At 65.4% G+C, this 461,373-nt stretch carries 398 protein-coding genes, 7 tRNA genes, 6 rRNA genes, 6 pseudogenes and 4 riboswitches (2 of these 421 only partly in view); of the genes and pseudogenes, 184 read left to right on the top strand and 233 right to left on the bottom strand.

Features of this window, described 5'->3' with window-relative positions:
• The 11 genes from QI450_RS02905 to QI450_RS02855 all read right to left on the bottom strand — a co-directional run.
• Window positions 1-1,242: the 5' portion of a thymidine phosphorylase gene (locus QI450_RS02905; protein ID WP_226775062.1), read on the bottom strand. 63 nt of this gene lie to the left of the window's left edge; only the first 1,242 of its 1,305 coding nucleotides appear in the window; its start codon is at window positions 1,240-1,242; its stop codon lies beyond the left edge, outside the window.
• 11 nt (window positions 1,243-1,253) lie between these two features.
• Complete coding sequence (locus QI450_RS02900; RefSeq protein ID WP_226775051.1) at window positions 1,254-1,658, bottom strand: cytidine deaminase; 405 nt, start codon at window positions 1,656-1,658, stop codon at window positions 1,254-1,256.
• Window positions 1,659-1,660: 2 nt separating this feature from the next.
• Window positions 1,661-2,998 carry an ABC transporter permease gene (locus QI450_RS02895; RefSeq protein ID WP_226775052.1) on the bottom strand — a complete coding sequence of 446 codons (1,338 nt, stop codon included), beginning with the start codon at window positions 2,996-2,998 and terminating at the stop codon, window positions 1,661-1,663.
• Window positions 2,995-4,422 (bottom strand): ABC transporter permease, encoded by a 1,428-nt coding sequence (locus tag QI450_RS02890; RefSeq protein WP_226775053.1) that lies wholly within the window; start codon window positions 4,420-4,422, stop codon window positions 2,995-2,997. Before QI450_RS02890 ends, QI450_RS02895 begins: the two co-directional genes overlap by 4 nt.
• On the bottom strand, window positions 4,415-6,058 hold the full coding sequence (locus QI450_RS02885) for an ABC transporter ATP-binding protein (RefSeq protein WP_226775054.1): 1,644 nt from the start codon (window positions 6,056-6,058) through the stop codon (window positions 4,415-4,417). Before QI450_RS02885 ends, QI450_RS02890 begins: the two co-directional genes overlap by 8 nt.
• Window positions 6,059-6,224: 166 nt before the next feature.
• Window positions 6,225-7,334 carry a BMP family ABC transporter substrate-binding protein gene (locus tag QI450_RS02880; protein ID WP_226775055.1) on the bottom strand — a complete coding sequence of 370 codons (1,110 nt, stop codon included), beginning with the start codon at window positions 7,332-7,334 and terminating at the stop codon, window positions 6,225-6,227.
• 281 nt (window positions 7,335-7,615) lie between these two features.
• A complete protein-coding gene (locus QI450_RS02875) occupies window positions 7,616-8,647 on the bottom strand; it encodes an NADP-dependent oxidoreductase (RefSeq protein ID WP_226775056.1) in 1,032 nt (343 codons plus the stop codon).
• Window positions 8,644-9,075: an organic hydroperoxide resistance protein gene (locus tag QI450_RS02870; RefSeq protein WP_226775057.1), complete on the bottom strand. Its 432-nt coding sequence runs from the start codon at window positions 9,073-9,075 to the stop codon at window positions 8,644-8,646. The genes QI450_RS02875 and QI450_RS02870 overlap by 4 nt, the downstream gene beginning before the upstream one ends.
• A 46-nt stretch (window positions 9,076-9,121) precedes the next feature.
• Window positions 9,122-9,514: a MarR family transcriptional regulator gene (locus QI450_RS02865; protein ID WP_226775063.1), complete on the bottom strand. Its 393-nt coding sequence runs from the start codon at window positions 9,512-9,514 to the stop codon at window positions 9,122-9,124.
• Between the two features lie 262 nt (window positions 9,515-9,776).
• Complete coding sequence (locus QI450_RS02860) at window positions 9,777-10,976, bottom strand: amidohydrolase (RefSeq protein WP_226775058.1); 1,200 nt, start codon at window positions 10,974-10,976, stop codon at window positions 9,777-9,779.
• Window positions 10,977-11,041: 65 nt separating this feature from the next.
• Window positions 11,042-12,199, bottom strand: a complete 1,158-nt coding sequence (locus QI450_RS02855; RefSeq protein ID WP_226775059.1) for a sugar phosphate nucleotidyltransferase — start codon at window positions 12,197-12,199, stop codon at window positions 11,042-11,044.
• 326 nt (window positions 12,200-12,525) lie between these two features.
• On the opposite strand from QI450_RS02855, the gene sdhC reads away from it, so the two are divergent.
• The 5 genes from sdhC (at window position 12,526) to QI450_RS02830 (ending at window position 16,962) form a co-directional block, all read left to right on the top strand.
• Entirely contained in the window at window positions 12,526-12,906 is a 381-nt protein-coding gene (gene sdhC, locus QI450_RS02850; protein ID WP_226774028.1) for a succinate dehydrogenase, cytochrome b556 subunit, read from the top strand.
• Between the two features lie 2 nt (window positions 12,907-12,908).
• A complete protein-coding gene (locus tag QI450_RS02845; RefSeq protein ID WP_226774029.1) occupies window positions 12,909-13,391 on the top strand; it encodes a succinate dehydrogenase hydrophobic membrane anchor subunit in 483 nt (160 codons plus the stop codon).
• 126 nt (window positions 13,392-13,517) lie between these two features.
• Window positions 13,518-15,317 carry a succinate dehydrogenase flavoprotein subunit gene (gene sdhA, locus QI450_RS02840; protein WP_226774030.1) on the top strand — a complete coding sequence of 600 codons (1,800 nt, stop codon included), beginning with the start codon at window positions 13,518-13,520 and terminating at the stop codon, window positions 15,315-15,317.
• Window position 15,318: 1 nt separating this feature from the next.
• Window positions 15,319-16,101: a succinate dehydrogenase iron-sulfur subunit gene (locus QI450_RS02835; RefSeq protein ID WP_226774031.1), complete on the top strand. Its 783-nt coding sequence runs from the start codon at window positions 15,319-15,321 to the stop codon at window positions 16,099-16,101.
• Window positions 16,102-16,191: 90 nt separating this feature from the next.
• Window positions 16,192-16,962 carry an alpha/beta hydrolase gene (locus tag QI450_RS02830; protein ID WP_226774032.1) on the top strand — a complete coding sequence of 257 codons (771 nt, stop codon included), beginning with the start codon at window positions 16,192-16,194 and terminating at the stop codon, window positions 16,960-16,962.
• Here the strand turns inward: QI450_RS02830 and QI450_RS02825 are convergent.
• The 10 genes from QI450_RS02825 to glyA (QI450_RS02780) form a co-directional block, all read right to left on the bottom strand.
• Entirely contained in the window at window positions 16,919-18,082 is a 1,164-nt protein-coding gene (locus QI450_RS02825) for a YihY/virulence factor BrkB family protein (RefSeq protein WP_226774033.1), read from the bottom strand. The genes QI450_RS02830 and QI450_RS02825 overlap by 44 nt on opposite strands.
• A complete protein-coding gene (locus QI450_RS02820) occupies window positions 18,027-18,692 on the bottom strand; it encodes a 2'-5' RNA ligase family protein (RefSeq protein WP_226774034.1) in 666 nt (221 codons plus the stop codon). The genes QI450_RS02825 and QI450_RS02820 overlap by 56 nt, the downstream gene beginning before the upstream one ends.
• A 4-nt stretch (window positions 18,693-18,696) precedes the next feature.
• Window positions 18,697-19,800 carry a tryptophan--tRNA ligase gene (trpS, locus tag QI450_RS02815; RefSeq protein ID WP_226774035.1) on the bottom strand — a complete coding sequence of 368 codons (1,104 nt, stop codon included), beginning with the start codon at window positions 19,798-19,800 and terminating at the stop codon, window positions 18,697-18,699.
• A 16-nt stretch (window positions 19,801-19,816) separates the two neighbouring features.
• Window positions 19,817-20,650, bottom strand: a complete 834-nt coding sequence (locus QI450_RS02810) for an exodeoxyribonuclease III (protein WP_226774036.1) — start codon at window positions 20,648-20,650, stop codon at window positions 19,817-19,819.
• A gap of 10 nt (window positions 20,651-20,660) precedes the next feature.
• A complete protein-coding gene (locus QI450_RS02805; RefSeq protein ID WP_226774037.1) occupies window positions 20,661-21,224 on the bottom strand; it encodes a hypothetical protein in 564 nt (187 codons plus the stop codon).
• 65 nt (window positions 21,225-21,289) lie between these two features.
• Window positions 21,290-22,123, bottom strand: coding sequence for an ABC transporter permease (locus QI450_RS02800; RefSeq protein ID WP_226774038.1), 834 nt, complete (start codon window positions 22,121-22,123; stop codon window positions 21,290-21,292).
• Window positions 22,120-22,971 carry an ABC transporter permease gene (locus QI450_RS02795; RefSeq protein WP_226774039.1) on the bottom strand — a complete coding sequence of 284 codons (852 nt, stop codon included), beginning with the start codon at window positions 22,969-22,971 and terminating at the stop codon, window positions 22,120-22,122. Before QI450_RS02795 ends, QI450_RS02800 begins: the two co-directional genes overlap by 4 nt.
• Complete coding sequence (locus QI450_RS02790; protein WP_282468094.1) at window positions 22,964-23,971, bottom strand: ABC transporter ATP-binding protein; 1,008 nt, start codon at window positions 23,969-23,971, stop codon at window positions 22,964-22,966. The genes QI450_RS02795 and QI450_RS02790 overlap by 8 nt, the downstream gene beginning before the upstream one ends.
• Before the next feature lie 173 nt (window positions 23,972-24,144).
• Window positions 24,145-25,056 carry a bifunctional methylenetetrahydrofolate dehydrogenase/methenyltetrahydrofolate cyclohydrolase gene (locus QI450_RS02785; RefSeq protein ID WP_226774040.1) on the bottom strand — a complete coding sequence of 304 codons (912 nt, stop codon included), beginning with the start codon at window positions 25,054-25,056 and terminating at the stop codon, window positions 24,145-24,147.
• 3 nt (window positions 25,057-25,059) lie between these two features.
• The gene (gene glyA, locus QI450_RS02780; RefSeq protein ID WP_282359090.1) at window positions 25,060-26,358 is read right to left on the bottom strand and encodes a serine hydroxymethyltransferase; all 1,299 of its coding nucleotides are present in this window, start codon (window positions 26,356-26,358) and stop codon (window positions 25,060-25,062) included.
• A 320-nt stretch (window positions 26,359-26,678) separates the two neighbouring features.
• Between glyA (QI450_RS02780) and purU the strand changes: the two genes are divergently transcribed.
• The 3 genes from purU to QI450_RS02765 all read left to right on the top strand — a co-directional run bounded on the left by purU (window position 26,679) and on the right by QI450_RS02765 (window position 28,563).
• On the top strand, window positions 26,679-27,539 hold the full coding sequence (purU, locus tag QI450_RS02775) for a formyltetrahydrofolate deformylase (RefSeq protein ID WP_226774041.1): 861 nt from the start codon (window positions 26,679-26,681) through the stop codon (window positions 27,537-27,539).
• A 21-nt stretch (window positions 27,540-27,560) separates the two neighbouring features.
• Window positions 27,561-27,953 carry a class I SAM-dependent methyltransferase gene (locus QI450_RS02770; RefSeq protein WP_226774042.1) on the top strand — a complete coding sequence of 131 codons (393 nt, stop codon included), beginning with the start codon at window positions 27,561-27,563 and terminating at the stop codon, window positions 27,951-27,953.
• A gap of 91 nt (window positions 27,954-28,044) precedes the next feature.
• Window positions 28,045-28,563, top strand: a complete 519-nt coding sequence (locus QI450_RS02765; RefSeq protein WP_226774043.1) for a gamma carbonic anhydrase family protein — start codon at window positions 28,045-28,047, stop codon at window positions 28,561-28,563.
• A gap of 33 nt (window positions 28,564-28,596) precedes the next feature.
• Here the strand turns inward: QI450_RS02765 and QI450_RS02760 are convergent, their stop codons facing one another.
• Together QI450_RS02760 and QI450_RS02755 are read right to left on the bottom strand one after the other, a co-directional pair.
• Complete coding sequence (locus tag QI450_RS02760) at window positions 28,597-30,300, bottom strand: NAD(P)/FAD-dependent oxidoreductase (RefSeq protein WP_226774044.1); 1,704 nt, start codon at window positions 30,298-30,300, stop codon at window positions 28,597-28,599.
• Window positions 30,301-30,313: 13 nt separating this feature from the next.
• Window positions 30,314-31,837 carry an amino acid permease gene (locus QI450_RS02755; protein ID WP_226774045.1) on the bottom strand — a complete coding sequence of 508 codons (1,524 nt, stop codon included), beginning with the start codon at window positions 31,835-31,837 and terminating at the stop codon, window positions 30,314-30,316.
• Window positions 31,838-31,977: 140 nt separating this feature from the next.
• On the opposite strand from QI450_RS02755, the gene QI450_RS02750 reads away from it, so the two are divergent.
• Window positions 31,978-33,651 (top strand): PucR family transcriptional regulator, encoded by a 1,674-nt coding sequence (locus QI450_RS02750; RefSeq protein ID WP_226774046.1) that lies wholly within the window; start codon window positions 31,978-31,980, stop codon window positions 33,649-33,651.
• 13 nt (window positions 33,652-33,664) lie between these two features.
• Here QI450_RS02750 and QI450_RS02745 read toward each other — a convergent pair whose 3' ends face one another.
• Complete coding sequence (locus QI450_RS02745; RefSeq protein ID WP_226774047.1) at window positions 33,665-34,456, bottom strand: nitrilase-related carbon-nitrogen hydrolase; 792 nt, start codon at window positions 34,454-34,456, stop codon at window positions 33,665-33,667.
• 252 nt (window positions 34,457-34,708) lie between these two features.
• Here QI450_RS02745 and QI450_RS02740 point away from each other — a divergent pair, with 252 nt between their 5' ends.
• The 10 genes from QI450_RS02740 to QI450_RS02695 all read left to right on the top strand — a co-directional run bounded on the left by QI450_RS02740 (window position 34,709) and on the right by QI450_RS02695 (window position 47,072).
• Window positions 34,709-35,899, top strand: a complete 1,191-nt coding sequence (locus tag QI450_RS02740; protein WP_226774048.1) for an ROK family transcriptional regulator — start codon at window positions 34,709-34,711, stop codon at window positions 35,897-35,899.
• Window positions 35,900-36,030: 131 nt separating this feature from the next.
• Window positions 36,031-37,587: a multiple monosaccharide ABC transporter ATP-binding protein gene (mmsA, locus tag QI450_RS02735; RefSeq protein WP_226774049.1), complete on the top strand. Its 1,557-nt coding sequence runs from the start codon at window positions 36,031-36,033 to the stop codon at window positions 37,585-37,587.
• A gap of 45 nt (window positions 37,588-37,632) precedes the next feature.
• Entirely contained in the window at window positions 37,633-38,901 is a 1,269-nt protein-coding gene (mmsB, locus tag QI450_RS02730; protein ID WP_226774050.1) for a multiple monosaccharide ABC transporter permease, read from the top strand.
• Between the two features lie 62 nt (window positions 38,902-38,963).
• Window positions 38,964-40,064: a sugar-binding protein gene (locus QI450_RS02725; protein WP_226774051.1), complete on the top strand. Its 1,101-nt coding sequence runs from the start codon at window positions 38,964-38,966 to the stop codon at window positions 40,062-40,064.
• 196 nt (window positions 40,065-40,260) lie between these two features.
• Window positions 40,261-41,676, top strand: coding sequence for an FtsX-like permease family protein (locus QI450_RS02720; RefSeq protein WP_282468093.1), 1,416 nt, complete (start codon window positions 40,261-40,263; stop codon window positions 41,674-41,676).
• Window positions 41,677-41,678: 2 nt separating this feature from the next.
• Window positions 41,679-42,386, top strand: a complete 708-nt coding sequence (locus QI450_RS02715; protein WP_226774054.1) for an ABC transporter ATP-binding protein — start codon at window positions 41,679-41,681, stop codon at window positions 42,384-42,386.
• Between the two features lie 84 nt (window positions 42,387-42,470).
• The gene (locus QI450_RS02710; protein ID WP_226774055.1) at window positions 42,471-43,541 is read left to right on the top strand and encodes a Gfo/Idh/MocA family oxidoreductase; all 1,071 of its coding nucleotides are present in this window, start codon (window positions 42,471-42,473) and stop codon (window positions 43,539-43,541) included.
• Between the two features lie 116 nt (window positions 43,542-43,657).
• Window positions 43,658-44,806 carry a hypothetical protein gene (locus tag QI450_RS02705; RefSeq protein WP_282468092.1) on the top strand — a complete coding sequence of 383 codons (1,149 nt, stop codon included), beginning with the start codon at window positions 43,658-43,660 and terminating at the stop codon, window positions 44,804-44,806.
• Between the two features lie 440 nt (window positions 44,807-45,246).
• Complete coding sequence (locus tag QI450_RS02700; protein WP_226774831.1) at window positions 45,247-46,512, top strand: serine/threonine-protein kinase; 1,266 nt, start codon at window positions 45,247-45,249, stop codon at window positions 46,510-46,512.
• The gene (locus QI450_RS02695) at window positions 46,509-47,072 is read left to right on the top strand and encodes a mucin-associated surface protein (protein WP_226774830.1); all 564 of its coding nucleotides are present in this window, start codon (window positions 46,509-46,511) and stop codon (window positions 47,070-47,072) included. The genes QI450_RS02700 and QI450_RS02695 overlap by 4 nt, the downstream gene beginning before the upstream one ends.
• Before the next feature lie 153 nt (window positions 47,073-47,225).
• Here QI450_RS02695 and QI450_RS02690 read toward each other — a convergent pair whose 3' ends face one another.
• Window positions 47,226-49,445 carry an NADP-dependent isocitrate dehydrogenase gene (locus QI450_RS02690; RefSeq protein WP_226774829.1) on the bottom strand — a complete coding sequence of 740 codons (2,220 nt, stop codon included), beginning with the start codon at window positions 49,443-49,445 and terminating at the stop codon, window positions 47,226-47,228.
• Window positions 49,446-49,693: 248 nt separating this feature from the next.
• On the opposite strand from QI450_RS02690, the gene QI450_RS02685 reads away from it, so the two are divergent.
• Window positions 49,694-50,692, top strand: a complete 999-nt coding sequence (locus QI450_RS02685) for a hypothetical protein (protein ID WP_226774828.1) — start codon at window positions 49,694-49,696, stop codon at window positions 50,690-50,692.
• A 339-nt stretch (window positions 50,693-51,031) separates the two neighbouring features.
• Here the strand turns inward: QI450_RS02685 and purH are convergent, their stop codons facing one another.
• Window positions 51,032-52,717, bottom strand: coding sequence for a bifunctional phosphoribosylaminoimidazolecarboxamide formyltransferase/IMP cyclohydrolase (purH, locus tag QI450_RS02680; protein WP_226774827.1), 1,686 nt, complete (start codon window positions 52,715-52,717; stop codon window positions 51,032-51,034).
• Window positions 52,718-52,866: 149 nt separating this feature from the next.
• On the opposite strand from purH, the gene QI450_RS02675 reads away from it, so the two are divergent.
• Window positions 52,867-54,219, top strand: coding sequence for an MFS transporter (locus QI450_RS02675; RefSeq protein WP_226774826.1), 1,353 nt, complete (start codon window positions 52,867-52,869; stop codon window positions 54,217-54,219).
• A 105-nt stretch (window positions 54,220-54,324) separates the two neighbouring features.
• Here QI450_RS02675 and QI450_RS02670 read toward each other — a convergent pair whose 3' ends face one another.
• The gene (locus tag QI450_RS02670) at window positions 54,325-55,257 is read right to left on the bottom strand and encodes a hypothetical protein (protein ID WP_226775969.1); all 933 of its coding nucleotides are present in this window, start codon (window positions 55,255-55,257) and stop codon (window positions 54,325-54,327) included.
• Window positions 55,258-55,425: 168 nt separating this feature from the next.
• Window positions 55,426-55,998, bottom strand: a complete 573-nt coding sequence (gene purN, locus QI450_RS02665) for a phosphoribosylglycinamide formyltransferase (RefSeq protein ID WP_226776296.1) — start codon at window positions 55,996-55,998, stop codon at window positions 55,426-55,428.
• A 39-nt stretch (window positions 55,999-56,037) separates the two neighbouring features.
• Between purN and QI450_RS02660 the strand changes: the two genes are divergently transcribed.
• Window positions 56,038-56,466 (top strand): hypothetical protein, encoded by a 429-nt coding sequence (locus QI450_RS02660; RefSeq protein ID WP_226776297.1) that lies wholly within the window; start codon window positions 56,038-56,040, stop codon window positions 56,464-56,466.
• 13 nt (window positions 56,467-56,479) lie between these two features.
• On the opposite strand, the gene QI450_RS02655 is transcribed toward QI450_RS02660, so the two are convergent.
• A complete protein-coding gene (locus tag QI450_RS02655; RefSeq protein WP_226776298.1) occupies window positions 56,480-57,796 on the bottom strand; it encodes a DUF6350 family protein in 1,317 nt (438 codons plus the stop codon).
• Window positions 57,797-57,980: 184 nt separating this feature from the next.
• Here QI450_RS02655 and QI450_RS02650 point away from each other — a divergent pair, with 184 nt between their 5' ends.
• From QI450_RS02650 to QI450_RS02580, 15 genes are all read left to right on the top strand, one after another.
• Complete coding sequence (locus tag QI450_RS02650; protein ID WP_226776299.1) at window positions 57,981-58,448, top strand: DUF4383 domain-containing protein; 468 nt, start codon at window positions 57,981-57,983, stop codon at window positions 58,446-58,448.
• Window positions 58,449-58,724: 276 nt separating this feature from the next.
• Window positions 58,725-59,333, top strand: coding sequence for a cupin domain-containing protein (locus QI450_RS02645; protein ID WP_226776300.1), 609 nt, complete (start codon window positions 58,725-58,727; stop codon window positions 59,331-59,333).
• 176 nt (window positions 59,334-59,509) lie between these two features.
• Window positions 59,510-60,826, top strand: a complete 1,317-nt coding sequence (locus QI450_RS02640; protein WP_226776313.1) for an MFS transporter — start codon at window positions 59,510-59,512, stop codon at window positions 60,824-60,826.
• A 10-nt stretch (window positions 60,827-60,836) separates the two neighbouring features.
• The gene (locus QI450_RS02635; RefSeq protein ID WP_226776301.1) at window positions 60,837-62,210 is read left to right on the top strand and encodes an FAD-dependent oxidoreductase; all 1,374 of its coding nucleotides are present in this window, start codon (window positions 60,837-60,839) and stop codon (window positions 62,208-62,210) included.
• Window positions 62,207-63,457: a CoA transferase gene (locus tag QI450_RS02630; protein ID WP_226776302.1), complete on the top strand. Its 1,251-nt coding sequence runs from the start codon at window positions 62,207-62,209 to the stop codon at window positions 63,455-63,457. The genes QI450_RS02635 and QI450_RS02630 overlap by 4 nt, the downstream gene beginning before the upstream one ends.
• Complete coding sequence (locus QI450_RS02625) at window positions 63,454-64,269, top strand: enoyl-CoA hydratase-related protein (RefSeq protein ID WP_226776303.1); 816 nt, start codon at window positions 63,454-63,456, stop codon at window positions 64,267-64,269. The genes QI450_RS02630 and QI450_RS02625 overlap by 4 nt, the downstream gene beginning before the upstream one ends.
• Window positions 64,270-64,310: 41 nt before the next feature.
• A complete protein-coding gene (locus QI450_RS02620) occupies window positions 64,311-65,291 on the top strand; it encodes a dihydrodipicolinate synthase family protein (protein WP_226776304.1) in 981 nt (326 codons plus the stop codon).
• Window positions 65,291-66,079 carry an SDR family oxidoreductase gene (locus QI450_RS02615; RefSeq protein WP_226776305.1) on the top strand — a complete coding sequence of 263 codons (789 nt, stop codon included), beginning with the start codon at window positions 65,291-65,293 and terminating at the stop codon, window positions 66,077-66,079. The genes QI450_RS02620 and QI450_RS02615 overlap by 1 nt, the downstream gene beginning before the upstream one ends.
• A gap of 50 nt (window positions 66,080-66,129) precedes the next feature.
• Window positions 66,130-67,614 carry an aldehyde dehydrogenase family protein gene (locus QI450_RS02610; RefSeq protein WP_226776306.1) on the top strand — a complete coding sequence of 495 codons (1,485 nt, stop codon included), beginning with the start codon at window positions 66,130-66,132 and terminating at the stop codon, window positions 67,612-67,614.
• Between the two features lie 6 nt (window positions 67,615-67,620).
• A complete protein-coding gene (gene fdxA / locus QI450_RS02605; RefSeq protein ID WP_226776307.1) occupies window positions 67,621-67,941 on the top strand; it encodes a ferredoxin in 321 nt (106 codons plus the stop codon).
• A 157-nt stretch (window positions 67,942-68,098) separates the two neighbouring features.
• Complete coding sequence (locus QI450_RS02600; RefSeq protein ID WP_226776308.1) at window positions 68,099-69,058, top strand: HNH endonuclease; 960 nt, start codon at window positions 68,099-68,101, stop codon at window positions 69,056-69,058.
• Between the two features lie 275 nt (window positions 69,059-69,333).
• A complete protein-coding gene (locus QI450_RS02595; protein WP_226776309.1) occupies window positions 69,334-70,524 on the top strand; it encodes a glycosyltransferase family 1 protein in 1,191 nt (396 codons plus the stop codon).
• A gap of 199 nt (window positions 70,525-70,723) precedes the next feature.
• Window positions 70,724-72,865, top strand: a complete 2,142-nt coding sequence (locus QI450_RS02590) for an EAL domain-containing protein (RefSeq protein ID WP_226776314.1) — start codon at window positions 70,724-70,726, stop codon at window positions 72,863-72,865.
• 175 nt (window positions 72,866-73,040) lie between these two features.
• Window positions 73,041-75,155 carry an EAL domain-containing protein gene (locus tag QI450_RS02585; protein ID WP_226776310.1) on the top strand — a complete coding sequence of 705 codons (2,115 nt, stop codon included), beginning with the start codon at window positions 73,041-73,043 and terminating at the stop codon, window positions 75,153-75,155.
• 171 nt (window positions 75,156-75,326) lie between these two features.
• The gene (locus tag QI450_RS02580; RefSeq protein WP_226776311.1) at window positions 75,327-77,117 is read left to right on the top strand and encodes a bifunctional diguanylate cyclase/phosphodiesterase; all 1,791 of its coding nucleotides are present in this window, start codon (window positions 75,327-75,329) and stop codon (window positions 77,115-77,117) included.
• A 46-nt stretch (window positions 77,118-77,163) separates the two neighbouring features.
• Here the strand turns inward: QI450_RS02580 and QI450_RS02575 are convergent, their stop codons facing one another.
• The 5 genes from QI450_RS02575 to QI450_RS02555 all read right to left on the bottom strand — a co-directional run bounded on the left by QI450_RS02575 (window position 77,164) and on the right by QI450_RS02555 (window position 84,690).
• Window positions 77,164-78,009 carry an SDR family NAD(P)-dependent oxidoreductase gene (locus QI450_RS02575; RefSeq protein ID WP_226776312.1) on the bottom strand — a complete coding sequence of 282 codons (846 nt, stop codon included), beginning with the start codon at window positions 78,007-78,009 and terminating at the stop codon, window positions 77,164-77,166.
• A gap of 186 nt (window positions 78,010-78,195) precedes the next feature.
• Window positions 78,196-78,312, bottom strand: a 5S ribosomal RNA gene (gene rrf / locus QI450_RS02570).
• A 208-nt stretch (window positions 78,313-78,520) separates the two neighbouring features.
• A 23S ribosomal RNA gene (locus tag QI450_RS02565) occupies window positions 78,521-81,655 on the bottom strand.
• A 513-nt stretch (window positions 81,656-82,168) separates the two neighbouring features.
• A 16S ribosomal RNA gene (locus QI450_RS02560) occupies window positions 82,169-83,692 on the bottom strand.
• The 16S, 23S and 5S rRNA genes sit together here, the layout of an rRNA operon.
• A 575-nt stretch (window positions 83,693-84,267) precedes the next feature.
• On the bottom strand, window positions 84,268-84,690 hold the full coding sequence (locus tag QI450_RS02555) for a hypothetical protein (protein WP_282468091.1): 423 nt from the start codon (window positions 84,688-84,690) through the stop codon (window positions 84,268-84,270).
• 180 nt (window positions 84,691-84,870) lie between these two features.
• Here QI450_RS02555 and QI450_RS02550 point away from each other — a divergent pair, with 180 nt between their 5' ends.
• Window positions 84,871-85,764: a glucose 1-dehydrogenase gene (locus QI450_RS02550; RefSeq protein WP_226774990.1), complete on the top strand. Its 894-nt coding sequence runs from the start codon at window positions 84,871-84,873 to the stop codon at window positions 85,762-85,764.
• A 284-nt stretch (window positions 85,765-86,048) separates the two neighbouring features.
• Here the strand turns inward: QI450_RS02550 and QI450_RS02545 are convergent, their stop codons facing one another.
• Window positions 86,049-86,252 carry a cold-shock protein gene (locus QI450_RS02545; protein WP_024365339.1) on the bottom strand — a complete coding sequence of 68 codons (204 nt, stop codon included), beginning with the start codon at window positions 86,250-86,252 and terminating at the stop codon, window positions 86,049-86,051.
• Window positions 86,253-86,566: 314 nt separating this feature from the next.
• Between QI450_RS02545 and QI450_RS02540 the strand changes: the two genes are divergently transcribed.
• Together QI450_RS02540 and QI450_RS02535 are read left to right on the top strand one after the other, a co-directional pair.
• Complete coding sequence (locus tag QI450_RS02540) at window positions 86,567-86,932, top strand: TfoX/Sxy family protein (RefSeq protein WP_226774991.1); 366 nt, start codon at window positions 86,567-86,569, stop codon at window positions 86,930-86,932.
• A 50-nt stretch (window positions 86,933-86,982) separates the two neighbouring features.
• Window positions 86,983-88,248, top strand: coding sequence for an NAD(P)/FAD-dependent oxidoreductase (locus QI450_RS02535; protein ID WP_226775005.1), 1,266 nt, complete (start codon window positions 86,983-86,985; stop codon window positions 88,246-88,248).
• 74 nt (window positions 88,249-88,322) lie between these two features.
• Here QI450_RS02535 and QI450_RS02530 read toward each other — a convergent pair whose 3' ends face one another.
• Window positions 88,323-88,700, bottom strand: coding sequence for a VOC family protein (locus QI450_RS02530; protein ID WP_226774992.1), 378 nt, complete (start codon window positions 88,698-88,700; stop codon window positions 88,323-88,325).
• Between the two features lie 254 nt (window positions 88,701-88,954).
• Between QI450_RS02530 and QI450_RS02525 the strand changes: the two genes are divergently transcribed.
• The 3 genes from QI450_RS02525 to QI450_RS02515 all read left to right on the top strand — a co-directional run bounded on the left by QI450_RS02525 (window position 88,955) and on the right by QI450_RS02515 (window position 91,189).
• Entirely contained in the window at window positions 88,955-89,449 is a 495-nt protein-coding gene (locus tag QI450_RS02525) for a hypothetical protein (protein ID WP_226774993.1), read from the top strand.
• 133 nt (window positions 89,450-89,582) lie between these two features.
• Entirely contained in the window at window positions 89,583-90,221 is a 639-nt protein-coding gene (locus tag QI450_RS02520; protein ID WP_226774994.1) for a DUF305 domain-containing protein, read from the top strand.
• Between the two features lie 86 nt (window positions 90,222-90,307).
• Window positions 90,308-91,189, top strand: coding sequence for a F510_1955 family glycosylhydrolase (locus QI450_RS02515; protein WP_226774995.1), 882 nt, complete (start codon window positions 90,308-90,310; stop codon window positions 91,187-91,189).
• Between the two features lie 21 nt (window positions 91,190-91,210).
• Here the strand turns inward: QI450_RS02515 and QI450_RS02510 are convergent, their stop codons facing one another.
• Together QI450_RS02510 and QI450_RS02505 are read right to left on the bottom strand one after the other, a co-directional pair.
• Complete coding sequence (locus QI450_RS02510) at window positions 91,211-91,531, bottom strand: putative quinol monooxygenase (protein WP_226774996.1); 321 nt, start codon at window positions 91,529-91,531, stop codon at window positions 91,211-91,213.
• 132 nt (window positions 91,532-91,663) lie between these two features.
• Window positions 91,664-91,786, bottom strand: coding sequence for a hypothetical protein (locus QI450_RS02505; RefSeq protein ID WP_282468177.1), 123 nt, complete (start codon window positions 91,784-91,786; stop codon window positions 91,664-91,666).
• Here QI450_RS02505 and QI450_RS02500 point away from each other — a divergent pair.
• Window positions 91,730-92,115: pseudogene (locus QI450_RS02500) on the top strand (heterodisulfide reductase-related iron-sulfur binding cluster); the annotation flags it as partial. The gene QI450_RS02505 and the pseudogene QI450_RS02500 sit on opposite strands and share 57 nt — an antisense overlap.
• A gap of 261 nt (window positions 92,116-92,376) precedes the next feature.
• On the opposite strand, the gene QI450_RS02495 reads toward QI450_RS02500, so the two are convergent.
• Window positions 92,377-92,649: a hypothetical protein gene (locus QI450_RS02495; RefSeq protein ID WP_226774997.1), complete on the bottom strand. Its 273-nt coding sequence runs from the start codon at window positions 92,647-92,649 to the stop codon at window positions 92,377-92,379.
• A gap of 199 nt (window positions 92,650-92,848) precedes the next feature.
• A pseudogene (locus QI450_RS02490) lies at window positions 92,849-92,926 on the bottom strand (VOC family protein); the annotation flags it as partial.
• 181 nt (window positions 92,927-93,107) lie between these two features.
• Between QI450_RS02490 and QI450_RS02485 the strand changes: the two are divergent.
• The 4 genes from QI450_RS02485 to QI450_RS02470 all read left to right on the top strand — a co-directional run bounded on the left by QI450_RS02485 (window position 93,108) and on the right by QI450_RS02470 (window position 94,657).
• Window positions 93,108-93,530, top strand: coding sequence for an ASCH domain-containing protein (locus tag QI450_RS02485; protein ID WP_226774998.1), 423 nt, complete (start codon window positions 93,108-93,110; stop codon window positions 93,528-93,530).
• A gap of 41 nt (window positions 93,531-93,571) precedes the next feature.
• Entirely contained in the window at window positions 93,572-93,694 is a 123-nt protein-coding gene (locus tag QI450_RS02480) for a hypothetical protein (RefSeq protein WP_282468090.1), read from the top strand.
• Window positions 93,695-93,791: 97 nt separating this feature from the next.
• The gene (locus tag QI450_RS02475) at window positions 93,792-94,214 is read left to right on the top strand and encodes a helix-turn-helix transcriptional regulator (protein ID WP_226775000.1); all 423 of its coding nucleotides are present in this window, start codon (window positions 93,792-93,794) and stop codon (window positions 94,212-94,214) included.
• A 38-nt stretch (window positions 94,215-94,252) separates the two neighbouring features.
• Window positions 94,253-94,657, top strand: coding sequence for a VOC family protein (locus QI450_RS02470; RefSeq protein ID WP_226775001.1), 405 nt, complete (start codon window positions 94,253-94,255; stop codon window positions 94,655-94,657).
• A 7-nt stretch (window positions 94,658-94,664) separates the two neighbouring features.
• On the opposite strand, the gene QI450_RS02465 is transcribed toward QI450_RS02470, so the two are convergent.
• Both QI450_RS02465 and QI450_RS02460 read right to left on the bottom strand, forming a co-directional pair.
• Entirely contained in the window at window positions 94,665-95,873 is a 1,209-nt protein-coding gene (locus QI450_RS02465; protein WP_226775002.1) for an acyltransferase, read from the bottom strand.
• A 21-nt stretch (window positions 95,874-95,894) separates the two neighbouring features.
• Window positions 95,895-97,064, bottom strand: a complete 1,170-nt coding sequence (locus QI450_RS02460) for a DUF6226 family protein (protein ID WP_226775003.1) — start codon at window positions 97,062-97,064, stop codon at window positions 95,895-95,897.
• A gap of 172 nt (window positions 97,065-97,236) precedes the next feature.
• Here QI450_RS02460 and QI450_RS02455 point away from each other — a divergent pair, with 172 nt between their 5' ends.
• Complete coding sequence (locus QI450_RS02455) at window positions 97,237-98,817, top strand: alkaline phosphatase D family protein (RefSeq protein WP_226775004.1); 1,581 nt, start codon at window positions 97,237-97,239, stop codon at window positions 98,815-98,817.
• Between the two features lie 220 nt (window positions 98,818-99,037).
• Here QI450_RS02455 and QI450_RS02450 read toward each other — a convergent pair whose 3' ends face one another.
• Complete coding sequence (locus tag QI450_RS02450) at window positions 99,038-99,667, bottom strand: DUF6308 family protein (RefSeq protein WP_226774058.1); 630 nt, start codon at window positions 99,665-99,667, stop codon at window positions 99,038-99,040.
• Window positions 99,668-99,861: 194 nt separating this feature from the next.
• Here QI450_RS02450 and QI450_RS02445 point away from each other — a divergent pair, with 194 nt between their 5' ends.
• The 6 genes from QI450_RS02445 (at window position 99,862) to QI450_RS02420 (ending at window position 110,943) form a co-directional block, all read left to right on the top strand.
• Window positions 99,862-100,131, top strand: a complete 270-nt coding sequence (locus QI450_RS02445; RefSeq protein WP_226774059.1) for a DeoR family transcriptional regulator — start codon at window positions 99,862-99,864, stop codon at window positions 100,129-100,131.
• A 473-nt stretch (window positions 100,132-100,604) separates the two neighbouring features.
• The gene (locus QI450_RS02440; RefSeq protein WP_226774060.1) at window positions 100,605-102,611 is read left to right on the top strand and encodes a hypothetical protein; all 2,007 of its coding nucleotides are present in this window, start codon (window positions 100,605-100,607) and stop codon (window positions 102,609-102,611) included.
• Window positions 102,601-103,509 (top strand): hypothetical protein, encoded by a 909-nt coding sequence (locus QI450_RS02435; RefSeq protein ID WP_226774061.1) that lies wholly within the window; start codon window positions 102,601-102,603, stop codon window positions 103,507-103,509. Before QI450_RS02440 ends, QI450_RS02435 begins: the two co-directional genes overlap by 11 nt.
• A 57-nt stretch (window positions 103,510-103,566) precedes the next feature.
• Window positions 103,567-108,978, top strand: a complete 5,412-nt coding sequence (locus tag QI450_RS02430) for a DEAD/DEAH box helicase (protein WP_226774062.1) — start codon at window positions 103,567-103,569, stop codon at window positions 108,976-108,978.
• A 190-nt stretch (window positions 108,979-109,168) separates the two neighbouring features.
• Complete coding sequence (locus tag QI450_RS02425; protein ID WP_226774063.1) at window positions 109,169-110,101, top strand: NaeI family type II restriction endonuclease; 933 nt, start codon at window positions 109,169-109,171, stop codon at window positions 110,099-110,101.
• A complete protein-coding gene (locus QI450_RS02420; RefSeq protein WP_226774064.1) occupies window positions 110,098-110,943 on the top strand; it encodes an HNH endonuclease in 846 nt (281 codons plus the stop codon). Before QI450_RS02425 ends, QI450_RS02420 begins: the two co-directional genes overlap by 4 nt.
• Here QI450_RS02420 and QI450_RS02415 read toward each other — a convergent pair.
• The gene (locus QI450_RS02415) at window positions 110,936-111,943 is read right to left on the bottom strand and encodes a DNA cytosine methyltransferase (protein ID WP_226774065.1); all 1,008 of its coding nucleotides are present in this window, start codon (window positions 111,941-111,943) and stop codon (window positions 110,936-110,938) included. The two genes, QI450_RS02420 and QI450_RS02415, sit on opposite strands and share 8 nt — an antisense overlap.
• 585 nt (window positions 111,944-112,528) lie before the next feature.
• Here QI450_RS02415 and QI450_RS02410 point away from each other — a divergent pair.
• Both QI450_RS02410 and QI450_RS02405 read left to right on the top strand, forming a co-directional pair.
• Window positions 112,529-112,711 carry a hypothetical protein gene (locus QI450_RS02410; protein WP_226774066.1) on the top strand — a complete coding sequence of 61 codons (183 nt, stop codon included), beginning with the start codon at window positions 112,529-112,531 and terminating at the stop codon, window positions 112,709-112,711.
• A gap of 93 nt (window positions 112,712-112,804) precedes the next feature.
• Complete coding sequence (locus QI450_RS02405) at window positions 112,805-113,767, top strand: IS481 family transposase (RefSeq protein WP_226774067.1); 963 nt, start codon at window positions 112,805-112,807, stop codon at window positions 113,765-113,767.
• Window positions 113,768-113,867: 100 nt separating this feature from the next.
• On the opposite strand, the gene QI450_RS02400 is transcribed toward QI450_RS02405, so the two are convergent.
• Complete coding sequence (locus tag QI450_RS02400; protein ID WP_226774068.1) at window positions 113,868-114,716, bottom strand: DUF3883 domain-containing protein; 849 nt, start codon at window positions 114,714-114,716, stop codon at window positions 113,868-113,870.
• A 409-nt stretch (window positions 114,717-115,125) separates the two neighbouring features.
• Here QI450_RS02400 and QI450_RS02395 point away from each other — a divergent pair, with 409 nt between their 5' ends.
• From QI450_RS02395 to QI450_RS02375, 5 genes are all read left to right on the top strand, one after another.
• The gene (locus tag QI450_RS02395) at window positions 115,126-116,133 is read left to right on the top strand and encodes a substrate-binding domain-containing protein (protein ID WP_226774069.1); all 1,008 of its coding nucleotides are present in this window, start codon (window positions 115,126-115,128) and stop codon (window positions 116,131-116,133) included.
• Window positions 116,134-116,270: 137 nt separating this feature from the next.
• Window positions 116,271-117,590 (top strand): ABC transporter substrate-binding protein, encoded by a 1,320-nt coding sequence (locus tag QI450_RS02390; protein WP_226774070.1) that lies wholly within the window; start codon window positions 116,271-116,273, stop codon window positions 117,588-117,590.
• 89 nt (window positions 117,591-117,679) lie between these two features.
• Window positions 117,680-118,726, top strand: a complete 1,047-nt coding sequence (locus QI450_RS02385) for a sugar ABC transporter permease (RefSeq protein ID WP_226774071.1) — start codon at window positions 117,680-117,682, stop codon at window positions 118,724-118,726.
• Window positions 118,723-119,640, top strand: a complete 918-nt coding sequence (locus QI450_RS02380) for a carbohydrate ABC transporter permease (protein ID WP_226774072.1) — start codon at window positions 118,723-118,725, stop codon at window positions 119,638-119,640. The genes QI450_RS02385 and QI450_RS02380 overlap by 4 nt, the downstream gene beginning before the upstream one ends.
• Window positions 119,637-121,277: an alpha-amylase family glycosyl hydrolase gene (locus QI450_RS02375; RefSeq protein WP_282468089.1), complete on the top strand. Its 1,641-nt coding sequence runs from the start codon at window positions 119,637-119,639 to the stop codon at window positions 121,275-121,277. The genes QI450_RS02380 and QI450_RS02375 overlap by 4 nt, the downstream gene beginning before the upstream one ends.
• 189 nt (window positions 121,278-121,466) lie before the next feature.
• Here QI450_RS02375 and QI450_RS02370 read toward each other — a convergent pair whose 3' ends face one another.
• A complete protein-coding gene (locus QI450_RS02370) occupies window positions 121,467-125,552 on the bottom strand; it encodes a helix-turn-helix domain-containing protein (RefSeq protein WP_226774073.1) in 4,086 nt (1,361 codons plus the stop codon).
• A 183-nt stretch (window positions 125,553-125,735) separates the two neighbouring features.
• On the opposite strand from QI450_RS02370, the gene QI450_RS02365 reads away from it, so the two are divergent.
• The 5 genes from QI450_RS02365 (at window position 125,736) to QI450_RS02345 (ending at window position 129,482) form a co-directional block, all read left to right on the top strand.
• A complete protein-coding gene (locus QI450_RS02365) occupies window positions 125,736-126,077 on the top strand; it encodes a hypothetical protein (protein WP_282468088.1) in 342 nt (113 codons plus the stop codon).
• A 700-nt stretch (window positions 126,078-126,777) separates the two neighbouring features.
• Window positions 126,778-127,602, top strand: coding sequence for a hypothetical protein (locus QI450_RS02360; RefSeq protein ID WP_226774074.1), 825 nt, complete (start codon window positions 126,778-126,780; stop codon window positions 127,600-127,602).
• Window positions 127,599-128,210 carry a deoxynucleoside kinase gene (locus QI450_RS02355; protein WP_226774075.1) on the top strand — a complete coding sequence of 204 codons (612 nt, stop codon included), beginning with the start codon at window positions 127,599-127,601 and terminating at the stop codon, window positions 128,208-128,210. The genes QI450_RS02360 and QI450_RS02355 overlap by 4 nt, the downstream gene beginning before the upstream one ends.
• 427 nt (window positions 128,211-128,637) lie before the next feature.
• A complete protein-coding gene (locus QI450_RS02350) occupies window positions 128,638-129,237 on the top strand; it encodes a sigma-70 family RNA polymerase sigma factor (RefSeq protein WP_226774076.1) in 600 nt (199 codons plus the stop codon).
• On the top strand, window positions 129,234-129,482 hold the full coding sequence (locus tag QI450_RS02345) for a hypothetical protein (RefSeq protein ID WP_226774077.1): 249 nt from the start codon (window positions 129,234-129,236) through the stop codon (window positions 129,480-129,482). Before QI450_RS02350 ends, QI450_RS02345 begins: the two co-directional genes overlap by 4 nt.
• A 193-nt stretch (window positions 129,483-129,675) precedes the next feature.
• On the opposite strand, the gene QI450_RS02340 is transcribed toward QI450_RS02345, so the two are convergent.
• Together QI450_RS02340 and hisC are read right to left on the bottom strand one after the other, a co-directional pair.
• The gene (locus tag QI450_RS02340; RefSeq protein ID WP_226774078.1) at window positions 129,676-131,088 is read right to left on the bottom strand and encodes an amino acid permease; all 1,413 of its coding nucleotides are present in this window, start codon (window positions 131,086-131,088) and stop codon (window positions 129,676-129,678) included.
• A 52-nt stretch (window positions 131,089-131,140) separates the two neighbouring features.
• Window positions 131,141-132,238, bottom strand: coding sequence for a histidinol-phosphate transaminase (gene hisC, locus QI450_RS02335; protein WP_226774079.1), 1,098 nt, complete (start codon window positions 132,236-132,238; stop codon window positions 131,141-131,143).
• Between the two features lie 93 nt (window positions 132,239-132,331).
• Between hisC and QI450_RS02330 the strand changes: the two genes are divergently transcribed.
• From QI450_RS02330 to QI450_RS02315, 4 genes are all read left to right on the top strand, one after another.
• Window positions 132,332-132,835, top strand: a complete 504-nt coding sequence (locus QI450_RS02330) for an Lrp/AsnC family transcriptional regulator (RefSeq protein WP_226774080.1) — start codon at window positions 132,332-132,334, stop codon at window positions 132,833-132,835.
• A gap of 119 nt (window positions 132,836-132,954) precedes the next feature.
• On the top strand, window positions 132,955-134,628 hold the full coding sequence (locus QI450_RS02325) for a thiamine pyrophosphate-binding protein (RefSeq protein ID WP_226774081.1): 1,674 nt from the start codon (window positions 132,955-132,957) through the stop codon (window positions 134,626-134,628).
• Window positions 134,629-134,779: 151 nt separating this feature from the next.
• Window positions 134,780-135,004, top strand: coding sequence for a hypothetical protein (locus QI450_RS02320; RefSeq protein ID WP_226774082.1), 225 nt, complete (start codon window positions 134,780-134,782; stop codon window positions 135,002-135,004).
• 93 nt (window positions 135,005-135,097) lie between these two features.
• Window positions 135,098-136,261 (top strand): alpha-amylase family glycosyl hydrolase, encoded by a 1,164-nt coding sequence (locus QI450_RS02315; RefSeq protein ID WP_226774105.1) that lies wholly within the window; start codon window positions 135,098-135,100, stop codon window positions 136,259-136,261.
• A gap of 100 nt (window positions 136,262-136,361) precedes the next feature.
• Here QI450_RS02315 and QI450_RS02310 read toward each other — a convergent pair whose 3' ends face one another.
• Both QI450_RS02310 and QI450_RS02305 read right to left on the bottom strand, forming a co-directional pair.
• Window positions 136,362-137,654 (bottom strand): DUF2510 domain-containing protein, encoded by a 1,293-nt coding sequence (locus tag QI450_RS02310; protein ID WP_226774083.1) that lies wholly within the window; start codon window positions 137,652-137,654, stop codon window positions 136,362-136,364.
• On the bottom strand, window positions 137,654-139,357 hold the full coding sequence (locus QI450_RS02305; protein ID WP_226774084.1) for a DUF4041 domain-containing protein: 1,704 nt from the start codon (window positions 139,355-139,357) through the stop codon (window positions 137,654-137,656). The genes QI450_RS02310 and QI450_RS02305 overlap by 1 nt, the downstream gene beginning before the upstream one ends.
• A gap of 750 nt (window positions 139,358-140,107) precedes the next feature.
• On the opposite strand from QI450_RS02305, the gene QI450_RS02300 reads away from it, so the two are divergent.
• Complete coding sequence (locus tag QI450_RS02300) at window positions 140,108-140,989, top strand: potassium channel family protein (protein ID WP_226774085.1); 882 nt, start codon at window positions 140,108-140,110, stop codon at window positions 140,987-140,989.
• A gap of 210 nt (window positions 140,990-141,199) precedes the next feature.
• Here the strand turns inward: QI450_RS02300 and QI450_RS02295 are convergent, their stop codons facing one another.
• Window positions 141,200-141,580, bottom strand: coding sequence for a VOC family protein (locus QI450_RS02295; RefSeq protein ID WP_226774106.1), 381 nt, complete (start codon window positions 141,578-141,580; stop codon window positions 141,200-141,202).
• A gap of 441 nt (window positions 141,581-142,021) precedes the next feature.
• On the opposite strand from QI450_RS02295, the pseudogene QI450_RS18075 reads away from it, so the two are divergent.
• From QI450_RS18075 to QI450_RS02270, 5 genes and pseudogenes are all read left to right on the top strand, one after another.
• Window positions 142,022-142,426, top strand: a pseudogene (locus QI450_RS18075) (pentapeptide repeat-containing protein); the annotation flags it as partial.
• Between the two features lie 139 nt (window positions 142,427-142,565).
• Window positions 142,566-142,811, top strand: a complete 246-nt coding sequence (locus QI450_RS02285) for a DinB family protein (protein ID WP_348994525.1) — start codon at window positions 142,566-142,568, stop codon at window positions 142,809-142,811.
• Window positions 142,808-143,392 (top strand): histidine phosphatase family protein, encoded by a 585-nt coding sequence (locus QI450_RS02280; RefSeq protein WP_226774086.1) that lies wholly within the window; start codon window positions 142,808-142,810, stop codon window positions 143,390-143,392. Before QI450_RS02285 ends, QI450_RS02280 begins: the two co-directional genes overlap by 4 nt.
• 145 nt (window positions 143,393-143,537) lie before the next feature.
• Window positions 143,538-144,620, top strand: coding sequence for a glycerophosphodiester phosphodiesterase family protein (locus tag QI450_RS02275; protein ID WP_226774087.1), 1,083 nt, complete (start codon window positions 143,538-143,540; stop codon window positions 144,618-144,620).
• Window positions 144,621-144,796: 176 nt separating this feature from the next.
• On the top strand, window positions 144,797-145,993 hold the full coding sequence (locus tag QI450_RS02270) for a TerC family protein (RefSeq protein WP_226774088.1): 1,197 nt from the start codon (window positions 144,797-144,799) through the stop codon (window positions 145,991-145,993).
• A 34-nt stretch (window positions 145,994-146,027) separates the two neighbouring features.
• On the opposite strand, the gene QI450_RS02265 is transcribed toward QI450_RS02270, so the two are convergent.
• The 9 genes from QI450_RS02265 to QI450_RS02225 form a co-directional block, all read right to left on the bottom strand.
• On the bottom strand, window positions 146,028-147,011 hold the full coding sequence (locus QI450_RS02265; protein WP_226774089.1) for a sensor domain-containing diguanylate cyclase: 984 nt from the start codon (window positions 147,009-147,011) through the stop codon (window positions 146,028-146,030).
• Complete coding sequence (locus QI450_RS02260; RefSeq protein WP_226774090.1) at window positions 147,008-147,841, bottom strand: alpha/beta hydrolase; 834 nt, start codon at window positions 147,839-147,841, stop codon at window positions 147,008-147,010. Before QI450_RS02260 ends, QI450_RS02265 begins: the two co-directional genes overlap by 4 nt.
• Window positions 147,842-147,946: 105 nt before the next feature.
• Window positions 147,947-148,189, bottom strand: a complete 243-nt coding sequence (locus tag QI450_RS02255; protein ID WP_226774091.1) for a hypothetical protein — start codon at window positions 148,187-148,189, stop codon at window positions 147,947-147,949.
• Window positions 148,186-149,712, bottom strand: coding sequence for a glycosyltransferase family 2 protein (locus QI450_RS02250; RefSeq protein ID WP_226774092.1), 1,527 nt, complete (start codon window positions 149,710-149,712; stop codon window positions 148,186-148,188). The genes QI450_RS02255 and QI450_RS02250 overlap by 4 nt, the downstream gene beginning before the upstream one ends.
• 229 nt (window positions 149,713-149,941) lie before the next feature.
• Window positions 149,942-151,309, bottom strand: coding sequence for an MFS transporter (locus QI450_RS02245; RefSeq protein ID WP_226774093.1), 1,368 nt, complete (start codon window positions 151,307-151,309; stop codon window positions 149,942-149,944).
• 47 nt (window positions 151,310-151,356) lie between these two features.
• A complete protein-coding gene (locus QI450_RS02240; RefSeq protein ID WP_282360136.1) occupies window positions 151,357-152,124 on the bottom strand; it encodes an amino acid ABC transporter ATP-binding protein in 768 nt (255 codons plus the stop codon).
• A complete protein-coding gene (locus tag QI450_RS02235) occupies window positions 152,121-153,161 on the bottom strand; it encodes an amino acid ABC transporter permease (protein ID WP_226774094.1) in 1,041 nt (346 codons plus the stop codon). The genes QI450_RS02240 and QI450_RS02235 overlap by 4 nt, the downstream gene beginning before the upstream one ends.
• Before the next feature lie 6 nt (window positions 153,162-153,167).
• The gene (locus tag QI450_RS02230; protein ID WP_226774095.1) at window positions 153,168-154,070 is read right to left on the bottom strand and encodes an ABC transporter substrate-binding protein; all 903 of its coding nucleotides are present in this window, start codon (window positions 154,068-154,070) and stop codon (window positions 153,168-153,170) included.
• Between the two features lie 78 nt (window positions 154,071-154,148).
• A complete protein-coding gene (locus QI450_RS02225) occupies window positions 154,149-155,423 on the bottom strand; it encodes an alpha-hydroxy acid oxidase (protein ID WP_226774096.1) in 1,275 nt (424 codons plus the stop codon).
• A gap of 134 nt (window positions 155,424-155,557) precedes the next feature.
• Here QI450_RS02225 and QI450_RS02220 point away from each other — a divergent pair, with 134 nt between their 5' ends.
• On the top strand, window positions 155,558-157,189 hold the full coding sequence (locus QI450_RS02220) for a PucR family transcriptional regulator (RefSeq protein WP_226774097.1): 1,632 nt from the start codon (window positions 155,558-155,560) through the stop codon (window positions 157,187-157,189).
• A 21-nt stretch (window positions 157,190-157,210) separates the two neighbouring features.
• On the opposite strand, the gene QI450_RS02215 is transcribed toward QI450_RS02220, so the two are convergent.
• The gene (locus QI450_RS02215) at window positions 157,211-157,546 is read right to left on the bottom strand and encodes a cupin domain-containing protein (protein ID WP_226774098.1); all 336 of its coding nucleotides are present in this window, start codon (window positions 157,544-157,546) and stop codon (window positions 157,211-157,213) included.
• 90 nt (window positions 157,547-157,636) lie between these two features.
• Window positions 157,637-157,942 (bottom strand): acylphosphatase, encoded by a 306-nt coding sequence (locus QI450_RS02210; RefSeq protein WP_226774099.1) that lies wholly within the window; start codon window positions 157,940-157,942, stop codon window positions 157,637-157,639.
• Between the two features lie 227 nt (window positions 157,943-158,169).
• Between QI450_RS02210 and QI450_RS02205 the strand changes: the two genes are divergently transcribed.
• From QI450_RS02205 to QI450_RS02195, 3 genes are read left to right on the top strand one after another with little or no spacing between them, the layout of a single operon-like run.
• Window positions 158,170-158,433, top strand: coding sequence for a YegP family protein (locus QI450_RS02205; protein ID WP_226774100.1), 264 nt, complete (start codon window positions 158,170-158,172; stop codon window positions 158,431-158,433).
• Window positions 158,434-158,486: 53 nt separating this feature from the next.
• Complete coding sequence (locus tag QI450_RS02200; RefSeq protein WP_226774101.1) at window positions 158,487-159,443, top strand: ATP-binding cassette domain-containing protein; 957 nt, start codon at window positions 158,487-158,489, stop codon at window positions 159,441-159,443.
• Window positions 159,444-159,446: 3 nt separating this feature from the next.
• Window positions 159,447-160,706, top strand: a complete 1,260-nt coding sequence (locus QI450_RS02195) for an ABC transporter permease (protein ID WP_226774102.1) — start codon at window positions 159,447-159,449, stop codon at window positions 160,704-160,706.
• Window positions 160,707-160,728: 22 nt separating this feature from the next.
• Here QI450_RS02195 and QI450_RS02190 read toward each other — a convergent pair whose 3' ends face one another.
• Window positions 160,729-161,520 (bottom strand): hypothetical protein, encoded by a 792-nt coding sequence (locus QI450_RS02190; protein ID WP_226774103.1) that lies wholly within the window; start codon window positions 161,518-161,520, stop codon window positions 160,729-160,731.
• 164 nt (window positions 161,521-161,684) lie between these two features.
• On the opposite strand from QI450_RS02190, the gene QI450_RS02185 reads away from it, so the two are divergent.
• On the top strand, window positions 161,685-162,917 hold the full coding sequence (locus QI450_RS02185) for a mechanosensitive ion channel family protein (RefSeq protein WP_226774104.1): 1,233 nt from the start codon (window positions 161,685-161,687) through the stop codon (window positions 162,915-162,917).
• A 467-nt stretch (window positions 162,918-163,384) separates the two neighbouring features.
• On the opposite strand, the gene QI450_RS02180 is transcribed toward QI450_RS02185, so the two are convergent.
• Window positions 163,385-164,287, bottom strand: a complete 903-nt coding sequence (locus tag QI450_RS02180) for a glycosidase (RefSeq protein WP_282468086.1) — start codon at window positions 164,285-164,287, stop codon at window positions 163,385-163,387.
• Between the two features lie 222 nt (window positions 164,288-164,509).
• Entirely contained in the window at window positions 164,510-165,376 is an 867-nt protein-coding gene (locus QI450_RS02175; RefSeq protein ID WP_226776021.1) for a DUF1295 domain-containing protein, read from the bottom strand.
• Window positions 165,377-165,518: 142 nt separating this feature from the next.
• Between QI450_RS02175 and QI450_RS02170 the strand changes: the two genes are divergently transcribed.
• The 3 genes from QI450_RS02170 to QI450_RS02160 are packed head-to-tail and all read left to right on the top strand — an operon-like array spanning window position 165,519 to window position 168,276.
• A complete protein-coding gene (locus QI450_RS02170) occupies window positions 165,519-165,980 on the top strand; it encodes a MarR family transcriptional regulator (RefSeq protein WP_226776022.1) in 462 nt (153 codons plus the stop codon).
• Complete coding sequence (locus QI450_RS02165; protein WP_226776023.1) at window positions 165,977-167,845, top strand: AMP-dependent synthetase/ligase; 1,869 nt, start codon at window positions 165,977-165,979, stop codon at window positions 167,843-167,845. Before QI450_RS02170 ends, QI450_RS02165 begins: the two co-directional genes overlap by 4 nt.
• Complete coding sequence (locus tag QI450_RS02160) at window positions 167,842-168,276, top strand: DUF2177 family protein (RefSeq protein ID WP_226776024.1); 435 nt, start codon at window positions 167,842-167,844, stop codon at window positions 168,274-168,276. The genes QI450_RS02165 and QI450_RS02160 overlap by 4 nt, the downstream gene beginning before the upstream one ends.
• A gap of 95 nt (window positions 168,277-168,371) precedes the next feature.
• Here the strand turns inward: QI450_RS02160 and QI450_RS02155 are convergent, their stop codons facing one another.
• Window positions 168,372-169,463 (bottom strand): adenosine deaminase, encoded by a 1,092-nt coding sequence (locus QI450_RS02155; protein ID WP_226776025.1) that lies wholly within the window; start codon window positions 169,461-169,463, stop codon window positions 168,372-168,374.
• Window positions 169,464-169,553: 90 nt separating this feature from the next.
• Between QI450_RS02155 and uvrA the strand changes: the two genes are divergently transcribed.
• Both uvrA and QI450_RS02145 read left to right on the top strand, forming a co-directional pair.
• Window positions 169,554-172,073: an excinuclease ABC subunit UvrA gene (gene uvrA, locus QI450_RS02150; RefSeq protein WP_226776031.1), complete on the top strand. Its 2,520-nt coding sequence runs from the start codon at window positions 169,554-169,556 to the stop codon at window positions 172,071-172,073.
• Between the two features lie 41 nt (window positions 172,074-172,114).
• Entirely contained in the window at window positions 172,115-172,288 is a 174-nt protein-coding gene (locus tag QI450_RS02145; protein ID WP_226776026.1) for a LysM peptidoglycan-binding domain-containing protein, read from the top strand.
• On the opposite strand, the gene QI450_RS02140 is transcribed toward QI450_RS02145, so the two are convergent.
• Complete coding sequence (locus QI450_RS02140) at window positions 172,285-172,812, bottom strand: hypothetical protein (RefSeq protein WP_226776032.1); 528 nt, start codon at window positions 172,810-172,812, stop codon at window positions 172,285-172,287. The two genes, QI450_RS02145 and QI450_RS02140, sit on opposite strands and share 4 nt — an antisense overlap.
• A gap of 214 nt (window positions 172,813-173,026) precedes the next feature.
• On the opposite strand from QI450_RS02140, the gene QI450_RS02135 reads away from it, so the two are divergent.
• The 6 genes and pseudogenes from QI450_RS02135 (at window position 173,027) to QI450_RS02110 (ending at window position 179,369) form a co-directional block, all read left to right on the top strand.
• The gene (locus QI450_RS02135) at window positions 173,027-173,929 is read left to right on the top strand and encodes an MSMEG_6728 family protein (RefSeq protein WP_226776027.1); all 903 of its coding nucleotides are present in this window, start codon (window positions 173,027-173,029) and stop codon (window positions 173,927-173,929) included.
• A gap of 46 nt (window positions 173,930-173,975) precedes the next feature.
• Window positions 173,976-174,869 carry an SDR family oxidoreductase gene (locus tag QI450_RS02130; protein WP_226776028.1) on the top strand — a complete coding sequence of 298 codons (894 nt, stop codon included), beginning with the start codon at window positions 173,976-173,978 and terminating at the stop codon, window positions 174,867-174,869.
• Between the two features lie 54 nt (window positions 174,870-174,923).
• A pseudogene (locus QI450_RS02125) lies at window positions 174,924-175,280 on the top strand (DUF1622 domain-containing protein); the annotation flags it as partial.
• Between the two features lie 185 nt (window positions 175,281-175,465).
• A complete protein-coding gene (locus tag QI450_RS02120) occupies window positions 175,466-176,230 on the top strand; it encodes a DUF2071 domain-containing protein (protein WP_226776029.1) in 765 nt (254 codons plus the stop codon).
• A gap of 118 nt (window positions 176,231-176,348) precedes the next feature.
• On the top strand, window positions 176,349-178,169 hold the full coding sequence (locus QI450_RS02115; protein ID WP_282468085.1) for an HNH endonuclease signature motif containing protein: 1,821 nt from the start codon (window positions 176,349-176,351) through the stop codon (window positions 178,167-178,169).
• Window positions 178,170-178,187: 18 nt separating this feature from the next.
• Complete coding sequence (locus QI450_RS02110; RefSeq protein ID WP_226776452.1) at window positions 178,188-179,369, top strand: alpha/beta hydrolase; 1,182 nt, start codon at window positions 178,188-178,190, stop codon at window positions 179,367-179,369.
• 29 nt (window positions 179,370-179,398) lie between these two features.
• On the opposite strand, the gene QI450_RS02105 is transcribed toward QI450_RS02110, so the two are convergent.
• The 5 genes from QI450_RS02105 to QI450_RS02085 form a co-directional block, all read right to left on the bottom strand.
• Window positions 179,399-181,183 (bottom strand): gamma-glutamyltransferase, encoded by a 1,785-nt coding sequence (locus QI450_RS02105; protein WP_226776468.1) that lies wholly within the window; start codon window positions 181,181-181,183, stop codon window positions 179,399-179,401.
• A gap of 100 nt (window positions 181,184-181,283) precedes the next feature.
• Window positions 181,284-181,412 (bottom strand): hypothetical protein, encoded by a 129-nt coding sequence (locus QI450_RS02100; protein WP_256447069.1) that lies wholly within the window; start codon window positions 181,410-181,412, stop codon window positions 181,284-181,286.
• A gap of 1 nt (window position 181,413) precedes the next feature.
• Entirely contained in the window at window positions 181,414-182,808 is a 1,395-nt protein-coding gene (locus QI450_RS02095) for an OFA family MFS transporter (protein ID WP_226776467.1), read from the bottom strand.
• Window positions 182,809-182,966: 158 nt separating this feature from the next.
• A complete protein-coding gene (locus QI450_RS02090; RefSeq protein WP_226776451.1) occupies window positions 182,967-185,459 on the bottom strand; it encodes a Tex family protein in 2,493 nt (830 codons plus the stop codon).
• A gap of 14 nt (window positions 185,460-185,473) precedes the next feature.
• The gene (locus tag QI450_RS02085) at window positions 185,474-186,094 is read right to left on the bottom strand and encodes a heme-binding protein (RefSeq protein WP_226776450.1); all 621 of its coding nucleotides are present in this window, start codon (window positions 186,092-186,094) and stop codon (window positions 185,474-185,476) included.
• A 168-nt stretch (window positions 186,095-186,262) separates the two neighbouring features.
• Here QI450_RS02085 and QI450_RS02080 point away from each other — a divergent pair, with 168 nt between their 5' ends.
• Entirely contained in the window at window positions 186,263-189,883 is a 3,621-nt protein-coding gene (locus tag QI450_RS02080; protein WP_226776449.1) for a bifunctional RecB family nuclease/DEAD/DEAH box helicase, read from the top strand.
• A 5-nt stretch (window positions 189,884-189,888) separates the two neighbouring features.
• Here QI450_RS02080 and QI450_RS02075 read toward each other — a convergent pair whose 3' ends face one another.
• From QI450_RS02075 to QI450_RS02020, 12 genes are all read right to left on the bottom strand, one after another.
• The gene (locus QI450_RS02075) at window positions 189,889-190,683 is read right to left on the bottom strand and encodes a triose-phosphate isomerase family protein (RefSeq protein ID WP_226776448.1); all 795 of its coding nucleotides are present in this window, start codon (window positions 190,681-190,683) and stop codon (window positions 189,889-189,891) included.
• Window positions 190,684-190,722: 39 nt separating this feature from the next.
• Complete coding sequence (locus tag QI450_RS02070) at window positions 190,723-192,072, bottom strand: MFS transporter (protein WP_226776447.1); 1,350 nt, start codon at window positions 192,070-192,072, stop codon at window positions 190,723-190,725.
• A 66-nt stretch (window positions 192,073-192,138) separates the two neighbouring features.
• Window positions 192,139-192,264: a hypothetical protein gene (locus tag QI450_RS02065; RefSeq protein WP_256447068.1), complete on the bottom strand. Its 126-nt coding sequence runs from the start codon at window positions 192,262-192,264 to the stop codon at window positions 192,139-192,141.
• A 12-nt stretch (window positions 192,265-192,276) separates the two neighbouring features.
• Complete coding sequence (locus QI450_RS02060; protein ID WP_226776446.1) at window positions 192,277-193,044, bottom strand: SDR family oxidoreductase; 768 nt, start codon at window positions 193,042-193,044, stop codon at window positions 192,277-192,279.
• Between the two features lie 40 nt (window positions 193,045-193,084).
• The gene (locus tag QI450_RS02055) at window positions 193,085-194,095 is read right to left on the bottom strand and encodes a 3-hydroxyacyl-CoA dehydrogenase family protein (protein ID WP_226776445.1); all 1,011 of its coding nucleotides are present in this window, start codon (window positions 194,093-194,095) and stop codon (window positions 193,085-193,087) included.
• A gap of 2 nt (window positions 194,096-194,097) precedes the next feature.
• Window positions 194,098-194,580 (bottom strand): ribose-5-phosphate isomerase, encoded by a 483-nt coding sequence (locus tag QI450_RS02050; RefSeq protein WP_226776444.1) that lies wholly within the window; start codon window positions 194,578-194,580, stop codon window positions 194,098-194,100.
• Entirely contained in the window at window positions 194,577-196,364 is a 1,788-nt protein-coding gene (locus QI450_RS02045) for a dihydroxyacetone kinase family protein (RefSeq protein ID WP_226776443.1), read from the bottom strand. Before QI450_RS02045 ends, QI450_RS02050 begins: the two co-directional genes overlap by 4 nt.
• Before the next feature lie 84 nt (window positions 196,365-196,448).
• Entirely contained in the window at window positions 196,449-197,453 is a 1,005-nt protein-coding gene (locus QI450_RS02040; RefSeq protein WP_226776442.1) for a sugar phosphate isomerase/epimerase family protein, read from the bottom strand.
• Window positions 197,454-197,610: 157 nt separating this feature from the next.
• A complete protein-coding gene (locus QI450_RS02035; RefSeq protein ID WP_226776441.1) occupies window positions 197,611-198,321 on the bottom strand; it encodes a GntR family transcriptional regulator in 711 nt (236 codons plus the stop codon).
• A gap of 278 nt (window positions 198,322-198,599) precedes the next feature.
• Complete coding sequence (locus tag QI450_RS02030) at window positions 198,600-199,670, bottom strand: alkene reductase (protein ID WP_226776440.1); 1,071 nt, start codon at window positions 199,668-199,670, stop codon at window positions 198,600-198,602.
• 82 nt (window positions 199,671-199,752) lie between these two features.
• Window positions 199,753-200,808 (bottom strand): 2,3-butanediol dehydrogenase, encoded by a 1,056-nt coding sequence (locus QI450_RS02025; RefSeq protein WP_226776439.1) that lies wholly within the window; start codon window positions 200,806-200,808, stop codon window positions 199,753-199,755.
• A 134-nt stretch (window positions 200,809-200,942) separates the two neighbouring features.
• On the bottom strand, window positions 200,943-202,733 hold the full coding sequence (locus QI450_RS02020; RefSeq protein WP_226776438.1) for an NAD(P)/FAD-dependent oxidoreductase: 1,791 nt from the start codon (window positions 202,731-202,733) through the stop codon (window positions 200,943-200,945).
• A gap of 205 nt (window positions 202,734-202,938) precedes the next feature.
• Between QI450_RS02020 and QI450_RS02015 the strand changes: the two genes are divergently transcribed.
• Window positions 202,939-204,234: a GAF domain-containing protein gene (locus QI450_RS02015; RefSeq protein WP_226776437.1), complete on the top strand. Its 1,296-nt coding sequence runs from the start codon at window positions 202,939-202,941 to the stop codon at window positions 204,232-204,234.
• A 46-nt stretch (window positions 204,235-204,280) separates the two neighbouring features.
• On the opposite strand, the gene QI450_RS02010 is transcribed toward QI450_RS02015, so the two are convergent.
• Window positions 204,281-205,186 (bottom strand): hypothetical protein, encoded by a 906-nt coding sequence (locus QI450_RS02010; RefSeq protein ID WP_226776436.1) that lies wholly within the window; start codon window positions 205,184-205,186, stop codon window positions 204,281-204,283.
• Between the two features lie 41 nt (window positions 205,187-205,227).
• Window positions 205,228-205,872: a DUF6318 family protein gene (locus QI450_RS02005; protein WP_226776435.1), complete on the bottom strand. Its 645-nt coding sequence runs from the start codon at window positions 205,870-205,872 to the stop codon at window positions 205,228-205,230.
• 257 nt (window positions 205,873-206,129) lie between these two features.
• On the opposite strand from QI450_RS02005, the gene QI450_RS02000 reads away from it, so the two are divergent.
• The 3 genes from QI450_RS02000 to QI450_RS01990 all read left to right on the top strand — a co-directional run bounded on the left by QI450_RS02000 (window position 206,130) and on the right by QI450_RS01990 (window position 207,529).
• The gene (locus QI450_RS02000) at window positions 206,130-206,564 is read left to right on the top strand and encodes a pyridoxamine 5'-phosphate oxidase family protein (protein ID WP_226776434.1); all 435 of its coding nucleotides are present in this window, start codon (window positions 206,130-206,132) and stop codon (window positions 206,562-206,564) included.
• 40 nt (window positions 206,565-206,604) lie between these two features.
• Window positions 206,605-207,069 (top strand): very short patch repair endonuclease, encoded by a 465-nt coding sequence (locus QI450_RS01995; RefSeq protein WP_226776433.1) that lies wholly within the window; start codon window positions 206,605-206,607, stop codon window positions 207,067-207,069.
• Between the two features lie 166 nt (window positions 207,070-207,235).
• Window positions 207,236-207,529, top strand: a complete 294-nt coding sequence (locus tag QI450_RS01990) for a hypothetical protein (protein ID WP_226776432.1) — start codon at window positions 207,236-207,238, stop codon at window positions 207,527-207,529.
• An 11-nt stretch (window positions 207,530-207,540) separates the two neighbouring features.
• Here the strand turns inward: QI450_RS01990 and QI450_RS01985 are convergent, their stop codons facing one another.
• The 11 genes from QI450_RS01985 to QI450_RS01935 all read right to left on the bottom strand — a co-directional run bounded on the left by QI450_RS01985 (window position 207,541) and on the right by QI450_RS01935 (window position 222,427).
• Window positions 207,541-208,770: a restriction endonuclease gene (locus QI450_RS01985; RefSeq protein ID WP_282468159.1), complete on the bottom strand. Its 1,230-nt coding sequence runs from the start codon at window positions 208,768-208,770 to the stop codon at window positions 207,541-207,543.
• Between the two features lie 25 nt (window positions 208,771-208,795).
• Window positions 208,796-211,027, bottom strand: a complete 2,232-nt coding sequence (locus QI450_RS01980) for an AAA family ATPase (RefSeq protein WP_226776430.1) — start codon at window positions 211,025-211,027, stop codon at window positions 208,796-208,798.
• Between the two features lie 92 nt (window positions 211,028-211,119).
• Window positions 211,120-211,395 (bottom strand): hypothetical protein, encoded by a 276-nt coding sequence (locus QI450_RS01975; RefSeq protein ID WP_226776429.1) that lies wholly within the window; start codon window positions 211,393-211,395, stop codon window positions 211,120-211,122.
• 77 nt (window positions 211,396-211,472) lie between these two features.
• Complete coding sequence (locus QI450_RS01970; protein ID WP_226776428.1) at window positions 211,473-211,919, bottom strand: thioesterase family protein; 447 nt, start codon at window positions 211,917-211,919, stop codon at window positions 211,473-211,475.
• A gap of 50 nt (window positions 211,920-211,969) precedes the next feature.
• Window positions 211,970-214,024: an ABC transporter ATP-binding protein gene (locus QI450_RS01965; RefSeq protein WP_282468084.1), complete on the bottom strand. Its 2,055-nt coding sequence runs from the start codon at window positions 214,022-214,024 to the stop codon at window positions 211,970-211,972.
• Complete coding sequence (locus QI450_RS01960) at window positions 214,021-215,754, bottom strand: ABC transporter ATP-binding protein (RefSeq protein ID WP_226776427.1); 1,734 nt, start codon at window positions 215,752-215,754, stop codon at window positions 214,021-214,023. Before QI450_RS01960 ends, QI450_RS01965 begins: the two co-directional genes overlap by 4 nt.
• A 290-nt stretch (window positions 215,755-216,044) precedes the next feature.
• Window positions 216,045-218,126 carry an MFS transporter gene (locus QI450_RS01955; protein WP_226776426.1) on the bottom strand — a complete coding sequence of 694 codons (2,082 nt, stop codon included), beginning with the start codon at window positions 218,124-218,126 and terminating at the stop codon, window positions 216,045-216,047.
• Window positions 218,127-218,229: 103 nt separating this feature from the next.
• Window positions 218,230-218,715 carry a MarR family transcriptional regulator gene (locus QI450_RS01950; RefSeq protein WP_226776425.1) on the bottom strand — a complete coding sequence of 162 codons (486 nt, stop codon included), beginning with the start codon at window positions 218,713-218,715 and terminating at the stop codon, window positions 218,230-218,232.
• Between the two features lie 234 nt (window positions 218,716-218,949).
• Window positions 218,950-220,614: a thiamine pyrophosphate-binding protein gene (locus QI450_RS01945; RefSeq protein ID WP_282468083.1), complete on the bottom strand. Its 1,665-nt coding sequence runs from the start codon at window positions 220,612-220,614 to the stop codon at window positions 218,950-218,952.
• Entirely contained in the window at window positions 220,611-221,699 is a 1,089-nt protein-coding gene (gene speB / locus QI450_RS01940; RefSeq protein ID WP_226776423.1) for an agmatinase, read from the bottom strand. The genes QI450_RS01945 and speB overlap by 4 nt, the downstream gene beginning before the upstream one ends.
• Window positions 221,700-221,851: 152 nt before the next feature.
• Window positions 221,852-222,427 carry a cupin domain-containing protein gene (locus QI450_RS01935; protein WP_226776422.1) on the bottom strand — a complete coding sequence of 192 codons (576 nt, stop codon included), beginning with the start codon at window positions 222,425-222,427 and terminating at the stop codon, window positions 221,852-221,854.
• 314 nt (window positions 222,428-222,741) lie between these two features.
• Between QI450_RS01935 and QI450_RS01930 the strand changes: the two genes are divergently transcribed.
• Complete coding sequence (locus tag QI450_RS01930) at window positions 222,742-224,265, top strand: sodium:solute symporter (RefSeq protein WP_226776421.1); 1,524 nt, start codon at window positions 222,742-222,744, stop codon at window positions 224,263-224,265.
• Between the two features lie 82 nt (window positions 224,266-224,347).
• Here QI450_RS01930 and QI450_RS01925 read toward each other — a convergent pair whose 3' ends face one another.
• Entirely contained in the window at window positions 224,348-224,584 is a 237-nt protein-coding gene (locus QI450_RS01925) for a hypothetical protein (protein ID WP_226776420.1), read from the bottom strand.
• Window positions 224,585-224,889: 305 nt separating this feature from the next.
• Between QI450_RS01925 and QI450_RS01920 the strand changes: the two genes are divergently transcribed.
• Window positions 224,890-226,011: a VIT1/CCC1 transporter family protein gene (locus tag QI450_RS01920; protein ID WP_226776464.1), complete on the top strand. Its 1,122-nt coding sequence runs from the start codon at window positions 224,890-224,892 to the stop codon at window positions 226,009-226,011.
• Window positions 226,011-226,919, top strand: a complete 909-nt coding sequence (locus tag QI450_RS01915; protein ID WP_226776419.1) for a matrixin family metalloprotease — start codon at window positions 226,011-226,013, stop codon at window positions 226,917-226,919. The genes QI450_RS01920 and QI450_RS01915 overlap by 1 nt, the downstream gene beginning before the upstream one ends.
• A gap of 4 nt (window positions 226,920-226,923) precedes the next feature.
• Here the strand turns inward: QI450_RS01915 and QI450_RS01910 are convergent, their stop codons facing one another.
• From QI450_RS01910 to QI450_RS01885, 6 genes are all read right to left on the bottom strand, one after another.
• Window positions 226,924-228,057 carry a Rossmann fold nucleotide-binding protein gene (locus QI450_RS01910; RefSeq protein WP_226776418.1) on the bottom strand — a complete coding sequence of 378 codons (1,134 nt, stop codon included), beginning with the start codon at window positions 228,055-228,057 and terminating at the stop codon, window positions 226,924-226,926.
• A gap of 114 nt (window positions 228,058-228,171) precedes the next feature.
• Window positions 228,172-228,945 (bottom strand): SDR family NAD(P)-dependent oxidoreductase, encoded by a 774-nt coding sequence (locus QI450_RS01905; protein WP_226776417.1) that lies wholly within the window; start codon window positions 228,943-228,945, stop codon window positions 228,172-228,174.
• Window positions 228,946-228,971: 26 nt separating this feature from the next.
• Window positions 228,972-230,357: an MFS transporter gene (locus tag QI450_RS01900; RefSeq protein WP_226776463.1), complete on the bottom strand. Its 1,386-nt coding sequence runs from the start codon at window positions 230,355-230,357 to the stop codon at window positions 228,972-228,974.
• Window positions 230,358-230,548: 191 nt separating this feature from the next.
• Window positions 230,549-231,256 carry a FadR/GntR family transcriptional regulator gene (locus QI450_RS01895; RefSeq protein WP_282360097.1) on the bottom strand — a complete coding sequence of 236 codons (708 nt, stop codon included), beginning with the start codon at window positions 231,254-231,256 and terminating at the stop codon, window positions 230,549-230,551.
• A 118-nt stretch (window positions 231,257-231,374) separates the two neighbouring features.
• Window positions 231,375-231,860, bottom strand: coding sequence for a polyketide cyclase / dehydrase and lipid transport (locus tag QI450_RS01890; protein ID WP_226776415.1), 486 nt, complete (start codon window positions 231,858-231,860; stop codon window positions 231,375-231,377).
• A gap of 160 nt (window positions 231,861-232,020) precedes the next feature.
• Entirely contained in the window at window positions 232,021-233,259 is a 1,239-nt protein-coding gene (locus tag QI450_RS01885) for an MFS transporter (RefSeq protein ID WP_226776414.1), read from the bottom strand.
• 172 nt (window positions 233,260-233,431) lie between these two features.
• Here QI450_RS01885 and QI450_RS01880 point away from each other — a divergent pair, with 172 nt between their 5' ends.
• Entirely contained in the window at window positions 233,432-233,881 is a 450-nt protein-coding gene (locus QI450_RS01880) for a MarR family transcriptional regulator (protein ID WP_226776462.1), read from the top strand.
• A gap of 92 nt (window positions 233,882-233,973) precedes the next feature.
• On the opposite strand, the gene QI450_RS01875 is transcribed toward QI450_RS01880, so the two are convergent.
• On the bottom strand, window positions 233,974-235,368 hold the full coding sequence (locus QI450_RS01875) for a sugar porter family MFS transporter (protein WP_226776413.1): 1,395 nt from the start codon (window positions 235,366-235,368) through the stop codon (window positions 233,974-233,976).
• A 227-nt stretch (window positions 235,369-235,595) separates the two neighbouring features.
• Here QI450_RS01875 and QI450_RS01870 point away from each other — a divergent pair, with 227 nt between their 5' ends.
• Together QI450_RS01870 and QI450_RS01865 are read left to right on the top strand one after the other, a co-directional pair.
• On the top strand, window positions 235,596-235,937 hold the full coding sequence (locus QI450_RS01870) for a metalloregulator ArsR/SmtB family transcription factor (RefSeq protein ID WP_226776461.1): 342 nt from the start codon (window positions 235,596-235,598) through the stop codon (window positions 235,935-235,937).
• Window positions 235,934-236,416, top strand: coding sequence for an SRPBCC family protein (locus QI450_RS01865; RefSeq protein WP_226776412.1), 483 nt, complete (start codon window positions 235,934-235,936; stop codon window positions 236,414-236,416). The genes QI450_RS01870 and QI450_RS01865 overlap by 4 nt, the downstream gene beginning before the upstream one ends.
• Before the next feature lie 107 nt (window positions 236,417-236,523).
• On the opposite strand, the gene sucD is transcribed toward QI450_RS01865, so the two are convergent.
• The 5 genes from sucD to QI450_RS01840 all read right to left on the bottom strand — a co-directional run bounded on the left by sucD (window position 236,524) and on the right by QI450_RS01840 (window position 243,221).
• On the bottom strand, window positions 236,524-237,426 hold the full coding sequence (gene sucD, locus QI450_RS01860; protein ID WP_226776411.1) for a succinate--CoA ligase subunit alpha: 903 nt from the start codon (window positions 237,424-237,426) through the stop codon (window positions 236,524-236,526).
• Between the two features lie 12 nt (window positions 237,427-237,438).
• Window positions 237,439-238,608: an ADP-forming succinate--CoA ligase subunit beta gene (sucC, locus tag QI450_RS01855; RefSeq protein WP_226776410.1), complete on the bottom strand. Its 1,170-nt coding sequence runs from the start codon at window positions 238,606-238,608 to the stop codon at window positions 237,439-237,441.
• A 223-nt stretch (window positions 238,609-238,831) separates the two neighbouring features.
• On the bottom strand, window positions 238,832-239,539 hold the full coding sequence (locus QI450_RS01850; protein WP_226776409.1) for a hypothetical protein: 708 nt from the start codon (window positions 239,537-239,539) through the stop codon (window positions 238,832-238,834).
• Window positions 239,540-239,544: 5 nt separating this feature from the next.
• Window positions 239,545-242,073 carry a DNA helicase PcrA gene (gene pcrA / locus QI450_RS01845; protein ID WP_226776408.1) on the bottom strand — a complete coding sequence of 843 codons (2,529 nt, stop codon included), beginning with the start codon at window positions 242,071-242,073 and terminating at the stop codon, window positions 239,545-239,547.
• 290 nt (window positions 242,074-242,363) lie between these two features.
• On the bottom strand, window positions 242,364-243,221 hold the full coding sequence (locus QI450_RS01840; protein WP_226776407.1) for an inositol monophosphatase family protein: 858 nt from the start codon (window positions 243,219-243,221) through the stop codon (window positions 242,364-242,366).
• Window positions 243,222-243,336: 115 nt separating this feature from the next.
• Here QI450_RS01840 and QI450_RS01835 point away from each other — a divergent pair, with 115 nt between their 5' ends.
• Window positions 243,337-243,990: a hypothetical protein gene (locus QI450_RS01835; protein WP_226776406.1), complete on the top strand. Its 654-nt coding sequence runs from the start codon at window positions 243,337-243,339 to the stop codon at window positions 243,988-243,990.
• A gap of 188 nt (window positions 243,991-244,178) precedes the next feature.
• Here QI450_RS01835 and QI450_RS01830 read toward each other — a convergent pair whose 3' ends face one another.
• Window positions 244,179-245,201 carry a hypothetical protein gene (locus QI450_RS01830; RefSeq protein WP_226776405.1) on the bottom strand — a complete coding sequence of 341 codons (1,023 nt, stop codon included), beginning with the start codon at window positions 245,199-245,201 and terminating at the stop codon, window positions 244,179-244,181.
• A 209-nt stretch (window positions 245,202-245,410) separates the two neighbouring features.
• Here QI450_RS01830 and QI450_RS01825 point away from each other — a divergent pair, with 209 nt between their 5' ends.
• The gene (locus tag QI450_RS01825) at window positions 245,411-245,722 is read left to right on the top strand and encodes a hypothetical protein (RefSeq protein ID WP_226776404.1); all 312 of its coding nucleotides are present in this window, start codon (window positions 245,411-245,413) and stop codon (window positions 245,720-245,722) included.
• Window positions 245,723-245,823: 101 nt separating this feature from the next.
• Here the strand turns inward: QI450_RS01825 and QI450_RS01820 are convergent, their stop codons facing one another.
• Genes QI450_RS01820 through QI450_RS01810 form a run of 3 tightly spaced genes read right to left on the bottom strand, consistent with a single transcriptional unit; the run spans window position 245,824 to window position 250,128 of the window.
• Window positions 245,824-247,347 (bottom strand): EAL domain-containing protein, encoded by a 1,524-nt coding sequence (locus QI450_RS01820; RefSeq protein ID WP_226776403.1) that lies wholly within the window; start codon window positions 247,345-247,347, stop codon window positions 245,824-245,826.
• Window positions 247,337-247,786 (bottom strand): hypothetical protein, encoded by a 450-nt coding sequence (locus tag QI450_RS01815; RefSeq protein ID WP_226776402.1) that lies wholly within the window; start codon window positions 247,784-247,786, stop codon window positions 247,337-247,339. The genes QI450_RS01820 and QI450_RS01815 overlap by 11 nt, the downstream gene beginning before the upstream one ends.
• The gene (locus tag QI450_RS01810; RefSeq protein ID WP_226776401.1) at window positions 247,783-250,128 is read right to left on the bottom strand and encodes a glycosyltransferase family 2 protein; all 2,346 of its coding nucleotides are present in this window, start codon (window positions 250,126-250,128) and stop codon (window positions 247,783-247,785) included. Before QI450_RS01810 ends, QI450_RS01815 begins: the two co-directional genes overlap by 4 nt.
• A gap of 202 nt (window positions 250,129-250,330) precedes the next feature.
• Between QI450_RS01810 and QI450_RS01805 the strand changes: the two genes are divergently transcribed.
• A complete protein-coding gene (locus QI450_RS01805) occupies window positions 250,331-251,917 on the top strand; it encodes a carbohydrate-binding protein (protein WP_226776400.1) in 1,587 nt (528 codons plus the stop codon).
• Between the two features lie 156 nt (window positions 251,918-252,073).
• On the opposite strand, the gene QI450_RS01800 is transcribed toward QI450_RS01805, so the two are convergent.
• The gene (locus QI450_RS01800; protein ID WP_226776399.1) at window positions 252,074-252,847 is read right to left on the bottom strand and encodes a DUF998 domain-containing protein; all 774 of its coding nucleotides are present in this window, start codon (window positions 252,845-252,847) and stop codon (window positions 252,074-252,076) included.
• A gap of 85 nt (window positions 252,848-252,932) precedes the next feature.
• On the opposite strand from QI450_RS01800, the gene QI450_RS01795 reads away from it, so the two are divergent.
• The 3 genes from QI450_RS01795 to QI450_RS01785 all read left to right on the top strand — a co-directional run bounded on the left by QI450_RS01795 (window position 252,933) and on the right by QI450_RS01785 (window position 253,893).
• Window positions 252,933-253,005: transfer RNA gene (locus QI450_RS01795), tRNA-Arg, on the top strand.
• 1 nt (window position 253,006) lies between these two features.
• Complete coding sequence (locus QI450_RS01790) at window positions 253,007-253,489, top strand: DUF6314 family protein (protein WP_226776398.1); 483 nt, start codon at window positions 253,007-253,009, stop codon at window positions 253,487-253,489.
• A complete protein-coding gene (locus tag QI450_RS01785; RefSeq protein WP_226776397.1) occupies window positions 253,489-253,893 on the top strand; it encodes an NUDIX domain-containing protein in 405 nt (134 codons plus the stop codon). The genes QI450_RS01790 and QI450_RS01785 overlap by 1 nt, the downstream gene beginning before the upstream one ends.
• Here the strand turns inward: QI450_RS01785 and QI450_RS01780 are convergent.
• Window positions 253,890-255,803: an ABC transporter ATP-binding protein gene (locus tag QI450_RS01780; RefSeq protein WP_226776396.1), complete on the bottom strand. Its 1,914-nt coding sequence runs from the start codon at window positions 255,801-255,803 to the stop codon at window positions 253,890-253,892. The two genes, QI450_RS01785 and QI450_RS01780, sit on opposite strands and share 4 nt — an antisense overlap.
• Complete coding sequence (locus QI450_RS01775) at window positions 255,800-257,470, bottom strand: ABC-F family ATP-binding cassette domain-containing protein (RefSeq protein ID WP_226776395.1); 1,671 nt, start codon at window positions 257,468-257,470, stop codon at window positions 255,800-255,802. The genes QI450_RS01780 and QI450_RS01775 overlap by 4 nt, the downstream gene beginning before the upstream one ends.
• Window positions 257,471-257,712: 242 nt before the next feature.
• On the opposite strand from QI450_RS01775, the gene QI450_RS01770 reads away from it, so the two are divergent.
• On the top strand, window positions 257,713-258,459 hold the full coding sequence (locus QI450_RS01770) for a hypothetical protein (protein WP_226776394.1): 747 nt from the start codon (window positions 257,713-257,715) through the stop codon (window positions 258,457-258,459).
• Window positions 258,441-259,190 carry a hypothetical protein gene (locus tag QI450_RS01765; RefSeq protein WP_309485721.1) on the top strand — a complete coding sequence of 250 codons (750 nt, stop codon included), beginning with the start codon at window positions 258,441-258,443 and terminating at the stop codon, window positions 259,188-259,190. The genes QI450_RS01770 and QI450_RS01765 overlap by 19 nt, the downstream gene beginning before the upstream one ends.
• 343 nt (window positions 259,191-259,533) lie before the next feature.
• On the opposite strand, the gene QI450_RS01760 is transcribed toward QI450_RS01765, so the two are convergent.
• From QI450_RS01760 to QI450_RS01720, 9 genes are all read right to left on the bottom strand, one after another.
• Entirely contained in the window at window positions 259,534-262,557 is a 3,024-nt protein-coding gene (locus QI450_RS01760) for a glycoside hydrolase family 38 C-terminal domain-containing protein (RefSeq protein ID WP_226776393.1), read from the bottom strand.
• A gap of 103 nt (window positions 262,558-262,660) precedes the next feature.
• Window positions 262,661-263,551 (bottom strand): formate dehydrogenase accessory sulfurtransferase FdhD, encoded by an 891-nt coding sequence (gene fdhD / locus QI450_RS01755; protein WP_226776392.1) that lies wholly within the window; start codon window positions 263,549-263,551, stop codon window positions 262,661-262,663.
• A gap of 76 nt (window positions 263,552-263,627) precedes the next feature.
• Window positions 263,628-265,133: a molybdopterin-binding protein gene (locus QI450_RS01750; RefSeq protein WP_226776391.1), complete on the bottom strand. Its 1,506-nt coding sequence runs from the start codon at window positions 265,131-265,133 to the stop codon at window positions 263,628-263,630.
• On the bottom strand, window positions 265,130-265,417 hold the full coding sequence (locus QI450_RS01745; protein WP_226776390.1) for a DUF6457 domain-containing protein: 288 nt from the start codon (window positions 265,415-265,417) through the stop codon (window positions 265,130-265,132). The genes QI450_RS01750 and QI450_RS01745 overlap by 4 nt, the downstream gene beginning before the upstream one ends.
• A 21-nt stretch (window positions 265,418-265,438) precedes the next feature.
• Complete coding sequence (locus QI450_RS01740) at window positions 265,439-266,098, bottom strand: NTP transferase domain-containing protein (protein ID WP_226776389.1); 660 nt, start codon at window positions 266,096-266,098, stop codon at window positions 265,439-265,441.
• 71 nt (window positions 266,099-266,169) lie between these two features.
• On the bottom strand, window positions 266,170-266,670 hold the full coding sequence (locus QI450_RS01735) for an HNH endonuclease (protein ID WP_226776388.1): 501 nt from the start codon (window positions 266,668-266,670) through the stop codon (window positions 266,170-266,172).
• 220 nt (window positions 266,671-266,890) lie between these two features.
• Window positions 266,891-267,667, bottom strand: a complete 777-nt coding sequence (locus QI450_RS01730; RefSeq protein ID WP_226776387.1) for an NlpC/P60 family protein — start codon at window positions 267,665-267,667, stop codon at window positions 266,891-266,893.
• Between the two features lie 257 nt (window positions 267,668-267,924).
• Window positions 267,925-268,083: riboswitch (cyclic di-AMP (ydaO/yuaA leader) on the bottom strand.
• A 147-nt stretch (window positions 268,084-268,230) separates the two neighbouring features.
• Window positions 268,231-269,052: a M23 family metallopeptidase gene (locus tag QI450_RS01725; protein ID WP_226776386.1), complete on the bottom strand. Its 822-nt coding sequence runs from the start codon at window positions 269,050-269,052 to the stop codon at window positions 268,231-268,233.
• Between the two features lie 4 nt (window positions 269,053-269,056).
• Window positions 269,057-269,295: riboswitch (cyclic di-AMP (ydaO/yuaA leader) on the bottom strand.
• A gap of 114 nt (window positions 269,296-269,409) precedes the next feature.
• The gene (locus tag QI450_RS01720; protein ID WP_226776385.1) at window positions 269,410-270,108 is read right to left on the bottom strand and encodes a metal-dependent transcriptional regulator; all 699 of its coding nucleotides are present in this window, start codon (window positions 270,106-270,108) and stop codon (window positions 269,410-269,412) included.
• 265 nt (window positions 270,109-270,373) lie between these two features.
• Between QI450_RS01720 and serC the strand changes: the two genes are divergently transcribed.
• On the top strand, window positions 270,374-271,501 hold the full coding sequence (serC, locus tag QI450_RS01715) for a phosphoserine transaminase (protein ID WP_226776384.1): 1,128 nt from the start codon (window positions 270,374-270,376) through the stop codon (window positions 271,499-271,501).
• Between the two features lie 27 nt (window positions 271,502-271,528).
• On the opposite strand, the gene QI450_RS01710 is transcribed toward serC, so the two are convergent.
• From QI450_RS01710 to QI450_RS01700, 3 genes are read right to left on the bottom strand one after another with little or no spacing between them, the layout of a single operon-like run.
• The gene (locus QI450_RS01710; RefSeq protein WP_226776459.1) at window positions 271,529-272,878 is read right to left on the bottom strand and encodes an MFS transporter; all 1,350 of its coding nucleotides are present in this window, start codon (window positions 272,876-272,878) and stop codon (window positions 271,529-271,531) included.
• Between the two features lie 44 nt (window positions 272,879-272,922).
• Entirely contained in the window at window positions 272,923-273,537 is a 615-nt protein-coding gene (locus tag QI450_RS01705) for a DUF3027 domain-containing protein (RefSeq protein ID WP_226776383.1), read from the bottom strand.
• Between the two features lie 9 nt (window positions 273,538-273,546).
• Window positions 273,547-273,930, bottom strand: a complete 384-nt coding sequence (locus tag QI450_RS01700; RefSeq protein WP_024366560.1) for a cold shock domain-containing protein — start codon at window positions 273,928-273,930, stop codon at window positions 273,547-273,549.
• 178 nt (window positions 273,931-274,108) lie between these two features.
• Between QI450_RS01700 and QI450_RS01695 the strand changes: the two genes are divergently transcribed.
• Genes QI450_RS01695 through QI450_RS01685 form a run of 3 tightly spaced genes read left to right on the top strand, consistent with a single transcriptional unit; the run spans window position 274,109 to window position 278,500 of the window.
• Window positions 274,109-274,342 (top strand): hypothetical protein, encoded by a 234-nt coding sequence (locus QI450_RS01695; protein ID WP_226776382.1) that lies wholly within the window; start codon window positions 274,109-274,111, stop codon window positions 274,340-274,342.
• 10 nt (window positions 274,343-274,352) lie between these two features.
• Entirely contained in the window at window positions 274,353-276,848 is a 2,496-nt protein-coding gene (locus tag QI450_RS01690; protein WP_226776381.1) for a helicase-associated domain-containing protein, read from the top strand.
• Entirely contained in the window at window positions 276,845-278,500 is a 1,656-nt protein-coding gene (locus QI450_RS01685) for a DNA repair helicase XPB (protein ID WP_226776380.1), read from the top strand. Before QI450_RS01690 ends, QI450_RS01685 begins: the two co-directional genes overlap by 4 nt.
• A 35-nt stretch (window positions 278,501-278,535) precedes the next feature.
• Here QI450_RS01685 and QI450_RS01680 read toward each other — a convergent pair whose 3' ends face one another.
• Together QI450_RS01680 and QI450_RS01675 are read right to left on the bottom strand one after the other, a co-directional pair.
• Complete coding sequence (locus QI450_RS01680; RefSeq protein WP_226776379.1) at window positions 278,536-279,411, bottom strand: FHA domain-containing protein; 876 nt, start codon at window positions 279,409-279,411, stop codon at window positions 278,536-278,538.
• A gap of 2 nt (window positions 279,412-279,413) precedes the next feature.
• Complete coding sequence (locus QI450_RS01675; RefSeq protein ID WP_226776378.1) at window positions 279,414-279,674, bottom strand: hypothetical protein; 261 nt, start codon at window positions 279,672-279,674, stop codon at window positions 279,414-279,416.
• Window positions 279,675-279,887: 213 nt separating this feature from the next.
• Between QI450_RS01675 and QI450_RS01670 the strand changes: the two genes are divergently transcribed.
• The 3 genes from QI450_RS01670 to QI450_RS01660 all read left to right on the top strand — a co-directional run bounded on the left by QI450_RS01670 (window position 279,888) and on the right by QI450_RS01660 (window position 282,520).
• A complete protein-coding gene (locus tag QI450_RS01670; protein WP_226776377.1) occupies window positions 279,888-280,598 on the top strand; it encodes a response regulator transcription factor in 711 nt (236 codons plus the stop codon).
• Window positions 280,599-280,603: 5 nt separating this feature from the next.
• Window positions 280,604-282,109 (top strand): ATP-binding protein, encoded by a 1,506-nt coding sequence (locus tag QI450_RS01665; RefSeq protein WP_226776458.1) that lies wholly within the window; start codon window positions 280,604-280,606, stop codon window positions 282,107-282,109.
• Window positions 282,110-282,232: 123 nt separating this feature from the next.
• Entirely contained in the window at window positions 282,233-282,520 is a 288-nt protein-coding gene (locus QI450_RS01660) for a WXG100 family type VII secretion target (protein WP_226776376.1), read from the top strand.
• Between the two features lie 43 nt (window positions 282,521-282,563).
• Here QI450_RS01660 and QI450_RS01655 read toward each other — a convergent pair whose 3' ends face one another.
• The 6 genes from QI450_RS01655 to QI450_RS01630 all read right to left on the bottom strand — a co-directional run bounded on the left by QI450_RS01655 (window position 282,564) and on the right by QI450_RS01630 (window position 288,344).
• Window positions 282,564-283,529 carry a ribonuclease HI family protein gene (locus QI450_RS01655; RefSeq protein ID WP_226776375.1) on the bottom strand — a complete coding sequence of 322 codons (966 nt, stop codon included), beginning with the start codon at window positions 283,527-283,529 and terminating at the stop codon, window positions 282,564-282,566.
• Window positions 283,530-283,677: 148 nt separating this feature from the next.
• A complete protein-coding gene (groL, locus tag QI450_RS01650; protein WP_226776374.1) occupies window positions 283,678-285,315 on the bottom strand; it encodes a chaperonin GroEL in 1,638 nt (545 codons plus the stop codon).
• A gap of 317 nt (window positions 285,316-285,632) precedes the next feature.
• Window positions 285,633-286,895 (bottom strand): ABC transporter substrate-binding protein, encoded by a 1,263-nt coding sequence (locus QI450_RS01645; protein WP_226776457.1) that lies wholly within the window; start codon window positions 286,893-286,895, stop codon window positions 285,633-285,635.
• A gap of 92 nt (window positions 286,896-286,987) precedes the next feature.
• Entirely contained in the window at window positions 286,988-287,194 is a 207-nt protein-coding gene (locus tag QI450_RS01640; protein WP_226776373.1) for a cold-shock protein, read from the bottom strand.
• Between the two features lie 185 nt (window positions 287,195-287,379).
• A complete protein-coding gene (locus QI450_RS01635) occupies window positions 287,380-288,000 on the bottom strand; it encodes a LytR C-terminal domain-containing protein (protein ID WP_226776372.1) in 621 nt (206 codons plus the stop codon).
• 80 nt (window positions 288,001-288,080) lie between these two features.
• Window positions 288,081-288,344 carry a DUF3263 domain-containing protein gene (locus tag QI450_RS01630; RefSeq protein WP_226776456.1) on the bottom strand — a complete coding sequence of 88 codons (264 nt, stop codon included), beginning with the start codon at window positions 288,342-288,344 and terminating at the stop codon, window positions 288,081-288,083.
• Window positions 288,345-288,483: 139 nt separating this feature from the next.
• On the opposite strand from QI450_RS01630, the gene QI450_RS01625 reads away from it, so the two are divergent.
• Together QI450_RS01625 and QI450_RS01620 are read left to right on the top strand one after the other, a co-directional pair.
• Window positions 288,484-289,290 (top strand): uracil-DNA glycosylase, encoded by an 807-nt coding sequence (locus QI450_RS01625; RefSeq protein ID WP_226776371.1) that lies wholly within the window; start codon window positions 288,484-288,486, stop codon window positions 289,288-289,290.
• A 38-nt stretch (window positions 289,291-289,328) separates the two neighbouring features.
• The gene (locus QI450_RS01620) at window positions 289,329-290,168 is read left to right on the top strand and encodes a siderophore-interacting protein (protein WP_226776370.1); all 840 of its coding nucleotides are present in this window, start codon (window positions 289,329-289,331) and stop codon (window positions 290,166-290,168) included.
• A gap of 10 nt (window positions 290,169-290,178) precedes the next feature.
• Here QI450_RS01620 and QI450_RS01615 read toward each other — a convergent pair whose 3' ends face one another.
• Together QI450_RS01615 and QI450_RS01610 are read right to left on the bottom strand one after the other, a co-directional pair.
• Window positions 290,179-291,675 (bottom strand): threonine/serine exporter family protein, encoded by a 1,497-nt coding sequence (locus QI450_RS01615; protein ID WP_226776369.1) that lies wholly within the window; start codon window positions 291,673-291,675, stop codon window positions 290,179-290,181.
• A gap of 33 nt (window positions 291,676-291,708) precedes the next feature.
• Entirely contained in the window at window positions 291,709-292,782 is a 1,074-nt protein-coding gene (locus QI450_RS01610; protein WP_226776368.1) for a peptidoglycan bridge formation glycyltransferase FemA/FemB family protein, read from the bottom strand.
• Window positions 292,783-292,897: 115 nt separating this feature from the next.
• On the opposite strand from QI450_RS01610, the gene QI450_RS01605 reads away from it, so the two are divergent.
• Window positions 292,898-293,452, top strand: coding sequence for a TspO/MBR family protein (locus QI450_RS01605; RefSeq protein WP_226776367.1), 555 nt, complete (start codon window positions 292,898-292,900; stop codon window positions 293,450-293,452).
• Between the two features lies 1 nt (window position 293,453).
• Here the strand turns inward: QI450_RS01605 and QI450_RS01600 are convergent, their stop codons facing one another.
• The 6 genes from QI450_RS01600 to QI450_RS01575 form a co-directional block, all read right to left on the bottom strand.
• On the bottom strand, window positions 293,454-294,875 hold the full coding sequence (locus QI450_RS01600; protein ID WP_226776366.1) for an L-serine ammonia-lyase: 1,422 nt from the start codon (window positions 294,873-294,875) through the stop codon (window positions 293,454-293,456).
• Between the two features lie 201 nt (window positions 294,876-295,076).
• Window positions 295,077-296,384, bottom strand: a complete 1,308-nt coding sequence (glyA, locus tag QI450_RS01595; RefSeq protein WP_282468158.1) for a serine hydroxymethyltransferase — start codon at window positions 296,382-296,384, stop codon at window positions 295,077-295,079.
• 17 nt (window positions 296,385-296,401) lie between these two features.
• Entirely contained in the window at window positions 296,402-296,797 is a 396-nt protein-coding gene (gene gcvH, locus QI450_RS01590; RefSeq protein ID WP_226776365.1) for a glycine cleavage system protein GcvH, read from the bottom strand.
• Window positions 296,798-296,895: 98 nt separating this feature from the next.
• Complete coding sequence (gene gcvT, locus QI450_RS01585) at window positions 296,896-298,044, bottom strand: glycine cleavage system aminomethyltransferase GcvT (protein WP_226776364.1); 1,149 nt, start codon at window positions 298,042-298,044, stop codon at window positions 296,896-296,898.
• A 12-nt stretch (window positions 298,045-298,056) separates the two neighbouring features.
• Window positions 298,057-300,960: an aminomethyl-transferring glycine dehydrogenase gene (gene gcvP, locus QI450_RS01580; protein ID WP_226776363.1), complete on the bottom strand. Its 2,904-nt coding sequence runs from the start codon at window positions 300,958-300,960 to the stop codon at window positions 298,057-298,059.
• 169 nt (window positions 300,961-301,129) lie between these two features.
• Window positions 301,130-301,228, bottom strand: a riboswitch (glycine riboswitch).
• Window positions 301,229-301,397: 169 nt separating this feature from the next.
• Window positions 301,398-301,937 carry a TetR/AcrR family transcriptional regulator gene (locus QI450_RS01575; RefSeq protein WP_226776362.1) on the bottom strand — a complete coding sequence of 180 codons (540 nt, stop codon included), beginning with the start codon at window positions 301,935-301,937 and terminating at the stop codon, window positions 301,398-301,400.
• A gap of 81 nt (window positions 301,938-302,018) precedes the next feature.
• Between QI450_RS01575 and QI450_RS01570 the strand changes: the two genes are divergently transcribed.
• Window positions 302,019-303,620 carry an MFS transporter gene (locus QI450_RS01570; protein ID WP_226776361.1) on the top strand — a complete coding sequence of 534 codons (1,602 nt, stop codon included), beginning with the start codon at window positions 302,019-302,021 and terminating at the stop codon, window positions 303,618-303,620.
• Window positions 303,621-303,634: 14 nt separating this feature from the next.
• Here QI450_RS01570 and QI450_RS01565 read toward each other — a convergent pair whose 3' ends face one another.
• Together QI450_RS01565 and QI450_RS01560 are read right to left on the bottom strand one after the other, a co-directional pair.
• Window positions 303,635-304,114, bottom strand: coding sequence for a DNA starvation/stationary phase protection protein (locus QI450_RS01565; protein ID WP_226776360.1), 480 nt, complete (start codon window positions 304,112-304,114; stop codon window positions 303,635-303,637).
• 149 nt (window positions 304,115-304,263) lie between these two features.
• A complete protein-coding gene (locus QI450_RS01560; protein ID WP_226776359.1) occupies window positions 304,264-305,082 on the bottom strand; it encodes a sigma-70 family RNA polymerase sigma factor in 819 nt (272 codons plus the stop codon).
• A 225-nt stretch (window positions 305,083-305,307) separates the two neighbouring features.
• Here QI450_RS01560 and QI450_RS01555 point away from each other — a divergent pair, with 225 nt between their 5' ends.
• Window positions 305,308-305,829, top strand: coding sequence for a flagellar protein FlgN (locus QI450_RS01555; RefSeq protein ID WP_226776358.1), 522 nt, complete (start codon window positions 305,308-305,310; stop codon window positions 305,827-305,829).
• A gap of 27 nt (window positions 305,830-305,856) precedes the next feature.
• Here QI450_RS01555 and QI450_RS01550 read toward each other — a convergent pair whose 3' ends face one another.
• The 13 genes from QI450_RS01550 to QI450_RS01490 all read right to left on the bottom strand — a co-directional run bounded on the left by QI450_RS01550 (window position 305,857) and on the right by QI450_RS01490 (window position 316,643).
• On the bottom strand, window positions 305,857-306,117 hold the full coding sequence (locus tag QI450_RS01550) for a carbon storage regulator (RefSeq protein WP_226776357.1): 261 nt from the start codon (window positions 306,115-306,117) through the stop codon (window positions 305,857-305,859).
• Window positions 306,118-306,176: 59 nt separating this feature from the next.
• The gene (locus tag QI450_RS01545; RefSeq protein ID WP_282468082.1) at window positions 306,177-307,391 is read right to left on the bottom strand and encodes a hypothetical protein; all 1,215 of its coding nucleotides are present in this window, start codon (window positions 307,389-307,391) and stop codon (window positions 306,177-306,179) included.
• Entirely contained in the window at window positions 307,369-309,417 is a 2,049-nt protein-coding gene (locus tag QI450_RS01540) for a flagellar biosynthesis protein FlhA (RefSeq protein WP_226776354.1), read from the bottom strand. Before QI450_RS01540 ends, QI450_RS01545 begins: the two co-directional genes overlap by 23 nt.
• Before the next feature lie 61 nt (window positions 309,418-309,478).
• Window positions 309,479-310,561 carry an EscU/YscU/HrcU family type III secretion system export apparatus switch protein gene (locus tag QI450_RS01535; RefSeq protein WP_226776353.1) on the bottom strand — a complete coding sequence of 361 codons (1,083 nt, stop codon included), beginning with the start codon at window positions 310,559-310,561 and terminating at the stop codon, window positions 309,479-309,481.
• A complete protein-coding gene (locus QI450_RS01530) occupies window positions 310,561-311,319 on the bottom strand; it encodes a flagellar biosynthetic protein FliR (protein WP_226776352.1) in 759 nt (252 codons plus the stop codon). The genes QI450_RS01535 and QI450_RS01530 overlap by 1 nt, the downstream gene beginning before the upstream one ends.
• 1 nt (window position 311,320) lies before the next feature.
• Entirely contained in the window at window positions 311,321-311,596 is a 276-nt protein-coding gene (gene fliQ / locus QI450_RS01525; RefSeq protein WP_226776351.1) for a flagellar biosynthesis protein FliQ, read from the bottom strand.
• Window positions 311,593-312,441: a flagellar type III secretion system pore protein FliP gene (gene fliP / locus QI450_RS01520; protein WP_226776350.1), complete on the bottom strand. Its 849-nt coding sequence runs from the start codon at window positions 312,439-312,441 to the stop codon at window positions 311,593-311,595. The genes fliQ and fliP overlap by 4 nt, the downstream gene beginning before the upstream one ends.
• Window positions 312,438-312,992 carry a flagellar biosynthetic protein FliO gene (gene fliO / locus QI450_RS01515; protein WP_226776349.1) on the bottom strand — a complete coding sequence of 185 codons (555 nt, stop codon included), beginning with the start codon at window positions 312,990-312,992 and terminating at the stop codon, window positions 312,438-312,440. The genes fliP and fliO overlap by 4 nt, the downstream gene beginning before the upstream one ends.
• Window positions 312,993-313,718 (bottom strand): flagellar motor switch protein FliN, encoded by a 726-nt coding sequence (fliN, locus tag QI450_RS01510; protein WP_226776348.1) that lies wholly within the window; start codon window positions 313,716-313,718, stop codon window positions 312,993-312,995.
• Window positions 313,718-314,611 (bottom strand): flagellar motor switch protein FliM, encoded by an 894-nt coding sequence (locus QI450_RS01505; RefSeq protein ID WP_226776347.1) that lies wholly within the window; start codon window positions 314,609-314,611, stop codon window positions 313,718-313,720. The genes fliN and QI450_RS01505 overlap by 1 nt, the downstream gene beginning before the upstream one ends.
• A 47-nt stretch (window positions 314,612-314,658) precedes the next feature.
• Entirely contained in the window at window positions 314,659-315,534 is an 876-nt protein-coding gene (locus QI450_RS01500; RefSeq protein WP_226776346.1) for a flagellar motor protein MotB, read from the bottom strand.
• The gene (locus QI450_RS01495; RefSeq protein WP_226776345.1) at window positions 315,531-316,361 is read right to left on the bottom strand and encodes a MotA/TolQ/ExbB proton channel family protein; all 831 of its coding nucleotides are present in this window, start codon (window positions 316,359-316,361) and stop codon (window positions 315,531-315,533) included. The genes QI450_RS01500 and QI450_RS01495 overlap by 4 nt, the downstream gene beginning before the upstream one ends.
• Before the next feature lie 3 nt (window positions 316,362-316,364).
• Complete coding sequence (locus tag QI450_RS01490) at window positions 316,365-316,643, bottom strand: flagellar FlbD family protein (RefSeq protein ID WP_226776344.1); 279 nt, start codon at window positions 316,641-316,643, stop codon at window positions 316,365-316,367.
• A 209-nt stretch (window positions 316,644-316,852) separates the two neighbouring features.
• Between QI450_RS01490 and QI450_RS01485 the strand changes: the two genes are divergently transcribed.
• A complete protein-coding gene (locus tag QI450_RS01485) occupies window positions 316,853-318,286 on the top strand; it encodes a GGDEF domain-containing protein (RefSeq protein ID WP_282468081.1) in 1,434 nt (477 codons plus the stop codon).
• A 284-nt stretch (window positions 318,287-318,570) separates the two neighbouring features.
• On the opposite strand, the gene QI450_RS01480 is transcribed toward QI450_RS01485, so the two are convergent.
• The 16 genes from QI450_RS01480 to QI450_RS01405 all read right to left on the bottom strand — a co-directional run bounded on the left by QI450_RS01480 (window position 318,571) and on the right by QI450_RS01405 (window position 331,936).
• Entirely contained in the window at window positions 318,571-319,743 is a 1,173-nt protein-coding gene (locus QI450_RS01480) for a flagellar hook protein FlgE (RefSeq protein WP_226776342.1), read from the bottom strand.
• A 46-nt stretch (window positions 319,744-319,789) separates the two neighbouring features.
• Window positions 319,790-320,236: a flagellar hook capping FlgD N-terminal domain-containing protein gene (locus tag QI450_RS01475; RefSeq protein WP_226776341.1), complete on the bottom strand. Its 447-nt coding sequence runs from the start codon at window positions 320,234-320,236 to the stop codon at window positions 319,790-319,792.
• A gap of 18 nt (window positions 320,237-320,254) precedes the next feature.
• Window positions 320,255-321,727: a flagellar hook-length control protein FliK gene (locus QI450_RS01470; RefSeq protein ID WP_226776340.1), complete on the bottom strand. Its 1,473-nt coding sequence runs from the start codon at window positions 321,725-321,727 to the stop codon at window positions 320,255-320,257.
• Window positions 321,724-322,383, bottom strand: coding sequence for a C40 family peptidase (locus QI450_RS01465; RefSeq protein WP_226776339.1), 660 nt, complete (start codon window positions 322,381-322,383; stop codon window positions 321,724-321,726). The genes QI450_RS01470 and QI450_RS01465 overlap by 4 nt, the downstream gene beginning before the upstream one ends.
• Window positions 322,380-322,814: a flagellar FliJ family protein gene (locus tag QI450_RS01460; RefSeq protein ID WP_226776338.1), complete on the bottom strand. Its 435-nt coding sequence runs from the start codon at window positions 322,812-322,814 to the stop codon at window positions 322,380-322,382. The genes QI450_RS01465 and QI450_RS01460 overlap by 4 nt, the downstream gene beginning before the upstream one ends.
• Window positions 322,811-324,142, bottom strand: a complete 1,332-nt coding sequence (locus tag QI450_RS01455) for a FliI/YscN family ATPase (protein ID WP_226776337.1) — start codon at window positions 324,140-324,142, stop codon at window positions 322,811-322,813. Before QI450_RS01455 ends, QI450_RS01460 begins: the two co-directional genes overlap by 4 nt.
• Complete coding sequence (locus QI450_RS01450) at window positions 324,139-324,777, bottom strand: FliH/SctL family protein (protein ID WP_226776336.1); 639 nt, start codon at window positions 324,775-324,777, stop codon at window positions 324,139-324,141. The genes QI450_RS01455 and QI450_RS01450 overlap by 4 nt, the downstream gene beginning before the upstream one ends.
• Window positions 324,767-325,780 carry a flagellar motor switch protein FliG gene (fliG, locus tag QI450_RS01445; protein WP_226776335.1) on the bottom strand — a complete coding sequence of 338 codons (1,014 nt, stop codon included), beginning with the start codon at window positions 325,778-325,780 and terminating at the stop codon, window positions 324,767-324,769. The genes QI450_RS01450 and fliG overlap by 11 nt, the downstream gene beginning before the upstream one ends.
• Window positions 325,777-327,387, bottom strand: coding sequence for a flagellar basal-body MS-ring/collar protein FliF (gene fliF / locus QI450_RS01440; protein WP_282360660.1), 1,611 nt, complete (start codon window positions 327,385-327,387; stop codon window positions 325,777-325,779). The genes fliG and fliF overlap by 4 nt, the downstream gene beginning before the upstream one ends.
• Entirely contained in the window at window positions 327,387-327,692 is a 306-nt protein-coding gene (gene fliE, locus QI450_RS01435) for a flagellar hook-basal body complex protein FliE (protein WP_226776333.1), read from the bottom strand. Before fliE ends, fliF begins: the two co-directional genes overlap by 1 nt.
• Window positions 327,692-328,084, bottom strand: coding sequence for a flagellar basal body rod C-terminal domain-containing protein (locus QI450_RS01430; RefSeq protein ID WP_226776332.1), 393 nt, complete (start codon window positions 328,082-328,084; stop codon window positions 327,692-327,694). Before QI450_RS01430 ends, fliE begins: the two co-directional genes overlap by 1 nt.
• Window positions 328,084-328,425 (bottom strand): flagellar basal body protein, encoded by a 342-nt coding sequence (locus QI450_RS01425; RefSeq protein ID WP_226776331.1) that lies wholly within the window; start codon window positions 328,423-328,425, stop codon window positions 328,084-328,086. The genes QI450_RS01430 and QI450_RS01425 overlap by 1 nt, the downstream gene beginning before the upstream one ends.
• A gap of 186 nt (window positions 328,426-328,611) precedes the next feature.
• Window positions 328,612-329,013 carry a hypothetical protein gene (locus QI450_RS01420; protein ID WP_226776330.1) on the bottom strand — a complete coding sequence of 134 codons (402 nt, stop codon included), beginning with the start codon at window positions 329,011-329,013 and terminating at the stop codon, window positions 328,612-328,614.
• 10 nt (window positions 329,014-329,023) lie between these two features.
• Window positions 329,024-329,548 carry a flagellar export chaperone FliS gene (gene fliS / locus QI450_RS01415; RefSeq protein ID WP_309485718.1) on the bottom strand — a complete coding sequence of 175 codons (525 nt, stop codon included), beginning with the start codon at window positions 329,546-329,548 and terminating at the stop codon, window positions 329,024-329,026.
• Complete coding sequence (fliD, locus tag QI450_RS01410; RefSeq protein ID WP_282360659.1) at window positions 329,545-330,873, bottom strand: flagellar filament capping protein FliD; 1,329 nt, start codon at window positions 330,871-330,873, stop codon at window positions 329,545-329,547. The genes fliS and fliD overlap by 4 nt, the downstream gene beginning before the upstream one ends.
• Window positions 330,874-331,054: 181 nt before the next feature.
• Window positions 331,055-331,936, bottom strand: a complete 882-nt coding sequence (locus tag QI450_RS01405) for a flagellin (RefSeq protein ID WP_226776328.1) — start codon at window positions 331,934-331,936, stop codon at window positions 331,055-331,057.
• A gap of 231 nt (window positions 331,937-332,167) precedes the next feature.
• On the opposite strand from QI450_RS01405, the gene QI450_RS01400 reads away from it, so the two are divergent.
• From QI450_RS01400 to QI450_RS01385, 4 genes are read left to right on the top strand one after another with little or no spacing between them, the layout of a single operon-like run.
• The gene (locus QI450_RS01400) at window positions 332,168-332,698 is read left to right on the top strand and encodes a flagellar protein FlgN (protein ID WP_309485716.1); all 531 of its coding nucleotides are present in this window, start codon (window positions 332,168-332,170) and stop codon (window positions 332,696-332,698) included.
• 10 nt (window positions 332,699-332,708) lie between these two features.
• Window positions 332,709-334,118: a flagellar hook-associated protein FlgK gene (flgK, locus tag QI450_RS01395; RefSeq protein ID WP_226776327.1), complete on the top strand. Its 1,410-nt coding sequence runs from the start codon at window positions 332,709-332,711 to the stop codon at window positions 334,116-334,118.
• 4 nt (window positions 334,119-334,122) lie between these two features.
• Window positions 334,123-335,013, top strand: a complete 891-nt coding sequence (gene flgL / locus QI450_RS01390; RefSeq protein WP_226776326.1) for a flagellar hook-associated protein FlgL — start codon at window positions 334,123-334,125, stop codon at window positions 335,011-335,013.
• Window positions 335,010-335,402 (top strand): flagellar assembly protein FliW, encoded by a 393-nt coding sequence (locus tag QI450_RS01385; RefSeq protein WP_282468080.1) that lies wholly within the window; start codon window positions 335,010-335,012, stop codon window positions 335,400-335,402. Before flgL ends, QI450_RS01385 begins: the two co-directional genes overlap by 4 nt.
• Window positions 335,403-335,424: 22 nt before the next feature.
• Here QI450_RS01385 and QI450_RS01380 read toward each other — a convergent pair whose 3' ends face one another.
• The 5 genes from QI450_RS01380 to QI450_RS01360 form a co-directional block, all read right to left on the bottom strand.
• The gene (locus QI450_RS01380) at window positions 335,425-335,970 is read right to left on the bottom strand and encodes a hypothetical protein (protein WP_226776324.1); all 546 of its coding nucleotides are present in this window, start codon (window positions 335,968-335,970) and stop codon (window positions 335,425-335,427) included.
• Window positions 335,971-336,214: 244 nt separating this feature from the next.
• Window positions 336,215-336,517, bottom strand: a complete 303-nt coding sequence (locus QI450_RS01375; RefSeq protein ID WP_226776323.1) for a DUF4193 domain-containing protein — start codon at window positions 336,515-336,517, stop codon at window positions 336,215-336,217.
• Window positions 336,518-336,717: 200 nt separating this feature from the next.
• Window positions 336,718-337,206, bottom strand: coding sequence for a GyrI-like domain-containing protein (locus tag QI450_RS01370; RefSeq protein ID WP_226776322.1), 489 nt, complete (start codon window positions 337,204-337,206; stop codon window positions 336,718-336,720).
• Window positions 337,207-337,395: 189 nt separating this feature from the next.
• Window positions 337,396-337,469, bottom strand: a tRNA-Thr gene (locus QI450_RS01365).
• Window positions 337,470-337,623: 154 nt separating this feature from the next.
• The gene (locus tag QI450_RS01360; protein ID WP_226776321.1) at window positions 337,624-338,514 is read right to left on the bottom strand and encodes a DsbA family protein; all 891 of its coding nucleotides are present in this window, start codon (window positions 338,512-338,514) and stop codon (window positions 337,624-337,626) included.
• A gap of 274 nt (window positions 338,515-338,788) precedes the next feature.
• On the opposite strand from QI450_RS01360, the gene QI450_RS01355 reads away from it, so the two are divergent.
• From QI450_RS01355 to QI450_RS01340, 4 genes are all read left to right on the top strand, one after another.
• Window positions 338,789-340,198 carry a trehalose-6-phosphate synthase gene (locus QI450_RS01355; protein ID WP_226776453.1) on the top strand — a complete coding sequence of 470 codons (1,410 nt, stop codon included), beginning with the start codon at window positions 338,789-338,791 and terminating at the stop codon, window positions 340,196-340,198.
• Window positions 340,188-341,000: a trehalose-phosphatase gene (gene otsB, locus QI450_RS01350; protein ID WP_226776320.1), complete on the top strand. Its 813-nt coding sequence runs from the start codon at window positions 340,188-340,190 to the stop codon at window positions 340,998-341,000. Before QI450_RS01355 ends, otsB begins: the two co-directional genes overlap by 11 nt.
• A 257-nt stretch (window positions 341,001-341,257) precedes the next feature.
• A complete protein-coding gene (gene ugpC, locus QI450_RS01345) occupies window positions 341,258-342,340 on the top strand; it encodes a sn-glycerol-3-phosphate ABC transporter ATP-binding protein UgpC (protein ID WP_282468079.1) in 1,083 nt (360 codons plus the stop codon).
• Between the two features lie 239 nt (window positions 342,341-342,579).
• Window positions 342,580-343,995, top strand: coding sequence for a DUF4032 domain-containing protein (locus QI450_RS01340; RefSeq protein ID WP_226776318.1), 1,416 nt, complete (start codon window positions 342,580-342,582; stop codon window positions 343,993-343,995).
• A 107-nt stretch (window positions 343,996-344,102) separates the two neighbouring features.
• Here QI450_RS01340 and QI450_RS01335 read toward each other — a convergent pair whose 3' ends face one another.
• The gene (locus QI450_RS01335; RefSeq protein WP_226776317.1) at window positions 344,103-345,467 is read right to left on the bottom strand and encodes an FAD-linked oxidase C-terminal domain-containing protein; all 1,365 of its coding nucleotides are present in this window, start codon (window positions 345,465-345,467) and stop codon (window positions 344,103-344,105) included.
• A gap of 347 nt (window positions 345,468-345,814) precedes the next feature.
• Between QI450_RS01335 and QI450_RS01330 the strand changes: the two genes are divergently transcribed.
• Window positions 345,815-347,596, top strand: a complete 1,782-nt coding sequence (locus tag QI450_RS01330; RefSeq protein WP_226776316.1) for a glycoside hydrolase family 13 protein — start codon at window positions 345,815-345,817, stop codon at window positions 347,594-347,596.
• A 2-nt stretch (window positions 347,597-347,598) separates the two neighbouring features.
• Window positions 347,599-348,666 (top strand): LacI family DNA-binding transcriptional regulator, encoded by a 1,068-nt coding sequence (locus QI450_RS01325; RefSeq protein ID WP_282468078.1) that lies wholly within the window; start codon window positions 347,599-347,601, stop codon window positions 348,664-348,666.
• A gap of 82 nt (window positions 348,667-348,748) precedes the next feature.
• Here the strand turns inward: QI450_RS01325 and QI450_RS01320 are convergent, their stop codons facing one another.
• The 7 genes from QI450_RS01320 to QI450_RS01290 all read right to left on the bottom strand — a co-directional run bounded on the left by QI450_RS01320 (window position 348,749) and on the right by QI450_RS01290 (window position 362,940).
• Window positions 348,749-349,249: an SRPBCC domain-containing protein gene (locus tag QI450_RS01320; protein WP_226775902.1), complete on the bottom strand. Its 501-nt coding sequence runs from the start codon at window positions 349,247-349,249 to the stop codon at window positions 348,749-348,751.
• A gap of 142 nt (window positions 349,250-349,391) precedes the next feature.
• A 5S ribosomal RNA gene (rrf, locus tag QI450_RS01315) occupies window positions 349,392-349,508 on the bottom strand.
• A 208-nt stretch (window positions 349,509-349,716) separates the two neighbouring features.
• Window positions 349,717-352,851, bottom strand: a 23S ribosomal RNA gene (locus tag QI450_RS01310).
• A gap of 513 nt (window positions 352,852-353,364) precedes the next feature.
• Window positions 353,365-354,888 (bottom strand): 16S ribosomal RNA (locus QI450_RS01305).
• Between the two features lie 477 nt (window positions 354,889-355,365).
• The gene (locus tag QI450_RS01300; protein WP_226773759.1) at window positions 355,366-359,064 is read right to left on the bottom strand and encodes a 1,4-alpha-glucan branching enzyme; all 3,699 of its coding nucleotides are present in this window, start codon (window positions 359,062-359,064) and stop codon (window positions 355,366-355,368) included.
• A 1-nt stretch (window position 359,065) separates the two neighbouring features.
• A complete protein-coding gene (treS, locus tag QI450_RS01295) occupies window positions 359,066-360,862 on the bottom strand; it encodes a maltose alpha-D-glucosyltransferase (protein WP_226773758.1) in 1,797 nt (598 codons plus the stop codon).
• Window positions 360,859-362,940, bottom strand: a complete 2,082-nt coding sequence (locus QI450_RS01290; protein ID WP_282468077.1) for an alpha-1,4-glucan--maltose-1-phosphate maltosyltransferase — start codon at window positions 362,938-362,940, stop codon at window positions 360,859-360,861. The genes treS and QI450_RS01290 overlap by 4 nt, the downstream gene beginning before the upstream one ends.
• Window positions 362,941-363,083: 143 nt before the next feature.
• Here QI450_RS01290 and glgP point away from each other — a divergent pair, with 143 nt between their 5' ends.
• Complete coding sequence (gene glgP / locus QI450_RS01285) at window positions 363,084-365,702, top strand: alpha-glucan family phosphorylase (RefSeq protein ID WP_226773756.1); 2,619 nt, start codon at window positions 363,084-363,086, stop codon at window positions 365,700-365,702.
• A 46-nt stretch (window positions 365,703-365,748) separates the two neighbouring features.
• On the opposite strand, the gene QI450_RS01280 is transcribed toward glgP, so the two are convergent.
• Genes QI450_RS01280 through glgX form a run of 3 tightly spaced genes read right to left on the bottom strand, consistent with a single transcriptional unit; the run spans window position 365,749 to window position 368,758 of the window.
• Window positions 365,749-366,105 (bottom strand): barstar family protein, encoded by a 357-nt coding sequence (locus QI450_RS01280; RefSeq protein WP_226773755.1) that lies wholly within the window; start codon window positions 366,103-366,105, stop codon window positions 365,749-365,751.
• Window positions 366,106-366,111: 6 nt separating this feature from the next.
• On the bottom strand, window positions 366,112-366,609 hold the full coding sequence (locus tag QI450_RS01275) for a ribonuclease domain-containing protein (RefSeq protein ID WP_282468076.1): 498 nt from the start codon (window positions 366,607-366,609) through the stop codon (window positions 366,112-366,114).
• Window positions 366,610-366,643: 34 nt separating this feature from the next.
• Window positions 366,644-368,758, bottom strand: coding sequence for a glycogen debranching protein GlgX (gene glgX, locus QI450_RS01270; protein WP_226773753.1), 2,115 nt, complete (start codon window positions 368,756-368,758; stop codon window positions 366,644-366,646).
• 115 nt (window positions 368,759-368,873) lie between these two features.
• Between glgX and QI450_RS01265 the strand changes: the two genes are divergently transcribed.
• Window positions 368,874-369,677, top strand: coding sequence for a carbon-nitrogen hydrolase family protein (locus tag QI450_RS01265; protein ID WP_226773752.1), 804 nt, complete (start codon window positions 368,874-368,876; stop codon window positions 369,675-369,677).
• 295 nt (window positions 369,678-369,972) lie between these two features.
• On the opposite strand, the gene rlmB is transcribed toward QI450_RS01265, so the two are convergent.
• The 6 genes from rlmB to QI450_RS01235 form a co-directional block, all read right to left on the bottom strand.
• The gene (gene rlmB, locus QI450_RS01260; RefSeq protein WP_226773751.1) at window positions 369,973-370,959 is read right to left on the bottom strand and encodes a 23S rRNA (guanosine(2251)-2'-O)-methyltransferase RlmB; all 987 of its coding nucleotides are present in this window, start codon (window positions 370,957-370,959) and stop codon (window positions 369,973-369,975) included.
• Window positions 370,960-371,093: 134 nt separating this feature from the next.
• Window positions 371,094-372,548, bottom strand: a complete 1,455-nt coding sequence (cysS, locus tag QI450_RS01255) for a cysteine--tRNA ligase (protein WP_226773750.1) — start codon at window positions 372,546-372,548, stop codon at window positions 371,094-371,096.
• A 56-nt stretch (window positions 372,549-372,604) separates the two neighbouring features.
• The gene (locus tag QI450_RS01250; protein WP_226773749.1) at window positions 372,605-372,934 is read right to left on the bottom strand and encodes a hypothetical protein; all 330 of its coding nucleotides are present in this window, start codon (window positions 372,932-372,934) and stop codon (window positions 372,605-372,607) included.
• A gap of 42 nt (window positions 372,935-372,976) precedes the next feature.
• A complete protein-coding gene (ispF, locus tag QI450_RS01245) occupies window positions 372,977-373,513 on the bottom strand; it encodes a 2-C-methyl-D-erythritol 2,4-cyclodiphosphate synthase (protein WP_226773748.1) in 537 nt (178 codons plus the stop codon).
• A gap of 2 nt (window positions 373,514-373,515) precedes the next feature.
• Window positions 373,516-374,334: a 2-C-methyl-D-erythritol 4-phosphate cytidylyltransferase gene (gene ispD / locus QI450_RS01240; RefSeq protein WP_226773747.1), complete on the bottom strand. Its 819-nt coding sequence runs from the start codon at window positions 374,332-374,334 to the stop codon at window positions 373,516-373,518.
• A gap of 116 nt (window positions 374,335-374,450) precedes the next feature.
• Window positions 374,451-374,933 (bottom strand): CarD family transcriptional regulator, encoded by a 483-nt coding sequence (locus QI450_RS01235; RefSeq protein WP_024367191.1) that lies wholly within the window; start codon window positions 374,931-374,933, stop codon window positions 374,451-374,453.
• Between the two features lie 300 nt (window positions 374,934-375,233).
• Between QI450_RS01235 and QI450_RS01230 the strand changes: the two genes are divergently transcribed.
• Window positions 375,234-375,821 carry a hypothetical protein gene (locus tag QI450_RS01230; RefSeq protein WP_226773746.1) on the top strand — a complete coding sequence of 196 codons (588 nt, stop codon included), beginning with the start codon at window positions 375,234-375,236 and terminating at the stop codon, window positions 375,819-375,821.
• Between the two features lie 91 nt (window positions 375,822-375,912).
• Here QI450_RS01230 and QI450_RS01225 read toward each other — a convergent pair whose 3' ends face one another.
• Together QI450_RS01225 and QI450_RS01220 are read right to left on the bottom strand one after the other, a co-directional pair.
• A complete protein-coding gene (locus QI450_RS01225) occupies window positions 375,913-376,593 on the bottom strand; it encodes a response regulator transcription factor (protein ID WP_226773745.1) in 681 nt (226 codons plus the stop codon).
• Entirely contained in the window at window positions 376,590-377,846 is a 1,257-nt protein-coding gene (locus tag QI450_RS01220; RefSeq protein ID WP_226773762.1) for an ATP-binding protein, read from the bottom strand. Before QI450_RS01220 ends, QI450_RS01225 begins: the two co-directional genes overlap by 4 nt.
• Before the next feature lie 207 nt (window positions 377,847-378,053).
• On the opposite strand from QI450_RS01220, the gene phoU reads away from it, so the two are divergent.
• Window positions 378,054-378,716, top strand: coding sequence for a phosphate signaling complex protein PhoU (gene phoU, locus QI450_RS01215; RefSeq protein WP_226773744.1), 663 nt, complete (start codon window positions 378,054-378,056; stop codon window positions 378,714-378,716).
• Window positions 378,717-378,811: 95 nt separating this feature from the next.
• On the opposite strand, the gene QI450_RS01210 is transcribed toward phoU, so the two are convergent.
• Window positions 378,812-379,558, bottom strand: a complete 747-nt coding sequence (locus QI450_RS01210; protein ID WP_226773743.1) for a phosphoglyceromutase — start codon at window positions 379,556-379,558, stop codon at window positions 378,812-378,814.
• A gap of 148 nt (window positions 379,559-379,706) precedes the next feature.
• On the opposite strand from QI450_RS01210, the gene QI450_RS01205 reads away from it, so the two are divergent.
• Window positions 379,707-380,555, top strand: a complete 849-nt coding sequence (locus QI450_RS01205; RefSeq protein ID WP_226773742.1) for a class I SAM-dependent methyltransferase — start codon at window positions 379,707-379,709, stop codon at window positions 380,553-380,555.
• A 21-nt stretch (window positions 380,556-380,576) separates the two neighbouring features.
• On the opposite strand, the gene QI450_RS01200 is transcribed toward QI450_RS01205, so the two are convergent.
• Together QI450_RS01200 and QI450_RS01195 are read right to left on the bottom strand one after the other, a co-directional pair.
• Window positions 380,577-380,933, bottom strand: coding sequence for a DUF2516 family protein (locus tag QI450_RS01200; RefSeq protein ID WP_226773741.1), 357 nt, complete (start codon window positions 380,931-380,933; stop codon window positions 380,577-380,579).
• Window positions 380,934-380,942: 9 nt separating this feature from the next.
• Window positions 380,943-382,139: a PLP-dependent transferase gene (locus QI450_RS01195; RefSeq protein WP_226773740.1), complete on the bottom strand. Its 1,197-nt coding sequence runs from the start codon at window positions 382,137-382,139 to the stop codon at window positions 380,943-380,945.
• Between the two features lie 88 nt (window positions 382,140-382,227).
• Here QI450_RS01195 and tmk point away from each other — a divergent pair, with 88 nt between their 5' ends.
• From tmk to QI450_RS01170, 5 genes are all read left to right on the top strand, one after another.
• Entirely contained in the window at window positions 382,228-382,884 is a 657-nt protein-coding gene (tmk, locus tag QI450_RS01190; protein WP_226773739.1) for a dTMP kinase, read from the top strand.
• The gene (locus QI450_RS01185) at window positions 382,881-384,023 is read left to right on the top strand and encodes a DNA polymerase III subunit delta' (RefSeq protein WP_226773738.1); all 1,143 of its coding nucleotides are present in this window, start codon (window positions 382,881-382,883) and stop codon (window positions 384,021-384,023) included. The genes tmk and QI450_RS01185 overlap by 4 nt, the downstream gene beginning before the upstream one ends.
• 64 nt (window positions 384,024-384,087) lie before the next feature.
• Window positions 384,088-385,668 (top strand): alpha/beta hydrolase, encoded by a 1,581-nt coding sequence (locus QI450_RS01180; protein WP_226773737.1) that lies wholly within the window; start codon window positions 384,088-384,090, stop codon window positions 385,666-385,668.
• 83 nt (window positions 385,669-385,751) lie between these two features.
• Window positions 385,752-385,824: transfer RNA gene (locus QI450_RS01175), tRNA-Thr, on the top strand.
• 150 nt (window positions 385,825-385,974) lie between these two features.
• Complete coding sequence (locus tag QI450_RS01170) at window positions 385,975-387,246, top strand: MFS transporter (RefSeq protein WP_226773736.1); 1,272 nt, start codon at window positions 385,975-385,977, stop codon at window positions 387,244-387,246.
• A gap of 34 nt (window positions 387,247-387,280) precedes the next feature.
• Here the strand turns inward: QI450_RS01170 and QI450_RS01165 are convergent, their stop codons facing one another.
• On the bottom strand, window positions 387,281-387,754 hold the full coding sequence (locus QI450_RS01165; RefSeq protein WP_226773735.1) for a hypothetical protein: 474 nt from the start codon (window positions 387,752-387,754) through the stop codon (window positions 387,281-387,283).
• Window positions 387,755-387,826: 72 nt separating this feature from the next.
• Between QI450_RS01165 and QI450_RS01160 the strand changes: the two genes are divergently transcribed.
• Both QI450_RS01160 and QI450_RS01155 read left to right on the top strand, forming a co-directional pair.
• Window positions 387,827-388,822, top strand: coding sequence for a hypothetical protein (locus QI450_RS01160; protein WP_226773734.1), 996 nt, complete (start codon window positions 387,827-387,829; stop codon window positions 388,820-388,822).
• A gap of 39 nt (window positions 388,823-388,861) precedes the next feature.
• The gene (locus QI450_RS01155; RefSeq protein ID WP_226773733.1) at window positions 388,862-389,041 is read left to right on the top strand and encodes a hypothetical protein; all 180 of its coding nucleotides are present in this window, start codon (window positions 388,862-388,864) and stop codon (window positions 389,039-389,041) included.
• 98 nt (window positions 389,042-389,139) lie between these two features.
• Here the strand turns inward: QI450_RS01155 and QI450_RS01150 are convergent, their stop codons facing one another.
• The 3 genes from QI450_RS01150 to QI450_RS01140 all read right to left on the bottom strand — a co-directional run bounded on the left by QI450_RS01150 (window position 389,140) and on the right by QI450_RS01140 (window position 391,246).
• Window positions 389,140-389,985 (bottom strand): aldo/keto reductase, encoded by an 846-nt coding sequence (locus QI450_RS01150; protein ID WP_226773732.1) that lies wholly within the window; start codon window positions 389,983-389,985, stop codon window positions 389,140-389,142.
• A 106-nt stretch (window positions 389,986-390,091) separates the two neighbouring features.
• Complete coding sequence (locus QI450_RS01145; RefSeq protein WP_226773731.1) at window positions 390,092-390,547, bottom strand: hypothetical protein; 456 nt, start codon at window positions 390,545-390,547, stop codon at window positions 390,092-390,094.
• 6 nt (window positions 390,548-390,553) lie between these two features.
• On the bottom strand, window positions 390,554-391,246 hold the full coding sequence (locus QI450_RS01140; RefSeq protein ID WP_226773730.1) for a bacterial proteasome activator family protein: 693 nt from the start codon (window positions 391,244-391,246) through the stop codon (window positions 390,554-390,556).
• On the opposite strand from QI450_RS01140, the gene QI450_RS01135 reads away from it, so the two are divergent.
• Window positions 391,245-391,403: a hypothetical protein gene (locus QI450_RS01135; protein WP_226773729.1), complete on the top strand. Its 159-nt coding sequence runs from the start codon at window positions 391,245-391,247 to the stop codon at window positions 391,401-391,403. The two genes, QI450_RS01140 and QI450_RS01135, sit on opposite strands and share 2 nt — an antisense overlap.
• A complete protein-coding gene (locus tag QI450_RS01130; RefSeq protein WP_226773728.1) occupies window positions 391,396-391,863 on the top strand; it encodes a hypothetical protein in 468 nt (155 codons plus the stop codon). Before QI450_RS01135 ends, QI450_RS01130 begins: the two co-directional genes overlap by 8 nt.
• 104 nt (window positions 391,864-391,967) lie before the next feature.
• Here QI450_RS01130 and QI450_RS01125 read toward each other — a convergent pair whose 3' ends face one another.
• The 4 genes from QI450_RS01125 to QI450_RS01110 form a co-directional block, all read right to left on the bottom strand.
• Window positions 391,968-392,159 (bottom strand): YbdD/YjiX family protein, encoded by a 192-nt coding sequence (locus QI450_RS01125; protein WP_226773727.1) that lies wholly within the window; start codon window positions 392,157-392,159, stop codon window positions 391,968-391,970.
• Window positions 392,160-392,172: 13 nt separating this feature from the next.
• Window positions 392,173-394,464 carry a carbon starvation CstA family protein gene (locus QI450_RS01120; protein WP_226773761.1) on the bottom strand — a complete coding sequence of 764 codons (2,292 nt, stop codon included), beginning with the start codon at window positions 394,462-394,464 and terminating at the stop codon, window positions 392,173-392,175.
• 159 nt (window positions 394,465-394,623) lie between these two features.
• The gene (locus QI450_RS01115) at window positions 394,624-395,160 is read right to left on the bottom strand and encodes a PadR family transcriptional regulator (RefSeq protein ID WP_226773726.1); all 537 of its coding nucleotides are present in this window, start codon (window positions 395,158-395,160) and stop codon (window positions 394,624-394,626) included.
• A 166-nt stretch (window positions 395,161-395,326) separates the two neighbouring features.
• Window positions 395,327-396,310 carry an NAD(P)H-quinone oxidoreductase gene (locus tag QI450_RS01110; RefSeq protein WP_226773725.1) on the bottom strand — a complete coding sequence of 328 codons (984 nt, stop codon included), beginning with the start codon at window positions 396,308-396,310 and terminating at the stop codon, window positions 395,327-395,329.
• 169 nt (window positions 396,311-396,479) lie between these two features.
• Between QI450_RS01110 and QI450_RS01105 the strand changes: the two genes are divergently transcribed.
• The 3 genes from QI450_RS01105 (at window position 396,480) to QI450_RS01095 (ending at window position 402,562) form a co-directional block, all read left to right on the top strand.
• Window positions 396,480-396,567: transfer RNA gene (locus QI450_RS01105), tRNA-Ser, on the top strand.
• A 255-nt stretch (window positions 396,568-396,822) separates the two neighbouring features.
• A complete protein-coding gene (locus QI450_RS01100) occupies window positions 396,823-397,572 on the top strand; it encodes a VOC family protein (protein WP_226773724.1) in 750 nt (249 codons plus the stop codon).
• 424 nt (window positions 397,573-397,996) lie between these two features.
• Complete coding sequence (locus QI450_RS01095; protein ID WP_226773723.1) at window positions 397,997-402,562, top strand: ExeM/NucH family extracellular endonuclease; 4,566 nt, start codon at window positions 397,997-397,999, stop codon at window positions 402,560-402,562.
• A 147-nt stretch (window positions 402,563-402,709) separates the two neighbouring features.
• On the opposite strand, the gene QI450_RS01090 is transcribed toward QI450_RS01095, so the two are convergent.
• Window positions 402,710-404,734, bottom strand: a complete 2,025-nt coding sequence (locus QI450_RS01090) for an FAD/NAD(P)-binding protein (protein WP_226773722.1) — start codon at window positions 404,732-404,734, stop codon at window positions 402,710-402,712.
• A gap of 132 nt (window positions 404,735-404,866) precedes the next feature.
• On the opposite strand from QI450_RS01090, the gene QI450_RS01085 reads away from it, so the two are divergent.
• From QI450_RS01085 to QI450_RS01070, 4 genes are all read left to right on the top strand, one after another.
• Window positions 404,867-407,107 carry a prolyl oligopeptidase family serine peptidase gene (locus QI450_RS01085; protein ID WP_226773721.1) on the top strand — a complete coding sequence of 747 codons (2,241 nt, stop codon included), beginning with the start codon at window positions 404,867-404,869 and terminating at the stop codon, window positions 407,105-407,107.
• An 85-nt stretch (window positions 407,108-407,192) separates the two neighbouring features.
• Window positions 407,193-407,280: transfer RNA gene (locus tag QI450_RS01080), tRNA-Ser, on the top strand.
• Between the two features lie 149 nt (window positions 407,281-407,429).
• Window positions 407,430-409,142, top strand: coding sequence for an NAD(P)/FAD-dependent oxidoreductase (locus QI450_RS01075; protein WP_226773720.1), 1,713 nt, complete (start codon window positions 407,430-407,432; stop codon window positions 409,140-409,142).
• Complete coding sequence (locus tag QI450_RS01070) at window positions 409,139-410,644, top strand: MFS transporter (protein WP_226773719.1); 1,506 nt, start codon at window positions 409,139-409,141, stop codon at window positions 410,642-410,644. The genes QI450_RS01075 and QI450_RS01070 overlap by 4 nt, the downstream gene beginning before the upstream one ends.
• Here QI450_RS01070 and QI450_RS01065 read toward each other — a convergent pair.
• Window positions 410,589-412,778, bottom strand: coding sequence for a RecQ family ATP-dependent DNA helicase (locus QI450_RS01065; protein WP_226773718.1), 2,190 nt, complete (start codon window positions 412,776-412,778; stop codon window positions 410,589-410,591). The two genes, QI450_RS01070 and QI450_RS01065, sit on opposite strands and share 56 nt — an antisense overlap.
• A 149-nt stretch (window positions 412,779-412,927) precedes the next feature.
• On the opposite strand from QI450_RS01065, the gene QI450_RS01060 reads away from it, so the two are divergent.
• The 4 genes from QI450_RS01060 to QI450_RS01045 all read left to right on the top strand — a co-directional run bounded on the left by QI450_RS01060 (window position 412,928) and on the right by QI450_RS01045 (window position 416,647).
• Complete coding sequence (locus QI450_RS01060) at window positions 412,928-414,346, top strand: phosphomannomutase/phosphoglucomutase (RefSeq protein WP_226773717.1); 1,419 nt, start codon at window positions 412,928-412,930, stop codon at window positions 414,344-414,346.
• Window positions 414,347-414,350: 4 nt separating this feature from the next.
• On the top strand, window positions 414,351-414,845 hold the full coding sequence (locus QI450_RS01055; protein WP_226773716.1) for a hypothetical protein: 495 nt from the start codon (window positions 414,351-414,353) through the stop codon (window positions 414,843-414,845).
• A gap of 20 nt (window positions 414,846-414,865) precedes the next feature.
• Window positions 414,866-415,315 carry an Rrf2 family transcriptional regulator gene (locus tag QI450_RS01050; RefSeq protein ID WP_226773715.1) on the top strand — a complete coding sequence of 150 codons (450 nt, stop codon included), beginning with the start codon at window positions 414,866-414,868 and terminating at the stop codon, window positions 415,313-415,315.
• A 171-nt stretch (window positions 415,316-415,486) separates the two neighbouring features.
• A complete protein-coding gene (locus QI450_RS01045; protein ID WP_226773670.1) occupies window positions 415,487-416,647 on the top strand; it encodes a globin domain-containing protein in 1,161 nt (386 codons plus the stop codon).
• 99 nt (window positions 416,648-416,746) lie between these two features.
• Here the strand turns inward: QI450_RS01045 and QI450_RS01040 are convergent, their stop codons facing one another.
• Complete coding sequence (locus QI450_RS01040) at window positions 416,747-418,579, bottom strand: phosphoenolpyruvate carboxykinase (GTP) (RefSeq protein ID WP_226773671.1); 1,833 nt, start codon at window positions 418,577-418,579, stop codon at window positions 416,747-416,749.
• Between the two features lie 275 nt (window positions 418,580-418,854).
• Here QI450_RS01040 and QI450_RS01035 point away from each other — a divergent pair.
• The 6 genes from QI450_RS01035 (at window position 418,855) to QI450_RS01010 (ending at window position 424,732) form a co-directional block, all read left to right on the top strand.
• Window positions 418,855-418,928 (top strand) — tRNA-Arg (locus QI450_RS01035).
• Between the two features lie 123 nt (window positions 418,929-419,051).
• Entirely contained in the window at window positions 419,052-420,509 is a 1,458-nt protein-coding gene (locus QI450_RS01030; RefSeq protein WP_226773672.1) for an NAD(P)/FAD-dependent oxidoreductase, read from the top strand.
• 85 nt (window positions 420,510-420,594) lie between these two features.
• Complete coding sequence (locus QI450_RS01025; protein ID WP_226773673.1) at window positions 420,595-421,371, top strand: ABC transporter ATP-binding protein; 777 nt, start codon at window positions 420,595-420,597, stop codon at window positions 421,369-421,371.
• Complete coding sequence (locus QI450_RS01020) at window positions 421,368-423,416, top strand: YhgE/Pip domain-containing protein (RefSeq protein ID WP_226773674.1); 2,049 nt, start codon at window positions 421,368-421,370, stop codon at window positions 423,414-423,416. The genes QI450_RS01025 and QI450_RS01020 overlap by 4 nt, the downstream gene beginning before the upstream one ends.
• Entirely contained in the window at window positions 423,413-424,030 is a 618-nt protein-coding gene (locus QI450_RS01015; RefSeq protein WP_226773675.1) for a TetR/AcrR family transcriptional regulator, read from the top strand. The genes QI450_RS01020 and QI450_RS01015 overlap by 4 nt, the downstream gene beginning before the upstream one ends.
• A gap of 33 nt (window positions 424,031-424,063) precedes the next feature.
• Window positions 424,064-424,732, top strand: coding sequence for a hypothetical protein (locus QI450_RS01010; protein ID WP_226773676.1), 669 nt, complete (start codon window positions 424,064-424,066; stop codon window positions 424,730-424,732).
• Window positions 424,733-424,901: 169 nt separating this feature from the next.
• Here the strand turns inward: QI450_RS01010 and QI450_RS01005 are convergent, their stop codons facing one another.
• The 5 genes from QI450_RS01005 to QI450_RS00985 form a co-directional block, all read right to left on the bottom strand.
• A complete protein-coding gene (locus tag QI450_RS01005) occupies window positions 424,902-425,207 on the bottom strand; it encodes a winged helix-turn-helix domain-containing protein (RefSeq protein WP_226773702.1) in 306 nt (101 codons plus the stop codon).
• A gap of 115 nt (window positions 425,208-425,322) precedes the next feature.
• Window positions 425,323-426,435 carry a TerC family protein gene (locus QI450_RS01000; protein ID WP_282468075.1) on the bottom strand — a complete coding sequence of 371 codons (1,113 nt, stop codon included), beginning with the start codon at window positions 426,433-426,435 and terminating at the stop codon, window positions 425,323-425,325.
• Window positions 426,436-426,674: 239 nt separating this feature from the next.
• Window positions 426,675-427,475: a heliorhodopsin HeR gene (gene heR / locus QI450_RS00995; protein WP_226773678.1), complete on the bottom strand. Its 801-nt coding sequence runs from the start codon at window positions 427,473-427,475 to the stop codon at window positions 426,675-426,677.
• A gap of 168 nt (window positions 427,476-427,643) precedes the next feature.
• On the bottom strand, window positions 427,644-428,171 hold the full coding sequence (locus QI450_RS00990) for a histidine phosphatase family protein (RefSeq protein WP_226773679.1): 528 nt from the start codon (window positions 428,169-428,171) through the stop codon (window positions 427,644-427,646).
• Window positions 428,172-428,281: 110 nt separating this feature from the next.
• Window positions 428,282-429,145: a winged helix-turn-helix domain-containing protein gene (locus tag QI450_RS00985; protein ID WP_226773680.1), complete on the bottom strand. Its 864-nt coding sequence runs from the start codon at window positions 429,143-429,145 to the stop codon at window positions 428,282-428,284.
• 683 nt (window positions 429,146-429,828) lie between these two features.
• Here QI450_RS00985 and QI450_RS00980 point away from each other — a divergent pair.
• The 3 genes from QI450_RS00980 (at window position 429,829) to QI450_RS00970 (ending at window position 433,235) form a co-directional block, all read left to right on the top strand.
• Window positions 429,829-430,569 (top strand): response regulator transcription factor, encoded by a 741-nt coding sequence (locus QI450_RS00980; RefSeq protein WP_226773681.1) that lies wholly within the window; start codon window positions 429,829-429,831, stop codon window positions 430,567-430,569.
• Window positions 430,570-430,572: 3 nt separating this feature from the next.
• Complete coding sequence (locus QI450_RS00975) at window positions 430,573-432,204, top strand: HAMP domain-containing sensor histidine kinase (protein WP_226773682.1); 1,632 nt, start codon at window positions 430,573-430,575, stop codon at window positions 432,202-432,204.
• Between the two features lie 110 nt (window positions 432,205-432,314).
• Window positions 432,315-432,501, top strand: a riboswitch (cyclic di-AMP (ydaO/yuaA leader).
• On the top strand, window positions 432,501-433,235 hold the full coding sequence (locus QI450_RS00970) for a hypothetical protein (RefSeq protein ID WP_226773683.1): 735 nt from the start codon (window positions 432,501-432,503) through the stop codon (window positions 433,233-433,235). It overlaps the preceding riboswitch by 1 nt.
• A 42-nt stretch (window positions 433,236-433,277) precedes the next feature.
• Here the strand turns inward: QI450_RS00970 and QI450_RS00965 are convergent, their stop codons facing one another.
• The 4 genes and pseudogenes from QI450_RS00965 to QI450_RS00955 form a co-directional block, all read right to left on the bottom strand.
• Window positions 433,278-433,961, bottom strand: a complete 684-nt coding sequence (locus QI450_RS00965; RefSeq protein WP_226773703.1) for an HAD-IA family hydrolase — start codon at window positions 433,959-433,961, stop codon at window positions 433,278-433,280.
• A 72-nt stretch (window positions 433,962-434,033) separates the two neighbouring features.
• Window positions 434,034-434,292, bottom strand: a pseudogene (locus QI450_RS18070) (VOC family protein); the annotation flags it as partial.
• Window positions 434,293-434,385: 93 nt separating this feature from the next.
• Entirely contained in the window at window positions 434,386-435,021 is a 636-nt protein-coding gene (upp, locus tag QI450_RS00960; protein WP_226773684.1) for a uracil phosphoribosyltransferase, read from the bottom strand.
• A gap of 12 nt (window positions 435,022-435,033) precedes the next feature.
• Complete coding sequence (locus tag QI450_RS00955) at window positions 435,034-435,798, bottom strand: phosphatase PAP2 family protein (RefSeq protein ID WP_226773704.1); 765 nt, start codon at window positions 435,796-435,798, stop codon at window positions 435,034-435,036.
• Window positions 435,799-435,947: 149 nt separating this feature from the next.
• Between QI450_RS00955 and QI450_RS00950 the strand changes: the two genes are divergently transcribed.
• Window positions 435,948-436,451, top strand: a complete 504-nt coding sequence (locus QI450_RS00950) for a nucleoside deaminase (RefSeq protein ID WP_226773685.1) — start codon at window positions 435,948-435,950, stop codon at window positions 436,449-436,451.
• Between the two features lie 33 nt (window positions 436,452-436,484).
• On the opposite strand, the gene QI450_RS00945 is transcribed toward QI450_RS00950, so the two are convergent.
• Window positions 436,485-437,747, bottom strand: a complete 1,263-nt coding sequence (locus QI450_RS00945; protein ID WP_226773686.1) for a crosslink repair DNA glycosylase YcaQ family protein — start codon at window positions 437,745-437,747, stop codon at window positions 436,485-436,487.
• Window positions 437,748-438,371: 624 nt separating this feature from the next.
• Between QI450_RS00945 and QI450_RS00940 the strand changes: the two genes are divergently transcribed.
• Window positions 438,372-438,686: a hypothetical protein gene (locus QI450_RS00940; protein WP_226773687.1), complete on the top strand. Its 315-nt coding sequence runs from the start codon at window positions 438,372-438,374 to the stop codon at window positions 438,684-438,686.
• A 511-nt stretch (window positions 438,687-439,197) separates the two neighbouring features.
• On the opposite strand, the gene QI450_RS00935 is transcribed toward QI450_RS00940, so the two are convergent.
• Entirely contained in the window at window positions 439,198-439,632 is a 435-nt protein-coding gene (locus tag QI450_RS00935; RefSeq protein ID WP_226773688.1) for a 6-carboxytetrahydropterin synthase, read from the bottom strand.
• Between the two features lie 44 nt (window positions 439,633-439,676).
• Window positions 439,677-440,687 (bottom strand): zinc-binding alcohol dehydrogenase, encoded by a 1,011-nt coding sequence (locus tag QI450_RS00930; protein WP_226773689.1) that lies wholly within the window; start codon window positions 440,685-440,687, stop codon window positions 439,677-439,679.
• Window positions 440,688-440,838: 151 nt separating this feature from the next.
• Here QI450_RS00930 and QI450_RS00925 point away from each other — a divergent pair.
• Window positions 440,839-440,923: transfer RNA gene (locus QI450_RS00925), tRNA-Ser, on the top strand.
• 214 nt (window positions 440,924-441,137) lie between these two features.
• Here QI450_RS00925 and QI450_RS00920 read toward each other — a convergent pair.
• From QI450_RS00920 to QI450_RS00910, 3 genes are all read right to left on the bottom strand, one after another.
• Window positions 441,138-441,368, bottom strand: a complete 231-nt coding sequence (locus QI450_RS00920; RefSeq protein WP_226773690.1) for a hypothetical protein — start codon at window positions 441,366-441,368, stop codon at window positions 441,138-441,140.
• A 333-nt stretch (window positions 441,369-441,701) separates the two neighbouring features.
• Window positions 441,702-441,899, bottom strand: coding sequence for a hypothetical protein (locus tag QI450_RS00915; RefSeq protein ID WP_226773692.1), 198 nt, complete (start codon window positions 441,897-441,899; stop codon window positions 441,702-441,704).
• Window positions 441,900-441,984: 85 nt separating this feature from the next.
• Complete coding sequence (locus QI450_RS00910; RefSeq protein WP_226773693.1) at window positions 441,985-442,131, bottom strand: hypothetical protein; 147 nt, start codon at window positions 442,129-442,131, stop codon at window positions 441,985-441,987.
• A gap of 360 nt (window positions 442,132-442,491) precedes the next feature.
• Here QI450_RS00910 and QI450_RS00905 point away from each other — a divergent pair.
• Window positions 442,492-442,722, top strand: a pseudogene (locus QI450_RS00905) (IS110 family transposase); the annotation flags it as partial.
• Between the two features lie 112 nt (window positions 442,723-442,834).
• Here QI450_RS00905 and QI450_RS00900 read toward each other — a convergent pair.
• Entirely contained in the window at window positions 442,835-443,038 is a 204-nt protein-coding gene (locus tag QI450_RS00900; protein ID WP_226773694.1) for a hypothetical protein, read from the bottom strand.
• Window positions 443,039-443,174: 136 nt separating this feature from the next.
• Between QI450_RS00900 and QI450_RS00895 the strand changes: the two genes are divergently transcribed.
• The 5 genes from QI450_RS00895 (at window position 443,175) to QI450_RS00875 (ending at window position 449,434) form a co-directional block, all read left to right on the top strand.
• Window positions 443,175-443,993 carry a pyruvate, water dikinase regulatory protein gene (locus QI450_RS00895; protein ID WP_226773695.1) on the top strand — a complete coding sequence of 273 codons (819 nt, stop codon included), beginning with the start codon at window positions 443,175-443,177 and terminating at the stop codon, window positions 443,991-443,993.
• 149 nt (window positions 443,994-444,142) lie between these two features.
• A complete protein-coding gene (gene ppsA, locus QI450_RS00890) occupies window positions 444,143-446,542 on the top strand; it encodes a phosphoenolpyruvate synthase (RefSeq protein ID WP_226773696.1) in 2,400 nt (799 codons plus the stop codon).
• A gap of 596 nt (window positions 446,543-447,138) precedes the next feature.
• Entirely contained in the window at window positions 447,139-447,783 is a 645-nt protein-coding gene (locus QI450_RS00885) for a hypothetical protein (protein ID WP_226773697.1), read from the top strand.
• Between the two features lie 124 nt (window positions 447,784-447,907).
• The gene (locus QI450_RS00880) at window positions 447,908-448,690 is read left to right on the top strand and encodes a YcnI family protein (RefSeq protein WP_226773698.1); all 783 of its coding nucleotides are present in this window, start codon (window positions 447,908-447,910) and stop codon (window positions 448,688-448,690) included.
• A gap of 102 nt (window positions 448,691-448,792) precedes the next feature.
• Complete coding sequence (locus QI450_RS00875) at window positions 448,793-449,434, top strand: DUF4232 domain-containing protein (RefSeq protein WP_226773699.1); 642 nt, start codon at window positions 448,793-448,795, stop codon at window positions 449,432-449,434.
• Between the two features lie 40 nt (window positions 449,435-449,474).
• Here the strand turns inward: QI450_RS00875 and QI450_RS00870 are convergent, their stop codons facing one another.
• The gene (locus tag QI450_RS00870) at window positions 449,475-450,815 is read right to left on the bottom strand and encodes an alpha-amylase family glycosyl hydrolase (RefSeq protein WP_253031296.1); all 1,341 of its coding nucleotides are present in this window, start codon (window positions 450,813-450,815) and stop codon (window positions 449,475-449,477) included.
• A gap of 384 nt (window positions 450,816-451,199) precedes the next feature.
• Here QI450_RS00870 and QI450_RS00865 point away from each other — a divergent pair, with 384 nt between their 5' ends.
• Complete coding sequence (locus tag QI450_RS00865) at window positions 451,200-456,146, top strand: ATP-dependent helicase (RefSeq protein ID WP_282468074.1); 4,947 nt, start codon at window positions 451,200-451,202, stop codon at window positions 456,144-456,146.
• Complete coding sequence (locus tag QI450_RS00860; RefSeq protein WP_226774504.1) at window positions 456,139-457,002, top strand: DNA-formamidopyrimidine glycosylase family protein; 864 nt, start codon at window positions 456,139-456,141, stop codon at window positions 457,000-457,002. Before QI450_RS00865 ends, QI450_RS00860 begins: the two co-directional genes overlap by 8 nt.
• On the opposite strand, the gene QI450_RS00855 is transcribed toward QI450_RS00860, so the two are convergent.
• Complete coding sequence (locus QI450_RS00855; protein ID WP_348994524.1) at window positions 456,999-457,640, bottom strand: hypothetical protein; 642 nt, start codon at window positions 457,638-457,640, stop codon at window positions 456,999-457,001. The genes QI450_RS00860 and QI450_RS00855 overlap by 4 nt on opposite strands.
• Window positions 457,641-457,700: 60 nt before the next feature.
• Between QI450_RS00855 and QI450_RS00850 the strand changes: the two genes are divergently transcribed.
• The gene (locus QI450_RS00850) at window positions 457,701-459,206 is read left to right on the top strand and encodes a PLP-dependent aminotransferase family protein (protein WP_226774503.1); all 1,506 of its coding nucleotides are present in this window, start codon (window positions 457,701-457,703) and stop codon (window positions 459,204-459,206) included.
• A gap of 60 nt (window positions 459,207-459,266) precedes the next feature.
• Here QI450_RS00850 and QI450_RS00845 read toward each other — a convergent pair whose 3' ends face one another.
• Window positions 459,267-459,548 (bottom strand): hypothetical protein, encoded by a 282-nt coding sequence (locus QI450_RS00845; protein ID WP_226774502.1) that lies wholly within the window; start codon window positions 459,546-459,548, stop codon window positions 459,267-459,269.
• A gap of 179 nt (window positions 459,549-459,727) precedes the next feature.
• On the opposite strand from QI450_RS00845, the gene QI450_RS00840 reads away from it, so the two are divergent.
• The 3 genes in view from QI450_RS00840 to QI450_RS00830 are tightly spaced (at most 48 nt apart) and all read left to right on the top strand, a layout consistent with a single transcriptional unit that may run on beyond the window.
• Window positions 459,728-460,693 (top strand): RluA family pseudouridine synthase, encoded by a 966-nt coding sequence (locus QI450_RS00840; protein ID WP_226774505.1) that lies wholly within the window; start codon window positions 459,728-459,730, stop codon window positions 460,691-460,693.
• A 37-nt stretch (window positions 460,694-460,730) separates the two neighbouring features.
• A complete protein-coding gene (locus QI450_RS00835) occupies window positions 460,731-461,312 on the top strand; it encodes a DinB family protein (RefSeq protein WP_226774501.1) in 582 nt (193 codons plus the stop codon).
• A 48-nt stretch (window positions 461,313-461,360) separates the two neighbouring features.
• Window positions 461,361-461,373 carry the 5' end (the start) of a VTT domain-containing protein gene (locus QI450_RS00830; protein ID WP_226774500.1) on the top strand. Its footprint extends 614 nt past the window's final position, so only the first 13 of its 627 coding nucleotides appear in the window; the start codon lies at window positions 461,361-461,363; its stop codon lies off the right edge, out of view.

The following is a 461,373-nucleotide window of genomic DNA, read 5'->3' as shown; positions in this document are numbered from 1 at the left end:
GGCATGTTCGAGGGCTTCCCTGGCCCGTTCGAACTTCTCCGGGGTATCCGTCAGCAGCGTCATCAGCGGTTCGCCGGCTTTGACCGTCGCGCCGGGTTTGGCGTGCATCCGCACCCCGGCACCGGCCTGGACCTGGTCCTCCTTGCGCGCGCGTCCGGCACCAAGGCGCCAGGCTGCGACTCCGACGGCCATCGCGTCGAGCTCCACCAGCACGCCGTCGGCGGGCGCGTAGAGCACTTCGGATTCCCTGGCTACCGGGAGGGTTGCCCGCGGGTCGCCGCCCTGCGCCTCGATCATGCGGTTCCAGACGTCCATCGCCCGGCCGTCCTTCAGCGCCGCCCGGGGATCGGCGTCGTGGACGCCTGCGCAGGCGAGCATCTCCTCCGCGAGCCGGACCGTGAGCTCCACAACGTCCTCCGGTCCGCCGCCGGCAAGGACCTCCACCGATTCCTCGACCTCGATCGCGTTGCCGGCGGTGAGGCCCAGCGGTGTGTTCATGTTGGTGAGCAGGGCCACTGTGTTAACACCGGCGTCCTTGCCCAGGGCCACCATGGTCTCGGCGAGTTCGCGGGCGCGCGCCTCGTTTTTCATAAACGCGCCGCTGCCGACCTTGACGTCCAGCACCAAGGATCCGGTGCCCTCCGCGATTTTTTTGCTCATGATCGACGACGCGATCAGCGGGATGGCCTCGACGGTGCCCGTGACGTCCCGCAGGGCGTAGAGCTTCTTATCCGCCGGAGCCAGCCCGGCCCCGGCTGCGCAGATGACGGCTCCGACGTCCTGGAGCTGCGCCAGCATTTCCTCGTTGCTCAGCGCGGCGCGCCAACCCGGGATCGACTCGAGCTTGTCCAGGGTGCCGCCGGTGTGGCCCAGGCCGCGACCGGACAGCTGCGGGACAGCAACGCCGAAGACCGCCACCAGGGGTGCCAGCGGCAGGGTGATCTTATCTCCGACGCCGCCGGTGGAGTGCTTGTCGGAGGTGGGCTTTACGCTGCCGTCGGGCCGGCGCAGGCTGGAGAAGTCCATCCGTTCACCGGAAGCGATCATCGCCGCGGTCCAGCGTGAAATCTCGGCCCGGTCCATGCCGTTAAGCAGGATTGCCATGTTCAAGGCGGCCATCTGCTCGTCGGCGATCGCGCCGCGGGTGTACGCGTCGATCGTCCAGTCAATTTGGGCGGGACTGAGCACACCCTTGTCACGCTTGATGCGGATGATGTCGACGGCGTCAAACGATTCGGTCATGTTCGGTGGTGTCACCGGGGTTCCTCCAGGTGTTGGGGGCCAAAAGCATCGGGAAGGACCTGGCCCATGGTCTTGATTCCCTGCGTGGTCATAAGCTCCATGTCGGGAGCCCTGAATTCATAGAGCAACTGCCGGCAGCGACCGCACGGCATCAGCACGTTGCCGCCGGCGTCGACGCAGTAGAAGGCACGGAGCAGGCCGCCGCCGGTCATCTGCAAATTACCGACGAGGGCGCACTCGGCACACAGCGTCAGCCCGTAGCTGGCATTTTCGACGTTGCAGCCGCTCACAATCCGGCCGTCCGCGGTGAGGGCTGCTGCCCCGACCGCGAACTTCGAATACGGCGCGTAGGCATTGGCCATCGCGGTGACCGCGGCGGCCTTGAGGGCCGCCCAGTCAACGTTGGTGCACTCCATCGTCAACCCTTCACATACGGTATGCCGTCGGCGGCCGGCGGCCGGGACCGGCCAACGAGTCCGGCGACCGCAAACACGGTTACGAGGTAGGGCAGCATTGCCATAAACTGGCTCGGCACCGGGGTGCCGATGATCGTCACAATGCTCTGCAGGTTGTCGGCGAAACCAAACAGCAGCGCTGCGAAGAACGCCCCCAACGGATTCCAGCGCCCCAGGATCATCGCCGCGAGGGCAATAAAGCCGCGGCCACCGGAGATCTCCTTCGTGAAGCTGTCGATCGCCACCAGCGTGAAGAACGATCCACCGATCCCGGCTACAGCGCCGCCGAGGGTGACGTTCCAGAACCGGGTTGCGTTGACGTTGATGCCCAGGGTGTCGGCAGCCTGCGGGTGTTCGCCGACGGCGCGGACCCGCAGGCCCCACTTGGTCTTGAACAGCGCAATCCACACCACGATCACGGCCACGTACATCAGGTAGCCAACAACGGACTGCTTGAAGAGGATGGGTCCGAGGACCGGGATGCTGGACAGCCCCGGAATTTCGATGATGGGAAGCCGCCCCGGCGAGTTAAACATTTCCTTGTCCGCCTGCATCACGGTGCTGAACAGAAAGCCCGTGAGGCCCGAGATCAGGACGTTGAGCACCACACCGACGATGATCTGGTTGACCACGTACTTGATGCTGAACACTGCCAGCACCATCGAGACGAGGGCTCCGGCCACGGCTGCCGCGAGCAGACCCAGGTACGGGCTGCCGGTCAGGCTGGCAACGATAGCGGCGGTGAAGGCACCGCCAAGCAACTGGCCTTCAATGGCGATGTTCACAACGCCGGCTCGTTCGCACAGCACCCCTGACAGGGAGCCGAAGACAATCGGTACGGCGAGGGTCACGGATCCGGCGATCAGGCCCGCCAGCGAGATGCTGGGGGTCCGGGCGCCGCCGACCACCCAGACCAGGAAGGCCACCACGAACAGGACCGTGAACAGGACAGGCAGCCAGCGCGGGGGCCGCTGGATTTTTGTCTTGAGGAACATCGCGTAGCCGGCCAGGGCCAGCAGGATCACGGACAGCACCAGCCCGGTGAGGTAGGCCGGCGCCTCGATAGCCGGCAGCTGGAAGAAATCCCCGCCGGAGGAGATGCCGAATTTTGCCGTCTCGTGCGGGCCCAGCAGGCCAAAAAAGACGAATGCGATGACGGCCAGGACCAGCAGCGTCACGGGCAGCTTCCAGGTGACCGGTTTGGCGGAGACCGTCGGCTTCCTGTTCGCCTCTGGACGCGGGCGGTCCTGCTCTTGCTTACGGGGTTCTCCCGGGACGGGGGACGTTGTTGTTGTGCTCATGCTGCACCTCCGGTGGCTGCTGCCTGCTGGGACTTGCCGGCGGATACGGCCTTCTTTTTGCGCGGGTTGAGCCCAAAAACGGCCCGGACCAGGGGTGGCGCCGCGATGAACAGCACAATGAGCGACTGCACCACCAGCACAATGTCTATCGGGGTTCCGGTCTGGATCTGCATCTGGACCGCACCGGCGCGGAAGGCGCCGAACAGCACACCGGCGGCGAAGGTGCCCCACGGCGTCGAACGTCCCAGCAGTGCGACGGTAATGGCGTCAAAGCCGTAGGTCGCCGCTACACCGTCGGTGAGTACTTTTTCGGTTCCCGCTACCTGCGCGACGCCGGCCAGTCCGGCGAGGCCGCCGGCGATCGCCATCACCAGGATGGTGGCGCGCGGGACGTTGATGCCTGCGGTGAGTGCCGCATTTGGGTTGGCTCCCACCGCGCGGAACTCGAAGCCGATGGTCGAGCGGTTCAGCAGCCACCAGACGAACACCGTTGCCGCGATGGCCAGCAGGAAGCCAAGGTGCAGCCGGTACTGGCTGCCGAAAAGCTGCGGATATACGGCCGACGGGTCCAGCAGCGGTGAGATAGGTGTGGTTTCCCCGGGACGCTGGAACGCCGGTGTGTCCAGGAGGTAGCGCACCAGGTACAGGGCAATGTAGTTGAACATGATGGTCACGATGACCTCATGGGCCCCGGTCCGCGCTTTGAGCACGCCGACCAGGCCGCCCCAGACGGCGCCGCCAACGACGCCGGCAAGCACCACAAGCAGCAGGTGAAGGCCCACCGGCAGCTCCAGCTCGAAACCGACCCAGGCGGCCACGATGCCGGCCATGATGATCTGGCCCTGCGCGCCGATGTTAAAGAGTCCCGCGCGGAATGCCAGGGCGACACCGAGGCCGGCGGTGATCAGCGGAGTGGCGATGGTGAGTGTTTCCAGCAGCGGGGCGAACTGTCCGCCCAAGCCGCTGCCCCGCGGGTTGAAGACCGAGCCCTGGAAGAGCGCGACGTAGGAACTTGTCGCGGCTGACCAGACGGCGGCGAGGAAGTCGGCCGGGCGGGCAAAGAAGTAGCTCGACGTCGCCGCGACCTCCTTGTCGGTGCTGGCAATAAGCAGTCCCCCAAGAATCAAGGCAAGGAGGACAGCCAGTGCTGTCACAATGCCGTTTCCGGTGAAGATCTGGCGCAGCACCGAATCCGAGTCCCCCGCAGCTGCAAGGGAGCCGCTCTGGGCCGAGACGGGAACCGCCGATGGCCGCATTGCACCGCCGGCTGTGTCCAGGGAAGTGGCCAGGGCTGCGTCATCTGCGGGGGCCCCGGTCTTCGTTTCGGCCACAGCGGCCGGCCCGGTTTCCGGGGCGTCGAGGGGTTCCGGATTCAGGTCCAGATCCGGTTCGCTCGAGCGTCGAGGCTCGTTGTTTTCACTCATGGTCGTCTCCTACGGCGCCGGAGCCGGACTCGGGCACGGTCGGCGCGGCGGGCGCCTGGTTCTTTGCTGGGGGTGCGGCGGGGCTCTCTGCGGGCCCGCCGGGTGCGGGCTTACCCGCGGAATCGGCGTGTGCGTCCTGCGGGGAGAGCCCGGCCATCATCAGGCCAAGGACGTCGCGGCCGGTGCCGGACGGGACAATCCCGACGATTTTGCCCTTGTAGAGCACTGCGATCCGGTCCGCGAGGTCGACGACTTCATCGAGTTCGGTGGAGACGATCATCACGGGCGTGCCAACGTCGCGCTCGGCCACGATGCGCTTATGCAGGAACTCGATGGACCCGACGTCCACGCCGCGGGTGGGCTGGGAGGCGATGAAGAGCCGCAGCGGCCGGGAGAGTTCCCGGGCCATCACCACCTTCTGCTGGTTTCCGCCGGACAAGGTGCCAGCCGCGAGCGAACCCGAGGGAGTGCGCACATCAAACTCCTCGATCCGGCCCTTGGCGTTCTCCAGGACCTTGGCCGGCCGCATGCTGATGCCTTTGGCGAACGGGGCCTGGTCGTATCGGTCAAGAATCAGGTTTTCGGCAATCGAGAAGGTGCCGATCAGGCCGTCAACGTTGCGGTCTTCCGGCACGAAGCCGACCCCGGCGTTGAGGACTTCCTTGACGCTGCGGCCAATAAGTTCCGCACCGTCGAGCAGGATGGAGCCATGGACCCGGTCCTGGAGGCCCAGGATGGCCTCGGTCAGTTCGGTCTGCCCATTGCCCTGGACGCCGGCGATGGCGAGGATCTCACCGCGGGCGATGTCGAAGCTGATGCCGTCCACCACGTGCTGGCCGCTGGGCGCAATCACAGTGAGGTCCGTCACCTGGAAGGTCGTCTCCTGGGGCTTCGCCGGGGCCTTGTCCAGGGTCAGGTTCACGGCCCGGCCCACCATCATGGAAGCAAGTTCCGTCGTCGAGGCGCCGGGATCGGCGGTACCAACGACCTTGCCCCGCCGGATCACAGTGATGGTGTCCGAGACGGCTTTGACTTCACGAAGCTTGTGCGAGATGAAGACAATCGATGTGCCGTGGCTCTTGAGCTGGCGCATAATGTCCAGCAGCTCATCGGTGTCCTGCGGGGTCAGCACGGCAGTGGGTTCATCGAGAATCAGGACCCTGGCGTCGCGGACGAGTGCCTTGATGATTTCTACGCGCTGCTGCACCCCCACCGGGAGGTCCTCCACCAGGGCATCGGGGTCGACGTCAAAGCCGTACCGGTCCGAGATTTCCCGGATCTTCCGCCGGGTGTCATCCAGGTTCAGGAACCCCCCGGCCGTGGTGGTTTCCGCTCCCAGGGCGACGTTTTCCGCGACCGTAAAGACCGGAACGAGCATAAAGTGCTGGTGCACCATCCCGATGCCGGCTGCCATGGCGTCGCCCGGGCCGCGGAAGGTGACGGGTTTGCCGTCGACCAGGATCTGGCCCTCGGTCGGCTCGTACAGACCGTACAGGACATTCATCAGCGTGGACTTGCCCGCGCCGTTTTCGCCGAGCAGACAATGAATCTGCCCGGGCTCAACCACCACGTCAATGTGGTCGTTGGCTACCAGGGAGCCGAAGCGTTTGGTGATCCCCTTGAGTTCAAGTTTCAAAACTCTGACCAATCTAGAAGTATCCGGCAGTCGTGGCCCGGACGGATGATGGGGCCGCAGGATCAGCCTAGTGCCTGCAGCCGGAGGCGGAGCCGGTCCGCTCAACGAAAAGCGCCACAGCCCGTGCGGTGATGACCGGACGGGCCGTGGCGCTTAGCGGCGGAAGCTAGAGCTTCGGGCTGGCTGCGGATTCAACCTTCAGCTTGCCGTCGGCGATATCCTTTTTGATCTGCTCCAGCTGGGTCTTCACTTCGGCCGGGACCGCGGAGTCCTGGTCGTGGAACGGCGCCAGCTGCACGCCGTCGTTCGCGAGGGTGCCAACGTACGGCGTGTTGGTGAACTTGCCGTCCTTGTCTTCCTTCACAACGGTCTCGACAGCCTCGCCCATCTGCTTCATCACGGAGGAAAGCATAATGTCCTTGTAATCCGGTGCCGTGAGGAAGCCGTCGGAGTCAACCCAGATGAGCTTAACGTCCTTGCCTGCCGCCTTGGCTTCCTTCAGGGCAGCGCCGGCACCCTTGCCAACCGGACCGGCGACGGGCATCACGATGTCAGCGCCCTGATCCAGGAAGTTCTGGGTGAACTGCTTGCCCTTGTCCTGCTTTTCGAAGTCACCGGTGAAGGAACCGTCCTGCTTGGCCTTGTCCCAGCCGAGCACCTTCACGGTCTTGCCGTTTTTCTCGTTGTAATACTTGACGCCGTCGGCATAGCCGTCCATAAAGATGGTGACGGTGGGGATCTTGATACCGCCGAAGGTGGCGACCGTTCCGGTCTTGGTGGTGCCGGCTGCGAGGTAGCCCGCCAGGAAGGCGGCCTGGGCCGTGTCATAAATGATCGGCTTGACGTTGCTGATCGGGGTGTCATAGCCGAAGTCGATAATGGCGAAGTGTTTGTCCGGGTTCGCCGTGGCCTGGGCCTTGGTGGCGTCGCCGAGCAGGAAGCCGACAGTGACTGTCAGGTCGCAGCCGGCCGTGACCATTGCCCGCAGGTTGGGCTCGAAGTCGTTATTGGTCTTGGACTCGGCCTGGTTGACCTTGATGCCCAGATCCTTCTCGGCCTTCTTCAGCCCCTCGTAGGAGGACTGGTTGAATGACTGGTCGTCGAATCCGCCCGAGTCGGACACGATGCAGCCGGTGTAGTTGCTGGCCGAGGCGGAGGCACTGCTGCTGGCTGTCGGTGCGGCCCCGCAACCGGTGAGGAGCAGCGCAGCCGCGCCGGCGGTGGCGACTCCTGCCACCGAACCGCGCTTGAAGGTTGCACGCAGAGAGTTCTTCAATTTTCCTCCAGGAGAAAAGAGTAGGCGCTACGACGGAAGCTCAATGAGTGTCTGTTGGCGGGGTTGCCGCTGAAACGCTGTTTTCACTGATGGATTTCGCAGCACTGCGCCGAAGCGCACTGATGAAAGCAACTTTAGTGTCCTGTAACACGTCCGTGTACCGCAGTTCACAGGGATTTCCCAGATTGTTGAGAACTTGTTACCAAGCGGTAGACAAAAAGCCCCGCACCGGGTGGATTCCGGTGCGGGGCTTGCGGCCTGCGGGCAGGTGGGGTGTGCGGTTAGAGCCGGACCAGCATCTTGCCGGTGTTGGCACCATCGAGGAGGTCCATAAAGGCCTGCGGTGCGTTCTCGAGTCCGTCCACGATGGTCTCGTCGTAGCTGACAGTGCCGTCCGCGATCCAACCGGACATGGTCTGGACAAACTCGCTCATGTGCTGCCAGTAGCCGCCGACCAGGAAGCCCTTGAGGGTCAGCTGCTTGCCGATGGCGAGCATAAGGTTGCGTGGGGCCGTCGCGGGCTCGGTTGAGTTGTACTGCGCGATGGCGCCGCACATGGCGACCCGGCCACCGACGTTGAGCACACTCAGGGCTGCTTCGAGGTGTTCGCCGCCGACGTTGTCGAAGTACACATCGATGCCCGCTTCGCCTGCGGCGGCGGTGAGCTGGTCAACAACGGGTCCGTCGTGGTAATTGAAGGCGGCATCGAAGCCGAGTTCGAGCAGGCGGGCCACCTTTTCCGGGGACCCAGCGCTGCCGATCACGCGGGAAGCGCCCATGGCCTTGGCAATCTGTCCCACCAGCGAGCCGACGGCACCGGCCGCGCCGGAGACGAAAACGGCGTCGCCGGCCTTGAAATCGGCCACCTTGAGCAGGCCCGCGTACGCCGTCAGGCCGGTCATCCCCAGCGCGCCGAGGAACGCGGAGGCGGGTGCCAGGTCCGTGCGGGCCGGCGAGGTGGCTCCGGCGTCGAGCACGGCGTATTCACGCCATCCCAGTGAATGGACGACGGCGTCGCCCACCTTACGGTCCGCGGAGCGGGAGGCGATTACTTCGCCCACGGCGCCGCCTTCCATCGCGACGTCCAAGGCAAAGGGCGCCGAGTAGGACTTGACGTCATTCATCCGGCCGCGCATGTAGGGGTCCACGGAGATAAAGAGGTTGCGGACCAGGACCTGGCCGTCCTGCAGTTCGGGCAGCGCCGTCTCGGCGATGCGGAAATTCTCCGGTACGGGACGGCCGTGCGGCCGGGATGCCAGCTGGATCTCCCGCGTGGCGGCGGGAAGGACTGTGGTTTCGGTGTCGGTGCTCATGCGGCTACCTCCATGATGTTGATGTCGACAGTGATGTTGCCACGGGTGGCATTGGAATAGGGGCAGACTTCGTGCGCCTTGGCCACGAGGGCCTCGGCGGTGGCCCGGTCCACGGCGGGCAGGGCGATCTCGAGTTCTGCGGCGATGCCGTAGCCGGCTCCATCGGCCAGGGCGCCCAGGTGGATCTTCGCGGCGACGGCGGAGTCTGTGAGGTCGGCGTGCTGCTGGCGGCCAACGAGCCGCAGCGCGGAGTGGAAGCAGGCTGCGTAGCCGGCGGCAAAGAGCTGCTCGGGGTTGGTGCCCTCGCCGCTGCCGCCCAGTTCCACCGGGCTTGCCAGCGCGACGTTAAGTTTGCCGTCCTTGGTGACGGCGGTGCCGTCGCGGCCTTCGCCCGAGGCCAGCGCCTCGGCGGTGTATAGAGTCTTCATGCGCGGTCCAATCTGTTGGCGGGAAATTCGGGAAAAATTGTGCGGGCTAGCGGGGTGCCTGCAGTGCGGCGGTGAGCCGGCCCAAGGTGTCACGCAATTGGTCGAGTTCAACAGCCGACAGGCCGGCGGCCGCCGCGAGCCGCTGCGGGATTTCCGCGGCTTTCGCGCTCAGGGCAGCGCCGTCAGCGGTGAGGAAGACCTCCACGCGGCGCTCATCGGCCGAAGAGCGCAGACGCCGCACCAGGCCAAGGGCTTCAAGCCGCTTCAGCAGCGGCGAGAGCGTTCCCGAATCAAGTGCGAGCTCGGCCCCCAACTCGCGGACGCTGCGCGGCTGCGCTTCCCACAGCACCATCATGACGAGGTACTGCGGGTAGGTCAGGCCAAGCTCTTCGAGCATCGGCCGATACGCCGCCGTCGTGGCCCGTGTTGCGGAATACATGGCGAAACACACCTGGCGGTTCAAGCGCGGGGCGTCGATTCCGGCGGCGTCGGGTGCGGCGGTCTGGCTGCCCGCGTCCGCGGAGTGCTGTGTTTCGCTCATGAAATAAACATACTCCACAATTCAATTGTGCACAACTCAATTGTGCGCAATTCAAATGCGGGAGGGCTAACTGCGTTCAACCGGCCTGGTGGCCATTCGCTCCCGCCGATCTACCCGGCCCGGAACGAGGTGTCCACCTCCGGCTTTGGAAGCCTGCCGGCTAGAGGTCGCGCAGGGTTCGCAGCGCAGCGGCCGTAAGCACCTTAACACCCAGGCCCAGGGCACGTTCATCCAGGATGTAGTCACCGCGGTGCAGATCGTACTCCTCGCCGCCGGGGGTCTTGGTGCCGAGCCGCATCATGGCGCCGGGAAGGTCGGCCAGGAACCAGGCAAAGTCTTCACCGCCCATGGACTGGGGCGTCAGGACGACTGCGCCTTCGCCGATTTCGGCACGGGCCGCGGCTTCAATCAGTGCGGTTTCGTGTTCGGAGTTCACCACGGGAGGCACGCCTCGGGTGTGTTCCAGGTGCACATCAACGCCGTACGGTGCCGCGATCTGCTGGATGACCTCGTCGAGGATCTCGCCGGCACTGTGCCAGGCGTCGCGGTCCAGGCAGCGCATGGTGCCGGCCATGTAGCCGCTGGCCGGGATTGCGTTGGGCGCGGAACCGGCCGAGATATGGCCCCAGACCACTGACACCCCGCTGCGCACGTCAACCCGGCGGGAAAGCACCGCCGGGACGTTAACGGCGATCTGTGCCAGGGCAAAGACGAGTTCCTCGGTCAGGTGCGGCCGTGAAGTGTGGCCGCCACGGCCGGTCAGTTCGATCTTGATCGTGTCCGAGGCGGAGGTGATGGCGCCGATCCGGGTGCCGATCTTGCCCACCTCAATCCGGGGATCACAATGCAAGGCCAGGATCCGGGGGACCCCTTCCAGGACGCCTTGCTCGATACAGCTCTGCGCACCGCCGGGCATGGTTTCCTCGGCCGGCTGGAAAATGATCCGCACGGTGCCGCGCAGCGGCGACTCCTGGTGCATCCGCTGCAGGACCAACGCCGCGCCGAGCATGGTGGCAGTGTGCACATCATGGCCGCAGGCGTGGGTGACACCGTGGTTCTTCGAGGCGAAGGCAAGCCCCGTCTCTTCGATGATGGGGAGGGCATCAATATCACCGCGCAGGGCCGTGGCGATCGGGCCCTCCCCGATGTCCACCGTCAGGCCCGTTCCGGCGAGGCGCCGCGGCTTGAGGCCAGCTTGCTCGAGTCGCTGCGCCAGCTTGTCCGTGGTGCGGAACTCCTTGAACGAAAGCTCGGGGTGCGCATGCAGGTCCCGGCGGAAGGCGATCAGCTCCGGCAGGAGAGGCTCGAGCCACGGCCCCACCAGTGTGGTGGGTTCAGCTTCAGTAGAGTAGTTACGCACCCAATAACTCTAGCGAGCGCAGATAAAATAGCTGCATCGCGGCCGGTGCGTTACGGATCCCGAGGCTAGAGGACGTCCGTGTCGCCGCTGGCCTTGAGCGCATCAACGGCCTGCTTGACCCGCTGCGAATGCTCTTTGTGCATCACGAGCAGGGCATCCGGGGTGTCAACCACCACCACGTCCTTGATCCCGATCAGGGCGATCACACGCTTGGTGTCGGAGACCACCACACCGCTGGCGTCCTCGGTGAAGACGCGGGCGCCCTCACCGATCACTGTCACGTCCTTAACTTCCTTGGCGCTGTTGAGCCGGCCCACCGAGGCGAAGTCACCGACGTCGTCCCAGCGGAAAGTACCGGGAACGACGGCGACGTCGCCCGCGGCGGCTGCCGGTTCGGCCACGGCGTAGTCAATGGCGATCTTGGGCAGGGTGGGCCAGACCCGGGCCTGGACCTCGTCGCGCTGCGGGGTGTCCCAGGCCTTGGCGATTTCCTGCACGCCGGCGTAGAGCTCGGGCTGGTTGGCTTCGAGGTGTTTGAGCATCAGCGCGACGGGAGCCACAAACATCCCGGCGTTCCAGACGTAATCGCCGCTGTCGAGGTACTCCTGGGCAACCTCTTCGCTGGGCTTCTCCACGAACTCAACAACGGCCTGGGCACTGGGGGCCCCGTCGACGCCGAGGTTTTTGCCCGACCGGATGTAACCGAAGCCAGTGGAGGGGTGGGTTGGCTTAATGCCGATGGTAACGATCTTGCCGGCCGCGGCCGCATGGATGGCTTCCCGCACGGCTGCATGGAACAGCTCGTCGGGGCTGATCACTTGGTCCGCGGCGAAGGAGCCCATGATGGTGTCCGGATCGCGTTCGTGCAGGATTGCGGCGGCCAGCCCGATGGCGGCGCCGGAGTCCTTCGGCTCGCTCTCCAGCACCAGGTCCGCGTCATCGATCTCGGGCAACTGCCGGCAGACTGCATCCCGGTGCGCCTTCCCGGTTACCACAAGCATGTGCTTGCCGGCGAGCGGCTCCAGCCGGTCGTACGTCGATCTCAGCAGCGTGCTGCCCGAGCCCGTGAGGTCATGAAGGAACTTGGGGGCTGCCGCTCGTGACAGGGGCCAGAGGCGGGTCCCCACTCCGCCTGCCGGAATCACCGCAATAAACCGGCTCAGGGCCGGGCCCTGAGCCGTACCCTGCAGCGCGTCCTGGCTTGTCACTTTGTCTGTAGTCATCACGGCTACTTTAGCCGACACCGGCGCACAGAGCCCTGAACCGGCGTCGGAGCAGGCAACGGGCACCGCTGCGGGCACTGATCCGAAGCAGTCCGGGCCCCGCCCACCCTCCCGCCTCACTCCCGCCTCACTCCCGCGCGGAATGTGCCGTTCGTCTCAAAAGCGGACCAAAACCCCGATGGGCGACGTCACCAGCGGGTGGCTGAATTGAATAAGCTGCGAGCGAAGCCTAGATTTAGGCTTGAGCTTACGAGTGCTCTCGCAGCAGGCGTTCCCCCCGCGTGGATCCCATGCCAGCGCCGCTGTGTTGCAGGGAGGTTTATTCAGTGCCGACAAAACCAGCTGGCACCTTGTACCGCGGCCGTGAAGGCATGTGGTCCTGGGTTGGACACCGCATAACTGGTGTAGTGATTTTTTTCTTCTTGTTGGTCCATGTACTGGACACCTCATTGGTGCGTGTATCCCCCGAGGCCTACACCGCCGTGATCGGTGCCTACAAGAACCCCCTGATGGCCCTGGGTGAAACGGGCCTCGTCGCAGCGATCGTCTTCCACGCCTTTAACGGCCTGCGGGTCATCGCCGTCGATTTCTGGAAGAAGGGCGCCAAGTACCAGCGCCAGATGCTATGGACGGTGCTCATCCTCTGGGCAGTCGTTATGGTTGGCTTCTCCATCCGCCACCTGTCCCTCGCCCTTGGAGGCCACTAGCCATGAGTGCAACGCAGATTCAGAGCCCGCGCAGCCCAAAGGTCGGCAGCAACCGGATTGCGCCGCAGTACCGCCGCAACGGCAGTTCAAAAGGCAACTTCGAAATGATCGCCTGGCTCTTTATGCGGCTTTCCGGCGTTGTCCTGGTTGTGCTGATCTTCGGCCACCTTTTTGTCAACCTGATGGTGGGCGAGGGAATCCACGCGATCGACTTCGGTTTTGTGGCCGGTAAATGGGCTGACCCGTTCTGGCAGATCTGGGACCTGGCGATGCTGTGGCTGGCCATGCTGCACGGCACCAACGGTGTGCGGACCATCATCAACGACTACGCCGAAAAGGACGCCACACGACTGTGGCTGAAGATCGTGCTGTACGCCGCCACCACCGCCATCATCATCCTGGGCACCCTGGTCATCTTCACCTTTGATCCGTGCCCTGTGGTCAACGGTGTCCAGCTGCCTGGCGGCTTCTGCCCGGCGCCCTAACGGCGCGGCCCCAGCGGCAACCGACCCGTCCCTGCCCGGTGCAGGTACGGCAGGTCCACGAGATGTCACCGGCCCGGCTCCGCCGGCCGGTGTTGTAAGCGAATTTTGAGAGAAAGAGCGTCTGGTATGCAGGTCCATAAGTACGACGTCGTCATCGTCGGTGCCGGTGGCGCCGGGATGCGCGCGGCGATCGAATCCGGTCAGCGCGCCCGAACAGCGGTACTGACCAAGCTGTACCCCACCCGCTCCCACACCGGTGCGGCGCAGGGCGGCATGTGCGCAGCCCTGGCGAACGTCGAGGAAGACAACTGGGAATGGCACACCTTTGACACGATCAAGGGCGGCGACTACCTGGTTGACCAGGACGCGGCCGAGGTGATGGCCAAAGAAGCAATCGACGCCGTCCTGGACCTGGAAAAGATGGGCCTGCCGTTCAACCGCACGCCCGAAGGCCGGATTGACCAGCGCCGTTTCGGCGGCCACACCCGCGATCACGGCAAGGCTCCGGTCCGCCGCGCCTGCTACGCCGCTGACCGCACCGGCCACATGATCCTGCAGACCCTGTACCAGAACTGCGTCAAGCACAACGTTGAGTTCTACAACGAGTACTACGTCCTTGACCTCCTGACCGTCGAGGAAGACGCTGTCCGCAAAGACGGCACGCCGTACAAGCAAAAGCGCGTTTCCGGCGTTGTGTCCTACGACCTTGCCTCCGGTGAACTGCATGTCTTCCAGGCCAAGTCGGTGGTTTTCGCCACGGGCGGCGCGGGCAAAGTCTTCAAAACCACCTCCAATGCCCACACCCTCACCGGTGACGGCATGGGCATTGCCTTCCGCAGCGGCATCCCGCTGGAGGACATGGAGTTCTTCCAGTTCCACCCGACAGGCCTCGCCGGCCTGGGCATCCTCCTCTCCGAGGCCGCCCGCGGCGAAGGAGCGATTCTGCGCAACTCCGAAGGTGAGCGCTTTATGGAGCGCTATGCCCCCACCATCAAAGACCTCGCACCCCGCGACATCGTGGCCCGCTCCATGGCCAACGAAGTCCGTGAGGGACGCGGTTGCGGCCCGAACAAGGACTACGTCCTGCTGGACCTGACGCACCTTGAGCCGGCACATATCGACGCCAAGCTGCCGGACATCACCGAGTTCGCCCGCACCTACCTCGGTGTCGAGCCGTACACGGAGCCGGTACCGGTCTTCCCGACGGCGCACTACGCCATGGGCGGCATTCCCACCAATATCAGCGCCGAAGTGCTCCAGGACAACAACACCGTTGTCCCGGGCCTTTACGCGGCCGGCGAGGTCGCCTGCGTCTCGGTGCACGGCTCCAACCGCCTGGGCACCAACTCGCTGCTGGACATCAACGTCTTCGGCAAGCGCGCCGGCATTGCCGCCGCCGAGTACGCCAAGACCGCCGATTTCGTTGATCTTCCCGGCGACCCGGAGGCCTACACACTGGACCTGCTCAACCACGTCCGCACCGCTGACGGCACTGAGAAGGTTGCTGCGATCCGCAAGGAACTGCAGGACACGATGGACGCCAACATGCAGGTGTTCCGCACCGCAGAGACCCTGAACCAGGTCCTGTCTGACATTGCGTCCTTCGAGGAGCGGTACCAGCGGATCAGTGTCCAGGACAAGGGCAAACGCTTTAACCTGGACCTCCTCGAAGCCGTGGAGTTGGGCTTCCTGCTGGAACTGGCCAAGGTTATGACCGTGGCGGCCCTGCACCGCGAGGAATCCCGCGGCGGCCACTTCCGCGAGGACTTCCCCGAGCGCGACGACGAAAAATTCATGAAACACTCCATGGCGTACAAGGATGAGCATGCTCCGGCGGATGGTTCCGCGGAGGCTATTGCGGGCATCCGTCTCTCCACCAAACCGGTGGTCTTTACGCGCTACGAGCCGATGGTGAGGAAGTACTAAGATGACCGCTGAACTCGCTGAGCCAGCTTCCAAGATCGAACTGCCCGCCCACATCGGCGGCGGCGGAGACATTCCGTCCTTCGACGTCCACCTGCGGGTGCGCCGCTACAACCCGGAGGTCTCCGACGAGTCCACCTGGGACGACTTCCACGTCACCATGTACGGCACGGACCGCGTCCTGGACGCCCTGCACAAGGTGAAGTGGGAAATCGACGGCAGCGTCTCCTTCCGCCGCTCCTGTGCACACGGTGTCTGCGGCTCCGATGCCATGCGCATCAACGGCCGCAACCGCCTTGCCTGCAAAACGCTGCTGAAGGACCTGGATACCTCCAAGCCCATCACCGTCGAGCCGATCAAGGGTCTTCCGGTGGAAAAGGACCTGATTGTGGACATGGAACCGTTCTTCCAGTCCTTCCGCGAGGTGATGCCGTTCCTGATCAACCGCGGCCATGAGCCCACCAAGGAACGCCTGCAGTCGGCCGAGGACCGCGAGCGGTTCGATGACACGACCAAGTGCATCCTCTGCGCCGCGTGCACCTCGTCCTGCCCGGTTTTCTGGACCGACGGCCAGTACTTCGGCCCGGCAGCGATCGTCAACGCGCACCGCTTCATCTTCGATTCCCGGGATGACGCAGGCGACATGCGCCTGGAGATCCTCAACGACAAGGAAGGTGTGTGGCGTTGCCGCACCACCTTCAACTGCACCGAGGCATGCCCGCGCGGCATCCAGGTCACGCAGGCAATCGCCGAGGTCAAGCAGGCAATCCTGTCCCGCAAGATCTAGCAACCGCTTCACAGCACAAACGACGACGGCGCCTCCCACCTTTGCGGTTGGGGGCGCCGTCGTCGTCGGCCCCACCATCGAAAGGTTCCCGTGTCCCGCTCCGAAAAGGTCTCCTTCCAAGGTTCCACCGGGGAAACCCTCTCCGGCATTATTGATGTCCCCGACGGCGCGGTGAAAGGCTGGGGTGTGTTCTCGCACGGCTTTACGCTGGGCAAGGACAGCCCCTCGGCGTCGAGGATGTGCAAGGAGCTGGCGGACAACGGGGTGGGCATGCTCCGCTTCGACAACCTGGGCCTGGGCGAATCCGCAGGCTTATGGTCGGAGGGATCCTTTAGCCACAAGGTGGCGGACACCGTCAAGGCGGCCGAGTTTATGCGCCTGGCGGGCCGTCCGGTGTCGCTGCTGGTGGGTCATTCCTTTGGCGGGGCCGCTGTGCTGGCGGCCGCGCGGGAGATCCCGGAACTCGACGCCGTTGCCACAGTGGGCGCCCCGTTCTCGCCCAAGCATGTGGCACACGTCTTTGACTCGGCGCTGGACCGGATCCTCAACGAGGGCAGCGCCGAAGTGGACCTGGGCGGCAAACGGGTGGAGATCCGGCGGCATTTTGTGGAGGACCTGGAACAGGCGGACCTGACGGACTGCATCCGGCAGCTGCACAAACCGCTGATGGTGCTGCACTCCCCCACCGACAACACCGTGGGCATCGAAAACGCAAGCACCATCTTCCAGACGGCCCGCCACCCGCGCAGCTTTGTGTCGCTGGAGGGGAGCGACCACCTCCTGACCGGCAAGGGCCAGGCGGCGCGGGCGGCGCGGATTATTTCAGCCTGGGCCGACCAGTACCTCGACGCCACCTCGTAGCCGGGACCGGGCGGCGGGTTTCCCCGGCGTCCACGGGCGTCTTGCCCGGCTGGACCCGGCGGGCGCCCCACCCGGTCCTGGTGCTGGCCGGCTGCAGCTTGAGGTCCTTCTCCCGGACCGACACCCATGCGGCGCTGACAACGTACACCTGGCTGACCAGGTTGAACCAGATGAGCAGGCCGATGATGATGGCGAAGGGCGCCAGGATGGGGTTCTTTCCCGCGCTGGCCAGTAGCTGGGTGCTGAAGATCTGCAGCACTGTGGTGCCGGCCGCTGCGATGAGGGTCCCTTCCAGCAGTGAGCGCCGGGCCGCTTTAAGCCCCGCGGCCAGCCGGAACATAATCAAGGCGGTTCCCCAACCCAGCAGCAGCGGCACCACAATCGTCACGGACGTCGTCAGCGGCCAGGCGATCAGCGGATCGAGGCTCAGCTGCTCGGCCACCCAGTCGGCAGCGGTGCCGAAAACCAGCGAGGCCGCCGAGCTGATCACAAGGGCCACTCCGAGCAGCAGCAGGATGCCCGCGTCGCGCAGTATTTGCAGGACCGGGTTGATAGTGCGGGGACCCCATCCCATCATGCCGCGCACGCCGTCGCGAATGCCGCTGATCCAGCCCAGGGCGGTGAAAACGGTCACCCCGGCGGCGATCACAGCAGTCCAGCCGAGGCCGGAGGGGTTCAGCAGTTTCTTGGGATCCACCAGGCCCTCGCCGCCGTCGACCTGCAGCAGGCCCGGTGCGGCTGTGGCCACACTCTTGATGATTTGGTCCAGCAGCGCGGGCTGTCCGCTTAGGAACAGGCCCGCGAGGGAGAAGCCGGTGGCCAGCAGACCGGTGATGGAGAAGAACATCCGGAACCCGATGCCGGCGCTCATCAGCGGCCCGTGCTGGCGGTTGTAGTGCTGGAACGCACGCAGCGGGCGAAGGGTGTTGAGCCGGGCGATCAGCCACGGCAGCATTGCCAGCAGCGCCGCCGTCCCGCCGCCGGAGCGCCGCGCCTTGCCCCACTCGAGCCTCTTGCGGATGACTTCCAGCCGTAGCCCGGCCAGATCGGTCGGTAGGGGTGGTTCAGCGGGCGTCTGGGGCCCCGTCCTCGCCTCGGTCGATGTCGAATTCGGTCCCAAAGTCCAGTTCTTCCCGTAGCTGCCAGATACCGTTCTGGTCGTGTTCGTAGAGTCCCATGCTAGCGACCGGGAACGTCGCCCGGTAATCCTTGAGCGCCGTTTCGGCCTCATCAAGGCTTTCCGGCGCGACGTCATGGGCCACAGTAACGTGCGGGTGGTACTCGAATGGCAGCTCCCGCTCCAACGGACCTGCCTGAAGCCGCTCGTGCAGGCTCACGCAATCGCCGAATCCATCCTCGACGTTCAGGAAGACCACCGGGGACACCGGCCGGAAGGAGCCCGTCCCGGCGATGGTCACGTGGAAGGGCTCCTGCCTGCTCGCGATGGCCCGGACATGTTTCCGGGTCGCGTCCCAGTCCCGGGTCGTGGTGGTCGTCACCAGCGTGATGTGGGCCGGGATGACACCCGCCATGGGGTCACCGAAGGACGCCCGCCAGCGCTGAAGTTCCTCGGCGATAGCCTCCGGAAACCCCAGGATCACACCGATACTGATGCCCTCGCCGCGGTGTCCATTGCCCTCGGCGTCCTGGCTCCCGGAACCCGTGCCGCTGCCGGCACGCGCCGTGGCACGTGCCGGCTCGTTGGCGGTGACTCTGCTGACGGAGGACATTGCGCTAGCGGACTCCCTGGGCTCCGGCGTAGGGCAGGAACCCCACCTTGGCGTACACGTCGCGCAGGGTGACCGAGGCAATCTCTCGGGCCTTGTCGGCGCCGAGTGCCAGCAGCCGGTCCAGCTCCGCGGGGTCATCCAGCAATTCGTTCGCCCGGTCCCGGATGGGGGTGAGTCGATCTGCCACCACCTCGGCGAGGTCGACCTTCAGGTGGCCGTACATTTTGCCCTGGTACGCAGCGACAAGGGCATCCACACTTTGCCCGGTGATCGCCGAGTAGATGGTCAGGAGGTTCGAAACCCCGGGCTTGGCCTCGCGGTCGAACCGGATCTCCGTCTCCGCGTCCGTGACCGCGGATTTGATCCGCTTGGTGATGACCTTGGGCTCATCCAGCAGGTTGATTAGCCCGGCTGGTGATTCGGCCGACTTGGACATCTTGGCTGTGGGGTTTTGCAGGTCGTAGATTTTCGCCGATTCCTTCTGGATGAAGGGCGCCGGAACGTTGAAGGTCTCGCCGAAGCGGGAATTGAAGCGCTGGGCCAGGTCGCGGCTGAGTTCCACGTGCTGCCGCTGGTCTTCTCCTACCGGCACACCGTGCGGCTGGTAGAGGAGGATATCCGCGGCCTGCAGGACCGGGTAGGTGAACAGGCCGACGCTGGCCTGGTCCGAGCCGTGCCGTGAGGCCTTGTCCTTGAACTGGGTCATCCGGGAGGCCTCGCCGAAGCCGGTGATGCAGTTCAGCACCCAGGCCAGCTGGGCGTGCTCGGGTACCTGGGACTGGACGAAGAGCGTGCACTTGTCCACGTCCACGCCGCCGGCGATGTACTGCGCGGCCGTGACCCGGGTGCGGTGGGCCAGCTCGGCAGGGTCCTGCGGAACCGTGATTGCGTGCAGGTCCGGGATGAAGAAGATAGCGTCGAACTCATCCTGCATCCGGACCCAATTCACCAGGGCGCCGAGGTAATTGCCCAGGTGCAGGGAATCTGCCGAAGGCTGCATGCCGGAGAGGATGCGCTGCCGGACCCCGGTAGTGGGGGCGGCGGAGGCAGGGGAGGCGGTTTCGGTGGCAGCATCGTCGACCGGGGTCACAGTGGAGGGAGAAGTCATTCGTGGGGCCTTAAGACTAGAGCCGGTAGTCCACTACCAGCGGGGCGTGGTCGGAGAAGCGGGTGTCCCAGGACGGTGCACGGTCAACAACGGCTGAGACTGCGGCCGCCGCGAGAGCGGGCGTGGCCATGTGGTAGTCAATGCGCCAGCCGGTGTTGTTGTCGAAGGCCTGTCCCCGTTGCGACCACCAAGTGTAGGGGCCGTCTACGTTGCCCGCCAGGCCCCTGTGGACATCCTTCCAGCCGATGTCCGCGCCGAAGAACCGGTCGAAGTACGCCCGTTCCTCCGGCAGGAAGCCGGCACGTTTGACGTTGCCCTTCCAGTTTCGAATGTCCAGTTGCGTGTGGCCGACGTTGAGGTCGCCCACCACGAGGGCGTGGTCGCTGTGTTTGCCCAGCTCGGGAAGCCGGTTGAGCATCACGTCAAGGAACCGGAACTTGTCGTCCTGCTTTGGGGTCCCGGCCTCGCCGGAGTGCACGTAGGCGCTGACGACTGTCAGCTGCGAGGCTTCGCCAGCGGCGTTGCGGACCGCGAAGTCGGCTTCGACCCAGCGGCCGGCGGTGGCGAAGTAGTCGTCCCCAATGCCCACCCGGGTCTGCAGGGGTTCGGTCCGGGCGGCTATGGCGACGCCGGCGCGGCCCTTGGCTTCGGCTTCCGCGTGCAGGATGAACCATCCCTCGCCGAGCAGCTGACGGACGATCGCGTCCGGCGCGCGGACTTCCTGCAGGCAGAGAATGTCCACTTCGCGGGGCTCAAGCCATTCCGCCATGCCATTCCTATACGCGGCACGGAGGCCATTGACGTTGACCGATGCGATGCGAAGGTTGTCCTTCTTCAATGCCGAACTCACCCGATCCACTCTAGTCGACAATGGTTCCGGCGACAGGTTCGTCGGTGCCGGCGGACTTGATCATGTCCCGGGCGTTGGTGGCAGTGATCTCGATGGTCTCCAGCGCCCGGCGGATCGTGTCCTGATCCGCGGCGGCGCCCTTCTCCCGTTCCTGCTCGACGACGCGGACCTGGACCTGGACGATCTTGAACGAGTGGTCGAGTTTCAGGTCCCGGACTTCATCGGCATCGCGGCGGACCTCGACGCGCCGGGTGCTGCCATGGTCAACACTGCCCGACGACGGCGCGCGGCCGGCCGCGGCGTTGAAGGCGTTCTGCGCTTCAGTGATCTTGGCTCCGGCCTTCTTGGCGGCCTTCTGGATACTGAAGACCACAAAGGAAGCCAGGGCGAGCCAGAAGCCGGCGATGATCGCCACAAGCCAGCCGACGACGTCGTTCTGGTTCGCGGCAAAGATGACCGCGACGACAAAGGCGATGATAAAGACCATCATCCCGGGTCCGCTGATGCGGAGCATGGAGAACTTGGTGCTGTTCGCGGACGGCTTGGAAGACGCGGGGTTGCCCAGAGATTGCATGAGCCTATTATCGCAAATCCCCGCACGGCCCCGGGCCGCTTCCACCCGGGGCGAACGCTCCGGCCCTACTTGAGGAACAGCCGGCGCAGCCGGCCGGTGGTCAGCAGCAGGCCGCAGGCGATCATCACGAGGTAGTAGCCGATGTGCACAGCTGTTGCCGGGGTGAAGGCTCCCACACTGATTTGCCGGAGCAGTTCCACGCCGTGCCACAGCGGCATCGCCTGGATGAGCCACTGGATGTACTGCGGGTAGACGCTGAGCGGGTAGAAGGTGGCGCTGAACAGGAACATCGGCAACATAACGAAGTTGATCCAGTCCATCTGCTGGAACGTCTTCATAAAGCTCGTGATGCCCATCCCGAAGCTCGCGAAACCGAACGCGATCAACACGGCGGCCGGGATCATAAGGACGGCCCACGGCGTGGTGATCAGCCCCATAAGGCCCATAACTGCGGTGAACCCGGTGGCGTACATCAGGCCGCGCAGCAGGGCCAGGAAGATCTCCCCCATGGCGACGTCCAGCGGGCCCAGGGAGGTGTAAAGCATGCCCTGGTACAGCTTGGCGAAGTTCATCTTAAAGAAGACATTCCAGGTCGAGTCGTAGACGGCCCCGTTCATGGCGGACACGGCCAGCAGGGCCGGCGCGATGTAGGCGGCATAGGAAATCTCCCCGCCGCCCGGGCCCTGCACCGGGCCCACAATGGCGCCCAGGCCCACGCCCATGGCAATCAGGTACAGCACGGGCTCGAAGAAGCCGGAGAGCATGACCATCCAGTTGCTGCTCTTAGTGGCCATCAGCCCGCGGGCGACGACGGCGCGCACGTTCCGGGAGTAGAGCGGCCCGAACTTCCGGTTGCGTGCGGCCTCGGTGGCGCTGTGGCTGGTGGTGACGGCGCTCATCCGGCCATCCTCCTGATGAACCGGCGTTTGGTCAGGACCCAGCCGAGCACCGTGAGGGCCAGCAGGAAAACGACGTGCGCGATGGTCAGCAACGGGGCCTCCGGGTAGCCGTAGCTGAAGACCCGGCCAAGTTCGGTGCCGTGCCAGATCGGTGAGATCCAGCCGATCCAGCGCACGGCGAGGGGCAGCGAGTCCAGCGGGAAGAAGGTGCCCGAAAACAGGAACAGCGGCATCACGATAAACCGCATGACCATGGCGAACTGGCCTTTGTCCTGCTTGATCGAAGCCGCGTAGGCCATCAGCGGCAATCCAAAAGCCAAACCCGCGAGGGTGGCTACCAGGATCGAGACCCAGCCCCAGCCGCTCGGCGACGCCCCGAACAGCGCAATGACGGCGAAGTAGATCGCGGACTGCAGCACGAAACGCACAGTGACGGCGATGATCTGTCCGAGGGCAATCTGCTCCGGCGTCAACGGCGACGCGTGCGGCCCGTAGAAGACGCGGCGCCACTTGAAACCGTCCATGATCGGGAAGGTCAATTCGCTGGCGGCCGTCATGACCGCGGCCGAGACCAGCAGGGCCGGAGCAATGAAGACCAGGTAGCTGACGCCGCCGAAGGTTGCGGTGCTGCTGGTGTCTACGAGGCTTGCGAGCCCTACGCCCATGGCGAAGAGGTAGGCGACTGGCTGCCCGACGCCGTACATAACGATGGTCCAGCCGTAGCTCTTCATCACCCGGAGGACGTGCTCGGCGAAGTAGAGCGAGCCCCAGCGCCGGGCGCGGGCGGCCGAGACCTCCGGCGAATGGGCGCGCAGTGCGGGAGCCGGCGTCGTCACCGACCTACTCAACGAGGCTCCTGCCGGTCAGCCGCAGGAAAACGTCTTCGAGCGAGGACCGGCGCACCAGCGACGTCACCGGCCGCAACCCGCGGGCGGAGACCTCTTCGAGGGCGGCCTCGCCGTCGTGGGCGTAGATGAGGACACGGTCCGGCAGGGTTTCGAGCCGTTCGCCGATGCCTTCGAGTTCGGCACCGATGGTGGCGTTGCGTTCCGAGCCGAAGCGCAATTCCAGGACTTCACGGGTGGAGTATTCGCGGATCAGGCTGGCGGGCGAACCCTCGGCCATGATCCTGCCCTTGTCCACCACGATCAGGCGGTCGCAGAGCTGCTCGGCCTCGTCCATGTAGTGCGTGGTGAGGATCAGGGTGACACCCTGCTCCTTGAGCCGGAACAGCCGGTCCCAGAGGATGTGCCGCGCCTGCGGGTCCAGCCCGGTGGTGGGTTCATCCAGGAGCAGGATCCGGGGTTCGTTGATTAGGGAGCGTGCGATCGTCAGCCGGCGCTTCATGCCGCCGGAGAGCGCGTCCACCTTGGACTTGGCCTTGTCGGTGAGCTGGGCGAACTCCAGCAGTTCATCGGCTTTGGGCTTGAGGTAGCTCATCGGCAGGCCGAAGTAGCGGCCGTAGACCAGGAGGTTGTCCCGGACCTTGAGTTCCTCGTCGAGGTTGTCCTGCTGCGGGACGACGCCCAGGTGGGCACGCACCTCCGGACCGTTCTGGTCCGGGTCCAGGCCCATGATGCTCAGGCTCCCGGAGGTCCGCCGGGACACCCCGCCGATCATCTTCATGGTGGTGGACTTGCCCGCGCCGTTGGGGCCGAGCAGGCCAAACGCCTCGCCGGCGGGGACGGCGAAGGAGATACCGTCGACGGCGACGACATCGCCGTAGCGCTTCGTCAGGTTCTCGGCAGTGATCACATACTGCGGGGCGGATTCGGCGGGGCGGCTCAATGGTGCGTCCTGTTGAGAGGCTTCCTTGGCTGAGGATTCTTTTGAGACTAGTTCAGGCACCCAAATCACGGTAGTGGAAACCGCCGAACTATGAAAGAGTCTTTTCGTAAAAAAGTCCATCCATTTGCCGAAACCCAACTGACTCGCAGTTCAGGCCGTTTTGAGCGCCCAAAACGGCCTGATCTGCGAGTCAGTTGGGTGGGATGCGGTTCAGTTGACGGCGTCCCCGAGGGTTAGCCGTGCAGCCGGCGTTCCGCGGTTTCCACCACGTTGGCCAGCAGCATGGCTCGGGTCATCGGGCCCACTCCCCCGGGGTTCGGGGACAGCCAAGCAGCGACGTCGGCAGCTGCGGGGTCCACGTCTCCGGTGACGACGGCCTTCCCGGAGCCGTCGTCGACGCGGCTCACGCCGACGTCGAGCACGATGGCGCCCGGCTTGAGGTCCGCCGCCTTGATCATGTGCGGCTGGCCAGCCGCGGCAATCACAACGTCGGCCCGGCGGAGTTCGGCGGGCAGGTCCACCGTGCCGGTGTGGGCCAGGATGACAGTGGCGTTGACGTCCTTCCGGGTGAGCAGCAGCCCCACCGGGCGGCCGATCGTGACGCCGCGGCCAACCACGAGCACGCGCTTGCCGTTGAGGCTGATGCCGTGCCGGGTGAGCAGCTCCACGCAACCCTTGGGCGTGCACGGCAGCGGGGACTTCATCGGCCCGCTGACGTTGGCCACGAGCCGGCCGAGGTTCATCGGGTGCAGGCCGTCGGCGTCCTTGTCCGGATCCATGGCCTCCAGGATGACGTCCTGGTCGATGTGCTTGGGCAGCGGGAGCTGGATGATGTAGCCGGTGCACTCCGGGTTTCCGTTGAGCTCCCGGACCACGGCCAGGAGCTCTTCCTGAGTGGTTTCCGCCGGCAGGTCACGCCGGATGGACGTGATGCCCACCTCGGCACAGTCCTTGTGCTTGCCGCCGACGTACCAGGTGCTGCCCGGGTCGGAGCCCACGAGGATGGTGCCCAGGCCCGGCACGATGCCCCGGGTCTTGAGCGCGGCCACGCGTTCGGTCAGTTCGGCCTTGATGATGGCGGCGGTGGCTTTGCCGTCCAGGATCTGCGCCCGTTCAGCCGTTTGTGCAGTCTCTGCAGAAGTCATGGCCTACCACTGCTCGTGCTGCGGGTACAGCGGGAAGTCGGCGGCGAGCTTGTCCACGCGGGACTGGAGCGCCTCGATGTCGGCGGCGGAGCCGGACTTCAGCGCGGTGGCGATGATCTCGGCGACCTCCGTGAACTCCTCGGCGCCGAAGCCGCGGGTGGCCAGGGCCGGGGTGCCGATGCGCAGGCCCGAGGTGACCATTGGCGGGCGGGGGTCGAACGGCACGGCGTTGCGGTTGACCGTGATGCCGACCGAGTGCAGGAGGTCCTCCGCCTGCTGGCCGTCGAGCTGGGAGTTCCGCAGGTCCACCAGGACCAGGTGCACGTCGGTGCCCCCGGTGAGGACGGAGACGCCGGCGTCGGACACATCGGCCTGGTTCAGGCGGTCGGCGATGATCCGGGCGCCTTCCAGGACGCGCTGCTGGCGCTCCTTGAATTCCTCCGTGCCGGCGATCTTGAACGCAACGGCCTTGGCGGCGATGACGTGCATAAGCGGTCCGCCCTGCTGGCCCGGGAAGACGTTGGAGTTGATTTTTTTGGCCCACTCCTTTTTGGCCAGGATTACGCCGGAGCGGGGGCCGGCGAGGGTCTTGTGCACGGTGGAGGTGACGACGTCGGAGTGCGGGACCGGGCTGGGGTGCAGGCCGGCGGCCACGAGGCCGGCGAAGTGCGCCATGTCGGTCCAGAGCAGCGCGCCGACCTCATCGGCGATCGAGCGGAAGGCCGCGAAGTCCAGCTGGCGCGGGTAAGCGGACCAGCCGGCGATGATGACCTGGGGTTTCTCCGCGATCGCCTGCTCGCGGAGTTTGTCCATGTCGATCCGGAAGCTCTCTTCCTCGACTTGGTAGGCGGCAACCTCGTAGAGCTTGCCGGAGAAGTTGAGTTTCATGCCGTGGGTCAGGTGGCCGCCGTGGGCCAGTGACAGGCCGAGGATCTTTTGCCCCGGGGTGATCATCGCGGAGAGCGCCGCGGCGTTGGCCTGGGCGCCGGAGTGCGGTTGGACGTTGGCGTATTCGGCGCCGAAAAGTTCCTTGACGCGGTCGATCGCGAGCTGCTCGGCGATATCGACGTATTCGCAGCCGCCGTAGTAGCGGCGCCCGGGATAGCCCTCGGCGTACTTGTTGGTCAGGACTGAGCCCTGGGCTTCCATCACAGCGCGCGGGGCGAAGTTCTCGGAGGCAATCATTTCCAGGGTGCCGCGCTGGCGGCCCAGCTCCTGGGCGAGGACTGCGGCGATTTCAGGGTCAAGTTCGGCAAGTGGCTGGTTGCTCACGGCGGACGACAGGCTAAGGGAGGTGGTCACGGGGAACTCCTGGCTAGGCAACGGGAACTGCTTAAAGGTCAGGTTACCGGCTGGTCCGCGACGGCGCCCCTTGATGACGGCCTCCGCGGACGGGGACGTAAAAAAGGTACCGGCACCCCCAAGCGGGTGCCGACGCGGGCCGGCAGCAAGGCGCTGCCAACCGGAAAACATAACCCTCGGCCCAGGCGTACGATCCGTGGTCTTCGTCAGTGCCGCTCCCTGGTGGTTAGCCACCCAACGCCAGTTGCGACGGTTCCAGAGTACCCCAGGGCCGCGGCCCGGGCCCAGCCCGCGAGCGAGCGCGGGTAGGCTTGACTTCCGTGACTGACGACCAGCTGACCACTTCGTATATCCTGACTCTCTCCTGCCCGGACCGCCCCGGAATCGTGCACGCCGTCGCAGGCGCCCTGCTCGTTGCGGGCTGCAATATTACCGACTCGCAGCAGTACGGCAGCCAAAGCACTGGCACGTTTTTTATGCGCGTCGAGGCCACGACGGCGGTCTCCCAGCCGGAACTTTACGCGGCGCTGGAGCCGGTTGCCCAGGCGTTCGAGATGCAGTGGAGACTCAATCCGGCCGGCCGCAAGATCCGCACCCTGCTGATGGCCAGTACCTCAGCACACTGCCTCAACGATCTGCTGTTCCTGCAGCGCTCCGGCACCCTGCCCATCGAGATCCCGGCCATCGTGTCCAACCACTGCGACCTCGCCGGCCTCGCAGAGTTCTACGGCATCCCCTTCCACCACATCCCCGTCACGCCCGAGACCAAGGTCCAGGCCGAGGATGAGCTCAGAACGCTGATGGCCCAGCACAACATCGAACTGACGGTCCTGGCCCGGTACATGCAGATCATCTCCGACGAACTGTGCCAGCAGCTGACCGGCAAGGCCATCAACATCCACCATTCCTTCCTGCCCTCCTTCAAGGGCGCCAAGCCCTACCACCAGGCGCACGCCCGCGGCGTGAAGCTCATCGGTGCCACCGCACACTACGTGACGGCAGCCCTGGACGAGGGCCCGATCATCGAACAGGAAGTCATCCGGGTGGACCACCGGGGTACCGCCGGGCAGTTTGTCCAGATGGGCCGGGACGTGGAGGGCCGCACCCTGGCCCAGGCGGTGCAGTGGCATGCCGAACACCGGGTCCTGTTGGATGGGAACCGGACGGTTGTTTTCAGCTGATCCCGGACATTGAATAGGGGTATGGTATTTTCCCCGCAGGACCCACTGACCGAGTTCCTGGCCCTGCTCAAGGCCGAAAGCCGCGACGGCGTGCTGGGCCTTGACTGCGGCCGGGGCGCGGACGGACTGCGTTTTGTCCAGTCCGGCATCCATTTCACCGGCGTGGACCGGTCCGAGGAGAACATCCATGCGGCCCGGGCCCACGGGCTGGAGGCTTCGGTCGCAGGGGCCCGCGCACTGCCCTTTGCCGACTCGGCGTTCCCGTCGGTGTGGGCGGTCGAGGCCCTGGCGGGCCTGCCCCCGGCGGAATGGGACGACGTCGTGAGCGAACTGGGCCGCGTGGCGGCACCCGGGGCGCCGATCGCCGTCGTACGCCCCGGCGAAGGCGTAACAGTCCTCCGCTCCCCCGCCTGACCCAACTGACTCGCAGCAGGGGTCGTTTTGGGCGCTCAAAACGACCCCTGCTGCGAGTCAGTTGGGGAGGTCCGTGTCCTAGGCTGGAGGCATGGCTCCCATTTACGCTTTCGCCGGGGACACCCCGGCTGTCCATAACTCCGTTTTCATCGCGCCGAGCGCCTCCGTGATCGGCAAAGCGACCCTCGCGGAAAACTCAAGCGCGTTTTATGGCGTATCCGTTCGGGCAGACACCGCCGCAATCAGCGTCGGCGCCGGCAGCAACCTGCAGGACAACGTGGTCCTGCACGCTGACCCGGGCTTCCCCTGCACCGTGGGCGCCCGGGTCAGCGTTGGGCACAGCGCCGTCGTCCATGGCTGCACGGTCGAGGACGACTGCCTGATCGGCATGAGCGCCACCATCCTCAACGGCGCCGTCATCGGGGCAGGGTCACTGGTCGCAGCCGGCGCTGTGGTGCTGGAAGGAACCATCATTCCGCCGCGTTCGCTGGTCGCCGGGGTGCCGGCAAAGGTCCGCCGCGAACTCAGCGACGAGGAGTTCGCCGGCGTCCAGCAGAACGCGGCACACTACCGGGAGCTGGCCCGGGCGCACCTCGAAATGCACGGCTAAGGACCCTCATCCAGACGGCTCGGTCCAGGGAGCTCAGTCCAGGGAGATCGGGCCCAATTCCGCCAGCAGATCGCCCGGACCCGGGTTGCCGGCGGCCGATGACCCGCCGAGGTGCCGGACGACTCCCCAGGCCGCGTTCAGCCCGGTGGTAACGGCGCCTTCGGCCCAGCCCGCAGTAAAGGACACGTCGTCCCCAGCCAGGAAGATGCCCCGCTGCTGCTCCGGGAGCTGGTCCTGCTTAAAGTGGCTGAACAGCCGCTGCTGGTAGCGGTAGTGCCCCGGCAGGTTGGCTTTGAAGGCCCCCATGAAGTTGGGGTCCGCTTCCCAGGAGACTGTGATGGGCTGGCCCACGATGTGGCTGGCAATGTCCACGCCCGGGTAGATCTGCGCGAGCGAGTGCAGCATCAGTTCCGTCCTCTGGTCCGCGTCCAGGGCCAGCCATTTGAGCGCGTCGTCATTCCAGGTGTAGGAGAGCAGGATCACCGCAGGCTTGTCCGGCCCGTTGTCCAGCAGGTAGGTGGCCCGGTTCAGCCGGTCCGTCAGCGTCATGGACATCACCTCGCGGCCGGTGGCGGGATCAATGTCCTTCCAGAACGGCCTGTCGACCATCACAAAGGTCTTGGACGACTGCATGTAGTGCGAGCGCTCGATTGCAGTCCACAATTCTGCCGGGAACAAGGTTTCCTCGGTGTGGATCCGCGTCGACAGCAGCCACGACTGGCACGTGCTGATAACAGCGGGATAGGCGGCCTCCCGGCCCCACCGTTCCCGGATCCGGAAATCACTGCTGCCGTCCCGGGCGATCCTGTCCACGGCGCCCCTGGGGGCGCCGGCGTGCAGCGATGCCAGTGACGTCCCGTCGGGCCAGTGCACCATGCCCGACGGCGTATGCTCCCAGAGCGCGTCCGGGAGCCGTTGCGCTCCGCCGGCAATAAGCCGGTGCGCGTCGTCGGCATCGGTGTACACCACACGCAGGATCTCCAGGATGGAGTTGGGGAAGTCCGTGTCCCAGCCGCCGGTGCCGAAGCCCACCTGGCCGAAGGCCTCGCGGTGCGCGAAGCCGGCCTTCTTGAACGATTCGCTGCCGGCGATGAATCCGTAAAAGGTCTGTTCGTCCAGCAGCGGCAGCAGCGCGTTCCACAGTTCCTTGATCCGGGCGGTGTCCCGGGCGCGGATGGCGTCCTGCATCTCGCTGAACTTGGCGCCGTCGTTGACGGCAGCTTTCCAGGCATCGGCGACTTCGCGGAAGAACGGCGGCAGGTCCGCAGGCGTGCTGGCGTAGTACTTTTGGCCCGCCAGCTCAATGACGGTGCTGGAGGTAACAGCGGCCAGCGGATTCGGGAACTCCTGGGTTTCCAGCCCGAGCATCTCCACATAGTGGTAGAAAGCCTTCCCCGAGACGGGAAAGCGCATCCCGCCCAGATCGGCCACGACGCCGGCGGCCGAGGGGAAGGTGGCCGTCCGCAGCCGCCCGCCGATCCTGTCCGCCTCGTAGATGACGGGCCGGAGGCCCAGTTTCATCAGCTCGTAGGCCGCCACCAGCCCGGAAAGGCCGGCGCCCACTACTGCCACTTCGGTCCCGTACAGCTCTTCCGGGATGGCGCCCAGTCCGTCCGGATGGGCCAGGTAATGGTCGTAGCTGAACGGGAAGTCAGGGTTCAGCATGGTGATGGGAGCCTGGACTCCGGAGTCCGGAGTTGTGGTTCCAGGAGCGGGCAGTTCTGTGGCGGTTGTCATAGGTGGCTGGCTTTCATCGGTTCGGGACGGAAGTGGTGTCGGCGGGGGCTGCGCCGGATAGTTCACGGTATTCCTCGGAGCTGAGTGCCGCCACCCGGGAGTTCCTGCGGCTGTAGCCGAAGTAGACGGCGAGCCCCACCAGCATCCAGAGCCCGAAGACTACCCAGGTCTCGGCGCCAAGGTTGAGCATCAGGTAGCCGCACATCGCGGCGCCCAGCAGGGGCGTTAGCGGAAACAGGGGAACGCGGAAACTCCTTTTGAGTTCCGGCCGGCTGCGCCGCAGGTAGATGACGGCGACGTTGACCAGGGCGAAAGCGAAAAGCGTGCCGATGCTGGTGGCGTCCGCCAGGGCGCCGAGCGGGACGAGGCCTGCCGTGAGGGCGACGACGACGCCGACAATCAGGGTCCCGGCGACCGGGGTGCCGGTTCGGGGCGAGACACGGCCGAAGATCCTGGGGACCATACCGTCCCTTGCCATCGCGAGCAGGATGCGGGTCTGACCGTAGAGGACCGTCAGCACGATGCTGGCGATGGCCAGCACGGCCCCGACGGCGAATACCAGCCCAACCCAGGGCTGGCCGGTGGTCTCCTCCAGGATTTTCACGAGGGCGGCTTCGGTGCCATCGAACCAGCCCCAGGGACGTGCGCCGATCGCTGCGACGGCGACGAGCACGTAGATGGTTGTAACAATCAGCATCGAGAGCAGGATGGCCCTGGGCAGATCGCGTTTGGGATTGCGGGCTTCCTCGCCGGCCGTGGAGGCCGCGTCGAAGCCGATGTAGGAGAAGAAGACCCGGGAGGCTGCAGCCGAGACGCCGGCAGCGCCCATCGGCATCAGCGGCTCGAAGTGTGCGCCGTTGAATGCCGTGAAGGCCACGGCGCAGAAGAAGACCAGGATGCCCACCTTGATCAGGACAATGGACGTGTTGATCCCGGCGCTTTCCTTGGCGCCCCGGACCAGCAGCGCCATGGCGAGGACCACGATCAGGATCGCCGGCGCGTTCAGCACTCCGCCGTCGCCGGGAGGCTGCGAAAGAGCGTCCGGCAGGGCCAGGCCAAAGACGGCGAGGGCTTCGTTGACGTACTGGCCGGCACCGACTGCGACGGCGGCCACGGAAACAGCGTATTCGAGCACCAGGCACCAGCCACAGATCCAGGCCATGCCTTCGCCCATGGTCGCGTAGGTGTACGAATAGCTCGATCCCGCCGCGGGGACCATCCCGGCCATCTCGGCATAGGAGACGGCGGAGAGCAGCGCGGCGAGGCCGGCGATGGCGAAGGAGATCCAGATGGCCGGGCCGGCCAGCGGGACGGATTCGCCCAGGATCACCAGGATGCCGGTTCCGAGGGTGGCGCCAACGCTGATCATCGTCAGTTGCAGCACACCGAAGCTGCGGACCAGCCGCGTGCCGCCGTGGCCGGTTTCCGCTTCGCTGACGAGCTGTCCGATCGGCTTGCGGCGGAGCAGCTGCGCCGCAAGCCGGGGCCGGCCTGTTGTGGCCGGCGGCCGTTCTCCCATAAGGGTTGGCACAGTCATCGTCGACGTCCGTTCTGCAGTAGTGGTAATTTCCCCGGCTCCAGCGTAAGCGTGTGAGCCAGCTCTCACGGATGTGCAAAATGACCTAGAGTATTCATTCATGAGACTTTATGCACTACCGTTCCAGATTCGGGGCGCCGATGGCAACCGTGGCTGCTGACGGCTCCGAGCGCTTGGGTTTTGTCACCCTGGACCGGTTCCTGCAGCAGCTGCCGCCGGAGCTGGAAGTCCTTTACGACGGCGGCAACGGCTCGGAACGGCTTCGCTGGGTGGAGCCGAGCGAGCTGGCGGACCCCACCCCGTATCTGCTCGATGGCGAGTTCCTGCTCACCGCCGGCCTTCCGTTCCTGGGCGGGGGCGGACAGGAGGATTTCGCGGACGCCTACGTGCAGCGGCTGGTTGCCGCCCGCGTCTGCGCGCTGGGCTTTGGCCTGGAACCCTATTTCGACACCGTCCCGGAAGCCGTTGTCCTGGCCTGCCGGCGGCACAACCTGACCCTTGTGGCCGTGCCGAAGACTGTTCCCTTCGCCGCGGTCGGACTGGAGTTCTCGCAGCTGCTGGAATCGGACAACGCCACCACGTTCCGGCAGCTCGCGGACACAAACAGGCAGCTGATGCGAGCGGTGCTTTCGGCGCGGCCGGAACATGAACTCCTGGCCGCGCTGGTGCAGCAGGTGCCCGTGTGGGCGGCGCTTGTGGGGTCCGACGGCCGGCTGCGCGCCCGCGGATCCGCCCGAGCGCCGGGAGCGGGCACCACACCGGCCGCGGACATGGCAACGCTGCAGCCGCTGCTGGCGCGGCTGCTGGCCGGCAGCGGCCCGCGGGTGGAGCTGGACTCATTCGGCACGGCCGGGTCTGAGCTGGTCTTCGGCTATCCCCTGCGCAGCACCCGGGACGCCAATCTGGGCGCGCTGGTGCTGGGCACCGGCGCACCGCTGACGCCGGCCCAGAACAGCGTCGTCTCCACCGCCGTCGGGCTCCTGGAACTGCTGGTACGACAGCGCACCAGCGGTTCGCTGGCCCCGAGCCAGCTCGCGACGGCGCTGCTGCTGCACCCGGAAAGCCTGGCGACGGCAGGCACCCGCCAGCTCAACGGGCTCAAGGACCTCCTGGCGCAGAGCATTTCCTCCACCCGGTCCGGCCAGCTGCGTGTGGTTCTTGGCGTCCGGCCTGCCCCCGCGGCCCCGGACGGCCCGGCCGGCAGGGCCGGTCGTGCCGGCGACAGTCCCGTCCGGGAGCTGCTGGAGTGGCGCAGGATGTTCGATACAAAGCTCGTGGAGATCACCGACGACGGTTTTGCCGCCATTACCAGGCTGAAGGTCGACGACGGCGTGCTGGCCGGTGTGGAGCGGCTCGGCTGGCGCCTTGTGGTCGGGAGCGCGACCGAACTGTCCGGACTGTCAAACGCTTTCCGTCAGGCCTCGTCCCTGCGCGGCCGCGTCGAGGCCACCGGAACCAGCGTCCGGGTCGATGAGGTGACGTGGTCGGTGGAAGGGCTGCTCGGCAAGGAGGCGGGGACCCTCCTGGCCACCCGGCTGCTGGCCCCCGTACTGGCGCTGGAACCGGAGCGCCGGGACAACCTGATTGGGATCCTCCGCGCGTGGCTTGGCGCGAACGGCAGCTGGGATGCCACCGCGAAGTCGACGGGCCTGCACCGCAACAGCGTCCGGCGGCAGATCGGCATCCTCGCCGAGCTCCTGGACCTCGACCTCAACGCCGCCCAAGCCCGGGCGGAGCTCTGGTTTGCCTTGCAGTACGTTCACGATCCCGCCGGCATGATGGCGGCTGACTCCCCCGATCCTGGCGTCACCTAGCGCCCGGTCCGGGTCAGCTGCCCCAGGAGCGGTAGGTCTGCGGGCGGCGGTCACCGAGATAGTCGACGCTGTGCCCGGCCCTGCCCGGCGCGGGCAGTTCCGCGAACAGCAACTGGGCCGCGGTTCCGGCCGACGCCAGCAGCGAGCCATCCGGTGCCGCAATAACACTGCCGCCCAGGAAGTCGCAGCCGTCCTCGGTTCCGGAGTGGTTGGCGTAGGCCACCGTCACGTGGTTTTCCAGTGCCCGCGCCCTGACCAGCAGCTGCGGCACCGACTCGAACCCGGCAGCGAGGGCCGTCGGCACCAGCAGCAGTTCAGCGCCGGCGGCGGCGGCTGCGCGGACGGCCTCCGGAAATTCAACGTCGTAGCAAATCACCATCGAGATCTTCAAGCCGCGGAAATCCACCACCCGGGGACGTGCCCGGGCCGGGACAAATGCCTGGTTCTCCGCCGGGCCGAAGAGGTGCACCTTGGCGTAACTCAGGAGCTCCTCGCCGTTCTCATCGACGAGGGTGGAGGTAATCTGCCATTCCCCTGCCGCCGTGACCGCGGGAAGACTGAAAACCAGCGCAATGCTGTGGTTGCGGGCGATCCCTGCGAGGGCGTTCCGGATGGCCGGCAGCGCAGCAGGGTCGAACTCCGCCCGCAGCCGGAGGGGCGCATACCCCACCGGGAAAAGCTCGGGCGTAAGCAGCAGCCCGGCGCCGGCCGCAGCAGCCGCGCCGGCAGCCGCATCCACCGCAGCGCAATTCGCTTCTACGTCCAGCACGGCAGCATTCGCCTGCATCAGGGCCAGTAGCACCATTACCACCTCAGCGTCCGGGGCCCGCCCTCTGCGGCGGACTCTCGCATTCCCAGCGTAGCGACGCGGCGCCCCTGCCGCCCTGGTGCATTTCGGCCCGGAGGGTGCAGCAGTGGGGCGGAATGCCCCCTCCCTCGCCCCCGGCCCAGGGCACCGGCACTGCGCGGGGCCGGTGGTCAGCCGTTCGCCCCGGCCTCCAAGCTGCCATGCGTTAACTTCTTGACTACAAGATGCAAATACGGCACGCTTCATTTTATGCCACCACCAACTCGCTCAACGAGGAGCCGAACCAAAAACCCGGGATCACAATCCGCGCTCCGGCATTTGAACCAGCAGCGGATCATTGAATGCCTGCTCGCCGGCCCCTCCACCCAGGCCGAACTCGCGCGGCAAACCGGCCTGTCGACGGCCACGGTTTCAAATATTGTCAAGATCATGCAGGACGCCGGACTGGCCTCCACCGAACCGATCACCAGCTCGGGCCGGCGGGCCCTGAACGTCCGGCTCAACAGCAACGGCGCCGTCGCCGTTGGCATCGACTTCGGCCGCCGGCACCTGCGGGTGGTCCTGGCGTCCCTGAGCTACCACGTCATCGCCGAGGAATCGGTACTGCTGCCCTTGGGGCACCACGCCGAGGAGGGCATCAAAGCCGCCGTCGGACTCCTGGATCGGCTCCTGGCGGACAGCGGCGTGGAACGCAGCGCGGTGGTTGGCGCCGGCGTCGGCATCCCCGGCCCCATTGACCGCCGGACGGGGACTGTGGTGCAGGGTGCGATCCTGCCCGAATGGGTGGGGATCAACATCCTGCAGCGCCTCGAGGAAGCCTTGGATCTCCCGGTTTTTGTGGACAACGACGCCAACCTGGGAGCCTTGTCGGAAGTCACCTGGGGTCCGCACACGGGCATCAACAACCTGATGTTCCTCAAGATCGGCTCCGGCATCGGCGCGGGGCTGATCCTGAACGGGATGCCCTACTACGGCAACGTGGGAATCACCGGTGAAATCGGCCATGCGACCATCCATGAGCACGGGCTGGTCTGCCGCTGCGGGAACCGCGGCTGCCTGGAAACCATCGCCTCCACCACCACCATGATCGAGCTCCTGGGCCGCGGCGAGGACAAGCCGTTAACCCCGGAGGACATTGTCCGCAAGGCCCTCGCCCGGGACTCCGCGACCCTGCGGGTGGTGGACGACGCCGGCCTCGCCGCCGGCCGCGCCCTGGGCAACGTGGCCAATCTGATCAATCCCGAAGTGATCGTGGTGGGAGGCCCGCTGGCGGAACTCGGGGAACTGCTGCTGGACCCGATCCGCCGGGGCCTGGTCCGGCACGCGGTACCCGTGGTCGGCGAGACAACTGTCCTGACAATGTCCTCCCTGGGTGGCCGCGCGGAAGCCCTCGGTGCCACCGCGCTGGTCTTCCAGCACGCCGGAATCCGGCGGAATTGAGATTTTTGTTATCGGGCTGTTGCGTTAAAGACTTGACGACAACGCCTGTGATCCAGTTTACTTTTTCATCAGACGGCCCTGCGGTTTGCAGGGGCGGACAACGAAGTCATGCATTGGAGGCGTAAGGGCAGATGACGTCCCTCAACACGCACAGCGATCCGATAATCCTCGAGATGCGCTCCATCACCAAAGAGTTCCCCGGCGTTAAAGCATTGGCCGAGGTGACCCTGCTGGTGAAGGCGGGAGAAATCCACGCGATCTGCGGTGAAAACGGCGCCGGCAAGTCCACCCTGATGAAAGTACTCTCCGGCGTCTATCCGCACGGCACGTACACCGGGGACATCGTCTACCAGAGCGAAGTCCAGGAATTCAAGGACATCCGGGCCAGCGAGCAGGCCGGCATTGTGATCATCCACCAGGAACTCGCGCTGATCCCGGAGCTTTCCATCATGGAAAACATCTTCCTGGGCAACGAACCCACCAGGCGCGGGGTCATCAACTGGGATGAGGCCCGCAGCCGCTCCATCGAACTCCTGGCCCGGGTCGGCCTGCGCGAGGATCCGGACACACCGGTCAAGGAAATCGGCGTCGGCAAGCAGCAGCTCGTGGAAATCGCGAAGGCGCTCAACAAAAAAGTCAAGCTCCTCATCCTGGACGAGCCCACCGCGGCGCTGAACGAATCCGACTCCCAGCACCTGCTGGACCTGATCCTCGGCCTCAAGGGCCGCGGCATTACCTCGATCATCATTTCGCACAAGCTCAACGAGATCGAGCAGATCGCGGATTCCATTACGATCATCCGCGACGGCAAGTCGATCGAAACGCTGGACGTCAAGGCCGACGGCGTCGATGAAGACCGCATCATCAAGGGCATGGTGGGCCGGACCCTGGAATCCAGGTTCCCGGACCACGAGCCCAAGATCGGCCAGACCTTCTTCGAGGTGAAGAACTGGAATGTGGGGCACCCGCAGATCCAGGACCGACTCGTCTGCAAGAACTCCAACTTTTTTGTCCGCCGCGGTGAAATCGTTGGCTTCGCCGGTTTGATGGGTGCCGGCCGCACCGAACTGGCACGGTCCCTCTTCGGCCGCTCCTACGGTCGTTTTATCTCCGGCCAGGTGTACAAGGACGGCAAGGAACTGCACCTCAAGAACGTCAAGCAGGCCATCGACGCCGGTCTTGGCTACGTCACCGAGGACCGCAAGTCCCTGGGCCTGAACTTGCTCGATGACATCAAGGCCACCACGGTCTCCGCCGCACTTAAGAAGGTCAGCAAGCACAACATCGTCGATGCCGACCGGGAATTCAGCGTCGCCGAGCAGTACCGCAAGTCGCTGCGCACCAAGGCGCCCTCCGTGGAAGAAGGCGTCGCCAAGCTTTCCGGCGGCAACCAGCAAAAGGTTGTCCTGGCGAAGTGGATGTTTACCGACCCGGACCTGCTGATCCTGGACGAGCCCACCCGCGGGATCGACGTCGGTGCCAAGTACGAGATCTACGGCATCATTCAGCAGCTGGCCAACCAGGGGAAGGGCGTCATCGTCATCTCCTCGGAACTTCCCGAACTCCTGGGACTCTCCGACCGCATCTACACGATCTTTGAGGGCGCCATCACCGGTGTGCTCGACAAGGACGAAGCCAGCCAGGAAAGCCTCATGAAACTCATGACTTCCGCCCGCAAGACCGCCTGACACTCTGGACCATCCAGAACATTCCGGACCACAAGGACTGACACAATGAACGCGCTCAAGAAGCTCTTTGGCGGCAATACCCGCCAATTCGGCATGATCTTCGCCCTGGTTGCACTGATCGTCTTCTTCCAAATTTTCACCGAGGGACGCACGCTCACCCCGGGCAACGTCATCAACCTCTTCAACGGCAACTCCTACATCCTGATCCTCGCCATCGGGATGGTGCTGGTGATTATCGCCGGCCACATCGACCTCTCGGTGGGCTCGGTCGCGGCATTCGTGGGCGTCAGCGTGGCCCTCATGATCCGTGACTGGGGCATCCCCTGGTACCTCGGCGTCCTCTTCGGACTGCTGCTCGGTGCCCTGATCGGGGCCTGGCAGGGCTTCTGGACGGCCTACGTCGGGATCCCGGCCTTCATCGTCACGCTGGCCGGTATGCTGCTGTTCCGCGGCTTCAACCAGTTCGTCGGCAAGTCCAACACCATCCCGGTCCCCGCCGATTTCCAGTACATCGGTTCCGGTTACCTGCCCGAGTTCGGGCCCAACACCGGCTACAACAACCTGACCCTGCTGCTGGGACTTGCCGGTGTGGCCTTCGTGATCATCAGCGAGATCCGCTCCCGCCGCAAGGCCAAGGCCCTGGGCGCCGAGGTGCCCGAATCCTGGGTGACCGTCACCAAACTGGTCCTGATCTGCGGCGCCATCCTGTACGCCACGTACCTCTTCGCGACCGGCCGGCCCGGCACCTCGTTCCCGATCCCGGGGCTGATCCTGGCCGTCCTGGTCCTGATCTACGGATTCATCTCCGCCAAGACCATCATCGGCCGCCACGTCTACGCCGTGGGCGGCAACCGCCATGCGGCCGAGCTCTCCGGGGTGCAGTCCAAGAAGGTCAACTTCCTGGTGATGATGAACATGTCCGTCCTGGCCGGACTCGCCGGCATGATCTTCGTTGGCCGCTCCACCGCCTCCGGCCCGTTCGACGGCGTCGGCTGGGAACTTGACGCCATCGCGGCCGTCTTCATCGGCGGCGCGGCCGTCACCGGCGGCGTCGGCACCGTGATCGGCTCGATCGTCGGCGGCCTGGTGATGGCGGTGCTGAACAACGGCCTGCAGCTGCTCGGTGTCGGCGCGGACCTCACCCAGATCATCAAGGGCCTCGTGCTCCTGATCGCCGTCGCCTTCGACGTCTACAACAAGACGCAGGGCAAAAAGTCGCTCATTGGCATGATGATGAAAAACTTCGGCCGCAACAACGAGATCAAACCTGACGAGACCACCTCCACCAAAGAGGTCATCGCCAAGGGCGCCTAGTTCTCCCCTGATCCGTTCCACCACGATTCTCCGCACCCCATCTAAAGAAAGAGAACCAAGCAATGCAACTGATTGGTAAAGCAGGAAAGGCAGCGGCCATCGCCGCTATCGCAGCACTGGCGCTGACGGCCTGCGGCCGCACGGATACCGCCACTACCGGCGGTACCTCCGGGGCAGCGGGCGGATTCCCGCAGGAATCCTCGATCGGCGTCGCGCTCCCGCAGAAGACGTCCGAGAACTGGGTGCTGGCCGAGAAGCTGTTCAACGACGGCCTCAACGGCGCCGGCTTCAAGGCAGATGTGCAGTTCGCCAACGGCGGCGTGTCCGAGCAGCAGAACCAGATCAGCGCCATGGTCACCAAGGGTGCCAAGGTCATCATCGTCGGCGCCATCGACGGTGCGCAGCTGGGAACCCAGCTCAAGCAGGCCAAGGACGCCGGCGCTACGATCATCGCGTATGACCGGCTGCTGCTGAACACCGAGAACGTGGACTACTACGTGGCCTACGACAACTTCAAGGTCGGCGTACTTCAGGGCCAGGCCCTGCTGGACGGGATGAAGGCCAAGAAGCCTGAAGGCCCGTACAACGTCGAACTGTTCGCCGGTTCCCCGGATGATGCCAATGCGAAGGTCTTCTTCGACGGCGCCATGAGCGTGCTGAAGCCGAAAATCGACGACGGCACCCTCAAGGTCCTTTCCGGCCAGACCTCGTTCGAACAGGCCGTAACCCAGGGCTGGAAGGCCGAGAACGCCCAGAAGCGGGCCGACACCCTGCTGACCGGCAGCTACGGCTCGGCAACCCTGGATGGTGTGCTGTCCCCCAACGACACGCTGGCCCGCGCAGTCCTGACCTCGGTCAAGGCCGCCGGCAAGCCGCTCCCGGTCATCACCGGCCAGGACTCGGAAGTTGAATCCGTCAAGTCCATCCTTGCCGGCGAGCAGTACTCCACCATCAACAAGGACACCCGCAAGCTCGTTGAGCACGCAATCACCATGGTCAAGGATCTCCAGGCCGGCAAGAAGCCTGAGATCAATGACGACAAGTCCTACAACAACACTGTCAAGGTAGTTCCCGCGTTCCTGCTGGAGCCGGTGATCGTGACCAAGGAAAACGTCAAGACTGCTTACACCGACGATCCGGTACTCGGGCCGCTGACGAAGTAGTTCATTCGTTGATCCAGCATTGAGCCCCGGCTCCGCCTGACGGCGGGTCGGGGCTTTTTGCTGCCCTCGTGCCGGCGGCCGGAGGCCGGTTTCACAGCAGATCCATAGCTCCGGCGGGTGACCTGCACAGCAGCGAGTACCAGTGTGGTCTCATCCGCCGGCTGCTCGGGCCGGCCTGAGTTTTCCTAGGAGTCACGTGAGCGTCCTTGCCCGGAGTATCGGCAACGCCTTCAGAAACAAGGTCCGAACGGCCGCCGTCGTGGCCGTCCTGGCTGTTGCCATCGGCCTCGCCCTGGCCATGTTGGTGGCCAACCAAGCTGTTGCAGGAAAGGTCGCAGAGCTCAACGCCTCGGTAGGCACCGTGCTGACAGTCAACCCAGCCGGCGGCCAGGGCTTCGAAGGCGGCGGTGAGCCGCTCACCGCTGAGCAAGCCACGTCCGCGGCCGCAGTGGCCAATGTAAGCACCGTCGTGGGCACCAAGGCACTCCGTTTGCGCAACGCCGAGGCGGCCGCCGCCCAGGGCGGGACGGGCGGCCCGGGCGGGCAAGGCGGCCCAGGCGGCCAGTCCGCCACGACCGTGACCACAAGCCTTAAGGCAGCCATCGACGCCGGGACCCTCGGCGCCCGCAACCAGGCCGCAACGGGCAGCTCCGGCAGCAGTCCAGCAACGGCACCGGCGTTCTCCGTGCCCGTCACCGCCACCGGCATCGGCGCCGAAGTCGATACCGGCGGCAAGGCCCTTGCACTGACCGGCGGCACGGGCCTCGGCGATTATACGGCCGCCTCCACCGGCGCCCTCCTGGGAGCCACCCTGGCCGAGAAGAACGGCCTCACGGTCGGTTCCGCATTCACCATCAACAACCAGACGTTCACCGTGACTGGCCTGTTCGATGCCGGCACGGCCTTTGGCAACAACGCCCTCTACCTCACTCTCCCCACCGCCCAGAACCTCGCGGAACTTCCCGGCGAACTCTCCACCATGATCGTCACCGTCAACTCCCTGGAGAACGTCGACGCCGCCAAGACAGCGCTGCAGGCTGCGCTCGGCACCGATAAGGCGGATGTCAGCCAGGGCCAGCGCAACCTCGAAACCGCTGTCAGCTCACTGGGCAGCGTCAAGAACATCTCCCTCATCGCCTTCGTGGCGGCCCTGGCCACGGCCGGGCTGATCATCCTGCTGATCATGGTGATGCTGGTCCGCGAGCGCCGCCGGGAAATCGGTGTCCTGAAGGCCATTGGCGCACTGAACCGCACCATCGGCCTGCAGTTTGTGCTGGAGGCACTCGTTCTTGTGGCCCTGGGCAGTGTGGTGGGCGCCGCCGTCGCGTCCTTCGCCAGCGGCGGCATCGCCAGCGCACTGATCAGTTCCAACAGCACCGCCGCGGCCACCCCCGTCCCGCGCGCCGGGGCCCGCGGATTCCCCGGCGGATTCCCCGGCGGCGACCCCGTCGGCGGGGCCAGCCAATTGCTGACCTCCGTCACCGCGAGCGCCTCCCCCGGCGTTATTGCCGCGGGCATTGCCGCAGTCTTTGGTGTCGCCATCGTCGGAGCGCTGGTCCCGGCCCTGCTTACGGCCCGCATCCGCCCCATCGAAGTCCTCCGAGGAGAATAGCCATGATCGAAGTCAAGAACCTGGTCCGGACGTTCAATTCCGGCGACCGCACAATCAAACCCGTCAACGATGTCAGCTTCTCGCTGGAGCAGGGCACCTTGGCCTCAATCGTCGGCAAGAGCGGCAGCGGCAAGAGCACCTTGTTGTCCCTGCTTGGCGCCCTCGACAAACCAACGAGCGGCGACGTGCTGGTCAATGGCGTGAGCCTGGCCGACATGCCGGACAGCAGGCTCACCGAGTACCGGCGTCGGGACATCGGCTTTGTGTTCCAACAGTTCAACCTGATCCCCAACCTTTCCGCGGCGGACAACGTGATGTTGCCAATGGAGTTTGCCGGGGCGCGCAGGGCTGCGCGCCTGGAGCGGGCCCGGGCGTTGCTAGAGCAGGTGCAGCTGGATCCGGACAAGCACGGGCGGCGCATTAACCGGCTCTCCGGCGGGGAGCAACAACGGGTGGCCATCGCCCGGGCACTTGCCAACTCCCCCGCGCTGATCCTCGCGGATGAACCAACGGGCAACCTGGACGAACAGACCGGCGAACACATCATCGAGCTCCTCAGCTCGCTCAGCCGGGACCATAACACCACCATCCTGGTGGTCACGCATGACCGCTCGCTGGCCAACAAGACCGACCGGCGGTTCCGGCTCCAGCAGGGCCGGCTGACGGAGGAGGCGGCCCGCAGCCGGCTCAGCGCCGCGACTCCCGCCTAACGTCAGGGCACGGCCCCGGACGCTGTCCAGGGCACGGGCCGGCGCAGTCCCGCACACCGCCGGCCCGGGTGAGAGGATGGCACCATGACCGCCCACATCGCCACGCCCTGGCTGTTCAGCCAGCCGGACTCCGATCCCCGCACCGCCACCGGTGCCCGGCTGCGCTGGGGGGTCATCGCCACGGGAGGCATCGCCGCGGCGGTGACCCGCGACCTGGAACTCTTGGCCGATGCCGAGCTCTACGCAGTCAGCTCGCGCAGCCAGCCGGGCGCCGATGCGTTCGCAGCCGATTTCGGCTTCGCCCGGGCCTACGGAGACGGTGACGGGCGCAGCGGCTATGAGCGGCTGCTCGCCGACGACGCGGTCGACGTCGTCTACGTTGCCACCCCGCACGCCCACCATCACCGCATCGCGCTGGCAGCCCTCAACGCGGGCAAGCACGTCCTGTGCGAAAAGGCGCTCACCGTCAATGCACGCGAGGCCGCCGAGCTTGTGTCCGTGGCCCGGGTCAAGGGCCTGTTCCTGATGGAGGCCATGTGGAGCCGCTTCCTGCCGGGCATGCAGCGGGCTTTCGAGATCGCGGCGTCCGGCGAGCTCGGCGACGTCAAGTGGGTAGCGGCGGATCTGGGATTCCCGGCACCGTATTCGCCCACCTCGCGCCTCTGGGCTCCGAACGACGGCGGCGGCGCGCTGCTTGACCTCACCGTTTACCCGCTGCTCTGGGCCCTGGGCACCCTGGGTTTCCCGGCGACCGTCAGCGCCACGGGCTGGCTGAACGAGGACGGCGTGGACGCCCAGAATGCGCTGACCCTTGGCTACCGGCACGGCGCCCAGGCGCAGCTGACCTCGTCCCTGCTGGCGTACGGCCCGCGGACCGCCACGGTGGCCGGCAGCAAGGGATTCCTGCAGTCCATCGGCTCGATCAACAACCCGAAGGAGCTGCTCGTTCGGGTTGGCTTTGACGACCCCCGCATCGAGTCCTTCGACGTCGTTGGGCGCGGCTATAGCTATGAACTGCGCGAGGTGACGCGCTGCATCCAGCAGGGCCTCGCGGAGAGTCCCGTGATGCCCCTGGAGGACTCCCTCAACACCATGCGGCTCTTCGACGGGGTGCGCTCCCAGCTGGGGGTAAGCTACCCGAACGATGCCCGCTGACGGCGTTCCCGCCGCACCGGCCTGCATCGATTTTACGCCGGGCTCTGGACTAGCACCCCGAGTGCGGGCTTATCCTAGAGGCAACCATCGGGATTTCGCGGGAGTGGGGTGCAGGCATGGACTCAACATCAGCGCCGTTCCGCACGCGCCGCCCGCTCCGGCGGATGATCTTGGGAAGCCTCGCCGGCGTCGCCTGGCTGGCTGTCTCCGCGTCGGTTGCCACCGCAGACGACTCGGCCGCCTCCGCTCCGGCCTCGGCTGCAACGATCGTGGACGTTGCAGTTGTCCCCTTTTCTCCCGACCTCGCCGCCTACCTTCCTGCCCCCGCCGCGGCAGCTTCGGATGTGGTGGCAGGCGCCGTGACGGACACCGCAGCAGCCGCGGACGTACCGTGGACGACGGTCCCGGCGGCGGACCCTACAGTGGTACCGTCCCCGGTCGTCGAAGCGCCGCCGCTCCCGGTCACCGTGCCGGATCCGACGCTCCCGGTTCCCGACCCGACCCTCCTGGTGACCGTCCCCGTCCCGACGCTCCCGGTTCCCGACCCGACCCTCCCGGTCGCCGTCCCGGTTCCCGACCCGACCGTCACCGTCCCCGACCCGACCGTCCCGGCCACCGTCCCGGTCCCCGACCCGGTCACCGTCCCCGACCTGCCCCTCCCGGTCGCCGTCCTCGCAGCGGGTCCTGTGCCGAACGACCCTTCGGTCGCCGGTCCCGAATCGACGCAGCCGGCCGCAACATCCACCGTCCCAACGGCACCGTCGGCGGCGACGGACCGGACTCCTGGTGACCCGACGCTTCCCGGTCCGGTGCCGCCGGCTTCGGACCCGGCATCCGTGGCACTCGACGTAGCCCTGGCCGCGCGGGGTCCTGCCCCGTCGGCCGTTCCCGCCGCGTTCTATTCCGGCGCCAGCTACCCACCGGCTCTGGATACCGCAATGCGGCCGAGAGCGGACGGACAGAAACCAGACTCGGTTCCCGCATCGGGCTCCGGCCCGGGCGCAAAGGCACCCCACTCCCCTGCGGGCCAAGCACCCCACGCCCCTTTTCACAACGAGAAGAATCTGCCGACACCCACTGCCCTGCCCGCCGCGCCGGGTTCGGGCTCCGGCAACACCATCTCCTCCGGCGGGCCCTCAAGTGGCGCCGCTTGGCTTCCCAGCCTGTACTTGATCATTCCCACGGCCGCCGCTGAACCGATCCGCGGCCCGCTCCAGCACGCACACCCGGCCGCCGCTGCGGACCCGGGTTCATCTCCCGACTAATCGGCCGTCCCCGACCTCCACTGAGCACGGCCAACCGGGCGCTTGTGAGCGCCCGCCAACAGTCATTCAGGAGATCCCCAATGGACGCCATGGTCCGCTGCCGTCATTGCGGCACCCACCCTTCCGCCGCCCCCGCGCTGACACCGGCAGAGCCCAACCCCGAAGCGAACCCGCCTGCAGGACCGCCGACGCGCCGCAGACCGTCACCCCGGCCGGCGGGACGGCATCCGCCGTAGGACGCTAACGCCTACCGAACAGGCCTTCGTGGGGCCGGGCGACGTCGTTGGGTCCGCTGGGGGACTCACCGGCAATCGCGTTCCGGCAACGTTTGGCCCCGGATGGCAGCCGTCGGTCCGCGGCCGCCATCCGGGGGGCCGTGCCGTCCCGGTATCATTCTTGGAAGGCGCCGCTTTGGCGCACGGGAACGGACGGGGACCAGTGTGACGAGTTCGCCCAATTACGACACGGCAACACTCGTCGGTGGTCGCTACCTGCTGGCCGAGATGATCGGCCGGGGCGGCATGGCTTCGGTCTATTCCGCCAAGGATACGAACCTGGGCCGGGACGTGGCCCTCAAACTCTTTGCACCGAAGTCCACGGATCCGGAAGACATCCGGCGCCAGGAGGCGGAGGTTCAGTTGCTGGCAACTCTGAACCATCCGGGCCTGGTGACCCTCTTCGACTCCGGTGTCGACACCCGGGTTCCCGGGGAACCCCGGCCGTTCCTGACCATGGAGCTGGTGGACGGGCAGGACCTCCGCGCCCGGATCCGGCACAGCCCGCTGCCGCTCGATGAGATAGCGGTCATCGGGGCCGGCCTGTCAGACGCCCTGGCCTACGTGCATTCACTCGGGATCATCCACCGGGACATTAAGCCGGCCAACATTATGCTGGTCCCGCTCCGGCCCGGGGAGCCGCTGCGACCAAAACTCACGGATTTTGGGATCGCCCGCATTATGGACGGAACCCGGCTGACCGCCACCGGCACGATGGTGGGCACCGCCGCCTACCTGAGCCCGGAACAGGCCCGGGGCGCGGACCTCGGCCCTGCCAGTGACATCTATTCGTTCGGGCTGGTGCTGCTCGAAGCGATCAAAGGCGACGTCGAGTATCCGGGCAACGCCGTGGAATCCGCCGTCGCGAGGCTGCACCGGGCCCCGGCCATCCCCGATTCGGTGCCGGCCGAGTGGGCCGGGCTCATCCGGGCCATGACGGCGCTGGATCAGCAGAGCCGGCCGACGGCCGCCGAACTTGAGGTGGTGTTGCGTCACGCCCTGATTTCGCCCCGGTCCCTCCCGGGACTCCTTGTTGAAGAACGCACCCGGGTACTTCCGGCACCGCCGGCCCGGCCGCCACGGCCGGCCTCCCCCGGTCACGACGCAGGCCAGGGCAGGCCTGCCGCGTCGAACAACCTTGGCGGCCCCGCCACCGGCACCCGGTCCCTGCACCGGCTCGACCCGGACGCCGTGTCCTTGCCGCCGTCGAAAACCGGCTCCCGGCCAGCCCGATCCGCGGCTCGCTTCGGGCGGGCCCGGCGCAGCACCCGGATGCTGCTCTTCCTTATACCCCTGGCGTTGGCGGCCGGGATCCTCGCCGTCGGCGTAGCGCTCTCGGCACCGGCACCACCCGCCGTCGTTCCCTATCCGGCCGTGACCGGGGACCTCGGCCAGCACCTGCAGGAACTCCAGGACAAGGTGGAACCATGAAGCCGACCATCCAGCCGGCCCGGGGAAACCGTCCCTGCCGCCCCAGCCCGTCCGCCGCCGGCCGGCTCCTCGGCAAGGTGGTCCTCGCCATCGCGTTGCTCTGCGGCACAGTTTCCGGCTGCGCCGCGGCCCCGGAGCTAAACGGCGATGCCGCCCGGGAACTGCAATCGCAGGTCCTTACCGTGACCGAAGCAGCCGCCGCCAACGATCCGGCAGCGGCCCTGCGGCACCTGGACGGCCTCGTCCAGAAACTGGACGAGGCGGCCGGCCGCGGCGAGGTGTCCTTCCAACGCCACCAGAGCATCCGGAAGTCCATCGATACCGTCCGCACGGACCTCAACGCCCAGCAGGCGGCCGCCGAAACGGCGCGGGTCGCCGCCGAACAGGAAGCGGCGGCCCAAGCCCAAGCTGCCGCCCAGGCCGCAGCGGCCGCCGCCCAAGCCGCCGCCCAGGCCCAAGCCGCCGCCTCAGCTCCTGCGCCGGCGGTCGCACCTGCAGCGCCGGCGGAACCGCCGGCCGACACCGGCAAGGCCAAGGGAAAGGGCAAGGGCAAGGACTGAGGCAGTCCACTGGACCGTCAGCTCCGCCCGGACGACGGCGGGTCCAACCATAGGGGCCGTGCCGCCCGTGCCGCCCGTGCCGCCCGAGCCGAGACAGCACAACGCCCCGCGTTCCTTTCGGAAGGCGGGGCGTTGTCTGTCGCCGGACGGCTGCTAGCCGAGCATGGAGAGCACGTCGCTGAACTTCGCCGACGGCCGCATGGCTGCGGTGACCTTGGCCTCGTCGGGGTGGTAGTAGCCGCCGAGGTCCACCGGGGAACCCTGGACTGCCAGAAGTTCGCCGATGATAGTGTCCTCACCGGAGTCCAGCGCCCCGGAGACTGCGGCAAACGCCGCGGCCAGCTCGGCGTCGTCGGTCTGGCGGGACAGTTCCTGGGCCCAGAACTTGGCCAGGTAGAAGTGGCTGCCGCGGTTATCAAGCTCGCCGGCCTTGCGCTTAGGGGACTTGTTCTCCAACAGGAAGGTCCCCGTGGCGCGGTCCAGGGTGTCGGCCAGGATCTGCGCACGGGCGTTGTCCGTGGAGGTGGCAAGGTGCTCGAAGCTGACGGCGAGGGCCAGGAACTCACCCAGGCTGTCCCAGCGCAGGTGGTTTTCGCTGAGCAGCTGCTGGACGTGCTTCGGGGCGGACCCGCCGGCGCCGGTTTCGAACAGTCCGCCGCCGTTGATCAACGGAACCACTGAGAGCATCTTGGCGCTGGTACCCAGTTCCAGGATCGGGAACAGGTCCGTCAGGTAGTCGCGCAGCACGTTCCCGGTCACCGAGATGGTGTCTTCGCCCTTGCGGATTCGTTCCAGGGTAAAGGCCGTGGCATCTTCCGGGGTCATAATGGCGATCTGCAGGCCCTCGGTGTCGTAGTCCTTGAGGTACTCCTCAACCTTGGCGATCATCCGGGCGTCATGGGCACGGCTCTTATCCAGCCAGAAAATAGCCGGCATGGCCGAGGCGCGTGCACGGGTGACGGCCAGCTTGACCCAGTCACGGATCGGCACATCCTTGGTCTGGCAGGCACGCCAGATATCACCCGGGGCGACCTGGTGCTCGATCAGCACGGTGCCGGCGTCGTCAATGAGCTGGACGGTGCCGGCGGACTGGATCTCGAAGGTCTTGTCGTGGCTGCCGTATTCCTCTGCGGCCTGGGCCATCAAGCCGACGTTCGGGACGGTACCCATCGTGGTCGGGTCAAAGGCGCCGTGGGCGCGGCAGTCGTCGATGACCACCTGGTAAATGCCGGCGTAGCTGCTGTCCGGCAGGACGGCGAGCGTGTCGGCCTCCTGGCCGTCACGGCCCCACATGTGGCCGGAGCTGCGGATCATGGCCGGCATGGAGGCGTCCACGATCACGTCGGAGGGCACGTGCAGGTTGGTGATGCCCTTGTCGGAATCAACCATGGCCAGCTCAGGCCCGTCGTTGAGGCCCTTCTTGATGGCCGCTTCAACTTCGCCGCGGATCTCCTCGGGAAGGTCCTCAAGGCCATTGAGGATCGAGGCCAGGCCGTTGTTCGGGCTCAGTCCGGCGGCAGCGATCTGGGCACCGTAGCTGTCAAAGAGTTCCGAGAAGTAAGCGGTGACAACGTGGCCGAAGATGATCGGGTCCGAGATTTTCATCATGGTCGCCTTGAGGTGGGCGGAGAACAGCACACCCTCGTCCTTGGCCCGTGCCACCTGGGCCGCGAGGAAGGTGTCCAGGGCGGCCGCGCGCATCACTGTACCGTCGATGACCTCGCCGGCCAGGACGGGGAAGGCCCGCTTGAGGACCTTGACCGTGCCGTCGGCCTTGACCAGCTGGATCTTGACTTTTCCGTCGGCCTCGATGACCACGGATTTCTCGGTGGAGCGGAAATCATCGGCGTCCATCGTAGCCACGTTGGTCTTGGACGCGGAGTTCCAGGCGCCCATGCTGTGCGGGTTCTGGCGGGCGTAGGCCTTGACCGAGAGGGGTGCGCGGCGGTCCGAGTTGCCTTCACGCAGCACCGGGTTGACGGCGGAACCCTTGATCTTGTCGTAGCGGGAGCGGACGTCCGTCTCGTCGTCCGAGGAGGGGTTGTCCGGGTAGTCCGGGAGGGCGTAACCCTGGGCCTGGAGTTCCGCGACGGCGGCCTTCAGCTGAGGCGTCGACGCGCTGATGTTGGGCAGCTTGATGATGTTGGCTTCGGGCTGCTTGACCAGTGCGCCAAGTTCGGCCAGGGCGTCACTGACACGCTGCTCTTCGGTGAGGTAGTCGCCAAACGCGGCGATGATGCGGCCGGCCAGCGAAATGTCGCGGGTCTCCACTGCCACACCGGCCGTCGAAGCGAAGGCTTCGACAATCGGCAAGAACGAATAGGTTGCCAGCATCGGCGCTTCGTCGGTGTGGGTATAGATAATCTTTGCCATTGCTCGGGCGTCTCCCTGAAGGTCTGGGTATTTCCGGAATTTTGTGCCATTTCAACACCCCCTAACTTACCCGAGGGAGCACGGTTGCCACCTACCGGCGTCGTGCTCCGACGGGTCCGTGACATCCCCGCCGGGTCGTGACAAAAATTGACAAGATACTTTACAGGTTCGTCAAAGTGCCGTAGTTTCGTTCCCATCACCGCGGCCGCTACCACCGGCCGTCCCGATCTCCACCGGTTAGGACACCCATGAGAACACCCAAGACTCTGGCCACCAGCCTGCTCAGCATCTCGGCAGCGGCGCTGTTGGCGTTGAGCGCCGCGGGCGCGGCGAGCGCAGCCCCGGCATCCGGCAACGCACCGACGGAAACGTCGGGTGTCACCAGCCACGCCGTTCTCGAAACGGGCGGCGCGGAGTACTGGACGGCGGAGCGGATGCGCAACGCCGTCCCCGGTGACGTGCTGGCCGAAAAAGCGGTGCAGCGCGGCGCCGGGTCAAAGGCCGCGCTGAACCGCCCGGCGGCTGGAGCGCCGAGTAGCATCGAGGCCCTTGCCCCGAAGAAACAGGGGGCGGATATCCAGACCAAGGCGAACGCCAGCGAAACTCCGGTCAAGCACATCGGCAAGGTCTTTTTTACGCTCGGCGGCACTAACTACGTGTGCTCCGGCAATTCGGTCTCCGCCACGAACAAGAGCACCGTCTCTACGGCCGGCCACTGCATCAACGAGGGCCCGGGTGCCTTCGCCACCAAGTTCACGTTTGTCCCGGCCTACCTCAACGGGTCCGCACCCTACGGCATGTGGACGGCCAAGGCCCTCTACGCCCCGACACAGTGGAGCTCCGGCGGCGATATGACGTACGACACCGGCTTCGCGGTGATGAACACCCTCAACGGCCAGAAGCTTGCGGATGCCGTCGGTGCCTCGGGCGTGAAGTTCAGCGCTGCCCGCGGCCTGGCCTACAAGGCATTCGGCTACCCCGCGGCCGCTCCCTTCAACGGTGAGTCCCTCAAGAGCTGCAGCGGCACCGCCGTCAACGACTCCTCCAACCCGCAGTTCAATACCCAGGGCATTCCCTGCAACATGACCGGCGGTTCCTCGGGTGGCCCGTGGTTTATTGGGACCAGCTCCACCGGCTACCAGAACTCTGTCAACAGCTACGGCTACGGCAGTAATTCCACCACCATGTTCGGCCCGCACTGGGGATCCGTCATCCAGCAGGCGTACAACACCGCGGCCGCTTCCTAGGACAAGCAGCCACACCCACACCAGCGCGGGGTCACGCGCGGTCCATCTCCAGCAGCGGGGATGGGCCGCCGTGGCCCCGCGTTGCTGGTTAACCCGGGGGATTGGCCTGATGATGGACGCAAGGATGGACGGCGGCGATGGACGCGGCGATGGACGCGGCGATGGATCCGGCCGGCGGGACATGCCCGCCGTACAGGCCCAGGACTGGACATAATCCCATTGTGCCCAGCCCGTGCCGCGAAGAATGGACATGTCCCCCGGAAAGGGAGGACATGTCCATTCTTGGTGAAGCCGGGCCCGCAGAAAGCGTGCTCGCGATCCCCAGTGGAACGCGATCCCCTAGTGGAAGAAGTGCCGGGCGCCGGTGAAGTACATCGTGATGCCGGCCGCATTGGCCGCGGCGATGACCTCATCGTCCCGAACCGAGCCGCCGGGCTGCACCACTGCACGGACACCGGCATCGATCAGGATCTGGAGCCCGTCTGCGAACGGGAAAAACGCGTCCGACGCCGCCACGGCACCGCGGGCACGTTCCGGGGCACCCGTGGCGTCGGCGTTCGAGGCGCCGCCCGCGCCCTCAACTTCGGAGTCCACGCTCACGCCGAGTGAGTTGGCCCGCTCGACGGCGAGCCTGCAGGAATCGAGCCGGTTGACCTGGCCCATACCGATGCCCACGGCGGCGCCGTTCTGTGCCAGCAGGATGGCATTGGATTTGGCAGCCCGGCAGGCGGTCCAGGCGAAGGCAAGGTCCGCAAGCGTCCCGGGATCCGCGGCGTCACCGGCGGCGAGGGTCCAGTTGGCCGGGTCATCACCCTCGGCGTCTACCTTGTCCGTGGCCTGGACCAGCATGCCGCCGGAAACCTGGCGGAACTCCGTCGGGTAACGGCCGTAACCTTCGGGCAGGGCCAGGAGGCGGATATTCTTCTTCTTGGACAGGATTTCCACCGCTTCGTCCTCGAAACCCGGGGCAATCACCACCTCGGTGAAGATGCCGGCGACGGTCCGCGCCATGCCGGCGGTGACGGTGCGGTTGGCCGCGATCACGCCGCCAAATGCGGAGACCGGATCGCAGGCGTGCGCCTTGGCGTGCGCGTCCGCAATCGGGTCGGCGGCGGAGGCGGAACCCACAGCCACACCGCAGGGGTTGGCATGCTTGATGACCGCAACGGCGGGCTCAGCGAAGTCGAACGCAGCGCGCAGGGCGGCGTCAGCGTCGACGAAGTTGTTGTAGCTCATTGCCTTGCCGTGCAGCTGGTCGGCCTGGGCGATGCCGGCCGGGGCGGCCTTGTCCACGTAGAGGGCGGCCTGCTGGTGCGGATTTTCGCCGTAGCGCAGCACCTCGGAGCGTTCCAGGGCCAGTCCGGCGTAGGCAGGCCAATCGATGACGCCGTCGCCGTCCTCGTCGAGGAACTGGCTGGCAGTCCAGCCGGCCACGGCAGTGTCATAGGCGGCGGTGTGCGCGAAGGCCTTGGCGGCGAGCCGGCGCCGGGCCTTCAGGTCAAAGCCGCCGGAGGCGGCGGCAGCAACGACGTCGTTGTACGAGGAGGGGTCCACCACAATGGCGACGGCGGCGTGGTTCTTCGCGGCCGAACGCACCATCGCCGGGCCCCCGATGTCGATCTGCTCAACGACGTCGTCCTGCGCAGCGCCGGACTTCACGGTTTCCACGAAGGGGTAGAGGTTCACCACCACCAGGTCGAACGGCTCGATGTCCAACGACGCGAGCGTCTCCATATGGGCCGGGACGCGGCGGTCGGCGAGGATGCCGCCGTGCACGCGCGGGTGCAGGGTCTTGACGCGGCCGTCGAGCATTTCCGGCGAGCCGGTGACTTCCTCGACTTCCTGCACCGGAATGCCTGCGGCGGCAATCTTTTTGGCGGTGGAGCCGGTGGAGACAATCTTGACGCCGGCTTCGTGCAGGCCCCTCGCGAGCTCCTCCAGACCGGTCTTGTCGTAGACCGAAATCAGGGCCCGGCGGATGGGGACACGGTCGATGGATACACGGTCAAGCGGCGTGAAGCTCACAAAAGTCTCCGTCTTATATCGCGGCGGGGCCGCGGGTGGTGGGGATGGGCACAGTTTATCGTGTCGGGCCGCCGGGACTTCCCGCGCGCCGGAGTTATGAAGCGCAGCGCAGCGGCGGAGGGCCACGTAGAATTTCCCAGGAGGCTTTAATGAATACATACACCACTGTGCCCAGCGGCGAACAGGTGGTCCAGGAACTGCCGTGGCGCTGGCGTGTGCAGGGCCGGATCTTTCTGATCGGCGGCCTGGGCTTTATGTTCGATGCCTGGGACGTCACGCTCAACGGCATCCTCATTCCGCTGTTGTCCAAGCACTGGTCCCTGAGCCCCGGGGAGGCCGCCTGGATCGGAGCCTCGAACCTTATCGGCATGGCCCTGGGCGCATTCGTCTGGGGCACCATCGCGGACACCATAGGGCGCAAAAAGGCGTTCACCGCCACGTTGTTGATCTTCTCGGTGTTTACGGTGTTCGGCGCCTTCTCCCCCGACTTCCTTTGGTTTGTGGTGTTCCGGTTTTTGGCCGGCTTCGGTTTGGGCGGCTGCATCCCGGTGGACTATGCCCTGGTGGGCGAATTCACGCCCCGCAAACAGCGCGGCAAGGTCCTCACCGCGATGGACGGCTGGTGGCCGATCGGGGCCGCGTTGTGCGGATTTGTGTCCGCCGGGCTGGTGGCGCTTTACGGGGACTGGCGGCTGACCATGCTGGTGATGGTGCTTCCGGCGTTGCTGGTGTTCTGGGTCCGCCGCAGCGTCCCCGAGTCCCCGCTGTTCCTGATCCGCAACGGCCGCCGGGAGGAAGCCGCCAAGGTGATCGACGACCTCGTCGCCGCGACCGGGGCCGAGCCCCGCGCCTACAGCCTGCCCGAGGCGCAAGACGCGCCCCGGCTCTCCGCCGGCAGCGCCTGGACCCAACTGCGCGCGCTCTGGCAGTACAACTGGAAGATCACAACGGCGGCGTGGTCCCTGTTCTTCAGCATCCTGCTCGTCTACTACCTGTCGCTGACCTGGATGCCGAGGATCCTGATCGGCGCCGGCTTCGAGGAGTACAAGGCCTTCCTCACCACCGCCTCCATGGCCGCCGTCGGGCTCCTGGGTGTGGTGGTGGCCGCGCTGCTGGTGGAACGGGTGGGACGGAAGTGGATCCTGGCAATCACCGGACCGCTCTCCGCGCTGACCCTGGTGATCGTGGCGTTTGTGGTGGACATCCCGACGGCGGCCGTGTTCTGGCTGCTGGTCTTTGGCTTTGTGGTCCAGGTAGCCATTCCGGTGCTTTACACCTATGTTTCCGAGCTGTATCCGACCGAACTGCGCGGCTCGGGCTTTGGCTGGGCCTCGACGTTCTCCCGGCTCGGCGCAGGGTTCGGTCCGCTGATTTTCGCGGCGTTCCTGTGGCCGGAGCTGGGTCTGGCGACGTCATTCGCCCTCGCCGGCGGGTTGGTGCTGCTCAGTGTGCTGTGGATGGCGTTCTTCGCTCCCGAAACGAAGCAGCGCCAGCTCGCCTAGCTCCCTCCCCGTTCCCCCGTCCCCCGTTCCGTCCCCCGTTCCCCCGTTCCCAACTGACTCGCAGCTCAGGTCGTTTTGGGGGCTCAAAACGACCTGAGCTGCGAGTCAGTTGGGCTGCCAGCCGCGGCCGGCGAGGGCAGTCAGCACCTTGGCGACGGCGGCGCGTGCGTCGTTCTCCATGTGCCGTTTCGAGATTCGGACCAGGATCCAACCGGCGCCGTTGAAATCCTCTTCCCTGGCGATGTCCCGGACGATCTGCGCCGCGGCTGAGTGCACGGCTCCCTCGTACTCCACAGCAACCCGGTGCTCCGGATAGGCCATATCCGGTTCACGTACGATACCGGAGCCCAGGACCGTGACCGCGTTCAGTGTCGGCTCCGGCAGGCCAGCGCGACCCAGTGCGAGCCGAAGCCTCGTCTCCGGGCCCGAGTCCGCGCCGATCCTGGCCTGCTCCAAGGCGAGCCGGGCCTTGCGGATGCCGGGCGTACCCCGGTGCCGGTCCAGCATCTCAGCGAGTTGCTCCGGACTGGCATAAGGCGCGGACCGGTTCTCAAAGGCAGGCCGGGGATGGCGCAGCAGATGGTCCGCTACCACTGTTAGTTCGTCGATGCTCATCTTTCGGGCACAGTCCAGCCACGTCCTGGTCCGGGTGGTGACCAGGACGCCGTCGAGCCGGGTGATTTCGTCGTCGAAGAACTGCCCGACGTGGCCGATCACGCCCCTGCGCCGCGGTATTGCCATCGTGTCCGGCCGGGAGATATGGATGCCTGGAGCAGAGGAGCCCGGCAGGAATCCCGGGAAGTCCCAGATCAGAAAGGCTGTCGCATGGGATGCTGCGGAGAATTGCGTCACAAGGGTGAGGGGACGAGCCTGCAGATCCAATGCGGCGGACGGTTTTGACGGCAGCCGGATCCCGCGGCTCGGAACATCCAGGGAGCGATGCCTGAGCCGGCGCCGGCTGGCTCCGGCATCAAGTGCCTCCTGGAGTGTAAAGGGCGCCAGTCCGAGCGGCGCCGGAAGCGGCCGGGGTGTCTTCATCGACCCATCGTCGCAAAGCCGAGGACTTCGCCGGAGGGTTATCCACAAGCCATGGCGGGTGAACCCAACTGACTCGCAGCTAAGGCCGTTTTGAGCGCCCAAAACGGCCTTAGCTGCGAGTCAGTTGGGGGCGCTAGTTGGGGGGGCGCTACTTGGGGGGCGGGGGCGCTAGTTGGGTCGAGGGGCGGCGAGGGCGGCCAGCGTGGCGACCAGCAGCCGGCGCTCCACGACCTTGATCCGCTCGTGCAGGGATTCCTCGGTCTCGCCGTCCGAGACCGCCACGGCTTCCTGGGCGATGATCGGCCCGGTGTCCACGCCGGCGTCGGCCCAGTGCACCGTGCAGCCCGTGACCTTGACGCCGTAGGCGAGCGCATCGCGGACCCCGTGGGCGCCGGGGAATGAGGGCAGCAGGGCCGGGTGGGTGTTGAGGTATTTGCCGCCGAACGAGTCAATGAACTCCGCGCTGACAATCCGCATAAAGCCTGAGGACACCACGACGTCGGGCGAATACGCGGCGACAGCACCGGTCAGCGCGGCGTTCCAGTCAGCCCGGTCCGGATATGCCTTGAAGTCCACCTCGAAGGTCGGGATGCCGGCGGCGGCAGCACGCTGCACCCCGTAGGTTCCGGGCCGGTCCGCCCCGACGGCGGCGATCCCGACGTCGAGATCGCCCGCCGCGACAGCGTCGATGACGGCCTGGAGATTGGACCCGGTGCCGGAGACGAGGACTACGATGCGCATGGTCCTAGCTTATGGGGCCGCTCGCGTAGGCTGGAAAACATGAATCCCCCGAACGACTCCGCCTCCGGCCCGGGCGGCCAGCACCCGCTCAGCGACGCAGCCAAAGCCGCGCAGGCAAAAACCCATCTGCTGTTCCGGAGCTTTATCGTGGCGGTGCTGGGATCGTTTTTCGTCTACCAGCTGGATATCAGCTACCTCTGGCTCAGCGGACTCCTCACGGCCGTTGCCGCCGTACTGGGAATTATGGTGCTGGTCCGCTACGCCAGGCTCAAGGAATCCAAGCTGGTGCTGTTCGGGACGATTTCCGGTCTGGTGGTCGTGGCCATCCAGGTGGTGCTGCTGCTGACCTCAGTGCTGTTCTTCAACCAGGTCCGGGACTACCAGCAATGCAGCCGCCACGCCCTCACCCAGTACGCGTCGTCCATCTGCCAGACCCAGCTGGAAAAATCGCTGCCCCAGTTCCGCTAAACACGGCGCCCGGTTACCGGGATGCCGTCTCCAGCTCCGATTCACGCAGCGTCTGCTGGCGTTCCAGCCACGGTCCCGCGGCAGAGCCGATGACGACGCCGACGGCGACCTCCACGGCCAGGAACACCGCCATCCGAAGCGGGTCGGGACCAATCTCGGTGAGCCGTCCGATCCCGGCGGATCCCCCGGCCAGCCAGGCCAGGCCGGCACCGAGCAGCCCGGCGATGCTGCCTACCATCGCGCCGAGCACCAGTGTGGAAGCCGTGGCCGTGAACCAGCGGGCGTGGATCTTGATGGAGAGCCATTCGTCAAAGTGGTTTTCGCCTTCGCGCAGGAACCACCACCCGGCCAGCGTGCCGGCGAGGACCGGCACCACCAGCGCAGCCGCCGCATAGTCCAGCGTCCCGGCTGGCAGCGCCGCGAACACCGGGATCGACGGCAGGGGTCCGACGGCGGTGCCGAGCGCCCCCGCTTGGGAGCCGATGCCAAGGGCGACGCCCGCCCCGGACGTCCAAGCGAGCGCGACCACCGCCAGGTTGGGCAGGAATCCGAGCTGCGCGATGGTCAGGGCGGCACCCCCGAAGGGTCCGGCCTCAAGCCCCTCGTAGACCGCGATCACGAGGTTCCAGTGGATAAACAGGGTAACGGCAAGCAGGACGCAGCACATCGCCAGGCTGGCTGTCAGCGCCACGAAGCCGGCTTTGACCGCGGAGCCCAGGTAGGAACCGGCCCAGCGCGAGTGTTGACTGGTCCGGGAGAGCCAGGCGACGGCGTCGACGCCGATCAGCCGGCTCCAGGAACCGGCCTCGCGGCGGGCTCCGACCACCATGCCGGTGCCGAACGGGATCAACGGGATAAGCGCGGCGGACCACAGGCCCACGCCGACGTCGGCGGTGCGGCAAATGAAGCCGGTGGCCAGGCCAAAGCCTGCGTACACCAGCGAGGACCCCAGCAGCGCCTGCCAAAGCTGGTCAGTATAGGAGGCCCGGGCGAGCCGGCGGCCGGCGCGCCAGGCAAGCAGGAACGGGATCAGCGTCAACCCCAGCGGGGTAAGGGACAAAACGCCGGACTGAGGTTGGGCTGTCGCGCCCATGCCAACGGTGTCCAGCAGTAGCGGAACACCGTGGATAAGCAGCCAGGACTGGCCTGAGAGGCGGGCCAGCACGTCGGTGGCGCCGTTCTGAAATCCCGCGGTGGCCCACACGACAAAAATCGGGGCGGCCACCATCAGGGCGGAAATGACGGCTGCCTGCGCGGACTCGAGGGCTCCCTGCAGCCATAGCGGCATCGGAAGTCCACGTTCCCCGGTCTGATCAGCGCGCAGTTTCATCGTGTTCCATGGTGCCACGCGCGCGCCCCCCCTGCCGGTGCGACAGGCGCAACTGCCGCACTTCACTGCACTTCCGCCCGCTGACGACGGTTCATCCGGCATTCCACACCGACACGAAGCAGCGCTTTTTTCCTGTCTCGGCCGTAAAATTGGAGTGTCCGCAATCAGTGGTTGGAGGCACAAAATGACTACCGCATCTCCACATGCACACGGCGTTCACTTCGGACGGACAGATGTCCAGAACGTCGGCATGGGTGTTGGTACCGTCCTTATCGTCGTGGGCATCCTGGGATTCATCCCGGGCATCACCACGCAGTACAGTTCCTTGGCGTTCTTCGGACCCGGATCCACGGCCCTGTTCCTGGGCCTGTTCCAGGTATCGATGCTGCTGAACATCGTTCAACTCGCGATTGGCGCCACCGGCTGGGCCATGTCCCGGAACCCCGTGGGTTCCCGGAACTTCCTGATGGGCTTTGGCCTGCTGTACATCATCCTTAGCGTCTACGGGCTCATCGTCGGGGTGGGTTCGGCGGCCAATTTCCTGTCGCTGAACGCCATCGATGCCTGGGCCTTTATGATCCTGGGCCTGGCAATGGCCGGCGCCGGTTGGCTGATGTCCAGGCATCTGGCCGAAGACGCAAATACCCGGTAAACGAACCACCGGGACCAAGGGAGCCGCGAATGAGTACCGTTTCATAGTAAGCAGAAAATTCGTTCTACCTGCTGGTGCAGCCACTGCGTAAAAGCGCAGTTGCTGCACCAGCTTCTGTGTGGCGGCGTCCGGGCGGGATGCATCGAGCGGCGGAGGGTGCGGGTCGCAAAACCTCGCTTCTGTAAATATTTTCATTTTACTTAGGGCAAAATCATTGACCCGCTAAAAATCTTCACTATAGTTATGTGAGTCAGCTCACCAAGTGAAGGACATCGAATGACCACCGAAAGCGCCACGGGCAGCGTCCCGGTAGCTACCAGTGCACTGCTTGCCACCGTCGGCAACAAGGTGCGCTCCATGCGCAAGGAAAAAGGCATGACGCTCGCTAAGCTTTCGGAGATCACGGGCCTCAGCCCGGCAATCGTCAGCCAGATCGAACGCGGCCTGGCCAACCCGTCCTTCACCACCCTGGCGCAACTGGCCCACGGCCTGGACATCCCGGTCGGGAAATTCTTTGTCGGCCAGGAAAAGCCCAGGTCCCCGGTGGTCCGCAAAGCCGATCGGCGCAACCTGAAGGGCGTCACCAAGAAGTCAGTAGGCGAGGCGGTCTATGAGCTGCTCACGCCTGATCTTAACGGCGCTCTCGAGGCCCAATGGATTGTCAGTCCGCCCGGCCACGACACCAGCGCCACTCCTTTCCGCCACAGCGGCGAGGAGTTCGGGCTCATCCTCTCCGGCCGGAAAGACATTTTCCTGGACGGGGAATGCTATTCGCTCGAGGCCGGCGATTCCATCACTTTCGCCTCGGACACCCCGCACTGGTACAAAAACAGCTACGAAGAGGTATGCGTAGCAATCTGGGTTAACGCACCTCACGCGTGGTAGCGGCGCCGACCCCAAGCGGCCCCTACCGTCCCACCCACTGTCGCTGTCTGACCCTGACCGCCGACAGTCCTTGCCACATTCGCAGCCACCGACCGTAATCCCCGGACGGCGATGCGTCATACCCTCCCACGCCCCCAAGGCGTAAGCGTAAGGACACTTCCATGCTTGAAACACCCATGCTGAACACTCCGCAGCCCGACGACGACGTCGCGGCAACCACCCGCCCGGCCGCCAAGAAGTTCGCCCCTGAAGTCCGCAGGGGCCTGCTGAGCCTGGGCCTCGGCAACGCCCTGGAATGGTACGACTGGATGGTCTTCGGCCTCCTCTCGGCGTTCATTGGCCCGAACTTCTTTCCAAGCACCGACCCCCTCTCCGCGACCCTGAACACACTCGCCGTCTTCGCCGTCGGGTTCGCGTTCCGGCCGCTCGGCGGCGTGCTGCTGGGCACCCTGGCCGACCGGATCGGCCGGCGCCGGGTGATGCTGCTCTCCATCATGCTGATGGCGGGCACCACCCTGGTCATCGCCGTCACGCCCAGCTACCAGGAGATCGGTGCTTGGGCCGGGATCATCCTCGTCATCTGCCGCGTCCTGCAGGGCATCTCCACCGGCATCGAGGCCCCGCTCTCCACCTCGCACGCCGTGGAGCTGGCTCCGGAAGGCCGTGAAGGCTACGTCGCCGGGATCATGTCCTTCTACGTCAACATCGGCATCCTGCTCGCCTCACTGGTCAGCTTCCTCTGCAGCCTCACGCTCGGCGGGGCCGTGATGGGTGACTGGGGCTGGCGGGTGCCGTTCTTTATCGGCGCTGCCTTTGGCTTTGTTGTCCTTTACCTTCGCCGCGCCTTGCCGGAAACCATGAACCCGGAAGAGCTGGCCAACAACTCCGCCGGCGCCGTCTGGACCGGGGTCCGTAAACACTGGCTTTCCGTGCTGGCGATCGTTTTTGTTGTCGGCGCGGCCCAGGCCTACAACTACGCCTGGAACGTGGGGCTGCCCAGCGCCGCCCGCAGCAACTTCAAGGAAGATCCCACGGCTGTCTTCGCCCTCACCACCGTCCTGGGCGTGATCCTCGTGGTGGGCAGCTGGATCATCGGGAAGCTGGCTGACGGCCGGTCCATGTCCCGCTGGTTCCTCGTCACCCGGATCCTGGCCATTCCTTCCGTCTTCCTCATGCTGATGTACGTCCAGCCCGGCATCGGCGGGTTCGCCGCGGTCCTGCTCGGCGGTTCCCTCGTCCTGGTGCTGAACATGACCCTCTACAACGTGGTCAGCACCTCGCTGATGCCCAAAAACTGCCGCGGCACCGGTGTGGCGCTGGGCTACGGCATTGGCGTCGCGCTCTTCGGCGGCACCGCGTCCTTCCTCCTGGTCTGGCTGCAGTCCGTCGGCGCCGGCTGGGTCTTCCCGGTGTACGTCGCGGTCCTCTCCGTCCTGTCCATCGTCCTCTACCTCGCCGCCCGCCGTGCCAACGGCATCTTCGTCGGAAACTAAGGATCCCTCCATGAATTCCATGACTTCCCTTGAACTCAGCACCACGACGGCGGACCTCACCGCCCCCGTGATCTCCCGCTCCGATGTCCTTGTGGTGGGCGGTGGCCCCGCAGGTGTCGCCGCCGCCGTGACGGCAGCCCGGGCCGGCTCCTCCGTCACCCTGCTGGAACGCTACTCCTCGCTCGGCGGGCTCGCCTCCGGCGGGATGGTCCTGGTCCTCGATGACATGATCAACGGCCAGGAAATCACCGTCACGGGCATCGTCTCCGAATACGTCGAACGGCTGCAGAAGCTGGGCCTGGCCATCGTCCCGCCCGCGGAGGACCGCAAGGCCTCCGAGGAACTGTGGAACAAGTGGGGCCGCTTCGGTACCTTCGACTTCCACACCCACGTCACACCGAAGCCCATCTGCTACGCAGCGGCCTTTGATCCCGACGGCTGGAAGCGGATCTCCAACGACCTCGTCCGGGAAGCCGGCGTGAACCTGCGCCTGCACTCCTGGTTCTCCCGCCCGATTGTGGACAACGGCGTGATAAAGGGTGTCATCTGCGAGACCAAGTCCGGCCCGCAGGCCTTTATGGCCGACGTTGTCATCGACACCACCGGCGACATCGACGTCGCGTCCCGGGCCGGCGCCAGCCACATCAAGGACAGCTACCTCACCACCTTGGTCTTCCGGCTCGGCAACGTCGATACCAACGCCGCCGAGGCGTTTGAGCAGGCCAACCCCAAGGAAGCCCGAGCCATCAACCGCACCATCAAGCGCCTCCTCGGCGGCGCCTGGGAGCTGTGGTGGCTGAAAACCCCGATTGACGGCGTGGTCTGGTGCAATGCCCCGCACATGACCGGCTACGACGGCGTCGACCCGGCGGACATGACCGCGGCCGAGTTCGCGGCCCGGGACAAGATCTCCGAGGCCGTGGACTACGTCCGCGCCAACCTCCCCGGCTTCGAGAAGTGCTACATGCTCGACGTCGCCTCCCAGATGGGTGTTCGGCAGACCCGCCTGCTGGAGGGCGAGTACGTCATGACCAAGGATGACGTCACCACCCGCCGGCACTTTGCCGATACCGTAGCCCGCGGCCGGGACTACTACTACCCGTACCGCTCGCTGCTGCCGAAGGAAGTGGACCAGCTGCTTGTGGCCGGACGCCACTATTCCGCGACCCCCGAGGCGCAAAAGATGTCCCGCGAGATCCCGCCCTGCATGGCCATGGGCCAGGCCGTCGGCGTCGCCGCCGCGCTGGCCGTCCGGAACGGCACCCTGGTCCGCGACGTCTCCGCAGCGGAAATCCAGCAGGGCATGCGCGTCCACGGCGCGGACCCGGGCGACGTCCCGTCGTCGAACGCCACGCTGGACCTGGATTCGGTGGTGGCGGTATGAGCCTGGCTATCGATGACCTGCCGGGCGCGGCAGCCGCGCCCGGGACGGCACCAGCGCCCGCCGGCACGCCCTTGCCGCTGGACGGAATCAAGATCGTGGACTTCACCCAGGTGTTTATGGGCCCGTCCTGCACCCAGCTCCTCGGCGACTACGGCGCTGACATAATTAAGGTCGAACGCCCCGGCGCCGGGGACATCTCGCGCAACTCGTTCCCGGACAAGGACGGCCAGGACAACCCGATCTTCCTGTCCATCAACCGGAACAAGCGCAGCATCTCCGTCGATACCCGCACCGAGGAGGGCAAGGCAGTGCTCCGCCGCCTGCTTTCCGACGCCGATGTGGTGGTCAGCAACTTCCGCTCCGGCGTGATGGAGCGGATGGGCTTTGGCTATGAGGAGCTCAAGGAACAGAACCCGGGCATCATCTGGGCCTCCGGAACGGGTTTTGGCCCCATCGGTCCTTACTCGCACAAGGGCGGCCAGGACGCGATCGCCCAGGCCTACTCCGGTGTCATGTGGCGCCGCGAATCGGACGACCAGAAGCCCTCGATCTACCCCACCACGCTGTGTGACTACATCACCGGCATGCACCTGATGCAGGGCATTCTGCTGGCGCTGCGCACCCGCGAAACCGCCGGCGTCGGGCAGAAGGTGGAGGTGACCATGTACGACTCCATGCTGCACCTGCAGATGCAGGAGGCGTGTATGCAGCTCAACCGCGGCTACGAGGTCAACTGGGGTGCCATGCCGCTCAGCGGCGTTTTCGAAACCACCGACGGCGCCGTGTGCATGGTGGGCGGTTTCACGCCGGACCCGCTGGCGCGGATCTCCGAAGCCCTGGGCCTGGCCGAGGACCTCACGCTCCGGCCCGAGTTCGCCAATCTGGAGCAGCAATTCCAGCACAAGCCGGAGCTGCAGGCGATCTTCCGCGAGCGCATCGCCACGAACAGTACCGAATACTGGACCACAAAGCTGGAGGACCAAGGCCTGCTGAACGCCCCGGTGCACACCTTGGAGCAGGCCCTCGCCGACGCGCAAACGCACGCCAACGGCATGATCGTGGAGGCCGAGCACCCCGGCGTCGGAACTGTGCGGATGCTCAACGCACCGATCCGGCTCTCCGCCACCCCGCCCACGGTTCGCCGGCCCGCCCCGCAGCTTGGCCAGCACAACGTGGAGGTGCTGCTGGAAAACGGTTTCGACGCCGACGCCATCAAACGCCTGCAGCAGCTGGGGGTGCTGAAGTGACGTCCGTTGCAGAAGCTGGGGAGACCAGGGTGGATCAGGTCACCTTGGTCATCGAGAACCACGTTGCCACTGTGGTCATCGACCGCCAGCACGTGCTCAACGCCGTCGACAGCACCGCCCAGGCACGGCTCAACGCGATCTGGGCGCAACTGGAAGCAGATCCGGACGTCCGCGCCGTCGTCATCACCGGCGCCGGCACCCGGGCGTTCTGCGTCGGAGCGGACATGTCCACCGCCGCTGCGGACAAGACCGGGCTGCAGTATTGGGCCGGCCTGGACCCGAACGGCTTCGGCGGCCTCAGCCTGCGCACCAGCCTGGACATCCCGGTTATCGCCAAGGTCAACGGCTATGCGCTAGGCGGTGGGATGGAGATCGTGCTCGGCGCGGACATCGTGGTCGCCGCGGACACCGCGCGCTTTGGCCTGACTGAACCGCGCGTCGGGCGTTTGGCGCTCGACGGCGGCATCCACCAGCTGGTGCGGCGTATCCCCTACACGCAGGCGATGGGCATGCTCCTCACCGGACGGAAAGTGCCGGCCGCCGAAATGCAGTCCATGGGCCTGGTCAACGAGGTGGTCCCCGCAGGGGACCTCGACGCCGCGGTGCAGCGCTGGCTGGACCAGATCCTCGCCTGCGCCCCCACCTCCGTGCGGGCAGTCAAGCAAATGGTCACCCGGACCGGGCACCTGACTGCCACCGAGGCGCGCGGCCAGCGGCTGCCGGCCCTCATGGCGGCGCTTGACAGCGCGGACTCGGCGGAGGGTGTACGCGCCTTCCAGGACAAGCGCGCGCCGGTCTGGCCGGGACATTAGAGATGCAGCCCTTTGAGCGACCAAAAACTAAGGAGAAGCAGATGCGGCAGTCACTGGCACCCGGAGTGTGGGGTGTTCTCGCAACGCCATTCCAGGGCAGTACCCTGGATGTCGACACCGACAGCCTCGCCCGTCTCGTGGCCTACTACGAATCCATCGGCGCTACCGGCCTGACCGTCCTGGGTGTGTTCGGCGAGGCCGCGGCCCTGACCCCGGCGGAACGCGGCTTGGTCTTGGAAGTCGTTGTCGAGGAAACGACCCTTCCCCTGGTGGTGGGCGTAACCTCGCTCTACACCGGCACGGCTGTCGAGGAAATACGGGCAGCCCAGGCCGTGGCCGGCGAGCGCCTCGCAGCCGTGATGGTGCAGGCCAACTCCGCTAACCCCGCCGTGGTCAGCGCGCACCTGAACGCGATCCATCAGGCAACCGGCGCCAACGTGGTGCTGCAGGACTATCCGCTGGCCAGCGGAGTCAGCATCAGCACCGAAGCACTGATCTCGGTGGTGCAGGCATGCGGCCACGTCATCGCCGTCAAGGCCGAGGCGCCGCCCACCTCCGTGGCCATCGCACGGCTCAGCCGGGCCCTCGAAGTGTCCGTGTTCGGCGGGCTCGGCGGCCAGGGGCTGCTGGACGAGCTGCAGTCCGGTGCCGCCGGTGCCATGACCGGATTCTCCTACCCCGAGGCCCTGATCGCCTGCGTCCGCGCCTGGCAGCGGGACGGGTACGAGGCGGCCCGGGACGCACTGCTGCCCTACCTGCCGCTGATCAACTTCGAGCAGCAGGCCCGGATCGCGCTGTCCGTCCGCAAGGAGTGCCTGCGCCGGCGGGGCCTCATCGCCGACGCCGGCGTCCGCGCCCCGGCCGCGCCGTTCCCGGAAACCCTCCGGCTGAGCATGCTCACGCACCTGGCGGAGGCCGCGGCGGCCCTTGACGCACGGCCCCCCGAACCGGCCACGGTGCCGGCCACGGTGCCGGCCACGGTGCCGGCCACGGACATACACACAACGGCAAGGAGTTTCTGATGGACCTCGGAATCAGCACAAAGACCGCATTTGTGGCCGCGTCCACCGGCGGCCTGGGGCTTGCCATCGCCCGAGCCCTCGCCGCCGAAGGCGTGCGTGTGGCCGTCACCGGCCGGCGCCAGGTCCGGGCCAAGGAAATCGTGGCCGAACTGACGGACGCCTACGGGCCGGGCGCCGTCGCGATCGAGGCGGACCTCGGCACGGCCGAAGGGGTGGCGGCCGCCGTCGAGCAGGCCGTGGCGGAACTCGGCCCTATCGACATCCTTGTGCTCAACGGGCCCGGCCCCAAGCCCGGCGCTGCGGCCACCCTCAGCGCGGACGACCTCGCGGCCGCCTTCGACCTCCTGGTCAAGCCGCACCACGCGCTCATTTCCCACGTGCTGCCTGGCATGCGGGAACGGCGCTGGGGACGGATCCTCGCCGTCGGCTCCAGCGGTGTGGTGGCGCCGCTGACCAACCTGGCAGTGTCCAACACCGGACGCGCAGCGCTGGCCGGCTACCTGAAAACCCTCGCCGCCGAGGTCGCGCTGGACGCCGTCACGGTGAACATGCTCCTTCCCGGCCGGATCGCCACCGACCGCGTAGCCGAATTGGACCAAGCCGCCGCCAAGCGCCGCGGCAGCACCGTCGAAGAAATCCAGCTCGAGTCCCGCAAGACCATACCCGCCCGCCGCTACGGCGAACCCGCGGAGTTCGGCGCTGCTGCCGCGTTCCTCTGCAGCACTCCGGCCTCGTACATCACCGGCATCGCGCTGCGGTGCGACGGCGGCCTGATCCGCAGCCTCTAACCGACCGCTTCCAGACCTCCGAACTCTTCCCGACCACCCGAAGGAACACCATGACTTCCACGGCAACAGACTTCACCACCCCCGCAGAGACCTCCGCCGACCGCGAACTCATCACCGCCCGGCACCTCATCAACGGCCAATGGCTCGGCAGCGCAGACACCGAGCGGTTCAACCCGGCCCGGCCCGGCGAGCTCGCTGCCCTCTCCCCCAGCGGCACCGCCGCGGACGTCGACGCCGCCGTTAGCGCAGCCGCCGCCGCGCAGCCGGCCTGGGCTGCACTGCCGGCCCCCTCCCGCGGCGCGATCCTGCTGGCCGCCGGCAACCTGCTCCTGGACCGCCAAGCCGCCATCGCCGGGGACCTGGTCCGTGAGGAAGGCAAGACCCTCGCCGAGGCCAAGGGCGAGGTCAAGCGTGCCGCCGACGTGCTGCGCTTCTTCGGCTCCCTCGGCTGGGCCGCGACCGGCGAAGTCCTCCCCAGCGGCCTGCCGGACACCACCATCACCACCAGGCGCGAGCCGCTCGGCGTCGTCGGGCTGATCACGCCCTGGAACTTCCCCATCGCCATCCCGGCGTGGAAATCCGCCCCCGCGCTGATCAGCGGCAACGCCGTGGTGATCAAACCGGCCGAGCTCACTCCGCTCTCCGCCACCCACCTCGCCCGCGCGCTGCAGGACGCCGGGCTCCCCGCCGGGGTGTTCAACGTGGTGCACGGCAAGGGCCGGGTGGTGGGCGACGCCCTGGCCCGCGACCCGCGGATCGCGGGGCTGTCCTTCACCGGTTCGACGGCGGTGGGCCTGGGCCTGCAGGAGATCCTGAACGCCCGCCGGGCCCGGGTGCAGCTGGAGATGGGCGGCAAAAACGGTGTTCTGGTGCTTGACGACGCCGATGCCCGCAAGGCCGCCAAGGTGGTCGCCGCCGGAGCGTTCGGGCTCACCGGCCAGGCCTGCACCGCAACGTCCCGCGTCTACGTCACGCCCGGCATCCGCTCGGAATTCCTTGCCGCACTGACGGAGGAGGCCGCGGCGTACACGCCCGGGGACGGACTGGACGCTGCGATGGGTGCCGTGGTGAGCCGGCAGCAGTTCGAGCAGAACCAGGCGGCGGTGCGCTCCGCCGTCGAACGCGGCGCCACGCTGCTGGCCGGTTCATACGACGGCGACCCCGCCGGGCCGCTGGTCTTCCCGGCGGCGGTGCTCACCGAGCTGCCGTTCGATGACGCCGCCGTGTCCGAGGAGATCTTCGGCCCGGTGGTGGCCGTGCTGGAGGTCGCCGACTACCAGGCCGGACTCGCCGCGATCAACGATTCCCGCTACGGCCTCACCGCCGGCATCTGCACCGATTCGCTGGCGTTCGCCACGGACTTCGCCGCGCGGGCGCAGGCCGGCGTTATTAAGGTCAACCGTCCGACGGCGGGCCTGGACCTCAACGTGCCGTTCGGCGGCGTCAAGGACTCCTCCACAAACACATTCCGCGAACAAGGAAAGTCGGCCCTGGACTTCTTCACCTGGGGCAAGACCGTCTACACGGGGGTGTAGCCCGCCATGACGTACGTGATCGCCCAGCCCTGCGTAGATGTCAAGGACAAGGCGTGCATCGACGAGTGCCCGGTGGACTGCATTTACGAGGGTGAACGGGCGCTGTACATCCATCCCGCCGAGTGTGTGGACTGCGGCGCCTGCGACCCGGTCTGCCCGGTCGAAGCGATCTACTATTCGGAGGACGTTCCGGATGAGTGGGCCGACTACGTCCGGGCCAACGTCGAGTTCTTCGAGGAGCTCGGGTCACCACAGGGGGCCGCCACGGTCGGGAACCTGGGCCGCGACCACCCGGTGGTGGACCGGGAACCCGTACCGGCCAGCTAGGTCCCGGCGTGCGAAGCCGGCGCGGTGTTGTCGCGGGCCCGGACCCGCAGCACAAACCGGCAGTCGCTTGCAGGACCCGGCCGTCAAGCGCCCCGCTTGACGGCCGTTTGTGTCGAATTGCCTGCGCCGATGGCCGCCCGACTGCGAGAATGGCCCGATGAGCGCCATCATCCTGGGCTGGGACCCGGACCCTCGGAACGACTGGAATGACGCAACAGTTCGCGGCCGCGTCGCCGAGGCCGGCCGGTGTTTTGTGCCGTGGCGCGTCAACGGTGCGTGGAACTTGTCCGCTGGCACCGACGCTTGGCTTTTTCTGCAGGGGCCTGGCGGCCGCGGACTGATCGGCCATGGTGTTGTGGTCTCCGAGCAGCAGGACGCGGCGCAACGGGCGGCGGCGCAACAGGAATCCGGGCAACAGGAATCCGGGCAACAGGAATCCGGGCAGGCGGTAGCCGGGCAGGTGGCTGCCCGGATACCGGGCACCGTGCAGGACGATGCGCCGGTGTTTGTGCACCTGGCCGTCGATGCGCTGCTGCCGCCCGGTGAGCACATCGCCGTCGCCGTCCTCAAGGCTGCGGTTCCCGGGATCGAGTGGGAGGATGTCGACGCATTCGGGCTGGGCGTTGAACCGGCGGACGAAGCGGCGCTCAGGGCCCTGTGGCGCGACGCCGGGCCTCCGGCGGGCGCGGACCCCACCCAACACCCTCCCGGCACCTACCCGCAGGGCGCCGTTACCCGGGCGGAGGTGAACCGCTACGAACGTGATCCCGACGCGCGGCGGGCCTGCATCGCGCTCCACGGCACAAGCTGCGCAGCATGCGGCTTTTCCTTCGAACTCACCTACGGAGACGTCGGCGCGGACTTGATGCCCGTACACCACCTTGTCCCGGTGTCCCGTCTCGGCAGCCGCTATGAACTGGACCCCCTCACAGACCTCGTCCCGCTCTGCGGCAACTGCCACGCCGTGGCCCACCGGGGCGGGAGCACGGCCCGGACCGTCGCCGAATTGCGCCGGATCATCGCCGGCGCCGGATTCCTGCGTGACTCCGTCGTCACCGCCGAACAACTTGAGTCCCAGCGGCAGGCCCGGGAACTCCTCGGGCCGCCGGAAGCTTAACCAGGGAAAGCTGTCGAGCTGCTGTAGGTCCGGCCGCGGAGCATGCCCACTCTTGGCCCCGGCCCAAGCGCATCCCCGCCCCAACCGTTGGACATGCCCACTCTTGGCGGCGACCCGGGCGCATCTGCGGCCTATGTCCACCCCTCACCCCGGCCGCGGAGCATGCCCACTCGGACGCGTGCGAGGCAAAGCGACCACACCCCGTTAACCCACTCTTTTCTCCCCCGCAACGCGCCCTACCCCGTGCCGAAAGCCTGCCCCCGCAGTGTTGAGGGGTGAGGATCGCAATTGTGGCTGAATCATTCCTGCCCTTGATGAACGGCGTAACAAATTCCATCCTGCGCGTCCTGGAGCATCTTCAGGAGCGCGGGGACGAGGTGCTGGTAATTGCTCCGTCGACCCAGGACACCGGAGCCCCCGATGAAGTCTATGGAGCGAGCATCCACCGGCTGCCCTCGGTCCCGCTCGCCGGCTACACGAACGTCCGGGTGGCCATGGGCGGTGTTTACCGGGTCAAGCGAATCCTTGCCGAGTATGCACCGGACGTGGTCCACCTGGCGTCACCATTTGTCCTTGGCTGGCGGGCCGCGCAGGCAGCGCACCAGCTGGGGATCCCCACTATCGCCATCTACCAGACCGAGGTCCCCAGCTATGCCGGCCGCTACGGTGTGCCGTTCCTGGAGAACTGGGCGTGGAGCAGGGTGGAGAACATTCATCTGCTGGCCTCACGCACCCTCGTCCCCTCCAGCTTCGCACTCCAGCAACTCCGCGGCCGCGGCATCCCACGGATCGAGATGTGGCGTCGCGGCGTGGACACCCGGCGGTTCTCCCCGGACAAGCGCGACGCCGGCTGGCGGGCTTCCGTTGCCCCGGCCGGCGAGCGCCTCATCGGCTACGTAGGCCGGCTGGCGGCCGAGAAGCAGGTGCAGGACCTGGCGGTGCTGGCCGACGTACCAGGCACCCGGCTGGTCATTGTGGGCGACGGACCGCAACGGCAAGCCCTCGAGGACGCCCTGCCCAACGCCGTATTTACCGGCTTCCTCGGCGGTGAGGAACTGGCTCGGGCGGTGGCGTCCTTTGACCTTTTTGTCCACCCCGGCGAGTTGGAAACGTTCTGTCAGACCATCCAGGAAGCCATGGCCTCCGGCGTTCCGGTGGTCGCCACCGGCCGCGGCGGCCCGCTGGACCTGGTGGAGAACTCCCGCACCGGCTGGCTCTACGAACCCGGTGACCTGGTGGCGCTCCGGGACCGGGTGGTGGACCTGATGGGCGACGACGCCAAGCGCCGTGCGTTCGCAACCACTGCACATGCTTCGGTCCAGGGCCGTACATGGTCCATGCTTGGCGCCGAACTTGTCGCGCACTATCAAGCGGTCCTCGCCGCCGCGGAGGACCCCGGCACCTCCCACACCTCCACATCGCACGGCACCCGCGAACACGGCACCCGCGAAAGAGCCGCCTGGTAAGAATTTACTGACCAGCTGCGGAGCCGTGCTCCCGCCGGCTTCCCGCAGCGGCTCCCGCCGGAGGCAGCCGGTGCGGGCAGGGTGAAACGCCGGTGTCCCCGGCCTGGTGTTGGTACCCCGGTGATGCCCCTATGATTTTCTGAGGGCAAGACTCGTCGATGGAATACAGGTGGTCGCAGATGTTCACGGTGAAAGCCGCGTGACGGCGTCCGCGTACCCGGCACCGAGCCCCGAAGCCATTCTGGAGGCGGGTCCTGACGCCCTGCTGGTGGTGGCCGAGGACGGCACCATCTTGATGGTCAACGCAGCCGCCGAACGTATGTTCGGCTACTCCCGGGACGAACTGCTGGGACACGACCACCGTGTGCTGCTCGCCAAAGGATTCCGGAGCGGATTTCACCGGCTGTTCTTTGTGCTCCGCGAGGACGCCTGGCCGCCCCCGGTCGAGGCCTACGCCGTCCGGCGTGATGGCAGTGAGTTCCAGGGCGAGCTGACCTATTCCCTGCTTCCGCAAGACGCCGGGACCCCAGCCGCGGGACCGGCCAGCATGGCCGTCACCATCCGGGACACCTCCCGCCGGGTGCAAACGGATGCCGGGCTCCGCGAAGCCATGTCGCTGCTCAGTGCCACACTGGAATCCACTGCTGATGGCATCCTGGTGGTCAGCGCCGAAGGCCAAATCGCGGGAGTCAATAACCAGTTTGTCTCCATGTGGGGGATCCCCCGGAACCTGCTGGCCAGCCAGAACGACGAAGCCGTGATGGGCTACGTGCTGGACCAACTCAAAGATCCTGCCAAATTTGTCGAAAAGGTCACCGCGCTCTACTCCGACCCTGCCGCGGAAAGCCACGATGTCCTGGACTTCCGTGACGGCCGGACCTTTGAGCGCTATTCCCGGCCACAAACGGTTGCCAATCAGGTGGTGGGCCGCGTCTGGAGCTTCCGCGACGTCACCGCTGCCCGGCTTGCCCAGGAACAGATCACCAAGGCTATGGCCGATCTGGCCGAGCAGTCGGCCCAGCTCAAGGCCCTCGCGTTCCAGGACCCGCTCACCGGCCTCTCCAACCGCCAGCTCTTCAACGACCACCTCGCCGCCGCCCTGCTCGGGCCGTACGGGACCGCCGTCGACCTCCTGCTGCTGGACCTTGATGATTTCAAGGAGGTCAACGACATCCTGGGCCACCACGCCGGAGACCAGATGCTGATCGAAGTGGGCCGGCGGCTGCGCGGCTGCGTACGCCCGAACGACGTTGTAGCACGCCTGGGCGGTGACGAGTTCGTGGTCCTGCTGGTCGGCTCGCTGGACCCCGACGAGGTGGCCGGCCGGATCGTCGAGTCCTTGAAGGTACCGGTCTGGATTGACGGGACCATGCTGCGGCCCAGCCTCAGCCTGGGCCTGGCCTCCATCAGCGACGACGCCGTTGGCGCCTCGGAACTGCTGCGCCGGGCCGACGTCGCCATGTACGCGGCGAAGGCCGCCGGAAAGAACCGCTACCTGCGGTTCCGGCCCGAAATGCTGCAATCCCTCGTGCAGCGCACCGAGCTGGAGACCGGCCTTCGACTGGCAGTGGACAGTGGCCAGATCACAGTGCTCTACCAGCCGATCATCTCGGCCACGCTGGGCGCCGTGGTTACTGTTGAGGCCTTGGCCCGCTGGGTGCGCGACGGCGAGACCATCCCGCCGGAGCGCTTCATCCCGGCCGCGGAACGCAGCGGTCTGATTGTCGAGATCGGTACCGAGGTGCTGCTGAAGGCCTGCACCGAGCTGAAGCCTTGGCTGGCGGAGGATTCCGCACGTCGCCTGGCCGTCAATGTGTCCGGCGTTCAGCTCCAACATGGGGATTTTGCCGAACTGGTCCAGGCGGCTACCGCCTCGTGCGGGGTTGATCCGCGGCAGCTGATCCTGGAAGTCACCGAGAGTGTCTTTTTCGACGACGACGGCCACGTAATCCAGCAGCTCAACGCCCTACGAAACGCCGGGGTGGGGGTGGCGCTGGATGACTTCGGCACCGGCTACTCCTCGTTGGGCCGGTTGCAGGAGCTTCCGGTGGACACCCTCAAAATCGACCAGTCCTTCACCGCCATGATCCAAACGGGTACCGAAAAGCTGCCGATCCTCAGCTGTATGGTCACCATGGCCCACGGCCTCGGGCTGACCGTTACAGCGGAGGGCGTCGAGACAGCCGCGCAGGCCGAATACCTGATGGGGCTGGATTGCGAGTCCCTGCAGGGGTTCCTCTTTTCCGGCGCGGAGGCGCAGTCCGCGCTGAATTCGGCGATTGCGCGTTCTACCGAGGTCTTCGGCACGCTCCGGGGCGGCCGGGTCTCCGAAACCCGCTGAGCCGAACGCCGGTGTGGGTGGCACCGGCGGCAATTCCGCAGGAAAAGCCGCGATCTGCCCGGCCCCGGGGTGCTGGACACTGGCGTCGGGGACCATATGATTCAGTGAAACGCATTGCCCGCGGCAAGACCGTCGGACACCATCACCATCCGAAGCTTTGGGGGCCGGTATCGCCGTGGGACCTGGGATTGAAGAGACCTTGCTGGAGCAGGGGCCCGATGCCTTTATGCTGTTGACCGCGGACGGAACCATCGTGTTCGTCAACGCGGCGGCGGAGCGGCTCTTTGGATATCGGCGGGAACAACTGCTCGGCGGCGGGCACCAGATCCTGCTCTCCGACGACGAGCGCGGCGGTTTCCTGCGTGTGTTCGGCAGGCTGGGCAGGGGCAACCCAGCCGCGACGCTCCCGGTCGCGGCGGCAGGCCGACACCAGGATGGCCGCGAAATTTTCCTGGAGATCACCTGCTCACTGGTTCAGCACGACGGCGGCGCGGCCATGGCGGTCGCCCTCCGCGACGGAAGCCACCGCCAGGACACCGATGCCGGCCGGCGCCTGGCCGTCTCGCTGCTGGATGCCACGCTGGAAACCACCGCCGACGCGATCCTGGTGGTCTCCAACGACGGGCAGATCACCGGGGTCAACGATCAGTACCTCAAGCTGTGGAGCATGCCACCGAATCTCGTTGCGGCTTCCGACCCGATGGCCCTGATCGACTTCATCGCCGGGCAACTGGCAAACCCGGACTACTTCCGGGGAAGAGTTTCCCTGCTGTATGCGGACAAGCTGATGCAAAGCAACGACCTCCTGGAGTTCAGCGACGGCCGCACCGTGGAGCTCAACTCACGGCCGCAGGAGGTCGCAGGCGCGGTTGTTGGACGGATCTGGAACTTCCGGGATATCACTTCGCGCAGCCGAGCCCAGCACCAGGCGCGGCGCGCCATGGAAGAGCTCGCCGAACAGGCGGCCAAGCTCAAGGAACTGGCCTTCCGCGACCCGCTTACCGGCCTGGCCAACCGGATGCTGTTCAACGAACGCGCCGCCGCTGCGCTGCTGACCAGCGAACCGGTGCACGTGCTGCTGCTGGATTTGGACGACTTCAAGGAAGTCAACGACGTCCTGGGCCACCACGCCGGGGACGAGATGCTGGTGGAAATCTCCCGGCGGCTGCAGGGATGCGTCGGACCCCACGGCACCGTCGCGAGGCTGGGCGGGGACGAGTTTGTCGTGTTGCTCGTGGGCTGCCGGGACGCCGACGCTGTAGCCCAGCGGGTCGTCGGGGCCCTGAACGCCCCGGTCTCGATTGAAGGGACCCTGATGCGGCCGGGCCTGAGCCTCGGCGTCGCCTCAAGCGATGACGGGACCGCCACCTCCTCAGAACTGCTGCGGCGGGCTGACCTCGCGATGTACGCGGCCAAGGAAGCCGGCAAAAACTGCTACGTCCACTTTCGTCCGGAGATGCTCACGGCACTGCTGGAGCGCACCCAGCTCACCGCTGGGCTTCGCCGGGCGGTGGAACTGGGACAGATCAGGGTTCACTACCAGCCGGTGGTCTCCAGCGAACAACTTAAAGTCGTGCAGTTCGAGGCCCTGGCCCGCTGGGAATGGCAGGGCCAGCTGATGGCCCCGGACGGTTTTATCGAGATTGCCGAGCGCAGCGGACTGATCCGGGAGATCGGAGCCGAAGTGCTGCGGCGCAGCTGCGCAGAACTCTCAGGGTGGCTTGCGGAGGATCCGGCCCGGTCCCTGGCGGTGAACGTCTCCGGCGTGCAGTTGCAGCACCGGGACTTCGCGGAGCGGGTCCTGGACATCGCGGCGTGTGGCGGCACGGATCCGCACCAGCTGGTCCTGGAGGTCACGGAGAGTGTGTTCTTTGATGCCCACTCCCACGTCATCGAGCAGCTGGAACGCCTGCGCGGTGCCGGGATCAGGGTGGCACTGGACGATTTCGGGACCGGCTACTCCTCGCTGGGCCGGCTACAGGAGCTCCCGGTGGACGTGGTCAAAATCGACAAGTCCTTTATTTCCATGCTGCGTTCCGGGGCCGAGAAGCTCCCCATCCTGACGTCCATGATTAACATGGCCAGCAGCCTGGGGTTGAAGGTCACCGCCGAAGGCATCGAAACGCCGGCGCAGGCCAGCTACCTGATGGAACGTGGCTGCGACGCCCTGCAGGGCTTCCTGTTCTCCCGGCCGGAGCCCGAAGCCCGGCGCGAACTCGCGATCCGCCGCTCCATGTCCGCCATCGAGGCACTCGAGGCGGCACCCGAGGCGGAGCCGCTCCCGGTCTAGCCGTGCGTTCCGCCGGCCTGCAAAGGCCTGCGCCGACACACTCCGCCCCCGCGTGGGCCGAATCAGGCTACCGTGCCGTCGACCGCCTATGATTCAGTGAGGGCAGCGTCGCGTGATCTTCACACGGCCCCTGCCATCCGTATCGGTCGCTTCGAGGGCAGACAAAACAGCATGGACCCAGGGTTTGCACAATCACTTCTGGAGCACAGCCCGGATCCACTGCTGCTGCTCGATCCGGACGGATCAATCTCCTTCCTGAACCACGCGGCGGAGGAGCTCTTCGGCTACTCCCGGACGCAGCTGTTGGGCGCTGATGCGTCCTTGCTGCTGGCCGAAGTATCCCGTGAGGAGTTCCATGGCGTGCTCGCCGGGCTGGACGCCGCAACACCCCGCTCCGCAGCGCCCTTCGCCGGCTCCGGCCGCCGCTTCGACGGAAGCGCGCTTCCGGTCGAGATCACCTGCTCGCTGATCCCCGCGGCCGCAGGCTCATCAGTGTCTGCTGCGCCGTCCGTCGCATTGGCGGTCCGCGGCACCGGCCCCCGGAACGGGCTGCCGCCCAGCCGCCCAGGCTACGTCTCCGGAACAGCTCAGACGGCGCGGAGCCGCCCGGGTGCCACCGCCTCCGTTCGTATTCCCTCCGCCGTCGCCGAGCACGACGACGAGCTCAGGGCCGGCACGCTGCGGGACCCGCTCACCGCGCTGCCTAACGGCACCCAGTTCAACGACCGCCTGGCCGCTGCCCTGCGCCGTCCGGACCCGGTGGATGTGCTCCTGCTGAACCTGGACGATTTCAAAGGCCTCAACGACATACTGGGCCGGTCATCGGCCGATGAACTCCTCGTCGAGGTCGCGAACCGGCTGCGCAACTGCGTACGCCCCCACGACACAGTTGCCAGGCTCGGCGGAGATGAGTTCGCGGTGCTGCTGACCGAGTGCCTCAACGCCGACGCGGTGGCGAAACGGATCGCCGATTCACTGTACGAACCACTGCGCGTTGGTGGCTCCCCTGTCCGGCCGGGCGTCAGCATGGGCCTGGCGTCCAAGTCCGCGCACACGCTGGACGGAGCCGAGCTGCTGCGGCAGGCCGATGCGGCCCTGAATGCCGCCAAATCAGATGGAAAAAACACCTGGCTGCGCTTCCGTCCGGACATGCTGCACGCCCCGGGCCACAGAGCCGAAGGCGAGGCCGGGCTACGGCAGGCCGTGGAATTGGGCCAGATCTCGGTGCATTACCAGCCGGTGGTGTCGCCGGGGATCGGATCAGTGGTCCAGTTCGAGGCCTTCGCGCGCTGGGAACTGCACGGCAGATTGGTGCCGCCGAACCAGTTCCTGCCGGTGGCTGAGCAAAGCGGCTTGATCCGTGAAATCGGCGATGAGGTCATGCGCCGTGCCTGCGCGGAAATCCGGCCCTGGCTGGCCGGCGATGCCAGCCACAGCGTCGCGGTAAACGTCTCCGGCCTGCAGTTCCAGAACCGCGAGTTCGGCACGGATATTCTCGCGATCGTGGCCGCCACCGGCGTGAGCCCGCGCCAGCTGACGCTGGAACTGACCGAAAGCGCGTTTTTTGACGCCGGCAGCGATGTGCTCCGCCAGCTCCGGCAGCTCCGGGACGCCGGGGTCCGGGTTGCGATGGACGACTTCGGAACGGGCTATTCGTCGTTGCGCCGGCTCAAGGAGCTGCCGCTGGACATCGTCAAAATCGACCGGTCCTTTATATCGATGGTCGCCACCGGCCTGGAACACCTGCCGTTCTTCGACACCATGATCAAGGCCGCCCACGACCTCGGCCTGACGGTCACCGCGGAGGGCATCGAGACGCCCGCGCAGGCCAAATACCTGATGGACCGCGGCTGCGATGCACTCCAGGGGTACCTTTTCGCCAAGCCCGCCCCGGCCAGTGAACTGGCCGGAACCATGGAAAGCGCCCTGGCCGCAATCGACAGGGTCGACGCCGCCCGGTAGACCCGGCGCGGTGACGCCCCGCCGGGTGACGCCCGGTTGAATCCGGTTACACCCGGGGATCGAGTTCCTCGAGCGGCTGGGTCACCATGGCCTCGCTGCGCTCCCACAGTCCGCGTGCGAGCTGCGCGTCGTAGGCCTGTTTGTTGGCCTTGGCCAGCGCCCGCTTGGCGTAGTAGGCCCCCGGCATCCAGTCCCGCCCCGGCGTCGACGTCGCGAGCCAAACAAGCGTGTCTGCGCCCTGTTCGGGGCTGAGCAGGAAACGGTTGAGGATGGATTTGTACGCGTGCCGCATGGGGCTGGTCGACTCGGCCGCGAAGTTGGTGGCCACCACACCCGGGTGGAAGGCCGCCGTGGAAATTCCCGCGGCACCGTAGCGGGTGTTCAGTTCGCTGGTGAAGAGGATGTTGGCCAGCTTGGCGGTCCCGTAGGCGCGGTTGGTCGAGTAGCTTCTGGCCGCGTCCAGGTCCGTCAGGTCCAGCCTGCCGAAACCGTTGGCGGCGCTGGCGGTGTTGATCACTGTCGCCTTGCTGGCCGTGAGCACGTCCAGCAGCTCGGTGGTCAGCAGGAACGGTGCCAGGTGGTTGGTCTGGAAGGTCTTTTCGTGCCCGTCGACGGTGAGCTCACGCTTGCCCATGATCCCGCCGGCATTGTTTGCCAGGACGTCGATCTGCGGGTACTTCGCCTTGAGCTGCTCTGCAAGCCGGCGCACCTGCGCCAGGACGCCAAAATCCGCGACGAAGTAGTCAGCACCGATCTCCGTTGCTACCCGCTCGGTCTTCTCCGCGGAACGTCCGACGACGACCACCCGCTCCCCTGCTTTGGCAAGGGTCCGGGCAGCGGAGGCGCCGATCCCGTCACTGGCGCCGGTGATAACGATGGTGCGCTGGGTCATGGGAATCCTTTGAGCGAAAGCGGGAAGCGGGGCTTTTGGAAACGAGCCCACCGAACCACAACGATGCCGGCACCGCCAATGTTCCCGCTGAGCCGGGTGGGGTTCCCGGTGGGGGTGTTTTTGGGTGGGGTGTTAAATGCGGGAGGACCCCCAACGTGGTTGGGGGTCCTCGACCGTGTAATGATGTTCCGGCGGTGACCTACTCTCCCACACCCTCCCGGGTGCAGTACCATCGGCGCTGTGGGTCTTAGCTTCCGGGTTCGGAATGGGACCGGGCGTTTCCCCCACGCTATGACCGCCGTAACTTTGTGTCCGCACCGTTCCGCGCCTGGGCGTGGTGGTGGGAAATCTGTGGTTACAACTGTGGTGTTGTTGTGTTGTTGTGTTTTTGTTCCTCACGCAACGGGTTTGTTGGTTGGGAACCACATAGTGGACGCAAGCAGTCTTGTTATCTTTGTACCACCCTTGATGGGCAAACCTCTTTTGAAGGATTGGTTTGTCCAGGTGGTGTGTGGTGTAAGTTATCGGCCTATTAGTACCGGTCAGCTTCACGAGTCGTTAGTCCTCGCTTCCACATCCGGCCTATCAACCCAGTGGTCTGGCTGGGGGCCTCTCACACACAAGGTGTATGGAAATCTCATCTCGAAGCGAGCTTCCCGCTTAGATGCTTTCAGCGGTTATCCCATCCGAACGTAGCTAATCAGCGGTGCACTTGGCAGTACAACTGACACACCAGAGGTTCGTCCGTCCCGGTCCTCTCGTACTAAGGACAGCCCTTCTCAAATTTCCTGCGCGCGCAGCGGATAGGGACCGAACTGTCTCACGACGTTCTAAACCCAGCTCGCGTACCGCTTTAATGGGCGAACAGCCCAACCCTTGGGACCTACTCCAGCCCCAGGATGCGACGAGCCGACATCGAGGTGCCAAACCATGCCGTCGATATGGACTCTTGGGCAAGATCAGCCTGTTATCCCCGAGGTACCTTTTATCCGTTGAGCGACGGCCATTCCACAATGTACCGCCGGATCACTAGTCCCGACTTTCGTCCCTGCTCGAGATGTCTCTCTCACAGTCAAGCTCCCTTGTGCACTTACACTCGACACCTGATTGCCAACCAGGCTGAGGGAACCTTTGGGCGCCTCCGTTACTTTTTAGGAGGCAACCGCCCCAGTTAAACTACCCATCAGGCACTGTCCCTGACCCGGATTACGGGCCGAAGTTAGATGTCCAAAGTGACCAGAGTGGTATTTCAACGATGACTCCACCCGAACTGGCGTCCGGGCTTCAACGTCTCCCACCTATCCTACACAAGCCACTCCGAACACCAATACCAAACTATAGTAAAGGTCTCGGGGTCTTTCCGTCCTGCTGCGCGTAACGAGCATCTTTACTCGTACTGCAATTTCGCCGAGTTTATGGTTGAGACAGCGGGGAAGTCGTTACTCCATTCGTGCAGGTCGGAACTTACCCGACAAGGAATTTCGCTACCTTAGGATGGTTATAGTTACCACCGCCGTTTACTGGGGCTTGAATTCTCAGCTTCGCCTTGCGGCTAACCGGTCCTCTTAACCTTCCAGCACCGGGCAGGAGTCAGTCCGTATACATCGTCTTGCGACTTCGCACGGACCTGTGTTTTTAGTAAACAGTCGCTTCCCCCTGGTCTCTGCGGCCCCTGCACGCTCCGGACAGCTTGTGTCCATCACGATGGGGGCCCCCCTTCTCCCGAAGTTACGGGGGCATTTTGCCGAGTTCCTTAACCATAATTCTCTCGATCGCCTTAGTATTCTCTACCTGATCACCTGTGTCGGTTTGGGGTACGGGCGGCTAAAACCTCGCGTCGATGCTTTTCTAGGCAGCATAGGATCACCGAATCCCCCCTTACGGGAGTCCCATCGGATCTCAGGCATCATGAACGGCGGATTTGCCTACCGTTCGCCCTACATCCTTAGACCGGGACAACCATCGCCCGGCTCGGCTACCTTCCTGCGTCACACCTGTTAATACGCTTGCCTCCCAGGATCAGGTCCCGCGCTCCACCAAAACCCTTCACCCACAAGGGGTGTCAGGCAGGTATTGGGCAGTTAGTATCCCCTGTTCAACATGGACGGTTTTTCGCCGGTACGGGAATATCAACCCGTTGTCCATCGACTACGCCTGTCGGCCTCGCCTTAGGTCCCGACTTACCCAGGGCAGATTAGCTTGACCCTGGAACCCTTGATCATTCGGCGGACGGGTTTCTCACCCGTCTTTCGCTACTCATGCCTGCATTCTCACTCGTGTAGGCTCCACCGCTGGTTTACACCGCGACTTCACTGCCCACACGACGCTCCCCTACCACTCCAGACGCCTGAACCAACCCACAAGGGGCGGCTTAGCTAATATCTGAAATCCACAACTTCGGCGGTGTACTTGAGCCCCGCTACATTGTCGGCGCGGAATCACTTGACCAGTGAGCTATTACGCACTCTTTTAAGGATGGCTGCTTCTAAGCCAACCTCCTGGTTGTCTTCGCAACTCCACATCCTTTCCCACTTAGCACACGCTTAGGGGCCTTAGTTGGTGGTCTGGGCTGTTTCCCTCTCGACTATGAAGCTTATCCCCCACAGTCTCACTGCTGCGCTCTCACTTACCGGCATTCGGAGTTTGGCTGACGTCAGTAACCTTGTAGGGCCCATTAGCCATCCAGTAGCTCTACCTCCGGTAAGAAACACGCAACGCTGCACCTAAATGCATTTCGGGGAGAACCAGCTATCACGAAGTTTGATTGGCCTTTCACCCCTACCCACAGCTCATCCCCTCCATTTTCAACTGAAGTGGGTTCGGTCCTCCACGACGTCTTACCGTCGCTTCAACCTGGCCATGGGTAGATCACTTCGCTTCGGGTCTAGATCACGCCACTGCAACGCCCTATTCAGACTCGCTTTCGCTACGGCTTCCCCACACGGGTTAACCTCGCGACGTAACACTAACTCGCAGGCTCATTCTTCAAAAGGCACGCCGTCACCAGAATCAGACTGGCTCCGACGGATTGTAAGCACACGGTTTCAGGTACTGTTTCACTCCCCTCCCGGGGTACTTTTCACCTTTCCCTCACGGTACTGGTCCGCTATCGGTCATTAGGGAGTATTTAGGCTTATCAGGTGGTCCTGACAGATTCACACGGGATTTCTCGGGCCCCGTGCTACTTGGGATACTCCCCGGGCGGTGCACAACATTTCGGTTACGGGGCTCACACCCTCTCTGGCCGGCCTTTCAAGACCGTTCACCTATGCCTGCACTACACACCCCACTGTCCCGGCAGAGACAGAATGGGAAGTCCCACAACCCCGACCATGCAACGCCCGCCGGCTATCACACATGGAACGGTTTAGCCTGATCCGCGTTCGCTCGCCACTACTGACGGAATCACTATTGTTTTCTCTTCCTGCGGGTACTGAGATGTTTCACTTCCCCGCGTTCCCTCCACGCACCCTATGTGTTCAGATGCGGGTCACCAGGTAACTCGCGCCCCTGGCGGGGTTTCCCCATTCGGACACCCTGGGATCACAGTCCGGTTATCGACTCCCCCAGGCTTATCGCAGATTCCTACGTCCTTCTTCGGCTCCTAATGCCAAGGCATCCACCGTGTGCTCTTAAAAACTTGACCACAAAAGATCAAAAACGCTAATTTTCGAGAGAACCACGAAAACCAACCCACACACCCAAAGGCGCCCAGGTCAGATCCAGGTTCATATTCTTGGAAATTGCTTCTTATAAAAGATGCTCGCGTCCACTATGTAGTTCTCAAACAACAACCCCGTACCACACACCCCACACGCAACCCCCACAAAGGGACCAAACCGTGCGATCGATGCAGCCAGGAACAACCAGAAACACCAGCACCGGACACCACAGCCAAAACCGCGGAACCCGGCCCCTGTTGCCTCAGGACCCAACAGTGTGCCAAACACTAAACCACCAGCACCCCCCGCACACCGTTCCAGGAACCACACAAGTGCAGAACCGTACTAAGTGCCGCAGGAAAAACCAGCGGCCGCTACTTGTTGATATTCCACCCGTGAGCACCCGCCGCAGAACTAGCGTCTGCGCAACGGGCGTACTCCTGACAACCCCTCCACACTCACATACATGAGGCAAGGTGACTGTAGGTGCTCCTTAGAAAGGAGGTGATCCAGCCGCACCTTCCGGTACGGCTACCTTGTTACGACTTAGTCCCAATCGCCAGTCCCACCTTCGACAGCTCCCTCCCACAAGGGGTTAGGCCACCGGCTTCGGGTGTTACCAACTTTCGTGACTTGACGGGCGGTGTGTACAAGGCCCGGGAACGTATTCACCGCAGCGTTGCTGATCTGCGATTACTAGCGACTCCGACTTCATGGGGTCGAGTTGCAGACCCCAATCCGAACTGAGACCGGCTTTTTGGGATTAGCTCCACCTCACAGTATCGCAACCCTTTGTACCGGCCATTGTAGCATGCGTGAAGCCCAAGACATAAGGGGCATGATGATTTGACGTCGTCCCCACCTTCCTCCGAGTTGACCCCGGCAGTCTCCTATGAGTCCCCGCCATCACGCGCTGGCAACATAGAACGAGGGTTGCGCTCGTTGCGGGACTTAACCCAACATCTCACGACACGAGCTGACGACAACCATGCACCACCTGTAAACCGACCGCAAGCGGGGCACCTGTTTCCAGGTATTACCGGTTCATGTCAAGCCTTGGTAAGGTTCTTCGCGTTGCATCGAATTAATCCGCATGCTCCGCCGCTTGTGCGGGCCCCCGTCAATTCCTTTGAGTTTTAGCCTTGCGGCCGTACTCCCCAGGCGGGGCACTTAATGCGTTAGCTACGGCGCGGAAAACGTGGAATGTCCCCCACACCTAGTGCCCAACGTTTACGGCATGGACTACCAGGGTATCTAATCCTGTTCGCTCCCCATGCTTTCGCTCCTCAGCGTCAGTTAATGCCCAGAGACCTGCCTTCGCCATCGGTGTTCCTCCTGATATCTGCGCATTTCACCGCTACACCAGGAATTCCAGTCTCCCCTACATCACTCTAGTCTGCCCGTACCCACCGCAGATCCGGAGTTGAGCCCCGGACTTTCACGGCAGACGCGACAAACCGCCTACGAGCTCTTTACGCCCAATAATTCCGGATAACGCTTGCGCCCTACGTATTACCGCGGCTGCTGGCACGTAGTTAGCCGGCGCTTCTTCTGCAGGTACCGTCACTTTCGCTTCTTCCCTACTGAAAGAGGTTTACAACCCGAAGGCCGTCATCCCTCACGCGGCGTCGCTGCATCAGGCTTTCGCCCATTGTGCAATATTCCCCACTGCTGCCTCCCGTAGGAGTCTGGGCCGTGTCTCAGTCCCAGTGTGGCCGGTCACCCTCTCAGGCCGGCTACCCGTCGTCGCCTTGGTGAGCCATTACCTCACCAACAAGCTGATAGGCCGCGAGTCCATCCAAAACCACAATAAAGCTTTCCACCCCCCACCATGCGATGAGGAGTCATATCCGGTATTAGACCCAGTTTCCCAGGCTTATCCCAGAGTTAAGGGCAGGTTACTCACGTGTTACTCACCCGTTCGCCACTAATCCCCCAGCAAGCTGGGATCATCGTTCGACTTGCATGTGTTAAGCACGCCGCCAGCGTTCATCCTGAGCCAGGATCAAACTCTCCGTTGAAGTAAAACAGACACAACCAACACCCCCGGGAAAACGGGACGCGCCAGCTGCACAAAATTTGAAACCAGCTGTAAAAACCAGACCACACCACGGGGTGGCGGACCTGATCAATTCAACCAATTCAATACAATAAATTGGTATCAACAAACTTGGCACACTATTGAGTTCTCAAACAACAGACACACCCGGCACCACCACAACCAAACCAGCCATGGATCGCTCCGGAGCAACTTTTCAAACTTACCCGAAACCGGAACCCTTTGCAAATCAGCAATCCTGCGATCCACAAACACTCCGGAAGGTCCCCACCCGCAACACGCACTCAAAAAAGCGCCATATTCACAGGCCGTTTATCAGGGGGTCGGTCGCAAACTCTCCGCAACAGCGGCGGCGACTCGAATTACTCTACACGCCACCAGACCCCCACACAAATCCACCCCCCACACCACCCCCACACCCCCAAAAACCCCGCCACGGCGGGCAACCCAAGCCCCCTGCGGCCGCGTCCAGCACCCACAGCCCGGAAATCCACCCCTGTGTACCGGGTCACACCACGCCGCGGACCTGCGCGGGCCTCACTCGCCGACGAGCAGCCGCTGGACCTGCGGCAGGATCTTCGGGCCGCCGTCGGTCATGTACGGCGACCCACTGAGCGTGCGTTCCGGAACTTCCAGCTGCAGGTTATCGAACATCCAACTGACATTGGCATAGAGGTGGCGGGGAACGTCCACGGGACCGGACTGCCGTCCTCTACCCGGAACCCCGCCCCGGTCAGCCCCGGCCAGCACGTCCGCGATGATCCGGGCCCGCAGTGCCCACGGCGGTGTCGATCCGTCAAGCAGCCGGCGGACCACAAGATCCGTTATCAACGCGGTGGACTCCTCGGCCGGGGAAGCCGTCGGCTCGGCGGGGCAGTCCCACCGGGGCCGGCCGCCGTCGATCATCTTGCCGCCGGACGACGCCAGGACGTGCCGGCCTTTGTTTTTCCGGAGCGGCACGACCGTCGCTCCCGACGGCGGCCCGGGGCGACGTGGCCGGGGCGCGCGTTGCGCCGGAACCGACGCCTTGGCTAGGGTTGATGCTAAGCATGCTTAGCATGCGCGCGGCGTGCAAGCGTCCGCGCCAGGAGACAAGCTGCGGACACACCCCAGCTGGGACCCGCCATCCGGAGGAGCATCATGACTGACCAGTACACCTTCAAAAACCCGGTAACAGCCTACGAGACGCTCACTGCGCCCGAGCAGAGCCAGCCTGCACCCGGCCTGGACGCCCGGATGACGCCTAAGGCCGACCTCGGCGAGGACAGCTACCGCGGCACCGGCCGGCTGGAGGGCCGCAAGGCGCTCATCACCGGCGCGGACTCCGGCATCGGCGCCGCCACGGCCATCGCGTTCGCCCGCGAAGGCGCCGACGTCGTAATGTCCTACCTGCCCGAAGAGGAGGAAGACGCCAGCCGGATCGCTGAGCTGGTCGAAAAGGCAGGGCGCAAGGCGGTCAAGGTCCCGGGGGACCTCAAGGACTCCGCCACCTGCCGTGATCTGGTGGCTACTGCCGTGCAGGAACTCGGCGGCCTGGACATCTTGGTCAACAACGCCGGCAAGCAAGTGGCGCAGAAGGCGCTCGGCGACATCACCGATGTCGAGTTCGACCACACCTACAAAACGAATGTCTATGCCATGTTCTGGCTGACCAAAGAGGCCCTGCCGCACCTGCCGGCCGGATCGAGCATCATCAACACCACCTCGATCCAGGCCTACAGCCCCTCGGAGACCCTGGTGGACTATGCCTCCACCAAGGCTGCGATCAACAACTTCACCAAGGGCCTGGCCCAGCAGCTCGCACCCCAGGGCATCCGGGTCAACGCCGTGGCGCCGGGGCCGATCTGGACGCCGTTGCAGCCCAGCGGCGGGCAGCTCACCGAGGATCTGCCGGAGTTCGGCAAGGAAACCCCGCTGGGCCGCGCCGGCCAGCCGGCCGAGCTGGCCCCGGCGTATGTGTTCCTCGCCTCGGCTGAGTCCAGCTATGTGATCGGTGAAACCCTGAACGTCAACGGCGGACTGCCGACGCCGTAGCCGACGCCGTAGCCGTAGCCTGGAGCGGATACACCCGGACGGGCCCTTCCCTGCAGCGCTAAGCTGCGGCGGGAGGGCCCGTTTTTGACGGCGGCAGTCCGCTCCCCCGGTGGCCCCCAACTGACTCGCAGCAGGTGTCGTTTTGGGGGCTCAAAACGACACCTGCTGCGAGTCAGTTGGGATGCGGCACACCCGGGTTAAACAAAAGCAGGGCCCGTCAATGACGGACCCTGCTAGAAACCTTACGGTTCCGGACTCGTGAAGAGTTAGCTAAAAGCTAAGTCTTAGAGAGCCTGGATGTTTACGGCCTGGGGACCCTTGGGGCCCTGCTCGGTTTCGAAGGAGACCTTCTGGTTCTCTTCGAGGGAGCGGAAGCCGGAAGAGGCGATCGCGGAGTAGTGTGCGAAGACGTCCTGTGAGGAGTCATCGGGGGAAATGAAGCCGAAGCCCTTTTCAGCGTTAAACCATTTGACGGTACCAGTAGCCATTATTTTTTGTCCTTCGTGAAGGTGGAGGAAAAGTCCCGACTTTCGGGTCCTCCTGTGTGGGGTGCTCAAAACCGCTGCTTCAGAAGAACAAGGTCTTACAACCTTGCGTACTGCCTGAACTACGAACTGCATAAACACAACAACAAGAACAACCTTACAGGAGATTTCCGCGACGGATTACCACCACGGCCAACAGCACGTCCCGGGAAGGTGGCCCCGACCTTGCCCGGAGGCCTCGACCGCGTTCCGGAACGGGCATATCCTGCAGGGACGTCCCGCCTGAAACGTGGAGCCCGAGGCGACCGGGAGTTCACATGCAGATGCCCAAACCGTCCGAGAATGACAAGGAGCGCTTCCGCTCCGTGCTGCCGCCGCACCCCGACGTCGTGGTGCGGCCCATGTTCGGGAACCTGGGCGCATTCGTCAACGGCAACATGTTCGCGGGGTTGTTCGGCCCGGTCCTGGGCGTAAAGCTGTCAGCGCCCGACCGCGCCGAACTCGAGGCGAACCAGCGCACAGTGCCCTACGGACCCCCGGAACGGCCGATGCGTGACTACAGCGGCTTGCCCGAAGCTTGGCAGGACGACGGCGACAGCACCGGAGTGTGGGTGGCGAAGGCATATTCCCACGTCTCCGGGTTGCCGCCGAAACCGCCAAAGCCCCCGCGGGCCCGGAACTAGGCGGCGGAACTGCCGTGCCGGTCCAGGCCGTGCCGGTCCAGGCCGCAGATATCGCGACCGCGACTGCCGGGGAGCCGAACCGCAATGTAAATACCCTGGTGGTCGGCGGCGGGCAGGCGGGGCTGGCCATCAGCTACTGCCTGGGCCGGGCCGGCGTCGGGCATCAACTGCTGGAGCAGCGCGCGGAACTAGGCGGCGCCTGGCAGGACCGGTGGGACGGATTTTTCCTGAATACGCCGAATTTTTCGGTGGACCTGCCGGGAATGCCGTACGGGGGCCCTCATCCGGAGGCGTTCCTGCCCCGGGACGAGGTGATCGGGTACCTCCGGCGTTACGCGCAGGCCGCCGGCGTTCCGGTCCGCACCGGCACCGCCGTTACCCGCATCGCGCCCGATCGCGGCGGCTTCCACGTGGAGACCAGCGCCGGGCCGTGGCGGGCTGAGAACGTTGTGCTGGCCACCGGCGCCTACCAGGTCCCCCGAATCCCGGCACTGGCCAAGGACATCCCCGGGCACGTCCGGCAGCTTCACACCGATCAGTACCGGAATCCGCAGCAGCTGCCCGCCGGCGCGGTGCTGATCGTTGGGACCGGGCAGTCCGGCGGACAAATCGCCGAGGAGCTGCTGGCCGCCGGCCGGCTGGTCCATCTTGCCGTGTCCACCTGCCCGGAGGCGCCGCGCCGGTACCGCGGCCAGGACGTGATCCGCTGGCTGATGGAGCTGGCCCGGCACGGCCCCGACGTCGGCCTGAACGGTCTCCAGGTGGAGCAACTGCCCTCCCCGAAGGCCAGGTTTGCGTGCAATCCGCTGGTCTCGGGAGTCGACGGCGGCCACGACCTGCACCTGCGTGAACTGGGCCGGCGCGGGGTCCGACTGCACGGGCATCTGGAAGGAGTAGACGACGGCGACCTCGTCGTCAGCGATGACCTTGCCGAGCGCCTGGCGCAGGTGGAGGCAGCATTCGGCCAGCGGTTCCAGCCGATGATCGACGCCTACATCACGGCGGCCCGAATCCAGGCGCCCGCCGCCGAACCCCGGGCCGCCGATGACTGGCTCCCTCCCGCCCACAGCCGGCTCAACCTCGCCGCCGAGGGCATCACGAGTGTGCTGTGGGCCACCGGGTACCGGCTGGACCTCAGTATTCTGGATCTCCCTGTCCTGGATGAGTGGGGCTATCCGCGGCACCACCGCGGTGTCACTGAGTACCCCGGACTGTATGCGGTGGGGCTGCCCTGGCTCACCGGGCATGGTTCGGCGCTGCTCTCCGGCGTGGGCCGGGACGCCGCCTTCATCGCGGAGCACATCGCGGCGCGCTGAGGCTCGCGGGCAGACTGGGCACCCTCCACACCCGCCGGGGCATACCGCGCTCCGGCGACGGGCGCGGCGGGCTGCTAGGCGCCGTGTTGGGGCCGGATTTCCTGGATCACCCAGCGGTTTCCGTCCGGGTCGCTGAAATAGGCGAACGCGAATCCGCCCAGGTCCTGGACTTCACTGACGGGGGCTCCGCGGCGGAGCAGTTCGGTGCGGGTCGCCGCCATGTCCGGCACCGTGAGCTGGAGGCCCTCAAGGCTGCCCGGGCCCATACCGGTCATGCCGGTGCCGATCACAATGGAGCAGGACGAACCCGGCGGGGTCAATTGCACCACCCGCATTCCCGGGATGTGCTCAACATCGTGGTCCAGGCCGAAGCCAAGCTGGTCAACATAGAAGGCCTTGGCCCGGTCCACGTCGGACACGGGCACCTGCACCACTTCAAGACGGAGTTCCATAAGCGCCACCTTACGTGAGCAGAGCCTGCCGGGCCCGAAGCGATACCGCGTGCCGATGGCAACCGTGCTTCGCGCCCACGCCAAGGCACCCAGGCAAAGCGTCCACGCTCCGCGCCCGGCACGGCACCGCCGATTGCCGAGCCATACCCCGCCGGGGTATCATCGTGGGGCGTGACCGGCGCTGCTGACCGGCGCTGCTTCGGTGTTGTTGCAGTAGTACATAACCGCGATTCGGACCGGAAGGAGGAATCCCTATGTTCACCGCATTGCTAGGCCGAACTTCGGGCTTCCTTCGGCGCGCAGGCATGATGGCGGGCCTGCTGGCCCTCCTGGCCGGGATCTTCGGGATGCACCTTATGACTGGCCCCCACTCCATGGCCGCATCCGACTCCACCCACACCGCGGAACTCCGTTCAGCCCCAACACCGGCGGGGAGCCATACCGGCCACGACGCCGGCGCGACACCGAGCGCGGAACAGCCGCCGTCGCACATGGCCGCATCCCTCACCGCGGCTGGTCACGACTCAGGCTGCCAGGAGGCCTCCTGCTTCGGACCGGGCGGGTGCGCCGAAATGTCGGGTATGGACCCGGCTTGTATTCCGCTGCCGGGCCAGGCCTCGCTCGCGGCCCCGCTGCCGGGCACCACCGTCTTCGGCGACGCCGGCCCACCGTACCAGGGGTCCGCCTGCCGCCACGTGTATCTGCCCGGGGCTCCTTCGCCCGGGGACCTCTGCATCAGCCGGACGTAAAGGCACTACCCCGCGACTGCTTCACCGGCGCGGACCCCTTTGCCGTAGGCCCCTTGATCGGGCCTGTACTGCTGGCCGGCGACTGTTCCGCCCAGCGTTGTTCCCACAACGATCTTGAAGGACCCCAATTCCCATGAAAAAATCACTGACACTTTCCGCTGCCCTGGTTGCAACCACAGTGGCCCTGGCAGGTTGCGCTTCCGGTTCCGGGACTTCCGGTTCCGGAACTTCCGGTTCCGGAACTGCCGGAAGCACCATGCCGGAGATGAGCCACAGCGCGTCCGATATGCCGGGCAGCGCGGCCCCGATGGACACCGCGGCTCATAACGCGGAAGACACCATGTTTGTCCAAGGCATGATCCCGCATCACAGCCAGGCCGTGGAGATGAGTGACATCATCCTCGGCAAGCAGGACATCGACCCTCGGGTCACTGCCTTGGCCACCAAAATCAAGGCGGCGCAGGCCCCGGAGATCAGCACGATGACCGGCTGGTTGTCGGCGTGGAACGAACCCTCGGAGATGGCCGCAGGACACAGCATGACTGGCATGATGAGTGGAGAAGAGCTGGACAAGCTCAAGGCCGCGCAGGGATCTGAGGCAGCCCGGCTGTTCCTGACGCAGATGATCGCCCACCATGAGGGAGCCGTGGCAATGGCCAAAACTCAGATGGCGGAGGGCCAAAACCCTGACGCGCTGGCCCTGGGCAAGAACATCGCCTCGTCCCAGGAGGCAGAGATCCAGGAGATGCAGTCCCTGCTGGGCGGCATCTAAGCAGGATCCGGCGGCGTCGGCCCCCTGCCAAGGACCGGCGTCGCCGTCCGCCCACTCTTGAGTTCCTGCTGACTGGAGTTTTTTTGATGACCACCCCCTCCCTCGCCCGTATCCGGACGTCCGCCGCCACAGTCGCGGCAGCAACCGTGATCCTTGTTCTGACCGCCTGCACGTCCACCCCGCCCGACGCGCCGCGGTCCGCTGCCAGCGGTGCCGCATCCGGGCTTCCGGACGCGCACGTTCATGGCCTGAGCGTCGACGGCGACACCGGCCAAGTGTTGCTGGCCACACATGATGGCCTGTTCGACGTCTCCAACATTCCTGCCGCGAAGATTGGACCCTCGCATGACCTGATGGGTTACACCAAGGCCTCAGACCCGGGCGTGTTTTACGCCTCCGGGCACCCGGAAGCCGGCTCGGACCTGCCCAGCCCGCTCGGCCTGATCAAGACCACGGACGGCGGCAGGACGTGGCAGCAACTCTCGCGACAGAATGAGTCAGACTTCCATGCCCTGGCCGCCACGAAGTCCGGAATTGTCGCCTATGACGGGACGCTTCGGACCAGCACCGATGGCATTGCGTGGCAGACCGTCGGCGCAGACTTTAGTCCGTTTGCCCTCGCCGGCAATCCCAATAGCGACACTGTTTTGGCCACCACAGAAGAAGGTATCCAGCGTTCCACCGACGGCGGGAGCACCTGGACGGCGGGCACCACGGCCCCGGTGATCCAGTTCGCCGCGTTCGCCAACACCGGTGAGGCAGTCGGCGTCGCCCCTGGCGGGACTGTGTACTACTCCCCCGACGAAGGTGTTTCCTGGCAGCAGCGGGGAACACCCACCGGCCAGGTCCACGCCGTTGCCGCAGCCACTGCAGCGGACGGGACCCTCCAGGTCTGGGCCGCCACCTCTGCCGGCCTGGTTCGCTCCACAGACGGCGGAACCACCTTTCGGCCAGCCCATGCGGGCTGATCCCGCGGGCGTGGACGCCGGCTAGTTGACGGTGAGTTCGCCCATCCGGCCCCAGCCGTTGGATTCGATCTTCTCGCTGATGATTTCCGGGGTCTCCATCAGGGCCTGCGGCATGTCCGCCATGGCCTTGGTGAAGTGCGCACTGTTGACGTGCTCCCCCGCGGCGTCGTCCTTAAACGCCTCGACGAGAATGAACTCGTTCGGGTCTTCCACGCTGCGGGACCAGTCGAACCAGAGGTTGCCGGGTTCCTGGCGGGTGGCATCGGTAAAGTCGCGGGTCAGGTCCAGCCAGCGGTCGGTCCAGTCGGGCTTGACCTTGAATTTGACGACGATGAAGATCATTCGCTTTTTGCCTTCCGGCTCGGGGGCACGATTACAGTGCGGTACCCCAATAGTCTGTCTGGCTGCGGCCGCCAAGCCAAGACGGATTATCACGTGGTGATAACCTCCGGCGCAAAGTACCCGGGAACCGCCCTAGGCCGGGGTGGCTCCCGTCACGCGATCGAAGGAGATGCTGGTGTCCGCGTCAAACCAGCTCCCCGCGTGCTCGACGCCGTCGCGTTCGCGGCCGAGCGGATCCTGCCCCAGCTGCCGCACTACCAGAAACTGGAATCCCGGGCCCTGCATCCCACGTGTTCCTGGACCAGGCTGCGCCTGGGCCCGGCACTGACCGCCGTGGCCGGGGCCGTAGCCGGACGGGTGTGGAGGTCCCGGAGGCTTGGGGCTGCTGCGCTTTCGCCGGTGACCGCGGCATGCTGCACCCGGAGCTGACAGCGTCGGCCACCCGGAAGCAGGCAGCCAAGGTGGCTGCGACGGGCGCCACGGCACACGCATCCTGCAACCGGACGTGTGAGCTCGGCATAACACGGGCCACCGGCAGCGAGTACCCGCATGTGCTGGAGCTGCTCGAGGAACGGACCCGCTAGCCCGCTTCCCCGCGCTCCTACCCTCAGGGGTGCGCCGGCGACGGTTCGCTTCCTGTCATACCCGCGTTACGAATGCGGGCCGCAGGTTCTGCGATGGTTGCACCTCCCACAGTGGTCCCACTTCCATGCCGGCCCGCACCTGACGGGTAGGTCCACAGTCAACCCGACCGGATGGGCGTCCGGGGCATCGCAGGCCCCGAGCGGGGCGTGGCCACGATGGTCGCGGTGCGCGGGGACGTACTTGTTCGGCTGAGCGCTGTTTTATTGTGCGGAGCCCATGCCGGGCCGGACGGGCACGAACTCAATCTTGTTCCCGGTGTTCGTTTTGGTCCGGGGCGCCCGCGAGAAGCCCTTGGCGTCCAGGTTGTTCTTGGCCCGATAGTCAGCCAAAGCAGCGTCATAGGCCTGGTTCAACTGCGCCCCGGAGAACGCCTCAGCGGTGCCGTCCGCAAACGTGATGGTGATGGCGACGCTGTCCGGGAAGTGCCGCGGCATCCGAATGAAGCCGTCTACGTCCTGTTGGAGATTGATCAAGGGGGTTCCGCCTTTACTGGTTGAGGCTTCCAGTCTCCGGCATTCCGGGACGGACCGATGACCGCAGGCGTCCCGAGCCGGCCACTCGCCGGTGATGCAGCTGCCGCCCGCTGAATCTCCCCACGTTTGGCAGCTCACATCGGTATGGTGGGGAAATCCAGCTGACCCTGCTGGCGATGCACGCCTCAATGGGGCCCCAATGGTCCAAGTGAAAACCGAAGTGGTCCGTGTAAAAGGCCTTGGCCCGGTCCACATCGGAAACGGGCACCTGCACCACTTCAAGACGGAGTTCCGTAGCCGGATGCCTATGGGAACGGCAGGGTTCCGTGGACCCTTCATCGGCGGATCGCCTCATCCGAGGCTTACCTCGGCAGTGATTCGGGCGAGGTCCGGCAGGGAAGTTGCCAGGGCCGCTGGCAGGACTTGCCGGCTGCAGGCGGGGCGGACACAATGACGACGTGAACGAATTCAATGACCTGCCCCGCGCTGAGTTCGCCTTCCCTGGGCCGTTACGCGAACTGTTCGTATCCGCCGTCGTCGATGGCAGTAAAACCACGACGGCGGCCCTGGCGGCGGAGTACCGGGTGGATGACGAACCGTTGCCGGAGGTTGGTGCCCGGCACGTGGTCATCGATTCGGCTGAGAACGCCGTTGCGGTAATCGAAATAACAGATGTCCAAGTCGTCCCGCTCGCCGCCGTTCCATGGGAGCATGCCCGCGACGAAGGCGAAGGATATTCGTCCCTGGCCGAGTGGCGGGCCGAACATCAAAGCTTCTGGGACTGCGCGGAGATGCGCAGCTACCTCGGCGATGCTTCGTTCGTTGTGGACGACGGCACGGAGATAGTGCTCGAACGTTTCCGCGTCGTAAAACTGCTCTAAGGCGTTCCTTGGCTCTCGGCGCCGAGCGGAGCACTGAAGGAGTGCAGGAACTGTCGGGAGTTGCCGCACCAAGGTTCCTCAAACCGGGCTATGACTTCGGGGCGGAGTTTGAGTTCGGCCTTAATCTCATCCTGGACGGAATCGAAGCCGTGGACACCCAATAGTCACCCGCAGAAGGGCGGATGGATGGCGCGCGCGAAGGCCCGCAGAGCCCGCCGGAAAACCCGCATCCCCCGGGGCCTGCGCGGCTAGACTAACCGCATGACACCGCAGGAGCTGGCCAACCTGGCGCAGCTGCGCCGGGCGCGGGACCTGATCGACCGCCACTACGCCCGGCCGCTTGATGTGCCCACGATGGCCGCCGGTGCCCTGATGTCCCCGGCGCATTTCTCCCGCCAGTTCAAGGCCGCCTTCGGTGAGACACCCTACAACTACCTCATGACCCGGCGGATCGAACGGGCCATGGCGTTGTTGCGGGCCGGCGCCAGCGTGACGGATGCCTGCATGGAGGTGGGCTGTACCTCATTGGGATCGTTCAGCTCGCGGTTCACCGAGATCGTCGGCATGCCCCCGAGTGAGTATCGTTCCCGGCAGCACGACGCGGTGCAGGCCATGCCATTGTGCATCGCCCGGCTGCGCACGCGGCCCGCCCGGAAGCAGAGAGTGCAAACCGAGCAGGATTGAAGAAGCGCCGCCGCAGCCGCTCCCCTAGCGTGGGAGACATGAACATTTCCTTGCAATACGCACAGATCACCGTCAACGACCTCGATGGGTCGCTCGCCTTCTACCGGGACGTCCTCGGCCTGGACGTCAGGAACGACGTCGGCTCGGACGGGCAGCGCTGGGTGACCCTCGGCAGTGCCGCCCAGCCCGATCTGGAGCTTGTGCTGTCCGTCCCGCATGCCGGCCGCTCCCAGGACGACGGCGACGCCCTCCAGCAACTGCTCGTTAAGGGCGCCCTCCCGATCCTGGTGTTCCGCACGGACGATCTGGACGCTACGTTCGAGGCGGTCCGGGCCGCCGGTGCCGAAGTGCTCCAGGAACCCATCGTCCAGCCGTGGGGCCCGCGCGACTGCGCGTTCCGGGACCCGTCCGGGAACATGGTGCGTTTCAACCAGGCTGCCTAACCCCTCCCTACCGGCGGCGGCCCGGCGCCGCCTCGGCCATGGCCCCCACGCGGGTGCCCGCCGGCGTGGGCACCCGGCTCGCGGCGTCCCGGCCGTCGTCGTCCTGGCGGATCCGGCGTCCGACGGCGCGTCCCACGGCCATCGAAAGCCGGTGGGCGGGCTGTTCAACGTACCGGTAGAAGAGCTCGGCCGCCGCAAACGAGGCGGCCACCGAGACGGCCAGCGCCAGCGGAAGCGAGACGGAGCGGAACAAGGTGACCCCGGCCAGGATGATCGGCAGGTGCACCAGATAGAGGCTGAAGGACACCCGTCCCAGCCACTGGGCCGAGGCCGAGTCGCCGAGCCGTTTCGCCGCGCCGCAGGAGACGAAGAGCAGGACGATCAGCGCCGCGCCGACGGTCACTAGGGCCTCGACGCCGGGGATCGGTTCCTCGCGGCTGACCCATTCCGCGTTGGCCAGGAAGAGGCCGACGGCGGCCACGAGGAACCAGGCGCCGCGCGGCCAGGACCCGGTCAGGTTCCGGATCCGCTCCCGTTCCACGCCGAGGACGGCCCCGACGGCGAAGATCGGGAGGTAGATCAGCGCGTCCATGTGGTGCACGCCGCCTACCGCGGCCAGCAGCAAGGCCAAGCCGATTTTCACGAACCACACGCGCCGCCAGCGCAGGGCGAGGAAGACGTAGGCCGGCAGCAGCAGGGAGAACGCGACCTCCCATTTGAGCGACCACAGCGGGGTGTTGATGGTGCTTGCGTTCAGCATCAGCAGACCGTCCTTGAGGACCTGCACCACCGTGGGGTTGACCACGTACATGTCCGCCCAGGCACTCTGCAGGGGCGACGCAGTGCGGGGAATCATCGCAATCAACGCCACGGCTACGGCCAGCGACGCCCAGGCCGGCAGGTAGAGGCGGAAGAACCGCTTGGCGTAGTACTGCGCCCAGCTTGGGACCGCGCCGGGCCTGGTGAACGGCAGCACCAGGACAAAGCCGGAGAGGACAAAAAAGACGTGCACCGCCGGTGTTCCGTTCCAGAGGATATGCAGCGGAGAGAAGACCGCCCACGTCTCGGCGGTGTTGAGATCCACGGCCCGGTTGCTGAAGACGCCCCCGATTCCCGGCAGGGTGGACACCACGTGGCAGGCGACTACTAGCAGGGCGGCGATCCCCCGGAGGCCGTCCAGTTGGGTGACTCGTGTTTGACCAGACTTCGAAAGCATTCACTCTACGTTACCAGTTCGTTATATTGGCGGGGTCGCGCTCCCGTCGCGCAGCGGCCACGGGCTCCATCCGCCGGCCACCCGCAGCCGGACCTCGGCGTCGCGCAGGCGGTCTTCGGCGGCCGGGCCGGGTTCGCCCCGTCCACTTTCGGAACCGGACCCGTCCCACGCGGTCAGGGCGTATTCGCTCCACCGCTGGCGGCCCACCGGGTAGCGTTCGCTGTATCCGCCGGCCGCGACCGTGAGCACCAGCCACTCCAGCCGGTCCGCAGTTGTTTCCACTGTTTCGTCGCAGGCATCGCAGCCGCACACCGGAAACGGGAAGTCGTGCAGCACACCGGCATGCACCATCACACCCGGGTACCCGGTGAAGACGAAGGTCAGGGACGCGGCGTCGGAAAGCCGCGGCGTGACTTTCACCGCCCGCAACACGTCGGGACCTGCCATCAGCAGGTCCCCGGCATGGGCCGGATCGTCCTGGGCGTCGACGTCGTACAGGGCGGTGAGATGCCCGATCAACGCACTGGCGACGGTGTGAAGCCCGGCGAAACGCTCCGGGTGGCTGTCCACGCTGTACGAATCCTGCGCGGGTCCGTCAGCACCCCAGTGCCGGCCGTACGGAATCGGCGTCCCGTCACTGGAGCAGTAGGTGGTCGCCGGCAGGTTCGGCCGGACGTAGCGGCGCTGCCCCGCCGCACGGGGTGCCGGGACGGGCAGGCGTGCCGGCGGCTCGTCCGGATCGTCCCGGGCCCAGCCCAGCAGGGCGGCGATGAGCCCGCGGACCGCATCGTCGTCGGCGCCGCGCAGCCCCTCGAGCAGGCGGGAAACCTCGTACTGCCGGTCCCGGTTTCCGACCGTAGGAGCGGCCCCTTCGTAGGCGGTCCACTGCGCGTCCGGCCGCAGCGCGGCGATGGTGTTCCCGGCGAAGATGGCCGCCGCAGCTTGGAGCGTGCTGTCGCTGGCAATCCCGGAGCCGAACGTGCGCAGGAACCCGATGAGCCGCTCCGGGTCGGACGCCAGCTCCTTGGCCCGAACTCCCTGCGCGGCGCTGAACTCCATAAACGGGGCGTACCCTCCCAGGTGCCGCACAACGGCCGGGCACGGTCCTGGCCGGTACAGTGCGGTGCGCCGCGGCATCGGCTCCGGCATGTCGGCGGGCTGCCCTTCGAAGATGTCCTCGCTGATCCCCATAGCGCCGATCCTAGCCGGTAGGACCGCGGGGGCCGAGGCTTCGCCTTTGTGCGGGAGCAGTCCCGAGCCCGCTTAGCGGAGGTCACCGGGTCAACAGGTCTTGTCACACAGTTAACTAGCCATTCACATGGTCCACAAGACTTGTCCAACCACCCTCCGTACGGTCGGAGGCATGGACAACATTTCACGCAGATCCGTTCTTTCCGCCGGCCTCGGAGCCGGGCTCGTCGCCGCCTGGCCGGGTGCCGCCGTCGCCACCTCCACCGCGGACGACGCCGGCATGCGCACCGATCCGTTCCAGCTGGGCATCGCCTCCGGCGAGCCGTGGCCGGACGGCTTTGTGATCTGGACCCGGCTGGCCGTGGACCCGGTGGCCGGGGACGGCCTGGGCGGCATGCCGTCGCGCAACGTAGCGGTGGCCTGGGAAGTGGCCGAGGACGCCGGCATGCGCAAAGTTGTGGCCCGCGGCGTCGAGCACGCCCGGATCGAAACCGCGCACTCGGTGCACGTGGAGCTGAAAGGCCTGCGGCCGGGGCGCGAATACTTCTACCGGTTCCGCACCGGCCGGCATATCAGCGCGGTGGGCCGCACGTTGACCAGTCCGGCGCTGCACGAGACGCCGGCGGCGCTGGCCATGGCGTTCGCCAGCTGCGCCCAGTACGAGCACGGCTACTTCACCGCCTATGCGCGGCTGGCGCAGGACCACCCGGACCTGGTGCTGCACCTGGGTGATTACCTGTACGAGTACAAGATGGACAGCTATGTGATCGGCGGCGGCAACCCGCGCGACCACGCCGGCCCGGAGACCACCAGCCTGGCTGGCTACCGGCAGCGGCACGCCCAGTACAAGGCCGACGCCGACCTGCAGGCCGCGCACGCGGTGGCGCCGTGGTTGGTGGTGTGGGATGACCACGAGGTGGACAACAACTGGGCGGACGAGGTCCCGGAAAACCAGGATGCCGGGCAGCTGAACGACACCACCGAGCATTTCCGCCAGCGCCGCGCCGCCGCGTTCCAGGCGTACTACGAGAACATGCCGCTGCGGACCTCCTCCGTGCCGGCGGGTGCCGACATGAAGATTTACCGGCGGTTGCAGTGGGGACAGCTGGCGAACTTCCACATGATGGACACGCGGCAGTACCGTGATGACCAGCTGGCCGGCGACGGCTGGCAGAAAAACGTGGCCGGGCGCCTGGCCGAGGACCGCACCATCACCGGCGCGGAGCAGGAGAAGTGGCTGCTGGACGGTTTCCGGAACTCCACGCAGCGTTGGGACATCCTGGGCCAGCAGGTTTTCTTCGCCGAGCGGGACCGGGACAAGGCACCGGAGATCGACGACGTCTCCATGGACGGGTGGGACGGCTACGCCGCGTCGCGCCGCCGCATCACGCAGGGCTGGGTGGACGCGAAGGTGCGCAACGCCGTGGTCCTGACCGGTGACGTGCACCGCAACTGGGCCAACGACGTCAAGGTGGACTACAAGGACCCGGCCTCGCCCGTGGTGGGCTCGGAACTGGTGTGCACCTCCATCTCGTCCACCGGCAACGGCTCAGGATCAACTACGGATCCGGTAATGGCTTGGAACCCGCACCTGAAGTTCTACAACGACAACCGCGGCTACGTGAACACCCGCATCACCAAGGACGCCATGACCGCCGACTTCCGGACGCTGGACTACGTCACGACGCCGGGATCCCCGGTGAGCACGAAGGCGTCGTTCGCGATCCGGGACGGGGTGCCGGGGCTGCAGTAGCGGGGGTAGGGGCCGAAAAAGTCGGGGCCGCAGGCGACTTGTCCGGCCTTGACTCTTTCAGGCTGGGATGGTCGTTACCGGGTTGGTCCACGATTTGATCGGGTGGTTCTGGACGTTCCACTTGAGCGATCGGCGGGGTGGTGCAGGCAATGCTAGTCTCCCTGGCTGCCTGTCAGAGCGCGATCAAGGGTGCAGGTTCGTCGGAATGCAGCCCGATTCCTCAGCTAAGACTCGCACCTCTAGTGTCCATCCAAATCAGAATGTCGGCGAGGCGCAAAAGCGTTAGTCTGCGGCCGTCAGTCGTCCGAACTGTGGAAGCAAGCTCCGACATCCAACCCCGATTCTCACGAAGGTCCTTCCACAGAGCTTCGCGAAGAAGTCGGGACTCCGTATTCTTGACTACGTAAAACCTCCGGACGTACGAGTCATTGAGCGGAACAATTTGTGGTCGTCGACGGTGCAGGACCTTCGAGACTGTAGTGGGCGTCCACTGCGGCACATCTGTCGTGGCTGCATTTGCTACAGCCAAGCTGGCGACGGACCTTTCCAGTTCCTCGATCGAGTCAAAATCTTCGAAGGGTTTAGTCTCGGCCAGCTCTGACAGAGCTACGTCCAGCTTCTGGCGCAGTTCCTGGGCTGCTCCGTCCCCTTCCGAAAAGAGCGGGACGACTTCCTGCCACCCCAGTTTGAGGCTCAAGAGGTTCGCCATCAGGACATCGGAAGGAGCCAGGGGGCTACGGATATCGGTCTGCACGTCGTAAGTTGCGAACGCGAAGTGGGCCGCCGGCGCCGTATACGCCTTCACAACTTCTGCTGCTGTTGTTCGAAGTTCGGACAATTTTCTAGCCACGGCAAGTACCCCCAGTATTGACGACCGACTTCTGCATTCTATCGAGCCCCGAACAAGTAACGCACACAGATTCCCGGCACCAGGGCACGTTTCGCTCCAAACCTTGCCGGAGATAGCAGCAGGTCGGCGAAACGAGTAGCTGGGCCATCTTGCGGAACAGCCCTGCGTCCAACTATGGATACTGCGGCCGGGGAATGCTGTCGGCTACTAATCGGCGAGAGGGGATCCACCACCTCGGCCTAACCACCGGCTCGGCGTCCGTAGACGAACTATCCGCCCGGTTCCAGATGGCGGCCTCCACCAACCGCCGTGACCTGGCTCTACTGAACGGTCAGGGCCGGCTGCCCCGCAATTGCGGCGGCGCCATGGCCCTGGGCGCGCACCCGGAGGCGTCACGGCAGCACCGTCGAGGCATTAGTGCAGAAGTATATGGGGGCCCGCTGCGCGTGATCTGCACAACATAAACTGCTCTCCGTCACCACGCCGGGGATCAACACCCTGCAGGCGCTGGCATACTCCGCTCGCGGGCGGTTGCCGAGCCTGAGCTTCGTGGGCGCGCCGGCAGAGGCAGCCCTGGAGCATACGGGCTTAGACCGGGTGTCCTTGGCGCCGAAGCCCGTCACTTCCGAGGACGGCATGTGCGAGGCCAACCACTCCCAGACCGGATTCAAGGAACTCATGGCCCGCAGGGCAACAAGTCTAGAAGTCTAGGTCTTGGCGGATTCCTCGAGCCCCTCACGCCCCGTTGTTCCGTATCTTCCGCGATAATCCCAATATCGATACGGGATCGAGGTTTCGTGGTGCGTCCCCAGGGTCGTGCCCGTTGGGGTTTGATGACATGTAACTGTTTGGGCCCTAGCCAGCGTGGCCAACGGTGAGTGTCAGTAACACCAATTACAGTCACAAGCGTGGGGACAAGAAACTTGCTGAGAAAAATATGAACTACGACGAATGGCAGTCATTGCTGTCCGACGAATTTTTCACGACCAATGAACCCGATGAGCCCGTTGTCATGTTTCTCGATGATGAAGAAATGACGCGGATTTGCCCTCTCCTACCTGATCCCGTGGGGTCGCTTCGCTCGGCTGTTGTCGCGGAGCTCCGGCAAACCGACAAGCCAACAATATTCGAGCCTATTGACCGGCGGCTCGCCTCCTGGAGGAAGGGTCCGCAGGATCAACCCCCACCATGCCTGCCTCTGTTGGCCGTCACCGTCATCGCAGGATCCAGAATGCGCAACGACGGGGAATTCTCCTCTGCCGCTTACTACCCTCGGCTGGTCAACCTGATGGCGTCCGGCACAAACAGACTCACCGCCACGGGGATTCAAAAGCACTTCGATGTAGTTGCTGAGATGTGGCAGACACTCGATGACTGGATAGAAAGAAACCAAGATCTCTTAGGCCCGAGCACGATACGAACTCACGAAACCTTCAACAGAATCGGCTATCCGCTTTCTCAAACCGTTTTGAAAGCGTCCGACCGGGATCGGTTGTCAGGTTTCTTTGACCGCCTCCGTGTTGATCGGAACTCTAGGTCATCACCGGATCAATTGTTGGCCCTACTCCGTCTGTGGCTGGACAAGCCACGAGGATTCTCGACAGCATTCGTGGACCTAGTTCAAAAGGGCTCGGGAAATCCGTTGCTCTTGGCGGTGATTGCTAAATTGGCTGCCGAGCAAAGATCCGGACCGGCTGCGGCCAAGGGCCGGGTGCGGTTGGACCTGAGCATGTGTATTGACCCGGATGACTGGTCGGTCAGCTGGGTAATCCCTGTTGATCTTCGGTTGGAAACGGGCGAGCTTAGGCAGGACAACGGTTCACTCTTCTCGATCCAAAAACCCGATTACGGATCTGTCTACGACGTAATAGCGGGCGGCCTACCACAAAGCGCTTCCCTGATTAATCACCGTTTTCGGGCAACAGGAGACAGAGCCGTCCTGACCAAGAATGTGCGCCAAATGTGGATCTTGCGTATCGATCCTTCATCGGGCCACTGGCAGTCGGTGCCAGACGCCACTCCGGATGAGCCCCATCTGTTCATTGTGCAGGACACCGATGCAGCGGAAATGGACGAGCTTCTCACCAAGAGTGCCGCGTCAGGTTACTGGAAGCTTCGCGGCAGGATCTTCCCAGGATGGGCCGTATATGTAGATGTGTCCTTGGTGGGGCCGATTGACCTGTCAGCGGCAGGGTCGTTCAACAGCCTAGGCCAGCTCCTGAAGCCACCTCCCAGCTCGCGGCCCAAACTGGCGAACGGGCTTGAATTGCGGACGGATGTCGGGGGGCGCCACTATCTGCTAGGAGGTGAGCCGGACGTCCAGCTTCCAGAGGAACTTTCTGACGAGTACGTTCACGTTGTCCTTGATAACAGACTGCCCGGAACACGAGTGAAAGCCAACGGTTCTCTCTTTCCCCTTCGGCTCGCCGGGCCCTTTACGGAGGGGAAGCACACAGTTTCTGTCGCTGGTCTCACTTTGGATTTTTTCGTCCACTCCACTGGTTCTGCCGCTCGGTGGGAGGCAGCACACACCAAAAGTCACGACGACGTCGTGCCTCTGGATCCGGTGCCAGAAGCGAGGGCTCCCGTGTATGTGCTCTGTAGACGGGGACAGGATGCCATCGTATGGTTCGTAACTCCCTCGGGACTGGTGCAAAGGTGTGGTGAACCTCGTATTCCCCCCTTCACTAAAGGGCTCGGATTCCCCGAGTCCTACCGTTGGAAAATCTCTGTCCCGAAGGGTGCAAGCTGGGTTTTAACTGAACGGGCAGGAAAATTTTCGCAGCCCCAGCGGATTGCACCTGACCCACCAAACTTCGGATCTATAGACGGGCCGGCCCAGGCTTTTTGGCGCCGGGCCGCTAGAGAAACCATCGGTAATCCGGACCGCTTGTGGAGATCATATTTGTCACAGTCAATGGAAGACAGCATCTATGGACGGTGATCTGGTCCTAGAGTGGTTGAGTTTTCGTGGTCATGGCCGCCTTTCTGACGTAACGTCATCAGTCGCCGCATTGATGGACGGTCGTCCGCAGGCCAGAACGAATGCGGCTCGAGGGTATCTGCGGCGTTTGGAGGTATTGGGGCATCTGGATTTGTTGTGGTCGGAGAGCAAATGGCGAATTCGACCATCGGTGTTGACGCAACTTCCAGGGTCCTCGGCGTTTGCATTGGTCATCGGCAAACGAACAGCGGAACTAGAGAACCGGCTCGAAGCGGAGGCTGTGCTGCACAGGGTGGGACCCCCGAAAACCGGAACAGCGTCGCTCGGCGACCCAGGGATCCTTCTCCTTGAATACGACAGTGAAGCAGAACTCAGCGAGGTTGCCGCCACCACAGGAGCATCGTTTATCCCCTGCGCTGCTCTGTCCGTAGCCGCGAATCTTCCTCTGCTCGGTCCCGGGCCTCGATCAGCGGGGCCCAACACTTACGGGTCAGCAGTCGAGATGTTCAGCGTCTTCCAACGGGAGTTCACTCACGTTGAGGCTTTCCGTCGAGATGGACTGTTCAGGCAAACGGTGAACGGACGGTGGCAATACTGGTTGTTCAGATCGGGACTCTGGTCCTCAGTCGGCTATGCGGAAGGCGTGTGCCTGACTATTTCCGAGGTGGATAGCAAGTGTCTTCAGTTTAAGATCCTCGAAGATGTCGAAGATCCCATCGGGACACTACGTGTCAATGCCACCCTGCCGCTACCGGTGCAACACCGGCAAGCGCTGGCCCTGTGCAGCGGGGTCGGCCCCGTCAAGCCTCCGGGCGGAGCGTGGACCTATGAGAATGTGCCCTACTCTGTTGCTCTTGCCGTCGCGCGATCGATTCACCAACACCTTCAAGTGCGCTAGATATATGCAGCGCTCCGGCTCATTCTACAGAAAGACGACATCGTGCCTTTAGACATAGTGGAAACGTTCAACCACTTGAGGGAGTCGTATTTTCGTTATTACGACACACCGTTCGGACTTGCTGATGAAAACCTTGAAGCAGAACGACGTCGGATCCTCGACAAGGACAACGGTGTCTACAGGGAACCCTTCATCGAACTGCGCCCCGAATACATGGCCTCCACCCAGTCCTTCGAGGACTCAGTACAACAGGCTCACGCCTCCAAGGACCTGGTGGAGTTCGCCCGGACCGGTCTCATCCCCGCCGACCGGGACCTGTACACCCACCAGGAATCAGCCCTGAAATCGGTCGTAAGGGACAAACGCAATGTGGTGGTGACCGCAGGCACCGGTGCAGGTAAGACCGAGGCCTTTCTTCTGCCTCTACTTTCTAACCTTTTGGCCGAATCGACCTCCTGGACCGGTCATGGATCATCTTTCGCCACGTGGTGGAGAGGGGCGAATAGTCCGTTCGTGCCACAGCGGGAAACAGAGACTGGACGCACCAAAGCTGTCCGCTCCATTATTTTGTATCCGATGAACGCGCTGGTTGATGATCAGCTCATCCGGCTGCGGAAGGCACTGGACAGTGACGCGGCCCGGACGTGGTTGGATAAGAACAGGCGCGGGCACCGCTTTTACTTCGGTCGCTACACGGGGGCAACTCCCGTTACAGGAGCACGGGACAACAAAGTTGCCGTGGGGAATTTACGCTCCTATCTTCAAGATATTGATCATCGCAGTACTCAGATGCAGCAGCTCGATGACGAGTCGAAGTACTTCATGCCCCATCTGGGCGGAGCCGAAATGGTCTCCCGGTGGGACATGGCCCACGCTGCCCCCGACATTCTCATCACCAACTATTCGATGCTTAACGTCCTGCTCCTGCGCGAGCGTGACAGTGGTTACTTCGACTCGACCCGTGAGTGGCTTCAAACCAGTTCTGACCATCGATTCACATTCGTCGTCGATGAACTGCACTCCTACAGAGGTACCGCCGGCACAGAAGTCGCGCTGCTCATCCGCAATCTGAAGATGAGGCTCGGGCTGGCTGAAGACTCCAACCAGTTCCAAGTCATCGCCGCCTCAGCCTCTTTGGAAGCTGACCGGGACGAAGCCTTCGTCGAGGAATTCTTTGGCGTGCCGCGCGAATCATTCGATTTCCTTTCCGGACAGCTCATCCGTTCACAGGATCCGGCTCTTGACCTGTCGAAAACGGGATTCGCAACCCCGGAGGGAGTCCCCGGCCACACGGACGAGCTCACGGGAGCCAGTGCCCTGAGTAACGTCTTCTTCCTGGCCGAAAATGGGGAGCCTCAATCAAAACCCCAGGCGAAGTCTCTAAAGCAGATGGAACATCATCTATTCCCCGCGCTGCCTGAAGATTCACGCCGCCAGGCAGTACAAAAGCTCTTGAAAGCTGCTGCAGCCTCCCCGGAAAAAACAGGCGCGGTCAAATGGCCTTTACTGCGAAGCCATCTTTTTTTCCGCAACGTACCAGGTATGTGGGCCTGCACCGACCCGGCGTGCCCTGAAGTTCAGGAAGGATGCAGTCAGACGCGTCCTGTAGGGCGCCTGTACTCTGAACCGGTCAGCCGGTGCCTATGCGGCTCCAGAGTACTGGAATTCCTTTACTGCCAAAATTGTGGAGACGTCTTCCTGGGAGGGTACGTACCCGCCGGTTCGACCCAGCCTCCGGGGAAACCAGTAACCCTGCTGGCAGACCTGTCCGACATAGAACATCTACCCGATCAGGTGGGTCTCGAGCGGACAGCCAATAACTACCTTCTTTACTGGCCGCAGAAGCAGAACCCGGATCTGGAGGATCGGGAATGGACTGCAGACAGCAAAAAAGTAGAGTACGCATTCCGACGCTCGATCCTCAGGCCCGAGACGGGCGAGCTCCGGCCGACCGGAAGTAATGACCACACAGGCTGGACGTTCCAGGTGGCCACACCAGCAGGCAAGCGCGGCCAGAACGCGGGCGTGTTCAAACGGAACCCCGAGCAGTTGTCGCCGTTCCCTACGCGGTGCCCTAATTGCGCCGATGACTGGGAGATAACCCACACCGCCGATGGGGTCGTGCCAGCGGCAGACAAGAAACGTCAAAGATCACCCATTCGGGCCATGCGCACCGGTTTCGAAAAAATAAATCAGGTGCTCATCACAGAACTGCTCCAAGACCTCGAGCCCGCGAACCGGAAAACCATCGTCTTCACGGACAGCCGACAGGACGCCGCCAAGTTATCGTCCGGAATCAGCCTCCGGCACTACCAGGATCTGTTGCGGTTGCTCCTCCGTACCGAACTTGCGGCATCAGATCAGGTTGCAGCCGATATTCCGCTAGCCAAGGAACATATCGTCGACGGAAAGAAGACCGCAGAGTCCAAGGACGCGATCAAACGCCTGCGCGCCAAGGATCTGAACGCATTCACCCTCCTGCAGGACGTGTGGGACCTTGAGAGTGACGTGCCGGAAACGGAAGCCATCCGCCAGCTTGCTCAATCTCCTTCACTTCCCGTACTCACTGACCGTGTTAGTCAGCGGCTGCTGGAGATGGGCATAAACCCCGGCGGTCCATCGGCTTCCCTCCAGCAAACTGACGAGAAAACCCCCTCGTCCTGGTCGCTTATCTACCGCTGGGAACCTTCACCAGCACGGAAAACAGACCTGTCCACTGCCCAGAAGAAGCTCGAGGGTGCCATAGACAAAAACTTGCAGAAGGAGATCATTGACGGGTTATTTTCCGGGGTAGGACGCGACTATGAGTCTCTAGGTTTGGGTTGGGTTGGACTCGTAGGATCTGTCAGCGCCGCTGAGAATGGCCCATCCTCTCCGGCTGCCATCGCACAGTCCAGCCTGCGCATTCTGGCCGGAATGCGCCGATTCGCCGGTATGAGAAACGTGTCCGACACGCCACCGAGGAAGCTGAAGACCTTCTGGCAGGCAGTCTCGGTGAAGTTCGACATGGACATTGATGACGTTCAGACGTCGGCCCGGAAGGTATGGGGCGACGCAGTATCCAACTTCCTCATCCACGCCGAGATGGCAACCATCTACCAGCCCTCCAGCAGTGAATGGACATGTCAGAACTGCCGACGCCGGCACCTGGTATATGGGTGCGGTCTGTGCACGTACTGCGGTAAGGACCTCCCAGAGGCAACTGCTCATGGGACAGATCTTGATTACTACGGGCATAAGGCCACCTATGGCCAGGGCCAGTTCCGTCTCACCGCGGCTGAACTTACCGGCCAAACCGATCGGCTCGCCGCCCAATCCAGACAAGCCCGGTTCCAGAATGTTTTCCTCAACCAGACGGAAAACAAGAAGTCTGATGGGATTGAGCTACTCTCCGTCACCACAACGATGGAAGCGGGCGTCGATATTGGCGCCCTCGATTCCGTCATCTTGGCCAACATGCCACCTACCCGCTTCAACTACCAACAGCGCGTAGGGCGTGCCGGCCGGCGACTGACGCCCATGGCGGTTTCACTCACCGTGTGCAGGGGCCGCAGCCACGATGAGTATTACTTTGGACGGCCCGAACTCATAACCAATGAACCAACACCGCCGCCATACCTGGCCCTCAACCGTCCCGAAATTTATACACGTGCTTTGAGAAGTGAAACGCTTCGGCGTGCATTCATCGGCTTTACCGACACCCTTTCTCTAGATGACGGATTCTCCGGATTAGGCAACAACACACATGGCCAGTTCGGGTTGGTGTCGGACTGGGCCAGAGTGAAGCCACTGCTAAGCCGGTGGCTCAATGACAACCGGTCAATAGTTGAGGAGGCGGTGACCGGTTTGGCGACTTACACGAACCTAAGCCAGGATGACTTGGACAACGCACGTGCCAGTATCGCCTCCCTGGCTGAGGATATTTCCATGGTTGCCTTCAGTGACATCCCCGGCCATTCCGACCTTAGTCAGCGGTTGGCCGAAAGCGGCCTCCTGCCGATGTTCGGGTTCCCCTCAAAGGTTCGAGACCTCTACCTCAAGAAACCAGGCTCCGCTTTCCCCTGGCCGCCGGACAATGTGATCGACCGCGATGCAGCGATGGCAGTTAACCAGTTCGCTCCCGGCAGTGAGCTGGTGCGCGACGGGAAGATTTACCCTGTCATCGGAGCGGCCTCCTTCTACCCCGCTGGTCGCACAGTCATGGCTGAAGACAACGCTTTGGGCGACCAACGGCTAATCGATGTATGCAGGCAGTGTGCATACGTGGAAGAAAAACCAACAGGCTCAGAATACGCAGCAGGTTCTTGCCCGCAGTGCGGAGCTGACCCCGGAATCTTCAGTACCATCGATCTCCGGGAGCCCAAAGGATACCGCGCAGGCACCCCCCGAGACTTTGACGGCAACTTCTCCTGGTCACCCAAGTCGACCTCTACCAGGGCCGTCGCCGACCTCCAAAAACTGCTACCCGTTTCTCTCCCCGGTTCAGTCGCATATTCGGGCCGTGGGAAGCGATATGTGATCAATGACAACTCCGGCAAATCATTCCAGTTCAAGCAAGCTCTCCAGAACGATTACTGGGGCGGCTACATAGCCATGGCTCCTGATGGGACGAGCGCGGTGCACACCGACCAGTCCGAACCTTCCATCGTTGCTGCGCTGGGAACAATTCAACCGACGGACTTCTTGTTCTACGGACCGCAGTCAGCCGTAATCAAGCCTCAGGGGCTACGGCTGGATCTGAGCAGCGGAACGCCTCAACAACACGGCGCGTATGACTCTATTCAAGGCCGCCGAGCCGCTTGGTACTCACTGAGCTTCCTGATGAGGACAGTCGCGGCGAAGAAGCTAGACATTCAATCCCAGGAATTCAACGCCGGAATCTATACCGGACTGAAGGACGGCGAGCCAACCACGTTCGCTTTCCTTGCCGACACCTTGGAGAACGGCGCGGGCTTCAGCAGCCACCTGGGAAGACCCGAGATCCTTCACGAATACCTCGCTGACATTGACACCTACCTGGACGAACTGGCGGGTGAGCACTCCCAAGAGTGCTCGTCTTCCTGCTACCGCTGCCTGCGCGATTATTCCAATATGGCCTACCACGCACTTCTTGACTGGCGTCTAGCCAAAGACCTGAAAGCAGTACTCGACGGCCGAAACCTGACAATTGAGCTCGACAAGCACCGTCAAGCAATTAAAAACTGGGCCGCGGTCTACAACGTCTCCGTAATGGAGAACAACTTTGCCGCATGCGCTCTGTGGGAAAAACCAGCCGAGGGCCGCATCGCAGTGATTCTGCGGCATCCCTTGGAATCAGGAGAAGCTGACTTATTGTCGGACAGACTATTAAAGGCAACAGCACAATTGAATGCAGAACACGTCGGCCTAGATGGAGCGGTCTATGTTGACACTTTCATGCTTGACCGCAATCCAAACCATGTTCTCAACCTCTTCCGAAGCCTGAGGTGATGCCAAGGGACTGCCCCGGATTTCTTCGACCAGGGCAGTTCCTTTGCGTGCTGACGTGCCTGCAAATTTAGCGTCCGAACTGCGGCGTAGGGACAAGCAGTGCATTAGCCCTGGTCAGAGAGTCGTTTAGTTGAGCCGATTAATTCCCGCTAATTTCTTTGGCTCGGCTGGCAGTGCATAGGGTAGGGTCATGTCGCCCTTTGATCCGGATGAGCCGGATATCCCTAATGATCTTGAACTCGAAGCAGTCGCCGCGGAACTCCTATCAGCAGATCCCGACGGCAGCCGGATGGCCGAGGTCTTTCGATCCACGTTTGACCAGCTCTATGACGGCCAGAGGACGGGCCGCTATCGCTGGGATCAGCTGTTCAAGACGGAGAAAACGCACTACGGCACCCTCATCGAAATCAACCTGCAGCGCGAATTTGGCTTCGATGATGGCCAAATCCTGGACTATGCGATCGCCGGGTACGAGGTCGATAGCAAGTACTCCGCAACAGCCCAATGGATGCTCCCGCCCGAGAGCATCAACCATCTCATCCTGGGTTCCGTTGCAAGCGACGAACGGTCCGTTTGGAGCATAGGACTTGTACGCGCCACGCCAGAAAACCGCAATGTGGGCATGAACCGCGATCAAAAAGGAAGCCTCAACGCGCTCGGTAAATCGCGCATCAAATGGCTGTTCAGAGACGCCCCTATGCAGCCAAACATCCTAATACAGCTTCCCACCGCACACATAGCTAGGATCTTCGCTCCAAGAAGCGGCCAGGCTCGGGTCAACGAGTTGTTCCGCGTAGCTACCAACATGCGGATCTCTCGTAACATCATCGCGACCGTCGCCCAACAGGATGATTTCATGAAGAGGGTTCGTGAGAACGGCGGCGCGCGCAGTGTCCTTCGGTCGGAAGGCTACCTAATACTCGGAGGTGATTACACCGCGCAAACCGCAATCGCACGATCACTCGGCTGCACCGTGCCAGAACCTGGCGAGCTGGTCAGCATCCGTGTTGGGCCTGTCGACTTCGCAATGGCGAACTCAGTCAATCTCGAGGGCCGATACTGGCGCCATATTGAAGGCGAACATGCAACTACAACGCCCGCACCCAAAGTCCTCGCCCAATGATCGTTGACTTTCTGCTTTTGCCGCAGCCTGGCAGTCCCGAGCTTCATGATCTGATCGCGTCTGAGCAACACCGAGTGCTATACAACTTCCTACATGCTCGAAATGATGATCCCCCGACGATGGTGGAAATTCGGGCTCATGCTGCAAATGTCGCGGGTGCCAGTCATTCCCAAACAGATCGTCGAGTTCGCGACCTTCGAGACGTCTACGGGATTAAGGTGCCTTGTCGGCGCATCAATGGTAAGCCGAAATACGTTCTCGAAGGACTCCGAGATCCTGGCGCTCCTCGAAGGACCGCAATCTCGCGCCGCCTTCGGCCTCAGGTCCTCCTCAGCCAGCGGTGTGCGCAATGTGGCAAGACGCCGAATGAAGACGGTGTCAAACTTGAGGTTGATCACAAACTTCCACTTACCTGGGGCGGGGACAGCGACATAGATAACCTCCAAGCCCTGTGTCACGAATGCAACAACGGTAAGCGCGACTACTTTACATCTATCGATCAACATGCCGACAAGATGCGGGCCGCCGCTTCCTGGCTCGAGCCGCACAAGCGTATCGGTGAAGCGCTGAAGGCCTTTGAGGCAGCCGGTGAGTTGGCGCCAAGCCAAATTGTCGCCGTCGTCGCTTGTATGCATCAGTTCCAAGAAGACTGGCAGAAGCGCATGCGCGAGCTAAAAGAACTCGGCTGGCAGTATAGGGTCCACTATCGATACGAGGACGGACGCAAGCGTAGCCACTATGAACTAACAGCCTTTACGCCATGGCCGCTTGGCGATGTCGCCGCGGAGATTCGCCGACGCGAAAGGACTCGTAAAGCCGATAAGAAGTCGGCTTCTAGCTAACAGCGCGTAGGTGCCGCTCCACCGACTCCTCAAACTGATTGTTGGCAGGAGACTTGACGCCCAGGGCAGTGGCAATAGAAGTCCCGATGGCTGCTGCAACCGGCGGCGGGAACGCATTCCCAATCTGTCGGTAGACGGACGTCTTCTTGCCAGAGAACTGCCAGCCAAGAGGGAAGCCCTGGATGCGGGCAACCATTTCGTTGGTCAGGCGAGGAATGTGGTCTAGCGGCGTTTCAAACCCCGGAACTTCATTGGCGATGCCTTTGCCGTCGACCCCGAGCTGAAGCCAACCCGCTTTAGCACGCGTCGGCCCAAGGTCAGCGCCCCCATGCTTCTTGGAGCCGCCGACAACAGTCGGGGCAATACCGTTTGCCTTTTTAGCCCAGGCCGCGGCACCAGCCCATCCGCCGCTCTCCATCATCGGCAAAAGTACTTCTCCAACGGTCGGCGGTTTGCCATGTGCAGCGGGCCAGTCAAACTTCTTGTGGTAACGCTTTTTTACGGCCACGAGAATGAACCGGGGCCGGAGCTGAGGGACGCCAAATTCGCTCGAGTAGAAGAGCTGCCAGTCAGCCTCATAGCCGAGCGCTTCGAGTGCATCAAGAATCGACTGACGATAGGTCGAAAACCTCGCCGATGCCAGACCTTTGACATTCTCTAGCATTACGGCAGCAGGCTTAGCCTCATCCACGAGGCGAAGCGCTTCTGGAAAAAGATCACGCTCGTCGTCGGCGCCGAGCTGCTTTCCAGCGATGCTGAACGGCGGGCAGGGTACTCCCCCAGCGAGCAGATCGATCCCTTTGTAGTCCTTGCCGTTGACTTCGCGGACGTCACCATGGTGAACATCCCATGAGGGTCGATTGAGGCGGAGGGTGGCGGCGGCGTCCTTGTCGATCTCGACGGCCAGAGAATGACCGAAACCAGCCTGCTCCAAGCCAACTGACTGACCTCCAGCTCCGGCACAGATTTCGAGCACAGTAAGTTGGGGGGTCGTAGTCATGTGGTCCATCATCTCATTTCGACGGGTCTGGTCTTTGCCATTGAGGCGTCTGCGTCTCACGATGCCAGGGGCCTCTGACATTCGTGTGCAGCATGCGATAGGTTACCCCGCCGCGTCTCCTTTGCCCGTGACGTCGAAGAGATTTTAGGTGCTCGGAAGGGCCTCGATCGGCATGATTGCGCAGGACCAGCTGTCGCCAAGCCGGGCGGCCCATACTGAAACCGTTAGCCACGCACGAAGGGCTGATATACTTCCTCACGCTTTCCAAACCCTCAACCTTCCCTCAGCCCGCTCCCAAAACGGCGGATGTTCGGTCCCATTGAGGGCAAAACGCTGGACGACCTGCTCCGGAGGAGCGATGGTTATGCCACCACCCATCTAGCACCGCCTCGAGTACTTTTTCTAATTGCACCCTGCATCCCCGGCTGCGGTTCGCCGTCACCTGTATGAACTACTCTTTTGCTCTCAGGTTCTATACCGCGTGCAACGTCTTTATGAAGGGGCCCAAGTGGTAAGACAACGGCGAGGCCTTGGCCCGTGCCATTGGGGGGCGTCGCGACCAGGTCACGGCCTACACTCAGTGTTGTGGCTACATACAAACCTGCCGAACTTGCTCGGGAACTCGGCTATACCAACGAGCACCGACCGGGGAAGGTCGTCCGGGATTATCTTCGTAAAAAATACCCGGCCCACCCGAAGTACCAGCGGTGGGTGCTCGACGAAGTCCAGGCCGCCGACGTTCGCATCAACGTCCCTCGGAAGCGCTAGATGTACTCGGCCAGGACGTTGGTTACATGTTGAAAGGGTGAAGACCTCTTAGGTTGGTGGTTACCACACACACCTAACGACTAAGAGGTCTTCATGGTCCACCGTAATGCCCGTCTGACTCCTGCCGGTAGAAGCATCCTTGTCCAGCGTGTTCTGGACGGCCGTCCCGTGGCCCACGTGGCGAAGGAAATGGGTGTTTCCCGCGCCTGCGCCCACCGGTGGCTCAAGCGCTATGTCGAACACGGCTGGGACGGGATGGAGGACCGATCCTCACGCCCACATTCGTGCCCACACGCCACCCCCGAGGCGACGATCGAGGACGTGCTCGCGGCGCGTAAGAAGCACCGCGAAGGCCCGGTCGAGCTGGCCGAACGCTGCAAGGTCCCGGCCCGCACTGTCTCTCGGATCATCGCCAGGGCCGGGCTGCCCCGGTTGTGGGAACTGGACCCGATCAGCGGCGAACGCATCCGGGCCGGCCGGGCCACCGACCACCGTTTCGAACGCGACACCGCCGGAGAGCTGCTGCATATCGACGTCAAGAAACCCGGCGGCATAGCGAACGGCGGCGGCTGGCGGGTCCACGGCCGCAGCGAAACCGTCAGAGGCCGCGGCATCGGGTACGACTACGTCCACGTCGCCGTGGATGACCACTCCCGCCTGGCCTACGTCGAGGTCCTGCCCGATGAGAAAGGGCCGACCTGCGCCCGGTTCCTGACCAACGCCGCGGCATTCATGGCCGCCAACGGGGCACCCGTGCGCGAAGTCATGACCGACAACGCCCTGGCCTACATCCGGTCCGCGGACTTCGCCAAGGCCATCGCGGATCTCGGCGCCAAACACAGGCGCACCAAACCGCGAAGCCCCTGGCAGAACGGCAAGGCCGAACGGTTCAACCGCACCCTTCAGGAAGGCTGGGCCTACAAGAACGCCTACGACTCCAGCGACCACCGCACACAGGCCCTGACAGGCTGGCTAGACTTCTACAACCACCGCCGCAACCACAGCGCCCTCGGAGGACGACCACGCATCAGCAGATGTAACCAACCTGCTGGCTGAGTACATCTAGACCCTTCACCCCGCCAGCCGATCGGCTATCGGGTGGTCCTGAAATCTGTGGTTCAGCTTAGCTAAACTTTTTGTGGTTTCTCAAGGCAGCCTAGGCGGGACGCGGCAGCGCCGTGAAGCCGTTCGATTCAAGGACGCAGCTGGCGTCGAGATTACCGCGCAGCCAGAACCAAGCCGGATCATGACCGAAGTGGAAAACGCGAAACAGATGGTAGACGTCGGCCTGCTCTCTGGACACTTTCAGCTCATTGGTGGTTACAAAAAACGGTGTTTCCGCACGTGATCTTGTGGTTTTCACCTCAATCAGCTTTTCTTTGCCGCTCTCTTCAAACGAAAGAATGTCGTAGCCGTCCCCGTCGCCCCGCGACTGGCTGACGTGATCGATCTTTCTAGCCAAATTGGCTTTGCCTGCCTTGACGAGTCGCCGATATTCAAGGTCAGCTACCGCAAGCTCGCCGGCCAGTCCGAGCGCGCGATTTCTTGCTTCAATTGCCGCGTAGTCCGGGCGACCCGTCCGGGCGCTGGTCCCCCTCGGCGATTCCGGGAGAATGATCGAAGGGACGCCGGCACTATTGAAATCGAGCGAGCCTGTGGAGCTCGCCTGGGGCGCTTGTAAAGCTTCGGCCAGCACGAGCTCGATTAGAGATGGGCTGGATGCTAACTGGCGCTGAACCTCCGGAACCAAGGACTGCTGATAATTCTGAGCCGGCTGGTAGCCGCGGATCGGCCTCAACCCAAGCTTCATCAGTACTGCGGAGATGTTCTGGTGTTTAAATTCAATAGCTGATTCAGACCGGTTAGAGAGCATGGGCAAGAGCGCCTTCCTGAAGTGACTCTTAACGTAGGGCTCGCCGGACACCTCCAACCGCAACATGTCCAAATAGCTTCGGACGGTCGCTGCAACTTCAGCCTCGGACCAATCCGTTGGTTTGCCTGCCATGCCGTCCCCAGTTCCACAAAATAGCGCTTGCTCTGGCCCAGGCTACATCACGATATTGGGCACCGGGCATCTCTAGCCGCGCGCGAATAATGTAGTCGTGAAAGGTGGTCACTCCCCATGGATGGGCGTCGGCCAGCCCCTGCCAGCCCCAGCCGCAAGAGCACAGGCGTTCGTAGGAATGTCCTAAGCGCCAATGGTCAACAATTCCTCCGGGCAGCGGAAGATCGATGGCGGTCATTAGCCTTCTCGCTGTCGGCTGAGTCCCCCGTTTACGAAACGCAATGCGATCCCCGAACCACCCTTTACTGTTGATTCTGCACCCAACGAAACCGTTTACGTAAACCGTTTTCCGAAACCGATTACGTAACACGGGCAGCAGACAACAAGACACCCTCAGGGAGGAGGAACAGTGGTCACCATCCGCGATGTCGCCAAGCACGCCGGCGTCTCCCCAGCCACCGTCTCCCGGGTGGTCAACGGGCTCGTCGGCTACTCCGACGAAACCCGCGAACGTGTCGAAACCGCGGTCAAGAGCCTCAGCTACGAAACGGACTACCTCGCCCGCGGCCTCAAAACCCGGCAGACCTCCGTGATCGGGCTCCTCGCCCCCATGGTCTCCGATGCCCTCGCATCCCAAGTCATGCAGGGCGTCGAGGAGGAAGCCCAAGAGCGCGGCTACGCCGTGATGCTCGGCCGCACCGGCGCCCAATCCGCCTACATCGCCGGCTACCTCCGCACGCTGCGCACCTACCGGGCCGCCGGCGTCATCCTCATCTCCGCGGTGATCACGCCGGAGACCAGGCAGCTGCTGGGACCCAACGTCCCCATCATCTCCGTCGCCATCAGCGACAAGTCCGGCTCCCCCAGTGTGGCCATCGACGACGAGCAGGCAGCCTACGACGCGACCCGTCACCTGCTGCGCCTCGGGCACCGGCGCATCGGCCTCCTCACCGGGGACCCGGCGTCGGTCTACGTCGCCCAGCCCCGCCAGCGCGGCTACCTCCGCGCCATGACCGAAGCGAACTGCACCCCGGTCACCGCCACCGGCAGCTTCTTCTATGAAAGCGGCGCTCCCGGCGTCGACGAGCTCCTGCAGCAGGACCCCGGGCTCACCGCGGTCTTCGCGATGAGCGATGAGATGGGAGCCGCCGTCGTCAACGAACTGCAGCGGCGCGGGCTCCGGGTGCCGGAGGACGTCTCCGTCCTGGGCTTCGACGGCACCTCCACCTCGCTGCATGTGAACCCGCCGCTGAGCACCATGGCCCAGCCGCTCGAGGAGATGGGGCGGATGGCCGTGAAGAAGCTGCTCCGCTCCCGCGACCTGGGCCCGAAGATCATGCCGCACCGGTTGATCGAACGCGGCTCCACCGCGCCGCCCAACTCACCATCCCCTGGCAGCCAAGAACCCACCAGCTAACCCCACCAGACCACCCCACCAAACGGCGGCAGCCGGCACTCCCCCGTGCCACAAACCGGGCAGCCGCCGCAGTTCTGCATGCGCCAAACCACCCGCACCACCCACCTCGCACCACCACACACAACAAGGAGCAACACATGAGGCAGCGCCGCCGCACCTGGCAGACTCTTCTCGCCACCACCGCAACCCTGACCGTCGCCACCGTCGCCCTCACCGGCTGCGGCGGGACCGCCACGGAAGCGAAGAGCACCCCGAAGGCCGCCGCCGCGTCCTTCGAGGGCAAGGGCCCCATCAACTACGTCTCCAACCGCGACGCCTCCGGTGCCGCGAACAAGACCATCGAGGAGTGGAACGCCGCCCACCCGGAGGAGAAGGTGACGTTCATCGAACTGCCGGACTCCGCGGACCAGCAGCGCCAGCAGCTCATCCAGAACGCGCAGATCAAGTCGGACACTTTCAGCGTGCTGAACCTGGACGTCGTCTGGACCTCCGAGTTCGCCGCCAACAAGTGGGTCCTGCCGCTGCCCGCGGACGCCGTCCCCACCGACAAGATGATCCCCGCCACGGTCAACGCCGCGACGTACCGGGACACCCTGGTCGGCGCCCCGTACTACACCGACGGCGCCCTGTTCTACTTCCGCTCCGACCTGCTCAAGGCCGCCGGCATCGCCGCCCCGCCCAAAACCTGGGACGAAATGAAGACCGCCTGCAAGGCGATCCTGGCCCTCCCCGAAGCCGCCGGCATGTCCTGCTATACCGGCCAGTTCGACAAGAACGAGGCCCTCACGGTCAACTTCTCCGAAGCGGTCGCCTCCGCCGGCGGCTCGATCGTCGACGCCGACGGCAAGCCCACCGTCAACACCCCCGAGGCCAAGGAAGGCCTGAACCTGCTGGTGGACGGATTCAAGGACGGGATGTTCCCGTCGGACGCCATCACCTACCTCGAGGAGCAGGGCCGCCGCGCGTTCCAGGACGGCAAGCTGGTCTTTATGCGCAACTGGCCCTTCCTGCACGCCTCCCTGAGCGCCACCGACGGCTCCAGCAAGGTGGCCGGCAAGTTCAGCATCACCTCCATCCCCGGCACCGACGGCCCAGGCGTCTCCACCCTCGGCGGCCGCAGCCTGGCCATCTCCCCGTTCACCCCGAACAAGGCCACGGCGCTGGAATTCGTCAAGTTCTTCACCAGCGAGGAGCAGGCCCAGAAGCGCCTCGCCCTGTCCTCCCGCGCGCCGGTCTACGCGTCCCTCTTCGAGGATCCCGCCGTCGTCGCCAAGCGCCCGTTCTTCCCCACCCTGCTGACCTCGCTGAACAACGCCCAGCCCCGCCCCAAGGTGGTCCAGTACGGCGCCACCACCAAGGCGATCCAGGAAGAGGCCTACGCGGCCATCACCGGCGCCAAGGACACGGACACGGCCTTGAAGGACATGCAGGCCAAGCTCACCGAGTTGACCAAGTAGCTCAGTAACCCAGCAGTCCAGACCCCACGCCTGGCCGGCCGGCCCACCCCGGCCGGCCAGGCAGCTGCAACTCCAGTTAGGTACCCAGCATGACGACGACGACCGCCCCGCCCGCCGGCGCGCAGACCGGCACGCACCAGCCAGGCAGCCCGCGCAGACGCGGCAAACGCTCCCCCGGTGAAGGCCGCATGGCCGCGATGCTGCTCTCCCCCACCATCCTGGTGCTGGCCCTGGTGATCGTGTACCCGCTGCTCTCCGCGGTGCACCAGTCCCTGTTCCGCGCCGAATCCGGCCTGGACGCGGACGGCTTCGTCTCCGATGTGGAATCCTTCGTGGGCTTGGCCAATTACGCCGACCTCTTCGTCGGCGAATCCGGCCGGCGCTTCCTGAACGCCTTCGCCAACACCACCTTCTTCACCGTCGCCACGGTGTTCCTCGAAACCGTCCTGGGCCTGGCCCTGGCCCTCGCCATGAACCGGGCCTTCCGCGGCCGATCCTTCCTGCGCGCCAGCATCCTGGTTCCCTGGGCCGTGCCCACCGCCGTCTCCGGCCTGCTGTGGCGCTGGATCTTCCAGTCCGACGGCATCGCCAACAACCTGCTCGGCAGCGAGATCCTCTGGACCGCCGAAGGCAACGCCTCCAAGGTGGCCGTCATTATCGCCGAAGTCTGGAAAACCGCCCCCTTCATCGGACTCCTGGTCCTGGCCGGCATGCAGGTCATCCCCGGCGAAGTCTACGAAGCCGCCCGGATCGACGGCGCCGGCTGGTGGCGCCAGCTCGGCTCCATCACCCTCCCGCTGGTCAAACCCACCCTGCTGGTGGCTGTGCTGTTCCGTATGCTCGACGCGCTGCGGATGTTCGACCTTCCCTTTGTGCTGATCGGCCCTGGCAAGGAATCCGTGGAGACCCTCTCCATGCTCGCCTGGGACGAATCCAACCAGCTGCGCTACGGTTCGGCCTCCGCGTTCGCCGTCATGCTCTTCCTGTACGTCGCCGTCGTCGCGATCGTGTTCGTGAAGGTGCTCGGCGCCGACGTCACCGGCGCCAAGGAACTGAAGCTGCTGTCCAAAAAAAGCGCGAAGAAGTCCCGCTCCCTGGCCAACTCCGAACAGAAGAAGGCCGAGGCCACCCGATGACCATCTCCGACCTCCGCAACGCAGCTAGCGACTCCGGCGCCGTCGCCCCCGGCGCACGCACCGCCGTCGTACCCGGCAAGCCGAAACCCAAGCGCACTTGGCGTTCCTACAGCGTCTACGCCGGCCTGGCCCTGATCTTCGCGTACTGCCTGGCCCCGTTCTACTGGATGCTGGTCTCCAGCCTGCGCCGCACCGCTGACATCTTCGACAACACCCTGCTGCCGGCGCCGTTCTCGCTGGAGAACTACACCAAGGTGTTCGACGGCTCCACGATGTTCGGCCAGGCTCTGCTGAACTCGCTGATCGTCGCCGGCACCACCACCACGTTCGCCCTGGTCCTGGGCGTGTTCGCCGCCTACGCAATCTCCCGGCTGAACTTCCGCTTCAAGTCGGTGATCCTCGGCGTCATCATCGCGACGTCGATGTTCCCGGGCATCTCCGTGGTGGTGCCGCTGCTGCGCCTCTTCACGGACATCGGCTGGATCAACACCTACCAGGCGATGATCGTGCCGAATCTGTCCTTCGCGATCCCGCTGGCGGTCTGGAACCTCACCACGTTCATGAAGGCCCTGCCGTTCGACCTCGAGGAAGCAGCGATGATCGACGGCTGCACCAAGTGGCAGGCGTTCCGCCGGGTCCTGCTGCCGCTCGCGGCGCCGGGCGTCTTCACCACCGCGATCCTGACCTTCATCCACAGCTGGAACGAGTTCATCATCGCCCTGTCCATGATCAACGACCCCAAGATCCAGACCGCCACGGTGGCCATCTCCAAGTTCACCGGCGCCACCGAATTCCAGGCGCCCTTCGGCGAGCAGATGGCCGCCGGCGTGATCGTCACCGTACCGTTGGTCATTATGGTGCTGATCTTCCAGCGGCGGATCGTCGAAGGCCTCACCGCGGGCGCGAGCAAATGAGCCCTGCCGAAGAGACCGCTTTGGCGCCTGCCGCCGAGTGGTGGCAGTCCGCCGTGATCTACCAGGTCTACCCGCGCTCCTTCGCCGACGGCGACGGCGACGGCGTGGGCGACCTCGCCGGGCTCATTGCACGGCTGCCGTACATCGCTTCCCTCGGGGTCGACGGGATCTGGATGACCCCGTTCCAGCCCTCCCCGCAGGTGGACCAGGGCTACGACGTGTCCGACTACTGCGGCGTGGACCCGCTGTTCGGCACGATGGACCAGTTCGATACGTTGCTGGAGCTCGCGCACTCGCTGGGCCTCCGCGTCCTGCTCGACGTCGTCCCCAACCACTGCTCCGCCGAGCACCCGCTGTTCCAGGCTGCGTTGGCGGCCGGCCCGGGCTCGCCGGAGCGGGACATGTTCCACTTTGTGCCCGGCCCGGTGGACATGTCCGACGGCGGCGGTAACGTCGCCGGCGACGTCCCGCCGAACAACTGGCAGAGCGTCTTCGGCGGCCGCGCCTGGAGCCGCGCCACCCCCGGCTCGGCGACGGACACGGACTGGTACCTGCACCTCTTCTCCCCCGAGCAGCCGGACTGGAACTGGCGCAACCCCGCCGTCGGCGACTACTTCGACGGTGTGCTGCGCTTCTGGTTCGACAAGGGCGTGGACGGCCTCCGGATTGACGTCGCGCATGCCCTGTTCAAGGCCGACGGCCTGCCGGACTCGCCCTCCACCGGCGGGGTGGTGGACGGGCTGCGGTCCAACCCGCAGGTCTCGGACCAGGAGGAAGTCCACGAGGTCTACCGCCGCTGGCGCACCCTGGCCGAGAAGTACCAGCCGCACCGCCTGCTGGTAGGCGAGGTCAACCTCGAACCTGCCCGCGCCGCCCGCTACACCCGGGCGGATGAGATGCAGCAGGCCTTTGCCTTCGCGTTTGTGAAGCTCGGCTGGGATCCGGAGGCGTGGGCCGCCGTCGGGAACGAACTCGAAGCCGCCCGCCGGCTGCACGGCGCCACCCCGACGTGGGCGCTGGAGAACCACGACATCGTCCGGTCCGCGACCCGGTTCGGCGGCGGCGAGCTCGGGAGTGCCCGGGCGCGCGCCGCGCTGGTGGCTCTGCTGGGTCTGCCCGGCCCGGCGTACCTCTACCAAGGGCAGGAACTGGGGCTGCCCGAGGCCGACGTCCCGCTGGAGTCCCGGGTGGATCCCATGTGGGCCCGCGGCGGCGTCTGCCGCGACGGCGCCCGCGTCCCGCTGCCCTGGACGGACAGCGCGGCACTGAACCGCGGCTTCTCGCTGGCGGAACCGGCATCAGAGCCGTGGCTCCCGCAGCCCGCGGACTGGGGTATCCACGCGATCGAACGCCAGCAGCAGGACCCGGAGTCCTCGCTGGCGTTGGTCACCCAGACGCTGGAAATGCGCAAGCTGCTATGGAAGAACGAAGTCTTCGGCCCCAATGACGGCGGCATCTGGCGCGTCGAAGCCGGGAATCTGCTGATCTGCGAACGCAGCGCCGACTTCTTCGTCGCCGTCGCGATGGGCACCAAACCGGCGCGGCTCCCAGCCGGAACAGTCCTGCTCAGCGCCGCGCCGCTGACGGAGGACGGCTGGCTGCAGCCGAACAACGCGGGTTGGGTACTGAGGGGCTAAGACCATCGCCTCCGTGCCGCCCACGTTTCCCCGGGGGAACACCCGTTGCGCCGTCACTTGTAGCTGCGTTCAACAGCTGCTAGCAGCGGCGGAGAATGACCACAGGTGATAGCGCAACGGGGCACCACGTAACGTAACAAACAACGTCACATGGCAGGTGACAGATGCTTACCGGACATTCAGGTCCCTCTACCAACTGCGCCCGTCGGTGGGCAAGTCATCTTCGATCTCGCGCTGAACGTCCCTGTCTGCCGACTTCGCCATATCGGAGTAGAACCGTCTCTCGATGGATCCAGCCGGTAAGTCCTTTGCGAGAGCTCGCGACCTGTCTCGCTGCTCGATCGTCTCCTGGAAAGGCTCACCGGGGGTGCCGCTCCGTCCACCGGAGATGGTGGCGGACCACAGGGCTCCCATCATCTCGTGGCGTGCGTCATCGCCGAGCTTGTCGGCTATGTGCAACGCCACGCGCACGAATTCGGGTTGGTCCCAAATAAAGGTCCGGGGAGCCTCGTGGAGGACAGCTGCTACAGCTCGTACCGAGCTCTCCGTGCCGCCGGAGAGGGCCTTCCTAAGAAGATCCAGCACCTGGTCGTCGTACTTGACCGCCACCGCGCAAAAGAGATCGGCCCCCATCTTGCGTCGGGGCCATGAGTCGAGCTTCTCCGCGATCCAAGCCAGAATGCCGCTCAGGCTCGCTAGGAAGGCTGGTGTGTCTCGAATCCGCAAGTCATTGTCCCAGGAGTACGGGAGCGCTTGGTAATCGCGGATTGAGTCGAGACTCTCGGCGAACTCAACCCGCTCTTGGAGAAGTCGGACGACCCACTCCGGGTTCGTTTGCGATCGATCCGCAAGTGCCTGTGACACCGAGTACTCGCCGATACCGGGCAACGTGACGAGGTCTTGGCGAATTAGATCGAGTTCGGCGTCTGAGAAGTCATCCCATGCGATGCCGGCGTCAAGGCGGAACGACATGAAGTAGTCGTCAGCCAGGCTTTGGCTATCGCCGAATCGGAGACGTGCGAGCAAACGGACCGCTTCTGCCTTCTGACTTCTCACCAGCAGTTGAGCCGCCCGGACCACGTTTCGTCGTATGACTACATCGGTGTCCGAGGCCAGTTCCAGCAGCAGATCGAGCTCTCCGGGATGTAGCTCGCGAAGGCCTCGGTTCCAACCGATCGCCTGGCTTACGGACCGTCGGCGATCTAGTGACGGTCCGCCAAGCAGAACTTGGGTGTTCAGGAGTGCCGCTGCAGGATCGTGCGTGGCGAATGTGCCGAGGACGACCGGAAGGACCGGATCGAGATCGGTGGTTCCAGAGGCGTCCCGCAGTTTCGCCAGCATCGCGGGTGCGAGAGTCGGGCGGGCGTTGATCAGGCCCTGCACCAAGGGTCCCGGCTGGCCCTCGGTCGCGCCAAAGACTTCCCGGTCGGCGCTGAGCCGCGCGACCAGCAGCTCGACTACCTCCTCGTCCGCGTGGGACTTAAAGGCTTCAACCACCTGCCCAGTGAGTTCCAAGCGTTTGGCTTCCATCGCCTCGAAGTTGTCGCCACTGTTGCGCACCAGGCGGCCCCATCCGTCATGGACCATTAGACCAAGCAGAGCCTCGACGTCATCCGGAAACGACTCGACGACTCGCTGGGCGGCCTCGTGAGTCGGGCCGGACCCGTAACTGTCGTGCCAGAACAGAGCGTCACGGACAGCGACGAGAACCGCAGGATCCAGATCGCCGGCCGCAGCTCTGGCGCCAAGGCGGTTAATGGTCTCGACAATGCCCGGAATCCACCCGGCCAATTCATCTATCGATACCTCACGGCCGAAGCGCCCCGTCGGGAGCTGAACAGCGGACTTTAAGGCCTTCGCTGCACCTCCCGAACGTCGCAGGTCGGGGGAACCCAGTTCCTCGAAGGCCAGGTCGATGACCCGTTGCCGAACCCTCATGATGCTTTGGGGATCCAGCGCGAAAGGCTTAAACGTGATTGTGTGGCCGCGAACGGAAGATTCATCTCCTTCCGTCGCGAGCATCGGCTCGAGAACGTCAAACGGAGACAGCATCTGACCATCTACGAACCATGTTGAAGCAATGTCGACGATCAGGTCGCTAAACCAGATCGGCTTCCCGACCCCGAACTCAGCCAGTTCACACAAGACCCGAAGCGGATGACTCGGATGCGGATTGGTGAGGCGCTTATCGCGCTGTGCCAGCTCCCACAACTGTGCAAGCGCCTCCGGGAGCGTCTCTTCGGTCAACGCTGCGAGCTTGATCGCCGCCGGCAACGCCTCTAGGACGCCGTCATAGTCCACCGCGAGCAGATTTCGCCAAGCGGCATGCTCGCCGTCGAGACGATCCGTGGGGTTGTCGATTAACCATCGGGTCAGTTCAAGAGTGCGGGTGGGCTGGAAGTACGCGACTTTGGCCAACGTCTCGGCGAGGCTGCGTCGGTCGAATGCGTCGGCAGCTTCAACACGGGCCCGGAAAGCAACCCACAGAGAGTCAGCGAGGCTCGGTGCATCCTCACGCAGGTTACGAACCTGCCAGTCCACGCGGCTCACGTTGACGAACAGGTGCTCGACGCTACTCTCCGTGACCAACTGCTCGACACGCGAAAGGTAACCGGTGCCGAGCGGGTTGATTTCGTCAAATGCAGCTTCGGTCAGGATCACGTCGCCCAAGAGATCGGGGACGATTCGCAGAGCCTCGCCGCGCCGCCGTAGGATTCCGGCGTTCTCCAGGCTCCGCAAGTGCTTGTGCAACTCGTCGTACGGCTTGCCCACGATCGCGCTCAGCGATGTGCGCGCAGCTTCGTCGTTGGTGCGGAACGGCTGTAGGGCAGAGACTGCATCCAATACTGCGCGTCGGATCGGCGGGTCATACGACAACGGATCATTCACCAGAGCATCGCGAAACCCCCGCATGATGTGAAGTCGAACGTTGTCGTCCTGCTCCAACGCCGTCGGCTCAAGCCGGCCCTCCTTTATCAAGACGCCCCCGACGACGGTCACCAGCGGAGAGTCCGTGGTGAGCCCGGCGAGCCGACGCGCGACGGCTGGGGACGCTGCTCCGCCAAGCGCTTCATGCGCCAGAGCCACGGCCTCGTCGAACTCAAGGTCTCCGAGCACAACCTCGGTATGTGGCACGGGAAGCAGTCCGTGGCGTGCCATTTCCTCCTTTAAAGTGCGCAACCCATGAGGCCGAGTAGCGAGGATAACCTTCGTATTTGCGTTGCGCCGCCAAATGCCAGCAACGATGCCGGTGACCTCGTCGATCTCATGGGCATCGTCGATGATGATCGTGAGGTCGCGGTCATAGGGCAGTAGTTCGAAGTCGGCCGCGCTCACTTGCACGTTGCCGGGCAATATCCGGACCTGGGCGCCTGCTGACGCGGTGTCGGCAAAGGCCTTGAGGAGTCTCGTCTTTCCGACGCCGCCAGCACCGGTCAAGAACGCGACGGCCGCCTCGCTCTGGTGGGCCGCGCCCACCAGTTGGTCCAGTTGGGCCTGCCGTCCGACTAGGTGCCACTCGTGGTTGAAGACCGTGCCACGGATGCCGCCGAAGTGCTCCTCCGGCAGGAGCCAGGGGCCAGGGGCCGAAATGCCAAGGAAAGACTCCCGGTGACCCGGGAAGTAGGTATCGACGATCCGTACGGCCCGCTCGCGCGGAAGGTTCCGGATGTGGCGAGAGATGTCCTCACCGTCCCACAGTTCCCAGGTCGCGTGCTTCCCTGCCTCCTTCCGCGCGGCAGGGGTGGCTACCAGGCGAGATAGGAACAGATAGTTTTTGGGAGCGGCGATCGTGACCTCGTTGATAGCCCTCTCTACAGCGGCCCGGCCGAACTCTCTGTGGCGCTTGCACTGGCCGGTGGCGAGGTTCGTCCCGTTAGCAGTGACGAGAATGTCGATTCCGTGCTGTTTATGTCCACGACTGCCGTATCTGCTCGCATGCCCGTCCTGGTGCAACGTGGCCACCACTTCGGTGAGCAGGTCCTCAAACCGTTCCTCAGTCAGTTCATCGAGGGGGAGAGCACGTGTCAGAGGCCGGACCGGGAACCGAATGGCCGGCGCCGGCGGCCGATATCCACCAGCATCGATGAGAGTATCGAGATCGACTTCAAGAATGCCCGCGACATCATCCAGCGTCGAGCGCCGTGGCCGAGAGCGACCGTTCTCCCATCCGCTGACGGCTTGCTGGCCCACGTCCAGATTGGCTGCGAGCGTCGCCTGATCCAGCCCCAACGCCTCACGCCGTTCACGGATCAGCTGCCCAAGATCTCTGTTCACAGAATTAGTGTACGTATTATCTGCGTGCGGATCAATTTTCGCACGCAGGTAATGCGTACGATACTTGGGGCCCTTCAGTCCGACCGGCGGTAGACGCGCAGGCCCTGGCGTACGCTCTGCAGTTTCCGCGTCATGAAGGGCGCACGCTCTGCTCATCGCTTACGAGAATCGAACCTTGCCGGGATGACCGACAATAGTCCGTTCGTCGTAAGACCTGAGGCCGAAGGCAACAGCCCCACTCCCTCACCGCTTTGCTTCGACGACGCGCCACTCCGCGCGGCACCTTTCGCACTCGATCCAGACGTCGTGCTCTCGGAAACCCGGCACATTGTCATGCCCTTCGACGATCCGGCCGCCGCCGCAAGGGAAGTGGTATTCGTGGCGCTCCTTGGTCCGGGCGCCCGCGCCCCAGCCCCGTGGTCATGTGACCCGCCACCGACCCGTTCGGCGCGAATGGGCCGCGGTAACGGCAAGGTCCTTGTCCACTCTGCAATCGCACTCACAACGGCGTCGTTTGCCCCCTGAGCGGGTGTATTCTCGTGAATATTGCGGCCACGAGTTTGGCCAGTCGTTTGCTATGCAACAAAATGCAGGCGGCATCATTTTGACGGTGTCGGCGCAAACCGGATAGCCGCTCAGAAAACATGTTCTTAGCGCTTGTGCCCGGACACCGGGCAAGGACTCGGCGGCGTCAGCCCGGACAGTTGCCAGATATCATCAGGTCAGCACTCCCCAGCCGGTAAGTTCGAACCGCCGGGCCAACGAGCCGATTGGGTGGCTCAACTCACCACCGGTCTTCGGGGATAAGCTGGCATGCGCACATCCAGGTCGGAACCCCCCTCCCCCATCGGTTACGACAGGTCTCTGGTTGGTGGGTGGCGGATGATCCACTCCGTTGACCTGGGTTGCGGGCCTCGGTTTTCCGTCTCCAAGGTCTAGGGAGCTAGTGCTCGTGAAAGCACGCGTTGGCAACGGACCTGAACCACAGTGAGATCAGGAAACCCGTTCGTGCTTCGAAGAGCCTTTCCGTGCTCTGAGTGCGCTGCTTTACCCAGATCCGTCTGCCACCCTGACAATTGGCGACGGCGAAAGAAGCCGACTAGTCAACTCGACAACCCCTAAACCCGGCGGTTATTCAAAACGTAGAACCGCCAATAAGGTAGCAGTGTGCAGACTGAGCGTGGAACCTTCCCGCTGCGCGCCCCCTATGCAGCGAGGAGTTGTAATGGTTTACGGGACACTGACTGATCGCGAGATTATCGACCATGCGAATCAGGGAGAGCTCATTGCGGCAGAGTTCGATGTCAACCGGGTGAGGCAGGCTTGTTACGAGCTCCGCGCTTCGTCAACATATTATGATCTCGCAAGCCCTGATCGACCGCGGACGGTTGGTGAGGACGAACATATCCTTCTCAAGCCAAAGCAGATGCTAGTCCTGATCACGATGGAGTCGCTCGCTCTAAACGCTTCAACGCTGGGTCGAGTTCTCAGCAAGGGCCAACTATTCAGCCTCGGACTAATTCCTGTCAATACATACGCTGATCCGGGCTTCACGGGCCGACTCGGCATTGTGATGATCAACGCATCAAACGACTACCTTTCGATTCCGAAAGCGACTCCCATCGCGAAAATCGAGTTCGTTGCGCTTGACCAACCGGTGGAGCGCCCATATAGCGGTCAGCACGGTTATGAAACCGAAATCTGGCCGATCCAAACAAAATTCAAGCTCACTGATGAGGAAATCCGCAGGGACGAGAGAATCGGGAGCGTTGTAGAGGAGGTCGAAAGCTCCTACGGCCCAGGCCTCGGCGCTGTCATCAAACGAGTGTTCGCGTACGAGCGAAGGATCCTGCTCTGGTCCGTAATCTATTTCACTTTGCTCATCGGAATCATTGCTCTCAACTTCCAACAGGAAGATCGGTTGAACTTGTGGGTCTCCGTCGGATTGGGATTGGTGGCAAATGCCGCATTTCTTACGTTGACGCTAGCTGCGACAAACATCTCTTGGAAATCGATCCGCCCGCGCTCCGGCAGGAGGCGCATCCGGTGACGGTCACTGTGATAAAAATCCTGGGGAGTATTGCCGCTGGAAAGTCCACTTTGGCGCATGCCTTGGCTAATGATCTCGATCTTACTTTGGCTAGGGAGAATCCAGAATCGAACCCTTTCCTTCCACGGATGTCGGAAGAGCCTCAGCGATGGTGCTTTGCTAACCAAGTCTGGTACATCAACGAAGCCGTCAACTCACTGCACTGCCGACCAGGGGCGGGTGGACTAGTGGCCGACCACTCGGTGGAAGAAGTCGTGGACGTGCACACCCCGGTCTTTAGGGCTAATGGCTGGCTCGACGACGAGGAGACGAAACTGCTTGGGGAGCTTGGGGCTGCCCATGGATCAATCGCGGATCTCTACATATGGCTCGACGCCCCGCCTGACGTTCTTCTCGACAGGGTTAGAGCGCGGGGTCGACCTGCAGATCGGGTTCCCGAAGCTGAATACCTCACAGCGGTGGCCAATGCACGCAGAGAGTTCCTTCTGAAGACAACAGCACCCGTGCTGCGGATTCCGTCAGACGAGATAGATTTCAGAATGGAAGAGGCGCGCACATCCCTAGTGGAGGACATCCGTCGCCTGCTTTACCGTGAGCGGACTCAATGACGTATCACGCGGCCGTCCACACTCCTGTGGCCGCCGGCAGGCACCTCAGAAAATCCCTGCTAATCAGCTCCGTGCCATCGGCTAAGCGAAGGCGGTTCGTAAGTACCTAGTCGGGAAAGGGCTCCAGTACGCGTTTCCCACTTCGGGATCTCCCTAGGGCCAGTTTCAAAACGGTTTCTGGCATCGCGCGGCCACGTCACTTGTCAAGGTAACCCTCAGTGAGTATGTCACCCTGATCCAGGACCACTTACGACCCTGTTGACCAACGCCAGCGAATGCGCGCAGTAGCCATCTCATTTTTTGCCGTCTGGTCGGAAAAGGACTGCCCGCGCTGTGTTGCAGGAACCTTGAGTAGAGCGTTTTCGTGCTTCTCAAAATTTCTTGCGTTGTTGTGTAACCTTTTGGCCGGTCGCGAACAATACAGGGCATGGGGAACCTTGAATTCGATAATGAGAGGCTATGGTCTCGCGGCATCAAGGGCGATGGCGGGGCCTTCAGGGTTTTGTACATCCGGTACCGCGACAGGATTTTCCGTCATGCCTATCGGCTTTCCGGGGACCGACAGGATGCCGAGGACATCATGGCCACGGCCTTCCTTGAACTCTGGAGGCGCCGGGCCAAATTGCGGGTGGTGGAAGGATTCGTCCTTCCTTGGTTGCTCGTCACGACAACGAACACTGCACGGAAAAGCGGGCGGGCGGCGCTGCGCTACGGGCGGCTCTTGGATTCCCTTCCCAGAAGATCCGAAACGTCCGATCCAATGGGCGACGACGTCTTTCACGGCCACCGGGACGCGCTGGATAAGGATCTCGCCAGGGCCCTCGGGGCTTTGAACTCCACGGATCTGCACTTGGTGAGCCTGGTGGTTTTCGAGGAATTCACCATCGCCGCTGCAGCCATTCTTGGGCTGACGCCCGGGTCGGCCAAAACTCGGATGCACCGGGCACGCAAGCGCATGAAGGTCGCCATTCCCGGCACACATCCTATTCCCACCCCAACGACGGTTTTGGAAGGAGCACGGTCATGAATGAGCTTCGAGTCGATGACCGGTTCAGCAGGGCACTGGAGGAAGAACTCGTGTCACGGGTCCGGAGGGTATCGCCTGCCAGTGCACGTAAGCGCATCCGATGCGGCTGGGGGCTGGGGTTCTGGCCGGTGCTGGCGTTTTGGGCGGGGTCGGAGCTACCGCGGTACGGTGCGCTCAGCGCTGCGCCACTGGACGAAGACGGCTGGCTGCAGCCGAACAACCTCCCTAAAGTGAAGAATTGCTAGGTCCGAGAGCTCCGGACAAGGCACACTTGGGGGGCACGCCCCGGTACCTGTCGATGAAGAGCCGCTACCCACCGTCAGTCCTGCCGCCGTCGGAACAATGCCCGGCAAGCATTGCCAGAGGGGCGCGTCCGGGCAAAGCCGGACGCGCCCTCCGCGTGCACCGAACCCTCGAAGTGGGTTCAGAGCACCTGGTTCAGTCGATGAGCACTGGCTCCTTGGCACCGTCCGAAGACTCCACAACCGGCACAACCTTCCGGTTCCGCTGGTGCACCCAGTTCGCCACCGCCAGCAGCGCCACAAGCGAGAAAGTGCTCAGCAGCTGGGGGCGTGAGTCCTCGCCGATGAAGCCCACCGTGAAGATCGCCGCGAGGATGAGCAAGCCAAAGCCCGTCAGCCACGGGAAGCCGGGCATCCGCAGGGGAAGCTCCGTCCCCTCGCGGTCGGCGCGGAGCCGCAGCGCGAGCTGGGCCAGGAGCGCAGACGTCCACACCAGCAGGCAGGTCGAGCCCACAATGTTGAGCAGGACGGGAAGGACTTGATCGGGGAACGCCAGCTCCAGCCCGACCGTGACAACGCCGAAGGCGACGCTGGCCAGGACTGCGATAACCGGGACCCGTGCCTTGGACACCGAGGCGAGCAGGCGCGGCGCGTCGCCCCGCTCGGCGAGGGAGAACGCCATCCGGGAGGCGCCGTAGAGGTTGGCGTTGAGCGCGGAGAGCAGTGCCGCCACGGCCACCAGGGTGATGGCGGTGGCAGCACCGGGCATGCCGGCGGCGTCCAGTACCGCCGCGAACGGGCTCTTCAGCCCCGCCGAACCCACGGGGACCACTGCCGCAATAATAAAGATGGAAGCGATGTAGAAAACCAGAATGCGCCACAGCACCGTGCGGACCGCTTTCTTCACGCTGCGGGCCGGCTCGGCGGTCTCAGCTGCCGCCACGGAGACAATCTCGGTGCCGCCGAACGCGAAGGCCACCACGAACAGTGCTGTGGCAATCCCGGCGAAACCGCTGGGTGCGAAGCCGGCACCGGTGAAGTTGGACAGGCCCGGCGACTGCACTCCCGGCAGCCAGCCGAAGAGCAGGGCTGCGCCCACCAGGAGGAACCCGACGATTGCTGCCACCTTGAGCAGGGCGAACCAGAACTCAAACTCGCCGAAGTTCTTCACACTGGTGAGGTTCACGGCGGTGAGCAGCACGATGAACACGAAGGCCATCAGCCACACCGGCAGGGCCGGGAAGATGGTGGCCAGCAGGCCTGCCGCGCCGAGCGCTTCGGCGGCGATGACCACCACGAGCTGCAGCCACCAGAGCCACCCCACAGTGGCACCGGCCACCGGCCCGTAGGCCTTGGCGGTATAGACGGAGAAGGCTCCGCTGTCCGGGTTGGCTGCGGCCATTTCGCCGAGGGCCCACATCACCAGGATGATGAGAGTGCCGGCCACCAGGTAGGAGATCAGCACGGCCGGGCCGGCGGCCTGGATGCCGGCCCCGGAGCCGATGAACAGGCCCGCACCGATGGCGCTTCCCAGGCCCATCATCGTGAGCTGGCGGGGTTTGAGTGCGGCGCCGAGCGGGCGGCCAGACGTCTTTGTCTGTTGTTCCATGGGGAATCCTCTGGTTGTAGGCGGAACGGGTTGGTAAAGAGTCAGTGAGTGTTCAGGCTGCGTGGGCTTCCAAAACCCGGAGCACGCGGTTGTTGGCGGCGGGGCCGGCAACGGTGATCCGCACCCCGTCACCTCGGTAGGCCCGGACCATGATGCCCGCGCGGTCAAACGCGTCCACGAGCCTTGCCTGGAGGCTCTCATCCGCGCGGATCCAGAGGAAGTTGCCCTGGCTCGGCGGCAGCTTCCAGCCCTGGGCTTCGAGCTGCGCGGCCATCCGGGCGCGCTCCTGCTTGACGGCTGTCACCCGCGATTCCATCTCTTCCCCGGCGTCCAGCGACGCGATGGCAGCCTTCTGGGCCAGCGCACTCACCGAAAAGGGAAGGGCGGTGCGCCGCAGTCCCTCGGCGATGGCCGGCGCCGCCACGGCGTAGCCCACGCGCAGGCCGGCGAGGCCGTAGGCCTTCGAGAAGGTGCGCAGGATGCAGACGTTCGGGAACTGGCGGTAGAGCGACAGCGAATCGGGGCCGCTGCCCGCTTCGGCGTACTCCACGTAGGCCTCGTCGACCACCACAAGGATGTCGGAACGGACAGAGCGCAGGAAGGCCTCGATGCGCTCGTGGCTGATCGGCACGCCGGTCGGGTTGTTGGGGGTGCAGAGCAGGATCACCTTGGTGCGGGCGGTGACGGCTGCGGCCATGGCATCGAGGTCGTGGCCTTCAAAGGTGTCCAGCGGAACGCGGACCGGCCGGGCGCCGGCCAGCTCCACCAGGATGGGGTACGCCTCGAAGGAGCGCCACGCGAAGATCACTTCATCCCCGGCATCGCACAGGCCGGTGATGATCTGCTGGAGGACGCCCACGCTGCCGGGTCCCACCGCGACCTCTCCGGCGGTGACGCCGAAGTGCCTGGCGATCCGTTCACGGAGTTCGACGGCGGCACTGTCGGGGTAGCGGTTCATGGTACCGGCCGCTGCGGCCACCGCGGCGGCGGCAGCGGGCAGCGCCTCGTAGTGGCTTTCGTTGCTGGCAAGGGCAGCAATGTCGGTGCCTGCGCTGCGCCGGCCCGGGACATACGGCGGGAGGCCGGACACGGCGCCACGAAGGGTGGGGAGTGCGGTGTCCGGTGCGGTGCGGAGCTGATCACGGGTCATGAGGACTGATCATGGTTGTGACTCCGCCCACAATGCAAGGTACGCTCAACCCATTGGGACTTCTGCTCAACTTCAACTGTCTCTGGTGAAAATATGACCATCCTGCACTCCCGCACCCTGGATTCACTCGACGGCAGGATCATCCTGGCCCTGGATAAGGATCCGGAGGCCAGCGCCCTGGCACTCTCCCGGACACTCGGCGTCGCACGGAACACGGTCCATGCCCGGCTGGCACGGCTCGAGCGCAGCGGCGCCCTCCGCTCCTTCAGCCGTCGACTGGATCCCGCTGCACTCGGCTATGAACTGATGGCCTTCCTCTCCCTGTCCATCAGCCAGACCCGGACAGGTGCGGTGGAAGACGGGCTCGCCGCGATCCCGGAGGTCATTGAGGTTCACGCCACGACCGGCGACGCGGACCTCATGGCCAAGGTGGTGGCACGCGGCACGGCGGATCTCTATCGCATCACCAACCAGATCCTGGAAATCGAGGGGATTCAACGGACGAGCACGGCCATTTCCGTGCTGGAACTCATGCCGCCCCGCTACGACGGACTGCTGAGCCGGCTCTCCGAGCAGGAGCCCCGCGCTGCCGGCTAAGTGCGGGTGACGCAGGGCACAATTGGTCATATTTTCAATTGCGCATCTGGTGCCTGCCAAATCTCCTAGCCAAACCTGACCCCCTTGCCTATCTGGGGACCAGCGCACAAGATTCCTGCATGACTACTCTCACCGTGTCCGGCCGCGTGGCGCAGATTCTCAGCAGCTATCTCAGCGATGTCTTCGGCGTGATGGGCAACGGGAACGTCTACTTCCTGGACGCCGCGGAAAAGCTGGGCCTCCGCTTCTCCGCCGTCCGGCACGAGGGCGCCGCCATCGCCGCGGCCGACGCCTACTACCGGACGTCGGGACGTCTCGCCGCGGGCACCACCACCTACGGCCCCGGCTACACCAATGCACTGACCGCCCTCGCCGAGGCGGTCCAGGCGCAGATCCCCGTGGTGCTGGTCACCGGGGACGCCCCCACCACCGGCGCCCGGCCCTGGGACGTGGACCAGGCGGCCATCGCCGCAGGCCTCGGCGCCGCCACGTTCACCGTCACCCGCGACGCCGCGGGTTCCATCACCCGGCAGGCGGTGGAGTACGCACTCACCCAGCGCACCGCCGTCGTGATTGCCATCCCCTACGACCTTGCGGCCCTTGAGGCTGCGGACGAGGAACTTCCGGCACCCCCGGCACGAACGGTGACGGACGACGTCGACGGCGGCCTTGGGCAGGTAGCCCGCCTGCTCGCCGGGGCGAAGCGGCCGCTGATCCTCGCCGGCCGCGGCGCGCACCTCGCCGGAGCCGCCCCGGAGCTCCGGGAGCTCGCCGACCGGCTCGGCGCCGTGACCGCCGGAACCGCCCTGGCGCTCAACCTCCTCGAAGGCGAGGGATACCTCGGCGTGGCGGGCGGCTTCGGAACGGACACCGCAGCCGGGATTATGGGTGAGGCCGATGTGGTCCTCGTGGCCGGGGCAAGCCTGAGCGCCTTCACCATGCGGTTCGGGCACCTGCTCGGCCCGGACAGCACCGTCATTCAGATCGACACCGCCCTGCAGCCGACGCACCCGCGGGTGGATACGTTCGTCAGCGCGGACGCGAAGTCCGCGGCCGGACACCTCCTGCGGATGCTTGAGGGCGCGGCCTCGCCGGACGCCGGCTTCCGCGGAGCGTGGCGCGCGGAAGCCCGCAAACGGCTGGCCGAAGGACCGGCCCACCACCCGGGCTCCGAGGAGACCGCGGACGGCCGGCTGGACCCGCGTTCCCTGGCCACCGCGTTGGAGGACGTGCTGCCGGAGCGCCGCACGGTGGTCCAGGACGGCGGGCACTTCCTCGGCTGGGCACCGATGTACTGGAACATCCCGCGGCCCCAGGACCTGGTGATGGTGGGGACCGCCTACCAGACCATCGGGCTGGGCCTCGCCAGCGCCGTCGGGGCAGCCCGCGCGGTGGAGGCCGGCCGCACCCTGGTGCTGGCCTCCGGCGACGGCGGTTTCCTGATGGGCCTGTCCGACCTCGAATCGCTGATTGGCGCGGCGAGCAGCGCCGTCGTCGTGATCTACAACGATGCCGCCTATGGAGCCGAAATCCACCAGTACGGCTCCCAGGGCCTGACCGACAAGCCCATGCTGATCCCCGAGGTGGACTTCAGCGGCGTCGCTCGGGCGCTTGGTGCCGAATCGGCGATCATCCGCTCGCTGGCGGACCTTTCCGCGTTGCAGGACTGGATCGATGCCGGCGCAAAGGGAACCTTCGTGGCCGACTGCCGCATCACCTCCAGCGTCCGGGCCCCGTGGCTGAGCGAGTGGATGGAGGCCTCGCGGGCGGCGAAGGCGGCGGTGGCTGGCTAGTCAGCCCGGCGGGCCGGGAAGGAATCAGGCACGCCGGGCGGGTCCGCTTCCCGGCAGGAGTCTGCAGCCACCTCAGACACCTCGGCGGTTCCGTCCAGACCGCGGCGGCCCCGGAGGTTGGATGTCGGTCACCCAGCGTATGGTCGCGACCATGATCAGAGACGACGATGACCTGGACTTAATAATGATCCAAGAGGCGATCCTCCAAAAGGAGGAGGACATGAAGGCGTGGTGCCCGTCGAGCGGTGAGGACGTGGGCGAGATGATCGAGTTTCCCGGAAACGACGAGTGGTACATCAAGTGCCCGACGTGCGGCACGAGGTGGGCTGGCGGCAGCACTGTGCTGGCCGATCACAACAAACCCGATTACCGATGAACGCGGGGGCTCACCTCGGCTGACTCCGGCTCCTGGGTCCCTTCGGCTGGAACCCACGCGCCGCCGTCGTAGGCCTCTCCCGGGACCACGCCTATCGGCGGCCGCGAGAGCACACATGCGGCCCAACGGCGAGCCGTTCCAGGGTCCGGGACGGACACCGACTGGTACCTGCACCTCTTCTCCCCCGAGCAGCCGGACTGGAACTGGCGCAACCCCGCCGTCGGCGACTACTTCGACGGCGTGCTGCGCCTCTGGTTCGACAAGGGCGTGGACGGGCTCCGGATCGACGTCGCGCATGCCCTGTTCAAGGCCGACGGCCTGCCGGACTCGCCCTCCACCGGCGGAGTGGTGGACGGGCTGCGGTCCAACCCGCAGGTCTCGGACCAGGAAGAAGTCCACGAGGTCTACCGCCGCTGGCGCACCCTCGCCGAGAAGTATCAACCGCACCGCCTGCTGGTAGGCGAGGTCAACCTGGAACCGGCCCGCGCCGCCCGCTACACCCGGGCCGATGAAATGCAGCAGGCCTTTGCCTTCGCGTTTGTGAAGCTCGGCTGGGATCCGGCGGCGTGGGCCGCCGCGGGGACTGAACTCGAAGCTGCCCGCCTGCTGCACGGCGCCACGCCGACGTGGGCGCTGGAGAACCACGACATCGTCCGGTCCGTCACCCGGTTTGGTGGTGGGAATGTTGGCGCCCTGCGGGCCAGGGCCGCTTTGGTGGCTTTGCCTGGCCCTGCGTATCTCTACCAGGGCCAGGAGCTCGCACTGCCTGAGGTCGACGTCCCGATGGAATCCCGGGTGGATCCGATGTGGGCCCGCGGCGGGGTCTCCCGCGACGGTGCCCGCGTCCCGCTGCCGTGGACGGAGGACGCGGCACTGAGCCACGGGTTCTCGCGGGCCGAAACTGTGGCCGTCAAGTCACCAACGCCGTGGCTGCCTATTCCGGCGGGATGGGGCACGCACGCGATCGAGCTCCAGCAGCAGGATCCGGCGTCGTCGCTTGCCTTGGTCACCAACGCGCTACGGCTGCGCCGGCTGCTGTGGAACAACGAGGTCTTCGGCCCGGACGACGGCGGCACCTGGCGCGTTGAGGCCGGGAACCTGCTGATCTGCGAACGCAGCGCGGACTTCTTCGTCGCCGTCGCGATGGGGAGCGAACCGGTGCAGCTGCCCACCGGTTCCGTGCTGCTCAGCGCCGCGCCCCTCACCGAGGACGGCTGGCTGCAGCCGAACGACGCGGCGTGGGTGCTGCGGGGCTGAAACTCGAGGCAGGCAAAAGGCCGTCCACGTTTCTTCAGGAACGTGGACGGCCCTTGCAAGCCAGCCAGTCAGTCCGGTCGCGTCAGGCCGGCGACACTCCTTACGGTTTCATTCTGATTCGGGACGTCCACGCTGAACCGTCCCAATACCTGAACGGCGCCACTTCCTGTGGGTCGGGATAGAAGCCGGGCGCAAGTCCCCCCGCTTCGGGCTGAGCTAATTCCGGCTCATCGGAAATGTCGGCGTCCTCATCGAACGACAGATCGATGACGGCCGCCTGCAGGGCTGGCTTCGGGGCTGCCCGCTCGGCTGCCAACCGATCTCTAGCGGCTGCTTTTTCTGCCCGGACTCTCTCCGCTTCGGCGCGCTTCTCCTCCTTGGCACGCTCGGCCTCCTCGCGCTTTTGCTCCGCAGCGCGTGCCTTCTGCCGGATGGCATCGGATTTTTCTTGTTCGATTTCCTGTTGGCGCCGCTGGATCCGGGCAAGCGCCTCGCGAAGGCCCGGGAGGCTGGAGTCTTCGGCCAGAATCTTCTCCAGGTCCGCCGTGGCGCGCGCGAATGCTCCCTCTGTCAGACTGATCTCGGAGCGCAGAGCCAAGGCCTGAAAGCGCAATCCGGTCCCGTACTTCTTGCTCGCCGTCAGCGGCTTGATGCATTCCTTGGCTGCGACGAGTTCACCCAGTGCCAGATGTGATTTGGCCCGGAAGATGGCAAGCATGGCTGTGATTTCGGAATCGACGCCGAAGCCGTTGGTGAGTCGAAGAACCTCATGCCAGTCTTCTAGTTCGACATAAAGGTCAGCCAGGCTCAACAAGGCGGGATAGCTCGGATCCAAAGCCTCGACGTAGTACACAGCGGTCCGGGTCTGACCCTGGATCTGCAGCCCTTCGGCAAGCGCGAGAGTCACGGCATCGTGCGAAAGTGGCAACTCCACTGAGACGCCGCCGGCGATGCCGAGCGTCAGCCGGTAGCTGGAGAGATACTTCCGGGTGAATGCGTGCGATTCCACTTCTCCGTCCAGGGAGAGCGCGGCACGGAGATACTCGACAGCCCGGTCCGTCTGTCCGTGGATGAGGTGCCGCAGGCCCAGCAAAGCGTTTCCGAGCAATGCGTATTGCGGGTGTGCCAGCACGGTCTCCTCTAGGTTCAAGGCATCCGGCTGGGAGAGAAAGGCAAAAAGGGCCTTCTCCTCCTTCGGCGCGAACATCCCTGGCCGGACCGGCGCCTGCGCCGGAGCCGTCGTCGACGTTCTGGCAGTACCCGTCCTTGGCGAAGCTGGGACCTTTCTGGGCGAAATCTTGCGGCCGCCCACGTAGGTGCCGACTCCGCGAGTGGAGACCCGGACGCGCACTCCGGGCATCACCTTGAACGACGTGCTCTTTCTAAATCCCACTAGTCCCCCTTGGACATTGAAATGCTGCGCCGAAACTCTGAGGCTTCGGCTTCTTCCCTGAATTCGAGTGTTGTGGCCCCGACAATGCGTCGCACCGCTTCACGGACCTCGTGCGGAGTGGCGTAGAAGAACTCCCTGCGCAGGTTGACGCGATTGACGCGGCGATCCTCGAATTCGCGGTGCAGTTGCCCCTCCAGACCGGCGGCGTCGTCACTGAAGAATAGAACATGAACGTCGTAGAGGAACGGGACCCCCGCGCCGCTGAGTTCACGGATTCGCTCCGTTGGCTCAAGGCGGCGGGTCATGCCGATCTTCACAATCTGGTCGCCGAAGGCACCGAGATTCGAAATGACGTAGACGTAGCCGGCCTTGGCATTGGCTTCCCGGTTTTCGATATCACGAAGGTTGTGTTCGGCTTGTTCGAGCCGCGACTGCATCATGGCTATGGCCGAAGCATCCCCGCTACTGATCGCTATCTGCAGGGCCGCTTCATATTGGTCGCGTTCCTTTTCGAACTTTTCCCTGGCCTTTTGGAGCTCCCGCTCGACCTTTTCCTGTTCACGGAGTTCCTCGCGGATGGCCCTCTGAGTCTCCCGCTCTTCGGCGACCTTCAGGTGGTAGTCCGCTGTGAGCTGGATTTCGGCGAGACGGAGCTCGTGATACTCCCCTGTGATCTGAATGGCCATGCTGCGGCCCAGTTTTTGGATGGATTCTTTCGCCCGAGTCAGCCTTGCCATGGCCGGCTCAAGGTTGTGGCTGCGGACTGTCCGGATGCAGTTGTCGGCTTCGGCATTGTAGGCGCGCAGCATCAGCCGGCATTGCTCGCGAACCATCCGGGCACCGTCTTGCAGGCTCCCGTTAACTGCCCAGTTTGCAGCGCCCGTCACGCCCCGCTCCTTCGCGGTTTCTTTCACGTTGGCGCGCAACAGGTTCAGGCGATCCTTATATTCAACTGCGTCATCCAGCGGGTGCGCGAACTCGTAGATGCCTAGATCCTGGAGGAGCTTGATCTCCCGGGTTTCGATAATCGCTGATTCGAGTTCTCTCAGCACCGCCTCCTTTTCGCGTATCCGGTGTTCCAGGTCATAAAGGTCATTGATACGGTGGCTGTCAGGTTCCCGGCGTGGGTGATCGGGCGCGGGATCCGGTGAAACCTCACCGCCCAGCGCCACCCCATGCTGGTCGAGGAAGGATTCGAGACCACCCGTCCATCCTTGCGAGACGTTGCGGATCTTCCACTCGCCGTTCCTGCGGTAAATTTCGCCTATTACTGCCACATTCTCATTCGACAGATCCGCTGCCGGCACTTCGAAGGAAACGCCGGAAGGCGACTTTATGAACAGGCGCAGGTCTCCCAACTGGCCCAGGACCCGTTCCTGAGAATCCAAGCTGGCCGCTATTGCGATTCGCTGAACAACGGCAGGGATTTGGGCCAGCGAAATCGATGCTGAATGTTCTTGGCTGTCAGCCCGCGCAGATGTCCTGCCGAGGTATTCAACCGCGCCCTCGAGATATCGCGGCTGATTGTAGAAAACGACTGCCTCATTGGAAGGGACGCGCCCACCAGCGTCGACCATGACCAGGAAAAGGTCAACATCAGAATTAGAACTCAAAGACTGCCATTTAAGCTCAACTGACAGTCTTTCGCCGGTGTGTGCTGGCAGAGTCGAATTTCCACCTTTGGACAGGATTGAGTGCGGCATTTACAGACCATATAGCAACCGACTGACATCTCTTGCGTGGAGGTCCGCTCCCGCCGTGGCGCACCATCGACCGGAACTTAGGCAGCGGATTAGTCAGGAGATAGCCGACGACCCGCAGCCCACTAACCTCCGGGGTTACTTCTCGACCAGTTCCTCGCTACCCACCTCAGACCCGCCCACCGACTGTTCGCCGCGCATTTTCCGTTTGATCAACCCTGCGACGCTCCCGCCGACCGAGCCCGCCGGTGTTGGCCGTGCCTGCGATCCAGTTACCCGTCAACTTCGCGGCATCTTGCGTGGCTGCAAGAGCTCGGTTCTGGTCCACGTCTCACTCTTCGTCGCGAGCCTCTACAGGAACGGCCAGATGTTCGGGGAACGTGTCTGGGGCATCGGCGAATGCTTCCCGGGCTGCGACGATGACGCCGCGGCCGAACACGAAGCGGGTGACGCCAGAACCACGACTTCTCGCTGACTGAAGCTTCCACCGTGAACGACGGCGGCACCTGGCGCTTCGAGGCCGGGAACCTTCTTATCTGCGAACGCAGCGCCGAACCACTGGCCGAGGACGGCTGGCTGCAGCCGAACAACGCGGCGTGGGTGTTGCGCGGCTGGAGCCATCGTGGCAACGGTCTGCCACTACCCGCCGCACAGGCGACGCCGGCACCCAAGACCCGGTGCCGCCGTCGTACTAAGCACTGCGAGGTCCCTCTGTTTGTCACTGGGCCCTGGGCGACGCCCATAAGATGAGGCATGGACTTTGCGGATACGCTCTGGACGGTTTTGGGGGCCGGGCTGGTTCTGCTGATGCTCGTCGACGTCTTTCGAACGCTCCTTTATCCCCACGGCTCCGGTCCCGTGGGCCGGGGGATCATGCGCGGATTCTGGCTGGTATCCAGAAGACTGCGCGGCCGGGGCTCCGCCACCGCAGCGCCCTTGGCTATGGCAGCCGTCATTGGCGCCTGGGCGGGAACGGCGGCCATCGGCTGGGCACTGCTGTACCTGCCTCATCTGACGGACGGCTTTGTTTACGGAACCGGGGTTCCAGTTGAGGCCGATTTTGCCGAAGCGCTCTACATTTCCCTGGTCACTCTCTCCACCGTGGGGTTCGGCGATATCGTCGCAGCCTCTCCGCTGCTCCGACTGCTGGTCGCCCTCGAGGCCGTCACCGGTTTCGGCTTGCTGACAGCAACGGTCACTTGGATCCTGCAGACTTTCCCGGCCCTGAACCGCCGCCGAGCCCTTGCCCACCAGCTGAACTTGTTCAGGGAGGCTGCAGGTCCGGCGGGAGTACTGGCGCTGAACCCCACCCACGCCGCCGGACTACTGGAGTCAATCGCCGCAAACATAGCCTTGGTGAGCATAGATCTGCTTGCCTTCCATGAAACCTACTACTTCCGTGAAATTGAGCAGCGCGGCTCCTTGCCCGCCACGGTCGCCTACGCCCAAGACCTGGCATCCGAAGCCCAGCGCAGCGACAACCCTGAGCTCCAGTTCGCCGGCCGGATGCTCCGCGCGGCGCTGGACGGACTCGCGGACGTCCTCCGCGGCAAGTTCGGCCATTCAGGAACCACCTCTTCTGAAGTGTTCGACAGCTACGAGCTGCACCACCGGCATCTGCGGGGCGGGAACTAGAGACGAACCAGCGAGCGGGTAGCGCCCTGCAGCCCCGACGCCTGGCTCACGGTCGGCCGACCCGTCATCCCAACCTCCGGGGCCTCGACAATGCAGTCTCTCTTAGCCAGCTGAATCCGACTCCCGCCTTGGTCGCGGAAGCCGGATCACTTCGCCTTTGCTTCGGGCAGCAGCGTTGCCCTGCGTCGTTGATCGGAGCCAGACTCCGGCCTACGCGCGCTGGGCGATGTTGATGATGTTGCCCTCGCTATCCAGGAACCAGGCTGCCTTCCCCCAGGATCCCGTCGCGATGCCGTTCTCCGTCTTCAGCCCGGGAAAATCGTAGTCTTCGCAGACGACACCGCGGCCTCGCAGTTCCTCCATCTCGCCTTCGAGATTGTCCGTTTCCCAGCCCATCTGGGTGTTCTTGGCCGACCCGGCATTATCCGTCGGGTAAACGAGGAAGCGGGTTCCTTGACCGCAGCTGTACCTAATGCTGCCGTCCTCCATGGATTCGTCGGGTTCGATTCCCAGCTTGTCCCGGTAGAACGCCTTCGCCCTGTTGATGTCCTTCGCGGGGAGGACAGCAACGATGTTTGAATCCTTGAGCATGATGATTCCCTTCAGTGCGTTGATGAGCGCAGGGATGGCGTTGCCCACCCCGGTTTCGGTCTCCGGAATCCTTGTCCGGAGACCGTGACTGCCCCTTGCGCCCAGCCGGGGCGGCCACCTGGGACCCTTGAACGCCGCGCCACCCCGTCCACCAGCGCGAGGAGTCCCCGAAGTTTATGTGGCCATTATGGACCGCTTTGGTCCTTCGGAAAATGGGTGGCTGGCACCCGGCCAACGTCCTGAGCGCAGGGCCGCCGTGCCGGCCGCGCCGCTTCCGTCAGCACGCCCGATGCTCCCCCAGGCGACCGGGAAACCGTCGTCGACCTTGCACCGCAACGGATGGACCGAGTCGTTCGATAACTTGCAGGCGGTATTAGGTAGTCGCACCTGACAACGCCGTCTGCTGCTGCGCTGCTGGGCCAAGCGTGGCAGAGTGCTGCCATGGCAGCTTTCAGTCAGTCCGATGACCTCCGGGGCGCAGAATTCACCGACGTGAACCTGCGCGGAGCCCGGTTCGTCCGCTCCGACCTGTCCGGCGCCGTGCTGCGCGGTGTGGACGTGGCCAGGGCGGAGATCGATGCGCCGTGGCTCTTCGATGGCGGGGACGCCCTGCTGGTCAACGGCGTCGACGTCGTCCCGTTCGTCGAGGCCGAACTGAACCGCCGCTTTCCCGGCCGCGCCGAAAGACACGCAGCTGACCCCGAGGGTCTTCGTGCGGCGTGGACGGTGCTGGAGCGGACCTGGGCGGCTGAGCTGGAGCGGGCCGCAGCCATGCCGGCGGGCACTGTGGATATCTCGGTGGATGGTGAGTGGTCCTTCGCCCAGACACTCCGGCATCTGGTGATGGCCACCGACACGTGGCTTCGCAAGGCAATCCTGGAAATCGATCAGCCCTATCACCGGCTCGGTCAGCCGAACGTGGAATACGCATCCGACGGCTACGACACCTCGGTCTTCACCCCCGGACGCACCCTCCTACCAGCAGGTGCTGGAGGTGCGCGCCGGCCGCCAGGCCATGGTGCGCAACTACCTCGCCGCGCTCACCCAGGAGCAGCTGTCCGGGGCCCGCACGAACCCCTGGGCCCCCGGGCAAGCCGAGACGGTACTCGCCTGCCTGCATACGATCTTCGACGAGGAATGGGAGCACCTACGGTACGCCGTCCGTGAGCTGGACGTGATCGAGGCAGCGATTCCCACCCCAGCCCCCGCGAACGGCAGAATGGAACCATGACCCTCACAACGTTCGCGCTCATCCGTCATGGCCAAACCGACTGGAATGCGCAGCGCCGGCTGCAGGGAGCCACCGACATTCCGCTCAACGACGTCGGCCGCGACCAGGCCCGGGACGCCGTCGCCGTGGTGTCCGGCTATAAGTGGGATGCGGTGGTGTCCTCGCCGCTGAGCCGGGCCGCGGAAACCGCGAAGCTGATCGCCGGCGGGCTGGGGCTCGCCGTCAACCGCCATGTGCCCGAACTCGCCGAGCGCAGCTTCGGCGACGCCGAGGGCCTGCAGGACGGGCCCGAACTGGAGGCCCTGCGCATCCCCGGTGGATTCCGTGGCGCCGAGACTGAGGACCAGGCGGCAAGGCGCGGACTCCTGGCGCTGGAAACCCTGGCCGAGGAATTCCGCGGCGGCCGCATCCTTGTAGTCGCCCACGGCACGCTGATCCGGCTGAGCCTGAACCGTGCGATCGGACGCCAGCTGGAGCGCATCAACAACGCCGCGCTGAACCTCGCCCACCACCACCCGGCCGACGGCTGGCAGCTCGAATACCTCAACGGCGCACCGGTGACGGCCGCGGCGCTGAGCTGAGCGCCGCACTGCCGCCGGCCGGCCCCGCCGACGAACTGTTCACCCGCGGTCCAGTCCCCCGAGGACACCAGTCCATGTTCCTTCCCTAAGGTTGTCGGGTCGCCGGCGCAGCGCCGGCACCCGTCACCCAGGAGGAACCACCACCATGCGCACAGTCCTGACCGCCGCGGCCGCCGCCGCACTCATCGCCTCCCTGGCGAGCCCCGCCGTCGCCGCTCCAGCCGCCACCTCACCCGCCGACGCAGCCTCCGCGCCGACGTCGAACGCTGCCGGAACCGGCACATCCGAGACGAAAACGAACGAGCGCAACGGGTCCTTCGACCTGCAGGCACACCGCGGAGGCCGCGGCGAGTGGACCGAGGAATCCCTGGCTGCCTTCGCCAACTCGCTGGCGCTGGGAGTGACCACCCTGGAACTGGACACCCACCTCACCAGCGACGGCAAGATCATCGTCTGGCACGACGACACCATCCAGGCAGACAAGTGCCAGGACACCGCCCCGGCCACGCCGGGCGACGCCGGCTTCCCGTATGTCGGCGACCGGGTGGCCGAACTGTCGCTCGCCCAGATCAAAACACTTGACTGCGGGTTCACCCAGCTCAAGGGGTTCCCCGAACAGGACGTGGTCGAGGGCAACCGGATCGCCGAACTCAAGGACGTGTTTGGGCTGGTCCGCGACGCCAACGCCAAAAAGGTCCGCTTCAACATCGAGACCAAGGTGGAGGACGGGAAGTCCGGCGGCGCGGGCATGGTGGCCCTGACCAAGGCCGCGGTCGCGGAGATCCAGGCCTCCGGCATGGCGGAGCGAAGCACCGTGCAGTCGTTCGACTGGTCCTCGCTGAACCTGACCAAGAAGATCGCCCCGGAGCTGCCGCTGGTTGCCCTTTCCAGCGGCGACGCCTGGCTTGAGGTCGGCCGGCCCGGCGCCAGCCCCAATCTCGGCGGCATCGACATCGACACCTACGGCGGATCCCTCGCCCAGGCGGCCGCGGCCCAGGGCTACAACGCCATCTCCCCCACGTTCCGTTCCGTCACGCCCGGAATGATCACGGAGGCCCACGGTCTCGGACTGCCGGTCATCCCCTGGACGGTCAACACCACGGCTGATATCAACCGGCTGATGGACCTCGGCGTCGACGGCATCATCAGCGACTACCCCACCCGGCTGCGCACCGTGATGGAAGAGCGCGGAATGAAGCTCCCGAAGGTCTACTCGCCGAAGGTTTAACGGAACCACAACGGCGGCGGGCGGCCGCGTCCCGGGGCCGCCCGCGTCAGCAACGCGGGCGTCTAAGCGTCATTGGCGCTAAGTTTGAGGGATCCCGGCACTTCGCGAGCGTGACGTTCGTTCGTTAGGTGACCAGCCCCCGCCGACCACACCGGCCGACACAAAAATGAGGCACCATGCAAGTCCCCGCCATTGTTTGGATATTCACGATCATCGGAATAGTGGGCCTGCTGGCCTTCGACTTCTTCTTCCACGTACGCAAGGCCCACACCCCCACCCTCAGGGAGTCGGCCATCTGGTCATCGATCTACGTCAGCATCGCCCTGCTGTTCGGCGTTGGTGTTCTGGTTTTCGGCGGTGCCACCATGGGCACGGAGTACTTCGCCGGTTACGTCACGGAGAAGGCCCTCTCGGTCGATAATCTCTTCGTCTTCCTCATCATTATGGCCAGTTTCCGGGTGCCCCGCGCCGATCAGCAGAAGGTGCTGCTGTTCGGGATCGTCTTCTCGCTGATTGCGCGCACCGCGTTCATCTTGCTCGGCGCCGCCCTGATCAACAGCTTCTCCTGGGTGTTCTACATCTTCGGCCTAATTCTGCTGCTCACGGCCGGCAACCTGCTGCGGCCGGATTCGCACGATGACGACTCCGACGGGCTGATCGTCCGTCTGGCCAAGAAGTTCCTGCCCGCGTCCTCGCACTACGACGGCGACAAAATGTTCACCCTCGTAAACGGCAAACGCGTCCTCACCCCGATGCTCCTGGTGATGGTGGCCATCGGCGGGACGGATATCCTGTTTGCGCTTGACTCGATCCCGGCCATCTTTGGCCTGACCCAGAACGTCTATATTGTCTTTACCGCCACCGCCTTCTCGCTGATGGGGCTGCGCCAGCTGTTCTTCCTGATCGACGGGCTGCTGGACCGGCTGATCTACCTCTCCTACGGCCTCGCCGCCGTCCTGGGCTTCATCGGCGTCAAACTCGTCCTGCACGCCCTCCACGAGAACAACCTGCCGTTTATCAACGACGGCGAACACGTCAGCGTCCTCGAGGTCAGCACCGGCGCCTCGCTGCTGGTCATCCTCGGAGTCCTCACCGTCACCATCCTGGCCTCCGTCTTCAGCCCCAAGGGCAAGGCCAAGAACGCGGTCTCCGGCGCCAAGAGGCACGCCACTGACTACCTGGACCTCAGCTACGAAACCGACATCGCGGAACGGGACGCGATCTTCACCAAGATGGTCAGCGAAGAAGAGCAGCTGCGGACGCTGCCGGAGAAGTACAAGCGGCTCATCCACCATGAAACCGAGTTCCTGGATCTCCTCCACCGCGCCCATGCCGAGCACGACAAGGCCCTGGAGCGGAACACCCGCGGCTAAACCCGGCAGCCGGCGCGGTGCGGGCAAAAGGCCGCTAGGACACCCGGCGGGACAATAGCGTCGGCTGTCCGTGCCTGCTGCGGGTCTTTGAGGCGTACATATCGGCATCGGCCCGGCGCAGCAACTCCTCGGCCGTTTCGGTGTCTCCGTTGCTGATCGCCACGCCGATGGCAAGTCCCACCTGCAGTTCGGCCCCGTCGACCATAACGGGTGGTGCCAGCGAATCCAGTACCCGCAACGCCACTCGTTCCACATCGTCGACGGTGGCCGGACCGGCGACCAACACCACGAATTCGTCGCCGCTGTAGCGCGCGGCCGTGTCGACGCCGCGGATCGCTCCGGCCAGCCGCGCGGCAACCTGGCAGAGTACCTGGTCGCCGGCGGCGTGGCCCATTGAGTCATTGACTGTCTTGAAGCCGTTGACGTCGCAGAACAGCAGGCCTACCTCCCCGCCGTCGTGCACTGCGGCCGCCAGGGCCATCCCCAGCCGGTCATCGAACAACGCCCGGTTCGGCAGCCCGGTCAGCGAATCATGCATCGCCGCGTACCGTGCTTCCGCCAGCAGCCGTGCCCGGTCCGCCTCGGCGGCCTCGAGCTTACGCATCGCGGCCGCGAGTTCACGCTCGTAGAGCCGGCGTTCCGGGGCGCTGAATAGGACGATGCGGTCCAGCTCGGGCGCATTCGCCGCGGTGCGGGACCGCGCAGCAGCGAGAAGTACCGGCAGCCGGGTCCCGTTGGCGCCAATGATCTGGACGGAGAGTTCGGTCAGCACCCCGGTGGCGTCCAGCTCCGGCATCGCGTGGGTCAGGTACATAATCCGGTCACCGGCCGGCATCAGCCGCAGCAGGCTTGAACCCACCAGCTCGGCGCGGGATTTGCCGGTCCAGTCGCAGAGCGTCCGGTTCGCCTCCACGATGGTCCCGTCCGACAGGGTCAGCAGATACCCGGCCGGCGCGGCATGGAACAGCGCCGCGAAATCCGTGCGGCCTGCCGGCTGGGGCTCCGGCGCGGCGTTCACGTGCCGCTCTGCAGGTAGCCGAGGATGGCGGCCGCTGTCTCCTCGGGCGCACTGGCCTGCGGGAAGTGGCCCTTGGCGGCCAGGGTTTTGAGTGTGCCTTGCGGCAGCCGTTCGAGCAGGTAGTCGCCGATGTGCGCCGGGGTCACCACGTCATCGGTGGTCTGCAGGATCAGGACCGGAATCCCGACGTCGGCCAGCCGGTGCCGGACATCGGACAGGAACGCCACCCGGGCGAAGTCACGGCCCACCGCGGGGGTGATCCGGCCGAAGCTGCCCCGGATTTCGGCACCGAGTTCGGCGGCTTCCGGATTGTTCAAAAACACCGGAGCCATCGAGTTGGCCCAGACCAGGTAATTGGCGTCGAGGGATTCAAACAGTTCATCGAGCTCGTCGCTGGTGAAGCCGCCGGTGTACCCGTCGTCGGGGTGATCCAGGTAGCTCGGCGACGCCGTCAACAGCACCAGCCTGCTCAGCCGCGGGCCCCCGTTCTCGTTCGTGGCGGTGGCCTCGCGGGCGGCGGCCTCGATGGCCATCATGGAGCCCACGCTGTGGCCCACCAGGGTCACCTCGCGAAGATCCAGTTCCGTGCAGATGTTCAGCAGGTCCGTCACGTAGGGGCCGATGCTGGAGTACTTCCCGGCATCATAGGCGCCTTTGTCAGACCCGCCGGACCCCACGTGGTCAAAAAGCACCACCCGGTAGGTGTCCGTGAAATAGGGCAGGACCTTTCCCCACATCTTTTGATCGGTGCCAAATCCGTGGGCGAACATCAGTACCGGACCCTGCTCGGGTCCGGTGATCTGGACGTTGCTGCGTGCTGAAACCGTCATGGCCCGGTGATGCCGCCTGTCTGATGGAAAGGGAGGTCCGGATCACCCCAGTCGCCGGACCACGTTAGCCGGATGCTTCGGTGCGAAGCCCGGCCCCCGCAAACGTTAGCCCTCCGAAGGAGCGTTCGTTGCATTCTCCGGGATGATGCCCCGCGGTTCGGAGCGCTCATTGCTGCGCCGGATCCAGTCCGAAACGTAGACCTTCGGCAGGATCTTAGCCACCGCCAAGGCCACGTACATCACGGTGTTGATCGCCACAAACGCCGCCAAGGCCGCGAAGGCATCGCTTTCAAGCAGTGCGTGCGGCAGCAGGAGGCCCGCCGGGACCGTCAGGTGGTTCGTGATCATGGGTGGCTCCCCGGGGTGGTGGTCATGGCTGCGGTTTTTGCTGCGGCGGACGACGCCGGGTGCTGCACGTGCTTCCACGCAGCCTGCCGCCCCACGGACAGATCGATAACACCCTTGACGTAGACGAAGTTCAGGTACATATCAAAGATCAGTTCCGGGAAGATCAGCACCGCCAACAGCCTTCCACGCCAGCCGGCCCGCCACACCGTCACCACACGTTCTACGGTGAAAATCGCCCCCAGGCCCAGCCAGAAGGGAAACCAGACCCACTCGTCCAGGGCAAGCAGCATCAGCATTATCAACAGCAGGTAGGACCCCAGGGCGATCACACCATAGCCAATACCGAGCTGCTGCGCCCAATACCGCATGGTCTGCGGCGTGATCCCGTAGGCCCCGAGGTTCTCCAAGGCGCCGCGCTGCCAGCGCAGCCGCTGCGCCCAGAGGGTGCGCCACGTGGGCATCAGCTCGGTGACCACAGTGCATTCCTGCGGTGAAATCATCAGTCCGCCGAGCGACTTCAGCGCAATCGTCAGCTCGTTGTCCTCTGTCAGTGCCGCCGTGTCATAGACGTCCCCGTGCTTACCGGGCAGGGACAACCCGCGGCCTTGCGCCACCGCCCGCAGCGCCGCCGGGCGGAATACCGAGGCGGTGCCGGTCAAAACAAACACCCGGCCCCGCCGCCGTCGCATGTCCCGGGCGTAACGGACGTATTCATTGCGCTGGAACTGGCCCAGCATGCCGTGGCCTTCCTCACCGTAGAAGAGGCCGCCCACGGCCATCAGGGCCCGGTCCTGGCTGAGCCGGCGGACCGCGGATTCCAGGAATCCGTCGTCGAGCTGGGTGTCGGCGTCCATAATCATCACAACGTCGTTGTCCCCCAGCCCGGGCAGGACCTGGCTCAGCACCTGGTTCAGCGCGCCGCCCTTTTTGTGGGTGTTCCCCACTGTTTCGAAGACTTCGACGCCGGCAGCCCGGCAGGCAGCCACGGATCCGTCGGTGCAGTTGTCCGCAACAACGATGATCTTTTCGGGCGGGTGCGACTGGTCCATCAGTGACGCCAGGGTCAGCGGCAGCGAGGCTTCCTCGTTGTGGGCGGGGATAAGTACGGTGACCGTGACCGGTCCGGCGTAGACTCCGCGCGTCGCCGCCATAATGACTTTGGGCGCCAAGGGTTTGGTGTTGATGTTCAGCGAGCGGCGGCTGCGGTTACCGATCCGTTGCTCCAGCAGTGCCACCCCGGCCGCGAGGGCCAGGGCGACGGCGATCGCGGCGGTAATCACCCGCGGCGCCGGGGCTTCGGTGGCGTAGAGCACTTTCCAGAGCCCGAAGACGAGCCCTTCAACCGGCGCCTCGGAGGACATGGCGCCGCCCGCTGACACCAACGTCAGGAGCGCGGCAGCCGCCGCAACAACGGACCCCGCGATCAGCAGGCCGGCGGAGCGGGAACTGCTCCCGCCGGCTTCCGGGGACCGGCGCTTGCGGGGCCTCCGGTCGCGGTCACGGGTTTCACGGTTTTTTGTCATGTTTGGCTCCAGCCACCTAAACAGTCAATCTCCAACAGGATCAGCGTCCCGGCAGACCCAGCTGCTGCCTAAATCGTTCGGTGCCATCGGCTCCGGCGGATGGTCCGTACGCCGTGTTGTTACGCCACCGTGACATCCAACCACCACCGCCGGTCAGCTTGTCGATTGTTGTCATCCTACCGGCGAAGGTTGTCATCTGCCGCAGTATTTCCGCGTATTTCCGTCACGTTCACCCCGGTAAGGTTCGGTCCCGCCACAACAGCGAGACGGCAAACACCACCGCACCCAGGCCCAGCATCACAAAGACCATCAGTCCCCAGTTAGCCTGGTTCACCCCGGTGCCGTAAAAGACGCCGATCAGCACGGTAGCCATGATCGCCCCGAGGTACCGGCAGGTCTGGAATATCCCCGCAGCCACCCCGCGCTCCTCTGCCCGGGTGGACACATACATGCCCTGGCTCGAAGCGATGCCGACCACCCCGTAGGGCACACCCAGCAGTGCTGTCAGGGCCAGGACCAGCGGGATGGCGAACGAGCCGGTCAGCAGCCACATCATCCCCGACGCTGTCACCAGGAGCACAACGCCGGCAATCAGCACACGCTTGACCCCAAAGCGGTCAATCGCGCGGACGGCGACGGGTGTGACCACCACCGACATCGCCGCCAGCGGCAGCATCAGCAGGCCTACCATTCCGGGGCTGTACCCCCCGGCTTCCTGCAACAGCTGCGGCAAGCCAAAGAAGGCGAAGTAGTAGACGCCGCTGAACAGGGCAAACCCCAGGTAAACGAGCAGCAGCGGGCGGTTGCGTCCCAACAAGCGCAAATCCAGGAACGGGGTGGCAAAGCGCAGTTCCCGCCAGACGAACAGCGCTGCTAGGCCGGTGCCGGCGGCAAGCAGCCACCAGCGGTGGTCCGGCAGCACGTTCAGCAGCGCCATCATCGCCAGGACCATGGAGCCGACGAAGGCCAGGACGCCGGGGACGTCCGAGTCCCGCAGCAGCTCGACGGCCCGGCCGCTCTCGCGTTCCCCGTCCGGCGGAGCAAACCGCCGGACCAGGAGGATCGCCGCGACGGCCAACGGAACGTTGATCAGGAAAAGTGCCTGCCAGCCCACAAAACCCACCAAAAGACCGCCCACCACCGGTCCGACAGCAGCCGCCGAGGTATTCGCCATCTGGATGCGGCCCAGCGGCCGGGTCGACTTCACGTGCGCCTGACGGGCCAATGCCCCCACCATCACCACGGCGCTCGGGTAGGCCGTCGCCGTGCCAAGGGCCATAACGGCCCTGGCAACACAAAGCAGGGCGAAATTCGGGGCAAAGGGAGCCAGTGCGCAGGTCACCGCCACCAGGGCCATGCCCAGCAGGAAAAGCCGGCGCGGACCGAAACGGTCGGCAAGACGGCCCATCAGCGGCTGGCCGGCCGCGGAGGTGAGGTAGAACGCGGTAATCACCCAGGTGACGGTGGCGACGTCGAGCGCGAAATCCGCACGCAGCACCACCAGGGCGACGGCGATCATCGAGGAGTTCAGCGGGTTCAGTGCAGTACCCAGGCTCAAGCCTGCGACGGCCAGGCCGGTCCGGGGAGAGTTGCTCACGGCAACAGTCTGTCCTACCGCGTGCGGTGCCGGAACTCCGTGACGCGTCAGAGGACCTTGGACAGGAACGCCTTGGTCCGGTCATGCTGCGGATCGCTTAGGATCTGACGCGGTGGCCCGGCTTCGACCACCACACCTTCGTCCATAAAGACCAGCGTGTCTGCCACCTCGCGGGCGAACCCCATCTCATGGGTCACCACGATCATGGTCATGCCGGTCCTGGCCAGTTCCTTCATCACGTCGAGCACCTCGCCCACCAGTTCCGGATCCAGGGCACTTGTCGGTTCGTCGAAGAGCATCAGCTTGGGGTCCATGGCCAGCGCACGGGCGATGGCCACACGCTGCTGCTGGCCACCGGACAGGTGCGCCGGATAGGCGTCCGCCCTGTCGCCAAGCCCCACCCGGTCCAGCAGCTCCCTGGCCCGCTCGGTGGCCTTGGACTTGGACAAGCCCTTCACCCGAATGGGGGCCAGGGTGATGTTCTCCACGGCGGTCAGGTGGGGGAAAAGGTTAAAGCGCTGGAACACCATTCCGATTTCCTGGCGTTGGAAGGCTGCCTCCTTGAGCTTGAGTTCGTAGAGCTTGTCCCCCTTTTGCCGGTAGCCAACCAGTTGTCCGTCCACTGACAGCCGGCCGCCGTCCACCCGCTCCAGGTGGTTGATGCAGCGCAGGAACGTCGACTTGCCGGACCCGCTGGGGCCCACAATGCACAGCACCTCGCCGGGATCGACCGCCAGGCTGATCCCGCGCAGCACCTTGTTGGTGCCGAAATTCTTGGAGACCCGCTCCGCCAGGACCATGGGCATGTCCGTCATCCTTTTCCGCCAAAGTCCGTGCCGAGCGGTGCGCCCGGTATACCGGGGACCGCCGTCGGTGCCGGTTCCGGCGTCGACGGTCCCTTGCCCGTTTTCAGCCGACCGGTGCCGCGGGAGAACCGCTTTTCAATGAAGTGCTGGCCCACCATCAAAACGGAAGTGAAGAGCAAGTACCAGAGGGAGGCCACAATCAGCAGCGGCACTGGTGTGAAGGTCACCGCGGAAATACCGCGCGACACCCCGTAGAGGTCAATGCTCAACGGGATCGCCGCCACCAGTGAAGTGGTTTTGAGCATCGAAATCACCTCGTTGCCGGTGGGCGGAATGATGATCTTCATCGCCTGCGGAACCACCACAAACCGCATCGTCTGCCCCCAGGACATCGCGAGCGCCGTCGAGGCTTCCGCCTGCCCCTCGTCCACTGAGAGCAGCCCGGCGCGCACAATCTCGGACATGTAGGCGGCCTCGTTGAGTGCCAGTCCGATCACGGCGGTGATAAAGAGGTTGGTGAAGATCTCGTTGGGGATGGTGACCCACGGTTCCGTAAACGGAATACCCAGCGTGAACACCGGATAGATCAAGGACACGATGCCCCAGAAGACCAGCTGCACGTATACCGGGGTCCCCCGGAAAATCCAGATGTACAGCCAGGCAATACTCTTCAGCACGGGGTTTGGTGAGAGCCGCATGATGGCCAGCAACAAGCCGATGACGATCGCGCCGATCATGGCATAAACGGTCAGCCACAAGGTCACCCAGGCGGCCTGGCTGATCCGGCGGTCAAAGATGAATTTGCCGACGTCGGGCCAGCCATAGTCCGAGCGTTGGGCGGCGTCCAGGACAAAGACCGCCAGGCCCAGGACCAGGAGCACCGCCACCAGGATCCGCCAGGGATGGCGCAGCGGGATTGCGACGATCTCCTCCGGCGGCGCTCCGCCGTCGTCGGTTCGGGTTCTGCCGGCCCGCGGCGTCCTGCCCGGTTCCGTTTGCCCGCCGGGCTCCGCCTCAACCATCCGGCCGGGTTCCGGTTCGCTCATGTGCTATCACCCTTTGGCTGCCACGTTGAGTGCCGCCGTCTTGATTCCGCCGGCTTCCACTCCCCACTTGGACAGGATCTTGTTGTACGAGCCGTCATCGATCAACGACTGGAGGGCCTTTTGCAGGACCGGCGTAAATTCGCTGCCCTGTGCCACGGGTATGCCGTAGGGTGCCACCTCGAAGGCGGTGCCCGCGGTCTGCAGCTTGTCCTTGGTCTTGGAGATCGCGTAGAGAGTCACTGGTGAATCGGCGCTCATGGCGTCGACCTGACCGACCACCAGGGCGTTGGTCGCCTGGTCCTGCGCGTCGTATTTGAAGATGGTGATGGCCGGCTTTCCGGCGTCGGTGCAGGCCTTGGACTTGGCGGGCACTTCGTGGGTGTCCTCGTAGGTGGTGGCCTGGACAGCAACCTTGAGCCCGCAGGCGTCGTTAGGGTCGACCGTTTTGCCCTTCGGGGCCGCCCACTGGATTCCGGCGGAGTAGTAGTTGACAAAATCCACCTGCTTTTCGCGTTCCAGCGTGTCAGTAAAGGAGGACATGCCCATGTCATCTTTTCCCGCGCGGACGGCGGGAAGGATGTTGTCGAAGGTGCCGATATCAAAGTTGACCTTTAAGCCCATCACCTTCCCCAGGGCGTTGGTGAGGTCCACTGACCAGCCGGCCGGCGCCCCGTTGTCGTCCTTGAATTCGTTGGGCGGGTAATTGTTTGCCATGCCGACATTAAGCACGCCTGCGCTCTTGATTTTCTCCGGGAGCATCGCTGCAATCGTGTCACTCTTTTTCACGTCGATTGCGTCCGCGGTTCCGGAGGCCCCGCCGGTGGCGGCGGGTTCACTGTTGTTAACGCAGCCGGAAAGCGAGAGCGCCGTGGCTACGGTGAGGACGGGGAGTAGGTAACGGGTGCGCATGGTTTCCTTAGCTGTTCAGAGATTCTCTAAACTCCCGCAATCCTGCGGGAGTGTGCTGTCTGCCTGCTTATTCAGAATTCATATGTGCGAGGTGGTTGACGCCGTGGTTTCCAGGATTCCTCCGGACTGACGGATATCCCGAAGAATTTCCCCGCCCCGAGCCTTCAACTCGGAAATACTGGAAACGCCTACTAACGTCATCGTACGCCGCAGTTCGTCACCGAAGATCTCGATAATGCGCCCAACACCCGGCGAGCCGGCCGCGACCAGGCCATACAGGTATGCCCTGCCGATCGAACAGGCATCGGCGCCGAGGGCCAGCGCCTTGAGGACATCGCTGCCGCGCCGGACACCGGAGTCCACGTAGATTTCGATCGAGTCGCCCACCCGTTGCCGGGATTCCTGCAGCACATCCATGGGACTCAGCATGTGGTCCAGCTGACGGCCGCCGTGGTTGCTTAACTGGACGGCGTCCAGGCCAATCCGGGCGGCCTTGTCCACGTCGGCCGGGTTGACGCACCCCTTCAGCACGATTTTGCCGTGCCATCCCTGGCGCAGGGCCACCAGTTCCTTCCACCCGCTGGTGGCGTCCGAGTGGCCCAAAATGTGTTGCCACATGGACGGGGTGACGACGGACGTGGCCGCAGGACTGCGCGGATCCAGGTTGGGGAAACTGATGCCGTCCGACTTCAGGAAGTTGATCCACCAGGACGGCCGCCGGGCGATGTCAGCGATGGCGGAAAGGGTCAGTGCGGGCGGGGCGGTGAAGCCGTTGTGCAGGTCCCGCTCGCGGGATCCCAGCGCCCGTGTGTCGACGCCGACAATCAGTGTGGTGAATCCCGCGGCCTCGCAGCGCGCGAGTTTGTTCTTTAAGGCCTGGGCGTCGGAGGTCAGCCCGAAGTTGAACCAGCGGTCAAGGTCCGGGTGGCGTTCCGCGATCGATTCCATCGGCACGGTGCTGAGTCCGGCCAGCCCATAGGGGATCTGTGCCCGTTCCGCGGCCGCGGCGACGGCGAGTTCGCCTTCGGGATGGAACAGCCGGGTTGCACCGGTGGGAGTCAGCGTCAGGGGCAGCGTGCTGGCTTTCCCGAGTAGGTTCGTGCTGGTATCGGGCCCGGAGACCGGGCCCCAGCTTGGCATCAGTGCCCAGGAATCGAAGACGGCGCGGTTGCGCCGCAGCGTCACCTCGTCCTCAGAGCCGCCGTCGAGGTAGTCGAAGATCCCGGCAGGCAGGACTTTCCGTGCAGCCTTCCGGTATTCCTCGACGTTGTAGGCGTTGGCCAGCACCCGGCGTCGGCGTGAGAAGACGGGGGCCTTCACCTGGATAAGCTGCCTGGCGTCGCTGATCTTCAAGAAGGGCCTTTCCTGTCGCTGTCCTGCGTTATGGTTCAGCGTAGAAAGCCTATTCCTGTGCCACTATGGAGATTCCAACAAATTTAGGGGCTCTTCATTAGTAGCAACTACCAAACGACCTGGTTGGTGCCGGCGTGACCCCGGCACCGGCGGGACAGGAGTACTCGCTGCCTACCCTGGCGGACGTCGCCCGCTCGGCGGGTTCGGAAATTGTCAGCCTCGTCGAAATGCCGGCTGACGACCGGCAGATCGTGTCGGGCTCCGTGCTTTACGACTCGACGGCTGTTCCTGCCAGGTACCCGGGCGCTGTTGCGTTGGCCATCGGGCTCTCCCTGTCAGGGAAACGGCTCGGCGTGAAGGTCCGGGAACTCAGCGACGCCGGGTACGTGGCCATTGTCTACAAGTCCAACGGCAGCTCCGACGCTGCGCTGCGCGCCGCCGCGCGTGGGGCGGGGCTGGCACTGTTCCGGGCCGCAGACGCGGTGCCGTGGAACCAGCTCGCCGAGGTCATGGACGCCGCCGTCATCCCGCACCGCCAGTCCGGACACACGCTGGTAGACATCCGGCCCGGAGACCTGTTCGACTTGGCCAACACGGTAGCAGCCCAAACCGGCGGTGCAATCGCGGTCGCTGATCCGGACCAGACGATTTTGGCGTATTCGACGCTGCCGGACCAGCCCATTGATGAGACGCGCAGGAGTTCGATCCTCCGGCTTCATGTGCCGCATTCGGTTGAAACCGACAAGGACTACCGCCGCGTCCATGCCGCCACCGATGCGCTGGAGGTGGCGACGGCGGATCCCCTGCTCCGGCGTACTGCCATTTCCATCCGGGCCGGCGGCTCCGTCCTGGGCTCGCTGTGGCTGCTGGAACGGGCGGAACACCACACCGAGGATGCGAACCGGATCCTGCGTGAAGCAGCCAACGTTGCCGCGCTCCACATCCTGCACAAGCGCACCACCTACGTCTCGAACCTGACCCGCCAGATAGATTTGGTCCAGCCGCTGCTGTTTGAACCGCAACGCGCCGAGCTGGCGGCCATCAGGCTCGGGATCTCCGCGCCGTCCGTCCGGGTGGCGGCGCTGGGCGCCTGGCCGGCCGGTGGCACAGCGTCCGACACCCTGCAATCCCGGCTCCGGCTCTTCGACGCCATCCGAACCGCCTGCGCCATCCGACTGCCCTCGGCCGTCTGCGGGTTCTCGGACAACATCGTTTACATCGTCCTGCCGCAGAGCACCGAATCGTCCCGGCAGTTTCAACGCACAGCACTATTAAAGATTGTGCAGAATGCCCGGCGGCTCCTCGCCCGGCCGGTCCTGGCCGCACTGGGCGGGGCTGCCACAATCAATCGGCTCGGCGAGTCCCGGGTCAACGCCGAGCTGGTCCTGGCCGAGCTGGCGCGCAACGTCGCCGAAGGACGCATCGCCGCCGATTCCGACGACGTCGTCTCTGACGATGAATCGCTCGGCGCGTCCCTGCAGCTGCGCCAGATCGTTACCTCGCTGACGGCGGCCGGCCAGCTGCCCGGCGCGCACGCACTCCGGATCGCGGATTACGACGAACAGCACAAGAAGTCCTTCGAAGAAACCATTTACGCCTACCTGCGTTGCAGTGGCAACGCCGTGGAAGCCGCGAAGACCCTGGCGGTCCACGTCAACACGGTCCGCTACCGCTTATCCCGGGTGGAAGAACTCTTCGGCCTCGACCTGGACGACCCCGAGACGCGCCTCCTGCTCTGGCTTCAACTCTGGGGAAGGCGCAACTAGCGTCCGGCGGCGGCACTGCCGTCAGGTTTTGATTTTCGCGACCGTCATCAGGATCGCCGAGTCTTCTTCCGCTTCCAGGCTGTGCAGCCCGTCCGGCACTATCAGCAAATCCCCGCTCTTGCCCTGCCAGGACTCCTCGCCGGCCCGCAGCCGCACGCAGCCACGGAGCACAAAGACCGTCGCTTCGCCCGGATTCCGGTGCTCGCTGAGCTGCGTCCCGGCCCGAAACGCCATCACCGTCTGGCGCAGGGTCTTTTCGTGTCCGCCAAACGCGGTGTCGGCAGCCCGCCCGCTGGGAGCCGCCACCGCGGCCGCAATTTGCTGCCGGGCCAGCGCATCAAGGGATATCTTCTGCATGGGGCCACCCTACCGAGAATCGTGCGCGCTGCCGAGGGTCCTTTGCCCCATCCCGGCCAGGAGCAGCCGCGGGGATGGGGAGCTCCCGGGTCAGTACACCACCCGGAAATCGCTGAACCCACCCGTGGCCCGGGAGACCACTTCGTCCACGCTCGCCACCCGTCCCGGGGCTGCCGGCGAGCGCAGCCAGCGCCGGAACTCCAGTACCGCCGGCTGGGGTCCCTCCGCGGCGATACCGACGGAGCCGTCGTCGTTATTGGTGACCGTTCCGGTCAGCCCCAGCTCCGCAGCCTTGCGCACCGTCCCATAGCGGAAGCCAACAGCCTGGACGACGCCGTCCACCCGCGCAGTCAGCCGGACCCATTCACCGGAATCGCCCTTCGGAAGCTCAGCCATGTTCCTAAATGTAGCGCCCGGCATAAAGTGCCCGATATAGAGCGCCCGGGGCGGAACCGCCGCCAGGGACGAATGTTTGTCCACATCGGGACCTAAGCCCCTTACCTTCCCGGCGCCCGGTCGCAAGGATAGTCAAGTGCGCTGCGTGGACCTGTCGAGACAACGGCATGGCGCCTTGATGTGCCTTACCCTCCCGCAGCCCTGCATGGCCCGAAAGGACAATAACGATGGCAGGACAATTCGAAATTTTCACGGACGCTGAAGCGAACGTCCGTTTCCGGCTGATCGGCGCCGACGGCACGGTGTTGGCGATTTCCAGGCCCTTTGAGGACAAGCAGTCCGCCGCGGAAGGCATTATGGCGGTGCGCGAATGCGCGGGAACGGGCTTGATCAAGGAAGCCCGTCCCAACGCCTGGGGCGGCACAGGCAGCAGCAGGCCAGGACTGCCGACGCCCGCCCATCGCCGGCACCGGCACGCCCCCGCCGTCTAAGCGGCGCAACGACACATCGCCGGGCCGCAAGCCCGGCACCATCGGGAGCCACAATGGCCGAAGCTAGGGTCCACATCAGCGGCTTCCGGATGGACTTCGGCGACACCACAGTGGTTCGCGACTTGTCCTTTGACGTGGAAGCCGGCGAGACATTCGGTTTCCTCGGCAGCAACGGTTCCGGCAAAACCACCACCATCCGGGCCCTGCTCGGCATCTACGAGCCCACCGCCGGCACCCTCCACATCAACGGCCGGGACTTCAAACCGGAGCACGGCGACCGGTTGGGTTACCTTCCCGAAGAGCGCGGGCTGTATAAAAAGGAAAAGGTCATCGACATCATGACCTATTTTGGCCGGCTCAAAGGTATGGAGCGGCGCGCCGCGAAGCAGTGGTCGCTCGAGTACCTGGACCGGGTGGCGTTGGCGGACCGGGCCTCCACAGTGCTGGACAAGCTCTCCAGCGGGCAGCAGCAAAAGGTCCAGCTCGGCGTCACCATCATGAACAAGCCGGAGCTGCTGATCCTGGACGAACCCACCAAGGGCTTCGATCCGGTCAACCGGCGACTGCTGATGGACATCATCGAGGAACAGAAAATCGCCGGTGCCACGGTGGTGATGGTGACCCACCAAATGGAAGAAGTGGAGCGGCTCTGCGACCGGGTCATCCTGCTCAAGGACGGTACCGCCGAAGCCTACGGCACCATCGATGAGGTGCAGAACAAGTACGGCGGCCGCATCATCCGGATCCGGCACGGCGGGACCATCCCGCCTTCGCCGCACTACAAGGTGATGCTGCACCAGACCAACTATGCGGAGCTCTCCATCACCGATGCCAGCGACGAGGCCAGCATCCTTAAGGACCTGGTTTACGCCGGCGTCAGCGTGCGGAGCTTCACCACCACCAAGATTTCCCTCGAGGACATCTTCATCCGGGTCTACGGCGACCAGAACACGGCGGCCGCTTCCGGGGCAGCCGGAACCGCGCCGGCGCGGAAGCGGGAAGGAACGTAACCGGTGGCACAGCACAATCTCGGTACCGTACTGAGCTTCGAGTTCGTCCGCACAGTCACCAAACGGCGGTTTTGGATCGGCACCTTGTCCGTCCCCCTGGTCCTTGCCGTGGTCTTCGGTCTCGTTTTCCTCAGCAACACCACCACGGATACCGCCGCCGAGGCCCAGAAGAGCGCCCAGTTCAGCATCGCGTACACGGACGCCTCGGGCCTTATCACCGCCGCGGACGCCGCGATCTTCGGAGCCACGGCGGCGGACTCCCCCGACGCCGGAATCCGGGCCGTGCAGTCCGGCGCTGTCGACGCGTACTTCGACTACCCGGCCCGCCCCGAATCGACCGCCGTGCGCGCCTACGGTGTGGACAAGGGGATATTCGAGAACGGCAAGTACGCCGCCGTCGCGCAGGCCATCCTGGCCCGCGCCGTCGAACAGAAGATCGGCGCGCCGCAACTGTCAGTGCTCGCCACCGGAAAACTCCAGATCGAAACCGTCACTTACAGCGGCGCCAAGGAATCCGGCGGGTTGGGCTCGGTGATTCCACCACTGATCTTCCTGGTGGTTTTCTACGGGCTGATCGTGCTGCTGGCCGGGCAGATGCTCAACTCCACGCTGGAGGAGAAGGAGAACCGCGTCACCGAAATGATCCTGACCACCCTCAAACCGACGACGCTCATCGCGGGCAAGGTGATCGCGCTCTTCGCGATTGGCCTGGTGCAGATGCTGGTGTTCCTGTCACCGATCGTGATCGCCCGGTTGTTCTTCCCCGAGGAGCTCAGCCTGGCCGCGCTGAACCTGCCCCCGCTGATCCTGGACCCGGTCCGGATGACAGTTGGCCTGCTGATCCTGGCCGGCGGCTTCGCCCTGTTCACCACCACCCTGGTGGCCATCGGCGCCGTGATGCCAACGGCCAAGGAAGCCGGAAATTTTATGGGCGCGATGATGGCGCTGATCTTTGTGCCGTTCTACGCCGTGGCCCTAGTGGTCTCCGATCCACAATCCCCGATTGTGCAGATCTTCACCTTTTTCCCGTTTTCCGCACCGGTCACCGCCCTGCTGCGCAACGGCTTCGGCTCCCTGAGCCTGCTTGAGGCCGGCATCGTGATCGTAATCCTGTATCTGGGCGCGGCAGTGATGCTCCGTGTGGCCGTGCGGCTCTTCCAGTACGGTTCCATCTCCTACACCTCGAAGGTCAACGTCCGCACCGCATTGCGTGCCGGGTCGCGGCACCGGCCCCCGGTCCGTCCCCCGACGGCGGCCCGCTGAGGGCTGTGGCTTCACCAGCGCGCTACTTACCCGCGCTTCCGGCAATCCCGTCCGCCGGCCGGAGGGAGGTGATCATGGTCCGGATGTCCTGGTATTCCAGTGTGGACGCGTACAGCTTCGCCTTCTCCAGATACGGCAGCGCGGGGTCCCCGGGCGTCTGGTTCAGCTCCGGACTGTACGTCCCGCCGAAGAAGGCGCCGCTCGGCGGCCACAGGAACAGGTGGAACATCGGGCACGCCGTAGCACCGGACTCTTCGGGAACCATGGTGATGCCGTAGGCGGCGATTGTGGACCGGGTTGCCAGCGCCTGCGTGTCCTCACCCCGGGACTCGAACACATAGCGCGGCGCTCCGGCGTCGGCGGCTCCGGGTTCGGCGAGCGCCACCATCGGCTGGGAGTCGAAGATCCGGTATGCGGACTTATCGGTGCATTCCGCCCCGGTGGCAATGTTGGTCCGCAGACCCGCCATCTGTTTGCCACCGGCGTTCATCACGTCGACAAAATCGCCGGACAGTGCTCCGCCCGGGTCTTTGACCGTCCAGCCGGCGGGATAGTCGAAGGACAGCTCCCGGCCCGCTGTTGTGAATGTCCTCCAGCCCGACGCCGGCGTCCCGGGCTGCGATGTTGCAGGCGTTGTTACGGGCGGCGGGACGGCTGTGGCGGCCGGCGGCGGGACGGGCGCCGTTGTGCTGCCCGGGCTCGCCGAGGCGGCCGGAGAGGCGGCCGGAGCACCGCAGGACGTCAGCAGCAGCAAGCTCAAGCCCAAGCTGAAGTCCGCGGTTGCGGCGCGCGCGGTGTACACAGTTCGACTCATCACACCCCCCTGGGAGACGACGTGTTGGAACCATTCTCGAACGTTGCGGCGCAGGCGGTAGGGGCTTTGGGCCCGTACCGGCCGCCACAGCCGGCCGTGACGCTACCCACGTTGACACGGCGCCGATTTCAATTGCCCGTCAAAGCTTGCTAGAGCTTAAACATATGGAAGAAGTCTTAAGTGAAGCCGTGCCCTATTTTGCCGTCGCCTGCGGCATTGCCGCCGGGTATTTCCTGTCCTGGCTGATTCGAAAGGTAGTGCTCCGGATTAACCGCGGACGGCACGAGCTGCAGGAGACGTCCCGGGTGGCCCGGGCCCCGCTGCGGATAGTGCTGGTGCTGATCGGCGTTAAGGTCGCGCTGGCCTTCACCACGCAGGGCGGTGGCTGGCGCACGCCGGTGGACCATCTGCTGCTGATCGCACTGATCGGCTCCATCGCCTGGCTCGCTATCGCCTTGCTGCTGATCGTGGAGACCCTGGTACTGCACCGCTACAGTGTGGACAAATCTGATAACCGGCGGGCCCGGCGGCTGCAGACCCAAATGATCCTGGCCCGGCGGATTGCCGTGGCCCTGATTGTGGTGCTGGCGGTAGGCAGCGCCATGCTGACCTTTCCGGCGGTCCAGGCCCTGGGCGCCGGCATCCTGGCCTCGGCCGGTGTGATCTCGATTGTGGCTGGCCTCGCGGCGCAAACCTCGCTGATCAACGTCTTCGCCGGTGTCCAGCTGGCCTTCACGGATGCGATCCGGGTGGGCGATGTGGTGGTGGTTGAGAAGGAATGGGGCCGAATCGAGGAAATCACCCTGACCTACGTGGTGGTTCACATCTGGGACGACCGTCGTATGATCCTCCCGTCAGTGCACTTCACCACCACACCTTTTGAGAACTGGACCCGCCGCCAGTCCGAGGTGATGGGCACCGTGGAGTTGGACCTCGACTGGCATGCCCCCTTGGAGGCCATGCGCGCGGAACTAAAAGCCGTGCTGGCCGAGACGGATCTTTGGGACAAGCGTGTGGGGGTCCTGCAGATCACCGACGCCACCAAGGGCTTTGTCCGGGTCCGCATCCTGGTCAGCGCCGCGGACAGTGCCGCGTTGTTTGACCTGCGCTGCCTCATCCGGGAAGAAATGGTGCTCTTCCTGCAAAAGGGACATCCCTCGGCCCTCCCCCACGTCAGGCTGGAAACCATGCCGGCTGCCCGCCCGGCGGCGAAGCCGGGTACCAAGGGCGAGGCTAAGGTTGCCGCGGCCGACGAGCAGGCCCGCACCCACGGGGACCCGCGCGATTCCCAGCTGTTTACCGGTTCCGTCGAAGCCATCGAACGCTCCCGGGCCTTCTCCGGGCCCGGCGAGGAGGTCTTCGAGGACCGGGACAACGCCATCGCCGCGCAAAAGTAGGCCGGCCGGGTCTTCCCAGCTCCCACCCATTGGCCGATAATCAGACGTTGGCGAAACAGCAGGCGCAACCCAGTATCTGCTGAACCAGTCAGCCCAGGCACCATCCGTTCGATGAGTGAGGGAGCCAGAGATGAGCATTCCGCCGCCGCAAGAACCTGAGCCGTTTCCGCCGGAGCCGGGTCCCACCACGCCCGAGCCGCACCCCGGCGACCCGTTTCCGCCGGAGCCGGGTCCCACCACGCCCGAGCCGCACCCCGGCGACCCGTTCCCGCCCGAGCCCGGGCCGTTCCCTTCCCCGGAACCCGGCCCCTACCCCGCACCCGGCCCGCTGCCGATTCCGGATCCCGGCCCGCTTTAGCTTCGGGCCGGCACCCAGGACACGCAAAAGACCCCTCGCCCACCGGATTCCGGCGTCGAGGGGTCTTTTGCGTGTCGCGGGGAATGCCGCGGGGAAGGCTGGTCGGCCGCTACGGCAGGACGATGTCGTGGGTCCTGTGGTCGTAGTGGATCACCAGCTGGCCGCCGGAGTGGTGCACCTCGTGGTTGGCGCCATCGAACGCACCGAAGGCGCCGAAATTCTCGGTCCAGGAGCGGTTGAGGGCGATCTTGAAGCTGTAGGAGCCGGCCGGGAGTTGCGCCGCGAGCTTCCAGAGCTGATCAACGAGATCCAGCTCCATTTGGGATTCGTCGTATTGCGGGGCCCAGTTGGCCGGGGCGCCCAGCAGGATGTTGAAGTCGCCGGCAACTGCCACTGCGTCCGGCTGCTCGACGGCGCCGACGCTGGCGGCGGGGGCCACGGACTCAGCAGCCGGCGAAGCGGCAGCCGGGGCAGTGGCCGGGGCGGCGTCCGCCGCTTCAGCAGGTGCCTTGACGGCGGTTTTACGCTTGCGGACCGCCTTGGCGACGGGGGCGACGGCATCCTCGACAAGCTTGGCTGCCTTTTCCGCCACCCTGGCAACCTTCGGAGCGGCCTTCGGAGCGGCCTTCGCGGGCATGACGGCGGGCGCCGTAGGCAGCGGGGTGTCGGCGGGAACAGGGGTTCCGGCGTCGAGCGCTGCGGCGAAGGCTGCCGGGTCGGCGAAAGCGACGGTGGCGCGCTGGCCGTCCTCGGTGATCGTCCAGCCCGAACGGCCCTTGACCAGCCAGCCGGCCTTGACCAGCTTGGCAGTAGCTGTGGTCAGCGTCTTGTGACCGCGGGGGATGCCGCCGCTGAGCAGTTCACGCTCGAACTCGTTGAGCGGGACGCGGGCGATTGCCTCGCCCAGGACTGACCCGGCGTTCAGTTTCTCATCTGTCCACACGCCCTCGGCCAGGACGTCCAGTACGGCCTTCAGCCGGCGGGTGGTGTTTTCGGCAGTGTTCGCGCCCATGGGTCTCCTCTAGAAGCAATTGATCCATCTGCATTTTGCCAAGGATGGATGCGTTTCCGCGAGTAGCAACGGTTAACTCTGTGTGTCGTGACCCACTATGACAGCCTCAACGGGGGTCCGCGAGGGCCGAACCACCGGTACCCGTCAGTAGCAAACCCAGCGCAGGCCTCTCGGGGCCGGCGCCGGAGTCCGCGTCCGGCCCTCAGCGACCCCGCCGCGCTGCTAAAGCTTGGGGATCAGGACGGGGGTGTTCTTCTTGTACGCCTCGTAGTCGGCCTGGCCGCCCCACTTCTTGTCGGACTTCTGTTCCAGGAGCGGCACGCCGCTGACCCGGGTGAGCAGCAGGATAACAAACACCGGCGAGATCAGGGCCACCCACTGCCAGCCTTCCAGCGCCGGCGCGGCGATGACCGCGACGCCGATCCACAGCAGGATCTCGCCGAAGTAGTTCGGGTGGCGGGACTTCGACCACAGCCCGGTGGAGATGAAGTGGCCCTTGTTGGCGGCATCAGCGTTAAAGCGGCTCTTCTGCAGGTCCGCCACGGCCTCGATGGCAAACCCGACGGCCCACAGCACGAAGCCAATCAGCGCGAACCAATCGAGCGCCACGCGGGTAGCTGACGTGATGGCCACCCACGCCGCTGCGGCGGTGAAGACCACCCAGAGTCCCTGAATCGTCCACACATTCAGGAACCGCACAAAGGACGGCTTAATCTCGTCGAAGCGGTCATCCTTGCCGGCCTTGCTGATGCGGCGGAACAGGAAACTGCCCAGCCGCAGGGCCCAGACGAGGACCATGGCTGCCAGCAGCAGGGCCCGCGCGTCGATCCCCGGCGTGAGCAGGACCAGCAACAGTGTGATGGCAATGTAGGTCAGGGAGCCGGTCAGGTCGTAGAACTTCTCGGTCTGGGCTTTAAAAGAGGGAATAAACACCAGCCACTGGATGAGGAACGCCGCCCCCACCGCCATGGCGAAGGCGGGGATCGCGCCCACGGTGGCTCCACCCTGGCTGCCGGCCACGGCGATGAGTGCCGCCAGCAGCACGATCACGGGGAGGACAATAAGCGACTTTCGGACTGAATCCTTCACGAGGAATTCCTTTCACACGCGGGGCGGGACACTGCCGCGCCGCCCCGGAGGTGTTCCGCCGGGCATCAGCAGGTTTAGTCAATCTTATTTGATGATCAAATAAGATTGACTCGTCACAGGATCCGGAACGTCAGGAGTGGACATGACCGCGTCAAAGCAGCACCCGGCCACCTTGGCCCTGCAGAGCCTGTTCACGCTCGCCAACGAGACCGAACGTGAAATCGCCCGCGGCATGGGGCTGAACCTCACCGACTTCCGTGCGCTCTCGGCACTGGAAATCTCGGGGCAGGTTACGGTGGGCCAGCTCGCCGAGCAACTGGGAACAACCCCTGCAACCACCACGGCGATCGTTAGCCGGTTGGAGTCCCGCGGCTACGTGGCCCGGCACCGCAGTACTGAGGACCGCCGCCGGGTCCACGTCCGCCCCACTCCAGCGTCGTTCACAGCAATTACGGGCCTGATGCAGCCCCTGATGATTGCCTCCAACGAGCACCTCCGGCTGTTGCCTGCCGCAAACCAGACCGTCATCGCGGACTTCCTGCACGTCGCGCAGGGCATGATGCGCCACCATTTACACGCACTTTCCGAAAAGGACGCCCGATGAGCGAGTTCACCACCCCGCTGCTGGTCCAGGCCTCCGGCCATCGAAACGCCACGGAACTGCTCCTGCAACGGTTCCGGACCGCCCCGGAGCACATCGCCTTCGAAGTACGCGCCGCGCACGCCGACGTCACCGCACCGTGGCGGCAGGTGACCACCCGGCAATTCGTTGACGAGGTCCGGGCCCTCGCCAAGGGCCTCATCGCCGCCGGTCTGCAGCCGGGCGAATCACTCGCCATTATGTCCCCCACCCGATATGAGTGGGCACTGGCCGACATGGCAGCGTGGTTCGCGGGCGCCGTCGTGGTCCCCGTCTACGAGACCTCGGCCGCTCCCCAGGTGACTGCCATCCTCGCCGACGCCGACGTCCGGCTGGCGATAGCCGGCACCGCTGAGCATGCCCTCTTGCTGGAGCAAGGGTTTGCACAGTCCGGGATACCGTGCCTGGGGGTCTGGACGATGGATGCCGGCCCGGGGCCGGACCTGGCCGAACTCGTGGCCCGCGGCGCCGGCATCACCGACGACGCGGTGGAGGAACGGCGCCTGCTGGCAGACCTCGACTCGGTCGCGACCATCGTCTATACCTCCGGCACCACCGCCGCGCCCAAGGGCGCCCTGATCACCCACGGCAACTTCGTGGGGCAGGTGCTCAACGTGGCCGCCGCCTACACCGGGGTGGTCCGGGAGGGCGGCAACACCATTATCTTCCTGCCCATGGCCCACGTGTTAGCACGCGGACTGCAGCTGACCTGCCTTGCCAACGGCATGCGTATTGCGCACCTCGCGGACCCCCGGGACGTTGTGCCCGCCCTCGGCGCACTGCAGCCTACCTTCCTGGTGGTGGTCCCCCGCGTCTTGCAGAAGATCCAGGCGTCTGCCGCGGCCGCCGCCGCGCAGAAGCATCTGGGCCGGGTGTGGGCGTCTGCGCAGAGCACGGCAGTGGCTTGGGGCCGGCTGGCTGAAGCCCGCGACGCCGACCCGACCGTCAGGCCCGCCGGCGGCCTGCGCATCCGGCATGCGCTCTTCGATCGCCTGTTCTACGCCCGGCTCCGGACGCTGATGGGCGGACGCCTGGACTACCTGCTCTCCGGCGCCGCCGCGCTCGACGCCGAGTTGTCCCTGTTCTTCCGGGGCCTCGGCCTGCCGGTCATCGAGGGCTACGGCCTTACCGAAACAACCGCCCCGCTGACCGGGAATATGCCCGGCTCGATCCGGGCCGGGTCGGTGGGAGTCCCGATGCCCGGCACAACCGTGCGCCTCTCGGACCAGGGCGAGGTACTCGCCCACGGAGTCGGGGTCTTCGCCGGCTACCGCAGGCCGGCCGACAACGCTGACGCGTTCGAGGACGGGTTTTTCCGCACCGGCGACCTCGGCGAACTCGACGAGCTGGGACGGCTCACCCTCAAGGGCCGGATAAAGGACGTTATTGTCACTGCCGGCGGCAAGACCATCTCCCCCGCAATTTGGGAAGGCTACGTCGAGGGCGACCCCCTGGTGGCACACGCCGTCATGGTGGGAGAAGGCAAACCCTTCCTCGGCGGCCTTGTGCTGCTGGATCCGGAGTCCGTCGCTGCGTGGGCGGAGCGCGAGGGCATCGCCGATCTGGCCGGCCTGCGGATTCCGGACGACGGCGGCGCCGTCCAGATCGACGACGTTCGGCTCCTCACCGCGATTGGCAAGGCGGTCAGCTCCGCCAACGCCAAAATCGCGCGCTCCGAGCAGGTCCGCCGGTTTGTGTTGCTGCTCGCGGACCTCAGCGAAGCCAACGGCATCGTGACCCCCACGATGAAACTCAAGCGCGCCGCGTTCACCGCCCGCGCCCACCACATCGTGGACAACCTCTACGCCGAACCCAGGAGCCAGGCATGAACGTTCGAACCAGGAATTGGCTGCTGTCCTACGCAGTCACCGCTGTCATCTTCGCCGTCATCGACGTTGCGTGGATCACCATCGTGGCGAATCGACAGTACGAGAGCCAGATCGGCGACCTGCTGGCCCCCAGCGTCAATCTGGCCGGCGCCGTTGTGTTCTACCTGGTCTACGTCGCCGGGATTGTGCACTACGGCGTCCGGCCCAACCACCGGGCCGCGACGCTGCGGCAGCGGGTGCTGGGAGCCGCGCTGTTCGGATTCTTCAGCTACGCAACGTGGGCGCTGACCGCGCTCGCCGTCCTCAAGGACTTCCCGGTCCTTGTGGCCTTGACCGACATTGCCTGGGGCGCCGCGGTCTGCAGCGCCGTCACCTGGCTCACCGCAACCCTCCTGCGGCGTATCCTCTCCCGGGCCGGCACGCCCGGGTAGGCCGCCGTGCCGGAATAGGCCGTCACGCCCGCATAGGCCGAAGCGCCGTCACGCCGCCGCTTCGGGCACCCAAAAAGTGCCGGGGCGGCGGGGCGTCAGTGCCCCGACGCTGCCAGTTCGGCCAGCAGCTCCATCTTGCGTTCCTCGCTCGCGAACGAGGAACGGATAGAGTTCGCTGCCATCCGCACGCAGTCGAACTCGGAAAGGCCGATCACCGACTTGAGCTGCGCGAAGTTGTCATCCACATGGCCGCCGAAGTACGCCGGATCATCCGAGTTCACACTCACGTTCAGACCCGCCGCGAGCATAGCCGGCAGCGGGTGCTGCTTCAGGGTGTCCACGGCGCGCAGCCGGACGTTGGAGAGCGGACATACCGTCAGCGGTGTGAGCTCCTGCACCAGCCGCTCCACCAGTTCGGGGTCCTCCATGCAGCGGATGCCGTGGTCGATCCGTTCCGCGTCCAGGAGGTCCAGCGCGTCCGTGATGTACGACGGCGGGCCCTCCTCGCCGGCATGCGCGATCCGGCGCAGCCCGGCGTCCTTGGCCCGGGCGAACAGCCGCTGGAACTTGGCCGGCGGATTACCCACCTCGGCCGAGTCGAGTCCGATGCCCACAATCGGCGCTTCCATGGCGAGCAACTCCTCCAGCACCTCCAGCGCGGAGTCTTCGGCGAGGTCGCGCAGGAACGCGGCGATCAGCAGGGTGGAGATCCCGAACTCCTCGCGGGAGGTCGCCAGCACCGACACCACGCCGCTAACGCAGGTCGCCAGGGCCACCCCGCGGGCCAGGTGCGCCTGCGGATCCAGCATAATCTCGGCGTGCCGGACGCCGGCGAGCGCCGCCCGGGTCAGGTAGGCCCGGGTCATGTCGGCAAAGTCCTGCTCGGTCTGCAGTACGGCCATGTTGGCGTAGTAGAGATCCAGGAATGACTGCAGGTCCGTGAACTCGTAGCGGGACCGCAGCTCGTCCAGATCCGCATACGGCAGCTGGATTCCGTTGCGTTCCGCGAGGGCGAAGATCAGTTCGGGCTCGAGGGTGCCTTCGATGTGCAGGTGGAGTTCCGCCACCGGCAGTGGGCCGTACACTTCCTGCGGAACCTCGGCGAAATCGTGGACCTCGGGGGCAGGTACCAGCGGGCTGTCCGGGGTAGCGCCCTCGGTGGCGGGCACGCCGTCGTAAGTTTCCATTGGGTAAGGATATGCCCGCAGACTGCATGGACCGATAGAGTCGATAAGATGCACACTGATCAGCATGCTTCCAATGTGTCCGGCGCGGTGATGTCAGGGCTGGGTCCCGACGATTCCTCCGATGGCTTTGTTCGTGTGCGCGGCGCCCGCGAGAACAACCTTCGGAACGTGGACGTGGATGTGCCGCGCGATGCAATCGTCGCGTTCACCGGCGTCTCCGGCTCCGGCAAGTCCTCCCTGGCCTTCGGCACCATTTACGCCGAGGCCCAGCGACGGTACTTCGAGTCCGTGGCCCCCTACGCCCGGCGGCTCATCCAGCAGGGCCACAACCCGAAAGTGGAAATGATCACGGGCCTGCCGCCCGCCGTGGCGCTGCAGCAGCGACGCGGTACGCCCAGCTCCCGCTCAACGGTGGGCACTGTCACCACCCTGTCCAATTCGCTGCGGATGCTCTTCTCCCGCGCCGGCAGCTACCCAGACGGCGCCAGCCCCCTCGACTCGGACGCGTTCTCCCCCAACACCGCCGCCGGGGCCTGCCCGAAATGCCACGGCCTGGGTGTCGCCTACACCGTTACCGAATCCTCCCTGGTGCCGGACACCTCGCTGAGCATCCGCGACGGTGCGATCGCCGCCTGGCCCGGGGCATGGCAGGGCAAGAACCTGCGCGACATCCTCACGCACCTGGGCTACGACGTCGATACGCCCTGGCGCAAGCTGTCCAAAAAGGACCGCGACTGGATCCTTTTCACCGAGGAACAGCCCGTTGTGGAAGTCACGCCGCAGCGCGACCGGGTGGCTAAGCCCTACAAGGGACGCTTCTGGAGCGCAAAGAGCTACGTGCTGCACACCCTGGCCGATACCAAAAGCAGCACCATGCGGGATCGGGTGCTGCGCTTTATGGACACCGGACCGTGCCCGGTCTGCGGCGGCAGCGGCCTGACCCCGGCCGCCCTGGCCGTGACGTTCGCCGGCCGCACCATCGCTGAACTCAACGGCGTGCCCATGACGGAGCTGGCCGAGATCATTCGCCCCACCGCTGAGCTGAAGTCCGCCGGAACCGCCTCGCGCAGGCTGAGTTCCGGGGAGGACAATGAGGTGGCGGTCGCCATCACCCGGGACCTGCTGCAGCGGGTGAGTGTGCTGTTGGACCTCGGCTTGGGCTACTTGGCCTTGGGCCGGGCCACACCCACCCTCTCGCCCGGGGAAATGCAGCGCCTCCGGATCGCCACCCAGCTCCGCTCCGGGCTCTTCGGCGTGATCTACGTGCTGGATGAGCCCTCCGCCGGCCTGCACCCTGCCGACGCCGAGCCGCTGCTGGCTGTCCTGGACCTGCTCAAGTCCTCCGGCAACTCCGTTTTTGTGGTGGAACACAACATGGACGTCGTCCGGCGCGCCGACTGGCTGGTGGACGTCGGCCCGCGCGCCGGTGAAGGCGGCGGCGAGGTGCTCTACAGCGGCCCGGTCGCCGGGCTTGCCGGGGTGGATGCCTCCGTGACCCGGCCCTATCTGTTCCCGGACGAGGCACAGAACACCACGGACGACGGCCGTTCCCGCCGGGAAGCTGCCGGTTGGCTCGAACTGCGCGACATCAGCCGCCACAACCTGCGCGGACTCGACGCCGATTTCCCGCTGGGCGTACTCACCGCGGTGACCGGCGTCTCCGGCTCCGGCAAATCGACGCTGGTCAGCCATGTCCTCGCCGAGGTGGTCCACGCCCACCTGCATCCTGGCGATGCAGACGCTGCACCGGCACCCGACGACCTGGAATCCGAAGCCGGCGAGCCAGCCGGCGAACTCAGCGTTGGCCCCGTTTCCGGACTGGACCAGTTGGACCGGCTGGTAAAAGTCGACCAGAAGCCTATCGGCCGCACACCGCGGTCCAACCTCGCGACGTACACCGGACTGTTCGACGCCGTCCGGAAGGAGTTTGCGGCCACCGACGAGGCCCGCGCCCGCGGCTTCGGGGCCGGCCGTTTCTCCTTCAACGTCGCGGGCGGACGCTGCGAAACCTGCCAGGGCGAGGGCTTTGTCGCGGTCGAACTGGTATTCCTGCCCGGCAGCTACGGACCGTGCCCGGTATGCGACGGCTCGCGCTACAACCCGGAAACCCTGGAGGTCACCTACCGCGGCAAAAACGTCGCCGAGGTGCTTGGTATGACAGTTAACGCTGCGGCCGAATTCCTGGCGACGGTCCCTGCCGCCGCCCGCAGCCTGCAGACCCTGCGCGAAGTGGGCCTGGGCTACCTCAGGTTGGGCCAGCCGGCCACCGAACTCTCCGGCGGCGAAGCCCAGCGCATCAAGCTCGCCACCGAACTGCAGCGTGCCCAGCGCGGCCATTCGCTCTACCTGCTGGATGAGCCCACCACGGGACTGCACCCGGCCGACGTCGAGCTCCTGATGGCCCAGCTGCACCGGTTGGTCGACGCCGGCAACACGGTCATTGTGGTCGAGCACGAGATGGACGTGGTGGCCGCGGCGGACTGGGTGATCGACCTGGGCCCGGCCGGCGGCGATGCCGGGGGCACGATCGTCGCCGTCGGGACGCCCGCCGTGGTCGCACAGTCCCCGGCGAGCCGGACGGCGCCGTATCTGGCGACCGTGCTGGGCTGAGGCAGATAGCGGCCCCTGCCCCGGCGGCACGCCACGTTGCGGTGGTCCCGCTCAGCGGCGAAAGCTACACCATCCAAAGCGGCGACACCTTGAGCAAAACCGCGGAACAGTTCCACCTGGCCGGCGGTTGGCAGGCCTTGGCCGATGCCAACTCAGCCAGCATCGGCGACCCTGACCTGGTGTTACCGGGCCAGGCGCTGCAGCTGCCGGCCTAGCCGGCCCGCGGAATTTCGCGAACAATCCGGACTTTCCAGGCCGTGTCGTCGCTGGTATCCAGCAGCGCCACGGTGCCCATGGCGAGATGCAGCGCCACCCGCTTGGCGGCGAGCAGCTCAAGGTAGAGGCCCTCATTCATCCGGACCGGGGCATCGATAACGTACTTCACGGCGTCCCGGACTTTGCGGTAGTTGTCGCTCTTTTCGCGCTTGAGGTGCAGCTCCAGCAGTCCACGCTGGCGGATCTTAGGCTCGTGACGGTTCAGCCAGGTCACCGCCGCGTGGACTGCCACCACCAGAACGAGCGAGACGATGTAGATCTCCCAGCCGCTGGAGAGCAGGAACAAGGGAAAGTTGGCGATCGCCACCACGGCGATAAATAGGCGGAACGCGAGGATGCGGCGCATGGTCAGTGCCACGGAGGCCAGTGCCACGCGGAATCCGTTCTCCTCTGTCCGCGCGGCCGCCGGATCGATGGTGAACTCCTCCAACACCAGGATCCCGTTCGCCTCGGGGCTGAGCATCTGTCCATACTTGGGCAAGTGGCCGGCCTCAGGCCGCGCCGCAGAGTCAGTAGCAAGCTTCTTTGGCATGGGCGCGTCTTCCGGGCGGCAGGGATGTGTTGTGCTATTGTATGCGCCGTCGCCCGCGGCTGTCTGTCCCGTTCCAAAATGTGAACACGCTCACCCGCGGCCGTCAGTAATTGGCGCATTGGCTCCGTGGCCTCAAACTGGAGAGATGCAGACCTTTCTCCCCTTCCCCGATTTCCAGCAGAGCGCAGCGGCCCTGGACCGCGAGCGGCTCGGCAAGCAGCGAGTTGAAGCGCTGCAGATCCTGCGCGCGCTGGTGATTCCGGAGTACGGCTGGCAGTCGCACCCGGCAATCCGGATGTGGATGGGATATGTTCCGGCGCTTACCCTCTTCGGCCTGACAGTGGTGGACGAGTGGACGAAGGGCGGCGGCGAGGACACCACACGCGAGAAGATCATGGAGTTCGCACCGCAGGCTGCACACCCCGATTACGCCTCGAAGATCCCGATGCCGCCATGGCTCGGCGCCCCCGAACTGCACCTCAGCCACCGCTCCCGTCTGGTCGCCAAGGACCCTCGGTTCTACGCGCCGCTGTTCCCGGACACCGAGCATGACCTGGAGTATGTCTGGCCCGAACCCAGGCTTGAGCTGGTCCCGGAGGACCCGTCCGGCGACCGCATGTGGGTCCTTCGCCTGCCGCTGGGTAATACCGAGCCGCAGAAGCTGGAGACTGTCAGCCTTCCGCCCGCGGGCCGGGCCAAGGCTGCGCCCGCAAACGAGGATGAGTACCAGTTCGTTTACGCCGACTCCGGCTCCCGCCGACCCGCGAAACAACGCAAGCTTCCGCCGAAGCAGCTCGTCAAAAAGCCCACCCGCAAACGCCAGCAGCAGGAAGAGGCGTTTAACACACTTCCGGGCAACTCGATCGTTGCCATCCCGTTCGACGGCGGTGCATCCTTCGCCGTAGGCAAGGTCCTGGGCCGTCCGATCACCGTGGAAGGCCGATTCGCACGGAACTTCCAGGTCGACGAGATCCTGGACCGCTCGGCCTTCGACTACCCGGCGCTGCTGCAGGATCCCCGGGTCTTCTTCCCGATCCCGGCGCGCTAGCCAGGATTCGGCGGCCGGGCTGCCGAAATGCTGGCAGACTGGCCCCATGAGCGTACTTATGGCCGGTTGCGGCGATCTGGGAACCGAAGCCGGCCTGCGGTTCGCGGCGGCGGGTTACCGTGTGGTGGGCTGGCGGCGATCGCCGGAGAAACTTCCGGCCGCCATCGAAGGTGCTGCGGCTGACCTGGCCGCCGGCGACCTGCCGCCCGTCCCCGCGGACACCACCGCCGTCGTCGTCGCGATTGCGGCAGACTCCCCCACCGAGGCGGCCTACCGTGCCGCTTACCTCGACGGGCTTTCGAACGTAGTGGACGCCGTCCTGCGCTCCGGCGCCCCGGTCCGGCGAGTCCTCTTTGTCTCCTCGACAGCCGTCTACGGCGACGCTGGCGGCGAATGGATCGACGAAAGCACAACGCCGGAACCCGGCGGTTTCTCGGGGCGCATCATCCGCGAGGCGGAGGAAGTGCTCTACCGCCGCCTGCGCGGCACCGGCATCACCCCGGTGGTGCTGCGGCTCGGTGGGATCTACGGTCCTGGGCGGACCCGACTCATCGATCAGGTGCGCAGTGGAGCCGCGGTCATCCCGGCGGAATCGCGCTTCACCAACCGCATCCACCGCGACGACGCCGCTGCCGCGATCGTCCATTTGTGCACCATGGACGCGCTTCCCGGGCCCGTGTACCTCGGCGTGGACAATGAACCGGCCGAGCAAGGCGAGGTGTTGAGTTTCCTGGCCGCCGAGCTGGGACTTCCCCGGCCGCCGTCGGACACCGGCGGGCAGAGCGGTGAGCCGAACAAGGGCAGCGGCGAGCCCTCGCGCGGCGGCAACAAGCGCTGCAGCAACAACCTGCTGCGAAGTACCGGCTTCGCGTTCCACTACCCGAGTTTTCGGGAGGGTTACCGGGCGATGCTTGCCGGCGCCGGAGTCCGGCACCCCTGAGCTGCTGCGCTGGATTCGCGCTGGATTTCAGCAGCCTCAACTGTGAAGGAAACGATGGATTTCAAAGAAATTATCCAAATTGTCGGCGGCTTCATGGACATCGCCGGGGTGGCCGTGATGGTGATCGGCGCCGTGGTGTCGATTCCGATGGCGTTGCGTGGCTTCCAGCCGAGCAACCTGCCGGCAGGGGCCGCGCCGTTTTCGCCGTACCGATCGTACCGGCAATTGCTGGGCCGTTCCATCCTGCTCGGACTCGAACTCCTGGTCGCGGCCGACATCATCCGGACTGTCGCCGTTACCCCGACCTTCGAAAGCGTCGGCGTGCTTGCCATCATTGTGTTGATCCGGACCTTCCTGAGCTTCTCACTTGAGCTCGAGATCACCGGCCAGTGGCCCTGGCAGAAGCAAAGGACCGAGTCGCCCGCCGCGGCGCCCGGGTCCGAAGGTGACGCCGGGTCCGAAGGTGACGCCGGGTCCGGGTCGAGGCTGGTCGGCAGTTCCTCTCCTGAACGAATCCCGACTTCTGAACTAGCGGGGACCGACCGGTGAACCGTGATCCTTGGCCCAGCGCCCCAGAGCTTCCGGCGCCTATCATCATGGACCAGCGGTGGCTGGACGCGGTGTTCCTGCACTGGCGCATCCCGGCTGCCGCTGCAGCACCATTTATGCCGGCGGGTGTGGTGCCGGACGTCTTTGACGGGTCCGCCTGGGTGGGACTGATCGGATTCCGGATGCAAGGCGCAGGCCTGGGCAGCGGACCCGGAATCCCGTATTTCGGGAGCTTCAACGAGATCAACGTGCGCCTCTACTCCCGGGAGCCCGACGGGACGCGGGGTGTGGTCTTCCTGAGCCTCGATGCGACACGACTGGCGGTGGTACTGGCAGCGCGCGCCGCCGGTATTCCGTATGTGTGGTCCCGGGCGGGCTTCCGCGGCGAGCCTGCTCCGGACCGTGCGGGCCCGGTCACCGGAACGGCGGGCCCGGTCACCGGAACGGCAGGGCCGGTCGCCGGAACGGCAGGGCCGGTCGGCCTCCGTGCCGGGTACTGGGTGCGGCGGTTTCGGGGCGGCGCCCGGAGCGACTTTGAGGTTTGCCCGGAATCTGACGTCGAAGCGACTGACCCGCTATCCATCCACCTCACCGCCCGATTCGGGTTGCACACCCGGTTTCGTGGCAGGACCTTGTACGTTCCTAACACCCACGTTGCCTGGCCGCTGTTCCGCGCGCAGCTGACTCAGCTTGAGGATCAGCTCGTTGCCGCCGCCGGCATTCACGTCGCGGGTGCGCCCGAATCGGTGCTCTACTCTCCCGGGGTCCGCACCCAGTTTGGCCGGCCCCGTGTGCTGGATGGCGCTTCCTGACGTGCTGGCCCGCACTGACACGTCGCGATTTTCGTCGTTTTGGTGCCCAGCGGCGGGATTCCGGCACTGCGCTGGCGGCGTTGCGATAAATGTCGGACCCCCTTGAGAGAGTGGGTTTATGGAAGCCGAGAAGGATTTCATTCCTTGCCAGGACATGGACCGGGGCGCTGCTCCGGCCGGGCAATCCGGTGTGGGTGCTGCCTTGGCCGCGCTCCGGGGAGCAGGTTCGACGGCGGCGGCGGACGCGGCGTTGCGGGGCTTCCGGGCCGCGTCGGATTTCGCCGGCGCGGTGGAGGAACTCGCCCGGTGTGTGGAGTATCTGCAGCTCGTAGCGGCCGACGCCGTGGACCGGACCCGGAAGCAGCCCTCGGCCGGTGGCACAACCGCCGGCACTTCCTGGACCACCGGCTGGCGGGTGGACTCCGGCGACGGCCCGGGCAACGGGTCCGGCGCCGCGCCGGCGGGTGCTGCAACGGGTGCTGCAACGGTTGCGGCAGCGCCGGTTGCAGCAGCAGATGACGGGTACCGGAACACCGCGGAGTTCCTGCGGGCACGGTTGCGGATCAGTGCCGCCGAGGCCCGGCGCCGGCTGTCCCTAGCCGGCACGCTCTTGCCGCGACAGGGATTCAGCGGCCAGCAGCTTCCTCCCCGGTACGCGGAACTCGGCGCCGTCGTGGCCGCCGGCGAAGTCGGGTCCCGGCCCGCGACCATCATCGCCCTGGCCCTGGACCGGGTCCGGCACCTCTGCGATACCGCGACCGCCCAGCAGATGGAGCACGCCCTGGCCCGCACCGCCGCGGAGAACGACCCGGACTTCCTGGCCCGCGTGGCCCGAAGCTGGACCGATGCGATTGATCAGGACGGTGCCGAACCCTCCGAAGAACTGCTCCGCCAACTCCAGGGCGCCTTTATCCGCAAACCCCGCCACGGGCTTCGGCACCTGGAAATCTTCGCGACCACCGAGCAGTTCGAATACCTCCTCACCGTCATGAACACCGGCACTAATCCCCGCACCAGCCCTCCGAAAACACCCGCACCTGCCACCGGCACAGGATCAGCGGCCATGGAAGCCGCGGGTGCTGCCGCCCTGAACGCCACGGCCCCCTGGTCCGGCAACGACCCCTGGCCCGGCAGCAACTCTTGGTCCGGCAGCGACGGGAGCGTCCCGGAAATCGACCTGGACCGACGCTCCCGCCCGCAGAAACTCCTCGACGGACTGGTCGGAGGTTGCAAAGCCGCCCTCACTACCGGGAACCTCCCCGTCGCCGGAGGATTGCGCCCCCAGGTCATCGCCACCATCGACTACCGCGACCTGCTCAGCCGGCTCGGAACCGACGGGACCAACACCGTAAACGGCAAGGCGGCCGGTGGCGGGACCGGCAATGACCCGTTGGCGCAGACCGGGACGCTGCTGTTCACCGGACCCGTCACCGCCGCCACCGTCCGGAAAATCGCCTGCGACGCGGACATCATCCCCGTCCTGCTCGGCAGCGAAGGCCGAATCCTGGACATCGGCCGGGCCACCCGGGTTTTCCCGCCCCACCTTCGCAAGGCCCTCACCGCCCGGGACCAGGGCTGCGCGTTCCCCGGCTGCACCACCCCGGCACCTTGGTGCGAAGCCCACCACATCACTTACTGGTCCCGCGGCGGAACAACGGGCATAGACAACGGAACCCTGCTGTGCTCACACCACCACCACCTAATCCACAAAGAGCAATGGACCATCCAGATCCGCACCGGCGTCCCCTGGTTCATCCCGCCGCCGCACCTCGACCCACGGCAAAAACCCCGCCGCAACCGCTTCTTCCACCCCACCACCCACTACACCGCGCCCCATCCCCCCGGACTTCCGCCTGAAGCTGCTGGCAGCCCCCCGGACGCCGCCGGGCCTGATTCGATGGCGCAGTATGGAGCGGCCAGTTGCGAGTTATCTCGATGATGGAGATATCCTGGAACGGTGAAGGACATAACGCCGGATGACCCCGGCAGCCCAGCGGCGGCGGCTCCGCCCGATGACCCCGCGACAGCCGGCGGGGCCGAGTCCTTAGCCCGCACCGGGCTTGCCCCGGGCGTGCCGGCTACACCGTCCCAGCCCGCACAGCCCCGGCCCCAAGACCGGAAGCCGAACAGCCTCCGATCGGCAGTCCTGTACTGGAGCGGCGCTTTTGCTGCGGTCGCGCTGCTCGCGGTCCCGATCTCGATCTTGTTGGGCAACAGCGCCGTCCCCGCCGGCCACCCGGCGTTGCCGATCCTGCTGCTGGTTGCCGCCGGCCTGGGCATCCTGTGGATGCTTATCCTCCTCAGACGTTCGCCACTTTTCCATCCCGGTCCCCTGTTCCAGCGCTCGACGCCGATCAGCCGGCCGGACCCGAACAACCAGAGGACCGCCGCAAATAGCCGCCAACAACTGCCCACTGCCTCAAGCTGGCAGCTGGCCCGCGGACTTGCGGTCCGGATCGCGGCGCTGGGTCTTGTTGCGGGGTTGGTCTGGCTCAGCCCGTTCCCCTACCAGCCCAGCGGAGACGATGGCCAAACCAGGGGAACCACCGCCGAGGACGCCACGTCCATCACCCTCACGCCGGAAGGAAAACCCAGCGCGGGGCTGATCTTTTATCCCGGCGCACGCGTTGACGCGCACGCGTACCGGGACATCCTGGGCCCGCTCGTAAACGCCGGCCACCTGGTCGTCATCTTGAAGGTACCCCTGGGCATCGCCCTGCTGGACACCAGCCAGGCCCGCGGAGTGATGGACCGGCACCCGGACATCACAGCCTGGGCCGTCGGCGGACATTCCCTCGGCGGAGTGAGCGCAGCCGGCTTCGCGAAATCGAACGGGGATGTCGCCGGACTTCTACTCTTCGCTTCGTTCCCCGCAGCCAGCCTGGCGGAGTCCACCGGCCTTGCCGTGCTGTCCATTTCCGGATCGAATGACCGCCTGACCACTCCGGAGAAGGTCGCGGAGTCCAAGTCCCTGCTCCCGCCGACGTCTACTTACGCGACTGTCGAGGGCGGAGTTCATGCTTTCTTCGGAGACTATGGTGAGCAGCCGGGTGATGGCCAGCCGGCCATCACAAGGGAACAGGCCCAGCAGCAGATCATCGCCGAGTCCGTCGGCTTTATGAACCGGCTGCGGGGCTGACGGACTCCGGCCAGGGCCCATCATGTCCGCTAGCGCCCGGCGGCGTACCCTTGCGCACCGCGGGGATTGGCTGCGGCCTGCAGGACGCCGGTCGAGGGGTCACGAATGACCGCGGAGAGCCGTCCCAGCGTCCAGCCGCCAGCTCGGGTGACGACGTGACCCCGGCGTTCAAGTCCGGCTATAACGTCCTCTCCCAGCCGGTCCTCAACGACGGCGCCGCCTGGCTCCCAGGTGCGCGGCCAGAACGAACCGGGCATCGACGTCGTATGGAAGGTGGGCGCATCGATGGCCTGCTGCGGTGTGTAACCGCCAACAATCGTCCGGAGCAGGTATGGCAGCTGCCATTGATCCTGTTGGTCACCGCCCGGCGACCCCAAGGCAGTCACTGCCCTCCCGTCCCGAAGCACGAGGGTCGGCGTCAGCGTGGTCCGGGGCCGCTTGCCCGGCGTCAGCGTGGAGGGTGTGCCCGGTTCGAGCCAGGTCATCTGGAGCCGGGTGCCGAGGCAGAAGCCCAGCTCCGGGATAGCGGGCGAGGACTGCAGCCATCCTCCCGAGGGTGTGGCAGAGACCATGTTGCCCCAGCGGTCCACGACGTCGATATGGCAGGTATCGCCGCGGGTCTCGCCGCTCGGCGCCACGGTCGGCTCTCCCACCCCGAATCCCGCAGCACGTGCCCCCGCGAGCGCCGGCGTTGGATAGCCGGTGCGCAGTACGGGCATATACGGCACCCGCCCGGGCACCGACCCCGGCCTGAGCTGGTGCGAGGCCCGCTCGCCGATGAGCGCCCGGCGGCCTGCGCAGTACTCGGCCGACAACAGATACTCCAGCGGCACGTCAGTGTCACCGTAGTAGGCTTCCCGGTCTGCGAGCGCCAGCTTCTGGGCCTCCAGGATGGTATGCGCTCCGAGCTCGGTGGATGGATCCAGGTACCGGTCAGCGAACCCCTCGAGAATGGCAAGTGCCTGAAGTAGCGCCGGGCCCTGCCCCCACGGCCCTGTCTTGGCGATTGTGTGCCCCCGGAACTCCACGGTGGCGGCCGGTTCGTAGCCGGCCTCGAACCCGGCGAGATCTTCCAACGCTAGGACTCCGCGATGGTCTTTGCCGGAGGAGTGCCGGTGCGGCGTCCGGGCGGACTTCACCATGGCGTCTGCTGCGAAGCCTCCGCGCCATTCACGTCGGGCGGCGTCGATCCTGGCCACACGGGAGCGACTTGCCGGGGACTCGTCCGGTATCCCGGCCGGAGGGGTTGCCCCGGCGTCGACGAGCCGCTGCAGGGTTCGGGCATAGGCGGGGTTCCGAACCAGCTCACCCTCGGCCGGGATCCGTCCGCCGGGCATCCACAGCTCGGCCGAGGTGGGCCAATGCGTACGGAAAAGCTCCGCCACGGCAGCGATCGTTGTCCCGACCCGGCCCAGCATCGGATGCCCGTCGCGGGCATAGCCGATGGCGAACTCCAGCACCTCGCCGAGTTCCCAGGTCCCGTGATCACGCAACAGCAGCAGCCACGCGTCAACGGCGGCGGGCACCGCGGCGGCGAGGGCACCCGAGCCCGGCACCAAATCAAGGCCTTCCGCGCGGTAGTGATCCACGGTGGCCCGCGCGGGCGCCGGACCCTGACCCATCAGGACTACCGGTATGCCCGGTTCCGCCGCGGTGGCGAAGATGGCGGTCATGTCGCCGCCGGGACCGTTCAGGTGCGGCTCGACTACGTGCAGCACAAACGCTCCGGCCGTCGCGGCGTCGAACGCGTTCCCGCCGCGTTCCAGCACGGCCTGGGCGGCCGCCGTCGCAAGCCAATGCGTGGAGGCGCTCATCCCGAAGGTGCCCTGCAGTGTGGGCCGGGTGGTGAACGCATCCGGTCCCGTGAACCCGGCAGCGGAGCCGCCTTGCCGGGTCACGGGTCCGCCGGCAGCGTCAGCCAAACAGCGCCGCCACGCGGGTGAGGGTCTCATAGATGCCGTAGGCCAGCGGGGCACCGACCAGCGCCCAGGCGATGACCATCTTCCCGGTGGACTTGTTCACTGATGTCTGTGCGGTACTCATTTCAAGCCTCCATGGCGGGTTCGTCGTTACGGACCTGGTCCGGGCGGGGTTCGTGGAACCGGGCATCGACCGGTTTGACCAGCAGGTTGGCCACAAAGCCGATGATCAGCAGCCCCACCATGGTCAGCAGCGCGGGCTGGTAGGACCCGGCGGTCAGCTGGCCGGGTTTGCCCTGGGCGTCAAGGAAGGCGTTCACGATCAACGGCCCGGCGATGCCGGCCGCGGACCAGGCCGTAAGGAGCCTGCCGTGGATAGCGCCAACCTGGAAGGTGCCGAAGAGATCCCGCAAATACGCCGGGGCGGTCGCGAAGCCGCCGCCGTAGAAGGAGATGATTACGAAGGCGAGCGCCACGTAGAGGAAGGTCGTGGTGGAACCGGCTAGCGCCAGTACCGTATAAAGCACGGCGCCGATGCCGAGGAACACCATGTAGATGCGCTTGCGCCCGGTCGTATCCGAGGTGGCTGACCAGGCGAAGCGGCCGGACATGTTGCCGATCGAGAGCAGCCCGACGAAGCCGGAGGCGACTGCGGCACTGACCAGGGACACACCGTCGGACTGGCGGAAGAAGTCCTGGATCATCGGCGCTGCCTGCTCCAGGATGCCGATTCCGGCCGTGACGTTGCAGAAGAGGGCCACCCACACGAGCCAGAACTGGCGGGTCTTCACAGCGTTCACTGCGGAGACATTGTCAGTAGTGATCAGCTTGGCCGCCTTGACCTTGCTCGGGTCAAAGCCGGCCGGTCGCCACCCCTCGGCCGGGACCTTGATGGTGAATGCGCCGAACATCATGTAGGCCAAATACACAACAGCGAGGGTCAGGAAAAGCTTGCCGACGGAGTCGCCGCTGGCCACCCAGCCCTTGGCGCCGGAGTTGGGGTCATACATCTTCAGCAGCGCGGTGGAGACCGGGCTGGCGATCAGGGCACCGCCGCCAAAGCCCATAATGGCCATACCGGTCGCGAGGCCCGGGCGGTCCGGGAACCACTTGATCAGCGTGGAAACCGGGGAGATGTAGCCGATCCCCAGGCCAATGCCGCCGATGAAACCGTAACCGAGGTAGACCAGCCACAGTTGGCCGCTGAAGATACCCAGCGAACCGACGACAAAACCGCTGGCCCAGAACACGGCCGAGGTGAACATCGCCTTGCGCGGACCGTTTTTGTCCACCCAGGTCCCCATGATGGCGGCCGAAAGTCCCAGCATCACAATCGCGATGGAGAAGATCACGCCGATCTCGGTCAGGCTGGCGCCGAAGTGCTTGACCAGCGCCGTCTTGTAAACGCTCGTGGCGTACGCCTGCCCGATGCACAGGTGCACGGCCAGCGCGGCCGGTGGCACCAGCCATCGATTGAATCCCGGCGGGGCAATCGTTTGTTCACGGTCCAGCCAGCCCATAATGTGTTCCCTTTGCTCGTCGAAGACCTCGGTGTCCAGCGATTTTAGAGGCGAAAGACCCCAAGATGAGCCGTTGCCTCCGGCAATCATGGTGCAGATCATCAGTAAACGTACGGTTCGTGCGCCGAACGGTAGGAAATCCTCGACGAACGGTAAAACTACTTCCCGAGTCCCGCCTTCCGCAGCGCCTCGGCCATAGCGGTGTTGGCCGGTGCGGGAACCGCTTTGGCTTGAGATGTTTTTGCCGGGGATGTTTTTGCCGGCACCGGGCGCTGCGGCTGCCCGGCTGAAGACTGGCGGCCGGGCACCGGAGCGCCGGAGGGCCGCCGGGCAGCGAACGGTTGGGACGCTCGGCCCGCTTGGGCTCCTTGAGCCGCCGGTCGGTCCGGACGAGCTGCCGGTTCGTCGTCGAGCCGCAGGGTCAGCGAAATCCGCTTCCGTTCCGGATCGGCCTCCAGCACCTTGACCCGCACCACCTGGCCGGATTTGACCACCTCGCGGGGATCGGAGACGAACCGGTTGGCCAGCGCCGAGACGTGCACCAGGCCGTCTTGGTGGACCCCGACGTCGACGAACGCACCAAAGGCCGCCACATTGGTCACGGTCCCTTCCAGCACCATCCCCGGCCTGAGGTCCGAGATCTTCTCGATACCCTCCGAGAACGTCGCCGCGGCAAAGGCCGGACGCGGGTCACGGCCGGGCTTCTCGAGTTCGGCGATGATGTCCTGAACCGTGGGCAGTCCGAAGGAACCGTCAACGAAGTCCGCCGGATTCAGCGCCGTGTAGCTTCCGGCGGCCAGCCCTTTGCCCGCCGCAGCCTTGATCTTCCGCGCCACCGGGTAGGCCTCCGGGTGCACGCTGGAGGCATCCAGCGGCTCCGCTCCCCCGCTGATCCGCAGGAAACCCGCGCACTGTTCGAAGGCCTTGGCGCCGAGCCGTGGCACCTTCTTCAGCTCGCTGCGCTTGCCGAACGGTCCATGTTCATTCCGGTAGGCCACAATATTCTCACTCAGCAGCGGACCGACGCCGGCCACTCGGCTCAGCAGCGCCGGGGACGCGGTGTTGACATCGACGCCGACTGCATTGACGCAGTCTTCGACAACGGCGTCGAGGCTACGATCCAGCTTGGCTGCGGTGACATCGTGCTGGTACTGCCCGACGCCGATCGACTTAGGCTCAATCTTTACGAGTTCCGCGAGCGGATCCTGCAGCCGCCGTGCGATGGACACGGCACCGCGCAGGGATACGTCCATCCCCGGCAGCTCAGCGGCAGCCAGCGCCGAGGCCGAATAGACGGACGCACCGGCCTCGGAGACCACGATTTTTTGCGGTTTGCCGCTTCGGTTGGCACTTTCCGTGCCCGTTGTGAGCTGTTTGAGCAGCTCCGCGGCGAGTTTGTCCGTTTCCCGCGACGCCGTGCCGTTGCCAATGGCGACGAGTTCGACGCCGTGCTTTTGCGCGAGGTTTACCAGCGTCCGGAGCGCCTCGTCCCATTTCCGGGCCGGCGCGTGCGGGTAGACGGTGTCCGTGGCAACCACCTTACCGGTGCCGTCCACCACCGCGACTTTCACCCCGGTCCGCAGTCCCGGGTCCAGGCCCAGGGTGGCGCGGTTCCCGGCCGGCGCAGCGAGCAGCACATCGCGCAGGTTGGCGGCGAAGACCCGTACTGCCTCATCCTCGGCGGCAGCGAACATCCGGCTTCGCAGGTCAGCGGTGAGTCGGGCCAGTACCCGCGAGCGCCATGCCAACTGGGCGGTCTGCAGCAGCCAGGCGTCTGCCGGCCGGCCGCGGTCGGCGACCCCGAGGAAGCGGGCGACGGCGGCTTCGTACCTGCTGCGGGCGGCGTTGAGGGCGGCGTCGTCGTTCGGTTCAGCCTCGGCGAGATCCAGCTCCAGCACGCCGTCCTTTTCGCCGCGCAACAGCGCCAGGACGCGGTGCGAGGGCATCCCGGCGGGCTGCTGGGAGAATTCGAAGTAGTCCTTGAACTTCTGGCCCTCGGCGTCCTTGCCCTTTTTCACGCGGGACACCATCCGGCCCTGGGTCCAGAGCCGTTCGCGCAACGCAGCTGCCAGGTCCGCGTCCTGCGCGACACGTTCCACCAGGATGGATCGGGCCCCCGCGAGCGCCGCCGCGGCGTCCCCGATGGAGTGCTCGGCGTTGAGGTAGCGGCCCGCTTCCCGTTCAGGATCCAGCTCCGGCCGCTTCAGCAGCGCCTCGGCGAGCGGCTGAAGCCCGGCCTCGCGGGCGATCTGTGCCTTGGTGCGCCGCTTGGTCTTAAACGGGAGGTAGATGTCTTCCAGCCGCGACTTCGTATCGGCCCCGGCGACGGCGGCCTGCAGTTGCGGCGTCAATGCCCCCTGCGCCGCGATAGCCTCGAGAATGGTGCCGCGACGCTCCTCCAACTCGCGCAGGTATCGCAGCCGCTCCTCCAGTCCACGCAGCGCGGTGTCATCGAGCGTCCCGGTGGCTTCCTTGCGGTAGCGGGCAATGAAGGGCACTGTGGACCCTGCGTCGAGCAGGTCCACTGCGGCTTTGACCTGCCAAGCCTGCACACCGAGCTCTGCGGCGATCTGCGCGGCAATGCCGGACTCCTGCGTGTGCGGAGCCTTGCTGGTGGCGGACGGGGACGGGCGCTGCGGGAGGTTGGTCACCCTGCCATTTTGCCTTACCCCGGCGTTTCCCCGGGCGTCTCCCCACCGGCACCGGCACGCGGATGCTCGGCGTCCTGGAGGACCTCGTTGTGGCGGAGGAACCAGGGCTTAAACGGCGGATCAAAACGGGCAAACCGGGGCAAGCCCACGGCGCGTAGGCCTGCATTCGTCAGGGCTGCCTGCAGTTCCAGGTTCCGTTGCTCGAAAGCGCCCTTCGAGCCGCCGCCGGAGAACACCTTCGCGGCCACGAAGGACCCGGGCACGGTCCGGATCCTGACCTTCGGATCTGACGGTACCGGGGCAGTTTCAGCTGTCATTCCCGCCGGCAGGACAAAGGCCACCACAAACTCTGCCGCACCGTCTGCGCTGGTCAGGGACCCGCTTTGGAGCACCGGGGCGGTCATCGCCAGTTTCTGGGACGGGCCGAAGCCCTGCACAACCGGGGCGGTCATGGCTACCGACTGCCGGGCAGCGTTGTTGCCGCTGATGTAGTTGAAGAGGTATCGGAAGGCCGCGTTGCCTGCCCGGTCGAAGCTTGCGTTGACCCGGACTTCGGCCACCACGTGCGTCGGATAGTGCCGCAACTCGAAATGCGGGTAACGCTGGACAAGTTCGAAAGGCTGCTGTTCCGTCATGGTCTTCAGACCATACGCCCGACCGACGACAGGAACCAGTGCGTTCCAGCCCTGGTGCCCGCCGGAATGTCGGCGGGCTTTGATAGCTTGAGGACCAGAAGGGCGGTCGGCGCTGACGCCCGCAGGCCCAGCCTTAGAACCAGCAGCGCGTCAGTTATCGGGGGCACAGTGTTTTTTCTTGAACCGGACGTGCCGGGTTCCGCACCGGACCTGGTTTTTTCCGCGAGCGACCTCGTCACGGCAGCCGGTTGTGAGTATCAGGTGCTGCGCAAGCTTGACGAGAAGCTGGGCCGTGCCCCCAAAGCCGGGTTCGAAGCTGACGAGATGCTCCAGCATGCGGCAGTGCTCGGTGACCGCCACGAACTCAAGGTCCTCGCAGGCTTTGTCGAGGAGTTCGGTCCTTGGAATCCCGCCACCGGGCGGGGGGTGTACGACGTCGCGCCTGCCCAAGCCATGGACCGCACGACGCTGCTGTCCAAACACCACGAATCCCTTGAAGCCCTGCGCTCGGGGGCAGACGTGGTGTTCCAGGCCGCCTTCTTTGACGGCCAGTTCCATGGCCGCTCCGACTTCCTGGTCCGCCAGGCCGACGGCAGCTACGCGGTGTTCGACACCAAATTGGCCCGCCATGCCAAGGTGACCGCGCTGCTCCAGCTGGCCGCCTACGGTGATCAGCTGCTGAAGGCCGGGATCACACCGGACCCCGCCGTGACCCTGATTCTCGGTGCCACCGTACCGCTCCCGGGTGGTGGCTTCGACTACGTCCGCACCAACCACAAGCTGGCCGAGATCCTGCCGGTCTTCCGCGAGCGCCGGGACCGTTTCGTGGCGTTGACCGCCGCCCATCTGGCGCAGCCGCAGAAAGTGCGCTGGGGTGCGGCCGGGCTTAGCGCCTGTGGCCGCTGCGACTACTGCCAGGAGCAGGCCGCGGCCACAGACGATTTGCTGCTGGTGGCGCGGATGACTTCGGCGCAGCGCAAAGCCCTGCACGCCCGGAAGATCTTCACGGTCAGGGCACTCGCCCAGGCTGACCTTCCCGGAGCGAACGCAGCCCTGCTGCGGCTGCAGGACCAGGCCCGGATGCAGAGCGGGGTTGGCGCTGCCGACGGCGGAGTCCGGTACGTCAAGGACGGAACGGAACACGCCCTCAGCTACCGGGTGGTCCCGGAGAACTCCCTGGCGGAGCTGCCACCTCCCAGCGCCGGTGATATTTTCTTCGACTTCGAAGGCGATCCGCTGTGGCAGGAGAGCGCCACCGGGGTCTGGGGACTGGAGTACCTGTTCGGCGTCGTCGAGGCCCCGGCAGGGCCCGGCTTGGCAGGGGTGTTCCGGCCGTTCTGGGCGCACAGCCGGGAGGCAGAGAAGCAGGCGTTCCTCGACTTCCTCGACTATGTCCAGAAGCGCCGGCAGGAGTATCCGGATATGCACGTCTACCACTACGCCGCTTACGAGAAGACTGCCCTCCGGAAGCTCTCCGTGCTGCACGTCGCCGGCGAGGACACCGTCGACCGGTGGCTGCGCGAAGGACTCCTGGTGGACCTGTACCAGACGGTCAGGACCAGCATCCGAATCTCCGAGAATTCATACAGCATCAAGAAACTTGAGCCGCTCTATATGGGGACGAACCTGCGGTCCGGGGACGTCAAGGACGCCGGCGCCTCCGTGGTTGCCTACGCCCACTACTGCGATGCACGCGACGACGGCCGGGCCGGGGAGGCTGCCTCAATCCTCGCCGGGATCTCCGACTATAACGAGTACGACTGCCTCTCCACCCTGGCGCTCCGTGATTGGCTCCTGGACCTGGCACGGGAGCGCGGCATCGGGCCGGACGGTGCCGGCGGGGCTTCCCCTGCTGCTCCCCCCACCGCCGGCTCCGGCACCGACGCCGCACCGGGAACCGCTGACCTCGATGAACTGGAAGTGAGGCTTGCCGGGCTGGCGGAGGCCGGCGTCGGGCTGTCCGGGAACGACCGGAGGGCCGTTGCGATGCTGGCGGCGGCGGTCAGCTACCACCGCCGCGAGCGGAAGGCCTTCTGGTGGGCGCACTTCGACCGCTGCGAGAACGGCCCCGACAGCCACCACCAGCAGGACCGCAACGTCTTCCTCGTCGAGGACGCTGAAGTGTTGACGGAGTGGCGCAAGGAAGGTGCCAAGCTCCCGGAGCGGAGGGTAAAGCTGATCGGCACTCTTAGCCCTGGCTCCGATCTTCGTGCAGGCAGCACCTGGTTCCGGATGTACGATCCGCCGCTCCCGGCCGGGCTCGAGGGGACGGGGATAAACGGGAGCGGTCGCAACGGGTGGTTCGGAACGGAGGTCCTGGAGCTCGGCCACGAGGACGGCCGGGATACTGTCATCATCCGCGACAAGCTCCGCCGTGGCATCGAACCTTACGGTCAGGTGCCCGTGGCGCTGACCGAAGACCAGCCCATCCAGACCAAAAGCCTTGAGGAGGCCTTGGCCACCCTTTCCGGCGACGTCGCCGCCGGATTAACAGCCGCGGCGCCTGGTTTCCCGCGTCACCCGGCGCTGGATCTTGTCCGCCGGGTTCCGCCGCGGCTGGTTTCCGGGGCGCCGCTGCCTGCGCCGGGTGAGGGGCCGGACCGTTTTATTAACGCCATCACCGAGGCTGTTAGGTCCCTGGACCATTCCTATGTCGCGGTCCAGGGACCGCCGGGGACGGGCAAGACCCACGTGGGGTCCCATGTCATCGCCCGGCTGGTAGCCAACGGCTGGAAAGTCGGTGTCGTCGGTCAGTCCCATGCGGTGGTGGAGAACCTGCTCACAACAGCTGTGGCTAAGGCCGGCGTCGATCCTGCCTGCGTGGCCAAAGACGTCAAACACCAGGAACCGCTCCCGTGGGATCAACGGTCGGCGCAGGATGTTGCGCGGCTGCTCGCTTCCCCGGGCGGCGCCCTGATCGGCGGGACTGCCTGGACGATAACGGGCGCTAACGTTCCGGCCGGATCCCTGGACCTGCTGGTCATTGACGAGGCCGGCCAATTCTCGTTGGCCAACACCCTTGCCGTGGCGCAGGCGAGCAGCCGCCTGCTCTTGCTTGGCGATCCCCAGCAGTTGCCGCAGGTCAGCCAGGGCAGCCACCCCGAACCCGTGAACGACTCAGCGCTGAGCTGGGTTTCGGCCAGCCATGCCACGCTGCCGCCGGGGCTTGGTTACTTCCTGGCCGACTCGTGGCGGATGACCTCGCAGCTGTGCCGGGCCGTCTCCGAACTCTCGTATGACGGCAAGCTGCGCTCGGCCCCGGCCGCGGACCTCCGCCGGCTCGAGGGAGTTCCGTCCGGGATCGAGACGGTGCTGGTGGAGCACAGCGGCAACACCACGTCCTCGGTCGAGGAAGCCGCCGAAGTTGTCAGGCAGGTACGCCGCCATGTGGGGCTGAGCTGGCATGCGGAGGACGGCACCCGGCCGCTGGCAGGTGCGGACATTCTGGTGGTGGCTGCGTACAACGCCCAGGTCAACGTGGTCCGGGAGGCCTTGGAGGACGCGTCCCTGGCTGGCGTCCGGGTGGGAACGGTAGACAAATTCCAGGGCCAGGAAGCCGCCGTAGTGATTGTGTCCATGGCGTGTTCGGCGGTGGCCGAGGCCCCGCGCGGCATGGAATTCCTGCTCTCCCGGAACCGGATTAACGTGGCGGTGTCCCGGGGCCAGTGGCGCGCGGTGCTGGTCCGTTCGCCTGAGCTCACCAACTACCTGCCCCTGCACCCCGAAGGCCTCGAGCAGCTGGGCGGGTTCATCGGGCTGTGCCAACGCTCTGTCGCGGCCGGTAGCTAGTCCGGCTAGGAGTGAACCGACCCGGCCAGCAGGAGCGCCTCATCGAGCACCGTGCCGAAGTTCACCGGATTGTGCGCGAACCGGCCCAGGAAGAGGCCGGAAACGCCGTCCAGTGTCGGCAAGAGTCCGGGCTTGGCTGAGCCGCCGTAAATGATGGGCAAGTCGGCCCGTCCCGAGGCGGCAAGGTTGTTCCGGAGCCGCGCTACGACGTCGGACACGTACCCGGCAGCGGCTGGTTCCGGCGCACCGATGGCCCAGACGGGCTCGTACGCGATGACGAGCCGCGAGGCAAGGTCCCAGTCGCCGTCGACGGCGGACCGGATCTGGCGGTACACAACGTCCGCGGCGCTCTTAGCATTGCCGGCGTCGGCCTCTCCGACGCACAGCAGCGCCGTGAGCCCGGCGTCATCCGCGGCCCGGATCTTGCGCGCCACCAGCGCGTCGTCTTCTCCGAAGTGGCGCCGGCGCTCGGCGTGGCCGATCTCCACCAACCCGACGCCCAGCTCGGCGAGCATGGACGGGGCAACCTCCCCGGTCCATGGCCCGTCGGCCCACCCGCAGTTCTGCGCGCCGAGCAGCAGCGGCGAACCGGCAAGCAGCGTGGCCGCGGCCGGCAGCACCGGGAACGAGGGGATAACAAACGGGACAACCCGCCCGGCTGCGAGAGCCGGGCGGGTGTCCACAACATGCCGCAGCCGCTCCAGCCAGTCCAGGCTGTCCCGGTATCCCAGGTACATCTTGGAGCTGACACCCACCAGGATGCTGCCGGCGGTGAATTGGAGGGCGCTGCGCTGCTGCATTGTTGGTGCTTTCTGCTGGATCGGGCGGAACGGCTTGGTTTACTTCTCCAGCAGTTCGTCCGCTTTGTTCTTGAACCGCTTGGTGGCGAACATCATTGCCGCGGCCAGGAAGGGCAACACACCGAGGGCGTAGACGCCCATGGTCCCGGTGTCCGAGGCGGTGGCCTGGTTGACAGTGGTCCGCAGGATCGGTGCCACAAATCCGCCGAGGTTGCCCAGCGAGTTGATCAGGCCAATACCGGCAGCCGCGGCGGTACCGGTCAGGAACGCCGTCGGGTAGGACCAGGCGATCGGGCCGATCGAAAGGAAGCTGCACACGGCCAGCGTGATGAAGATGATGCCGAGGGCAGGCAGGTGGTTCGCGCCGGCCCACGCGGAACCGAAGATGCACAGCCCGGTGGAGATGAACAGCCCGGTGCCCCAGACCCGGCGGCGGACCACCGTGTTGGCGGCCTTGCCGATGAAGTAGCAGGCGAAGATACCGAAGAACCACGGGATCGCGGCCAGCAGACCGACAGCAAGGCCAACCTTCTGGCCGGTGAGCTGGGCTACCTGCTGCGGGAGATAGAACGTTACACCGTAGACGGCGATCTGGAGGCAGAAGTAGATGACGGTGAAGTACCAGACCTTGCCGTTCTTCATGGCGGCGAGCACGCCGCGCGGGCCGGACTCTTCCTTGACGGTGTCCTCCAGTGCCATGACCTCCAGGAGTGCGCTCTTCTCTTCTTTGGTCAGGAACTTGGCGTCCTGGGGGCTGTTGATCAGGAAGAAGAACGCTGCAACGCCGGCGAGAACTGCCAGCATGCCCTCGCTGAAGAACATCACCTGCCAGCCCTGGACACCGGGAACCTGGTCGCCGATGTTGATCAGCCAGCCGGAGAGCGGCGCGCCCAGCATCTGGGAGAACGGCTGGGCCAGGTAGAAGATGGCGAACATCTTGACGCGGACCTTGTTGGGGAACCACGCGGCGAGGAACATGATGACGCCCGGGAACAGGCCGGCTTCGGTGACACCCAGCAGGAAGCGCAGGATGATGAACGACGTCTCGCCCTGGACGAACGCGAAGCACGCCGAGACGATGCCCCAGGTGATGGCGATGCGGGCCAGCCAGATCTTGGCGCCGAACTTCGTCAGGAGCAGGTTGCTCGGGATTTCGAACAGGGCGTAGCCGATGAAGAAGATCCCGGCACCGAGGGCGTAGGCGCCGGCAGTGATGCCCTTGTCCACGCCCAGGGCGGCTTCGGCGAAGCCCACGTTGGTGCGGTCCAGGAAGGCCACCACGTACAGGATGACCAGCATGGGCATAAGTCGGCGGGACGCCTTGGAGATCGCCGATTTTAGGACCGGGGTCTCCAGAAGGTCCCTGGTGGACGTTGATACAACGGACATCAAAACTCCTCGTCGAGCAGATTAGTTGAGTGAATCAGGTGGGTGGAGCGGTCAAAACGATGTTCTCTAGCGGGACAAGGCGATGATCATGACCCCGGCCAGGCAGGCCAGGATCCCGACGGCGAGATAGATCTTCCGTCCCCTGCTCCACGACGCGAATCCGGAGGTTGCGGTCTTACTCGGTTGTGCCACGGTGCTTCTTCCTTAGTGCATGTAGAGTCCGCCATCCACATTCAGCGTCTGGCCGGAGATGTAGCCGGCGTCCTCGCTGATGAGGAAGGCGATGGCGGCCGCGATGTCCCGGGTGGAGCCCACCCGGTTCACGACGAGGTCTTTGGTCATCTCGTCCTTGCGTTCCTGGCTCAGGGTCCCGCCCATAATGTCGGTATCGATGGGGCCCGGCGAGATCGCGTTGACGGTGATGTCGTATTCACCGAGTTCGCGGGCGGTGGCACGGGTCAGCCCAATCACGCCGGCCTTGGCCACGGAGTACGGGGTTTTGGAGTAGGTGCCGCCGCCGCGCTGGGCGGAGACTGAGGAGATGTTGACGATGCGGCCGATCCGGTTCTTGACCATGGACTCGGCGACCCGGCGGGTGGCGTAGTGGACGCCGTTGAGGTTGATGCCGAGGACCCGGTCCCACTCGGCCGCGTCGAGTTCCAGGTACGGGACCGGGGAGCTGACGCCGGCCACGTTGGCGAGGGCCACGATCTGCGGCAGTTCGGCTTCGATCGCGTCGATGGCTGCACGGACGGAGGCCTCGTCGCCGACGTTGGCGCCGGCACCGAAAGCCTTGACGCCGTACTCGGCCGCGAGTTCCTTGGCCGCGGCCTTGCACCGGGCGTCGTCGAGGTCGATGATGCCGACGTTCCAGCCCTGCGCGGCCAGGTAGTTGGCGGTGGCACGGCCGATGCCACGCTCCGAAACGGCGCCGGTGATGATGACTGTGCGTGCTGCGGGGAAAATGCTCATAAAGCTGCTCCTGAACGGATAAAAAGTGGAAGTGGCAGTGCTAGTTGATGGGCGCGGGGCCGAGATCGTCGATGAGCTTCTGCATCGCCACATAGGCCTTGTTCCGGTAGGCGATGAGCTCGGGAGTACGCTCGGCGGGGACGTTGAGGAAACCGGCACCGGTCTTGGTGCCCAGCTTTCCGGCGTCGACCAGCTCGCTGAGGATCTTCGGCGTCGCAAAGCGTTCCGGGAATTCGCTTTGCAGCGACTTGTAGCAGAAGTTGTAGACGTCCAGCCCTGCCATGTCGGCAATGGCGAACGGCCCAAAGAACGGCAACCGGAAGCCGAAGGTGGTGCGGACCAGGGTATCGATGTCCTCGGCCGTCGCAATCTCCTGCTCCACCAGCTGGGCGGCCTCGTGGAACAACGCATACTGCAGGCGGTTGAGCACAAAACCGGTGACGTCCTTGACGACGGCGGTCTGCTTGCCGGCCGCGTGGACAAGGTCGCGGACGGCGCCGATGGTGGCCGCGGTCGTCCCGGCGTGCGGAATGATTTCCACGCCCGGGATGAACGGTGACGGGTTGGAGAAATGTACCCCCAGGAACCGGCCCGGGTTGGTGACCGGTTCGGAGAGTTCCGCGATGGAGATGGTGGAGGTGTTGGAGCCGATGACCGCGTCCGGACGGGCCGCGGCGCTGATGCGAGCCAGGGTCTGGTGCTTGATCGTGATGACTTCCGGGACGGCTTCTTCGATGAAGTCGGCGTCGGCGACGGCCTCCTCGATGTCCTTGGCGGCCCAGAGGTTCTGCTTCAGGATCTCGGTGGAACCGGCCGGGAAAAGCCCCGCGGCGACAAACTCATCGGATTCGGCCAGCAGCCGGTCGTAGTTCTTTTGCGCCACCTCGGCGGACACATCGGCCAGCGCTACGCGGGCACCGCCAAGGGCCAATACCTGCGCGATCCCACCACCCATGTAGCCGGAGCCGACGACGGCGATCTTGCGGGCGGCGTTAAGTGCACCCGCCGCATCGATGGACTGTGCAGCCTCGCTGCTGAGGTTGTCGGTCATGGTCAGACTGCTTTCGTGTAGTCGGGCTCGTAGGAGCAGATGGCGTCCACCTTGGCGGCGGAGGAAGAATTTTCATCAAAACGGTGGCTGAGCCATTCGCCCACGAGCTTCTTAGCCAGCTCCAGGCCGATGACGCGCTGCCCGAAAGTGAGCACCTGGGCGTTGTTGCTGAGCACGGACCGTTCCACGGAGTAGCTGTCGTGTGCAGTGACGGCACGGATGCCGGGAACCTTGTTGGCCGAGATGGCGACGCCGAGTCCCGTGCCGCAGATCAGCAGCGCCCGGTCGGCTTCGCCGTCGGCGACTTTTCGGGCGGCAGCGACGGCGACATGCGGGTAGGCGGTGGTGTCGTCGGCGCCGACCCCGACGTCGTGGACTGAGGCGACGCGGGGATCCGCCTCGAGCAGCGCCTTCAACGCCATCTTGTATTCGACGCCGGCCTCATCGTTGCCGATGACAACGCGCCAGCCTGTTGCTGTGCTCATGCCTGTGCTCCTTGCTGTGCCGGTCCGGGGTTGGCGGACGCGAAATCGATCTCTGCGGTGTCAGGGTGTTCGGTGTTAAGGTGCGCTGAAATCCGCGCCGTAATAAGGGCGAAGGAAATGGCTCCGGGGTCCGCGTGGCCGAGGCTTTTCTCCGCAAGCGGCCGGGCGCGGCCTTTCAGCGGACGGAGCTTGGCGGTATCCTCGGCAGCGGTCTGCGCTGCGGCGGCGGCGCCGGCGAGCGCCCCAGCGACGGACGCGCCGCCGTCGAACGCGGTGACAAATGTGTCTTTGAACGGCAGCAACGCGTCCACCATGGTCTTGTCTCCCGGTTCTGCTTTGCCGAGTTCGGTGATGGCGTCCGCAAAAGCGGTGACGGCGGCGGCGGCATCTGCTCCCGAATAGTCCTCCCGGTTTCCCAGCGCAAGTCCGGCGGCAATGACGGCGGAACCCCAGAGCGCGCCGGAGGTGCCGCCGGCGCGCTCGCTCCAGGCCTCCCCCGCCGCGGTGAGGACCCGGGCAGCCGAGGCGCCGCCGTCGAGGGCCACCGCCTGCTCGGCCGCCGTGACGGCTGCGTCGACGCCGCGCCGCATCCCGATGCCGTGGTCCCCGTCGCCGGCGATGGCGTCCAGGCGGCCCAATTCGTCTTCATGCTCGACGACGACGTCGCGCACCTGGCCCAGGATTGCCGCAGCCCGCAGCCCGAGGCCCGCCGCTGCCGCGGTGGGGTGTTCGACGTCGGCTGCCGCTTCCGTTTCGACCAGCGCCTGCTGGCGCGGGCGGCGCGGACCCAGGTTTCCCTTGCGGAACGCCGGCGTGTCCGCCGGTGCTCCCCAGTACCGTTCGAGTTCGTCATCAAGCCAGAGCAGGGTCAGGGAAAGCCCTGACATGTCCAGGCTGGTAACAAGTTCACCGCATTCCGGTTCCACAACTGTGAGACCGGCCGCGACGAGGAGCTTTTCGATTTTCCCGAAGAGCAAGAACAGTTCGTCATACTTGACGGTGCCGAGGCCGTTGATGATCGCCACCACGCGGTCACCGGCGTCGTGCGGCTTGTCGGCGAGCAACCTGGAGACGAGCAGTTCGGCGAGTTCCGAGGCCGTGGGCATAGGGTGTTCGGAGATTCCCGGTTCACCATGGATGCCCAGGCCCAGGGACATCTGCCCGGCGGGTACGTGGAAGAGCGGTTCGCTGGCGCCGGGAAGCGTGCAGCCCTCGAACGCGACACCGAGGGAACGGGTCCGGTAATTCGTCCGGATGGCCAGCCCTTCGACGTCGTCCAGCGTCAGTCCGGCCTCGGCGGCGGCGCCGGCGACCTTGAAGACGGTCAGGTCACCTGCGATTCCGCGGCGCTTCTCGATCTGCTCGAGCGGAGCGCTCGCAATGTCGTCAGTGACCAAGACGGTGCGCGTTTCGATACCTTCGGCGTTGAGGCGGAGTTGCGCCTGGCCGAAGTGCAGCACGTCCCCGGCGTAGTTGCCGTAGCTCAGCAGCACGCCACCGCCGGCGTTGGCGGCCTTCGCGACCCGGTAGACCTGGCCGGCTGCCGGGGAAGCGAACATGTTGCCGCAGGCCGACGCGGTGGCAAGTCCGGGGCCGACGAGTCCGGCGAAGGCGGGATAGTGGCCGGAGCCGCCGCCAACCACCAGTGCGACCTGTCCGGCGGGTACCTCGGTGGATCGGACGACGCCGCCGTCCACACGGGCTACGTAGCCTCGGTTGGCTGCCACAAAGCCGTCCAACGCCTCATCCGCGAAGTCCGCGGGGTTGTCGAAGATCTGGGTCATGGTTCCTCTTTGAATCCGTGGTGGAGGTAATTCCGAAGTGGAGCAGGAGCAGCGGAAGTCAGCGACCCGCCGTCGGGAACTGGCCTAAACGCCGGCGAGTTCCGCAGCGGCCGGCTGCTGGCGGCCCTGGGCCACCTGGCTGCGGCCGAGCGGATAGCCGTCGGTCTTGGGCAAGATGCGGCCGCGGAGGTAGTCCTGGTTGCTGGCCGTCACACTGAGGCCGTCGCCGCCGTAGTGCTCGGTGCACAGGATGCCTTGGAAGCCGACCGAGAGGGCGATCCGGAAGGCCTCCCGGTAGTTGATCAGGCCACTTTCCATCGGCGCCGGCATCGCGACGTACATGTCGCGGGCGAGGTTTTCGTCGCGGATGTAGTTCTTCATGTGCCAGTAGTTGGAGTACGGGAGTGTTTTGGCAACCATCTCCCGCCAGTCCTCGATCGGGCGGTGCACGCGGATCAGGTTGCCGAGGTCCGGGTTGAGGCCGACGTTATCCAGTCCGATGTCCTGCACCAGCTGCACCGATGAGTCTGCGGTGCCCAGGTAGGTGTCTTCATACATTTCAAGCGAGAGCAGGAGGCCCGCGTCGGCGGCGTGCCGGCCCAGTTCACGCAGGCGGCTGACGGCTTTGGCCCAGGTCTCTTTGTCGCCCACCGGGTCCTTGTGCCCTTCGACTGTCCAGAACCACAGTTGTTTCTGCTGTTCGGCGGTGAGCGCCTGGTGGAGTCCAAACGAGACCACCTCGCAGCCAAGCTCGGCGGCAGCGTCGATGGTTCGGTGGCTGTAGGCCAGGTTCGCTTCCCAATTCCGCTCCTCGATGACACTGCGGCGGATGGCGGAGATGACGGGAATGCCGATGCCGACGTTGTCGGCGGTCTGCTTGAACTCGGCGAGGCGGGTGGGGCTCAGGTCGCCGGGGCGGACCCAGCTGTCGGTGAGGTCCGCGTTGGTGAAACCAGCGTCCTTGACTTCCTGCAGTACCGCTGCCCACGCCGTTGCCTCAGCGTCGTTGATCGGGGTTCCCGCGGCGTCAACGCCAGGGAACTGCAGCAACGCTGCCGTGATGGGCCAGTTTTCGGCTGTATAGGCCATGGGTTCACTCCTTCGTGGAATCCTGTTTCCTATAGGATTTACTATCAAATGAGTGTTGTCAAGGTCACATCCATGACTGCTGGCAACAATCAAAGATCCTATAGGGACGGTCCCTATCTGTGAAGGGGTCAGTTGTGAGGTTCCCTGAGGGGCCCGCTCAGCCGGCGGGCGCGTCCGCGATGGCCCGGCCACGTACCCTGTACACGTGGTCGGACATGGCTGCCGCGGCCCGGTCCGGGTCCCCGGTTGCTAGGGCGTCCAGGACGGACTCGTGTTCGGCGATGGCGTACTCCGCGTCGGTGATTCCCACTCCCCCGAAGAGGCGGAAACGCTGGACCTGCCCGCCAAGCGCCGCATAGGCGGCGACCATAAACTGGTTTCCGGTGAACTCCGCTATCAGCCGATGAAACCTCTCGTCCGCCTCCAGATAGTCGCGGTATTCGGCAAACGATGGTCCCCGCGGCGCGGACCTGAGATCGGCGACGGCCCGGCCCAGCTCGGCGAGATGCTCCGGCGTCAGCCTGGCGCAGGCGAGCCGGGCATTGACCGGCTCAATGGCCAGCCGTGCCTCCATCAGTTCCGCGAAGTCCTCTTGGGTAAACACCGGCGCCACACGATAGCCCTTCAGCGCCACCCGGCGCACCATGCCGGTGTGTTCGAGCCGGGCCAGCGCTTCGCGGACCGGAGTGGGGGACACGTCCAGTTCCCGCGCGGTACCGTCGATGCTCACCACGGCCCCCGGTTCCATCCGGCCGTCCATCAGGGACGCCAGGAGTTCCTCGTAGACGTGGTCTGCAAGGACCTGTCGGCTAACGGGTCGGCCTGCGGGTCGGCCCTGAGACAGGTTCCCGGATGAAGCTGGTTGCATGGTCAAATCCTATAGGACTGCGCCGTTCGGATAGGCATGGGCGCTGCGCCCGGACCCACACCGGACATGCCCATCCGTGCTTCCAAGGGCCGACGGGACATGCCCATTCTTGGAGCCCAATCCGGTGGCACATGCCCATTCTTAAACACCAACAGTGGGCAGAATGGCATTCTGCCCACTGTTGGTGATCGCGGAGGGACATGTCCCTCGGTCACAGTGATCGAGGAGGGACATGTCCACCCGCGGGAGGTATTCCGGGGGGTGCTGCGGCCCGGGGCCTAGTTCTGGTACGCCGGGTAGTCCGTGTAGCCCTTGGCGCCCTCGCCGTAGAAGGTGGACTGGTCCGGTTCGTTGACCGGGAGCCCTTCCTGCCAGCGGCGGACCAGGTCCGGGTTGGCGATGGCGGGGCGTCCGACGACGACGGCGTCAGCGTGGCCGTCAGCGACCAGCGCGGTGGCTTCCTCCCGGGTGGTGATAACACCGAAGCCCGTGTTCAGCAGGAACGTGCCGCCGAACCGGGTGCGCAGATCCTGCACCAACTCGCCGGTGGGGTCCTGGTGCAGCACACTGAGGTAGGCGAGCTTCAGCGGGGCCAAGGCATCCACGAGCTGGCCGTACGTTGCCTTGATATCGGCGGCGTCAACCTCCACCGCGCCCTGCACATTGTGCTCGGGAGAGATGCGAATGCCAACCCGGTCGGCACCCACGGCGTCCACCACGGCCCGGGTCACTTCAATCACAAAGCGCGCCCGGTTCGCCGGGGAACCGCCGTAGACGTCGTCGCGCTGGTTGGCGGACGGTGCCAGGAATTCGTGCAGCAGGTAGCCATTAGCGGAGTGCAGTTCGACGCCGTCGAACCCTGCACCGATCGCATTGCGGGAAGCGGTGACAAACTCCTGGACGATGCCCGGCAGTTCGTCGGCGGTCAGGGCGTGCGGGACGGGGTACGCCTTTTTGCCCTCGTAGGTGCGGGTCTCGCCGTCGATCGCGATGGCGCTGGGCGCAACCACCTGGTGGCCACCGTTGGTGTCCTCGTGCGTGACGCGTCCGGCGTGCATGACCTGGGCGAAGATCCTGCCGCCCTCGGCGTGAACGGCGGAGGTGACGTTGGCCCAGCCCTTGAGCTGTTCCTCGGTCACCAGGCCGGGCTGGCCCGGGAACCCCCGGCCGGTATGGCTGGGATACGTGCCCTCACTGACTATCAGGCCGAGGGATGCCCGCTGCCGGTAGTGCTCGACAACCAGCGGGCCGGGAATGCCTTCCTTACCGGAGCGGACGCGGGTCAGCGGCGCCATCACAAGTCGGTTGGGCAGTTCCAGCTCGCCGAGAGTCATCGGGGAAAACAGCATGCGCAGTTCCTTTCACCAGGGATTGGGTTCACTGGCTGCAACTGCGCGGCGCCTGCAACTATTCCGGGTGGGACCCGGATCACTACGGGTGGACGATGATCTTGACCGCGGTGTCGTTGTGGTGGATCAGGGTGTCGAAGCCCTTGTCCACGAGATCATCCAGGGCGATTCGTCCCGTGATGAAGGGTTTCAGGTCAACCTTTCCCTCCTGGACGAGCTTGATCGCGGCCTCATGATCGCCGCAGTAGGCGATGGTGCCGCGGAGGTCGATTTCCTTCAGGACGACCTTCTGCATATCCACGGTGGCCGGACGTCCCCAGATCGAGACGTTGACGACGACGCCGGCCGGTTTCACGACGTCGAGCATGGTGTCCAGCACGGCATTCACGCCGGCACATTCAAAGGCTGCGTCCGCCCCCGCACCGGCCGTCAGTTCCAGCACCCGCGCCTTGACGTCATCCGAGCTCGGGTCCAGCACATGGTCCGCGACTCCCGAGGACATCGCTTTTTCCTTCCGGGCCGCCGAGAGCTCGGTGACGATCGTTGTGACGCCCAGGCCCTTGAGGACCGCTGCGGTCAGCAGGCCAATCGGGCCCGCACCGCCGACGACGGCGACGTCCCCGGCCTTGACGTCGCCCCTGCCGACGGCGTGATAGGCCACCGCGAGGGGTTCGATGAGGGCGGCTTCGTCCAGCGGGATGTCGCCGACCGGGTGGACCCACCGGGTGTCGACGACGACCTTCTCACTCAGGCCCCCGCCGCCGCCCGCCAAGCCGATGAAGCCGAGTTTGGTGCACAGGTTGTAGTGGCCGCTGAGGCACGGGCCGCATTCGTTGCAGACGATATATGGTTCCACCACCACGCTGTCTCCGACGGCGAGCCCGGTCACACCCTCCCCCAGTTCCTCGATGGTGCCGGAAAATTCGTGCCCCAGGGTGACCGGGGCTTCCTCGTGGGAAATCGGGTGGGGGTGGCCGGGCGGCGGGGTGAAGATCGGCCCTTCCAGGAATTCATGCAGGTCAGTCCCGCAGATCCCGCACCAGGCGACGGCGATCTTCACCGCTCCGGGGCGCAGCTCCGGCTCCGGAATATCTTCGATCCGGAGAACCTCACGGGCATGGAATCGTGCTGCTTTCATGGTGGTTTCCTTCGCATTTCGGGCCGTGGATGCGCCCGGTCAGGCGCATCCACGGCATGTCGTTGGATTGTCACAGCAGGAGGCCGTCACCCCAGTGTGGTTCCCGGGGCTGTGAATGTCACGGCGTGTCCGGGTCAGCGTGTGTGATGCGTGGGCTGACGCTCGAAGACCGGCGTCGGCAGCCCCTCCATCCTGGCCTTGAGTTGGAGCGCCAAATAGTTGGAGTAGTGCCGGCTTTGGTGCAGGTTGCCGCCGTGGATCCAAAGGTTGTCCACGTTGGTGGGCTTCCACATATTGCGCAGTTCGCCTTCCCACGGCCCGGGATCCTTGGGTGTCTCCGAACCAAATCCCCAGCACTTGCCGACGGCGTCGGCCACCTCGGGTGAGACCAGATCGGCCAGCCAGCCGTTCATTGATCCGTAGCCGGTGGCGTAAATGATGGCGTCGGCTTCCAGCTCGGTGCCGTTGGCCATTACGACGGCGTTCCCGGTGATCTTCCCGACCTCACCGTTGGCCAGCTTGACCCGGCCGTCGATGATCAGTTGTGAGGCGCCGACGTCGATGTAGTAACCGGAGCCGCGGCGCAGGTATTTCAGGAAAAGTCCGGAGCCGTCGACGCCGAAGTCGAGGTCGAAGCCTGCGGCCTCCAGCTGAGCGTAGAACTCCGCGTCGCGCTCGGCCATCTCCGCGTAGACCGGGATCTGCGCTTCGGGGAGGATCCGGTAGGGCAACGAGGCAAAGAGCAGATCGGCCTTCTCCGTGGTGACGCCGTTGGCCAGTGCCTTTTCGGAGTACAAACCGCCAAGGGCGAGGTCCATGAGCGATTCGCTGCGGGCGATGTGCGTGGAGGAACGCTGCACCATGGTGACGTCCGCGCCGTGTTCCCAGAGGTCGGCGCAGATGTCGTGGGCCGAATTGTTGGAGCCGATGACCACGGCCTTCTTTCCGGTCCAGTCTCCGCCGCCCGGGTGCTTGGAGGAGTGGTACTGCTCCCCCAGGAAGGACTCGGCGCCGTCGAACGCGGGGACGCTGGGGTATCCCGAGACGCCCAGGGCGAAGACGAGCTGCTTGGGGCGCAGGGTGACCGGTTCGCCGTCGCGCACCACCTCCACCACCCATTCCTTCGTGGATTCATCGAAGCGTGCGTTGGTGCATTCGGTCTTGGACCAGTAGTTCAGCTCCATGATCCGGGTGTAGTTTTCCAGCCAGTCGCCGATCTTGTCCTTGGCCGCGAAGACCGGCCAGTCGTCCGGGAACTTGATGTAGGGCAGGTGGTCGTACCAGACCGGGTCGTGGAGGTGGAGGGACTTGTAGCGGTTCCGCCAGGAGTCACCCGCGCGCTCGTTTTTCTCAATGATGATGGTGGGCACGCCGAGCCTGCGCAGCCGGGCCCCCAGCCCGATTCCGCCCTGGCCGCCGCCGATAATGACCGTGTAGGGCTGGTCCTGGTAGCCGAGCCGGGCTTCCTGTTCTTCTTTTAGTTCAAGCCAGGACTTGCGGCCCCTGGTGATCTCGTGGGCGACGCCCTTCTCCCGTTTGGCTCCCTTTTTCTCCTCAAAGCCCTTGAGCTCCTGCATGGTGGTCAGCAGGGTCCAGCACTTGCCGTTCCGGATCCGCAGGTGGGCGTACCCCCGGGCCTGGGCGGTCTCGAAGTTTACCCACGCCTCGGCGTTCGCAGCGTCGCCGGTGGCATCCTCGGCGAGGGTCCAGTTCCTTGGCTGCACGTCGTTCAGTGTCGCATCGAGCATCCGCCGAATGTCCTCTTTGCCCTCGAGGGTTTTGAGGTTCCAGGTGAACGAGACGAAATCGCGCCAGTACGAATCGTCGTCGAATAGTTCCAGCACGGCGTCAATGTTGTGGTTCCGCAGCGCCTCATCGAAGTGCACCAGCCACGTCTCAACCACGCTGTTTGGAGTCTCAGGCATCTTTCCTCTTTCCCTTGCTGACGGCGGGCCGTTCCCCTTGCATAACGTCCAGACCATGCGGTGACCCGCATCACAAGTACAGTTCGCGGGGGGTTACAATCGGGTTACACAGGTCTGCCAAGCTACTGCCCTCCGTCTCCGGCGGCCGGTGGCCTGCCTTGCCTGGACGGGTGCAACGATTCGATGGCGAGTTGGGAGGGTCAGTATGGGGCTAAGCAACAGCTCGATCCTGAACTCCGCGGACCTCAGGTTTTCCGCGCCCGAGGAGTACGCCCGGACGCTCCGGGCGGCACACGAGGCAACCATTTCCGGCGCTCCCGATCCGCGCCTGCCGCCGTCGCTGATTAAATCCTGGCAGCGTTCGCTCGCGCTGGGCATCAACCCGGATCAGCACCGGCCCGTTCACCGGCATGAAGTTTCCGAAGCACGCTCCTTGAGTGCCGGCCACCGGTTGGCGGCGGCTATGCCGGCGCTGTCCCAACTGCTGGCGGATGAGACCGCGACCGGGCGCCATCTGCTGATCGTCACGGACCATGTGGGCGAAGTCTTGTGGCGGATTGGCAGCAGGCAAGCCTTGCGGCTCGCGGACTCCTTGGAGTTTGTCGAGGGCGCCGACTGGTCCGAATCGGGAGTGGGCACCAATGCCATCAGCGAGGCGCTGGTAACGGGGGTTCCGGCGCAACTCTTCTCCGCCGAGCACCTCGTGCGCACGCATCACGACTGGGCCTGCACGGCATCACCGATTCGTGACCCTTTGACTGGGGACGTCCTCGGAGTCTTGGATGTATCCGGCCCATTCGAGTCGGTCACGCCGGACAGTCTTCGCCTGGTGCGGTGCGGAGTGCGGCTGGCCGAGGAGCTGTTGAAGTCCGCGACCCCTCCCGCCGGACCGGATCGCGACGCCGGAAGTACGTTAGCGCTGAAGCTGAGACTGCTGGGGGACGCTCCTTCGGCCGCGCTCGACGGCGATACTCTCCGCCCGCTGACACTGCGCCGCGCCGAGATCCTGGCGCTGCTGGCATCCCGTACCCAGGGCTGGAGCGCCGACGAGTTGGCCTACGAAATTCACGGCGATGCCGGTACCGCGGCAGCCATCCGGACCGAGATGCACCGGATCCGCAGCCTCCTGGGCAATGTGGTGGAAGCAAACCCTTACCGTTTTGCAGCCGGCGTCACGGTAGATTCCGATGCTGCACGGGTTGCCCGCCATTTGCGGGCCGGCCGCGTTGCTGCTGCGTTTGCGGCCTATCCGGCCAGATTCCTCAACCGGTCAGCTAACCTCGCCATCGGATTCCTGCGCGACGAACTCAACGAAGCGGTTGGCGCCTCCGTCCGTGCCAGTGGTGATGCGCGCCTTATGCTGCAGTGGTGCTTGAGCGACATGGGCTCCGTCGATACGGCCGCCGCGGCCGCCGCAGCGAAGCTGATGGGCCCGGATGATCCTCGCGGCCAGCTGGTGAACGCCCGAATGGAGCGGATCGACCGGGAACTGCGGGCTTAGGCTGCGCCGGCGCGAAGCTGGCGCAGGCCGAAAGCCTGGCTCACTGCTAAGGAGCAGGCGGCGCGATGCCAGGGCAACCTTGACCCAGCGGGTTACGCAGGCAGTCGTCAGCGTAGTTTCGGGTGATGGAGCGCCAGACGCTGATGGTCTGCGGCGGCGAACTGAATTGTCCTTGGCCCGGGATAGGCAACGGCGGGCCGCCATTGACGGAATACGTGCCCTGGAAATGTGTCGTCAGCACCACGGAAAAGTCGCCGGTTTCCGGGTAGACGTGGCTTGTGGCAGTCTTTTCGCCCCAGCGGTCCTGCGGGAGCGGTCCACCGCCCGAGAGCTGTGGGCCCAGCGAGGTCCCGTCGCCGTAGCCCCAGGTGTATTGGACGGGCTTGGCGAAGACGTGCACCTTCTGGCCCAGAATCGTGATGTCGAACTGCTGCTCCGTCGCATTAGCGAAGAAATTGGTCTCGGCTCCCCGGAGTGTGTGCGGACTCGGTTGGGCCGTGACTGATGCTGGAGCAATTGGCAATTTTTGGAACTCCGCCTGCATCATGGCCGCGATTCGATCCAGCACGTCCGCCGGCCTCGGATCAAAGAGACACGTGGGCCCCGAATGATAGGTCCACGTTGGATTCGGCACGCCGGCCGGGGCCTTCAGCCAAACAACGGGAATTCCGCCCTGGCCATCGGGGCCGCTTTTGCAATCCACAAGGACGGCAAGGCATTCCGTATCAAAGTCGCCGGCGCCAAGATGGCATTGAAGTTCGTACTTGTACTGGTTGGGATCGGAAAGCGCTGTGCCGGGCTCGAGCGCCACGAACTTCCCCGAGGCCGGATCCAGCCGCCAGCCGCCGACATTGACGCCCTGGTTGCCAAAACCGGCATCGATGTCATCACCGTCTGCGTAGGCAACGTAAGAGAGAAGACAAAGCCCGAAGGCTATTGCCGCGCCCGCCACAATCCGGTGGGGCAGCCGTCGACAGCACAGACTCAAGTGATTCATCGGATTGGATGTAATCCTACGAGGCGCCACGCACCGCTCTCATACGTCGCGAGCATGACGTTTCCGGTGTCGGACGGCTGCGTTGATTCACGGATTTCGAACCCTCCCGCGTCAAAATAGGCAATCCTTGCCTGCTGAACCTGCACAATGACCTGGTACTGGCCATCAGCTTCCTTTGCGAAAGTGGTGCTCAATGATGGAGTTTCAATGTGGCCCCCGACCAGCCATCGATCGCTTGCATAGTTTTTCGCCAGAGAACTCACGATATTGGAACAGAACACACAGGTTGGAGACGTGACAGCGTTCAGTCCTGACGAAACTCCCGTTTCGTAGGCGAAATTCAACTGGCTGAACCAGTACCGCGCGAACGCCTCTAAGCCTTCCTTTGTCTCCGCTTTCGCAGCATCGGGCAGCACCGGAACGGGTACGTTTTGCGCTCGTCCCGAGGCATCGGCCGGTCGGTAGCTCGCAGTGGGAGTCGCAGTGGGCGTCGGCGGCGCCGTCGGGCTCGAAGACTCCGACGATGCAGTTGCGCCGGGCGTTGTTCCCCCGGCGGTGCAGGCCGTGACCGGCACAAGGGACAACGCGAGCACAACAGCGCAGACGCGCTTGCGGACGAACAATGAGGTGCGAGATGTCATGGTCAGCTGTTCCCCCGATAGAAATCAAGACGCCTGAAGCCAAACAATGCCTTAAGGGTAACCGACGTCACATTTTGGACGTCCAAGTTATCCACAAGCGTTCGATTGAGGACAGGGATGGCCCAGACAAGGCGAACGGCAACAGGCTACGGCGAGCGTCCGACAGTTTGCCGGCGCCCGCGGACGGCTGCAAACTCGCGCTGGCTTTCCCCCTTTAGCCTCTAGCGCTTTTCTACCGGAGTCAGAACAATGAACCCATGATGTTCGAACATGCAGACGGAAACCCTATCCTCGTCCTCGATGAGGATCAGAGCTGGAAAATGATTGAGGGCACTCAACACGGCAGGCTTGTTGTCTTCGTGGCCAACGAACCCGATATCTTTCCGGTCAACTATGCCGTGAGCCACCGGAAGCTCTACCTCCGGACGGCGCCCGGCAACAAACTCGCGGAACTGACCATCAATTCCAAGGTCTTGTTCGAAACGGATGGCATCCTCTCCGACGAGGCATGGTCGATTGTTCTTCGCGGAACGGCACGGGTGCTGGACCAGTCCGCCGATATCGCAGCCGCGGAGGCACTGGGCCTCAAGCCGTGGGTTCCTACCCTGAAGGACTTTTACGTCGAGATCGAACCGACTTCGGTCAGCGGGCGCCATTTCCAGTTCGGCGAACACCCGGAGCGGGAGATCTAGCAACCGCTCGACGCCGGCCAAGACCACCTGGACGCAACCCATGGCGGACAAGCTGACTCCCGAGCAGCGCAGCGCGAACATGTCGCGCATCCGGAGCACAAACACTAAGCCTGAACTACTGGTCCGGAAATTACTCCATGCCAGGGGTTACCGCTACCGACTGCACGGCACCGCCGGTGGCGGCCGGCTGCCGGGCAAGCCGGATCTTGTCTTCGCGAGCCGGCGCAAAGTCATTTTCGTCAACGGCTGCTTCTGGCACTTTCACAACTGCCGGGTCGGGCAGCACGCGCCCAAAACCAATGCGGAGTTCTGGGGCACCAAACGCGAGAGAACGCGGAACCGCGACGTCGAACAACGCCGTCAGCTTGAAAGCTCCGGCTGGGACGTCCTCACCGTCTGGGAATGTGAACTCAAGGACCTTTCAGTGCTGGAAGAGCAACTCCACGATTTCCTGCAGGCAAGCCACCGCCGCGCGCGCGGTGGCCTCGACGGCGAGAACCGCTGATAGTCAGTCCGCTCCGCGAAGACTGGAAGCCAGGGCGACGACTCCAAAAAAAACTTCTTCCGGCTTCACGAGACAGACCGATGTGCCTCAGGTAACATCACTCTCTGGGGGACGCGGACACTACCGGTCCGCGATTACACGTACCAATATCCCCCGGGAGCACCAAATGCCGAAGTTACTGATGTCCACAACATCGCTGCGGACATCAAGCCGGCCGCCGAGGTCATTCCCCGGCTCCCTGCGGCAGGAGTACCGCCGGTCCCCCGAGGTCGACTCCGACCTTGGCCCCCTGCGCCTCCAGGTTTCCGGGATTATTGATTCGATTCTCGCTGACACGAAGCCCGAAGAGGCGGCGGTCCGCGAAAAGCTCCGCTGGCATGTAGCGAACCACCCCGGCCAGCCGGAGAAAGCCCTCTTGAGCCATCTGCTGTCTGTCTCCGTGCAAGCGGAAGCCGGTTAGCAAAGCGCCGGTCAGCGTCCGATACTCGCCTGACGCACCACTTCGCCCCAGGACTGCTGAGCGAGGTCCGCGATGGAGGCCAGGATTTCCGCTGGCGGCTGCGACAGGTCGAGCGGAAACTCCACCACATCGATGTCAGTGTTGAGGATCCGGCGCAGCTTGATCTCCCCCGCCCCCGGGTAGATGAGCCACGCCGTCGGAACCCGCAGCGACGTGCAGTACGCCAGCATCCGGTAGTGGTCCCCGGACAGCGACGCCCCGGCGTCGGCAGCGGCCTGGTACCTGGCGTCGTAGACCATCACCGGGCGTCCGCCAAGCAGGTGGACAGCACCGGGTTGCACCACGATCCGGTCAGAGTCGCGGACGGCCTCATTGAGCAGCGCGTTGTACCGCAGCCGCATCTCCCCCGGGAATGCGGCCATAGCCTCGCGGAGCGCCGTACCCACAAAGTCCTCGAACACCACGGACATATCAACAACAAACGACGCCGACTGTTGGGTACCGTCCCCGGCCTCCGCCGAAGAATGGCGCAGGATGACTTCGGCCAGCCGCAACGCGGACTGGTATCGCGTGTTCATCCGGCTGGCCCGCCACACCGGCAGGGGCGCACCGGACTGCAGGCGGGTCACGGCCGCGAGCTTGCCCTTGAGCTGGCGGAGCCGGCTCAGCACGTCCGGCCGCACACCCGAAACCTGGGACATCCTCTCCAACGCCGCCCGCAGGATACGGTTTTCGGCGATATCCTCGGTGAACTCGTCGTAGGAAACTTCAAGGGGCACCAGCATGCCGGGCCGGCGCGAGATCTGGTCCGACATCCGAATCCGCCCTTTGACCGTCCGGAGCGATTCATCAACATTCAGGTAGCCCTGCAGCACACCTCGGCTGAGCGCCCGGTCCGAGAGCTGGGCGAGCGACTGTGCCAGCGCGCTCCACAGATCCGCCTCTTCCACCGCGGTGACGGTATCCTCCCGGAACCCCTGATCCCCGGCGTAGCCGAGCAGGAACAGCAACCGGGCCAGGCCGAGCCGCTCCTTGGGCCGGACCTCAAGCTGCACCGTCGGGGTGCGCACCGCACCGATCTTCCCTACGGGCTCGATCCGGTAGATGCCCATGCCCATCGGCGAGGACTTGGCCAGGCCGCTGCCATTAATATAGGCCGCGCTGGCCGGGTCAAGCCGTTCCACCACACCGCTGGAAAGCTCGTCCAGGACAACCCTGCGGATCGGCGCGGAACCCGCCACACCGTGGCCTGCCCGGCCGGGCTGGCTAGACGCGCGCAAGGCGGTCAAGGAGCTGGTCAAGTCCGAACCGCTCCTGAAGCTGCGCACGGTTCAGCTGCCCATGGTAGTGCTCCTCCAGCAACGGCATCAGCTCGTACTTCCAGATCCGCCGCAGGCCCTTGGACGTCTGCGCGGACGGCTTCATAAAATAGGACGGACCGATCATCAGATCCCGGTCCCACTCATCGATGGCGTCATTGAGGGCGTCCATCAGCAGGGCCGGCGTCGTATCCAGGTTCCGGGCTTGCAGGAAACGCAGCAGCGTTCCCTGCACCGGCGCGGTCTCAGGGTGGAGTTCGATGAAGGAGAAGCGGCGGCGAATGGCGGCGTCCATCATCGCAATGGACCGGTCAGCGGTGTTCATGGTGCCGATGATGTAGAGGTTGTCCGGCAGTGTAAAGGGCTCGTTGGGGCTGTACTGCAGGTAAATCCGGTCATCGCGGTATTCGAGCAGGAAATACAGCTCACCGAAAACCTTCGCCAGGTTCGCCCGGTTCATCTCATCGATGATCAGGAAGTACGGCTTGCTCTCGTTTCCCGGCTTCGCGGCTTCCTCGGCGATGCGGCGCAGCGGCCCGGCCACGAGCTTAAAGGACACCTGGCCCTCGTCGGTTTTATCCGGCCTGAAGCCCTCAAAGAAGTCCTCATAGGCGTACGAAGGGTGGAACTGCACCAGCTTGACGCGTTCGTCGGTGGTGTCGCCGGCGAGCTGGGCGGCAAGGTGCTTGGCCAGATACGTCTTGCCGGTTCCGGGCGGCCCGTACAGCACCAACTGGCGGTTCTCCTCCAGCAGTTCGGCGATCTCCTGCAGCGGCTCCAGGTCCATGTGCAGCGACTGAGCGAACTCCGGCGTCAGCGGGCGGAACCCTTCACAGGCAGGTTCGACGACGGCGGCCGGTTCTACACCCTCGCTTGGCCCGGCTTCCGCTTCAGCGGGCAGCAGTACCTCCAGCGCCTGGATGACTCGGGTGATGTCGACGACGATCCCGGAGGTGGCGAGTTGCCGCTGAACATGACGGGGCAGTTCGGTCATGGTGTGTGCCTCGTCGAACCAGCGGACCTTCCGGCCCAGCCGGCGGTTGTCGTCACGGTGCTCAGGTTCACCGAGGACGACCCCCAACCGCACAGTGCCCGAGCTCTGATACAGGGCCAGGTCGCCGGGCTTCATCACCCCCAAAAAGGCGAAGACGGCGGTCTTGGTGTCTTCCCGTTCAACGTAGCCGAGGTGCTTGTAGTCCTCGTCGACGGCGTGCTGGACCAGCCCGGCGGTAACACCGGGGTCCAGCAGCCGCAGGTGCTCAACATCGAGCGTGATCGATTCCTCGGCCTGCCAGCTGCTGAGCAGCTCGGCGTTGTCGTGGTGGGTGCGCAGCAGCCAGGCCCGGCGCCCGGGGTCACCAACCTTGCGCCACTGGCTCACCAGCTGCCGGGAGTACCAGTCGATCCGTTGGCCGGCCTGTTCGTCGAGGTGCAGGCGGATCCGGTGGATGTCCGCGGAGATCTCCTCGTCGCTCTCGCCCTTCGCCCCACCTACCAGGGACGCGAAGGCATCACGGATCTCCTGGCGTTCGACGTCGGCCACAACTGGTTCGAAGTAGCTGGGCCAGACCAGGAATTCGATGCTGCGGCGGATGGCCGGCTGGTCATCGGGTGTGCCGGCAACCAGCCGGTGGAAGGCCAACGGGTCCTTCACCGCGGCCGCAACTTCACCGGCAGGACGCCGGGCAACATGCTGAACCAGCCGGCACAGCCAGCTCAGGTGGTCCCAGATGGTCCAGTTGAATTCCGCGGTGCGGTCCCGGATGACGCCATGGTCCGTCATGCCCGCGTACAACTCGATTGGCAGTTCCAGGGGCGGCTCCAGCCAGGTAGCCGCTTCGGCCACCCGCGCCCTTTTGACCTTGAGGGATTTCACCTCGTGTGCCAACGGCAGGGACTGTAGGAAGAGCAGTTCGACGGCCAATTGCTTGGCACCCCGGGAGGCGTCCTGCAGGTTCTGCCGCAGGTTGGTCATCATGGGCGCCTTGGGATCCGGGACCCCGCGCTCAAGGCGACCCAGCAACTCCGTGGCCGCCGGCACCGACCATGTTTTGGTGCGGCCGTCCAGGGCAGACGCTTTGCCCAGCAACCCCGGCCCCAGCACAAACCAGGCCGCATCTTCGATCTCCTTGGAGATGCCGAGGGCGCGGTGCATGGCAGGCTTTTTGGCTGGGGTCATGCCTTCAATTTACAGGCTTAAGCTGAACGCCGGCATCATCGGGGAGCCCGAAAGTACCGACCGGAGGCTGAGCGTGTTTCCGGCGCTGGTTGCTACTTGGCGGCCGTGCGCTTGACGCCAAAAGTGAAATAGCTGCCCGGGCCGACGAAGTTGACCAGGGTCGCCAACCGCCACATCGTTTTGCTGCCTCGGATTTGTTCGGCCGGCCGGCGTGAGATATCCCGCTGGGCGGCGACCAGTAAGGAGAGCTGAACAACAGCCGCGGTCACCGTTCCGACCTTCGCCATCGGCGTGAGCTCTTTCCAGGTCTTCTTCTGGGCTTTTTTCTTGCCTTTGTTCGCCATTAGCTGTCCTCGTTTGTTGACCATAAGATGCGCTCCTTGGCTCCCGGGCCGGGTGCCGAGGCTTGTCCATCCTAGGGACGATAGCTCGGCCCAAGTAGAGGCTATGGGACCGGTTTTTCGGAATCCGCAGGATCCGGAGTGAACCGGGCGAGCATCGCCTTTTGCTCCGGAGTCAGCCGCAGCACCCGCCCGGTGGCCTCGTCGACAAACGCCAGATGGCTTGAGGCCCGGACGCAGTCCTCCCGGGTCACGGGGTCCTGCACCAGATAGTGGATGTCAAAACTGGCGCCCTTGATCGCACCGATCCACAGCTGGACTACCGCCGGCACGTTGCGGTACTCGAGGGTCCGGACGTAGCGGATTTTGTGGTCAACGATCAGCGCCAGGGTTCCCTCCGGGACCTCGTTGAATAGCGAGACCGGCGGCTCTACACCTGGCCGCCCCGACCCTCTGGGCGGGCCGAAGGCCGCGATTCGGGCTTCCTCCAGGATCCGGACGATCTGGACGTTGTTGATATGGCCGTAGGCGTCCATGTCGCCCCAGCGCATAGGAATCTGAACCTCGATGCGCCGGGACGCGGCAAGGTGGCCGGCGGCGCTCAGCTGCGCGCCGCCGTGGTGTTGTCGGCAGTATTCTCCGAAAAAGCCGTCTCGGCGTCTTCACCGGCGAACTGGGACATGTACAGGCGGTAGTAGGCACCTTTGAGTTCCAGCAACCGGGCGTGCGCACCCTGTTCAACGATCCGGCCGGCCTCCATCACCAGGATGGTGTCGGCATCACGGATAGTGGAGAGGCGGTGGGCAATCACGAAGCTGGTGCGATCGGTGCGCAAGGCGGCCATGGCCTTCTGAACTAGGACTTCGGTGCGGGTGTCCACCGAGCTGGTGGCCTCGTCCAGGATTAGCAGCGAGGGGTTCGCCACGAAGGCACGGGCAATGGTGATCAGCTGCTTTTCGCCGGCGCTGACATTGTTGCCCTCCTCGTCGATGACGGTGTTGTAACCGTCCGGAAGGGCCCGGACGAAGCGGTCCACGAAGGTGGCTTTCGCCGCCTCCAGCACCTGTTCTTCCGTCGCGTCCAGCTTGCCGTAGCGGATGTTGTCGTAAATGGTGCCGCCGAACAACCACGCGTCCTGCAACACCATGCCAACCTTGGACCGCAATTCCGCTCGGCTGAGCTGCGTGATATCCGCCCCGTCCAGGGTAATGCTGCCGCCCTGGAGCTCGTAGAAGCGCATCACAAGGTTCACCAGGGTGGTCTTGCCCGCACCGGTGGGGCCAACAATCGCCACGGTGTGCCCGGGCTCAGCGGTGAAAGACAGGTCCTCGATCAGCGGTTTGTCCGCGGTGTAGCTGAAGGTGACGTGCCGGAAATCTACGTGGCCATCGGTCTTGGCGGGCAACTTTTCGGTGGCGGTCTCGGCCTCTTGTTCCTCGGCGTCGAGGAATTCAAAGACCCGCTCCGCTGAGGCGACGCCGGACTGCAGCATGTTCGCCATACCTGCCATCTGGCCCAGCGGCTGGGTGAATTCGCGCGAGTACTGGATGAACGCGGTGGCGTCGCCCAGGCTCATCGCGCCGGAGGCAACCCGCAGTCCGCCGACGACGGCGATCCCGACGTAGCTGAGGTAGGACACAAACTGCATCACGGGCATGATCATCCCGGAGACGAACTGTGCACCGAAGCTGGCCCGGTAGAGCGCTTCGTTACGCTCGTCGAAGCGGTCCAGCATGTCCGCGTCGCGGCCGAACACCCGGACGAGGTCGTGGCCGGAGAAAGACTCCTCGATCTGGCCGTTAAGATCCCCGGTGTTCTTCCACTGGGCGGCAAAAAGCTTTTGGCTGCGGGAACCGATAATGCCGGCAGCCACGGCAGAGAGGGGCAGCGCAACGAGCGCGATAAGGGCCAGCTGCCAGGACACGATGAACATCATAATAACAATGCCGATCACCGTCAGCGCCGAGTTCACGAGCTGGGCGAAGGCCTGCTGCAGCGCCTGCTGGATGTTGTCGACGTCGTTGGTCACCCGCGAGAGGATGTCGCCGCGCTGGCGGGTGTCGAAGTAGTTCAGCGGAAGCCTGTTCAGCTTCTTCTCGGTGTCGTCGCGCAATGCGCGGACCACCCGCATGACCAGGATGTTCAGGACGTAGCCCTGCAGCCAGAGGAAGATGTTGGCCACGAAGTACATCACCAGGACCACGCTGATCAGGGAAGCCAGCCGCTGGAAATCCACGCCCACACCCGGGACAACGTTCATCCTGGCGAGCATGTCCGCGAAGTTGTCCTGGCCCTGGTCGCGGAGGCCTGCGACGAACTGCTCCTTGGTGCCGCCGGCGGGCAGCTGTTTGCCAATGACTCCAGCGAAGATCACGTCCATGGCCTGGCCGAGGATCCGGGGCGCCACCACGTTGAGGACGACGGCGACCGTCACCATGGCGAGTACGGCGGTGATGCCGGCCCGTTCGGGTTTCAGCAGGGACATCAACCGCTTCGCGGAAGGCCAGAAGTGCTGGGCTTTCTTCGCCGGCAGGTCGCCGAACATACCGCCGTCGGCCTCGCCCGGGGTGTATTCCTCTTCTACAAAGTCGTCTTCCGGCTCCGTGTCCGGGGCTGGCTGCCTGGAGTGCAGCGAAACCTTCTCGTTGGTGCTCATGCCACGGCCTCCGCGGTCAGCTGGGATTCGACAATTTCCTGGTAGGTGCTGGAACTCTGCAACAGCTCCTTGTGTGTGCCGCGGTCCACGATCCGTCCTTTGTCGAGGACCAGAATCTGGTCCGCGTCGGCGATGGTGGAGACGCGCTGACCGACAATGATTACGGTCGCGTCCGCCGTCTTCGCCTTGAGTGCGCGCCGGAGCCTCGCGTCAGTGGCGACGTCGAGGGCGGAGAAGGAGTCGTCAAACAGGAACACTTTGGGCTCCGTGACGAGGGCCCGGGCAATGCAGAGGCGCTGGCGCTGGCCGCCTGAGACGTTGGTGCCGCCCTGGGAAATCCGTGAGCCGAGTCCATTCTTCTTCTCACGCACAAAGTCGGCTGCCTGGGCCACGGTCAGGGCGTCCCAGAGCTGCTCATCCGTGGCCTCGGGCTTGCCGAAGCGCAGGTTGTGCTCGACGGTCCCGGAGAACAGGTACGGCCGCTGCGGCACCATGGCCACGCGCTGCGTAATCTCCGCGCGGTCCAGATTGGTAACGGGGACGCCGTCGAGCAGCACCTCCCCCGATTCTGCGTCGTAGAGGCGGGGCAGCAGGGACAACAGGCTGGTCTTGCCGGCGCCGGTGGAGCCGATGATCGCGACCGTCTGCCCGGGCTCGGCGGTGAAGCTGATCCCGCTCAGCACCGGCGCTTCGGCGCCGGGGTAGGCGAAGGAAACGTTCCGGAACTCGACCCGGCCGGCTTTCCTGGCCGGCGTCACCGGGGTGAGGGCCTCGCGGATGGAGGGTTCGACGTCGAGCACCTCACCAATGCGGTCCGCGCACACCGACGCACGGGGAATCATCATCGCCATAAAGGTGCCCATCATTACGGCCATCAGGATCTGCAGGAGGTACTGCAGGAATGCCGTCAGCGAGCCGACCTGCATCTCGCCCGCGTCGACCCGCTGGCCGCCGAACCACAGCACGGCCGCGGTGGAGATGTGCAGGATCATGCCGATGGCGGGGAACATAAGCACAAACAAGGCACCGATCTTCAGCGACACGTCGGTGAGTTCCTTGTTCCCGGCGCCGAACCGTTCCGCCTCATGCGGTTCGCGGACGAACGCGCGGACAACGCGGATGCCGATGATCTGCTCGCGCAGGATGCCGTTGAGCCGGTCAATCTTCTTCTGCATGGTGCGGAACAGCGGCATCAGCCGGACCACAAGGTAGCCCACGACAGCCACAAGCACCGGAACGGCAACCCACACCAGCCAGGACAGGCTGAGGTCTTCGCGGAGGGCCATTATGATCCCGCCGATGCACATGATGGGTGTGGCCACCATAAAGTTCAGCCCCAGCAGCATAAGCATCTGCACCTGTTGGACATCGTTGGTGCCGCGCGTGATCAGGGTTGGGGCGCCAAAGACGTTGACGTCCTTTGCGGAGAAGCCCGTGACCTTCCGGAACACGCCGCGGCGCAGGTCTCGGCCGAACGCCATCGCCACCTTGGATCCGAAGTAAACTCCGGCGATCGCGGTGACCACCTGGACCAGTGCGACGACGAGCATCACCCCGCCGGTCCGCCAGATGTAGTCCGTATCGCCGCGCGAAACGCCCTCGTCAATGATCTGGGCATTCAGGCTGGGAAGATACAGCGCCGCGATGGTGGATGCGAGCTGGAAGAAAATGACTGCACCGATGGATGGCAGATACGGCCTCGAGTAGCGCCGGATGAGGGTGACAAGCATGCCCACGAGTCCTTAGGAATGATGAATAGTTGCGGCTGGAGATGAGTCCGGGAAGGGGACATTGTCTCGATGTACCCAGTATTAGCAGAGGGGGCTGACAGCCGTCGTCATCCCACTCTACGAAATGACCCGCCAGCGCGGAACAGCGGCGAGGAAAAATCATCCAATCGGCGTACTCTTCGGCCGGCTGCACGACTGAAGGCTCCGCCGCCGCCCCTGGTGGGGGCAGGCGCGGAGCCTTCAGCCGACGTTACCGGCAGGACCTGCCCGGCCGCTGCGCGTTCCTGCGGCTAGTCGGTCCGGTGCCGTCCGTGGGTGGCGATGTAATCGGCCGCAGCGCGCTGCAGCTTGCGCTGTTTGGCCAGCTGCCGGCCCAACGCCGTGAGTTCCCCGGCGACACGGGCTTGCTCCGCCGCAATCACACGCTGCTCGGCAGCCTGTTCGTTCACGGCGTGCAGCGCCTCGGCCAGTTGGAGTTGCTGCTCGGCAAGCAGCCGTTGGGTCTGCAGCAACACGGGTACTACGTCGGCTGCCTCAGGCCGGTCCTCGGCAAGCAGGGTCCGGGACCGCTGGCGGCCGCCTTCCCTATCGCCGGGCTCGGCGGCGGACTCCCCCGGGCGGGGCGAGGAATTGGCAGCCACACCGGCCTCCCGGCGGGCGGCGTCGGGAAACCGGGATTCGGCGCGCTCCCGGCTGAGGACCTCGATAAACTCCCGGTCCAAGTCGACGATGCCGGATCCGACGGCGGGGCCAACCGTGCCAGCGTCCTTCGGACCATTCCGCGGAGCATGCCCCAGGGCAGTCGCTGAAGCACCTCCGGCGGCGGCCACGGCAGCGTCCGCAGCTGCGTCTCCTGCCTGCGCGGCGGGCTCAGGCCGGATATCAACGGTGCGACGCAGGGGGCGTTCCTTGATAAACAGGACGGCTACAAGAGCCACGAGGCCGACGATGGCCGAAATCAGGAAAACCTCCGCGATCGCGTCACCGTATGCCGCCCGCATAATCTCACGCAGCGGTGCCGGCATGTCCTTGAGGTCCATGGTGGCCCCCGCCGACCCCGCCGGCACCTGGATTCCGGCGGAAGCGAGCCCCTCGGTGACGAGCTGCTTGACCCGGTTGCCCAGGACGGCGCCAAGGACCGAGACGCCGATGGCGCCGCCTACGGACCGGAAGAAGGCCACGGAGGCGCTGGCCGTACCGATGTCCTTGGCCTGGACAGTGTTCTGCACGGCGAGGACGAGGTTCTGCATCAGCAGGCCCAGGCCCAGGCCCAGGATGGCCGTAAAAATACCGGTCATCCACAGGTCGGTGGTGTGGTCCATGCTGCCGGCAAGGCCGAGGCCGCCCACCAGGAGGATGGAGCCGGCGGTCAGGTACCGTTTCCACTTGCCGGTGCGGCTGATGAGCATACCCGAGGCAACCGAACCGATCAGGTTGCCCGCGATCATGGGCAGGGTCAGCAGGCCGGCTTCGGTGGGGCTGGCACCGCGTGCCACCTGGAAGTACTGGCCAAGGAACGTCGAGGAGCCGAACATGCCCACGCCGACCGCTACCGAGGCGAGGATCGCGAGGGCTGTGGTCCGCTCGGAGATGATCTTGAGCGGGATGATCGGCTGGGATACCCGAGATTCCACCAGTACCAACAGGCCAAGGAGCACAACGCCGCCGCCCACCATGGCGACCGACTGCCATGACCACCAGTCGTAGTAGTCGGGGTTGCCGGCGAAGGAAACCCAGATGAGCAGCAGGCTGACGCCCGAGGTCAACAGGATCGAGCCGAGCCAGTCGATCTTGGCCGGGCGCTTGACGTGCTGGATCTTCAAGGTGACCTGGAGCAGGATCAGGGCGACGACGGCGAGCGGGACGCAGACGAAGAAGGTCCAGCGCCAGCCCAGCGGACTGTCCACAATAAAACCGCCGAGCAGCGGGCCGCCGGCTGTGCCGACGGCCATCACGCCGCCCATGTAGCCGGAGTACTTTCCGCGGTCACGTGGCGGAATCATGGAGCCGATGATGGCCTGGGCCAGGGCGGTGAGGCCACCCATGGCGATGCCCTGGATGACCCGGGCGGTCAGCAGCAGCGGGATGGTCTCCGACAGCCCGGCCATCACGGAGCCGGCCACAAAGATCACGATGCTGAGCTGGACCAGGACCTTTTTGTTAAAGAGGTCCGCCAGCTTGCCCCAGATCGGGGTGGTGGCCGCGTTGGCCAGGAGGGCGGCCGTAATCACCCAGGCGAAGTCCGTCTGGGTGCCCTTGAGCTCGGACATAATGGTGGGAAGCGCGTTGGCAACAATCGTGCTGCTCAGGATGGCGGTGAAGAAGGCAGCCAGCAGACCCGTCAGTGCTTCCATGATCTGGCGGTGGGTCATTGCCGCAGGTTCTCCGGCGGGATGGGACGGGCGCGGGGACCCCGGCTGATCATCCGACCGGGCCGGGGACGGCCCTGTCGCGGCAGCGTGGTTAGCCATGTATCTACTCCTTAACAGTTTCGGTCGTATTCGTGGGTCCGGCCGTCGTTGCCCGGGCTGAGGTCCTGAGGGACTCAGCAAGTTTCTTCAGGGTCCGCGCCGTGAGTTCGACGTCGTCCTGGCTCCAGTCCTGCAGCAGGCCCTGGATGGTTGCAGTGCGGTGGTCCTCGATGACCCGCAGCTTCTCCGCACCGGCCGCCGAGAGGGCGATCAGCTGGGCGCGGCCATCCTCGGGGTCCGGCCGGCGGACCACGTAACCTTGCTCTTCGAGCTCGGCGATATGCCGGCTGAGCACGGGGGCGCTGACGCCGAGCCGCTCCGCAAGGTGGGTGGCCCGGGATTCGCCCTCCCCGACAAAACGGAGCACTCCCTGCAGGGCCACCCCGGTGTCCTGGCCGCGAAGGTTGGCTGCGGCAACACAGCGGACGGCGCGCTGAAGGTCAAAGATCTGGTAAACGAGTTTGGCTGCGGCATTGGATTCAACGGTCATGGCGGACACCCCTCTTTTGTTTGCCCTAGGCAACTATATAGCAAAATTGGTTACTTCGGGAAACTAACCCTGTTCGGAGCGGCCCCAGGGGCGGCATAACGCGCCGGCGCGTCGAAAGAAGTGGCCGTTAAACGCCAAACGCGGGCCGGCCGCGTCCACCCATCATTTAATGAGGGAGGACGCGGCCGGTCCGCGCAGTGTGTTTACCGATTTCCGGCGTTCCGGCCGGCCGCGCTAGTCGTCCAGGTGGGTGGGGGCGAACATCTTCAGCAGGGTCTCGACGACGACCACGTTCGGGCCGTCCGCCGCAAACCCGGCCCTGAGCGCATCCCCGATGTCCTCGGGGGCAACCCGGACGGCCGGGACGCCGAAGGCCTCCGCCAGCTTGACGAAGTCAGGACGGGCGAGTTCGGTCGCGGTGGCCTTGCCGAAGGCGCCGACCATGTATTCACGCAGGATGCCGTAACCGCCGTCGTCCACAATCAGCCACGTGACCGGAACGTTGTGCTGCTTGGCAGTGGCCAGTTCGGAAATGGAGTACATCGCCGATCCGTCGCCGGAGACGGCCAACACCCTGGCAGACCCGCCGGGCTTGCCGGTGGTTTCCAGGCCAACAGCGCCGCCGATTGCCGCAGGAAACCCGAAGCCGAGGCCGCCGGCGCCCTGGGCAGAGTGGAACTGGCCCTGGCGGGCATCCCAGCAGCTCCAAGCCCAGTACGCGGAGATGGTCATGTCCCAGAATGTCTGCATGGCGGCGGGGACGGCCTCGCGGATGTCCGCCATAAACTTCAGTTCCTTGCCGAGATCCTGGGATTCGAGGCGGGCAGTGACCTTCGCGAGGGTTTTTTTGACCAGATCTTCCGGCGAAGTGCCGTGCCAGTTGGTGCGATCGCCATATGGTTCCCGCAGGGCATCGTCGAGGGCGGCGAGCGCCTGGCCGGCGTCGGCCCGGATGCCCAGACCGGGACGGTTGGATTCGAGGACGCGAGGTTCGGCGTCGATCTGGATGATCCGGCCGCGCGGCGCAAAGGTGAAGTAGTTTGATGTGACTTCGCCGAGTGAGGAACCGATCACAATCAGCACGTCGGCGTCCTCAAGGAGCTCCGTCATGTACTGGTCCTCGATCCAGGACTGGAGTGAGAGTTCGTGGTTCCACGGGAACGCGCCGTTGCCGCCGGGCGTGCAAATCACCGGCGCCCGGAGCTTCTCCGCGATGGCGAGCAGCGACTTCTCGGCCCGGCCGCGGCGGGCTCCCCCGCCGGCGATGATGGCGGGACGTTCCGCCGACGCCAGCCATTTGACGGCTTCGCGGACCAGTTCGATCCGCGGCGGATTATCGGCGGCCTCGGCGAGTGCATCCTCCACCGGGGGCACCATAATCGGATCCAGCAGCACGTTCTGCGGAATCTCCAACCACACGGGGCCCTGCGGCGAGGAAATCGCCTCGGTCCAGGCATCCTGGATAGCCGAAGGGATGCCGGAGGCGTGCTGGATGAGGCGCTGGCTCTTGGTGACGTTGGCGGCCGAAGCCTTCTGGTCATCGAGTTGGTGCAGCATTCCCTTGCGGCGCGCACCGAGTCCTTCGAGCGGGATCTGGCTCGCGATGACCACCATGGGAACGCCGGTGGCATACGCTTCCTGCAGCCCGGCCAGGGACGTCAGCGCTCCCGGTCCGGTGGAGAGGAAAAGGACACCGACCTCGCCGGTGGCCCGGGAGTAGCCGTCCGCGGCAAAGGCGGAGTTGTTCTCCACCCGGGAGGAGACGAAGTGCAGGTTGCCCCGGCCCATCGCATCAAAAAGCCCCAGGGCGTGCTGCCCCGGAATCCCGAAGACCGTTTTGGCGCCGAGCGCTTCGAGCGTCTCGACAACGAGGTCCCCGCCATTGCGCACTCCGGTCACTGGGCGACCCCGCCCCCGACGCGGGCTGCGGCCGGAGTGGCGAAGCCGGCCGGACGGCGGGATTCCTGGCCGAGCGCCTGCGCAGCGTACCCGTTGGCCGCGCCGAAGCGGTCGCCCCCAACCGCGCTGTCCGCCATCAGGGTGACCAGTTCGTAGGCCACGTGGCTTGCGGCGACGCCGGTAATGTCCGCATGGTCGTACGCGGGGGCCACCTCCACAATGTCCGCCCCCACCAGGTTCATGCCGCGGAAGCCGCGGATGATTTCGAGCAGCTCGCGGCTGGTGATGCCGCCGGCTTCCGGGGTGCCGGTGCCGGGGGCGTGTGCGGGGTCGAGGACGTCGATGTCGACCGAGATGTAGAGCGGGCGGTTGCCGATCCGGTCACGCACCTTCGCTACTGTTTCGAGCACACCCTGGTAGTAGACGTCGGCGGAGGTCACAATGCCGAAGCCGAAGCGGTGGTCGTCGTCGAGGTCCTTTTTGCCGTACAGCGGGCCACGGGTGCCGATGTGGCTAATCGCCTCGGTGTCCAGGATGCCTTCCTCAACCGCCCGGCGGAACGGGGTGCCATGGGTGTATTCGGCACCGAAGTACGTGTCCCAGGTGTCCAGGTGCGCGTCAAAGTGCAGCATGGCGACGGGCTGGCCGGCGCGTTCGGCGGCGGCGCGCAGCAGCGGCAGCGCAATGGTGTGGTCCCCGCCGAGGGTCAGCAGCTTGCTGCCGGCGGCGGTCAGGTCCAGGGCATTCTGCTGGATTGTCTCGATCGCTTCATTGATATTAAAGGGGTTGACGGCCATATCGCCGGCGTCGGCCACCTGGATGTTCTCGAAGGGGCTGACATCCCAGGCCGGGTTGTACGGGCGCAGCAGCCGGCTGGCCTCGCGGATGTGGTTGGACCCGAAGCGGGCACCGGGGCGGTAGGAGACGCCCGAGTCGAAGGGCACGCCCACCACCGTAACGTCGGCCTTGGCGACCTGGTCCAGCCGCGGCAGGCGCGCATAGGTAGCGGCCCCCGCGTAACGGGGGATGCGGGATGAATCAATAGGGCCAAGGTTGCCATTGGCCTCGATGCGCAGCTCTTCCAAAAGAAAGCCTCTCCTTCGAGGATTGACCGACGGGTGTGATAGCCATCATACACTCGAAGTTGTCTCTTGAGCATCAAATGTTTACAAAAGGGCCATCCACGGCATCCCCACCGGCCCCCGGGCCGCACTGCGCAGTGACCCGGGCCGGAACGCTAGCGGCTTGCGGCGGGGACCAGGACCCAGAGGACTTCGACGGCTTCGTCGGTCGGGTTGATCCACGTGTGCGGCTCACGGCCCGGGAAAGTCACCGTGTCGCCCGTGTGGAGTTCAAATTCCTCGTTGGTGAGGATCAGCCGGATGCGCCCCTGCACCACATGCAGCACGTCAACGTCGCAGTCCACGGCATACAGTTCCGATTCGCCGCGGCCGCGGGGCTCAATCACGGCCTGGATAATCTGCACCCGCCGTTCCGAGCGCGCGGTCAGCAGCCGCTCCACAATCCCGTCACCGCCGAGCGAGATCCTCGGTCCTTCGTCCTTCTTGGTGTGATGGGTTTCCGGGGCGGCAAACAGTTCGCCGATCGAGATGGAAAGCACTTGGCACAGCGTCACAAGCGATGCTACCGAGGGCGAAGTGAGGTCGCGCTCGACCCTGCTGAGGAATCCCTTGGTCAGCCCGGTGGCGTCGGCAACCTGCTCGATCGTGAGCCGCTGCGACTGCCGCGCGGCGCGGATCCGGGAACCGATGGCAACCGGAACATTGCTCGGTTCAACTGGCAAAGCTTTCATTTTTTGGAACCTTTCACGGCCGGCCGCTCGGCCCCATCGTTTGAGCAATACTAGCGGGACGGCCTCCCCGGCCGGCCAGATCCGGCCGCGACGCGGAATGCGTCTTGACTGTTACCAGCATCACAACATAGGGTTTGGCAACAAGTGTTGCCTATTGGGCAAAAAACCGCACCGGCTGCGGTGGTGTTGCCCGGTCCGGGACACCTTCACCGGCAACTAGTGACCGTACCCATCAGGAAGCAGCTGGATCCCGTGCGAGCCGCAATCGCGCCGACGGGTTTCAGCCCAGCTCAGAACAGCTCAGGGAGCCCTTTATGGACGCAAGTCTCGTCAACATCGCCATCGTGGTGGTGTACCTGGTCGCCATGCTGGCGTTCGGATGGTGGGGTAAATCCCGCACCAAAAACAACAGCGACTTCCTGGTGGCCGGCCGCCGCCTCGGCCCGTTCCTCTACACCGGGACCATGGCTGCCGTCGTTCTCGGTGGCGCCTCAACCGTCGGCGGTGTGGGTCTCGGCTACAAGTTCGGCATCTCCGGGATGTGGCTCGTGGTCGCGATCGGCGCCGGCGTGCTGCTCCTGAGCCTGCTCTTCGCCAGCACCATCCAGAAGCTCAAGATCTACACGGTTTCCCAGATGCTGAGCCTGCGGTACGGCAGCCACGCCACCCAGACCTCGGGCATCGTAATGCTCGCCTACACGCTGATGCTGTGCGCAACGTCCACCGGCGCCTACGCCACAATTTTTGTTGTGCTCTTCGGCTGGGACCGCGCACTCGCCGTCGCCATCGGCGGCGCAATCGTCCTGGTCTACTCGACGATCGGCGGGATGTGGTCCATCACCCTGGCCGACCAGGTTCAGTTTGTCATCAAAACAGTCGGTATCTTCTTGCTGATGCTGCCGCTGACCCTCAATGCCGCCGGCGGCTTCGAAGGGATCCGCAGCCGCGTGGACGCCAGCTTCTTCCAGATCGACGGCATCGGCATCCAGACGATCATCACCTACTTCGTCGTCTATACCCTGGGCCTGCTGATCGGCCAGGACATCTGGCAGCGGGTGTTCACCGCCAAAACGCCCACGGTCGCTCGGTGGGGCGGCGCGACGGCCGGCATCTACTGCATTCTCTACGGTGCCGCCGGCGCCCTGATCGGCCTGGGCGCGCGCGTTGCGTTGCCGAATATCGACGTCAAGGCCCTCGGCAAGGATGTCGTCTACGCCGAAGTTGCCACTAACCTGCTTCCGGTCGGCATTGGCGGCCTGGTGCTTGCCGCGGCCGTCGCCGCGATGATGTCCACCGCCTCCGGCGCCCTGATCGCCGCCGCCACAGTGGCCCGGGCCGACGTCGTACCGTTTGTCGCCGGCTGGTTCGGCAAAACCATCAACACCGATGACACCGAGAACCCCGAGCACGACGTCCGGGCCAACCGCATGTGGGTCCTGGGCCTCGGCATCGTCGCGATCGTCATCGCCATCGTCACCAAGGACGTCGTCGCGGCGCTCACCATCGCCTATGACATCCTCGTCGGCGGACTCCTTGTTGCCATCCTCGGCGGACTCATCTGGAAGCGCGGCACCGGCATTGCCGCGGCTGCCTCCATGGCGGTGGGCTCCGTCATCACACTCGGCACCATGATCGTGCTGGAAATCAATGCCGAAGTCCCGCTGGACGGGATCTACGCCAACGAACCGATCTACTACGGCCTGGTGGCCTCCGCGGTGGTCTACATCGCGGTGTCCCTCCTGACGAAACCGACGGATCCCGCGGTCATGGCCAACTGGCACCGCAGGGTCGCCGGCGATGCCGCCGTGGAAGAAAAAGTACCGGCCGTCACGCACTGAGGTCCTGAGAGCGAGTTAAGGTTCGACGGCGGCGCTCCCATCCGGGGGCGCCGCCGTCGATCGTTGCGGCCGGTGGGAGTCTTCAGTCATCGTCCCCGGGCTCCAGGAATTCCTCCCGGTCCAGGGGCAGCACAGGCTTGTCGTCGGCCAGGAAGTCCTCTTTGTCGAGCGGAACGAGCCGATCCGCCTCTTCCAGGAGCTCGTCCTCTTCGGTCTCCGCGGCATCGCTGACCGGCGCGTCCTGGGCATAGTCGAAAGCAGGATCGGACTCAAGGGAATCCCGAGCCGGCTGGACTGAATCTGAGCCGATGTTGTCCATGATGCACCCTCCGTGCGATGGGTGGCGGCAACGGCACCGCCGGGCCGCCCTGGGTCTCATTCGAACACCACGAACGCAGGCGGTCAAGGGCTCCAAGCGAGCCGGCCCGCTGCCCCTGCGAAGGCCCCGCAGCGGCTGCGGTTTTACGGTTTACCGAAACTCCTTCCTGAGGATTGCCAGCCAAAAATCCGCGCAAATTCGGGGTACGCTGGTTACGCAACGGGGCCGAACCATGCCCTTCAAGCCCAGGAGCTTCCGTGTCTCAACACGCCACATCTGACCAGTTCAACCCGGAACCCCACCGCCTGAAACCCGGCCAGGAGACCGTTCCGGAGGCGTCCGCGGCGACCCCGAGTGCTGCGGACATCAAGCGGTGGCGGCAGTACCTAGCCGACGAGCGGGCCGAAGCCGCCGTCTACCGCGATCTGGCCCAGAACCGCAGCGGCGAAGAGCGTGAGATCCTCCTCGCCCTGGCCGAAGCCGAAGGACGCCACGAGGCCCACTGGCTCCAGCTGCTCGGCGGGAGCGCCGGTCGCGCCCGCTCCGCGTCGCTCCGGAGCCAGTTCCTCGGCTTTTTAGCCCGCCACTTTGGCTCGGTGTTTGTCCTGGCACTTGCCCAGCGGGCCGAAAGCCGTTCCCCGTATGCCACCGATCCCTCCGCCACACCGGCGATGGTCGCCGACGAACAGATCCACGAGGAAGTGGTTCGCGGCCTGGCCACCCGGGGCCGCAACCGGCTGGCGGGAACGTTCCGGGCGGCCGTTTTTGGCGCCAACGACGGGCTGGTCAGCAACCTTTCCCTGGTAATGGGCATGGCGGCCTCCGGTGTGGCCAGTTCAGTAGTCCTGCTCAGCGGCGTCGCGGGCCTGCTGGCCGGGGCGCTCTCCATGGGCGCCGGCGAGTACATTTCCGTCCGCTCCCAGCGCGAACTGCTGGCTGCAACCCGCCCCACCCAGATCACCCTGGCCGCTGCACCCTCGCTGGACATCGAACACAATGAGCTTGTGCTGGTCTACCTGGCGCGAGGCATGTCGCGGGAGGCCGCCGAACACCGCGTGGCCGAGCGGATGGGCCTGCTGGACTGCGATTGCGATCCCAGCCTCTCGCTGCAGCCGGAAATTCCGGAAGCCCTCGACGAGCACGAAGCGGTGGGCACCGCCTGGGGCGCCGCGGCGTCGAGCTTCTGCTTCTTCGCATCCGGCGCGATCGTGCCGATCCTGCCCTTCGTCCTGGGTATGACCGGCGTCGCGGCGCTGGCTGTCTCCGCTGCCCTTGTGGGCCTGGCGCTGCTGTTCACCGGCGGGGTCGTGGGCCTGCTCTCGGGCACCTCCCCCTCCTCCCGCGGCCTCCGTCAGCTTGCCATCGGAATGGGTGCCGCAGGCGTGACCTATCTGCTGGGCCTGGCCTTCGGCGCCGTGGTTGCCTAGTGGCCGGTCCTGATTTCCGGGACCGGACACCGCGGCACAGCAGCGCCGGGACCGTCCGGCGGATTGTCGGCCGCCTCGCCACCGTCGCCTTGATTGCGGGGGCCGCGTTCCTGGCAGTGGGCTTGATCTACGCTGATCCGCGTTTTACCGGACTTTTCGATGCCGGTCGCGGAGCCGGGCCGGGCACCGCGGTGGAGGGCCAGCCGGGGCGGCCTGCGTCCGCTGCGACAGTCCGGACGGACACTCCCCCGGCCGGATTCGAAGAGCACGACCAGCCGCTGGGCCACCCGCAGAAGCCGGCCGTGGCCAGTAGTTCGTTCAAGTTCCTGGCCACGAACGAGGACGGCACCCCGGTGGGGTATTCGCCGTGCCGGCCGCTGCATTTTGTGGTCAACGCGGCACTCGCTCCCGACGGCGCCGACCAGCTCGTCGAGGACGCGATCAGAACAGTGTCCCGCGCGACCGGCATCGAGTTCGTCGACGACGGACCAACCACCGAGGCTCCCGCCCAGTCCCGAATCCCTTATCAGCCAACCGCTTACGGGGAACGCTGGGCGCCGCTGCTGATCGTGTGGACCACCCCCGACCAGGCTCCGCAACTGAAGGGCCCCGTGATCGGCACCGGAGGCAGCACCCACTTCAGCTTCGGCGACGGACCCAAAAGCTTCGTCACCGGCAGCCTGGAACTCGACGCCCCCCAGATCGGGGCGGACCTCGGCCGGCAGGACGGAGCCGCATATGCCACGGCGGTCATCCTGCACGAACTCGGACACGTGATGGGGTTGGAGCACGTGGACGACCCCGCGCAGCTTATGTACCCCGAGATCGGAACCCCCGACGGCCTGGCCGCCGGCGACTTGAACGGCCTCTTCGAACTCGGCAACGCGCCGTGCCGCAAGGACCTCTGAGCCGCTAGCCGTCCAGGACGGCGAGCGCCTCCTCTACGGTATCGACCAGGAAGATCCGGCGCTCCATCCGGCGGCCGGCGGCGAGGCTTTGCAGCAGGGGCCACGCCGGGTAGCGCCGCACCCAGTGCTCGCGCCCTACCAGTACCATCGGCGTGATGGTTCCGGAAGTGCCGTAGTAGTTCTCGCAGGCATCCTGGAAGATCTCCTGTATGGTGCCGCCGGAGCCTGGCAGGAAAACGATGCCGGCGTTGCAGAGCTCCAACAGGATGGCCTCGCGGATGGAGTTCGCGAAGTACTTGGCGATATGCGTGGCGAAGAAGTTGGGCGGCTCGTGTCCGTAGAACCAGGTGGGGATTCCCAGCGACGGTGTACCCGCCGGATGGCGTTCGACGACGGCGGCAGCGGAGCGTGCCCACGCCGAGACGGAAGGCCGGAATCCCGGCACGGCGGCAAGATCCCCCAGGGCCTGCCGGAAGTCCCGTTCCGGAGCCCCGCTCAGGTATGCACCGAAGTTGACGGCCTCCATGGCACCGGGCCCGCCGCCGGTGGCGACCATCCGGCCCTCCGTGGCCAGCAGCCTCCCCAGCCGCGCGGCCGTTTCAAAGTCGGGGGACGCACGGCTGGCCGTGTGTCCGCCCATCACGCCCACCACGGTCCGGCCTGCACAGAGATCGGAGCGGGTCAGCTCATCGAGGGCATCGCCGATCGAGTGGTCGTGCAGCGCCGCGGCCAGGGTTGAGTCCAGCCGGTGACGCTGTCCCGGCCGGATGCTCCATTGGTAGACGAGTGCATCCGGGGTGTCCTCATAGCGGGAGTCGGAGATCCCGGCGTAGAGCTCCTGCGGGGTGTACAGCTGCCCCCGGTAAGGGTTAAACGGAACCGCGTCGAGTTTCGGGAAAATCAAGGCACCGCGGCTGCGAAGCCAATCCTCCATGCCCTCGTCGAAGGTACATCCGAGGAAAATTCCGCCTTGTGCGTGCATGGCCTGGAGCTGAGCCCGCCGGCCCCGCAGGTCCAGTGACTGGGCATGCCAGCCTTGGATGGACCGTGCCCCGGCAGCGACCAGGGCGTCGAAAGTGTCCAGGCTTTCGACCTCCAGTGTGCGCGGGCTGGGGTGCAGGCTGCGGGCTGCGTTCATGGTGCCAGCCTAGACTGCGACGTCTGCTCCGCCACGGCAGCTTGCGGGAGCGCCAACACGAAGGTGCCCCCGCCGAAACCGGCGGAGGCACCTTCGTGTTGGGTACTGGTCCGGTCAAGAAACCTGGAGGCCGCCGTTGATGTCATAGGTGGCGGCCGTGATGAAGCCCGAGTCCTGCCCCAGCAGGAAGGCAATCAGGGCCGCTACGTCCTCCCGGGTGCCCACCCGGCCCACCATGATGCCCTCGGACATCTGGGCCTTGCGCTCATCGCTCAGCGCGCCGCCCATGATGTCCGTATCGATCGGGCCGGGTGCAATCGCGTTCACTGTAACGCCGAATTCGCCCACTTCGCGGGCCAGGGCCCTGGTGAACCCGATGATGCCGGCCTTGGACGCACTGTAGGCGACCTTGGAATAGGTGCCGCCGCCTCGCTGGGCAGAGATGGAGGAGATACTTACAATCCGCCCGAGCTTGCGCTCGATCATTCCCTTAAGCACCCGCTGCGAGACGATGAAGGTACCCCGCATGTTGATCGCAAATACCTTGTCCCACTCCTCGACGCTCGTTTCCATAAAGGGCGTCGGGGAGCTGATGCCCGCGAGATTGGCCAGAGCCACAATCGGCGGAAGGGAATCTTCGATCTCGGTGATGGCCCGGTCCACGGACGCCGCATCTGACACATCCGCCCCGACGCCCATGGCCTTGACTGCACGGTTGGAGCCAATTTCCGCAGCGGCGGCCTTGGCGTCTTCGGCATTGATGTCCAGGATGGCGATGGACCATCCTTCGCTCGCCATCCGGTCCGCGGCGGCGCGGCCTATACCGCGGACCGACGCAGCGCCGGTCAGGACAACTGTGCGTTCGGAGGGGAAAGTGGTTGCGCTCATGGTGTGTTTCCTTCGGGATTTCGGGATCAGGAGATCTTGGCGGCGGCCGCGGACTCAGTGGTCACTTCGCCGGCAGCGCCAACTGCGGGATCCAGTGCTGCATCGCCTTCGGGGCGCTTGCGGGCATAGAGGTAGGTTGCCACGGCGGTGATGCACAGGCAGAGGGACAGGAACAGCAATCCGCTTTGGTTGCTGCCCGTGGCGTCGTTTAGGAGTCCGACGGCGTATGGGGCAACGAACCCGCCCAGGTTGCCCAGTGAGTTGATCATGGCCAAACCGGCGGCAGCAGCCGCCCCCGTCAGGGCAGCAGAGGGCATGGACAAGAAGGGCGCGATGGCGCCGTAAATGCCCATAGCCGAGGCAGTCAGTCCGATCATGGCCAGGATCGGGTTGACGGGCAGGAGGTATCCTGCGGCCAGCAGGCCCATGCCGGCCAGCACCATACTGACGGCTGTGTGCCAGGCGCGCTTGCCGGTCCGGTCCGCACGCTTGCTCCAGAAGTAGACGAAGACGGCGGCCACGGTGTACGGGATGCAGACGATGAAGCCGATCTGGGGCGTGGAGAACTTGCCGAGGGCAGCGACGATGGTGGGCATCCACAGGCCCAGTCCATAGATTCCGCAGACCAGCCCGAAGTAGAGCCCCGAGTAGATCAGGGTGCGCTTGTCCTTGAGGCCGGCCAGGAAGTTGTGGTTGCCGGAGCCGGATTTGACGGCCAGTTCGGCTTCCATCGTGCTCGCAAGCCATTCACGCTCGTCGGTGTTGAGCCATTTGGCATCCCGCGGACGGTCCGTCATAAGGATGGGGGTGAGCAGCCCCAGCATAATTGCCGGGATGCCTTCGATGATGTAAAGCCACTGCCATCCCTGGAGGCCCATAACGCCGTCCATCTGCAGGAGCAGCCCGGAGACGGGAGCGCCCAGGGCATTGGAAACCGGCTGGGCCAGAATGAAGATGCCGAGCACCGTCACCCGCTGTGCGGCCGGGAACCAAAGGGTCAGGTAGAAGAGGATTGCCGGGAAGAAGCCAGCCTCGGCCGCCCCCAGCAGGAACCGAATGACGTAGTAAGTGGTCTCACCGTTCACCAGGCACATGGCCGTGGCGAAAATGCCCCAGGTGATAAGGATGCGGGCCAGCCACTTGCGTGCGCCAAACCGGTACATGCCTGCGTTGCTCGGGATCTCAAGCAGCGCGTAGCCGAGGAAGAAAATGCCGGCGCCCAGCCCGTACGCGGCTGCGTTCAGGCCGATGTCCTCGCTCATGGTGAGTTTCGCGAAGCCGACGTTGTTGCGGTCAAGGTAGGCAACGAAGTAGAGCAGGACGATCAGCGGCATAACGCGGCGGCGGACCTTGCGGAGCGTGCGCTCGCCAAGCTCGCCGAATCCGGCGGACTTGAGGGAGAGTGAAGTCATCATCGACCTTCTGTCTAGCGGGTCCCGCACCTGCGGTGGTGGGATTCCGTGGGGATGGTGGGGCCCAGTCCTGGTGCAATGACCCGGAAAGAGCAAGATCAGATGTCAGACATCTGATTGGAGAGCATGAGGAAGAGCATAGAAGAGTGACACAGCTTACGTCAAGCCCCCGCCTGGCAGCCGCCGTTCGGTCAGGAAACCGCGCTTTTCACGTAGCGCTCGTAGTCCCGGTAGGTCTGGTCCATGTGTTCGTCCATGCTGCGGCGGGCCAGTTCGGCGTCGCCGCTAAGGATGCCCGCCATGACCTTTTGGTGGTGCTCAATGGCATGCAGCTGAATCTCCTCGACGGCTGACGTTTCGCGCCGCTTCAGGTAGAGGAGCTGGCCCAGCTGGGCGAACAGCGCCAAGACAAAAGGATTGCCCGAGGCCTTCAGCACAACATCATGGAAGCCGATGTCCGCCGCCACAAAGGCGTCCAGGTCGCCGGAATCGTGAAAGCGTTTCATATCCGCGATGCAGTCGCGCATCTGTTTGGCATGCTCGGGAGTGTGGCGTGCCGCCGCCAGCGCGGCGGCCCCGGTTTCCACCATGCGGCGCATCTCGATCAGGCCCGCACCCACCTGCTCCGCCCCGTTGCCGTGCGAGGCGGCCTTGAAGATTGCGTCCAGCCCGGTCCAGTTGTCGGACGGATTGACGAAGGTTCCGCGGCCGGCTTTTACGTAGAGGATGTTCTGCGCGCGCAGGGCCTTCAGCGCTTCGCGCACCGTGAGGCGGCTGACGTCGTAGGACTTGGCGATGTCGGCTTCGGGCGGAATGGCTTCGTGGGGCTGAAGTTTGCCGTCAAGGATGTCGGCGAGCAGGCCGTCGACGAGGTCGTCAACGAGTGTCCTGCGGCCCATCGCGGTTCCCACCTTTAGTCTTGCCGTTTGCTCCCCGTGCCATCAACCTTACAGACGCCGCCGGGCGCCGCGGGTCCCGGCGTCCGACGGCGCGGCAGCTAGCTGCGCCGCCTTGGCCTCAGGAAACCCCGGCATTGCCGGCTTGGCGCTGCCCGGAGGACAGGTAGTCGTCCAGCTTGGCGAGGGTCTGCTCGATATTAGCCGGGTGCCGGCGCAGGTAGCCGGCCAGCCGCAGGAGAATCCTGGCGCGCACCTCCCGTGCGTCCCATTGTTCGGTAACGCGGGTTCCCGGACGCCCGGCGGCATCCGTCGCGGGCTCCAGCAGGTAACGCCAGATGTGGCCCCCAAAGTGCCGCCACGCGATCTGCCGGCCCTCCTCGAATTCGCACACCGTGTTCAGGATCTTGTAGTCCAGTTTGATGTTCATCTCCATCCCGAACTTCGCACCAAGCGCGAGCCGCTCGGGGCCGCGGGGCTGGGCCCCCTTGACGGTGCCTGAGCCGTCGATCACGCTGTGCAGCGCGGGTGTGGCCAGCACTTCGAAGATGGCTTCAGGAGTGGCAGCGATGAACCGGCTGCGGGACACGAGATATCTGTTGGTCATCCGGCAATCCTAGTCCCGGCAGGTCCGCTTGAAGAATGAACCAGGCCCAACCAGCATCGCTGCGGACGGGACCGCAGCGGCGCTGGCGGACCCGCTGCGCCCCGAGGCGTTGGCGCAGGGACGGCCGGAGACCCCTAAACTTCCGCGTCCGACGGGCACGTTAGGCCCGCTGCAGCTCGACGCCCGCGGCGCCCGGGCGTCCGACGCCGGCTGCCGGACCGCCGTCGGACCGGCCCGCGCGGCTGTTCCGCTTAGCCCCGGCCGCGGCCGCGGCACATGCCATCACACCGAGGCCCAGCAGTGTGATTCCGGCGCCGGCCCAGATGGGTGACGTGTAGCCCAGTCCGGCGGTGATGGTCACGCCACCGAGCCAGGCCCCGAGTGCGTTGCCAACATTGAAGGCGCCGATGTTGGCGCCGGACGCCAGGGTGGGAGCCGTCCTCGCGTACTTCATCACGCGCATCTGCAGCCCGGGAACGGTGGCGAAGCCGAAGCCGCCGAGCAGGACCATGGAGACGATGGTCATCGGCTGGCTGGCGGAGGTGAGGGCGAAGGCCACAAGGACCAGCACCAGTGCCGAGAGAGCCACCAGCAGGGTGCGGTCCACGTTCTTGTCGGCCGCCTTCCCGCCGAGGGTGTTGCCAATGAAGAGCCCGACGCCGAAGAGGATAAGCAGCCACGGGACGGTGGTGGCGGTGAAGCCGGTGACCTCGGTGAGCGTAAAGGCGATGTAGGTGAAGGCGCCGAACATTCCGCCGTAGCCGAGGATGGTGACGAAGATGGAGAGCCAGACCTGGCCGGAGCGGAAGGCCCGGAGTTCGCCGCGGAGTCCGCCGGGGGCGGCGTCCCCGGACCCTGCCGCGGGGACGAGCGTCAGAATGCCTACGAGGGAAATGATGCCGATGACCGTGATCGCCCAGAAGGTGGAGCGCCAGCCGGTGGCCTGTCCCAGCATGGTGCCGAACGGCACGCCGAGGACGTTGGCTGCGGTCAGGCCGGTGAACATGATGGCGATGGCTCCGGCCTTCCTGTTGGGCGCGACCATGCTCGCGGCGACCACGGCGCCGATGCCGAAGAACGCGCCGTGTGACAGCGCGGCGATGATCCGGCCGATCATCATGGTCCAGTAGTCGGGTGCAAGCGCCGAGACGAGATTGCCGGCAATGAACAACACCATCAAAACGGCCAGGACCGGCTTGCGCTCGAACCGCGTCACGGCGGCGGTGAGGACCAGCGCCCCAACGACGACGGCGAGGGCGTAGCCTGAGATCAGCCAGCCCGCGGTGGCCTCGCTGACCTGGAAGTCCGCCGCCACTTGCGGCAGCAGTCCCATGATGACGAACTCGGTGAGTCCGACCCCGAACCCGCCGAGGGCGAGTGCAATCAGGCCAATTGGCATGGCGTGCTCCTTCAAAACTGTACGGAAAGAATATGCGGGGCGTAAGCTATTAGTTGCAGACGCGCTATTTATTGTTGCACAAGCATTTATAGCGCGCAAGCAACTAAATGGTATGCCGCCCGTGCTCCGAGACTTTTCGGGGCCAGGCCAGCAGATGTAAAGGGGAAGAATGATGGGCATCAAGGACGGCGCCGTCGAGGTCCGGGCACAAGGCTGGCGGACCCTGGCGGCCCTGCACGGACTGATTGAGGCGGAGCTGGAACGGTCCCTCCAGTCGGTGGCGGGCCTCTCCGTTATCGAGTACACCGTGCTGGAAGCTCTCAGCCGGCAGGACGGCTGGCACATGAGAATGCAGCAACTGGCCCGCGCCAGCGCGTTGAGCGCCAGCGCCACCACACGTCTGGTCAACCGGCTGGAGGATCGGGGCCTGCTGACTCGGATCCTGTGCGCGGATGACCGCCGGGGAATCTACACCGAGCTCACCCCAAGTGGCATCACGCTGCTCGAGGAAGCCCGGCCAAGCCATGACGAGACGTTGGAGCGGGCCCTGGCCGACGCCCAACAAGTGCCGGAGCTGGCCCCCCTGGTTCAGGCGCTGCCAACGCTGCATGCAGCCACCTAGGGCCCCGCGGGCCCCGGAGGCGGCCAAGCTCACACCCCGCGGCAGTGCCGGGCGGGGTCAGGCGAAGGTGCCGGCCACGAATCGTCGGCTGGCTACCTGGCGGCCAGCCGCTTGAAGTGATGCTCAAGGTCTTCCAGGCTCTTGTCCTTGGTCTCTGGAATGTACTTCGCGGCGAAGGCGATAGCGCCGACGCCCAGCACGGCAAAAACGAAGAAGGTGTTCCCGAGCCCGATCGCGGCAAGGAGTTGCGGGAAGCCAAAACTCACCAGGAAGTTCACGCTCCACAGGACAAAGACCGAGGCGCCCATGCCTAGGCCCCGGATCTTCAGGGGGAAGATCTCGGAAAGCATCAGCCAGGTGACCGGCGAGATCGAGCCCTGCTGGAAGGCCAGGAACGTCACGGTCAGGGCGAGGACCACGAAGCCGCGGGTGGTACCTTCGGGCAGGACCAGCGAACAGAAACCGATCAGCAGCAGCGCCGCCGTTGTGCCGAGCTGGCCCGTGATGAGCATCCTGCGCCGCCCCACCTTGCCCAGCAGCCAGATCCCCACGAAGGTTGCCACAACGGAGATCACTCCGTTGGCAATGTTCGCCGTCAAAGCGGCCTCCCGGCCAAAGCCGGATTGGGCGAGGACCTGGGTGCCGTAATACATAATCGAATTCACGCCAGTAATCTGCTGGATGACAGCGAGCCCGAGGCCCACCACAAAGATGCGCCGAAGCCACGGGACACCGAGATCCTTCCAGGAAACCACCGTGGACTTGTAGTCCTCCACGGCCATGGCTTTGACTTCCTCGAACTCTGCCCTGGCCTCGGACTGGGAGCGGACCCGCTGCAGCACACTGAGCGTTTCGCCAAAGCTGCCCATCGAGGCCAGCCAGCGGGGGCTTTCGGGCATAAAGCTCATGCCGATCCAAAGACCGATCGCCGGCAGCGTAGCGATTACGAGCATCCAGCGCCAGATCCCGCCGGATTCGCCGAAGCTGACGCCGAGGTAGGCGTTGAAGATGAAAGCCAGCAGCTGCCCGGTGACAATCATCAATTCATTCCGGGTGACGACCCGCCCGCGCTGGTTGCTCGGTGAGACTTCGGCGAGGTACACCGGCACGGTGACGGAGGCGCCGCCGACGGCAAGCCCGAGAACAAACCGGGCCAGGATCATCACCTCGGTGTTCGGGGCGAAGGTACAGGCCAGGGTGCCGATCAGGAAGATGACGGCCAGCGCCATGATCATCTTGCGACGTCCGTTGCGGTCCGCCAGGCGCCCGCCAAAGAGGGCGCCGAAAGCGGCCCCAACGAGCAGCGAGGAAGTCACCAGCCCCTCGGTGAGCGGAGTGAGGCCCAGGTCCTCCTGCATATAAGGCAGGGCACCGTTGATGACGCCCGTGTCATAGCCGAAGAGCAATCCGCCAAGGGTGGAAATGACGGTGGCGGTACGGAGTGCCCGCCGGTGTTTGACCTGGTGTGGCCGTGTTGTTGCCGTCATTCGCGCACCTTCCCGCAGACGCCCAAATTCCAACCATTTTACGCGATGGCACTGCTGTTCAATCTCGGCGGCGGGCCCTTGCGGCAGCCGTCCGCCAGGCGTAGCGTTAGCAACCTATAGATTGATCAACGAAATAGTTGATTACCAGTGACTCCAGGCCGAAGCGCGTTCAAAACACAAATTATCGACGGAAGGTGGTGCATCACGTGGACAACGACGACGACGGCATGCTTGACGTAGCCTTCCTGGCGCTGGCCGACCCCGTCCGCCGCAGCATCATCGCCCGGCTCAGCCGCGGCCCGGCCACCGTGAACGAATTGGCGGAACCCTTTGCGATCACCAAGCAAGCGGTTTCCAAACACATCCAGGTGCTCGAACAGGCCCAGCTGGTCACGCGCAGCCGTGACGCCCAGCGCCGGCCTGTGCATCTGAACCCCGCACGGCTGGAGGTGCTCACCGCATGGATCGACCAGTACCGGCTGGTCCGCGAGGGGCAGTTTCGCGGTCTTGACGCCGTGCTTAAAACCCGCGCCGCACCGAGCGGCACACAGGCAAAGGACGCATCATGAGGAACGCATTGACTCTGACAGTCCCCGACGGGCTGCCCTTCATCGACTTTGGGCGCGACTTCGACTTTCCCGTCTCCGAGGTCTTCCGGGCGCACCAGGACCCCGAACTCGTCGCCCGGTGGCTCGGGCCGCGGCGGGTAAGCATGAGCATTGACCACTATGACTTCAGGACCGGCGGCAGTTACCGCTACACCCACACGGCGCCGGACGGCAGTGCGTACGGCTTCAGCGGCGTCTTCCACACCGTCCGGGAGAACGACTTCGCCATCCAAACCTTCGAATTCGACGGCTACCCGGACGTGGTGAGCATTGAATTCCTCAGCTTTGAAGACCTTGGCGGCGGCCGCACCCGGCTCAGCGGCCACGCGGTCTATCCCAGCCTGGAGGCGCGCGACGGCATGGCGAAGTCCGGGATGGAGGGTGGTATGTCCGAAGGCTATGAACGCCTCGAAGAGGTTCTGGCCGGAGACCCCGGATAAGGCACAACTCAAACAACCAACGCGGGGCCACCTCCGCCCCCGTCCCAGCGAGTGGGACGGGCCGTCGGTGACCCCGCGTTGTGGTGGTGCTTGGTGGTGCTTGGCCCCTAGAGGGTCGCGAGGACTTCGCGCAGGAGCTTGGCGGTCTCGGACGGCGTCTTGCCGACCTTGACCCCCGCAGCCTCGAGGGCTTCCTGCTTGGCCTGGGCGGTGCCCGCGGAGCCCGAGACGATGGCGCCGGCGTGGCCCATGGTCTTGCCTTCCGGGGCGGTGAAGCCGGCCACGTAGCCAACAACCGGCTTGGTGACGTGTGCCTTGATGTAATCGGCGGCGCGCTCTTCGGCGTCGCCGCCGATTTCGCCGATCATCACGATCGCCTTGGTCTCCGGGTCGGCTTCGAAGGCTTCGAGTGCATCGATGTGGGTGGTGCCGATGACCGGGTCGCCGCCAATGCCGATGGCGGTGGAGAAGCCCAGGTCACGCAGTTCGTACATCATCTGGTACGTCAGGGTACCCGACTTGGAGACGAGGCCGATGGGGCCCTTGCCAGTGATGTTGGCCGGGGTGATGCCGACGAGGGCCTCGCCCGGGGTGATGATGCCGGGGCAGTTCGGTCCGATGATGCGGGTGACCTGCTTGCCGTTGGCGTCCACCTTGGACTGGGCCAGTGCCCAGAACTCGGCGGAGTCCTGGACCGGCACGCCTTCGGTGATAACAACGACCAGGCCGATCCCGGCCTCGATGGCTTCAACAACGGCGTCCTTGGTGAACGCCGGGGGCACGAAGACGATGGAAACGTCGGCGCCGGTCTCGGCCATGGCTTCCTTGACCGTGCCAAAAACGGTGATCTCGGTGTCGCCGTGGACGACAGTGGTGCCGGCCTTGCGGGCATTAACACCGCCGACCACATTGGTGCCGGCCTTGAGCATCAGGGCGGTGTGCTTGGTGCCTTCGCCGCCGGTGATGCCCTGGACGATGACCTTGGAGTCCTTATTCAGATAAATAGACATAGTCGAGTCCCTTTACTTCGCTGCGTTGGCGAGCTCGGCGGCCTTATCGGCGCCCTCGTCCATGGTGGCTGCCAGGGTAACCAGCGGGTGGTTGGCCTCGGCCAGGATGCGGCGGCCTTCCTCGACGTTGTTGCCGTCGAGGCGGACAACCAGCGGCTTGTTCGCGGAGTGGCCCAGCTCGGCCAGGGCACCGACGATGCCCTTGGCGACGGCGTCACAGGCGGTGATGCCGCCGAAGACGTTGACGAAAACGGACTTGACCTGCGGGTCCCCCAGGATAACGTCGAGGCCTGCTGCCATCACCTCGGCGGACGCTCCACCGCCGATGTCCAGGAAGTTGGCCGGCTTGACGTTGCCGTGGTTCTCGCCGGCGTAGGCAACGACGTCGAGCGTGGACATAACCAGTCCTGCGCCGTTGCCGATGATGCCCACGGAGCCGTCGAGCTTGACGTAGTTGAGGTCCTGCGCCTTGGCTTTGGCTTCGAGCGGATCAGCCGCGTCCTTGTCTTCAAGGGCCGAGTGCTTGGGGTGACGGAAGCCGGCGTTCTCGTCGAGGGAGACCTTGCCGTCCAGGGCAACGATGTCGCCGGCTCCGGTCAGCACCAGCGGGTTGACCTCCACAAGGGTGGCGTCTTCCTTTTTGAAGACATCCCAGAGCTTGAGGATGACGCCGGCGACTTTGCCGCGCAGTTCCTCGGCAAAACCTGCAGCGGCGACGATTTCGTCGGCCTTGGCCTGGTCGATGCCGACGGCCGGGTCGATCGAGATCTTGGCCAGGGCGTCGGGGCGCTCAACGGCGAGCTGCTCGATTTCCATGCCGCCTTCTACCGAGCACATGGCCAGGTAGTTGCGGTTGGCCCGGTCCAGCAGGACAGAGAAGTAGTATTCCTCGGCGATGTCAGCGCCTTGGGCGATCATCACGCGGTGAACGGTGTGGCCCTTGATGTCCATGCCGAGGATGTTGGTGGAGTGTTCAAACGCCTCGTCAGCGGTCTTAGCGACCTTAACGCCGCCGGCCTTGCCGCGGCCTCCGGCCTTGACCTGCGCCTTTACGACAGTTACGCCGCCGATTTTCTCGGCAGCTGCCTTTGCTTCTTCAGGGGTATGCGCCACGATGCCAGCAAGCACGGGTACACCGTGCGCCTCGAACATATCGCGCGCCTGGTATTCAAACAGGTCCACGGTTTAGTGTCCTTCTACGTCGAAGTAGTTTCTGTACAGCCGGACCCCACGTTATCGCGGTTACCGGGCTGCGGAATAAACGCACCCTGCGACTAGCTTGGAAACGAGCCACACGGCGCAATGCTCCTCTCGAACTGTAGCCCTTCCTGGGAAGCAGCCCGCCCCAGAGTACCCCTTATGTGAGTAAGGACACTATTCTATGAAGCGTAGAAAAACCCCTAGATTACGGGGTTTTTGGGGCTTCAAAGGGCCCCTGCGAGCCTTGTTTGCCGGCGTTGTGGATCAGTTCGTAATGGTCGCGCGACACAAAAAAGGCGACGCCGGCTGAGACGTTTCCGCAGGCGACACCGCCGTTGTAGGCCGAGCATCGCAGCCCGTTGCGCTCCAGGTTCTTGCCCTCGTCGAGGACGGGAAGCTCGGAGATGGGACCGGTGTGGGTTCCGCGGGGGCCGAACTCCGCTTCCTGCTCGGTGACACCGGATCGGCATTCGCCGTAGACCGCGCGCCCCGGGGTGAGCAACGCGACGCCGCCGAGGAAGCCGAGCCCGGTTCCGCCGCAGGTATCCGAAATGTCCGTGGCCTCCGGAGCGGGGTAGGAAGCCAGCTCACAGTGCGCCACCGGGACGGTGGCCAGCTTGTTGTTGGCGCTGTCCGCGTAGCCGTTCTGCTCATACGGCAGGTTCACGTGCTCGCCCCTGGCCGAGGTCAGGGAGCAGACCACGTTTCGGTCTGCCGAGACGAAGCTGAGGAGGTCCTGGCCGACGGCGTACTTCGACGCATCGGCGAGCGGGGCCTGTTTGAGCTGCTCCAGAACTGCCAGCGGCGCGGGCGGGACGTAGTCCGGGTCCTTCTGCGTGACGGTACACGCCGTGGCTGCCACGAGGGTAAGGCCGGCCGTGATCCCCAACAGTGTCCGTCGTATGAACTCCATAATGCCTAGGCGTCGCTCTTGGTCAGCGGGGCGTAACGGAGCAGGAGCCGTTTTTCACCGATGCTGAACTTCACCTTCGCGACGGTCTTGTCCCCCGAGCCTTCGACGGCCAGCACGGTGCCGTTGCCGAAGCTCGTGTGGTTGACCTTGTCGCCCACACCCACAGCGACGATTTCCTTCTGCGGCTGCACCCGGTTTTTGACAATGGCCGCCGGAACGTCCGCGTTGAAACCCGCTGAGGTACTTGCGTCGGCCCCGCGTGCGGTGCCGGCACCCCAGAATGAGCCACCGTAGCGGCTTGAGCCGACGGTTGCGCCGCTGCCCCAGCCGCCGGATTGGCGGGTAGAGCCTTCACGCTTCCACTCCACCAAGTCGGCCGGGATTTCTTCGATGAACTGGCTGGCGGGGTTGTACTGGCTCTGGCCCCACATGCTGCGGACCTCGGACCGGGTCAGGTACAGGCGTTTGCGCGCCCGGGTCAGGCCAACGTAGGCCAGCCGGCGTTCTTCGGCCAGTTCCTTGGGGTCGGTGGCAGAGCGCTGGTGCGGGAACAGCCCGTGTTCCATGCCGGTCAGGAACACCACCGGGAACTCCAGGCCCTTGGCGGTGTGCAGGGTCATCAGGGTGACAACTCCGAGCCGTTTGGCTTCCGCGACGGCGGCGGCCATCTGATCGGCGCTGCCCTCCGGCGCGTCCGGAATCTGGTCGGCGTCAGCGACGAGGGAGACCCCTTCCAGGAACGCACCAAGCGAACCCTCGGGGTTGTCGCGTTCGTATTCACGCACGACGGCGACGAGTTCGGCGAGGTTTTCCACCCGCGACTCATCCTGAGGGTCGCTGCTGGAGCGCAGGCCGGCGAGGTAGCCGGTCTGTTCCAGGACGGCTTCAAGTGCCGCGGCAGCACCGGAGCCGGACGCTACCTCGGCGAGGTCGTCGAGGAGCTTTACGAAGCCCTGCACGGCGTTGACGGAGCGGGTGGCCATGCCGGGGGCCTCGTCGGCGCGGCGGGCGGCCGCCATAAAGGAGATTCGGTCGCGCTGGGCGAGGGATGCCACGGCACCCTCGGCCCGGTCGCCGATGCCGCGTTTTGGCTCGTTGAGGATCCGGCGCAGGTTGACGTCGTCATCCGGGTTGACCAGCACCCGCAGGTAGGCCAGAGCGTCCTTGATTTCCTTGCGCTCGTAGAACCGGGTGCCGCCGACCACCTTGTAGGGAAGTCCGACGCGGACCAGGACGTCTTCGATCGAGCGGGACTGGGCGTTGGTGCGGTAGAAGATCGCGACGTCGCCGGGGCGCAGATCGCCTTCATCCTGCAGCCGGTCGATTTCCTTGGCGATGAACTGGGCTTCGTCGTGTTCGTTCTCGCCGACATAGCCGACGATCTTCTCGCCGTCGCCCTCTGCCGTCCAGAGCCGCTTCTCCGGCCGATTGGGGTTGCGCGAGATGACCGAGTTGGCGGCGCTGAGGATGGTCTGGGTGGAGCGGTAGTTCTGCTCCAGCTTGATGGTGCGGGCGTCGGGGTAGTCCTTCTCGAACTCCACGATGTTGCGGATGTCGGCGCCGCGGAAGGCGTAGATGGACTGGTCCGAGTCGCCGACGACGGTCAGCTCGGCAGCGCCGGGGCCTTCGCCGACGATTTCGCGCACCAGGGCGTACTGGGCGTGGTTGGTGTCCTGGTATTCGTCTACGAGGACGTGTCGGAAGCGGCGCCGGTAGGACTCGGCGAGCGCAGGGAAGGCGCGGAACATATAGACCGTCTCTGCGATCAGGTCATCGAAATCCATGGCGTTGGCCTGGCGCAGCCGCTGGGTGTAGCCCTTAAAGACTTCGGCGACGGCCTGCTCGAAGGGGTCATTGTGATTGGCGCCGGAGGAGTAACTGTCCGCGTCGATGAGTTCGTTTTTGAGCGCCGAGATCTTGTGCTGGATGGCTTTGGGGGCAAAACGCTTGGGATCCAGGTCCAGGTTCTTGGCCACAAGTGTGACCAGCCGCAGCGAGTCGGCGGAATCGTAAATGGAGAAGTTGGAGTTCAATCCGACGTTTTTGGCTTCGCGGCGCAGGATCCGGACGCAGGAGGAGTGGAAGGTGGAAACCCACATCGTTTTGGCCCGGCCGCCAACCAGGGCTTCAACCCGCTCCCGCATTTCGGCGGCAGCTTTGTTGGTGAACGTGATGGCCAGGATCTCGCCGTGATGGGCGCGGCGGGTGGCGATCAGGTAGGCGATGCGGTTGCTGAGCACTCGGGTTTTACCCGAGCCGGCGCCGGCGACGATCAACAGGGCGCTGCCGGCGTGTTTTACGGCCTCTTCCTGCTGCGGGTTAAGTCCTTCAAGGAGCTCTGCCGGGCCGGGAAGCTGCCGGTGGTCTCCGTTTCCGTCTCCGGCGAAGTTGACGTGATGTTCACCGTTGAGCTTGGCACTTTCCGCGGGATCCCGCCCGGCCAGGCCCGTCCCGGCAGGCACTTTGGTGCCCGCCGCCGTCGTCGAGGCAGTAGCGAAGGGTCCGTCGGCGTAAGGGTCAAACAACATATCCATGGTGTTAACAAGTCTAGGCGGTGCCGCTGACACCGGCGTCCGCCCTGGCGGACATGCCCTCCCCTGCCCGCCAGCATTGGACATAACGCCACCATGTCCACACCACGCGCCCAACAATGAGCATGTCCACACCACGCGCCCAACAATGAGCATGTCCAACAGTCGTAGGAAAACCGCCCTGGCGGACATGCCCTCCCCTGCCCGCCAGCACTGGACATAACGCCACCGTGTCCACACCACGCGCCGAACAATGAGCATGTCCTCCCGGCCCGGCAGCTACCAGACCGAGGCTATGACACGGCGCCGGATTCGAGGGCGGATCGGAGTTGGCGCACGGCCGTTGAACCGCCGGCGATGAACCAGTCCAATCCGTTGACCCGGACGACGTCGGCAGCGCCCCCGGCCGCAAGGACAATTGCCTGGCCGGGTAGCCAATCCCACTCCGGACAGCTGTGCTGGAACCAGCAGCCCAGTTCGCCGTCGGCTACCCGGCTGAGGTCGCAGGAACCGGAGCCAAACATCCGCAGTGCGGCAGCTGAGGTCGCGGCGGCGTGCCACGGCATGGCGCACAGCGGGTCGGCCAGCCAGGTGGGGTGAATGTAGGTAGCAGCGCCAAGCTCGGAGAGCGGGGTGTCGGAGCGGCTGGCGCCGGGGACCCCACCGGGCCAAAAGGTAGTCAGCGGTTCACCGTTAAGCGTTGCCGACCGCTCTCGTCCTCCGAGCCACAGCTTGTCCGCCTCCGGCTGGAAAATCCCGCCGAGCAGCACCCCGGAGGAATCCTTAAGCGCGATTGCAGAACACCAGTAGGTGGAGCCGTTCAGGAAGTTGTAGGTTCCGTCGACCGGGTCGATCACCCATGTCCTGCCGCTGGTACCCGCCACGGCCGAGCCCTCTTCGCCGAGGATGCCGTCGTCGGGCCGGCAGCGCTGGAGCTGTTCGAGCACGTAGGCTTCGGCCGCGTGGTCCGCGGCCGTGACGACGTCGGAAACCGAGGTCTTTTGCCGGCCTTCCAGCCCGGCCTGGCGCATCAGCAGCGCGAGGTTTCCAGCCTCCCGCGCAAGAGCCTCGGCGAGCTGGTAGTCATCAAGTTCGGGATTGAGTTCAGCTGTACTGTGCCGGCCGAGCCGGTGTTTTCCTAGTTCGGTCACGCGCCCAGCCTATCGGTGGCCACTGGCACTGAACAGGCGGCGTGCCAGCCGAGCCGGCGGACCGTACTTTGCCCGGCGCCCGCTTGCGCAGTCATTCCGGGGCGATAATGGAGCCATGGCCAAGACACCCGCACAGCGAATAAAGAAACACGGCACCAACGCAGTCGTCCCCCAGCACCAGCTGCCGTCGGTGATCAACCCAAGCACCAGCCGGACTCCGCAGAAGGCGCAGAGCAACAGCACTCTGATCCTCATTGCCGGTGTTGTAGCGAGCCTTTTCCTCTTCTGGTACCTCCATCTCCTGACACTGAACCAGCTCACCCAGCTCAGCAATGGCCTCGCCATGCCAGACTCCCTGGTTGGGGGCTTCGACCAGGGGTTCGTGGAGCAATTGCGCGCCGCAATGGACGAGGACGCCCGCGGACAGCTGAACTACGTCCATAAGACGGCCGGCACACTCTTTCCGTTGATCTTCGGCTTCACCTGGCTGCTGCTCATTGGTACAAACGTGACCCGGAGAGGGCTGCGCTGGGCAATGTGGGCACTGCCAGTGCTTTTCGCCGCCGTCCGGCTGTGGGGCAACTCGGCCATAGACTCCATGATGTCCGCAGACACGCTCGACGCCGGCCAGGTGGCACTGGCCTCGAGCCTCACCGTCGCCGGCTGGGTGCTGTTGGTACTGAGCCTGGCGGCTGGAGTAGCTGGCGTGTTCCTGGTCCGTAAACGCGTTTCCGCACCCGCGCCGGCCACGGGACATGTCCAGCCTTAGCCGACTCAGCCGCGGGACATGTCCAGCCTTAGCCGACTCGGCCGCGGGACATGTCCAGCCTTAGCCGACTCGGCCGCGGGACATGTCCAGCCTTGCACCGGATCGCTGGGCACAATCGCACTATGTCCATTCGCGCTGGAACCGGGAGGGCATGTCCACCCGGGCAGCTGGATGGCCCGAGGGCGGGTTCACTCCTCGGCTGAGAGGAATCCGCGAGCGAGTTGGGCCCGCTGGGAGGCGCCCGCAGCTTCGAATTGATGGGCTGCCATCAGCAGGTTCTCGTTGGCCCTACCGGGCTGCGCGAGCGCAGCATGTGCCCGGCCCAGAAGCAGCCTGGCCTCGCCCACGATCTGCGGGAGGGTACTGTTCGCTTCCGCGCAAACGCCCTCGAGGACGCCGATGGCTGCCGCCGGCTCCCCGGCAAGGTAACTCCAATGGCCGCGGTTGAGGCGGAGTAGCATATGGTCCTCGGCGGAGCCCCCAATAATGTCGGTGGCCAACTCGGCACGCTCAATGCAGCGTAGGGTGTCCGCATCCGCGATGTCGGCGGCAAGCCGCATCGCTGCCGACGCCTTGTTGAATTTCGCCCAGACATCCAGATTCCTGGCCGGCGAGAACGTGGCAGCCGCTCGTTCGTGGAAATCAAGTCCGTCCTGGATTTTGTTGCAGAGGAAGGCCACGTTGCCGATCACCCAATACGCCTTGCCAACCAGTTGATCGTCTACCTCGACGGAAATTGCGTCCGCCAAATTCAGGCATTCAGCCCAGGCTTCATCAAGCATCCCGCTGTCAGCCAACGCGCCAACGAGCGCTTGCAGGGCCTTGACGCGCATTTCGAGGTCGGCTTCATCCTGCATCAGGTCGGCGGCCAATCTGGCCTCCACCACCGCGCTCTCCAAGAGGCCCGAGCCTTGACCCGCCTTGGCTTTAAGAATATGAACCTGCGCCTTGGCCTGCGGGCTGATCAGCTCCGGCTGGAGAATCAGCGAATGCGCCACAGTCGTGCAATCTTCGAACTGGCCCGCCGCAAGCAGGCTCTCCGCCTGGAGAAACGTCATGTTCCACCACGATTCCGGGTCCCCGTCCCGGCGCGCAATCGTAGCCGCGGTGTGGGCGCTGGATGCAGCTTCGCCGAAAACGTGATTGTCCCAGCGCTCGCGCGCCTCAAGCTCGGCGGCGACGTATGCCGCGGAGACAGGGTTGTGTTGCATAAATCAATTATCCGTCGGCGAGGGCGTGCGTGTGACCAAAACGCGCAAGTATAGGAAACTAAGGATTGACAAAGGTTTCGCTCAAGTGCGCGCCGTTAGCACAAGATTCATTGCCGGCTCTCTTATTGTTCGCTGCTGGCGTGTCGTAACCCCTACAATCAAATTACGCACCATGAGTCCCATCAGCCCCTTGAACCTCAGGAGTTTCCATGAAGAAGCAGCTCGCAACATTCCTTGTCGCCGGCGCAGTGATCGCAGCAGGGCTGTCCGCCGGCACCGTGGTTTCGGCAGCCGGCAGCAATTCCGCCCAAGACTCCACTGTCGCCGCGAAATCGAACACCACAAGCCCGCAGGTGGGTTGGTGGCCGAACACCACAAGCCCGCAGGTCGGCTGGTGGCCGAACGGCAACACCCCCTCCGCCGCCGCGAAATCGAACACCACAAGCCCGCAGGTCGGCTGGTGGCCGAACACCACAAGCCCGCAGGTCGGCTGGTGGCCGAACGGCACGTCAGGCGTCTAGGACCCCAGTCCGGGTCAATGCAACATCGCGCGGTGGTACCGGGATCGTCTCCGGTACCACCGTTCCTGGCTTAACGCCTCCCGGCACCGGCCAACCGGCAGCTACTCGGGCAGCTCAATCAGCGGCTCGAGTTGCGCCGCAGGCACCGGGCGGCTAAAGAAGTAGCCCTGACCACTGGCACAACCCAGCGCGGTGAGGATCTCCGCTTGCTTCGCCGTCTCGATTCCCTCGGCAACAGCCTTGAGGCCGCAGGCATGGATGAGGTGCAACACGGCACCTACAAAGCTCCCCTGTTCCTCGTCCTCCCCCAGCCCGTCGATCAGGCTCTTATCGATCTTGACGACGTTGACGGGCAGCTTCCGCAGATAGCTGATGGAAGAGTAGCCGGTACCGAAATCGTCGATCTCAAGCTGCACGCCGAGCCGGCGCAGCCCGCTCAGTGAGTATTTGTCCACGTCCCCGCCGTTGACCGCCATGGACTCGGTCAGTTCCACGATGAGGTTCGCGGCATCCACACCCGTCTCGCGGAGAATGTCGCGGACATGTTCAATAAGCTCCAGATTCTGGAGCTCCGTGGTGGAGATATTTACCCTGACGTTGAAACTGCTGTCCAAGTTCAGATTCTGTTGCCAGTCCCGCAACTGCTGCACGGCGTGCCGAAGTACCCAACGGCCCAGATCGACAATCATGCCCGTCTCTTCGGCCAGCGGAATGAACTGATCCGGCATCAGGAGCCCTCGCTCCGGATGGTTCCACCGCACCAGCGCTTCGACGCCTTCGATCCTTCCGGTAGCGAGCTCCACCACGGGCTGGTAGTGGAGAGTGAGCTGATCCTTGAGGATGGCCTCGCGCATTTCTGTGATCATGACGCTTTGCAGCCGCCGGGCGTAGAGCAACGCCGGTTCAAACACCTTGATACTGCTGTGCGGCTGGGCCTTGGCCGCGTACATCGCGGTGTCCGCCTCCATGACCAGCTCGTCCACTGACTGGCCAGGTTCGGCGACCCGCAGTCCGATGCTGGTGCCGCAGGTGACCCGCAAATCCCCGACTTCAAGGCTCTCACTGAGCGCCTTGAGAATCCGGTTGGCTACCCGCCGGGCCCGAACGAGTGTTGATTTGGGCAGCATAATCGCGAACTCGTCGCCGCCGAGTCGCGCCACAGTGTCCGTTTCCCGAACGGCTTTCTGCAACCGGCGTGCAATCAGCCGCAGAACGTCGTCTCCGGCACTGTGACCGAGCGTGTCGTTAATGCCCTTGAAGGAATCAAGGTCAAGAATCAGAAGCGCCGGCGGTTGTTCTCCACGGGTCGTCTCAGCGAGCGCATGGCTCAGGACCGAGTTAAGCGCCGTCCGGTTCGCGAGTTGGGTCAGCGGATCGGTCAGGGCCATCCGCTCCAGCTCGCCCTGGGCGTCCCGAAGCATCGCCGTCCGGCTTTCGACGCGTTCCTCGAGTTCCTGGTAGATGGTCTGCAGGTCATCAGCCATCAGGTTAATTCCGGCGATGACCGCGGCGACGTCATCCCTGGCGCCGGAGTGCGGAATCCTGGTACTCAGGTCCCCTCCGGCGATCCGCACAATGCCCTCCACGAGGGTATGCAGCCGGGGGTCCGGCCGATCAGGCTTCACTGGTGAACTGCCCTAACCACTGGACGGCTTCGGCTTCGGACGTAAAGAACTCCGCCCGAATCGTCTCGCCCGGGGATCGGAGGAGATAGTGCGCAATGACCCGGTCCACGGGGCTTACCCCCACGACGGCGAACGCGGACGGAGCAATGGAGCTCGCGTAGATGTGCCGGGCCTCAACACTGACTCCCACCACACCCGTGATGACCAGCATCACCGGCATGCGCCGGCCGTTGGCCAGTCGCCGGGCCGCGGATCCGGCGACGCGCGCCTCGGCTCCGCCGATTTCCGCGTTCGCGGGAAGCACGATTTCGAGGATGCCGCCGTCGATGACGCGGACGCCGATCGGGGCACCCGCGGGCGCGGCCAACTCCGGAAGCTCGAGGACAGCGGGCTCAGGGGGAACCCGCTCCTCAGGCCCGGCCAGGGCGTCCAGGCTCAACGGACAGCAATTCGACGCCGGCGGTCCGTGGACCCGCGAAGGTCCCTGTTCAGCCGGCGGTCGCCATGGTAGAGAATGGACTCCCAGTCGACTTCCTCGGCTGACTTCTCAACCACAAGACTCTCCCCCGTATTCTTCGGCCGCGGACTGACATACAGCCAGTTGACCATACCGAGGAATACGTCCACCACGGAGTTGAACACTCCGATGTAGGCCCGGATTGCGCCGGCGGCCAAGACGGCGTTCAGCGAGGCGAAAGCCACGTTGCCCCAGTTTCCCAGTTGGGCATCACGCCAGACGGTCAGCAGGGAGAAGGCGACGATCGCGTAGGGCGTCAGTACATAGATGGCCGGAGCTGCCGTGCGGTCCTTGACCTTGGGCGTACGGGCGAACGGAATCTTGTCCCCGGTAACTGCCTGCTGCAGCGATTTGAGCACACCGGCGAGGTTCACCGGAAGCAGCACCAGGTTGAAGCCGTAGATCCGAAGGATGTCACTGAAGCGGTGCCCGCAGTCCCGCAGATCGCTGCCCATAGCCAGGAAGTAGGGCAGGGCCGCAAGGAAGACGATGGGGCTCAGCAGCCGGCTGTCGTAAGGATAGGCCAGCAGGAAAAGCAACCCGAAGCTCGCCCAGGCGATCGACGCCATGTAATTCACGCGCAGGAGCACTTCCCGGAACAGGATTTTGCGGCGGTCCGAGCGGCTCTGGAGGAGCTGGGCCCAGAGCTTGGGAAGGATCAGGAGTCCGCCGTTGGCCCAGCGGCGGCGCTGGACCACCAAGGAACCAAAGTCAGGTGGCGTGGCGCTGTAGCTGAGGCGCTCCGGGTAGTTCACCAGGGTCCAGCCGTGCTGGCCCAGGTCGATGCTGGACTCGGTGTCTTCGATGACCGTGCGGTCCTGGATATAGGTTCTGACTTCGAAGGCACCGTTGGTTTCCACCTCAACAATGTCCTCCAGGGCACGCTTGCGGATTACCGCGTTGGCGCCCACCCAGAAGGTGGCACCGTAGTAAGTCATGCCCTGGTGGAGGATGTGTTGCAGGTCTGTGGTGGCCCCCGCGACGCGTTCGATCCGGGTCGGTGCGCCGCGAAAGGAAGAGTACGGGGTCTGGGTCACGGCGACACGCTCGTTACCGGCTGATTCGAGGAAGTACACCAGGCGCAGGCAGTAGTCACGCAGCAGCAGCGAGTCGGCGTCGAGCGTCAGGAGATACGTTGTGTTCGGGAAATCCAGGATCCGGTCAGTTCCGTCAGGTTCGGCGCCGTCCTGGATCTTGCGCAGGACTACACCGTCGGCGGTGTCTTCCTCCCGCCAGGCCTGCCCCATCAGCGAGATATAGGCGTTCAGGTTCATGGCCTTGTTCGCCTCGTGTGAGAGGCTCGCGTACTTCTTGCGTTCGAACGTTTCGGTGGAAACGTTGAAGATCCACGTCAGGCGCAGGTACAGCTCTTCACGACGCGACCAGGTCGGCGCCGTCTGCTGCGCCATGGCCGCGTTCAGGCCCAACAGCACGAGCCGCAACTCACGGGCCAGCCCCATCAGGACAAGGTCGACGAAGAACTCATCAACGTGATCCTCGACCTGCTCGTTCGCTGCCATTGTTTCCAGCCAGTCAGCGGCAGCCTCGTACTCAGCTATGAGCAAAGCCAGCTCAGCGGAGTCGTCGGCACGATCCGCCGCGGCCCGGCGTCGGACGTCCGCCAGGGCGGCGTTGAACCGTCCCGCCGGGACGCTCATGGCTGCGGAAATTTCTGCGCTGAGGGCACGGGTCTTGTCGAGCTTGGCCAGGTCTGCCGGGTCCTGGGGGTTGGGCGGATCGTCGACCAGAAGGACAACCTTAAGGGCCGGAAATTCCTGTAACGCGGCGGACCACAGCGTTGCGCGCACCACCTGGGGTTCCTCGGCGTACGAGGGTACCAGAACCGTAATGCCGTCGGAGTAGTCCGAAAAATGGCGGTCCAGTTCTCCGCGCGGCACTCTTGTGTGGTCCCGGAATCGATAGAGGGCACCCTGACGGGCCATCAGGTACATTAGTGCCGAAAATGTCAGGAATGTTACGACCACCAGATACGAGACGGTCTCAATTTGAAACCTGAACCCGGCATTCGGGTTGTCGGCCAGTTCCCGCAGGATGGTTGAAATGACGTAGGTGACCCAGGCAAGCACTGTGGTGAGAATGCCCAAACGCCCGAGGATTATCTTCCGGCGCGATGGCCGCGGGTGAACAATCGAAAGCGGCTCGGAACGCTTTTCGGCACCCCATTGGCGGCGACGCACGGCACCTTTTTGCTCGCCGACGACGTTTTCCACGTCAAGGCGCGGCAACACTAGTTGATCAGACATTGGTCCCCATAGACTGAAAATAGGCGATTCGGCGTTCGCTTACGTCGAATAGCTCCCGGTGCACCGGAATGTTCCAGTGAGTGCCCTTATGATAATGCAAGGACAGACTGTCACCAGACATCAGACACCCCGGAATATCACGAATTGATCCCGATGGCCGGCGTGTGCCCGGCAGCTCAAAACAAAAGAATTGGGGGACCCTGTGTCCGCAAGATTTGCAGGCCGGAAATTATCGATCGTTCGGCTCGGCGTTCTCACCGGAGCCGTGGTGGCACTCACCGCCGGAGGAGTGACCGCGTGGGGCAACTTCAAGGACGTGACGGCGGCCCAGGCGATTCCGTCCATTTTCTCCGGATACGTGGACGTCACCGCGACTCCCCGCTACGCCTTTGAGGCTCCGGTATCCAAGGAAGCCGAGAAAGTCCTGCTGTCCTTTATTGTGGCGGACCCCGGTGACGCCTGCACCCCGAGCTGGGGCGCCGCGTACTCCCTCGATGAGGCAGGCTCTGCCCTGGACCTGGACCGCAGGGTGGCGCGGCTGCAGCAACTGGGCGGAAGCGTCGCTGTCTCCTTCGGCGGCCAGATCAACAACGAGCTGGCCACCGGGTGCACCGACGTGGCCAAACTCGAAGACGCGTACCGGAGTGTTGTGGACCGCTACAACGTCAGCAGGATCGATCTGGACATTGAAGGCGGGGCGCTCAGCGACACCGCGTCCCTGGACAGGCGCGCCTCGGCCATAGCAGCGCTCCAGAAGGACCGCCGCAGCAGCGGCAAGGACCTGGACTTCTGGCTGACCTTGCCCGCAGACCCGAACGGTTTGACGGCGGCCGGCAGCGACGCAGTACGCCGGACGATTGCCGGCGGCGGCGACCTGGCCGGCGTCAACATCATGACCATGGACTATGGCGGAAGCAGGCTCACGGACCGTTCAATGTTTGACAATGCCGTCTCGGCCGCCGAGGCCACCCACCGTCAGCTCGCCGGCCTGTACCGCGACGCCGGAATGGAGCTTGGCAGCGAAACAGTGTGGCGCAAGATCGGGCTCACCCCGATGATTGGCCAGAACGACGTCGCCGGCGAAATCTTCACGCTCAAGGACGCCGAGGAACTCAGTGCCTACGCGAGCACCAAGGGCGTCGGCCGGCTGTCAATGTGGTCCCTGAACCGCGATCGGACCTGCAGCCCCAACTACCCCGACGTCAAGCAGGTCTCCGATGGCTGCAGCGGCGTGGACCAGGGCTCCGCCAGTTACGCCACGATTCTTGGCTCCGGGGTGACAGGTACGGCCAGTCCCTCCGCTGTTCCGGCAACCTCCGCGCAATCCACCCGAGCCCCAGCCGCCACCGATAATCCGTCCACCAGCCCCTATCCGATCTGGAACGAAACCGCCGCCTACACCACCGGCGAGCGGATCGTCTGGCACGCCAATGTTTACGAGGCCAAGTGGTGGACCCGCGCGGAGACCCCGGACGATCCGGTACTCCGGGGTGCCGCAACACCGTGGCGCATCATCGGCCCGGTCCTGCCTGGCGATCGGCCGACCCCGCAGCTCACCGCCCCGGCCGGGACGGCCCCGCAGTGGGAACCCGCCAAGATCTACCGGAAGGGTGACCGGGTGTTCTTCGAGGGCCGGGTCTTCGAAGCAAAGTGGTGGACCCAGACGAACAGCCCCGAGGCCGCCCTCCAGGGTGGGCCGGAATCACCGTGGACCAAACTCAGCGATGAGGAGCTGTTGAAGCTCATCGCTGCCGCGACGCCCTCCCCGACAGCGTCCGTTTCCCCCTGACCGGCCCCGGGCGCCCACAAGGGCGCCGGGGACCGGTCATCGGGCCGAGGCTCTCGCCGGACCCCGGCCGCACGGGCCGGGGCCTGAGCCCCGGGGTCCCGGAGACCGGAGACCCGGGACCCGGGACCCGGGACCCGGGACCCGGGACCGGAGAGTTTAACGAGCCAACGCTGACCTCTTCGGTTTAGCTGCGGAACGCTGCTCCCCCATCCGCTGGGCGACCACGAGGCCTGCGGTGGCCATCCCCACGGTGATCGGATAGCCCATCAGCCGCTCCAGGGTCCCGGGCTCCGGCACCTCCATCCCGGTCACACCACCGGCGATGAGCGCTCCCAGTGATGCCAGCCCGCAGGCAAAAATGATCCAAGCCAACGGGGTTTGCCCGCGCCACAGCCAGCCCAGCACCAGCAACGCCAGGCCGCCGGCGGCGAAATACGCCACAGCGCCCGCCACATGCCACGCGGAGCCGGCGTCCTCGGGCACAAGGCCAACAATTACGGTCCCGGCTCCCCCGGCCAGCATCAAAACGCGAACCGCCGTTGCGGCCGCCCATGGGCTCCAGAGGCCGGCACGCGGGCCCATCGGCGCCCCGGGCCGCGCAGCCGTGCACAGCAGTGCCCCGGTGAGCAGCAGCGCGCCGACCATCATGCCAACGCCCTGGACCACAAAGGAGGCGTTCATCAGCCCGTGGGCCGGCGAGCAGACGTCCCTGCCGTTGAAGACCCCGCAGTCCAGGGCCCCCAGATCGCTGATGTATCCGGTCCGGCGGCTGTACGGCTGCGGGCCCGTCCAGGCACCGATGACGGCGGCCTCTGCCACAAAGTACTGCAGCACGCTAAGCAGCGCCAGTGCGCCCGCGTAGAACCGGGTGGACGGCAGGTTCGGAATTGTGACAATGTCCATGGACGGCGAATTAGCGGCTGCGGTCATGCCAAGAGCGTAGTACGGCGCCGCACCTTGTATGCTTATATCCGTGTCCGAACGGGCCGGCCCCGGCCGGCCGGCACGGATGCCCGCCCTCGTAGCTCAGTGGATAGAGCACGGCTCTCCTAAAGCCGGTGTCGTTGGTTCGATTCCAATCGAGGGCACTTGAACCCCCCATCCCTGCGCCAGGCGCCCTGCTTTGATCTCCGGGCCTATCTCCTGGGCAGCTGGACCGTAGAGCGATCCCTGCTGGACAGGTCCAACGGCACCCGCGGTACATTCACCGGCGTCGTCAGCTTCAAGGGCAGCGGAGACGGCGGCGGCCTCCGGTTCCGCGAAGAGGGGACCGCCGTATGGGCCGCCGCCGGCCACGGGCCCTTCAGCGGTAAGGCCAGCCGGGAGTACCTGCTGCGGCGCACGGGCACCCCGGACACGATGGACATGTTTTTCCCGGACGGCCGTCCGTTCCACCGGATGGGCTTCGGCCCCCAGACCAGCCGGGACCAGCACTGGTGCGACCCGGACCGGTACCGCGTGAGCTACAGCAAAGGCGGCCCGGACGATTTCTCTTACCAATGGGATATCACCGGGCCAGCCAAGGACCAACGGCTCGTCTCGGTTCTGCGCCGCATTCCGGGCTCCGCCTGATGAATCCGCTCATTGTTGTCTCCGCAGTCTGTGTCTTCGACGAGGCAGGACGCCTGCTCACCGTCCGCAAACGGGGCACGGACAAGTTCATGCATCCCGGCGGCAAACCCGAACCCGGGGAGACGCCAGCCCAGACCGCGGCCCGGGAACTGGCCGAAGAGGTGGGGATCGTCCTGGCCGCCGAGGAACTGGTCTTGCTGGGAATCTGGTTCGCGGACGCCGCGAACGAGGCCGCGACGCAGATCCGGGCCACGGTCTATACGGCTCCGGGGACCTGGAGCGCCCAGCCATCCGCGGAAATCGCCGAGATCCGCTGGCTGGACCTCGGGGCAGAGCTACCGGGCGATCTCGCCCCGCTGCTCACCGACCACGTGCTGCCCGCCCTCCTGGTCCAGCCGGACTAGACGCCGGGAACGGCCTCTTCCGCCACGGCGCTGGCCTCGGCGAACTGCGTCCGGTACAGCTCGGCGTAACGGCCATCGGCAGCCAGCAGCTTGGTGTGTGTGCCCCGTTCCACAATCCTGCCGTCCTCGACCACCAGGATGGCGTCGGCCGCCCGGATGGTCGACAGCCGGTGCGCGATCACAACGGCTGTTCTGCCCTCGAGCGCGGCACCCAGTGCCTCCTGGACCGCGGCCTCGTTTGTGGAGTCCAGGGCCGCGGTGGCTTCGTCCAGGATTACGACGCGCGGCTGGGCAATAAGCAGCCGGGCGATCGTGAGCCGCTGGCGTTCGCCGCCCGAGAGCCGGTAGCCGCGTTCGCCCACCACGGTATCCAGGCCGTCCGGGAGGGAACGGATCATGTCTTCGAGCCGGGCCTGCCGCAGCACGTCCCACATCAGCTCGTCACTGGCTTCCGGGCGGGCCAGCCGCAGGTTGGACGCAATACTCTCGTGAAACAGGTGCCCGTCCTGGGTCACCATTCCGAGAGTCTGCCGCATGGAATCAAACGTGAGGTCACGGACGTCCACACCGGTGCCCGGGGCTGAGCCGCCAAAGCGCACGGCGCCGGAATCGACGTCGTACAGGCGCGACATTAGCTGCGCAATCGTGGACTTGCCGGCGCCCGAGGACCCAACAAGGGCAACGGTGTGCCCCGGCTCCACCCGGAAGCTGATCCCGTGCAGCACTTCTTCGCCGCCGCGGGTGTCGAGTGTGGACACATCCTCCAGAGATGCCAGGGAGACCTTGTCCGCGGCGGGATAAGAGAAGCGGACGTCATCGAACTCCACGGCGAGCGGACCGGCCGGGGACGACACCGCATCGGGTTTCTGCTGGATCAGCGGTTTGAGGTCCAGGATCTCAAAGACGCGCTCGAAGCTGACCAGGGCGCTCATGATCTCGACCCGGGCGTTGGAGAGTGCGGTGAGCGGAGCGTAAAGGCGGGTGAGCAGCAGGGCGAGCACCACGACGTCGCCCGCGGCAAGCTGCCCCTGCAGCGCCAGGAAGCCGCCGAGGCCGTAGACCAGTGCTAGGGCCAGGGCAGAGACGAGCGTCAAGGCAGTCACGAACGTAAACTGCAGCATGGCAGTGCGTACGCCGATGTCCCGGACCCGTCCCGCGCGGGACGCGAACTCGCGGGATTCCTCGTCGGGGCGGCCAAAAAGCTTCACCAGGGTAGCGCCCGGGGCGGAGAAGCGCTCCGTCATCTGGGTGCCCATCGAGGCGTTGTGCTCCGCCGCTTCTCGGCGCAGGTCGGCCAGCTTGGAGCCCATCCGGCGGGCCGGAATCAGGAAGATGGGCAGCAGGATCATGGCGAGCACTGTCACCAGCCAGGACTTCCCCAGCATCACCACCAGGGTCAAGACCAGGGCTACGACGTTGCTGACCACGCCGGACAGGGTACCGGCGAAGGCCGACTGGGCACCGATCACGTCGTTGTTCAGCCGGCTCACCAACGCCCCGGTACGGGTGCGTGTGAAGAAGGCGATCGGCATCTTCTGGACGTGGTCGAAGACCTTGGTGCGAAGGTCCACAATCACGCCTTCGCCGATGGTGGAGGACAGCCAGCGCGTGACCAGGCCCAATCCGGCCTCGGCAACCGCCACGATGGCGATCAGCACAGCCAGCCACACAACAGCCCCGGTAGCCGCGCCGGCGATTATCGCGTCAACCACCTGGCCTGCGAGGACCGGGGTGGCGACGGCCAACACGGCCATCACGACAGAGAGCAGCACAAAGGCAATCAGTCTGCGTTTGTGCGGTCGGGCGAAGCTGAACACACGCTTGAGCGTCTCCTTCGAAAACGGCTTGGAACCGCTCGAGGCGCGTGTGATGTTATAGAGGGAGCTCCAGGCTACCCGGTCCATGCTCATGTGTTTTTGCCTTTCGGGGCGGTGTGGCCCAGCAACGTCGTGACGACGCCGTTCTGCACGTTCCAGCGCGCGTCAAGGCGCACGTTTTCCAGCAGCCTGCGGTCGTGCGTGACCAGCAGCAGTGTGCCCGGATAGCTTTCCAGGGCTTCTTCGAGCTGTTCAATCGCGGGCAGGTCAAGGTGGTTGGTGGGCTCGTCGAGCACCAGCAGGTTCACGCCCCGCGCCTGCAGCAGGGCCAGCGCCGCCCGGGTTCGCTCCCCCGGCGACAACGAGTCCACCGGGCGCGCGGTGTGGTCGGCCTTGAGGCCGAACTTGGCCAGCAGGGTCCGGACTTCGGCCGGGGTCTGGTCCGTCAGTACCTCTTCGACTGCGTTTCCGAGCAGCAGCCCGCCGGCCAGCAGCCCGCGGGCCTGGTCAATCTCGCCGACGGCCACGGACGCGCCCATGGAAGCGTCACCGGAATCCGGCCGCTGGATGCCCAGCAGCAGGCGGAGCAGGGTGGACTTTCCGGCACCGTTGGGGCCGGTGATGCCGATCCGTTCCCCGGCGTTGAGCTGCAGATTCAGCGGGCCAAGGGTGAAGTCCCCCTGATGCACAACGGCGTCGCGGAGGGTCGCCACAACGCCGCTGGAGCGGGGGGCCACCCCGATGCTGAACTGCAGCTGCCATTCCTTGCGGGGCTCTTCGACTTCTTCGAGCCTGGCGATGCGGGATTCCATCTGCCGGACCTTCTGGCCCTGCTTTTCGGAGGATTCGGTGCTGGCGGCGCGCCGGATCTTGTCATTGTCCGGGTTTTTCTTCATGGCGTTCCGGACGCCCTGGGAGCTCCATTCGCGCTGCGTCCGGGCCCGGGAGACAAGATCGGCCTTGGTGTTGGCAAATTCGGTGTACCGTTCCCGGGCGTGCCGGCGGGCGACGGCGCGTTCCTCAAGGTAGGCCTCGTAGCCGCCGTCGTAGACCGCTACGGAGTTTTGCGCAAGGTCCAGTTCGACGATTGTGGTGACGCAGCGGGCGAGGAACTCACGGTCGTGGGAGACCAGCACCACACCGCCTCGCAGGTCCTGCACAAAGGCCTCGAGCTTGGCCAGTCCATTGAGGTCCAGGTCATTGGTGGGTTCGTCCAGGAGCACGATGTCGAAGCGGCTGAGCAACAGGCCCGCGAGCGCCACGCGCGCCGCCTGGCCGCCGGAGAGTCCGGTCATTTCGGCGTCCGGCCCCACCTCGAGGCCGAGGTCCGCCAAAACCGCCGGGATCCGGTCTTCCAGGTCCGCTGCACCGGAGGCCATCCAACGGTCGAAAGCCACGGAGTAGGCGTCGTCGGAGCCGGGCGCGCCGGAGCCAAGCGCTTCGGCGGTGGACTCCATCTCGAGGGTGGCCTGGGCGCAGCCGGTGCGGCGTGCGATGTAGCCGGCCACCGTTTCACCGGCGAGGCGTTCGTGTTCCTGCGGCAGCCAGCCCACGAACGCGTCTGCCGGGGCCAGGCTGACGGTTCCCTCCTGCGGCTCGTCCACGCCGGCAAGCAGCCGGAGCAGCGTGGACTTGCCCGCGCCGTTGGCGCCCACAACGCCGACGACGTCGCCCGGCGCGACGGTGAGTGAAAGTTTGGCGAACAGGGTCCGGTGGTCGTGTCCACCGGAAAGGTCCTTGGCAACAAGGGTTGCAGTCATTGATCCATTCTCTCACCGCGGCCCACGCCAGCCAGCCACCGGGCGGGGGTTATCGGGTTATTTGCGCTCGCCCGCCGGCGGGCAGAAAAAGAACCCGCTGGTCCGGACTTGGGGGGTGTACGGACCAGCGGGTTCGAGCATTTAGCATAGTTGAATCAGCATCTCCGGTAAAATCAATGCAGTCCCGCACCAGCGAACTCCAAAAAAACCGCCCTTTCATTCGACTCTGCAGGAAGCCATAGATGCCCCTACCCGCCAAGGCGTTTCAACTCTGGCTCCACGTCGTTGCTCCCACCGCCAGCACTGCCGATATCTGCAGGATTGCCGGGATCAAGCGGACCACGCTCGCCCAGCAATTGGTGCGCGGAAAGGTCGCGGAAACCACTCTCGTCAGCATCAGCCGGGCGTTGCAGCGCAGCCCCTTGGAAGACCTCAGCTCCTTCGACAGCTACGGCGAGCTGGCCGGGCGGCCGCGGCCGCCCACCGCTGCCGAACTGGTCAGCCAGATATCCACGATGGACTTGCTGCGCTCCGTCATTTCCCGCTCCGCTCCGGCGTACGGCGGGTACGGGGACGAGGGCAGCTCATTGACGCCCGCGCTGGTCCCGCCACCGCACGCCACCTCGGTCCGGAACTGGGTTGACGCGATCGACGACGGCGAATTGCGGCACCGGGTATCCGACGCTACCGGAGTGGCGCCGCAGAACTATTCGGCCCAGCTGACCGCCAACCGGCTCTCCCCGGAACTGGCGGTCGCGACTGCCCGCGCGGCCGGGGTAGGGTTCACCGGCGGTCTCGTCGCTACCGGCTTGATCACCGAGGCAGAAGCCGGCTGGGCCCCGCAAGCACGGCAGGGCGCGCTGGATGCCATCTCCGACGGCGAACTCACGGCGTTGGCCGGCGAGCGCCTGCAGTCCCTTGGCAGGACCCTGCGCCGCCAGGAACAGGAACACGAACAAACGAAAAAGATATGGGAGAACCTCGGATGATCGCCATGCTGCAGTGGACCACGCTGGCGGTCTGCGCTCTCGTCGCAATCGCCCGGATCCCGAGTGCGATCCGGGGGGAAAACAGATCGCTGTTCTTCGTCTACGCCTTTATGACGGCCGCCATCCTCCTGAGCATCGATGCACCGTATCTTGCAGTGGATATGGTTTTGGGTGGCATAAACGTTGCCAACCTGCTGCTGCGCTTTATCATCTTCGGCACCGTCTTCGCACTTGGACTCAGGATCGCCCGGGGATTCGGCGCGGACGACGCCCTCCGGTTGCTGACCGGCCTGCCCGGAATCGCGTTTGCTGCAGCCGCGTCGGTGGCGGTGGTTGTGGTGTTCCTGATGATGGATACGGTTGGTTCGTCGGCCGGATTGATCGCGGTCTACGACAAGGACGCCTACAACGCGGCACTTGTGGAAATCTACGGAGCCGCCGGACGGCTCTACCCGGCGTACATCACGCTGGCGCTCTTCCCTGCCATGGTCCGGGCGGTCCGCAGCAGCATGCCCGGTCTCGTGCGGCTCGGCGCTGCGTTGCTGGCCCTTGGTTCCGTAGCTATTACCCTGAGCCTGCTCTCGCCGGTGATTCCAGAGTCGCTGGCGTACCTGCGGTTCATCTTCAGCTACACCGCTATCTTGAGCCTCGTACTGGGGCTCGCCTTGATCTGGCTCTCGAAGATTGCGGCCCTGAAATCCAGGACAGTGCATCCCCGCTTGACTGGGTGAGGGCCGGCGGGCCGGGCAGCAGGCGCCGGCTCCGATGCCGCCGCCTGCTGTTTACGATCGCCATGCGGTTCCTGGTAGTCCGGGTAGCTTCGGACCAAATCTGGTAACGCTTAGGCAACATTACTTAAGAACTCCCGCCAGGCATTCACAAAATCATTAGATCGTGAAAGAATCATGAATGTGTGAAAGTGGCCCAACTTCGTGAACGGCAAGAATCCGTGCGGAGTGGATGTGGCCGCCAGCGCACCATTGGGGGGATGAGTGGTAGCGGTCCGAGTGGACCGCTCCCACTCAGCCTGCTTAACGCCCCATATCCGGGTGGACAGCCAATCTCAGGCCGAGCTCAGCGGGCAAACCTCAACGTCACGAGCTGGAAGGGCCTTAGCTCCAGGTCCGCCGTGTTTGCCCCCAGGCTCACACCCGGGGCAACCACCTGACGCTCCAGCAAGTCAACGCTCTGGACGCCGCGGGCAGGGAACCTGGCCGTCACGAGTCCCGCGGACCGCTCCCCCAGCGATTCATAGACCCGCACAACCACGTCGCCGGAACCATCCTCCGCAAGCTTCAGGGCTTCCACAACCAGGGCCCGGTTAGAGACAGTTATAAGCGGTTCCACGCCGTGCGCGCCCCGCAGAATCCGCGGTGCCAGATTCGTGCGGTAGCCCTCTTCGACGGCGTCGGCAATGGCGGCGCCGGGTCGGATGGTGACGTTGAGTTCGTGCCGGCCCCTGTCCGCCGTCGGGTCCGGAAACCTGGGCGCGCGCAGCAGCGAGAGCCGCACTGTGGTGGTCGTCCCGCCGTCGGACTCCCGGATGCTGCGGGTCACGTCATGGCCGTACGTCGACGAGTTGGATATGGCCACCCCGTAGCCCGGCTCCCCGACGTGAATCCAGCGGTGGGCGCAGACCTCGAATTTCGCGGCTTCCCAGGATGTGTTGAGGTGGGTCGCGCGGAAGACGTGCCCGAACTGGGTTTCCGACGCCGACCGGTCCGCGCGGACATCAAGCGCGAACCCGAGCTTGAGCAGCTTTTCGCTTTCCTGCCAGTCAACCGCCGTCGAAATTGCCAACGAACCGGCGCCCGCCGCCAGCGAGATCCGTTGCGTGACGGAGGAGGAACCGGCCAGCCGCTCAACCACAACGACGGCGTCCCGTGCCCCCCTCTCCAGTGTCACCGACAACGCTTCCGTCAGCGGCAGGACGTTCCGGCGGTAGAACGCGTCAATGTCCCAGGCATCCCATTCGTTGGGGGTGTCCCGGTGCAGCTCAAGGAGGTTTCCGAACTGCCCGGGAGCAATCGCCTCCCGCCCGCTGGTATGGTCGACCAGCGATTCGAGCAGGCCGTCGGCGTTGATGACGGCGCGGATGATTCCGTTATCCAGGATGTAGCCGCCGGCGGTTTCGCCGGCCAGGACAGGCTCTCCGGCGAAGACTGGTTCTGCCGCAGCCAGCGCGGGGACACCGTGCCGCCCGTGCGGGGCGGCGTTGAGCAGGAAGTCAGTGTCCCCCGCTCCCAGCACGGCCGCGGCCGCGTCGGCGATGATCGATTCGAGTTGCCGGCCGACGGCGGCGTAGTTCCGTTCGGCGTCCTGGTGCACCCAGGCGATGGAGCTGCCGGGGAGGATGTCATGGAACTGCTGCAGGAGCACCAGCCGCCAGAGCCGCTTGAGTTCTGCCGCCGGATAGGTATACCCCGCGCGGATTGCTGCCGTGGCGCACCAGAGTTCAGCTTCCCGCAGGAGATGTTCGCTGCGCCGGTTGCCCAGTTTCGTTTTGGCCTGGCTGGTGTACGTGCCGCGGTGCAGTTCCAGGTACATCTCGCCGACCCAGACGGGGAGCGCCTCGTACTCGGCCTGGGCGCGGGCGAAGAAGCCGGCAGCCGACCCGAGTTCCACCTTCGGTGATCCTTCAAGGTCCGCGGTGCGTCGGGCAGCTGCCAGCATCTCGCGGGTCGGCCCGCCGCCGCCGTCGCCGTAGCCGAAGGGAACCAGCGAAGTGGTTCCGTGGCCGTGGTCCCGGTAGTTCCGCTCGGCGTGGGCAAGTTCCCTGCCGCTGAGTTCGGAGTTGTAGCTGTCCACCGGCGGGAAATGCGTAAAGAGCCGGGTGCCGTCGATCCCTTCCCAGTTGAAGGTGTGGTGCGGCATGCGGTTGACCTGGTTCCAGGAGATTTTCTGGGTCAGGAACCACTTGCTGCCCGCGGCTTTGACGATCTGCGGCATGGCAGCTGAATAGCCGAAGGTATCCGGCAGCCAGGCTTCCTGGCAGTCGACCCCGAACTCGGCCAGGAAGAAGCTCTTGCCTTCCAGGAACTGGCGGGCCATCGACTCGCCGCCGGGCATGTTGGTGTCCGACTCCACCCACATGCCGCCGACGGGAACGAACTGGCCCGCGGCCACCTTTTCCCGGATCCGCCCAAACAGTTCCGGATACAGCTCTTTGATCCAGGCGAGTTGCTGGGCCGACGAGCAGGAGAACACAAACCCTGGATCCTCGTCCATAAGTGCCACCACGTTGGCGAAGGTGCGGGCGCATTTGCGGATGGTTTCCCGGACCGGCCAGAGCCAGGCGGAGTCGATGTGCGCGTGTCCGGTCGCCAGAAGCCGGTGGGCCGAGGCATAGGCAGGCCGGGCAAGGACGTCGGCCACGGCCGCGCGCCCGGCCGCCGCTGTGCCCGGCACGTCGTCGGGATCCATCACGTCCAGCATCCGTTCGAACGCACGCAGGATTTCGTGCCGGCGGGGCAGTTCCATCGGCAGTTCGTGCATCAGGCCCCTGAGGGTCCAGATGTCCTGCTGCAGCTCCCAGACGGTCTGGTTGAGTTCTGCGATGACGATCCTGCCGAGCCGGTACTGCGGTTCGCTGCCCGAGGTCGCCTTGTCCCCGTAAGGGGTCGCCGCGAACGTCCACCCCTGCGAGAGATCAGGGTTCGCGGCCGCTTCGACATAGAAGTCGATGGCCATGCCACTGCCCAAAAGCTTCAGCGGAATGTACTGGTTCCGCGGGGAGATGGCCTTGACGATGGTTCCGTCCGGCCGCCAGGCGATTCCCTCACACTGGAAGCCGGGAAGATCGCCGTTGAAGCCCAGATCCACAAGTACTTCCACCGAGGTGTCACCTGCCGTGCCCCAGGCATCGGGAACGTCCCCCTGCAGCCGCAGCCACTTGGTGCTCCAGGGCTTGCCCCAGGCCGCTCCGGGCTCCTGCGGCGTGAACCGCTGCCGGAGCGCCTCCAGGGCCGGGACGGGTTCGCCCGGGACGTCCCAGCTGCTGAGGTTAAGCGGCACGCTGCGCGGATGGACCGCCGGTGCTATCCGTTCGCGGACAAATCGGTCCAGACGGACTTCCGTGAGGCGGCGGTCGTCGTGCAATGTGTTCCTCTTTGAGCTGGCATGGAGGACGCCAAAATGCGTCCATTCGATGGATAAAATCTACGCCGCCGTGAGCCTCAAACCAAGCGGCCGCCGGCGCAGATTAGCCTCCCGTGTGTGCGTGTCCGTCCTCGCGGGCGGGCATACCCACCCGGTGGGCGCCCGAGTAGACGTTGAGCGAGGTGCGGCGGCTGAATCCGACAAGCGTTATGCCGCTGTTCTCGGCCAGTTCGACGGCCAGGCTCGACGGCGCGCTGACTGCTGCGAGGACGGGGATACCGGCGAGGGCGGCTTTTTGCACCAGTTCGAACGATGCCCGCCCGGAAACCTGCAGCACGGTCCCCCGCAGCGGCAGCAGTCCCTCCCGGAGGGCCCAGCCGACCACCTTGTCCACGGCGTTGTGGCGTCCCACGTCCTCACGCAGGCACAGGAGCTCTGCCGAGCCGTCCTCGGCGGTCCGGAACAGTCCGGCGGCGTGCACCCCGCCGGTGACGTCGAAGACGGCTTGGGCTTCCCGCAACTGATCCGGAAGTCCCGCAAGAGTAGCGACGGGAACCACCAGGGGGTCCTCGGCGGGGCTGAAATGTGAGGACTTGTGCACGGCCTCAATGGAGTCCGTGCCGCAAATGCCGCAGGAACTGGAGGTGTAGACGTTCCGTCCGGTGGCCGGGCGGACGACGTCGGGTCTCAGCTGGGCCTCCACAACGTTGAAGGTCTGGACGCCGTTTTCATCCTCCCCGGCACAAAACCGCAGCGAAACCAGCTGCTCATGGTTCCAGATGACCCCTTCGGAGACGAGGAAACCCGCCACGAGGTCAAAGTCGTTGCCCGGCGTCCGCATGGTGACGGAAAAGGACAGGCTGTCGATCCGGATCTCCAGCGGCTCTTCGACGGCGAGCACGTCTTCACGGTGACGGACCGGAAATTCGAGGGCCTGGGGGGATCCGTCCAGGACATATTTGTGCACCTTGCGGCGTTGCGTAACGCGGCCCATCAGGTCTTCCTAACCAACATAGTTCCATCATGGCAAGCGCCGGGCCGGGAGGCCAGCGCGTCTTCAACACCGGGCGTCAACCCAGCAGTTCACTCCAGTCCACGGGCCCGCCGGTGCCCACCGGCTTCCTGGCAGGCCGCCTGGGCGCAGGCTTGTCCTTCGCCGCGGCGGGGTCCGGCAGGGGTGCACCCCAGGGCAGCGCGAAGGCAGGAACGGTTTCCCCCAGCTGTGCGCCGTGCGGCGGGACCACCAGCACGCCGTCGGCGGCGGCCAGTCCGCGCATCATTCCCGGGCCGGTGTGCTGCGCCGGTGATGCCATGCCGTAGAGCAGCCGGAACGGCATCAGCCGGGTCCGGCCGGGGTCCGCTTCGAGGGTGGCGCCGCAGGGCACTGCCGTGACGGGCGGAACCGGCCGGTGCCCCAGCGCTGCCAGGAGCGGAGCGCCGATGGTTGATAGTGCCATCATGGCCGCCAGCGGGTTGCCCGGCAGCCCGATGATGAACCTGCCATCCGGCAGCTCGGCCAGCACGGCCGGATGTCCGGGTCGCATGGCGATCCCGTCGATCAGCAGGCGGCCGCCCAGCTCGGCCACCGAACGGCGCAGGTGGTCGGTCGCTGACATGCCGGTGCCGCCCGTGGTGATGACGACGTCGGCGGGCAGCAGCTCAGCGCCTGAGGACTCGTGGTGCAGCCCGGCAGCAGCCCCCGGGCTGTCCTCCGGTGGGTCGGTGTCTTCGAGTGCGCTGAGCCATTCGGTGTAGCTGTCGCCAATCTTCGTTTCGCCGGTACAGATCCCCCCGAGCATTTCCACCACGCCTGCCAGCTGGGGACCGAAGGTGTCGCGCACTTTCCCCGGCTCCGGAATCCCGGCTGCCAGCACCTCGGATCCGGTAAATACCAGCCGGACCACGGCTTGGCCCTGCACCGGGAGGCTGTCGTGGCCAGCCAGGGCGGCAAGGGCCAGGTGCGCAGGGTTGAGCAGGGTACCGCCCTTAATCAGCAGCGCGCCAGCGGCGGCTTCCTCCCCTGCTTTCCGGATGTGCTCGCCGTTTCGCGGCTCGCCGGGCTTCGCAGCTCCACCGAGCTTTAGGACCGGAAGCCCATCCTCGTCGGCAACAATGGTGCCGCTTTCGCTGCGCAGCACAGCCTTCGCCCCGGCCGGGATCAGCCCGCCGGTAACAATCGGGCTTGCTTGGTGCGGAGCCAGCCGCTGGCCTGGTTCGGCAAGGATCCACGGTCCGCTTCCATTGACGGACCAGCCATCCATGGCTGAGGACGCGTAATGCGGCATGTCCACGAGCGCTTCCACATCAGCGGCCAGGGTCCGCCCCAGAGCGGCACGGAGGGCCACGGGAGCGGCGGGGACGGGGGTTGCACAGGTGAAGGCGAGCTCCCGGGCTTCCTGCCAGGTGTGGGCCAAGTGCCGATGCGGCCTGGCTTCCGCCGCATCGGTCCTGACTGCTGGACGGTCCGCGGCCTCACCGGCCTCACCGGCGTCCACCCCGGCCAGGGGGCCGCTGAGCCCGGGCTCGGGCACTTCCCCCGCTCCAACTGCACTGCCCCTAAGGGGTGCAGTGGTCATGCGTCGGATGCTTCGTTGGCTGCGTAGTCCTTGGCGAGTTTGCGGGCCACGGCCATCGCAGCCTGCATCGAGACGGCATCCGTGGCCTGGCCGGAACCGGAGGCCAGGCCCGCGGCAAAGCCGGCGATGAAGGTCGTTAGGGGGGCCGCGGGGCGCACCACTGAGTGCGCCGCGACCCCTGCCAGGGACAGGACCTCGTTGATGTCAATTTCGACGCCGTCCAGTTCCAGGGCCTGGAGCAGGGCGCGGCACCACTCTTCCAGAGTTTCATCCTGGCTTTTCACCGTTTGCCTCCAAGTTTGAGTTCAGCCGGGGAGCCCCGGGCCGGATGCCGGGTTGTCGGCTGTCGCGGGTATGGCACCGGCCGGTTCGCTTACCCCTAACGCGGCGGCATCGCCCCACGTGTCCACATCATCGGTAGACCCCTGGGGGACGTTGACTTCCCGCACCTCCAGCCTAGCAAGAAGGGCGAACACGGACGCGTTTTCGAGCGCGCCGCGCTGCGAAGCCTCCGCGGCGCAACGTAAAAGCACAGTTGTGCCATATAGACCGACAAGCGGCTGCCGCCGACCCTCCGCCGAGACGGCCATCAGGCCATCACCAGGCGGTGCTTCCGCCGCTGCGTCCAGCAGCGCCTGGACGGCGGCACCTGCCCCGGGCATGTCAACGGCCAGGACAAGGGTGTACGGGGCCCGGGGCCGGGCGCCGCGGCTGCGTTCCAGCGCAGCCAGGCCTTCGGCGACGGCGGCGGCCGGTCCGGCAAAGGGCGGGTCCTCGCGGCAGCGCACCACACCTCGGGGCAGCGGTCCCGGGTCGGGCCCCACGACGGCTACAGCCACCGCGCCCCGCGCAGAACGCAGGGCACCCTCCAGGAGGGTGGCGCCGTCGTGGATCAGTCCGGACTTGGGGACACCTCCGAGCCGGGAGGACCGGCCCCCGGCGAGAATAACAGCATCGAATTCCACCGGCCCAGCCTAGCGCCCTCCAGGCCCGCCACCGAAGCCCACGACCGGGTCCGAGCCAACGCCGGCCGGATTCAGGCAGCGGATTCCGGCAGCAGGAAAGGGTCCCAGGCCGGTGTTGGTTTCTCCAGCTCTTTGATTTGCCAGATGGTGCCCCTCGGTGGTGCCGGGCTGAACCCGAGCTTCCAACCCATCTCCGCCGGGGTGTGGTCCCCTTTGGCGTTGTTGCACCGCAGGCAGGCAGCAACCAGGTTCTCCCAGGAATCCGCGCCGCCCCTTGATTTGGGCTGGACATGGTCGATGGTGTGCGCGGCTTTGCCGCAGTAGGCGCACCGGTGTCCGTCCCGGCGGAGCACACCGCGGCGGCTCACCGCCGTAGTGGTGTTGTACCGGGGCCTGATATACCGGTTCAGCAGTATCACTGACGGCCGGCCCAGCACATCCTGCGGCCCAACCACAGGTTCGCCGCCTTCCGCCACAACACTGGCCTTCCCGGTCAGCACAAGGACAAGCGCCCGGCGGAAGGTCACCACCGCCAGCGGCTCATATCCAGCATTAAGAACGAGAGTGCGCATCCGCATACCTCTTCACGGCCGCACCCGCCAGGGGCACGAGGGCCGGCTGCCCTGTGCATGGTCGGGCTATGGATCGACAAAACAAGAGTAAACACGGACATGGCAATTCGCCGAATCTTTTTTGCTCTCCCCTGCCCGTGTCGGCCGAAGTTCACGGATCGGCAACACAAAGGACCCCCGCCGTTTGGCGGGGGTCCTTTGTGTTGCTAAAGCTGCTGTCTTAGCCGCCGACGCGGATGAAGACCGGGCCGGAGCCGACGTTGACCGTCTGCAGGGAGGTGGTTCCACCGTTCCAGCCGCCGTGAACGGCCATGCCGTTGCCGACGTAGACGGCGATGTGGGCCATGCCGGCGCCACCGTTCTGGTAGTAGGCAAGATCGCCCGGCTGTGCCTCGGCGGCGCTCACCGTGCGGCCGAGGGACAGGTAACCTGCCGGCCAGCCGTGGTAGTTGATGCCTGCGGCAGCGAGCGCGTTCGTGGCCAGTGCGGTGCAGTCCTGGCTTACACCGAGCTGGGCATAAGCTGCAGCGGCGATCGTTGCGCCCATGCCGCTGGCGACGGCCGGCGCCTTGGAAACGGCTGCTACCGCGGTGCCGGTGGCGGCAGTTGCGGCAGCAGCGACCTGGGTACCGGCCGCTTTGGCAGCAGGCGTTTCCTGGACCTTCACAACGGGCTTCGGGGCCTCAACAACCGGAGCCGGGGTGGTGGTGACGGCCGGCTTCTCGAAGGAGATCGCGATAGTGGAAGCAGCCGAGATGGCAGCCGGGGTGCTCGACTGGACGTCGAGTGTGGAAGCGGAGGCGGATTCGCGCTGAACGTTGGCCTCAGCAGCGTTGGCTGCGATACCGCTGGTCAGGACGAGGCCGGAAGCAGCAGCGATGACTGCGGCCTGGCGACCCATGCCGCCGGCGTTGCCGCCGACAGCCTTGGCAATGACGGCCAGCGAGTTGGTCTTGGTGACCTCGGCGCGATGCCGTGCGTTTGCACGAGTAGTCATTAAGTTCTCTCTTTCGTGTTCCTGGTCCGCGCTTTTAGGCGCGGGCTGAGGACGCTCCGGCATCTTGGGGGTACGCCGGATCGCCCCGAAAATGGGTTACTTAGCGAAGGGTGTACTGCGAAGACGCGCCAAAAGCGGCAACCGTGTGGCCTGCGGTCCGGGCACCGGCAAGGCCGGCGCGATCATTGGATTCCAGCGGGCTCGAAAGAGCAGCGCAAGCGCGGTGAAGCGCGGAATTTTGGCGTGTATGCACGAAAGTAGCCTCTCCCAATGCCTGCGAGGTGAGCTGTCGGATTCGGATGGGAGTCACCCGGCCGCGCTGCTTCCTGGGAAGCTTTGCGACTTAACCCCAAGGCCTTCTTGCGAAGACCAAAATTGGTTCCCCCGCCCCTGCCAGACGATGTCATGCGAACGGACCTTGAGCGGTGGCAGAGCTAGGCAATCCACTCAAGAGCGCCAACTTCGAAAAAGTTGGCGTAGCTCAAACTTTACAGCAGTTGGACCCTAATGTCACATTCGGATCACGGCGTGTCCCCAGAATGCGAGAGTGTTCCCTCAACTTTTCAGAGCCATCCGGTCGGGTCGACGACTTCGCCGTTGACCATAACCTCGAAGTGGAGGTGGCAGCCGGTGGAGGCGCCGGTGGTACCGCTAAGAGCCACAACATCCCCGCGGGAGACCTGCTGGCCCACCTTCACGCTGGCGGAGGACAGGTGGTTGTAGGTGGTCTCCAGGCCGTTGCCGTGGTCGATCACCACGCGGTTACCACCGCCGTAGGGGTGCCAGCCGGTGAATGTCACGGTGCCGCTCGCGGCAGCGTGGACGACGGTGCCGCACTGCGCCGAGTAGTCCTGCCCGCGGTGGAACTCGCCCGAGCCTCCGGTGATGGGGCTGACGCGGTAGCCAAACGGCGACGCCGTGACCATCTGGTCCAGCGGCGCCCCAAGGCTGCCTGCGGAGGCCGCCCGGGTGATCGAGCCGGCGGACTGTGCACTGAGTAACTGCTTGAGCTTTCCGTCCGGATCGCCCTTGGTGGTTACGGCAGTGCGGCTGAAGTCGATCTTGGCCTCTGCTGCTGTCACATCCGGCTGCACGACTGCCGGGCTGGCTGCCGCGCCGGAGCCGGCGTCAGTGGCCAGAACAGGGCCAGTCGCGGGAACTGTGACGGTGAGGGCCAAGCCCGCAGCGGCCAGTGCAATACCCGCCTTTTGCCCTACACCGCTTGCGGCGGCAAAATCCGTTACTTGGCGGAAGGGGCTGCGGCGATCCCTGCGCGCGTCACGGTGCGCGTCGCGCGGACGCTCTGCCGTGATGGCAGCGGCGGGACGCGGCTCCGAGGCAGGGCCGCTCGCACGACGGCGGCCCTTGGCGGTCTGGGTGGTCAACAACGGTTCCTCTCTGGAGAGCCTGCGGAGTTAGCTGTCGGATTCGGGTCAGAGAGATCAACGACCCGGTCCGCCGTGGCAAGCAATCACGCACAGGGGCATCCGATGGATTCCGTGTTTGTGGGTACTTGCCGCTGACGGTCTTCACCCCAAGGCCGCTAAACAGCCAAAAGTGGTTCCCCCGCCCCTGCCAGGAGATGATTCTGCGACTGTTCCGCTGGCAGGGCTCGGCTTCGGATCAGATAACGCTTTGGTATCGGTACTAGTCTCCAACTATAGGCGATTAAGCCGTCCAGAGATAAATCCGTTATCAGCTTGTGGACAACTCTCGGATGGCCCCGGGCTGTCGCGGCAACCTCAGGAACCGATGGTTACAAAGACGTGGGCCGCGACCTCAGGCGGTAGTTCAAGGGCACCTTCGATGTCAGGAACGCGCACCGAAATGTACTCCCCCACGCGCTCCAGGGATACCAGGGCGCCGGGGCGGATGCCGCCTTCATCGAGCTGGACCAGCAGTTCCGGCTCCACTTGGATGGGCTCGGCCAGCCGGTTGACCCTGACACTGGAATCAGGACCATAGCCGGCCATGGCTTCGAGCAGATTCACGACGCCGTCAGGGTTGGGGTCGGCGGGCAGGCCGCCCAGTTCCGCCAGACCCGGGATCGGATTGCCATAGGGCGAGACGGTGGGATGGTTGAGAAGTTCGAAGATCCGCCGCTCCACCCGTTCGCTCATCACATGTTCCCAGCGGCAGGCCTCCTCATGGACGTAGGCCCAGTCGAGTCCGATGACGTCGGCCAGCAGCCGCTCGGCAAGCCGGTGCTTGCGCATGACTTCGATGGCGCGCTTCCGGCCAACCCCGGTCAGTTCAAGGTGGCGGTCTCCGGAGACAACCACAAGCCCGTCGCGTTCCATCCGGCCGACGGTCTGGGAAACAGTGGGACCGGAGTGGCGCAGCCGTTCGGCGATGCGGGCGCGAAGGGCGACGATGTTCTCTTCTTCAAGTTCCAGAATGGTCCGAAGATACATCTCGGTTGTATCGATCAGATCCGTCATTCAGCTCAGCTCCTCGAGCGCCGTCCTTGCGTGATTTCCACCGTACCGTGCGCTGCCGGCAACCTGGCGGGCTCCGCCGTACGTTCGCAGGCCAGCTTAGCCTAATTTGAGTTACTCCGGATAATCTCAATGACCGGACTGTGACGGTCCCTTTTGCCTCCCCCGCGGGACAGTCAGGCAGAATGAAACAACAGGCTCCGCCGCAGCCACCCTGCCGGGCCGTCACCCGAGCCACCCGTAGTACCAGCCGAAAATTGGAGCCACTGTGAGCGACACCAGCATCACGATTCCCGCAAACCTCCTTCCAAAGGACGGCCGGTTCGGCGCCGGGCCGTCCAAGGTCCGCCCGGAACAGATGGCGGCACTCGCCGCGGCGACAAAGCTGCTGGGCACGTCGCACCGCCAGGCGCCGGTCAAGAACCTGGTCGGGTCGGTCCGGAACGGGCTCAGCGCGTTCTTCCGCGCACCTGAGGGCTATGAGGTCATCCTGGGCGTCGGCGGATCAACCGCGTTCTGGGATATTGCCAGCTTCGGCCTGGTGGAGAACAAGGCACAGCACTTGTCCTTTGGCGAGTTTGGCTCCAAGTTCGCTGCCGCAACCAACAAGGCACCGTTCCTGGCCGATTCCGCCATCATCAAGTCGGAGCCGGGCACCCGTCCGCAAGCCCGGGCCGAAGCCGGCGTCGACGTTTACGCGTGGCCGCAGAATGAGACGTCCACCGGCGTCGCGGCTCCGGTGCGGCGCGTCGAAGGCGCCGATGAGGGTTCGCTCGTCCTGGTGGACGCAACGTCAGCTGCCGGCGGACTGGACGTCGACGTCGCGGAAGCGGATGTGTACTACTTCGCTCCGCAGAAGAACTTTGCTTCCGACGGCGGGCTTTGGCTTGGTTTGTTCTCCCCGGCCGCGCTGGAGCGTGCGGCCCGGATCAAGGCCGGCGGCCGCTGGATCCCGGACTTCCTGGACCTCCAAACCGCGGTTGAGAACTCCAGGCTGAACCAGACCTACAACACGCCGGCGCTGGCAACCCTCGTTACCCTCGACGCCCAGGTGCAGTGGCTCAATGCGAACGGCGGGCTGGACTTCGCCTCGGCACGGACCGCGGACTCAGCGGGACGGATCTACCGCTGGGCCGAGGCCTCGGCGTTCGCCACCCCGTTTGTGGCAAGGCCAGAGGACCGCTCCAACGTCATTGCGACGATCGACTTCGACGACTCGGTCGATGCAGCCGCGATCGCCGGTGCGCTGCGCGCCAACGGCATTGTGGACACCGAACCGTACCGGAAACTGGGCCGTAACCAACTGCGCATCGCCACTTTCGTGGCCATCGAGCCGGACGATGTCTCGGCTCTGCTGGAATGCATCGACTATGTGGTGGGCGAACTGAAAAAGTAGCACCCCGAACGCAGCGGCGCCGCAGCGTCAGTGTTCGACGGCGCCGCCCGGGTTTTGACCCCGGGCTGCGCCGCCTGCCGGCGGCCCGCTGCCGCCGGGTCCAGCTTCCCTCCGCGTGCCTGCGGAGACGACACGGAAGTGGTTCAGCCCCCGGGCCCGGCGGTCGAACCGGAGCCGCAGCCTTTTGGCCCGGACGATCCACAACAGTCCGATCAGGGCAGCGACCAGTCCGGACGCCGCCGCGATACTCAGGGCCCAGCGCGGACCGGCAATGTTCGCCACCCAGCCCACGAACGGCGCCCCGATCGGCGTGCCGCCCATAAAGATGGCCATATAGAGCGCCATCACCCGGCCGCGCATCACCGGGTCTGTCGTGGTCTGCACATAGCCATTGGCGCTTGTCATCATCGTGATGGCGAAGAGCCCGACCGGTACCAGTGCCACTCCGAACCAGAAGTAGCTGGGGGCCAGCGCGGCGACGCCGGAGGTCACGCCAAAAGCGCCGGCCGCGCCGAAAATGAACCGCAGCCGGGGCTTCTTCCGGCCGGCTGACAGCAGCGCGCCGGCGACCGAGCCAATGGCCATAATGGAGTTCATCAGCCCGAAGGCGCTGGCATCCAGGCCGAATTCCGTTCCGACCATAGCCGCGATGAACAGCACGAAGTTCAGTCCCAGCGTGCCAACAATAAAGACCGCAACGAGCACCACCACAATGTCCGGCCGGAACCGCACATAGCGCAGCCCTTCGCGGATCCGCCCCTTGCCGGCAGCCGCGCGGGGCAGCAGGCGCAGCGTCGTGGCGGGAATCTTCCACAGGCTCAGCAGCAGCGCCATAAAGGTCAGGGTGTTGATCATAAAGACCCAGCCCGGGCCGACCGCAACGGTGAGGACACCCGCCACCGCCGGTCCGATCATCCGGGCCACATTAAAGGAAGCGCTGTTGAGGGCCACCGCGTTGGGCAGATACTCATCGTGGACCAGTTCCGAGACGAAGGTCTGCCGCACCGGGGCGTCGAGGGCGGACACGACTCCCAGCAGCAGGGCGAACCCATAGACGTGCCATAGCTGCGCCGCACCGGAAATCACCAGGATGCCCAGCCCTGCACTTAGCAGTGCCATCGCGGACTGGGTCAGGATGAGCAGCTGTTTGCGGTGGTAACGGTCCGCCATCAGCCCGGCGACGGGAGCGAGGAAAAGCTGGGGTCCCAGTTGCAGGGCCATCGTGATGCCCATGGCGCTGGCGTCGTGCTCGGTCAGGTGGTCAAAAACGAGCCAGTCCTGGGCTGTGCGCTGCATCCAGGTCCCAATATTGGAGACGATCGCCCCGACGAACCAGATCCGGTAGTTCAGGATGTGCAGGGACTTGAAGGTGGACATCATGACCAGCCCTCACTGTGCAGCATCCCCGATTGTTCCAACCGCTAGTGCGCCTCTGCCTCAGGATGCTCGTCCGGGCCGTTACCTGCGGCATCGTCGGAGTCATCGCCGTCAGGGTCGCTGCCGTCAGAATCGCCGGCGCCGGCCACCGAGGCGTCTTCAAAACCGCCGGGGACCACTGCCACGTCAGAGCTGCGGGTGTCCTCGCGGGTTGCCGCCCGCGCCGGGGAGCCAGCTTCATCCGCGGCCTGCTCATCGCCCGGGCGGACGCGCTCGGCCCACGGGATCCACTCGGGCGGCAGGATTGAGTCCTCGGAAGGCAGCAGGCCCAGTTCGTCCACCGTGACAACCTTGGACCTGGAGTTCCTGGTGAGCACGGCGTACCACTGCCAGCCGCCGTAGCCGGCAAGCTTCGATTCGAAGAGGTGTGTGACCAGGCGGTCGCCTTCGCTTTTGGCCGCCAGGTGCCGGCCGACCTGTTCAGCGGGGGCGATGCCCTCAACGGCAGCGCGGGCAGCGTCGACAGCGGCGGCCAGGAAAGCATCAGGCTTACCGGTGCGCCACACGGGAACCCCGGCCCGCGGCTTGGTGCCTTCTTTGCTTCCGGCTTTTTTGTTCCCGGCGGCTGCCGGCGGGGTCCTAGTACTATCCGGAGTCATCGCCGCGCCCTACGCGTCCAGCTCGTCGGCAACCTTACGCAGGGCGACGGCGATCGCCTTGCCCTTGTTGCCTTCCGGGTACTTGCCCGCGGACAGTGTTCCGGACAAGTTGTCCAGAACACTGACAAGGTCCTGCACCAGCGGAGCAAGATCTTTTGCGCTGGGCCGCTTGGCCTTGGCGATGGACGGCGTTTTGTCCAGCACGCGCAGGCCCAGGGCCTGGGCGCCCTTACGGCCGTCAGCTACCCCGAATTCAACCCGGGTGCCGGCCTTGAGCTCGGTTACGCCCTCGGGCAGCGCCGACTTCGGCAGGAAGACTTCCTGGCCGTCCTCGCCCGCGAGGAATCCGAAGCCTTTTTCCTTGTCATACCACTTGACCTTGCCGGTAGGCACGTAATCAACCTTCTTCGTTCCGCTGGTGACACGGCCGGCGGCCACCGCGTCCGCATTGATATGCGGGTTTAGGGTGTGGCTGCCCGGACCGTGCTGGTCTGTTCCCCCAAGGTTATCCTGCCCAGTCCACTTTGCTTGGTTGGGGCGCGGGACAAGCAGGGCTGTTAGCGTTAGCCCCATGACTGAACTGCGTTTTCGGCGGCCGCTGCTGGTCATTGCTGCGGGTGCCGCCGTGCTCTCACTCACGGCCGTCGGCGTCGTGATGGTGATGGCCCTCAGCAGTGCAGTGCCGCCGGTGTGGGTCACCGCCACTGCCCTTTACGGACTTCCGGCTTCTTTCCTGCTGATGCTCCTGCTTGTGATCGAGTCCGTGGCAGCCCGGCGACGGTCCCGGGAACCGGACGGAAGGTAACGTTGCACTGATGTCCCTTATCCGCGCGCTTAGCAAGGAACTGCAGACACGCAGCGACGATTCGCTGCGTGCGTTGTTCGCCGCGCGGCCGGACCTTATCTCCCCCGGCGTGCCGGACTTTGCGGCCCTCGCGGCCCGCGCCAGCGGACGTGTCAGCGTACAGCGGGCCCTGGAGCGGCTCAACCGCCCGGAAATGCAGGTCCTCGAGACGTTGCACCTGTGCACAAATACGGACACCGGCCACAGCACCACGGCGCCGATGCTGAAGAAGCTCATCTATGGCTCCACCCTGGCCGCCCTTGAAAAGATCCTGCACTCACTCCAGGAACTGGCCCTCGTCCACCGCGCGGAACCGCCGCACGGCACCCCTCCGGTTGCCGGCGCGAAGCTGCGCTACTACCTGCCGGTGGGCAGCCTCAAGGAAGTGATCGGAATCTACCCGGCCGGACTGGGCCGCAGCTACACCGAACTCGTGCGGCTTCAGCCCGCTTTCGCCCAGCGCGTGGTTCAGCTTGTCGGCGAGCTCCACCGCGACGGCGCCTCCATCTCCCCCGCGGCCACCCCGATGGAAGCTGCACTTTCGCTCCAGCACTGGACGGCCACGCCGGAGTGTCTCCGGCAGATCCTGCACGCCGCCCCGGAACGCACTGCGGCGCTGCTAGCCCGCTTCGGTAACTGGGCCATGGGCGCAGTTCCGCAAGCGCAACGGCGGGCGTCAGTGCTGCACGAGGCCGCCGGCGTCGGGCCGATTGACTGGCTCCTGGCCCGCGGACTGCTGGTCCCGTTGGACGCCGCGCATGTGGAACTCCCGCACAGCGTCGGGGTCGCCCTGCGTGGCGGCTACGTCATCGAGAAATTCGCGCTAGCCCCCCCGCTGCCGCGGTTGGGTTCCACCTCCGCCGCGCTGCGCCGGAACGCCGCCCTGGGCGCGATCGCCGAGACCCTGCGGCTGGTGGGTGTACTGCTGCACATCGTCCGCGAACAGCCACTGGTCACGCTGCGCAGCGGGGGCGTGGGCGTCCGGGAGCTCAAGCGGCTGGCGGATGCGCTGCGCACCGACATACACGACGCCGGGGTCCTGGCGGAGCTGTCCGCTCTGGCCGGCCTGATCCGGCTCGACGTGGATAGTTCCGCCTGGGTCCAGCCGGCGCAGCTGGAGTGGTTGACCCTTCCGCGGCAAGAGCAGTGGCTCTGGCTGGTCAACGCCTGGCTCGCCAGCGAACGTGCGCCCTCCCTTGTGGGCGAGCCCGTGAACGGCCAGACGGCAGTGCCGGCCGGACACCGCGGTATGGCCGGCGGCACCGTCAACGCGCTCTCGGCCGAGGCCCAGCGCCCGGACGCCCCGGTGGTCCGGAAGAGGATCCTGGAAATCATGGCGGAACTGACCCACGAGGCCGCTGTGGCGGACGGGAACGCCCCGGTCCTGGACGCCGCGGCAGTGTTGGAGCGGGCCGACTGGGCCCAGCCGCGGATGGCACGGCGTTTTAGCTCGCTGATCCGGGGGGTGCTGGCGGAGGCCGAAATGCTGGGCCTCATCGGCTCGGGCGCACTGAGCCAGATCGGGACGGCCATCGCGGCCGAACAGCCCGAGGAGGCGCTGGGGATCCTGGGCGAACACCTGCCGGCCGCCTTGAACCACGTCCTGCTCCAGGCCGACCTCACCGCAGTGGCCCCCGGCTACCTCGCACCGGAGCTGACCGGCAAGCTCCTCACAATGGCCGATGCCGAGGGCCAGGGGCCAGCCACGATCTACCGTTTCTCCGTCTCCTCGGTCCGGCGTGCCCTTGATTCGGGCCAAGACGCCCAGGCGCTCCTGGATTTCCTGGGCCTGCACTCGGCCACGGCGATCCCCCAACCACTGAAGTACCTGATCGAAGACACGGCCGCCCGGCACGCCAGGCTGCGGGTGGGCTCGGCTGCCAGCTTCATCCAGAGCGAGGACGAAACGGCCCTTCAGGAGCTGCTCAACGCTCCCGGTGCCGCCGGCCTTGGTTTGGTCAGGATTGCCCCCACAGTGCTGGTCTCGCACGCCGCGCCGCGGGAAACAGCTCAGCTGCTGCGCAACCTTGGGCTGTCGCCTGCGGTGGAGGAGGCGGGGCCCGGCGGAATCCGGCTGCGCCGCGCCACAGCTGCGCCCGGGATTGCGCGGCCCGTGTACAGCGCACCGCGCACCGCCCCCCCGGAGGCCGACGTCGACGCCCAGCTGGTGGTGCTTCGCCGCGAACGTCCCGCTGCGTCCACCCCCGGCGGCCCTGCTGCCGCAGCCCCCGGCAGCGAAGAAGCGACCCAGCTTGGCCTGGAGACCCTGCAGAAGGCGATCCGGCTCAAACAACGGGTGGTCATGAACGTGGTCGACGGGATGGGGAATGCGGTGCGCGAAACGGTTGTTCCGGTAGCCGTGGGCGGCGGACGGGTTCGGGTCTTCGATCCGGCACGGGAAACCGAACGTGTACTGTCCATCCACCGCATTATTGACGTCGAGGCCGCAGAGGAACTACTCCAATGAATGACGGACCGCTGATCGTCCAGAGCGACAAAACGATCCTGCTCGAGGTGGACCACGAGCTTGCCACCGAGGCCCGCCACGCCATCGCCGCGTTCGCCGAGCTGGAACGTGCGCCCGAGCACATCCACAGCTACCGGCTCACGCCGCTGGGCCTCTGGAACGCCCGCGCGGCAGGCCTGGACGCCGAAAAAGTGCTGGACACCCTGCTGAAGTACTCCCGTTTCCCGGTTCCGCATTCCTTGTTGATCGACGTTGAAGAGACCATGTCGCGGTACGGCCGGCTGCGGCTGGAGAAGGACCCGCAGCACGGCCTCGTGATGCGCACCTCGGACTATCCGGTCCTGGAAGAGATCAGCCGTGCCAAGAAGATCGCCCCGCTGCTGGGCCCCAGGATCGATGGCGAGACTGTTGTGGTGCACTCCTCCCAGCGCGGGCAGCTGAAACAGCTGCTGCTCAAGATCGGCTGGCCGGCCGAGGATCTCGCAGGCTACGTCGATGGCACCCCGCACCCGATCTTGCTCAACGAAACCGGATGGAAGCTGCGCCCGTACCAGCAGCTGGCGATGGAGAACTTCTGGGCCGGCGGCAGCGGCGTGGTCGTACTGCCGTGCGGAGCCGGCAAAACCCTCGTTGGTGCCGCTGCGATGGCCACCAGCTCCACCACAACGCTGATCCTGGTGACCAACACCGTCTCCGCCCGGCAGTGGAAGGACGAGCTGCTCAAGCGGACCTCCCTGACCGAGGAGGAGATCGGCGAGTACTCGGGCTCCGTCAAGGAAGTCCGCCCGGTCACAATCGCCACCTACCAGGTACTGACCACCAAACGCGGCGGGCTCTACTCCCATTTGGAACTCCTGGACGGCAACGACTGGGGGCTGATCATCTACGACGAGGTCCACCTGCTGCCGGCCCCGATCTTCCGGATGACAGCGGACCTGCAGGCTCGGCGCAGGCTCGGCCTCACCGCCACCCTGATCCGCGAGGACGGCCGGGAGGGCGAAGTCTTCAGCCTGATCGGCCCTAAGCGCTATGACGCGCCGTGGAAGGATATCGAGGCGCAGGGGTACATCGCACCGGCCGACTGCGTGGAGGTTCGGATCGACCTGCCGCGGGACGAACGCGTAGCTTACGCGATGGCCGAGGAGGCGGATAAGTACCGGCTCTGCGCGACGTCCGAGTCCAAGACTGTGGTGGTGGAACGGCTCGTAGCGGAGCATGCCGGCGAGCAGTTGCTGGTGATCGGCCAGTACATCGACCAGTTGGATGAGATCGGCGAGCGCCTGCAGGCACCGGTGATCAAGGGTGACACGTCCGTGAAGGAACGCCAGAAGCTCTTTGACGCTTTTCGGGCCGGCGAGGTGCAGACCCTTGTGGTGTCCAAGGTCGCCAATTTCTCCATCGACCTGCCGGAGGCTTCGGTGGCGATCCAGGTGTCGGGTTCCTTCGGTTCCCGGCAGGAGGAGGCCCAGCGACTTGGCCGGCTGCTGCGTCCCAAGAAGGACGGCCGCGCCGCACGCTTCTACTCCCTCGTGGCCAGGGACACCCTGGACCAGGAGTTCGCGGCCAAGCGCCAGCGCTTCCTCGCCGAGCAGGGCTATGCCTACCGGATCATGGACGCCAAGGACGTGGGCAGCAGCTCCGCCTCCGACTGATCCGGGTACCGCCCCGTGCCGGGGCGGTACCCGGGCTATCGGGTGTACGTAGACCCGTCCCGTTCCAGGGCGCCGGTACGCGGGTCCCGCTGGGGACGCTGGTAGGCGAACTCGCCGCCGCTGCGGCCGCCGAAGGGGCGCCCGTGATCAGCAAATTCTTCCCGGAAGAACGCCAGACACCACTGACCCATTTGGAGGCGGGCGCCGGTGCGCAGCACCGAGGAAGATCCCGGACCGAAGCTTCCGGTGACTTTGCCGTGCCGGACCAGGACGTATTCGTCCTGGTCATTGTGGACTATTTCCGCATGCACGCCGTCGAGTCCGGGAAGCTGCAGTTCGGCGGATTCGTCACTGCCGATGCGCACCCGGTCCGCAGCAAGGCTAAATACCCGGGGTACCTGGCCGTTCCAGGCCTGCGCGTCCTGCACAAAGATCAGCCGGGGCTGTCCGCCGCCGCGGGTGTAGTGGGTGGTGGTAATGCGGCGGGCAATCCTGCGCTTGACGGTCGGCAGCAGCGGGAACAGGGTCCCGGGGGGAAGCAGCGAAAACTTGCGGGCCGGCGCACGCCGGCCCCGTTTCAGCAGCGGCGCCAGTGCTCCCAGCTTTCCCAGCTTGATGTGGGGTGACCTGGTGATCACACGCTGCGAGGCCGGCACGTCGAGGGCTCCGAGGCTGATGATTCTGCCCTGGGGCCCCTCGACAATCACCGTCAGGCCCTGCTCTGACAACGTTTTGGCCAAAGGCCTGATGTCGCCGAGCGAAGGCATCCGCTGCGACAGGAGGGCATCCATGCCGTCCAGGGCGACAACCACTTCGCTGCCGGCCGCCGTCACCGATCCGCGAGCCTGTTCCCCGGTTGCGTCCTGGAGGGAAAAGTCCAGATTGATGTCGGCCCGGAAGCGCGGGGCCATGGTCAGCTCCTGTTCTCGTCGGAACCCAAAGCGTCCTTATCGCTGGTGGTCACTCGAAGGCTTCCGTTCAGCTTCCAGGTGGCTCGCGGCGCGTCCGGGCCGATGTCGCGGGGAACTTCGATGGACATATCAATGAAGTTGTAGTTGATGGCAGCGCCTTTGCCGGTCAGATACGACCACATCTCCTCGGCTAGATCCGCCCAGTCGCGGATACTCCGGTCCGCAGGTCCGGCGCTGTCCAATGGGTTGCTCTCAGTCGTCACTTTGTGTCCTCTTCATTGAGTACCGCCCAAGCCGCCGCGGCAGAGTGTTTTCGATAAGGTCACTCTACTGTCGGTGCCCTTACAGGGGAATGGTATTGCCCAGCGGACTGACACTCCGACCGTGTCCGCGCCTGCCGCCGGCGGCCCCCGTACACACTCAACACACATTCATCATTCAGAAAACTCCCAGATTCTGGGAGGATCATGGGAACCATGAAAAAGAACGGTCCCGAAGCCAAGCTGCTCGTCGTCGATGATGAACCAAACATCCGCGAGCTGCTCTCTACCTCGCTGCGCTTTGCCGGCTTTGAAGTCGTCTCGGCGTCCAACGGCCGCGAGGCCCTGGCGGCCGCGGAACTCCATGCCCCGGACCTGGCGGTCCTGGACGTGATGCTGCCCGATATGGACGGCTTTACCGTCACCAGGCGGCTACGCGCGGCAGGAAAGCACTTTCCCGTCCTTTTTCTGACCGCCAAGGACGACACCGAAGACAAGGTCATGGGGCTGACGGTGGGCGGCGACGACTATGTCACCAAACCGTTCAGCCTCGACGAGGTCGTGGCACGGATCCGTGCTGTTCTTCGCCGCACGCAGCCCCTGCAGGATGACGATGCGGTGATCCGCGTCGACGACCTGGAGCTCGACGACGACGCCCACGAAGTCCGCCGCGGCGGGACGGTGATCGAGTTGTCCCCCACCGAATTCAAGCTCCTGCGGTACCTCATGCTCAACCCCAACCGGGTGCTGTCCAAGGCCCAGATCCTGGACCACGTTTGGGAATACGACTTCAACGGAGACGCCTCGATCGTTGAGTCTTACATCTCCTACCTGCGCCGCAAGGTGGACATCGATCCCGACGCGCCGGCCCTCATCCAGACCAAACGGGGTGTGGGCTACGTGCTGCGGACGGCCGAGAAGCGCTGACCTTGTTGCTCGACCGTTGGAAGTCGGCATCGCTGAGGTCACAGCTGGTCGCCATCATGACCGCCCTGATGCTGGTGGCCCTCACTGCCACCGGCGCAGGAACCCTGACCCTGCTGCACAGCTACCTCCAGGGGCAGGTCGATGACAAGCTCCGGGCCGCCGTCGCCTCGGTCCGGCAGCAACAGTCCTTTAGCCAGCTGCAGGACCAGAACCAGAACATCCCTACCGACTACTCGCTGATGCTGTTCGCGCCGGGACAGAAGCCTGTGCCGTTCGGCGGAGACAAGGAAATACACCCGGAAATCACCGGTATCAGCCCCGCAGATGTTGTCGGTCTCCAGCAGGTCCCGTTCCAGGTCCGCGGAACGGACGGGCACAACTGGCGGGTGGTCGCCCTCAACGTCGTCGACAGCAACGAGCGAACCTCCGTCGTTGTCATCGGCCTGCCCTTGTGGCCGGTCGATTCCGTGATGGAACACGCGGTGCTGGTGGTCGTCGGCGTCGGGCTGCTGACCCTTATCCTGGCCTTTTTCATCGCCACGTGGAGCATCTCCCGGTCCTTCCGGCCGCTGGCCCGGGTCGAAAAAACGGCTGCAGCCATTGCGGCCGGCGATCTCTCCCGGCGTGTCGACGTCGACACGCCCCACACTGAGGTGGGCCGGCTCGGCACCTCCCTTAACGCCATGCTGGCCCACATTGAAACTGCCTTCGCCGACCGGATGGCCTCGGAAGCAAAGATGCGCCGCTTCGCCGCCGACGCCTCCCATGAACTGCGCACCCCCCTCGTAACGATCCGCGGCTTCTCCGAGCTGTACCGGCAAGGCGCCCTCGCCACACCGGCGGACGTGGCGACGGCTATGGGACGAATCGAAAGCGAAGCCAAGCGGATGGGGTCCATGGTGGAGGACCTGCTGCTGCTCGCCAGGATCGACGAGCAGCGCCCGTTGCAGCAGAAGCCTGCCGATCTGCTGCTGATCGCCAATGACTCCGTTGTTGACACCCAGGCGAGCGACCGCGGACGCACCATCTCACTGGCCGGGCTCGAGGGCCGTCCGCCGGCACCGGCGCCGGTCATCGGCGACGAGGCTAAATTGCGGCAGGTCGTGGGGAATCTGGTGGGCAACGCCCTGCGCTACACGCCCGAGGGAACGCCGATCGAACTTGCCGTCGGCGTACGGACCGCCGCTGACGGCAGCCGGCAGTCCGTGATCGAGGTCCGCGACCACGGCCCGGGGGTTCCCGACGAGGAAGCCGCGAGGATCTTTGAGCGGTTTTACCGGGCGGACACTTCCCGAACGCGGGAGACCGGTGGCAGCGGCCTGGGACTGGCTATTGTCGCGGCCATTGTCGGCTCGCATGCCGGCACGGTCAGGGCCGCGAAGACCGACGGCGGCGGGGCAACCCTGGTGGTCAGCCTGCCGTATCTGGACGGGGTGGCGGCGGACGACGGTTCGGCCGACCGCACGGCCGCCGGTGAAACGGCCTCCTCCGGTGGCGGTTCCGGGAACTAGGCTTTTCGCGATCGTTGCGGCCTTATCCACATAAGCGGGCCACCCGCTTCCGGGGACCTGATGGATTTCCTAGGCTCGGGGTGACCGGATATCCCGGAGCATCCACTGCAGAGAGGTCATCCCATGAGCATTATCTCCGTCGATACTGAACTCCTCGAGCTCAAGTCGGCAACCGTCAAAGCCACGGTCGACCGGATCAGCGCCGACGTACAGGCAATGAAAAGCGGGCTCGATGAGCTGCAGGCTACCTGGCGCGGCGCGGCGGCCACCAACTTCCAGGTCTTGGTGTCCGAGTGGACCCTCACGCAGGGAAAAGTCGAGGCGTCGCTGGCCTCCATCAACCTGGCACTGAACTCCGCCGCAGCGAGCTACGCCCAAGCCGAGCTGAACAACACCCAACGTTTCAGTTGACCGGCCGTGCCCGTCAGAGCGGGCTTCAGCCCCTTGCGCGGGTTCAGGCTTCGGGAGTGCCCTGGTGGAAGCGCAGACGCCATTGCGCCCCGTCTTGGACCCACAGGGAGCTGCGCAGGGCTGCTGCGGCCCGGGTGTGGCTGCGGTACGTCAACAGGACTGTGTGCTCTCCCACCCGGTCTGCTCCCAGTACCTCCATCTCGACGGCGCCATCGGGGCGCTCTTGGAGGGACATCATCACGGCGTCCCGCGTCCAGATCCGGCCCGAGCTGCCAATCTCCGTGTAGTCCGGGTGCAGCAGCACTCCCGTGCGTCCGACGTCGGCGCGTGTGTCCGGGCGCAGCAACTCGCGTTCGAGTGCCTCGACGATCGCTTCCGGGCTCGCGTCAATGCCGGGTGCGGGCATTGCGTCCCCGTCGAGCTCGCTGAAGAGGTCCGGTTCGTCAAAAACGGACGCCTCAGCGAGAACCCGCTGCTGGCGGGCCGCCGCCGATTGGGGCACCGTCCGCCCGGTTGTGGGCGGCGCTGCGGCTGCGGTGTTCTCGGAACCGAACCCGGGACCCTGACGGACTGCAACACCCTGCTGGTAGGCCGTCGCAGCGGCCCGGGCCCGGTCATCCGCCGCCTCGTTAAGATCATGCCCGGCGTGGCCGCGCACCCATTCGAAGGTGTACTTGCGGCCCACCAGGGCCTGGTCAATTTCCTTGAGCAACTCCACATTCATCACCGGCTTGCCGTCGGCTTTGCGCCAGCCCTTGCGCTTCCATCCTGGCATCCACTTGGTGACGGAATTAATGACGTACTGGCTGTCGCAGAGGATGTGCAGATCCTCGCCGGACAGATGCGCGGTCGAGCGCACCAGGTCCAGCACTGCCATAAGCTCGCCCATGTTGTTGGTGCCGTGCGGCCATCCCCCGGCCCGCCAGCAGTCATCGTCCACGTACCAGGCCCACCCGGCCGGGCCGGGATTTCCTAAAGCCGAACCGTCGGCTGCTGCTGTAATTGTCACTGCACCATCCTGCCAGACCCGCACCGGCGTCGGCGCCCCCGCAGGGGTGGTTGGGCACTTACGCCGACGGCGGCCCCGCCCGAAGGAGGGACCGCCGTCGTGCTACGCACATTTCAGGGCCGAGGTTCCGGCCCCGGCAGTCGGTTGGTTAGAAACCGCCCATGCCGCCCATGCCGCCCATGTCGTCGCCGCCACCCATGGCCGGAGCGTTCTTCTCCGGCTTGTCGGCCACAACGGCCTCGGTGGTGAGGAACAGGCCGGCAATGGATGCCGCGTTCTGCAGTGCAGAGCGGGTGACCTTGACCGGGTCGTTGATGCCGGCAGCCAGCAGGTCGACGTATTCGCCGGTTGCAGCGTTCAGGCCGTGGCCTGCGGGCAGGCCGCGGACCTTGTCGACCACAACGCCGGGCTCGAGGCCGGCGTTGAAGGCGATCTGCTTCAGCGGAGCGTCGATGGCAACGCGGACGATGTTCGCGCCGGTTGCTTCGTCACCCGTGAGGTTCAGGTTGGCGAAAGCCTTGAGGCCGGCCTGGATCAGGGCAACACCACCGCCGGCGACGATGCCCTCTTCAACAGCAGCCTTCGCGTTGCGGACAGCGTCTTCGATGCGGTGCTTGCGTTCCTTGAGCTCGACCTCGGTTGCGGCACCGGCCTTGATGACTGCAACGCCGCCGGCCAGCTTGGCCAGCCGCTCCTGCAGCTTCTCGCGGTCGTAGTCCGAATCGGAGTTCTCGATCTCGGAACGGATCTGGGAGACGCGGCCGGCGATCTGGTCGGCGTCGCCTGCCCCCTCGACGATGGTGGTCTCGTCCTTGGTCACAGTGACCTTGCGGGCGCGGCCCAGGAGTTCGAGTCCGGCGGTCTCAAGCTTGAGGCCGACTTCCTCGGAGATGACCTGGCCGCCGGTGAGGATGGCGATATCGGCAAGCTGCGCCTTGCGGCGGTCACCGAAGCCCGGAGCCTTGACGGCAACGGACTTGAAGGTGCCACGGATCTTGTTGACGATCAGGGTGGCCAGGGCCTCGCCCTCGATGTCTTCGGCAATGATCAGCAGCGGCTTGGAGGACTGCATGACCTTTTCGAGGACAGCAACCAGTTCCTTGACGTTGGAGATCTTGGAGTTGACGATCAGGATGTAGGGATCCTCGAGGACCGTTTCCTGGCGCTCAGCGTCGGTGACGAAGTAAGCGGAGATGTAGCCCTTATCAAAGCGCATGCCTTCGGTGAGCTCCAGCTCCAGGCCGAAGGTGTTCGACTCCTCGACGGTGATGACACCTTCCTTGCCGACCTTATCCAGGGCCTCGGCAATCAGGGCGCCAATCTCGTTGTCACCGGCAGAGATGGACGCGGTGGCGGCAATCTCTTCCTTGGTTTCGATTTCCTTGGCGGAGGCCAGGAGCTCGCGGGTGACGGCTTCAACAGCCTTTTCGATGCCGCGCTTGAGGGACAGGGGATCAGCTCCGGCCGCGACGTTGCGCAGGCCTTCCTTGACCAGGGCCTGAGCCAGCACGGTAGCGGTGGTGGTTCCGTCGCCAGCGACGTCATCCGTCTTCTTGGCAACTTCCTTGACCAGCTCGGCGCCGATCTTTTCGTAAGGATCATCCAGCTCGATCTCCTTGGCGATGGAAACACCATCGTTGGTGATCGTGGGGGCGCCCCACTTCTTTTCGAGGACGACGTTGCGTCCACGCGGGCCGAGGGTGACCTTGACGGCGTCGGCGAGGATGTTCAGGCCCCGCTCAAGGCCGCGGCGTGCCTCTTCATCAAATGCAATGATCTTGGCCATAACGGCAGTAGTCCTTTCGGGACAGTCGTTAAGAATGAACCTATGCTGCGGTGCCCGCGACGGACGATCCTTGCCCGGCGGCCTCTGTATGCCGCCAGGCCAGGGATCTCACCCCAACCAGGTATTTCTCTCGCTCCCGGCCCGGCTGCCTCAACTCCGCAGCCGGGCGAACCGGGCGTCGTTTTAGCAGTCAATGCGCAGGAGTGCTAACTCAATAATTAGCACTCCCCCGGGGAGAGTGCAAGCAGTAGGCTCGCCGAAAAGCTGCTGTCGGCCAACTGGCACCGTTCCGCAACGACGCAATACGCTACGGGCGATCACTTCCCGCTGCTGCCCGCCGTTTCGCTGCCGCTCATGGTTGCCGTGTTGTCCGGTCCGTAGGTGTAGAGAACGTAGTTTGCGGAGCTGACGTCACCGTGGGCATCGAAAGTGATCCGCCCGGATTGGCCGTCGTAGTCGGGACGCTTGCCGGCCCGCAGCGTGTCAAGGCATTCCTGGTAGCTCTTGCACACCTCGGCCGCGCCCGAAGGCCCGGTGCCGCCGGACGTGCCGGCGCTGCCGCCTGAGACCGCCACGAGACCGGCCGCGATGGAGGTGCCGGCGTCATCCTGCGCCGCTGCGGCGGCGATGGCGGCGAGGTTCACGGCGTCGTAAGCCTCCGCGGCAAACGCCATGTCCTTCAGCCCGGGATCCACGGAGACCAGCTCGCCCTGGAATTTTGCGGAGGCGAAAGTTCCCGGCAGGATCCCGCGGGCACCGTCGAGGGCGCTGGAGCCGAGTCCTGGACCGTACTGGTTGACAGCCCCGTCGGCGAGGATGAGCTTCTTTCCGGCAACTCCGGCGTTGTTCAGCTCGGCGATGGCGCCTTGGGCGGCTGCGCGCGAAATCAGCACGACGGCATCTGGAGCCGCGGCCTTGACGGCAGCCGCCGCCTGCTGCGCCTGTCCCGGGGCGAACCCGACGACGGCGGCGGTCCCGAGGCCGGACGCCTTGGCCGCGGCTGCCACGGCGTTGGCTACGTCCTTTCCGTAGCTGCCTTCTTCGTACACCACGCCGATGGTTGCGGCGCCACCGTCCTTGGCGAGCTTAACGAGGACGGGTGCCTGTGCGATGTCGGCCGCCGAAGTCCGGAAATAGAAGCCCTTACTTGGATAACTGCTGAGGCCGCTGGCGGAATTTGCTGGTGAAATCACGGCAATCCTGGCAGCGGACAGGACATCGATGGCGGCCGGCGCCCTGCTGGAATCCGTTGGACCGATAACTACGTCGGCTTTGGCGGCCACCAGCGCCTTGGCCTGCGCTGCCGTGTCACCACTGATTGTTGCCGGCAGCAGTTCCACCGGTTTGCCCTTGTGCCCGCCGGCGGCATTGATCTCCCTGACGGCCAGTTGCGCCGCCGCCTGTTGGGGGGCGTTAAGGAAATTCTGCGCCCCGGTATTGTCCAGGATCAACCCGATGCGCAGGGTGCCGTCACCGCTCGCTTCTGCCGGTTCAACGCGGGCGCCCCCGGCCGGGCCCAGGCAGGCGGTGGTGGTCAACGCGGCCACAGCAGCCACCACGGCCGCTCGTCCCAGCCGCAGCGTGGCCAGCCGGCGGGCGACAGTGCCGGCGTCGGCCCGTCGAGCGGACACGTCGTGGCCTGGGCCGCTGGACGCCTGCGGTGCGGTGTCCGTCACGGGGCGGGCCTGACGCTTTCGGCCTGCGGGCCCTTCTCGCCCTCGCCGACTTCGAGCTCCACACGCTGGCCCTCCGCCAGGGAACGTTGGCCGTCCCCCGCAACGGCAGACCAGTGCACAAAGACGTCTGCGCCGGAGCTGTCTACGGTGATAAAGCCGTAGCCCTTTTCGGCGTTAAACCACTTGACGGTTCCCAATGCCATGGTGTCCACACTTTCAGTTGCCCAGCGGGCGCCCCAGCATCCGCCGGGCCGCGGAGTGCTAAAAACTAAGTCCGCAAGTACTGTACCCGCAGCTTTATGCTGCCGCGCAGCCCGGAGGCGTCGCTGCCGGTCAATAGTTATTTAGGCGTAATCGGAACAGCTATCTAAGGCGCAATCGGACCGGGTTACGCGAATCCGGGCGCCAGGACAACAACGAGTGGCAGCTGGAATTCGGCGGAATCCACCACGCTCGGGATGCCCAGGAGTTGGCCAAGGGCCTCGGCATTGTCCTTCTGCCCGACCCCGTTGTAGAAGACCACCGAGCGCTGCTGCGGCAATCCGCCCCAGTTTCCGAGCGCGCCGACAGTCCAGCCGGCGGTGGAAACGGTTCCGCCCACCCGGTTCGCCAGCCCTGCCGTGGCGGTGCCGTTGAAGATGGCCACGGGCTGGGTTTTGTCGATGGCTGCGGCCGGGGTGGTGGCTGCGGGAGTCGCAGCCGGCGACTCGCTGGCCGGCGGGCTGGAAGGGGCTTCGCTGGAGGCAGCAGTGGCGGCAGGGACGGCAGATGCAGCGGCGCTGCTGCCGCTCTGCCCGACTGCTGCCTGCGTGCTGTCGGCAGCGGAGGAGAAGCCGGTCTTCGGCAGAAAAATGAACGCGACGAGGCCAATGGCCAAGGCCGCGGCGCCGGCGCCCAGGATCGGGCCCAGGCGGCGGCGGTGGCGTGATTCGGCGACCGTCCGGTGGACACCTTGGCGTGCGGAGGTCTCCGGGACCCGATCGAATTCATCCCGAGCGTATTTGGTCATGGTAGAACGATGTCCTTGCTGATTTCTGACGAACCGGCCGCGCTTGCTGGCGCGCAGCAATGTGCGCATCCGGCAGTGATTTACGCGTCTGAGCCCAAGCGGCGGGCAGTGCGCGCACGTTGGCGTGACGTACGTAGTCTACGCAGTCTCTTCACCAACATCGGATCATGGGCCAGTGCATCCTCGGTGTCGATAAGGGCGTTGAGGATCTGATAATAGTGGGTGGCGGACAGATCGAAGAGTTCGCGGATGGCTTGTTCTTTGGCGCCGGCGTATTTCCACCACTGCCGTTCCAACGCCAGCATTTGCTGGTCCCGGCTGCTCAGCGGCGACTCCGGGTTGATCCCGGCGACAGGAGATTCTGCCCTCGAAAGGTGCTCTTGTGCTTGTTCGGCCACGACACGCTCCCTGGCTGGATCCGATGAAAAGTATCCCCCCATGCTACGGGCGAATAACACCCTTGTCATTTGCCGGCCTGCAAGAATGGGCTCTGTGCATGACTCCGACTTCCCTTCCTCCGATGCCCTTTTCGAGCTGGAGCCCACAGCGGGCCAGGCCGCGGGTTTTAGTGAGTTGGCCCGCCTGCCCCTGGATGAGCTCGTCGCCGACGACTGGGCTGAGGCCCTGGCCCCGGTCGAGGGGCAATTGCGGGACGTCCTGGCCTACCTGGGCCGGGAGTCTTCCGGCGGTCACAACGTCTTGCCGGCTCCGTCAAAGGTGCTGCGGGCCTTCCGGCAGCCTCTGGCGGAAGTCCGGGTGCTGATTCTGGGCCAGGACCCGTATCCGACGCCGGGCCATGCCGTTGGGCTGTCCTTCGCCGTCGACGGCGCCACTCGGCCCATCCCCCGCAGTCTGGCCAACATCTACAAGGAGCTTCACGCCGATCTGGGGCTGCCCGCGCGGATCCACGGTGACCTCGGCCCTTGGTCCGATCAAGGGGTGCTGCTGCTCAACAGGGTCCTCAGCGTCCGGGCCGGGGCGGCTGGCTCGCACCGGAACAAGGGTTGGGAAGCCATTACAGCGGCGGCAATCACCGCCGTCGCCAAGCGCACAACAGCCGGCGGCGCACCCGCCCCGCTGGTGGCAATCCTCTGGGGCAGGCACGCCGAGGCTGTCCGCCCGCTGCTGTCTTCCACGCCCGTGATCGCCAGCGCCCACCCGAGTCCGCTCTCGGCGTCACGGGGATTCTTCGGCTCCCGGCCCTTTAGCCGCGCCACCACGCTGCTCCGCGAACAAGGCGGCGCAACTGTGGAATGGGAACTGCCTCCGCTGCCCGGGCCGGCTCCCTAGCCAGGTTTCCGCCAGCGGCTTTGGCTAGGCTTAGCCCCATGACCTCAGTCCCCGCCGCCACCTCGGCCACCCGCAAATCCCGTCCGCAGACCAACCTCACCGTCCTGCGCCGTGAAGAGCTCTCCCCCCACATGGTGCGGATCATTGCCGGCGGGCCCGGATTTGCCGGCTACGAGAACAACTCCTATACGGACCGCTACGTCAAGATCGTGTTTCCGCAGCCCGGCATCGATTACCCGCAACCGCTTGACCTGTGGGAGATCCGGGCAACGATGCCGCGCGATCAGTGGCCGCACACCAGGACCTACACGGTCCGCTGGGTCGACTCGGCGGCCGGGGAACTCGCCATCGACTTCGTGATCCACGGTGACGAAGGCCTCGCCGGTCCGTGGGCGGCATCCGCCCGGCCCGGTGACGCCCTGATATTCACCGGGCCGGGCGGCGGCTACAACCCGGACCCGGCCGCGGACTGGTTCCTGTTCGCCGGCGACGAATCCGCGTTGCCGGCCATCGGGGCCTCGATCGAATCGTTGCCGGCCGAAGCCCGCGGCCTGGCCTTTCTGGAGGTGGACAGCGACGCCGACATTCAGGCCATTAGGGCGCCCGCCGGTCTGGAGCTGCGCTGGCTGCTGCGCAGCAGCGTGCCGGCCGGGGCCAGCGAACTACTGCCTGCCGCGATCAGTGCTGCGAGCTGGCCAGCCGGCAGGGTCCAGGTCTTTGCGCATGGCGAACGCGGCGCCATGAAGAGCCTGCGGGACGTGTTCTACGCCGAGCGCGGGCTGGAGCGTTCCCAGGTTTCGCTGTCCGGCTACTGGGCGAAGGGCAGGGTGGAGGACGACTTCCAGGCCGAGAAGAAGCTCCCCATCGGTAAGATCTAGCGCGCAGGATCTAACGGCGCCGCGCCCGGCGTCGTTCGTTGCTCGCCAGGCTGCGGGTCAGCGGACGGGCCAGCGTGTCGCCGAGTACGATGCCGGCCGCCACCCCGAAAACGATTGCCCCGGCATTAAGCATGCCCCCGGCACCCAGCAGGATCTCCGACGTCTCAATCGTTAATACATACATGGACCGGAATATGGTGAGGCCGGGCAGGAGAATCAGCGCGGCTGGCACCGCCACCACCAACTGCGGGGCGCCCATCCGCAGCGCCACTACCCGGGCCAGCAGTCCGATAACAACAGCTGCCAGTGCGGGCGAAAAGCGCGATCCGATGCCTAATGCCTCTCCGCCATTCAGGATCAGGTACCCCACAACGCCGACGGCCGCCGTCGGCAGCAGCAGGCTCGGGCTGGTCTGTTCGGTGATGCCGATCATCAGCACCGCGATGGCGATCAGAATGACCACTACCCACAGCTCATACGCCGGCGGGAATGTTTTGGTGACGTCGATGGATTCCATCCCCGTCCTGTCCCCCACCACAAAACCCACAGCGAGGCCGGCGACCAGGGCGCCGAAGGTCAGCACTGTGGAGAGGAAACGGCCGGCGGCCGTGACCGGAAAGCCATTGATCGCGTCCTGCACCGAGGAGACCAGCCGTCCGGTCGGCAAAAGCAGCAGGATGCCGCCCACCACCACAATCTCGGGGGCGATCTGGATTCCCGCCAAGCCGCCGAAGCGCCCCAGGAGCAGGGCCATAAAGGTGACCAGGAACGAACACGCCGCCGTGATAAAGAAATCCGGCGTCCGCCAGCGGCTCAGCTGCCGGGCCAGCAAACTGACCATCAGGTTCGAGGCAAAGGCCACCACTGAGCCGCCGATTCCGCCGCCCAGGACCCCGACGAAAACGGCAGCGAAGACCCCGAACGCCACCGTGACCATCCAGCGGGGGAAGGGTTTGGCGCTGCGGGTGATCTCTTCCAGCCGTCGCACGGCCTCGTCACGGCCCACACCGCCGGCTACGAGTTCGGTGACTAGCTGGTGCACCTGGGAGAGCCCGGCGTAGTTGTTCGTCCAGGACCGCACCACACGCAGCAACGTAATCGGAGTCTGTTCCTTGGGCGCATAGTTGATGGCCACGGACTGGTTGGTGATGTCCACTTCGATGTTTTTGAGGCCCAGCGCAGCCGTGACGGCGATAATGCTGGTTTCAACTTCGAGGGCGCCGGCACCGTACCGGAACATCGATTCGGCCAGGTGCAGCGCGAAGTCGATGGTCTTGCGGGCCGACGCGTCCACCCCGCCCACCTGAATCATCGGGTTGGCGTAGGGGCTGCCGGCGAGGCGGTCCACGATGCTCATGGGAGCGGTCGGCGGGTTCTCCCCCTGGACAAGTCTGCGCAGCATCCGCTTGGCCGCGGCATTCTGGCGCACTTGCGTGGGCGAGAGCGGCTCGGTCCTGGGCAATCCGTCGGTGTGCGGCCGACGGCGGCCGGCGGGTTCCTGGGTCATTCCGGCGTCCTCAAATTCTCCGTGTCAGCCGTTTTAGTAGAACTGCTGGCCCGTGCGGCGGGTATAGAGCTGGCGGGCGACGCGTTCCCCCGCGGCCATCCAGGCCTTGTATTTCAACGGGCTGAGGACCTGGTCGTAGCAGCCAACGAAGTCGGTCACCGTTTTGCTGAAGCTGGTTTTGAACAGGCCCAGGCCGTGGAACGGGTTGGACGTGTCCTTCAGCTGATCGCTGGGGGGTGTGCCGCAGAAATCGTATTCGGTGCAGCCGAGCTCCCTGAGCTGCTGGATGGCCGTCCACTGCACCAGATGGGAATCACCGTACTGGTTTCGCTTCTGCAGCGAGCCGCCGTCTTTGTAGGTGCCCTTTCGGCCGTAGTTGACCACAAAGGCGCCCACCGACGGGAGACCGTTCTCGTAGACAAACATCAGCCGCCCCTGGCCACGGTTGATGAAGTTGGTCCAGAACTGGCGGTAATACCCGTATTCGCGGACCCGGACCTGGGACTTGGCCTCCACGGTGTTTGTCATCAGCGCGTACATGGCGCGGAAGTTCTCCTCGGTGGGATCCACTTTGTGGACTTCCACGTCCTCCCGGATGGCGCGCCGGACGGCGTTACGGCCCCGCGAGTGCAGGTTCCGCAACAGCTGGTTCTCCTCGGGGGAGATATCCAGCAGCGCCGTCGAGTCGTTGGGCTGCAGGTTGTGGCTCTTGCGGAGCCCGGCGCCTTCGAAAATCCGACGGGCTTCGTCGGAGCGGACGATGTCCGGCTCGATCTTGATGGCAAAGACCCCCAGCCGGGCACGTTGTACGAACTCGGCGTTGGCTGCGGTGATGCCGGGGATGTCTTCGGCGGAGGCGACATCTGGGCCCTTGATCAGGTACCAGAGCTTGCCGAGCAACGGGACGGACTTCTCCAGGATGAGGTTGTAGCTGGAATAGTCAGCGCTCTCGTAGACCAGGTGCCGGGGTTTCCAGCCGAAGTTTTGCTTAACCTCAGCGAAGGCCTCCGATTGCAGGAGATTGCCGCCATTGGGGTTCGCAGTGACGTGGCTATCCCAGTTGGCGATCTCTTCGGCAGAGGCAAAGCGGGCGGTGAATTCACGCAAGGGTGCAACATCCAATCATTGCGGTTCGAGCATCGGCGGCATGCGGGCATGCACGTTCAAGTCTATCCGTCCGGGTCAATGCTCCTGCCCGGAACCAAGCCGCTAGGCTGGACGTATGGCGCCAGTTGAGCAACCACTAAGATTAGGATCCGAGCACCGGGAACTTGCCGCCGGTACACGCCGGCCGGCAGTCCAGTTTCCGGGACTATTGGTCTTTTTGGCTGCCTCGGCTGTCGTTGCCGGCCTAGGCGGGCTGGCCACCGCGAACAATGTTAACGGCTGGTACGCCGCCGCTGTCAAAGCCCCCTGGTCTCCGCCGAATTGGGTGTTCGGGCCGGTCTGGACAACCCTGTACATCGCGATGGCCGTGGCCGCCTGGCTGGTCTGGCGCCGCCGGGCGGAGGGCACCAGCGCAGCCCTCGCCGCCTACGCCACGCAACTGGTGTTGAACCTGTTGTGGACTCCGGTCTTCTTCGGCCTGTACCCGGCACTTGGCACACTTGCCCTGTGGATCGCTTTCGGCATCATCGTCGCGCTGTCGGCCGCGGTGGTGGTCACAGTACTCCACTTTGGGCCGATCAGCCGCACGGCAGGACTGCTGATGCTGCCCTACTTCGCCTGGATAATCTTCGCTTCGTCGTTGAATCTTTGGGCGGTGCTGAACAACTAGCTCAGCACTCGACAACGTTCACGGCCAGGCCGCCCATGGCTGTCTCTTTGTACTTGGAGCTCATGTCCTTGCCGGTCTCGCGCATGGTCACGATGACCTCGTCGAGGGACACCCGGTGCGTGCCGTCGCCCCAAAGCGCCATCTTGGCGGCGTTGATGGCCTTCGCCGCGGCGATCGCGTTGCGTTCGATGCACGGGATCTGCACAAGCCCGCCGATGGGGTCGCAGGTCAGGCCGAGGTTGTGTTCCATCGCGATTTCAGCGGCGTTCTCCACCTGTTGCGGGGTACCGCCCATCACTTCGGCCAGGCCGGCCGCGGCCATCGAGGATGCCGATCCCACCTCGCCCTGACAGCCGACCTCGGCGCCGGAGATCGAGGCCTGTTCTTTGTACAGGACACCGATCGCCGCTGCCGTCAGCAGGAACTTGACCACAACGTCGTCGCGGTCGGCCTCGGTGGCTTTGTCCATGCCCGGGGCAAAGTGCAACGCATAGTAGAGGACAGCGGGGATGATGCCGGCGGCGCCGTTGGTGGGGGCGGTGACCACGCGGCCGCCGGAGGCATTTTCCTCGTTCACTGCCAGGGCAATCAGGTTGACCCATTCCTGCCAGTACTTCGGGTCCCGGAAGTCGGGGTCCTGATCCCGGGTTTCTTTCATCAGCCGTTCGTGCCAGTCGGGCGCACGACGGCGGACCTTCAGGCCGCCGGGGAGCAGTCCTTCGCGCTTGAGGCTGACCTGAACGCAGCCGGTCATCACCGAGTAGATGTGCAGAAGGCCTTCCCGGATCTCCGCTTCGGTGCGGGAGGCACGCTCGTTGACGAACATAATCTCGCCGATCGACAGGCCCTTGGACTGGCAGCGGCCCAGCAGCTCCGCTGCCGTTCGGAACGGCAGGGGAAGTTCCTTCTTGGACTCGGCGAGCTCGATCAGGGCGGCGTCCTCCTCGCCTTCGCGGACGATGAAACCGCCGCCCACTGAGAAGAACGTGGCGCTGTGCAGCACGGCGCCGTCGGCGTCCGAAACCGTGAAGGTCATGCCGTTGGTGTGCCGGGGCAGGATGGTGAGCGGGCGCAGGATCATGTCCTTCACCCCGTAGGGCAGCGCCACACCGGTTCCTAAGCCGGCCAGCTGCAGGGTGCCGGTCTCCGCGATCGTGGCCAGCCGCCCCTCCACTTCCTCGGGGAGGATCAGTTCAGGGTGGTAGCCCTCCAGGCCGAGCAGGATCGCCGTCATGGTCCCGTGGCCGTGGCCTGTGGCCGCGAGGGAGCCGTAAAGGTCCACCCGCAGCGATGCCACGCGGCCCAGATCCCGCGAGGTCTTGAGCTCCTCGGCAAACACCGCAGCAGCCCGCATCGGCCCCACGGTGTGCGAACTGGACGGGCCTATTCCTATTGAGAAGAGGTCAAAGACGCCAACAGCCATTACTGAATCCTAACTAGACACTGCGTTCGGGCGGGGCTGGGGTTGGTGGTTGGGCGGGCTCCTCCGCGTGCTCGGTCGACGCCGCTAGCTGAGCGGACGTCGCACGCCCTTAGACGCACGCTTCCGGACCCCACCCAACCACCGTTCGCGACTCACCAAAGCGGCGGCGGGCAAGACCCCGAGGGGCCGGCCCCGGAACCCTTAACCGAGGTTAGCAACCGACGGGTAGAGCGGGTGGGCGGCGGCCAGGGCCTCCACCCGGGCGCGCAGTCCGGACAGGTCCGCGCCGGCGTCGGCGATCAGCGCCTCAGCGATGATATCCGCAACCTCGGCAAAAGCAGCCTCGCCGAAGCCGCGGGTTGCCAGCGCCGGGGTGCCGATCCGCAGTCCGGAGGTGACCATCGGCGGCCGGGGGTCAAACGGGACGGCGTTGCGGTTGACGGTGATGTCGATGTCCGCGAGCCGGTCCTCGGCTTCCTGCCCGTTGAGCTCGCAGTCGCGCAGGTCCACGAGGACCAGGTGCACGTCGGTGCCGCCGGAAATCACGTTGATTCCCTTGGCAGTGACGTCCGGCTGGATTAGGCGCTCGGCCAGGATCCGCGCGCCGGCCAGGACACGTTCCTGGCGCTCCTTGAATTCAGGCGAAGCTGCGATCTTGAAGGCCACAGCCTTGCCGGCGATCACGTGCTCCAGCGGGCCACCCTGTTGACCGGGGAACACTGCGGAGTTGATCTTCTTGGCGATGTCGGCGTCGTTGGTCAGGATGATGCCGCCGCGCGGACCGGCGAGGGTCTTGTGCGTGGTGGAGGTGGTCACGTGCGCGTGCGGCACCGGCGACGGGTGCAGCCCGGCGGCAACCAGCCCGGCGAAATGGGCCATGTCCACCATCAGGTAGGCACCCACCGAGTCGGCAATCCGGCGGAACTCCGCAAAGTCGAGCTGGCGCGCATAAGCGGACCAGCCGGCAACGATCAGGGCCGGCTTGTGCTCCTGGGCCAGTCGCTCGACCTCCGCCATGTCGATCCGGTGGTCATCTTCCCGGACCTGGTAAGGGATCACGTTGTACAGACGACCGGAGAAGTTGATCTTCATGCCATGGGTCAGGTGGCCGCCGTGCGCCAGGTTCAGGCCCATGATCGTGTCACCCGGACGGATCAAGGCGTGCATAACCGAGGCGTTGGCCTGCGCGCCGGAGTGCGGCTGGACATTGGCGTACTCTGCGCCGAACAGGGCTTTGACCCGGTCGATCGCAAGCTGTTCGATCACGTCGACGTGCTCGCAGCCGCCGTAGTACCGCTTGCCGGGGTAGCCCTCTGCGTACTTGTTGGTCAGCACGGAACCCTGCGCCTGCATCACGGCCTTGGCAGTGTGGTTTTCCGAGGCGATCATCTCCAGGCCGTCCCGCTGGCGGGCCAGTTCGGCGTCGATCTTCTTGGCGATCTCCGGATCCAGCACCGACAGCTCCACGTCCAGGCTCGGCGAGACCACCGGTTCGAAGGCCGCTGCGATGCCGGTCGCTGCGCCGCTCACAGTTCGCCGCCATTCTTGGATGCGTAGTCCTGTGCGGAGAGCAACGGGCCCTCTGATTCCGCGGCCACCTTGAAGAGCCAGCCTGCGCCGTAAGGATCGTTGTTGATCAGCGCCGGGTCGTCGATGACGGCGGGGTTGATCTCGGTGACCTCGCCGGTGACGGGGGCGTAGAGGTCCGAGACCGATTTGGTGGACTCAACCTCGCCGCAGGTCTGCCCTGCCGTCACCGCGGCACCAACTTCGGGCAGGTCCACGTAAACGATGTCGCCGAGGGCGTCCGTGGCGACGGCGGAGATGCCGATGGAGACAATGTTTGATCCGGCGTTGCCGGAGTCCCGCGCAACCCACTCGTGCTCGTCGGAATACTGCAGTTCAGGAGCTACTTTTGCCATGTGCTTTTCCTAAGTCTTGGAGTGGTCGTTGGTGCTAAATCGATTTGTTGCCCGGTTAAGTACCTGCCGGAGCCGGTTCCCGCCAGGAACCGGCGGGACTATTTTTGGCGCTTGTAGAAAGGCAGTGCCACAACTTCGAAAGCTTCGGTTTTGCCGCGCAGGTCGATGTCCAGCGCCGTGCCGGGGTCGGTGCACTCGACGTCGACGTAGGCCATCGCAACCGGGTAGCCCAAGGTGGGGCTGGGCTGGCCGGAGGTGACTACGCCCACCGTGGCACCGTCCTTCAGGACCGGGTAGTGTCCGCGGCCGGCCCGGCGGCCGAGGCCCTTGAGCCCAACCAGCCTGCGGCCCGTTGTGGCACCTGCGCCGGCTTCCTTTTTTGCCGCCAGGGCCGCCTTGCCAACGAAGTCCCCTTCTTTGGAGAGCGCCACAACCGGGCCCAGCCCGGCGGCGAACGGGTCGCCCTCAAGGGAGAGCTCATTGCCGTAAAGCGGCATCCCGGCCTCGAGCCGGAGCGAGTCGCGGGACGCAAGCCCGGCAGGCGTCAGTTCGCCCTCCTCGGCGATGGCGACGAGCGCCTGCCAAAGGGCTGCCGCGTCGCCGTTCCCGACGAAGATCTCGAAGCCGTCCTCACCGGTGTAGCCGGTGCGGGCCAGCAGAAGTTCCTCGCCGGCGCCGCCAAACATCACGGGAACGTCGACGGCGGCGTAGTACTTCAGGCCGGTCACCAGTTCGTGCTGAGCGGCCGGAACCAGCCGCAGCAGGATCTCCTGCGCCTTCGGACCCTGCACCGCGATCAGAGCGGTCTCCGCTGAGGCGTCGCGCACCACGACGTCAAAGCCGGACGCCCGTTCGGCCAGGGCCGCGGCGACGACCTTCGCGTTGCCGGCGTTGGGGACCACAAGGAACTTGTCGGCGCCGGCACCCGCGGCCGGACGGCGATAAGTGATGAGGTCGTCGATGATGCCGCCATCCTCGGTGCAGATCAGCGAGTACTTTGCCTTGCCGACCGCCATCGCGGAGATCTTGCCGACCAGTGCGTAATCCAGGAAAGCGGCCGCGTCCGGACCGGTGACCCAGACTTCGCCCATGTGGGAGAGGTCGTACAGGCCCGCAGACGTGCGGACGGCGTGATGCTCGGCGAGTTCGGAGCTGTACTTGAGGGGCATCTGCCAGCCGCCGAAGTCCGTGAAGGAAGCGCCGAGCTTTTTGTGCTCTTCGTACAGTGCCGTGTAGTTCTCAGTCATCGTTGGCTGTCCCTAGTTCTTAGAGTCGGAGTTGGCGGCGGCGTCGTCGGGGTGGACTGCTGTGTCTTCGTCGAAGGATTCGAGCGGCGGGCAGGAACAGATCAGGTTCCGGTCACCTGCCGCGCCGTCGATCCGGCCGACCGGCGGGAAATACTTGTCCTGCTTGGGCGTGCGGCCGGGGAATACTGCCTGCTCGCGCGGGTACTCCCGGGCCCAGCCGGTACTGATAACGGCGGCAGCGGTGTGCGGGGAGTTACGCAGCGGGCTGTGTTCAACAGTGAACTCGCCGTGCGCCACCTGGTCAATCTCGGCCCGGATGGAAATCATGGCCGCGATAAAACGGTCGATTTCGCCGAGGTCCTCGGATTCGGTGGGTTCGACCATCAGGGTGCCGACCACAGGGAACGCCAGCGTCGGGGCGTGGAAGCCGTAGTCGATGAGGCGCTTGGCGACGTCCTCGGCGGTCACGCCGGTCTTTGCCGTGAGTTCACGCAGGTCCAGGATGCATTCGTGGGCCACGAGTCCGCCTTCGCCGGTGTAGAGCACCGGGAAGTAGTCATTGAGGCGGGCCGCAATGTAATTGGCAGCGAGCAGGGCCGACTTGGTGGCTTCGGTGAGGCCGTGGCCGCCCATGAGCTTAACGTAGGCCCAGGAGATCGGCAGCACTCCGGCCGAACCGTAGCGGGACGCCGAGATCGGGGTGCCGCCGGCGCTGTTGGCCGAGACGGCGTTGTTGGCATCGCCCGGCATAAAGGGTGCCAGGTGGGCCTTGGCAGCGACCGGGCCCACGCCGGGTCCGCCGCCGCCGTGCGGGATGCAGAAGGTCTTGTGCAGGTTCAGGTGCGAGACGTCGCCGCCGAACTGGCCGGGTTGAGCCAGCCCGACGAGGGCATTGAGGTTGGCACCGTCGATGTAGACCTGGCCGCCGGCGGCGTGGACGGCGTCGCAGACTTCCCGAACGTCGGCGTCGAACACCCCGTGGGTGGAGGGGTAGGTGATCATGATCGCGGAGAGCGCATCCCGATGCAGTTCGATCTTGGCCTGCAGGTCGGCGTGGTCGATGGTGCCGTCGGAGGCGGTGGCCACAACAACGACCTTCATGCCGGCCAGCACGGCGGAGGCGGCGTTGGTGCCGTGCGCGGAGGCCGGAATGAGGCAGACGTTGCGCTGCACGTCGCCGCGGGAGAGGTGATAGCCGCGGATCGCGAGCAGGCCGGCGAGCTCGCCCTGGGAGCCGGCGTTGGGCTGGATGGAGACCTGGTCGTAGCCGGTAATCTCGGTCAGCTGGGCTTCGAGGTCCTCGATCAGTTCACGCCAGCCGGCGGTCTGGGATTCGGGGGCGAAGGGGTGGATGGAGGCGAACTCCGGCCAGGAGATGGCCTCCATCTCGGCCGTGGCGTTCAGCTTCATGGTGCAGGAGCCCAGCGGGATCATGGTGCGGTCCAGCGCCAGGTCGCGGTCCGAGAGGCGGCGGATGTAGCGCAGCAGCTGGGTTTCGGAACGGTGGGTGTTAAAGACCGGGTGCTGGAGGTAGTCGGAGGTGCGCTCCATGCCGGCGTCCACGCCGAAAGCCGCATCCTCCGCGACCGACGCCCCGAAGGCGGCGACGACGTCGGCGACGATGGCCGGCGTCGTGGCCTCATCGGCGGAGATCCCGACGGTGTCCGCATCGACGGGCCGCAGGTTGATGCCCTTGGCGTCCGCGGCGGCGATGATCTCGGCGGCCTTGCCCGGGACGGAAACGGTGACCGTGTCAAAGAAGCTGGTGTGCAGCACGTCCAGCCCTGCGGCCCGCAGCGAGGCCGCGATGGTCCGGGCGTGCCCGTGCGTGGTCTCAGCGATCGCCTTCAGCCCGTCCGGGCCGTGGTAGACGGCGTAGAAGGAGGACACGATCGCCAGCAGGGCTTGCGCCGTGCAGATGTTGGAGGTGGCCTTCTCCCGGCGGATGTGCTGTTCGCGGGTCTGCAGCGCCAGGCGATAGGCCGGGACGCCGGCATTGTCCTTGGAGACACCCACGAGCCGGCCGGGCATGGAGCGTTCCAGGCCCTTCTGAACGGCCATGTACGCTGCGTGCGGTCCGCCAAAGAACAGCGGGACGCCGAAGCGCTGCGCGGATCCGACGGCGATGTCCGCGCCCTGCTCCCCCGGAGGGGTGATCAGGGTCAGGGACAGCAGGTCCGCGGCCACGGTCACGAGGGCGCCGCGGTCCTTGGCCTCGGCGATCACGGCTGTGTGGTCGAAGACGCGGCCGGAGGCCCCGGGCTGCTGCAGGACAACGCCGTTGATAACACCCTCGGGCAGGCCCGTGGACAGGTCGGCAACTTCGACGTCAAAGCCGAGGGCCTCGGCCCGGCCCCTGACGATCGCTATGGTCTGCGGGAGGCAATCGGCGTCCAACACGGTCTTGCCACCTTGGGCGGACTTGTTCTTGTTGGCCCTGCGCATCATCAGCACGGCTTCGGCGACGGCGGTGGCTTCATCCAGCAGCGAGGCGTTGGCAATCGGCAGGCCAACAAGATCCTGGACCATGGTCTGGAAGTTCAGCAGCGCCTCGAGCCGGCCCTGGGAGATTTCCGGCTGGTACGGGGTGTAGGCGGTGTACCAGGCCGGGGCCTCAAGGATGTTGCGGCGGATGACCGGCGGGGTGACGGTGTCATAGTAGCCCTGCCCGATCATCTGCACGGCGGTCTGGTTCTTGGCCGCGAGCTTGCGCAGCTCGGCGAGGACCTCTACTTCGCTCAGGGCGCCGGTGAGCTGCAACGGCGAGTCCTGGCGGATGCCTTTGGGCACGGCCGTGTCGACGAGCCCATCGACGGTGTCGTAGCCGACAGCCTTCAACATGGCATCGACGTCGGACTGGCGGCGGGCGCCGATGTGCCGGTCAACGAAGGACGTGGAGGCTGAGGATACTGTCACAAGGAACTCCATCACTAAGGCGGCGCAGGGTACGCAGCATTGATTCGGGTTCCTCCCCGCTCTGTATTGGACCTGAGAGTTTCCGCGCAGCCCTGCTCTCGCAGGTCTCCGCTTGCACCGTCGGTGAGCACAGCATGTCAAAGGACAGCCTGCTACTTTCCAGAGTTGCCTTGCCGCGGCGGTACATGGGCCTGAGAGATTCCTGGGGAGGGTTTGCTCCTACGGCGCCTGCTTGTACCTACTTGCAGAACTCTCCCGCCGCAGATCAAAGGCATATTCAATTTCTCGTGACCGCAGTCACAGCTTCCATTGTCCTATGCCCGGCCCCGGTCCGCAAACTCCCGACGCCGCCGGCACGAAGTCGCGGGTCAGCTGCGAGATCGCCGCAAACTTCCGGCGACCTCGTGCACTTCCGGCGATTTCGGCGCGGAGCCGCCTCAGCCGCGAAGCCGGTCGACGGCGGCGAGAAGACTCTCGAGATCCGCAGCGACCTCCGGCATCGGACCGCCGGGGCCACGGGCAAGCATGGCATTGAAGTACAGGCCGTCCCCCATATAGAGGACCGCCTTGGCCATCGCCGGCCCGACGTCGCCCGCGAGCAACTCCAGCCAACCCGCCTGCGCGGCGGCAAATCGCTGGAGGGCCTCTTCGTGCGCCACTTCGGCCAGCCGGGTCGCCGCCACAAAGACCCGGTCCAGGGGGGTGCCCGCCCACAGGGAGGACTTGATGAAGTAGGCCGCGGCCCCCTCCGGCGCATCCGCCATCGCCCCAAGGTCTTGTGCCAGCAAGCCGTCCAAACGCTCCAGGAGCATCGAGACCATCGCTTCCTTGGTCGGGAAGTGATAGAGCAGCCCACCCTTGGAGACGCCGGCGAGTTTGGCCACGGCGTCCAGGGTGGCGGCACGCTCGCCTTCTTCGATAAGCAGGGTTTCGAAGGCGTCAAGGACGGCTTCGCGGGCAACTGGTTTTCTGGCCATGATTCCTATCTTGCCCGGTGCCCGGACCGGGTTCTGGTTGACATTTCTTAACTATACCGTCTGGACGGTATAGTTATCTCCATGAGCAACACAGCAGTCAGCCACAACAGCACCAAAGCGCTCGGCACACAGCCCGGCGATACAGCAGCCATAGCGCCGCCGCGCGCGCCCTGGCGCGACTGGCTGGCGCTGGCGCTGCTGATGTTCCCGGTGCTGCTGGTGGCGGTGGACAACACGGCCTTGACCTTCGCATTGCCGTCGATCGCCCGGAGCCTCGACGCCTCCGGGATCCAGCTGCTGTGGATTGTGGACACCTACCCCTTGGTGCTGGCCGGCCTGCTCGTGGCAATGGGCAGCCTGGGCGACAGAATCGGCCGCCGTCGGCTGCTGTTCATCGGCAGCACCGGATTCGCGGCTGTCTCCGCGGTCACCGCCTTTGCTCCAAGCGCCGAGTGGCTCATCGCCGGCCGGGCGGGGCTCGGGTTCTTCGGCGCCATGCTGATGCCCTCCACCCTTTCGCTGATCCGCAACATCTTCCCTCAGCCCAACCGTCGACGGCTCGCGGTGGCGATCTGGGCTGCGGGTTTCTCCGGCGGCGCAGCGCTCGGCCCGATCTTCGGCGGCTGGCTCGTTGAGAACTTCTGGTGGGGCGCCATCCTGCTGGTCGCGGTGCCGATCATCCTGCCCCTGTTGGCGCTCGGTCCGCTCCTCGTTCCGGAATCCCGCGATCCGCATCCGGGCCGCGTGGACGTGCCGAGCGTACTGCTGTCCCTGCTGGTGATGGTTCCGGTGGTCTACGGCATCAAGGAAATCGCCACACACGGGCTCGCTCCCGCGCCGCTGGCCATCACCGCCGGCGGCCTGCTGATGGGCTACGTCTTTGTCCGACGCCAGCGTGCCCTGATGCAGGGCGGCGGAAATGCCCCCCTCCTGGACATCAGCCTGTTCAGCAACAGCGTCTTCAGCACCGCGATTACGGCGAATGTGCTTGCGCTGTTCTCCTTCAACGGCTTCATCCTGTTCCTGGCCCAGCATCTGCAGCTGCTCGAGGGCCAGTCCCCCTCCGAATCCGGCGTCGCGCTTGTGCCGGCACTTATCGCCACGGTTGTCTCAGGCCTGCTGGTGGTCCCGCTCGTGCGGAAGGTGCGCCCCGGTTTTGTGGTGGCCGGGGGGCTGCTCCTGAGCGCCGCGGGGTATTGCCTGGTCGCGTTTGGCAACCACAACAACGGGCCGGCCCTGCTGCTGGCCGCGCTGCTGGTCCTGTGCCTGGGCGTCGGCTCGGCGGAAACCATCTCCAACGACCTGATCCTCGGCGCCGTCCCGGCCGAGAAATCGGGCGCAGCCGCCGCGATCTCGGAGACCGGCTACGAGATCGGATCCTTGCTCGGAACAGCCGTGCTGGGCTCCATCCTGACAGCCTCCTACCAGCACAACCTCCGGCTTCCCGCCGGCGTCGCCGAAACGGCGCCGGCGGGCGCAACGGCCCAGGCCGCCGAAACACTCGCTGGCGCCATAGAACTAGCCAACACGCTGCCTGGACCCTTGGGCGCAGCGGTGACAGCGGCCGCCCGGACGGCGTTCGATTCCGGCGTCCACGTCACTGCGGCCATCACGATGGTGCTGATGGCAGGCACGGCTGTGCTGGCCGCCGTCGCCCTGCGCAAGGTGCCAAAGGCGAAATAGCCGGGCCGGGAGCGCTACTTGCCTTCCGGGGTCGTAACGCTGGCGCTGGCCCGCATGGTCTCCGCGTTAACCATCCAGGCGTACTGCTCAAGCTTGGCGATGAATGCGTGCAGCAGGTCCGCCGTTGTGGGGTCTTCTTCATCGACTTCGTCGTGGACCTTGCGCATGGTGCCCACGGCAGCCTCCAGGGCCGCCACGATCCGCTCAATGGCGTCCTTGGTGTTGATCAGTCCGGTTGGGAATTCCGCGAGAGCCGTGGACTTTGACACCGTGGAGCTCCGGCCATCCGGCAGCGCGTGGAGGGCCCGCATACGCTCTGCCAGATCATCAGCGAATTCTCGGGCCGCGTCAATGATTTCGTCCAGCTGCAGGTGCAGATCCCGGAAGTTTGTCCCGACGATATTCCAGTGCGCTTGCTTGCCCTGGACATGCAGTTCAATCAGGTCTACGAGCACTGCCTGAAGATTGGCGGTGAGGGTCGGTGAAGCTTTCATACGTCCTCCTGGGTAGGTCCGGTACCGTTGCGTCCGATATTTCCGACGCTACCCCAGGGCGCAGTCCGGGAGCCACGGTCCCGCCGAAATTTCTCCCTTAGCTTACTAAGCTGGCTTACTAGCACTCGGGTGCATGGTTGCGTGATGGCTTAGACAGCTTGGTTGAGCACCGGCCCGGTCGGATACAGGGTCCTGGTGATGCCCCCCGCCGTGGCTTCAGCAAGCTGGGAGAGGTAGTCGTTACGGCGCCGCGGCGTGATCCTGGACTGGGGCTCGAAAGCCTCTCCGGGATGGTCCGTGTAGTGGGCGGTCAGTCCGTCCCGCATCAACCGGATGGCCTCGGAGCGCTGCTGGGAGACCGCAGCATGGGTGGATCCCAGTTCCGCGGCCAATTCCTTGACCGTCCGGTCCCCGAAGTAGATCTCTTCCACCACGTAGCGCATCCGCTCGGGGAGGGACTTGACCGCTGCACGGAGGTACTGGAGGCGCTCATCCGCGAGTACAGAGTGCTCCGGGGTCATGGTTTCGGCAGCCAGCGTGTCAACGACGGCTTCGTCCAGCGGCGTCAGCGTGCGGGAAGCATCGGACAGCGCCGCCTCCACAACACTCTGCTGGACACCCAGCGCCGCGGCGATCTCGTCAACGCTGGGCTTTCGGCCCAGGGCGGCGGCGAGGGTCTCCTGGACCGACATGGTTTCTTTCATCCGGCGGCGTGCTGAGCGGGTGGCCCAGTCGCTTGCACGCATCTCATCAGCAAATGCGCCGAGGATGCGCCGGCGCGCGAACGCGCCGAACGGCACGCCGAGGTCCGGGTTGAAGGCGTCAGCAGAAGTGATGAGGGCAATAGCACCAGCAGACGCCAGGTCATCACGGGAGAGGTGTGAAGCCTTTGAGCACAAGTCAGAGACGAGGTAGCCCACCAGCGGAAGATGCTGCGTGACCATCTCGTTGCGTTCCACGCGATTCAATAGAGTGTCCCCCCATGAGACGGGTTACAAAAGGCTTAAAAGACCAAGAGCCGCACCCAAAAAATGGGCCCCGCGCTCCCCCATGGAAGTCGGTATTCACGGCCCGGGCGCAGCACCCAAGACGAAACTTATCATCTCCTCCAGATTCCGCGTGTAATCTCAGGACAATGCTTGGGTGAAATTGCGGTAACGCTTCACAGTCGGGGCGGCAGGGGAAGGAAGCCCATGGGTGCAGGCGAACTTTCGGCAGCTCTCTGGCAGGAGCGCCGCCAGCTTGAACTGCTGATGTTCAGGCTTGAGACGCAGCGGCTTCATGTCCTGGCCGGCAACATCGAGTGGCTGAGGTTTACGGCCTCCGACGTGGAGAGCGCTCTGGACCGTTTGCGTTTTGAAGCTTTGGCCCGAAGTGTTGAATCCGCTGTTGTCGCCGCGGACTGGGGCCAGCCTGCTGAAGCGCTGCTGAGCGAGCTGATTGCTGCGGCGCCCCCGGGGCCGTGGCCGGAAATCCTGGCCGGGCATTTGACCGCCCTGCGCGAACTGCTTCAGCTGCTGAAGGACGAGACGCGCACCGGGCAGGAGTTGCTTGCGGAACTCCGCCGCACCGCCGCACCCGGCGGAGCCGGGCCTGATAGCAGCGGGGAGCTTGACGAGCTGACCCGGTCGGGAAATATCGAGCGCGCCCTGGCTGTGATGCACGGGACGGCGCAACCATTCCTTTCCGACTATCTCCGTGACGTTCCCGGCTGATGCCTGCTGCCACAGAACCGTCGGTGACTACTCGCTGCCCCCTGCGGGTATTGCCGGCCGGGCTTTCGGAAGCAACCCGCGGAGGGCATCCTCAGCGTCCGGCCCGGCATTGGCTGCGGCCAGGTTGGCCAAGGCGATCGCCTCGACGACTTCTTTGCGCTGGATCGAAATTCCACGCGGGGCGTCAATCCCGATCCGGACACCATCACCGCGCCCTTCCAAGACCGTGATGACGATCCCGTCGCCAATCATGATCTGTTCGCCCGGCTTGCGTGTTAGTACCAGCATGCTCTCAATCTACCCTTCGTTGGGGGTGGCGGAGGACTAGTCGGGGATGCCCGCCTGTGTCAGAGGTGCGCAACACGGGCCTGCCGTGCGTCGATCCAGCCCACGGGCAATTCGAGGGCATTAACGGTTTCCGGAGTGTCGGTCTCGGTTGCTCCGATGACAGCGACGGCGTCGATGTGCAGCTGGGCGGAGAGGACGTTGACCCAGCGCTCGGTGTCTTCCGGCTTGCGCCCGGCATCAACGACGACCCAGACCTGGTCGGCGGCGAGCGCAGCGATCGGGTGGATCCGGGCCGCCGCATCGCCGGAACGGCCCACACCGAATGCTACGAGGACAGTCCGGTCCATCAGCACGGCCTGCGCGCGGGCTGCCGTTGCGCTCTGGCGCCCGTCCACGTGCAGGTGGCCATATGCGGACAGCTGCCCTCCGGTGCGCACATCGGCGCCGCCCGCTGCGGTGGACATGGCAAGCGCGGTGTCGAGGGCGTCCTCGCCGAGGCCGACAAGCACCACCAGGTCCCCGATGCCGGACAGCGGTTCGGGAGCCCGGTAGGCTCCGTGAAACCTTGGCGACGGCGAAGGCGCAACGGTCCCGGGCAACACCAGGATGTCCTCGGTGACACCGGCGCCGAAGTTGTCCGCAGCAGCCGATCCGGGCGCCGGGACTACGGGTACTGCGGGCGGTGCCTGGCGCGGTGGCAGCCGGTCCGGGACGCGCAGCCCGGCGCCGAGCTGCGCAAGCACTTCGGCAAAGTCCGGCGACTCGGTGGATACCCCGGGGGTTCCCTGCCGATGAAGCGTCATTTCCGCTGCATCGGCTTCTTCCAGCAGTGCTGCTATCGCCGTGGATTCAAACTGATGGGACCGGGCCGCGGGCACGTCCATAAACCCGGCCTCGGGACCTTCTGCCCGCACCGGCGCTGGTGCTGGCGCGGCGGGTGTCGCCGGTGATGCCTGCGTTGGTGCTGGCGCGGCGGGTGCCGGCGCGGCAGTTGACCCGCCAAAAACAGCGCGGAGCGGTCCCCTGCCGCCTGACCGTCCCGGCGGGATCGCGTCCGGCACAAGCTCGGCCGTGAAGACATTCGTTCCGGTGACCTCGGATTCCGCGGGCACCTCGATCACTGCTTCGTAGTGGTCGCCGGCAAACAATCCGGCGATGCCCGGGCTGATGACGCGGTCCGCGGAGATAATGCGGGCCTTGGGACCGTGCTGCAGCTGTGCTTTGAGCCGGATCTCGTCCAGCGATGCTCCCTTAAGCCGATAGCGGTTCGGCATGGCGAACGACTCCTACGGTTTCTATCTGGACATTGGCGCTGGTCACCTCACGGTAGGACAAGACTGGCAACGATCCCGGCTGCACACCAACAAGGCGGTGAATGGCGGGGCGGAGCGCCGGGGCGCACACCAGGACGGCTTGCCGGTTCGCGGCGACGGCGGCATCTGCAGCCGAGCGCACGGAGCGAAGCACCGCGTCGAGCCTGTCCTGGCCCATTACGATCTGGCTGCCGCCTTCGGCAGGGCGCATGTCCTCCAGCATCGATTGTTCCAGGATAGGGTCGATCATAATGACGTTGAGCACCGGGCCGTCCATGAACTTGGCCGTCAGCGCCGGCCCCAGCGCCTGCCGGGCCGATTCGACCAGCGACTCAGGGTCCGTGGATACCTTGGCCCGGAGGGTGAGGGCCTCATAAATGCGGGCCAGGTCATTGATGGGTACCTGTTCGTCGAGGAGGCCTTGCAGCACACGCTGGACTTCCGCGAGTGAGAGCAGTGCGGGGGTGAGTTCGTCGACGGCGGCGGGGCTGATTTTGCGGACACCCTCAGTCAGGACACGGACGTCCTCGCGGGAGAGCAGCCGGGCCGCGTTCGCGCTGACGATGGATGACAGGTGGGTGACCAGGACCGAGACGCGGTCGATCACCGTGGCGCCGGCCATCTCCGCGTTGTGCCGCATCTCCGCGGGGATCCACTTCCCGGCGAGCCCAAAGACCGGCTCGATCATTGCCAGGCCGGGCAGCGAATCGAGGTTGTCACCCAGGGCGAGCATCTGGCCGCTCGGTGCGGTGCCGCGGCCGGCTTCGACCCCGGCGATCCGGATGGAGTAGGTGGCCGGCGGCAGGTCCACGCTGTCCCTGGTCCGCACCGGCGGAATGACAAGTCCGAGTTCCATGGCGATCTTGTGCCGGAGCGACCGGACCCGCGCGAGCAGGTCATCGGAGGCGCCGGAGACCATGTCCACAAGGTCGGGGGCGAGCAGGATCTCCACCGGGTGGATGCGCATGTCCTCGAGCAGTTTCTCGTTTGGGTCCATCTCGGGGTAGTTCAGTGCCGTCGCCTCGTCCGCCTGGACCTTCCCTTCGGCCTTTAGCCGCGCGGCTACCCGCCTTGACGCGAAGATCATGCCGGCCCCGACGATCAGGAACGGCACCGGCGGCATCCCCGGGATCAGAGCCATGGCGACAGCCGCCAGCCCGCCGATCATCAGCGCATTCGGCGACTGCAGCAACTGGGTGGACGCCGTATGTCCCATGTCCGATTCGGCATTGGAGCGCGTGACGATCATGCCGGTGGACACTGCCATCAGCAGGGCCGGAATCTGCGAGACGAGCCCGTCACCCATGGTCAGCAGACCGTAGGTGTTCAGGGCCTCACCAATCCCGAGGCCGTCCTGCAACATGCCAATCGCGATGCCGCCGACGAAGTTGATGACGATGATGATGATGCCAGCGATCGCATCACCCTTGACGAACTTGGAGGCTCCATCCATGGCGCCGTAGAAGTCAGCCTCTGCGGATACCTCGGCGCGGCGCTCACGCGCCTGGGTGTCCGTGATGAGGCCGGCGTTGAGGTCCGCGTCGATCGCCATCTGCTTGCCGGGCATGGCATCGAGGGTGAACCGGGCACCGACTTCGGCCACCCGCTCGGCGCCTTTGGTGACCACAACAAACTGGATGACAACAAGGATCAGGAAGACAACGGCCCCGATGACAATGGAGCCGCCCACTGTGACTTTGCCGAAGGCCTCAATGACCTGGCCGGCGTAGGCCTCTCCGAGGACCAGCCGGGTCGACGCGACATTGAGCCCCAGCCGGAACAGCGTCGCGACCAGCAGCAGCGAGGGAAAGACGGAAAAATCAAGCGGCTTTTTCACAAACATGCTGGTGAGCAGCACCAGCAGCGCCAGCAGGATGTTGGTGACGATAAGGAAGTCCATCAGCGGTGCCGGAACGGGCACCACCAGCAACAGCACGATGCCGACAATGCCGATTGGCACCGTGAGCCGCGCGAGCCTGTTGTTCATGATTGGGTCCTTTCCCACATGCTGTTTCCTCTGCTGTTACTGCCGCACCCGGGTTGGGTCCTCATACCGAAGCTCCGGCCATGTAGTGCATTCCGGCAGCGGAACCGCGCGCTTTGAGCGCCATCACGAAGGCGAGCACCCCGGCCACGGCCCGATAGAAGTCCGCTGGGATCTCCTGGCCGAGTTCGCAGGCACCGTGCAGTGCCCGTGCCAGCGGAATGTCCTGGACCATCGGGACGTTTTTGGCCTCGGCCTCGGCCCTGATCCTGGCAGCGACGTGGCCAGACCCTTTGGCCACCACCCGCGGGGCGGATTTACCGGGTTCATACTTGAGCACCACCGCCACGTGCGTGGGGTTAACAAGCACAACGTCGGCGTCGCCGATTGCGGAGATCATCCGGTTACGGCTCATCTGCATTTGGCGGGCCCGCCGCTGCGATCGGATCAGCGGGTCGCCTTCGCTGTTCTTGTTTTCGTCCTTGATTTCCTTCTTCGTCATCCGGGTCTTTTTCCGGTTGCGACGCATCACAACGAAGAAGTCCGCTGCCGCCAGCGCAATGCCGGCAGCCACTGCGAACTGGATGAGCGAGGCGACGCCGCCGGTCGCCGCGGTGACCACACCGGATACCGGAAGGCCTCCGGCGGTCAGCAGGACCGGGACCAGGCCCTGCACAACGCCGTACAGCACCACACCGACCACGCTCGCTTTGAGCAGTGCCTTCAGGCCACCCCAAAGCGCCTGCGTTCCGAACATCCGTTTGAGTCCGGGAAGGGGTTTGAAATGCTCGAAATCGAGTTTGAACTTCTTGAAGTGCACACCGCCCTGCAGTGCGGCGCCGGCCAGGACCACCACAAAAACAACCACCAGCATGGGAGTGATAATGCCCGCGATGGCGCCCAGACCGTGCTCGAGGGTGAGCAGCGCCGTGCCGGGATCAGGCGCGGCCACGATACCGCGGACACTGAAGAGCTGGTCCGCAACGGCGTTGGCGGCGCGCTCCACGGTGGAGGGAATCATGATTGCCGCAGCACCCACACCAACCCAGGCCGTGAGGTCCTGCGAGCGGGACAACTGCCCTTTGGAGCGGACCTCCTTCATCCGTTTATCGGTGGCTTGCTCTGTCTTTTCACCGGAATCCGACACTAGCCCACCCCCAGGACGGCCTTGGCGGCCTGCCCGGCGAGGCTCGACACGATCCGCGGCAAGGCCACGAACATAAAGCCGGCCAGAAGCAGCGTGAGCAAAATCTTGAGCGGAAAGCCGAGCGCGAAGGCGTTCAGCGCCGGTGCCACCCGGGTCAGGAGACCGAGTCCGACGTCGGCCAGGAACAAAACGACCATCAGGGGTCCGGCAATCTGGACCGCTGCGAGGAACAGGCCGGTTACCGCCGATGTCATGGCTTGGACGGGCTGGGCCATGTTAATGCCGCCGGCCAGCGGCAGCGCCGTGAAGCTTCCGGTGAGCCCGGTGATGATCAACTGATAGCCGTCGGAGGCGAAGAGGAGCGCAAGGGCAGCCATCTGGAGCAGCCTGGTGAACTGCGCGCCGTTGACGTTCATTTGCGGATCAAAGCCCTGGGCCAGCTGGAAACCGCCCGCGAGGTCGATCAGGCTGCCGGCCGACTGGATCGCGGCGAAAATCACCATCACGATGAATCCCAGGACAAGACCGGTGGCGAGTTCGAACACCACACCTGTCACAAAGCCGGCAGTGTCACGCGCAGCGTAGCCGCTGGAGACTCGCTGGGAGACCGCGAGTCCGAGCCCCAGGCCCAGCGTGGCCTTTACCCGGGCCGGGAAGGCACGGTAGGCGAACGGCGGAGCCACAATCAGGAAGGCCGTCATACGGACGCTGGCCAGCAGGAACGCCTCCAGCCACCGCGGGTCGATCGGGATGCCCACGTCACATTCCGCCCAAAAGTCCGGGGATCCTGGCGAAAAGATCGTTGGTGAAGGACACCATTTCCGAGATCATCCAGTGACCGCAGACCACCAAGGCGATGGCGACGGCGGCGGCTTTAGGCACGAACGAGAGGGTCGCCTCCTGCAGTTGGGTGATCGACTGCACGAGGGAAACGGCCAGCCCGACCACCAGGGCCGTGACCAGCACCGGCGCGGAGAGCTTGGCACCCACAAGCATGGCTTGAAGGCAAATATCGAGGACGGCGTTGGCGTTCATCCGGTGCCCGCATAACTCTGGATCAGGGCAGTGATAATCAGGCCCCAGCCGTCCACCAGGACAAACAGCAGGATCTTGAAGGGCAGGGAGATCATAACCGGCGGAAGCATCATCATGCCCATGGACATCAGCGCCGCGGAGACGACGAGGTCGATAACCAGGAAAGGGATAAAAATGACAAAACCAATAATAAAGGCGGCACGCAGTTCAGAGACCATAAAGGCCGGTATCAGGGTCTGCAGCGGCACCGCGGCGGGGCTGTCCGGATTTTCCATTCCGGCCGCCCTGGTCATAAGGGCGATGTCCTCCTGCCGGGTGTGTGCGAGCATAAATTGCTGCAGCGGGCCCTTGCCGACGTCGACGGCGGCGTTAAAGTCCAGGGTCCCGTTCAGGTAAGGCTGGACCCCGAGGTTGTTCATCTCGGTGATGACGGGAAACATCACGAAGATCGACAGGAACAGTGCCAGCCCGGCGAGCACCTGGTTCGGCGGGATGGACGGCAGGGAGAGCGCGTTTCGCGTCATGGCCAAGACCACAAAAATTTTGGTGAAGGACGTCATCATCAGCAGCAACGCCGGAGCCACCGAGAGCAGCGTGATCCCGATCAGGGTCAGGACGGCCGTTGAGGGCTTACCGTCGACGCCGTTGATCTGGATATTGATGCCGTCACCGGGTGCCGAGGGGTCTGTGGGTGGCACCGGGGGCGCGGGGACTATGGGTGCGGCGTGGCCGGCGGAGGCGTTCAACCACAGCAGCAGGACGGCAAGCAGCACCGCTGCCAGTCCCAGCACCAGTGCCCTGCCGGCAGAGCTCCGGCCGGCCCGGACTAATGGATCGGTGTTCAACGGCGGCGTCCGCCCCTGAGAGCTGCGGCGGCCTGCTTCCACGTGGAGCCGGCCAGGATCGAGCCGTGCAGCGGCGGCTGGCCTGCCGGACCGCGGGAGTGGGAATTCCGGTGGATGGAGCTGCGCCTGGGCATCGGGGCGCCGGGGGTTCCGTCGCCGGAACCCTCGGCGGAAAGCCCGTCACCGGCGCTCTCGTCGTCCTTCCGCGCGACGGCGGCGCGGGGGCTGGCGGCGGCGAGCAGCCGGGCGAATTCGCCGAATCCGGCGTTGGCTGCAGGCACGGACTCCTCTTCGGCTTCGGCCGGGATGTCGCCGCTGTGCAGGACGTTCACGGCATGCTCGGTAACACCGAGCATAAATCGCCGGCCGGCGGCGTCGACGACTACCACTGAGGCCTTCTGTCCCAGGCTCTGCCGGCTGACAACCGTCAGGGCACTGTCAGCCCGGCGTCGTCCGTTGCCTTTGCCGAGCCGGCGCTGCAGCAACCACATAAGGCCAAGCACCGCGCCCAGGGCCACGACTACCCGCAGCCCGAGGATCAGCGAGTCCATTCAGCTGAGCCCCTCGGCGACGTCAAGGATGCGGGTGATGCGGACCGCATAGTCCTGGTCGAGGACCACAACCTCTCCGTGCGCAATCAGGCGGCCGTTGAGCAGCACATCCGCGGGCGCGCCGGCGGAGCGGTCCAGTTCAATGACTTTTCCCGGTTCCAGCGAGAGCACGTCCCGGACGGACATCCGGGTCCGGCCAATCTCCACCGTGAGCGCCATTTCGATGTTGTTGATCCGGCCCAGCCGGCCCGCAACGGCGCCGCCGCCGGTGCCTTCTGCGCCGCGGCCGAAACCGTTGGTGTTCTCGCGCAGCCGGACCGCGAACCAGGCGGCGGCGTGGTTGCCGTCGGACAGTTCGAAAACGGCGGTGTCCGGATCGGTCAGGAGGCCGGCGGCGTCGGATTCACGCAAATCGGAAAGCACACCGGCGCCAAAGACCGAACTCGCAGCCTCCATGGCAGGGCGCAGCACATCGGTGACTGCTACGACGCCGGGCTGGGGGCCGGCCATACCACCGGCGGCCTCGTCCAGGAACGTCCGGTCGATCAGCAGCAGGGCAAGGTCAGCGGTCACCGAGCCGACGAATGTCGCCGTCACGGCCTGCCGGGCATAGGGCGCCGCGGCCCGGGCCGGCACCAGGGCGACGACCTTCAGTGCCACCGGGCTCGGGAGCTCTTCGACAAGCCGCTCCGCCGACGACTCGTGCTTGGTCAGGGTGATGCTCATCAGGGGTTCTCCTCGATTGTGACAATAACAGCGGCGGCGCGGGAGCCGTTACGGGCCGGCGCGGCGGTGGCCAGCCTCGTCCCGTCGAGTGTGACGTCGAACGGCCGGTTCTCCAGGTGCGGCAGCGGCAGGACATCGCCGACGGCAAGACCCAGGACCCGGCTGGGGGTGATAAACGACGTCGAGAGCCGCACCGACAATTCCACCGGCACCTGCTCCAGCTGGGCGCCAATCCTCACCGGCGCGTCCTCCCGGCTGTCGGTGGGGTTGACCTTTTTCAGCCGGCCCAGCAGAACGTCGGCCGGGATGGCCAGGGTTGCCGGCGCGCTGATGTCCCCAACAATCATCGTGAACGAAGCCACGATCATCAGTTCACTTGGCGCGGCGGCCTGGGCAAATTGGGAGTTGTATTGGATGGTATCGACGCGGACCGCTTCGTTGAGCAGCGGGCCCAGGGAGTAACTCAGATCCTCGAGCGCTTCGTTCATCAGCCCCTGGACCAAGGCCTGCTCGATCTGGGTGAACTTACGGTCCGGCATTGGCGAGTCTGCGGAGGCGCCGAGCATCCGGTTGACCCAGCCAAGGGCCGAGGGGCTGGGGAACTGCACCACAAGTTTGGAATCGTTGCCCTCGACGGCGCACAGGACCATGGCCGTGACCGCCGGAATCGACGCTGCGTATTCGTCGTAGCTCAGCATGGAAACGTCTTCCAGCCGCACCACCGACTTGACCCTGACCTTGGCGGTAAGCTGCGTTCCCCACTGGCGGGCAAATGTCTCGAAGGCCAGCTCCAGCACCCGGCTGTGCTCACGGGCCAGCGTCGCCGGACGACGGAAGTCGTAGACGCTTAAGGTGCGCTCGCGCACTACTTCCCGTTCATCGATAACACTCACGTCTCGCACTATCGGCAAGGCACCCCCGCGGGTAAGCCAATCCGCAGCTATTTCTGCAGCATATTCATCGCTTCCGGTATCAGGGACCGGACGACGTCGGGCTGGTCGGACAGGACCACAATGTCAACCCTGCGGTTCAGCTCCATCAACTCAGGTGTGGAGTCGTCGTTGACCTGCCGTGCGGAGCCGAAAGCAACCGCCCCGATGGCGGACTGGGGGACGCCGCCGCGCTCCACCATAAAGCGCAGGACGTTCACCGCCCGGGTGGAAGACAGTTCCCAGGTGGAGGGGAAGGACGTCACGCCGTTAGCTGCGTGTCCCTCCACCATGACCTCCATTCCGGCCGGCGCAAGGACCGGAGCAACAACATTAAGGACCCGGGTGGCCCGCCCGGTCAGTTCCGGCCTGTCGGGTTCGAAGAATGTTTGGGATCCAACGAGTTTGACGGTCAATCCGCGTGGATCGATTTGGAACTCCACGTTTTCGCTAAGGTTTTCCGCCGCCAGCCCCGCTTTCATTTTGTCCTCCAGGGCCTGGAGCCGATTGACTTCCTTCATGGCCTGTTCCAAGGCTGCCGGGTCGACATTGGGCTGCGCATTCGCCGCCTGGCCTGCCGCCGGCTGCGCCTGCGCCTGCGCCTGCGCCTGTACGGCAGCGAACGCTTCAAGGTCCTTATTGGCCTGGTCCGCCGGGACCACGGTTCCGGTGGCCGTGTCGACGGTTTCGGACGCGACGGCGCCAAAGCCGGTGGCGAGGGAATTACGGAGTTTCTCGAATTTGTTAGCGTCGACGGTGGACATCGCGTACAGGACGATGAACAGGCACATCAGGACGGTGACCATATCCGCGTAGGACACGAGCCAGCGTTCGTCAACGTGGTGCTCTTCGGGGGCGGCCCTTTTGGACCGTCGCCGGGGGCTCATGCCGCGTCCTCCAGCGGTTCTCCGCCCTTGGATGCTTTTTTGGGCCCGGACTTTGGTGCCTTCCCGGCGCCGGCCTTGAGTTTGTAGTCGGGAACCATTGCGTTGAGCTTCTCCCGCAGCAGGATTGGCTGGATGCCTGCCTGCAGGGCCAGAACGCCTTCCATGATGAGGGTCATTCGGTCGACCTCAAGTTCGGAGATCTTTGCCATCCGGTCCCCGATAGGAAGCCAAATGAAGTTGGCGGAAAGGACCCCCCAGAGCGTAGCGACGAAGGCTGCGGCGATCATGTGTCCGAGCTCGTCCGGTTTCGACAGGTTTTCCAGGACGTGGGTCAGCGAAACGACTGTGCCGATAATGCCGATGGTGGGTGCGTAGCCTCCCAGCATCTTGAAGAACTTCGAGGCCGTGTTGTCGGACTTCATCTTGGAGCTGATGCCGTCGTCGAGCATTTCCCGGAGGTCCTCACCATCGGTTCCGTCGGCGATGTTCTGCAGCGCAATCTTCAGGAACGGATCCTTGGTGGCGGCAGCGTCGCTTTCCAACGACAGCAGGCCTTCTGCGCGGGCCCTCTCAGCGAAGACAATGATCTCGTCGATGCTGACCTGCGGCGGGACGGTCTTGCCCTTAAACGCGTTCGGCAGCGCTTTGAAGGCGTGCACCACGTCCTTAAGGGTTGATCCTGCAAGCCCGACGGCGAGCGTCGCACCAAAAACCAGGATCATCGGTGCAGGCAGCAAAAGGCTGGTAATACTTGCGCCTTCAAGGGCCACCATGGCGTAGATGGCGCCAAACGCCATCAGCAGCCCGATAATTGTTGCCGGATCCATGGCCTACTCCCCCGGCCGGTCGGTACGACCAACGTCTGCGGCGTCCTCGGACGGAACCAGGCTGAGGTGGTAGCCGGTCACGGCCGGAAAGTCCCGGGCCTTGCTCAGTACATAAGCGCGGTACTCGGCGATCAGTTCAACCACTTCGGCGAGGCTTTCGAGCACAACGTACGTAGCTCCGTCGAGGGTGACAAGGTGGGTGTCCGGGCTCTCGTGGATCCGTTCGATGAGGTCGGGATTGACCGCGAAGCGCGTTCCGTTGAGTCGAGTTACGACGATCATGGGCCGATTCTGCTCTGTATAGGGGATGGTGGTCTACGATCTACTGTCGGCCAACCGGACTGATTGGTTAGCTGCGTAGGCTTGGTAATATGCGGCCTGGCGGCGGACACCGCGTTAGTTACAGTGAGTGATGTTCGTTACAGTGAGTGTTGTCAACGATCCGCTGGCTGGGTAGGCGTGGATCTGCCGAACAATGGGGAGCATACGCAGTGGTACCGCAGTGGCTTGTCTCAGCAGGCGATCGTCTTCCCCGCGGGGCACGGTCGCGACACCCTGCACTGTGGCGCCGCGCCCTGGGTTGCCTGTCCGGTGCGGCCCTGGTGCTGGCGGCGGCCATAACCGTCCGGTTGTCCGGGTCCGTGGAGGCCTACTTTCTGTTTTTCCTCGCAGTACCCGTGATTGCTTTGTTCGAGGACTGGCTGGCCATGGCCGTGGCCACAGTCGTGGTCGCCGGGAGCCCGGCCTTCCTGCAACTGGCTTTTGCGGGTGCGTCCGGATCGTTGCCGCCGGCAAATTCCGCGCTCCTGGGTGCAGCGTTCCTGCTTGAAGGCGTCCTGTGCCTCATTCCGGCATTCGTCCTCGCCGGGACACGAACCGCGGAACTCGAGAAGCTGGGGGCATTGGAGAGCCAGGCACTGCACGATCCGCTGACCGGGCTGGCCAACCGATCGCTCCTGGCTGCACGCCTCAGAGAGGCGATGGCCGCGAGCCGGATCACCGGGGTGCCCATGCTGGTCCTGGCGGTGGACATTGACGGCTTCAAGCCAATCAACGATTCGTATGGACATGGAGCCGGGGACGCGCTGCTGGTGGAAATCGCCCGGCGGCTCCAGTTCTGCCTCCGGACCGGGGACACCGCGGCACGGACCGGCGGAGACGAATTCACCCTGCTGCTGCCGGGCTCCGGCTTGGACCAGGGCCCGGCGACGGCGCTGCGCGTGATGGATGCCGTCGCCGCCCCGGTTCAGGTCGCCGGGACTGAGCTGCGGATGAGCGCAAGCGTCGGCATCACTGCCGGATCAGGAATGGATGGCCCGGAACAACTGCTGGCGGAAGCCGACACGGCAATGTACGCAGCGAAACACTCCGGCCGGAGCCGCTTCGTCATTTACGACGCGACCCAGCGCCAGGATACCCGCGGCGCCCTTGAGATTAGCCCCAGCGATGCCAGGTGCTGGGCCGCTTACACGGTCCAGCTGCGCCTCCAGATCGCCTCAGCCAAGGACCTGGGCCTGCTGCCGGAACAAACCCGGGGCCCGGAAACGGCCCGGCGGACCCTCGAAAGCCTGCTGGCCGCCATCGGGCAGCTCCCTGACCCGGAGCAACCTGACGGTGAGCAGCGGACAAAACTGCCCCTGCCGCAGTCCCGGGCCCTGGCGGAGTTCGTTTTCCACCATCAGCTGGTCCAGCAATGGGCCGACTCGCTCGTGAGCCAGGGCATCCTCACCGCCAGCCGGCCGGCCGCGGCGGAACGCTTCTGGAGCGATCTGCGCGACGCTGTAACCGTCGCCGAAAACCCGGGGCCGCGTGCCGGCAGTGCTTCACGGAACACTCTTGACACCAACTTTGCCGCCGACGGGGCACTCCAAGCAGGAAAAGGGACCGGTGGCGCTCCCGCCCCGATCCCGCGGATGAGGGCGTAGCCGGCTTCTGCCTATGGATGCCATAACGTCCCCCGATCGGACCTACGCCACGTGCGCCACCGCAGGCAGTTGGTGCCAGGCGGTCGCATCGGAATGTACCTCCACTTCAGGGCGGGCTCTCAGAAGAGACGTGATACTCGGTCGAAACGTGAGGCATATCTGGTTGCAGGCTAATGTCTAAGCCGAAGCCGCGGATCTCAAAAAAAGACAGCCCTGGCTCCGAAGATCTCCGTAGCCAGGGCTGTCGCTCCGATATTTAGGAGCTAGTCACGTTTTCCGGGTGATTAGCGCTTGAGCTGGGTCAGTTCCTGCAGGACCTCGTCGGAGGTGGTGATGATGCGGGCGTTGGCCTGGAACCCGCGCTGGGCCACGATGAGGTTGGTGAACTCCTGGGAAAGGTCCACGTTGGACATTTCCAGGGTCCCGCCGGAGAGTGTGCCGAGCCCTGGTGCACCGGCACTGCCGAACTGCACCCCGCCGGAGTTGCCGGTGGCCGTGTAGGACGAAGATCCTGCCTTTTCCAGACCGGCCGGGTTGGTGAACTTGGCCAGGGCGATCTTGGCCATCACCTGTTTGGTGCCGTTGCTGAAGGAGCCGATCAGGGATCCGTCACTGCCCAGCGTGTAAGACTCAAGCGAGCCGGCAGCAGAGCCGTTCTGGCCGGCGACCGTGAGGGTTTCGACTTTTGCGTAGCCCGAGAGTTTATTCAACGCGACAGTAATGCCGCCGACGGTCAACGCGCCGCTGGCCGTCAGTGTGCCGTTGGCTCCCTGTGCGAGGCCCACAGTGACGGGTCCGCTGCCGTCGTTACCTGTAACATTCCAGCCGGTGGCGGTCTTGTCGAAGGTCAGATTGAGGTCACGCGCAGCACCGGCGCCGTCGTAAACCTTGACCACGCGGTTCAGCGACGTGGGAACGGTCGCGTCGCCGGGCAGGTTCCCGTCAAGTGAAACCGCGTTGGTTGCCGTGGCGACCATGTTGTTCGGGTTCAGCGTGATGGTGCCGACGGCGCCGGTCGTGTTGACCGCGCCGTTGGCGTCGGCCTTCCACCCCTGCAGGATGCCGCCGTCGGGGCTGACCAGCTGGCCGGCAGCATCGAGGTTAAAAGCACCGGCACGGGTGAACAGCTGCTGGCCGCCCTTGCTGGTGACGAAAAAGCCGTCTCCGGAGATCATCATGTCCGTGGCCTTGCCGGTGGCCTGCGAGGACCCCTGGCTGAAGTTGTTGGTAACCCCGGCAACGCGGACGCCCAGGCCGATCTGGGCAGGGTTGCTTCCGCCGGTGCCGCCCTGCGGAGCCGTGGCGCCCTGGGTCAGCTGGGACAGGGTGTCCTGGAACTGCGTGGTTCCGGACTTGTACCCGGCTGTGTTGACGTTGGCGATGTTGGCGCCGGTAACATCCAGCATGGTCTGGTGGGCGCGAAGGCCGGAAATTCCGGAGTAGAGCGAGCGGAGCATGGCGACTGCCTTTCTACAAGGTGGGAAAACTGGTCAAAATCTAGGGTCAGGGAGCGGACGGAGCGACGATTCCGGTGATGGAATCGAGGGGGATGGATAGTTCGCCGATGGTCACCGCCGGTTTGTCGCCGGCGAACGAAACGGCAGTAGCAATGCCGCTGCCCGCGGTGCCGTCCGGCAGCGTATAGCCGACGGAATGGCCGATCAGCTGGGCTGCCGCCGAGCGCATCTGCAGCGAAAGCCCATCCTTGCTGCTTGCTGTCAGCTCGGTCATTTTTTCCATCATGGACAGCTGAATGGTTTGGGCCATCATCGCGTTGGTGTCCATCGGGGCACTCGGGTTCTGGTTCTTCAGCTGGGTCACGAGGAGCGTCATAAAAACGTTGGAGTCCATGGTCTGCACCGGGGCGCGGACAGCGGGAGTCTGGTCCCCCGCCGCACCGGTTGTCGGCTTGATCGGGATGGACGGTGTAGCGATCGGCTGAATCGTCATCTGTGGCGTTCCTTCGTGTCAGACAAGAATGTCGATGTTGGTTTGGGGGGAACCCAGCCGACCGGGGATGCGCGGCGCGGGCTCGTGAAATCCTTCGTTGCGGCGCGGGGCTGAGCGCTGCGCTGCGGCGTCGTTCTGGTGCCCCGGGCGGCCGTTCCGGCCCCCGTCCCCCGGTCCGCTGCGATCCGAGAGGTTCAGCGATGCCCCGAATCCGGCGTCGGCGAGCTCCTTCCGGAGCTCGGGAAGGACGCCGCGGAGAGCTTCCCGGCCGGCTTCACCGGGAGAGAACATCTCAATCCGGACGCCGCCGGCGTCGATGTGGGCTCTGATGGTCAGCGGGCCCAGGTCTTCGGGGTTCACTTTGAGGGTCATCACATGTTCACCGGCGGCCGCCGTGGCAAGGGTGAAGAGAGGCCTGCTCAACTGGGGTTGGAGTGCGGGCCCCTGCTGCGGGGAAGCCGCGGCGGGAGCCTGCGGTGCGGACGTCGACGTGGCGGCAGTAGGAGTAGCCGGGCCCCCGGTCAGGGCGGCGGCTCCGGCGGTGGACGCCGATTCCACCGATACCGTGGCCGCCAGCGCGGACTTCCGATCCGGACGTACGTCGCCGCCGCTCGCGCCGGCATTGGGAACAAGACCGGCGAAGGTCGTTCCTCCGGCAGCGGAAGAAAGTCCGGGTGTTGTGCTGGCCGCCGGAGGGTGCGGCTGGAGGCTGGCGGTTGCGGGCGTCGAGGCGGCCCCAGTAAGTCCTGCTGCCGGAGCTGCGTCTTGGGCCGGGCTGGATGGTGCAACGGTGGCTGCCGGCAGGACGACGGCGGCCGGAGCTCCGGTGGCCACGGCATTGGCGTCTGCCGCCACGGCCGGCGCGCCCGCAGCAGCAGCAGGTACCGCGGTGGCAGGAGCCGACACCGGCACGGCACCGCCGGCCCGGAGCTGCGGTTCCGTGGCCGCCTGTTCCGGGGTCATCCGCCCCGGTATGGCCTGCCCCGCGGCGGCGGCTGTCGACTGCGCCGCAGGGGCAGCCAACGCAGTTCCGAACCAGGCCGGGACCGGCAGAACATGCCCTGCGGCGTCATCCTTCGATGGCGACGCGTCGTGGGAGGTGGCGTCGTTGACCTTGGTGTCGTCCGGCTGCCCGCCGAACAGCTGTGCGGTCACGGACGCGGATGCGGTCACGGACGCGGATGTGGACACGGCCACGGTCGCGGTCGCGCGCGCGGGCACAGCCTGCGGTGCCCCGACGCCCGGCGAGCCGGCGGAGTTCGAATCCGCGGACACGGTGGTCTCGGACGTCGGACGTTCGGGCTGGGCGTTTGAGGGCTGGGCGTTTGAGGGCTGGACGTTTGAGGGCTGGGCGTTTGAGGAAACGGCGCTGTCCAACAGCACACCGAAAGCTCCGCCGCCGGACGTTGTTGTACCGGCCCGGCCCCCGGCGCCTTGCTGGGTGGCCCGGCTGATCCCCGCAGCAGAGCCCAGACCCATCGATGCGGTCATGATGTGCCCCCCGCCGGGACAATCCGGCGGATGGACGTGAGGTTGGACTGCTGCTCCCAGGCATCGCGGATCTGGATGGTTTGCCCGGGCACGGGGGCGTCGATTGCCTTGCCATTGCCGAGGTAGATGGAGATGTGGTTGCCGCCGAAGCTCACCAGCAGGTCGCCGGGCTTGGCCTCGGCAAGGGACGCTACGGGCGTGCCTTGGCGCATCTGGTCGCTGACCACCCGCGGAATCTCGACGCCGAGGTCTTTGAAGACGCGCTGGGTGAAGCCGGAGCAGTCCATCCCGGTGGCCGGGTTGGTTCCGCCCCAGACGTACGGCACGCCGATGTACTTTTTCGCTGCGGCAACCACGTCGTTTCCGGTCGCTGCCCCTCCGGTGGCAACCGGCGCGGAGACACCCTTGAGTGTTGTCCCGCTGATACCTGTCAGGGAATTGAGGCTCTCCTGCAGGGACGCTGTTCCGGTTCCGCTGGTGCCCAGCGCCGAGGCGAGGGCTTGGGTAAAGGAACCGTCCCCTCCTCCGTTGACAGGCGAGCCCGTGGCGGCGGCCGAGATCGCCGTGGACTTCGCCGAGTCCACCGGCCGGGTGGTGAGTTCGGAGATCATGGACTGGATGCTCTGCATCCGGCCGATCGCCTCGGTCATGCTCATGTGGTCACCTGGGTGTCGTCCCGGTGAAAGACAGTGGACGCAATCTCATCCAGCGCTGACTGTTCGGCCTGCAGGTCTGCGCTCAGTACTTCGGCTTGATGCCGGGCCTGGAGCTTCTCCAAGCCAACGGAGCGGACCCTGGCAGCGGTAAACGCCTCCCGGGCCGCGGACTCGTCTGCCTGGGCGATCGTGGTCAGGCCCCGCAGCTCTGCCAGCATACTGTGCGAGGAGGACCGGGCGGCCGCGACGGCCCGCAGTGAGGCGGAGCTGACAACGTCCGCGTCGTCGATCGACAAGTCACGGCGGGCCGCAGCTTCCCGGGCGCGCACGGAACTGGAACGGGACCTGGCCCGGGCCAGGCCGGTGGCGGCTTGATCCTGCTGGATCTGGCGGAGCCGCAAGAGCCCAGCCAGCAAAAATTGACGGTTCATGCCGCTGCTCCCAGAGTCGAGGTGAGGTAGGCGAGCCGTTGCCACGACTCGGGGTGTCCGGTGGAATCTTCCATTGATTGCTGCAGGAAGGCGTTCACGTCCTGCTCGTGGTTCAGTGCCGCATCAACGAGTGGGTTGGTGCCGGCCTGGTAGGCCCCGACATCGATCAGGTCCTGGGCGGCTTTCCGGGCCGCGAGGACACGGCGAAGCCCCGCGGCAGCGGCGAGGTGATCCCGGGTGTTGACCTTCGAGGCGACACGCGAGATGGATCCGAGGACGTCCACGGAGGGAAAGTGGCCCGTGACGGCCAGTTTCCGGTCGAGGACAACGTGCCCGTCCAGGATGGAGCGGGCGGCGTCGGCGATCGGTTCGTTGTGGTCGTCGCCGTCAACCAGGACGGTGTAGATGCCGGTGATTGAGCCGGTTTCGGCGGTGCCGGCCCGTTCCAGCAGCCGGGCAAGGACGGAAAAAGTCGACGGCGGATAACCGCGGGTGGCTGGGGGTTCGCCGGCTGACAGGCCGATCTCGCGCTGGGCCATGGCGACGCGGGTCAACGAATCCATCATCAGGACCACGTTTTGGCCCTCGTCCCGGAAGGACTCCGCGATCCGGGTAGCGGTGAAAGCGGCGCGCATGCGCATCAGCGCCGGCTCGTCCGAGGTGGCAACCACAACGATGGAGCGTGCCAGTCCCTCGGCGCCAAGGTCGTCCTCGAGAAACTCGCGGACTTCGCGGCCGCGTTCGCCGACCAGGGCGATGACCGAGATTTCGGCGTCGGTCCCCCGGGCGATCATCGAGAGCAGGGAGGATTTCCCGACGCCGGAACCGGCGAAGAGCCCCATCCGCTGGCCCTTGCCGAGGGTGGTCATGGTGTCCAGGACACGGACACCGGTCTGCAGCGGCGTGTCGATGCGGGCCCGTTTCATGGCCAGCGGCGCCTCGTTGTCGATGGGCACGCGCGGCCCGCTCTTGAGCGGGCCCTTGCCATCGATGGGCCGTCCGAGGCCATCGATGACGCGGCCAAACAGCCCCCGCCCGGTGGGGACCAGCATGGTGGTGCCCGCTTTGGCCCGGACCGGATCACCGGCGGCGACTCCGGCAAGCCGGCCCAGCGGCATGCAGCGGAGGGTGCTGCCCATCGCGGCGACTACTTCGGCGTCCAGACCGGGATTTTCCCCAACGGTCACGAGCTCACCCAGTGCACCGTCGAGGCCGGAAACTTCCAGGCTCAGGCCCACCACGGACGTCACTACGCCCACCCGTTGGGGAGCGGCGGCCCGTAGTGCGGCGGTGAAAGAGTCCCCTTTTGGGCGCCATTGGGTCATCATGGCTGTCCGTCCATGGTCCGGTCGCCCCAGTCGCCGTCGCTGAGCAGGGCAGTACGGACCCTGGCCAGGGCGGTGCCGAGGCTCGCGTCAAGCCAGCCATGCTCGTAGTCAACTTTCGCGTCGCCGCGGTTCAGGCTTGCGTCCCGGAGCAGCGGAAGCCCGGCGGGCAGGTCCAGGCCTTCCTTGTCCAGGGCGTCAATGTCGGCCGGGTTGAGCCGCACCGCAACCAAGGTGCCGGGGTCGCTGGCGGAAAGGGCGCGTTCGATGGCGGCCCGGGCCGTCCGGGTGCCTTCGGCGAGTTCGTAGCCCAGGATGGCCTCGGCCAGTTCCAGGGCCGTTCGGGCGAGCACTTCATTGGCATCCTGGAGGGCCTGGACATTGCGGTGTGCGAAGTCCGTCCTGGCCACGGCCAACGCGCGCACTGCCCGGTCCAGGTCCTGCTGGCCCGCCGCCAGGGCAGCAGCCTGCTCCGCCGCCATTCGGTCCCGCCAGCGCCGCTGTTCCTTTGCTGCGGCGCGGACCCCGGCAGCGTAGCCCGCGGCGTGGCCCTCGGTGAATCCGGCCTGCTCGTTGGCGGGACCGGTGGTCCGCAGCGACGGGTAGACAATCCGCGCGGGACTGGTGTCAGTAGACAAAGTCTTCCTCGTCCCCACGCTGAATCGTGATGGAACCGTCGGCCTCTAGTTCCCGGATGGAGCGGACGACGGCGGCACGGGCTTCTTCGATCTGCGAGGCCCGCAGCGGCCCCAGGGCCGCGATTTCGGACTCGAGGATCTCCAGGTTGCGGCCGGAAACGTTGGTAGTAATGGTTTCCAGCACCACTTCCGGGGCGCCCTTCATGGCGATGGCCAGCAACGACGAGTCGATGCCGCGCAATACCTGCTGGACGTCCTTGCGGTCCAGTTTGACGATGTCCTCGAAGGTCACCATTTGTGCCCGGATTTCGGTGGCTAGGTCCGGGTTCAACAGGTCCAGGCCATCGAGTACGGAACGTTCGGTGCCGGCGTCGGTACGGTTGATGATCTCCAGCAGCGGCTGGATGCCGCCCGTGACCTTGGAGGCCTGCTGGGAGACAGCGGCACCGCCGCGCAGTTTGAGCGTCTCGGCGACGATCCCGATTGCCTCCGGTGCGCCGGAACCCATCGTTGCGATGCTGAGGGCGACGTCGGCGCGGAGCGAACCAGGCAACCCGGACATCACCGCCGAGGCCTTTTTGGGGCTCAGGTGCGCCAGGACCAGGGCGATCGTTTGCGGCAGTTCACCGTCGATCAGGGCCAGGATCTGGACCGGTTCAATGTCTTCGAGGAACTCAAAGGACTTCCCCGCCATGTTGACGCTCAGCCGGTTGATCAGCCCGGCGGCTTTCTCGGACCCAAAGGACGCTTCCAGCAGTCCCTCTGCCAACTCGCGGCCGCCCCGGGCCGAACGCGGCCCGCTCAGCGCCGAAGAGTGGAAGTCCTTCATGATCTGCTCGGTGACATCGGGATCCACCTTGCGCAGCCGGACGATTTCCGCCGCAATCTCCTCGGCTTCCGAATCCGTCAGCTTTGCCATGACCAGGGCCGCGTTGGCCGGGTTCATCTGCATCAGCACAACGGCCGCGCGCTGGGCGCCCGAAAGGGTCACTGTAGTTTTCATACCGGTTGCCGGTCATCCAGGAGCTCGCGCAGGTAGTCGGCTGCCTTCTCCGGGTTGGCGGAGACCATGCTGTCGATTTCCATCCGACGCCGTTCGGCTTCCACCTGTTCCGGCAAGGGCGGCAGCGGCGGGAGGGCGGTGAGCTCGATCGCCGAGGTTGCCGGGGCCGCCGGCAACGCTGACACGACCGGCATCGCCGGCAGGACCGGCAGCGGCTCAAGCCGCTCGCCCAAGTCCACGGGTTCGCGCTTCTGCCGGCGGCGCAGGACGATCATCAGGATCAGGCCCAGGACCAGGAGTCCGAGGAGGATCGAACCGGCGCTGATGAGCGTGCCGAAGAATTCGGCCTGCTTGGTGGCCTCAGCGTCGGCCTTGGACTCGGCCAGGGACCGGGCAGCGTCGTCCGCAGCCGCGGTGCTGAACGGCACCACCTCAACGGTGACGACGTCGCCGCGTTGCTGATCGATCCCGGCGGCAGAGTTGACCAGGGATGTGAGTGAGGCGAGATTGAGCCCGCCGGCCGCTGCCTGGTTGACGGCCACGGAGATCGTCTGGCGTTTGACGGCTCCGGGCGGGATAACACGGTCCTCGGTGACCTTGTTGACTGCGTTGTTTTTGGTACCGCTGGTGGAATCGAAGCTTCCGTTGCCGCTGGTGCCGCCGGGGACCGCGATGTTGTCCGGTCCCAGAACCCCGGCCGCGCCGCCGCCGGTGCCGGTGTACTTTTCAGTCTTGGAAGTCTCGCTCAGCGGCAGGGCACCTTCAGCGTTGGAGAAGGTCTCGGACTTCTGCTGCGCCGACTCCCCGGTAACGTCGGCGGCGACCGCGACGGTGGAATTGCCCGGCCCGACGACGCGGTCCAGGACGGCACGCACGGCGTCGCCGGTGCGCTGCTGGTAGTCGGTGGCCTGTTTCGAGGATGAGCCGACGGCGCCGCCGCCGACAGCGGAGAGGACATTGCCTTGCGAGTCCACCACTGCGACGTTGATCGGCTTGAGGTTTTCGATGGCCGCAGAGGTCAGGTGCACTATCGCCTGGACCTTGTCGCCGGAAAGGCTGACCCCCGGCTTGGTTTCGATGAAAACCGAGGCGGTGGTGTCCGGGGCGCTGGAGACAAAAACCGTCTTCTCCGGAATGGCGAGACGGACGGCGGCGGTCTTTACGCCGTCCATGGCAGAAATGGTGCTGGCGAGTTCCCCTTCGAGGGCCCGCTTGTAGGTGACGGACTGTTGGAACTCTGAGGACGTAACGCCCATCTTGTCCAGCAGCGAGTACCCGGTGGCGGCGGCCGTGGGCAGGCCAGCGGCGGCGGCTTTGAGGCGTTCGTCGTAGACCTTGTCCTGCGGGACCAGGATGGTCGCGCCGCCGTCGCTGAGTTCGTAGGGAACGTTGTCCTTACGGAGCTGATCGACGATGCCGCTGGCATCGGTGTTCTTGAGCCCGGAGAACAGCGGTGTCAGAGCGGGTTTGGACAGCCACGCGGAAACGGCCACAACGGCGACGACGAGGAGGGCCGCTCCGATGACTGCGATGGTGCGCTGTCCGGCGGTGAATCCCTTGAGTCCGGCGCCGAAGCGGGCGAACATTCCAGATATTTGCGGGGGCATCAGGCTTGCATTCTCATGATCTCGTTGAACGCGTCAACACCCTTGTTTCGCACCGCGGCGACGAGTTCAAGGGTGACCTGCGCGCGGGTGGCGGCGATGGTCGCGTTGTGGATGTCATCCAGGTTGCCCGTCACGGCTGAGACGGCCAGCTGGTTCGACGTCGACTGCAGCTGCTGGAGGTTGTCCACGGCGCCGGTGAGGGACGCCGCGAAGCCGGAGCCGTCGGTACCGGCAGCGGCCCCGGCGCCGTCCACGAAGTTTGTCGGAAGGACGCCCTGAACGGGCGCGATCGGGGAAATGGTCATCAGGATCTTCCAATCTCAAGGGCGGCCATGTAGCTTTCACGGGCGCGGTCCACAACCTGGGCATTCGCCTGGTAGCCGCGCTGGGCAATAATCAGCGCGCCCATCTGTTCGGCCATATCAATATCCGGATATTTCACGTTCCCGTTGGCGTCCGCGAGCGGGTGGTCCGGCTGGTACACGATCCTGCCCTCGCCGTTTCCCAGCTGCGTGCTTTTCACGTACACCCCGGTGAGGTCGGCGCCTTCCCCGGCTTCCACGTATTTAGCCTGGAACGCCGGGCCGGAGGTGCGCGAGACATTGTTCATGTTGGCCAGGTTGTCCGAGACGGCGTCGAGCCATTTCCGGTGCACGGTGAGGGCGGAACCGGCGATTCCGATCGCGTCGAAAGTCATCAGTTCGTCCTCATGGCGGAGCGGACGGCGGTGAACTCGTAACCGAGGGCACGGGTGGCGAACTGGAAGCGAAGCACCGTGTCGATGTTGGACAGGGTTTCGGTGTCCAGGTTGACGTTGTTGCCGTTCAGCTGGGTGGGTTCCAGGGATGCTGCCGTGGTGGCCTGGGCATGACCGTCGCCGGAACGCACCGAGGCCGCGAGGGCGTCCTCGAAGGCCACGCGCTTGGCCTGGTAATTGGGCGTATTGACGTTCGCGATGTTGTTCGCGATGCTGCGCTGGCGCAGCGCCAATCCGTCCAAGGCGCTGGACAGGGCTGCGGAGGTCACGGATTCGAGCACGGGGATCCTGCCTGGGTGGTGGGAGGCCGATCCGTGGCCGTTAAACGAGCGATCCGTGCTCTATCAGTGGTTATCGGCACTGGTCAGCCGCGCGTTAGGAGAAAATATAAAAGAGTTTCCGCAGGATGAATCACTGTGGATACTCGCGGATATTCTTTGCGGGGTCTTATGCTCCCGACAGGAAGTTCAGCCGTTTACATCCAGGTACACAGCACCGGAGGCAGCCACTACGCCGGGAACAGAGGAGACCGCCTGCAGTTGCTGGGCGACATCCCGCCTGGCATCTTCGAGTCGCCGGGCGACGCGTTCCTGCGCGGCCGACAACGCTAAGGCACGTCGTCGGGCTGCAGCGGGTAGCGCTCCGGGGAGAAGATGCGGATGCCAGCGCTTCTCGGGCTGGGGATCAACCGCGCTCCCGGGTGCGGCAGACAGCGGGCCCAAGGGATCCTTCAGGGTGCGCTCGGCTGCACCCACCGCCAGCTCCAGTACGTCCAGGATCGCGTTCCAGGCCGCCAGGGCACTCTCCTCGGGGTCCGTCAGGGTTGATTCAGTGTCGGGGATGTCGGTTCGCCCTCGGCTGCCCTCCACTTCCGGGTGACTATCCAAAACCAAGGCTCCCCCCGCCGGTTAGGGCCTGGGTGCTCCAGGCGCCCGCGGGGGTGGATCCGCGGTTAGGTCCAGAGGTAGGTGCGGCGGGAGCTGCCGCGGGGACCGGGGCAGGGCCTGGGACAGCGGCGGCCGCCTCATGCCAGGCCTCGCGCAAGGGGTCCAAAAGTTCGATGGCCTCACGCGTCAGCGCCGGATCACGCTGGATATTCGCGTTCACCAGGGCGGTGAAGGAGTAGTTATACAGGCCAAGCAGCCCGTCGGCGCCGTCCCAGGCATCGGTCTTCAGGGACGACATAAGTTCAGCTAGGATGGCCTGCGCGTGCAGGAGGTTTTCCGAGGCGACAGGCCAGTTCGCGCCCTGCTGCGCGGCCTCCGCACGGCCCAGGTCCAGCAGGAGCCGGTCGTAGAGCATGGTGAGCAGGCGTGCCGGCGGAGCCGAGAGGACGGAGTCAGCCAGGTACTGGTTCCGCTGGGCGGCGCCGCCGTAGCCGGAGCCGAAAGGTGTGGTGGTCATGCTGACTTACTTCCTGCCAGGCCGGAGAGCTGGGCGGTGAGCCAGGATTGTTGGGCCTTCATGCCGCTCAACGCCGTCTCGAGACCCGAGTAGGTTCGCTGGAGCGTGGCTTTGCGGGAGGCAAGCCGTGTATCCCAGTCACCAATCCGGTCAGCCAGGTCCCGGACTTCGGACTGCTGGCCGGTGATCTTGGTAGTCAAGGTGCCGTTGTACTTATCAGAGGCTGCTGTGGACGCCGCGGCAACGCGACCGGCGATTTCCTGTACCTTGGCTGCTGTTCCCTCGGGATCCTTCGCCAGGGCGGCAGCGAACTTCGTGGCGTCGAACTCCATCGTTCCGGTCTTGGTGATGCTGATGCCGATTTCCGACGGCGACCGGGGCGGGGCGCCGACCGGCAGCGAAGCGGCGGAAAGGATGTTCTGGTTCACCGAGCGCACCAGACTCTCACCGGCGAAAACACCGGCTGACGTCTTAGTGCCGCTGGAGTTCGTGGTGGTGCTGACGGCGGTCTTGCTTGCGATCAGCGAGAAAATGCCGTTCACACCGTCCACGAGGTCGGAGGCGAGCTTGGTGATGCCGGCGTCGTCACGGCCCACCGTGAGCGTTACAGGTGCGGCAGATACTTCTTTGGCGGTGACGGACACGCCGGGCAGCAGATCGGCGAAAGTGTTCGTCGAGGACTTCACGCTCTGGGTCACAGCGGTGTTCGGCCAGAGTGTGATTTCGGCGTCCTGCGCGGCCTTGACATTCGTGAAGGTAGTACCGGGATCGCTGATGGTGAAGGCCCCGGCTTCACCGGACTTCGTGGCGGTGAACTGGAGGCGGAAGTCCCCGCCCCCAACGGCCACCTTCGTGGCGGTCACGCCGGCGCCAGCGGCATTCACCGCCGTGACGACATCGTCAAGGTTATTGGAAGCCGGCGCGATCGTATAGTCGCTGCCCCCGCTGTTGATCGTCATCGTGGTGTACGGCCAGCCGGTCACGGCGTTCACTTTGGGGGTTACGGTGACCTGGGTCTGGGCCAGCTTGGTGACCTGGAAATCGATGGAGCCCGCTTTGGCAGCCGCGGTCGTGGTCGCGACGACTTTGTCGCTGGACGTGGTCGCCTTGGTGAGGTCCAGGGCACCGGGCTTGGCCGCGGCGGTGGCCTGGGTAGCCAGGGCTGCGACTTTGCCATTGAGCCCCTGCAGGGCGGAGACCATCGACTGAAGATCGTAGGACTTGTTCTTGAGCAGGGTCTGCGGAAGGGCTTCGGACTGCATGATCGAGCCGATGAGGGCGGTGGTGTCGAGCCCGCTGGCCAGTCCGTCGAGTGAGATTCCCATCTCTGCCTCTCCTTAGCTGTCAATTCCTGCTGATACGTCGGGTGTTTGTGATGCTGGGACGTTGCACGTAAGGGCCGGACGATGGTGTTGCCATCGTCCGGCCCTTCCGCAGCGTGGTAATCGGGGGTGTCTCATCGTCCGATCAGGGTGGCAGCCTCACTTCAGGACTGCCGGATCCGGCCTAGCGCAGGAGTGAAAGAACACCCTGGCTGGACTGGTTTGCCTGGGCCAGCATTGCGGTGCCGGCCTGGGACAGGATGTTGGCCTTGGTGAACTTGACCATTTCCTGAGCCATGTCGACGTCGGCGATGCGGGACTGAGCGGCCTGCAGGTTCTCACCGGCAACGTTCAGCGACTTTACGGTGTGCTCCAGACGGTTCTGAGCAGCACCGAGGTCTGCGCGCTGTGCCGAGATCGCCTTGATGGCGGTGTCGATCTTCCCGATCGTAGTCTGCGCGTTAGCCGCCGTGTCGACCACGAAGTCGGTGGCGCCGGTACCGGCAGCGTCGGACAGGGCGCCGGTGGCTGTTGCCACGTCGCCCACCTTGACCTTGATAGTGTCCACACCGGTCGTGCCACCGGTGCCGACCTGGATTTCCAGGGAACCCGGGGTTGACGTCGCGGTGACGCCCGCGCCGGTAGCTCCCTTGAGCAGGTCGATGCCGTTGAAGTTGGTGGCTTTCGTGATGCGGTCGAGTTCCTGGCCGAGTGAGTTGCCCTCAGCCTTGATCGCGTCACGGGCTGCCGTGTTGTTAGTGTCGTTGGAACCCTGGACAGCAAGGTCGCGCATACGCTGCAGGATGGAGTGAACCTCGGTCAGGGCGCCTTCAGTTGTCTGGATGACGGAGATGCCGTCCTGGGCGTTGCGGGCGGCCTGGGCCGAGCCGGTGACCTGCGCCTTAAGGCCTTCGGAGATTGAAAGGCCTGCTGCGTCATCGCCGGCGCGGTTGATGCGCAGGCCGGTGGACAGCTTCTCCAAGGACTTGGAAAGGTCGTTCTGGGTGGAGTTGAGGTTGCGGTAAGAGTTGTTTGCCGCGAGGTTGTTGTTGATAACAAAGCCCATGATGTTTCCTCCGTGAGTGGGACTGTAAGCGATGGCCCATCCGTGGGCCTTCAGGAGTAGTTATCGCCCTTTCGGAGGACGACGTAAGCAAAAATGCGAAATTCTTTTTCGAACGGCTTTCCCCCGCCCTTCCGAAAGTAATCAGCCTTCTTCCCGCTAACGGATCCCACTCCCCGGCCGATAGTTTCTACGAACCCTGCTGATGGCTGCAGCCGACTCCTTATGTACTGCATGCCCGGCACCACCGCATTAGTCACCGACAAGGGAGCCGTCCGGACCATGGCAATCCACGAACTTTCAGCCTTGCTGTGGCGGGAGCGTGAGCTCCTGGACGTTCTCACTTTCAAGCTAGAGGAAGAGCAGCTGCTGCTCACCTCGGGCAAGTCCCGCTGGCTGCCCCACGGCACCAAGGAAGTTGAACAGGTCCTGGGGCACCTCTCGCAGGCGAGCTTGGCGCGGACCATCGAGGCCGCCGTCGTCGCCGAAACGTGGGGACTTCCCACCGATGCTTCCCTCGCGGAACTGGCCGCCGCCGCCCCGGAAGGCGCCTGGGCCGAGATCCTCACCGCGCACCTGGCCGCGTTGACCCGCCAGACTGCCCTAATCAAGGAACTGCGCGACTCCAACGAGCAGTACCTGCGCACCGCCGTCCGCTCCACCCAAGAGTCGCTGGCTGACCTGCGTCCGGCAGCCGGCACCTACGACGCGCACGGCAAGACCGGCGAAACCGCCGCCTCCCGCATCTTCGACAAGCAATTCTAAGGAAGCGACCTTGAGCACTTTCGGCGCCCTGAACACCGCCTACCGTGGACTGACCGCAGCCCAGCAGGGCATGAACGTGGCCGGGCAGAACATCGCCAACGCCGCTACCGAGGGGTACACCCGGCAGCGCGTCGAGCAGTCGTCGCTCGCGGCGCCCGCTCGCGGCCTCTTCAGCGGTGGCCTCCTGCAGGCCGGCCAGGGCGTGTCGGTGGACGCGATCGCACGGCTCGGCAACAGTTTCCTCGACGGCGGAGTCCGCTCCACTGCCGCCCAGGCCGGCTACGCCAGTGTCCGTTCCGCCGCCCTGCAGGGCATCGAGGGCGTCCTTCAGGAACCCGGCGAAGACGGCATCTCCACGGCACTGCAGGGCTTCTGGTCCGCTTGGCAGGGCGCCGCCAACCAGCCCGACAAAGACGGCCCCAAGGCGCTGCTGCTGAACGCCGCCAACTCCGTGACGGACAAGATCTCCTCCGGATACAAGGCCCTCGACTCGCAATGGAGCAGTGTCCGCGGCCAGGCCCAGGACGCGGTGACTGCCGTCAACGCGGCAGCCGCCCAGGTTGCCTCCTACAACACAACCATCCGCTCCACCCTTGCCGCCGGCGGATCGGCAAACGAACTGATCGACGCCCGGGCCAAGCTCACGGACCAGATCGCCGGCCTCGCAGGCGGCACCGTCCGCGAGCAAGCCGACGGCACCGTGGATGTTCTCGTCGGCGGCAACGCCCTCGTGACGGGCAGCTCAGTGCGGACCCTGCAGCTGGCCGGCGCAACGGCCATGGCTAGCGCCGCCACCGACGCGCCTCGCATTGAGTGGACCAGCCCCGGCGGCACGGCAGCGCTCGACGGCGGCGAACTCGCCGGCGCCCTCTCCGTACTGGCACCGGCAGACAAGGGCGGGGCAATCGCCCAAGCCGCGGCGTCCTACAACGGCTTCGCTACCGCCCTCGCCACGGCAGTAAACACCGTCCACAAGTCCGGTGTCACTGGGGCCGGCACCACAAACGTCGACTTCTTCACGACCACCGGCTCTGACCCCGCTGCACTGAGCATCTCCGGCCCCGCCAACATCGGCAACATCGCGCTGAAAGCCTCTGCGGGCGGCGCCTTGGACACCAGCATTGCGGACACGATCTCGCAGCTCGGCACTGGTAACGGCTCGCCGGACAAGATCTGGTCGGGCATCGTCACGAACATCGGAGTGCAGTCCCGGGGAGCCCAGCAGCACGAAGCGCTCACCACGGCCGCCCAAATCTCGGCCATCACGGAGCGGGCCTCCCAAGCCTCCGTCAGCCTGGACGAGGAAAACGTCAGCCTGCTCACCAACCAGCACGCCTATCAGGCCGCGGCCCGAGTGATGACCGCCGTCGACGAGGCCCTTGACGTCCTGATCAACCGCACCGGACTGGTAGGAAGGTAGACCCATGCTGAACCGCGTCACGAACCTGACCATGAGCGCCAACGCCCAGCGGACGCTGCAGACCCAGCAGTCCAGGCTGGCCGAACTGCAGGAAAAGGCGACCACACTCAACAAGATCTCGCGTCCTTCGGACGATCCCGCCGCTACTGCCAAGGCGCTGGAGACCCGGTCCCTGCTCGCGGCCAACGCCCAGTACGGCCGGAACATCGACGACGGCAACACCTGGCTCACCGCGGCGGATTCCGCGCTCGAACAAGCCACGAACGTGATGCACAAGATCAAGGACCTCACCGTCCTTGCCGGCAACGGATCGCTGCCGCAGTCCGGCAAGATCGCCATCGCCAACGAGCTGGATGCCCTGAACAGCGAACTCGTTTCGATCGCCAACACCAAGCACCTGGGCCGGAACATCTTTGCCGGGAACTCGGATAACCCTGAAGCCTTCAGCGGCCCCGTGCCACCCACCTTCAACGGCACCGGCCTCAGCCCGGTCGAACGCCGCTTCAGCGCGACCCAGACTGTCCGGGTGGACGCCGACGGCGAGGCGGTCTTTGGCACCGGCTCCACCTCCGTCTTCGGGGCCGTCAAGTCCATCGCTGATGCGCTGAAGGGCGGAACGGCCCCCACGTCGCTGCAGATCGGCAACCTGGATGCTGGTTTTACTCACATCGTCGATGGACGTGCTGAGATAGGAACACGGCAGGCACAGCTGGAACGTGCCGGCAACGTCAATACGGATTTGGAGGCCAACTTGGACGCGCAGAAGATGGGCATAGAAAAACTGGACCTTGGCAGCGTCATCATGGACCTGAAACTTCAGGAGACCAACTACCAGGTGGCCCTGGCCGCGACGGCACGGGTCCTTCAGCCCACGCTGATGGACTTTCTCCGGTGAGTACCGCGGTGCTGAACACGCCAGTCTCATTCACGGTCCCGATGCCAGGACTTGAAGACGCTCATGACTTCACCCTCCGGAGCGTTGAAGGGGCAACCGGACTGTACGCCTTGGAAGCGACCTCCGGTACATCTGCGCGGCTGTTCCTCGCCGACGCCGCAGTCTTCGTGCCCACCTACAACCCGCCGGTCACGGCCGCCACGCGCCAGGCACTGGAGCTTGTGGAGGAGGACGCGCCCCAGATACTGGTCGTCCTGAATCACTCCCCCGCCGCAACCACAGTGAACCTTATGGCTCCGATCGTGTTGAACCCGGCCACCCGCCGCTGCACCCAGCTGGTCCTGGACGGCCGCGACTACCCGCTCCGGGCGGATCTCAATTCGCTCTGACTCGACCCGGGCGGAAGTGCCCTCACCAGAAATGGGCGACGTCGATTACCAGCCGTGAGCCGGCGTCGGGTCCGGCGAGGGCGAAGACGCGGAACGGCAACCGGGCCCGGACCCCGAGGCCGAGGCTCGAATACCCTTCGAAGCTGCCGGCCCACGCGATCTGTTTGAACGTCTGGTAGCCGCTGACGTTGCTGAGCTCGGCCGGATCTGCCGGGGTGTAGGTTGAGTTGCCGCTGTCGTCGTACGCCGGAGCGTTCACCGTGACCTGAAGGAACGCCTGGCCCCGCAGCGGGACGGGGAGGCCGGAGCCGTCGCGGACCACTTGCGGAACGTAGTGCACGGTATACCCGCCGACTGGCCCGTTGAGGTCGATGACCAGCCGGTCGAAGCAGTAGTGCTGCCCGGTGCGGACGTTGTTCACCTTCGCCTGGCTCATCGCAGGATCCGCTTTTATCAGCGATCCCCACACCAGTCCGCAGTATGGATCTGCCGAGGCCGGACCGGGCGCTACCAGCCCCGATCCAATCGCCACCACAATAGCCAACAGCAACACCCGGAATGTTTTCACTCGGCCGCCCCCTCAGGAGATGAGATAACTCCAGAATAGGAGCCTTTGGCAGCCAAAACGAGGGCCCAGCTGTTTCGGCGCCCAACCGTTAGCTTGCCCCGGTCCCGGTCACAGGAGCGTTGCACCGCAGTGGACCCTCTGCCGCCGGCGATACCCGCCGGGAACAGCGAAGCGCCGGGCCCCCATCGGGATCCGGCGCTTGGCGGTGACTGGTATGAAGTGGTGATTCGCGGCGGAAGGTCCCCTATCCTTCGCAATCGCGGCAGAACTTCAGACCGTTCTTTTCCTTGGCCACCTGGGACCGGTGACGCACCAGGAAACAGGACGAGCAGGTAAATTCGTCCGACTGCTCGGGGACAACTGTAACTGTCAACTCTTCGCCGGACAGGTCAGCGCCGGGAAGATCGATGCCTTCGGCCGTGTCGTTCTCGTCGAGATCGATGACAGCCGTCTGGGCGCCACCGCTGCGGGACGCCTGAAGGGCCTCCAGCGATTCAGCGGGAGTTTCTTCTTCTGTCTTGCGGGGTGCGTCGTAATCGGTAGCCATTTGGGGGTTCACTTTCGTTGCTGCGCAGCGCCATCTCAGGCACCTCAGTGAAGCAGTTTAGGACATTATGCACGCAGTGGAACAATAGTGTGGCGAATCCGACATTTTGCGTCGCGTCGCTCCGCGGAGGGGAGGGCGCGGGCCCGCCAGAAGCGCTGACAGGCCGGCGGCGCCGGCCGCCGCCCGCGGTCGGCTGTCCCTCAGGCGACCGGCCAGACGACGAGCGTCTTCCACTTGGACGAGTCGGGTTCCGCGGCCGGGTCGGTGAGATAGGACTCCCACATGGCTCCTCCGGGGGTGAGGCCCTCGGCCTGCATCTTTGACATGATCAGCCCATACGTGTCCGGGAGAGTGTCGTAGGGGCCCATGTGGGTCGCCTCCAGGGCATGGCCCGCGGGCAGTGTCCCCGCCGTCACTTCGCCGCCCGCAACACCGGGAAAAGGTGCTGCGACGGGAAATCCGGCCTCGACGTCGACGACGTCGGTCGGCGTCCCCCGGTACATCGCGAACGGCGGTCCGGCCAGCTGGACGTTTTGCTGCTGGACGGCACTCAGTACGGCGCTGAAGGCGCGGTCGAAGAACGCCGTCAACTCCTTCATGGGAACGGTTTCGCGCAGCACGGCGGTCGGCAGTGCCTCCAACTGGGTGGACCTGATGTCCGGCGTCAATTCCGGATTCGTTTCTGTCATACGCCAAGATTCCGCCGGCCGGTTTCCGGGGTCTAGGGCCTTATGTCCCCCTGCCGCGCGTCAGCGGACCGCGTGATGGGCCCGACGCCGGTTGCCTGGCTGTGGTGGGTTTGGGGGTTGGCGGCCGGGGTTAAAACAGAAACCGCACCGCCGACGGGGTGGGACCCGGCAGCGGCGCGGTTTTTCGCGGGCCCCCTGTCGGATTCGAACCGACGACCCCCGCTTTACAAGAGCGGTGCTCTGGCCAACTGAGCTAAGGAGGCATTCCGTCGCGCCGTCCGGCACCGGGCCACGAAGCGGGGCCAGGCGCCATGGCGCTAGATAAGGTTAGCCCACGTAGGCCCGGTGATAAAAACAGGCCCGGTTCCGGACGAATCCGGAACCGGGCCTGGCAATTTGTGCCGGCGTTGCTGCCGCCTACTTTTTGGCGTCGACGGCGGCCTGGACGAACTGATCGAACGGGCTCTTGGCGCTGTCGCCCTGGCCCCACTGCTTGCCGTCCACAAAGACCGTCGGCGTACCGGTCACGCCGACCGCTGTTGCCTGCTGGGTGGTGTATTTGACCCAGGGCCGGTAGGTCTTCGCATCGACGCAGGCGTCGATGCTCTTGGCCCCGGCCTCGGTCGCCATTTTCTTCAAGTCAGCGTCGGAGATTCCGGCACTGCCTTCAGCGGGCTGCTTCGCAAAGAGCGCATCAACGAATTCCGCATACTTCTCCGGCGACTCGTTCACAACGCAGGCTGCGGCATTGGCTGCGCGGGAGGAGTAATTCGTGGTGGATCGGCTGTCGAGAAAGCCCAGCGGGCGGTATTCGACGGCGATCTTTCCCTCATTGCGAAGGCTCGTGAGTGTTTCGTTGTACTTCGCCTCAAAGTCCTTGCACACCGGGCAGATGAAGTCGATGTAGAGGACCACCTTGACCGGTTTACCTGCCTCTGCTTCGGCACCGGGCGCGGTCACCTGGGCCGGCGGAGTTGAGGGGGCGGAAGGGAGATCGGCCACCCGTACGGTCGCGGGGTCGGATTTGACCACCTCGGAGTTTGCCAGCAGGGTGACACCGCCGTACACGTTGCCGTTGGCGGGGGTGGGCCCCTCGTCCGCGACCGGGGCATTCTTCTGAATGTTCGAGGTAACCACCAGGGCCACCACCACAATGATCGCCACGACGGCGGCTACGATGCCCCAGCCGATCAGCAACTTGTTGCGCTTTTCTCTCTTCAGCTGTGCCTCGCGGATTTCACGGGCCTTTTCGCGGGCCGCAGCAGTTCGCTCTGATTTGGACTGGCGGGGTTCGTTGGCGGGGCTCATCAGTTCCTCGGGTCGTTCGGCCGGTGTTATCCGCTGGGTGGCAATTCATCATTTTAGGGGAGAAGTCTGAGAAGTTGCGCTTTCAACTTTCTTCCGGGTTTTCCAACGGGCGAATAGCACAGAAGATTCCGCCCAGCTAGGGTGGACAGGAGCCGCGAGCGAATCCCAGGGGGCACCAATGCAGGCCAGCAAACACGGCGAATCGGATCCGAAGTCCGCCGGCGCAGCAGCGCACGGCACCAACGACACCGATCCGGACGCGCAATACGACTTTATGGTGGTCTCCAACCGCCTGCCGGTCGACCGCTGCTCCCCGGAGGAGGCGGGCTGCGAGGACGGCTGGCGCCGCTCCCCCGGTGGCCTGGTCACAGCACTGGCCCCGATGATGACCAAGACCGACGGGGCGTGGGTCGGCTGGCATGGTGCCCCGGATGAGTCCGTTCCGCCCTTCAGCCACGGCGGCATCGACCTGGTTCCGGTCCAGCTGAGCACGCAAGACATCGAGTACTTCTACGAGGGCTTCTCTAATTCCACCCTCTGGCCGCTCTACCACGACGTGATCGCCCCGCCGGAGTTTCACCGGACCTGGTGGGACTCCTACCGCAAGGTGAACCGCCGGTTCGCCGACGCCGTCATCCACCATGCCAACCCCGGAGCCACAGTCTGGGTCCAGGACTATCAGCTGCAGCTCGTCCCGAAGATGCTGCGCGAGGCACGTCCGGACCTGAAGATCGGATTTTTCAACCACATTCCCTTCCCTCCCCCGGAGATCTTCGCCCAGCTGCCGTGGCGCCGTGCCATCATCGACGGGCTGCTCGGCGCCGACCTGGTCGGTTTCCAACGCAGCAGCGACGCCGGCAACTTTATGCGCTCCGCCCGCCGCTTCCTCGGCGCCAGCGTCAAACAGCAGCAGGTCCACGTCAAGGGCAGCGACGGCGAGACCACCCACATCGCCCGCGCCCAGGCCTTCCCTATCTCGATTGACGTAAAACAAATCAGCGAGCTCGCCCGGAATCCCGAAATCATCGAGCGCGCGCGGCAAATCCGCCAAGACCTCGGCAACCCGAAAACGATCCTGCTCGGCGTCGACCGCCTCGATTACACCAAAGGCATCAGGCACCGGCTCAAGGCCTACGAGGAACTCCTGGCGGACGGTGAGGTCTCGGTGGAGGACGCCGCCCTGATCCAGGTCGCCAGCCCCAGCCGGGAACGGGTGGAGCAGTACCGCCTGCTGCGCGAAGAAGTCGAAGGCACCGTCGGGCACATTAACGGCACCTATGACACCCTGCAAAACACCGCCGTCCGCTACCTGCACCACAACTACCCCATCGAGGAGATGGTGGCGCTGTACCTGGCCGCAGACGTTATGCTCGTCACCGCCCTGCGGGACGGTATGAACCTCGTCGCCAAGGAATACGTCACCGCCCGGACCAACAATGACGGAGCCCTGGTGCTCAGCGAGTTTGCCGGCGCCGCGGACCAGCTCAAACAAGCACTGCTGATGAATCCGCACGACATTGATGGTCTCAAGGAGACCATCATGAAGGCAGTCCGTATGCAGCCCACGGAAGCCGCGCGCCGGATGCGCTCGATGCGCAAACAGATCCTTGACCACGACGTTGACCTCTGGTCCTCAGATTTCCTGCGCGCCCTCGAAGAAAAGGTCATCCGAGATGACAGCTGAGCACTCCCCCGGGCCAGCCCCGCTGACGCTCTCACCGGACCTGCTCGCGGCACTGCGCCGCGTGGCCGGCACCGAACACCTGCTCGTCGCAATGGATTTTGACGGCACCATGGCACCCCTCGTCGACAGAGCGGGGGACGCCCGTGCCCTCCCCCGCTCGGCGGCGGCGTTTGCCGCCCTCGCCGAACTGCCGCGGACGACGACTGCCCTCGTCTCCGGGCGCGCCCTGGGCAGCCTCCGCGCGGTCGCCTTTCCCCCGGCGAAGACCCTGCTGATCGGCAGCCACGGGGCCGAGGCCTGGCTGGGACCGGGGTCTGCGCCGCTGGAACTCGATGACGCCCGCCGCAAGCTTCTCGCCGATATCAGGCAGGAACTCGAAGGCATCGTCGAGGCCGCCCCCGGCACCCTGCTCGAGGACAAACCGGCTGGCGTTGTGCTGCACACCCGGCTTGCCGCCGACGACGTCGCCGAGGACGCCATCGCGGCGGCCCGCGCCGTCCTGCAGGACAAACCCGGGGTATTCCTGAAGACCGGCAACCGCGTGCTGGAAACGTCCGTGGTCCATGCCTCGAAGGGAGAGGGAGTCGCCTTCCTGCGCCAGGCGACGGATGCTACCGCCACGATTTTCGCCGGCGACGACACCACCGACGAGGACGCCCTGGCCAGCCTGCTGCCGGGGGATCTCGGTGTGAAGGTGGGCCTGGACTTCACCCAAGCCGAGTTCCGGGTCGAGGCTTGCGCTTATGTCTCCGAGCTGCTGGAAGCCTTGCTGCGGGAACGTAAGCGCGCCCTCGGGCTGTGAATACTAGCCCATCACGGGAACCATGCAGGCTGAATCACGTGTGACATCTACGACATTTTGACCTATTTACCAATTATCTGACATACTCTGGTTGTGATGTGGCGCACAAGTAACGTGCGGCGTCATTGGATACTCCTCGGCTTCGGCCGGGGAGTATGCGCACGATCAGGTGCCAACAACTGAATACATAACTGAAAAATAAGACCATTCACTACGGATCGTCCGGCACGTACCTGCCGGTGAAGGGATTGATAACTGTGGCTACAGTTACTTTTGACAACGCAACACGTGTGTACCCGGGCACGGACAAGCCCGCAGTTGACAAGCTCAACATTGAAATCGCCGATGGCGAATTCCTGGTCCTCGTTGGACCCTCCGGCTGTGGCAAGTCGACCTCCCTGCGGATGCTCGCAGGTCTCGAGGACGTCAACGCCGGCCGGATCCTGATTGGTGACCGCGATGTCACCGACGTTCCCCCGAAGGACCGCGACATCGCCATGGTCTTCCAGAACTACGCCCTGTACCCGCACATGACGGTCGCGGACAACATGGGCTTCGCGCTGAAGATCGCCGGCGTCAGCAAGGAAGAGCGTGCCGAACGCGTCCGTGAAGCTGCCAAGCTGCTGGATCTCGAGCCGTACCTGGACCGCAAGCCGAAGGCACTCTCCGGTGGCCAGCGCCAGCGTGTTGCCATGGGTCGTGCCATCGTCCGCAACCCGCAGGTGTTCCTTATGGACGAGCCGCTGTCCAACCTTGACGCCAAGCTCCGGGTCCAAACCCGCACGCAGATCGCGTCCCTGACCCGCCGGCTGGGTGTCACCACGGTCTATGTGACCCACGACCAGGTCGAGGCCATGACCATGGGCGACCGCGTTGCCGTCTTGAAGGACGGCCTGCTGATGCAGGTCGACACCCCGCGCAACCTCTACGACAAGCCGAAGAACGTTTTTGTGGCCGGCTTTATCGGCTCTCCCGCAATGAACCTGCTCGAGCTTCCCGTGGTCGACGGCGGCGTGCAGTTCGGCGGCACCGTGTACCCGGTACCGCGCGACGTCCTCGAAGGAGCCCACGGCAAGACCGTGACCCTCGGCAGCCGTCCGGAAGACCTCGAAACCGTCGCCGCCGGCGAGGGCCTGCAGGTTGAGGTCGACGTCGTCGAAGAGCTCGGAGCCGACGCCTACGTCTACGGCCACGCAAAGCTCGACGGTCAGAGCTACGACATGGTGGCCCGCGTCGACGGCCGCCGCCCGCCGATGAAGGGCGAAACCATCTACGTCCGTCCGCAGTCCGGCCATGTGCACCTGTTCGACACCAAGACGGGCCTGCGCCTGGGCGACTAGTCCCCACCGGCACCCTAGCCTCGCTTCGCTTCGGCCAGGGAACCCTGCCGGCGTGGGCCCACCCACCGGCACCCTAGCCTCGCTTCGCTTCGGCCAGGGAACCCTGCCGGCGTGGGCCCACCCACCGGCACCGCATGTCCGACGGCGGTCCTCCCTACTGGAGGGCCGCCGTCGGGCGTTAACCTAGCAGCTACGCCCCTTCGTTAGGGTAGGCGCCCTCAGTACGGAAGAATTGGGTTATGACCGAGGAATACCGAAGCACCGAGGAAAACGGTGCCCAGTGGCACAACGAACCTACCGATTACGGGCAGGTCGGCAAGCTGCCCCGGTTTGAAGCCGCCAGCGCCAATGACAGCAAGGGCGCCGTGGCCTCAAGTTCGCTGAGCATCACCGCCGCGGCCACCGAACCGGAGCTACTGGACCTGCCATGGCACATCGCGCTGGAGGATTGGCCGGCCGAATACCTCGCCGCGCTCCCCCGCGGCATTTCCCGCCATATTGTCCGCTTCGCCCACCTTGGCGGGTCTGTGATCGCCATCAAGGAAACGTCGGAGCACGTGGCCCGCCACGAGTACCACATGCTCCGCAAGCTCGCCCGGCTGGACGTCCCCTGTGTGGAACCAGTCGCCGTTATCACCGGCCGCACCACTCCCGAGGGCCGGCCGCTGAACCCGGTGCTGGTCACCCGGCACCTGAAGTTCTCCATGCCGTACCGCGCCCTCTTCTCCCAGATGCTCCGCAAGGACACACTCACCCGCCTCATCGACGCCCAGGCGTTGCTGCTGGTCCGGCTGCACCTGATCGGGTTTTATTGGGGCGATGTCTCGCTCTCGAACACACTCTTCCGCCGCGATGCCGGCGCGTTCGCCGCCTACCTGGTGGACGCTGAGACCGGCGAGCTGTATCCGGATCTGTCCACCGGCCAGCGCGAATACGATCTGGAGATTGCCAGGGTCAACATCGCCGGTGAGCTGATGGATCTGCTCGACGGCGGCCTCATCGAGGAGAAGGTGGACCCGGTGGCCACGAGCGAGCTCATCATGGACAGCTACCGGCGCCTTTGGACCGAACTGACCGAGAAGGAATCGTTCGAAATCGGCGAACGCTGGCGGGTAGCTGCCCGCATCCGTAAGCTCAACGAGCTGGGGTTCGACGTCGAAGAATACGCGATCAAAACGACACAGAACGGTTCCACCATCCAGCTCCAGCCCAAGGTGGTCGACGCCGGACACCACCAGCGCCGGCTGCTGCGCTTGACCGGCCTGGACGCCCAGGAAAACCAGGCCCGGCGGCTCCTGAACGACATGGATTCCTTCCGCGCCGACAACAATCCCGGAATGGACGAGGAATACAGCGCGCACCTGTGGGTCAGCCAGATCTTCGAACCTATTGTCCGCTCCATCCCCCGGGACCTGTCCGGGAAGCTGGAGCCGGCCGAGGCAGTGCACGAGATCCTGGAGCACCGCTGGTACATGTCGGAGAAGGAGAACCGGTACATCCCGCTGGCTGAAGCCGTGCAGTCCTACATTGAGTCCGAACTCCGGCACCGCCGGGACGAAGCGGCCATTATGCTAAACCCGGACACGGAGCTGCTCAAGATACTGGAGATCGAAACGGAGGAATCCCGCTACGGCGCCGACGATTCCGAGGACTAACACCCGCCGTCCCACACCCAACTAGCTTGCAGTAAACGTCGTTTTCAGCGCTCAAAACGGCCTTAGCTGCTAGTCAGTTGGGCGGTACGCCTTGTGGCACGTATGTGCTAAATTGCCTTGCCCGGGTTCAGGATGCCGGCCGGGTCGAACAGCTCCTTGATCCTGCGTTGCAGTTCACGGACGGGCTCCTTCTGTTCCAGGCCCAGCCAACGCCGCTTGTACTGGCCGATCCCGTGTTCACCGGTAATGGTGCCGCCGATGGCAAGTGCCACCGTGATGGATTCATCCAGGGCCGCTCCGAGCCGCTTCATGGCGTCGGCGTTCACGGCCCCCTCCGCCCGCTCCACCCAGAAGGTGGGGTGCAGGTTGCCGTCGCCGGCGTGCGCCACCACCTTCAGCTTGACCCGGTGTGCCACCGCCATGGATTCCAGGGCTTCCACGTAGTCAACCAGCCGTGAGCGCGGGACGGCGACGTCCTCACCCACGCGGTATTCGTCGTCGACCTCCACTCCGCGGCTGTTGCGCCGCAAGTCCACCAGCTGCTCCGCCTCGGCGCTGGCTTCCATCGTCACGATGGCACCTCCGGAAGCGAGAACCGGCCGGATGGCGGCAGCTTCCGCCGTTGCGCCGAACCCGTCGGTCTGGATCAGCAGCAGGGACCGGCCCCGGGAGGAAAGGTCCGAGCCGTGGACCGCATCGAGCTGGGCCAGGGTTCCGCTGTCCAGCAGCTCCATAATGGCCGGCTGGATGCGTGCCTTACCCACGGCGAGGACACCCGCAGCGGCGCTGCGGAAGTCCGGATAGAAGGCGGCGATCGTGTGCACGTCCAGCGGGAGGTACTTGAGCCGGACGGTGATGCCAACAACAATTCCCAGCGTCCCCTCCGAGCCGACAAACAGCCCGGTCAGGTCGTAGCCGGCGACGCCCTTGAACGTCTGATGGCCGGTGTGGATGAGCGAGCCGTCCGCCAGCACAACGTCGAGCGCGAGCACGGAGTCACGCGTGACCCCGTATTTGGCGCAGCGCAGCCCGCCGGCGTTTGTGGCGACGTTGCCGCCGATTGTCGACATTTTGAAGCTGGCAGGGTCCGGCGCGTACATCAGCCCGTGGACTGCTGCCGCGGTGTTGAGGTCTGCGTTGATGACCCCGGGTTCGACGACGGCCGTCTCGTCGTCGGGATTAAGGTCCAGGATGCGGTTCATTTTTTCCAGGCTGAGCACGACGCAGCCCTTGGTGGCGTGCGCACCGCCGGAAACACCGGTCCCTGCGCCGCGGGCCACGAGCGGGATGCCGAGGGCGGCGCAAGCCCGGACGGCGTCCTGAACGTCTTCGACGGATTCGGCTCGAACGACGGCCAGCGGCAGCTGATATTCCAGCACGGGTCCCTGATCCACTGCATAGCCGGCCAACGTGGTGTCATCCAGGGCCACTTTGGCGCCCAAGGCAGAAGTGAGCTCGTCAATGATGCTCATGCGGTCTCCAGTTCGTCGATTCCAGCCTTCAGTCTAAGCCGCGGGTTCAGGCGACCCCGGGGGCCGGAGCGCACTGGCCAAAGTTCCGCCGGGTCGTCTCCACCCACCATTGATCTGCAAGCGCTTCCACACTTCGTCGTTCTGTGACTAAGGAACGTCACAATACCGGCGGGTACCGGGTCGGCGACGACCGAGTCAGAAAGATCCCACCCAGAGCGCAAAACCGCAGTTCAGCGCCCTGAGGGGTATATCGAGCTAGTGCGCCCTCCCGCAACCGCAGCAGAGACCGCCCGGCTTCCGGCTGGAAGCGTTTTCATTTCGCCCGTGCCGCCCCTACTATTACCGGCATGTCCGTTGATTCAGCACTCGCAGCCCCCGCCGAACTGGCCGGGACCCTGACCGGCCCTTTGACGCCGGTACACCCCGAAGATCTTGTCCCCGGATGGTGGCGCTCGGCCGTCATCTACCAGGTGTACCCGCGATCCTTCCGGGACCTGAACGGCGATGGCATCGGCGACCTCGCCGGGATTACCGCGGAACTTCCCAAGTTGGCTGATCTGGACATCGACGCCGTTTGGCTTTCGCCGTTTTACCGCTCCCCACAGCGTGATGCCGGTTACGACGTCAGTGACTACTGCGACGTTGATCCCCTTTTCGGCACGCTGGCTGACTTCAATGCCATGATGGCAGAGGCGACGCGGCTTGGCCTGCGAATGATCGTCGATCTGGTGCCCAACCACTGCTCAGACCAGCACGTTGCCTTCCAGGCCGCCCTGGCAGCCTCCGCCGGCAGCCCGGAACGGGACCATTTCATCTTCCGTGACGGCCTCGGAACATTCGGCGAAGAACCGCCGAACAACTGGCAGTCCCACTTCGGCGGGCCCGCCTGGAGCCGGATCACGGAACCGGACGGCACCCCGGGGCAGTGGTACCTGCACTTGTTCGATACCTCCCAGCCGGACTTCAACTGGGACAATGACGCCGTGCATGAGGAATTCGAACGTGTGCTGCGCTTCTGGCTGGACCGCGGAGTGGCCGGCTTCCGGGTTGACGTTGCCCATGCCCTGGTGAAAGCACCGGGCCTGCCGGAATGGGGCGGCCGCGCCGACGGCAACAGCTGCGACGGCTATCCCGGACACGATGCCCCGATGTTCGGCCAGCCAGCCCTCCACAACATCTACCGCAGATGGCGGCAGATCCTGTCCGAATACGGACCGGATCGCATCCTCTGCGCCGAAGCGAACGTGGACCCGCTGCCGCGGCTGGCCGACTGGGTCCGGCCGGACGAGATGCACCAGGCATTCAATTTCCCGTATCTGCACGCCGGCCTGGACGTCCACCGCATGCGCGGCATCATTACCGAGTCCCTGACCGCGCTGGACTCTGTCGGCGCTCCCAGCACCTGGGTACTCTCCAACCACGATGTGGTCCGGCACGCCACCCGCTTCGGCTACGACGGCCATGCGCCCCGCGACGGCGACGGGATCGGCAGCTTTGATCCGCAGCCGGACGAGGTCCTGGGCCGTTCCCGGGCCGCGGCAGCCTCTATGTTTATGCTCGGGCTGCCGGGCGGCGCCTACCTCTACCAAGGCGAAGAGCTCGGCCTGCCGGACGGGATCAACATCCCGGACAACCAGCGGCAGGACCCTACGTTTGCCCGCACCGGCGGCGAAAGGCTGGGACGGGATGGCTGCCGGGTGCCGCTGCCGTGGCGGACCGCAGAGCCTCACGCCGGCTTCGGCGACGGAGCAGCCCCCTGGCTTCCGCAGCCCGAGAGCTTCGCGGGACTGGCGCGAGATGCGCAAGCCGCCTCCCCGGCCTCGCACCTGAACCTCTACCGGCGTATGCTGGCCGAACGCCGCGCACTGGGGCTCGGACGGGGATCGCTCGCCTGGGCAGAGGCCTGGTGTACCGACACCTGCCTGGCCTACGTGAATGGCACCACCTTGGTGCTGCTCAACGCCGGGCGGGAGTCGGTTGAGCTGCCTGCCGGCCGGGTGCTGATCCGCAGCGGCCAGCGCGAAGCGGGGGACGGCTTGGAGTCAGCTGAACTGCCTGCCTCCGGGCATCGGTTAAGCCCAGGGGAAGCCGTTTGGCTGGAAATCAACCTCGAGGACGCGGAGAGCTAAAAATGCCCGGTATCAAGGCCGTCGCAGAGCGCGCTGGCCTCTCCATCGCCACCGTTTCGCGGGCCCTGAACGGCAAAGGCAATGTCTCGGCCCGCAGCCGTGAACTCGCCCGGACTGCCGCGGCCGAACTCGGTTTCGTTCCCTCGTACCACGCCTCCAGCCTCGCCTCCGGGCGGAACCACAACGTCGGCGTTGTGGTTCCGTTTGTGCACCGCTGGTACTTTTCCGCGGTGTTGGAAGGCGTCTCTGCGGCCCTACTCGACGCCGGGTACGATCTCACGCTGTACAACGTCAGTGTGGGGCAGGAGCGCCGGCAGAGCGTGCTGAACGACTTTCTGCTCCGCAAGCGGGTGGATGCGGTGATCGCGGTCTCCCTGAAACTCAGCGCGGCCGAAATCCAGCAGCTCCTCGCGATCCACCGGCCCATTGTCGGGATCGGTGGACCGCTGCCCGGGACCTCGACCATCCGGATCGACGACGCCGGGATTGCCCAGGCCGCAACGCGCCACCTGATCCAGCTCGGCCACACCAAGATCGCCCATCTGACCGGCGGCTCCGCCTACGAGCGGGACTTCCGCTTGCCGGGCACCCGCCAAGCCGGCTTCCAGAAGGCCATGATGGACGCGGGCCTGGCGATCCGGCCGGAGTGGCAGGTCTCCGCCGACTTCACGATTCAGGGAGGCTATACCACCGCCCGGCAGTTGCTTGGGGGTTCGGCGGACCGGCCGACAGCGGTATTCGCGGCGTCCGACGAAATGGCGATCGGCACGATTCTTGCCGCCCGCGACTTCGGCCTGAGTGTGCCACACGACCTCTCCGTGATCGGCATTGACGGCCACGAACTCGGTGAGGTCTTTGGGCTCACGACGATCGACCAGGATGCGCGTGGCCAAGGTGCACTGGCGGTCGGGCTCCTGCTGGAAGGGCTCGACGGCGCCGGGGGCGCCGGCGCGGCGGGGGCAGCCGGGGCGGCGGGGGCGGCGGGGGCAGCCGATACCGAGTATCCGACGAAACTCCTGATCCGTTCAAGCACCGCCGTCCCGCCCGGCAACACGGAGCCACAGCGTTAGCACACGGTCCTCGGCCCGGCTGCCGCGTTCCGCCCGGCTACGTCGCCCATGACCAAGCGGTTGGGTCAGGCAACCCGGCTACTCAAGCGTCGGCGCCACCCATAAAGCGCACAAACCGGTCCAGGACTTCAGGCCAACCAGCTGCACAATCCAAGCGTGTTGCGGCCGGGTCCTCGGCTCCTTCCCAGCCGCCGTGCACGAGCCGAACCTCCGTTCCGTCTTCCACTGCCCGGAACGCGACTCGCAGTTCCGTTGACCAAACCGCCGATGACCCGGGGTGCCAGCTGGCGTGGAAGGACATGGGTGGCTGCCAGTCATCGATGGAACCCCAGACGGCCGTCCTGCCGTCGTCAGCGGACTCCAGGATGAGGTTCTCCTCAAACTCCACATAGGAGCCAGCGCCAAATACGCCGTGGTTTTCCAGCGGCCACCAAAGGTGCGTGTGCTCGGTGAAACCAACAAAGGCTCGGGCGACTGCGCCGGGGACAATAACGGTAAAGACGACGGGATCGAAGCCGCCTGACGTTTCCTGCTCCGCGGTCCCGGTGGCGTCCGCGGCGGCGTGGCTGAAGAGGTTATCCATGGGCACCAACTCTACCCTCGGACCCCTGCCGGCCGGCCTGCGGGCACCAATGTTCCCGGTGTGGGTGGGGGTGTTTTTGGGTGGGGTGTTAAATGCGGGAGGACCCCCAACGTGGTTGGGGGTCCTCGACCGTGTAATGATGTTCCGGCGGTGACCTACTCTCCCACACCCTCCCGGGTGCAGTACCATCGGCGCTGTGGGTCTTAGCTTCCGGGTTCGGAATGGGACCGGGCGTTTCCCCCACGCTATGACCGCCGTAACTTTGTGTCCGCACCGTTCCGCGCCTGGGCGTGGTGGTGGGAAATCTGTGGTTACAACTGTGGTGTTGTTGTGTTGTTGTGTTTTTGTTCCTCACGCAACGGGTTTGTTGGTTGGGAACCACATAGTGGACGCAAGCAGTCTTGTTATCTTTGTACCACCCTTGATGGGCAAACCTCTTTTGAAGGATTGGTTTGTCCAGGTGGTGTGTGGTGTAAGTTATCGGCCTATTAGTACCGGTCAGCTTCACGAGTCGTTAGTCCTCGCTTCCACATCCGGCCTATCAACCCAGTGGTCTGGCTGGGGGCCTCTCACACACAAGGTGTATGGAAATCTCATCTCGAAGCGAGCTTCCCGCTTAGATGCTTTCAGCGGTTATCCCATCCGAACGTAGCTAATCAGCGGTGCACTTGGCAGTACAACTGACACACCAGAGGTTCGTCCGTCCCGGTCCTCTCGTACTAAGGACAGCCCTTCTCAAATTTCCTGCGCGCGCAGCGGATAGGGACCGAACTGTCTCACGACGTTCTAAACCCAGCTCGCGTACCGCTTTAATGGGCGAACAGCCCAACCCTTGGGACCTACTCCAGCCCCAGGATGCGACGAGCCGACATCGAGGTGCCAAACCATGCCGTCGATATGGACTCTTGGGCAAGATCAGCCTGTTATCCCCGAGGTACCTTTTATCCGTTGAGCGACGGCCATTCCACAATGTACCGCCGGATCACTAGTCCCGACTTTCGTCCCTGCTCGAGATGTCTCTCTCACAGTCAAGCTCCCTTGTGCACTTACACTCGACACCTGATTGCCAACCAGGCTGAGGGAACCTTTGGGCGCCTCCGTTACTTTTTAGGAGGCAACCGCCCCAGTTAAACTACCCATCAGGCACTGTCCCTGACCCGGATTACGGGCCGAAGTTAGATGTCCAAAGTGACCAGAGTGGTATTTCAACGATGACTCCACCCGAACTGGCGTCCGGGCTTCAACGTCTCCCACCTATCCTACACAAGCCACTCCGAACACCAATACCAAACTATAGTAAAGGTCTCGGGGTCTTTCCGTCCTGCTGCGCGTAACGAGCATCTTTACTCGTACTGCAATTTCGCCGAGTTTATGGTTGAGACAGCGGGGAAGTCGTTACTCCATTCGTGCAGGTCGGAACTTACCCGACAAGGAATTTCGCTACCTTAGGATGGTTATAGTTACCACCGCCGTTTACTGGGGCTTGAATTCTCAGCTTCGCCTTGCGGCTAACCGGTCCTCTTAACCTTCCAGCACCGGGCAGGAGTCAGTCCGTATACATCGTCTTGCGACTTCGCACGGACCTGTGTTTTTAGTAAACAGTCGCTTCCCCCTGGTCTCTGCGGCCCCTGCACGCTCCGGACAGCTTGTGTCCATCACGATGGGGGCCCCCCTTCTCCCGAAGTTACGGGGGCATTTTGCCGAGTTCCTTAACCATAATTCTCTCGATCGCCTTAGTATTCTCTACCTGATCACCTGTGTCGGTTTGGGGTACGGGCGGCTAAAACCTCGCGTCGATGCTTTTCTAGGCAGCATAGGATCACCGAATCCCCCCTTACGGGAGTCCCATCGGATCTCAGGCATCATGAACGGCGGATTTGCCTACCGTTCGCCCTACATCCTTAGACCGGGACAACCATCGCCCGGCTCGGCTACCTTCCTGCGTCACACCTGTTAATACGCTTGCCTCCCAGGATCAGGTCCCGCGCTCCACCAAAACCCTTCACCCACAAGGGGTGTCAGGCAGGTATTGGGCAGTTAGTATCCCCTGTTCAACATGGACGGTTTTTCGCCGGTACGGGAATATCAACCCGTTGTCCATCGACTACGCCTGTCGGCCTCGCCTTAGGTCCCGACTTACCCAGGGCAGATTAGCTTGACCCTGGAACCCTTGATCATTCGGCGGACGGGTTTCTCACCCGTCTTTCGCTACTCATGCCTGCATTCTCACTCGTGTAGGCTCCACCGCTGGTTTACACCGCGACTTCACTGCCCACACGACGCTCCCCTACCACTCCAGACGCCTGAACCAACCCACAAGGGGCGGCTTAGCTAATATCTGAAATCCACAACTTCGGCGGTGTACTTGAGCCCCGCTACATTGTCGGCGCGGAATCACTTGACCAGTGAGCTATTACGCACTCTTTTAAGGATGGCTGCTTCTAAGCCAACCTCCTGGTTGTCTTCGCAACTCCACATCCTTTCCCACTTAGCACACGCTTAGGGGCCTTAGTTGGTGGTCTGGGCTGTTTCCCTCTCGACTATGAAGCTTATCCCCCACAGTCTCACTGCTGCGCTCTCACTTACCGGCATTCGGAGTTTGGCTGACGTCAGTAACCTTGTAGGGCCCATTAGCCATCCAGTAGCTCTACCTCCGGTAAGAAACACGCAACGCTGCACCTAAATGCATTTCGGGGAGAACCAGCTATCACGAAGTTTGATTGGCCTTTCACCCCTACCCACAGCTCATCCCCTCCATTTTCAACTGAAGTGGGTTCGGTCCTCCACGACGTCTTACCGTCGCTTCAACCTGGCCATGGGTAGATCACTTCGCTTCGGGTCTAGATCACGCCACTGCAACGCCCTATTCAGACTCGCTTTCGCTACGGCTTCCCCACACGGGTTAACCTCGCGACGTAACACTAACTCGCAGGCTCATTCTTCAAAAGGCACGCCGTCACCAGAATCAGACTGGCTCCGACGGATTGTAAGCACACGGTTTCAGGTACTGTTTCACTCCCCTCCCGGGGTACTTTTCACCTTTCCCTCACGGTACTGGTCCGCTATCGGTCATTAGGGAGTATTTAGGCTTATCAGGTGGTCCTGACAGATTCACACGGGATTTCTCGGGCCCCGTGCTACTTGGGATACTCCCCGGGCGGTGCACAACATTTCGGTTACGGGGCTCACACCCTCTCTGGCCGGCCTTTCAAGACCGTTCACCTATGCCTGCACTACACACCCCACTGTCCCGGCAGAGACAGAATGGGAAGTCCCACAACCCCGACCATGCAACGCCCGCCGGCTATCACACATGGAACGGTTTAGCCTGATCCGCGTTCGCTCGCCACTACTGACGGAATCACTATTGTTTTCTCTTCCTGCGGGTACTGAGATGTTTCACTTCCCCGCGTTCCCTCCACGCACCCTATGTGTTCAGATGCGGGTCACCAGGCAACTCGCGCCCCTGGCGGGGTTTCCCCATTCGGACACCCTGGGATCACAGTCCGGTTATCGACTCCCCCAGGCTTATCGCAGATTCCTACGTCCTTCTTCGGCTCCTAATGCCAAGGCATCCACCGTGTGCTCTTAAAAACTTGACCACAAAAGATCAAAAACGCTAATTTTCGAGAGAACCACGAAAACCAACCCACACACCCAAAGGCGCCCAGGTCAGATCCAGGTTCATATTCTTGGAAATTGCTTCTTATAAAAGATGCTCGCGTCCACTATGTAGTTCTCAAACAACAACCCCGTACCACACACCCCACACGCAACCCCCACAAAGGGACCAAACCGTGCGATCGATGCAGCCAGGAACAACCAGAAACACCAGCACCGGACACCACAGCCAAAACCGCGGAACCCGGCCCCTGTTGCCTCAGGACCCAACAGTGTGCCAAACACTAAACCACCAGCACCCCCCGCACACCGTTCCAGGAACCACACAAGTGCAGAACCGTACTAAGTGCCGCAGGAAAAACCAGCGGCCGCTACTTGTTGATATTCCACCCGTGAGCACCCGCCGCAGAACTAGCGTCTGCGCAACGGGCGTACTCCTGACAACCCCTCCACACTCACATACATGAGGCAAGGTGACTGTAGGTGCTCCTTAGAAAGGAGGTGATCCAGCCGCACCTTCCGGTACGGCTACCTTGTTACGACTTAGTCCCAATCGCCAGTCCCACCTTCGACAGCTCCCTCCCACAAGGGGTTAGGCCACCGGCTTCGGGTGTTACCAACTTTCGTGACTTGACGGGCGGTGTGTACAAGGCCCGGGAACGTATTCACCGCAGCGTTGCTGATCTGCGATTACTAGCGACTCCGACTTCATGGGGTCGAGTTGCAGACCCCAATCCGAACTGAGACCGGCTTTTTGGGATTAGCTCCACCTCACAGTATCGCAACCCTTTGTACCGGCCATTGTAGCATGCGTGAAGCCCAAGACATAAGGGGCATGATGATTTGACGTCGTCCCCACCTTCCTCCGAGTTGACCCCGGCAGTCTCCTATGAGTCCCCGCCATCACGCGCTGGCAACATAGAACGAGGGTTGCGCTCGTTGCGGGACTTAACCCAACATCTCACGACACGAGCTGACGACAACCATGCACCACCTGTAAACCGACCGCAAGCGGGGCACCTGTTTCCAGGTATTACCGGTTCATGTCAAGCCTTGGTAAGGTTCTTCGCGTTGCATCGAATTAATCCGCATGCTCCGCCGCTTGTGCGGGCCCCCGTCAATTCCTTTGAGTTTTAGCCTTGCGGCCGTACTCCCCAGGCGGGGCACTTAATGCGTTAGCTACGGCGCGGAAAACGTGGAATGTCCCCCACACCTAGTGCCCAACGTTTACGGCATGGACTACCAGGGTATCTAATCCTGTTCGCTCCCCATGCTTTCGCTCCTCAGCGTCAGTTAATGCCCAGAGACCTGCCTTCGCCATCGGTGTTCCTCCTGATATCTGCGCATTTCACCGCTACACCAGGAATTCCAGTCTCCCCTACATCACTCTAGTCTGCCCGTACCCACCGCAGATCCGGAGTTGAGCCCCGGACTTTCACGGCAGACGCGACAAACCGCCTACGAGCTCTTTACGCCCAATAATTCCGGATAACGCTTGCGCCCTACGTATTACCGCGGCTGCTGGCACGTAGTTAGCCGGCGCTTCTTCTGCAGGTACCGTCACTTTCGCTTCTTCCCTACTGAAAGAGGTTTACAACCCGAAGGCCGTCATCCCTCACGCGGCGTCGCTGCATCAGGCTTTCGCCCATTGTGCAATATTCCCCACTGCTGCCTCCCGTAGGAGTCTGGGCCGTGTCTCAGTCCCAGTGTGGCCGGTCACCCTCTCAGGCCGGCTACCCGTCGTCGCCTTGGTGAGCCATTACCTCACCAACAAGCTGATAGGCCGCGAGTCCATCCAAAACCACAATAAAGCTTTCCACCCCCCACCATGCGATGAGGAGTCATATCCGGTATTAGACCCAGTTTCCCAGGCTTATCCCAGAGTTAAGGGCAGGTTACTCACGTGTTACTCACCCGTTCGCCACTAATCCCCCAGCAAGCTGGGATCATCGTTCGACTTGCATGTGTTAAGCACGCCGCCAGCGTTCATCCTGAGCCAGGATCAAACTCTCCGTTGAAGTAAAACAGACACAACCAACACCCCCGGGAAAACGGGACGCATCAGCTGCACAAAATTTGAAACCAGCTGTAAAAACCAGACCACACCACGGGGTGGCGGACCTGATCAATTCAACCAATTCAATACAATAAATTGGTATCAACAAACTTGGCACACTATTGAGTTCTCAAACAACAGACACACCCGGCACCACCACAACCAAAACAGCCATGGATCGCTCCGGAGCAACTTTTCAAACTTACCGGGCCACTTCACCCTTGTCAAATCGCCAGTCCGACTCAGTTTTACCGTGAAGCATCTGGGTCTTGGTGGCGGATCAACTCCGGGGAGCAGCGCGGAAAACAACTCTACCACCACTTTTCACTGGTGCCAAAGGCGGCCGCAGGCCACTACCTACAGGGCAGCAAAAAGCCCGGAATCATGAGGATTCCGGGCTTTTTGCCGAAGCTTCTCCAGTGCGTGTCCGGCGTGCCTGTCAGCTCACAGGCTTGAAGAAGGCGGCACCCAGGGGAGGCAGCGTCACGGTCAGGCCTGCCGGCTGGCCGTCGATGTCCACCGCGGTGGCAGTGAGGGTGCCTTCATTCAGCACACCGGACCCGCCGTAGGCGTCGGCATCGGTGTTCAGCACTTCGCGCCACTCCCCCGCCATGGGGACACCGAGCTGGAAATCCTCATGCGGGGAGCCCGAGAAGTTGAACGCGCAGGCAACTGGGTTGCCCGCGGCGTCGCGGCGAAGGAAGGTCAGGACGTTGCGGTTGGCATCCCCGCCGTTGATCCACTGGAAGCCGGCGGGGTCGTTGTCCTGTTCGTAGAGCGCCGGCGTCGAGCTGTAGAGCTCGTTAAGGTCCTTGGTCAGGCGCTGGACACCCTGATGCCCCGGACTTTCAGCCAGCCACCAGTCCAACCCGTGCTGTTCAGACCATTCCGCTTCCTGGCCGAATTCCGTTCCCATAAAGATCAGCTGCTTGCCCGGATGCGCCCACTGGTAGCCAAGGAAAGCACGCAGGTTCGCCAACTGCTGCCAGCGATCCCCCGGCATCTTACGCAGCATCGAACCCTTGCCGTGGACCACTTCGTCATGGCTGATCGGCAGCAGGAAGTTTTCCGTGTACGCATAGACCAGCGAAAAGGTGATGGTGCCGTGGTGCCACCGGCGGTTGAAGGGATCCTCAGCCATGTACTTGAGCGTGTCGTGCATCCAGCCCATGTTCCATTTGATGCCGAAGCCCAGCCCGCCCTGGCTTGTCGGCGCCGTTACGCCGGGGAACGCGGTGGATTCTTCGGCGATCATAACGGCACCGGGATGCGTTTTGTAGACCGTGGCGTTGACCTCCTGCAGGAAGGACATTGCCTCAAGGTTCTCCCGCCCGCCGAACCGGTTCGGTTTCCACTGCCCCTCCTCACGGGAGTAGTCCAGGTAGAGCATGGAGGCCACGGCGTCCACGCGGAGGCCGTCAATGTGGAATTCATCGAGCCAATAAAGCGCGTTCGCGACCAGGAAGTTGCGGACTTCGCTGCGGCCGAAGTCGAAAATGAGTGTTCCCCAGTCGGGGTGTTCGCCGAGGTTCGGGTCGGCATGTTCGTACAGCGCCTCGCCGTCGAACCGTGCCAGGGCCCATTCATCCTTGGGGAAGTGCGCCGGTACCCAGTCCAGCAGAACGCCGATGCCGGCCTGGTGCAGTTCGTCCACGAGGTGGCGGAATTCATCGGGATGGCCGAACCGCGACGTCGGAGCAAAGTAGGACGTGACCTGGTAGCCCCAGGATCCGCCGAAGGGGTGTTCTGCCACCGGCATAAACTCCACATGGGTGAAGCCGAGCCACTTGACGTATTCGACGAGTTCCTTGGCCAACTCCCGGTAGCCGAGTCCAACCCGCCAGGATCCGAGGTGCACCTCGTAGACACTCATGGGCGAATTGTGCGGATCCCGCCCGGCTCGGGCCTTCATCCACTCCGCGTCCTTGAAGGCGTAGGAGGGCTCGACCACACGCGACGCCGTCAGCGGCGGAACCTCCGTGCCGAAGGCCATCGGATCCGCCTTCTCCAGCCAGTACCCTTGCTTGGTTCGGATCTCGAACTTGTAGCACGCCCCTGCTACAACGCCTGGGATAAAGACTTCCCAGACTCCGGAGGAGCCAAGCGAGCGCATCGAGTGCTGCCGGCCGTCCCAGCCATTGAAGTCGCCCTTGACCCGGACCGCCTGGGCGTTGGGCGCCCACACGGCGAAGGACACGCCGTCGACATCCCCGAGAACGGACTTGTAGTGCTGGACATGCGCGCCGAGCACGTCCCAGAGGCGCTCGTGCCGTCCTTCACCGATCAGGTGCAGGTCGATTTCGCCGACCGTGGGCAAAAACCGGTAGGGGTCGTCAGCCGGCTGCTGAGCCTGGCCCGGATAGGTCACTTCCAGCCGGTAGTCGGGCACGTGGCCGGGCTCCTGCGGCTCCAGCACGGCAACCCAGATTCCGCCCGACTCGTGCGTCATCGGGAAGGTGCCGGCCGGGGTCACAATGGAGACGGCTTCGGCAAGATGCTTGACCGTGCGGATGGTGACGTGTCCGTGGTCGTCGAGGTGCGCGCCGAGGACCGAGTGCGGCGCGTGGTGCTCGCCGGCGGCCACCCTTGCCAGGGTGTCCGCGTCCACCGGCAGTGGACTTCCGGGACGATCGATACGTGCTGAACCTGTCATGTTGGTACCTTCCGCTGCGGCTTCGGCAGGGACGCCGGAGCCTGTACTGCCGAGGAGACGACGTGATGCGTGAACCGGAATGGAGAGCCAGTCCGGCCTGTTACGTAGTTCGTAGATGACTTCGTAGAGGGCTTTGTCGAGCCAAAGCGCCACGAAAAGAGGCGAGTCCCGGTCGATGCCGCCCGGGATGACTTCCGCGTAGCCGGCCAGGAAAGCCTCGGCGCAGTCGTCGACCCAGCCTCCCGGGACGTTGGCGTCCGGGTGCTCGCGGACTGCCGCGCCGGCGGCGTAATCGAAGGAGCGCAGCATGCCCACAACGTCGCGTAGCGGGACGTCCGGGAAATTGCGTTCGGAAATCGGCCGGAGCGGCTCACCCTCGAAATCAAGGATGGTCCAGCGCGGTGCCCGGCTTCCATCGCCCGGAACGTGCAGGATCTGGCCCAGGTGGAGATCGCCGTGGATCCGTTGCAGGGCCCCGGCGCTGCTGCCTTCGAGGAACCCCAACAGCCGGTCCAGCGCATCATCGTAGGGGCCGACGGCGGGACCGGCCTGCGCCCAGGATTGACGCACCCGCTCGGCGACGCCTGGCGCTATGTCGCGTCCGGGCCCGGATTCGACAGCGACGCCGAGCGCCTCGGCCAACCGCCGGTGGACCGCGGCGGTGGCGGCGCCAAGCGCGTGCGCCTCGGCGCTGAAGTCCCGGCCGCCGGCCGCTGCGTCGACGGCAAGCCGCCAGGCATCGAGCCCGCCGGCAAGGAACTCGTGTGCCACGGCCAGTTCGCCGAGCGCCGGCCCGGCTCCCGGCCGCCCGGAAGGCCGCGCCCATTCCCCGCTCACCCAGCCGAGGGTGGCCGGGACTTCGGCGGCGCGTCCTGCGGTCAGGGCGGCGCCGATTTCCACTTCCGGGTTCTGGCCCTCGGAGAGCACCCGGAAGAACTTCAGGATCGCGGCCGATTCGCCGTCGTCGACGACTACGGAAGTGTTGGATTGCTCTCCGGAGAGCACTTTGACGAAGCCGTTAGCCCTGGGCAGGCGGTAACCGGAGTCCACGAGGTGGCCGGTGGCGTTCCCGGCCGCGGTGGTGCCGCGGTCGCGCATTAGCTCCAGCCAGGCGGAAATGAACGCCGGGTCGTGAACGCCGTCGTAAACCCACCGGTCAACGCTGGCACCGGCAGCGCCGTCGGCGAGGCCGGAGCCCGAAATCTGCCCGATCAGCGCTGCCTCGGCTCCGGCCAGCGGCGCAGTCCGGATACTGAGCGGGACCTGGACGACGTCGGTGCGGGAGCCGTCCGGAGTCTGATAGTCCACGGCCAGCATCAGCACTTGGAGTCCGGCCTCGCCGGTCCCGTCGCCCGGACCGGCGAGGTTCAGTCCCCCCGCGGGTTCGAAGCTGAAAGCCGGGCTTTTCACGGGGAACCAGCGCTGGCGCGGAAGCCAGTCGCCAAGCAGTCCGCTCAGTGCGGGCGTAAAAGTGGGCCGGGTCATCTCAACCCTCGATGGACAGGATCGGCATGGCCTGGGTGTACGGCGACGCCGGGTTGGAGGCCGCCGATCGGATCCGCAGCCAGAAGAAGTCGTGGCTGCCCAGGGTGAGCGTCAGGGTTCCGTCCTCGGAGATCGCCGGGAACGCTTGGCCGCCAAACACGTCCCGGAGGCCGCGGCCGGCGAACCTGGGGACCCGCAGCGTGGTGGCCACCGGGTGCTGGGAGAGGTTAAAGGCGCACAGGATGGTTTCGCTGTCCTCACCTGCGGAGTTGCCTTCCGGGAGCTCACGCAGGTAGGCGAGGACGACGTCGTGGTCCGCTTCGACATGTTCAAAGGTGCCCAGCCCGAATGCGGGGTGGTTCTTCCGGACGCTGAGGATCTGGCGCGTCCAGCGCAGCAGCGACCCGGAGTGCGCAGCTTCGGCCTCGACGTTGGCCATGCTGTAGTTGTACACCAGTGACTGGATCACCGGCAGGTACAGCTTCCCGGGGTCCGCGCTGGAGAAACCGGCGTTGCGGTCCGGGTTCCATTGCATGGGCGTGCGGACGGCGTCGCGGTCCTCGAGCCAGATGTTGTCGCCCATCCCGATCTCGTCACCGTAATACAGGAACGGGCTTCCCGGCAGGGACAGCAGCAGGGCGTTGATGAGCTCGATCTCGGAGCGGGAATTGTCCAGCAGCGGTGCCAACCGCCGCCGGATGCCAATGTTGGCTCGCATCCGCGGGTCAGGGGCGTACCAGCCGAGCATGGCGGCACGTTCATCGGCGGTGACCATTTCCAGGGTCAGCTCGTCGTGATTGCGCAGGAAGGTGCCCCACTGCGCGCCTTCGGGAATGTTTGGGGTTTCCTTCATCGTCTCGATGATGGGGGCAGCCTTCTGGTCCCGGAGTGCGTAGTACAGCCGCGGCATGATCGGGAAGTGGAACGCCATGTGGCATTCCGGTTCCTCTTCCGTACCGAAGTACTCGACCACTTCGGCCGGCGGCTGGTTGGCCTCGGCGATGATCACCCGGCCGGGGTAGCTTTCATCGACCATTTTGCGCAAGGTGCGCAGGAATTCGTGGGTCTGCGGCAGGTTCTCGCAATTGGTGCCCTCTTCTTCGAAGAGATACGGGATGGCGTCTGCGCGGAAGCCGTCAATGCCCTGGTCCAGCCAGAACCGCACAACGTCGAACAGGGCGTCGATGACTTTGGGGTTTTCGAAGTTGAGGTCCGGCTGGTGGCTGAAGAAGCGGTGCCAGAAGAACTGCCGTCGGATCGGGTCGAATGTCCAGTTCGATTCCTCGGTGTCCACAAAGATGATGCGGGCGTCTTCGTACTTCTCGTCCGTATCGCTCCAGACATAGAAGTCGCCGAAGGGACCGTCCGGATCCTTTCGCGATTCCTGGAACCACGGGTGCTGGTCGGAAGTGTGGTTCAGCGGGAGGTCGATGATCACGCGCACGCCGCGGGCATGGGCTTCCGCGACAAGGCGCTTAAAGTCGCTGATGGTGCCGAATTCATCAAGCACGGAGTTGTAGTCCGAGATATCGTAGCCGCCGTCGCGGAGCGGGGACTGGAAGAAGGGCGGCAACCACAGGCAGTCGACGCCGAGCCACTGCAGGTAGTCCAGCTTCTCGATAAGACCATGGAAGTCGCCGGAACCGTCACCGTTCCCGTCGGCGAAGCCCCGGACCAGCACTTCGTAGAAGACTGCTTTGCGGTACCAGTGCGGATCGTGCTGGAGGCCGGGGGCATTCAGTTCGAAGTTCCCCTTCGGGCTGAAGTGCTGGCCTGGGTTCGTTGGGCTGAAGCTCACGCGTTTGACCTCCGGATGCTGAGAATGTGGGCGGGTTCAACATGGGCGTCCAACCGGACATAGTTGTACTCGCCCCATTCCCAGCTCTCGCCGGTCACCAGATCGTCGACCAAAAAGCGGCCGGTGTGCGCCAGATCGTCCGGATGGAGCTCCAGCGCCGCCAGATCCAGCGTCACGGTACTCTCCCGGATCCCGTGCGGATCCACGTTGACAACGATGATCAGGGTGTCTTTACTGCCGTCGGGGAGCGTCTTGTGCTTCGAGTAGACAACAGTGGCGTTGTCGGTGCTCTGGTGCACGGTCAGATTCTGCAGGTCGCCCAGGGCGGGGTGGGCGCGGCGGATCTCATTGAGCCGGCTCAGGTAGGGAGCCAGCGTCCGGCCCGAGTCCGCCATGGCATCCCAGTCGCGTGCCTTGTACTCGAACTTCTCGTTGTCGATGTACTCCTCGGCGCCGGGCCGGGCCACGTGCTCGTAGAGCTCGAATCCGGCGTAAACGCCCCAGATCGGGCTCGCGGTAGCGGCCAGGGCAGCCCTGATCTTGAAGGCAGGCGGACCGCCGTACTGCAGGAACTCGGTCAGGATGTCCGGGGTGTTGACGAAGAAGTTCGGCCGGAAGTAGGCCGGGGATTCGTGGCTGACCTCCTGGAAGTATTCCTCCAGCTCCTCCTTGGTGTTGCGCCAGGTGAAGTACGAGTAGGACTGCTGGAAGCCGGCCCGCCCCAGCGCGTGCATCATCGCAGGGCGGGTGAACGCTTCGGCGAGGAACACCACGTCCGGGTGCTTCTTGTTGACCTTGCCGATCAGCCATTCCCAGAACCACACCGGTTTGGTGTGCGGGTTATCGACCCGGAAGATCTTGACGCCGTGGCTGATCCAGAGGAAAACGATCCGCAGGATCTCGTTGGAGAGCCCGGCCGGATCGTTGTCGAAGTTCAGCGGAAAAATATCCTGGTACTTCTTCGGCGGGTTCTCGGCGTAGGCGATGCTGCCATCAACGCGGGTGGTGAACCACTCCGGGTTGCTGGCAACCCAGGGGTGGTCCGGTGCGGCCTGCAACGCCAAGTCCAAGGCCACCTCCAGGCCCAGTTCGCCGGCGCGGGCCACAAAAGCGTCGAAGTCCGCAAACGTGCCCAGCTCGGGGTGGATGGCGTCGTGGCCGCCCTCCGCGGCCCCGATGGCCCAGGGCGACCCGGGATCATGGGGTCCTGCCAGCAACGTGTTGTTCGGGCCCTTGCGGTGTTGGACCCCGATCGGGTGGATGGGCGGCATGTAGATGACGTCGAAGCCCATATCCGCAACGGCGTCGAGTCGGGCCGCCGCGGTGCGGAAGTTCCCGGAGGTCCACTCACCGGTTTCGTGGTTGCGGACAGCACCCTCTGAGCGGGGGAAAAACTCGTACCAGGCGCCGCGGCCGGCAAGTTCGCGCTCCACCAGCAAGGGGTAGCGCTGGGAGACGGTGATCTGCTCACGGATCGGCTGGCGTTCGATGACGGCGAAAACCTCCGGGCTGAACCCGGCGGCGAGGCGTTCCTCGGCGGTCTTGCTCGGGTCGTTAAGTCCGACGACGGCCATCCGGAACGTCCGCCGGTCCGCGGACGGGCGGGACGAGTCCTCGGACGCTTCGGCGAGCAGCGCAGCGCCCTCGGCCAGCATAAGCTCCACGTCGATGCCGGCTTCCACCTTGACCTCGGCGTTGTGGTGCCATGTGCCGTAGCGGTCATGCCAGGCTTCGATCACAAAGGACCAGGCGCCGGTGGAGGGTGGGGTCAGGAGACCTTCCCAGCGGTCGGTTCCTTGGCCGCGGGGGCCGCGGGGGCGGGCGAGACGCACCCGCTGGCGCTCCTTCCCGCGGGGATCGACCAGGACGGCGCTGACGCCGAGCTGGTCGTGGCCTTCGCGGAAGGCAGTGGCACCTACCACCAGGGTTTCCCCCACAATGGCTTTGGCAGGGAAGTTCCCGCCGTCGACCACCGGCTGTACGGCGGTGATTGGAAAACGGCCAAAGCGAAGGCCCTCCGTGATCAGGGCCTTCGGCTTTTGCTTGGACACGGCACTCGTTCGCGAATTTGTCGTCACAGCGTCGACGTTATCGACAAATCGGCCAGATTGCTAAGGCAGCGCACTTTTTTCGGGAGGTTTTCCGGAACCTTGTCCGTCATTTACGCAAAAGAAACTTAAACCGGTTCCGGGCTTCCGACTTGTCCGTTAGTGTTTCGCAGGTGAAGGCAATCCGCAGATTTACCGTCCGTACCGTACTCCCCGAGTCGATCCGCCCGCTGGCCCGGCTGGCAACCAACTTGCGCTGGTCCTGGCACCGCCCTACGCGGGCGCTGTTCGAGGGCTTGAACTCCAAGATTTGGGCCGAGAGCGGGCACGATCCGGTGACTTTCCTCGGTCTGGTCAGCAGGGAAGAGCTGCAGCGGCTCGCCGCTGACCAGGACGTGGTGCGCCGGGTCCATGCTGCGGCGGAAGACCTCGACCGGTACCTTGAGCAGCCCCGCTGGTACCAGAGCCTCGGCGACGGTGCGCCAGCGTGCATCGCCTACTTCTCCCCTGAATTCGGCATCACCGAAGTGCTGCCGCAGTACTCCGGCGGCCTCGGCATCCTCGCCGGCGACCACCTGAAGGCGGCCTCGGACCTTGGCGTGCCGTTGATCGGCGTCGGCCTGCTCTACCAGGCCGGCTATTTCAAGCAGTCACTTTCCCGCGACGCTTGGCAGCAGGAAACGTATCCGGTGCTGGATCCGGACGGGCTGCCTTTGACGCTGCTGCGGGAGGCCTCCACGGACGGCAACGGCAAGCCGCTTCAGATTTCCCTCCCGCTCCCCGACGGCCGCCGGCTGCTGGCACATGTCTGGCGTGCCGACGTCGGACGTGTCCCGCTGCTGCTGCTGGATTCCAACGTTCCGGGCAACGACGACGCCGCCCGCGGCATCACCGACCGCCTCTACGGCGGCGGCGGCGACCACCGCCTCCAGCAGGAACTCCTGCTCGGCATGGGCGGGGTCAAGGCGCTCCGCGCCTACCAGAAGCTCTCCGGCAGCCCCGCACCGGAGGTGTTCCACACCAACGAGGGCCATGCCGGGTTCCTGGGCGTGGAGCGGATCCAGGAAATGATGTCCGCGGAACAACCGCTTAGCTGGGAAGAGGCGCTCGCTGCCGGCCGCGCGTCAACGGTCTTCACCACCCACACCCCGGTCCCGGCTGGCATTGACCGCTTCGAAATCTCGCAGATCCAGCACTTCTTCGAAGCCGGGCTGGCTCCCGACGTACCGATGGCCAAGATCCTGAACCTCGGCCGCGAGGATTACAGCGACGGCAATCCGTTCGTGTTCAACATGGCCGTCATGGGCCTGCGGCTGGCCCAGCGTGCCAACGGCGTGGCCAAGCTGCACGGCGTGGTGTCCCGCGGGATGTTCGCCGCCCTGTGGCCCGGATTCGACCACTCCGAGGTGCCCATCACCTCGGTCACCAATGGTGTGCACGTACCCACGTGGGTGGACCCGAGGGTCTCAGAACTGGCACGCGAACAGTTCGGCCCCGACGCGGAAACGCAGGGCCGCTGGGACCTCGCCTACAACGTCAGTGACGAGGACGTCTGGGCCCTTCGCCGCGAAATGCGGGTGTCCCTTGTCGAGGATGTCCGGCGGCGGCTGCGTGCGGCCTGGAAGAAGCGCGGGGCGGCCGACGCCGAGCTGGCGTGGACGGACTCCGTGCTGGACCCGGACATTCTGACCATCGGCTTCGCCCGGCGGGTGCCCACTTATAAGCGGCTCACCCTGATGCTGCGCGAGCCCGAACGGCTCAAGGCCCTGCTGCTGCACAAAACGCATCCGATCCAGCTGGTCATTGCCGGCAAGTCGCACCCGGCCGACGACGCGGGAAAGAAGATGATCCAGGACCTCGTCCGGTTCACCGACGACCCGGCGGTGCGGCACCGGATCGCGTTCCTGCCCAACTACGACATCGCCATGGCCCGGACCCTGTTTCCGGGGTGCGACGTCTGGCTGAACAACCCGTTGCGTCCGCTCGAGGCATGCGGCACCTCCGGGATGAAGGCTGCCTTGAACGGCTCGCTGAACCTCTCCGTCCTGGACGGTTGGTGGGACGAGATGTACGACGGCGAGAACGGCTGGGCGATTCCGACCGCCAACAATGACGCGTCCCCCGAGGAACGCGACGACATCGAAGCGGCGGCCTTGTACGAGCTGCTGGAGACGCAGGTGGCACCCCGTTTCTACGGACTCACGGTGGCCGACGGTGCGGGGGCCGCAGGACCCTCAGTGTCCGGCCCGCAGGCTGTTCCCACGCATTGGGTCTCGATGATCAAACACACGATGTCCCATCTGGGCCCCGCTGTTTCCGCGGACCGGATGCTCCGGGACTACGTCAATGTCCTGTACCGGCCGGCTGCCGTTGCGGGCCGCCGGGCAGTGGCAGACAATTTCGCAGAGGCCAAGGCCCTTGCGGCCTGGGTTTCCCGGGTCCGGGCCGCCTGGCCGCAGATCCAGGTAGAGCACGTTGACTCGGTGGGCGTCTCGGAAGACCCGCAGATCGGCGATATTCTCCAAGTTAACGCCTACGTGGCCCTGCACGAGCTGACACCGGATGATGTGTCCGTCGAGGTGGCCTACGGCAAGGCCGAGGACAGCGACGAGCTGGCCGACGTCACGGTGGCCGAACTCAAGGCGGTCGAAGATCTTGGCAGGGGCCGTCACCTCTTCAGCGGCACCTTGGTGATCGACCGGTCCGGGTCCTTTGGTTACACCGTTCGTGTGCTCCCGAAGCACTCGGCGCTGGCGTCCAGGGCCGAACTGGGCCTGATCGTCAACGCCTGATCCCTGCGAGCGGCGTCGCCGTCCTCCTGCCGCAGTTCCTTGGCGGTTACCGGAAGACGGCGATGACGGCCAGGCTCTTTCCGGCGTAGCTTTCGGCGTCCTGCAGGATCTCACAGATGACTCCGAAGGATCGGTCCGCGCGGAAGGCGGCCGGCACTTCCCAAATGAAGCTGACGGGTCGCTGGGCGTCGTCGGCGACGGCATCGGCGAACTCGTGCAGCGAGTCGTTGAGCGCGTCCAGGTTCACTCCGTAGTCCGCCGGGAAGTCCAGCGTCGCCGCGAACGACTCAAGGACGGCCCTTTTGGTGTCGGCGGCGGGAATCAGCACGGCGCGGCGTCCGGCGTCGGCTACCAATGCCTGCAGTTCCTCGATGGTCCAAGTGTCTGCGGAGTAAATCTTCACGGTTCCCTACTTGCTTTCGCTGATGAATGTGAACGAGTTGTAATGGTCCGGCGTGTAGTATTTTTCGCCGTCCCTACCGGCCACGATCCGGCGGGCACCGCGGTCGGATTCGCCCGGCGTCCCGACAGTGTATTCCTTGTAGTAGCCGGCGGGTTTCCGGGGAAGGATACGTTCGAAGTTGCCGAATGCGATGTTGTCCCTGGCGTACGGATACGGACCGCCGCTGGCGATCAGCGACAGCGTCTGACGTGCCTCGGCCGGAAGTTCGGCGACCTTCACTTCCGGCAGCCCGGACGGGTTGGTAACGGCGGGCCCCGCGGCCGTTGTGGCGGCCCCGGCGGCCATTGTGGCGTTCCCGGCGGCCGGTTCGGTGGCCGTTTCGGTGGCCGTTGTGGCGGCCCCGGGCGGAGCGTCGCCGGTCTGCGGGACCCCTGCCAGGACGAAGGCCAGCACCGCCAGTCCCACCAGCACGGCAAGCAGGGCTGTCAGCCGCTGGGCCTTCATTTGTGATTTCCTTTGGTCTGGATCCGGCGCCGGACTAAGTGCGGTAGATGTTGATGGAATTGGCCTGGACAACGTCCCGTTCGCCGGAAGCGACCCGGACGCCCTGGCGCCGGTCGTGGAGCTCGGAGGTGGTCAGGCGCAATTCAAAGAGCCTGTTACCGGTCCCGTCCTCATTGCTGAGCAGCGGCAGCGTGACTTTGACGTCCCGGGCGCCGCCGTTGACCACCACAAGCCCGTCAACGTGACCGTCGTCGGAGCCAAGCAGGAGCTGAACAACCCGGTGTCCGGGGTCCTGCCAGCGGTCCCCGGCCATGGGCTCGCCGTGCTCGTCGAACCAATGGAAGTACGACTGCTTTTCCCGCGTCGGGTAATCGTGCGGCTGGCCGGCCAGGAATTCCTTGCGGAGCCGAATGACACGCTTGGTGGTCCGCAGCATCGAGTGTGACTCGGGATTGCTGGTCCAATCGATCCACGTGATGGGGTTGTCCTGGCAGTAGGCGTTGTTGTTGCCCTGCTGGGTGCGGCCCACCTCGTCGCCGGCGGTGATCATGGGCACGCCCTGGGAGATCATCAGCGAGGCCATCAGGTTGCGGCTGGACTGGGCACGCTTGGCCAGGATGTCCTCGTCCTCCGTGGGTCCCTCGAAGCCGTGGTTGTAGCTGCGGTTATCGCCGTGGCCGTCGCGGTTCTGCTCGCCGTTGGCCTCGTTGTGCTTGCGGTCGTAGGCGACAAGGTCGGCGAGGGTGAAACCGTCGTGGGCCGTGACGAGGTTGACCGAAGCGAGCCGGGACCGGCCGGAGGGCTCGAACAGGCTCGCGGAGCCGGAAAGCGCGTCCGCGAGGCTGGCCACGGGGCTGCCTTGCCCGCCGGCGTCGATCGCGGCACGGTCGGCGAGCCAAAAGCTGCGGACGGCATCGCGGAAGTGATCATTCCAGTCCACCCAGCCGGCCGGGAAGCGGCCGGTCTGCCAGCCCCCGTAGCCGACGTCCCACGGCTCCGCGATGAGCTTGGTGGCGGACAGCACCGGGTCGGCGCCGATCGCAACCAGGAAAGGATGCCGGGGATCGAATTCGTTGGCGGCATTGCGCGCCAGCGTCACCGCAAGGTCGAACCGGAACCCGTCGATGTGGAACTCTGTCACCCAGTAACGCAAGGAGTCCAGGACCAGCTGGACAACCCGTGGCTCGCCGAAGTTCAGGCTGTTGCCGCAGCCGGTGGTGTCCACGTACTTGCCGTTGCCGTCGTTGCGGTAGTAAGTCATCTCGCCCAGCCCGCGGAAGCTGAGGGTCCGTCCGTCCCGGCCGCCCTCGGCAGTGTGGTTATAGACGACATCGAGGATGACCTCCAGTCCGGCGCCATGAAGCAGCTTCACCATGCCCTTGAACTCATCCTGGACGGCCTGCGCGCCGGCGGCCTGCGCGGCCTGTGTGGCGTAGCGGGGATGCGGGGCGAAGAAAGCAGCCGTGTTGTAGCCCCAGTAGTTCGTCATACCAAGGTTCTGCAGGTGCGGTTCGTCCACGTGGAAATGCACCGGGAGGAGCTGGACCGCGGTGATTCCCAGCGCGATCAGGTGTTCGATCATGGCCGGGTGTGCCAGCCCCGCGTAGGTGCCCTGGAGCTCTTCGGGGATGTCTGGGTGCAGCTTGGTCTGGCCGCGGACATGCGCCTCGTAAATGATGGTGTTGCGCCACGGCACCCTGGGGCCGCGGTTATCACCCCAATCGAAAGCGCTGTCCATCCGGACGCTGGTGATGAAGTCCTCGCGCTCGTCCACGGCACGGCCGTAAGGGTCCAGCAGCAGGGGCTGCACGCCGTCGGCGTCGAAATCCGCGGCAGGCATGGGCAGCGGCAGCGCCTCGTGGTCCGGCGTGGCCCGGAAACCGTACCGGGAACCGACCGGAATGCCTTCGACGATGCCGTGGTGCACACCGTCGGTCAGATTTGGCAGCGTTTTTAGCTGCCAGGTACCGCCTGGCGCCTGGTAGCAGATCTCCAGAGTGGCCACGCCGGGCGCGTAGACAGCCACATTCGCGACGGCCCCCCGGGGGTCGTCCGCGGCCGGTGAACCGGTGCTCGGAACACTGATTCCCAGCGGAAACGCACGCGAAGCGTCTACGGTGGAAGCTGTATCTACGTAGGTCATTACCATTGCTCAAAGTTTAGCGGGGCCAGTCGACTAGCCCCGGTTTCTGATTTCCTGACGATATGAAGTCTACGGAATAGCAGCGTTCCATACTGGGACAGGCTCCCAATCGGAGGTAACAGTGCGAATTGCACTTGCTCAAATCATTACCGGACGCGACCTTGCCGAAAATCTGGCCCTCGTGGAGGACTACTCCATTCGGGCCAAGGCCGGCGGCGCCGAACTCGTTGTGTTTCCCGAGGCCACGATGCGTGCCTTCGGCAACTCGCTGTTGGACATCGCCGAGCCGCTGGACGGCCCGTGGGCAACACGAGTGCGCGCCATTGCGGACGAACAGGAGATCCTTATCATCGCAGGGATGTTCACGCCGGGGGCTGCCGACGACGGCGCCAAGGTACGCAACACGCTCTTGGTCACCGGCCGGGGAATCGAAGCCAGCTACGACAAGATCCACCTCTTCGATGCCTTCGGCTTCGCGGAATCAGACACCGTCGACGCCGGGGACGAACCGGTCACTTTCGAATTCGAAGGCATGACCTTCGGCCTGACCACCTGCTATGACCTCCGTTTCCCGGATCTGTTCACCGAGAATGCGGACCGCGGCGCCGACGTGAACATCGTCTGCGCTTCCTGGGGATCCGGCCCCGGCAAGGCCGAGCAATGGAAGCTCCTGGCCCGTGCCCGCGCGCTGGATTCCACCACCCTGGTCCTCGCCTGCGGCCAGGGCGACCCGGCCAGCCAGGGCATCGAGCCCAAGGGCGCGGCGCCCACCGGCGTCGGGCACTCGGTTGTGGTGTCCCCCTTCGGAAACATCCTGGCCGAGCTCGACGCCGCACCCGGCCTGTTGTTCACCGAGCTGGATCCCGGCGTTGTCAAGGACGCCCGGGCCAAACTCCCGGTGCTCGCCAACCGCCACAGGTTCTAGGCTTGGCCGGGGATTTTGGGTCCCTGCCGCGGACAGCGGTGGGAGAACCGACGCTCCCGCACCTTTCGCGACTCATCAGGAAACGCTCCCGCACCTTTCGCGACTCATCAGGAAACGCTCCCGCACCTTTCGCGACTCATCAGGAAACGCTCCCGCACCAAAGGGGAGAGAGCGTCCCCAAAAGCGTCGCCAAACGTGAGAGAGCGTCCCCAAAAGCCGCGCCAAACGTGAGAGAGCGTCCCCAAAAGCCGCGCCAAACGTGAGAGAGCGTCAGAGCCGCAGCAACGAGCGGTCGTTACTTAGCGGCCCGCTGACGGGAGATCTCATAGAGGGAGATGCCGACCGCCATGGAGGCGTTGAGCGATTCCATCGCCGAGTCAATCGGGATGGAAACGATCTGGTCGCAGTTTTCGCGGACCAGGCGGCTGAGGCCCTTGCCCTCGGAACCAACGACTATGCAGACCGGCTCCGTGGCCAGGGCGAGGTCCGGGAGTGAGACGTCGCCGTCGCCGTCGAGCCCGAGAACATAAATGCCCATGCTCTTGAAGGCCTTCAGTGTGTTGTTCAGGTTGGCCGCACGTGCAACGGGAACGCGGACGGCGGCACCGGCGCTGGTCTTCCAAGCCGAGGCCGTGACGCCGACGGAGCGGCGCTCGGGAACGATGACGCCGTGGCCGCTGAAAGCCGAAACCGAGCGGATGATCGCGCCGAGGTTACGGGGGTCGGTGATGCCGTCGAGCGCGACGAAAAGCGGCGCGTTGGCTACGTGGCCCTTCTTCCAGCTTCCGAGAGTCTCCTCGGCAAGCTCGTAGGCGTCCTGGTATTCATAGGGCGGGATCTGCAGGACAAGGCCCTGGTGGATGGCGTCGTCGGTCATTCGGTCCAGCTCGGGCTTGCCGGTTTCGAGCAGCGGGATGCCGCGCTCAGCAGCGAGCTTGAGGGACTCCTTGACGCGGTCATCCATCTCGATGCGGATTGCCACGTGCAGGGCCTTGGCCGGGATCCCGGCGCGCAGCGCCTCCACAACCGAGTTGCGTCCGGTGACGACTTCTTCAGTGGCACGGCCCTTGGGGCCGGAGCGGGCGCCGGCGTTGCGCGGAGCTCCCGGTCGTTTGGCCGCGGACCGGTCAGCAAGCTGCTTGTTCTTGTGCGCTTTGTGGTAGGGGCGGTCCTCGGCCTTGGGGGTGGGCCCCTTGCCTTCAAGTGCCTTGCGGCCGTGACCGCCGGTTCCGACAGTGGGGCCCTTCTTCATTTTGACCGAGCGGCGACCGTTATTGGCCATGAGTTTCACCCTTTAAATACGCGATTAGTTGACAAGTCTGAACTCCAGTCTACTGACTCGAGTTAAATCCTCGACCGGCAGGGAGATCCGGGGCCGGCATTCCGCCTGGCCGGAGGCCACCCGCCGTCCGGGCATCAGCCGCGCTTGAGGCTCCAGCTGGCGCCGTCCGGGCCGTCCTCGACCACAACGCCGGCGGCGGAGAGGGTATCGCGGATGGCGTCGGAGGCGGCCCAGTCCTTGCTGCCGCGGGCCTGCGCCCTGGCCGCGAGCTGTGCCTCGACCAGCACGGCGAGGGCCTCGTTGCCTTCCTCGTCCACAGCGGGCCGCGCGGTGTTATGGAGACCAAGGACACGCAGCATATCCGTGACACTGTCCAGCGCCTGCCGGGCCTCGTCGGGCCGGCCGGCGGTCAGGGCGGTGTTGCCGGCCCGAACGGTCTCGTGCAGGACGGCGAGGGCCTGGGGCACGTTGAGGTCATCGTCCATGGCGCGTTCGAAGGCTTCGGGTACTTTCCCGTAGGTGGCGAAGCCGTAGCTTCCGCCGTCGGCGAGGGCCCGGACGGCGCGGCTGATGAACCCGTCGATGCGCTCGACGGCGGCTGCGGCTTCCTGCAGCGACGTTGGCTGGTAATCCAGCACGGAGCGGTACTGCGCCTGCCCGAGGTAATAGCGGACAACCCGTGCCGGGGCCAAATCCAGCATTTCGGCGGGGCTGATGGTGTTGCCGATGGACTTGGACATTTTCTCGCCGGCGTAGGTGACCATGCCGTTGTGCATCCAGAAGTTCGCGAAGCCGTGGCCGGCGGCCTGGGACTGGGCCATCTCGTTTTCATGGTGCGGGAAGCGCAGGTCCAGCCCGCCGCCGTGGATGTCGAACCCGTTTCCGAGGTACTTGCCCGCCATCGCGGAGCATTCCAGGTGCCAGCCGGGCCGGCCGGTGCCCCACGGCGAGTCCCAGCGCGCCGTCGTCGGTTCCCCGTCTTTGTGGCCCTTCCAGAGCGCGAAGTCGCGGGCGTCCTTTTTCCCGCGCTGGTCGGCGTCGGCCGCGCCCTGCATGTCATCGATGTTCTGCCGCGTCAGGGAGCCGTACTTGGGCCAGGAGCGGACATCGAAGTAGACATCCCCGGAGTTATCCAGGGCCGGGTAGGCGTGGCCGCGGTCGATCAATCGGGCGATCAGTGCATGCATTTCCGGGATGTGGCCGGTGGCCCGAGGTTCGTACGTGGGGCGGGCGACGCCAAGGGTGTCATAGGCCTTGAGGAATTCCTGCTCGTAACGGTAGGCCAGTGCCCACCATTCCTCATTCCGGACGGCGCCCGGTTCGTCCTCAAAGTCAGGGGCGAACGAATCCGCCGACTTGGCCAGAATCTTGTCGTCGATGTCGGTGACGTTGCGGACCGCGGTAACGCGGAAGCCACGGTACTGCAGCCAGCGGGTGAGCTGGTCAAAGGCGATGGCAGAGCGGATGTGGCCGACGTGCGGCATGCCCTGCACCGTGGCGCCGCAGTAGTAGAGGCTCACTTTGCCCGGAACCAGGGGGACGAAGTCACGGACTTCGGCGGATGCAGTGTCATAGAAGCGCAGGGTCACCGCTCCAGATTAGCCGATGGGGATCCAAGCCCCGGCGTGCGGAGCACCCCGGGCGACTACTTGCAGTACTCGCCGATCCTGTTGTTCTGTTCCGTCAACTGCTTGGTCTGCTCGGCGCTCGTGGCCCCGAGCGAGGTGCCCGCCACCGCCGTCATGATGTCCGCCATCTTCTGGATTGGGTCGGCCACCTCGGACGCCACCTTGTCCGCGACCTCCTGGTAGTGCTTGGAGATCTGCTCAGCCTTTTGCTGCTGGTTGCCGGTGGGGACGAAGGTGTCCTTGTTGAGGAACGCGCAGCTCTCCGGGAGTCCCATCTTCGGTGTCGCGGTGCAGCCGGTCAGCAGCAGTCCGGCCAGAACGACGACGGCGGGCAGCAGCTTTTTCACGGGAGGTCTCCTGGTCTTGCGGGAAGGGATCTTCCGTCAAGCCTAGGCGACCGATTCCTGGGGCGCGGGCTTGGCAGGGTAAACGAGGGCGGTCGCCATGGCTGAAATCCCTTCGCCGCGGCCGGTAAATCCAAGTCCGTCGCTTGTGGTTGCCGAGACGCTGACCGGCGCGCCTGCTGCTTTGCTGAGAACCCGTTGGGATTCCTCCCGGCGGGGGCCGAACTTGGGCCTGTTGGCGACGAACTGCACGGCGATGTTGCCGATTTCGAAACCTGCGGCGCGGACGATCCGGGCAGCCTCGGCCAGCAGGGTCACCCCTGAGGCGCCGGCGTACTCCGGGCGGTCGGTACCGAAATGGGTGCCCAGGTCACCGATACCGCAGGCAGAGAACAGGGCGTCGGCGGCAGCGTGGGCGACGGGGTCGCCGTCCGAGTGGCCGGACAGTCCCCGTTCCCGGTCCCAGAACAGGCCGCCAAGCCAGAGCGGCTGGGGTGCGTCCGCTGGGGCGTAGGCGTGGACGTCGATGCCGATTCCGGTCCGCGGGATGAGGGGCAACGGCGGTTTCTGCGTTCCGGACATGCTCAGCCTTCCACCCAGCGGACGCCCAGCGGGCCTTCCAGTAGCCCCTCGGCGATGATCAGGTCCAGCGGGGTGGTGATCTTCAGCGATTGGCTGGCGCCGCGCACCGCGTGGACCGGGACGCCCAACAGTTCCACCAGCATGGCGTCATCGGTGACGGCCGCGGTCTGTCCGGCGTCGAAGGCGGCTGCCGCCGCGTGGGCGCGCCGCAGGGTCGCAAGCTCAAAGCCCTGCGGGGTCTGCACCGCCCGCAGGGTTTCCCGGGCAGCGGTGCCGGTGACAAGTTCCGGGGCGATCGCGGCGCCGTCGCCGGACGTCGGCTGCACGGTTTTGACCGTGTCCACCACGGGCATAACGGGAATGACGGCCAGCGCGCCGGCCGTAAGGGCGCGGGACACCCGGTGGAAAACAGCTTCCGGCGTCAGTGCTCGGGCGGCGTCGTGCACCAGGACAGCTTCGGTGGCCGGCAAGAGCGCTGCCAGCCCGGCGCGGACCGACTCGGCACGGGTGGCACCGCCGTCGACAATTGTCACCACCGGGACATCTCCGGCTTCGCCGTCACCGGGCGTGTCCGGCCGCTCGGCCTTGAGCTCCCGGGTGAAGGCCTCGCAGAGGGCGAGGAGCTCCGGGTCGCCGGGCGGGATGGCGACGCAAATCTGCTGCGCAATGCCGGATCCGGCGACGCCCCGCAGGGCGTGGGTGAGGATGCTGTCCCCGCCCAACGGGACCTTGGCTTTGGGCATCCCGTAGCCCAGGCGCTGGCCGGAGCCGGCAGCCACAACGATGACCGCGGTGACGGGGGTTTTTGGTGCAGAGTCCATGCGCACAAGACTACGTCGCGGCGCGAGCGGCATCCCACTGCGCTATCAGGCGGGCACAAGAAACCCCGGCAGCCGCTAGGCTACCGGGGTTTAGTTCTTTTCTGTTCAACTCTTGTTTAGGAAGCCAAAACCTCGTCGAGAACGCTTGCAGCCTTCTCTTCGTCGGTCTTCTCGGCCAGCGCCAGTTCTGAAATCAGAATCTGGCGTGCCTTGGCCAGCATGCGCTTCTCCCCTGCGGAGAGACCCCGGTCGTGATCGCGGCGCCACAGGTCACGAACGACCTCTGCCACTTTGATGACGTCACCGGAAGCAAGCTTCTCCAGGTTTGCCTTGTATCGACGTGACCAGTTGGTGGGTTCTTCAGTGAACTCGGCCCGCAGCACTTCAAATACGTGCTCCAGACCTTCTTTGCCCACTACGTCCCGGACCCCAACTAGGTCAACGTTTTCTGCTGGAACTTCAATGGTCAGATCACCCTGAGCCACCTTGAGCTTGAGATACATCTTCTCTTCGCCCTTGACAGTGCGCATCTTGATTTCTTCAATTTTTGCTGCACCGTGGTGAGGGTAAACTACTGTCTCGCCGACCTCAAAAACCATGTGGACATTCCCCTTTCCCGCAGACCAGTTTATCACGTTTAAGGCATACAACTGCCATGGAACCCGCCCAAGAACCGCATGAATACGGGGAAAATGGCCTTAATCGACCCCGTCAGACCTCTTGACGAAAGCGGATATTAGTGTATTGAAAGTCCTTTGCCAAGAGTGCCGGGACACCGCGTGCGTGGCGGGCAGGCCCACGAGTCTGCAGGATTGCGTCCCGCCCGAATCATGGTTTGACCAGGATTGCCGATAGGCTATGGCTGAATAATGTTCCAAGACTCTCAAGGAGTGCGTGACGTGGGTTTCTCTGCTTCCAACCGGGGCCAGCGCGGCAAGCTGGCAATCGCGACGGCTGCTCTGGCCATCAGCCTGCTGTCCGTAACGGGCTGCGGCTACATCAACCCCCAGCAGACCTCCCAGCAGTATGCTGCGTCAGATGGAACCCAGGCCAACGTTGGCCCGTTGCAGTTGCGCAACATGATGATCATCTCTTCCGCTGAAGACAAGCCCGGCCGCGTCGTCGGCGCTGTCTACAACTCGTCCTCCACCGACGTGACCCTGACCATCCGGGGTTCGGCCGGCTCCCAGACCCAGGTCCCGGTCAAAAAGAACTCGTACACACTGCTGAACGAATCCACCGACGAGGCGATCCTGAGCACCACCGGCGGCGCCCCGGGCTCCCTCGTCGAGGTTAGCCTCCGCGAGGACGGCACTAACCAGAGCACCACGTTCAAGGTCCCGGTACTGGACGCCACGATCTCCGACTACAAGCAGTACCTGCCAACCGCCACGCCGACCGAGTCGGCCACTCCGACGTCGTCCGCCACTCCGACCGACTCTGCCGCGACGACGCCTACCTCGACGCCGACGCCGTCGGGAAGCTAGAACCAAGAGCTTTTTACTAAAGCGAGGGGCGCCGGGTCTGAAATATCCAGACCCGGCGCCCCTCGCTTTAGTTATTTGGACCGGTCAGGGCTTACGGCTCGAACTTATAACCCAGGCCGCGAACCGTGATCAGGTGCCGCGGCGCCGAAGGATCCGGCTCGATCTTGCTGCGAAGCCGCTTAACGTGGACATCCAGGGTCTTGGTGTCCCCCACGTAATCAGACCCCCAAACCCGGTCAATCAGCTGCCCCCGGGTCAGGACGCGGCCGGAGTTCCGCAGCAGCATTTCCAGCAGTTCAAATTCCTTGAGCGGCAAGGACACTTGCTCACTGCTTACCGTGACCACGTGCCGCTCAATGTCCATCCGGACCGGCCCGGCCTGTACTGTGCTGGACACCAGTTCCTCAGGCTCACCCTGGCGGCGCAGCACAGCCCGGACCCGTGCCACCAGCTCCCGGGAAGAGTACGGCTTGGTGACGTAGTCGTCGGCGCCGAGTTCCAGCCCAACAACCTTGTCAATCTCTGCGTCCTTCGCGGTCAGCATGATGACCGGGACCGATGAGCGCTGCCTCAGCTGCCGGCAGACTTCGGTGCCTGACTGCCCGGGCAGCTGCAGGTCCAGCAGCACCAGGTCGGCACCGTTCCGGTCGAATTCGGTGATGGCGTCCAGACCGTTGTCTACAATCGCCACCTCGAACCCTTCCTTGCCCAAGAGATATGACAGCGGGTCGCTGAATGACTCTTCGTCCTCGACAATAAGAATTCTGCTCAAGCGGTAGCTCCTTGCTCATGGGCGCCGGCGGCGTCCCGTCGTGGTGGTCTGGGATGCTCGGACGGACCGCGGGCAGTGGACTGCTCGGCTGCCCGGTCCGCAGGCGCTTGCGCGTCCGAACCGTCGCCGACGTCCTGCCCCTCCAGCTCCGGAAGCCGGATCGTGAACGTGGAGCCCTGCCCGGGCTTGGACCAGAGCGTCACCTCGCCGCCGTGGTTGGCGACAACGTGCTTGACGATGCTCAGGCCCAGTCCGGTACCGCCGGTGTGGCGCGACCGTGCCGCGTCCACCCGGTAAAAGCGCTCAAAGACCCGTTCCTGGTCCTCGGGGCTGAGGCCCCCGCCCTGGTCCGTCACGGAAACGGCCACGAGGCCGTCCTTGACCCGGATCCCGACTCCGACCCTGGTGTTTTCCGGGGAGTACCGGATCGCGTTATCGATCAGGTTGCGCAGGGCGGTCACCAGCTGGTCCTGGTCGCCGTAAACCATCGCCTCGGTGCGGCCGGCCACTACCAGATCGATGTTCTTACTCTCGGCCGGCAGCTGGGAGCGGTCCACTGCCTCGGCAACGACGGTATTGATATCCACCGCACGGCCCTGCTTTGCAACATTTGATCCCTGCAGCCGGGACAGCTCGATGATGTCCTGGACCAGGGCTGCCAGGCGCATGGATTCCTTGTGGGTACGCCTGGCGAAGCGGCGTACGGCATCGGGGTCGTCCGCGGAGGACTCCAGCGCCTCCGCCAGCAGCGAAATGGCGCCGACGGGTGTCTTCAATTCATGGGACACGTTGGCAACAAAGTCATTGCGAACTTCCTCGGTGCGGGTGAACTCGGTCCGGTCGTCGGCCAGCAGGAGGATGTAGTCCTCAGCGATCACTGCCGCGCGCACCTGGACCACCATGGTTCCCTGCCCCAGCGGGCCCCGGGGAAGTTCGAGGATCCGTTCAAGGATGACGCCGTCGCGACGCACTTTGGCAGTCATCTCCAGAAGCTGGTCATGGACCAGGGTGTGGCCGCGAACCAGCCCGTAGGCGTAGGCGGCCGGGCTGGCGCGGACGACGCCGTCGATCGCGTCCACCACAACAAAAGCCCTGCCGACGGCGGCCAGCACCTCGGCGGCGCCCTGCGGAAGCGCCGGCTCCTCAGACTCCACGTCCACCAGCTTGCGCTGCTGCTCGCTGACCCGGAAGGCGAGCACGCCGAAGACGCCAAGCGAGAGGCCGATCAGGCCGGCGATCACGCCGATAAGCATAGGGTCCACGGCCCCAGCTTATGCGCTGGCCCGCGTCGGAACGGCTAATCTCCCGCCATTCCCGGCGTGGTTCAGCTAACGTTCACCTTTAGGGGCGCAACAGTTCACCAGGCGCTGGAAGACTGAACAGTTGAAGCGCCGATAGGTGAAACGAAATGGGTCGACCGCCGCGACGGCCGACGATGTTTCAAGGGAAAGGACGCACACGTGCGCAAGGTTTTTCAGGAAGAACTCACCCAAGTCGGGGAACAGCTCGTAGAAATCTCAATGCTGGTCAGTGAGGCTGTGGAGAAGGCCACCGCTGCCTTCGATGGCGCCGACATCGATCTGGCCGAGGACGTCATCGCGGCCGATGCCCGGATCGACTTCCTGCAGAACAGCCTGGACGAGCGCGCCATCGACATTCTCGCCCTGCAGGGCCCGGTGGCAAGCGACCTGCGGATGATCGTAGGCTCCCTCCGCATGAGTGCCTCGCTGGAGCGAATGGGCGACCTCGCCCGTCACCTTGCCCAGCTTGCCCGGCTCCGCTACCCCGCCACAGTGGTCCCCGCACAGCTGCGCGACACGTTTATGAGCTTCGCCGAGCACGACCTTCTGATCGCACGCAAGCTCACCTCACTGCTGGAAACCCGCGACCTTGAATTCGCCCGGGACATCATGAAAGCCAACAGCGCGGTCAATGATCTGCACCTGAGCGTCTTCAAAGCTATCGCCCGCAGTGACTGGCACGAGTCCCCCGCGACGACTGTCGACGTCGCCCTCGCCAGCCGCTACTTCGAGCGCTTCGCGGACCACGGCGTGTCCGTCGCGCAAAAGGTCACTTACCTGGTCACCGGCGCCTGGCAGCCGAACGGCATCGAACACAGCTAACCACTCGGCCGTTTGAACGGCGAAGAGTACGACGACGGCCGGTCACCTTGGGGTGACCGGCCGTCGTCGTTGAATTGGCGATTATGCCGCAGGCGCTACTTCTTGCCCTGGTTCGCGACGGCCTGGATGGCTGCGGCCGCGGCCTCGGGATCGAGGTAGGTGCCGCCCGGGTTGAGCGGCTTGAAGTCCTCGTCCAGTTCGTAGACCAACGGGATTCCGGTGGGGATGTTCAGTCCGGCGATGGCTTCGTCGCTGATGCCGTCAAGGTGCTTGACGAGGGCACGCAGCGAGTTGCCGTGGGCCGTGACCAGTACTGTTTTACCGGCCTTGAGGTCTTCCCTGATGTCGGATTCCCAGTAGGGCAGCAGGCGGACCAGGACGTCTTTGAGGCACTCGGTGCGGGGCAGCGCGGCGCCGAGGTCCGCGTAGCGCGGATCATGCGCCTGGGAGAACTCGGAGTCGTCGGGCAGGGGCGGCGGCGGGGTGTCATAGGACCGGCGCCAGGTCATAAACTGCTCTTCGCCGTATTCGGCGAGGGTCTGGGCTTTGTCCTTGCCCTGCAGCGCGCCATAGTGGCGCTCATTGAGCCGCCAGTCCCGCTTGACCGGGATCCAGCCCCGGTCGGCTTTGTCGAGGGTGATGTTGGCGGTGTTGATGGCCCGCTTCAGCAGTGAGGTGTACAGGACGTCCGGGAGGATGTTGTTCTCCACAAGAAGCTCGCCGCCGCGAACCGCTTCGGCCCGGCCCTGGTCGTTGAGGTCAACGTCCACCCAGCCGGTGAACAGGTTCTTGGCGTTCCATTCGCTGTGGCCGTGGCGCAGCAGAATCAGCTGATATGTCATGGTTTTCATCCTAGCCGAGCGGTCCCGGCGGTGGCTCAGCGTTACATCGACCGGACAGTGCGGCACCGCCGGATTCATTCGGTGCCGTTCCGGGCCGGCATCAACTGCCGTTCCGGGCCGGCACGGCACTGGAAGATATGGTTGGCGTGTGGTGCAAAAGGCAGAGCGGGTATCGCCCCCGCGGAACCAGGGCGTGGCCAGGAACGGACCCCGAACGGGCAGGCCGGTGGGCAACATTACCCGGGGCACCACCAATCCCAACCGGATGCGGCGGCTGGACCGCTGGCTGACCGGTCCGCAGGCCTGGCGGCTGCGCGCGGCGGACGATCCCCTCGTGGTGGACCTGGGTTATGGGGCTTCCCCGGCGACCGCCGTCGAACTCTTTGAACGGCTGTCCGTGATCCGTCCCGATGTGCGTGTGGTCGGCATCGAAATCGAGCCGGAACGGGTCCGCCTGGCCAAGGAGCTGGAACGGCCGGGGCTTAGCTTCCAGCTCGGCGGCTTCGAACTGCCGGTGGCCGGCCGGCCGGTCCTGGTGCGGGCGTTTAATGTGCTGCGGCAATATGAGGAAACGGACGTCGCCGCGATCTGGCGGCTGGTGCAGGGGCGTCTGGCCCCGGACGGGCTGTTCATCGACGGGACCTGCGACGAGATCGGCCGCCGGGTCACCTGGGTAGCACTGGACGCCCGGCAACCGCTGAGCTTGAGCCTGTCCATGCGGTTCGGGAGTTTTGTACTGCCCTCGGAAGTGGCCGAGCGACTGCCGAAAGCCCTGATCCACCGTAACGTTCCGGGCGAAAGGATTCAGGCCTTCCTGCAGGCAATGGACAAGGCCTGGCTGGACGCTGCGCCCCTTGCGTCGTTCGGGAACCGGCAGCGGTGGACTTCCATGTGCCGTTCACTGCTCGATGGCGGCTGGCCGGTCCGGGACGGACCCGGCCGGTGGCGGCTGGGCGAGCTAACAGTGGCCTGGAACGCGGTTGCGCCCGGGCCCTGAATGGTTGCCGGTGGCTGGGGACTACCAGGGTCCGTAAGGGCCCATGTTGCGGCTGCCGCCGCGGCCGGCGTCCTTGACTGCAGGCCGGACGTCGGCCAGGTACACGGAGGCCGCCGTTACGGCGACGAGCCCGAACAACCCCAGCGGGCCCAAAAGGCCTCCGCCGCCGCCGCCCACCAGGGAAAGCAGGCCCACGGCCATGGCACCGCCGGTGAGGGCGAGCCAGAACGTCTTGGTGCGCTTGGAGACGGCCTCAAAGACGTTCGCTTTGTGCCGCAGGCAATCGAAGAACGCCCACACCTCAAGGGCAAGTGCTACCAGGGCCAAGAGAAAATAGATCCCTGTTTCAACATAGTAAATAAGCGCTCTTCCGTCCATGACCCCAGCCTAGCTGGCCAAGCCCGCCAGGGCCTGCTCCAAATCGGCCCAAAGGTCCTCGACGTTTTCTATTCCTACGCTCATACGGACCAGGTTGTCCGGCACACTGGCCGGCTCGGCGGTGTGCCGGCGCCGCCGTTCGATCAGGGACTCCACGCCGCCCAGAGAGGTGGCCGGCAGCCACAGCCGCAGTGCACGGATCATCCGGTCCGCGGCATCGGCACCGCTCAGGGTGCCCGCGGGACCGGCCACGGGAGCCACTTCAATACACAGCACGGAGCCGAAGCCCTTCATTTGGCTCTTGGCCCGGCTGTGGCCGGGATCGGAGGCAAGGCCGGGGAAACGGATGCCACCGACCCTGGGGTGGGTGCTGAGCCGCTCCGCGAGGACCGCTGCCGAAGCCTGCGACCGCTCCACCCGCAGGGCCAGCGTGCGCAGCCCGCGCAGCGCCAGCCAGGCCTCGAAGGGCCCTGCAATGCCGCCGTGGATGGTGCGGTGGTGCAGCAGCGCGGCGCGGAGCCCGGCGTCGGACGTCACCAGGGCGCCCAGCACAACATCGGAGTGGCCGGAGAGGTACTTCGTCACCGAATGCAGCACAACGTCGGAGCCCAGCGCCAGTGGCTGCTGCACCAGCGGGGTGGAGAAGGTGTTGTCCGTGACAACCACCGCGCCCGCGGCGTGGGCGGCGGCCGTGAGCGCCCGGATGTCCGCGACACCGAGCATGGGGTTGGTGGGGCTCTCCAGCCAGAGCATGCTGGCGGGCCGCCCGTCCGCCGGCGAAAGCTGCGCCAGGACCGCGTCGGTGTCCGCGATGTCCACGGTGCGCAGGTCCAGGAAACCCTTCCCGGCAAGTTCCGTGGCCATCACCAGGGATCCGGCGTAGCTGTGCGAGGGCATAACCAGGACCCCGCCGGCCGGTACCAGGGACAGGGCGGAGCTGACGGCAGCGAGGCCGGACGCATAAAGCAGGCCCGGGAGTTCGGCTCCCTCCAACTGACCGAGGGCTTGCTCGAAGGGATCCCAGGTGGGATTGGAATAGCGGCCGTAGCCGCGGTCGCCGTCGCCCAGGGGTCCCGTGCCAAAATAGGTCGATGAGAGCACCAGCGGAGGGTTGACCGGTTCATCGCGTTCACGCGGCGGGCGGCCCGCCGCCACAACCAGTGTTTCTGCGGAGAGGGCCGCTGCCTGTTCTTCGGAAAGACTCATGGTCACAGCGTACTTTGGCGCGTTGCGGGGCGGCCAAGGTGTGACGCCGGAGCGCGCTGCTGTCAGGGATTGTCGGTAGTCTAGAGCGGTGACTACCCAGAACCCCGGACTGTTTATCGCCTTTGAGGGCGGCGACGGCGCCGGCAAGTCCACGCAGGCAGCCGAGCTGGCAGCGGCCCTTGAATCGCGCGGCCGCACGGTGCTGCGGACCCGGGAGCCCGGTGGCACCCCGATCGGGGAAAAACTTCGTTCCCTGGTCCTGGACCACGGCCACGGCCACATCGACGCGCACACCGAAGCGTTGATCTTCGCGGCGTCCCGCGCCGCCCACGCGGGCCAGGTCATCCGCCCAGCCCTCGAACGCGGTGAAATCGTCCTCACCGACCGCTATATCGACTCCTCGGTCGCCTACCAGGGCGCCGGCCGGGACCTTGGCACCGACGCTGTCCGACGCATCAACGAGTGGGCCACCTCGGGCCTGCAACCGGATCTGACGGTTCTGCTCGACGTCGACCCTGCAGTGGGCCGCCGCCGCCGGACCGCCGGCGACGCGGCCGAGGACCGGCTGGAATCCGAAGCGGACGAGTTCCACGCCCGGATCCGCGCCTCCTTCCTGGACCTGGCAGAGGCCCGGCCCGGGCAGTATCTGGTGCTCCCGGCCGGCCTCCCGGTCGATCAGCTGGCGGCACGGATCCTCGACAGGGTCGAAACCCTGCTGTCCCGGCACCTGGGTGCGGGCGTATGAGTGTCTGGGATGATCTGCAGGGCCAGCCCGCTGTTGTGGCCCAACTGCGCCAGGCGACCCAAGGTGCGGGGCTGAGCCATGCATGGCTTTTCACCGGACCGCCCGGGTCCGGCCGGTCCAACGCTGCGAAGGCTTTCGCTGCAGCGTTGAACTGCGATCAGGACGATGTCCGCCTGCGCGGCTGCGGCGAGTGCGCGGCGTGCCTGACCATCCTGGGCGAAACCCACTCGGATGTGGCCTTTGTGCGCACCGAAAAGGTCACCATCACCATCGATGAGGCCCGGGAGCTGGTTTCCACGGCCGGGAACCGGCCGTCCTCGGCCCGGTGGCGGATCATCGTCGTCGAGGACGCGGACCGGATGGCGGAACGCACCACCAACGTACTGCTCAAGGCCATCGAGGAACCCACCCCGCGCACCATTTGGATGCTGTGTGCGCCGTCCCCTGCCGATGTCCTGGTTACTATCCGCTCCCGCTGCCGGGCAGTGGCCTTGCGCCTTCCGCCTGCTGCCGATGTCGCTGCCCTGCTGGTCAGGCGCGACGGCGTCGACCCGGCCGTCGCCGAACGGGCGGCCCGGGCAGCTCAAAGCCATGTTGGGATCGCGCGCCGGCTGGCCCGGGATCCCGAGGCCCGTGAGCGCCGCCTCGAAACAGTGCGGTTCCCCCTGGCCCTGCGGGGAGTTACCGCCGCCGTCCTGATGGCGGAAAAGCTTGTTAAGATCGCCACCGAGGAGGCGAACAGCTCCAACGATGAGCGCGACGCCGCCGAAAGAGCCGCCCTGCTGGCCACCCTCGGAGCACCCGAAAGCGGCACGCTGCCGCCGGCCATGCGCGGCCAGGTCAAACAGCTTGAGGACGATCAGAAACGCCGCGCCAAGCGTTCGGTGACAGACTCCCTCGACCGCACCCTGACCGATCTGCTGTCCTTTTACCGGGATGTGCTGATCATCCAGCTGGGGAACGCCGTGGAGCTGGTCAACATTGAACTGAGGGCCGATCTGGTTGCGTTCGCCGGGCATTCCACCGCGGAAACGACTCTTGCCCGCATGGACGCCATCAACAAGGCCCGCAACCGCATCACCACATCGAACGTGGCGCCGCTGCTGACCATCGAGGCCATGGCCGCCAGCCTCATCTGACCCTGCACGGCTCGATCTGCTCCATCCGCTCCGAGTTGCCCGTTCCATTCCCAAGGAGAACCGCATGACGCAACCATCTTTGCCCGCCAGGAACCGACCCCCCGCGGCCTGGGCGCGGGGCGTCGGCGCTCTGGCGCTCGGCTTGGTGATGGCACTTATCCTGTCTTCTTGCAGTCTTTTCGGGACTGGCGACGGCGGCGCGAAGGACGCCCAGCAGACGGCCGACCCCTCGATCGCCGCGGCAGCGCCGGAGGGACTGCGCAGCTTCTACTCCCAGCAGCTCAACTGGACCCGCTGCGAGGGCGACTTCCAGTGCACCAAGGTGAAAGTGCCCTTGGACTACAGCAAGCCCGACGGCGATACCATCGAAATCGCGGCCCTGAAGCTGGCAACGTCGGGCAACAGCAAAAAGGGCAGCCTGCTGGTCAACCCCGGCGGCCCCGGCGGCTCCGGCTACGACTTCGTGCGGGACGCCGGCGCCACCAATATCTCGGAGAAAGTGCGGGCCAGCTACGACATCGTCGGTTTCGATCCGCGCGGGGTGAAACGATCCGCCCCCGTCACCTGCCTCACCGACCAGGAACGCGACGCCTCCCGCGCCAAGGTCTACGCCTTGGACACCGACGCGGGGCTCGCTGAAGCCATGGCGGACAACCAGGCCATCGCGGCCAAATGTGCGGAAAAGACCGGACCGGTGCTCGGCCACGTCGACACCGTCAGCGCCGCCAAGGACCTTGACGTCCTGCGCGGTGTGCTCAATGACAGCAAGCTGAACTACCTCGGCTACTCCTACGGAACCTTCTTAGGTTCCACCTATGCCTCCCTGTTCCCGGACAACATTGGCCGTATGGTCCTTGACGGCGCGATGGATCCCTCCCTCAGCTTCGAGGACCTGACCAGCGGGCAGGCGAAGGCATTCGAGAAGGCCATCCGGGCCTACGTAACGGACTGCCTCGATAACAGCGGCTGTCCGCTCAGCGGCACCCCGGATCAGGCCATCGGCCAGATCCAGGACATCATCAAGGGCGTTGAGGTGAATCCGAGGGCAGCCAAGGACGGCCGGGTCGTCAACGCTTCGATGTTTGTCAGCGGCTTTATCCTGCCGTTCTACAACGACGACAACTGGCCTGCCCTAACGCAGGCCCTCGGCAGCGCCATCAAGGGCGACATGACCCCGATGCTCCGGCTCGCCGATTTCGGCGCCGACCGTGAACCGGACGGCAGTTACTCCGCCAACTCGGCCTTCGCCTTTAATGCCATCAACTGCCTCGACTATCCGATGGCAGCGGACACAGCCTCGATGCGTGCCGAAGAACAAAAGCTGCGGGAACTCTCGCCCACGCTGGGCTCCTACTTCGCCTACGGCGGCACAAGCTGCGCGGACTGGCCGTACCAAAACATCAGGACGCCCGCCCCGGTGGAATATACGGGTTCCACCGACATCGTTGTGGTTGGCACCACCGGCGACCCTGCGACCCCGGTGGAGTGGGCCGGCTCCCTGCGCAAGCAACTCGGCACGGCCTCGCTGCTGACCTGGAAGGGTGAAGGCCACACGGCCTACGGCCGCTCCAACGACTGCATCGGCAACGCCGTGGACGGCTACTTTGTCGACGGAAAGACCCCCGCGGACAACATGGTCTGCTGAGCCCATTTTGACCGGGCCGGAGGCCTCTACTACAGTTATCTCTGGCATGAGGCGTTCGGGCCACCCGGGCGGTTCACGCGGATGCTTCCTTAGCTCAGTTGGTAGAGCGTCTCACTCGTAATGAGAAGGTCGCCAGTTCGATTCTGGCAGGAAGCTCGAGTTGCAAAGATCGGCCCCGGCGATTTCGCCGGGGCCGATCTTTTTTGTCCCCCAGGTACGGCTGTCGGGTCCCCGACGGCGCCTCGCTTCCGGGCCCGGGCCGGCTGCCTCTTGTCCTGGCGCCGGTCAGCAGCCGACCATTGGCAGATGGAACAGCGGGGTCAGAGGACGGCGGCCGGCACTTCCGTGCCCGGCGCGAACCGGCGCCGCCTCTGGGGTCCGGTGGTCGGCTTTGGCCTGGTGAGCCTGGCAGCCGACATTGTCTCCGACGGCGCCCGGCCGCTGGCTGGTCCGCTGCTGGCCCAGCTGGGCGCCTCTGCACTGGTCGTTGGCCTTGTGACCGGCGCAGCCGAGGCCGCGGCGCAGGGACTGCGGCTGCTGTTCGGACCCTGGGCGGACCGCACCCGCCGGTACTGGACGTTCACGCTGGCCGGATACGGGCTCACCGCGGTTTGTGTGCCCCTGCTCGCTTTGGCGCCGCTCGCCGGGGAAGCCGGATTGGTGCTGGCGTCCGTTCTGATTATCGGAGACCGCGTTGGCAAGGCCATCCGCAGCCCGGCCAAGACAGTTCTGCTGGCAGCGGTCACCAAACAAGTCGGCCGGGGCCGCGGCTTCGCCGTCCATAAATCACTTGACCTTCTCGGCGCGGTCCTCGGGCCGGTGCTGATCGCGGCAGTACTTGCCGCCACCGGCAGCATGTCGGTGGCCTTCGCCGTCCTGGCCCTGCCGGCAGCTGCAGCGATGTTTATGCTGTTCTGGCTGCGCCTCCGGGTACCGTCTTCCGTTCCTGCCGCCGTCGACGCCTTACCCCCGCCCGGTGCCGACCGACCGGCGACGGTCTTCACCCGTGGTTTCCTGCTGTTCGCTGTCGCCGCATTCTTCTGGAGCGCCGGCCTGGTGGCGTTCGGTGTTATCGCCTTCCACCTCACGACGACGGCGGGAGTTCCAGTGGCGGTGGTACCGCTGCTGTACGCCGGGGCGATGGCAGCCGCAGCCCTCGGCGCCCTCGCGAGCGGCGTCATTTACGACCGTTCCGGGGCGGCGGCGCTCCTCGCGCTTCCCCTGCTGATCGCAGCAGTCCCGCCGCTGGCGCTGGCGCCCGCCGCAGGCCTGGCATTTGCCGGAGTCCTGGTCTGGGGAACGGCCACAGGTATCCAGGATTCCACCGTCAAGGCGCTTATCGCGGACCTCGTCCCGGAAGGGCGCCAGGGCACGGCGTACGGCGTCTTCGCGGCGTTTGAAGGTGCCGGGGCGCTGGCGGGCGGTGGGCTGTACGGCTCGCTGTATAGCAGCCGTCCGCTGCTGATCCTGGCCGTGGCCGTCCTGCAGCTGATCGCCTTCTCGGTCTTGGTGGTGGCGTTGTTCCGGAACCGCGAACCGCAACGGGGCCGTTCGGCGCGGACCCTGCGGCAGGACTGATCGCTGCAGCCCCGGCCCGGCTGTGGGGTCCTGCTTAGGTGCTCCAGACCGAGGCCGAGCCGGAATGGCCGGTTACGATGCTTTGGTAGACGAAAACGGCCCCCGCCGCCGCCGCGATGACAAGGAGGGCCAGCCGGACCGCACGGTTGCTCCGCAGCGGCCCCAGGAAGGCAAACCACCGGCCGATGGGCTCGTAACTGACCACCAGGGTCGCCGCGATAACCACAAAGAACACCACGGAGACGGCCTTGAGTACGTCCCCCTGTTCCACATGCTCGCGGATCAAGGCAGATGAGGGCCGGGCGTTCTGCAGCTGCTCCCCGGCCTGCGCGGTGAGCAGGGACACAGGAACCAGGCCCAGCGAAAGCACTCCCAGCGGCCAGGCCAGGTAGTTCCGCCAGCGTGGTGCGACGGCATATACGATCGCGCCGAGACCGGCGATCGGCGCCAGCACGACCACCGCGTGGACGAGCAGAATGTGGGCTGGAAGCCCCGCTATTTCAATCATGTGCGCCCTTTATCTCCAGCAGAACTGCCCCTTTGCGGCCGCATTCCCGGGCCGGGCTTCTATGATTCTTGCATGGCAGAGCGCGGACTGGCGGACGTTGCGGCGCGGCTCTATGCCCTCCCGTTCGACGACTTTGTCCCCGCCCGGACCGCCGCTGCCAAAGCGGCCGGCGCCACAAACACGAAGAATTCCCTCGCCGCGGACGTGCGTGCCCTGCCCAAGCCGTCCTTGGCCGCATGGTCCGTGAACATGCTCGCGACCCGGCGACCGGAGACCCTTCGGCAACTCGCCGAGCTGGGAGAGTCGATGCGTGCTGCACAGTCCTCCCTTGATGCCACGACACTGCGCCGGCTGGGACAGACACGGCGCCGGCTTCTCGCCGGCGCAGTCCAGGCAGCACGGGACGTGGCCCAGCAGCAGGGCAGGACGATCAGCGGGGCGACCGCTGCGGACGTCGAAGGGACGCTGCGGGCGGCGACTGCGGACGAGGGAGCAGCTGCGGCCGTGCAGTCCGGTCGCCTCCTCCGGGGCCTGTCCGCCGACGGTGTCGACGCGGTGGACCTTTCGGACGCCGTAGCACTCCCGGGGCTGGTCCCACCAGCAACGCCGGCACCGGATTCCGCGCCGGCCCCTGGCGGTGAGTCCAGCAGGACCGGAGCGCTGACTTCCGACGCCGCCCCGGCGGGAGCCACTGCGCCGCAGGCTGCAGGGCGACCCCGCCTGCAGGCCGTCCGAGAGGAACCGCGCCGGCCCAGTCCCTCAGCGCAGGAACGCGCACGGGCCGCACTGAAGGAAGCCGAAAACACAGCCAGCGTGGCGGCCGATGAAGCCCGCCAGCGTGATGCGGAGCTGGCCCAATCCACTGCCCTGGTAACGGAACTCTCCGACACGGCCCGGGACCTGCGCGAGCAGCTGGCCCGGTGCGAACCGGAGCTCAAAGCGGCCAGGAAACGGCGCGATCTGGCCGCTGCCCAAGCGCAGCAGGCTGATCGGGCGGCGGGTAGGGCCCGGCGAGCCGAGGACCTGGCACGGGAACGGGTGCTGCGGATTGGCAACACGCCGGACTGATGGCCACTTAGTGTCAGTGCCCGGCGGCACACTTAGTCCATGGAAAGCACCCAGTACTTCGAAGTCACGTACCTGGACACGGACTGCGGCCGGATCCGCACCGAGACGTTTGATGACGTCCACGCCGCCGAACGCTTCGCCGCCCGCCAGATCGCGGACGAGCGTGGCTGGGCAATGGTTGACGCCGTTCCGGTCGAGGAAGCCCGGAAGGCTGCCTAGCTGGGTTGCCTTCCGCTCCCGGGACAGCAGAATGGGCCCCACCCGGTTCGGGTGAAGGCCCAGCTGCACGCTTCGCCGGCGGCTTGGCCGGGGTGGCTTTAGGCGAAGTCCGAGACTGCCGGGTCCGCGCCAATGCGGCCGGCGCCCTCGGCAGAGTTGTCCATTCCGTTGATGGCCTGAACATCGGTCTCGTCCAAGGTGACCTCCAGTGCCGCGTAGTTCTCGCGGATACGGGATTCGGTCACCGACTTGGGGATAACGACGTTGCCGATGGCCAGGTGCCAGGCGATAACGACCTGCGCCGGAGTGGCGTTGTGCTTTGCCGCAATCTGAGCGATGACAGGGCTCTCCAACAGCTCGCCGCCCTGGCCCAGCGGCGACCAGGCCTGGGTGAGGATGCCGTGGGAGGAGTTGAATTCGCGCAACTCGGCCTGGCTGAAGAACGGGTGCAGTTCGATCTGGTTAATGGCCGGCACCACACCGGTCTCGTCGATCAGCCGCTGCAGACCTTCCTTGGTGAAGTTGGAAACACCGATGGTCTTCACCCGCCCCTGCTTCTGCAGTTCAATGAGGGCCTTCCAGGTATCCACATACTTGTCCTGCTTGGGCTGCATCCAGTGGATCAGGTACATATCCAGGGTCTTCAGGCCCAGGCGCTCCATGGATTCCTCGAAGGCCTTCAGCGTGGACTCGTAGCCCTGGTCCGCGTTCCACAGCTTGGTGGTGATGAAGATTTCCTCGGGCGTGAGCCCTGAACGTGCGATGGCCCTGCCCACGCCTGCTTCGTTGCCGTAGATCTTGGCGGTGTCGATGTGGCGGAAGCCCGCCTCGAAGGCCTGGACGACAACCTTCTCAGCGACGTCATCCTCAACCTGCCACACGCCGTAGCCGAGCTGGGGGATGGTATTGCCGTCATTAAAAGTCATTACTGGTGAAGAAGTCATCTGGCTATCGTGCCAACGTCCACGCCGCTGCGCCAGTGGAAACCGCGCAGCTAAGCTAGGCGCTTAACCGGGAATTTTCCCGCGTATCCGGCGCACGTCCCGTCCGTCAGCTCGAAGCCGACGCCTGGGCAAGGCGGCGTTCGGCGTCGATGACGTGCTCCAGGACCATCTGGGCGCGGCGTCGAACCGACTCCGCTCCTGCGGGGACCGGGTGGACTGCGAGGCGGACCATCGCCGCTGCTTCGGCTGTGGTCGCCAGGGAATTTCCTGCCGTTGACAGTGCCCGGTGGACTCCCGTCATGGTCCCCGGGATGTCGAGTCCCTCGCTCGGCGCCCGGCGCTGGGCCTCCACACAGATTTGCCGGACCCGTCCCGAGAGCGCCGAGAGTTCGTTGCCGACCGCCAGGAGCTCGGCGTAGAGGGCCTCGTCCTCGACCCCCTCGAGGATTTGGTGGTAGCGGTCCAAGCCCCGGATGAAGCGGTCGTGGGCCCGCCGCCAGAGCCCCTTGCCGAGCTCGGCGTCGTCTTTCCGCCCCTGCCGGGCGGCGCTGAAAAAACCCACGGGCGCCTACAGGTACTGGCCGGGACCGTGGTCCGGGTCTGCGGGCCCGGGAAGCCGGGAGGGTTCCGCGCCCGGTGCCGGCGCCGCCGCCCGCTGGGGCTCGCCGTTCGCACCGATAATCACGCCGGGGGCGATCATGGTGCCGGGCGGCAACTGGCGGAGCTGCGCCTGCGCCACGGCCTGCTCCCGGGCAGCGTGTTTGGCCGCGAGGGCGGTTTGGATTCCGTGGAAGAGGCCCTCCAGCCAGCCGACCAGCTGGGCCTGGGCGATCCGCAGTTCTGCGTCCGACGGGGTCCCCTCCGCCGGAAAGGGAAGGGTGATCCGTTCCAGTTCCTCGACCAGTTCCGGGGCGAGCCCGTCTTCCAGTTCCTTGAGGGACCGCTGATGGATTTCGGCCAACCGGGCGCGGGCGGCGTCATCGAGCGGGGCAGACTTCACTTCGTCCAGGAGCTGCTTCATCATGGTGCCGATCCGCATCACTTTCGCCGGTTCATCGACGAGGTCCTGGAGCTGGCCGGTCCTTTCCCGGGTATCCGCGGCACGCCGCGACCGTGCCGGCTCCGTCGGGTCCGAGGGGCGCAGCGGTTCCGGCAGCTGTTTGTCTCCCGGCTGGACGCCATCGCCGTCCGGGCTGGAGTCCAGGGTAGTGCCCTCGACAGGTACCACGGCGTCGGTCTGAGTGTCGTGCGGATCGCTCATGGCTTCATACTCTCACGAGCCGGGTGCCCGGCTGCGGGCGTACCCGGCCGGGCCCACGCAGTCGCTCACCCGCACCCCTCCGGCGCTGCACCCTCCGGTCCGGGCTGAGGCAGCTCAACGCCCGCTGCCGCACGTGGAAGTATTCACCTATGACTAACGAGCACAACGAGGCCACCCGCTCGGCGTTTACGGACCCCCAGGGCCCGGACGCCGCGACCGAATCCAGCCGCAGGTGGGCCCATATCGGGGCCATCATTGTCGACGCCACCCTGCAGCGCCGGCAGAACTACCACTCGACAGTCAAGCCGCGCGTTGTCGCCCTGGTCGACACCTGGCCGGATGCCGACACAACCAGCGGATTCCGCCGGCACCTCGACACGGGAACGCTCGCTGAAGTCATCAGCTGGCCCTCGCCTGGCCGTCTCGCCCAGGTCGAGGACATAACGGGCGTTTTCGAGGATCAGGGCATCGAAACCGTCATGGATCTCCGCGGCGCACTCGGTGACCCGGCCAGGAGGACCGGTCTCCGGCAGGCCCTTGCGTCCGTGCGGCATGTCAGCCCCAAAACCCTGGACTACATCGAAACCCTCAGCGGAGTGTCCACGGAGGGTGTTTAACTAGCCCGCACAGCTGCGGCGAAGGGCGACGCCGGGCACCTGTGTGCCCGGCGTCGCCCGTCCCCTGCCGGCTGAGTTCAGCTACGCCGGCCGGTGCGAACCGGTCAGCAGCATCGGCCCTGCGGGTTGGCGTCCTGGCGGTCCGTCTGGTCCCGCCAAAACTCCCGCTCAGTCATCGGCGTCGTGCCGTGGCCCAAGGCCGCATGATGCGCCGAGTACTTCGAATAGGCATCCGCGCCCATAACGCTGCCCAGGTAGCGGGCGAAACCCCGCAACCCCACAACGACGGCGTTCATTTCCGTGCCCGCATCAGTGCTGGCCGGCCTTTTCGAACCGCTGATCGGCCGGAAGTTTGTTCCACTCGGCCATCAGCTCGCGCTCCGACGGGGTGGGGATCACTCCGGCCGGGGCGAAAACGCGCGAGGCGACTGCTGGGTCCTCATGATTCGGGTTCGGCAAACCGCGCGTTGCATTGCGGAACGCCTTCACGCTGGCCAGGATCGCGGTGATAATAACGATGATGCTCAGCACCACAAAGATCACCGACAGCCAGCCCTGGATCATGGTGTTGCGGACCACGGCCTCCATGGCCAGCTGGGTCTTGGCCGTGCCGAAGGAGGTCTTGCCGTCTGCAAGGGCCTTGGTGAAGGCTGCGTTGTTTGCGAAGTAGCCCACGGCGGGCACCGGCGAGAAGATCTTGTAGAAGCTGGCGGTGATGGTCACAACGGCTGCGAAAGCCAGGGGAAGCGCCACAATCCAGAGGTACTTGAAGGATCCGCGCTTAGCCGCAATGGCCATACAAACCGAGAGGGCAATGGCTGCCAGCAGTTGGTTGGCTATGCCGAACAGCGGGAACAAGGTGTTAATGCCGCCCAGCGGATCGGTGACGCCCATCAGCAACACCGCGCCCCAGGCCGCGACCATAATCGCGGTGCAGAGCCAGGCGCCGGGGCGCCAGGAGTGCTCCTTGAACTTAGGGACAAAGTTGCCAATCGAGTCCTGCAGCATAAAGCGCGCAACCCGGGTACCGGCGTCGACGGCGGTGAGAATGAACAAGGCCTCGAACATAATGGCGAAGTGGTACCAGAACGCCATCATGGCCGTACCGCCGATGAACTGCTGCATGATGTGGGCCAGACCCACGGCCAGGGTGGGGGCGCCGCCGGTGCGGGAAATAATGCTCTCCTCGCCCACATCCTTGGCCGTCTGGGCCAGGAAATCCGGGCTGATGTTCACGCCGGCCAGCCCCAGGCTGTTGACCCACTGCGCGGCGGTCTCCACGGTGCCGCCGGTCAACGCCGCCGGGGCGTTCATGGCAAAGTACAGGCCGCGGTCAATGGAGATCGCTGCAACGAGGGCCATGATGGCGACGAAGGATTCCATCAGCATGCCGCCGTAGCCAATAAACCGGGTCTGGCGTTCCTTCTCGATCAGTTTCGGCGTGGTGCCGGAGGCGATCAGGGCATGGAAGCCGGACAACGCGCCGCAGGCGATTGTGACAAACAGGAACGGGAACAGGGACCCGGACAGGACCGGTCCGTTGTCCCGGCTGGCGAACTCGCTAAACGCCGGTACGTTGACTTCCGGACGGACCACGATGACGGCCACAGCCAGCATGGCGATCACACCGATCTTCATAAACGTGGACAGGTAGTCGCGCGGTGCAAGCAGCAGCCAGACGGGCAGGATCGCGGCAATGAAGCCGTAGATGATGAGTCCCCAGGCGATGGTGACCTTGTCCAGATGGAAGAAGGCCGCTCCCCACTCGGTGCCGGCGACGGCGCCGCCGCCGATGATGGCCGCCATAAGCAGCACGAAGCCGATGAGGGAGACTTCCATAACCTTGCCGGGCCGAAGGTAGCGCAGGTACACGCCCATAAAGAGTGCGATCGGAATGGTCATACCCACGGAAAAGACGCCCCAGGGGCTCTCGCCGAGGGCGTTCACAACGACGAGGGCCAGGATCGCTACGATGATCACCATAATCAGGAGCGTCGCGATCAGGGCAGCGGTGCCGCCGATCACCCCGAGCTCTTCGCGAGCCATCTGGCCCAGCGAGCGACCGCCGCGGCGCATGGAGAAGAACAGCACGAGGTAGTCCTGGACGGCACCGGCCAGGACGACGCCGAGGATGATCCAAATGGTGCCCGGAAGGTAGCCCATCTGGGCGGCAATGATCGGACCGACGAGCGGGCCGGCACCGGCGATAGCGGCAAAGTGGTGGCCGAACAGCACGTTGCGGTCCGTACGGACGTAGTCTTTGCCGTCGGCCTTGTACTCGGCCGGGGTGGCGCGGCGGTCGTTCGGTTTGGTCAGGTAGCGCTCGATGACCTTGGAGTAGAAGCGGTAGCCGATCAGGTAGGTGCACACTGCGGCGAACACGAACCAGATGGCGTTGACTGTTTCGCCGCGCACTATCGCGAGCATAAACCAGGCCACCGCACCCAGCAGGGAGATCGCGGCCCAGAGGGCGATCTTGGCCGGCGTCCAGTTGCGCTCTTCGGCTTCGGTTACGCCGGCGTCCACCGCGGTGGGCGGCAGCAACGGGTCCGGCGTGATGCCGTCGTCGACCAGTACGTTCTTTGGCGTGCCATCTGGCATTGTGCCCATGTCTCCTCCTTGAGAAACCAACTGGGCAAATCCCCGACAGAGGTGCCCCAAGGCACCCTACCAACGTAGGTGGTGCATGGGTATGGCTTCCGCGCCAACCGGTTCGGCGGAAGCGGTGAACGGTGCGGCAAACGCGTCGAACGGCCGAACTCAGGCGGACGGGCCGGTCAACTGCATCAGCCGCGCCTCACAAAGGTCAAGCCAGCGCACTTCGGCCTCGGTCTGGAAGATCAAGGAATCGAGTACCAGCAGCCGGGCGGTATCCATGGAGCGTTGCTGGGATGCCGTCTCACGCCGGGCTTTGGTGTAGTCCTGCAGGGCCCGGACTGACACGGCACGCTGGGCATGAATGGCGGCACCGACGTTGACACCGGGCAAGGTCAGCCCCAGCGCGAGCTTGATGGCCAGTTCGTTCCGCGGCGGACTGCTCCGCTGCACCGGGGAGCTGAACCAGCGGGTAACTTCAGCAAGCCCGTCCGCGGTGATGCTGTAAACAATGTGGCCCTCACCGTCGGCACCATCCTTGCGGACGAGCCCGTCGCGCTCCAGGCGGTCAAGAGTCGTGTAGACCTGCCCGATATTCAGGGGCCAGGAGGACCCTGTGCGCTCTTCGAACTCGATCCTGAGCTGGTAGCCATAGTGTGGCCGGTCCTGCAGGAGGGCGAGGAGACTGTGACGGATGGACATGTTGCTCCCGGAGGGTAGCGGGACGACAGCATACACGCGCCCCAAGACGCGTGTATACCGCGTATGGAATTACATTACAGTCATTTCTTCTCCGCAAGCAATTCGGATATGCCCGCCACAGAATGTGTTTGAGGCGCCGCCGGCCGGGCCGAGACTCGGGTCCGGCTTACAGGAGGAGCAGAATCTTGCCCACATGGTCACCGGAGTCGAAGTACCGGTGCGCCTCAGCGACCTGGTCCAGCGGGAAGGTCTTCGCCACCAGCGGCCGGATCCGGCCATCGGCGAGCATCGGCCAGACACCGTCGCGGACGGCGTCCATAATCACGGTCTTCTCCGCTACGGGCCGCGGGCGCAACGCCGTCGCGATAATCGCAGCACGCTTACCCAGCAGTTTGCCAAGATCCAGCTCGCCTTTGGCACCGCCCTGCAGCCCGATCACCACCAGCCGCCCGTACTCCGCCAGCGCGTCCACGTTCTGTCCCAGGTACTTGGCTCCGACGACGTCGAGAATAACATCGGCGCCCTTGCCGCCATTTTGCGCGCGCAGGCTCTCCGGGAAGTCTTCTTCCGCATAGTTGATCGCGATGTCTGCGCCAAGAAACGCCTTGGCGGTGCCGACTTTCTCCGCGGTGCCGGCCGTCGTGGCGACCACGGCACCGAACGCCTTCGCGAGCTGGATGGCCATAGTGCCGATGCCGCCGGTCGCCCCGTGGATGAGGACGGTCTCCCCCGGCTGCAGCTGCGCTGTCATGATCAGGTTGGAATAGACCGTCGCCGCTACTTCGGGCAAAGATGCTGCGGTGACAAGGTCGATCCCCTCGGGGACCCGCAGGACCTGCCCCGCGTGTACAGCAACCTGCTGGGCATAGCCGCCGCCGGCCAGCAGCGCAACGACTTTGTCGCCCACGGAGAACGGTTTGGTGACTCCGGGACCAAAGCCAGCGATCCGGCCGGAGACTTCCAGCCCGGGAACCTCCGAGGCTCCGGGCGGCGGCGGGTACAGGCCCTTGCGCTGCTGGACGTCGGCGCGGTTTAGCCCGGCGGCGACGACGTCGATCAGCACCTCACCGGGACCCGGCACCGGGGACGGGACCTCGCGGACCTCCAGGGCCTCGGGTCCGCCCGGCCTTAAGATATAGACAGCCTTCATGGAGAACTCCGATTTCTAACGAACGTATTGCGGCCGTGTGGCCCGGCTGCGCCGCCGGGACATTATGTCCGAAGCGCTTCCTCCCAGAATATGCGGAGGAGATACCGGCGCCCGCGAGCGCAACCGCGTTTTTGTTGCTGCCGACTGCCTATGAAACACTACTCGTTAGGGAAGGTTGTCCGAGCGGCCGATGGAGCTGGTCTTGAAAACCAGTGTGCGGTGACCCCGTACCAAGAGTTCGAATCTCTTACCTTCCGCGGGAGCGCAGAGTTTGCGCGGCTTAGGGGCCGGTTGGGGCAATCGAGAGGTTGCCCCAACCGGCCTCACTCGTATCGCCGGCCTGCAGATGCCCCGCCCACTCGTCACCGGTACCAGCCGCCCGCGGGGCGGGCACCCGGAACCCGTTGAAACCGTCTGCGCTCAGGCATACCCTCACAGTGTCTGCTTCGCCGTCCCAAGATAAGGCGCCCCGCCAGTACCTTTCACCGCCGCAGAAAGTACAGGAGTCCACAATGCCAACACCCGAGCACTCCAACGGAGCACCGTGCTGGATCGACCTGATGACCTCCGACACCGGAAAGGCCCAGGCGTTTTACGGTGACCTTTTCGGTTGGACGTTCGAAACTGGCGACCAGGAGAAATACGGCGGTTACATCACTGCGCTGAAGAACGGCAAGTCGGTCGCCGGAATCATGCAAAAGCAACCGGACCGGGCCGGTTTCCCTGACGCCTGGTCCACGTACCTGCGCACGGACGATGCCCGCGCGGCTGTCAAGAGCGCGGCGGAGCAGGGCGGAGCCGTCTACCTGGAAGCCATGGTGGGCGACGCCACCGGCGCGGCCATCGGCATCTGGCAGACCGGGGAGATGACGGGCTATGAGCTCGCCGCCGAAGACGGTACCCCTGCGTGGCACGAACTCCACACCAAGGACTACGCCACGGCGGTCAAGTTTTACCAGGACGTTTTTGGCTGGAACACCGACGTTATGAGCGACACCCCGGAATTCCGCTACACCACGCTGGGGGCCGGAGACACCGCCAAGGCAGGAATCATGGACGCCTCGGGATACCTCCCCGCCGAGGTCCCCTCCCATTGGCAGGTGTACTTCGCGGTTGCGGACACGGACGCCGCCACCGAAAAAGCCGTCGCCATGGGCGCCCAGCTGATCGAGGGGCCCGACGATACGCCGTTCGGGCGCCTTGCCACGCTCGCTGACCCCACCGGCGCCAGATTCAAGATCACGGCCCCGACGGCGCAGTAGAGCGCGGACATCGGTCCGCAGGGCAGCTGGGCGTCAGGGCAAAGCTCAAGGAATCTTGAGCAAGAACTTCAGGAAATCCTGCCGCAAAAATGCCCCGGGAATAACCGGCCAGCCGCTCCACTTCGGCCACCGGCCGGTATTCTTTTGGCATGCGCGGCCCCAGCCGGCCGGCATGGTTCACCCGACACAGCTCGGGGCAACCCACTCCGTCGCCGGGGCGCATCGTTGCTGGCCCGGTGCCGACTGTGACGCGTTCCGCTGGGGGACGTTTCGCCGAATGCACATGCAAGACATGTCGTGTTCACCCACCTCTGTTTTGATGTGCCGGGAACTGCTTGACCAGGAGCACCTACCGGCGGTCTGCGGCGTTACGCGGACACCTCCACCCAGCCCTTACCCGGGCACCTCATGAGAGTTAGAGCGGATGAAACACTTACCTTGGAAAACCGCGCTCTGCACGGCGCTGTCGGCAGGGCTCATCGCAGCCCCGCTGGCCGCTGTGCCGGCGTTTGCCGTGGAAGTCTCCCCGGCAGCGGCTGGCAGCTCGCCAGTGATCATCAACGAGGCGTACCTCAGCGGCGGCAGCGCCGGCAGCGCCTACAAGAACAAGTTCGTTGAGCTGTACAACACCTCCGATGCGGCAGTCTCGCTGGACGGCTGGTCCGTCCAGTACCGCCCGGGAACCGGCACCGCGGCACCCAGTGCAACCGCCTCGCTCACCGGAAGCATCCCGGCCAAGGGCTACTTCCTGGTCAAGGGCGGGACGAACTCCAGCGCGTCTACGGCCCCTGAACTGCCGGCCGCCGACGTGTCAGCCGCTGGTTTCAACCCGAGCGGCACAACCGGCACCATCGTCCTGGCCAAACAGGCAACCGCTCTGGACCCCCTTGCCACCGGCTCAGTCGTTGAACCTGCCAATGTCGCCGATCTGCTCGGCTACGGGACCTCCAACACCTTCGAAACCCAGGCGGCGACGGCGCCGTCGGGCAACACCGACGTCAAGAGCCTGAACCGCGGCAACGGCGCGGACAGCAACAACAACGCTGCTGACTTCACCCTGAACGCGACCATCACTCCCAAGGCTGCCAACGGTGTGGCCGCTCCCGTGGATCCGCCGGTCGATCCCGGCCCCGTCACGCCCCCGGCCGTCAAGACGATTGCCGAGATCCAGGGCAACGGTACTGCGAGCCCGCTCGTCGGAAGCTCCGTCACCACCCGCGGCAAAGTCACCGCAGCCTTCCCGACCGGAGGGTTCGCCGGCTACTACATCCAGACCCCAGGCACCGGCGGCGACCTGACCCCGGCCAGCCACTCGGCGTCGGACGCCATCTTCGTCTTCTCGTCCGCCACGGCCGGCGCCGTCCAGATCGGCGACTACGTCGAGGTGACGGGCGCCGTCAGCGAATTCTTCGGCATGACCCAAATGACCGTTGCCGCAGAAGCTGACCTCAAGAAGCTCACGGAAGCGGCCCCGGAGGTCAAAGCCACCGGCTTTTCGCTCCCAGCCGAGGAAACCTTCCGCGAGTCGCTGGAAGGAATGCTGCTGGCCCCGCAGGGACCGGTCACTGTCACCGACAACTTCTCGCTGAACCAGTACGGTGAAATCGGCCTGGCCGGCGGGTCTGCTCCGCTGGAGCAGCCCACCGCCGTCGCCCCCTACGGATCGGCAGAGTACACCGCTACCGTCGCCGCCAACGCCGCCAACGGCATCCGGCTCGACGACGGCGCCACCACCAACTTCCTCAAGGACGCCACCACCAAGGCCCTGGAGCTGCCGTACCTGACCACTACCGAGCACGTCCGTGTCGGCACCCCGGTGAGCTTCAAAACCAACGTGGTGCTCAGCTTCGCCAACAACGCCTGGAAGTTCCAGCCGCTGACGCAGCTGACCCCCGCCACCGCGGACGCGGTCCAGCCGGTAAGTTTTGGCGGCAGCACCCGCGCGGACGCTCCGGCGGCCGTCGGCGGCAACCTCAAGATTGCCTCGTTCAACGTGCTCAACTACTTCCCCACCACTGGCGATCAGCTCACCGGGTGCACCTACTACACCGACCGTGCCGGGAACCCGATCACCGTCCGCGGCGGCTGCGATGCCCGCGGCGCGGCGAACGCCGAAAACCTCCAGCGCCAGCAGGACAAGATCGTCGCCGCCATCTCCAAGTCCGGCGCCGACGTTGTATCGCTTATGGAGGTCGAGAACTCCGCACAGTTCGGCAAGAACCGTGACGATGCCCTCGCCAAGCTGGTTGACGCACTGAACATCGCCACGCCGGGGATCTGGGACTACGTCCGGACTCCCGCCAACGCACCCCCGCTGGCCGATGAGGACATGATCCGCACCGCCTTTATCTTCAAGAAGGCCACAGCCGAGCCGGTGGGCGAGTCCATCATCCTCAACGACACCGTTGCCTTCGCAAGTGCCCGCAAGCCGCTGGCACAGGTCTTCAAGCCGGTGGGCGCGTCCGATGACAAGAAGTTCATCGCGATCGCAAACCACTTCAAATCCAAGGGCTCAGCCGCCACCCCGGACGACACGGACAAGGGTCAGGGCAACTCAAACCTCGCCCGCACCGCGCAGGCCCGGTCGCTGCTGGCGTTCTCCGACGAACTGCAGAAGTCCAAGGGGACGGACAAAGTCTTCCTGATCGGTGACTTCAACTCCTACGCCAAGGAAGACCCGATCAACGTCCTCACGGCCGCTGGCTACATCAACCAGGACGAGAAGGCCAAAAACGCCGACGGTTCCGCCAAGCACTCCTACCTCTTCGGTGGCCTGGTGGGCTCGCTGGACCACATCCTCGCCTCACCGGGAGCCAACGCCGTTGTCACCGGCGCCGACATCTGGAACATCAACTCCGTGGAGTCTGTGGCCCTGGAATACAGCCGCTACAACAACAACGTGACTGACTACTACGCTGCGGACCAGTTCCGGGCGAGCGACCACGATCCGGTGGTGGTGGGCCTGAACCTGCCCGTCACCCCTGCCAGCGTTGAGCTGAACCTGCTTAACATCAACGACTTCCACGGCCGTATCGATTCCAACACCCTGTTCTTTGCCGGAACCATCGAGAAGCTGCGGGCCGCGGCTGCCCCCGGCGCCACGGCGTTCCTCTCCGCGGGGGACAACATCGGCGCCTCGCTGTTCGCCTCGGCCGTTGCCAAGGACCAGCCGACGATCGATGTGCTGAACGCCCTTGAACTGCGGACCTCCGCCGTCGGCAACCACGAGTTTGACGGCGGCTGGGCCGATCTGCGCGACCGCGTCATTGCGGGCGGGGCCAACGCCAAGTTCCCGTATCTCGGTGCCAACGTTTACAAAAAGGGCACCACCGAGCCGGTTCTGCCGGAGTACACGGTGCTCAACCTGAACGGCGTCAAGGTCGCCGTGATCGGAACCGTTACGCAGGAAGTGCCCTCCTTGGTTACCCCTGCGGGCATCGCCGATCTTGACTTCGGCGACCCGGTCGATGCGATCAACCGCGTCGCCGCGAAGATCAAGGCGGACAAACTTGCCGACGTGATCGTGGTGGAAAACCACGACGGCGCCGGTTCCGGGGCGCCCGAAGGCGCCACCCTGGCGCAGGAGGTCGCCGCCGGCGGACCGTTCGCCAGGATGGTCACCGAGGTCACGCCGGACGTTGCCGCGATCTTCAACGGCCACACCCACAAGCAGTACTCCTGGGATGCCCCGGTCCCCGGCGCTGAGGGCAAGACCCGCCCGATCGTCCAGACCGGCAACTACGGCGAGTACATCGGCCAGATCCAGCTGACCATCGACACGAAGACCATGTCGGTGACCGGCTACAAGGCCGGCAACGTCAAGCGCACCACCTCCGCTGACCAGCCGGCAGCCGATCTCGTGGCCGCGTACCCGCGGGTCGCCGCCGTCAAGACGATCGTTGACAAGGCACTCGCCGACGCTGCAGTGGTTGGCAACCAGCCGGTCGGCTCGGTGACCGCGGACATCACCACGGCGTTCACGCCTGCCACCACCACGACTCCGGCCTCACGCGATGACCGCGGCAGTGAGTCCACCCTGGGCAACCTGGTCGCGGATGCGCTGGTTGACTCGCTCAAGCCGGCTGACCTCGGTGCTGCCGAGATCGGCGTCGTCAACCCCGGCGGGCTGCGCAACGAGCTCTACTACGCCCCGGACGGGACCGTCACCTACGCCAAGGCCAACGCGGTCCTGCCGTTCGTGAACAACCTCTGGACCACCTCGCTGACCGGTGAGCAGTTCAAGACGCTCCTGGAGCAGCAGTGGCAGACCAACCCGGACGGCACGGTACCCAGCCGCGCCTACCAGCAGCTCGGATTGTCCAAGAACGTCAACTACACCTACAACGCCGCCCGCGCCGCCGGTGACCGGATCACCTCGATCCGGGTCAACGGCGTACTGATCGACCCCGCGAAGTCCTACCGGATCGGAACGTTCAACTTCCTGGCAACAGGAGGAGACAACTTCCGCATCTTCAAGTCCGGCACCAACACCAAGGACTCCGGACTCGTGGACCGCGACGCGTGGATCAAGTACCTGCAGGTGCACAGCCCGGTCGCACCGGACTTCGCACGCCGCTCCGTTGCCGTGGTGAACACCACCGCCGCGCAGGTCAAGGGCGGGGAGGCCATCACCCTGGCCGTCTCCAAGCTGGATCTCACCTCGCTGGGCAGCCCGGTGAACACCTCGCTGCGCGCCGAGTTCACCGATGCCAGAGGCACCCTCACCGCGCTGGGCACAACACCGGTTTCCGCCGGAACCGCCACAGTTGATCTGAAGGTACCCGCCGGCGCTGCAACGGGCACCGGTACCCTGACGCTCACCGCCGTCGAATCCGGCACAGTGGTGAAGGCAAGCGTTGTGGTCGCAGCCAACGTACCGGTTCCGCCGGCCTGCACCGCACCGGTTCCGCCGACGAAGTGGTATGACTTCAAGGGCTGGATCAAGTACTCGATCGCGTGGATCAAGTACCGGAACTGCCTCCGCGGCTAGCCTCCCGGCTCCGAGCCCCTGAGCATGCCCTCCCCCGGGCTGCAGCGCTGGACATATAGCCAATATGTCCAGCGCTCAGCACGGACGGAGGGCATGCTCATTTTTTGGCCCACCGGACGGAGGGCATGCTCATTCGGACGGCGCGGGTCAGGACCCCAGGATGGCCCGGGCGATCTCGTCGGCGTCCCGCAGCGTGCGCTGGCCGCTGCGGTAAACGGGCCCGGTTTTCTGCTGCGCTTCGGCCGCGATCGCGGTTCCCCACTGCACGGCGGACAGTTGCAGTCCCAGCACGTACAGGCCGTCGGTCACCGAGCCGTTGGCACCCAGCGGCCGGTACGGATGCGGCACCACGTCCAGCCCCGAGGTCGGCACCGGCGTTCCTTCGACGGTCATCATAAGCCGCGGCCGGACCAACCCTTCGGCCATCAGTTGTTCCAGCAGGGCTGAGACGTTCACCGCGACCTTGTTGGCCGGCGCCAGTGCCTCGATCATGGCGGCGGCTGTCACCACGTCCCCGCCGCCGTCGCCGGTGCCCGGTCCCACCCAGGGCGAGACGGCCGTGAAGGACCCCGCTCGGCGGTCCACCCCGAACTTGGGGTCCGGTCCGACGAACCGGACGACGCCGGCCCGGGCCAGGGCCGCGAGCTGTTCGGCCCGCTGCGCGGGGGGTCCGCTGGCCAGCCCTTCCACAAACGATTCGAACCAGCCGCGGAGTCCCGCGACCCAGGACTCGTCGGTGATTCCGCCGTCCGCGACGGCGCTCTTCAGTACCGCGCGGCCGTGGTGCAGGGCCCCGATGGTCATCTTCACCGGATCATCCTCCGCCAGGGCGGACCGCCGGGCGTCGTCGAGCAGGTAGTCAACGACGGCATTATCGAGTTCGGCCCTGGCGGCGAACGACCTCCCGGCCAGCGGTGCCGCCAGCCCCAGGAGATCCAGCCGGTGGGCCGGGCGGACGTGCACCTCCAGCACGGAGTCCACCTGGTCCTCCCATTTGGCGGCAGAGTGCGCGTGCGGGCGCAGAGCTTCCGCAAGGACCGCCAGGAAGTCGTCAGGGTCCGTCAGGATGGCACCCGGCTGCGAGCGCGCCAGGGTGGAGTAGTAAGCCCAGAGCGCGTCGCGGTGCAGGAGCGGCCAGAAGTCGTGGTCAAAGGCAGGCCGGATTCCCGCTGCCGCGAATTTCGCCAGGGCGCCTTCGGTGCAGTACCTCAGCGTGACGGCGCCGGGGTAGTACCCGGCGAGGGTTGCCTTAGCCCGGTACGGGGTGCCGCGCCGGGACCCGGCGATGATCAGCGGTTCGCGGCCGGAGGGCAGGTATGTCATCCTGCCGTCGCCGCCGGGCAGGAACTGTCCGCCACGGCCTTCGGTCAGCTGACCCATAACGTCGAAGAAGTTCAGGCCCATACCGCGTACCAGGACCGGTTTGGCGGCCGGCACACGGGACCAGTCGACGTCGGCCGGGGCAGCCGGCGGCAGGTAGAGCAGCCCGAGCTCCGCGGCCGCGGCCTGGAGTTCGCGCTGTTCCGGGTTAAGCCGCGATTCGAGGTGGCCGAGAGCCAGCACCACGGAATCAACCGTGAGGACCCTGCCGCTGGCCAGCGCGACGTCGAAGCTGACACGGTTTTCGTCGCCGGCGGCGCTGGCGGCGGCGGCGCTGGCGGCGGCGGCGCTGGCGGCGGCGGCGCTGGCGGCGGCGTGCCGGACGGATGTTGCCCTCGTGCGGTGGAAATCTACTGTGGCCCCGGATGGTAACCGGGTCAGCAGCTCTTGCACCGTCGAGCGCAGGTAGCGCCCGTACAGTGCCCGGCTGGGAAAGTCCGCCGGGCCCAGCGCTGACAGCTCGGCGCGCTCTTCGGCGGTGAGGTCCGGGTGGGGCTGCCTGCGTTGCAGTTCGCGCCACCGGTCAAAAGTGTGACCGGCAAGCGGCTGTGCGAGGTCCGTGTCCTCGGGGATGACTGAAGGGTAAAACGACTGGGTGTTCATCAGGTAGAGCCTGGACTGGCCGGTCTGCCAAACGTGACCCGGCCCCGCGGGATAGGGGTCAATGACGTCAATGTGCAGGGTGGAACCCGGTGCGGCGGCACCCCAGTTGGCCAGCAACCGCTCCAGCACGCTGGTGCCGCGGGGACCGGCGCCAATCACTGCCGTCCGGATGCTCTGCGATATGCCCACGGCATCCAGCGTATCCGTAACCGGCTGGCCGGCCGGACCGTCCCGGTACGTCCGGGCCGGACACCGCCGGGCCGGACACCGCGGAAACGGTGTGACTTGCTACCGGAGCTCCGATGTTGCTTGGATGGGAAAATGACCACCGCTGAAGCTGCTCACCCGCCCGAGTCCGCCCTGCCCACCGACCCCGCCGCGGCGGGCACCGCCCCCGAACCGGTCGACGAGAACATTTGGCTTGAGGAAATCTACGGCGAGGAACAGCTCGCCTGGGTCCGGGAGCAGAACGCCCGCACCGAGGAGTTGCTGGAAGACACGGACTACGCCGAGCTGGAAAACAGCATCCTGGAGGTACTCGACTCCACCGACCGGATCGCCATGGTGGGCAAGCACGGCGAGTGGTACTACAACTTCTGGAAGGACCGGGAGAACCCCAAGGGCGTGTGGCGCCGAACCCGCTGGGAAAGCTATCGCGGCGGATCACCGGAGTGGGACGTCCTGCTGGATGTGGACGCACTGGCCGCCGCCGAAGGTGAGGAGTGGGTGTTCCATGGAGCCGCCTTCCTGCGCCCGGCCGAGGGCGAACCGCACCGGCGGGCGCTGCTCGCGCTGTCCCCCGACGGCGGCGACGCCAACCGCTACCGGGAGTTCGACGTCGGGTCCCGCAGCTTCGTGGACCCGGCGGCCGGCGGCTTTGATCTGCCGACGGCAAAGGGCAACGCTTCCTGGCTGGACGCGGACACCCTGTTGGTCGCCTCCACTGCCGAGGGAATGCCAAAGACCACATCCTCCTACGCCCGGACCGGCGTCAAACTGCGCCGCGGCGAATCCCTGGTCACCGCCGAGCGGGTTTTTGACATCCCCGAGGACCACATGATGGCCCTCGTGGCGCACGACTCGACCCCTGGTTTCGAGCGGACTTTTGCCGTGGACTGGATCAGCTTCTTCGAGAAGACCACCTCGGTGCTGCGCGACGGGCAGTGGGTGCAGTTCGATGTCCCGGCGGACGTAAACCTCAGCACCCACCGCGAATGGCTGCTGTTCCGTCCGCAAACAGACTGGACCATCGGCGCAGCCAGGTATCCGGCCGGGTCCCTCCTCGCAGTGGGGTTCGATGCGTTCCTGGCCGGCAGCCGGGAACTGTCCGTGCTGTTCACCCCTGATGAGCACACCTCGCTGCAGTCGTGGAGCTGGACGCGGGACTTCCTGCTGCTGAACCTGCTCCGCGACGTGTCTTCGGAAATCCGGGTCCTCGATCCGCAGCGGCCCGGGGAGGACTCCGCCTGGGCATCCACCGTGCTGGACGCGTGTCCGCCGTTGCATGACGTCAACGCTTACGCCGTCGACGACGAAGATGAGGACGGCGGCTCGGACGCTTCCGGCGCCGGGAACGACTTTTGGCTGGTGGCTACCGGCTTCACGACGCCGAGCACCCTCACCCGCGGAAGCCTCAAGCGCGGACCCGACGGCGCCGGCGTGCTCAGCACGCACGAGGCTCTGCGGTCCTCGCCGTCGTTCTTCAACGAAGGGGCGTACGAGGTCCAGCAGCACTTTGCGGTCTCCCAGGACGGCACCCGGGTGCCCTATTTCCAGGTGGCATCCAAGGATCTGGTGCTGGACGGCCAGAACCCCACGCAGCTCTCAGGCTACGGCGGCTTCGAAATCTCACGGACTCCGGCCTACAGCGGCACGGTCGGCCGTGCCTGGCTGGAACGCCGCACCGAGGAATCGGCCGGGCACGAGGGGGACGCCCCGCACACCCGCGGCGGCGTCTACGTTGTGGCCAACATCCGCGGCGGCGGCGAATACGGTCCCGCCTGGCACCGCGCTGCCCTGCAGGAGAAGCGGCACCGCGCCTACGAGGACTTCGCGGCCGTGGCGGCGGACCTGATCTCCCGCGGTGTGACCTCCCGCGAGCGGCTCGGCTGCGTGGGCGGATCCAACGGCGGACTGCTGGTGGGAAACATGCTCACGCGGTATCCGGAGCTCTTCGGGGCCGCCTCCTGCGGTGTCCCGCTGCTGGATATGCGCCGCTATACAAAACTGTCCGCCGGCTACTCTTGGATTGCTGAATACGGTGATCCGGACGTTCCGGAGCAGTGGGAATTTATCAAGACGTTTTCCCCGTACCACCTCCTCAAGGACGGGGTGGACTACCCTGAGACGTTCATCTGGACGGCCACCTCGGATGACCGGGTAGGCCCGGTGCAGGCACGGAAGATGGCAGCCCGCATGCAGGCGATGGGCATCCCCAACATCTGGTTCCACGAGGCGCTGGAGGGCGGCCATGCGGGCGCCTCGGACAACCGCCAGGCCGCGGCGCTGCAGAGCCGCAGCCAGCACTTCCTCTGGCGGTCACTGGCCGGCCGCGGGGCCTGAGCCGTTGAGCCGCTGCGACAGTTGTGGCCGTTTTGCACTGCGTGGCCCCTTCTGCGTATCCTTGGTTGGCTAGTTAATAGCATTTGGAGACGTGCCAGAGCGGCCGAATGGGCTTCACTGCTAATGAAGTGTGGGGCACAACTCCACCGGGGGTTCAAATCCCCCCGTCTCCGCGTTTGGCCCCGGTCCTTGGACCGGGGCCTTTTGCGTATCCGAACCCGCCAACCCCCGGTTGCAGGGTCACAGGACCGGTGCCCGGCGCGGCACGTCCGGCTGCCGGACACCTGAGGCCCCGTAGTCGCCCGGATGGCAGGATGGGCCCATGTCGAGCACCCCCAGGTCGAACAGCAGCACGGACAACACCGCGCCGGACGCCAGCGCGTTTGACGCGATCATTGTCGGCGGCGGCCACAATGGCCTGGCCGCGGCTGCGTACCTCGCCAAGGCCGGCAAGGCGGTCCTGTTGCTGGAGAAGCTTGAGCAGCCCGGCGGCGCCGCGGTATCCGCCCGGGCGTTCGAGGGCGTCGACGCCAACCTCTCGCGGTACTCGTACCTGGTGAGCCTGCTCCCGCAGCAAGTCATCGACGACCTTGGGCTGCACATCCGGCTGGCCCGGCGGCGGTATTCGTCCTACACCCCCGACCCCCACGACGGGCGCCGCGCGCTGCTGATCGACAACGCAGATGCGGCGGCCAGCGCTGCATCGTTCACCACTGTCGGGGCGCCGGAGAGCGAATTCCGCGCATTTACCGGCTTCTACGACGATTGCCGACGGCTCACCGGTGCCCTTTGGCCCACGATGACGGCGCCACTGCCGACGCGCTCGGAGGCAAGGGAGCTCGCAGTCCGCGCCGGTGCCCTGGAAGCGTGGGATGCCATCGTTGAACGGCCAATCGGGGAAGCCATCACCCGCTCTCTGCAGCACGAACTGGTCCGTGGTGTGGTGCTGACGGACGCCTTGATCGGCACCTTTGCCCGGGCCTTCGACGAGGACCTGCAGCAAAACATCTGTTTCCTGTACCACCTGGTCGGCGGCGGGACGGGTGACTGGGATGTGCCCGTCGGCGGAATGGGCGCCGTCTCCGGAGAGCTCGAACGCGCCGCCCGCGACGCCGGGGCGACCATTGTGACCTCCGCGGAGGTTACCGCCGTCCGCCCGGGAGGTGTGGTTAACTACCGCCAGCACGGGGCGGAGCATACGGCCGCCGGGTCCTGGATCCTCGCCAATGTGGCCCCGGCGGTCCTGGACCGGCTCAGGACCGGCTGGGCGGCACCGAATACCCCCTCGAACCCGAACCACCTCCGGGAGGGCGCACAGGTCAAGGTGAACCTGCTCCTGAAGCGCCTCCCCCGGCTGTTGGATCCGCAGGTCAGCCCGGCAGCGGCGTTCGGCGGAACCTTCCACGTCAACGAGACCTTCCCGCAGCTCGACGCCGCCTACCGCGCCGCCGCCGCGGGAACCATCCCGGATCCGCTGCCGTGCGAGATCTACTGCCATTCGCTTACCGACCCCAGTATCCTTTCCCCGGAATTGCAAGCATCCGGCGCGCAGACTCTCACGGTATTCGGTCTCCACGTCCCGGACCGGCTGGTTTCGGCAGGCAACAATGACCGGCGTCGGGCCGAACTTCAGGCAGCGGTGCTGAAATCCCTGAACTCTGTCCTGGCCGAGCCCATCGAGGACCTGCTGCTGAGCGGCCCGGACGGTCAGCCCTGCATCGAAACCAAAACCACCCTGGACATTGGACGCGCGCTCGGTATGCCGCGGGGCAACATCTTCCACGGCGGCCTCGACTGGCCCTTCGTGGAGGATAACGCCCCGTTGGACACCCCGGCGAGGCGCTGGGGTGTCGCGACGGACGACGCGCGGATCCTGCTCTGCGGCTCCGGCGCCCGGCGCGGCGGAGCCGTCAGCGCCATCGGCGGGCACAACGCGGCGATGGCTGTACTGGAGGCCGAAAAGCTCGAATCCGGCCGGCGTACTCCGCCCGTGTCCGATGAGGCTGAGGGTGGCGCCGAAGCAGTCCCCGAATGAGTGGGGACCCGCCCGCTGACGCCACGACCCCCCGCGGTCCCGGCAGCACGCCGTCGGACGGCTGGAGCCCCCGGCTGGCCTTGCTCGTCGCCGCGACGTTTTTTATGGAGTTCCTGGACGGCACCGTCCTGACCACGGCGATCCCCAGTATCGCGGCGGACTTCTCGGTGCCGTCCGCTGACGTCAACATCACAATGACCGCCTATCTGATGACCGTGGCGATGGGGATTCCGCTCAGTGCCTGGCTGGCCGAACGCGTCGGCGCGCGCCGTGTTTTCTGCCTGGCCATCGCGACGTTCACGGCGGCCTCCCTCCTGTGCGCACTGAGCCAGGACCTGACGATGCTGACCCTGAGCCGGGTGTTGCAGGGCGCGGGCGGCGCGATGATGGTCCCGGTGGGCACCCTCCTGGTGCTCCGCGGCTCAGCAAAGAAGGATCTGCTTCGCGCCACTGCCTACCTGGTGTGGCCGGGATTGCTGGCACCTGTCCTGGCCCCGCTCGTCGGAGGCGCACTCACAACGTTCCTGTCATGGCACTGGATATTTCTGGTCAACCTCCCGCTGGGCCTCGCGGCACTCCTCACGGCGCTGCGGCTGGTTCCGGCCGTCCCGGGCGACCGTAGCCGACGCCTGGACTGGGTGGGACTGGCGCTTACGACCCTGGGCGTGGGGACCGTCGTGGTGGGCCTGGAGCTGGCCGGCGGCCGCGGTGCCGGCGCCCCGGCGGCCCTCACCTGCACCGCTGGGGCACCGTTGCTCGGTGCTGCCGTCTGGTGGCTGCGGCGGGCCCGGTACCCCTTGTTCGATCTGGTCGTCTTTTCCGCCCGTACATTCCGCGCCACGGCGACCGGCGGTTTTATCTACCGCCTGACGATCAGTGCCGCGCCCTTCCTCTTGCCGCTGATGTTCCAAAACGGCTTCGGCTGGGATCCGCTGCACGCCGGGGTGCTCGTCGCTGCAGTATTCGTGGGCAATATCGGGATCAAACCGGCCACGACCCCGCTGATCCGGCACTTCGGTTTTAAAGCGGTGCTGGTGTTCGCATCCCTGGCCTCGGCCGCCACCTTTACGCTGTGCGCCCTCCTCGACGCCGGCACCCCGGAGCCGCTGATCTTCGCACTGCTCGCGGCCAGCGGAGCCTTCCGGTCCATCGGTTTCTCGGCTTACGCCTCGGTGCAGTACGCCGACGTCCTTCCGGCCCAGATGACATCCGCCAACGCCGTGTCCGCGACCCTCGTGCAGCTCGCTGCGGCGGCCGGGATAGCGATTGGGGCACTGCTGATCCGCACCTTCGAAGCCGGCGGCCCCCTGCCGGGCGGGGCTGGTGCGGCAGCCGCCGCCGGCGATCCGGTGGCAGCCTACCGTGCAGCGTTTTTTGCGATTGCTGCGCTGATGCTCCTGAGCGCACTGGACAGCCTGACGCTGCCCCGCCATGCCGGGGCGGAAGTCAGCCGGCCTGGCCAAGCACCAGCGGAAGTACCGCCCCGGCACCCGCGAGCCTAAGGGCCCTGCCTGCGACGGTCAGGCTCCAGCGGCTGTCAACCAGATCGTCAATCAGCATCACACTCTGGCCCTGGATCCCGGCAAGGGCCGCCTCCAGTTCAGGGCCCACCACAAGCCGGTCCCAGACCCCCGCAAGCCGGTAGGCGCTGTTGCCTCCACGGCCGCCGGTCGGTCCGCCGTGCCCCAGTTGCAGCTGGCCCAGATAGGGGAGCCGGCCGATCTCCGAGATGCCGCGGGCCAGCGAGTCGACCAGCGCGGGCTTGCTGCGGGACGGGATACTGATGATCGCGGCGGGCCGGCCGGCACCACTCCAGCCGGGCGTGCGGGAGTCACCGGCACCCCATTCACGCAGCACCTGAACGCATGCCTGAAGCATGCCGGCGTCCACCGTGCGGTCGGGGGCTCCGGCGGCGAACGCTTCGCGCAGGGCGCCGCCCCAGCCCAGGTCCGTAAGCCTGGCCAGCGCCCGGCCGCTTGCGACGCTTTCTTCGGGTTTTATTTTGCCCTTCACCGGCACGCCCAGCCGGTCCATGCCGCTGGGCCATTGCAGCCGGGGTTCCAGCGGTACACCGGCGCGGCTCAGCGTCTGGCCCGCTGCTTCGGTGGCCGCGGCGGCAATGTCTGCGGGGAACCACTGACCGGCGCAGTTATCGCAGCGGCCGCAGGGGCGGGCTGTCTCGTCGTCGAGGACCGACGTGATGTATTCCATCCGGCAACCGGCGGTGTCCTGGTAGATCACCATCGAGTCCTGTTCGTCCACCCGGGCTTCCGCGATCCGGCCGTAACGCTCGGCATCGTAGGTCCACGGCCGTCCGGTGGCCCGCCAGCCGCCGCCCACACGCTCCACCGCACCGTCAACTGCCAGCACCTTCAACAGCAGCTCCAAAGGGGTCCGGCGCAGGTCCACCCGCGCCTCCAGCGCCACCGTTGACACAGCAGCCCCGGCTTCGGCAAGAGCGGTCAGTACGGCGCCGGCTTTCTCCTCCGAGGGCATGGATGCGGTGGCGAAATACTGCCAGATATCGCGGTCCTCGGAACCGGGGAGCAGCAGCACGTCGGCGTTCGCGGCCCCACGGCCCGCACGGCCGACCTGCTGGTAGTAGGCCACCGGCGAGGACGGCGCGCCGAGGTGCACCACAAACCCGAGATCGGGCTTGTCAAAGCCCATGCCAAGGGCAGAGGTGGCCACGAGCGCCTTGACCTGGTTGTCCTTCAGGAGCTGCTCCGCGCGTTCCCGGTCCGCAGGGTCTGTCCGTCCGGTGTAGGCGAGCACTTCGTGTCCGGCTTCGGCGAGAAGCCGGGCGGTATCCTCGGCAGCGGAGACCGTCAGCGTGTAGATAATTCCACTGCCGGGCAAGTCTGTCAGGTGCGTGAGCAGCCAGCCAAGCCGGTCCCGGGAGTCCCGCAGGCTCAGCACGCCCAGCCGGAGGGAATCACGGCCGAGGGCGCCGCGGATGGTCAGCACACCGGCGCCCAGCTGCTCCTCGATGTCATGAACCACCCGGGAGTTGGCGGTGGCGGTGGTGGCCAGCACCGGGACGGAGTCCGGCAGCTGGGTGATCAGGTCCGCGATACGCCGGTAGTCGGGACGGAAATCGTGGCCCCAGTCAGAGATGCAGTGGGCCTCATCGATGACCAGGAGCCCGGTGCGGCGGATTAGTTCCGGCAGCTGGTTCTCCCGGAACGAGGGATTGGTGAGCCGCTCCGGCGAGACCAGCAGGACATCGACTTCATCCGCCGCGAGCTGTTCACGGACGCTGTCCCAATCCAGCTGGTTGGCGGAGTTAATGGCCACCGCCCGCACACCGGCGCGGGCCGCGGCGGCCACCTGGTCACGCATCAGGGCCAGCAGCGGGGAGACAATCAGCGTGGGCCCGGCGCCGCGGCGCCGGAGCAGCAGTGAGGCAACAAAATACACCGCCGATTTGCCCCAGCCGGTGCGCTGCACCACAAGGGCCCGCCGGCCGCCGTCGACGAGGGCCTCAATCGCCTCAAACTGGCCGTCATGGAACTCCGCAGCCGGGTGGCCGACCAGCTCGCGCAACACCGCCTGGGCCAGTTCCCGGGTTCCGCCGGGCCCGGCGGCAGCATCGGGAGCGGCGGACAGCAGTGCAGCGTTCTGGTTAGTGGCCATTGCTTCAGTATCCCAGCCGCCGCCGAGAGCCGCGAAGACGCAGGGGCCGCTATGTGGACAATCACAGCGTCCGCCGGCAGATCCGCCGCGGACCGACTTCGCCGGCACTCCTCCACAGCGGTGAACGGCTGCAACGTAAGATAAGACGCGTGACTACGGAAAAGACGAAGACTTTTGACCTTTCGGCCTCCTTCAAGGCCTACGACGTGCGCGGCATTGTCGGCGAGTCAATCACCGCGGAGATCGTCGAGGCTGTGGGCGCAGCGTTCGTTGACGTCCTGCAGCTGGAAGGCGAAATGGTCCTGGTCGGCGGCGATATGCGCCCCTCCTCCCCCGAATTCAGCAAGGCCTTCGCCAACGGTGCCGCCCGGCGCGGGGCCAACGTCCAGCTGCTCGACCTGATCTCCACCGATGAGCTCTACTACGCCTGCGGCGCGCTCAATGCAGCCGGCGCCACCTTCACCGCCAGCCACAACCCCGCCGCGTACAACGGCATCAAAATGGCCAAGGCCGGCGCCGAGCCGATCTCCTCCGAATCCGGACTCAAGGAAATCCAGGCCCGCGCCGAGGAATACCTCAACGCCGGTTCGATCCCCGCCGCCGCCGCCCGCGGCCTGATCGGCGTCCATGACGTCCTGAAGGACTACGCCGAGTACCTCCGCAGCCTGGTGGAGCTTGCCGGCAACCGCCCGCTGAAAGTCGTCGTCGATGCCGGCAACGGCATGGCCGGCCTCACCACGCCCGCGGTGCTCGGGGACACCCTGCTGCCCGCGCTCCCCCTCGAAATCATTCCGCTGTACTTCGAGCTCGACGGATCGTTCCCGAACCACCCCGCCAACCCGCTGGAGCCCGAGAACCTGCGTGACCTGCAGGCTGCCGTCCTCGAACACGGGGCAGACATCGGGCTGGCCTTCGACGGCGACGCCGACCGTTGCTTTGTCATCGATGAGAACGGCGAACCGGTCTCGCCGTCCGCGATCACCGGCATGGTGGCCCGCCGCGAAATTGCCCGCGCGCAGGGACTCGGCGAGGAGAACCCCACTGTCATCCATAACCTGCTGACCTCCCGCGCCGTCCCCGAGCTGGTGGCGCGCCACGGCGGCCGGGCAGTGCGCACCCGCGTCGGCCACTCGTTCATCAAGGCCGAGATGGCAGCAGAAGGGGCCGTCTTCGGCGGCGAACACTCCGCGCACTTCTACTTCCGCGACTTCTGGAACGCGGACACCGGCATGCTCGCCGCGATGCATGTCCTCGCGGCCCTCGGGGAGCAGGCCGGCCCGCTGTCCGAGCTCGGCCGCGAGTACGAGCCATACCGGTCCTCCGGCGAGATTAACTCGGAAATCGAAGACAAGGCCGGCGCCGTGGAACGGGTCCGCCACGACTTCCATTCCGAGGACGTCGAGATCGACTACCTCGACGGCAGCACCTTCATTGCCACCGACGGCAGCTACTGGTTCAATCTCCGCCCTTCCAACACCGAGCCTTTCCTCCGCTTGAACGTCGAGGCGACGGACAAGGCCACAATGGAGCGGGTCCGCGACCGCGTCCTGGCACTGGTCCGGGGCTAGGCGCGTGTCGGAACTGCCCTCGGAGACATCTGCCCCCTCCGCTCCTAATTCCTGGCGCGGCACCGTCCCGGAAGCCAGCGCCACCGATCTGGAGAACCTGCTCGGCACCGGGGTCGGTGCCGCCCAGGAGCAGCTTGAGCGCAACGGCGGCTTCCTGCCATTCGCCCTGGTGGTGGAGAACGACGGCGAGGTCCGGCTCGTCGCCGTCACCCCCGCCGACGCAGACGAGGGTACCGACGCCGATTTTGACGCGGACTCGATGATCAGCGACCTCACGGAACTGCTGAGGCAGCACCGGGACGAGTTCCGTGCCGCGGCAATCGTTTGTGACATCACCCTGCTGGAAGAAGCTTCGGACGCCATCCACGTGGCCGCTGAGCATCGTGACGGCTCGCTGTTTGCCGCGGTCCTGCCCTACGCCGCCAACCCTGCGACCCGTGAGCTGGAATTCGGCGAGCTCTCCGCCGACACCAACGAGCCCGTCGTTTGGGTGGACTAGACCGCCGGTAAACTGGTGTTATGAAGATTAACGCCTTCGCGGATGTGAGCCTGCGGGCCATGATGGTGCTCGCCGCGGCTCCCGACGGCGGACTCCTCACCACCCAGAGCGTCGCCGACGCCGTCGCCACGCCGTACAACCATGTCAGTAAGGCGATGGCGAAGCTGCGCGAACTGGGCATGATCGACGTCGAACGCGGCCGGCACGGCGGTGCCCGGCTCAGCAGCGCCGGCCGGACCGCCACCGTCGGGGCGCTCCTGCGCCAGCTGGACACACGCCTTGACCCTGCCGACTGCGTCTCTACCGGCGGAGTGTGCCCGCTGATTAACGAATGCCGCCTCCGCGGCGCCCTCGCACGGGCCCGCGAGGCCTTCTACCTCGAACTTGACGATCTGGTGGTCGCATCGCTGCCCACCTCCCGGCAGATGGCGCCGGTGTTCCAGGTGATTGGCCTGCGCCCGGGCCTCTGAACCCCCGCTTCGCCCGCCCCACCCCAGCACCCAGTCGCCGCGCCCGGGAATCCACCCGATTTGAAGTTGTTTTCTACACGCTGTAAAACTGAAGTATAAATACTTGCATTTCAAATACATGTATTTTCATCGGTCCGGTTACAGACCCGGGCCACTATCTCAGGAGTCCCAATGCTCTCGGACAAATCCTTCCCCGTGATCGAGGCCACCCTTCCCCTGGTCGGTTCCCGGATCGGTGAAATCACGCCCAAGTTCTACGCCCGACTCTTCGCAGCACACCCGGAACTGCTGGACGGACTCTTCAGCCGCTCCAACCAGCGCAACGGCAACCAGCAGCAGGCGCTGGCCGGGAGCATCGCCGCGTTCGCCACCCACCTGGTGAACAACCCCGGCACCCTGCCCGAGACGGTGCTCGCCCGCATCGCCCACCGCCACGCTTCCCTCGGCATCACCGAACCCCAGTACCAGGTGGTCTACGAGCACCTCTTTGCCGCCATCGCCGAGGACCTTGCCGAGGTGATCACCCCGGAGATCGCCGATGCATGGACCGAGGTCTACTGGCTCATGGCGGATGCGCTGATCAAGCTCGAAAAGGGCCTCTATGCCGCACAGGCCAACGGCACGATGTGGAGCCCGTGGCGGGTCGCCGCCAAGGCCGCTGCCGGGACCGGCTCCACGACCTTCACCCTGGAACCGGCCGACGACACCCCTGTCACTGAGGCCCTCGCCGGGCAGTACGTGAGCGTCAAGGTCCAACTGCCGGACGGGCTGCGCCAGGTCCGCCAGTACTCGCTGTCCGGCAGCGCCGGCACCAGCCGCACCTTCACCACCAAAAAGGACGACGGCGGCGAAGTCTCCCCCGTCCTGCACAACAACGTCCGGGTGGGCGACATACTCGAGATCTCCAACCCCTATGGTGAAATCACCCTTAAGGAAGGCGAAGGCCCCGTTGTGCTGGCCTCCGCAGGCATCGGCTGCACACCGACTGCCTCGATCCTGCGCTCCCTCGCGGACGCCGGCTCGGACCGCCAGGTCCTGGTCCTGCACGCGGAAAGCGACCTGGAGTCCTGGGCTTTGCGCAGCCAGATGACCGACGACGTCGAACGCCTCGACGGTGCCGACCTCCAGCTCTGGCTCGAGAGCCCGGCAGCCGGTGCCAAGAACGGCTTTATGTCGCTGCGCGAAGTGGACCTTCCGGCCAACGCCTCGCTGTACCTGTGCGGCCCGCTGCCCTTTATGAAGAGCATCCGCAACGAGGCCATCAACGCTGGTATCCCGGCGACCAAGATCCACTACGAGGTATTTGGTCCGGACATCTGGCTCGCAAGCTAGATCCCACCGCCCTGGCTTCGTAGACCCCGGCGAGGGAACGACGGCGGCCCCGCACCTTTTCGCAAGGTGCGGGGCCGCCGTCGTCAGATCAGCCCGCTGCTAGTGGGCGGCCATGCGTTCCTTCAGGCCTTCGAGTTCGGAGCGCAGGGCCTCAGGCAGGGAGTCACCGAACCTCGCGTACCACTCTTCGATCGAGGCGAGTTCGGTGTCCCACTCCTCGCGGTCCACGCGGACGGCGTCTTCGACATGAGCGTGCGTGAGGTCCAGTCCGGTCAGATCCAGGGAGTGCCCGGCCGGGACGAAGCCGATGGGGGTTTCCACGGCCTCCGCCTTGCCTTCGATCCGCTCGATGGCCCATTTGAGGACCCGAGCGTTGTCGCCGAAGCCGGGCCAGGCGAAGCCGCCCTCGGCGGTGCGCCGGAACCAGTTGACCAGGAAGATGTGCGGCAGGCGTTCGGGATCAGCCTTCCCGGAGACGCTGATCCAGTGCTTGAGGTAGTCCCCCGCGTCGTAGCCGATGAACGGGAGCATGGCCATCGGGTCGCGCCGCAGCACACCGACCTTGCCGGCCGCCGCGGCGGTCGTTTCCGAGGACAGGGTGGAGCCCATAAAAATGCCATTGGTCCAGCTCCGGGCCTGGGTAACCAGGGGCACAGTGGTCTTGCGCCGGCCGCCAAAGAGGATCGCGGAAAGCTCCACACCATCGGGGCTGTAGTACTCCTCGGCCAGCATGTCGACCTGTGATATCGGGGTGCAGAAGCGGGAGTTCGGGTGGGCTGCAGGCTGGTCCGAACCAGGAGTCCAGGAGTTGCCCTGCCAGTCGGTCAGGTGCGCGGGAACCTCGTCCGTCATCCCCTCCCACCAGACGCCGCCGTCGTCCGTCAGGGCCACGTTGGTGAAGATGCTGTGGCCCTTGGCGATGGCGCGCATGGCGTTGGGGTTGGTACCCCAGCCGGTGCCGGGGGCGACGCCGAACAGCCCGGCCTCCGGGTTGGTGGCCCGCAATTCACCTTCCTTGCCGATCCGCATCCAGGTGATGTCGTCGCCAAGGGTTTCGACGCCCCAACCCTCGATGGTCGGATCCAGCAGGGCGAGGTTGGTTTTGCCGCAGGCCGACGGGAACGCGGCAGAGATGTAGTAGTTCTTTTTCTCCGGCGAGGTCAGCTTGAGGATGAGCATGTGCTCAGCAAGCCACCCCTCATCGCGGGCCATCACGGAGGCGATGCGCAGGGCGTAGCACTTTTTGCCCAGCAGGGCGTTGCCGCCGTAGCCGGAGCCGAAGGACCAGATCGAGCGCTCCTCCGGGAAGTGCACGATCCACTTGTCCGGATTGCAGGGCCAGGCAACGTCTTCCTGGCCGGCGGCCAGCGGTGCGCCCAGGGAGTGCAGTGCCGGGACGAAGAAGGCATTGGTCGCGGTGATCTTCTCCAGCACCTCGGTGCCGATCGTGGCCATGATGCGCATGGAGGCGACAACGTACGCGCTGTCCGTAATCTCCACACCAAACTTGGGATCCTCGGCGTCAAGGTGGCCCATAACAAACGGGATGACGTACATGGTGCGGCCGTGCATGGAGCCGCTGAACAGGCCGCGCAGCTTCTCCTTCATCTCCACCGGAGCCATCCAGTTGTTGGTAAAGCCTGCATCACGTTCGTTTTCCGAGCAGATGAAGGTCTGCTCCTCGACCCGGGCCACATCGGCGGGATCGGAGAATGCCGCGAAAGATTTGGGGAACAGCTTTTCGTTCAGGCGGGTCAGTGTGCCCGCGGCAACGAGTTCATCCGTGAGCCGGGTATTCTCTTCTTCGGAGCCGTCTACCCAGTGGATCCGGTCCGGCTGGGTCAGTTCAGCTACCTCTTCAACCCATGCCAGCAGCCCGGCATGTGTGGTGGGTGCCTTTTCAAGCAACGGCAGTCGCGCCAAATCTCCCATTACGGTTCCCTTCCTCGGGTTCAGTCGTGTGTCCTAAATGTAGGGCTAGATCACCCCCCGAAAATGGGGCAGTATGTGGGGTGAATGGGGGAAGGGATTTCAAAAAGCCCGGAAATTCAAGGAATCAACACTGCGGACCGATGCTATTTTGTGACTAAGGTCACGTAGACCGGTCTAGTCAGCTATATTACACCTGTTTCGATTTGTCACCGCGGCCCCCTCTCGCGTAAAGTAATTCGAGGTTCAGGGAGCGAGAAGTTCCAGGAACAGAAAATGCGCCCATAGCTCAGCTGGATAGAGCGTCTGTCTACGGAACAGAAGGTCAGGGGTTCGAATCCCTTTGGGCGCACAGAGAAGAAGATCCGCACCGGCCTGCCGGTGCGGATCTTCTGTTTAACCCACCGGCGGGCCCAGCCCCGGCGTGCCCGCTGCGGACGGCCCGGCCGGACCTCGCGGGGGTTAGGCTTTTGCCATGACGGCACAGCAAAAACAGGAATTCGATGTCATTGTGATCGGCGCCGGTGCCGTGGGCGAGAACGTGGCGGAACGTGTGGTCCGGGGCGGGCTGACCGCAGTGCTGATCGAGGCGGAACTCGTCGGCGGCGAATGCTCCTACTGGGCTTGCATGCCTTCCAAGGCGCTGCTGCGGCCGGGTACCGCCCTGCACGGCACCCAGACCGTTCCCGGTGCAGCGGAAGCAGTCACCCGGACCCTGGACGTAGCCGCCGTCCTGAAGCGCCGCGACTCCTTTACGTCCAACTGGCAGGACGACGGCCAGGTCACCTGGGTAGCGGACGCCGGGATCGAACTCATCCGCGGCCATGGCTGGATCACCGGCAGCCGCAGCGTCGAGGTCGCGGGACTGGACGGCAACGGATACTCGCTCACGGCGCGGCACGCAGTGGTGGTGGCAACCGGGTCCGCACCAACCGTGCCGCCGCTCGAAGGCCTGTCCCAGGTGGATTACTGGACCACCCGCGAAGCAACGTCCGCGAAGGTCATCCCGGAGCGGCTGGCGGTGCTCGGCGGCGGCGTGGCAGGCACCGAACTCGCCCAGGCCTTCGCCCGGCTGGGCTCCGCCGTGACAGTGGTGGCCCGCAGCAGCCTGCTCGGCTCTTTCCCGGCGGAGGCAAGCTCCCTGGTCGCCGCCGGACTGCGTGCGGACGGCGTCGATCTCCGCCTGCACACCGGAACCAAAAGCGTCCGGGAAAACAGCGACGGCTCGCTCACCCTCGAGCTGGCGGGCGGCAGCTCCGTGACAGCCGACAAAGTCCTGGTCACCACCGGCCGGCATCCCGCCCTGGCGGGGATTGGACTGGAAAGTGTTGGCCTTGTCGCCGCGGACGGCAAAGGTCTCCGGCTGAGCACCGACTCCACCGGCCTGGTCACGGGTTTGGCCGGGAACGGCGGGGACCCGTGGCTCTACGCCGTCGGCGATGCAGCGGGCAAGGTCATGCTGACTCATCAAGGCAAGTATGAGGCCCGGGCCACCGGCGATGCGATTGCCGCCCGCGCCAAGGGCGAGCTCTCAGGCGATCCGGCCCCGTGGAGCCGCTTCGCCCAGACAGCAGACGAGCACGCCGTCCCCAATGTCGTTTTCACGGATCCCGAACTGGCGAGTGTGGGCCGGAGTGTGGACCAGGCCCACAAGGACGGCTACCGCGCCACTTCCGTGCAGCTGCCCATCCAGGTGGCCGGTTCCGCGCTCCACGCCGAGCACTATGAGGGCTGGGCCCAGCTGGTGATCGATGAAGAGCGCACGGTCCTGCTCGGCGCCACGTTCGCGGGACCGGACGTGGCCGAACTGCTGCACGCCGCGACCATTGCCATCGTCGGAGAAGTTCCGCTGGACCGGCTCTGGCATGCCGTCCCGTCCTACCCCACCATCAGTGAGGTGTGGCTCCGGCTGCTCGAAGCGTACGGCCTGTGATCAGTTGATCACACGGGAGGATTCTTATTTGAACTGACCAGTCAGTTCAGTTAGCCTTGGAGGAGACCCGACCCGAAAGGCTTATATGCTCTCCGCGCAACACCTCCAGGTGAACGGCCGCCGGAATGACCTGCTTCCGCCCACCTCCCTTGAGGTGCTCCCCGGGGAGCTGCTTCTGGTGGAAGGCGACGGCCAGGACCAGCGGACCGCACTCGCGCTCACACTCAGCGGCCGGATGAGGCCCTCCGGCGGAGTGATCAGCTGGGACGGCAACCCCAAGATCAAGCGCCTCCGCCTGGCCAGCTCCCTGGTGGACTCCCCGGGTGTCAACGAGCCCGAACAGCATCTCAGCGTGGGCGATCTGGTCACCGAGGACCTGGCGCTTGTCCCCCGGCGTTATCGCGGAGCGCTGCTCAGCAAACCCTGGCTCAAGGTCAACCGCTTCGAGGACATTGCCGATCTGTGGACCGAGGAGATTCCGGCCCGGCGGCGCGTCGAACTGCTCACCGCACTGGCCTTGGCGAATCCCCGCACGGATCTCCTGGTCATCGACTCCCCGGACCGGCACAGCGCGGATTCCGGCGACTGGCTGCCCCGGCTGCAGGAACTGGCGTACGACGGCGGACGGCCGCTCGCCGTCGTCGCGACGGTCGCAGCGCTTCCGGTCGGCTGGACCGGACCCTTCGCCGCCATTGGGAACGCCGTTGAGGCTGCGCCCGCAGCTGCACCGGCGGCGGTGGCACCCGCTGACGCCGACACGTCCGGCACGTCCGGCACGTCCGACACTCGGAAAATGGACATCCCTCCCGGAAAGCACCGGGACCACCCATCAATCCTGCTCGAAACCGAGGACTCACAGTGACTGTTCTGCGGCTGGCCCGCTCCGAACTCAAGCGTATGACCGGCGGACTCCTGCCGAAGCTGACCATCCTTGCCCTGACCCTGGTGCCGTTGCTCTATGGCGCGGTGTATCTCTACGCCAACTGGGATCCCTACGGGAACCTGGACCAGATCGACGCCGCCCTGGTGGTCGAGGACACGGGGGCGGCCGCCAGCGACGGAACCCGGCTGGAAACCGGAAAGACGGTCGCAGACAGCCTGGTCGAGGCCCACGTCTTCAACTGGCAGACCGTAGCCACTGCCGAAGAAGCAGACCAGGGCGTGAACAGCGGCAAGTACTCGTTCGCGCTCAAGATTCCCAGGGACTTCTCGGCCAATCTCGTCTCGCCGGGCAGCTTTGACGCCGCAAACCAGGCGATGCTGAATGTCACCACCAACGATGCCAACAGCTATGTGCTCAGCACCGTTGTGGACAAGCTGACCACCGCCGTGCACTCAACGGTGGCCAAGGAGGTGGGCGAGGAAACGGCCAACGAACTGCTGACCGGCTTTGGCACCATCCACACCCAGATGGTCAAGGCGTCCGACGGCGCCGGGCAACTCGCCGGCGGAGTCGCCAAGCTCCGCGAGGGGGCGTTCGCCCTCCACCAGGGCACCGGCGATCTCAAGAGCGGCGCCGCCGAGCTCTACGCCGGCCAGCTCAAACTCCGGGACGGGGCCACCGCCCTCAACACCGGGGCGGACCAGCTCAGCAGCGGACTGTCCCAGCTCAAGGACAAAACCGCCACCTTGCCTGCCGATTCCCGGACCCTGGCCGACGGCGCCGCGCAGATCGCCGCCGGAAACGCGGCGCTGAACACGAAGGTACAGGGACTCGCAGGGCAGCTGGCAGCCACCGAGCAGGCGACCGCCCAGGCCCAGCGCGGCCGCGTCCTCGCGTCCAATGACCGGCTCGTCGCGGCCGGCAGCATCACCCCGGCCCAGGCCGGTCTCATCCTCGCGGACTTCGACGCAAATGCCGCCCCGCCGGCCTCCCCGGGACCTGCGGCCGCGCTCAAGTCAGCCGCAGGGCAGATCCAGCAGCTGGCGGACGGCTCAGCGGCTGTCAGCGCAGGAGCGTCCCGGCTTGCGGAAGCAACCCCGGCCCTCGGCAGCGCCATTAGCCAGTCATCCACCGGCGCGGACCAGCTGGCCGCCGGCGCGTCCGGCCTCGCCGCCGGTGAGCAAAGCGCCCTGGACGGTGCCGCAAAACTCTCCGGAGGTGCGCAAACACTCGACGACGGTGCCGCGCAGCTGGAAAGTGGAACGGCGACGGCAGCCGACGGCGCGGGCACCCTCGCCGCCGAACTCGCCAAGGGTGCCGGCCAGGTCCCGAACCCCAACGACTCCCAAAAAAGCAGCCTGTCCAAGGTGATCGCTGACCCAGTGGCGGTCAGCAACGTCTCGCAGGCCAAGGCCGCTTCCTATGGTGCGGGCCTGGCCCCGTTCTTCCTGACGCTGGCACTATGGATCGGGATATTTATGCTGGTCCAGGCAATGCGGCCGATCACGCAGCGGGCGCTGGCATCCAACGCCCCGTCGTGGAAGATCGCCGTAGGCGGCTGGCTGCCCTTCCTGGCCGTCGCGGTGGTCCAGGCAAGCCTGCTCACCCTCGTGGTCGACGTAGCGCTGGGCCTCAACCCCGTTCACCCCGTCCTGATGTGGTTGTTTATGCTGGCTGCCGCGATGGCCTTCACCGCCATCATCCAGGGTGTGGTGGCACTGCTGGGAACTCCGGGGAAATTTGTGGTTCTTGTCCTTCTGGTCCTGCAGCTGGTCTCCTCCGGCGGAACTTTCCCCTGGCAGACCACTCCCCCGCCGCTGCACGTTGTCCACGAGGTCCTGCCAATGGGATACGTGGTGTCCGGAATGCGGCACCTGATCTACGGCGCCGACCTGTCAATGATCGTGCCCACGGCGGCGGGCCTGCTTGGTTACACCGTGCTGGGGGCGGCGCTGTCCACGCTGGCCGTTCACAAGCACAAGTTCTGGACCCTCAAGACCCTGAAACCGGAGATCACAGTATGAGCGAAGTGGAGTCCGGCGACAAGAAGCTCCGCCCCGGACGGACCAACGCCACCAAGCAGAAGCTGTTCGAGGCCTCGATGGAGCTGATCGGTGAACGCGGGGCCGCCGGCGTCACGGTGGATGAGATTGCTGCGGCGGCCGGCGTTTCCAAAGGAACCGTGTACTACAACTTCGGCAGCAAGTCCGATCTGATTGCCCAGTTGCTCCGCTACGGCGTGGACATCCTGCTGACCGGGCTGCTCAGCGTTCGGGATGAATCCGGGGATCCGTTGGAACAAATGGACGTTATGATCGGCCGGGCCATGGACTTTATGGCTGAATACCCCTCCTTCGCGAGGCTGTGGGTCAGCGAGAACTGGCGTACCCCAAGTGAATGGCAGGAGACGTTCGCCGAGCTCCGCGGACGGCTGCTGGAAGTAGTCGGAGCGGCGATCGATGCGGTGGCGGCCGTCTACCCGGTGGATCCTGCCGTGTCCCGCGGCAGCCTGGAGACCGCCATCCTGGGGGCCTGCTTCGTAGTTGGCCTGGACCGGCAGGCCTACAACCCGGAGCGGACCCGCGAGCAAAGCGTCGGCGCCATTATGACCTCCATGCGCGGCTACGTTGCAAAGTAGCCCCGCTCGGGGATGATGATTCACATGGGCCACATGAGTAACAGCGGCAAGTTTGCCATCGGTGCGTTCCTCGCCGCCCTGGCGCTTCTGGCGTTGGCTGGCATCACACTCCACGAAACGGTGTTCCTGTGGTTCCTGGCGGCCGCCGGGGCAGCCTATGTGGCCTGCGTTTCCGAGGTGGTCATCCGCCGGCGGCACCGGACGCTGGCAGCCAGCGGGATCGGGAGCATGCTGTTTATCGCCTTCGGCATAGCGTTCCTGCGACAGTGGGGATTGGCCTTCAACGCTGATCCGGATGCGATGTCGGCTCCGGTGGATTCGGACCACCCGGACCTGTACTTCTACCTCGCCGCCGCGGCCGGCGCAGCTACCCTGCTGCTGCTGGTTGCCGGAACCGTCCTCCCGGGGCGGGGCAGGCAACCGCGGCCCCGCGGTTCCGTTCCCGGCCGCCGTCCGACGGCCGCGCGGGGCACCGCTTCCAAAGCCCCGGCCGGCCGCCGCGCACCCTCCCGGACTGCCAGCCAGCGGCCGGCACCACGGTCCGCAGCGCCGCCGGCACGCGCTCCTGCCCCGCGGCCTGCAGCCCCGGGAGCCAGGCGTCCGGCCCCGTCCGCCGGGCGAACCACCGGCACAAAGTCCGTTGCCAAAGGCCCCGCCAAATCAGTGGAACGCACCCCGGCACGGTCGTCGACGCGCCGCTGAACTTCGGTGCGCCGGCCCCCCGCCGGGCATACCCCGGCTCAGCGCCGGCCCCCGGGCGGGCATACCCCGGCTCAGCGCCGGCCGCCGGGCATGCCCGGCGGGATCGTCTGCCCGGCTCGTGACCATCCCGTCCGGAAGAATTGTGGGATGGCTTGGCCCGGGTCGCGGCTCACGGTTCGGAGAATAGCTCGATGAGTCCGTCGATTTCCCGGGCCGCGGTGGTGGGGTGGCGGAAGTGCTGATGGGGTTCGATGGCGTACTGGGTGCGCCGTCCGACGCGGGTGCGGTGCAGGTACCCTCCGGTTTCCAGGTCCTTGAGGATCTGCAGGGCTGCACGTGGCGTTATGCCGACTCGTTCGGCGATGTCAGTGACCCGCAGCCGCGGATCCGTCGCCACGGCCAAAAGGACATGTCCGTGGTTCGTGAGGAAGGTCCAGGCCGGGCGTGGGGATGCGGCCGGCTCGGCGCGGATCATTTGATTCAGGATCGTGACTGGTCTGCTGGGCGGAACGGTCATGGTTGCTCCTGGCTGACGTGTGCGCTGGCGGGATCGGATTGCGGATGCGGCATAAGCAATAGTTCGTGTCCGCTCATCTGCGTTCACCCGGACCCGGACCCGGCGCGTCCGCGGAACCGCCGGTGTCACCGTTGCCGGGGGCATCGGCGGTGGCCGTGGTTGTTGCTTCCGTGCGCTGGCGCGCGCGTCCCCACAGTGGTTCCAGCTCGGCGATCTCCGCAGCCGAGGCGGTTCCGAACGGGGAGGATGCCGGCGCCTCGGGAACCGTGCGTTCTTGGCCCCGGGTGGCCCAGAGGCTGATTCCGATGGACACCGCCAGGATAGTGGCGATGACGGCCAGAGACAGCGGTGTGGGGATGTAGTAGAGGTCGATCTTAAGGAACATTTTGATGCCTACCCAGATCAGGACGAGCGCGAGTCCGATTTTGAGGTAGATGAAGCGGTGGATCATGTCAGAGAGTAGGAAGTACATTGCCCGCAGGCCCAGGATGGCGAACGCGTTGGCGGTGAAGACCAGGAACACTTCGTCGGTGACGGCGAAGATCGCGGGGATGGAGTCCACGGCGAAAATGATGTCGGTGACCTCAATGAGGGCCAGCACCGCGAGCAGCGGGGTGGCCAGCAGGACGCCGTCCTTGCGGATCAGGAAGCGCTGGCCGTGGAAGTCGTCCGTCATGGGCACACGCCGGCGGAAAAGTTTCAGTGCCCGGGACTTTTCCGGGTCAAGCACGTCGTTGCGGTGGCGGATCATCCGGTAGCCGGTGATGAGCAGGAACGCTGCAAAGAGGTACAGCACCCATTCGGCACTGGCGATGATTACCGCGCCCGCGGCGATGAAAACGCCACGGAAGACCAGCGCGCCGAGGACCCCGAAGAACAGGACCCGGTGCTGGTATTCGCGGGGTACCGCGAAGTACGTGAAGATAATTGCCCAGATGAACACGTTATCGACGGCGAGGGATTTCTCGATCAGGTAGCCGGCGAAGTATTGCTGGCCAAACTCCTGGCCGTAAATCTGCCAGATCAGGGCGCCGAAACCAACCCCGACAACAACCCAGACCGCGGACCATAGGGCCGCTTCCCGGACACGGATCACGTGTGCGCGGCGGTGGGCAAACAGGTCGACCGCAAGCATCAGGACGATGCCGCCAAGCACAGCCAGCCAAGCCCAAAAGGGAACATTCATGGGGATACCCGCTTCCAGTCAGCTCTAACCAACCGGAGGTCTTTCCCGGCCCAAAGGGGGCCTGCTCCGCCGGGCCGCTCAGGGGCGGCCGGGCTGACGACGAAACATCCAGGGGATACTCCCCTCCACGAACAGTGAAACACATTTCACCTGTTGCGGCAATGGCCGGTGGATTTCCCGGTATCCGGAAGTGACCGCCGCCCGCTGGTGGCCCGCCGGGCGTTCCCTCGGCCGCTCGGCTAGGTGAGTGCCGGGATAATCGCGCCCGAAAAAACCTGCCAGGCCAGCGCGGTCTTGGCGACAAGGCTCAGCGTAATGTAGGCCCGCTCGCCGCGCAGATAGTCCCGCCAGCCGCCGACCTGCCGGTACTGCAGCAGCTGGTTTATTGCGAACGTGTTGAAGAACAGGAACAGCGAAATGATGATCCCGTAGACAAAGGCCGGCGGGGAGGCCTCCGTGGTGGAGCCCGGAGCCAAGAAGTAAATGATGATCACGATCCACGGCACCACGCCCGCGATCGAGCCAAAGACAAACGGCAGGAACCTTCCGTTGCCGGGTGTTTCGTACTTTTCCTGCAGGGCCCCGAACATAATCATCGCCGCGTTGACGGCGAAGATCGAGAACAGCGCCGCGATATCCGTGATGCCGGTAATCTGGGCGATCAGCCAGATCATGATCGACGAACTTAGCGAGTACTCGACCCAGCGGAAGTAGTTGTGATTCGCCTTCAAGCCGGCCGCGTAGCGGGGAAAGAACCACGGCGATGAGATGAGGAAATGGAACACGGCAGACAACGCCAGGAACGCCACTACTCCCAGACCCACGTTCACATCGAACAGAGTTACCCGCTCAGGCGGCAGCGGAACACCGGGAGGACCGCTGAGGTAGTCGGCCGTGACCGCGAAGGTGACCTGGCTGCCCAGCAGGGTCAGTACGTAGGCGAAGCCGAGGGCCTGCACCAGATGCAGGGAGCCGGCCACGATGTTGTATGCCCTCAGCCGGGAGATCTTCTGATCGGCAGTGCGTACTTTCCGTGCCATCAGGAACTCCTTCAGAGTGGATGAGGCAGACACTAGCAGGGACGCAGGCGCAGAGGAACCCGTCGAGCTGAAGGACACACCGCTGATGGGCTGCGCCGGCATCGATCCGGCCGGCAGTTCGGGCCTGTTTCCAGGCTGCCGGACCGCTGAGACGACGTCGGCCGGGGATTATGTAGCCCTGGGAACCTTAAAGTGCGTGAGCCTCGCGTCCTGGCCGTCCAGTTCGGCCCAGGACTTCTCCGTCTCCATAACGGTCAGCGCACTGGTGGGGTATCGCGTGGCGGCATCCATGTAGGCATCGTGGCTCGAGTCCCGGGACGCGAGGTGCATCGCGAGGTCCTGCACTCCGGGCATGTGCGAGATCACCATCAGGGTGGTAACGGTATCCGGGACGTGGTTGATGACTGTCAGCATCCGCGACGCCGAGGCGGCGTAAAGTCCGTGCTCAAGTTTCGGCGTCGGTGCCTTGTCGCCTAATTCGCTGCAAACCCAAGTGCAGGTCTGCCGCGTGCGCAGGGCGCTGGAGCAAAGAATAAAGTCCGGGACCACACCATGTTTCAGCAGCCACTTACCGGCCTGCGGAGCATCACGGTGACCGCGCTCTTCCAGCGGCCGGTCATGGTCCGCTACGCCGCCGGGCCAATCCGCCTTGGCATGGCGCATGATCACCAGCCGTTTGATGTGATGCGCGCTCATGGATCAATCCTAGTGCGGGGTATCACCCGGTCCGCTCAATCCGGAAACGCAAAAGCGCCCGCCCCGGTTCAAAGGACGGACGCTTTCGCGTGGGGCGTGTGGGCCCAACGCTAGATCGAGTACTCCGGTGCGGCCCAGACCACAACTTCCGGGTGCTCATAGAACCGGTAACCCTGGCCGCGGACCGTCCGCACCGTGTTGGCGAGGCGGCCGAGCTTGGAGCGCAGGCGGCGGATGTGGACGTCGATGGTCCGCTCGTTGGGCACTTCTTCGGCATTGCGCCACAGGCCCTCCAGCAATTCATCACGGCCTACGGTACGGGTGCCGTTCTCAACGAGGTAGTTGAGCAGCTCGAACTCCTTGAACGTAAGGTTCAGGGATTCGCCGTCGAGTGCCACTTCACGGCGGGCAAGGTCGATCAGCACACCGGACGGGCGCGGATCCTGCGGCTGCTGCAGGCGGGCGCTCTCGGACCGCTGGCGGGAGCCCACTGTGGGGTCGCCGAAGGTGGAACGGACGACGTCGAGGGCGGAGCCCGGCGCGCTGGCCGGTGCGACGGCGACGGCGGCGTAGCTTTCGGCACCGGATACCAGCGACTGGGCGTAGGCCCGGATTTCCTGGGCCAGCTTGGCAATGGAGGTGCCGGCAGCCGCTGCTGTCTCCTCATCGATACCCATGTAGAGCACAAAACCCCGGGCGACGTTGTCAACCGGGACGGGGCGGAGGGGGCTGCCGCCGGCAGGGGCAATCACGGGCGTCGGCGCAGTGGCCGGTGCCGGCGGAACAGCCCGGAGCTGTCCATAGGAGTTGGGGTTGTAGCCCTGGGGTGCAAAACCCGGAGTGGGGAAGCTGTTTCCGGAGCCGGCGGGCGCGAAGGATGCCCTGTCGCCGAAGCCTTGGCGAATACCGGAGGTCTGGCCGGCTTTGCCGGCGTTACGGACGGAGATGTGGACGTATCCGGATGCAACTGACATGGATTGCTTACCTCAATGTGAATGGCCGTCATCGCGGCTCGAATGCTACTTTTCCCCGCAATGAATACTGGGGAGGGGCGCCCGACACTGGGCTGGGGCGAATGCCTAGAAACCTTTGGGGTGTAAAGGTTAGGCGTGCATTCGACAACAGCGCTTCCCTGCGTCAGCGGGTGCGCTGATCCAGGAAACTGCGGCTGCAGGTGCTGTTGAGTTCTTGTTCACAATTGAAGTGTGCAACGTAACAATGAAAACTTGCAAGTAACAAAGGCTCCTGGATTCCACATTCTGAGACGAATATCCACAATGTGGCGCGGATCACGCTTCGGCCAAGAGGGCGAGTCGAGCAACAGATTTTACGATCAGTAAGCAAATGCCGCCTTTTGCGAATCCTATTCGGCAAATCGAGACAACGAGCATGCATAATTCTTTGCTGGCGAGTTGAGTGACTACTGGGCCGCCACTCCACGCGGGGCTGCCGTCCCACCTGGTGGTCATCCTGCTGCCGGGAAGCGCCCGGACCCGGGATCACGCAGCTTGGCGACCGCCCAGCGGCTTATCTTGGCGACCGCATCAGCAGGACGCTGCCGTGGGCAGTCTCCTCTCCAGCTCGCTAGGGTGGGATTCACAGGTGCCGCACAGGATCACCAAAGGCGTAGCTAACCGGCAGATCGGAGAGTTGTCCCATGGCCACCTCGCACTCCATGACCAACAACCTCCCGCAGCTGAGCCATCCGGACGGCTCCCCCATCCGCGCCCTGGTAGTGGACGATGAACCGAGCCTCTCCGAGCTGATGAGCATGGGCCTGCGAATGGCGGGCTGGTCGGTGGCTGTCGCCGCCGACGGACCGGAGGCCATGAAGCTCGCCCGGGAATTCCGGCCCGACGTCCTGGTGCTCGACGTGATGCTGCCCGGGTTCGACGGCGTCGAGCTCCTCGGCAGGATCCGGGCCTTCGCGCCGGAGCTACCGGCCTTGTTCCTGACGGCAAAGGACGACGTCCAGGACCGCATCACCGGGCTGGCTGCCGGCGGCGACGACTACGTGACTAAGCCGTTCAGCATGGAGGAAGTGTTGCTCCGCCTGCACCGGCTGGTCCAGCGGTCCGGGGTGGCAGCAATGGATACGGCCGAACTCGTCGTCGGGGACCTTGTCTTGAACATCGACACACGGGAAGTGCGGCGCGCAGGTGACGAGCTCCACCTCACGGCCACCCAGTTCGAGCTGCTGCGCTACCTCATGGAGAACCCGAAACGGGTCGTCAGCAAAGCCCAAATCCTGGACCGTGTCTGGGACTACGACTTTGGCGGGCAGGCCAACATCGTGGAGCTCTACATCTCCTACCTCCGCAAAAAGGTCGACGCCGTCCACCCGCCAATGATCCACACGGTCCGCGGCGCCGGCTATGTCCTGAAGCCGGCGGACTGAATCGTGCCTGTCCGTTCCGGCAGGGCCGGCCCCGCCGGACCCGTGTGGCACACCCCTTCCAGCTGGCACCTGCGCACCCGGCTTGTTCTGGTTGCCATGGCCCTTCTGGTGGCGATCTGCGGTGCTGTCGGCCTAGTCAGTTACGCCTCGATGGATTCCTTCCTGACCAGGCAGCTCGACACACAACTCGCGCAAGCCGCGGACCGTGCCCGCGAGTTTGGCCGCACCGGCGGCCGCGCCGACCCCCTTGAGGCCCGGGGCCAGGGAATCGGGACCCTTAACGCCAGGATCGTGGCCGGCTCGGTACGCGGCGCCGGTTTCCTCGCCGAAGACGCCACCCGAAAGTCCCTGACCAGGGAGGACAACGCAGCTCTCCTGTCGCTCCCTGCGAGCAGCGAGCCGGTCAACCGATCTCTTTCCGCCGGGGCCTACCGGCTGGTAGCCTTCACGGCCCCGGACGGCGGCGTGATCGTGACCGGGCTGCCGCTCACCGAGAAATTGAACACGCTGGCCTCTTTGGTTTGGACTATGGTGCTTGTCTCTGCGGGCGGCCTTGTTGTCATTGGCCTCGCCGGCACGGCGTTGATTCGCCGCACCATGAAGCCGCTCGATCAGCTCTCCGAGGTGGCCACGAAAGTGTCCCGCCTCCCCCTCGACGCCGGAGAAGTCGGACTTGCCATGCGGGTGCCCGCATCCGCAGCACATCCCGGCACCGAGGTGGGCAGTGTTGGCCACGCCCTGAACCTGATGCTGGACAATGTATCCAACGCACTCGAAGCCCGGCAGAAGAGCGAAATGAAGGTCCGCCAGTTTGTCGCAGACGCCTCGCACGAGCTGCGCACACCCCTGACGGCGATCCGCGGGTACACCGAACTGATGCGGATGACCGAACACTTCACCCCAGACGGCGAGAAGTCCCTGGCCCGGGTGCAGAGCCAGTCCGAGCGGATGACCACCCTGGTGGAGGATCTGCTCCTGCTTGCCCGGCTGGACGAGGGCCGGCCGCTCCGCCTCAGCGACGTGGACCTCACCCAGCTGGCCATCGAGACGGTGAGCGACGAAAAAGTGATGGCACCGGACCGGGTATGGCACTTGGAGCTCCCAGCGGAGCCGGTGGTGGTCCGCGGCGACACGACCCAGCTCCACCAGGTTCTGGCCAACCTGCTCTCCAACGCACGCAAGCACACTGGAACCGGCACCACCGTGGTGACAGCTGTGCAGCGGGCTCCCGACGGCACCGCCGTGATGACCGTAACGGACAACGGCCCCGGGATCGCCCCGGAGTTCGTGGACCGGGTCTTTTCGAGGTTTACGCGCGCGGATGCGTCGCGCAGGAATCCTGCAACCGGTACAACGCCGGTATCCGGCCGGCCGCGCCCGCTCGTGCCGCTGCGCGCACACCGGCTGCCGTCCGCACCGGGTGCGGACTCACCCCTCGCCGCCGCGGCTGCCGGCCCGGCCCGAACTGCCGCGTCGTCTGAGGGCACCAGCGGGCTGGGATTGTCAATTGTGCAGTCGATTGTCGAAGCCCATGGCGGCACTGTCAGCGTAACGTCGGTGCCGGGCCGGACCGAGTTCACCGTTCGGCTGCCGGACGCTCCGGCCGAGGACCGGACACCCCGCCGCTCCAGCTAATCCGCGAAGCAATCCGCCGCGCCGAACCCGCCGCTCCTGTTATCGAAATGTGACATTGGCGTTCCGGTCCTGTACCGTTTTTAGCGTGCGGTCATCACTCGGACCGCATATCCGGATGCACGCCAAACTCTGCCGCCTCCCGGATTCCGCTGGATTAGGCAGAGGCGGGGGACCCAGAGTTCCCGGGCATTTCTGCACATTGCGCCCTTGGGGTGAAGCCGTCACGTGAGATTCCGTGCGGCCGGGTGACCTCATCCGAACCCGACAGCTAACTCCGCAGGCGTTGAGAGGCGACCATGACTGAATTCACGGTACAAACACGCCCTGAGGGCGATGTAAAGAGGCGCTCCAAGCCGTCGCGACACCGCGCCGAGCCCGCCAAACCGGCGTCGGCCCTGTCCCGGTTCACCACCGGCCTGGGCTCCACCGGCCGCCGGGCGGCAGTTGTCGCAGCGGCGTGTGCAGTGCTCGTGGGAGCCGGCGCCGCCGGCCAAGCGTCGGAGACAGCCACCCGCAACGCCAGCAGCGCCAGCAGCGCCACAAAATCGGCAGTCAGCGCGGATCCGCTGCAGCACCTCGACTTTGAACGCGTCCTGGTGGCGAACCAGACCGTCAGCCCGCCGGCCGATACCCCGGCCCCGGTCGCCGAGGTTAAGCCTGCCGAGTTACCGGCCCCCGCCGCCGCACCGGCGCCGGAGCCCGCGCCGGTTCCTGTTGCCGTTGACGATCCCGCCGGAGCGCAGGCTTATGCGGCCAGCCAACTGGGTGCCCACGGCTGGGACGCCGGCCAGATGCAGTGCCTGGTCAAACTCTGGACCAAGGAGTCTGACTGGAAGACTACTGCCACCAACCCGAGCAGCGGCGCCTACGGCGTGGTTCAGTCCCTCCCGGCCGAGAAGATGGCCAGCGCAGGCGCCGACTACCTCACGAATTACCGGACGCAGATCAACTGGGGACTGAACTACGTCCAGGAACGCTACGGCTCACCGTGCGGGGCGCTGAACTTCCACTACGCGAACAACTGGTACTGAGCTGCGGCGGAGGCACCGGCCCTTCGAAACGGGGCCACGGTTTCACAGCCGGAAAGAGATGATGCTGCGGCCGGCGTCGTCGACCCCGACCTCGCACAAGACGGCTGAGTAATCGGCGATGCGCAGCACGCCGTCGGGCAGTTCGCCGGGGTTCGGGCCTACCGCCACCGTCCGCATCCCGGCAGCCAGGCCGGCGGCGATGCCGGCCGGCGCGTCCTCGAAAACCACAGCGTCCGCCGGGTCCACTCCGAGCAGTTCGGCCGCGCGCAGGTAGCCTTCCGGGTGTGGCTTACCGCGGCCGACGAGATCTGCTGTCACGGCGGTGGCGGGCAAGGCAAGACCGGCGGCGGCCATCCGAATGTCTGCCAGCAGCCGGTCCGCCGATGTCACCAGGGCGACGGCGTCCGCCGGCAGCAGGCGCAGCAACCCGGCAGCGCCCGGCAATGCCACGATGCCGGCAGTCCTGGCGCGTTCCATGGCACCCAGTTCCGCGGTGAGGGCCGCGACGTCGGCTCCCGCCGGCGCGAAGCGCCGCACCGTGTCCGCTGCCTGAACGCCATGGGAGGTGCGCAGGATCTCGGCAAGGTCCAGACCATAGCGGGCAGCAAACTCCCCCCAGACCTGTTCCACCGCTGCGGTGGAATCAACGAGAGTCCCGTCCATGTCAAAAAGCACCGCCCGGACGGTGAAGGCGGTCGGAAGCGCGGTGCCGGTAACTGAAGTCATCGTCCCATCTTGCCGCGTACCAACCGGATGTTCCGGATCCCTTGGCTGTCCGGAGCCGGTTGACCGTGCCGTGAGCTGTTGCACCGCCCACTTGTTGCCGTCGGGATCGGCAAAGTAGAGGAAATGTCCCCAGTCCTGGACATCGACGCCGCTGCCGTCCACGCCGTTGTCCTTGAGCTGCTTGTGGGCGGCCTGAATGTCGCTGACCACGAGTTGCAGGGTCGGTGCCGTACCCGGCGGTGCATCGCTGGGGCCCTCACCGAACGCGATCGAGCAGCCCGAGCCCGGCATCGGATACGGGAACTAAAATGAGTTCGAGTTTCCAGTCCATGGGCTCAGGCCAGTCCCGTGTTGAGTTTCCCGGCAGGCCGGGCCCCCACTGGTGGGAAGGTCCGCCGCGCCGGTGTTGCTGCCGGGCGCTGGCTCAGCCGGCCACACCGTAGAGACGGTCGCCGGCGTCGCCCAGACCCGGGACGATATAGGACTTCTCGTTGAGCTTCTCGTCGATCGAAGCAAGCACGATCGTGACGTTGGCGTCAGCCAGCTCTTCTTCCAGCTTCGCCAGGCCTTCCGGCGCGGCCAGCAGGCAGATGCAGGTGACATCGGAGGCGCCGCGCTTGAAGAGGAACTTGATGGCCTCGCGCAACGTCCCGCCGGTGGCAAGCATGGGGTCCAGGACGAAGATCTGCCGGTCCGTGAGGTCCTCGGGGAGGCGCTCGGCGTACGTGATGATGTCCAGGGTTTCTTCGTCGCGGGCCATGCCCAGGAAACCGACCTCAGCGGTGGGGACCAGCTTGGTCATGCCCTCGAGCATGCCGAGGCCGGCTCGCAGGATGGGGACAACCAACGGAGTCGGTTTGGTGAAGGCGGTGCCAACTGTGGTGCTGACCGGCGTCTCGATGGTCACCGGTTGGGTGCGGACATCGCGGGTGGCCTCATACGCCAGGAGCGTGACGAGCTCCTCGGTGAGCTGGCGGAAGACCGGGGACGGGGTGTTTTTGTCCCGCAGAACGGTGAGTTTATGGGCGACCAGCGGGTGGTCCACAACGAAAGTGCGCATGGGTCAAAACTATCACCCGGCGGATGGGGTCCTGCCCGTGGGACCGGGGGCGCCGGCGTCGCGCTCCTCACCCGCAGTGCTGCCGCCGGTGGCGTCGGCGTTAAGGTGGACCTCGTTGTCAAACGTCGGGGCTGGACCGGCCTGTTCGCGGTGCCGCAGGACGTGGAAGAGCCGGTGGGCCAGGATCACTATCCCGACCCATGCCAGGCCCAGAATCCAGCCGAAGATTACATCGGTCATCCAGTGGTGGCCCAGATAGACCCGGCTCATTCCCATCGCGAAGATGAAGACCGCGCCGGCCGCTATCAGGCCCACCCGGGCGATGGTGCGTGTGATCTGCAGGCATGCGAGGTACACCACCAGGCCGATCACCACAGTGGTATTGAGCGTGTGGCCGCTGGGGAACGACGGCGATGACTCATAAGGCGGCACGGCGTCGGTGTGGTCCGGGCGGGTCCGGCCGATCAGTTTCTTGCCGATGGCGGTTGCCGTCACAGAGACCGCGGCGGCGCCTCCGATCAGGATCAGCGGCCGCCAGGTCCGGCTGGCCCAGATGAGCGCCGCCGTAAGCAGGCTGGCCAGGATGGGCATCCCGATCCCGCCGCCGATATTGGTGAATCCCGTGACGAACGAGTCGAGGGCGGGACTGCGCAACTGTTCCATCATCCCGAGGGTGGGCTTGTCCAGGTTGGCCAGGCCGGCGTCGTCCACCACGTTGTCGTAGACCTCGGCGCTTAGCAGGGCCAGGACCAGCACCACCACACCGCCGATCAGCATCGTGGCCCACAGCGCCGCGTAGGGCACCACCCATTTACCCCAACGGCGGGTCAACCAGCGCTCTGTCCCGGTCTTCACGGTTTCTCCCGAATGTCGTGCCGGGCAGCCGGGCTGCACAGCTTGCTTACTGTCGAAACTATCATTGAGCCATGACTTCCCCGCACCCCCGCCATGCCGATTGGATGGGCCTGGCCCTTGAGGACGCTCGTGCCGCACTGGCCACTGCGGACGTACCGATCGGCGCCGTTGTCATCGGTCCGGACGGTACGGTGCTCGGCCGCGGCCGCAATGAACGCGAGGCCCTCGGGGACCCGACGGCGCACGCCGAGATGGTAGCCATCCGGGCGGCTGCCGCGCGGCTGCAGGAGCCTGATTCGCGGGGCCGGAACGGCGGGGACGGCTGGCGTTTGGCGGACTGCACCCTGGTGGTGACCCTGGAGCCTTGCGCCATGTGTGCCGGGGCCGTGGTGTTGGCCCGGATTCCGCGCGTGGTATTCGGAGCGTGGGACGAGAAGGCCGGGGCCGCCGGCTCCGTCTTCGACATCCTCCGCGAGCGCCGGCTCAACCACTGGGTGGAAGTGTATGGCGGGATCAGGGAGTCCGAAAGTGCGGCGCTGCTGCGGGATTTTTTTGCCGGGCACCGCGGCAGCTAAGCCCGGCCGGGTCCTCTTCACCGCTTCCGCACACTAGCTGGAGCCGGTTGCGGCTGCCGCCAGGCCGTCGATGCGCTTTTGCCGGGTGGCCGGCGAGTCGAGGCTGAAGGCGCGAAAGTCGCCCAAGTCCGCACGGATCCACTCCTGAACTTCGGCGATCCGCCGGATCACGGCAGCCGTAGGCCGGTGGAACAGCCACGGCACGATCCGTTCCTTCCCGGGATCGTACTGCCAGAGTCCGATGATCCGGCCCCGGTCGAAAATCGGGTGATCCGGAAGGTCCGCCTGAAGGGCAAGCGAACCCCTTGTTATCAGGTGCCGGTCCTCCTCGGCCAGCATTTCCGCCGCGTTGCGCCGCAAGAGCGTCAGTGAGTCGGTTCCGGCGAGCAGCTGGATCTGCTCGCCGGCTGGCTCCTCGAAGGCCGCTAGGCGCCCGACGTCCGCGGGCAGCATCCACAGCGCCTCGCCGGCGGCAGTGGCTACTTCCGCCGCGCCCGCTGCCGCAAGCGCCGCCTTGCTCTGGGCCACTGTAAAAGCCGTGAACCATTGTGACTGCTTGAACGTGGCCCCTCCGGTCCAGCCGAGGTAGCGACGGATCAGTTCGGTGCGGGCTTCGTCATCGTCGATCTGGCCCGGCGGCAAATTCCACAGGTCATAGGCGTAGCGCTGCTGGTCCAGTCGTCCGTTGGCCGGAACCCGGCGAATCCGCCCCTGCGACTGCAGGATTCCCAGGGCCGTGGGCAGCGTGGTGGCGGCGCCCTTCTTTTTGCCTTCCTCGCCGAGGTTCCGCACCGAATCGCCCAACTCCTCCTTGAGCTGCCGGGGGTCCATCGGGGCTGCTGCCTCGGCCAGGGTATGGAGCACCTGCTCCTCCAGCAGTGTGATTTCGCCGCGGTCCACGCCGAGCCTGCCGAGCACCTTGACCGCGGAGTCGGCCGCATCCCGGCCGAGCCGCAGCGCCCACGCAAAGTCGTCCCGGCCCATAACGTAGGTGCAGCCGCGCGCAGCCGGGAGTTCCAGGATCCGGCGCGCCAGGACATCGGCGTCCGCCTGTTCGCGGCGGATTCCAGCCCGGGCAAAGAGTGCGAGGTAGGGGTTGGCGCCACCCACGGAGCGGGCCCATCCGGCCCGGGCGAACACCTGCTCCGCGGTACAGCCGGTCAACGAGCCGTCCAGTCCCTGCTTGTGCCAGGCCCACGCGCGCAGCCGCTCCCGGGTGAGGGTCCCGGCCGGCGGCGTGTTCGCCGGAGGTGGCTGCGTAGAAAGTGGCTGCGAAGTAAGTGGCTCGGGGGTCATGGGGTCATTGTCCCCCTGCCGATGCGGCAGGGGAATCTTCCACGGCAGGCATTTTCCGGCGGTCCGGCCGTCGGCGGCCCGGCCGGACGCTCCGGTTTCAGCATTTCACCCGGACCGGCCCCTGGCATCCCAGCCGGGCCGACCGTTCCCCTCAAGAAACCTGAAGATGTACAACATCCCCGGTAAAACCCCCTCGCCGGGGTTGACAAGGAGCAGGCTGCCAGACAGTGTCAAGCATGGTTATTCCATTTATTGGATAAAACAAGGGAGATCCATGAAAAAGAAGGCTCGCGCCGCTTTGGCCCTCATAACGGCCTGCGGTTTGGCATCGATCGGGGTTGTAGCCTCTTCGGCCCCCGCCAGTGCCGCCAACTTGGGGCACTGCTCATCATTGACCCTCGACAGGGTCTCGTACTTCCCAAACCATGATTACGTGGTTGGCTCCTGCGTTCCCCCCAACAAGGGCCCGGGCGCTCGACTTATGCTTCGCGTCGAATGCCACGTGACCGGCTGGAGGAACGTGTACGTCACGCTCAACTATGGGGCGTCGTTCCGCGTCGACTCCGGGTGTGGAGGATGGGGCGCCCGCCAGGTTACCTACAGTCCAACCTAAGGAACAACTTGATGAAAAAACTTCGTACACTCACGGCCTCCCTCGGGACCGCGGCCCTCAGCGCAATGTTCCTTATTGGTGCACCGGCACCAGCAATGGCCGGCGTTGGTGGATGCTCATCGCTGGCTGCCGACGGGCAATACATCGTGGGCAGCTGCACCGCCAACAACCCCGGCCCCAACGCAACGATCACCGTGGCTCATTCTTGCTTCGGCCTAAAAAACGGCGCAAGCATCCGCAAGACGATCACCGTGGGCTACGGATCATCCTTTAGGGTGAAATCTTCGTGCTGGACCTGGGTCACACAACTGGATCGCGTGGGGTAACGTCCAGGCCAACAAAAACGAGGTGGCACTGCCCCCGTCGGACACTCGACGCTCGCCTGCCGCGTGCGGCAGGCGAGCGAATAGTAGTTTCCAAAAACCAATTGATCGACACGATGGAGATTGAAATTGAAACGTAAACTGATCGCTTTCCTGGCTGCCCCTGCGGCGGCCGCGGCGGTATTTATTGGTGGAGCGCTGCCAGCACAAGCGGCCACGCCCCGGGTGTCTTATTACTCATCCCTTTCCCAGTGTTCCCAGGCTGCCGACTACTTCAGTCAGCGCGGCACAATCGTGCAGTTTTGTACCGCCGATGTCTACATAAACGGGAAGCCGTCCAGGTGGCGATTGATGTACAACCTGTAGGAACCGGGTCACCCGGCACATTGGCGTTGAACCAGCCTGCGATGATCACAAAGTACGCGGGCGGTTAGCCTCGTAAGCCTGAATCACGCAGATGCGGATTGGACGCCAGGAACCCGGAGCGCGGCAGGCACGCCGGAGGCAGGGAGCGTTAAGCTGCACCCTGCTTTCGGTCGTCGCCGGCGTCCGGGCCAGCCTCGAAGTCGAGCGTGTAGCTGGCCCACGCGTCGGGGGTTTCGCGCAAGGTAACGTCCAGCCCGGCGAGCTCTCGCCCGTCCGCGCCGGTGCGGATCCTGGCCGCTACGGCGTCGGCTATGTACTGGGCCAGGGCCTCGGTGGTGCTGAGCCTGCCGGCAAAATCAGGGTGCTCGTCAAGGTTCTTGTAGTTCAGGCCGTCAAGGATGGAATCCAGCACGGTGCCGGCGTCGCCAATATCCACAACGATCGAGTCACCGTTCAGGGTGCGACGGCGGAAGGTCACTTCCGTGACGAAAGTGGCGCCGTGCATCCCCTGGGCGGGCCCGAAGGCAGGGCGCGGGAGGCTGTGGGCGATCATAAAGTTGCGGCGGACGGTCAGGCTGAACACGGATTTACCTCGTGGCTTCTGTGGGGGCTGGCTGTACGGATTTGCTACGCACTCGCCGGGTATTCAATAACATGGCAGAGCGCGTCCAGTACGCCGTCGGAGAGCTGCTGGACGACGTCGGGCAGCTGCGCGAGCGGGGACGAGCCGGTGAGGAACACCTCGAAGGCGGGATCGCTCAGCAGAGCGACGGCGAGCCGCAGCCGGTCGGCGTTGGTGCGGCGGTGCCGGCGCGCGCGGGCCACAACGCCCACCTGGCTGGCGCGGATGGACAGCCTGCGGGCGTGGAAATCTTCGCCCAGCGGGACGCTAACTTTACGGTCGGCGTACCAGGACATTTCGATGACGTCGCCGTCGTCGCCCGCGAGCTGCAGGGCTCGCCCGAGGCCCGCTTCCGAAGCGGAGCAGTGGATAACGATGTCGCAGTCGCCCCGGGCATCGTCCGGGTGGCTGAACTCCACGCCGAGCGTCTCGGCGAACGCCCGCTTGGCCGGGTCGACGTCGATCAGCTGCAGCCGTCCGAGCGGGAAGGAGCCCAGGAGCTTGGCCACCATGCCGCCGACGAGGCCGGCGCCGATGACGGCGACGCGGTCACCCAGGCGGGGACCGGCCTCCCAGATCCCGTTGATCGCGGTCTCGACGGTGCCGGTCAGCACGGCGCGGCGGGCCGGCACGTCCGCCGGAACCACGGTGAGTGACTCCACCGGGACGATGTACAGGTCCTGGTGCGGGTACAGGCAGAATACCGTTTTGCCCGCCCAGTCCGCAGGGCCCGCCTCAACGACGCCGACGGAGAGGTAGCCGAACTTCACCGGGGACGGGAAGGAGCCTTCCTGGTTAGGGGCGGCCATTTCCTCCGCCACGCACTCCGGCACGCGGGCGTTGTGGACCACCAGCTCGGTGCCCTTGCTGATGCCGGAGTAGAGGCTCCGCACCAGCGCCTCGCCGGGCCCGGGGGCCGGCAGGTCCTCGCGCCGGAGCTCGCCCTTTTCCAGGCCGACCGTCCAGTAAGCGGTGGCGGTTCTCTGCTGCGGTGGTTGCTCGTCTGAATTGCTCATCCTGCTGACGAATCTAGTCCCCTACCCATGCGCGGGGAAGCCCGGGCCATCCCGGGCGCGCCGCCGCCAGCGGTCCCCGGGGCGCCGCTGGGTGATCTGCCGGGGTGCCGTTTTGTGCATCAGCGCTTGGCTCCGGTAACCTATTCAGGTTGGTGACGTGTCCGAGCGGCCGAAGGTGCAACACTCGAAATGTTGTTTGGTGAAAGCCAACGTGGGTTCAAATCCCACCGTCACCGCGAATGAGAAAGGCCCTGCTTCCCTGGTAAACAAAGGGAAGCAGGGCCTTTTGCTGTGACCTGGATGGACTCATCGGCAAAGACCTGGCAATACTGGCGTCCTTGCCGCTAGGACGTTTCCGCCGCCGGACGACCCGTACCTGCAATCGGGCCGAGGACTCGATCTGCGCGCAATCGGCTTCGTTCTGGGCGGCTTGAAACAGCCAGCCGGCTATCACCGGTTGCCGCGGCCAGCTCCAGTCCGGAGCGCGCGTTCGAGCAGGACCAGCCGGGCGGCCCAGAACACGAACAGGAAAGCACCAGCTGCCAGGAGCAAAGCGTCAGGCCAGCTGAAGCCCCGCTCCAGCAGCCGGAACCATGCCGGGCCGGCAACCGTCGTCGAAACGAAGATCCCCAGCCACCCTGCCAGCCGCGTGCCATAGCGTTCGGTTGGCGTCTTCTCCATCAGTCCCCCTGCATGATTGAAGTACGATGCCGCCCTTGCGGGCTGTCGACGACACGATGCCTAGCCCATCGATCTCGTCCAGTGTTGCCACAATGGCCGCACAGGACTGCGGTGAGCCGGCCTGGGTCTCGCCGCGCCAAAACACCTGCTGCAGTCGGTCGCATCAGTCCACAGAGAATCTTCAGGAGGGTCGACTTCCCGGCCCCGTTCGGACCGAGCAGACCGACACACTCGCCCCGGCCAATACCGAAGGTCACTCCTGCGATGCCTGTTTTCTGTCCATACCTCTTTTCCAGGCCTGTCACTGAAACGATTGGTTGCGCGGCCATAGGATTAGCTCCGCTCCCGCAGGAGTCCGATGAAAACCCCGAGCACAACCAGCAGGATCAGGCCGACAGCCAACGTAATGCCCAGGAGGACGGGCTGGGTGCCAGTCACGGCCAGCATCGCGGTCAGGCCGCCCAGCGTGGCTACGAGGGCACCAAGTACGGCGATAAGGGGGATGGTTGCCTTGCCTTGCGTCATTCGCATCGTCGCTCTTTTCTGCAATTTGATGTCGTGGGAAATGCCTGTGGGGGCGGAAATAAGACTTCCACCCCCACAGGGACAATCATTTCTAGGTGATGGCTACGCCGATGCCGATCCCGCCGTAAACAAGACCGTCGCCAACAACTGCGCCTACGCCTACTCCGGCAACCCATTCGCCCCATCCGGGCGCGTCGATCTCTTCAGGCTGCTCAATCTGAGCGAGTCGGTTCTCCACAGTCCTTAACTCCCCTCAGAAGTAGCAGGATGCAATTGTCCATTCGCTGGACAAAAAGAGAATATAACAGACCGAACGTGAAGCCTTGCCGCAGCAGGGCCGACACTCCTCATGTGACTTGCAGTTCACCGGGGAGCATGAAGTAATCCTGACGCCAACGGAGTGGGAGCTGCCGAAACTTGGAAGGCGCGAGGATTCCGGCCTAGCCCGGGCCCCGGAATGATGCCGCTGCCATGGCCATCCGGCCGTAGAAACCCCAACCGGTTCAGCCTTCAGCGAAACTACGCACTGCGCGGCTCAGCCCAGCCGCGATCGTGGGGAATGTCGCGGAATCGGCGGTACGGCCCGGTGCCGCCGTCGAGAATTGCGTAGGTGTCCGCGCGGGTCGCGAACGACAAAACCGAACTTCTCGACCTTATTGCCACGGTTGCGAAGATCGCCGACGGAGGGGAGCTCTGATGGGCCACGGATCTGAACGCTGGCGTTGCGGCGCCGTTGGCCGCACACGCGCAGCAGCTGCTCTGCATCCCCGGACAGGTCGCACACCATGCGGCCGCGACCTATCTCGGAGCTGGCAAAACCGACGCGAAGCCTCCAACCGGCTTGTGCTGCGGATCAGGATCAGATCAGCGCTAACCCGCAGCTGCCCACTGCCCGTCGAACGGATCTGATGTGCGCCCGGGATCCTTGCTGGCGCCCACGCCTAGCCCGCCGGGTGCGCGACGTCCTCCAGCACCGTCCGGTCGAAGAAGCGGATCTCGCCGGTTTCCGGGAAATACACGGGAACAACAGAAGTGCTGGGGTCCTTCGAAGTTTCGTAGATTTCGGGGGCACCGCCGTGCCTGCGGGCAATGGTTCCGACCAGGTCCGTACCGCGGACCTTGACGGTCCGGTATTTGTAGCTCATGCGGGCTCCTTAGGTGAGGTGGGACACAGCCTACTCCCCGCCGTCGGGCCGGCACGGGCCGAGCCGGCCGGCGCCGGCGACACCGTCGGGTGCGTCGCGGAAGAATACCCGGCCCGCACTGGGGCACAATGCGTCTATGACCAATGACGCTCCACGCCCGGTCTACTTTCTTTCGGACAGTACGGGCATCACCGCAGAAACGCTCGGCAACACCCTGCTGACTCAATTCCCCGAGAACCTTTTTGACCGCATCACGGTCCCGTTCATCACCACTGTCGACCAGGCCAGGGCCGTCGTCAAAGTCATCGACAACCTAGCCTCCACCGGACTGCAGCCAATCGTCTTCTCCACCGCCGTCGGCAGCGACATCCGCCAGGCCCTGGGCACCTGCAACGGGATCATCGTGGACCTCATCGGCACGCACGTCGGGCAGCTGGAGCGGGCCCTCGGAAGCGAAGCCAGCGGCGAACCGGGCCGGGCCCACGGCCTGGGCAACGCCGCCCGCTACCAGTCCCGGATGGCCGCCGTCGAATACGCAATGGAGCACGACGACGGGCAGAGCCTGCGTGCGCTCGAGAAAGCCCAAGTGATCCTGGTGGCGCCGTCGCGCTGCGGCAAGACCCCCACCACCATGTACCTGGCGCTGCAGCACGGCATCTTCGCCGCCAATTTCCCGCTGGTGGACGAGGATTTTGAACGCGAAGGCCTCCCCAAACCGCTGCGTCCCTTCGTGTCGAAGTGCTTCGGCCTCACCACCAACCCGCTCCGGCTGAGCCAGGTCCGCACCGAACGCCGCCGCGGCTCGCCCTACGCGTCGCTGCGGCAGTGCGGCTTCGAGCTGCGCAGCGCCGAGCGGCTGTATGTCTCGCACGGGATCCCCTACCTGAATTCGGCCAGCGTGTCCGTCGAGGAAATGGCCGCCACCATCCTCCAGAAAATGAACCTTAAACACTAGGCCGTCGATTCACCAGTGTTGCGTGGGCCACATCAGCTGGAACCACCGGCGCGGACCTGTCACTGTGGACAGGAATTGCGCCATCAACTGGCTGCCGCCCAAAGCGGGCCGCGGCACCGATTGCCACCATCTGCAAAGGAGCAGCAACCATGACGACAGACATCCTGTGGTTCTCAGAACTCGGCCTCAAAGATCTGGACCGGGTGGGCGGCAAAAACGCCTCCCTCGGCGAGATGGTGCAGAACCTGACCTCCGCCGGCGTCCAGGTGCCTGACGGATTCGCGACGACGGCAGATGCCTACCGCAGCTTCCTGGCCGGCTCCGGCCTGGACCAGAGGATTGCCGACCGGCTCGTCGGCCTGGATACCGATGACGTGACGGCGTTGGCAGCCGCGGGCCAGGAAATCCGGACCCTGATGCGCGAGACGCCCTTCCTGCCGGGCTTTGAAGCCCAGATCCGCGCCGCATACCAGGCGCTTGTGGAAAAGCACGGCGGCTCCGACGACCTTTCCTGGGCGGTCCGCTCCAGCGCGACGGCGGAAGATCTTCCCGATGCCTCCTTCGCCGGGCAGCAGGAGACGTTCCTGAACGTCCGGGGCATCGAGAACATCCTGGTGGCCATCAGGGATGTCTTCGCGTCCCTCTACAACGACCGGGCCATCGCCTACCGGGTGCACCACAAGTTCGAGCACGCCGAAGTGGCGCTCTCGGCCGGCATCCAGCGGATGGTGCGTTCCGACGTCGGCGCTTCCGGCGTGATGTTCACAATGGACACCGAATCCGGGTTCCAGGACGCTGTCTTCGTCACCTCCTCCTACGGCCTCGGCGAGGCCGTCGTCCAGGGGGCCGTCAACCCGGACGAGTTCTACGTGTACAAGCCCGCCCTCGAGGCAGGGCGCCCGGCCATCCTCAAGCGCGGCCTGGGTGAGAAGGCCCTCCAGATGACGTACACAAGCAACCGCGAAATCGGGCACACCATTGACTTCGTTCCGGTGGAGGCGTCCCTGCGGAACCGCTTCAGCCTTGACGACGACGACGTCGAACAGCTCGCCCGGCACGCAGTCGCGATCGAAAACCACTACGGACGGCCCATGGACATCGAATGGGGCAAGGACGGGATCGACGGCGGCCTGTACATCCTGCAGGCACGCCCGGAGACCGTGCAGTCCCGGCGCACCTCCGGCAGCCTGAGCCGATTCCGGCTGAACGGCTCCGGCCGGGTGCTGGTCGAGGGCCGCGCCATCGGCCAGCGCATCGGGGCCGGCCGCGTCCGGATCCTCACCGCGATTGACCAGATGGCGGCGTTCAAGACCGGCGACGTCCTTGTCGCGGATATGACCGACCCGGACTGGGAACCGATCATGAAGCGCGCCTCCGCCATCGTGACCAACCGCGGCGGACGTACCTGCCATGCGGCCATCATCGCCCGGGAACTGGGGATTCCCGCCGTCGTCGGCACCGGTGGCGCCACCGACGCCCTTTCCGACGGCCTTGAGGTCACCGTCTCGTGCGCCGACGGCGAGACCGGCCTGATTTACGAAGGGATCCTGGACTTTAGCGTCGAGGAAACCGAGATCACGCAGCTGCCCGAAGCGCCGGTCAAGGTCATGATGAACGTCGGCACCCCCGAGCAGGCTTTCACCTTTGCGCAGCTGCCCAACCACGGGGTGGGCCTGGCCCGGCTGGAATTCATCATCAACCGCCAGATCGGCATCCACCCGAAGGCACTGCTGAACATGGCCGACCAGCCCGCGGACGTGCTGGCGGAAATCAAGGAGCGGATCGCCGCCTATGGCAGCCCGCGCGAGTACTACATCAAGCGCCTCGCCGAGGGTGTGGCGACCATCGCTGCGGCCTTCGCACCGGAACCGGTGATTGTGCGGATGTCCGACTTCAAGTCCAACGAGTACGCGAATCTCCTCGGCGGACCGGCCTACGAGCCGCACGAGGAGAACCCGATGATCGGGTTCCGCGGCGCCTCGCGGTACCTGGAGCCGTCCTTCCGGGACTGCTTCGACCTCGAGTGCGAGGCCCTGTCCTTTGTCCGGAACGAGATGGGCCTGACCAACGTGAAGTTGATGATCCCGTTCGTGCGCACCGTCGATGAGGCCAGCGGCGTGATCGACCTGCTCGCAGAGAACGGCTTGCGCCGCGGCGAAAACGGCCTGGAAGTCATCATGATGTGCGAAATTCCGTCCAACGCGCTGCTGGCCGATGAGTTCCTGGACTACTTTGACGGCTTCTCCATCGGCTCCAACGACATGACCCAGCTGGCACTGGGCCTGGACCGGGATTCCGCGATCGTCGCCGGCAGCTTCGATGAGCGCAACCCCGCCGTGAAAAAGCTGCTCAGCATGGCCATCAAGGCCTGCAAGTCGCGCGGGAAGTACGTCGGCATCTGCGGCCAGGGCCCGAGCGACCACCCGGACTTCGCCGAATGGCTGGTCGAAGAAGGCATCGATTCCGTCTCGCTGAACCCCGACACCGTTGTGGACACCTGGCTCCGGCTCGCCGGCGCCGCCGCAACGTCGCCGGCCGCGGCGAGCTAAGGTTCTTGCGCCAGGGCCGCGGGATGGGGTTTCGCGCCTCCCCCGCGGCCACGCGGAGTCATGACCGACCAGCAGAAGACCTGGCACGCGAAACACCAAGCCGCACCCACCCAGGGCCAGCGCGCCGGCGACACCGAGGGCCTCGAGGGCCTCGAGGGCCTCGACCCAGGCGGCGCACAGCATCGCCGGCGCTGGGCACCGGCGCTGGACGCTTGCACAAGACGGAACCGGCGTCACCGTCAATTGGTCCATTGAACGGTGGCAGCCACCCGGGGTTAGCTTGGAATCATCACCGTTCCGCACCAATGACGTTCAGGACACCTCGTGACTTTGCAGCAAGATCGGGCCAGCGGCGCCCCCCGGCTTTGGACCGACGTACCACCCGGAGGCCTGCTCAAAGACCTGGCGGTTGACGAATTGTGCCCTGACGACTGCCACTTCTGCTCAGGACCCGAAACGGACTGACGCCGGCCGGTTCCGGGGCGCCCAGCGCTTTTCGCAGCCCGGTAGAATCCGCCGGTAGAATCGGGGGACAACCCGCAGCCGGCAACGCCCGCGGGAGCAACCATGGCCGCCGCTGGTGAAGGGAGTGTTCTGTGCGCACAGCCGCCCGGGCACCATTCCACGCCCTGCGTTCCGCCATGGTGGCGCTCACCATCCTGTCCCTGGCTGCGGGCGCGCACACGCTGGCCGGCGGACAATTGCCGGTCTCCGGCATCCTGCTGGCCCTCCTGGCCCTGACCGGGCTGGCCGCCACCACCGCGACCCGGCTCAAACTGAACCTGCCGGCACTGGCCGGGCTGTTGGGTGCCGGACAGTTGCTGCTGCACGAGGCCTTCACGGCTTTGAGCCCCCAGGCCTTGGGCGGATCTGCGTCCGGGCCGGCCGGCCCCGCCGCGCCGCACCATCTTGCGGCGATCCCGCACTTCCTCGGCCCTGAGCTGCAGACTGCCTCCACCGGCACGGCGGCCGAGGCCCCGTTCGTTTCGCTCCTGATGTTGGCCGGCCATGCCCTGGCGACTCTGCTCTGCGCTGTCCTGCTCGCCCGCGGTGAAGACGCCCTGTGGTCCCTCGCGGCCTGGCTGCGTCCCCTGCTCCGGCTCCCCGCGCCCGTAACGCCCGACGCCGTTGCGGTTCCGGCTGTTACCGGCTGGCCCGCGGAGTGCGCACCGCTGCCGTGGCGGAACCTTCGGCGCGATAGCAGCCGCGGACCCCCCGCCGCCGTCGTTGTATTTTCCTGACTCCTTTCCCGGCCGCGGCCGCGACCGGCCCCCACCAGCGGGTCCGGATCATAAGCAGCGCCGCGCCACCCCCATTTTTGTGCGCCTGCCGCTGTGCTGCGCGCAGGCCTGAAAGGCAACCCCTGTGAAGACCTCCTCCACCTCTGCCATCCGCCGCACCCTCTCCGGAACGGCCGTGGCCGGCGGAACCGCCGCGCTGATGCTTGCCGGCATCTCCGGCGCTTCCGCGCACGTCGGAGTCACCCCGGACACGACGGGCGCCAACTCCTACGCCTTGCTGACCTTTGGGATCCCGCACGGCTGCGACGCGTCCGGCACCACCAAAGTCACCATCACCCTCCCCGCCGAACTCAACGACGCCCAACCCACGGTCAATCCCAATTGGACGGCCGCCAAAGTCACCGAACAGCTGGCCGAGCCGAAAAAGCTCGCAGACGGCTCCTCCATCACCAAACGCACCAGCCAGATCGTCTACACCGCCAAAGCCCCGCTGGATCCGGCCTTCCGCGACGCCCTGGTGCTTTCGGTCAAACTGCCCGACGCTGCGGGCAAGACCCTGTACTTCCCGACGCTGCAGAACTGCGAGGTCGGCCAGACGGACTGGTCGCAGCTCCCCGCCGAGGGGCAGGACCCGCACGCGCTCAAGGCGCCGGCGCCGTCCGTAACGGTCACGGTGGCCGCTGCGGCCGACGGGCACAGCGCCCACGCCGCCAGCGCCTCCGACGCCGCGCCGGAGGCGGTCCAGGCCGCCGCGGTGAACGACGACGGAGCCCAGGCCCGCAGCTGGGCTGGACTGGTGGCAGGCGTCGGCGGGCTCGCCCTCGGCGGACTCGCCCTGGCCCGCAGCCGAAGCAACACCCCGGCACCCGTTCGCACCCCGGCGCCCGCTTCCGCGGCCAAGGAGTAGCTGACCCACGATTGATGCCCGGAAATCACAATCCGGGCATCAATCGGACAGCGCTGCCGTGGCGTCGTTGACTCAGGCAACATCGGGCGTGAAGGTGGTGCCATGACGGCTCAGCGAATCAACACCAGACTGGTATTTACGACGGCAGCGGCCGCGGCGGCACTCCTCCTCGCCGGCTGCGGCACCGGAACACCGCAGTCCCAAACGTCCAGCACTCCGGCGTCCTCCCCGGAAACCTCCGCCAGCCAGTCGGCCGGGGCGGCAGCTACCGCCCCCGCCCCCTCGGCCTCGGCCTCGGCACCGGCACCTTCCACCCCCGCGGGCCCGGGCTTGTGCAAGGCCGCCGGCCTGACCGCCACGACCGATGCCACCGGCGGCGGCGCGGCCGGCAGCGTCTACATGCAGCTGATCCTGACGAATTCCGGCACCGAACCGTGCCGGCTGGTGGGCTTCGCCGGCGTCTCGCTCACCGCCGACGCGAACGGTGCCCCGATCGGCGCCCCAGCGGCGCGGGACGAGTCCACGCCCTCCGCCGAAGTGCTGCTCGCACCGGGACAGGCCGGAACCGCCACCCTGCGCTACACGCAGGCCCGCAACTACTCGGACTGCACCCTCGTTCACGCGGCGGGCTTTCGGGTCTACCCGCCCGAGGACACCGCGTCCTTGTTTATCGCCGAACCACATGACGCCTGCAGCAACGCCGGCATCAACGTGCTGACCATCGGGGCGTTCACCGGCAAGTAGCCCCACCGCACCGCGTGACTCCCAGCAGCCGGTGCTGCGCCTAGTCGGTGTCGCCGAGAACGGCCCAGCCGTAACCGTCCAGGGTAAGAGTGCCGCGGTCCGGATGCTTCCCGCCCCGCCCCGCCAGTAACGCGGCGGCCGAGGCGGGCACGGACACTTCCACGGGAGCGCCCGAGAGGTTCAGGGCTACCGTGAGCGAACCGCCGTCTCCGCTGGCCTCATAGACGAGGTGTTCGTTGCTGATTGTGAGTACCCTGGTGCGCGCGGAGTGCAGCCACGCGTGCCGGCGTCGGAGGCTGATCAGTTCCTGGTGCAGGTGGTAGACCGGCCAGCCAAGCCCGGCGAGCTCTGCCGGGGTGCCCGGGAAGGCCGGCCGGACCGCGTCGTCTCCTCCAGCCCGGTCCTCCTTAACACCGCGAAAGGCCTGCTCGTCGCCGTAATAGATCGACGGTGTGCCGCCCACTGTGAGGAGCACCGCCAGTGCCAGCGGCAACTGCTCCGGATCCGTCAGCCGGCTCGCCAGCCGGGTGACGTCGTGATTGCCCACAAACGTCAACGGGGTAAAGGTCGCCAGGAAGCCGTTGTGCCGCTCCAGCGCAGCGGCCAGTTCGTAGAAGTTGCCGTCATTCAGCGAACTCCACACGGCCTTCCAGAGTTCGTATTGGGTGACGGCATCGAGGGTACTTGCCTGCACTTCACGGGCATAGTCGCCGTGGATATATTCACCCACGAAGTACGCGTCCGGATAGTCACTGCGCACCTGCGCCAGGACCGGTTTCCAGAACGACGGCGGCACGGCATACGCCGCGTCCAGCCGCCAACCGTCCGCTCCGCGCCCCAACCAATGCTTCATAACGTCCGCGACGAACTCGGCAACCTGGGGTTCCTCGTGGTTCAGCGCGACCAGGTGATGGTGGCCTTCGAAGTCCTTGTAGCCCGGCTCGACGCCGGGGGCCCAGCCGGCTTCGGGCCAGTCCAGCCGGAACCAGGAACCGGTGGGTGCTGCCGGACCGTCGGCAAGAACCTGCCGGAACGGCCCGAAGCTGCGCCCGGTGTGGTTGAAGACGCCGTCGAGCAGGACCTTCAAACCGCGGGCGTGGGCCTGGGCAACCAGTTCGTCGAAGTCGTTGTCGTCGCCCAGCCGCGGATCGATGCGGTAATAGTCAGTCGTGTCGTAGCCGTGCGATTCGGAGGCGAAGACCGGGCCGAGGGCCAGCCCGGAAGCCCCCAGCTCCACTGCGTAATCCAGCCAGGCGTGCAACCGGTCCAGGCGGTGGACCACCGGTTCCGCGGCTGTGCCTGCTGCTGCGTCGGCGCCGGTGAAACCCAGCGGATAAACCTGCCACCAGATTGCGTGCTGTACCCAGGTCGGCTCACTCATCAGGCATACCCTCTCTGTCAGTGCGGTGGAATCGACCGCGGGGCCAATCGGCCCTAAAGTCTTTCCGAAGTATCCGGCAGTTGCTCCGTGAACAGGCTAGGCCTGCGCAGCACGTCGCCGCGGCCACCACCAAGATTGCAGCAAGAAGGACGAGTATTAGCTCGATCAGGATACCTTCTGGGCCCTTGCGGCATTCGTCGGTGACGATATTGTCGGAGGCCTCACGGCGCACGGGAGCCGCCTGGTTCACGAATTACGTGAGCAGGCCGCGGCCGCAGGCATCCACGAGGTTTTCGTCCCGGCCTCAGCCTGCTGAGCATCGCGGTCGCTGAGGCGATGCCGGGGCCGCCCGTGACTGTCGGTGCCGTAGGGCATGATGGAGGAATGAAGGGGCAGGAGCTCGCTGGCGGCACACTCGCGGCGGAGGCCATGGACCGGTTCAGCCGGCCAACCCGGGACTGGTTCCTGGGCGCCTTCACCGCGCCCACACCCGCCCAGGAAGGGGCCTGGAACGCGATTTCCTCCGGCGCGCATGCCCTCGTCGTCGCCCCCACCGGTTCCGGCAAAACACTCGCAGCCTTTCTCTGGGCACTCGACCGCCTGCTCGTCGCGGCCCCCGCTGAGCCCGAGGGGCTGCCCGGCCTTGACGCTGCTAAAGGCGCCCGCCGAAAGACGCCCAAACGCAAAACCCGGGTGCTCTACATCTCGCCGCTCAAGGCGCTCGGCGTCGACGTCGAACGCAACCTGCGCGCACCGCTGATCGGCATCACCCAGACCGCCAAACGCCTTAACCTGCCCGCACCGCTGATCACCGTGGGCGTCCGGTCCGGTGACACCCCGGCCTCGGAGCGACGATCGCTGCTGGGCAACCCCCCGGACATCCTCATCACCACCCCCGAATCCCTCTTCCTGATGCTCACGTCCAAGGCCCGGGAGACCCTCAGCGAGGTGGACACCATCATCGTCGACGAGGTCCACGCCGTCGCGGGCACTAAACGCGGTGCCCACTTGGCAGTGTCCCTGGAACGCCTCGACGCGTTGCTCCCTAAACCCGCCCAGCGGATCGGGCTCTCGGCCACCGTGGAACCCAAGGAGTTGGTGGCACAGTTCCTCGCCGGCTCCGCCCCGGTGGAAATTGTGGCTCCGCCGTCGAAAAAGACCTGGGACTTGACGGTCTCCGTCCCGGTGGCGGACATGTCCGACCTGCAGGGCGCTGCCGGCGCGTTCGACTCCGGGCCGGCATCCGGGCTGCAGCCCCAGGCATCGATCTGGCCGCATGTGGAGGAGAAGATAGTGGACCTGGTGCTGGCCAACCAGTCCACCATTGTGTTCGCCAATTCCCGCCGGCTCGCCGAACGCCTCACGGCCCGGCTCAACGAGATCCACGCCGAGCGGCAACTGATGGCCGCCGGCGGCGGCTGGGACGGTGCCGCCGTCGGGACGCCCGCTTCCACCGCGACGCCGGCGCACATGATGGCCCAGGCCGGCAGCACCGCCGGCGCCGATCCGGTCCTGGCCCGCGCCCACCACGGCTCGGTCTCCAAGGACCAGCGGGCCCTGATCGAGGACGACCTGAAATCCGGCCGGCTGCGCTGCGTTGTTGCCACGTCCTCCCTTGAACTGGGCATCGACATGGGGGCAGTTGACCTCGTGGTGCAAGTTGAGTCCCCGCCGTCCGTGGCCAGCGGGCTCCAGCGGGTGGGCCGCGCCGGTCATCAGGTCGGGGAAATCTCCCAGGGTGTGCTCTTCCCCAAGCACCGTGCAGATCTGGTGCACACCACCATCACGGTGGAGCGGATGCTGGCCGGCAAAATCGAACGCCTCTACGTCCCCGCGAATCCGCTGGACATCCTGGCCCAGCAGACCGTCGCGGCCACGGCACTGGAGCCCATCGAAGTGGAGGAATGGTTCTCCACGGTCCGCCGGTCGGCGCCGTTCGCCTCGCTCCCCCGCTCCGCCTTCGAGGCCACACTGGACCTGCTCGCCGGCCGGTATCCCTCGGACGAGTTCGCGGAACTGCGGCCCCGGATTATCTGGGACCGCAATGCCGGCACCATCGAGGGCCGGCCCGGAGCCCAGCGGCTGGCTGTCACCTCCGGCGGCACCATTCCGGACCGCGGGCTTTTTGGCGTCTACATCATCGGCACGGAAGTCGAAGGCTCCGGCTCCCCGGGTTCCGCGAGCGGCGACGGCAGGGCGGCCAGCCCGGCCGCCGCCGCAGCCAAGGGTGGCCGCCGGGTCGGCGAACTCGACGAAGAAATGGTGTACGAGTCCAGGGTCGGTGACGTGTTCGCCCTGGGCGCCACCAGTTGGAAGATTGAGGACATCACCCATGACCGGGTCCTGGTCTCTCCCGCCTTCGGCCAGCCGGGGAAGCTCCCTTTCTGGAAGGGCGACTCCCTCGGCCGGCCGGTGGACCTGGGCCGCGCCCTGGGCGCGTTTGTCCGCGAACTGTCCGCGTCCGACGTCGGACCGGCCACGGAACGCTGCAAGGCCAGCGGCCTGGACGATTTCGCCGCCAACAACCTCATCCAGTACCTCGCCGAGCAAAAGCTGGCCACCGACGTGGTCCCCAGCGACACCACGCTTGTGGTGGAGCGCTTCCACGACGAACTCGGCGACTGGCGGGTGGTACTGCACAGCCCCTTCGGCATGCCGGTGCACGCGCCGTGGGCCCTCGCAGTCGGGCAGCGCCTGCACCAGCGTTACGGGATGGACGGCTCCGCGATGGCGGCCGATGACGGCATCGTACTGCGTGTGCCCATGATGGACGACGAGCCCCCCGGCGCTGAGCTGTTCATGTTCGACCCGGAGGAACTTGAACAGATCGTGACGGCGGAGGTCGGCGGCAGCGCCCTCTTCGCGTCCCGGTTCCGTGAGTGTGCCGCCCGGGCACTGCTGCTGCCCCGGCAGAACCCGGGCAAACGGCAGCCCCTGTGGCAGCAGCGGCAACGCTCCGCCCAGCTGCTGGACGTGGCGCGGAAATACCCCACCTTCCCGATCGTCCTCGAGACGGTCCGGGAATGTCTCCAGGACGTCTACGACCTCCCGGCACTCAAGGACATCGCCGCGTCCATCGAGCGGCGCGAGCTGCGGATCCTGCAAACCACTACGCAGCAGCCCTCCCCCTTCGCCAAGTCCCTGCTGTTCGGCTACGTCGCGCAGTTCCTCTACGAAGGCGATTCCCCGCTGGCCGAGCGCCGGGCTGCGGCGCTGGCGCTGGATTCGACCCTGCTCAACGAACTCCTGGGCCGGGTCGAGCTGCGTGAACTGCTCGACGCCAAGGTCATTGACGACACGGAGCAAGAACTGCAGCGCCTCGCCCCGGATCGGAAGGTCCGCGGGCTGGAGGGGGTTGCGGACCTGCTCCGGCTGCTGGGCCCGCTGACCGCGGGGGAGGTCGCCGCCCGCCTGGAAGCCGCGGCAGGGCTTGAAGGATCGGTCGCCGAGCCGGTGGCCGACGCTGTTGAGGCTCCGGTTGCCGATGCCACCGCACACCTTGTGGCGCTCCAACGCGCCAACCGCGCCATCAAGGTCAACGTCGGCGGTACCGAGCGGTATGCCGCGGTGGAGGATGCCGCCCGGCTGCGCGACGCCATCGGCGTCCCGTTGCCGATGGGCGTGCCGCTGGCCTTCATCGAGCCGGTCGCTGACCCTTTGGGCGACCTCGTCTCCCGCTTCGCCCGAACCCACGGGCCGTTCACCTCCGCCGAGGCCGCCGCCCGGCTGGGACTCGGAGTCGCCGTCGTCGCTACGGCGCTGAAGCGGCTCGCCGCGGACGGACGGATAGTGGAAGGCGAATTCCGCCCGCACGCCGCACCACCGGCGGCACCGGCGCAGGAGGCCGACGGCGGGACGCAGGCAACCACGGCCCCGTCGCTGGCCGGGGTCAGTGAATGGTGCGACGCCGAAGTCCTGCGCCGGCTCCGCCGCCGCTCGCTCGCCGCACTCCGCGCCGAGGTCGAGCCGGTGGACGCCGCCGCCTACGGCCGCTTCCTGCCCGCCTGGCAGAACGTCCGCGTCCCGGGCAAGCGCGGGCAGTCGGCGCTGCGCGGACTGGACGGGATCATCACCGCAGTCGACCAACTCTCCGGCGTGCCCATCCCGGCCTCAGCCTGGGAACCCCTGATCCTCGCCAGCCGGGTATCCGACTACCAGCCCGCCATGCTCGATGAGCTTATGGCGGCCGGCGAAGTCCTCTGGTCCGGAGCAGGAGCGCTCCCCGGCAACGACGGCTGGGTCAGCCTCCACCTGGCCGATTCGGCCGAACTGACCCTCAACCCAGCCATCGACTTCGAGCCCGGGGACGCGCAGCAGCGGCTGCTGGACTACCTGCGCAACAACGGCGGCGGCTACTTCTTCCGGCAGCTCTCAGACGTAGCCGGCGGCATGGACACGGTGCTCAGCGACCAGGACGTCGTCTCCGCACTCTGGGACCTGGCCTGGGCGGGCCGGATCACGGGCGACACCTTTGCCCCGGTACGGGCGATGATCGCCGGCGGCCACACCGCGCACCGGCAGGTCGCCCGCGCCCCACGGGCCCGGGCCCCCAGGCTGAGCCGGCTGGGGCGCTCCCACGGCACCGGGTTGCTCGGGTCCCCGGGGCTGACCGGCGGCCGGTACGGCTCCGCCAGCGGCACCGCCCCCACTCCCCCGCTGGCCGCCGGCCGCTGGTCCGCCCTCCCCGCTCCCGAACTTGATGCCACCATCCACGCCCGGGCCACCGCGGAACTCCTGCTGGACCGGTACGGCGTGGTCACCCGCGGCTCGGTCATGGCGGAGAACATCCTGGGCGGCTTCGGCCTGATGTATAAGGTCCTGGCGCGGCTGGAGGAAGCCGGCCGCTGCCGGCGGGGTTACTTTATCGAGCACCTCGGTGCGGCGCAGTTCGCCGTTCCAGCGACCGTGGACCGGCTGCGCTCATACGCCGAGGACACCCAGCTGCACAAAGCCGAGCCGGTGGCGTTGGCCCTGGCCGCGACGGACCCGGCCAATCCCTACGGCGCCGCGCTGCCGTGGCCCGCGCTCAACGTCGAAGCGGGAACCGGCCACCGCCCGGGCCGAAAAGCCGGCGCCCTGGTGGTCCTGGTGGACGGCGCCCTGGCGCTGTATGTGGAACGCGGCGGCAAGACCCTGCTGGCCTTCAGTGCGGACACCGAGGTTCTGGCTGCGGCCGGCGCGGCCCTGGTCAGCGTGGTGACCCGCGGCGCGGTGGACAAACTGATTATGGAAAAGGTCAACGGCCACGGCATCCTCGACACTCCCATCGCTGCCGCCCTGGCCCACGCCGGGGCCTACTCCACACCCAAGGGACTGAGGATCCGTGCCTGAGGGCGATTCGGTCTTCCGCGCTGCCGCGCAGCTTCAGGCCGCACTGGCCGGACAACAACTGATCTCCTCCGACTTCCGGGTACCGCGGTTCGCCACCCTCAAACTTGGCGGCTGGACCGTAACCGAGGTGGTGCCAAGGGGCAAGCACCTGCTGATGCGGCTGGAGGCCCCGGCGCGGCCACACGGCGCTGGCCCGGCCGGACCGGAGCGGCTAACCATCCATTCCCATCTCAAAATGGAGGGGGCGTGGCAGGTCTACCCTCCGGGCGGGCGCTGGCGCAAGCCGGCATTCACCGCGCGTTGTGTGCTGCGCACCGCCGCGGCCGACGTTGTTGGATTCTCGCTCGGAATCCTCGAGGTGGTCCGCAGCTCTGAGGAAGCCGCCGTCGTCGGCCACCTTGGCCCGGATCTGCTCGGTCCTGACTGGGACATGGCCGAGGCGGAGCGGCGGATCAGTGCAGCGCCGGACGTCCCGATCGGCGTCGCCCTCCTGGACCAGCGGAACCTTGCCGGGATCGGCAACATCTACCGCTGTGAGGCCTGCTTCCTCTCCGGCGTTCACCCGGCGGCACCCGTCTCGGCCGTGCCTGACATTGCGGCCCTCATCGCCGACGCAAAGCGCCTGCTGGAGGCCAACCTGGGCCCTGGCCGACGAACCACCGTCCTGAACCGGCGCGGCGCCACTGTGGGCCGGACCGCCGGGCTGCCCGGCTACTGGGTCTACCGGCGCGAGCACCAGCCATGTTTGAAGTGCCGGACTCCGCTGCGGCGGGGGGTCCTGGCTACGGCCACCGGTGCCGAGGAGCGCGATATCTACTTCTGTCCCTCGTGCCAGCCGATGCCGATCCCCGGCTAGCTACGCCCGGGATGCGGGGGCGCCGCCCCGGCCGCCACCATCGGCGGGCCCGGCACCGTCAACTCCGGCACGGTGAACCGGGGCAGCAGCAGTTGAACCAGCGGACCGATAGCCAGGGCGTAGAGCACGGTCCCGATGCCGACGGAACCGCCGAGCAGCCAGCCCGCGGCCAGAACTACGATTTCAATTCCGGTCCGGGATGTCCGCACCGACCATCCGGTCCGCCGGGCGAGGCCGGTCATCAAGCCGTCGCGGGCGCCGGGACCGAAGCGGGCACCGATATAGCAGGCCGAGGCGATGCCGTTGAGCAGCACGGCGCCGGCAAGCATTCCGGCCTGCCCGCCGAGGTGGCTGATCTGCGGGATCAACGCCAGCCCGACGTCCGCGAAGACGCCCACCAGTACGGCGTTGCACAGCGTGCCGATGCCCGGCCACTGCCGGAGTGGAATCCACAGGAGCAGCACCAGAAAGCTGACAATGATGACCACAGTGCCGATGCTCAGCCCGGTCTTCAGGGCCAGGCCCTGGTGGAATACATCCCAGGGGTCCAAGCCAAGGCCGGCGCGGATGAACATGGCCAAGGATACGCCGTACATGGCGAGGCCGATTAGAAGCTGGAGGATCCTGCGCGTCATCATGGAGCCATCCTCCCGGAAAACTGGCCTTGCAATCCAGAGCCAGTTTGAAATACTGGCTCTATGTCCGGTTCGCTGAATTCAAGCTCCCTGACCCGTTTGCTGGGCGACTGGAACCTTGGTGCCGCCCCCGCCTACCGGGAACTCGCCGACGTCGTACGCCTCCTGGTCCTTGACGGCCGCGTGCCGCTCGAAATAGCCCTCCCCAGCGAACGGGCGCTGGCCTCGACACTTGGGATCAGCCGGACCACCGTTACCGCCGCCTACTCGGTGTTGCGCGAACAGGGCTTCCTCAGCAGCGGGCAGGGCAGCCGCGGCCGTACGTGCATCCCGCGGGCCAGCCAGGTTGGCGGCGGCGGCGGGACGAATCTCAGCGGCGCACCGGGCCTGGCCGTCCCGGACGGGATTCTCGACCTTGCCTACGCCTCGCTGCCGGCCAGCGGCGAGGTGGTCCACCGGGCCTTCGCCTCAGCCCTGACCGAGCTTCCGGCGCTGCTGCCGGGCTTTGGGTACGACGCCCTCGGTGTCAGGCCGCTGCGGGAAGCTATCGCCAGGCATTACGCTGCGGCCGGTGTGCCCACCACTGCAGCGCAGATTCTCGTGACATCCGGGGCACAGCACGCCCTGAACGTGGTGCTGAGTACCCTGGCCAGCCGGTCTGACAAGGTCCTCGTGGAGCATCCGAGCTACCCCAACGCGATCGACGCCATCCGGGCCGCGGGTTGCCGGCTGGTACCGGTGGCCATGCCCGCCGTCGAGCCGGGAAGGGACTCCGCGCCGTTTTCCGCTGGACGGCCCGGGTGGGACCTGGCGGCGATCGAGTCCGCGCTGAGGCAGCAGTGGCCCGCGATGGCCTATGTGGTCCCGGACTTCCACAACCCCACCGGGCGGCTGATGTCGGATTCCCAGCGCCGCAGGCTGGTCCACGCCGCTGCCGCCGCCGGCACCGTTCTTGTGGTCGATGAAACGCTTCGGGCGCTGAACCTGGACGGAATCGAGACTGCCCCGGTGGCGGCTTTCAGCCCCGCCGTCGTCTCCATCGGTTCCCTCAGCAAGTCGCACTGGGCCGGTTTGCGGACCGGCTGGATTCGCGCTGACGAGTCCCTGATCCAGCGCTTCGCCGCCGCGCGTACCACCATGGATCTGGGCGGGCCGGTTGTGGAACAGCTCGCGGCGGCCCACTTGGTCAACGCGCTCTCCGAGCCGCTCCCGGCACGGCTGGCCTCACTGCGCGGCAACCGGGACACGCTGCTGGACCTCATCGCAGGACGCCTGCCGGGCTGGCAGAGCGAACGGCCCGACGGCGGGCTGTCCGTGTGGTGCCGCCTCCCGGCCCCGATCAGCACCGCCCTTGCCGTGGTGGCCCCCGACTTCGGCATCCGGCTCGCGGCCGGCCCGCGTTTTGGTACGGGTGGGGCGTTCGAGAGCTTTCTTCGGGTGCCGTTCACCCTGCCCCCGGAACAGCTCGAAACCGCTGTGGCGGCGCTGCGTGCAGCCCAGGACCGGCTGGAGGCCTCCCCACAGTTGCGGCGCAGCCCTGGCGCCGTGCCCGCCGCCGCCCTCGCCTGATCCGACCCCGGTGAGGTCAAACGATGGCGCGCTGCAGGCCAGCCCCGCGTCGCGGATCCGCTAGGGGCAGACCTTCTCGAGGAAGCCGCCCCAGGCCCTTGCCGCAGCCGCGGAGTCCTTGCCGGCGCTGAAGTCGTGGACAGTCATCCCGGCACGATGATTTCGAAGTTCCGCTTGTCGTTCATTGTCCTGCTCATTAGCTGAGGAGGTTTTGGGTGATGCCGTCGGTGGTGTCCTGAGCGACGGGTGAAGTGCGACGACGAGGCGGTGCCTGCGCCCGCCGCCCGCAGTGGCGCCGGGCCTCGGTCCGCCGTCGTGGTATTTGCCCACGAGCTGGGTCACGGTGACGCCGAGTTCCTCGGCGAAGTTGCCGCGGCGGCCGGGTCTTCGATCATCGGCTGCGGGCCGGTGTGCCGAGTTCGCCGGAAGCTCCCGGGGTCGCCGGAAGCTTACGGCGACCCCGGGCGCTTCCGGCGACCTCGTGCCCGGCCCGAACCCCGGCAAAGTAGAATGGACCGGTGATGCAATCCCCCCTGCCCGTGCGCGACGGCGTCAATGCCACCCGGCTCCGCCTCCCGGACGAGGGGCCGTGGGACACCGCGATGGACTACATGATGCACCGCTGGGGCCACATCGATCCACAGGGCATTGAAGACCGTTTCGACGCCGGCGAGATCGTGGGTGCGGAGGGCGTCCCCCTGGACCGGGCCACCCCGCTGCGGAACCACACGTTCATCTGGTACTACCGCACCCTGCCGCCCGAAGTCCGGATCCCGGTGGAACTAAGCATCCTGCATCAGGACGAGCATCTTTTGGTGGTGGACAAACCGCATTTCCTGCCCACCACCCCCGGCGGGACCTACATTCAGGAGTCCGCGCTGGTCCGGCTCCGGAACCAGCTGAACCTCCCGGATCTTATTCCCATGCACCGGCTGGACCGCATGACTGCCGGCATCCTTCTGCTCTCCACGAACCCGCAGACCCGGGGAAAGTACCAGGTGCTCTTCGAGAAACGCCAGGTCCAGAAGGAATACGAGTGTGTGTCTGCGGCCGAGCCTGCACCCGGGTACCCCGCCGTCGAATTCCCCGTGGTGGTCCGGAACCGGATGACCAAGTCCCGCAGCTACCTGCTCGCCGAAGTAGTCGACGGCGAACCCAACGCCGAGACCAGGATTGAGCGGCTGCGGACCTTCGACGGCCCCGCCCCGAAAGCGCCCGACGCCGGCACTCCTCCCAGCTCCGCCCTGCGCCGTGCGCTGTACCGGCTGGAGCCGCACTCGGGAAAAACGCACCAGCTCCGGGTGCACATGGCCTCGCTGGGCCTCGGAATAGTCAACGACGCCTTCTACCCGGATTTGCTGGCGAAAGCCCCGGACGACTACTCGAAGCCGCTCCAGCTCCTCGCCCGCGGAATCCGGTTCGTGGACCCAATCACCGGGGAGCCGGTGGAGTACCGCAGCGGACTGGAGCTCAGCGAGGACTGCTAGCCGGCTTGGGGGGTGCCGGTAAGGCAGAGTGATCCATATGGACCAAAAATCTGACTTGCACGGATACCTTCGAATTCGACGCACGGACCTTCTCGCCAAACTCGACGGCCTGGGCGACTACGACGTCCGCCGTCCGCTGACTCCAACCGGCACAAACCTGCTTGGACTCATCAAGCATGTCGGCAGCGTGCAGTTGGGGTACTTCGGGGAGGTGTTCGGCAGACCCAGCAATCGAGTTGTGCCGTGGCTCGGCGCCGATGCGCCTGCGGACGCCGACATGTGGGCCGCCGACGGCGAGACCCGGGCCGAGATCATTGAGTTCTTTGAGTTCTCGGGCCGCCACAGCGACGCCACGATCGAGACACTCGCTCTCGATGCGCACGGAGACGTGCCGTGGTGGACTCCGGAGCGCCGCCGGGTAACCCTGCATCAGATCCTGGTTCACATATGTGTTGAGACCGCCCGCCATGCCGGTCACGCCGACATCCTCCGCGAACTAATCGACGGCACCGCAGGGAACGGCCCGCAGGACCCGAACGTGCCGTCCCGCACAGCGGAGCAATGGGCGGCATACCGGTCAGAACTTGAGGCTGTGGCACGCCGGGCCGGCGCCCATTGACCCGCCTGGTAAACGGGCGTCCGGGCCGAAGTGCGATACCTTGTGCGCATGGACTTCGGCA

This window comes from Arthrobacter sp. EM1 (genome assembly GCF_029964055.1).
Classification (GTDB): Bacteria; Actinomycetota; Actinomycetes; order Actinomycetales; family Micrococcaceae; genus Arthrobacter.
Note: the sequence above shows the minus strand (reverse complement) of the source record. Positions and strands in the feature narration are given on the sequence as shown.

What these genes read in the sequence shown, in the direction of transcription:
- QI450_RS02900 (WP_226775051.1), bottom strand. Translation starts at nt 1,658, where the DNA reads ATGGAGTGCACCAACGTTGACTGGGCGGCCCTCAAGGCCGCCGCGGTC.
- QI450_RS02895 (WP_226775052.1), bottom strand. Translation starts at nt 2,998, where the DNA reads ATGAGCACAACAACAACGTCCCCCGTCCCGGGAGAACCCCGTAAGCAA.
- QI450_RS02890 (WP_226775053.1), bottom strand. Translation starts at nt 4,422, where the DNA reads ATGAGTGAAAACAACGAGCCTCGACGCTCGAGCGAACCGGATCTGGAC.
- QI450_RS02875 (WP_226775056.1), bottom strand. Translation starts at nt 8,647, where the DNA reads ATGAGCACCGACACCGAAACCACAGTCCTTCCCGCCGCCACGCGGGAG.
- QI450_RS02870 (WP_226775057.1), bottom strand. Translation starts at nt 9,075, where the DNA reads ATGAAGACTCTATACACCGCCGAGGCGCTGGCCTCGGGCGAAGGCCGC.
- QI450_RS02865 (WP_226775063.1), bottom strand. Translation starts at nt 9,514, where the DNA reads ATGTATTCCGCAACACGGGCCACGACGGCGGCGTATCGGCCGATGCTC.
- QI450_RS02855 (WP_226775059.1), bottom strand. Translation starts at nt 12,199, where the DNA reads ATGACTACAGACAAAGTGACAAGCCAGGACGCGCTGCAGGGTACGGCT.
- QI450_RS02845 (WP_226774029.1), top strand. Translation starts at nt 12,909, where the DNA reads ATGAGTGCAACGCAGATTCAGAGCCCGCGCAGCCCAAAGGTCGGCAGC.
- sdhA (WP_226774030.1), top strand. Translation starts at nt 13,518, where the DNA reads ATGCAGGTCCATAAGTACGACGTCGTCATCGTCGGTGCCGGTGGCGCC.
- QI450_RS02835 (WP_226774031.1), top strand. Translation starts at nt 15,319, where the DNA reads ATGACCGCTGAACTCGCTGAGCCAGCTTCCAAGATCGAACTGCCCGCC.
- QI450_RS02820 (WP_226774034.1), bottom strand. Translation starts at nt 18,692, where the DNA reads ATGTCCTCCGTCAGCAGAGTCACCGCCAACGAGCCGGCACGTGCCACG.
- trpS (WP_226774035.1), bottom strand. Translation starts at nt 19,800, where the DNA reads ATGACTTCTCCCTCCACTGTGACCCCGGTCGACGATGCTGCCACCGAA.
- QI450_RS02805 (WP_226774037.1), bottom strand. Translation starts at nt 21,224, where the DNA reads ATGCAATCTCTGGGCAACCCCGCGTCTTCCAAGCCGTCCGCGAACAGC.
- QI450_RS02800 (WP_226774038.1), bottom strand. Translation starts at nt 22,123, where the DNA reads ATGAGCGCCGTCACCACCAGCCACAGCGCCACCGAGGCCGCACGCAAC.
- QI450_RS02785 (WP_226774040.1), bottom strand. Translation starts at nt 25,056, where the DNA reads ATGACTTCTGCAGAGACTGCACAAACGGCTGAACGGGCGCAGATCCTG.
- QI450_RS02770 (WP_226774042.1), top strand. Translation starts at nt 27,561, where the DNA reads ATGGTATTTTCCCCGCAGGACCCACTGACCGAGTTCCTGGCCCTGCTC.
- QI450_RS02765 (WP_226774043.1), top strand. Translation starts at nt 28,045, where the DNA reads ATGGCTCCCATTTACGCTTTCGCCGGGGACACCCCGGCTGTCCATAAC.
- QI450_RS02760 (WP_226774044.1), bottom strand. Translation starts at nt 30,300, where the DNA reads ATGACAACCGCCACAGAACTGCCCGCTCCTGGAACCACAACTCCGGAC.
- QI450_RS02755 (WP_226774045.1), bottom strand. Translation starts at nt 31,837, where the DNA reads ATGACTGTGCCAACCCTTATGGGAGAACGGCCGCCGGCCACAACAGGC.
- QI450_RS02750 (WP_226774046.1), top strand. Translation starts at nt 31,978, where the DNA reads ATGGCAACCGTGGCTGCTGACGGCTCCGAGCGCTTGGGTTTTGTCACC.
- QI450_RS02745 (WP_226774047.1), bottom strand. Translation starts at nt 34,456, where the DNA reads ATGGTGCTACTGGCCCTGATGCAGGCGAATGCTGCCGTGCTGGACGTA.
- QI450_RS02740 (WP_226774048.1), top strand. Translation starts at nt 34,709, where the DNA reads ATGCCACCACCAACTCGCTCAACGAGGAGCCGAACCAAAAACCCGGGA.
- mmsA (WP_226774049.1), top strand. Translation starts at nt 36,031, where the DNA reads ATGACGTCCCTCAACACGCACAGCGATCCGATAATCCTCGAGATGCGC.
- mmsB (WP_226774050.1), top strand. Translation starts at nt 37,633, where the DNA reads ATGAACGCGCTCAAGAAGCTCTTTGGCGGCAATACCCGCCAATTCGGC.
- QI450_RS02725 (WP_226774051.1), top strand. Translation starts at nt 38,964, where the DNA reads ATGCAACTGATTGGTAAAGCAGGAAAGGCAGCGGCCATCGCCGCTATC.
- QI450_RS02715 (WP_226774054.1), top strand. Translation starts at nt 41,679, where the DNA reads ATGATCGAAGTCAAGAACCTGGTCCGGACGTTCAATTCCGGCGACCGC.
- QI450_RS02710 (WP_226774055.1), top strand. Translation starts at nt 42,471, where the DNA reads ATGACCGCCCACATCGCCACGCCCTGGCTGTTCAGCCAGCCGGACTCC.
- QI450_RS02705 (WP_282468092.1), top strand. Translation starts at nt 43,658, where the DNA reads ATGGACTCAACATCAGCGCCGTTCCGCACGCGCCGCCCGCTCCGGCGG.
- QI450_RS02695 (WP_226774830.1), top strand. Translation starts at nt 46,509, where the DNA reads ATGAAGCCGACCATCCAGCCGGCCCGGGGAAACCGTCCCTGCCGCCCC.
- QI450_RS02690 (WP_226774829.1), bottom strand. Translation starts at nt 49,445, where the DNA reads ATGGCAAAGATTATCTATACCCACACCGACGAAGCGCCGATGCTGGCA.
- QI450_RS02685 (WP_226774828.1), top strand. Translation starts at nt 49,694, where the DNA reads ATGAGAACACCCAAGACTCTGGCCACCAGCCTGCTCAGCATCTCGGCA.
- QI450_RS02675 (WP_226774826.1), top strand. Translation starts at nt 52,867, where the DNA reads ATGAATACATACACCACTGTGCCCAGCGGCGAACAGGTGGTCCAGGAA.
- QI450_RS02670 (WP_226775969.1), bottom strand. Translation starts at nt 55,257, where the DNA reads ATGAAGACACCCCGGCCGCTTCCGGCGCCGCTCGGACTGGCGCCCTTT.
- purN (WP_226776296.1), bottom strand. Translation starts at nt 55,998, where the DNA reads ATGCGCATCGTAGTCCTCGTCTCCGGCACCGGGTCCAATCTCCAGGCC.
- QI450_RS02660 (WP_226776297.1), top strand. Translation starts at nt 56,038, where the DNA reads ATGAATCCCCCGAACGACTCCGCCTCCGGCCCGGGCGGCCAGCACCCG.
- QI450_RS02655 (WP_226776298.1), bottom strand. Translation starts at nt 57,796, where the DNA reads ATGAAACTGCGCGCTGATCAGACCGGGGAACGTGGACTTCCGATGCCG.
- QI450_RS02650 (WP_226776299.1), top strand. Translation starts at nt 57,981, where the DNA reads ATGACTACCGCATCTCCACATGCACACGGCGTTCACTTCGGACGGACA.
- QI450_RS02645 (WP_226776300.1), top strand. Translation starts at nt 58,725, where the DNA reads ATGACCACCGAAAGCGCCACGGGCAGCGTCCCGGTAGCTACCAGTGCA.
- QI450_RS02640 (WP_226776313.1), top strand. Translation starts at nt 59,510, where the DNA reads ATGCTGAACACTCCGCAGCCCGACGACGACGTCGCGGCAACCACCCGC.
- QI450_RS02635 (WP_226776301.1), top strand. Translation starts at nt 60,837, where the DNA reads ATGAATTCCATGACTTCCCTTGAACTCAGCACCACGACGGCGGACCTC.
- QI450_RS02630 (WP_226776302.1), top strand. Translation starts at nt 62,207, where the DNA reads ATGAGCCTGGCTATCGATGACCTGCCGGGCGCGGCAGCCGCGCCCGGG.
- QI450_RS02620 (WP_226776304.1), top strand. Translation starts at nt 64,311, where the DNA reads ATGCGGCAGTCACTGGCACCCGGAGTGTGGGGTGTTCTCGCAACGCCA.
- QI450_RS02615 (WP_226776305.1), top strand. Translation starts at nt 65,291, where the DNA reads ATGGACCTCGGAATCAGCACAAAGACCGCATTTGTGGCCGCGTCCACC.
- QI450_RS02610 (WP_226776306.1), top strand. Translation starts at nt 66,130, where the DNA reads ATGACTTCCACGGCAACAGACTTCACCACCCCCGCAGAGACCTCCGCC.
- fdxA (WP_226776307.1), top strand. Translation starts at nt 67,621, where the DNA reads ATGACGTACGTGATCGCCCAGCCCTGCGTAGATGTCAAGGACAAGGCG.
- QI450_RS02600 (WP_226776308.1), top strand. Translation starts at nt 68,099, where the DNA reads ATGAGCGCCATCATCCTGGGCTGGGACCCGGACCCTCGGAACGACTGG.
- QI450_RS02580 (WP_226776311.1), top strand. Translation starts at nt 75,327, where the DNA reads ATGGACCCAGGGTTTGCACAATCACTTCTGGAGCACAGCCCGGATCCA.
- QI450_RS02575 (WP_226776312.1), bottom strand. Translation starts at nt 78,009, where the DNA reads ATGACCCAGCGCACCATCGTTATCACCGGCGCCAGTGACGGGATCGGC.
- QI450_RS02550 (WP_226774990.1), top strand. Translation starts at nt 84,871, where the DNA reads ATGACTGACCAGTACACCTTCAAAAACCCGGTAACAGCCTACGAGACG.
- QI450_RS02545 (WP_024365339.1), bottom strand. Translation starts at nt 86,252, where the DNA reads ATGGCTACTGGTACCGTCAAATGGTTTAACGCTGAAAAGGGCTTCGGC.
- QI450_RS02540 (WP_226774991.1), top strand. Translation starts at nt 86,567, where the DNA reads ATGCAGATGCCCAAACCGTCCGAGAATGACAAGGAGCGCTTCCGCTCC.
- QI450_RS02530 (WP_226774992.1), bottom strand. Translation starts at nt 88,700, where the DNA reads ATGGAACTCCGTCTTGAAGTGGTGCAGGTGCCCGTGTCCGACGTGGAC.
- QI450_RS02525 (WP_226774993.1), top strand. Translation starts at nt 88,955, where the DNA reads ATGTTCACCGCATTGCTAGGCCGAACTTCGGGCTTCCTTCGGCGCGCA.
- QI450_RS02520 (WP_226774994.1), top strand. Translation starts at nt 89,583, where the DNA reads ATGAAAAAATCACTGACACTTTCCGCTGCCCTGGTTGCAACCACAGTG.
- QI450_RS02515 (WP_226774995.1), top strand. Translation starts at nt 90,308, where the DNA reads ATGACCACCCCCTCCCTCGCCCGTATCCGGACGTCCGCCGCCACAGTC.
- QI450_RS02510 (WP_226774996.1), bottom strand. Translation starts at nt 91,531, where the DNA reads ATGATCTTCATCGTCGTCAAATTCAAGGTCAAGCCCGACTGGACCGAC.
- QI450_RS02475 (WP_226775000.1), top strand. Translation starts at nt 93,792, where the DNA reads ATGACACCGCAGGAGCTGGCCAACCTGGCGCAGCTGCGCCGGGCGCGG.
- QI450_RS02470 (WP_226775001.1), top strand. Translation starts at nt 94,253, where the DNA reads ATGAACATTTCCTTGCAATACGCACAGATCACCGTCAACGACCTCGAT.
- QI450_RS02465 (WP_226775002.1), bottom strand. Translation starts at nt 95,873, where the DNA reads ATGCTTTCGAAGTCTGGTCAAACACGAGTCACCCAACTGGACGGCCTC.
- QI450_RS02460 (WP_226775003.1), bottom strand. Translation starts at nt 97,064, where the DNA reads ATGGGGATCAGCGAGGACATCTTCGAAGGGCAGCCCGCCGACATGCCG.
- QI450_RS02455 (WP_226775004.1), top strand. Translation starts at nt 97,237, where the DNA reads ATGGACAACATTTCACGCAGATCCGTTCTTTCCGCCGGCCTCGGAGCC.
- QI450_RS02445 (WP_226774059.1), top strand. Translation starts at nt 99,862, where the DNA reads ATGCTGTCGGCTACTAATCGGCGAGAGGGGATCCACCACCTCGGCCTA.
- QI450_RS02440 (WP_226774060.1), top strand. Translation starts at nt 100,605, where the DNA reads ATGAACTACGACGAATGGCAGTCATTGCTGTCCGACGAATTTTTCACG.
- QI450_RS02435 (WP_226774061.1), top strand. Translation starts at nt 102,601, where the DNA reads ATGGACGGTGATCTGGTCCTAGAGTGGTTGAGTTTTCGTGGTCATGGC.
- QI450_RS02425 (WP_226774063.1), top strand. Translation starts at nt 109,169, where the DNA reads ATGTCGCCCTTTGATCCGGATGAGCCGGATATCCCTAATGATCTTGAA.
- QI450_RS02420 (WP_226774064.1), top strand. Translation starts at nt 110,098, where the DNA reads ATGATCGTTGACTTTCTGCTTTTGCCGCAGCCTGGCAGTCCCGAGCTT.
- QI450_RS02415 (WP_226774065.1), bottom strand. Translation starts at nt 111,943, where the DNA reads ATGACTACGACCCCCCAACTTACTGTGCTCGAAATCTGTGCCGGAGCT.
- QI450_RS02405 (WP_226774067.1), top strand. Translation starts at nt 112,805, where the DNA reads ATGGTCCACCGTAATGCCCGTCTGACTCCTGCCGGTAGAAGCATCCTT.
- QI450_RS02400 (WP_226774068.1), bottom strand. Translation starts at nt 114,716, where the DNA reads ATGGCAGGCAAACCAACGGATTGGTCCGAGGCTGAAGTTGCAGCGACC.
- QI450_RS02390 (WP_226774070.1), top strand. Translation starts at nt 116,271, where the DNA reads ATGAGGCAGCGCCGCCGCACCTGGCAGACTCTTCTCGCCACCACCGCA.
- QI450_RS02385 (WP_226774071.1), top strand. Translation starts at nt 117,680, where the DNA reads ATGACGACGACGACCGCCCCGCCCGCCGGCGCGCAGACCGGCACGCAC.
- QI450_RS02380 (WP_226774072.1), top strand. Translation starts at nt 118,723, where the DNA reads ATGACCATCTCCGACCTCCGCAACGCAGCTAGCGACTCCGGCGCCGTC.
- QI450_RS02375 (WP_282468089.1), top strand. Translation starts at nt 119,637, where the DNA reads ATGAGCCCTGCCGAAGAGACCGCTTTGGCGCCTGCCGCCGAGTGGTGG.
- QI450_RS02365 (WP_282468088.1), top strand. Translation starts at nt 125,736, where the DNA reads ATGACCGACAATAGTCCGTTCGTCGTAAGACCTGAGGCCGAAGGCAAC.
- QI450_RS02360 (WP_226774074.1), top strand. Translation starts at nt 126,778, where the DNA reads ATGGTTTACGGGACACTGACTGATCGCGAGATTATCGACCATGCGAAT.
- QI450_RS02350 (WP_226774076.1), top strand. Translation starts at nt 128,638, where the DNA reads ATGGGGAACCTTGAATTCGATAATGAGAGGCTATGGTCTCGCGGCATC.
- QI450_RS02345 (WP_226774077.1), top strand. Translation starts at nt 129,234, where the DNA reads ATGAATGAGCTTCGAGTCGATGACCGGTTCAGCAGGGCACTGGAGGAA.
- QI450_RS02340 (WP_226774078.1), bottom strand. Translation starts at nt 131,088, where the DNA reads ATGGAACAACAGACAAAGACGTCTGGCCGCCCGCTCGGCGCCGCACTC.
- hisC (WP_226774079.1), bottom strand. Translation starts at nt 132,238, where the DNA reads ATGACCCGTGATCAGCTCCGCACCGCACCGGACACCGCACTCCCCACC.
- QI450_RS02330 (WP_226774080.1), top strand. Translation starts at nt 132,332, where the DNA reads ATGACCATCCTGCACTCCCGCACCCTGGATTCACTCGACGGCAGGATC.
- QI450_RS02325 (WP_226774081.1), top strand. Translation starts at nt 132,955, where the DNA reads ATGACTACTCTCACCGTGTCCGGCCGCGTGGCGCAGATTCTCAGCAGC.
- QI450_RS02320 (WP_226774082.1), top strand. Translation starts at nt 134,780, where the DNA reads ATGATCAGAGACGACGATGACCTGGACTTAATAATGATCCAAGAGGCG.
- QI450_RS02305 (WP_226774084.1), bottom strand. Translation starts at nt 139,357, where the DNA reads ATGCCGCACTCAATCCTGTCCAAAGGTGGAAATTCGACTCTGCCAGCA.
- QI450_RS02300 (WP_226774085.1), top strand. Translation starts at nt 140,108, where the DNA reads ATGGACTTTGCGGATACGCTCTGGACGGTTTTGGGGGCCGGGCTGGTT.
- QI450_RS02295 (WP_226774106.1), bottom strand. Translation starts at nt 141,580, where the DNA reads ATGCTCAAGGATTCAAACATCGTTGCTGTCCTCCCCGCGAAGGACATC.
- QI450_RS02280 (WP_226774086.1), top strand. Translation starts at nt 142,808, where the DNA reads ATGACCCTCACAACGTTCGCGCTCATCCGTCATGGCCAAACCGACTGG.
- QI450_RS02275 (WP_226774087.1), top strand. Translation starts at nt 143,538, where the DNA reads ATGCGCACAGTCCTGACCGCCGCGGCCGCCGCCGCACTCATCGCCTCC.
- QI450_RS02270 (WP_226774088.1), top strand. Translation starts at nt 144,797, where the DNA reads ATGCAAGTCCCCGCCATTGTTTGGATATTCACGATCATCGGAATAGTG.
- QI450_RS02260 (WP_226774090.1), bottom strand. Translation starts at nt 147,841, where the DNA reads ATGACGGTTTCAGCACGCAGCAACGTCCAGATCACCGGACCCGAGCAG.
- QI450_RS02255 (WP_226774091.1), bottom strand. Translation starts at nt 148,189, where the DNA reads ATGATCACGAACCACCTGACGGTCCCGGCGGGCCTCCTGCTGCCGCAC.
- QI450_RS02250 (WP_226774092.1), bottom strand. Translation starts at nt 149,712, where the DNA reads ATGACAAAAAACCGTGAAACCCGTGACCGCGACCGGAGGCCCCGCAAG.
- QI450_RS02240 (WP_282360136.1), bottom strand. Translation starts at nt 152,124, where the DNA reads ATGACGGACATGCCCATGGTCCTGGCGGAGCGGGTCTCCAAGAATTTC.
- QI450_RS02235 (WP_226774094.1), bottom strand. Translation starts at nt 153,161, where the DNA reads ATGAGCGAACCGGAACCCGGCCGGATGGTTGAGGCGGAGCCCGGCGGG.
- QI450_RS02230 (WP_226774095.1), bottom strand. Translation starts at nt 154,070, where the DNA reads ATGCGCACCCGTTACCTACTCCCCGTCCTCACCGTAGCCACGGCGCTC.
- QI450_RS02215 (WP_226774098.1), bottom strand. Translation starts at nt 157,546, where the DNA reads ATGCAGAAGATATCCCTTGATGCGCTGGCCCGGCAGCAAATTGCGGCC.
- QI450_RS02210 (WP_226774099.1), bottom strand. Translation starts at nt 157,942, where the DNA reads ATGGCTGAGCTTCCGAAGGGCGATTCCGGTGAATGGGTCCGGCTGACT.
- QI450_RS02205 (WP_226774100.1), top strand. Translation starts at nt 158,170, where the DNA reads ATGGCAGGACAATTCGAAATTTTCACGGACGCTGAAGCGAACGTCCGT.
- QI450_RS02200 (WP_226774101.1), top strand. Translation starts at nt 158,487, where the DNA reads ATGGCCGAAGCTAGGGTCCACATCAGCGGCTTCCGGATGGACTTCGGC.
- QI450_RS02190 (WP_226774103.1), bottom strand. Translation starts at nt 161,520, where the DNA reads ATGAGTCGAACTGTGTACACCGCGCGCGCCGCAACCGCGGACTTCAGC.
- QI450_RS02185 (WP_226774104.1), top strand. Translation starts at nt 161,685, where the DNA reads ATGGAAGAAGTCTTAAGTGAAGCCGTGCCCTATTTTGCCGTCGCCTGC.
- QI450_RS02180 (WP_282468086.1), bottom strand. Translation starts at nt 164,287, where the DNA reads ATGGGCGCGAACACTGCCGAAAACACCACCCGCCGGCTGAAGGCCGTA.
- QI450_RS02170 (WP_226776022.1), top strand. Translation starts at nt 165,519, where the DNA reads ATGACCGCGTCAAAGCAGCACCCGGCCACCTTGGCCCTGCAGAGCCTG.
- QI450_RS02165 (WP_226776023.1), top strand. Translation starts at nt 165,977, where the DNA reads ATGAGCGAGTTCACCACCCCGCTGCTGGTCCAGGCCTCCGGCCATCGA.
- QI450_RS02160 (WP_226776024.1), top strand. Translation starts at nt 167,842, where the DNA reads ATGAACGTTCGAACCAGGAATTGGCTGCTGTCCTACGCAGTCACCGCT.
- QI450_RS02155 (WP_226776025.1), bottom strand. Translation starts at nt 169,463, where the DNA reads ATGGAAACTTACGACGGCGTGCCCGCCACCGAGGGCGCTACCCCGGAC.
- uvrA (WP_226776031.1), top strand. Translation starts at nt 169,554, where the DNA reads ATGTCAGGGCTGGGTCCCGACGATTCCTCCGATGGCTTTGTTCGTGTG.
- QI450_RS02140 (WP_226776032.1), bottom strand. Translation starts at nt 172,812, where the DNA reads ATGCTCAGCCCCGAGGCGAACGGGATCCTGGTGTTGGAGGAGTTCACC.
- QI450_RS02135 (WP_226776027.1), top strand. Translation starts at nt 173,027, where the DNA reads ATGCAGACCTTTCTCCCCTTCCCCGATTTCCAGCAGAGCGCAGCGGCC.
- QI450_RS02130 (WP_226776028.1), top strand. Translation starts at nt 173,976, where the DNA reads ATGAGCGTACTTATGGCCGGTTGCGGCGATCTGGGAACCGAAGCCGGC.
- QI450_RS02120 (WP_226776029.1), top strand. Translation starts at nt 175,466, where the DNA reads ATGGACCAGCGGTGGCTGGACGCGGTGTTCCTGCACTGGCGCATCCCG.
- QI450_RS02115 (WP_282468085.1), top strand. Translation starts at nt 176,349, where the DNA reads ATGGAAGCCGAGAAGGATTTCATTCCTTGCCAGGACATGGACCGGGGC.
- QI450_RS02105 (WP_226776468.1), bottom strand. Translation starts at nt 181,183, where the DNA reads ATGAGCGCCTCCACGCATTGGCTTGCGACGGCGGCCGCCCAGGCCGTG.
- QI450_RS02100 (WP_256447069.1), bottom strand. Translation starts at nt 181,412, where the DNA reads ATGAGTACCGCACAGACATCAGTGAACAAGTCCACCGGGAAGATGGTC.
- QI450_RS02095 (WP_226776467.1), bottom strand. Translation starts at nt 182,808, where the DNA reads ATGGGCTGGCTGGACCGTGAACAAACGATTGCCCCGCCGGGATTCAAT.
- QI450_RS02085 (WP_226776450.1), bottom strand. Translation starts at nt 186,094, where the DNA reads ATGACGGAACAGCAGCCTTTCGAACTTGTCCAGCGTTACCCGCATTTC.
- QI450_RS02075 (WP_226776448.1), bottom strand. Translation starts at nt 190,683, where the DNA reads ATGCAGCAGCGCAGCGCCCTCCAATTCACCGCCGGCAGCATCCTGGTG.
- QI450_RS02070 (WP_226776447.1), bottom strand. Translation starts at nt 192,072, where the DNA reads ATGTCCGTTGTATCAACGTCCACCAGGGACCTTCTGGAGACCCCGGTC.
- QI450_RS02060 (WP_226776446.1), bottom strand. Translation starts at nt 193,044, where the DNA reads ATGAGCATTTTCCCCGCAGCACGCACAGTCATCATCACCGGCGCCGTT.
- QI450_RS02055 (WP_226776445.1), bottom strand. Translation starts at nt 194,095, where the DNA reads ATGACCGACAACCTCAGCAGCGAGGCTGCACAGTCCATCGATGCGGCG.
- QI450_RS02050 (WP_226776444.1), bottom strand. Translation starts at nt 194,580, where the DNA reads ATGAGCACAGCAACAGGCTGGCGCGTTGTCATCGGCAACGATGAGGCC.
- QI450_RS02045 (WP_226776443.1), bottom strand. Translation starts at nt 196,364, where the DNA reads ATGACCCAGATCTTCGACAACCCCGCGGACTTCGCGGATGAGGCGTTG.
- QI450_RS02040 (WP_226776442.1), bottom strand. Translation starts at nt 197,453, where the DNA reads ATGGCCTATACAGCCGAAAACTGGCCCATCACGGCAGCGTTGCTGCAG.
- QI450_RS02035 (WP_226776441.1), bottom strand. Translation starts at nt 198,321, where the DNA reads ATGCAACCAGCTTCATCCGGGAACCTGTCTCAGGGCCGACCCGCAGGC.
- QI450_RS02030 (WP_226776440.1), bottom strand. Translation starts at nt 199,670, where the DNA reads ATGCTGTTTTCCCCGATGACTCTCGGCGAGCTGGAACTGCCCAACCGA.
- QI450_RS02025 (WP_226776439.1), bottom strand. Translation starts at nt 200,808, where the DNA reads ATGAAAGCAGCACGATTCCATGCCCGTGAGGTTCTCCGGATCGAAGAT.
- QI450_RS02020 (WP_226776438.1), bottom strand. Translation starts at nt 202,733, where the DNA reads ATGCCTGAGACTCCAAACAGCGTGGTTGAGACGTGGCTGGTGCACTTC.
- QI450_RS02015 (WP_226776437.1), top strand. Translation starts at nt 202,939, where the DNA reads ATGGGGCTAAGCAACAGCTCGATCCTGAACTCCGCGGACCTCAGGTTT.
- QI450_RS02005 (WP_226776435.1), bottom strand. Translation starts at nt 205,872, where the DNA reads ATGACATCTCGCACCTCATTGTTCGTCCGCAAGCGCGTCTGCGCTGTT.
- QI450_RS02000 (WP_226776434.1), top strand. Translation starts at nt 206,130, where the DNA reads ATGATGTTCGAACATGCAGACGGAAACCCTATCCTCGTCCTCGATGAG.
- QI450_RS01995 (WP_226776433.1), top strand. Translation starts at nt 206,605, where the DNA reads ATGGCGGACAAGCTGACTCCCGAGCAGCGCAGCGCGAACATGTCGCGC.
- QI450_RS01990 (WP_226776432.1), top strand. Translation starts at nt 207,236, where the DNA reads ATGCCGAAGTTACTGATGTCCACAACATCGCTGCGGACATCAAGCCGG.
- QI450_RS01980 (WP_226776430.1), bottom strand. Translation starts at nt 211,027, where the DNA reads ATGACCCCAGCCAAAAAGCCTGCCATGCACCGCGCCCTCGGCATCTCC.
- QI450_RS01975 (WP_226776429.1), bottom strand. Translation starts at nt 211,395, where the DNA reads ATGGTCAACAAACGAGGACAGCTAATGGCGAACAAAGGCAAGAAAAAA.
- QI450_RS01970 (WP_226776428.1), bottom strand. Translation starts at nt 211,919, where the DNA reads ATGCGCTGGGGCGACATGGACGCCTACGGCCATATCAACAACGTCCAG.
- QI450_RS01965 (WP_282468084.1), bottom strand. Translation starts at nt 214,024, where the DNA reads ATGAGCACCAACGAGAAGGTTTCGCTGCACTCCAGGCAGCCAGCCCCG.
- QI450_RS01960 (WP_226776427.1), bottom strand. Translation starts at nt 215,754, where the DNA reads ATGCTTGTCACCCTCATCCGGCGCTACTCGAGGCCGTATCTGCCATCC.
- QI450_RS01955 (WP_226776426.1), bottom strand. Translation starts at nt 218,126, where the DNA reads ATGACCCACCGCCAGATCATGGAAGCACTGACGGGTCTGCTGGCTGCC.
- QI450_RS01950 (WP_226776425.1), bottom strand. Translation starts at nt 218,715, where the DNA reads ATGACCGTTGAATCCAATGCCGCAGCCAAACTCGTTTACCAGATCTTT.
- QI450_RS01935 (WP_226776422.1), bottom strand. Translation starts at nt 222,427, where the DNA reads ATGAAAGCTTTGCCAGTTGAACCGAGCAATGTTCCGGTTGCCATCGGT.
- QI450_RS01930 (WP_226776421.1), top strand. Translation starts at nt 222,742, where the DNA reads ATGGACGCAAGTCTCGTCAACATCGCCATCGTGGTGGTGTACCTGGTC.
- QI450_RS01925 (WP_226776420.1), bottom strand. Translation starts at nt 224,584, where the DNA reads ATGGACAACATCGGCTCAGATTCAGTCCAGCCGGCTCGGGATTCCCTT.
- QI450_RS01910 (WP_226776418.1), bottom strand. Translation starts at nt 228,057, where the DNA reads ATGAACGCAGCCCGCAGCCTGCACCCCAGCCCGCGCACACTGGAGGTC.
- QI450_RS01905 (WP_226776417.1), bottom strand. Translation starts at nt 228,945, where the DNA reads ATGAGCGCAACCACTTTCCCCTCCGAACGCACAGTTGTCCTGACCGGC.
- QI450_RS01900 (WP_226776463.1), bottom strand. Translation starts at nt 230,357, where the DNA reads ATGACTTCACTCTCCCTCAAGTCCGCCGGATTCGGCGAGCTTGGCGAG.
- QI450_RS01895 (WP_282360097.1), bottom strand. Translation starts at nt 231,256, where the DNA reads ATGGGCCGCAGGACACTCGTTGACGACCTCGTCGACGGCCTGCTCGCC.
- QI450_RS01890 (WP_226776415.1), bottom strand. Translation starts at nt 231,860, where the DNA reads ATGACCAACAGATATCTCGTGTCCCGCAGCCGGTTCATCGCTGCCACT.
- QI450_RS01885 (WP_226776414.1), bottom strand. Translation starts at nt 233,259, where the DNA reads ATGCCAATTGGCCTGATTGCACTCGCCCTCGGCGGGTTCGGGGTCGGA.
- QI450_RS01880 (WP_226776462.1), top strand. Translation starts at nt 233,432, where the DNA reads ATGGGCATCAAGGACGGCGCCGTCGAGGTCCGGGCACAAGGCTGGCGG.
- QI450_RS01875 (WP_226776413.1), bottom strand. Translation starts at nt 235,368, where the DNA reads ATGACGGCAACAACACGGCCACACCAGGTCAAACACCGGCGGGCACTC.
- QI450_RS01870 (WP_226776461.1), top strand. Translation starts at nt 235,596, where the DNA reads ATGCTTGACGTAGCCTTCCTGGCGCTGGCCGACCCCGTCCGCCGCAGC.
- QI450_RS01865 (WP_226776412.1), top strand. Translation starts at nt 235,934, where the DNA reads ATGAGGAACGCATTGACTCTGACAGTCCCCGACGGGCTGCCCTTCATC.
- sucD (WP_226776411.1), bottom strand. Translation starts at nt 237,426, where the DNA reads ATGTCTATTTATCTGAATAAGGACTCCAAGGTCATCGTCCAGGGCATC.
- QI450_RS01850 (WP_226776409.1), bottom strand. Translation starts at nt 239,539, where the DNA reads ATGGAGTTCATACGACGGACACTGTTGGGGATCACGGCCGGCCTTACC.
- pcrA (WP_226776408.1), bottom strand. Translation starts at nt 242,073, where the DNA reads ATGGATATGTTGTTTGACCCTTACGCCGACGGACCCTTCGCTACTGCC.
- QI450_RS01835 (WP_226776406.1), top strand. Translation starts at nt 243,337, where the DNA reads ATGGCCAAGACACCCGCACAGCGAATAAAGAAACACGGCACCAACGCA.
- QI450_RS01830 (WP_226776405.1), bottom strand. Translation starts at nt 245,201, where the DNA reads ATGCAACACAACCCTGTCTCCGCGGCATACGTCGCCGCCGAGCTTGAG.
- QI450_RS01825 (WP_226776404.1), top strand. Translation starts at nt 245,411, where the DNA reads ATGAAGAAGCAGCTCGCAACATTCCTTGTCGCCGGCGCAGTGATCGCA.
- QI450_RS01810 (WP_226776401.1), bottom strand. Translation starts at nt 250,128, where the DNA reads ATGTCTGATCAACTAGTGTTGCCGCGCCTTGACGTGGAAAACGTCGTC.
- QI450_RS01800 (WP_226776399.1), bottom strand. Translation starts at nt 252,847, where the DNA reads ATGACCGCAGCCGCTAATTCGCCGTCCATGGACATTGTCACAATTCCG.
- QI450_RS01785 (WP_226776397.1), top strand. Translation starts at nt 253,489, where the DNA reads ATGAATCCGCTCATTGTTGTCTCCGCAGTCTGTGTCTTCGACGAGGCA.
- QI450_RS01780 (WP_226776396.1), bottom strand. Translation starts at nt 255,803, where the DNA reads ATGAGCATGGACCGGGTAGCCTGGAGCTCCCTCTATAACATCACACGC.
- QI450_RS01775 (WP_226776395.1), bottom strand. Translation starts at nt 257,470, where the DNA reads ATGACTGCAACCCTTGTTGCCAAGGACCTTTCCGGTGGACACGACCAC.
- QI450_RS01770 (WP_226776394.1), top strand. Translation starts at nt 257,713, where the DNA reads ATGCCCCTACCCGCCAAGGCGTTTCAACTCTGGCTCCACGTCGTTGCT.
- QI450_RS01765 (WP_309485721.1), top strand. Translation starts at nt 258,441, where the DNA reads ATGGGAGAACCTCGGATGATCGCCATGCTGCAGTGGACCACGCTGGCG.
- fdhD (WP_226776392.1), bottom strand. Translation starts at nt 263,551, where the DNA reads ATGGGCCGCGTTACGCAACGCCGCAAGGTGCACAAATATGTCCTGGAC.
- QI450_RS01750 (WP_226776391.1), bottom strand. Translation starts at nt 265,133, where the DNA reads ATGACCACTGCACCCCTTAGGGGCAGTGCAGTTGGAGCGGGGGAAGTG.
- QI450_RS01735 (WP_226776388.1), bottom strand. Translation starts at nt 266,670, where the DNA reads ATGCGCACTCTCGTTCTTAATGCTGGATATGAGCCGCTGGCGGTGGTG.
- QI450_RS01730 (WP_226776387.1), bottom strand. Translation starts at nt 267,667, where the DNA reads ATGACTACTCGTGCAAACGCACGGCATCGCGCCGAGGTCACCAAGACC.
- QI450_RS01720 (WP_226776385.1), bottom strand. Translation starts at nt 270,108, where the DNA reads ATGACGGATCTGATCGATACAACCGAGATGTATCTTCGGACCATTCTG.
- QI450_RS01710 (WP_226776459.1), bottom strand. Translation starts at nt 272,878, where the DNA reads ATGTCCACCTTCAAGTCCCTGCACATCCTGAACTACCGGATCTGGTTC.
- QI450_RS01705 (WP_226776383.1), bottom strand. Translation starts at nt 273,537, where the DNA reads ATGACTCCGGATAGTACTAGGACCCCGCCGGCAGCCGCCGGGAACAAA.
- QI450_RS01695 (WP_226776382.1), top strand. Translation starts at nt 274,109, where the DNA reads ATGACTGAACTGCGTTTTCGGCGGCCGCTGCTGGTCATTGCTGCGGGT.
- QI450_RS01690 (WP_226776381.1), top strand. Translation starts at nt 274,353, where the DNA reads ATGTCCCTTATCCGCGCGCTTAGCAAGGAACTGCAGACACGCAGCGAC.
- QI450_RS01685 (WP_226776380.1), top strand. Translation starts at nt 276,845, where the DNA reads ATGAATGACGGACCGCTGATCGTCCAGAGCGACAAAACGATCCTGCTC.
- QI450_RS01680 (WP_226776379.1), bottom strand. Translation starts at nt 279,411, where the DNA reads ATGGCCCCGCGCTTCCGGGCCGACATCAATCTGGACTTTTCCCTCCAG.
- QI450_RS01670 (WP_226776377.1), top strand. Translation starts at nt 279,888, where the DNA reads ATGAAAAAGAACGGTCCCGAAGCCAAGCTGCTCGTCGTCGATGATGAA.
- QI450_RS01660 (WP_226776376.1), top strand. Translation starts at nt 282,233, where the DNA reads ATGAGCATTATCTCCGTCGATACTGAACTCCTCGAGCTCAAGTCGGCA.
- groL (WP_226776374.1), bottom strand. Translation starts at nt 285,315, where the DNA reads ATGGCCAAGATCATTGCATTTGATGAAGAGGCACGCCGCGGCCTTGAG.
- QI450_RS01640 (WP_226776373.1), bottom strand. Translation starts at nt 287,194, where the DNA reads ATGGCATTGGGAACCGTCAAGTGGTTTAACGCCGAAAAGGGCTACGGC.
- QI450_RS01635 (WP_226776372.1), bottom strand. Translation starts at nt 288,000, where the DNA reads ATGACCAAATACGCTCGGGATGAATTCGATCGGGTCCCGGAGACCTCC.
- QI450_RS01625 (WP_226776371.1), top strand. Translation starts at nt 288,484, where the DNA reads ATGGGCTCTGTGCATGACTCCGACTTCCCTTCCTCCGATGCCCTTTTC.
- QI450_RS01620 (WP_226776370.1), top strand. Translation starts at nt 289,329, where the DNA reads ATGACCTCAGTCCCCGCCGCCACCTCGGCCACCCGCAAATCCCGTCCG.
- QI450_RS01615 (WP_226776369.1), bottom strand. Translation starts at nt 291,675, where the DNA reads ATGACCCAGGAACCCGCCGGCCGCCGTCGGCCGCACACCGACGGATTG.
- QI450_RS01605 (WP_226776367.1), top strand. Translation starts at nt 292,898, where the DNA reads ATGGCGCCAGTTGAGCAACCACTAAGATTAGGATCCGAGCACCGGGAA.
- QI450_RS01600 (WP_226776366.1), bottom strand. Translation starts at nt 294,875, where the DNA reads ATGGCTGTTGGCGTCTTTGACCTCTTCTCAATAGGAATAGGCCCGTCC.
- gcvH (WP_226776365.1), bottom strand. Translation starts at nt 296,797, where the DNA reads ATGGCAAAAGTAGCTCCTGAACTGCAGTATTCCGACGAGCACGAGTGG.
- gcvT (WP_226776364.1), bottom strand. Translation starts at nt 298,044, where the DNA reads ATGACTGAGAACTACACGGCACTGTACGAAGAGCACAAAAAGCTCGGC.
- QI450_RS01575 (WP_226776362.1), bottom strand. Translation starts at nt 301,937, where the DNA reads ATGGCCAGAAAACCAGTTGCCCGCGAAGCCGTCCTTGACGCCTTCGAA.
- QI450_RS01570 (WP_226776361.1), top strand. Translation starts at nt 302,019, where the DNA reads ATGAGCAACACAGCAGTCAGCCACAACAGCACCAAAGCGCTCGGCACA.
- QI450_RS01565 (WP_226776360.1), bottom strand. Translation starts at nt 304,114, where the DNA reads ATGAAAGCTTCACCGACCCTCACCGCCAATCTTCAGGCAGTGCTCGTA.
- QI450_RS01555 (WP_226776358.1), top strand. Translation starts at nt 305,308, where the DNA reads ATGGGTGCAGGCGAACTTTCGGCAGCTCTCTGGCAGGAGCGCCGCCAG.
- QI450_RS01550 (WP_226776357.1), bottom strand. Translation starts at nt 306,117, where the DNA reads ATGCTGGTACTAACACGCAAGCCGGGCGAACAGATCATGATTGGCGAC.
- QI450_RS01545 (WP_282468082.1), bottom strand. Translation starts at nt 307,391, where the DNA reads ATGCCGAACCGCTATCGGCTTAAGGGAGCATCGCTGGACGAGATCCGG.
- QI450_RS01540 (WP_226776354.1), bottom strand. Translation starts at nt 309,417, where the DNA reads ATGAACAACAGGCTCGCGCGGCTCACGGTGCCAATCGGCATTGTCGGC.
- fliQ (WP_226776351.1), bottom strand. Translation starts at nt 311,596, where the DNA reads ATGAACGCCAACGCCGTCCTCGATATTTGCCTTCAAGCCATGCTTGTG.
- fliO (WP_226776349.1), bottom strand. Translation starts at nt 312,992, where the DNA reads ATGGACTCGCTGATCCTCGGGCTGCGGGTAGTCGTGGCCCTGGGCGCG.
- fliN (WP_226776348.1), bottom strand. Translation starts at nt 313,718, where the DNA reads ATGAGCATCACCCTGACCAAGCACGAGTCGTCGGCGGAGCGGCTTGTC.
- QI450_RS01500 (WP_226776346.1), bottom strand. Translation starts at nt 315,534, where the DNA reads ATGAGCCCCCGGCGACGGTCCAAAAGGGCCGCCCCCGAAGAGCACCAC.
- QI450_RS01495 (WP_226776345.1), bottom strand. Translation starts at nt 316,361, where the DNA reads ATGGATCCGGCAACAATTATCGGGCTGCTGATGGCGTTTGGCGCCATC.
- QI450_RS01490 (WP_226776344.1), bottom strand. Translation starts at nt 316,643, where the DNA reads ATGATCGTCGTAACTCGACTCAACGGAACGCGCTTCGCGGTCAATCCC.
- QI450_RS01480 (WP_226776342.1), bottom strand. Translation starts at nt 319,743, where the DNA reads ATGCTCCGCTCGCTCTACTCCGGAATTTCCGGCCTTCGCGCCCACCAG.
- QI450_RS01475 (WP_226776341.1), bottom strand. Translation starts at nt 320,236, where the DNA reads ATGACGATTCAGCCGATCGCTACACCGTCCATCCCGATCAAGCCGACA.
- QI450_RS01470 (WP_226776340.1), bottom strand. Translation starts at nt 321,727, where the DNA reads ATGACCGCATCGATGGGTCTGGGCTCTGCTGCGGGGATCAGCCGGGCC.
- QI450_RS01465 (WP_226776339.1), bottom strand. Translation starts at nt 322,383, where the DNA reads ATGAGCATGACCGAGGCGATCGGCCGGATGCAGAGCATCCAGTCCATG.
- QI450_RS01460 (WP_226776338.1), bottom strand. Translation starts at nt 322,814, where the DNA reads ATGAACCGTCAATTTTTGCTGGCTGGGCTCTTGCGGCTCCGCCAGATC.
- QI450_RS01455 (WP_226776337.1), bottom strand. Translation starts at nt 324,142, where the DNA reads ATGATGACCCAATGGCGCCCAAAAGGGGACTCTTTCACCGCCGCACTA.
- fliG (WP_226776335.1), bottom strand. Translation starts at nt 325,780, where the DNA reads ATGAAAACTACAGTGACCCTTTCGGGCGCCCAGCGCGCGGCCGTTGTG.
- fliF (WP_282360660.1), bottom strand. Translation starts at nt 327,387, where the DNA reads ATGCCCCCGCAAATATCTGGAATGTTCGCCCGCTTCGGCGCCGGACTC.
- fliE (WP_226776333.1), bottom strand. Translation starts at nt 327,692, where the DNA reads ATGACCATTTCCCCGATCGCGCCCGTTCAGGGCGTCCTTCCGACAAAC.
- QI450_RS01430 (WP_226776332.1), bottom strand. Translation starts at nt 328,084, where the DNA reads ATGACTTTCGACGCGATCGGAATCGCCGGTTCCGCCCTCACCGTGCAC.
- fliS (WP_309485718.1), bottom strand. Translation starts at nt 329,548, where the DNA reads ATGACCACCACACCTTTCGGCTCCGGCTACGGCGGCGCCGCCCAGCGG.
- fliD (WP_282360659.1), bottom strand. Translation starts at nt 330,873, where the DNA reads ATGGGAATCTCACTCGACGGACTGGCCAGCGGGCTCGACACCACCGCC.
- QI450_RS01405 (WP_226776328.1), bottom strand. Translation starts at nt 331,936, where the DNA reads ATGGGCTTTGTTATCAACAACAACCTCGCGGCAAACAACTCTTACCGC.
- QI450_RS01400 (WP_309485716.1), top strand. Translation starts at nt 332,168, where the DNA reads ATGCCCGGCACCACCGCATTAGTCACCGACAAGGGAGCCGTCCGGACC.
- flgL (WP_226776326.1), top strand. Translation starts at nt 334,123, where the DNA reads ATGCTGAACCGCGTCACGAACCTGACCATGAGCGCCAACGCCCAGCGG.
- QI450_RS01375 (WP_226776323.1), bottom strand. Translation starts at nt 336,517, where the DNA reads ATGGCTACCGATTACGACGCACCCCGCAAGACAGAAGAAGAAACTCCC.
- QI450_RS01370 (WP_226776322.1), bottom strand. Translation starts at nt 337,206, where the DNA reads ATGACAGAAACGAATCCGGAATTGACGCCGGACATCAGGTCCACCCAG.
- QI450_RS01360 (WP_226776321.1), bottom strand. Translation starts at nt 338,514, where the DNA reads ATGAGCCCCGCCAACGAACCCCGCCAGTCCAAATCAGAGCGAACTGCT.
- QI450_RS01355 (WP_226776453.1), top strand. Translation starts at nt 338,789, where the DNA reads ATGGTGGTCTCCAACCGCCTGCCGGTCGACCGCTGCTCCCCGGAGGAG.
- otsB (WP_226776320.1), top strand. Translation starts at nt 340,188, where the DNA reads ATGACAGCTGAGCACTCCCCCGGGCCAGCCCCGCTGACGCTCTCACCG.
- QI450_RS01340 (WP_226776318.1), top strand. Translation starts at nt 342,580, where the DNA reads ATGACCGAGGAATACCGAAGCACCGAGGAAAACGGTGCCCAGTGGCAC.
- QI450_RS01335 (WP_226776317.1), bottom strand. Translation starts at nt 345,467, where the DNA reads ATGAGCATCATTGACGAGCTCACTTCTGCCTTGGGCGCCAAAGTGGCC.
- QI450_RS01330 (WP_226776316.1), top strand. Translation starts at nt 345,815, where the DNA reads ATGTCCGTTGATTCAGCACTCGCAGCCCCCGCCGAACTGGCCGGGACC.
- QI450_RS01325 (WP_282468078.1), top strand. Translation starts at nt 347,599, where the DNA reads ATGCCCGGTATCAAGGCCGTCGCAGAGCGCGCTGGCCTCTCCATCGCC.
- QI450_RS01320 (WP_226775902.1), bottom strand. Translation starts at nt 349,249, where the DNA reads ATGGATAACCTCTTCAGCCACGCCGCCGCGGACGCCACCGGGACCGCG.
- QI450_RS01300 (WP_226773759.1), bottom strand. Translation starts at nt 359,064, where the DNA reads ATGACCCGGCCCACTTTTACGCCCGCACTGAGCGGACTGCTTGGCGAC.
- QI450_RS01275 (WP_282468076.1), bottom strand. Translation starts at nt 366,609, where the DNA reads ATGAAGGCCCAGCGGCTGACAGCCCTGCTTGCCGTGCTGGTGGGACTG.
- glgX (WP_226773753.1), bottom strand. Translation starts at nt 368,758, where the DNA reads ATGGTAATGACCTACGTAGATACAGCTTCCACCGTAGACGCTTCGCGT.
- rlmB (WP_226773751.1), bottom strand. Translation starts at nt 370,959, where the DNA reads ATGGCCAATAACGGTCGCCGCTCGGTCAAAATGAAGAAGGGCCCCACT.
- ispF (WP_226773748.1), bottom strand. Translation starts at nt 373,513, where the DNA reads ATGTCCGGAACGCAGAAACCGCCGTTGCCCCTCATCCCGCGGACCGGA.
- ispD (WP_226773747.1), bottom strand. Translation starts at nt 374,334, where the DNA reads ATGGACTCTGCACCAAAAACCCCCGTCACCGCGGTCATCGTTGTGGCT.
- QI450_RS01235 (WP_024367191.1), bottom strand. Translation starts at nt 374,933, where the DNA reads ATGGTTTTTGAGGTCGGCGAGACAGTAGTTTACCCTCACCACGGTGCA.
- QI450_RS01220 (WP_226773762.1), bottom strand. Translation starts at nt 377,846, where the DNA reads ATGCTTATCGGCGTGATCGCCGGCCTGATCGGCCTCTCGCTTGGCGTC.
- QI450_RS01210 (WP_226773743.1), bottom strand. Translation starts at nt 379,558, where the DNA reads ATGACATATCAGCTGATTCTGCTGCGCCACGGCCACAGCGAATGGAAC.
- QI450_RS01200 (WP_226773741.1), bottom strand. Translation starts at nt 380,933, where the DNA reads ATGGACGGAAGAGCGCTTATTTACTATGTTGAAACAGGGATCTATTTT.
- QI450_RS01195 (WP_226773740.1), bottom strand. Translation starts at nt 382,139, where the DNA reads ATGAGTCTTTCCGAAGAACAGGCAGCGGCCCTCTCCGCAGAAACACTG.
- QI450_RS01185 (WP_226773738.1), top strand. Translation starts at nt 382,881, where the DNA reads ATGAGTGTCTGGGATGATCTGCAGGGCCAGCCCGCTGTTGTGGCCCAA.
- QI450_RS01180 (WP_226773737.1), top strand. Translation starts at nt 384,088, where the DNA reads ATGACGCAACCATCTTTGCCCGCCAGGAACCGACCCCCCGCGGCCTGG.
- QI450_RS01170 (WP_226773736.1), top strand. Translation starts at nt 385,975, where the DNA reads ATGGAACAGCGGGGTCAGAGGACGGCGGCCGGCACTTCCGTGCCCGGC.
- QI450_RS01165 (WP_226773735.1), bottom strand. Translation starts at nt 387,754, where the DNA reads ATGATTGAAATAGCGGGGCTTCCAGCCCACATTCTGCTCGTCCACGCG.
- QI450_RS01160 (WP_226773734.1), top strand. Translation starts at nt 387,827, where the DNA reads ATGGCAGAGCGCGGACTGGCGGACGTTGCGGCGCGGCTCTATGCCCTC.
- QI450_RS01155 (WP_226773733.1), top strand. Translation starts at nt 388,862, where the DNA reads ATGGAAAGCACCCAGTACTTCGAAGTCACGTACCTGGACACGGACTGC.
- QI450_RS01150 (WP_226773732.1), bottom strand. Translation starts at nt 389,985, where the DNA reads ATGACTTCTTCACCAGTAATGACTTTTAATGACGGCAATACCATCCCC.
- QI450_RS01135 (WP_226773729.1), top strand. Translation starts at nt 391,245, where the DNA reads ATGGCTTCATACTCTCACGAGCCGGGTGCCCGGCTGCGGGCGTACCCG.
- QI450_RS01140 (WP_226773730.1), bottom strand. Translation starts at nt 391,246, where the DNA reads ATGAGCGATCCGCACGACACTCAGACCGACGCCGTGGTACCTGTCGAG.
- QI450_RS01130 (WP_226773728.1), top strand. Translation starts at nt 391,396, where the DNA reads ATGACTAACGAGCACAACGAGGCCACCCGCTCGGCGTTTACGGACCCC.
- QI450_RS01125 (WP_226773727.1), bottom strand. Translation starts at nt 392,159, where the DNA reads ATGAACGCCGTCGTTGTGGGGTTGCGGGGTTTCGCCCGCTACCTGGGC.
- QI450_RS01120 (WP_226773761.1), bottom strand. Translation starts at nt 394,464, where the DNA reads ATGCCAGATGGCACGCCAAAGAACGTACTGGTCGACGACGGCATCACG.
- QI450_RS01115 (WP_226773726.1), bottom strand. Translation starts at nt 395,160, where the DNA reads ATGTCCATCCGTCACAGTCTCCTCGCCCTCCTGCAGGACCGGCCACAC.
- QI450_RS01110 (WP_226773725.1), bottom strand. Translation starts at nt 396,310, where the DNA reads ATGAAGGCTGTCTATATCTTAAGGCCGGGCGGACCCGAGGCCCTGGAG.
- QI450_RS01100 (WP_226773724.1), top strand. Translation starts at nt 396,823, where the DNA reads ATGCCAACACCCGAGCACTCCAACGGAGCACCGTGCTGGATCGACCTG.
- QI450_RS01095 (WP_226773723.1), top strand. Translation starts at nt 397,997, where the DNA reads ATGAAACACTTACCTTGGAAAACCGCGCTCTGCACGGCGCTGTCGGCA.
- QI450_RS01085 (WP_226773721.1), top strand. Translation starts at nt 404,867, where the DNA reads ATGACCACCGCTGAAGCTGCTCACCCGCCCGAGTCCGCCCTGCCCACC.
- QI450_RS01075 (WP_226773720.1), top strand. Translation starts at nt 407,430, where the DNA reads ATGTCGAGCACCCCCAGGTCGAACAGCAGCACGGACAACACCGCGCCG.
- QI450_RS01070 (WP_226773719.1), top strand. Translation starts at nt 409,139, where the DNA reads ATGAGTGGGGACCCGCCCGCTGACGCCACGACCCCCCGCGGTCCCGGC.
- QI450_RS01065 (WP_226773718.1), bottom strand. Translation starts at nt 412,778, where the DNA reads ATGGCCACTAACCAGAACGCTGCACTGCTGTCCGCCGCTCCCGATGCT.
- QI450_RS01050 (WP_226773715.1), top strand. Translation starts at nt 414,866, where the DNA reads ATGAAGATTAACGCCTTCGCGGATGTGAGCCTGCGGGCCATGATGGTG.
- QI450_RS01045 (WP_226773670.1), top strand. Translation starts at nt 415,487, where the DNA reads ATGCTCTCGGACAAATCCTTCCCCGTGATCGAGGCCACCCTTCCCCTG.
- QI450_RS01040 (WP_226773671.1), bottom strand. Translation starts at nt 418,579, where the DNA reads ATGGGAGATTTGGCGCGACTGCCGTTGCTTGAAAAGGCACCCACCACA.
- QI450_RS01030 (WP_226773672.1), top strand. Translation starts at nt 419,052, where the DNA reads ATGACGGCACAGCAAAAACAGGAATTCGATGTCATTGTGATCGGCGCC.
- QI450_RS01025 (WP_226773673.1), top strand. Translation starts at nt 420,595, where the DNA reads ATGCTCTCCGCGCAACACCTCCAGGTGAACGGCCGCCGGAATGACCTG.
- QI450_RS01015 (WP_226773675.1), top strand. Translation starts at nt 423,413, where the DNA reads ATGAGCGAAGTGGAGTCCGGCGACAAGAAGCTCCGCCCCGGACGGACC.
- QI450_RS01010 (WP_226773676.1), top strand. Translation starts at nt 424,064, where the DNA reads ATGAGTAACAGCGGCAAGTTTGCCATCGGTGCGTTCCTCGCCGCCCTG.
- QI450_RS01005 (WP_226773702.1), bottom strand. Translation starts at nt 425,207, where the DNA reads ATGATCCGCGCCGAGCCGGCCGCATCCCCACGCCCGGCCTGGACCTTC.
- QI450_RS01000 (WP_282468075.1), bottom strand. Translation starts at nt 426,435, where the DNA reads ATGAATGTTCCCTTTTGGGCTTGGCTGGCTGTGCTTGGCGGCATCGTC.
- heR (WP_226773678.1), bottom strand. Translation starts at nt 427,475, where the DNA reads ATGGCACGGAAAGTACGCACTGCCGATCAGAAGATCTCCCGGCTGAGG.
- QI450_RS00990 (WP_226773679.1), bottom strand. Translation starts at nt 428,171, where the DNA reads ATGAGCGCGCATCACATCAAACGGCTGGTGATCATGCGCCATGCCAAG.
- QI450_RS00985 (WP_226773680.1), bottom strand. Translation starts at nt 429,145, where the DNA reads ATGTCAGTTGCATCCGGATACGTCCACATCTCCGTCCGTAACGCCGGC.
- QI450_RS00980 (WP_226773681.1), top strand. Translation starts at nt 429,829, where the DNA reads ATGGCCACCTCGCACTCCATGACCAACAACCTCCCGCAGCTGAGCCAT.
- QI450_RS00970 (WP_226773683.1), top strand. Translation starts at nt 432,501, where the DNA reads ATGACTGAATTCACGGTACAAACACGCCCTGAGGGCGATGTAAAGAGG.
- QI450_RS00965 (WP_226773703.1), bottom strand. Translation starts at nt 433,961, where the DNA reads ATGACTTCAGTTACCGGCACCGCGCTTCCGACCGCCTTCACCGTCCGG.
- upp (WP_226773684.1), bottom strand. Translation starts at nt 435,021, where the DNA reads ATGCGCACTTTCGTTGTGGACCACCCGCTGGTCGCCCATAAACTCACC.
- QI450_RS00955 (WP_226773704.1), bottom strand. Translation starts at nt 435,798, where the DNA reads ATGCTGATCGGCGGTGTGGTGGTGCTGGTCCTGGCCCTGCTAAGCGCC.
- QI450_RS00950 (WP_226773685.1), top strand. Translation starts at nt 435,948, where the DNA reads ATGACTTCCCCGCACCCCCGCCATGCCGATTGGATGGGCCTGGCCCTT.
- QI450_RS00945 (WP_226773686.1), bottom strand. Translation starts at nt 437,747, where the DNA reads ATGACCCCCGAGCCACTTACTTCGCAGCCACTTTCTACGCAGCCACCT.
- QI450_RS00940 (WP_226773687.1), top strand. Translation starts at nt 438,372, where the DNA reads ATGAAAAAACTTCGTACACTCACGGCCTCCCTCGGGACCGCGGCCCTC.
- QI450_RS00930 (WP_226773689.1), bottom strand. Translation starts at nt 440,687, where the DNA reads ATGAGCAATTCAGACGAGCAACCACCGCAGCAGAGAACCGCCACCGCT.
- QI450_RS00920 (WP_226773690.1), bottom strand. Translation starts at nt 441,368, where the DNA reads ATGGAGAAGACGCCAACCGAACGCTATGGCACGCGGCTGGCAGGGTGG.
- QI450_RS00915 (WP_226773692.1), bottom strand. Translation starts at nt 441,899, where the DNA reads ATGCGAATGACGCAAGGCAAGGCAACCATCCCCCTTATCGCCGTACTT.
- QI450_RS00900 (WP_226773694.1), bottom strand. Translation starts at nt 443,038, where the DNA reads ATGAGCTACAAATACCGGACCGTCAAGGTCCGCGGTACGGACCTGGTC.
- QI450_RS00895 (WP_226773695.1), top strand. Translation starts at nt 443,175, where the DNA reads ATGACCAATGACGCTCCACGCCCGGTCTACTTTCTTTCGGACAGTACG.
- ppsA (WP_226773696.1), top strand. Translation starts at nt 444,143, where the DNA reads ATGACGACAGACATCCTGTGGTTCTCAGAACTCGGCCTCAAAGATCTG.
- QI450_RS00875 (WP_226773699.1), top strand. Translation starts at nt 448,793, where the DNA reads ATGACGGCTCAGCGAATCAACACCAGACTGGTATTTACGACGGCAGCG.
- QI450_RS00870 (WP_253031296.1), bottom strand. Translation starts at nt 450,815, where the DNA reads ATGAGTGAGCCGACCTGGGTACAGCACGCAATCTGGTGGCAGGTTTAT.
- QI450_RS00865 (WP_282468074.1), top strand. Translation starts at nt 451,200, where the DNA reads ATGAAGGGGCAGGAGCTCGCTGGCGGCACACTCGCGGCGGAGGCCATG.
- QI450_RS00855 (WP_348994524.1), bottom strand. Translation starts at nt 457,640, where the DNA reads ATGATGACGCGCAGGATCCTCCAGCTTCTAATCGGCCTCGCCATGTAC.
- QI450_RS00850 (WP_226774503.1), top strand. Translation starts at nt 457,701, where the DNA reads ATGTCCGGTTCGCTGAATTCAAGCTCCCTGACCCGTTTGCTGGGCGAC.
- QI450_RS00840 (WP_226774505.1), top strand. Translation starts at nt 459,728, where the DNA reads ATGCAATCCCCCCTGCCCGTGCGCGACGGCGTCAATGCCACCCGGCTC.
- QI450_RS00835 (WP_226774501.1), top strand. Translation starts at nt 460,731, where the DNA reads ATGGACCAAAAATCTGACTTGCACGGATACCTTCGAATTCGACGCACG.